Raw genomic sequence first — 461373 nt, 5'->3', positions numbered from 1 at the left:
AAAGAAAACAGTTTGTTGAGTTGAGGATCGATCCCGCTGTAATTGTAAACCGTCTTACCAGATGCATCTTTCACTTTTTTGTCCGCTTCCTCCCAAGCGATACCGGAGCGGTGGCTGCGTGCGCCCAGCTTGCGGGCTCCGTCGATGATATCATCTTTCCAATTCAACGAATAATGCGTATTCAGACCGAATTTGCTCTCGTTATCGAGATCAGGCTGCTGGATGGGAGCAGCCTTTGTCACGACTGCTAAACGCATCTGTTTCAATTGTTCGGGCTTCTTCACTCCATCGACCGTAAATTCAGCCGAGACATCATAGGTCCCGATCTCGTTCAGCCCGGGTACGAAAGGAATTGTATCCACATTCTTCGCATATTTCCCCAAGCTATAGGTTTTTGTTCCAGACACTACAACCGCTTGGTCTCCATCCGCCCGGCGCACAGAATAATCCATCCTGAACTCATGCACAGCAGCTCCGGCTTCCAACGCCAAGGTGAGACCAGGAGATTCTTCCTTCGTATAAATTCCCGAGAAATTGCCCGAGGGTTGAAGATCCATCACATAAGGCACTGGAATAGGTTCAATGGCAAAATCGTCAATCATAAGGTTAATGCCACCAACGACGTTCCACTGGAAGTAGCCTTTCTTCATTGCGAGCTGATCGGAATCGTCACCGCTTGCCGTTTCCACCCCGTCAATGAACAGCTTGTGGGTGATGCCGCTTATGCGAAGCTCATAATCATGCCAATCGCCGAGCAGCGACTTTACATAATTGGCGATATAGTAATTGCCTCCAAGCGTTGTTTTCCGCATAAGGAAATACTTGGAGTTGTGTGTGGCCCATTCCATCGCATTGTTGTTCGCGTCATCCACAGCACGGTAACGAAACCGCCAGGTATTCTGCAGCGCCATACTCGTCCGTTCATATTTAGCCTTGAATTTAACGATAAAATTGTCCGCATTCCGGTACATCGGAAGGTTCAATTTGGCGCTTCCCGATCCATTCAGGTTGAATACCTTGTTTCCGTCCGGCAGCTGAACCACTTTGGTGTTCGCTCCCGTTGCCGTCCAGCCTGCAGGGGCGGCATTCAGCGTCTCTCCTTCAAAGTTGTTCAGATACGGGACAATCTCTCCAATAGTAACCGTAATTTCCCCGGATTCCGGATAGCGGGCGTTCCTGCCTTTCTCATCCTGCGCCGTTATGTAGTAACGGATTCGGTCGGACTGATTGGTTCCTGGAATCGTCCCCGAATAAGATCCGTTTCCATTCCCTGCCGCTTGAATCACCTGTTCGGAAGCATCGACCCCATAGTCATAATGGATGGAAGCAGTGGCTGCGGAACCCGTATCCGTGAGAGTGAAGGAAATAGGCAAATCGGTATTGTAAGGAACTTCCGTCACCGGCATATGGCCGATCGTGAACGTAATCGGAGCGGCAATCGGTCTAACCACCACACTTTCAACATTTAAATTAACAGCCGGACCGATGCTTTTCAGAGAGAAACCGATCCCGCCTGCCGTTAGAGAGGAGTCTGTGAATGACGTAATCACGGTTCCATCAACGGTAAGCTTGTATTCGGACCCTTTGACTTCCACTTGGTATTGATGCCAATCGGTCAGATTGAAGCTCGGTAGGACAGCGCTTATATCTACAGGGGTTCCCACCTGCACATTGGCTGATGAATTGGGATACTTCCACAATTCTACAAATTTTGAATTTTTAAATTCCAGAAAATAATAACTTGTGCCGGAGCTATACCTGAACATTGTCCGGAAGCGGTCTCCCTTGGCAGTGAACTCCAGACTGAAATCTTTGGTGCTGTAAGGAAGCGAGGACTGTTTTACCACAGCGCGCTGAGGTGTTGCCGACGTCGTCGTGCCTTTCAACTGTGCTTCCGTTCCGCTACCCTGAATTTGCCATGCCGTGCTGCCAAACAAATCCCAATTGTTGAGTCCTCCGGCAAAGCTGTCTTCAAACAGCGGAGATGGCTCCGCCGCCGCAGCGGGAACTGGAACCCACTGCAGCAATATAGCAAATATCAACAATAAGCAAATAAAATTAAAGCGCTTTCTCATTAAAAATCACCTCCGTAGTAGTTAAGAATAACCTGAGGACTCTGCCTCAGGTCACAGCACCTGATAAAAAGAAAGTGCTTACACTCGCTAGCTTATATGAAATAAGAGGACCGGAAAACCTGAGCGGAGGACGATAATACCCGGGAAAAGTCGCATTCGATGCAAACAAAGATTCTCTTCATTTCTTAAGAGTTACTTTATCTGTTTCTGCTTGGGGCTAATGCCCATTCCGGGAGTAAAAAATGACCGACACAAACTGTGCCGGCCCTAAATTTTGTCGCATAATCATTGCTTGCTAGACTGACTATGTGAGACCGTAACCATCGTCTCCGTATTCGTTTTATTACCTGCAAGATCAATAGCCGTATAGCTGATGGTATATATTCGTCCATTGCCGTTACCGGATCTTTCAGCTCGAAGCATAAATTGAGTATCTAGGGTGCCGATTTCCGCACCTTGAATGTCGTTTGGAAATTCTCCTTCATCTAGCCCGCTATCCGGCTCGCTGCTGGTAATGGATGTAAGGACGACTGAGGCAATTCCGGACAAACTGTCATCCGCATAAACTGATGCACTCACCGAAATCATTTGGTGGTTAGGCGGCCACAGAGCGGTTTTATCCAAAACGACACTAAGAATTGGAGCTGTCTTGTCTATTTGTACGGTCACCGTATGCGGAGTTTCTATGTTACCCGCCTTGTCAACGCTCCAGTAGGAGATCGCGTGCTTACCCTCTGCCGCAATCCTAATAGTTGCGCCTTGCTGCTGTGCCCCTCCATCAACCGTGTAGTAGGTGCCGACTATACCAGAACCGCTGTCGCTGGCGGTGAGCGTTAAAGTAACGTCCTTGTTCACCCAGCCGACAGGAGCGTCATCTGTTGTCACGGGTGCGGTCTTGTCGATGTTGATACCCATTAATGCAACGGAAGCAACATTCCCTGCTTGGTCCGCTGCATCCCCCATCACACTTAGGTTCGAACCTTCCGCCGTGAGGGTGGTGTCTTGCGTACATCCCCCTATGCCTGACAAGACATCCGCGCAGGTAAAGTGAACCGTCACATTAGTGTTATACCAGCCGTTCTCGTTTGCGTCCGTCGTCGGAGCGCCCGTGATAGTCGGAGCCGTCGAATCCAGATTGATGCTGACAGTCTTCATGGCTTCCACATTACCGGCATTGTCTATCGAGTGATAGCTATAAGAATACTTAGAATCTTTATCCAATGTCACCGGTTCCGTATACAATTGCCATGAAACGCCTCCATCCAAACTGTATTCCGTTTTCGCCACTCCAAACAGATTGTTATTGGCACTTAAAGTTAGGTTTACATGATGGACATACCAGCCATTCTGGCCATCCGGCAGATCAGGGTTCACTGTAAGCGTAGTGACCAGAGGTGTGCCATCAACCGTAATCGTTACGGCAGCAGATTCCAACGTCGTCCCATTGAGTGTTACGGTCGCATTAACTTGTGCGGTACCAGCTTGAGCGGCTGTGATGTTTCCTTGTTGATCCACGGTAACCGCCGCACTATTGCTCGTGCTGTAAGTAACCGATGCTTTGCTTAAATCAGCTGATTTACCATCGCTCAAGGTTCCGCTCAGGTTGAGCGCAGTGTTTTCGCCTGGTTTTAACTGCGTCTTGTCAGCCGATAGCGTCAACGCTCTCAGTTTTATATCAGGACCAACCAACTCCACATCATCAAACCAGGCAGTTCCCTTTCCTTTAAGATTCAAATCCAACCTGATCCTTGCAGCATCAGCCGGCGCCGTTGCGGTTGCTTCGATTTGGGTCCAATTGCTTGTTCCTCTCACGTAGTTTGAAAAATAAGTATTGCCGGTCACCGTAGTCCCATCACTCTTAAAATACGTTATTCCAACATTTGCTCCATCGGTTGAGTTCACATTGTTGGTCCTTACCCAAGCTCTTAGCGTATACGCAGTTCCAGGCTGAATGGCGATCATATTGCCGCCTGCATTGTTCCAACCGCCGTAATCGGCAGATGCTGCATTGTCAATTTTTACAGAGTGGCCATAGGTCCTGGAAGTGACGGTGTCCCACGTTCTGACTGATGATCCCCCCAAAGAGCTGTCAGTCCAATAATCAGGGCTTGTTGCACCATTCTCAAAGCTTCTGTTTGGAACAATTATTGGCTCACCTGTTTTGGTAATCGTCCAATTGGCAAAATCATAGGTATAGACTTCACCGCCCTGAGTAGCCGTAAATGTATCGGAGTTTTGATCCTGCTGCAGCCAAGGTGTATCAAAGAGCTTATAAGCGTTATAGTTGATGGGTGTATTGTTGATATTATGAGTATTGTTATAAGCAGCTGCAGCATCATCAAAGGTAATATCCATCAAATCCCCGTTTAAGCTTTTGTAGATAAGGCGCGGATTTGTGTCATTGATATGCGTGCTATCAACAGTGGTAGTATTCAGAATAGCGTTCTTGAAACTGGCAAAGTCCGCATACTCCGAAGCATCCGCCGTTTCAACTACCCAACCGTTCGTATCAGCCTGACTGCGAAGAATATTGTAACTATAGGTCAATGTATTGGTAGGGTGAAGCCGAGCATTTGTCTTGACTTTATTCGCCGGATCCATAGGCGTTTGGTAATACCAGGAATAAGGCTTTACCATCTTAAAGGCAAAATACATTGGACCCGTATCGCTAAACACCCACCCTGCTTGCTCTTGCCGGGTTATGATCGATCCCGTGTCTGGAAACATGGCATTGATATAATTGGAGGTGGGACTGTTCAATAATTTAAATACACCTATAGCTGCTTTTCCATCCTGCATAATTCGATGAGTGGCAGGCGAATCGTAATTTCCAATCGTGCTGTCACCCTGATCCGTATTTATTCTGAACAAAGGGTTCGGCTTGGCGGAATGCCAGCGTAAAGCGACTGGAATATCTTCAATCCAGTTGTCGACCCTATTGTAAGTAACCTCGGTAGACAGTCCCCATGTAGGCTTAACATATGCATCACGGTAGACTTTCAAATTGCGTCCGCTTGAATTCTGCATATTGGTCTTACGGGAGGTGTAGTCTTTATAACCGGACTGCCCGATTCGTATGGCCATTTCCGGCGGTGTATAACTCATTCCACGATACAGCACCATGCCCATATATTCTAAATACGGACGGTAGGCTGAAGGAACGTTAGCGTCCGATTCACCTACCCCTTGCTGTGCGCGGTACGAGCCGAAATACATCCAGGATAAAGCAGTGTGATCTGCCCCTCTCCACGTCGGGTCACTCGCAGAAACCGAATCACCCTTTGCCCTGCTTGTGGAGGAGATAAAGGTTCCGTCTATCCAGTCATTTGCCCACTCGAACCACATTACGTCCATAGCCATTTTTACCTTCTGTTTTAGATCTGGTTCATTCGTATATTGGTATATGGCATTAAGACAGAAGTAAGTCATAAATGTATATTCCGGACTTTCATATTCGGCCCAACCTTTATGGACCCCAGCATCAATCATGGCCTCAATATTGACTTTATTTATACTTTTCAGTGCATCACCGGACTTTCCATTCAAATCGATGACCTCAGGTAAATATTGGCCCACCAAATAACCTGCCGTATAATTGCTCATCCTCAGATTCTCAGTCTGCGGCAGCTTGGCATAAGCATATTGCGCAAAATATGCCCTGACATGGTCCTTCATGGTACTGCTGAATTGGTCGCCAACCATCAGATAGGCGTAAATTTTGGAAACCGTTTTATATTGCTCTGCATCATAAGTTTGGAACAATTTATCAATCTTCTGCAGATTCGCAGCAACATTCTGTCCATCGAGAATCTGTGCAACATACTGTGTGATATTTAATTGCAAGCCGCCAAACTCCGTCATTACTTTTGTCTTATCCCACAGCCATTGTTTTCTGCTTTCAACTGTGCCGGGGTAAGGCGAGCTTGTATTCTCCGATGGCGGGACTTCACCAATGCTTACATTGTCGAATTCAGCAGTGGCTAACTTCCCCGTGTTGTGGCTCGTTACCGCCAGTCCGAAATAAACAGTCTCTGGCAGGTTAATCGCTTCTTTTTTGATAAATGACCAGCTGATACCGTCACTCGAATCGTACGCACTGATCATATTGCCCACACGCACCAGCTTCACCCAATAGGGCGCCGCCGATTTCGTCCCTGCCGTTAGTGTCGAAGCCGCACCCGATTGCAGGCGATCCTGGAAAACAACCCCGTTTGCAGGTGTAACAGCCATCATCGCATAAGGGGACTGATCGGATATACTCCCTCGGATCATAACACCCGGCTTTGTCCAAGCAACCCCATTCTCCACTTTGGAGACGCGCGCTACGATTTGACCGTCGCCCGTCCAAGGCTGGTATACATAGTGGAACGCATCCGCAGTTCCCCAAATGTCGCTCCCGGACCCCTGTACCCTGAAAGTGCCGGTATCCGGGATGTAACTTGCATTGCCGACAGGATTCACATTGCCGATATCCCTGTCCCCAAACGGCACTGGCAGTCCATTGGCTGAAGGATTTGTCGTCACCGAAACTTCATTGCTGGAAGCTGAAATATTGCCCGCTCCATCCCTTGCTTTGACCATAAATGTGTATGCTGTACTCGGCGACAAGCCAATTACGTTATTCGTTGTAGTGATACCGCTTACAGATGCCAACAAAATACCATTCTGATAAATGTCGTAATTGGTAACTCCCACATTATCCGTCGAAGCCGTCCATGAAAGATTGACGCTTGTATCCGTCTTTGCCGTGAACGTTAAATTTGCTGGTGCCGTTGGCGCTTCTGTATCCTGTACCAGCGGGGAATTCACTTCATATACAGCCAAATCGTCGACGACATACGCTTCATCCGTACCGCCTACATCGACACGAACAGAGAAGGCAAGCTCGATATTCGAAACCTTGCGCACCCCTCCATTCGGGATCACCTTGAATCGATAGCTGGCAATATCCTTATCGTTAACCGTCTGCAGCACTTCGCTGCCTTGCGGCTCGTCGTTCAGGTAGGCAGCTGTTCCACTAATACTCACGGATGGCGAACCCGTTGGGAAACGGGGAATCAGATTATTATCGTAGTTGCCGAACTGAATTTGAGCATAGATGTCCTTGGCTACAGGCTTGTTGCTCGCAGCAGTGCGCTCAAGCTTGTATTCAAAAACAAACTCCACCGGGGAACTCCCTGCCGGCATACTGTATATTTCATTAACGCGCTGCATCAGCTTACCGCTGGTCAAACGATAATAAAACGTGCTTGATAAATTCGTGCCAAGCGAAGCGTCGCGAAACTCGAGAGCGTTGTTTCCATTCTTTTGCACAATCGTTTGCGTGCCTCCGGACGTACCGCTTGCTACCGTAAACGGGCTTATCCCCCCGTTAAATTGCGTATCCATATCCGCTGCCAATAAATTGGTTAACGTTTCTTGCGCGCTTACCGCTGCGAACAGATTAGGAATATTGCAAAAGGCAAGCACCCAAGCAAGTAAGAAACTTACGAATTTCTTTTTTTTCCCCAGTATCATTCACAACAACCTCCATATTATCTTATTGAATACGCTTTCATATCTTCGAAATTATCTATATACTAAAAATTCACCCCAATCGATCGATCATTTGCTATTCTGTTCACGGTATTGGTTTGGCGTTAATCCCGTATACTTTTTAAAGGAAGTAAAAAACGTGGTTTTCGATTGAAAACCGAACCTTTCTGCAATATTGAGCACCGGCCAATCTGTGGAAATCAACAATTGCTTAGCTTGCTCCAAGCGTTCTTGATGAATGAAATCCGACAGTGTTATGAGATACGTTTCTTTAAAAACCAGACGGACGTAACTTACGGAAAGCACCAAATAATCCGCAATGTTCTCCAGTGTCAGCATGGGGTCTTGGAGGTGCTGTTTGACATAATCAAAAATTTCCGAAGCCAATTCTTCCTTCCGGTTGGATGCGGAATGTTTGAGCGCAACGCTGTCAATGATCTTTACAAATTGATTATAAATCCAGTCCTTTACATCTGATAAGGTATCAAATTTTTGGAGGAGCAGGTCTGCCCCGCCCTGTTCTTGATCAGCTATAACTTTATTAAATGCTTTAAAAATATAGAAAAATAATAGTTTCAACTGGAACTTGCACTCCGCATAAGTCAGGTTTTGGAGCTTGGCAAATAAAGCATCTAATTCTGCGCTTACTTTATCCTTTTGGGATTTACGCACGGATTGGATAAGCTCTTGAACCAGCTTCTCATCCAGATCCGATTGCTGCTCCGGCAAATAATCTCCCAAATCCTCTTCCACATAAATTTTGTCCTGCTCATTAAAAAATCTTAGTAATGTGAGATCGTAAGTACGATCATACAAGTTTCGCATATTATCATGGACAGCTGTTTTGTTGCTGAGCGCTACGGTAACATGAAACTGCAGCCATTGTCCAATTGCTTCCCTTGCTTCATATAAAGCTTGCATGGGTTCGTTTTCATAAGCTCCGGCGCCAATTAAAACAACTAAATGATCGCTGCCTAAATCTACATTTTCGGACACAAATCCGTGTTTTCCCAAGATCTCTCCCACTATATTCCCCATCGCGTAGATCAGAAGTTTTCTTGATGCATACGAATAACGATCCGAGAAGGATTGATAACGATTAATACGCATAACAGCCAAATAGACATCGGAGGAAAGCAGCGAATGCAAATTTTTATTCCTATCTTCTTGAATAACCCCGTTGTACGTGCCTTGCAGCAGCCACTGACGTAAAAATTCATTTTTTATCACGTCCTGGTGATTGCGAATCATGATATTCATCTCTTCCATTGTTTTCACCATATGGTCAAGACCTGATTTGATAATGGCATATTCCGTATTCTGGGTTTGTTCTGAAGCAGGTAAGGCGGATGCAACCGTTTCTTTCATCTGACTAGCCAATTGACTAAAAGGCTTGAAATGGCGACGAGAGTTCCAATAGGTTAGAGCCGAAAGTATGAACAGCAGAAACAAACATAAGCCCAATATTTCCCATTGAATTCTATCGATATTTTTGCTTATATCCTTCACCTTGACAGTGGAGTAAAGCGTCCAATCTTCTATTTTGAAAGCATGAGAATGAATGAGATACATATTGTTGCCTAGAACCATTTCATGGTTCTTTATGTTTTGCTGAAGCATCTGTTTATTATTGAATGTACTTGAGACCACCAAGAATCAGATTCTGCTTTCCATCCAAGATCATAATGCCCGTGGTGCTATCGTTTAGGTTTTGCAATAAATATTTTTCAATAAGGCTTTTATTCAATAAAATAACAAGATATCCTTGGCTTGCGATTTTGGAATAGTTCGATGGAACGATTAAAGCCAAATAAGATTCAGTATTAAGCGTATGATTGAAAAATCTTAATGTCGTTGGAGCATTATTCTTGATCCGCGCAAGCATTTCCTGATCGGTAAAATCCGCAAAACTATGAATTCCTGCCTTTGAATCAATCACTTGCTGCGTCTTCGTATTAACCAAATAGGTTGTATCGATGAAAGCTTGCAAACTCATAAATTTGGAAACGGATTTAAAGGCATAGGACGCAGATAAGGGCTCATTTCTATCAGACATTAGCCAATTGAATATGTCAGGGTCTTGATAAATATTCAAAGCATAGGCGCGAAGATGGTCCAATTGATATTCAAACCCTTGGCTCAATCTGTCTGTCTTGATTTCCATCAAATGATTGATATCCTCATAAGCCTGCTTGGAATATTCTTGTCTTAATAAATAGGAGAAGAGGAGAATGATAATGGTAAATAAAATTCCCATATTCAAAAAATTTCGAAGGTATGTTTTTTCTGGCAGCAGCCTCTTCATCTGAACTCTCCTTCATTCATTCTTACTCCTATTCATTAAAACACAAACATCCGCTTATGTAATGCTCAGCTACTTTTTAGCCAGAAACGCATCGATTTGCTTTTGTTCTTCTACTTGAATTTTCTTTGCTAAAGGAGCTGCTTCTGCTTTAAATTTAACCCAGCTTTGATCGGGATCGACAACACCGTTGAACAATGCGGAATAATATTTAGACTCGATACTGACGTATTGAGAAATTTCATTGCTTACCGCAGCGTTATTGAAAGTAAATCCCGATAGTTTATCAATGGTAAAATTACTTGCATCTGCCGTCCATTTGTTCAGCTTTTTCGTAGTATCCTCTTGACTGGCATCCAGACGGTCCGTCGTCGGATTCCAAATCCATACGTAAGGAAACCATGCATAACTGTCTCCTTTAAACTTATATTGGTCGTCCCCAATCGCTTCCCAATTCTTATCTTTAATCCCATACACCAACAAATCATAATTTTCTTTCTGATTGGCCCAATCAAGGAATTGAATGGCACGCTCCTTATGCTTGCTTACAACGGGAACAGCAATAAAGTTATATTGAAGTGAATTCGTTAGTATTGCACCTTTCTCCAGATTCATAAACGTTACAGCTTCAAATTCCGCTTTGGGGCTTCCAGTTTTTAAGGCTTGCTGCATATCATTCGTCACTCCAAATTCATTATGCGGAATGATGGCTGCTTTGCTTTGCTTGGCCGGCTCGTTAATATCCTTAATTGCAAGCACATCAGGGCTGATGATTTTATCCTGATACAGTTTGCGGGCATTCTGGATCCATGACCAAACCATGGGCTCCATTTGATCGAACAGGTTATACACTTTTCCATCATTATTCTTCGTATATAGAACAAGGGATTCCGAAAGCGCCGGGCTCGGGGTAATGTTTTCCTTATTGTCCGACCAATAACGACGGAAAGCACCTTCCGACAAACCTTTATTCACATCTTGACCTGCCGGAATAAACGGAGTAACGTTAGGAATCTTATCTTTCACCGCGTAGGCATATTTGATCAAGTCTTCATAGGTTTTGATCGGCGCTATACCCAACTGTTCGCGAAGATCTTTTCTCACATAATAAACGCGTCCTTGAACAAATGTGTTTCCGTTTGGAATTGCCATGATTTTCCCGTCAAATTTGTTTGCATCCCACATTTGCTGCGGACGGTTTTTGAGGATGTTCGGACCATATTGCTTTAACAGGCCATCAAGCGGTTCATAACTGCCTGCCGCGATTTGCTGGGTAATGTGCAGCCAAGGTGCATCAAAAATCAAATCGATGTCTTCTCCGGAAGATAGAGTTACCTGCGTTTTTTGAGCAAGATCAGCCCAAGGAACGAAGACAACATCCAATTTGACGTTTAAGGAATCCGCCATCTTTTTTTCAGCTTCTTGGATTACCGCATTAAAATCTTTCGGGCGGTCTCCGGGGACCATAATTTTCAGCGTGACAGGTTCAAGCTTCTTCTGATCGCCAGCTTTCGTTGCAGCGATTGTGGAGGAAGGCTCCACACGCTTGTCGGTGCATGCTGTCAACATGCTCGCCAGTATCATCATGGTTAAAACTGCACCTGTCCCTCTTTTCATGCTCATTTTTAACGACCTCCTAGTTGTAATTATATTTAACCGAGAGACTCGGGTAAATTTATCATTGAATTATCCCTTCACGGCACCAATGGTAATTCCCTTAACGAAATACTTTTGCAAAAAAGGATAGAGAAGAACGATAGGGCCAATGGTCAGGCAAACGGTTGCCAATTGAATGGCACTCGTCGGAGCTGTTACTTGATAGCTGGCTCCGCCCCCTACGTAAGCGGAAACATTAAGATTCGAAATCAATTGACGAATCATTAGTTGCAGCGGATGCAGCTTGTAATTATCTATGAAAAGTAAGGATAAATACCAATCATTCCAATACTGGATCGCATAAAAGAGCGATACAGTCGCAATTACAGGCGTAGAAATCGGTAATATGATTTTATAAAACAGACGAATATCTCCCGCCCCATCAATGGTTGCAGCTTCATTGATTTCATAAGGAAGCGATTTATAGAAGGCAACAAGAATGAACGCATAGAAAGGGTTCAATATATAGGGTAGAATAAGTGCCCAAAGGGAGTCCTTTAAATGAAGCCAATTCGCAACCATCATATAAAAGCCAACTAACCCTCCACCCAGAACCATCGCTAGATATGTTAGAAAGGACAGAACATCCCGGTACTTTACTTTTGGATGTGCCAGTACATAAGCAAACATGGATGTGATAGTGACGGCAATTACAGTCCCCGCAATTGTAATAACCAATGAATTTTTATAACTGGTGAGGAATTGACCTCCTACCAGCAAGTACTTATAGGCATCTAAGCTCCAAGCGCTCGGAATCAATTGATAACCATATTGGAGGAAGCTCGCTTCGGAAGCGAACGAATCCACCAGCACAATCCAAAAGGGAATGACGCAAACCAAACTAAACAAGACTATGAGAACATACATGAAACAGAGAAACCCTTTTTCACCCCAGGATTGATCATTCCTGATTCGTGTTCGAACTGTCTTTTTCGATGATGTCCAAGCTGTGTTTCCCATATTTCCCTCCTAAAATAAGCTCGAATCGGGATCTATTTTTTTAGCGATCCTGTTGAAAATAAGGATGGTAAACAATCCCATGATCGATTGATAGAAAACAACGGCGGAAGACATACCGAAGTTGCCTAACTGACGCAGCGCCCGGAACGAGTAGGTATCGATTACATCGGTTGTCGGATATAGAATGGAGTTATCCCCGATTATTCCATAAATCATACCGAAATCCCCGAAGAAGATACGTCCGACTCCTAAAAGCATTAACACCACGATGACCGATCGAATCGAAGGAATGGTGATGTGTATGATTTGCTGCACTCGGGTAGCTCCATCGATCTTGGCCGATTCGTAATATTCAGAAGAAATGCCTACGATTGCGGCCAAAAAGATAATGGAATAATAACCTGCAAATTTCCAAACGTAGACCAATGTTAAGATAAGAGGCCATAAATGTACACGCTGATACCAATTAATGTTATCGATATTCATTTGCTTCAACCAGTTGTTCATTAAGCCGTCTGTGCTCATAAATGCTAATATCATTAAGCTCACGACCAACCAAGAGATGAAATAGGGAAGAAAAATGAGGGATTGACTAATCTTCTTAATCACTGTTGAGCCAATTTCATTAATCAGAATGGCAAGAATGATGGCAAAACCTATACCAAAGATTAGAAACAGTAAGTTCAGATAAACCGTATTGAAGGTAACCCTCAACCAATCTTGCCCTCCAAAAAAAAATTTAAAATTATCCAATCCAACCCACTTGCTTCCCCATATTCCTTTCACGGGCTGGAAGCGTTCAAACGCTATTAAATGTCCGAACATTGGAATATAGGAGAAGATAGCTAAAAAAACGATTCCCGGAATAGCTAGTACATATAGCTGACGATTTTTTGCAATCTCCCTGATGAAAGCCATAAGCAAAAATACTCCTCTCTTCTTTCCTTTTGATGTCTGGTGATTTAGAGCTGCCTTCGAATTCATTGCTGAATCTCACACTTTCACAATAATGAGTTTTTCATTTGCTGCATAGTTCGAATACTGTCTAATCAAACAATAAACAGAAATGGAACTTTGGACGTAAAAAAGACCGGAACCCCTTATTTTCCAAGGAGTACCGATCTTATTACGGTCGTTTCAGCAGCTTACTACGATTTCCACAGAGGCTTCCTTTAGAATGCCATCCAATTCCTGATCAGGGCAGCTATCTGAGATAATGCGATCTACAGCATTCAGAGACGCGAACGAAAACAAATCCCTAATGCCATACTTCATATGGTCCATGACAATATTCACTTCTGAAGCCTGCTTGATGACAAGCCGTTTGATTTCTGCTTCATGCATATTAGAGTTACTAAAGCCATGCTTGAATGACACGCCAGTGGTACCAATAAAGACACGGTCAAATGCCATTTGAGCAATGGAACCTGCTGCAATAGGACCGACCAAAGTCGATGTTTTATCCAGAAGCATACCTCCAACTACAATCGTGGATATTTGCTTTCCTTGAAGCTCGGCGGCAATATTCAGGGCATTCGTAACAACGGTAATATTCTTTTCCGGTTTCAAATACCTCGCTACCTGCAGTGTTGTTGAACCGCCATCCAGAAAAATCGAATCACCAGACTTAACAAGTTGAGCGGCTTGCAGGCCGATTCTCATCTTCTCATCCATCATGAAGCCAGTGCGATCCTGCAGCGCAATATCCTTGCCAACGAGAATAGCGCCACCGAATGTGCGCCTAAGCAGTCCCATGAATTCAAGCTTTTCCAGATCCCTGCGCAGCGTCATTTCGGTAACGTCAAACATTTCTTTCAATTCAGCTATTTTCACATCGCCGTCTAGAGCCATTCGATCCAGAATTTGCTGCTGACGTTGGTTAATGGTTTGGTTATTCGTCATGGTGAGCCCCCGTTACTTTTCTTCAATGACTCTATTATCCCTAGAACTCACTTTAGGATCAACCTTAAGTTATATTTCACCGTTTCGCCTGGCTCCAAAAAGACAAGCGTTCCTTGCTCGCGCTCTTTATGCCGGCCTCCAACGTAGCAGTTAGCAGGCTCTATGCCTAACACATGTGTACCAGCTCCAGGCATTTTCCACTGAACAAGTTTGGGCAGTGTGTCTGAAGACCATTGAAGGGTAACTTGTACCTCAGTTTCTCCGTCGTGAAGAGGGAAATGTTTATTTACAATTTGCACTTCGGGTTCTCCATGTATGTGGTGATAGTAGACTCGTTCTTGATAATTCGGATCCGGAGCCTGCCACTGCTGATATCCGCTAATGGAATTTTCGCTCTCACGCGCTTGCACACTCGTATCCTTGAAATAGATCGCCGTCTCTTCGCTTAACAAGGGAAATCCGAAATTAAAATGGTATAAGATCATATGCGGACAGCGCTGAAAGCCCATATTGCGAACTTCATCCTGAATGAATATTTCGTTCTCCCCTAGACGGCTGCGAATTTGCCTCGATAAGCGAAGGCACCCGCCAAATATGGAAGTTTCCTCCATTTCGCCAGAAATTCTCATTTCCATTTCGTCCTCAAACCAGTTGCTTACAGCCGTGACTTGCCTTGCAGGCGTATGATGGATTCGACCGTGCAAGCCGAGGCGTTCCCCATCATCCTCACCAGACGTGCCTACTTGCATCAATCCGCAAGTCATGAGCAAACCGCCGGATGCTGTTCGAAGCCAGCCATTTCCCGCAGCATCATAATAAGCAGGATGAGCATCGCCATTCGGAGATTGCCAGCTAATCGGTACGCCATGGAACTCGGCAAGAGAGATGTCCAAGCCTTTAGATGGCGTTATATAATAGCTCAAACCCGCTCCTGTTCGAACCTGAATCTGCTCTACACCCGCTTCATTTCCCTCTGTGGTTATGAACCGCTTGATGCCGGCTATTTGTTCAATTTTACCTATACGTGCTTCCAGCTCACGCCTTGACCAGCTTTTACCATATAGTTTCATTGGCTGATATCCTTTTACTCATCTTCCGTAACGATGGGCATCCGTACGATTCGAGGATCTGTAAAGATATCAAATTCATCACGGCTTGTGCTGGAAAATTCGGAGACAATGGCACCTAAATCACCCGCTTGAAACCAATGCTTAATTCCGGGCTCAATCGTGTATTGTTCACCTGGAAGTAATTCTATCTCATGATAGACGGTGTAATATGGCTCACTGCCTGGAGGAACAATCGACTTGATGCTTGTCGCAGCTTCTCCCTCTACATACAAGAAAACGCTTCCTGAACGGCAGCGAAAGGTTTCCATTTTACCGGGTGCACTACCGATAGTTGGGTGCAAATGCTCTGGGCACGTTTGGCGTGGGAACAATACTAATTCTTTCGCACAGTAGCGGTCCGTATTCACGTAAGTAATTAACTCCAAACCCTGAATGTCAAGTTCTCCGAGCCCAAAACCCGCCACTTCAATATGCGTTATTTCCTGTTCCGTTAATGCAATACCGCTAGACTTCAACATAGCTGCTGCGCGTTCTTGCGCTTTGCTTATTTCACTTCGTTTCATAGGTTATCCTTGCCCTTCTCCTAGGATTTGTGATGAGGTCCGATCCATAAGCCATGCTCATTAAAGCTCCAATTATTCAAATGGAGCTTCATTTCACGCTTTGCCCAACCGCCGCTGATTCGACGCCACACCTCGGATCCATCCGGAATGCCGCTTGTCGCATCTGCTTGTTCTACATTACATGCACCGACGCCGACAGCGGTATGGAGTGAATCCTCCAAAGTTAAGCCCCTCATCAGTCCAAGTAAAAATCCCGCAATCGTGCAATCACCAGCGCCCGTAGTTCCCACAACATCCACCTTATAGCAAGAAGTTATCAACTCACTATTCGTCCAATTTCCGAGATGTTCTTGAGCTGGTGCGCAAAGTCCCATAGCCATTAGACGGGTATGATCGGAGGTTGTTCGCACATATAAGCCATGCTCTCCTAGCTTCAGTCCAACGATTGCAGCACCCATTTCTAACAATTCTTCCGAAATTTCAGAAAGGAGGGCTCCACTCGCAAAAGGTAAAAGATCTCCAGACGGAGCCTCTTGCAGCAATTGATCGTAATATTCACGATGCAGCATATAAAGAATTTCCTCAAAACTGGGCAAAAACACGTCGACATACGGGAGTACTTTTGCAAATATAGCACGCCAATTAGCCTTACCCGCGTCAGATTTTGGGTCAGGCTTTGCCAAATCAAGCGATACGGTCAACCCGCTATCCTTGACCATTTTAAGCAATAAAGCCAATTCATTTCCGTCATTCTCATACATCCTGCGCATTAAAGGCGGATATCCAAAATGAAACAAGCGCGCACCTTTGAGCTGTTCAGGACTTAAATCTTCTGCCGAATACGTATCGTTAGCTCCTGTCGAATGTAGGAATGTCCGGTCTATATGCGGAGGACTAATCACAATTGAGTAAGAACTGTGCTCATTAGGAGACACGATCATACCATCAACTAAGGACGAACCATGCTGTCTTAAGACCGTAAGAATGGCTTCACCGAATTGATCTTTTCCAATTTTGCCCATTAAATTCACTCGACTGCCTAGACGGTGAAGCGCAATTCCCGTATTGGAAACTGCGCCTCCCGTTGAAATTACCGCGGGACCAATATCAACGAGCTTACCCGGAACCAGCAGAGCATCCATCCCAGATTGTTTGTCGTAGATAGTTGGTATAATATCCAAGCAAATATGCCCAGCGATGATCACTTCCGCTTCGTTCTGACTCAAAGCTATTCCCTCCAGTCGATCGAAATCGTTTGTCCTGTTCGATTCGATTCCAATGCTGCTGTAAATAACTTATGGCTTCCTGCTGCCTCCTCTGGAGTAGCACAGTAGAAAGGCTGCTGTGTATCCTTACCATGCGCCAGCTCATCACAGAAAGCTGCCCACATTTGAAGAATCGAATCCGAGAAGCCGAACTCAAAGATACCTCCTGTAATTGTGCCGTACGCTGATTTATATGGCGCATCCACGACATGCCATGCTTGATTGCCACCCGGTGTATAAGGTAAGGAAGCTACCTGTTTAGGATTTTTCGTTGTAAATTCGGCTGAGAAGTCCGTACCTGTTATCCGAATAAACCACGTGTTCGCATTGCCTGGGGCAATACGTTTGGTGGATAGAATCATAGGAAACTGTTGGCCCTCCATTTCAACATCACAGGCAAGAATGGCATTGTCCCACGTCTCGCAAGGAACCATGTTTCCTTTTCCATCTGGTCGTTCGGGTACGACTTTGGTCAATAAGGCCCTTACGGACTTTGGTTTCCAGCCATAACGCATGGGCAAGTGCAGGACATGCATGCCTAAATCCCCCATGCATCCATATTCGCCATTGGTAGCGATTCGCCTCTTCCAGTTAATCACTTTAGTCGGATCGAGATCGCTGGAATGCCAGAAGCCCGCTTCGACTTCGATAATTGTACCGAATTTATTTTCCTGGACCCATTGAAAGATTTGTTGAGCTCCCGGATAAAATGGAAATTCAGAGGAGCAACGAACAATGACGTTAGGATGTTTGAGAATAGCTTCTGAAATGAGTCGGTTCGCTTCCTGATCAATGCCAAACGGCTTTTCTCCCAGCAAATGCTTGCCTGACTCGATAATATCGATATAGATTTGCGCATGTAGATTGTGTGGAACCGCACAATAAATGGCATCTACAGAAGGATTAGCAAGAAGCTCCTTATAGTCTGTGTAAGCTGCCTCCACGCTCGCAATGTTATCCTGAAACCACTGCGTCGCAGCAGAATTCGCATCGCATACAGCCACAATCTTCGGTTCAAAATCAACATTTGTAAGATGACACCAGCGGGCTGCCGCGCTTGCAAACTCTTTTCCCATTAAACCGCAGCCAATAACACCAAAGCGTATGATTTTTTTCGACATTTTTGTTGATCTCCTTTGGGATGTTATTAAGTTAGAATAGCAAGGGCCTGCTCTGCGGAAGCACCATGGTGGACAATGGACATCAAGGCTTTGGTCATGCCGGCTGGATTCGGATGCTGAATGACATTGCGGCCATAGACAATGCCTGACGCGCCTTGATTCATCAATTCTACGGTACGGGTCATAATTTCCTCATCGCTGGCTCTTCCGCCGCCACGCACAAGTACGGGAATCCCGGAGGCAATTTCAATGACGCGATGATATTCTTCTACATGGTCACAAGGATCTGCTTTAATCACATCTGCACCCAATTCAACAGCTTGGCGGACTAGCGGCAAAATTTTATGAATATCGCCATCTACCATATAACCGCCCTTTGCTTCATTGGGCAGCATAACCAAGGGTTCTACCATAAGAGGCATGCCGTATTTTTCACATTCAGTTTTTAATATAGAAACATTTTTAGTACATTGATAGTGCAATTCAGGCTGATTAGGCAGCAACAACAGATTGACACAAACCGCCACAGCATCCATTCGAACAGCTTGCTCAATCGCCTTATCGATAAGCTCGCTAAACAAGAAATGCGGCAGAACGCTTCCATAAATATTAGCTGCATCTGTACGAAGCACGAGTCCAGGCTTCTGGCTGCCAGGGATCGACTGGAGATGCCCAGCCTGCCCAATGCTTAGTTGAATGCAATCAGGACCTGCTTCCACAATCGTCGCAATCGCATTCTTCATGTTCTCAATTCCAGCTAGAAACCCAAACTCGTTAAAAAAACCATGATCAACAGCCACATCAAAGCATTTTCCTTGCTTGCTAAACATTCGGTTTAATCTAGGTTTTACCGACAATTAAATTCACTCCTTTAAATGGATGTTATTTTATAACTTTAAAAGTTGTTTTATAACGTAATTATATGTTAATTTATAACATCCGTCTATGAGAAAAGTCTATCTCCGCCTGAATCTGCTTCCTGCTCAGATGGAAGTTCCATTAAAAATACTTGCAAAATCTGATATAGTCTTAATAGATAGCATAAACCTTAAGGGAAACCTCCAATTAGAAGGAAGTGTAAAACAATGAATGTAAATATGGTTATGCAGGAGCTTGAAGCTCTCGGCAAGGAACGAACCAAGAAAATCTACATCTCCAATGGCGCGCGCGAACCGCTTTTTGGCGTGGCTACAGGCGATATGAAGCCCATCTTCAAGAAAATTAAAATAAATCAACCTTTGGCTGAGCAGCTTTACTCCACAGGGAACTACGACGCCATGTACTTTGCCGGCATAATTGCAGACCCAAATGCAATGACTGAAGCCGATTTTGAGCGTTGGATGGATGCGGCTTATTTTTACATGCTGTCCGATTATGTGGTTGCAGTAACCTTGGCAGAAACAGAAATTGCTCAAGAAGTTGCCGATAAATGGATCGCAAGCGGCGAAGAACTGAGAATGTCAGCGGGCTGGAGTTGTTACTGCTGGCTTTTGGGTAATCGCCCGGACAGTGAATTTTCCGAAAGCAAAATTGCCAATATGCTTGAAATTGTGAAAAATACGATTCACGATTCTCCCGAAAGAACAAAATACGCTATGAATAATTTTATTTACACAGTGGGGGTATCCTATAAGCCGCTCCATGATAAGGCGGTCGAGACCGCAATGGCAGTAGGCCCAGTAGAAGTCAAACGAGACAAGAAAAAAAGCAGTTTCCTACATGCTGCCGAAAATATTCAAAAGGGAGTAGATAGAGGGCAACTTGGTTTCAAACGCAAACATGTAAGGTGTTAAACTATGGCTTCGCCACAAGAAACGATTTGGACAGCCAAGCCATTACTATTCGATTAGATTTCCTTTCAACTTATGGGGCTTTGTCAAGAATGTACAACCAGTAACCTCTTCGGAAACGAGAATAGACGTTTAAAGTAACATTGTCCTTTTCGTAGATGATATGGTCACCAAGTGTTTCCTTATGCAACCAGCCCCGCCCAGCTAGATAGGCAGTAATTTGTTGTTCGGATGGCCCTCGTCTCCCAATTAATTTACTGGCATCTGATGTAAGGGGTACTAACCGTGCATGACCAGTCTCTATGGAAAGTATTGCCTTTGGTATAGAGAAGGGGTACTCCTTTGCCAGTGCAAGTATTGTCAAGAAAATCGAAAAAATGATCAAACCAGACCAAATGACTATCTTTCTCTTGGGCAAGTAATGTCCCCCCTTCTTCATGTACCTCTATTCACCTTTAGTTTTTACGTTCCCAAGTTTGGAAAGTTGTATTATTCTTCCATTTACTTTAATAAACAAAAGAGGGGGCTGCCGCGAAGCAAGCCCCTCAACTATCGTTTTTCGTTATTTCAATGATGTAATGTTCATTAAACTGAAAGGGGACTTGGAACGCCTTTATCTTAGTTTCGCGGTTCCTTATCATTATGAAAAAACAAGAGCTAATCAGTTTTTAGCCGGTTTAAAGGATGAGCAAGTTGTTAATGTGTGCTATGGGTCCATCATGAAGTCACCTTCTTTAAATTGCTCTCAATTATCTCTACAGTTCTTATTGCAGCAATCCTATTTGGTTTAATCTTACAGAGTATTGAAAAAAGTTTTTAAGAGAATAATTTATCGGAGGTTTTGTAAATGAGGCAAATAGATCGATATTGGAATCAAATTATTTGGGGTGGAATCTACGATGAACCGTAGTCATATGTCCAATCCTCCCCAAACAGCTTAATCTTATCAATTATTGGATAAATTATTATAAACTGGAATGGTGATATCATTAATAATTAAACTATCCTATCCGTAAGCACAACAGGCTACCGAGTTTATCACCGGAAGCCTGTTTGATCTTTGTTATGAAGTTATAGTTTCCGCTAGGAGCTTAATTGGTTAATTGCTTGGAAGCTGTCGCAGAGCTAACGAACCGTGCACACGCAATTGTCCTCATCATGCGCATACTCGAATGGCTAACGAATCGCAGCCTCGTTACGTTAGCGAAAAAGCGTGATTTGAGGCTGTCTTTCCTGCAATAGCGTTTTCTCGATTCGTTAGACTATCAAAAGCCCGCTTTTGGGCTTCATAACGTTTTCTGAGTTCGTTAGCGTTTGTCCACAATGAATCGACAGCCGACTTTGCACAATTGCAGAAGTTTTTGAATGGCCACCTTAGAAAGGGGATACCCTTAAGCTCTACCTCGAAACTTATACTTTCTATTATGTAAACAAAAAATGCCTGATTGCTCAGGCATTCTCTTACCGTTCATGATCAACCAATCTCCTCAAGTTCATACAGTGATGCTTCCCTGTTGCGAATAATTCGCCGCAGCAAGGATGCCATATCACGCGTGATGTCTCCCCGCTCGAAAAACACTTGCACCGCATCGCGCTCCGCCTGTATGGCAATCCAATGGAGTTCGCGTCGGCAATCGTTGAACGACGCATCCTTGCGCCGCGAGCCCAAGGTGAATCTGCGCAACCTATCCAGCATTTGCTGGTAATAGTCCAGCACGCCTTCGGTTGCATCATCGCTTTGAAGGGCGCAGCGTTTGGAGAATTCATCGACGACGGCTTGGCTGCATTGCATTTTCAGCGTGCGAATCGCAGTGATATCAGGTTCGATGTAACTAGTCACCAGATGAGGCTGGGAGATGGACGTCATCAGCATTTTTAAGCGTCGCCAGATGTTCTTGACGATGACTTTGCCTAGATCCAGCTTATTGGCTAGAATGAGCTCTACTTGCTCCAACATGTTTAAATAATAATTTGCCTGTTCAGGGCTAACTTGCCCGTTATCCAAACGTTCGTTCACATATTTGCGCTCTATATCCAGCGCCAGCAGGCGTATCCCTGCTTCTTCCTGCTGAAAACGTGGGAGTCGTTTCCAATTGCCATCCTTTTGTCCAAGGTGCTGCATCATGAGTTTATAATCGCCAAGCACCGTGTCTACAGCGGCCTCGTTCTTCTCAGTGCTGGTCTTCTGGAGTGCCCGCACAGCAGCAGCCATGACCTCGATTTGCCACTCGCGCTCCATACGTTCTCTCTCGGCATCACCCGCTGTGCTTTTCTTCTTTGCAAGAAGCGGCAGAACGATACTCGCCGTCAACAGCGAGAATAGAATAACGGTCGCCGCAAGAAAAATAATGAGATCTCTCTGAGGAAAGGGAGCGCCATTTTGAAGGACAAGCGGAATGGAGAACGCACCGGCCAACGTCACCGCTCCACGTACACCGGAAATAGCTGTTAACGTCAACATACGCAAGCTGGGCACCTCTTGATTCTTATTCCCAAACCAACGCCCTCCTCTAGAGAACAGAAGAGTCCACACAAAACGCAGCAGTAACAAAAGAACAAAAATGATAATGGCATAACCGATGACTTTGAAGTTATCGAAATTCGGGTCGCTTAGAATCGTCCGGGACACGCCCGGTATTTGCAGACCTAGAAGGACAAAAACCAATCCATTTAAAACAAACAAAATGACAGACCATGTTGCATTAGATACATTTTGGAGAGTCGGCATCGTAAATTTCATACGCTCATTCTCGATCGCATGAACCAGCCCTCCTGCTACAGCCGCCAAAATTCCTGATACTCCAAGTTCCTCGGCAATCAAATAGAGCAGAAAAGGCGTCAAAATTTGCAGCAGCATGTGCATCGTCTCATCCTCTAGTCCTGCTCGGCGCAGCAGCTGACGAATGCCGATAATCAGAAAAGCGACCAGAGCCCCGATCACTAAGCCCCCAATGGAGATGACGAGAAAGCTTAGACTTGCCTTCGGTAGAGAAAAAACACCGGTGACCGCCGCGGCTATGGCGAACTTGAAGGCAACGAGACCCGATGCATCGTTCATCAAGGCTTCTCCTTCTAACAGCCGCTTCAAGCTTTTGGGCAAATGAATCCGCCCGGCCAAAGAGCTGACTGCTACGGCATCTGTTGGAGACAGGATGGCGGCTAACCCGAAAGCGGCAGCAAGAGGGATCGAAGGAATCAACCAGTGAATGACATATCCGACGACGCACACCGTTATGAAAACTAAACCCACCGACAGAAGTAGAATCGGAGCGCGTAATTTCCAAAGCTCATCTCGCGGCGTATGTTTTCCATCGTTATACAACAACGGGGCAATAAATAAAAGGAAGAACAATTCCGGTTCCAGGTGCAAGTGAATGCCAAGAGGCACGACCACCAGTATGGCGCCTAATGTAATCTGGATAAGAGGGACGGGAATGAACGGAACGAAGCGGTTCACGACATTCGATACGCCGATCAGAACCAATAGAATGAGAATAATAATAAAAACGTTCAAGCTGTTATCTCCTTCCCCGAATAGTTCAATAGATTTCTAAGAAATCACTATGGACTTTTTTCCATCAGAATACGATGTACTTTAGTAATATTTCAATATTTCCCAAAAGAATCCTTCCCCATCCATGCAACAACGACAACCGATCAATAGACCGACTTCTATTCGGGAAGGTGTTGGACAAGTATTTGAAAATTCATCCCGCATTTTTGGTGAATGTGTAGCTCAACTGAGTAATATTATTATAACGCTTTAAACTTATCTACAAAATAATTAAATTTAGATAGGTTAGTTCTAATATACTTACACGGATACCTCTCTGTTGGGAATGAGATAGTGTTCTTGTCAAATCAGTAATGGCAGATTCTACGCCAATATGAAGTGACTTTCCATTCCCTGCTACGTATTGTATAGTTTTTTTGAGTATAGGTATAACGGGCAAGATTAGATAGAATATTTATTGCCCAGAGATAATTTTCATTTGATTCTTCCTTTTTGAGTTGCATTGATGAACAGATGACTCAGACAATAAAAGATAAAGTAGAATATCATGAACTGCGATTAAACACCTTAGTTCTCTGAGGTGTTTTTTTCATTATCATGGACAAAAGCAATGGAACATTGAATTCAGTAACCTGACTAATTGTACAAAAGCGTTGAGAAGATAGCTGTAGGTTAGAGAGACCAAAAGAGTAAATAAAGATTATCGGGAAGGGATATTCCAGATTTATCTAGAATAAATATTACTTCAACAAAATGAATCTTCTATGTGAGGAGAATGGTTAAGTGATTTATTTATACATAGTGATTCTAATACTCTTGTTATATATAAGTTTTATCTTACCTACACAATGGTTGAAAATTGAGCGGATTAAATATCCTCTAGATTTAAATTTGAAAATCCTACAGATTAGTGATTTGCATGTAGAAAGATTAAGAATAAGTCCAACAAAAATTGCGACCATTATCAATGGTGAAAAGCCAAACCTTATATTTGTTACAGGTGATTTTACCAAATATCATAAAAGCCTCTCCAAGCTAGAAAAGTATCTAAGAGCAATGACTATATGTAATGTACCGATTTATTGTGTCCTTGGAAACCATGATTACCAGCAAAAGAATGTAATGGATTTAATCAATCTATTAAGGAAGTATGGATTACATCTATTAAGAAATGAATCGGTACAGATAGATCAATTTGATTTAATTGGAATTGATGACTTTGATTCAGGCAAAAGCAACATAGAAACATCTTTTCAAAATGTTGATCATACTAAAACGAAAGTCGTTATTACTCACGATCCTAACATTGTTCTACATTTGAACAAACACTTTGATTATTTAATGGCTGGACATCTACATGGTAAACAATTTAATATTCCATTTTTGTTTAGAGTTAAAGACGCGGGAAAATTGCCTAGAATGGGGATATATAAGGGTCTACATAAAAATCAATATGGGGCTTACTACATATCTAAGGGAATTGGGCAGACGGGTATTAATGCAAGATTTTTAGTCAGAAGTGAGATAACGATGCACTATTTATAACTTGAAACACTGATGAAATTGGGTAAGCCTGTGCGAATAATCGCAAGAGAAAAGGCTGTCGGTTTGCCCGGCAGCCCTTGACTTGAAGGTAATTGAGCTATCGTTTCTCGTTAGTTTAGCGACGACACCTAAGCACGAAATAGAATGTCAATAACGTTCTACTAACATCGTAATGATTTAAACCTTGTTCCCAATGTTGAATATCTTCTGTTCTTTTTATGTAACAAATATCTTCTTCCGAATTAAAATAGTCGGTACAAGCCCAATCTGAGTCATTGCAGCTCAGACTTTATAGTTTGGACGAACGTTTTGCTGAACACAATGCGTTTGTGCACGCGGAACTCGACTTTGATTTTATTGTCTCCCAAATCCACGGGAGTCTCTGAGGTGAACTCGTATATTGGGGCGCCGCTTGCCGTCTTCTGCTCCGTAATCGACATAGAAGACCTCCCTCCGAATGTTTTCCCGTTCCTCTCGGAAATCACAGTCAGTATCGGCATATCCATCGTTAGAGGCGCGAACAGTAGTCCCTTCACCGAGTACCAGTAGCTGTTCTTGTGCTCCGGGATCCCGAAATCCTTCACATCGAATCTTGCATAATCGACTTGCAGCTGTCGTTTGTCCGAATCCCAGTTGCCCGTGTAACCGAACAGCTCCTTCAAATCATACTCGAATGCATAAAGTTCCCCCTCGTGCTCCACTGCGGGAAAAGTCAGCTTCGTCTCGTCCTCCTTGCCACCGAACCAGTACAGCTCCGCCGTTTCGAGATCCGTCCCGATTTGAAAGCCATCGGTGTTGTTATGGACGTAAAGTTCGTCTCCCCGTTTTTCCGTCTTGTAGCCAAGCAGCTCCGCCATTTGTTTAACCGAGAGCATCGCCCGTCCGTCCTGACCGAAGCCCATCCGCTTATTCCCAAAAAACATGCCGTCATCCGTAAACTGAATGGTAAATCCGTTGCTCGATAAATGCTCCACCTGCAGCGGATATAAAATACTTTGCGCTGCTCGAGGGTCGGGTGCTGCGGTTTTACTTTCCATGAACGAGGCTGTCCGCGTCTTCTCGTTCCATTCCAGGTTGCCAAGCAATGGTGATAGATCCTGCAAAAACACCGCCGTTTTGCCACCGATGTTGAATGTGGGGATTTCCTTGCCAAGCGCGAACGTGTGAATATCCGTTGCCAGTACATCAGCGATTTTGTTTCCTACAGCTTTGTTTCCCCCGCCATCTGGGGCGTACGTCGATTGAATGGGTTTCGCTGGGTTGGGGTAAATCGCGACCTGCCGTTGGGGCGGATCCCACGACACATCAAAGCCGTAACTGCGCAGATCCTCCAAAATAATAGCCATATTGCCGCCGATGTTCAACGGGCGGATAGCCTCTCCATTGACGAATGCGCGAATATCCGTGGACAGCACGCTGCCGACAACCACCCCGACGGGCTGCTCTTTTGATTGCGCGTTCGTAAGCTGAGACGGGATGACAGCCATGGTCGTACATATGATCGCAGCCAACGCTGTAATAGTTTTACATTTCATATGGATATATACCCCTTTTTAGGAAAAATGCTCCGACATCCTGTTAAACGCTTTAAAAAGAGGAAAGTTGCAGGGGCACCCCATGAAATGGAAATAATCGTAAGCAATTAATTGCTCCATTAACCGTTAACGGAATAGGCCGCTGATCGAATCACCAGCAGCCTTGGTAGAATAATATTATGGAGCTATCGTTCTCTGTTAGCGTAATGACGCATCGGTAGTCTATGACTTTTTTTCTCAGTCTAGATTATTATTTGTGGATTGGTCTTCGGCTGTGATGAGCGTACGCCTGAGATCCTTCTGAAAGTAATTGCCACTATGTCAGACTCCACCACATACTTCTAATACTTGTCACGAATAAACTCGTTCCATTGCTTACTGAACTCATCTTCACTTATATTTAGCACTTTTTGAAGATCGCCATATTCTAATAGGAGTTGAATTAGCCTATCGTGACCCCACTTATATTCAATGAATTCCACCAAGGTGAAGCCTACATCGTAAATCTTTGCACCTTTTGATCGCTGGTTTAACTCCTGAAGGCTGGGGTATTTCCCGTTACTCATATACTGAAATAACAATGGATTGTGTGCTTGGTTCGCTTCGTATAGTGCTACCGCTTCCCATAGCCAGATCGGAAGGGTTGCAAACCTTTTATCGAACTCGGCAGGATCCAATGGTTGAGGCGCATGATCAATTAGGAGCCTCAATGTTACGGTATGGGCAAACTCGTGAATTGCATTCTGTCCAGTGTTTTTGCCATTCCAGAGTAAGTGAATGATTTCAGAGCCCTCAGGATTCCCGCCTGCAGTCCAATTGCCTGTAGCCCTGCCATAAGCCCACCTGTTCGTGTATACATATACTCGGATCTTCGTTGCAGGCTGGATTTTTAAGTCAACTCCGATTCTGTCATAGTTGCTCTCCAGTTGCTGAAGCACTTCTTCTGCTTTTTCTTTCTCAATGCCGCTTAATTCGAAATGTGCTGAAGATATCGTTGCATTTGAGCTAAATTGACCTCTCGCATAAGCATCAAGTAAGACTAAGCTTGCTGCAACGATAAGCAAAATGACAAATAAACTAACTAGCCTGAATACTCGTAGGTTGCTCATAAATAATACATCCTTCTATAATTAGTCTATTTTTCACCAAGGAGGCAGCCTTCGATTTCGCAGTTCGGTCAGCAGTGATCATAATCCACATATTTGAGATAAATTGAAATGTATCTTGGACAAAATCCTCTTTATTTGTCAGTATAGTTATGCATAAAGATAAATAACTAGCTGACAAAATTGCACTATGTAGTTTTCGAACAAGCAGATTAATTCCTCTTTTCGGGTATTTTTCTTTTATAGAAATAATTATATGGGGAAGCCCCCCCAAAATTCCATTTATTTCAACTGTGTTCTACTGCCCGTTTAGTTGAATAGGCCACCGAATTTATCACCGGCAGCCTGCAAGATTCCTTTATGAAGTTATCGTTCCTCTTACCGATTAATTTTATTTTTTATTAAATAACCACTAATAAACACTAAGAGTACCGCGAATACATATGGTAAAAAGTCTATCCAATTGTACCTGTTTCCTACCTACCATAATTCCAATATCTTGCACATCGGCAAGTGAAAACAGAGCCACAGCAGGAATCCTGCCATGGCTCTGTTTCGATTGCGGCTATTGTTCCAACACCTTTTCAAGCTCGCCGCACCATTTCCCCCAGCCATACTTAGCGCCTGCGAGTGCTTGATCATTTGAGATTCCGGTTTGTTCGAGATGAAGGTTAACCTTACCGTCCCCTAAATCCTGCAGCGTCCAGGTGACCGTGTGCTTCTCTCCTCCGCTGACCCAGGTATAGGACACCTGGTTTGGTGCGTCCACGATGAGCACTTCACCGTCAATAATTCCATTCCACCATTCGGTCGGCTGCGTGCGAAACTGAAAACGGTGTCCTACGACGGGCTTAAAATCATTATCCATCGCCTGACCGGTGTGGATGTTGGCAACCCACTTGGCAAGCTTGCTTGAATCGGTTAAGGCGGACCAAAGCTTCTCAGTCGATGTCTTGTATTGAAAATCCAAGGTTAATGTTAAACTCATTCTTCTTCCTCCTCTAATAGTTGGTTCAAGCGCAACATATTCGTACGCCAAAAATTGCTGTAGAAAGCCACCCAATCTTGAATTTCTCTGAGTGGAGAGGCGTTTAACCTAAATCGCGTTTCTCTGCCGACTTTTCGATCAAGTACCAGTCCTGCCTCTTTAAGGATTGTCAAATGCTTAGATACTGCTGTACGGCCCATTGGAAACTGTGCCGTTAACTCATGAAGCGGTATCTCCTCTGCCTCTGCTAACAAACGAATCAGTCGCCGCCTAGTTGGATCTGCAATCGCGTCAAACACATCTCGCAACTGGTTGTTCTCGCTCATTGCACCCACTCCAAAATATTATTATCTGTAGTATTATTTGTAGTTGAAATTTATTGGTGGTACAAAGGGAGAGCCGTTGATTTTACCACCTCCTTAAAGTTTGCGGCTCTTCGGACGCAGCGCCCACGAGACGATATTTAGTGCAGCATATGAGAGCGGAAGGATAATATGAAACCCGTAATCACCATAATCGTTAGCAAATACATGAGATAAAGCCGCACCGGTCATTAAAAAGAAGATACCAGCATGAGCCCATTCTTTAAGCCGAGGAAAACCTGGCACGACGATAGCAATGACTCCAAGTAATTTCCAACTCCCGAGAATGTTCGTGACGTATAATGGGAAACCAATATTGGTCACTAACTCGACATTTCCCCCATATCGCATCAGTTGCCCAATACCACTTAACGTAATAGATGCTGCGAGCAGTAATGTGACGAACCAATAAGCAATCATTTTTCCTCGGGACTCGGTTTCTACTTTCGCGGTTGTTTTCGTACCAATGATCGTACTCATTTTGTTTCCTCCTCATAATCATTTCAAGTGAAACTATTCAGGTTACACATGACTAACTGCTAATTGGACACCATTTAGTGTCACTTTGATTATATGACACCATTTAGTGTCCTGTCAATCAACATTTTTAAACTCCGCATGAAAACGTTAGTTAGCAATGTGTGACAATACTTTATGCCATTTGGCTCTTTGACTAAATGTTAAAAAGCCTCGGCGCGATAATGCCGAAGCTTTTTGATCATGACTCAGTTTTGGTTGCCCATTTTGTACCAACTTAGCGCTTTCCTTTCTAGCTCTTTTACAAATGCATCTTTACCGTCCATATAAGCTTCAATGTCCCTTGGAAACTGTTTGGCGAGGCTTTCTTTTAAATCTCCATAACGATTTGCTTCACCGGGATGCGTTCGGAGGTAATCCCTTACCGCCAAATGGCGAGTAATATCTTCCTTATTATCACCTTGAAACACATGCACTTGATGCGTGCGATTATCTCCGCCTTTTCGGAAATATCTTCTTCCTTTCATACCGAGCTCGCCCATACAATCGTAACCAAGTTCTTCCATTCGCTCATTTAGCGAATCTATTTTTTCAATATCTTTTACTACTGGCATGATATCAATGATTGGTTTGGATTTTAACCCTGGAACTGAAGTGCTACCTATATGATGAATGTCGATTAACCCATCACCAAAAATACCCTTTATTTTTTGAGACTCCTCGCTAAACTTCTGTTTCCAATTATCGTTGTATTCTGTTACCAATGAAATTTTGAACAACCCAATGCTAAACCTGGCAGCCTACACCCTTAGTTAGATTTTTGTAGCGATCTAGAGCCAATAAGCTGTAATGGCCACCGGTTTCATCGAATCCGACATCGTGTTTTTTGTATGTGTATCATGGTTTACAAAAAATTACAACGATTCGAAAGAGGAATTATTCCCCTTAAGTGGAAAGGTTAATTGAGTGAACAACGGACATTTTCGAGTCCGGATTAAAGGAGGAACATTATGCCCATCCATCCCTACGGATTGCTCAAATGCAAAGTACGCGATCGGCGTCTCGGCACAAACGAGAACCCGCATTACCAGGTGCACGCTATCGCAAATAACGAACACTTCCGCATAGCGATCAATGTCAAGTCGCAGATGAGCCCATCCGAGCTGTTGTACTGTACGATTGAAAATTTTCAGCATGTCACGACGGCCGAATTATCTGCTATGCCATTTGGTTTTTCGCCGCTGGCAAGTAAGCCTGACGGACAGGCACTAGATTATATTCGTAGCAATCTCTTCGATCGCCGCAACATGTTACCTCTTGCCTTCAACATACCGGGAAGGGATAACGATCTGAACGAGAAGCTTGACTTCTACATCAGACGCGCGATGGAAACAGATGATGCCGTTCTGTATGCATTCGGTGAAAGATGGGGTCCTGAACGCGGCAAGACGGACAAAATTTTTGGATTCGAACCCGGCAACGGCATTCACGATATTCATATGAATCAAGGTAACAGTGGCACATTTACGAAAGACGACGGTGTCTACCAGGACGGGGGGCTGCTGATTCACTTCCCGTCGGAAGACAGGTGGATCGCTGTATTCCTCGCTTTTCAGTCCCAGTCATGGCACACCGACGATAAATCGGGACACGTAATCACTAGCCCTGTGGAGAAACCAGTACCTAATACCGACATAACGCCGGTTCAGGTGGAAGACGACAGCATTCGAATCGCGGGGGTTGTCGTGCTGACTGAAGACAGCAGCAGCGAAACGGTCACACTGCTGAATGCTTCGAATCGGGCCGTTGACTTGACAGGGTGGGTCATCGCAAACAAGGCTAAACAAAAGCACAAAATTCATGGCATCATCGAACCCGGACAGTTTATGTCTATCCCAGTAGCTGAACCTGCATTCTTCCGAGACAAGGGTGATATTATTACTCTTCTCGACCGTAACGGCCTAAAAATCGCCGGAGTCTCATATACGGAGCATCAAGTGAAACCAGGCTGGACGATACTCTTTTGAGTTCTTGCTAATAGAAGAACCGCCTTCCAATTCATAGTTTGGAAGACGGTTCTTTATTTTTTTGCGGATTTTTTCGTTATAGAAGTGTCATCTCTCCCAGCATGATATTGTTTAAATCTCGATGAATTATTCTCCCTTTACTTCAATGAAATCAAAAAGGAGCTGCTTCAATGCAGCGCCTGATATAGCTCTGCGTTAGTTTAACAAGCTGCCGATATCGACTATCTTTGCTTCTGAGAACGATAAAATCGTATTAATATATAACCGCCAATTGCAATTATCAAGAAACCGAACATAAACCAGTATAAATGATTCCCATTCTTCACAAGCTGTCCAATTATCGGCTTACCTGTGCCAAGCTCATTTATTTGTTCTTGGCTTACCTCTGACCAAAGCTTGGATTTACCACATAAATTAGCTTCTAAATGCCCTTCACGCTGACTGGCGAATATTAAGTAATCTTGACCTGCCTTAATTTCCTTCCACATATCACCTACAAAAATCCCTTTTTCAATAACTTACTGGGACGACTTCAAGCATATTAAAGGGTGATTCATGAACTGAAAAAAATAATCGTAAATCACCATAAATCAATAATTCCCTATTACTTCCGTCACCTTTTAATAACATTTTTTGAATCGTATTATCGTAAATCTTTCCCGCTATTATTTTAATTTTCAGTCCTTTATATGTTTGAAAATCAAAGCCAACTGTCATATAAGGCACATCTTGCCCTTGAAAACCTGTATATGCTTGACTTCGATACCAGCTATATCCCTTTGGACTCTCTGCAATACTTGCCACCCCAAGTGCATTATGACCTTCATAAAAAATAATTGTTTCACCATTAACATTCTCAGAGGACAAAATCGAAGATCTATTAACCCCTTCTTTGATTAGTCCATTTTCAATTGCTTTATCTTTTGTATTGAACCACTGAAGTTCGGTAGTTGTAGGTTCATTATTTTTACAACCAGCTAATAAAATAAGTATAGTGGCAATTAAAGTTAATGTTATCCTCGTCAAAGCCAACCTCCCAAATCCTATTAAAAATTCCTTTAGTATTTTTTACACTATAATTTACAAATAGTTCCATTTGAATAGTCACCATCAATTTTTAAATCCATCCATTGAGGCATAATTACGGAACAGTTTAGTTGAAGAAAAAACATTTTACGCTTTCCATAATAGTACAAGATGTGGTTCACATAGTGTTTTAAAATAGACTAAAATTTATAAAAATGGTGACGCCATTATGCTTAAAATTTTCTATACTAATTTCTAATAACTTTTATGGCTTGGTTTTTTTTCCTTACTGTATAAATAACCTTCTATATAAAGGGGCTGGTTGTTTTGAATAGAAATAAGAACATACGTCTTATCATTTTCTTGTGTATCTCCTTATTAATAGTTCTTATTGTGAACGCCATCCTTTATATTAAAATATACGTTGTGTATAGCTCAGGTATCGGCCCTTTATTAATTATAGGAGTAATAATTTTAACTATTATTATTCTTTGCCTCAAAGGTTATAAATAACGAAGGTTCTATGATGTGTGAGAAGGCAATCTTAAATCTAAGTGAGTCATTTTGTGTTTTCGTCAAATATCCGGAACCGCTGTAGCCTCATATGTAATGATTCAGCTATCGTTCTGCGTTAGCGTAACGCCAGTTAATCCCATTGCTTATTCTGTATTCCGGCTAATATCCTTTCAACTATCCATTTGGGCGAGGACGAGGGCGACAGCTACTCATACCAATTCGTCCACGACTGGCCAACGTACCAGTGCTGCATGAAGGAGCTGTCCGGGCAAGGCTATTCGACCGGTATGGACTTGCTGAACAGCTACACTAAGGTTGAGATCGGGGAACGCGGCAACATCCTATCGTGTACTGATGCATTCCGAAATCGAATTCTGGAGGAAGCCCAAAAAATGTTAAAACACTACTGACATACTGTTGTCAGTAGTGTTTTTTTATAATCGGAGTAAGTAATCGTAAAGGAGAGGGAGATACATGCGAAGTATTTTGGCCCAAAATGATATGATACGGTATTGTATCATTTATTATAGGAAGGATGGTATCTCGTGAATTTTGCTTCTGTACGCATCATTACCGACGACGTGGATCGTCTCGTCGAGTTCTATGAGAAAGTCATGGGTGTTTCGGCGGAACGCCCCGCGCCCGTCTTTGCCGAACTCGTTGTGCCATCGTGCACCCTGGCGATCGGCCACTCCCAGACGGTGCAACTGTTCGGCGCTGGTTCCGCAGTGGCGGCCGACAATCACACTGTCATCATCGAGTTCCGCGTCCACGATGTCGATGCCGAATACGAGCGCTTGAAGCCGTTTGTCGACGAGTGGGTAAAGGAACCAACTACGATGCCGTGGGGGAACCGTGCTGTACTGTTTCGCGATCCCGACGGCAACCTGGTTAACCTCTTCACGCCGGTGACCGAGGAAGCGATCAAACGGTTCAGCGGTAGGCGTTGACGGACAGTTGAAGTGAGTGAGGCGAATTTCGTTATTAGTAATTTTACTGACCGCTTCATAGAAAGAGACCATAGCAACGAGCTATGGTCTCTTCATTTTATCTAGGTTCTTCATTATTTATTGAGAAATGGATCTATTTCGCGACCCTCGCTGATGCTGGCAGCCTATTTGTAATTGTGCTATCATTACCCGTTAGTTCAATCATACCCTCTATTTCACTCCAATTATTAGGTCTATCTGACGTATAAAATCTTCCGCCAGTTCTAGCTGTCTAGTTGCAAATTCCAAGTCTCCGTGACCTGCAAGGGCAAAATCCAAATTACCTATTGTAGACATTAGTATACGTGCGGTTATAGCAAATCCAAAGGCTTTTAGATCAGTGCCATTGTCGATATGGTCCAATATGCAACTAAAGGTTGGCTCCTGAATTCCTCCGAATAATGCAAGATTACCAACAAATGAAGCTAGGTCCCAGTATGCGGGCATCAATGATACATCCTCAAAGTCCGACCAGACCCAACCTTCAGGACTTGGTAATAAGTTTCCTCTATGGGCATCTCCATGACACGGTATTAGTAAACTTGGTTCGAGCCGTATCTGTTCATCTACCCTTAGAAACACATTTAATAGTGCTTGTATACGCTGATCGGAGTGTTTACTCAATCTAACAGCCGATTGACATGTCCGCTCCCAAACACCAAGCACAGGAAGCTCGTCAGCGAAGTCTTTCATTGCTCTTGAAAGTCCGTTTATCAATTCAATGGCTTCACTGGGTGAAGGTGATTCTAATTGTATGGGAGGAACATATTTCCAAAACGTCATCCATGTACCGCCAACATCGTACGGTCCTGCATTAGTCAGGTCAGTAGGTAATAACACGGGGACTTTCTTGGATTGGAGGTGACGTGCAACCCGTAACTCTCGATCAAGTATCTTGTATGCGTTCTCTGCATCTTCTTTTGAAATGACAGTGGCTATTCGGGACACAATCGGATGGGGAGCCAAGTGAATGATCAGGTTCCCACCATTACTAAGCTCAATAGGTGTAATGTCAGTTAATCCAGCTTTCTCTGCTATTAATAACACTTGTGAAATAAGTTTGCCTTTCTCCGACACTACAACAGCTCCTTAATTAAGATATAAAAATATCTTAGCACCATAGCTGTATTTCACTATCAACACTCGCAATACGTTGACTTTTATTGCTGTTGATTTCCCCACGCGAGGTTTCCCAGTTAACAAATAACATGTATCCAAATCATCAACCCTTCCGTTATTTCAATATGAAAGGGAGCCCCCTTAACGGCAAGCTCCTTCACTAACGTTCGCCGTTAGCTTAAAAAACGTGTGGTGTACTCAACTGTAATCTTCAATCAATGAAATTTTTCCTTCCTTAATCTCGAATGTTGTCTTTCCTTTTAATTGCAGCTTATCCCCACTCTTTAATCCATTAGGAAAATCCACGGCAAGAATACCTTCATAATCGATTCCGACCTCTACTTTGTCATTTATAACACTGTAATCGGTAATTGTCTGGCGACGGCTGGAGAACATCGTTGACGACTGTTCTGCCAACTCCCTAAATGCTTGTATTCCTCTGGTCTCCGTTGTAGTTTCTCCATTGGAAATATTCCTGAATATTATGTCATTATGTAAGAGTTCAATCATTCTTTCAATTTCAAATGAATTGTATGCTTCAAGATAATTTTCAATTATGTCCCTTATTTCTTTACTAACCATAACCATACTCCTCTCCTTTACATAAAAGATGATACCCTTGTTTACCTAGGAAACTTATTCTCAATGTAATATTACCATATATTGCAACTATCCTGCCCGTTAGCACAGCAGGCCGCCGAGCTTATCATCGGCAGCCTGCTTATTCTTTGTTAAGAGGGTGGCTCCGGTACCGATATTATGTACGTCACGCCAGCTGATAACCGTCTTAACTTACTTTTATTGAGTTACATTAAAATATAAAGTATAATAAGTGTATCTAGAAGGGAGCGAATCATTATGTCCGATCTTACGACTTCTTCAATCGAAATAGGACTAAGCACATTCCTCGAGGCTGCTCCGAGAGCCGGCGGCGTCACTCACGCCGAACGGCTCCGACAAGCGGTAGAGGAGATTAATCTGGCCGAGCAAGTCGGTCTGGACGTCTATGCGATCGGCGAACATCATCGCGCGGATTACGCGAGCTCGGCACCAGCCGTTATTCTGGCCGCTGCCGCATCCACGACAAAACGAATCCGGCTCTCGAGCGCCGTGACCGTGTTGTCTTCGGACGATCCGGTTCGTGTGTACCAAGCTTTCTCCACCTTAGACGGCCTGTCCAATGGACGGGCGGAAATTATGGCAGGCCGCGGCTCGTTTATCGAATCTTTCCCGTTGTTTGGATACGACTTGAACCACTACGACAGACTATTCGAGGAGAAGCTGGAGCTTCTGCTCGCGATCCGCGAATCGGAGAAAGTAAGCTGGCGCGGCGGCCACCGCCCCGCCATCGACAACCTAGGCGTCTATCCACGATCCGTACAGGAACCGTTACCCGTATGGATTGGAACCGGCGGAAATCCGGAGTCCGCGATTCGCGCCGGCATTCTCAGGATTGCCGGTCGTCTTTGCGATCATCGGCGGCATGCCGGAGAGGTTCGCTTCTCTAGTCAACCTCTATAAGGAAGCGGCCGCGAAGGCCGGACACGACGTAAGCAAGCTGCAGATCGCGACGCATTCACACGGCTTCATCTCGGATACGACCGAGAAGGCCGCCGACTTGTTCTACCCGTCGACGGCAGCCCAGATGAACACTATTGGGCGCGAGCGCGGCTGGCCGCCATACACCCGCGAATCGTTCGACGCCGCCCGCAGCCTTCGTGGAGCGCTCTACGTCGGCGATCCCGAGTATGTTGCGGAGAAGATCGTGCTGCTTCGCAAGAACCTGGGCCTAACGCGCTTCCTCCTGCACGTGGACGTCAGCACGATGCCGCACCACGAATTGCTGCGCACCATCGAACTGCTCGGCACGAAGGTCGCGCCGATCGTCCACAAGGAGCTTGCTCGCGGGGCCTCGCAGGGGTGAGCTTGGCTGTGAATGCCGATTTTTATCGGCATTCACGAAGCGTTCGCAGCACGTGGAGGCAAGCATTGCGGTCCATCACTCAGCAATGGGTCCGAACCAAGGTGTAAACCCCTGAGTTAATTATTTATCCATATTACCAGATATCCCCATAATATTGATTCACTTTTTTCTAAAACTGGATTTAATTGCAAAGGCAGCCGATCAACTTTGACCGGCTGCCTTCATCTTAATATTGAACTCTTGTTATCCGTTACTTCAACAATCGTCCCTCATTTATGCTTGATTTTAATGGTTTGGATATCGAATACTTATACTATTCTCTTATCGTTTTCTTGCTTTGATTACAAAAGTTACAGGAAGCATCTTTGCTTTTTTTGCAAATTTGCTGTTACCCCGTGATTGAATAATTTCATCATCAGACTGCTCAATCATTTGCTCAATGAAAAAGCCCGCTTTAGCCAACGCATTCACATAGGTTGATAGTGTACGGTCCGATAATGTTAGCGTACTTTCGTCAAGAGATGACGAATACCAAGATTCATCGAAATAACATTTTTTAAAAACAAACGTATTATTTTCATCAACAACACATTTGTGTATGGGGTGGGACCAACTGAAAATAAATGCACCGTCTTTTTTTAGGTAAGATGCAATCCTGCAAAAAGTACCCTCAAGGTCGGTGGTCCAGCCTATGGCATAAACCGAATAAACAAAGTCAAAATAGTCCTCGGGTATGCCGCATTTTTCTTCCATGGGAGAACAGATTAATTTGGCTGAAAGACCGCAAGCCGTCAAATGCTGCCTTGTCTTTTCGATTTGACTTTCTGATATATCCATGCCCCAAAGTTCAGATGCTTTGAGTTCCCCCAGATACTTTAAAGATTCACCGCTTCCACAGCCTATCTCCAGTACCTTTTTTCCTGAAACATCGCTAAAAAACTGGCATTTTTCTTCTGAGACAAATGCCCCATAAAAAGGAAGTGCGGTTGCTCCTAGAACATCATTTCCTTTTGTATCCCAAAATAAGCTGTTTGTTTCATGAATAGCACTTTTATCCATGTCAACGGAGATGGCGACAACCTCACTACCGCCTACAATGTTTGTTCTATAAACAAAATTCTTGTCCATGCCGATGCCCTCCTCAATATTCAAATTTTCTAACCCACCAGATTTATTCATCGTTTCCAAGGGCCAACTTACAATAAATATTCTATTTTCTTCCAAGTTATCCTGCCCGTTAGCGGAGCGGTCCATTTTAACTTGTCGGCATTCGGATAATGTTCTTGTCACAAATCGGCAATCGGCTCAAGTTCTTGACATTGTCAATTGACAAGAACTTGAGCCGATAAATAAAAAAGCCCACGATTTACGCGGACTTGATTCGGACAATGTTTTTGTCACTTAGCTCACTGGAATATCGCTTTGATAGGCGAGACCGACCCTTTTTCTCTTAAAAGGCCCTCCGAGCTCGATATGGTCCAGCATGCATTTCACGACATCATCATAAGCAACATCCAGCTCTTGAAGCCGGCTGAACAAGTAACCGGCTATATCGGCCTCGGAAAATTCCTTGATCGTCTTCGGAATTGATATGGGCAAGGTCTCCGTTGTCACATGCAGATGAACCGACGCCGGAGGCTCTATCGAATCAATCATAGTTCCCGGACACATAATTGACCAATCGAGCTCAGACTGTAGGAGTCGTTCAAAATTCCGGTTGTGATTTTTATACGCGGGCGGGAAGCCGGGCAGATTATTGCCAATGAGGTCAGTATATGGAATATCCAGCAGGCCGGCACCTCCCATTACCCATACCCTCCCGGAAAAACTAGAGTGGATTTCACATTGGCTTATAATGTTATCAACGAGACGAACGAACTCATCTCCTTGACCTGCATGGCCGGCAGCAATAATAGCGGCGTCTTGATGCGAGAGCGCCTCGCCGACGCTTACTGGGTTTATGATATCGTCCACGACCACCTTCACATGTTTTGCTGAACGATCTCCTTGCTGTTCATAAAACTTCTCAGAGTTTCGCACGAATGCTGTCATTTCATGTCCCATTTTACCCCCTTGCTCCAGCGCTCTTCTTCCCGTATTTCCTGTTGCTCCGAAAACAATAATTTTCATCATTTTGTCCTCCCTTTTATAAATGACTCCCGATAGTTCATCTCTGGATTGACTCAAGCTTAGCATCATTTAAAAATCTTGATAAGAACCCACTTTAATGTAGGGTCCTTACTTAAAAGTAAGCATTAAGCAGAAAGGGTTATCCATGTTGTCCACGGCAAAAATCGTAAAGAAATATTGACTGTAAATAGCAAAATCTGCCAGGGCAAACACTTAACAAAATTTCACAAGTGATTTGCAATCCGGTCAACAAAAAAACTAATTTCTTTTCGGATACCAGACGTTCCAGAGGAATATCGCGACGCAATCGACTTTCGGAAAATGCAGCAGATGGTGCCGGGGATTGGAGCGGAGGCGGGCGCTTGGGCGATTTACACCATTCTCAAGGAGCTAGGTGAATCCGCTACGAACGCTTATCGGTTGCGAAGATTGAACGAGGCTATGAGACTGGGGGTTAATCGCCTCCGCCGTCGCAGCCGCCATCGGAGTTTTCGGAGTCTGTATATGCGACCGGAGAAACGCCGTCCCTCCCGCGTCTACAGAGATTATGGCCGGTCTTCGGAGCCGTCATCGAAGAAATTACGCCCCACCCGATCATGATAAATCATTTCGACCGGCTGAAATCGCGTCTTTTATTCAACTAGCGTTCCTCGTTAGCGGAATGATCAAGGCAGCCGAAAGTTGCTTTTTCTTAAAACTTTCGATTGTAATATTGGTTGGTGGAAATCCTTGTGAGAAGGATCACGATCAGTACTGCAAACAGAGTGATCGAAATCGTAACGTTAAAGAAGCCAAATACAATCGCCGCCAAAGAAACGGAAAACAAAGTCACGTACAAACTCAAAGAATTCGCCTTTTCCATGATCAGCTTCTTCCGTTCGTCATGCTCTTCGATGTATAGCGTCTTCAGCAACGATTCGTTTCGCAGTGCGGTCCGCAACTTTTTCCCGACCAACAAAATTATGAGATGCATGCCGATAAAAATCCCGACTTGCACTCCGTGTACGAAATCGCCCGCGTCGCTTTGGACCTTATACCCGTATAGCGCAGTCAAAATAACGATCAGAGAAAACACACCGGTTGCACCGATTAGCCATCTTAATCTCCGCGTTAAAACCGTCCGAAATTCTGTCATGCCCCTTCAACCTCCACATCACTGAAATCAAACACATCTTCAATCCTTAAGTGAAAATATTTCGCAATTTTATAAGCAAGCACGAGCGAGGCAACATACTTCTCGTTCTCGAGCGAAGTTATCGTCTGACGCGTTACGCCGACCGCGAGTGCAAGCTCCTCTTGACTGATCTTATGCTTTTTACGCAACTCCTGAATCCTTGTCTTCATGGCCTTGGTCCTCGATCCCCCCACCACATGTATAGTTCACTTTGCATTTATAGTATAGTATGCTTTGCTTATAATGTAAAGCTGACTTTGCAAAAATCGCACATCTGTACAAGTGATGAAAAAAAGGAGCTAGCCGAGGCAGCTCCTCGATTCTCATACTGGAGAATCATTTTTGATTTGAAGCAGGTTAAGCTTACTCCCCTCTTTTGTTCTCCGTTCAGTCATCCTTGCATGTGTTTTTCAGATAATGCGGGTAGACGCCAAAAAAAGACCGGGCACAGTTATTCACTGTATCCGCCGGTCTATACTTAAAATTTTAGTCGTCTTTGCCCCCCTTGCCCTTGTGCTTGCCGTTGTCCTGATGCTCTTTCTCTTTGATCTTTATTTCAACTTTCTTGTGGTCGTCCTTCTTTTGCTTGTCATGCTCTTGTTTGTCCTCGTTGTCGTCGTGATTTTCATCGTCGTCGTTATTGTTATTTGGGCTGATTGTGATTTGCGCATTCACAGTTGCAGCGGCAGTGACTGAGACAGTCGAGGGTGAGGCCGGAGTACTTACAGGGGCTTCCGGCGTAATCGAAGGTGCCTCTGGAGTGCTTGCAGATGTTGCAGGAGTACCCGAAACTGCAGCTGGCTTCGCTTCAACCTCGATGTTGACGTTCAGCGTGGTTCCGTTCAGCTCAAACCAATTTGTGAACGCTGTGCTGATTTGCTGCTGTACGTTCGGCGCCTTCAGATCGATGCCGGCGAGCAGCGTACGGATCCAATGCTCCGCGTCGTCGCCTTTGAGGAATAGCCCGTCGCGGCCTTTCGGCTTCATTTTGATCATCGACATGCCGTTATTGTGATCGCCTTTATCATGGATATCCATGGTAAAGCCGTTGCCCTCGATCTTGATATGTAGCGTTTTCCAAGGTGCAGTGGCATCCGCCGATGCCGTTGGCGCAACGGTTTGCACCGGAGCTGACGAAGTAATTGGGCTCGTACCGGCGGCCGGTGTTACAGGTGTTACGGACGCAACTGCTGCGGCCGGTGCTGACGAAGCTGTGGTCGCCGGTTCCTGCGCGCTGCCCGATTTGTCCGTCACTGTAATCGAGATAGCTTTTATGTAAGCGACCTGCTTCTTTCCATTCAGGATCAGCTCGACCTTAAACCCCGTAACGAGATCGCTCATTTGCGCTTTGTGGTCATCCAGGAATACCCATACCATCTTCGATAGCGGCACTGTTTTTTCAGCGCCTTCGTCTGTCGAAACCGTTACGCCTTGGGTTGCGTCGATCGTTTTCACCGTTCCTGTCACGGTCTGCGAAGCTTCGTCGGCATTCGAAACGCCCGAAATCGAGCGTACTCCGAACGTAACCAATGTAGCGCACAAGAGGCCGATCCCCAACTTTGTCCATTTTTTCATTACTGTACCCTCCGTGTTGTTTGATCAGCTACTATTCTTTGATACCATTCGCGGAGGAGGCGGTATTTCAGGGGGGAGGAAAAACTAGCGAGAAATCTGAGGGGAGATGCTCGATAAAATTCTGCCTGCAATGACGAAAAAAAGGGCCTGCTCCACCCCGCATTTGAACAACTATTCCACGTTCGTCAAATCGGTTGAAAAATTTTTCATTACGTTTAAATATCTCTACTCCATAATTAGAAAATAAGAGTTCGTCCGCCATAAATCATTCCCGCTCAATTGAAATTATTGCAATTCTTATAGGATGGACTTTCCTTTTATACAACCCCTGTTATTGCGTTATACTGCCCGTTAGCTCCCTCGGTATTAAGGGATTTTCTCACGTTTACTCGCTCATTCGCAGGATTACACCCTCTTGGTAAAAAGGATATAACGGTATAGTAGTGGTAGTGACACCACCGAACGGCCATGAAGGCATACTTAAATAGAGGATAAGTCTTAACTTCCTCATTATTCCAATTACTGCACGCTTTCTCCACAATGCCCTCGGGGGTTCACCCTCCCAGATCTCAACGGGTCTATGCCCTTACCTTCCTTCGTTACACCTGTCCAAGGGGTGGAGGCCGATCAAGTTCAATATGCGGGTCTGTGCCCTTAAGTAACGGGTAATCGGTACTCCGTGCTTTCTTTGTAATCCTGCGAATGAACCAACCTACGTATATAGATTTACTTTAAGCTACACAGTCATGTATAACCGCTTTGTCAGTAGAAAAAGACTCTCCTCGTTGAGCTAGACCAACCAGAATACGTGCTAGCTTACCAATTAATTTAAACATAGAACGGTACTTTTTCATGTGCCTTACCTGTACGTTATGTTCATGCCACTTCCGAAATAACGGATTGTTCCCAATAAGACGTAAGGTCGCTAAATACAAATACTTTCGCAGCGTTGCATCTCCACGTTTAGAAAGTACGATCTGCCCCTTCCGTTTCCCAGACATACTCTCAGCTAGGTTCAGGCCTGCTCTTCTCAGTAATTGTCGTCCATGGGAATAGAGACTTAGATCACCTGCACCGGAAAGGATTGCCGCAATGAAGATGGGTCCAAGACCTTGAATGGAGCGAAGTTGTTGAGCCAAAGGTATCTTGTCCAGGAGCACCAAGATTTCTTGCTCAATCATCTCTAGAATCTCGATTATGCGGCAATACTCATCGAGTAGCCGGCGCAAATCCTGTTTAGCTTCGTGGGTAGCTACAATTTCTCCTATGCTTCTAGCTGCAGAAGCGATGAGCTGTGCAGCCTTCTCTAGCCCTGTAGTTCCGCCAGCTCGTTTCATATGCTTTCTCCAGCTTGCTATGACTTCTGCTGTAGTCACCCCATGTAAGTCTGCTGGAACAGGGAATTCATAAAGCGTCGCCAAGGATCGCTTGCAGGTCCAATCTGAAAACACTAACGTATATTCGGGAAAACGAATATCCAACCAGCGAATGATTCGGTTCTGAAGCCGTATGCTATTCGCTACCCAAAACTCTCGATCACTCATGATAACGCGCATCCTTTCAAAATAATGCGATTGCTTTGTGTATTCAGAGTAATACCCCCTACTAACAACATCCGCGATGACTAGAGCGTCCTTCGGATCATTTTTAGAAGGAGAATTATCTCTATTCTCCTTGTTTCTTTTCGTCGTAACAGGGTTCACCAGAACAACGCTTAACCCCTGTTCTACCAGCCAATTCGCTAAATTAAACCAATAGTGCCCCGTCGGTTCCATTCCAATTATTATGTTGTTCAAACGGTGATTCTGCTGCAACTCATTAATCCAACGTCCAAACCTTTCAAACCCTTCCTTGCTGTTGGTAAACGTAAGATGTCGTTTAGAAAGAACAATTCCGCGAAAGTTCGTTGCTTGTGCGACATGTGCATCCTTCGCTATATCGATGCCAATTACTAAGTGAGATGGAGTAATTCGTTCTATTCGTTGATTTTGTTCGTCTGATTGCTTAAACTTCATAATAAGAGCGCCTCCTTGATGGTGTTGGGTTTCAAACCCGTGGACAAACCCATCATACCGAGGCGCTCCTTTTTTGACAAAGACCATTTTTTAGGCCCTACAGGAAGGTTCAACAGGCTACCGACCTGCCATGTTAAATATTATGCGTTGAACTCCACTATGGCAAAGAATATATGTTCTTGTCCTCCTACACTTCTGTTATCGGACGACAAAAATATATGCGTTTATGCGTATTCTAAGCCGGCTGCGATGGCCGGCTTTTGAACTATGGTCTATGTTAATTGAATCTGGTTGTCTTAAATGCCTTTTTACAACCTTCCAAGTCGCTTCCCGCTATAAAATTGGACGAATAGCCTCCGCTGATTGACTCTATCAATTCTCTCACTCTCGGAATAGAAATGTAATAGAGTTCAAACTCGATAAATAAATTACGAATAATTGAAAGGGGTATGTGGATATGGCATGTTCATGTGGTTGTGGAGGAAAGTGTAACAAGATGAGGCGGGAAATGAAAAAGAATACCTCAGCGAGAACTCGCGATCAAGTTAGATCAATACGTGCTCCAATAGCCTGTAACCGATTTTGCATTCGTATGTGTAATCAATTTCCACAAAGAGAAAAAGAAATATGTTTGTCAGATTGCATGGAATGTTTAGGCGCTCAAAGATGCCGGAATCGGCGATCGAAACGCTAGGAGAGCAATTCCCCAAGCTTAAGCAGGGCTTTCTATTGATGCCGATATCGAACACTACTTAGCAGCCAGAGCTGTTCCCTTTTGTGAAATAAGTATTAGAATGACAAAAAAACAGCGGCAGCCATGGACGAGAAAATAAAGTCCTGGACTGCCGCTGTTTTATTGAACTATCGTTCTGCGTTAGTTCAATGCACTCTTCCTCGTGAGATTCTTTCTTATTCTTGTGATCATAAAAGCCACAGAATAATCAAGTGTACTTGAAAACTTTTTTATGTATTTAAAACAACCTTTTTGTGGAGCATTACTGGCATACCATTAATAAGTTGCCGTCTGGGTCTTTAAAATTAAACCAATGACCATTCTCGATTTCAGTTGTTAAATGTACATTCTTAGCCCGCATAAACTCATATGCTTGCTTTATATCGTCCGTGCGAATTTGAAATGCTGGCACTTTATAAACGTTATCTGTAGAGTAAATCTTACTATCTAATATAATGTTAGTGCCATCCATCGGAATAACGTATATGTGGCCAAAAAATATTTCAGCATCTGCAGATAAACCTAAAATATCACAATACCAATCACGTGCATTTTCTATATTACTTACAGGAATAAAAGCTCCGCCGATATTATTTTTAATAGGATTCATAACCCATTCTCCTTTACAATAATCTAACGTAAATATCAAAAACCAGCTCCTCCTTGTTGTTTCCGCCAACCATCAGATCATTATTTGACTCCTGAACTCTATACTCTGGATACCATTCAATATGATGGAATGCTTCCTGATATGGCGCAACTTGGTAACCATTCTCTGTTATGGGACGGGCGCATATTCCCTTACTACGAACCCGACCGCTTCATTAAAAATATCCCCATTTAAGAAGCAATTATTTTGATGGTATGTAAATATCAATTTGATTATCTTCGTTTTCTAATGTATGAATATCGTTCCAATATTCAATATCGATAGGCCTGCCGCCATACGTGTTATTGATAAACTCATACGTGATGCCAATTTGCGATTCTGCGCCTTTATGTACAATATTGATAAAACGTCCAGCAGGTAATGTGTATGTAATCATATCGTTAGGAACCTCGTCGAAAGATTTCACTTCATAGGCAATCACATGTTGATACGGTACATCGGGAGTCCAATGACAGTCATGAGGATATATTTGAATTAAATACATCCCTGACCCTATCCTGTATTCTATTTCAGGAGCTCGTTTCTCTAATTCCACACGGAGTGTTCCGCCAATCTTCGTTTCAATAACCTTGTTTAAACTTTCGATTATTGAAAAACCAACCAACTTAATCGCTTCTCTTTCCAGAACGTTGACTTGGTAAGTATTAATAATAAAACCTCCCATTATGGTAAATGTACCCATTTCCATAATAGCCGAATATACGTTCCTATGTAAAGATGAAAATTACAGTCGAAAAAATAAATCAAATTAAAGCATTCTTCATTGTCAATGCATTAAGATCTTGTACTTATGTTATATGAGTGTTTTGGTCATTATAAAATCTATTTGTTCTTCATCACCCATATAGAAAGAGTGGGCTCCTGTTTGAACAAAGTCCATTTTCTTATAAAAGGTAATTGCGCTCTCATTTTTTTCCCAAACCCCTAGCCAGATATTCTCTTTATTCCGTTCTATCGCTATTTCCATAGCTTTATTTATTAGATATTTACCAAGCCCCTGTTTATGAAGTTTATTCCTTATATAAATCCTCTCGATTTCAAGCGAATCATTGCCCATTATTTCAGTTTGAGCATCATTGGTGTTTAGCTTTAGATACCCAGCAATTTCCTCATTAGAATAAATAAAATAAAATTCCGAAGAGATATTTGATAATTCTTTTTCTAATTGTTTTAAGTTAAATGCTTTTTCCAAGTAGGCTTTCATACTTTCAGGTGAATTTTGATTCTTAAATGTCTCATTAAATGTTTCAACACTAATTTCTTGAAGTAATCCTAGATCTTCAAATGTGCACTTTTTTATATGTATAGTCATTTTATTTGTCCTCCTTTTACTACATCAATAATTTCTCTTGTTTCCCTTTTTTACAAACTCCCAGTCTTTTTCTACATTTTTTCTGACTCTTTGCAGCAGGTTAAAAATCGTTTCCACTTCACTTTCGGAGAATCCAGATAGTGCGACCATATTGGAATAATCGTTTTCCCTTTTTATAAAAGGGTAAACAGATTTCCCTTTCTCTGTAGGAAATAGTTTTTTAATTTTTTGGTTATATTGATCATCATTTTTTTCAATAAATCCATTAATCTCCAGTTTCTGTATAGCACGAGCAGCTGTTGTTCGGTCTACCTTTATCATTTCAGCTACCTTTTCTTGAATAATTCCTGGATTTTCACATATTCGCACGAGGTACAAGTACTGTCCTTTTGTAAGGTCATATTTTTTAAATTCTATATTACTAATAGAATCCAATGCCCTAGCAATCATTCCAACCTCACGTAGAATTTCCTTCATAATTGCAGCTCCACTAATATTGTATTTTTCAAACGTCGTAAAAAAATAGTACTTCATTTTTGTTGTATTTACAACAAAAAATTCCTGCACTGCAGCCTTTTCCATACTAACCTGCACGTTACTTCCCTCGGTATTAAGGGATTTTCTCACGTTTACTCGCTCATTCGCAGGATTACACCCTCTTGGTAAAAAGGATATAACGGCATAGTAGTGGTAGTGACATCACCGAACGGCCATGAAGGCATACTTAAATAGAGGATAAGTCTTGACTTCCTCATTATTCCAATTACTGCACGCTTTCTCCACAATGCCCTCGGGGGTTCACCCTCCCAGATCTCAACGGATCTATGCCCTTACCTTCCTTCGTTACACCTGTCCAAGGGGTGGAGGCCGATCAAGTTCAATATGCGGGTCTGTGCCCTTAAGTAACGGGTAATCGGTACTCCGTGCTTTCTTTGTAATCCTGCGAATGAACCAACCTACGTATATAGATTTACTTTAAGCTACACAGTCATGTATAACCGCTTTGTCAGTAGAAAAAGACTCTCCTCGTTGAGCTAGACCAACCAGAATACGTGCTAGCTTACCAATTAATTTAAACATAGAACGGTACTTTTTCATGTGCCTTACCTGTACGTTATGTTCATGCCACTTCCGAAATAACGGATTGTTCCCAATAAGACGTAAGGTCGCTAAATACAAATACTTTCGCAGCGTTGCATCTCCACGTTTAGAAAGTACGATCTGCCCCTTCCGTTTCCCTGACATACTCTCAGCTAGGTTCAGGCCTGCTCTTCTCAGTAATTGTCGTCCATGGGAATAGAGGCTTAGATCACCTGCACCGGAAAGGATTGCCGCAATGAAGATGGGTCCAAGACCTTGAATGGAGCGAAGTTGTTGAGCCAAAGGTATCTTGTCCAGGAGCACCAAGATTTCTTGCTCAATCATCTCTAGAATCTCGATTATGCGGCAATACTCATCGAGTAGCCGGCGCAAATCCTGTTTAGCTTCGTGGGTAGCTACAATTTCTCCTATGCTTCTAGCTGCAGAAGCGATGAGCTGTGCAGCCTTCTCTAGCCCTGTAGTTCCGCCAGCTCGTTTCATGTGCTTTCTCCAGCTTGCTATGACTTCTGCTGTAGTCACCCCATGTAAGTCTGCTGGAACAGGGAATTCATAAAGCGTCGCCAAGGATCGCTTGCAGGTCCAATCTGAAAACACTAACGTATATTCGGGAAAACGAATATCCAACCAGCGAATGATTCGGTTCTGAAGCCGTATGCTATTCGCTACCCAAAACTCTCGATCACTCATGATAACGCGCATCCTTTCAAAATAATGCGATTGCTTTGTGTATTCAGAGTAATACCCCCTACTAACAACATCCGCGATGACTAGAGCGTCCTTCGGATCATTTTTAGAAGGAGAATTATCTCTATTCTCCTTGTTTCTTTTCGTCGTAACAGGGTTCACCAGAACAACGCTTAACCCCTGTTCTACCAGCCAATTCGCTAAATTAAACCAATAGTGCCCCGTCGGTTCCATTCCAATTATTATGTTGTTCAAACGGTGATTCTGCTGCAACTCATTAATCCAACGTCCAAACCTTTCAAACCCTTCCTTGCTGTTGGTAAACGTAAGATGTCGTTTAGAAAGAACAATTCCGCGAAAGTTCGTTGCTTGTGCGACATGTGCATCCTTCGCTATATCGATGCCAATTACTAAGTGAGATGGAGTAATTCGTTCTATTCGTTGATTTTGTTCGTCTGATTGCTTAAACTTCATAATAAGAGCGCCTCCTTGATGGTGTTGGGTTTCAAACCCGTGGACAAACCCATCATACCGAGGCGCTCCTTTTTTGACAAAGACCATTTTTTAGGCCCTACAGGAAGGTTTAATAAACAAAAGAGGAGCTGCCGCGAAGCAAGCCCCTCAACTATAGTTTCTGTTAGCGTAATGATTTCAATCTAAGTGGTTCGGGTTTGCAGCCAATGCAAAGTTAAGATTAATTCGTTAAGGTCTTTCTTTGGCTTATGAATTCTTCCCCTCATGATAGTCTTCCCATAGTGGGCCGATGTATTTTTCTAATGTTTTTACGACGTCATCTCTTCGGCTCTCTTCGACATTTACAGTATCATTTGAAATATCATTTCTAATTCGTATGAGCACAAATAAAGGGGGTAATGCAGCCTCACGGAGAGCCTTAATCATGTTTTCTTCTTGTGGTGTAATATCCATAACGTATCGTATTCCTTTCTAGTAGATTGCTGCTCGAGATAATCTCATTATAAACCCTAACCTCAGTGTTAGGGTCAAGAGAAAATAAGCTATTCAACTATGCTGCCCGTTTAATGACAATACGGAAACAAGTTCCAGCTTCATTGAACAGGGTCTATTACCTCCTCTTTGCGGTACGCAAAAAAGGCATACGTGTCCCGTATACCTTGTTGGTCTCCATTTGTTATACCTATGTTTATATGCTAGTGAAAAGCATGGCCCCTTTGCCCTTATGTTATCACTACGCCAAATTTTTCTTTATATCCGTAACAATAATGTTCAGAAGCGGCGGGAGCTGTTCCATGCTTCTCAATATCTTCGGAGGAAGTGTGTGAAACTGCGGATTGAAAAAGCGCTGTATAACCGTCTGCAGAACAACTCCGTCGCCGGCTCCCAATGCGGCAGCTGATGCGAGCACATCTCCTGCCGGGCCTTGGAAAATACCCTTGGATGCTACCGCTAACAGACGCTCCCTGATCTTGGCAATCTGTTGAGTGGAAGCAGATCTCACTTTGGGATAAAGCGGCTCAAGCTCAGCTTGGTACGGAGCCATGGCAGCTGCAAGTACCTCTTGGAACTCGCTTGGCTCCACGGGATCCTCATCTCGCTGCTGGCGGCTACTGTTCTGCGGTTCTCGTCGCTCATATAGTCGGACACCTGGTGCTGCTTTTTCGCTGTATCCAGTGAGATCGGCTTCGCCGACACCTTAACGATAAAGTTATTGCGGTTTTGGCTATCGGGCACTACCCTTGGCGCTTCCAGCAAGATCAACTCGCTCTGCAGTAGCGTAACTTCGCTTTGCTTCTCGTTCAAAGGCTCGGGCCCGCCTAACGGCTTCTTGGCTCCAGGGCGTCGGGCTTGAAACAAAGATGGATAGTTCACAGGTACCTGTATTTCGAAGATAACCCCTTCCGTCGGACTCCAGTTCTCCGCAAAACCGCGGTCAAACGCAGTGGAAAAAGGAAGCATTTCCGTGATCGTATCGCCTTTTTTCAAACTTTGCAGATGACTGCCTTTGACGCGGCGAAACAGTGTTATCCATAGTTCTTTCGGGAGTGACTCCGGAGGCGCTGTACCTGTGAATTCTTCAAATTCTCTGGCCCGGTCCAATACACCCTGCCGATTGCCCGCATTCATACTTGAATCCCAGCCACCATTCTTGTCCTTGACTGAGGTGAACGTTCCGCTGCGCACGGAAGAGATGGCTTCAGCGGACGGTCCTCTTTCTCCCAGCTCTTGTTGCGCTTTTGATAAATTTTGTTCGACGTAGCCATCGATCAATTGATTTTGCAGCAGGTTGATCAGTTCGCTGTGCTTGGCGGTAATCTTCTCCACTGCCTTGATACCAGGCACGGCATCATCAAAGATCGCTTCTTCATCCGCTTCCGGAAGCTTGTAGGCCGATAAGAAGCTCAAAAATTGGGCATCGCTCTTGCGCGGGGGTACATGCTCGTTTGCATTAATGATGTTCATCTGCTCAATGGCATTTCTGCGTTCTGTACTATGTTCGAGCGTGGCTTCGTTCAACACATCGCGTTCCCACTGTTTGGCGATTTCCAATGCTTCGGGACTGAGTTTTCGCTGAATGACAGGCCTGGACGAACTGATGGTCGGTGCTTGATTGTGCTGACCACGGATGAGCCTTCCAACCGCCTGATTGCCAATGAGACGCTGTAATTGCAGATAGGTGGTTTGCTCTGCAGCTGCCGACGTTTTGGCTTGGAGGCTTCCGGACGCAACAGGGATTGATCGGTTATTGTTATGATGACGGGACGGTTGGGACTGCGTAAAATGCATGAGTCTCCTCCTCATTGCCTCTAGCGTTATTCATTAATTGCTGGACTTCGCTCTATTTCACATACTATGTGGATATTTAGCAATTCTTAATAACGCTTTCGGGGACTCCGCAATATGATATATCAACATAAAAAGAAAAGGAGCTTCCACATGTTCAAAAGAATTCTTCATGACGGGAAACTTTGTTACGGTAAGCACGCTATGTTCCACCTTGAGAACTGCAATGATCGTATTTTAAGCATAGAAGCGATTCAAACATTTATTTCTGCGTTGGTGCAAGAAATCGATATGGTAGCTTTTGGCGAATGTCAATGTTTCCGCTTCGGTGAAGGCGACGAAATTGGAATATCGGGCGTTCAGTTAATTTATACAAGCAGCATCACTATACACACCAACGATTTACATCGGGAGGGTTATTTGGATGTATTTAGCTGCAAAGATTTTTCAGAGGATCAAGTCACTGCTTGCATTAATCAATTTTTCTCACCTGAGCGGATTGAATGTCAAACCATTATTAGAGAATAAAGGCCGGTTTTACCCGAACCATTTCGACCATCACCCTAACGAACCTACCAAAGATAAATTTGCTATCTCCTATCATCAAAAGTATGGAGAAGGCGTGGTGGCAAAGATGTTTTTTCGCAAAGGAGAACTCCTTTTCCGTTTTCACGGTACCCTGCTGGATTATCAAACCCTCTATACTTTACAAAAAAAGCAGGGCTTGTATATTGAAGACCCTTACTTTATGGGTAAAATATTACATCGATGTGACCCCAATACAACTGTCGATATGGAAGAGCAAGTATTTTGGGCGAGTAAAGACATTAGACCAGGTGATCTTATAACGATGGATTACGAATCTACAGAAGATAAGCTGTTCAGAAGTTTTCAGTGCGAGTGCGAGTCCCATAATTGCCGCAAGCTGATCTCGGGAAAAGGGACACATAGCTAATCTGTATAAAAAGGCATGTGAGTTGCCCCACTCGATGCCTTTTCTTGTTGGATTAAGGAATTACCATACAAAAGTTGCTGTGATGATTGTTATTCCCGCGTCTCTTGTCCAATCAACTTAAGAATGACTTACATAAAATACTTAGGTCTGAGCAATCCCATATGTAAACGAGGTGATAGTATTGGCAAACAAAAAAAGTCGGAAAAGAAATGCGAAAGCTGTTCACACAAGCGCTTTTACCCCATTCGGATTCAGTCCCTTTGGATTCAGCCCGTTCGAGTTTGAGTTTGAGCGCCGTCCATTCGAGTTCGAGTTCGAGTTTGAATCTCCATTTTTCAGAAGAGGATTCTTCTAAAAAGGAGACAGACTAACATCATTTGGACATATGTACAAAAAACCTTATTTTGTAAAGAAGCAAAAGGAGCTGCCGTTGCAGCTCCCTCGTCGTTTTGTATTGAGTCCGTCCTTCATTGAACTAAAGTTCTGCGTGAGCTCTCATTCCCCGTCCTCAAATTTTTTTATAAAATTTTTTTGGTCCTTTGTGAACATATAGCCGCGTCGTTCGTAGAACCTGTGAGCATGCATTCGACTTGGGTGGGATAACAGTTTCATCCCAGAAAACCCATTGTCCTTTCCCCACTGTTCAAGACGCTCAATCAACATGCTGCCCTTACCTTGATTTCTATCATTTTTTTTAACAACAAATCCCAAGACGTTTACTAAAGAGTCGGAAAAAAGTAATTCATACGGGCTTCCATGAATATATCCTATAACCTCGTTGTTTTGTTCGTAAACAAAGATGATATCTTTCGTTTTCTTTGTAATGATTTCAATCTTCTCTTTTACTTTCTCTTTAGAAAATACATTCAGATTTGGGTTAAAATCTTGATTCAACAAATAAATATCGTGATAATCAGATACCCTAATTTCCCTGACATTGGCTTCTTTCATAATTGGATGCCTCAATTCATTATCAATTTTAGACGTCAATCGCAAATAAGCGGACTTCTTCATCTGTACCCGCATATCGGATCATGCTTTCAAAATGCAACCCCAGTTTTTCTAATAGTTTGGCCGACGCATGATTATCTTCAGAGGTAATAGCCACGATGCGTTTTAGCCCTAAAACTGATTGTGCATAACACATCACTGCGGAAGCAGCCTCAAAGGCGTACCCTTTCCCCCAGAACTTAGGAAGAAAAGCAAATCCAACATCTACATCTTCTAAAAAATCTCTTTTTACCAAACCGCAGATGCCGATCGGAATGCCTCCATCTTTCAACTCCGTCAAATAAAACCCGAAACCCAAACGAGCATACATGTCTAGAGTTCCGTTTAAAATATAGTCCCGCGCGTCATCAATGGTTCTCACGCCTCTATCGCCTATGAACTGGATCCAAGAAGGATCGTTCAATAGCTCAAGGATAAAAGCCGCATCCTCAATTGTTTGATGACGAAGAATCAACCGTTCTGTTTCTAGTACTTTCATGGTAGATGCCTCCAAACGCTTAAAATAATATATGTATAATTATAACAAAAAAAAGCCCCCCGTACCCCAAGAGCGCTCTTTCTTTGCTTATTGTTAATCTGTTCTTTACAAGTGTTGCTTGACGGCAGGGTCTTATCTCAAATATTGTATAAATCTCGGCACTTTCCATTTATTTCATGTTATTATGAAGTATCTCAAACTAGGAGGAAGATCTAAAATTTCATGAAATCTATGGTAGCTAATACAGATGAAAAAGTATGCCCTGATTGCAACAACGTTATAGCAGTTATCAAGGGTTATGTTACTTGGTGTGAAAAGTGTAATTGGAATTTACAAACTGTAAAAAAATACGTACCTAAAAGCATATTCGAGAAAATTTATTTAAGTGCAGGAGAAAAATCAAGTCAAAATTTACTTAATTCTTTACTGCAAAAAGTTAATATAAACTCTTCTTTCTCTAGTTTGAAATTGTTGACCTTACTCACTTCTTCAATTATTCATTTAGTTAGCTTAAGCTTATTCTTATTCGGGCTCTATTTAATCAAAAGCGATTTTCCAAACATACTTTTTATCATATTAGGAATATCTCTAATAGTAGTAGCTTGGATTACACGTATAAAACCAAATAAGCTTCGTGAAAATCCTCTCTCTAGAGAGCATTATCCAAACTTGTATAAGATTACTGATGAAATCTCTTCTGCATTGAATGCTGATAAGGTTTATGGAATTATCATTGATGAGAAATTTAATGCCTCTTTTTCTCAAATAGGTTGGAAACAACAGAAAATACTTCGCTTGGGGTTACCCTTATTATCCGTTTTAAATAAACAAGAACTTGTTGCTCTTATCTCCCATGAAATCGCTCATGGAATAAATGGCGACCTCAATAGAGGGTTATGGGTTGGTTCTGCAATTCAAACACTATCTTCATGGTATCAAATCACAAAACCGGATAAGATATTTGATACACGGTACCGTACAGGGGCAATTTTTATGATTTTTGCCAATATTCTTCTGCAGCTAGTTTCAAAGATTTTATTTTTTCTCTTGTACATACTTTGCCACCTTAATTGGCGTGACTCTCAACGTGCAGAGTATTTGGCAGATCAATTCGCGGCCAAGACGGCAGGAAAAGAAGCAATCCTTTCGCTGCTAAATAAGCTGCATTTCCACGATTTATTTGAATTCACAATCCTTAAAGTTATTAACACAAAGAGAGAAGGGCATTTTTTTCAAGATTTTGTTGAGCAAATCTTAATGGTACCTGCAAAAGAACTAGAAAGGATAAAAAGAATAGAACTTTTAGATAACTCACGACTAGATGCTACTCACCCACCTACAGGTAATCGGATATTTTATATTAACTCTTTGGATCTAGAACAACCTAATCATATAATTAAAGATGAGACATATCAGCTCATAATGAATGAATTATCAAAATTACATTTATTAATAGAAAAAAATATACTGGATGATTATAAATTAAGATACATTCAATATTAGATTTTTTAAGATTCCTGCCAGGTTAACGAAATGAGGCTGCCAGTCATTTTCGAGGCAGCCCTGTGGTGTTTGTTTATTCAACTCTCGTTTCCAGTTAGTTGAATCGTTGAGAGGCTCTCTTAACTGCCCATGAATGATGTTCATGAAAAAACAATTTATCAACTTGATCCAAGTTAATCCACCTTAAATCATGGTCATCGTTCTTCGGATCTTGTACTTTTTCAATAAATTTTGCTATAAAGAAAATTCCATTGCTTAATAGAATGTATCTATTGGCTTGTTTTGAAGTATTGATATATAACCTCTATGCCATCTTCAATTTCTTCTTTTTCGTATACATTTATACTATTTGATTTGTAGACGCTTTCCCAAAATTTTATGGCTGGAATATTGCTTTGTGCTTGACTAATCGCATAACGTCCTGGAAACATATCAAAGAACTTACTACAAGCTAATTTTCCAATTCCCTTCCTCCTGTACTTCTTTAGGATAAAGAACGAGTTTAACACATAATCAGCATATTCTTGATTTGAAAAAGGACCACTTTGCAATAGAATGAAACCAATTGGATTTCCATCTAAATTAATGAAAAAAGGTGTTAATCCTTCTTTCTCAAAAAACCACTCAAGTGCATCAAATTCAAACAATCCATTCTCTGTATTCAAATCAAGTTTTTCATTAAATTCGGACAAATCATGTAGAAACAAAGTCATTAAATTTTTTAGTAATTCTTTCTGAGCGGCATCCACCTTTTCAATGAATAGCACCAATAACACCCCCAACAGGTTATGGGATTAATGGATTATTCATTTTCAGTCTATCAAACTCATAAATAGTTCGAAGTATAAACTGACTGTTTTTATCTACCCTTTGAAATATCCCCATATAACCAACATCATTAAAAATAATATACTCCATATTAGTAAATTCATCAGGTCTATTAGATTGCCAATAATAATGTAATTCTTGTGGGGATTTATACCATAGCCAGTCTAAATCCTTCATTGGCAAGCTTTTATGAGAAAGTGCCCAAATACTAAATAGAACATGAGGATCCTCTATTTTTATTTCTGAAATTGGATTCTTGTCTTGTAAATCCACAGCAGACTTATGAAGGTTTACATTGATTTCTGAGCTTGCAGAAAAATGAGACACGCCATTTACTTGGCTAAATTCTGCTGAATACTTGGCATCTTGAAAATGTTCCTTTAGTTGGCTCCAGTCAAAGTTCGGAGTATAGAAAGATGAAATAACACAAATAAATCCAAAAATTAGCGCTTTAGATAAGTAAGGTTTTTTTCTTTTTTTCACGTAAACCATTCCGATTATAACGCCTGCAGGAATCAGGATACCAAATAAATTTACATAAAAATTGCACAGCAGAAAGATCCCAATAATAGCAAGCCACGTTTTTATATCTATGTTTTTTCGCTGATCAAAGTAAGAAAGCAAGAGGAGTACAAGTAAACTAAGCCATAGAAACCATCCCATATTATTCTCCATTCTTCTAATTATGGTTTATCATGGTCCTGTTCCATCAGCAATCACACGATAACCTAACCAATTTTTCTTAACCCAGATAAATGATTTTGGAACTTCATTAACAAAGAATAATTCAGCTCCACCAAACGATGTGCTTCCTGTCACCTTAACTTGAACACTGAAAGCCTTTACTGGAAGCAATAAAAACAAATAAAGAAACGATAATGCTTATATATCCCCAAAATCTTTTTCTACCTTTTTGAAGTTCAGCTAATCCTGTCACTAACATGAAAAGCGCTAGGAATAACATCAAATACGGCATCAATTCAAAGTTTTGAGTAATTAGACTAAAAAGAGAGCAACAAATAACGATTATTGCTAAGTAATTCTACTTATCTTTAAAAACATGATCCCTCCTACTGAAAATTGATTAGTGCTTTCATTTAGGTGATACTTTAGAAATGTCCAATCTTAGCAATCTACCTGTCGTTGTATCAATATAGGCATAGCCCATAAAAAAACGGAAACAAAGAAAACCATCGCACCATTTTTCTGAAAGGTCTATTCCATTGTAGTTATAAGAATTTAAAACACGAAAGTAATATAGCTTTACCCTATTACCTGTTTTTAAATTATTGATAAATACTGTTCTTGAGTCCTCATTTTTGCTTAAATTATCCATTACTAGTTGTGAGGTTTCGTCTGTGAAGGTGGAGGGGATATTTCTGATTTCAGTCTTAACAATTTTGACATTTGCATTAGGTAGATATGGTGAGATGGCTTTAACAACAGAATGATTAACATAATATTTGTATCCAACATAACCAATCCAAGTAATTGCAATGACCACTAAAAATATCAGTGTTTTTTTGTGCTTCAAAGTTCAACTCTCCCAAACTACATAAAATCATTCTTTCATCAACGTATAACTTTCGCTCTATTATACCATATTTTGGAATATATCATTTCGTGTTCAAATTTTACGTACAGTCCGTCGATGGAACACAAACCACCCTCTACTGCCCGTTAACGAAGTAATCACTATTTCTTACCAAACATGTTTTTAACACAATCATTATTTAGTTTTAATCTTTGATTAATAAATCATGGTTATTATATAAACAGACCCCCTTTAAAATAAGGAAAATCGGACTTACAACCTTAAAACGGTGTAGGTCTGATTTTCGTTTTTAGTTATTTTATTCTTAACGCATACCCGGTATATGAGCAAAGGACCACCTAACGGCGGCCCTTATTTGTATTGAACTATAGTGTCCCGTTAGCGTAATCTATTTTAGGAGACAAAGGTCATCTAACCGACTGGTAAACGAGACCTATGGCTCCAGAATCAAAGGTTTTGTTTTCGATAAGTTTAAGATTGACCTTCTCCTTGAGACCTTGGAATAACGGCAACCCGCTGCCGATCAGGACAGGAGAAACCGTAATTTTATACTCATCGATTAAATCAAGCTGCATAAGGTGGTGTGCGATCCTAGGACTGCCGAGGATGACCATATCCTTGCCTGGCTGCTGTTTGAGGTTCTTGATCTCTTCCTCTACATCTTCTTTCACCAGTCTGGAATTGTTCCATTCGACTTTGTCCAGCGTCGTGGAAAAAACGATTTTGGCTGTCTTATCGATCCACTCGGCATGATTCCGTTCATGCTGCGAAGCTGATGGGTTCGAAGGCACAGATGGCCAATAATCGTGCATTAATTGATAAGTCCCTCGTCCCCAAATGACGGTGTCTGCAGTACTTAGAATTTCTTTCGCGTATTTCTCTAAATCACCATCGTAGGAAATCCAGCCAATGTCCATTGCACCGTTTGGCCCTTCTACAAAACCGTCAAGCGATGCGTGCAAAAATAGAACGAGTTTTCTCATTTTCAGTGCTCCTTTGTTCATGAGGGATGTCTACATTAGTTACATTTTAGCACATTTCAGCTTGGATTATTTCTTATGGATTGCTAAGCTAAACTGCCCGTTAACAAAAGGCTGCACGCGGCAGCCCTTTTACGTTTGTTCAACTATAGTTACCCGTTAGTTCAATCGAGTTTCGTTTGTAAATGTTTGAATAGGACCATCCCACTCGTCTTCTCTAACCTCCTGGAAGTTGTTTTTTGTATATCTTTCAATTGCCTTTCTCCAAAATATTTGAGATGGTTTATTATTCTCTAATTGAGCAACTTTCCAAATGCCTTTGAATCGATTAAACATTTCATTAGAAGCGATTATACCTATTCCAAGTTTTCTATATTTTTTCATTACGAAGAACTCAGCCACCGAATAAATTGGCTGGCTATGTTCATTTGTCCCGATCATCCTTACTAGAGCAAAACCAGCCAGTTTTCCATCAACACGAATAAAAAATGGATGTCGGCCTTCTTCTGTCCAATAATGATCCAGGTACATCTTGGCATTTCCTCTTTTCATCTAAGGTCAAATGTTCGGTATTTCTTAGTATAATTCCACATATTTCTAAACTCTCCTGCCCTTTACCTTAATCGGGTAGGAGGCTACCCATTAATTGAATAGCCGACCTCCCACACCACCGTACGTACCGTTCGGTATACGGCGGTTCCTAAGTTTACGCAGTGACTTGTCGATAATAATCTGAAAAGAATAAGAATCCGAGTCCTTTGATCGTGTTATTTCCGAGGGATTTGTTGAGGATTGGGCTATTGGAGGTTCTCCAATAGCTCTTTCTTGTGTTGGCGTACTCCCATGCTTTCTGTTTCTGGATTCCGAGTAATTGCAACATTGCGAACTTTGTCTGCACTCGTTTCCATTGTTTCCAGTAGATCATGCGGATTCGCCTTCTCATCCATTCGTCCGTAGTTTGGAGCAGTTTCTTCATGTCGGCTATTTTGAAATAGTTGACCCATCCCATTATGTAGCGTCTAAGTTTCTCCACACGATCTTCATTTCCTACTCCATTACTTCTGGATGTAAGCTCCTTTATTTTAGCTTTCATCTTTGCAATGGATTTCGTGTGAATTCTGACCCTTGTTTCTCCATTTCGCGGATAGAATGAGAATCCAAGAAATTTGACTCTCGTCGCCTCGTCCACTACCGTTTTCTCCCGATTCACTTTGAGAAATAACTTCTTCTCGATGAAAGGAAGAATGTTCTCTAGTGTCCGCTCGGCGCTCCTTCTACTTTTGCAAAAGATGAGAAGGTCGTCCGCGTATCGCACAAACTTATGATCGCGGCTTTCCAACTCCTTATCCAGCTCGTTTAGCATGATGTTGCTCAGTATTGGACTTAAGTTTCCGCCCTGCGGCACGCCAACTTCGGATTCCTCAAAGCGATGTTCCACGATGACGCCAGCTCTCAGATACTTATGTATGAGTGAAATGACTCGCCCGTCTTTGATGGTTCTCGATAGCACTTCGATGAGCTTATTTTGGTTAACCGTGTCAAAGTATTTCTCTAGGTCCATGTCGACTACATATTTGTATCCTTCCTCTATGTTATTTTGACTTCTCCTGATGGCATCGTGTGTGCTCCGCTTGGGGCGGAATCCGAAACTGTTCTCTGAGAACTGCTTCTCGTAGATGGGTGTAAGTATTTGGGCAATTGCCTGCTGGATAACTCGGTCCACGACGGTCGGGATTCCTAGATTTCTTTTCTTTCCGTTCTCTTTCGGTATTTCTACCCTTCGAACGGCATTCGGACGATAGTTTCCGTCCAGAATGGACTGCCTGATGTTCTCTCCGTTCTCTTTGAGATATTGCAGAAGTTCATCTACTTTCATCCCGTCGATACCATGAGAGCCTTTATTCGCTTTGACCTTTTTGAACGCTTGGTTCATGTTGTCTCTGCTCACGATTTCCTCAAGTAGTCCCTTCTTCGACTCGTTTGCGTTGGTGTTGCCTGTTTCAGTTATCCTCTCAGGATTGTGCACTCCCGCATATCCTTCATGTTCCGCATTATCTTTCTGCTTGGAGCCTTCTGCTCGAAGTTGGCTGCCCTTTATTCCTGTATTGGTAACTTTCATTGACTAACACCTCCTAAGGTTCAGCCCTTCCCTCATATCGTCGACTACATCAGGTACTATGGCCTCTGCTGACTTCTCATGATAAATCTTATTTCAACCGTGATTCGAAATGATCCTCTCACGTCCATGAGATCTCCCACGGTAAGACGATTCACTTTCCTTCCATGTACCCACATCATTTACATTGGTATGTCCGTGTAGTTATTGGACTTCGTTTTGTTATGCAAACTCATCCCATACCTTATGCCTGATAATGTTCGTGTTCCTTGGGTCGGAATTTTGCCTCCAGCTTCCTTCAGATTCCACCTTACGATGGACACCCTTGCTCTTGGCTAGTGGTTGGTAACTACAAACCCCCACAGTGGACTTTCACCACCTAGTTAATCGCCATGCGTGGCGCACATAAACAAAGCAGGTCGCCACGGCGCCTGCTTTGTTTGTCTATCTCTATGCAACTAACGTCCTTTAGATAGTCTTTTAATATATCAATTGCCTTTTTGCTTAGGACTGGAACCCCAGTCTTTCCCCAAAGCCGAGGTGAATCAGTTACTTTTTTACCGCCACCTTTTTGTTCAATTTTCACATGAAATGGAATCCAATTATTCTCGAGTTTTATTCCTTCAAATTTGCCTTCCAATAGGTTAACATCTTCTGATTCCTGGTCAGCTACTAAAAGACTAAAATATTCGTTAGATACATTGGTCATTAACCACAACTTCATTATCCTATCTCCCATCTTGCCGTTCTAAACTGACGGCAACCTTCTCTAGATGAATATTGAGCTGTACTTCTTCGTTAGCTCAATATTCAAAGACTTTTCTCAAGTACGATTTCATCAAGAATGGGTATATCGAAAGATAACGCCCCTCTCTATTCCTTGTATAATCCAAACAATAGGGACGAAATCCTGCGAATACACGAGCTTACGTGAGAAAACTAGAATATATCGAGGGAGCTTAACTGCTTATCTAGAAAGAAATTTTTTGGCTTTATTCACGAATATAGATTCGCTCACCCGTATCCGGGTTGTAATAAACTCTCTGCTTCTCATGCGTAACGGGATCTACGCTAACTTCCTCCGTGCGGATAAACCCATTGGGAATAACCCCAGACTTTCTTTTTTTGTAGCGTTTGTCATAGACAAGCACAGATAGCACAATGATCACGAGAACAATAACGAACTGAACGCCATAGTAGCCAAGGATCCAATTCATTCTCTGTCTTTTTCAACCACTACGGCGGTACCGTATGCTACGATTTCGCCCATCGTTTTTCCAATTTCTCCTGAATCAAAGCGGACCATCACAATGGCGTTCGCGCCCATTGCCTGAGCGTTTTGTACCAAGCGGTCCATGGATTCTTTTCGGAGATCTTCTAGCAACGTAGTGAACTGTTTGATTTCGCCCCCCACCAAACCTTTGAATGCTGCTTTGATGTCAGCGCCAAGCCCGCGACTCCTAACAATCAGTCCAAAACACATTCCTTTGACTTCTTTGACTTTATATCCCGGAATGTTTTCGGTCGTAACGATGATCATATGTACTCTCACCTTTTTATTTTTTTCCTTTATTTTAACACATTAACTCTGAAATAAATCTAAACTCCCGTTCCATTTTATATTCTTAAGAAGAAAGAGCCCCTATAGTCACTTTAATCCTTTAAATGAGGACAATGTTTAAGAATTTCAGCAACATTTTCTTCCGGATTTTCAATATCGAAAATGACATAGTGATAGTGCTCATGTTCCTCCAGTTCAATGATGACATGTGGGACCCGATCCTCGTAAGACAAGAAATACCATTCACCGTTATGGCGAAAACTTCCTTCGAAAACATCAAATCCAGGCAAGGCTGTACCGGGCATCCTGAGCAACAAAAACGAAAACGGTGCTTCAAAAGATCCAACATGAACTTTTTTGATTGAACGGTACGGTTTTTTAATGTATCTTTTTAAAGCAGCTAGGCTATGTAGCGGCAGCCGATCGTGTGACGGCTGCCGTCATGTCGTGATTGAACTATTGTTCTGCGTTAGCGAAACTAAATGTCACTAGAAACCAAATTTTCGAACCTCTTTTTTTCATGGGCTGTTCAATTTGGCTTGAAGTCTTACCAAATAAGGGGAATCAAATGATAACGTGTTTTCTTACAATAATCCTCATATCCTTTCAACTCTTTTAACAATACTTTTTCTTCATTTAACAGCCTTAGAACGATAAAAATGATTATAGAAATCGAGGGAATCAATGCCCAAATTGAACCTAATGCTAAAGGAGTGAAAAGTATAATAAATATAGCCCCTGTATACATTGGATGCCGAACCAACGCGTATGGACCTGTTGATATAACTTTCTGGTCCTCGGTCACTTCAATTATGGCAGACGTATAAGAATTCTCTTTAAAAACTAAGAAAACAATCGAAAAGCCAAGTAAGATGATGACATCTGCAACAAATACAATAAATAAAGGAAAACTTGACCAACCAAATCGATAGTCTAAACCAGGAAGGACTAACAATCCGACAAAAAAAGTGATACCAGAAATGGTTTGGAAAATTTTTTGTTCCTTTTCTTTTTCTTTAGCATTAGTTCTTCTCTCTATTAGTTCAGGATCCCTCTTCAAAAAATAACCATTGATAAAGAACGTTGAACCTAAAAAGATCACAAAATAAATCCATGCCTTCCAAAAGTTAAGTGATCCTGCGGGCAAAAAGAGAAAAGTAAAGAAAACGATTGAAAATAGGAGCGTCCTAAAGTAAACTTTTTTCTTTAACAAAAATTACACCTCCCATAAGATTAATCCATCCAGAATTGCTCAAATATACAATTGGATAACCACACTTGTTTCCCCTTCTTTAGGTCAACCCCAATTTCAAGTGATTAGCAGATTTCTTCCATTTAAAAATAATAGCGTTATTAACTCTCCTGCCCTTTACATTAATATACAAAAGAGGAGCAATTTTTTACCATCATAAAATTTAGCAACTTCTCAATAATACCATAAAATGGAATTTAAACAAAAATAGGAGCTGCACGAAGCAAGCCCCTCGACTATAGATTTCGTTGAAATGAATAGGTTATTCACCCAAAACTAAGCTTCATTGTTTTTATTTCAAAGGGATTCATCGTCACTGTGAAATGATCTCTACTGTAGTCCACTACAGTTTCCATGCTTCTTTCGACAAGGTCGCATTCTATGACATAGTTGATAGTTTCAGTGAATGGAAGCTTCACCGTTGTTCGCGAATTCAACAGATTTTGGAATCGTAAAATGTAGGCATCACCTTGCTCTGCTTTTTTGAAGGCTAAGATGTGGATACCCTCGACTCCTTCCTTCAGGAAACCATATTGTTTGAGCCCATCAGGATGCCATCCGGACGCCACATGAAGAGGCATGAATGCTTCTGCGGCCAGCTGCTGCACACGTCCTGTATGCCAATCCCCTGCATGCGGTGCAAGCCGGAATGAATATTGGAATGTGCCGCTGATCCATTGCGGGTAGTTCGTCCCCCATTGATTGTTAAATAAGTTGAAATGCAGGATTGGCTGTTCTGGTGTGTACGCTTTCGAATACTGGTAAATCCCCTTTTCGCCAATCGAAAACAACGGTGTGTCCATTGGAATGGTCGCCAATCCTACATGATCGTCTTGCACATCGACCCATTGACTCGTACAGTGAAGTCGCGTATTAGCACCTTTTTCAATATCTTCAACTGGATTCACAACACTGCCTAATTTCTGAAAATGATAATTCGGATGATCGGCGTTAAGGGCAAAGGTAAAATGTCCGCTCTCGGCAAATGCGGAGGAAGCTTTATGCCTAACAGTCACTTGAATATCAGCAAAAGATTGTCTTTCTTCCAAGCTAATTTTCACGTTTATTTCTTCGCCATTTCCAAACTCCTCGTAACTTTCAGTTGGTGGAATGAAGCTAATTTCAATGATTCCCCACCCATAACCATTTGAGATCTTTAAGTCTTTTTTGTGGAGCTCGTAACTCTTGTGATTGATTCGTGGATAGCCAGGTTTACTGAAATCGTTGATATACCAATCCGTTAAATCATAGGCATATGCTTTTACAAAATCCAGAATCTCTTCTTTCCCATACACATCATATTCATAATGGCCGAACCTTCCGTTTACAGCCCATTCCTTCTCATTCTTCTTATCATAAAAACTAGTTATGCACCCTGTCAGCGTACTGACCTCTATACGTAATGCATGATTTTCCAATACTGCGTATTCAATATTTTCAACAGCGATTGCACCTAAACGCTCAGATTCTGTGCCTTCTACATACTCAAAAGTGCGGAAACCCATTGGCCCGATTTTGCCAATATATGCCTCACCAGCTTCATTCACGATATAGGATTCCTTCGTTTCCCGATCCATGAGTGTGCCGTACTTACGGTTATCCAAATTGATCTTCGCATCCCGACGTTCCCAAGCAAGCGGGTTATATACACCGATAACGCTAGAATTCATTGCAGTAAAAGGCTTAACCTCACTTATAGCTTTTTTAGCTTGCTCTACGTAGTTTTTCTGTTCTGCCCAAGATGCTTCTGTTTTTTCATAAGATTCCGGAAACTTGGCTCGGTCTTTCTTGATATTTTCCTTCCCATATGTGCGCTCACTGTTTCGGCCGGGTAACAAATTTGATTTAATATCGATCCCCCAAGTATGTTCGCCAAAAAGCAGCGTTTGCTCATAAGCCTTTGCGATCGAAGAACTCTGATTTACAACAGGATCTCCTTTCAACTGTTCAAGCGTTAATAAGCTTTCCAGTGTTGCAATCTCCGAACGTAATCTCCGCACACGGGATACCTCTTCTGGATAGGAGCCTATGCCATGAATCCAGGTATCCGCCAAATCTTTACGAATCACAGGTATATCCTGAAAATCTCTGGCAATAAAATCAAGCGCAAAATCATCCATGGTTCCGATTTTAACCTCGGTATTTGGATATTTCTTGGCTATCTCATCCAACAAGTCGTGAACCACATTCCCATCTTGTGGACCGATATTATCGTTTGTTTGCAGCAGCGCAATCCAAATTGGGTATGGCCAATCGTCAGGCGGAGTCAGCTCAGTTCCGTATGCGCCTTTGGAATAATAGGTTAATACCCTGCTGCCATCCGGTCCTTCCCAATGAAACAATCGAGGCACATCGACAGGAGAGGAACAAGAATTTACGCCTAAATGCAAAAATTCAATGCCAGCATTTTTCAAGAATGTAGGCAGCATCCACGTATGACCTGGTACATCCGTCATTTTAGCGGATATAGCGATATGTCCATATTGTTCACGCAGCTTTTCCGAAAAATATAACCCTCTGATATATTCTTCGGTACCGCAAAATTCAGTCGAAGTTGTAAATGGAAGCCCGTGCCAACGCAGTTGTCCGTTATAAATCAGTGCTTCCAAGGAGTTCTTTTTATCCAAATCAGGAGTATCTAAGCATTCCTTAAGCATCCATGCAGGAAGTGTCCAAACATAATGATGGTCCGGTCCATCCTTCTTCGTTTTTTCACATATCGCTAGAACGTCGTTCATCATATCTTCTTTATATTGGGTCATGACATTGCTCGCCAAGTCGGTAAAACCCAAGTCTACGTGCGTTTTAAACACAACATAAATTTTTTCTAATTGTTTCACTTTTCTCTCCTCCTAACATCCACTGCCTCGCCGCTGGTCATTTATCTCCTTCAATTCTAGCCTTTAACAGCTCCTGTAGAGACACCTTCTACAATATACTTCTGCATAAATAAGTATAGGATCACGAGCGGGGCTACCCCCAATATCATCATAGGAAAAAAGTTCGTCCAGTCCGTTTGAAATTGCCCCACGTTCCGATAGACTTCGAGTAAAATAACTCCTTTCGCACGTGAATGAAGTATTAATAATGGAGTAAAAAAGTCATTCCAAACACTTAATGAATCTAAAACCGTCAGTGTGGCAATTACCGGCTGCAACAGCGGGAACGTAATTCGCCAATACGTCCTCCAAACACCGGCACCGTCTATAAAAGCCGATTCCTCTAACTGAATTGGCACGCTATTCACGAAATTTTTAATTAAAAAAACATTAAACGGAACAGCAACGAAGATTTCGACAAGGATAACGCCTAGCAAGGTATCTGTTAAGTGAAGGTAGGTTAGAACACGAAATAGTTGAATAGTAGCTACTTGAAAAGGCATGATAACGCCAATCAAGATCGTGACGAATAGCCAATTAAACACTTTGCCGGGACGTCTGGCGAAAGCATAGGCTGCCATTGAAGAAAGTAAAATGACACCACTAACCGATACAACAGCAATAATTAAATTATTTTTAAACACATTTGGATAATTCATCATATTCCAAGCTCTTACATACCCGCTGAGGTCCAATTGTTCGGGGAAACCGAACGGGCTTGTAATCACCTGATCAGGAGTACGTAAGGTCGTATTCACCATGTAATAAATTGGAAGTAGGGAAATGATCGCGATAACAAGAAGAATAACCTCCAGTATAATGTCACCTTTGGCTCCTTTTTTAAAATTAGAGAGAGAACGAGCCGTTTGAGTCGAGAACGCGCGCTTGTTCAAAATAACTTCTCCTCCCATCGTTTCAAAACTCGCAGCTGAATGAACGTAATCAGCATAATGATAAGCGAAAACACGACTGCAAATGCTGATCCATATCCATATTGAGCTTGGGTAATCCCCTTGGTGATCAACGTCATCACGATGGTTTCCGTTGCATGCCCCGGGCCTCCGTTCGTCATGGCAAAGATAACATCAAACACTTTCAGTCCGCCAATCATACTCATTACGGTATTGAAGGTAATGGACGGAATCAGCATGGGCAGGGTAATGTACCAAAAATTTTGCCAACCGTTCGTCCCATCAATGCCAGCGGATTCATATAACTCTTTCGATATCCCTTGCAAGTTAGCCAAGTAAATGACCATAGCGTACCCGGTCCACTGCCAAACCTGTGTGAAAATAACGGAGTATAACGCTAATTTGGGATTGCCTAACCAATTGACTTTATTAAAACCGAAACTTACTAACACCTGATTCAGAACGCCGTGGTCTGTTGCAGACATGATGTAGCTCCACAAAAAGCCTACGACCATTGGACTCAAAATTGCGGGCACAAAAAATATGGTTCGCAATAGATTCCGGGTTTTTAATGGACGGTGCAAAGCAACAGCCAAAGGGATCGCAAGACCGTTTTGGAAAATTGTCATGGCAAGCGCGTAAACAACTGAGTTCTTGATACCAATCGTAACGTCTTCATCTTGAAATAACTTCACAAAATTTTTCAGCCCTACAAAATGTATCTCTTTTCGATAACCCGTCCAGTCTGTAAAACTGTATAGAAAGGTTGCAAGCATCGGATATAAATAAAAGATCAGATAGCCCAAAAATGCGGGTAGAATGAACCCGATAAAAACCAGATCCCTTCGAAATTGTATACCTTTATGCATCAAGTTCACCTCATTAATAAAAAAGGATGTGGTTATTCACATAAACACATCCTCCTGAAAGTTATAAGATTCTTACTTCATCGTCATTTAGCCTGTTGAATCATATCAGCTGCTATTTTATCCGCTTTTTGAAGCACTTGATCTATTGTCTTATCTCCTGCAAGATGGTCTTGAAGCAATTTACCCAATTCAGTGATAAAGTTAGAGCCGCCTATCGGGCCCCAATACGGCCACGGTGCGTAAACTCTACCTTGTACAAATGCATCTTTGACGCTTGTATATTGTGCTGGCAATTCCGGATTATCTAATCCTTTAAGGAAAGAAGGTCCAAAGTAACTCTTCATTAACGCTTTTTGGGCTTCTGGTGTAGCCATCAAATTCAAAATTTGCAGCACTTCATCTTTATGCTTACCATTTGCGTTGACACTCCATGGATTTCCAGGACCGCCAACTAAATAGCCAGTCGCTGATGTTTTACCAGGTAATGGGAACATATCCAGCTTCAAATTCGGATTCTTTTTCATCATCGCGTCATAGGACCACGGGCCGGATTCCCACATTGCAGCTTTACCGGAGGCAAACTCATCCAATGCTTGATCATAACTGATGCCGAGCATATCCTGGGTTAGATATTTTTTCTGAACCATTTCATCCCAGACTTTGAAAGCATCCGACCACTCAGAAATCTTACGTTTGCCTGTTTGTACATCCTGATCGAAGTTTTTATTTTCAGGTTTCGAATAAAATTCATTAAAGGCCATAGACATCGATTGTTTCATCATCGGTTCCCAAGATTGGGCACCCATTGCTTGCGGTTTCACACCGTTTTGTTTCAATTTCTCATGAATAGCGAGCCATTCGTCGAATGTTTTCGGTGGTTTTAACCCGTTTTTATCAAAAATGTCCTTGTTATAAAAAACACCTTCGAACCATCCCGTTGTCGGAATGCCATAGATCTTGCCCTCATAATTAGTTGGTTTCAATCCATTGTCAGTGAACTTGGTAATAAATTCCTTACCGGTCAAGTCCAATAAATAACCGTTTTTGACCCACTTAATATCATATCCTTCGATAATATCAGGCCCGCCGCCGGACGCAAGCTGAGTCGTTACAACATCAGTAAACGTGTTATTGTCGATAAAATTATAGTCAATTGTAATGTTTGGGAACTTTTCCTTGATCATATCAAGAAAAGCCTTTCTAGTTTCATCCCGATTAATAGATGCAATACGGATCGTGACTTTGTCTTTTGATCCTTTCGAATCTGCGGCGGTTTCTTTTCCTGTCCCGCATCCCGTTAGAGAAATAGAAGAAGCAAGCAGCACTACTGAAGCTAGTGATGCCATCGAAGCCTTTTTTTGCATAAAACCCCTCCTCATTTTTTTATCCAAGTTTCTATAATAACGCTTACATGGTCATTATAAAATTGAAACCGTTTTCTAAGAAGAAAGAATATTACTTACTTTCTGATACAATATTACGATTCCCGTCCCCCATTATGGCTAACTCGATATTCCTGAGGTAACACGCCCGTTAGTTTTTTGAACATTTTAGTAAAATAGCTTGGATTCTCGTAGCCTATCTGTTCCGAAATCTCATAGTTTTTCAATGTCGTATTAGCCAAAAGCTTCTTAGCGTATTCAATCCGAACGATGGTTAAGTAGTCCCATACATTCATGCCGGTCTCTTTTTTAAACAGGGAGCTAAAGTAATTCTTACTTATGGATATGTGAGAGCAAATGGATTCCAATGTGATCTGTTTATCGTAATGAGCTTGAATATAGTCCTTTGCTTTACTTACTAGTTCATTACCGTGACTTGGAAAATGATCATATTCTTGACCCAATTGTTGAATCGTTTCCTCCAAATAATCAAGCAAATCTCCTAACGTCTTATATTTCTTTAGAGCCTCAAAGGAAACTGGATGGTTATCCGCATAATCGATTCCGTTCTTCTTTTCCCATTTTTTCATTCGAAGTCTGACTAGCATGCCAAATAAAAGTGAGTAAATGCCATCGGGGTGACGGGTTGTTTCATGTAAAATGCTCGTTAGCTTGTTTCGCCAATCCGTCTTTCCGAGCGGGTCTGCCAGGATCTCTTCGGTTAAGGATTGCACTTTTACATACACTTCTTCTTGGAAATATGAATGATCTGAACTCGATAACATCAATTCCTCGTATTCTAATACATGTTCCGAACTAAAAAGAAAGCGATAGCTTAAGCAATCCATAGCTTCGCTATATGCCTCATAAAGCTTATTTAAGGATTCCTTCAAGGTGCTTACACCGACAACAACATTGAATCGAAGTTCCGCCAAGAGCAGCTGGATAATTTGGTTTCCAAAACCATCCGATTGCTCAGCCATACATATCCATTCTTTTTCCTGAAATTCAAACAAATAGCCGGGGATTGCATGTTCAGACATGTATTGCCGAATAATAGCAATAACTCTTTCGGAAATGAAAGACAATTGATCCTCAAGAAGAAGTTGATCATTATCGGTAATGGGATCCGCTTGAATGATGAACATGCGATAATGATGCAATACACGAATACCTTTGCTTTCCATCGTTTGAAGCAATGCGGGAGTTCCATTTCGAGTCATCAGAAGCTTGCGGTAAGTCGCCTCTTGCTCTTTGGCTATCCATTCTTGATTCGATCTTATGCTTAGTTCAACCAGTTCTTCCAGTTCAACCTCATCTATTGGTTTTACCAAATAGCCAATGGCCCCATAACGAATTGCTTCCTGAGCATATTTAAATTCACCATAAGCGCTAAGAATGATGATTTTTAGATTAGGATGCGATTGTGCCAGCATCTTGATCAACTCGATGCCCTCAATGTGTGGCATTTGAATATCTGTTAAAAATATCTCTGGATTTTCACGATGTATCAGTTCCAGGGCTTCTTTTCCATCGGTTGCCTTACCTACAATTTTTATACCTAACTTCGTCCAATCGATAATACGTTCCAGCATGTCCAACGTCAGAATTTCATCATCGGCAATAACCATTTTTATCATTACGCATCTCCTAACCAGGGTATCAAGATGGTTACAGAAGTACCGGCATTTATTTCCGAAGAAAGGATGATCCCGTAAGGATATCCATATTTGTTACGAATACGTTGATGAACGTTCCTCAATCCAACGCCCCCCTTGTACTCTTCATCGGGATCAAATTCCGATAGTTTCTCTGACACTTTTTCCAGTTCCTCTGAAGTCATACCTCTGCCATTATCGAAAATAGTTATTTGAATGCCCTGCGAAACAGCTTCGAAAGTTAGTTGAATCCTACCTTCTTGCAGCTGTTGAAATGCATGTAAGATAGCGTTCTCCACTACAGGTTGCAGAATCAGTTTTGGCGTGTACAATCTTCGTATTTCATCGGATATTACAGTGTCATACATAAATTTCTCGGGATAACGATAATTTTGGATCTTTAAATAATTGGTAATATGATCAATCTCATCCTGAATGGTCACCACATCCTTGGAGGAGTTTATCGCATACCTGAGCATATTTCCTATTAAAGTAACCATCCTACTAATTTCACTTGTTTTCCCGATTACTGCCATAGCTTTAATAGATTGCAACGTGTTATTCAAAAAATGAGGGTTAATTTGACTTAACAAAATCTTCAATTCACTTTCCTTATTTTGCAGGATATAGCTGAAATTTTCTTCGGTAAGCGTTTTAATTTTATAAATCATTGAATCGATACGCCGAGTTAGCTTTTCGATCTCTTCCGTACTATTATCGAACAACTGCACGTCCGTATGGCCACCCTCGATCAAATACATTTTGTTTGTCAAGCGCATCAACGGTTTATTGATTCGTGCTGCAATTAGTACAGATGCTAGGACAACCAATGTTATTACGATAAGAATGGATAAGGGAACCATATAACGGATTACATCTGTATGCGCATACATTTCACTATAAGGGATGTAAGCTACAACCTTCCAATTGGTTGTTTTCAGTGTTTTGTATACAATTAGATTTTTTTTCAAACCATTGCCTAATGTAAAATATCCGCTCTCCTGCTTAAAGTAATTGGTACGCTCGAGTTCAGAATTAAGGGAAAATTGAGCGCCAGTCGGTTTATAGATGGGATTGTTGTTTTGATCCAATATGGTAATATACCCCGTTTTTTCAAGCTGTGTCTCATTACTAATGGATTCTATTCCTTTAACCTTCATATTACAAAGCAGATACACCTTTCGGTCGGAACTGACGCTATTCAAATCGTAAATTGGAGCAATCGCAGAGACGACATTTCCTTCATTATTGTTATCTAAAATATAGTAATCCTCAGGATGAACACCTAGAAAATAAACATGAAAGTAATCACTATGGATTTTCTGGAACCAGGGCTGATTAAAAAAATTAAAGGTATTATTCACAGTTGCTCCGGATTGAGCATAAATATAACCTTTTTCATTGATAATAAAAAAATCATTAATATTGCTATTGAAGCGAAGAATGTTAGTAAAATAATCACTTACCTGCCTTTGGTAATAGAGTTTTGAGATACTGTCTTGGTTATCTTGCTGCTTAATGGCGTCACGCAACACCTGGCTCCCGGCAGATATTTGGACCAGATTGACAACTTGGTTAAAATACGAATCGATGCTGCTTCTTTTTTCTTCGATAATCTTTTCTGTATACTGTAGAATCTGATTTGTCATGACGTTCATGAAAATCTGATAAGTGACACCACCTAAAAGCGCAATAAAAACAATGAAAATTGTGCAGTAATATAAAATCATTCGCCCTTTTAACGTTCGCAAGAAGAAAGTTTTCATTGGCCCCATCCCATGTCTACAATTTCAGTTATGTTATCATGAATTAAAACTTTTCGCTACAGCCTTGACGAAACATATGAAAGAGCCTCTCCCGATTCATGGAGAAGCCCTTTCTGCCTAACTTTTATCGGTTATTCCTAAGTTGCATTAACGGGTTTCGGAGTTACAATAACTTCCGTTTCTTCCTCAGCCTGACCTACACGTTTAATGAAGAAGGAAAGCAGTAAGCCGACAACACCGATTCCGATAATGACAAGATAAGAATCATTAATCCCCTGAATAGACGCCTCTTTAATAAGTTCCTTCGTGGCAGTCGCTGTTTTACTTGCCGTCATCATTTCTACGAGATGAGATTTGGTTCTGGTCGTCATAACCGTGACCAGCAGTGCGGTGCCTACGCCTCCTGCCACTTGCTTAATGGTATTGGAAATAGCTGTACCATGCGCATTCAGCCTTGAAGGCAATTGATTGAGGCCCGCCGTGGTGATTGGCATTAAGAAAAGAGCCATCCCCAAACGTCGTCCTGTGGACATGAGAACTAAATACGTATAACTTGTTGAATCCGTCAAATTGATGAATCCAAGTGTAGTTACGATTGTAATGGCCATACCGATAATGGACAACCACTTCGCTCCGAACTTATCGAACAGCTTACCAGCCACTGGCATCATGATTCCCATTAGCAGAGCTCCAGGGAGCATAAGGATGCCTGACTCCAACGCGGTATATCCTCGAGCATTTTGCAAATACAAAGGAAGCAGCATCATATCCGCATACATGACCATCGTAACCGCAATGTTGATTAACGTTGTCAGGGTAAACATGTTGTATTTGAATGCCCTAAGATCTAGAAGTGGAGTTTTGATAACCAGTTGCCGCCATGTAAACAATATTAAGGCAACTACACCTACAATAATAGACAGGATAACTTCCATACTAGACCATCCCTTGCCACCAGCACTACTGAAGCCGTATAGAAGGAAACCGAATCCGATTGTTGAGAGAACGGCACCCCATATATCAACTTTGGGATATTCACGTTCAGAGACATTTTTCAGATAGATAAACGCGACTGCTATAACGATGATAACAAATGGAATTATGCCATAGAAGAGTGTACGCCATGAATAATGCTCCAAAATATAGCCAGCAATAGCAGGACCGACAGCAGGAGCAAAAATGATAGCCAAACCAACCATTCCCATAGCAGCTCCACGCTTGTCTGGCGGATAGATCGTTAGGATGACATTCATGAGAAGCGGCATTAAAATACCAGCCCCAGCTGCTTGAATGAGGCGGCCAGCCAATAAAAGTTCAAAGCCAGGTGCAACTGCTGAAACAATGGTTCCAATGAGGAAAATAATCATGGAAGCTTGAAAAAGCTCACGCGTCGTAAACCGTTGCATGAGGAACGCTGTTATCGGAATTAAAACGCCGTTAACCAGCATATAGCCAGTGGTTAGCCATTGGCCAGTCGAAGCGGCAATATCAAACTCGACCATGAGCTTCGGTAAGGCAACACTCATAATCGTCTGATTCAGAACGGCAATGAATGCCCCCAGAATCATAACAAATAGAAGTGGACCTTTCTTAATCGAACTACTATCAAATGCTGCAATTTTACTCATACCACTTATTCCTTTCAAATTCAATTTCAAACTAATCAACAAAGTGTTGTATAATAAACTTGATGTAAATAGTATTATAGTAATCAATCCTAATGTTCACAAGCAACAGCTTTCTTATAAATGTTTATTAGTTGACACTTACGAAATATTTGTCGTCTATCCATTACATTATCTACAAAACTTGCAGAATTTGTCGTTTAGCTCATTAGGGGAGAAAGGAAGTGATCGCTCATGTCAACAAAATCACTACGGATAGACCCGCGTGTCCTTCGTACGCGCCAATTGATTCGAGATGCATTTATTGAATTACTTCAGGAACTTGAGCCTGAGAAAATAACCGTGAATCGCATCGCAGAGCGAGCGACGATTAATCGTGTTACCTTCTATCTTCATTATCGTGATATTCCAGATATGATCGATAAATTGGCTGAAGACATGATTAACGAAATCCATGCTATCTTGAAAGAAGCTCCGAATCCGCCCAATTTTAACATGCAGATCATTATAAAAATGCTTGAGCATATCGCGGAGAATTCAAAATTTTACAAGGTTCTGCTCGCTTCCAAACGTATACCCATATTTACGGAACGACTCATGAAGCTGATCGCTGATTTTATCACCAGTCGAATGGACAAGCTGGAGGCAACCACAATTTTGAACGTTCAAAAAGATATTGCGATCTGGTACGGTTCCTCAGCCATCATTGGTACGATTGTTTTCTGGCTTCGCAATGATTTGCCCTACACGCCGCTTTTTTTGGCTACACAGCTTTCAGAATTGCTCCATGTCCCGCAAACAGAATCTACTCTAAATACCAAGAAATCTCGAAGCAACGAAAAATGACGCTCACCCTGAGAGTGAACGCCATTGGACCAAATTGATTTCATTTGTTATTCGCGACATGGGTGCTTAATTAACATCAGCAGCACAACGAAAACCTATATTTCCCGCAGAACTGTCAGGTGTATTCTTACTCCTTGCCGCCACACGATATCGATTGCAATAGGAGGCATGGCACAAGTACGAACCTCCCCTTAAAACCCTGTTGTCTCCAGATGGAGGGCCAATGGGGTTATCCTTTGTGCCATTGACATGATAGGAAGGGCTAAACCAATCCGAGCACCATTCCCACACATTACCAGCTACATTGTAAAGACCGTATCCATTTGGTTCAAAGGATCTGGCAGGCGCCGTGCCCGCATACCCATCGCTAGCATGATTTTTCTCTGGGAACTTTCCTTGCCAAATATTGCACATATGCCGTCCGTCCGGCTTCAATATATCACCCCAAGGGTATCTCTTTTGCACCAATCCGCCTCGGGCAGCAAACTCCCATTCAGCCTCTGTTAATAGCCTTTTTCCAGCCCATCGGCAATACGCAACTGTATCATTCCAGGATACATGGATGACCGGATGGTCCATCCTATCTTGGATCCCAGAATCAGGACCTTCGGGATGAAGCCAATCAGCACCATGAACCACCCACCACCATGGTGTTTGTTGGGCCGATTTTTTCACTTGCAACGCAGTTGCTTCAGAAACAAAAAGATGAAAAACATAGGACCACCCAAAGGTTTCAGCTTCTGTTTGAAAGCCTGTATCCTCAACAAATCTCTTGAATTCTTCATTCGTTATCGTCGTAGCATCGATGTAAAAAGGGTTAACAGAAATTTCTCTGACAGGCCCCTCACCATCAGATGGGAATCCTTCTTGATCGTCAGTCCCCATTAAAAACTTCCCACCTGGAATATAAATCATTCGTTCTGTTTGGCAATTTGACTTTGCTTGAACCTGTGTAAGATCCATTAAACGCTCTGGGCTTGTGTCTGTTTGATGAATAGCGCTCCGACTTGCTGAGCAGCATGAAGGTTTATTGGTATCTATTGGAGATCCCCCCTTTACTTTTATGTAAACTTAACTAACTGAATAAAGCAATACCGACTAGACCTGATAGTAAGATAGCCGTTAATGGGTATAATTTGTATTTCAATACTGCAACGAAAATCCCTGCAGCCATTACTGCGATACTTACATTTTTCCAAGTAAATAAACTCTCAGCTTTGCCCTCGAAACCAAAATGTATCGCTGCATAAATAATCAAACCCGTCACGACAGGCTTCAGCCCATAGAAGATGGAGCGAATCTGTTTATTCTGATCCATCTGGTAGAAGAATGATGCAATAATGATAATGATGAGAAGTGATGGCAGAATGATGCCAATTGTTGAAACTGTTGCTCCAATAATTCCCGCTGTTTCATACCCGATTAATGTTGCTGTATTCGTAGCAATGGGTCCTGGGGCCATACCTGCCAAAGCAACTGAATTCGTGAATTGCTCATTTACAAGCCACCCATGAGCCTCAACTTCATGCCCAATGACAGGAATCATCGCATAACCGCCGCCAAATGACATAAATCCAATTTTAAAAAAAGTCAGGAATAATTCCCATAACATGTCTCCGCCTCCTGTTGTTATATTCCTTCAGCAAAAAAATACTCGTAATTGGCGTAGCCTTTACCAAGGGTTGATACCTGGACCTGGTCTTCTTTTTCTAAGCGGACTTGGATTCCTACAGCTTCCTTTACTTTTACCAAGATAATTCCAATAAATAATCCAACAAGGATGACATACAAGGGATGAATCGGAAAAGACAATAAAATGATTAAAGTACTAAGCGAGGTAAACAAGGTTGTTTTATCAAAAATAGCTGATTTGCCCATATTATAAGCGGCTACAGCAATGAGCCCAATAATTGCAGCATGAATACCTGTAAGCGCAGCCTCTACCTTAGAATTCCCCTGCATGTAACTAAAAGCAAGGCTAAGTAATAGGGCAATCAAGAATGTAGGAAGTGTAATACCAATAACAGCCACGACAGCCCCAAGAATTCCAGCCAATCGGTATCCGATGAATGCCGAAGCGTTTACACCAATGCCACCAGGTGCGGAGCCTGCGATTGAGATAAGATTGGAAATATCCTTCTCTGGAATCCATGCCCGTTTGATGACAACCTCCCTCTCAATGATCGGAAGCATGGCATAACCACCTCCGAAAGTAGCGGGTCCAATCTTCAAAAACGTCCAAAAAATATCCCTAATGACTTTGAGACGATTTATTCCCATTTGCAACCTCCCGAATCGAGTTTGTATTTCTATTATAGCTCACTTTATTTTATTTTGGAATTAAGATTTTTCATTTTTCAATTTCGTGATATATAGTAATTTAAAATTTATATCATTCTTCGTAAAAAAAGACCATCAATTCGATGTTACCACTTAGTTAATTTTAATTTGAAATTATGTTTCAATTATTTCAAACTAATCTTGTCACACACAAACCATAAAATCCTCGCTCTTATTAGAGTAGTGGATTTATAGTGAGACACAGGATATGGACAAAAACCAAACTCCGTCCGCTGCTAACTCGATATCGTAAAAGGGCTGGTCTTCAAGCAACTTGTCGTTCCATATATCCTTTATGGAGTAGCTTTGATCGGATTGAAGCAATAGCTCGGCGCGTGAGATACGCAGTCGCTTTGGATCTGGATTACGATTGAACACCCCAATCCAGCCCTCGCCAAGGCTGAATCGCTTCGGGGTGGCCCACATCTCGATGCCGGCCTGCTGCGACACTCGCCGGCCGATAATACCATTCTGATTGCAACCCAGCATAGCTTCATTTGTAATAAGTGCAATGGACTGCGGATCGGACGTAACCAGGTCGCCTCCCATGAATAGCGGAGAAGCGGCCATCGCCCGCATTGTGATAAACGTGTGCTTCTGATGCTCGTTTAATCCGCTCATCCGTTCCGAGCCTTTGCCATTCAGAAGCTCCTCCGATTGGCTCGACGCAGTCTGTGCCTTAGGCTTCCAAACCTGGAGATGCCCGAAAGGAATCATATCGAGATCCAGCCAGCAGCCCTCTGGCATGCAATCCTGGTATTCCGCCCATTTATCAAAGGCTTTGCCGAGATCGGCGCCGTTATCCCAAATGTCCGATGTCGTCCGCAGCATATTCGCCTTGCCATAAATCGGCAGATGCTCCTGCACGGTCTGATCACCCGGTGACAAACTGAGCGCGATCTCTCTGCCGCACTTCTCAATGGCATGGGCCAAAGCATCGATTTCTGCAGGAAATCCGGTTATATCATCGGCCTTAATGAAGTCAACTCCCCATTCGGCCAGCAAACGGACCACGCTGTCGTAGAAAGCTTGCGCACCAGGCTTGTTCATATCCACACCGTAGTTGTAATGGCACCACGCACAGGTATCCGAGAGATCGGCAATTTCACGCGCATGATACGGCGTACCGTGAATAGGCGTGTTTAACTCCACCGCTTTGCGGGAGATGCCTCGCATGAGATGAATGCCGAATTTCAGTCCTAAAGCATGCGTACGGTCAATAAGCCGTTGTAAACCATGTGGAAAATGACAGTTTGAAGGAAGGTATCGGCCAAATTCGTCGATCCTCACATCGTCGGCGTGCTGTACAACTGGGAATCGTGCTCCATGCGGAACGGCATATTCGGCGAACCACCCGTTGTCCACGACGAAATACGTATAGCCATACGGCTTGAGCTTGAGCGCCATCGCTTCCAGATTATCCAGAAGCACATGCTCGTTAGCGACACAGCCGTAGCTGTCAAAGCTGTTCCATCCCAAAGGCGGAGTCGGAGTTAAACGCCTTGTCTGTTTTTCCATCTTTTCCATCCTTTCACGGAGCCCATGATCAGCTTGAAAGAGGGATAGTAGCAACTATCCCTCTAATAGATTTCTATATTAAGCTTACTATCCAAACACTCTGAATTCCTTAATCGCTGTCCACGCCGTTCCGGGAGTATCGGTCACAAACACTCTTACATACCTGGCATTTGCCGTAAAACTGTGTGTTTGCGTTTGTGCCAAACTGGTGTTTGCCGTATTGTCAGCCACCGTAGTCCAGGTGGAATTATTGGTTGACACCTCAACCCTGTATTTCCAAGGTCCGCTCCCATCCGGCAAAACGATCTCGCTTCCGGCCAAGTTGAGGTTACTCCCCAGATCTACCTTCCACCAGTTGTTGTTATTGCCGTTGCCTGCCGACCACCATGTACCGATAGCACCATCATTCGCCCTCTGAGCTGTATTGGTGTTTTGGCTTATTGCAGAAGCAGTCTTATTTAAAGCCAAATTTACGGGAGTTCCAAACACTCTAAATTCACTGAAAGCGGTCCATGCCGTTCCGGGAGTTTCGGTTACCGTTACCCTCACATACCTTCCAGTAGCCGAATAGTGATGTGTCTGCGTTTGTTCGCTGCTTGTGTTTGCTGTTTGATCCACGACCATCGTCCAGTTTGTGTTGTCAGACGAAACCTCAACCTTATACTTCCATATTCTTGTATTATCCAAAAATGCGAGCTCACTTCCGGATAAGTTGTAGCTTCTCCCCAAGTCTACTTGCCACCAGTTGTTCGCATTGCCGTTGCCCGCAGACCACCAAGTCCCCATGCTTCCATCGACTGCCATGGCTGCCGTATGGGAATTTTGACTAATCGCTGTAGCGGGCTTATTTAACGCTATGTTTTGTTCCGTTTGCAGCTGGATATTCTGGCCGACTTCGATCTCGGATACGGCAAATTTTTTATCCGCATTAAAGTTGCTTTCTTTCACTACAATTCTCATGTGCTTATTGTTGGTTACATCGGGAAAACGTATGGCCATGCCCTCTGCCTGGTCCGAGTTGGTCCACCAGTTCAATCGGACATTTTGCGCGACCGGCGTCCAGACGGAATTCTCTTCTCCGGTTGCCGATGTTTCAATATCGACAAGCGTAGGAGCTTGGCTCTGCGCCAAGGTCGCATATAGATTGACTGTATTGTAATTGACACTGCCGTGGAAATCTGCATAAATATATGCGGGCAGGGGCGTATGCTCCAGGGTAACAGCAGGTCTTCCCGGAAGCGGGCTATTCAACTGCAACCCACTGTACACAGGCGATATTAAATCGCCGTCATTCATCCGTTCAGGCGGCGTTGCGTTGAATTGCCCCGAAGTTTGGCCGAACATACTGAATTTGGCATAGGAAGCGATATTTCCGGTTGCCGGCAATGTTGGCGCTTTATAGGGATCCGCCACATTCCTGTTTTTCCAGACCCGATAATAGTCTATATTAAAGTTTAATGTTGGCGGGTTTAGAACACCTTCTGCGCGATGATTGATTGAAAAAATGGGTATCATCCGATAATTGATATTTACCGCATGTTCTCGAATCAAATGTCCGTCAAAGAAATAGCGGACATAGCCTGGCGCCCACTCCATGCCGATGGTATGAAATTCATCCCTGTAGTCTTCTCCTGGATTCAAATACATGCTGATATCTGTTTGGGAAGAAGGTCTTTCCGGGAACGCATTGGGGTCTTTGATATGCCAAATCCCGAGTTTGTTATTGTTCTGCGGATAATCTTCCGCATTAAAGAATTCAGGGATGTCGATTTCAGCGTTCTGACTGTTGCCCCCCTTATCGTGAAAGCCAACAAACCATATGGCCGGGATAATGGTTGCACCCCTGTCAATTTTGGTTCTTACTTCAAAAAAGCCATAGGTGGTGGCGAGCGCATCCATATAAGGCACATGCTTTTGAATAGGCACGCCATCTATTTGGGGGCCATTGTTTACGTAATCTTTAGCGCCACCCATCATGCCCACGCCTCGATAGCCATCGTGTTTGGCTAAACCCCGATCCCACCAAAAAGGCCGCGATGGATCAGCAATCAGCGTCAAAACACCATTGTTTACCGTGTATGTAGGTATGGAACCGCCGACGCCTTCATTTTGTTGTATGGGCCACCAGTCCATATAGGCCGGATGCCATTTGTCCGACAATGTGCTTCCACTGAATTCATCGCTAAGTGCCTCTGAATAATCCCATACGGTTGGATCAAATGCATTAAAACGAACGCCGGCCGCTTGGGTTTCTGGCACGATAACATTCGGAACTTGTAGCGCAGGGTCTTTATACCGCCCTGAAATTTCCTGAGCTGCAGCAACCGGTACTCCAAAGCTCTGTGAAAATGTTATACATCCCGCTGTAACGATAATCGCCATAACGGATGAAATTAATCTTTTGCATTTAGCCGACTTTCTCATAATCATTCCTCCCAAGCTATTTGCTTTATTGAAATACCCCTCGTTGAATGCGCTTACACGATATGCCGTGTTCTACAATTAACGTTCTTAACCATAGAATAAGCAGGCCACACCGTAAGAATAAAGGGAAAACTGCACCTAGAATAAGAAGTGGACACCTCACTAAGAGAATTAGATAATAATCATAACTAGGAGGTGTTCACATGAGTGGGCAGCGGAGGTCATTTAATGAAGAATTTAGACGTCAAACAGCAAAGTATTTGCAAGAGCAGACAAAGTCTGTAGAGGAGATCGCACTCGAACTGGACATACCTGCCAAAACGCTACATGCTTGGAAAGCAAAATACCGCGAGTTTAAAAACGAATCCGTCAATCAAAGTGAACGGGTTCGAGAACTCGAGCAACTATTGAAAGAAAAAGAACGTGAACTGAATCAGAAAGACCGCCGTTTAGCTGATGTAGAAGAGGAATTGGCTATCGTAAAAAAGGCGGTGCACATCTTCAGCAAACCAAAGAATTAAGGTTTCAATTCATTGAAGATCATCGCTCTGAGTTTCCAGTGGAGAAGATGTGCAGCGTGCTTAAAGTATCCAGGAGCGGCTATTACAAATGGCGTACGGCAGCACCGTCCGAACAGCAAAAACACAAAGAGATGCTAACAGAGCGGATTAAGTTTCACTTTAAGGACTCTGATCAACGGTACGGAAGTCCAAGGATATGGAATGAACTTAAAAAGGAAGAATTGCGGGTATCTGAGCGTACTGTCGGCAAGATCATGCGTGAACAAGGCCTTCGCTCTTGTATGTCAAAGAAATTCAGAGTAACAACAACGGATTCGAAACACAATGAACCCATCGCTCCAAATGTACTCGAGCAAGACTTTTCAGCGACAAAACCCAATGAAAAATGGGTAGCTGACATTACCTACATTCCCTGTCGTGAAGGAAAACTGTACTTAGCAAGCGTAATGGATCTGTACACAAAGCAGATTGTAGGTTGGAAGCTCAGCGACAGCATGACGACAGACCTCGTGCTAGACGCATTAAAACAAGCTTATCACGCTAAGAAGCCCAAGGAGGGGCTTATTCATCATTCTGATCGTGGCGCTCAGTACGCGTCCAGTGACTACCGTAAACAGCTCAAAACCTATCGAATGAGAGCTAGCATGAGTCGTAAAGGGAACTGCTATGATAATGCCTGTATCGAGGCATTTCATAGCATTTTAAAGCGCGAACTTATTTACTGCACCCCGACATTCAAAACAAAGCAGGAAGCCTATGAGAAGTTGTATCGTTACCTAGAGTTATTTTACAACCGAAAAAGATCCAACAGTACGCTAGGCTATGTGTCCCCTCTTCGCTTTGAGCAGCAGTACTATAGACGCACTGCCTGAAAATTAGGAGTGTCCACTTTCTTGACAGAAGAGCAAACCTACCGCTAATTGTGCTGGTTCAAGAAAATTCAAGAAATTAGTTGGAAATTTGCACCTAGAATCGTTGTACACACTCCGTAACTTGTCTTCGTAACTATATTAAGTAACGATCTACTAGTAGTTAGTTCCATAAAGAGTCACCATGATCGTAACGAACCGTGGGAACGATATGGGGTCTATTTTCGTTCGGCCCAAATTGTAACGAACCGGAATTTCGCTATTGGGTTCGCAGGACGTTGCTTGGTGCCGTTTATAACGAAAATAGCGTTTCCTGAATTCGTTACGGTGAAAACCGGACCCATACAGCACTAATAAGGATTTGTGGATTCATTAGAATTCCGATATGACAATCTCGAATATTCCTGGCCTTCATAGGAACGGTAATTGGGAATCAAAATACTAGTCGCCTTAAAGCATGTCAAACTGCGGAGATGCTCTATCCCATTTTATGCCCATCCGTCTCCTTTCGAATAATATTTTGCCGATAACGCTCTGCAATTACATGGCCAGAATTTCCATGATCCGGCTCTCCTCGCGGGAACGCTCGGCGATAAAGCCGATCAAATGCCCAAGAATCGACCGTTCTAACGAAGTGGACGAGATAGACGGCGCATGATCGCTCAGTATGCTGACAAAATCCTGGACGAGCAGGAGATCTCCGCCGCCGTGACTATCGCCAACCACACTGACCTCGACGCGCTCCTCCGAATATTTCGGTTCGGTTAGCGGCGACGCATGACGCACGACATACCAGCCATCTTCTAGAACGCCTTGAATTTCGCCTTTCGTACCAACGATATAGAGCGTGCGACTCGGGCGGGCGGAGCCGCCAAGCATCGTATGCGTAGCCGTAGCGCCGTTCTCGAACTGAAGCAGCACCGACTCGCGGTCCACGACGTCGTTGTCGCAGTGCCAGACGCAGCGGCCGAACGGGCTTTCGCGAAGCACCGCTTCTTTCTCTTCGTCGGTCGTGACAACGCCGCAGTCCTCGTCACGCCAGATCAAGTGGTCCCACCGGTTCCTCTGGATATAGTTCTTGCGGGCGGAATACGGACAGCTTTCCTCGATCTTGCAGTCGACGACACAGCGCATGCCGGCTCCTTCCGGCGCTTTCTCCGGACGGAAAAAGTCGCGGCTGCCGAAGCTCGCCACCCGTTTCGGCCATACGTCTTCGTTCATCCACGTCAGCAGATCCAGATCGTGGCAGCATTTTGCCATCAGCATAGACGAACCGCAGCGTTCCTTCGAGTTCCATTTGCCGCGGACGAACGCCGTCGCCATATGGTCGTAGCTGATATGCTCGGCCGTCTGGATGCTGATGATATCCCCAATTTCTCCCGCTGCAATCCGCTCCCGGATCGACCGGTAAAACGGCGCATAGCGGAGAACATGGCAAATCATGACGGTGCGCCCGAGCTCCTTTGCTTTCGCATGCAGCCGAAGCACTTCTTCCTCCGAGATGCCTACCGGCTTTTCCAGCAGGACATCATACCCTGCCTCCAGCAGCGGAATGGTCGTCGCAACATGCAGCCTATCCATCGTGCCATTGATTGCCGCATCAGCGAGCCGAGGCCCCGCAAGCAGCCCTTCCAGCGACTCGAAGATCACATCCGGCGCCAAGCCGAATTTGTCCGCTGCCAGCTTGCGGCGAATCGGCTCGGGATCGACGACGCCGACGATGCGCAGCTCCTCCGGATGCTTCAGCGCATACGAAGCATATATCATACTGCGGTTTCCCGCTCCTACGATGACTGCTGAAATCGGACGATTCGTTTGTTTATCAATCATATCCTTGCCCATTTCTCCCCTTATCCCCCTCAGACCATTTTCAAGATATGGCTCCCGGTTTTTGATTCCCCTCATCAAGCGTCGCCCTCCGGGGTCTGCCAAGTTCATTCGAAGCTCGGATTTCGTTACCCTTTGAGAGAACCCAGCATAACCCCTTTATTGAAATACTTTTGCAGGAAAGGGTAGACGATAAGCAGAGGAAGGGCGGTAAGCAGGATAGCCGCCATCTCAGCGCCCGGCGTGTAATTGTAGGCAACGGTAATCGTCTGAGACATGTTCGGGTCGTCTTCCATCAGCATTTGACGCAAAAATACTTGCAGCGGCATCATCTTGCTGTCGTTCAAATAAAGAATCGCAGAAAAATAAGTGTTCCAGTAGCTGACCATATAAAAAAGGGTGAAGGTTGCGACCACCGGCATGGAAAGCGGGATGATGATCAAGTAAAACAGCCGCCATTCACCACAGCCGTCCATTCGGGCCGATTCCTCCAGTTCCGCTGGAATAGCACCGAAGAACCCCCGCATGACGATGACATTGAACGAGGCGATGGCCGAAGGAAGCCATAATGCCCAGTACGTATCAAGCAAGTGCAGCTCCTTGACGACCAGGTAGGTTGGAATCATCCCGCCGGAGAACAGCATCGTGAAAAAAACCATAAAATTGATAATCGATCGCCCTTTGAGCCAAGGCTTCGCCAATCCGTACGCCATTAATGCGGTCGTAACGATGCTGATTACGGTGCCGACCGACGTAATGATGACGGAATTTGTGAACACGTTCAAAAACCGCTCGTTCGTCAGCAAATACAAATATGCGTCAAGTGTGAAGTCGTGCGGAATGATGAAAAAACCGCGTGTCAAAAACTCTTTTTCCGGGGCCAACGATACGGACACTACATAGAACAGTGGAAATAGGACAAAAAGCACCGATGCGGCCAGCCAACTATAGACGATGATGTCGAGAAGCTTATCGGAGCCTCTGGAACGATGTACCATCAGAAAACCCCCTCCTGCCCTACTTTTTTCGCAAGCCGATTGACGATCAAGACCATAACCAACCCAACCACCGATTTGAATAATCCTACTGCTGTTGTGTAGCTGAAGTTAGCCTTCGTGATCCCTTCCCGGTATATAAACGTTTCGAACACGTCGGAGACAGAGAGGTTGAGCGGATTTTGCAGCAGGAAAATATGCTCGAAGCCCAAATCCATCAAATGACCGATCCGCAATATGAACAACACGATGAAGACGTTGAGCAGTGCCGGGAACGTAATATGCCAGATTTGTCTCCAGCGGTTCGCCCCGTCGACGATGGCCGCTTCGTATAATGTCGGATCAATGGCGGCTAATGCGGCAAGAAAAATGATCGCTCCCCAACCGGCTCCTTGCCAAATGCTTTGGAACAGCCATACCCAACGAAAGTATCCCGAATCCGTCATCAGTTCGATCCGACCGAACCCCCATGTATCCAGAAGCTGATTGATGCCTCCGGAGCCGGTAGCGAACAGCTTTAATGTAATCCCTACAATCACGACCCAGGAAAGGAAGTGCGGCGCGTAAAGGATCGTTTGGGCCGAATTTTTGGCCCATTTGCGCCGAACCTCGTTCAGCAGTAAAGCGATTATGATCGGAGCGGGAAAGAAGAATATGAGATCCATCACATTCAAAAGCAGCGTATTCTTCAATAGGAGCAAAAAATCATTCTCGGCGAACAGCTTGCGGAAATTGTCTAATCCGACCCAGTCGCTTCCCTGTATGCCATGGAACGGATTGTACTTCATAAAAGCGATCGAAATGCCGGCCATCGGCACGTATCGAAAAATAAGAAAAAATAGAACGCCAGGCAGTATCATCAAGTAAATAGGCAGCGCCCGAGCCATATATCCCATTCTCATAAGCTCCTCCTTGCTGCTGCCCCGTGCGGAAAGCGTTCCGCACGGGGCAGCGTTAATCTCCTTTTATTTCTTCATGGCCGCATTCTGCTCATTAACTTCCTTCACGATCTGATCGCCGCCGTTCGCTTTCCATTCCTTGATCGCTTGATCGATACTATCGACCGGCTTTTTGCCTGCGATAATCTCTACGACGGCTTGCGTAAATTTCATATCCAAATCTTTGCTTTTTTCCGTATACGTCTTGGATAACGGCAAGTAGGCTGCCCCCTTGTTCGGAACCGGGTATTTCCGAGCATTTGTTAACGATTTTTGTATTTCATCTGAAAATTTCTTATCTGACCATTTGTATATGTTGTCTCTATCGAATTTTTTCTTCAACACCCAGTTCCAGAGCAGAGCTTGTCGTGTTTCTCCTTCCGCAGCCGCTTCGGGTGTCAGCGAAAACGTACCGTCTGCGTTCTTTTTGTAATGTACGCCTTCGATCCCGTTCATTAGTATATCGGTGCCTTCGTCCGAGACCCACCAATCGAACAGTTGCAGGATGCGGTCGCGTTTTTCTGCGTCCAGCTTTGCGTTTAATGTGACCTTCATGACCCCGCTGATTGGCGTAGGATTGCCTCTGACTCCCGACGGTCCTTTCGGCGGGGACAAATAGTCGAATCTGGCGTTCGGCGAAATTTTACTTAACCCTTGGTTCGTCGTATTGCGCAAGGTGTAATGCATATCAGCGAATCCGATTTTTCCAAGCGCGTACTTATCGTTGAGATTGGCGTTCGTCACAAAATCCTGATCGAGCACCCCTTCTTCATATGCCTTGCGCATAAACGACAAGTAGTCTTTCCATTCCTTGGATTGGACGTTGGCGGGAATCAGTTGACCGCCTTCTTCTTTCCATCCGTTCGCTATGCCGAACGCAAACTGAAGCTCGGGATTGACGCCGTTTTTGTCGGCTGTAAATCCGAAGGTATCCTTGACGTTGTTACCGTCCGGATCTTTTGTCGCGAACAGTTTGGCAATCTCGTAGAATTTGTCGACCGTAAATTCGTCCTCTTTCGGAAGCGGAATGTTCAATTTTTCCATCCAATCGGTCCGAACGAAAATGGTGTTGCTCACTCCGTTAGGAATGGGGAAACCGAATATTTTGCCGACGGGGCTCATGCTTTGCAAATCTTCTTCCGACCAGCCTTTCTGCAAGTTCGGATATTTCGAGAAAAAAGGCTTCAAGTCCAGCAGCGCGCCTTGTTTCTGCCAATTCATGAAGTCGACCTGCGAATCGATCCGGATGACGTCCGGCAAATTGCCGGATGCCGCGACGACGGCCATTTTTTCCGCATAGCTTCCTGACGGAACCCATTGCACATGAAGATCCACGTTGAATTTCTCGTTAATGTACTTGATAATAGGGTGGTTATCGTCCGGCCATCCGCCGCCTTTCCAAGAGGCAGCCATCATATCGATCCGGATTTTTTTGCCGGCCGTAGCGGAAGGCGCCGCCGTTTGCTTCGATTGCTCTTTGTCGTTGTTTCCTCCCGCGCATCCTGCGACGACGGTTACGGCCAATCCGATTGCAAGTCCAATTGAAAATACTTTTCTCATTTTTTGACCTCCCTGCTCCATAAATGTGCTTACACTCTCATTATAGACATGTAACCAGAGCCGTTTTTTCACTTTCCTATTGCATTTTTTCATTTTCTTCCTGACCTCCTGTTCGGAACTCTTAAGGAAACGACGCTTCCCTTGCCTTCGAAGGAATCGATGCTTAACCCGAATGGAATGCCGTAATTAAGGACGAGCCTGGCATGGACGTTGACGATCCCGAGAGAGAGGGGCTTGGCGAACGTATATGGATTTTTGTCCACTTCCCGCAAAAGCTTGTTAATTTCCGTCAATACTTCAGGCCGGAAACCCTGGCCGTTGTCGGCCACCTCGATGATAAGATCCCCATTGTCTTCAAAAGCGTTTACGAACACGGAGGCTTTCCCGTTTCTCGGTTCCACCGCATATTTGACGCTGTTTTCGACGAGCGGCTGGATCGATAGCTTCACGATGGCGAAATCCAGAAATCGATCATGAATTTGCAGCTTGCTCTGAAAGCTTTTGGGGAAGCGGACATTGACGATATCCAAATACTTGACCAGAATGTCCAATTCATCCTTTAACGTTACTTCCTGCCCAGCCATTTTGGTTGTGTATCGATAAACACTCGCCAAGTTGCCAACCATTCGTTCGATTGTCGGAACTTCCTCAATAAAAGCGATGCTTCGAATAATTTCCAGCGTGTTATAGAGCAGATGCGGGTTGATTTGGTTTTGCAGCGCTTGGATCGTCGCTTCTTTTTGACGGAGCTCCAGGTGCATCTCACGCAATTCCAACGCATGAACGGTATGGACGAGTTCGTCCAGTCTGGCGGTCATTTTATTAAAGCTGCGGTTCAACAGTTGAATTTCGTCTCTTCCCGGTAATAGTTCTGCCCGGACGGTCAGATCGCCGAGTTCTACTTGGTGCATCAGTTCTTTCAGGCGGGAGATCGGCTTGAATAACCACCGTACGATGATTGGCGTAAGCAACAACGATAAGCAAATGACGGCGATAAGAATGTAAACGCTCGATTTCTGTGCGACCTTCAGCCCAACCGCCATCTCCTGAAACGGGACGAATGCATACACATGCCAGTTCGTAAACGGAGAATAATGTTGGGATACTAATATTTGCTCGCCATTCCACATCAACATATCGTTCGTTTTGCTCAGATCGATGTTTCCGAAAGCCGTTTGCCTTAAATATTTGCCGTTCAGATTCAAATCCGGGTGGTATACGATTCTTCCTTCGTCGTTCACGATAAAAAAATAGCCGGTTTTCCCGAGCGTCCCTTGTCCTAACATTTTTTCGATTTCCGATAAAGACAAAGCCAGGATCAAATTCCCGTTCAGAGTGAGCGTCTGAGGATCATTCACCGGAATGACCAGGTTGATAAACGATTTCAACGAATAAAATTGCGACTCTCCTTTTGCAAACGTCGGAACGATGCGAAGTGTGCTCGACAGCGGATCGTCCTTCCAAGGAACCGATTCGAATTCATGCCCGCCGAATGCGTCTCGGGACATTAGGATCCGGTCGTCCACGGAACGAAGAATGATACCGTGAATGTTGGAATAGTTTAAGGCGATATGCCGGGTCAATATCCCTTCTACGATAGCTCTTTTCTCGGCGGTGAACGTTTGCCCTGATCTGAGCCATTCTTGAAGCAGCCCGCTCTCGGGGTTCGTGACGAGCTGAGTGGATGGAAGCGGACCTGCGCTAGAAGCATAGGTAGATTGCGCCAGCTGCATGAAATAACGGTCAAGCTGGTGGTTTATACGGGAAGTCGAGTCTTGAGCAATGTTGTAAAAATCTTTTTTAGCGGAATCGCTGTAGTACTGCGTAGAGAAAAAAGCAACAAGCGAGATGCATGTCAGACTGACCGACATAATGACGATCATAAGCTTCTTTCGCAACGAAATTCCGGAAAACCAGTTCCAACGCTTCATGACCCCATCTTCTTTCTGTATTCCAAGGGAGATAACCCCACGGAAGCTTTGAATACTCTAGTGAAGTAGGATACGGCGGAGAAGCCAGTCTGCTCGGCGATCTCGGATACAGAAAATGCCGTTTCCACAAGCTGTTTTTTCGCTTCTTCGATTCTTAAGCGATTGACATATTCGATCAAGGTGTTTCCGGTATGACGCTTGAACAGCGCGCTGAAGCGCGATGTGCTGAAGTGGGTATATTGTGTCATCTCCGTCAACGAAATATCTTCCCTGTAGTGTTTTTTTATATAAATGCAAGCGTTTTCAATGGAAGCAATGTTCGTGCTTATTGAAGTTGAAGCCTGAAGAATCCATCTTTCAGTCAACTCCTTGAAATAGGCGAGAATCGCGCTATCGTTGTCCGAATGCAGCGGTGCGGTCTCTCTCACGTCGATAGCATAATCCTTCAATAACATTTTTAATTTGCTGTCAAAAATATTCAGTAATCCGACTCTTGCGTTCCTATTCAAATTTTTGAGCCTGAGAACCGATTCTATCAAATCTGTCTGCTTCTGTTGAACGAGTTTCGGTTTCCCTTCCTGCAGCAAATCCAGATTTGCTTGAAATTTGACCACATGTTCGTTCAAGCCGCGCAATGTTTCGAGCTTTTCTTTGGAACGATGCAACGATTGCTGCAGCAGTTCGAAATCAATCGGTTTCAATAAATACTCGGATACGCCGAATTTCATCGCCTTTTGAGCATATTGAAAATTGTCGTATCCGCTAATAATAATAGGGACGAGCGGAATATGATGTTTCGCAATCAACTCGATCAAATGAAGGCCGTCCATTTGCGGCATCATGATATCGGTGATCAGCAGCGTTGGCCATTCCTCGAAAATAAGCTGCCATGCCTCTTCTCCGTTTATGCATTCCCCTACGACCCGAAATTCCGGACCGGCTTTTTCAACCATTTCGACAATGGCTCTCAGCACCCATGGCTCGTCCTCGGCTACCAACACGTTGTACATCCTCTTCCCTCCTCGGTGCTCTATGTCGCAAACTATACAACATTCTGCCAAAATACTGGACTACGCGCTGCCAAGCGCACAAAAGAAGCCGCTCATCCAAATGAAGCGGCTCCTTTCCTAACATCAAGATCTTGCATCAACCGCTGCAACACGACGCTGTCCAGCGGGTATGGCAGGCGCCCTATCAATCACAGGAATAACCTCACCTGCCTCTTGCATCCGTTTCTGTAATCTAGCCATCATCACATCTGCTGCTTCTCGGTGAGATTCTAGCCCGATTAAGTTCCTAAGTTCATAGGGGTCACACTGTAGATCATATAAGTACGACTCGACATAGCGATCAGACCCGGAGTCCTTCTCTGCATCTTTATGTGGAGCCGTTACCCCATACTTCCATCTTCTCGTACGTACTGCCCGGCCTACTTCAGATTCGCTAATCTGCACATACACTTCTTCCGGCCAGGAAGCGGATTCCCCTCGTAGCAGAGGCATTAGAGAGTTCCCTTGCATCTGCTCAGGAACCTGAATGCCTGCGGCCTCAAGCAAGGTTGGCGGTAAATCAATCAGAGAGACCAGTTGCTGCAATTGCCGGCCTCCGAAAAAACCAGGTCCCCATATCGCGGATGGAACTCGAATCGAAGCATCATGCCCGCTTCGCTTATACTCGCCATTTCTTGTTTTGAAGTGGCAGCCGTGGTCAGAAGTGAACAGTACGATAGTATTTTCATCCAGCTTCAGCGATTTTAGTGCGTCCAGTATTCTTCCCAAAGCTTCATCCAATCGCTTGACCATGCCATAATAGCCGCCGATATGCTGATGCGTAGTACCGCCGAGAGCGGCTAAATCCGGAGGAATCCAACCGCCCGTATACTTCTCGCGGTATCCATCAGGTGCCGGGTAGTCGTCCAAATGATTCTGATGATGGGGCTCCAGATAAGATACGAACAAATAAAAGGGATCCTTTTGATTGTTGTCAATGTAACGGATCGCCGCGTCCGTCATCGCATCAACTCGGTAGCCGGGCAATTTCACAGATTCATTGTCATTGTTGTAAAGGACCGTGTGATAAGCATCCGAACTAAACTCCAACACGTCCGCAGCCAACCAATCCTCGTAACCGCCTCGCTTAGGTGCAGGTACTGGCTCTTCGTGAGCCAAATGCCATTTGCCAATATACCCCGTATGATAACCGGCCTCTCGAAAATAGTGCGCCATAGTCTGCGTACCATCGGGAAGCGGAATGCCATTGACAAAGCAGCCTGTTGTGGTGGCATACTTCCCTGTTTGTAAACAAGAACGTGCGGGACCGCATACGGGTTGGCATGTAAATGAATGGGTTAAATGAGTACCTCTCAATGCCATTCTGTCAAAGTTGGGCATAAGCCCCATCGGGTTGCCATGCAGCCCAGACGTATCCCAGCGCTGCTGATCGGTAAAAAATACGATTACGTTAGGGCGTTTCTCTTCATGACGTTCCATAAGTTCCTCCAGTTTGCGAGCAGTTCCACTGCTTCCTTGATTATTCCTTCACTCCGCCTGCCGTCAAGCCCTCCACCATATACCTTTGGAGAAACATGAAAGCGATGAGCAGCGGAATCGTCGCTGTTGCCGCAGCAGCCGTAGCCCCAGACCAGTTCGCCGAATATTCGCCAAGATAGGTTAAGGACAAGCCAGGACTTAGTGTTCTTTTGCCAATATCGCTTACTAAGGTCAGCCCGAACAAGAAATCATCCCATGCAATCAAAAAGGTGTAAATCGCAATGGCCATAATACCTGGCTTGGACAGCGGCACGATGATCGTAAATAAGGTCTTGAACCGGGATGCCCCATCAATCTCAGCAGCTTCCTCCAATTCCTTGGAGATGCTGTTGAAGAATGTTCTCATTAGCATGATGCTGAAGGGGAGCGATGTCATCGTGGAAGCCAGGATCAGCACATAAAGCGTATTGAGCAAATGCAAGGACTGATATTGGGAATATAAACCGATGACCAAAGTAACCGTTGGAAACATTTGAGCCGATAAAAATAATAGTGTAAGTAGATTACTGCCCCGGAAACGAAAGCGAGACAACGCATACCCGGCAAAAATAGAGACGAGGATGCATAAAACAGTTGCTCCTGAAGCAACGATAACCGTATTTCTATAAAAAGTTAGAAACACCGATGAGCGAATAATTTCTGCATAGCTGCTAAATGTCACATGAATCGGAAACCATTTGGGCGGTAATTGCATCAAATCGCTATTGCTGTGCAAGGACGTGACCAATATCCAATATACCGGGAACAACAGGAAAATCAGGATCAATCCCAATACGACGTAGGTGAGTCCTTCTTTTCTACGCGGTTGACTCGTTCTAGTTGTCGTTGCTGTCTTCTTTACAGCTATTGCACTTGTACTCATTCTTGATCCCTCCTATCCGTCGTCCCGATTCATGAGGCGTGTGAAAATAACAGAGAAGCTAAATAACAGCACCAACCATATAACCCCAATGGCAGAACCTTTACCCATCTCATACTTAGAAAAAGCGGTTTCGTAGGTGAGAATGGCCAAAGTCGATGTTGCTCCTGCAGGGCCTCCGTTCGTAAGCGTAAAGAATAAGGTAAACATTTGAAAATTATTCACAATCATGATGAGCGCCACGCTGGAAATGACAGGCTTCAACAGTGGGAGCGTGATGCTGGTGAATAGTTTCCAACCACCCGCCCCATCGATTTTGGCTGCTTCATATAGACTGGATGATATGTTTTGCAAACCTGCTAAAATCATGACAGAAACGAGTGGCGTTTGGCGGAACACAGCAACGGCGATAATAGCCGGAAGCGCAAAATCGACACTTTGGAGCCAATTCACATTGGATTCTAGCAAACCTGTATGCACCAACAAATAATTCAGTACCCCGTAGTCGCTCTGATAAATCCATAGAAAGATCAGCGCCGTTACTATCGTAGGAATCGCCCAAGGAATCATCACTATGCTTCTGAAAAATCCACGAAAGCGGATGTTTCGATTCAAAAGTACAGCTAAAGTCAAACCGACCAGCAGGTCAATCACAACAGTAATGAATACATAAACCAACGTAACCCGCAGGGAATGATAAAAGTCCGTCGAGGTTAAAAGCTTCCTATAGTTGCCAAAGTTATTCCAAGTGCTCTCTGGGGAGAGTAGCGAGTAATCGGTAAAGCTCATCATAACCGATTTAATTAACGGACTGACAATGGTTAATCCCATTAGCGAAATGGCCGGAAGGAGCAGGATGATAGCAAACCATATATCTCTATGATGCCTGGATAGTCTCATATTCATATGCGCTCACTCCATTACTTGTAAAGCTCTTTGATTTTGGGCATCACAGTTGAGATCGCTTCTTCCGCACTCTTTCCGCCTTCGGTTACAAGAACGATCATATCCGTTGATATTTTCATTGCGTTGTCAAACTTAGGGTTAGATGCAGGAAGCGGAGACGCTGTCTTCATTTGTGTGTTGAACACCTTTGCATAAGTATCCTCATTCATCTCCGGCAGTGCGGCGATCGACTTTCTGGAGGACATGACCCCATTCAGCTTATGGTAAATCGCCATGGCATCCTTGGAAACGAGATATTTCACAAATTCTGCAGCCTCCGGCTTATTCTTGCCTCCCGCAGAGATGACGAGCTGATGCTCGGTAAAGACCGTTTCACTCTTGCCCGACTTGCCCGTTGGTACCGTGGTCACGCCCCACTCTTTATCGAAAGCCTCACCCTTGCCGCTCATGTTACGGAAGTTAGTCCGACCGAAATCCCCATCGATTAACATGCCAAGCGCTCCATTAGCGAACATCGGCCGAAGATCCTTCATCATAGCGCCCTTCGGCGAAATTTTGTTAGAAATCATATCTTTCAAGTAAGAAAGCGAATCCTTGAGCCCCGTACCTTGGTCATACACAATCGCTCCTTTGTCGTCGACAAATTTGCCCCCATAGGAGTAAGCGATCCTCATTAGCATGTTACCGCTATATGAATCCGAAGCGCCATTTTCGCCAATGCCATACACAGGATTGCCCTTATCATCTTTACCGATAGCCGCGATTTTCTTCGCCATCTCCGTCATTTCAGCCCAAGTTTGAGGCGGCTTTTCCGGATCTAAGCCCGCTTTCTTAAATAACGCTTTGTTCCAAAATAAAGCGCTTGGATGAGGTGCCCAAGGCATAGCCACTACTTTGCCATTGAATGTAACGCCTGACTTGCTGCCCTCCACGATGTCACCTATCATGTCCTTGCCTAGCAGTGTTTCCAGTGGTTCGGCCAATTTCGCTCCGTCAAACGCAGGTGTAAAATTCTGATTCGACATCGTCACATCCGGCGGATTACCGCCAGCAGAACTGACCAACACCTGGTCCTTAAACTGTGCAAAAGGGATGCCAATGGACTTCACTTTAATGTTCGGATGCTTCTTCTCAAAATCAGCAATCAGCTGATTGTAAGCTTCTTTGGTCCCATCCTCGACAGAAATCCAGTTGGCAAAGGAAATTTCCACCTGCTTCGTACTGGTTGGTTTTGCTTTCTCCGTGCTTTGAGGTTGACTTGTTCTTGTAGTTGTACCGCTGTTCGAGCCACAAGCCGCCAGTGCAGCTACCATGCTTAAGGACGTTGTACCCAATACGATTGTTTTCCATAGCGTCATGTGATGGACCCACCTTTTTTTTATGTAAAATAGTATCGACATCCGAATCGGGTATCGGATATCTTTATTATAAAAAGAGTTTGCTCTCTTGTTTGGTCTTATCTTCGGCTACTTTTGTCCTATCTTCGGCTTCACGGTCATTTCTTCGTATATCGAAACATCCCTCCTTATCGAAGAATCGGATAAGAGAGGGATGCTGCCTTAAAGCTTTGCAGAGCTTGAATGCTTAAACTCGAGCGGTGTCATTCCTGTCATTTTCTTAAATACTTTAGTTAAATAACTCCCATCCGGGTAGCCCACTTGCTCGGCCAAAACGCCTAGGGTGACTTCCCCAGCGAGAATCAGCTCCTTGGCTTTCTCGATTCGGATATGCGTTAAATAGTCGTTAAAGCTGATGCCGGTTTCCTTTTTGAATAGCTCGCTTAAATACGTTTTATTCAAATGTACGACATCTGCCGCTTGCTGCAGTGAGATTCCTTCTGCGTAGGAAGCCTTCATGAACGCACAAACCTTGCGTATCGTCTCACTATAAGGATGCCGTCTGGCCTCAATTTCCTCGGCAAACTGTCCCATCCGAACGATCAACCACTTCTTCACCTGCTCGAAAGTAGTTAAGTCGCTGATCTCTTGGTGAACAATATCCGGCTCATACATAATCGGAACTTTCAAAGAAACCTCCTTCAAACGACGGATAGCTCGCAGGATCAGAAAGGTTATCTCGAGACTAAACGTCTTGACTTCCTTCTCTTTATACAGCTTGTGAAGCTCGATCTTATCTAACATTGCTCCTAGGGTTAGGATGGCTTGCTTATACTGGCCCTGATCCAGGAGCTGTGACATCGTTTCCAAACATTCAGGCAGCTCTTTATCGGGGTAGTCACCGGTTACTGCTGGCTCATCTTTGTACCAAGCTATACTTCTTTTCCCATAAAATTGCTTGCGATTCAGCGCTTCACAGGCTTCTTCGAACTGACGCCCTAGCTGACTGATATCACGATAGGGGAGACTGATGCCAATCGAGGTTGATACCTTTAAAAACTCGTTCAAATGTGAAGCAATCTGATGAGCATATTGCAGTGTCGCTTCACGCGCAGACTTGCTGCCAAATCGGTTCGAATTCATCATCGCGACAAGCAGGTTGCTCTCATAAACAAAGCTGCAGCCGCTTCCCGCTTCGGTCAACAGCGTCTCGTCGATAATGTTGATCATCGCTAATTCAAGCAGCTCTTTATCCTTGATTTTGGCGGATTTTATCGCATTTCGATAATCGTCGATGCTGATCGTCATCAAGATCATGTGCTGATTGGTGAGCTGAAGACGGAACGCATTCATTTTTGCATCAAATTCATGGATGGCAGACGGCTTACCGCGTATCAGCTCGCCCAAATAAAGGGAACGAAGCGCATATTGATGACCGTTCAGCGTGCTCTTGAGTGAGTAAACCTCTTCGTTGCGATGCTGCTCCAATGTCAGCTCCGCTTGCAACTTTTGCAGGGCTGCTCGAAGCTCGTCCACAGTAACCTCAGCCTTCAGTATATAATTGCTTGCCCCGGCCTTGAGCGCTTCCGACGCATAGTGAAACTCGCTGTAGGAGCTCATGATCAAGGTGCGAACCGCAGGAAACTCCTCCTTCAGCTGCTGAATCAGCTCGATACCGCCCATGATAGGCATTTTGATATCGGTGATGACCATATCCACCAGAAGATTTCGACAAGCTTCCAAAGCTTCTTTCCCATTGCTGCACGTGCCGGCTACTTGAATGTTCAATTCTGTTTTGTGTACCAAAAGCTCAATCCATCGCCGGATCTGTGCTTCATCATCGACAATGAGAACCTTCATTAACGGTTCAACTCCTCTACTCTCATGAATACAGGCCAACGCAAAACAACAGCGGTCCCGCCATTCGGCGGTCGATAGATCTCGATCGCATAATTGTCACCGAAGTGAAGCTGAATGCGATGCTGTACATTGCGCAGCCCCATGCCGCCTGCAGACGAAAGTACTCTTTCCGTTAAAGGCGTCTCGTCATCGTTCTCATTTTCATAGGCTTCATCGATGCCAACTCCGTTATCTGTGACTCTAAAGCAAATAGCATCGCTCTCCATCCAGCCCTTGACCCCAATATAACCTGTACCTTCCATGGGTTCAATGCCGTGAAAGATAGCGTTTTCAACGATCGGCTGGAGCAGAAGCTTTAAAGTTTTATTGTGCAAAATCCGTTCGTCGATATCGAACTGCACCTTAAGCTTTTCTCCTTGACGCGCTGCTTGTATGTTCACGTAGTTTTGGAGGTTATCCATCTCTTCAGCAATTGTAATATATTCACTCTCAGCGGACAGCGTCTTCTTTAACAATTTGACTAGCGAGATAATAACGGAATCCACCTTATCCGGTGTTTGAGTCAGCAGCATGGAACGAATGGAAGCGAGTGTGTTGTATAAGAAGTGCGTATTGATCTGCGACTGCAGATTTTGCAGCTCGGTTCGCCGCTTCATTTCCTGTTCCTCAATCACGCGGTCTCGCAAGTCTTCAATTCGGATAACCATGCGATTGAACTTTTTAGCCAATTCACCGATCTCATCGCTGCTCCGGATGTCCGAGCGCTCGCTTAAATCCCCCATCTCGACCTTCTTCATACTGGTAAACAATTTTCTTATTGGGATCGATAATCGGCTGGCAATAAAATAGGAAACAAGCACAGATAAGAGAAGCACGACAACAAATAGTCCAACGTTTAACCATTTCGTCTTATTCACATTTTGAAGTAGGATATCTAGAGGTGTATAGAATACAATCGTCCAGCCCGTGCTCTTCACTTTGTGGTATGTAACGAGCGTGTCTTTCCCATCAATACGTGTGTTGAAATGCCCTTCATCACCTGTAAATTGCCGGAAATAAGACATGTTTTCGATTTTTTGGCCGACCTTCGGTTTCTCTGTAGCAGAAACAATTGTACCTTGATTATCGAACAACAGCATGCGTTCACTCGCTTGCAGCGCGTCCGCATATTGCTTGTACAAGAAGCTTTCTCCCACGTTAATCATCATCAGCCCGATCGTCGTGTTGTTCTCAAAGTCCTTGATCATCCGAATCGCCGAAACGAAATGATCTTCATTGACGGTCGGAATGAGCTTAGAGGACGGATCCGACACCCAAACAACTCCGCCATTCACATTCGCAACATCTACATACCATGGCTCACTCTTCAACGAATTGATTCCGATTTTTCCGCCTTCATAAAAGGTATGCAGCTCGATTCCGTTGAAACCGATAATCGACGTGTAATAGTCCAGCCAAGTGTAGGCATACCGATAATTAATAATCATTTTGGTCAGAAATTGCTTCTTTGCCCTTTCCTGATAAGCTTGATCGCCCGGAGGGCTAAGCAATACAGAACGTAAATCTTCATTAGAAAAATAAATATTCGAAATAGCCGTCAGGTCAGATGCCATAATATCCAACTTTTGAGAGATCAGGCCAAGTGACTTTAATTTTGCAGCAACCACTTGCTCCTCAATGGTCTGCTTCGTAATGGCGAGCGACACATAGCCGAATAAGCCCAGTGGAAACAAGATCAAACAACTAAAGGAAATCAGCATTTTTTGCTGCACGCTGCTCTTTTTAATATACATTTTGTTCCACATGCGCCCCTCTCTCCCCGCCTTCACTGCTTTTGGTTATATATTAGCAAAAAAAAGAGCCATCCGTATATGAAAACGAATGGCTCATCTATTAAGCATGCCAAATACGCGGCATCGGCATCGGTTCTTTGCCCAGCTCAGCCCATGCGTATTTTAACAGCAGTTCCGATTTGAGCGAGAGGTACTCCGGATCGTCCCACAAATTGTTCAGCTCCCCAGCATCGTTCTCAAGATCAAAGATTTCACCATAGGTTTGATTGTAATACACCGTGATTTTGTAACGATGATCTACATAGGTTTTCTGATGAATGGTCGTCGGTTCATGACGAAACTCACAGATTGCGTGATCGCGCGCATGTTCTTTATTGCCGAGCCAAACATCGCTCTGATCCACGCCAGTCATGACAGCAGGAATGTCCAAACCGCAGAAACTTAAAAATGTCGGAGCAAGATCAACGAGAGACTGAATAGCCGTTGACTGTTTACCTTCGGGAACATGACCGGGATAACGTACGATAAATGGGAGCTTGATCAGATCTTCGTAATGAAAGCCTCCCTTATATTGCAATCCATGCTGACCGAAAAAATGGCCATGGTCCGTTGTAAAAACGAGGATCGTATCGTTCGCAAGACCTAACTCGTCGAGCTTGTCAAGGATTTGGCCGATATACTTGTCCATCAGACTGATCATCCCATAGTAAGTGGCAACGAGCTGCTTTCGTTCTCCTTCGGGTCGCAAATGGGAGTGGTAACCATGAACACCACGGCCTGTTTCCTTCAGATGGCTGAAATCCGGATTCTCCTCTTGCGTCATGCCAAAATGCGGCGGGTTCCGTTCATGCTCTCCGGGAGTCACGCTAGGTATTGTCAACTTATTAGGGTCGTACATGGTGTCCCAGGGCTCCGGTACGAGATAGTCAGGATGCGGATCAAAGAAGCTGGACCATAGGAAGAACGGTTCATCCTCCGCCTTGTACTGCTCGAGTAAGGTATTCGTTCGCTCGGCAATCCATGTATCGTAATGGTATTCTTCAGGAATAGGCCATTTGTGCTTGATTGAGGGATCCATTGTGCCAGTAGGCGCGAGGAAATAATCCCGCCAATTCGTACATCCTTTCTCTTCCATCCAAATGGCATAATGTTGGCCGATATGTGCTTCATTCGTATGGTTGCGGGCCAGCTCGACATGATCAAAACCATAGAATGGCCCATGGAACGTCCGCCAAAAATCTAGATCTTGCAGTGCAGGGTAAGCTTCCAGCGACGGGTATTCTTCTGTACCTTTAAGCGGCTGAAAATGTGCTTTACCAATTAAAGCGGTTTTGTAGCCCTGAGCTGCAAAATCCTCCCCAACCGTTCTCCGATCCTCCAGCAGCTTGGTTCCTAGCGTCCAAGCGCCATGCTGGCTGGGGTACATACCTGTAATGATAGAAGCACGCGTAGGTGTACAGGTTGGATTCGGACAGTATGCGCGTGTAAATGCCGTTCCTTCCCTCACTAACCGATCGAGATTTGGCGTATGCAGCTCGCTGCCCAAGGCGCCGATGGTATCCCAATGCTGCTGATCGCTAGTTATTAACAAAATGTTTGGACGCTTCAAATGAACATCTCCCCTTGTTAAGGTTTGTAGATTTATTTAACCTATAATAATAGAAGCTTATATTGTATTGCCATATAAGAAAATGACATAATGTATTTAGCAAAATGTTAGGTGGGGTGTTCATGAAAGAGTATGCGGCAGAACATGCAGATCTATGGCACCATTTGCCATCCAAGTATGAGAAAGCGGGAGGCTTCTGGCTCGTGCGGGCGGGTCGTAACGTGGCAAAGCCAAACTATCAGGTAGGTCCTAAGCAAATCGATAGCTTTGGCCTCCATTTTATTGTTAGTGGTCGATTAAGGTTAAGCTATGAGCACGAGGACGTCGAGCTGAGGTCCAATGACATGTTTTGCCTATTCCCCCATATTACTTACGAGTATCGGACATGTTCAGATGAAACGCTGCGAATGATTTGGCTCACCATGGAAGGCCCTCAAATGAGGGAACTTCTTAAAATGCTGGGTTTAACTGCTCATAAGCCTTATCGCATTTCAGCGATGGACGAAACGATCCGGCCATTTTTACAGGAAGTGGAACAAGTGATTTGGGATGACGAGTTGAAGCAACTGCGTAAGCTTACGTTAATGTCCACTGTTTACCGTCTGATGGAGCAGCTTGAAACTGACCATGATGACAAAGAGACCATAGCGGTTATGCCAGCAGAAGGTTGGGTCGATGAGTCCATCCGTTTTCTCCAGTTGCACTACACGGAGTCGCTGCGTATTGAAGCTGTCGCGAACATAGTCGGTGTCCACCGTTCTCATTTCTCGCACATATTCAAACAGAAAATTGGCGTTTCGCCTCAACAATATTTACAGCAGCTTAGACTAGACCGTGCGAAGCAGTTGCTCAGCGATCATTCGTTACAGGTCGGGGAAATCGCTTTATCGGCAGGGTATCCCGATCTTTACATGTTTTCACGTGCATTCAAGAAACAAGCAGGCTGCTCGCCAAGCGAATATCGTCATCAAGAAAAGACATCGACTTAAAATTGACTCAACATATGACTATCATTATGTAAATGCAGCAAAAGCCGCAGCCCATTCTTTACGAATGAGTGCGGTCTTTTATTCATTACGAACAGCTATCATTACATCTAAGCTTTGCTGGTGCGATTTTTCAAATTTCGTCATATACATTTTTTTGTCGGCGATGCTTATTAATTCATCTATACTCAGCGCATCGTCTGGATAAACAGATACGCCGACTGATAGAGAGATTTCAATATTTAATTTATTCGATAATTCCCGTAATTGCTTTTCAATTCGATGAATGATCGTAAATGAACTATCATTATTCGTATAGGGGGCAATAATCAGAAATTCATCTCCACCCCAACGAGTAATAGAATCCGTTTTTCTCGTACAATCTTTAAGCAAAGCAGCAATGCTTTTTAAAACCATATCCCCCATATCATGTCCATACGTGTCGTTAATTTGTTTAAATTTATCTACGTCCACCACAAACAAGCTTAATTCCATTCTTTTTTGAGCCATCCTTGGCAATAGTGAAGCCAATGTATCTAAGGCATATCTCCGAGTATATACTTGAGTAAGATAGTCTTTCTCCGAATAAAACTTCGCAATATCATAGCTTTTGCCTAAAAACCAGCCGAATACGATGTATACGACAGCGCAGGCAATAAAGATGTAATCGATTTTCCTATAAACGGGATAAGAATAGATGATTATGAATATCCAGCTGATGAATGCCAGTGTAGGCAGCCCGACCCTTCCCGTGTATTGCATGGCTTACCATCCCCTATCCCCAAAATTATCCGGACTTGGCGCTTGTGTATTAGGATAAAAAAAGGAATAAAAATAGGGATTCCGCTTACCTATGATAAACAGAACCCCTATGATTAGTTAGAAAATTCAATTTAATCAAAACACTCCTACCGGACAACTTATGTTGGTTATCTTGTTTCCATTTGTAACCTCTACCACGAACAGATTCCCCACATACCTCGTTAATTTAGGAAATATGTACACCCCTTTCGCAATTTACTATTATATGAATTTCCAGCCAGTTTTGTGAAAGCGCTGTCTAAATCATAGAGCAACGCGCTAGATGGAAACATATAAAGCGTCTTTATACTTTTATATTATATAATTATTTGAAAATTGTAAATATTCAGATATATTATTTTAACTCAATTTCCCCCTACTTATGCTACATTCTCTACGAATCTCTTATGTTTTCCTATATTATTGCTATTTTTCCCATATGGATGCTTGAGAGTGAGAGTGGACGCCATTGGACCAAATCGGTTTCAGTTGAAATTGGCGACATGGATGCGTAATTAAGCATCAGCAGCACAACGGAAACCTATATTTCCAGCAGAACTGTCAGGTACCAATCCACCGCGTGCAGCAAACTCCCATTCAGCCTCTGTTAATAGCCTTTTTCCAGCCCATCGGCAATACGCAACTGCATCATTCCATGATACATGGATGACCGGATGGTCCATCCGATCTTGGATCCCGGAATCTGATCGTTTATAGTAGGCAAACGCACATTTGCTCAACGTGAACGATACACTTTTTGCTTCGCCGGGTGCCAAAGATACCTTCACAAAGCCCTTGAGCTCTTTATCCGGTCTGACCACCTTGCTTTCCACATCTCTTACGTAAAGCTGCACGAGTAGGCACTACCTCATTATAAACGCAGCCTCCGCCTCATCGCTATCCTTATAGCCAATGCGCACCGCAATCGCTCGAATACGCGCAAGACCATCGGTTACGATAATCGGGCCTGTGTACAGCTTCCAACGAGGATTCAAGTCTTCATCGGTCGTATAAGCGATGGAAGCACCCTGTGTTGCTGAATGAAGCATGACCACTGTCGGTTCTTTGAAGGTTCCTTCATTCATCGCATCCTTACCCGGCAACTGGCTATTGATCGGGATGAAGAGCGGTTTAGCCGTTTGTGGTTGAATGCCATTCGGCCACATGGTCGCAACCATTTGCGCCTCGGGAATATCTCCCCAAACGTCGTATTTGCTGCACCAATCGTCAAGCTCCTTACGCAAACGAATCCTTACGTCCCGATACGACGGATCGTCCGCCAAATTATTCAGCTCATGAGGATCGTTAAAACAGTCATACAATTCCTCCGGTGGACGCTTAGTTTGCATGAGCACTTGCTTATCGCCCTCTAATTCGCCCGTCAATTGTAATCTCCACAGCTCCTGGAAAATCGGATGTAGATGACTAAACGGAATCCACTGAAGGTAAGGCTGATCGGGGTAATCATTGCGAATGTATTTGAATTGCTTATCTCTTACAGCACGAACCTTATCATAAGCCTCGTCATAACGGTCACGCGTGGCAAATACATAACCTCTCGGTTCGGCAAGCTCTCCAAAGAACGGCTGACCTTGGATATGCCGGGGAACGGAAATCCCAGCCAAGGAGAGCACCGTAGGTCCCAAGTCGATCATACTGACCAGTTGTTCGCTAACTTGATTTCCCTCCACCTTTTCGGGGCACCTGACGATAAGTGGCACGCGGATTCCCGCATCATACGTCCACCGCTTGGCACGCGGCAGTCCTTCTCCGTGGTCGCTCCATAACATGACGATCGTATTGTCAGTCAAACCATCTTCCTCAAGCTGTTGAAGAATTCGACCTACATACTCGTCCGCATTGGCCAGATTATCATAATGTCTGGCAAGCGCTGCACGCGATTTCGGAGTATTTGGCAAGTAGGGTGGAAGAACAACCTGATCCGGGTCGGTCGTGAGCGGTCTCTCTTCGTAGTTAGGCATAAATTGCCTCATTGACTCAGCCGCCCACATGCCGCTTTCATGCGTAGCGTCATAATTGAATACAGCGAAGAAGGGCTGACCGTCTTCCCGTTTACGCCAATGTGATTCCTTGCCATTCTCGTCCCATGCCGTTAGAGGCGCCTGAAACTGATAATCTGTTTTCGCATTGTTCGTGCAATAATATCCGTTTGCCCGCATGATTTCGGAAATCGTTTTGACATGAGCGGGGGGGACTGCAAAATAAGGTGTCGGCAGCTCTGGTGTATGAACATTCGTATGTGCGGTTCGCATATGATGCGTGCCTATCGCGGTTTGATACATGCCCGTAATGACCGCGGATCGGCTGGGAGCGCATACTCCCGCCGTGGCAAATGCGTTCCGATACAAAGCTCCCTCTTGAGCTAAGCGATCTATGTGGGGTGTACGCGCCAACGGATCTCCGTAGCAGCCCATTCTCGGGCTCGTATCCTCCAATGTAATCCACAAGAAGTTAGGTTTTTGTCCTGCATCCTTCATCCGTCAAACTCCTTTATGTGTTTTATCCGCTCCGCCATCCCTTACACCAAAAGCATTTTCAGAAAACCGACAAGCCGCGGCGCGTGATTGCCAAACATGCTCGTCGCAAGCTGGACAACGTCATCTTCACTCACTTCCGGCGATAGTTTGCTTTGCACCATCGTAGCCAGCTTCACCTTCAGCATCGATCGCATCGGATTCGGCGTCAGGCAGCTCAGGGTGAAAAAGGCTTCTTTCGATTTCCCGATCCATCGCTCTTTTAGCCCCAAATTAACTTCGTTTTGCTTCCGCTTCGTTTCTTTTTCCCGTTCGAGCTCCTCTGCCGTCACTATACCGTCCTTCGGAATGCCGATACGCTCATACTGCTCGGCCGGCGCATCATGCTCTCGCATCAGCCTGGCGATATGCTCGATCATGGTCGCCTCCACTTCCGGATCTTCCAATACGGTCTCCTGTGACGAATCGGCTTCAAGATCAAACAACAAATCACCGTAAAGGTACGGGTTCAAAAAGTTTGCGGCCTGGAGCCTCATCACGGAACAACCTTTCGTGAATGAAAAAGGAGCGGCGAGTTCCATTCCGGCAAACTCTTTCGGATCGAACATTGTATGCATGTGCGTCGGCATAAGGGTATATTCATGCAGCGGTCCGTTGTTGATGTCCTTCGGTCCCCGCATGTATACATATCTGCCATCGGTGCAATTGATGTGACCGCCATGTATGCCAAATAAAGCGGCTTCACGAATGGTCCGATTCGATTCGATGATCGGGCGGATGGAGCTGCCCTGCATATCGGCAGGAATGTCTACTCCGAAAAACTCGAGCAGCGTTGGAGGAAGATCGATCGTTTGAACTAAAGCTTCCGTTCTCTTACTCTTTACAGCGTATCTGGGATCCCAAATATAAAGGGGAAGGTTCGTGATCTCTTGATAGAGCGGCTGGATGTTTTTCCCCCACCAGCGATGTTCACCTAGCAAAAATCCATGATCTGTATTCACGATTAACAGGGTATCTTTCCAAAGATCGTACTGATCGAATGCGTCCAGCACTTTACCCAAATATTCATCGCACATGCTGACAAGCGCCGCATATTCGTATTTCATATGCTGAACTTCCTGAGGCTGCTGCGTGACTTTCGAATAATCCGGCCAGTCGTAATGTTTGCCTTGATAATCATGCGGATATAAATCTTTATATTTTTGCTGGGTAAAAAAAGGCTCATGTGGATCGAAAGCTTCGATTTGCAAAAACCAGCGGTCTTGATCGTGGTTCCTTTCGATGAATTCAATGCCCCGATTGACGGTTACCGCTAGTGGCATCTTCTCTTCGCTATCCAAATATGGCCGGTTCACCCAATCCTGTCTCCATAAATCGCCCTGCTTAGGACCGCTTAAGCTTTCCGGAATATACGGATCCCCCACGTTTCCTTTCCACGGATCTCCCTCTTGACCGCGGGCGAATTCCCACGAATTGTACCTCGTGTGATACGTGGCTCCCCCGTCCTCGAAGTAATGATTATGATCGGTCGTTAGATGCGTATACACACCGCTTTTCCGAAGCAAATCGATCATCGAATCGTCGTAAGGCTCAAGCGGCCCCCAGCTGCGATGCAAAAAGTTGTAACGTCCTGTATGAATCTCGCGCCGTGACGGCATACAGGGCAAGCTGCCCGCGTAGCATTTGTCGAACGTCATTGTCCGCTCAGTCAGACGTTGAAAGTTTGGAGCGTGAATCCAGTCGCAGCCGTAACTCGGCAGCATATGCTTATTTAAAGAATCGAACATGATCATGACTGCTTTCATAGCCTTATCCTCCCGATGTTCCCACTATTTCACAGAACCAATTGTAATCCCTTTGATGAAGTACTTTTGGAAGAACGGATACGCCACCAAAATCGGAAGTACGCCGACGACAGCAATCGCCATTTTTACCGATGTGCTCGGAAGCTCTGCGACCTTCGCCCCAGCGCCCGAACCCATGTCGGAGTTGCTGCTCAAAAATTGGACATCCTGAATGAGCCGATTCAAAATATTTTGAATGCTAAACAGCTTCGGGTTGGTCACATAAGTTAATCCGTTAAACCAATCGTTCCAATACAGGATGGCTTCGAAAAGACCGATGGTCGCCATGATCGGAACCGACAGCGGGAGAACGATTTTGTAGAACGTTTTAATCTCACCTGCCCCGTCGATTTTGGCCGCTTCGATAAGCGCAGGCGGAATGGACGTCATGAAGAAGGTACGGACGAGCAGGACGTTAAATCCGTTCATGAGCAGTCCAGGAATCAGCAGCGCCCAAATCGTATTTTTCACATGTAATACCTGCGTATAAATCAAGTACGTAGGAACAAGGCCCCCATTAAATAAAAGTGTAAAGAAAACAAAGAATGCCCAAAATTTCTTCCATGGCAGATCTTGACGGGAAATCGGATACGCCAGCATCGACGTGATGGCTAAGCTTGCAGTGGTGCCCACTACCGTAATGAACACGGTAATCCCATACGCGCGGCCCAACTCTTGCCAGTGATCCAGTAAATACACATACGCTTTGGAACTAAATTCTTGCGGAAACAGAGAGTATCCATGTTGAATAATGCTTGTCTCACTTGAAATGGAGGACATGATGAGCAGTAAAAAAGGCAGAAGGCTTGCAGCGGATAATGCGATCAGAACAATATGAGTAGTCCACTGCAGCGCTTTACTATCTTGTGCCATGAATCTTTTCCCCCTCTAAAATAATGCATTGTCTTTGCTGAATTTGCGCACCGCATAGTTGGATACGATAACCAACACGAATCCGACAAGCGATTGGTACAAACCGGCTGCCGATGACATCCCGATATCCCCGAGGTTCATCAGGCCTCTATACACGTAGGTGTCAATGACATTTGTCGTTTTGGACAACGCGCCCGAGTCCATTGGCACTTGATAAAACAGGCCGAAATCCGAATAAAAAATGCGTCCGATCGCCATCATGGTCATCATAATAATGACAGGCATGATCAAAGGAATGGTGATGGAGCGAATCTGATACCATCTTGAAGCGCCATCCAGTGTCGCTGCCTCGTAATACTCCGTGTCGATGCTGATGATGGATGCTAAATAAACGACGCATAGGAATCCGACACCTTTCCAAATATGCACCAGTGTCAGAATGTACGGCCAGTACTTCGCTTCTGAATACCAAGAAATGCTGTCCATTCCGAACAGCGGAAGAATGGCCTTGTTCATCAAGCCTGATTCGACACTTAACATGGAATAGACGAGATAGCTGACAATGACCATAGAAATCAGATATGGAAGCAGAATGACACTTTGATAAAAACGGGATAAAAATTTCTTCTTCACTTCATTCAGCAAAATTGCCACAAATATAGCTATTACTGTGTGTACAACGATAAAAAGCGAATTGTACAGAATCGTATTGCGTGTAATGATTAAGGCATCTTTCGTCTTGAACAAGTATTCAAAATTTTTAAAGCCGATCCAATCGCTGCCGAGAATACCTGCCTGATAATTGATATCTTTAAACGCGATGATAGCACCGAACATCGGTACATAATTGTTAATGAGTAAGTAAAGCACGCCTGGGATCATCAAAAGGTAAAGCGGATAATAATTTTTCCACCTACTCAGCCTTTTACTCGTTGAGGATTTATTCGTTATTGCTTGTGTCATAATACTCACTTCCTCCACTTCATGGCATCGATTGTTTGCTTACACTTTCATTATAGGAATTAGGCGGAACCGTCACTACTCCGTTTTCGACTTCCCGCTTGTACGATTCCGACCTGCCATTCTAAAGAGTCTCCACTTCGGCGATCTCGATGTATGTCATGCTTTTCAACTCATCGTACACTTCAGAAGCATACTTTCGGTCGATGAACACGATGAAATTAAGCTCCTGCTGTTCACCGTTCAACTCTTTAATATGAACGCTATTCATTTTGTACCCTTTTGCAATAATCGCTTTAATAATACTGGTTAAATTCGCATCATGGGACACGATGAGCTTTACACGCAGATCTTTCATAATCAAAGGCTTCGGGCCGACTTTCTTAATAAAATAAGGCAGCACAATGACACAGAACATAATAAGTGCCAGTCCGAAAAAAGCTTCAACGAAAAATCCCGCGCCAATCGCTATCCCTAGCCCTGCCGTCCCCCAAATCATCGCAGCGGTCGTTAGACCGATAATGACATCGTTATGCTTCCTTAGAATGACCCCTGCTCCGATAAAACCGATTCCACTGACGATTTGTGCCGCTAGCCGCATGGGGTCCATCACATGCAAGCCTGGGACTGCATATTTATTCGCGGATTCGATTGAAACAATCGTTAGCAAGCAACTGCTTAAGCAGATGACCAGGGAAGTTTTCAGCCCTAGCGGCTTATTGCGAACTTCGCGTTCCAGACCGATAATTAACCCGAGTACGGCCGAAAGACCTAATTTGATCAAAATATGAACGTCTATGCTTAACATCATGAAAGATCTCCCCTTATGTAAAATTGAGACGTTTAATATAAAAAAAGAAGGAGCCACCGTCTGCTCCTTCTTCCTATGTTTATTTAACCCCAAATTACAGCTGTCAGCTCTTCCAAACGATGAAGCCGATAGTCAGCAACAGTCGGGCTGTTTATCACAGTACCAATGGCAGCCGACTTCATACCGGCACGCTTTGCGGCATTAAGACCAGCCTCTGCGTCTTCTACGACGAGACAACATTCGGGATCCACGGCAAGCTTCTTGGCTGCGAGTAGAAATACTTCGGGATCCGGCTTACTGTTAACGATCTCATTACCATCCGCCACAGCTTCAAACAAGTGCGTAAAGCCAAGCCTTTCCAGAATGACCGGCGTATTTCGGCTGGATGATCCGATCGCGACTTTCGTCCCCTGCTGCTTGCAGGCAGCAATAATCTCGCGAGAACCAGGTGCCGCGTCTGACGGAGTCAATCGGTCAAGCAGTTCACGGTAGTAGCTGTTCTTTCTCTCAGCTAAAGCTACTTTTTCCACGCTTGTATACGTTCTGCTGCTCTTCTCAAGGATGACTTCCAAGCTCTCCATCCGGCTAACGCCACGCAGTCTGTCGTTAACGGACTCATCGAATACAATACCTTCTTCGTCCGCCATTCGCTTCCATGCTTGGTAGTGATACTGATCTGTATGCACAAGCACGCCGTCCAAATCAAAAATGACTGCAAGTATCGACATGGTAGAAATCCCCTTTCATCGTCCGGCTTGCACGTATTGCTTACAGACGTGTATCCCAATAGCCGCAAAATGGATCTACTGGGTTAATCCCCTTGAAGGAGGAGCGTCCCAGCAGCTTCTCGATAATCGCGTCCACGACCTGCTCGCTGGCTGAATACGCATTAATAAACGTTGGCATGCGCGGCACATCCAGCAGATGGTACGGGTTAGCCACGGAAATAAACATCGTTGGCAGCTCCTGAATGAACCACGGCATATCTAGACCAAAAGGAGGCGCCCAGTTAATGCGGACAGTAGTTTGGTTGCTGTGAGTCTCAAAATTGGAGAAGTAGATAGCAGCATCATGCTGATCACTCATCGCCTTCACCCCAGCAAACATCGTTCTGAAATCGAAATTTTTCGTATCAAATACTTTGATCGCGAAGCCCTCCGCTTCCAGTTTGGAGATGAAGTACGGCGTAATGTTCGTACTTTTGAACAAGCCATCCTCGCCGCCGAGCGATAAGAGTAGAATACGCTTGTGACGCTCTGGGCTAATGGGCAGCAATTGCTGCGTATCCTTCACGAGCGTAACGGATTGATCCGCACATTCCCCAGCCCATTTCAAATGTTCGTCGCATTTCAGAACGGATAGCGCCTCTACGCCCGGCACAAGGGTCCCTTCCCGCTTCTTCCTATGCAGACCAAGCGACGCTTTAACACCGAGAATGCGTGTCACAGCCTCATCCAGCCGCTCCACGGTCAAGATGCCCGTCTCGATCCCTTTCATCATAAAGAAGAAGTCTTCCTCGATACTCTTATTAAACAAGAACATATCACAACCTGCAGCGATCGAAGCGGGAACGGCTGTCTCCCGCTTCATCGCCATCATAAAACCGGCCATAGGCGTAGCATCCGTCGTAATAAGTCCATTGAATCCGAGCTTCCCGCGGAGCAGATCGTTCAGCAGCTCCGGCGCCAAAGTCGCCGGCATAATGTCCGAATCTTTGAGTTCCGGACGCAGCTGCCTGCTGTAAGCAGGATGAGCAATATGTCCGACCATAACACTCATGGCTCCAGCGTTAATGCATTCTTGATACACATTGCCGAACGTCGCATCCCACTCTTCGACTGACAACGAATTAATCGATGTTAATAAATGCTGATCGCGATCATCCACGCCGTCACCTGGGAAATGCTTAATCGACACAGCCACGCCATGTTCCTGAACCGCAGCCGTATAGGCTTTGCTCATGCGAGCAACACGCTCAGGGTCGGAACCAAACGTTCTCACATTCGTGATTGGATTGCGGAAGTTGACGTCGATATCCACAACTGGCGCGAACGCCCAGTTTACGCCAACTGCGCTGCCTTCCCGGGCAGCAATAAGGCCAAGCCTGCGAGCCATCTCCGTATTGTCCGTAGCTGCAACTTGTAATTGCTTGCCGAAAAAAGTGCCATCCACAGCGGAGCCGTTGCCCCCTGCTTCCAGATTAGCGGCAATAAGCAGCGGAATTTCCGAAGTATCCTGCAAATAGCGATGCGTTTCCTGGACTTTCTCCCCGGGACCAGGTCGGTACAGGATGCCGCCGATTCTCATCTTTTGCGTCAGCTTCGCTAGCTGCTCCTTGTCATCCGTGAATCCGATTGGACAAAACAGCTGTCCAACCTTGGCGGCAAGATCCATGGAGGCCAAAGTGTCCTTAACCCACTCAATCCCATCATCGTCTAGATGAAAAGGTTTTGCATGCAAATCAACCATGTAGCGTCCCTCTTCTCTTATGACTGTTTGGAGTTCTAACTTTTACTCTAAATAAATGCTTTTCAGTTTTTCGCGCGCTTCGGATGTCAATCCGAGCACTTCTTCCATATAAGTTTCCATGGTCCCATAGTTCTCTATGATTGCACGCAGTGCCGTAGTCAAGTATTCCTGTTTTACTGCCATCATTTCTCTAACCTTTGCAAGCTTGTTGTCATCTCCTAGCTTCTCTTGAATCGAGCTAAGCATGTGCTCAATCGCTTCTTTCCGGTTATTGTTGCTTCTTAAGAAATCTTCCATGACGGTTTCCATCGGCACTTCTAGTGCAAGAAGCAAGATGGCTCCAGCAAATCCCGTTCGGTCTTTACCCGCTGCACAGTGCCAGAGCAGCGGACTGCCTTCTGCCTGTAGCACCAGCTCAAAAAAACGACGATAAGCAGCCTGAGCAATAGGATCAGAGACGAACTGTACATAGACCTTTTCCAGGAAATCCCCCTCGAGCTCGGATATGTCAATCCCCTTAATAAAGGCAATCATATCTTGCGGATTGACAACTCCGCCAAGTACGGAAATATGGATGTTTTCCGCACCAGCGACGACTGGATTCGGCTTTGCCGCTTGTTCACCTTCCGAACGGAAATCGCAAATATAACGCAAACCGTTTTCTTGCAGGTAAGCAATATCCTCTTCGTTCATTTCCGCTAGCTCTGCGGAACGGAACAATAGATTGGACTTGATGGTCCTTCCATCTGAAGTGCGATATCCACCTAAATTACGCAAGTTGGTTCTGCGCTCTATTTCTTCTAATCTTTGCTTGTATGTCGTTTCCATCATATCCTCCTGAATTTCTCCGATATTTCGCTTACTTCACGTTATTTTCTTTGGCCCAAACATCCAACTGTTTTTGCTTTTCGGCAATGATTTTGTCGATTCCGGCAGCTTTCAACTCAGAAATGAACTTAGGCAGTTCTTTATCCGGATCGAAGGCTCCATCCTCCAGCCCTAATCGGTACTGATTCACGACGTTGCTTACAGCGGCAACTTCTGTCTTCACCGAAGTGTTGTCATACGTAAACCCAAGCGCCTTCGATCGGGTTGCACTCTCGTTGAACTTCTTCGTTTCCTGCCATACATTCTTGTCATTACCTTCCCATATATCGGCAAGGAACGAATTACCGAACATAAACCCTTGGTTCAAAGCGTAACCCGTATTATTCTCATCTACTCCTGCAGGGTAGCCAATAAAACCATCCTGCTTTTTGACATAATGCTTGCCTTCGATACCCCAAGAGAATAAGTTAACAATATCTTTGTCAGCGTACATAAGATTAAGGAACTGCATAGCTTTCTCGGGATTTTTCGAACCTTGAGAAATGCCCCACATCACGCTATTTACCGTACTTGTATTCGCAGCTGCTGGAGCAAGTTTGACCGCGATCATTTCAGTTCCGACTATTTTCGACTGCTGTTCAGCAAAGCCCGGTTTCATATGTGTTAGATTCCCTGCTGCTTTACCTGCTTTAATAATGGTGTTTTCACTTTCTTTGTTTGTCACGACATCTTTAATCGCGTATCCCGCTTGGTTCCATTTTCTCATGAGCTTCACCATGTCGGCATATTCAGGAGTCTCGTACCAGTTCACAACTTTCAACTCGCCTTGACCATTATTCAGAAGCACCCCTAAATCGTCGCCCAAAGAATCTCTAGTGCTAAACGAACCGTATAGGGAAGTAGTCACCTTATTCGTCATAGGAGCCATGCTCGGCTCGTTTTCTTTGAGTTTCTTTAGCACACTTTCAAGATCGTCCAATTTTTTCACATTACTCAAATCGATGTTGTATTTGGTTACTAAGTCTTTTCTCATGATAAATCCGTAATCTTGCGCTAAATCACGAATGGTCGGCACGCCGTAAATTTTACCCTTCACTTTCGGAGCATTTAGAAATACAGGCCCCAACGATTCTGAAATATTCTTGCCATGCTTGGTAAGCAAATCATCAAGGGCCAGCACTTGTCCTTTTGCAACAAAGCTGGAGTAATACGGTCCCCACACCACCATTAAATCGAGCTTTTCTCCGCTAGTCATCATCAAATTCATTTGATTCACATATGCACTATAACTGATAGGCAGCAGCTTAATTGTGGCGTTGATTTTCTCTTTGGCAATTTTGTTAATCTCGTCATTTACCAACTGCATGTCTTTCGGAATTGCGCCTTTAACAGGAATCGCCACCGTGAGCTCAACTGGCGCTTCGGTTTTCTTTTCGTCCTGCTTCTTGGAGCTTGCTGCACCATTCTCGGAACCGCAACCTGAAACCATAACCGTCAATGCAACAATTGAACTTAAGAAACCCAATCTTTTCTTCATGGTTATCTCCTTTTATTTGTTGTTATCCGAACAATTTCATTATAAGTACCCACCCAAACTGTCACTACTCCGTTTTCGACTTTCCGCTTGTACCATTCCGACCATGCAGCTGACGATAATCATTCGGGTTCATACCTGACACGCTTTTGAATCGTTTGGAAAAATGCGCAAGATTCGAGTACCCGACATGCGCGGCGATGCTGCTGATCGACATGCCGCTTTTGGACAATAGCTCCTTGGCCATTCCCATACGCTCCTGAACCAAATATTCAGTAACCGATATACCGGTTTCTTTCTTGAAGATGCGATCCAGATAATCCGGATTCAAATAAACATGATTAGCAATCTCCTCGCGTGACAGCTCTTGTTCATTCAAGTGGAGAGCAATATGATTTCTGACACGCTCCGCGACGGATTGCGTTTGTTCAACCGTATTCACGTATTGAAGAGATCTCTCCATGATGTGCTTGATCCATGCTATCGTATCCGTTACAGAACGCGTAGCACGCGGGGCAAGCTCCATTGATACGGCATCACTTAACAGCTCGCGTGCCTGAATGCCTTTGAGCATGATGACGTGATACAGCATTTGCAGGAAATCGTGGTGAAATTGATGCAACACCCTCGCGTCCAGTTCTCCTGTATGCATCATGCTCTCCAAATATCGCTCAACCTCCGACAACACCTTCGTCATTGAACCTTCTTTCAACATGACCGACCACACAGGCAGATCCGGCATTGTGACAGGTTTGGAGAATTGTTTTTTTCCTGATAGCATGAAAACTGTATTATTATAGGCAACATTGTTTTTCTCGAGATGAGACAGCGCATGAACCATTGATGGCAGTTCGTGTACGAACGCTCGATTCCCGATGTAGCAGGAAATATCACAATAGAAAAATTGTCTGCAGGACGAGATGAAGGCTTCGCACTTTTGTTTCAATCGCTCCATCTCTGGTTCCGCTTCTTGATCCCAGGACACGATCGCTAGCAGATTTCGGCTGCCCAACAGCAGCACTTGTCCCTTCTCTTTGTGTTCAACGATCATTTCTTCGGCGCTATTTTGAATGGCATATTCCATAATCTTCTCATCGCGCAAACTCAACTCTTTATAAAAGCGTTGAACGCTGATTAGAACAGGCAAAAACCTCATTTCCTCTGAAAAAGGGATATTGCGATCCGCGGCAGACGCTCGAATAGCTTCCAAATTGGACGGAATGGTTTCATGCAAAATATCAAGCCAAAATCGCTCAATCAGGATCGGCTGGTGCTGGACCCAGAATTGGCCGTAACGGCTGTATTGCTGAAGTTGGCTCTCCTTATTGATCTTTGCCCCTGCTTTCACAATCACCTCTTCCAGCTGAGCAAGAGCAACCGGCTTCAACAAATAATCGAAACAGCCAAGCTGAATGGCTTGCTGCGCAAATTTGAAATCGGCATGGCAAGTTAAGAAAATCGATTCCGTTTTTGGATAATGCTCCCGTACCCATGTCAAGAGCTCCAGGCCGCTGCCTTGCGGCATTTCAATGTCACAAAGCATGATATCGATAGGATGAGCCTCGAAAATCTCCTTCGCTTGCCTAATATTATAAGCCGTGTGAACGGTTGACACCCCGAACGTCTCCCAGTGCAAATCGGATTTGAGCCCTTCCACGAATAGAATTTCATCATCTACAATGAGCATTTGCATCATAATTGCTCTCCTTTCCCCAAATCCGGTGTAAGTGGCAGTGTAATAACGATGACTGCACCTCCAGAAGCCATATTGGCAAATGAGATGTCAGCACGACTCTGGTACAACAGCAGCAGCCTTTGTTGAACATTCCAAATTCCGATATGTTCGCCTTGCGTACTCGTCATCTGGGTTCCACTGCGAATTTCCTCCAGCACATCCTCCGGAAAACCCGGCCCCGTATCTTGTATGGTTATTTGGAGTGTGGGGGCTGCAGCCGAATCGTCAAGTTCCATATCGATCGTCAAAAGAACCGGTTCGTCCATCGTTACTGCATGCTTGATCGCATTTTCCACAAACGTTTGAACGACAAGCGGCGGGATCGGGGTACGAAGCAAATAGTCAGGAACATGAATCGTACACTGTAAATGATTCGGGAATCGCAGCTCCTGAATGCGCAAATAATTTCGAACGTGCTGTAATTCTTCTTGTACAGAGACAAAAGTCAAATTACTTCGGAACATATAGCGGAAATAGCCAACCAAACATTGCGCCATCTCTTCAATCAGCGCATAATTTTTGGCGCGCGCGAGCGTGTGCATAATATTAAGCGAATTCAAATAAAAGTGCGGATTGATTTGCAGCTGCAAATGTTGGAGCTCCGCCTTTTGCTTGTTCATCTGCTCTTCATAGACATGGATCCGTAATTCTTGAATTTGTGACATCATCGTATTAAAGGTTTCATAAACAAGCTGAAACTCATCAGACGTCTTAAACGATTGAATCCGCATATCCAAATTGCCGTCCTTAATCCGTTTCATCGCTAAAATCAGGCGATTGATCGGAATGAGCAACGTTTTTCGGAGAAGCAGCAAACAGACGGGCAATAGGATGAAAACGCCAACGAGAATGAAATTGACAATATTTCGGAGGATAGGAAGATTTTTTAATATTTGTTCATCCGGTATAAGCGCAATCAGATTGAAATTCCCCACAGCCGACTTTTCACCAACTACCAAATAGCGGTGATCGTCCCCGGTTAAATAATAGTGTTGAAGATTTTTATTTACATCGAGCCGGTTATTCTTGACAATTTCCGCGTTCACCAAAGGCACGCCCTCATTCGTTGTAAATAAGGCTTCTCCTTTTTCACCTAGACCGATGAGATTTAGCGGCATCATTAAATTGTCGATCAAAATCCATGTACCGACATACGTATTGCTCACCTTGATCGTACGCAGCAAGTAATATTTTTCTCCGATTTCCTGCACGTACCAACGATTGATCGGTAAATTGGGTGTTGCCTTCCCGGTTTCATCCTCAATAAAGTTCCTGACCGATTCTCGCTCAGCATAATTCGTAACTTCCCGGAATGCATTCATGTAAGATTGATTGGGAACCGAATAAATAAAAAAGCCGTCGACCGATTTGAAATTCAACATATTTTCGGTAATCCGGTTAGATAATCTTCTTAAAGCGAAGTAGCGATCACTTTCCGAAACTTTGTTCTCAATGCCGGTAAAGTCGGCTTCGGCGATAGTCAAGCCCATTAAATACGATTCCGCGAAACGTAATTGTTCATCAATTTGTCCCATATACAAAGAGATCATTTTTTTGTTGGAATCGGCCACTTGACTCCGAACAACGCCGATCGCATAGTAGTTGGTATAAATGAGCAGCAAGCTTAACGGTACTGTGATCAGCACCACACCGACGATCAGCTTGAAACGAATGGAATTGAAAGGAATTCGAAAAAATCGGCTTGTCATGGTTGCTCCCCCTTTTCATATTCTTCTCTAATCATTATTGACTGAATGAACGAATTAAAAAAGCCAGCATTCTGCTGGCTTCTCTTATTAACTAAAATAATATATTTTATTATAGTGATTGGGCAGCAGAATCACTACTCCGTTTTTGACTTCTTGTTTGTACGATTTCGACCAAATATCCCGCTTTTATTCCTTGGGTGGAAGGTACTCGGAAGAATTTCTTTCATAATGAATTTTCCTATATCAAAAAAATTAGCCCCGGCTACGGCTTAAAGCTGTAAAATCCGGGGCTTCATACTATTTATTTAGTGCTTCAAATCCGGCCATTTCTACTTCTTGTCGAATGAAATGATCTCAACAGCAACTCAAATTGAACCTACGTTATCCCTGCTCATCACTTTGAACCCACATATCTCCAGCCCAAGTATGAATATGATACCACCGTTTTCCTTGCGAATCGGTCCATTTTTCAAAAGCGGATACTTTTTGAGGAGTGAGGACGCCGAAAGTTGGAAATGGCATTGTTGGAAACAGATGTAGGATCGTATCTACTTTTAGAACAAGGCTCTCATTGATTTTCTCCACACCGAAAGGCTGCGCATAATCTGGATTGATCCAGAACGTGTCACCATCTTGCGACCGAACATGATAGGTACCATACTGTGTTTTTTCCAAAGCAAATACTTTCTGCGGTGGAATCAGTTTGGCATCGGAGGGACGCTGCAAGCGATTAGCTGTATCATAGTCCTCCATGTACAAGGTGTCTGTTTGCAGGTCCATGTCCTGATTTATGACCTCCATATCCGTCAGAATATGGGGATTGGAGACAATCCACATATCCCCTAGCCACGATGTCTCGATTCGGTATGAGTTAGCCAGATAAGATGCAGGTGATTCGAATATGGCATTAGCATGGACCGTTTGTGGAGCAAGATCAGCATCCGTCATCGTTGATAAAGATGGTTGTGTATAGAGAGCGGCAGACCAGAGAAGAGCAATGTTGGTATCGATAGGCTTAACGACCCCAATTTTGTCGGAGTCAAGGTGCATCCAAAGATCACCTGCCCACGTGGTCTTGATTTTTATCCATACTTTATCCCCACGTTGTTTGGCATACCACGCTTGCTCTACATCGGTCGTAACAACATCTTGAGGACTGAGTTCCGCAGTCGGATTAAGCGAATCGTCAGGTGTGGAATAAAGCGGAGTCTGTTCGAACAATGTGATTACCGGCGGAAGTGTGGGTGGGTTAAATTTGCGGATGATAGGACCGGGTAGAGCAGCATTTGCTGGTAAACTGACTATGAAATTTACCAGAATAAATACAAATACAACATACACATGTCTGTTTCGTTTCATATTCACTTTAACCTTTACCTCCTTAAATGGATAACCTTTTAATTAGACGAAATAGATCATTACTATGTTCCATTTCATATTTCCTTCATTAGAAAGAGCGTGATTATACCTCTTTGAGACCCCGCACAAATAAGCTCACGTTCCCTAAGCAACATGCCCCTTGCGGGTTGTTTACTTCGCATCCGCAACGTCCCGCCTGAACATGTGCTTTGATTTCGTCGGCAGGTTGTTGGTCGGTGCCTGCCGTTTGAAGAAGGCGCTCTCTCGTCCAATCAAAGCAGTAACACACTGGTACATCCATGCTGAAGTTCTTTTGGTACACTGGTACCTTCATGTCACTCTCGTTGAATGTTTGCGAATGGTTACTGCTGAAATAAACAATAGAGCAAGCAGAGTTCGAACAGAATATGTAAGAGTTCTCATGTTCAATGGTTTCTAGTGCTGACGCTTTAAGCAGGGACTTGAGCGTTATGAGTTGCACATTCTTGCCCTTTTCACCGCAGGAAGAGCACTCCGTTTTTACAGCTCCTGTATTATTAGATGGTGCACAGCAATCCATTTAAAATCATCTCCTAATGTAGAGGAATCAATCATTTGTACATCCTCAGACAATTATCTCACTAATTTACAAAAGAAGAAAATCTGCACTTCACTATACTTCCCGTTACTTGAATGAACAAAAAGAGGAGCTGCCACGTTGCAAGCTCCGGATCTTTTCTTTTTTACTCAAATTTTCGTGGTCATGCTAGCTTGGTTATCACTAAGTGCGTTTATTATCTGGATTACGCTTGTTTGAATATTGTTGCATAAGCAGTTCCACCACTCACCTTGAGACCCATTCGTATGAGGCGGAGGAAAGTTATGCCTCGTCTAACTTTGGACCAATTTGATAATTAAAGAATGGAAGTTTTAAGCCTCTAGATGGAGGTGATGGAGGATCCGGTATAAATAGAGGTTCATCGAGAAGCTTACCAATCTCCTCACGGATACTTTTCTGTTCATCTGGTGACATACCCGCGAATCCTGGAATCGATCCACAAATCTCATCGATAGTCTCAGCCCGTTTCCGTGCAGCCCTCTGGCTCGGTGACTCGTCACTCTCCAATCCCACAACAAGTCCTGCGAAGAACCCACCGGGGAGTAATGAAAGCGCCGTATCAAAAATAGTCTGTGCTACTAATTCTCCTAGTATGCTTTGAGCTGAGTCAGAACGAAGAACGTAAAGAGCCCCTCCTGATACCAACATCACCAAGAGCATAGCCTCCACAGTTGCCGCTCCACGTAAGCCACTCAACCGACGGATGCCCTTTGGTAGCGCCTTGAAGGCGATAAAGGCTGATTCCCATTCTGAAAATTTCTCGAATAACTTACCAAGGCGTATATCGTATACATGGAGCCCGCTATCAAAACATTTCTTAGTGAAACGGGTGTCCACTCCCGCCCAGCCATTTGCAGCAACTTTCCTGAACTTATTATTTTCGAGAAGCGTTCCTGCCTCTACTGCACGAGGATGAGGTGATTTTTGTTTTAGAAAATCAATTGCTTGCTGTTTATATACATTGAATTTATCACCAGTTAGTGCATTGGCGCCACTTATACCTTTAATTTGCCCCTTGTTATCCAGTAGCCAGATCTCCCATAAGTTAGGATCAACATTCCTCGCATCTAGAGCAATCAAATCTATTCCAACTTCCGAGACGTGCTTCGTCCAATCCCTAAATACAATCAACCCATCACGCGTTAAAGCATCTGCCAGATGAAGCTCTCCCGCCAGTCCGATCAATTCATTCTTTGTAGTAGCCGGAGGTACATAATTGTCACCGACTTGTAGAAGCTCGTCTCCCTTTACATCAATGGATTTTGTGTTACCGCTACTGTCAGTTTCGGTAGCGGATACGGCCCTATTACTGTTATTGGCAAGATCAACCGCGGATCGAATGGGTGACGTTTCTTGTTTTTTCTGTTCGAGCTCGTTCGCTCTTTTTTGTGCTTCTCCACCGTCGATCTGCTTTTGTAAATGCTCTTTTACCAGTTTCCCATAATCTTCTTTACTTATGGCATCGCTCGACCTTGCGTTATTAAGCGATTCCATAATTTTGTCCGAATGTTCGGTGTTGTGCTGCTGCATAGCCATTCCTTGAGCCATTTGGGCAAATGCCTTCGCATTCTCCTGGTTCGAAAGGTACGTGCGAATGGCATTCTGCTGCGTCGCATCCAGCCCGGTAACATCACGGAATACACCGGATTTGCCAAGCAGGTCAGTAATACTGGCTAGCCCTGCTCCCGTATCCGGAAGAGCTGGCGCATTCTGGATATTAACAAGCGGTTGTGCAAAATCCTTGAACGCAGCCTTCCAATCCGTAAGCTGTGGCGTCGGCAATGTCACAGGTGTGACCGACGTAGGTTCATCCGTTGTGAACTTGCTCCAATCCTGTGAGGAGTTCTCCTTAACCTTCTCGCATGCATCACATGCACCTTGTACAGCCTCAAGGAACACACCTCTCGACGGAACACTAATTCGATAGGGAGGTATCGGAGTAAGCGGCCGATAATGGTCAAACAATGAAACGTCTTCAATCTCGCCGCCCTCAGCATTTACTTCCGCGATGTACGACTGACTTACCCGATAACCAGCGGCAACCGGAAATACGAGAGAGTTCCCGGTAATGCCTAGCAGCTCGTTTTTAATGACCGATGCCAAGCTTCGAGACCCGACGGGTACTCCTTGTCCATTAAAAATCTGGATATTGAACCCGTCCAGCATCATATACCTTCGATCCGGGTCGAGCAATCGCCAAAGGACCTTATTGTAGTATTCTACATTACTGTTTAGGTGCTCGAGCAACTTCAATACCAGGTATTGATCCTCTTCCCTCGGATTTCGCTGTTCGTCCTTATTCATCGGCGTTGGGTAACCATATGTGCCCCCGTCAGTTAAACTATTTCCCATTGTTTTGTTGAAAATAATGCCTTCATAGTGTTTGGTGGTGTACCCAATATGCAAGTTCTCGACCATGAACGTAACCAATGGCCAGAAGATCTTCGGATTTTTCACTATATTAGTGTATGTGACTTTGATTGTCGTGATATCTTTACGTGCCTGAGAGGTCGTTGCTTGCAAATTTATCCTCATCAAGCGCTCGCCACCATGATATTTACCAACGGTCGAGAAGTCACATGTTGAGAATGGATCAATCGATAAAGTATTGTCCAATAGCTTTTCAAACACGACAGGTAGAATCTCGTCATTAAACACAGTATCCCATTGTGATATTGTCTTGTGTGAGAAATAATTCGCTAGGAATGCCTCGATGTCGCTGTAACCGCAAAGATCCGCTATCGACCTCCAGGGTATATCGTCCTGGCTTCCCGAGTTAAATATGTTATCAAACTTGATTACTTCAATAACATCGGCAGGACGAGCTTGTTGAAAGTTGTCATAGATGACGATATGTTCATCAGTGAACTTCTGTCTCTCCTCCCATGATTTTTTATCTAAATCTGGACCCGATACGACATCACAAATAGCTCCCCAGATGCCACCACCGTTGCGGTCTGTGATCTGTGTCCTCGTTACGACTGGAAATGACAATACCCGGTCATATACCGTCTTCGGACGCGGAATGTTCACCCTCAAAGTGATGTATCCCGTCACCGATGTGATTGGCTCGTCGCAGTATGCCTTACCCTTTTCCGGAAAGTCGACGAATTTATAATCAGTCTCGATCCGTGCGTTAGCATCGAATGCTGGGATGAGCGGATGGCTGACACGGTAACGTAGGTATGGGATGGGTTGCAAGTAGGTATTCGAAGGCATCGGTAAAAGGTTACTTGCCAAAACGTCAGACCATTTGTAAATGTTTTTACGTGTAAAGTGAGTCATAAGCAGCGGAACAAAGACACACTCTTCGACTTGTGCCAGCTCTTGGTATATGGCGTAATGCCTCAGCACCTCAAAATACATCATGGTTAATGCATGGCAGTGATTGTGATTGGCAACAACGTCCGTGGTAACACTGAACTGCTGACCTTCCTTCACCGTTGTAACAACGGAAGCATTGAGCTGACGGTAACTCTCTGCGTTCTGCATGATGGACTGTCGCAGCTTCTCACCGAAGAACATGGATGTGTCCCTCGAGCTGTTCTGCGACGCAGACGAATTGGCACTGGAATAGCCTCCCGCTACACCTAGCGAAGCGGATGCGAAGCCAATCGTTCCAGCCGCGCCAAGTCCTGCACTTACACCGCCTGTACTGGACGAACTATTTCCATTCAATGTTTCATTGAGGGCCCCGCTAAGTTGGTCGAGGGTGTTACGTTCGTTCACAAGGCTAGCCGCCAGGCTCTCTACTTGGGCAATACTTTGCGTTTCTGTACCTTGCAATTGATGTGCCGCATCGAGGACGACGATCTGTTTCTTTTGACCTGGAGCAAGAGCCAGCGAGTACAGTAAATTTCCAAGAGAGTAACCATCCGCCTTGAAAATGGCTTTATAGTGAAGTACATGCCCCGTTGCAACGGTTACTGCTTGGTAAAGCGTTAGGTTTTCGTGTGCTTCCGGTGCATCCGCCCACCGAACCGGATTGCCTAAACTGATCGCCGTACGTTCGATGGTTGTTGTGCTACTCACCAAATCGAAGCTTCCGTCAGAGTTCTTGTTCAAGGTATAGTTAGCAACTTCTGGATCTGATGTTCGAACCACCCCTCGGTAACTGTACTCACTCAACGTGCGGTTTGGAGTGGACAGATTGACGCAGGCACCTCCGATATCTTGAGTGTACTCGTCAGAATTGATCAGGTCTGCATGATCAGGCAAACGGGGTGCCTTTTTTGGGGCATTACATCCGCAATCTCCATCCGACTCGTCGTGTGTACATTGTGGATTGCTTATGAGTAAGTAAAGGAAGTCGTCGGAGATCGTTCCATTTTTGTTACCATCACTTCTAATGGGGATGTCAGCTGGAGAATCAGGCATTAGCGAGACCATAGCTTGCGCGGCAATGTAATCACCGTATGGATATGGCATCGAGAAATTACCCGATGCATCCGTTGTCCCGGCCGCCACGACTCGCCACAGGTCATCGTCCTTCACCTTCGCCTGAATGATTACCGTCTGGTCCTTGAGTGGACATTCATCCTTCTTTAATTCCAGCAACTGACCACGCAGCTTTTTCTGCTTATCGGTCCCTGCGCCCTTCGGATCGTTCAGTGTTGCAGGCTTTACCTGATCAACGGCAATGTGTAGATCTTTTAGATTCGGGTCCTCCGCGGTGAAAGTATTGCGCCAAACCGGAACTCCATCATAGGTCTTCACGGATACTGTAACAGCCCCGTCTACAGCATTTTGCAGGATCAGATTTGCTGCAAAGGTGAAGACAAATTTAGCTTTATTACCATCGATTGAGTCTGAACTAAAATTCCAATCATACGGTGTTTTGATTGTTGTCGTTACCCCGTTCACATTAACTAGGGGACATTCTACAGACAACTCAAACAGGATCAGATCCTTTAGGGTGATCGCGCTTTGATCCGGTTTCCTAATCTGAAAATCACCTGCTACTTCGAGCTTTTGAATAGCCGGCACTGTTAAAGGAAAATCAAAGATTTGTTTGAACGTTTCGATGATAACTCCCGTAATCCTATTACCCGGATCCTCAAGGTGTTCTCCTGTCAGGAGTCTGCGAAGTTTGGTAATCATGTCATCGTTCCATTCTATAGATCCAGGATCCAGTCCCGTTTCATCTAGGAAGTGACCGATAACCCTTAGCAGTAACATATCATCGTCTCTGCCGGTTAAATCTTTGAACTTTGCCAGGATACGATTGTACACATCCTTATTTAGCAAGAACAAATTCCGATCGAGAAAGGCTATTGTTTCTGTAAAACTCGGGTGAGCCCTCCCTCTTACCATGATCCCTACGGAATCAACCAATTTGGATACATTGCGAACCCAGAAAATCGCATTCAAATTCGTTTCGCCAACCTTTGCGGAAGCCGCTTCGTAGTTGACTGGAATGATAAAACTAAGGTCATTGATTCGATTTTCAGAAGTTGCACGAATATAATAACCAAGAAAGTTGGTCACGGACTGTTCCGTTTTACCTGCCAGATCGGATACCGGAAATAAAGCCTGATAAGTCGTGTCTATCAACGCATGTTCAATGACTACTTTTTCCGATCCCATCTGAACCCTAGTTAAAGAGCCGTCGATTGGGGTCATACCCGAGTAATCGTACACCGGTACAAGAAAATTAAGATGTATCATGCTGATTGGTGCCTGAATTACATCACCTTCATAACGAATTGCTTGCTGCAGTGTAGCCAACTTTACCTACCTCCGATTCATTTTATGAGTTGCGGATAGATCAACGATTCACAAACTTATGATTCATTCCCCTCCCTACATTTGAGCCAATTAGTAAGTAGTTAGCAACAAAACCTCATCACGTTATATATTTCTATTTACTGGTATTTCTTACCTCTGTTGAACATTGTCTAGTTTCGTCGAACAAAAAAATAAACCCAAAGACGCACAAATGAGCCAAAAACTTTCTTTACGAACTTTGTAATTAATCGGGATGATGATTGCTGAATACCGCTCAAACAAAAAGAAGCCTTCACAGCAAATTAAACTGTGAAGACTTCTTTTATTCATCATTTCGACCCACATTTACTCCTACTATTAATCATGACGTTTTATAAACAAAAGCAACTTTCCGGATCATTAATTAAAGAACCTGACGTTCACCAGTATCGGCTGCTTTTTGTATGTGATCAAGGAGTATATGAAGTTTTACCGCATCGTCAAAATTAGGAATACGTCGGGTTCCCTCCATAATATCCTTTGCAAATTTCTCGAGAGCTTGTGCAACATTGAAGACAGGTCCGCCAGGAATCGTATCAGGCACCCAACGATAATGATCCGGAATGGTTAATTCAGCGAGTGAAGACGAGTTCTCCCGATTGGCAAGATGCATTCCTTCAACTTTCAAATCCCCCCATTGAAGCTGAGCATGAGTACTTTCATTAGACAGTACAATTACGCCCTCCGTACCATAGAATTCTAACGAGACTCCTGTTCGATAGGATACGCCCCCCTGTACATGTATAGAGACGGTTGCTCCGCTTTTTAATGTTCCATTAATTAAGATTTGATCTGCAGTCGTCTTCTCAATGATTTCACCGGTTTCCTGCACTTTTGCTTGTTTAATTTGATTAGCTATCGTAGCCGATAACTCTTCAAAATCGCCAACAGCATAACACAGTGCATCTATGGCATGCCCTGCATTAATCGTCAATAAGTTTGCTCCATTGGAATGGTTCAATAAATATTTAGAGGCTTCATTCGTTGTGCCGCCCTTTGCAGTTGTAAAGACTTTCATATGACACGACAGCACTTTGCCGATATATCCCTCAGCCACCAGGTCTTTCACAAAGTTAACTTCAGGAGATTGTCGGGCTTGCAAACCAACCGCATGATGAACCTTTTTGGCTGTAGCTAAATTATTCATCTCAATGGCTTGAGAGGTGTTTAAGCCCAAAGGCCATTCACAATATACATGCTTACCGGCATTGAGTGTGGCCATGACCGCATCGTAATGACCAGGAACCTTCACACTCGCAATAACCATATCCACATCCGGGTCGTGGGCTAGTTCGTTTGAATCCGCAAATGCATGTGGAACTCCGAATTGGGAGGCACTTTTCTCCGCACTTTCCATCCGGGTTGTACCGATTGCCGTAATTTTAAATTTCGGAAGCCGTTGTAATGCAGGAATGTGAGTTGAACTAGCCCATTGGTTGTTAGCCGATCCCCCGATTACACCGACATGTATTGTCTTATCCATTTATTGTATAGCCTCCTTGATTAGGGTAGTTAACTAAGGACCTGGTTGAGTTAAACGATTACTTCAGTTTCTTTTCCTCGTTTCCGTGTTCTTTCAACATACTGTAGTAAAAATTTCTTTTATCCTGTGCGGAGACCTTCACGACTTCCAATTGCGTTAGTTGTTGTTCCAGTTTCTCTATATGCTTACTCAAAATATCAATCCTTTTGTGAAATATCACCTTCACTTCAATCTCTGGTTCCTCTTGCGTCACATAACATCCCTCTTCCACAAACGTTGCGATGTCTTTTAGCTTCATCCCCGTTTGCTTCAATCCATGAATAAATTTGATAAATCGAAGATCTTGATCATCATATCGCCTAATCCCGTATTGCTTCCCATCCAGACGTTTGGGGTTAGGAAGAAGACCTATTTTTTCGTAGTATCGGAGAGTATATGCTGTAATGCCCATTAATTTGGATATATCGCTAATTGAGTACATTGTGGTCGGCCACCTTTAATGGACTGATAATCATTATTGTATTTGTTAGAGTATACTCGAAGTCAAGGGTATTGAATAAAATACTTCATAACATTTGCATTAACCTGCCCGTCCCTCGCAACAGGCTACCGAGTCTAGAAAATAAATAAAAGGAGCTACCTCGAAGCAGATCTTTTTCACCTCCGCTTATGAGAGGTTTCAGTCCTTCGATTTAAATTTCCTCCGATAATGCGCTAAAGCAAGCAGCGGAAATACATGCCGGTAATTGTGATAATGGATATAAAACGCTCCCCCCATACCTTGGCCTTTGGGATAGTCAGAGGTCCAATCTTCTTTCTCAAGGGAATCCAGCAGATAGGTTATTCCTTTTTGGATGACCGTAGTCGGTCGGTCAGCAATTGTAATCAATGCATCCAGTGCCCAAGCCGTATCTGTCAGGATGCTCGTTTGTAACGGAACGTAGGTCATTTGAATGTCGCTTCGGCACGATTCGCCCCATCCGCCGTCCGAATTCTGAATACTCCCCAGCCATGCCGCCGCCTTTTGTATGTTTGGATGGTTTTTCTATAAGCCCACTGCTTGTAAACCATATACCCTATTAAGGAGTTTTTGGGCACGTTCAAGGGCTAATAGGTGCAGTTCTCTCGGGATGCCGATCAATCTTTTTACTCCGTCCTGAATCAAGGAGAGCAGCGATCCCCATTCACTTGAGCGAATCCACTGATCCTCATCATCCCTTATCAATTTCAAATCAGACAAGTCAGGAGCATTCACTGGTTTAACGGAAAACTTTTTGTCGGCAAGTATCATAATTGGAGTCAGATTGGCTCTCCCGAAAACAGATAAAGAATAGAAATTGATTGGGAAGTAGTACGGGAGCAGAATCATTTCAATCGGCAAAGGGGTAAAGGTCGGCCATTGATATTGCCCGGTCAGTGCCAGCATGATTTTCGTAAATGTACTCACTTCCGATAAACCGCCTTTTGCGAGAATGAACGTTTTGGCTGCGCGAAGGCACTCGTCTTCTTTGCGGTAGAATCCGGAAAAAAGCAGTGCATAATAAGCTTCTAAAGTGGCAGTTACATTTCCCTCTCCTTCATCATAAAAAAGCTTCCATGCTCCATTATTCTGCTGTTTGCTTAAAATCCTTCGGCAAAGCCCTTCAATTAAATCATCATCAATCTCTAAAGTCCGTAATAAAATAATCATATAAGCATCGGTAGAAATACCCGTTTCAAACGGATAAGCCCACGATCCATCGGGAGACTGGTCTTTTCGAAGTGTTTCAATGATCCGCTTTATCCCCTTCATCGTATCAATCATTCATTCCAGCGCTCCTTCCTCCTGCAACGTCTCGTTAGGATATACATATTCATCTCTTCATTAGAGAATTCGAAAAGGAGGGAAGCACCTATCTTTTTTACAAGAAATCGTCAAAATACACCGCTTGAAACGATTCGCGAGGAATTAAAGAAAAGAAAGAAACACTCCCAAGCCATCTCGAAAGAGTTAACACTTTCAGAGAAAAAGCTTTTGGACAAAATTAGTTGGATTACCCAGGAGCACAACCTAAATAATGTGACTAGAACAAAAGCATATCTAGAGTTTCATCTCCGTCACCCTGAAATCCATTGGGCATTCTTAGGTCATATGGTATCTCGGAATGGCGGATGGAATATGACCGATCTCAAGGGAGAGTTTCTAACTAAACTGCTCTCGGAAAAGGAGCAGGATTTATTTTTCCATTTTTTAGAACGCGGGAACTGGCTTATTTTCCAAGATGTATACCCGCAATTTCTGCTTTATGAAGAGAGTTTAAAGAAAAATATACCCCTGTTTTATCTACTACCCCGACTGAATGTTTCTATTTTTATGGAAGCGATTTGGAACTATTTTTGGAGAGTCCGAGATACGCATATTCATTGTATAGGATTAGTAATTAATGAACAAAGTTACTTGGAACAAAGGGTCATTCAAAACCCCTATTATCAAAAAGAAGTATTAAAAAAAATCAAATTTCACCTTCAGGATCTACTATCATTCAATCAAATTCTTTTTCCTGCTGAAGGTGATCATTTAAAGGGGCAGACTCTACACCAATTCCAGTCTCTCCATGAGCGAATTTTACTTGGAAAAAGACTCTATGCCGTTTTGTTCAAGAATCAGGAGTTTAATAGGCAGGCCTTGGAATGGGCAAAACGTAATCCGCACACGGGGTCCAGAAAGGATTACTGGCCACATATATTCAACAGTGTAAATGAAGGTGCGCCGGGAATTACCTATCCATTAAGGTTAAAATCGTGCCAGATTCACAACGATGCAAGAAGAATTTACAGCCCAAAAATGGAGTATGCCTGGAAAAATATAAGCCAGCCTGAAGCAGAACCGGGAGATTGGTTTCAAGACATACTTGTGGTGGATTATTTAGAAGATGACATAGAAATGATGGACGGAGAGATTAAGAATGAATACTGTAAAACGTTGGAGCGACTCGAGGTTGTCGCGCTTGCCAAAAAAGCGATTCACTTTTTGGAATAAAGATAGCTTGGCATGCACTGTGCTGGCATCACTGCTTGGTACATATCTTGATCTTTATTTTGTCGGTAAAGGGATTTATCAGTTTCCTCACAGGCCGCTGCCGGAGATTTTTTCAATTAATATTGTTTTCAATTTAATCGGGTTGCCCATTTTGACAATGGTTTTTTTATACTGCATTTCCCAAATGAATAAATGGTGGAGGATAGGCATTACCCTCTTTGTCAGCCTGTTGATACCGACTTTGGAAAATCTAGCAGAGCGGCTCGGGGATTTTGTACATACCGACAAATGGATGCATGTATACAGCGTCTTCGGTTATTTTCTGTTTTTAATGATTATTTCAGGTGCCTACTTTTGGCTGAGAAAAAGAAGTGAATAAATCAAAAAGCCGGAATCAATTTATAAGGATTTCGCTTAACAAAACTCTCGTAACACAAACCTGGGAAAGCATCATGTACCCCCACTATCTCCTGAGATTATTGACTCTATTTTGCTCCCTTAGCCACTAACAGATCATAAATTTGTTTTGCTTCGGATATACCCATGAAATCTTTAAATCCTTCCAAAAGTGACTTGCCTTCTCGACCTGTAATATTAATAGATGCATTTGCATCAAGCAGATACTGAACGGATTTGACAGTTTCCTCCGTATAATTTCTATATAATGGGTAAATCGCCATCACGTACTTCATTCACTCGAACTTTGACTGTTGTATACCCCGTGGAATTAAATCCAGAGTTTGTTGTTTTAAAAGCTTGAATCCCTGGCTTAAAATCATCAGAGAGGTCGGTAGAACCCAGTAACTTACCATCTTTATCGTAAAATTCAATTGTTAAATTCACATAGCTTGTAGCTGCTCGATCAACTTTTATATGTCCTTGTAATCCCTCTAAATTAATCGAAATGGGTTCAACAACTAAATCCCCGATGGAAATCGATTTGTCATTTGGATCTTGAAGATTGATTTGCCCATAGGCCAACGAAATAACTTGATTTTTTGGGTCGTAACCTACGATCGAACCGGTATTCTCTGCTATATAACGAATTGGGACATACGCGTGACCATCCACATTTAGAATCCGATATTCATCACTCACTGCATGGGTGACACCATTAATATTAATTTTTGCTGGGAAGATCAATGCTTGTATGGTATCTGATGCAATCGCCACGGTGGAAAAACTAGCAACAGCCCCCAAAAGTACACCTAAAATAAATTTTTTCAAATAAATCTCTTCCTCCTATTGCTGTCTTAAGTAAATTGCCTTTTGGAACCAACTTAATTTCATTTTATAACAAAGGGCTGCAACGAGGCAGCCCTTCTGATTCTATTTTTGAAACTCTTTCAATGCTGACTCAGAGTGGGTAGCCTGAAAAAAATCGTCAATGATGGATTGAGTAACATCGAATTCCCACCTTGTGAATCGAGATAGCCTTGTGAGGGTACTAACTTCATCGCTGCCTTCGATAGTGTAATCGAGAGAGTTAGGAATAACGATTTGTGCAGCATATTTTCCAGCGGGGACGGGATTTCCGTTCGGGTCCTTTAAGTTCCATACGGGAAGATTCGCTTCATACCATCCATATACAGGGATTTCTCCTTCTAAGGGAGACAACTTATAGCTAAACAACAAACGATCCTGATCTCCATCTACCTTTAGAATTTGATATTCAATGTTTAGTGGTTGGATGGTAATGGATTGTTTGTCCTGATTTTTAAACTGGAGGGTTTGGACAAGTCCTTTATTATCGGTATCAATGTAACCCTTACCGAAAACAAGTCCTGCGTTAAATAATAACATCCCATCATGAAAACCAGTCGTAGGCTTCAGTGCCCAAGAATCCTTCACTTTAGGTTGTGGTGTAAGGAGTGATTCGTAATCCACCGTTATTTTTTTCAATTCATCATCGTATCCTACAGTCGCCCCCATATTTTCTGCTATAAAACGTATAGGTACATACGCATGACCATTATAATTTAATGTGGTGTATTCTCTATTTAATTCTTTGTCTTGACCATTAAATACAAATTTGGCAGGAAATAAGTACGCTTGGATTGTGTCTGCGGCATAGACAGCAGTTGTAGCGGTTAAACCAATTCCGCAAATTAGACCTAGAACAAACTTTTTCAAATTCACCACTCCCTTTATTTACCACTTTAAAATTTAGACGAAACGAATATGTAAGAAGTTTCTCTGCCTATTTCAATTTTTTTACAAACTCTTTTTCACCATGGATTCCACTAGACTGCCCTTTAGCACAACAGGCTACCGAGATTAAATCAGCGGTAGCCTGTTGTGCTATTCTTACTCAACTATCGTTTTCGTAAGTTCAATAGCATTTATAAAATTCTAACGAGAAAGGGTTGTCGTGGTCTAAACCGACAATATCCACTCTGCAATATCTTCTAAAACAGTGCTGTCCACGGTTTGCGGGATATTATATTCTTCCCAAATGTCTTTCAAAGTACCATACACAGCTTTCATAAACATATGGTTCAAACCGGGATAGAGCTTGAATGTGACATTCGGGCGGTCTTTTAACATCTCACGGTATCGGTTGAAATCTTTTTCGACGGAAACCTGTACATCTTTATCACCCTGTATGACGAAAATCGGTTTTTTGTTTTGCAATAAATAATCTTTGATTGGATGTTGCTTCATCTCTTTAAGATACCAAGCATAGACAGAACCGAACAAAACGGTCTGTTGCGCCATCTCATCCGTCATGTCGGATATGGCATCAAACTTGTCTTGCAGTTCTTTTACCTGCTTTAAGGCTATCTCTTGTTGAGATTTTTCAAGCTGCTTTATGGAATCCTCATTTTGGTTTATGATGACTTCTGCAAGCGTTCGAGGAGTACCGGCTAAGATAAATAATCCTGCCAAGTCGCCACCTTCCGCATCAATTCTGGGGGCAAGCATCCCGCCTTGGCTGTGTCCAATCAAGAATACGCGGTTTGCATCCAAGCGTGGGTCTTTTTTCAGCATATGGACAGCCATAATCGCGTCCTGAATTATCTCTTCTTCTACTGTAAGTTTGCCGCCGAGTTCTTGAATTATCTGCTTGCCATAGGTACAGGTGCGTTTATCGTACCGCAGCGATGCAATCCCTTCCTTGGCAAGTCCGTCCGCAAGGTCTCGAAACAGCTTATTTACACCAACTGTTTCGTCTTTATCCAAGGGTCCTGAGCCATGAACAAATACAACTGCCGGGACTTTTTCAGTATGAGAATCCGGCAGCGTCAAAATTCCTTCCAACGGATATGCGGCGTTTGCCACAACCGTAACTTGTTCTATCATTTTTTAACCTCCTATATAAAAATCGATAACACTCCCTAACATTAATGACACTCTATTTGCGTTAAACTCCCGTTAGCTCAATAGCAAATGAATTACTACTCGTTATTTCTCCCAAAGCTCGACCAGTCGACCTTCAGGATCTTCAATCCAAATAAACTTTCCAAATTCACTAATCTCTTTTTTCTTTGCAAGAGGTACACCAATATGTTCAAGATGCTTAATAGTCTCGTTTAGATTATGTACTTGGAAATTTAACATCACTTGTTGTTCTGTTGGAAAATAACTGTCATTCTCGGTAAAGAAAGAAAAGATAGTCTCATTTCCTAATTGGGGTTTTATCACAGTCCCATTCCAATTTTCTATTTCAATCTTCAATACTTCACTGTACCATTTTTTTATAACTTCAAGATTCTTAGTTCTCCAAAATATTCCTCCGAAACCTTTTATCATCGTATCTAACTCCTGACTGTCATCAAATTTTTAGCTATCCGATTACATTAGATATTCGAGATTTAAATCTAAGTTCCTTTTTCAACTATCTTGCCCATTAGCTTAACAACTAAACGATAATTAGCTCTGTCGGGAATGGGAACAAGATCCTGTCATTAGGATTTGACAAGAACTTGATCCCATAAAAAAAGCCGCGATTTTCGCGGCAATTAATGAGATAATGTTCTTGTCGCCCGACATGGTTTGTTTGAACCATAACCGGTGGCACAAACATGCACCACTTTTCGTTCTTAAAATTAAAACGTATTATATACATTTTCACATTCTTTCGCGGTCGGCTCATAAAAACAGTGAAGCTTGTATCGTCCTGCGTGCGGCTGATTATACCAGGTCGGCGGACATGGCAGGGGAGCCTGGGCCGTTCCCGGACGAAAATACCAGAGGGAGAATTTGCCCGGCCAATGCCGCTCCCCATTCACAGCTCGTCGCGCCAGACGGCGTTCTCTCTCTCTTGCGTTTTGATAGTACATACCATGTTGCAGTGCTTCAAATGCATGCGGCTGGTTGATCATTTGGGGAATTGTCCGGAGTCCTTTGAAATCGGAGCAATTCCCTCGTATTCAGTTAATGCCAACATTTCCAACAAGTTGCATACCCAGTTCGCCTTCGCCCACAGCTTCGGCTCGAAGCAACCTTGCCAACATGTCAATATCCTGTTGCCTGGCTTTTACGACTGCCATTGGCTCACCTCTTTAGATTGTATCTCTAGACACATCATATTGTAGGTGAAGCGGAAATGTTACTCTGCCTTTAGCTGAGAAGGCTGTCGTTCAATTACTGTCGGCAGCCCTCTCCTGTGGAAACCGTGATACTCACTTAATCACCAATGCTTTTCCATTGCTTCTTCACATCTAGTGAAGCCATTTCTTGAATAAAACTGCACACTATTACTACTGGGCCAAAGTATAAGAAACTCGACATCATTTTCTTTTGACCATTGTTCCATAGCGATATGAATCTTGGAACCGATACCTTGACTTCTAAAAGCAGGACGCGTATAAACATTAGTAACATATCCGTAATAAGGGTCTGGAGATTTACCTGGCCGGGGTACTTTATGTATGAATTGCAGATACATATGCGATACGATATTTGTATCAATTTCTGCAACCCAAATGTACCAATCTCCGCTTTTGATTGCTTTAACCAAAAAATCACTACAGCTCTGGTGAAACCCCTCAAAACTTACCGCACTATTGTCATGCTCTTCTCCCGAGAAGTCCCAGCGCATTCGAACAAGTTCATGGACATCGTCTAAAGTAGCCAAACGAACAATTACCATTAATTCACCCCTTTGGTTTGTATATATCTTCCATTCAGAATCAAATTATTCCTGCATTATTTTTATTACGTTCTTGTGTTAACCTGCCCGTCCCTCTTATTGTAATTCAAACTGCTTGGAATACAGGTGTGCATACACGCCATCGCGTGCTAGCAACTCTTCGTGCGTACCTTGTTCCACAATACCGTCCTCTGTCAATACGATAATTCGTTCGGCATTGCGGATCGTGGAAAGTCGATGGGCAATGACAATGGTTGTACGCCCTTTTGCTAATGATTCTAGTGATTCTTTGACAATGCTCTCACTATCGTTATCAAGTGCGCTCGTTGCCTCATCTAAAATGAGAACGGGTGGGTTCTTTAAGAATACGCGAGCGATACTTAGCCGCTGTTTTTGACCACCAGACAGTTTGACACCTCGTTGCCCGATCTCGGTGTGGTAGCCGTTCGACAAGTTCATGATAAAGCCATGGGCATTGGCGTATTTGGCGGCTGCGATAATTGCTTCTTCGCTCGCAGCGGGATTTCCGTAGCCGATATTTTCCATTACCGTTCCCGCGAAAAGGTAGATATCTTGCTGTACGATCCCGATGTTATTTCTTAATGACCTCAGATCGAGATCCCGGACGCTGATCCCATCTAGTAATACGTCCCCATTGGTCACTTCATAAAAGCGAGGGATGAGTGAGCATAATGTAGTTTTTCCCACACCAGACGGCCCCACTAACGCAACGTACTCACCTGGTTGTACACGAAGCGACAGGTTTACCAAAACATGGTCCAAATGGGCTTCGTAACGGAAGGAAACTTCCTTGAACTCAATTTCTCCATGTACCTCTGGAAGGATCAAGGCATTCGGTTTGTTTTCGATCGTCGGCTTCAAATTCATGATTTCCATAAAACGCTGGAAGCCCGTTATTCCTTCTTGCAACTGAGAGCTCATATGCGTCAGTCGTTGAATGGGTTCAATCATAAAGCTTATATAGAGTAAGAAAGTTATCAAATCCGCTAAATTGAGTGTGTTGCCGACGATACTGGCACTGCCAAAGATGATCACCGTTATCGTAATCAGTTGGATAATCGTTTCGACAGCATTGAAAAAATACGCTTCAGCCTTGTACGTTTTCTTTCGACTATCGAGGAAACGATTATTTGCCTGGTTAAACTTCTCGATTTCGACATACTCGTTGGCAAACGATTTGACTACGCGGATTCCCGATAAACTATCCTCTACTTGAGCGTTTACATCCCCGATTCGTTCTTTGTTTCTTCTTAATGCCTTGTTCAACATCTTATTGAAATACAATGAAAAGGCCCCTAAGATCGGAAAGAAACAGAATACGGCAATGGTTAAGTGTGCGTTAATCGAAAACAAAATGAAAAATGCTCCAATAAAGCGGACGAGATATTTGACGTAGTCTTCTGGACCGTGATGGTATAGCTCGGAAAGCAACAGCAGGTCGTTCGTTATTCGAGACATGAGCCGACCTGTCTTTTCCTTATCGTAAAAACCAAAGGAAAGAGTCTGCATGTGTGCGAACAGCTCGCTGCGCATATCGCTTTCCATACGAGCGCCAACTTCATGACCTTTGTAGTCCACAAAGTAGTTCCCGATATTCTGGACCGCGACTAAAACAAGCATCAGCCCGCCAATTCCATACACGCTGCTTAGGGCTGCGGACAAGTCTCCTTTCAAAACATCTTTCGTAATATGCTGAACGAGCAGCGGAAACACCAATGTCACTGCAGAAACGATAAAGGCACTTGCCAATACGCTCAGAAACAACGATAAATACGGTTTGTAATAGGAAAAAAACTTTTTCACTGGAAAACGCATGGTTTTACCCCTTTTTTGTGTTATTTAAATAACACATAAGGGCGTACACCGTTAACAATTTAAATAAGTGTTCCATCCTTATATGTTGGTACGGTGGGTTGTTTCGTTAAGTTTTCCATGTAAATTGCCTCCTTAGTTCGTTATTGATTTCATTATAATTGACATTTCACTGGAACAGATCAGTATATTTTAGCTATATACATTTATTACTTATTTCATTTTTTGCGAAATCGACGACACATGCAGTATAAATGGTTTGGGCGTTCTTCCACTCCAAAATAGCTAAGATCAGCCGAGAGCTCCGTGTTGTCATGATTAAAAACTAATATCCTATAAAGTAAAAAAGAGCTAGCAAAAATACCGCTAACTCTCGTATTGATCAATGAATAGCCTAATTACAATCTTTGAATCAACCAATAAAATGCCAGAACAAAAATAAGGCAAGACGTTGAAATCATCATTTTACGATACCACGAGAACCTTCGCAGCCAAATCAAGAGGGGCAGTAATAGGCATAAGACCATCAGTTGGCCCGTTTCTACACCCAAATTAAACGTCAGGAGCGTGCCAATCAGATTGCCCTTTGGAAGTCCTGTTTCAGCCAAAGCCCCGGCGAAGCCCATACCGTGAATCAGGCCGAATATGGCTGTCATTACCCACCGCCATTTCGCCTTTTGAACAAACATATTTTCCACGGCCACATAACAGATTGTCACCGCAATCAGCGCTTCGACCCAAGACGAGATGACATGGAGGCGGCCCGACGCCACCAAGAATAATGTAATACTGTGGGCGATTGTAAAAGCAGTAACAATTTTCAAAGCATCCTTGAAGCGAGATGCGATTAATACTAAGGATAACAAAAACACCAAATGATCATAACCTGTCAAAATGTGTTCGATTCCAAGCTTAAAGTATTTCCACAAAACAGCGCCAATCTTAGGCTGGGGAAGGTTGATCGGATTATCTCTTTTCGTGCTATCATTATCCTGCTGGGAATGCTTAGGAAGGTTGATCAGAATATCTCTTTTCGTGCTATCAATCAAGTCCTGTTGGACATATTCCCCTGCATGGACCAAGAGTCCACTCGTATGAGCAGGTACTTCGTCAAACGCCAGATCGTAATGAAGATTACATTGTTCGATCACTTTATCGGCGGTAAACTTCAGATGAAATTCCACGCCTCTTTCGGTACCCTTATTCGCCATGTTCATCGAAAGCAATTCCATCGTTAAGGGCTTCGAATCCGCATCTATGCGAAGACCTTTCTGTAGATAAGATTCGATTTTTTGCGAGAACTGTACCTCGTTCACCAGATTATCCAGGTTGGTACCGAATTGTGGAAACAAATCTCTTTGATCAAGAAAAAGTTCATAGAGAATCTCGTTCTCTTCAATGTTTAATACCGAGTAACCCATACTTCCGGAATGCGCGAGCGAAGTTGTGGTAGTCCCAAAAAATAATAAGATCGTGATTATGAACAAGGACAGGAATGAACGCTGCTTCATAGCGGAACCTCTTTTCATGAGATGCAAGTATTACAATCTGCAATTTAGTTTATCCGGTCACAACCGTTCATTCTGCAACTTGAACATGTTGCTCGACTTCGTTCGAGGAAATGCAGCTTTAGATCACCTTAGGTACACTTAATCGTCCAAATCGATGAGGGGGAGAAATTGATCTCCCCCCGTTTCATTACCGATCATCCAAATGTGATCAAATAATGTTCTACTTTTGTGTCAATGAATATTGAGCGTCTCGCAGCAAATAGGTTGCCGCTTCGCTTGGAATGTGTTTCCCGCTTTGCGCCTCCACCTCGTTCACAAAGCTCTTCAAATTGTTGTTCGCCAATTTGGCCTGCAGGCTGTTGGTAATTCCCGCATTGTCGATCCATTTGGCATCGGCAAAACGCGTTACCAGCGCCTTCAAGGAATCGATGCTGGCCACCGTCTGGAAGTGAACGGTCTTGCTTCCCACATTACCGGCCATGTCGCTGGAGGTAACAATAAGAGTATGCTGACCTAGCGGCAACATATAAAGCGGGATCGCCGTTCCGATTTGGTAAGAATACGTATCCAGCGTCACCGTCGTCTTGCTGCTGTCCACACCCGACAAGTTATCCGTCCATGCAATCTGAGGCGTCAAATCCACGGAATTTTTATAGATACTGTTATCTCCCGGTACGGACACCACGATCGACGGAGCTGTCTTGTCGATGTTAACGGATACTGTATGTGCCCGTTCCACGTTGCCTGCTTTGTCTACACTCCAATATACAAGCTTATGCACGCCTTCTTCCGACAATACGACGGTCGTTCCCGTTTGCTCAGCGCCATCGTCTACAATGTAGTAAGTATTGGCTACACCCGATTCGTTATCGCTCGCGCTTAAGGTTACAGTGACATCTTGATTGACCCAGACCGCTTGGCGCATTGTCCGTTGTCGTTGGCGGTTGATGTTCAATTGGGTTCACTGTAACATTCGCAGAAGCCGTAAAATTCCCATCTAAAGTTTTGACCGTCACTGTCGCCGTCCCAGGACGCTTGCCGATCAGCGAAGCGCTGCTTCCTGTTGAGATTATAGATACAACAGTTGGGTCGCTGCTTATCCACGATACTCGGGTATCGTTCGCATTCGCGGGCGTAACGGCAGCTGTTAATGTTCTGGTTTCGCCTTGAGTCATTGTTACGTTCTGTTGATCAAGAGTCACCCCGCTCACAGGGACGCGTTGAACGACTTGGAATGTCTTGCGATCCACTACCGTATAACCGTCATTGAGCAAAAAGAGTGCATCATAAGTGCCAGGAGCAAGTCCATTGTTTAAACTAACTCTTCCGGATCCAGATTTTAAATAACTCCATATCAAAGATGCACCGGCACCTGGAGGAACAGCTCCGGTTCTGTAGATGCCGACCCAATCTTTCCCGTTTAACGCAGCCCCATTATAGGATAGAGTAATGGCTTCCCCTTGGATGTATTGGGATTTGTCTAGTACTATATGGTCGGAAGCTGCTCCAACTTCTTTAACAGTAACGTTAATGCTTGTTGTCAATGGAACGCTGTTCGGGTTTTCAACTCCGAGAGGCAGGGTTACGGTCCCTGGCACCGAGAAGGTCTGCACCGTCTTGATAGCCGGATCGTAACTAATGCCGTTTAAATCCCAATTCACACTTGCGTCCACATTACCACCATCGGTTGCAAGAATTACTTTTATGGGCAATCCAAGAGCTTCCGCTGTCTTGGCCGTTCCGTTGTTCGCAGATACCGATGCAGGCGCAGTGATGCTGTTTAAATTAACACTGTTAACATTAATTTCAATATCCTGCGATGAACGGTTATACACGGAATCGTCGGCGAACACCCTGATTTTATATGGAGTACCCGGCGACAAATTTGTAAACTTATATTGCCTGTATACATCGTATGGTTTGTCCATCGGATACGAAAGGCTGTTAAACGATTTGTCCACTTTCCCCGTGAGCTTGTTGATAAGCTGAATATTATATTCCATACCCCGCACATTGTCATTTGCTTGCTTTATTGTAAAAGCAACTTCGTTGGCATTCAATGAATCGATCTTAATGCCCTCATCAAACTGCGGAGCTATGAGTTCTCTTATATCTTTCTTGCTATAGCTAAAGGCATCTTTGCCTTCGCCAACGTTGACTACACGAGGTATGCTTACAAATTCATCTGTAGCTAAATTATACTGCTTGAGGATCAATTTTGTACCGTAAACCTCTATGAAATTCGAGATGCGAGGTGTGGTATGATAGCTTCCATACGCGCCTTCTATATATCCGCCGAACGGACCGTCATCTTGATAACTGGAATAGTTCGAACCACCGGAATCGAGAAACGAAGCCGCACCTTGATAGAGAGAACGTTCGTCGGTAGGGTCATATTGCGTATGACCTGACATATAGAACACCTGCGAAAAATTATTGTCGGCAATAAATTTACCGAAATTATTACTTGCACCGCTGCTCCATGCCGATCCCCACACGGTTCCGCTTATCGGGTAGTGAGACATTGCAAATATGGGCTTTGTTGGATCATAATCCACTTCACTTTTAATTTGGTTGAGGTAATTGGTGGCTTTTCCCACCGTGCTGCTGCTGTTAATATTTGCATCAAAACCAATCAAATTATATCCTTTTATCTTTACCCTATAAGCACTGTTATAGAAATCGTTATCGTACGAATTCGTTGATTCGTTCCACGCGCCCGTCGTACCGACAGGTACTAAATTTTCGGTGCCGTTCATATCATGGTTGCCTTTTACAATATATAACTTCGTAGTGTTAAATAAGCCCTCAGCTTTAAGTTTATTGTAAACTTTTGTAAGCTCACCCATCCACACATATTCATTGGCATTGTTACCGCCGGTAATGTCGCCAGGCTGTACCAATACGTCGGCCTGCGGGAATACTTTCAGGGCTTTTCTATAATCTGCTTCCACGCGCGCGATTGTACTGGGATTTGCAGAGATTTCCGGGTCGCTGCTATCCGCTATATTTAAATCGGCTGGAGTTAATGTTTTATTGCTTTTTTGATAGATGAATATGGCGTTGTTTAGTTCACGTTCGTAATAATTGATGGTTTCCTGTGTAAATAATTTTACTTTTTGCGTTGTTGCAACCGTAGCTGCCGTATTCAAAACCTTTTTCAAATAATCAAAATCGGTTTGGCTGAAGCCACTGCCGAGACCGCCTGCTACTATTGTATTTGCTTCTGATATTGTGTCGTTAAGTGCGTTCATATCCACTTTATTTAAACCATAACCATTATAACTAGCTTGAACTGCATCACTGCTTAGTGCACCTCTCCAAACCTTCAGATCAGCGATATCGAATGAATTACCACCATTGCCGCCCAATCCGTCGCTGCCTATATTTAATGGGTTCGATGTATCTAAAGTTCCGACCCCCAGCGAAGTTTCAGCCATTTCGTAACCATCAATATACAACGACCCGAGCATTTTATCTCTGTCTACAACAAATGTTACATAACGCCAAGCGGAAGCATTAAACGTATCGCGCCCAAATTTTACTGATGTGGTCGGGAATCCTAAATTCATATTGACCGAATTGGCTGATGTATAAATCGCCCAGCCTGCGTTAGAGCTCTTACTGAAATCCTTGTTCGATACTATGACCTGATTATCCTTAGTGTCGCCCTTATACCAGAAGGATGTGGTATAACTGTCATTACCAACATTCAAGCTTTGCGTCGTACCGACATAATTGCCGTTTCCGCTTTCTACGTGCAGAGCTTTAGTCCCGGGTAATACACCGTCTACAAAACTATAATTTCCATGTGCAATCAACGAATGCCCTTGATTTGCATCGTCGTTTAAATTATTATCGAATTTAATCGATGCCATAAGGGGGTTGGCATTTACTACGTCACTCTCTGCATTTACTGCGGTGTTCGATAACGTACCGATTAACATCATTGATGCGAGGGTAAAGGATATAACTCTTTTCACTACACAAAACCTCCATACTTTAGTTTTTTAAGGATCTGTTCAAAAAGCTCGTAAAATTCACACCAAAGTCTGATGCGATAAATAAAGGCCATTTCAATCCGTAAGCACCACCTCCCAAAAAATTGTCTCATCCCTACGAAAACATTGCATATCGAAATCGATCGACTCCACTAATGCTTAGGGGATGTCAAGCCTTGGCCAAAAAAGTGATTTTCGCATTTGAACGGCCTTGCATTTGTGTTCAATATTTTTTTTACAATATCTATTAATTTAGAATTACGAACCCTTTATCTACTCCGTACAATTTTTATTGTACAATATATCTATTGTTTATAGGTTAATTACGTGTAAAACTCACATGAAGATTTTGTAAAAAGCGAACGTCCTTGCATGTAATTTACTTGCATAAATCCGATTTTCGGGAGCTGAGAATTGCTTCATTTCATGGCTTAAACCAAAAAGAAGCAGCCCCAACACTTGCAGCTTGGGGTTGCTTCTTTTTCACCAGACAATTATGGATAAGTAATATGGCTGGTCATTTCAGTCTTTCCAATCTGCGGATACAATCGATCATATCGCTGAGCAATGTGGTTACCAAAACGGCTTTTATTTAAGTCGGATTTTCACCGCTAAACTAAAAATAAGCCCTTCGGCTTACCGAAGAACTTATCGATTTTAAAAATTATTCGTTTTGATATACCTGCAATAGCTTATTTCGGACATAACTAAGATGTCTGTACATATGAGTAAACGCTTCGTGTGGATCCCGATTAACGAGCGCATGATAGATATCTGTATGAAATTGGACCGTTACATCACGTTCACGTTCCCTAATTTGTCTGTCCATTTTGTCATGGGTGATAAGCAGCGGATCGATCATCCCTTCAATGATCGGATTGTTCGCACTCAATGCAATAATCCGATGAAATTCCTTGTCCGCTTCCCCATAGTTGTTATCTACACTGCCCGCGATTTCATCAATAGTTTCCTTTAATCGGTTCAGCTGCTCGTTCGTAATCTTTTCTGCCGCTATGGCCACAAGTCCCAATTCTAAAGCCATTCGTGCTTCGATGATTGCTGGAAGGTTGCCAATGGACAAAGCCAGCATCACCGAGAATGGATTGCTGCCGATTTTATTATTAAAATGGGTACCGCCACGGGTTTTTCTCGTAATCACTTCAAGTGCTTCGAGCGAACTTAATGCTTCCCGCAGAACTGGCCGACTCACGCCTAACATATCGATCAGTTCCATCTCGGACGGCAGTTTATCTCCAGGTTTAAGCTGACCGCTGATCAGGAGCTGAACAATGCTGTCAACGACTTGCTTGGGCAGCGTGTTTCGTTTAACAGTCTCCAATTCTACGCTTCCTTTAAGTTCTACCATATTTACCCTTCTCTCTTAGCTGTCTAAAATGCATAATCATATTGTAAGACGAATTAGATAAAATAACAATGTTGTCCTATAGCCATGATATTATTTCATCTTGATTCCAATGCTGATCAATCTGCATATTCTAGCCGTGGCAGTATGAATAAGCTCTTCAGCCGATACTATACATTGCTCTAATTCCATGGGCCGGGGCACAATACTCATCAGAGCGTCGATCCCATGTTGTAGTACATCCTCAGCGCCTTTACCTAAACCGCCGGACAAGCAGATCGTCGGGATGCCCGCCTGCTTGGCGATCTTAGCCACACCAACAGGGGCTTTACCGTGCGCGGTTTGAAAGTCGGTGGAGCCTTCACCGGTTATGACCAGGTCCGCCTGCTTAAGCTTTTCAGCGAAATCGGCAGCCTCCAGCACAATTTGAATGCCTGGGATCAGCTTCGCATTCGTGAAAAACAACAATCCTGCCCCTACACCGCCGGCTGCACCGGCCCCGGAATAAGTGCAACGTCCCTGCGTGTTGCCAATTGGGCAACTGCCGCATAATTCTTAAGGGCATGGTCTAATTGAGCCACCATATCGGATGTGGCACCTTTTTGCGGACCATAAACCGCGGAAGCACCTAACGGCCCGTACAGCGGGTTATCGACGTCGCATGCGACCTTAATCTCCGTTTCGGCGATACGCTTATCCAAATCGGATAAATCGATTCGTGCGAGCTTGGCAAGAGCCCCCCCGCCTTGGGATAGCTCGTTGTCATCCGAATCCAGGAATTTGACTCCTAAGGCCTGTGCTATTCCCGCTCCGCCGTCATTGGTTGCGCTGCCTCCGATACCTATAATTAGCTTGCGAAGTCCGTAATCGAGAGCCGCCTTGATTAATTGTCCGGTCCCAAAAGTCGTCGTCAACAGCGGATTCCTTTGTTCCCTCGGTACCAATGATAATCCGGAAACAGCCGCAAGCTCGATTACCCCGGTTTCTCCATCGCCAAGAATCCCCCAATAAGAGTCGATTTCTTCACCCAAAGGTCCTACTATTTTCTGTTGGATCATTTGACCGCCGGTAGACATGATAAGCGCTTCTACCGTTCCTTCACCGCCATCAGCAATAGGTACTTTGCTCACCGCAGCATCAGGGAATACGTCCCGAATCCCTCGTTCCATCGCATTAGCAACAGCAAGGGCAGATAAGCTCCCTTTATATGAATCGGGTGCCAATATAATTCGCATGGCGCTTCTCTCCTCTCTTTCTTGCACAAAAATTCTGATACTTCTATCTTAACAAAGAAAACCCCTTATAGGTGATAAGAGGTTTTCTTCGGATTCATGGATTCTTACCTACTAACTTCAACCTTCGAAATTTTCTCATAGTAGCGAATCAAGCTGCCGTGGTCGCAATTACCCATTCCATCCACTTTCAAGGCCTGCATCATCTCCATGACGGCAGCCGTCAGTGGTAGAGGCACGCCAACTTCATGAGAGGTTTCCAAGACGTTGCTCAAGTCCTTTATATGAAGGTTGATACGGAATCCCGGATCAAAATTGCGGTCCATAACTAGCGGTGCTTTCGCATCTAAGACGGTGCTGCCGGCCAAACCGCCGCGAATCGCCTGATATACGAGCTCTGGCTGAACGCCAACCTTGCTGACGAGCACGAACGCTTCGGACATCGCGGCAATATTAATGGCAACCACGATCTGATTGGCCAGCTTGGTCACATTCCCTGCTCCGATGTCTCCTGTACGTATGACAGAGGCTGCCATGGCTTTTAACACATCATAGCATTGATCGAATACTTCTTTCTTCCCGCCAACCATCACGGAAAGAGTCCCCTCGATCGCCTTAGGCTCCCCCCCGCTCACTGGAGCGTCAAGCATTTCTATCCCTTTTTCCGCCAACTTCCGGGCAATCTCCTGGCTGGTCAGAGGAGCGATCGAACTCATATCGATAACGACGGTTCCTGTTTTAGCCCCTTCGATGACACCATTCGAGCCCAAAACTACTTCATTCACCTGCGGTGAATTCGGCAGCATGGTAATAATGACATCCACCTCCTCAGCTAAGGCTTTAGGTGTAGATGCCGTCTTAGCTCCCGCCGCTGCAAGCTCCGAACCACTCTTACTTGTATCGAGAACAACTAGCTCATAACCCGCTTTCAACAAGTTTCTACTCATGGGTTTACCCATAATACCCAACCCGATGAATCCTACTTTCATTTTCATTTAAGAGCTCCCATCTGCTTCAAGATGTCAGCAAGCTTATTTCTATTGATTTCCGAGCAGCTCGTGTTCGGCAAGATCGAGCCTCCCACTTCAAGACCGATAAGGTTCATGGCCTCTTTGGTCACCACCGGAAAACTTGCGAGATTAGAAGCCATGCGAAGAGGAGCCAGCTTAAACTGGGCTTCCAAAGCTCCCGATAGATCCCCGGCTATAAACTTCTCGTAAATTTCAACGACCAATGCCGGCACAATATTCGCCGTTGAAGCGACACAACCTACTGCACCGTAAACCAATGAGCCTAAGATCATGACATCCCTTCCCGCCATGACCTTAAACCCCTTTTCCCGTGTTCTGCGGATATATTCGGAAGTCAAAGTTAGATCGCCGCTGCTATCTTTCACTCCGACGATATTGGGAATATCGGCAAGCCTTTCGATCAAGTTAACGGAAATATTATTCCCCACGCGATCCGGATTGTTATAGAGCAGCACCGGTAAGGAAGTCGCTTCTGCTACTTTACGGAAATGTTGATATAACTCTTCTTCCGAAGGCGCAAGAAACATGGGAGGCAATATCGTAATCGCCTGAGCATGCAACGATTCACCTAATCTGGCTAACTGAACGCATTCCTTAGTCGTGATGGCTCCAATCCCCATATAAACCGGCACCCGGCCCGCAACTTGCTCGATCGTAATGCGAACTGCCCGCTCCTGCTGCTCATGATCCAATCCGTAAAATTCGCCATTACTGCCTAAAGAAAGGATACCGTGCACCCCTCCTGCGATAACGTGCTCGACTACTCTTCGTAGTCCCTGCTCTTCCACGCATTCATCAGCATCAACCGGTGTAACGATTGGCGGAATGACTCCGCGAATAAGATTAATGTCCATTGTGATCTCTCCTTCATTTCATTTGATTATATCGATTACCGTACAAGGCAAGGTTGTTTATGATCGAATTTCCAACCAGGAATCAAATACTGCATAGCCACCGCATCATCGCGCGCTCCAAGCCCTTTCTCCTTATAAAGCTGGTGCGCTTTCTCAATTTCAACCATATCAATCTCAATGCCCAAACCTGGCTTGTTCGGAACTTCCACCATGCCTCCAACAATTTGGAACGGCTCTTTGGTCAGACGCTGCCCGTCCTGCCAAATCCAATGGGTATCGATAGCTGTGATTTTTCCCGGTGCAGCCGCAGCGACATGGGTAAACATAGCCAATGAGATATCAAAATGATTGTTAGAATGCGAACCCCAAGTCAGCCCCCATTCATGACACATTTGAGCGACTCGAACAGAGCCTTGCATCGTCCAGAAGTGCGGATCGGCAAGTGGAATATCAACCGCGTTCATTTGAATCGCGTGTCCCATCTGGCGCCAATCCGTGGCGATCATGTTCGTAGCTGTCGGCAGCCCGGTCGCACGGCGAAACTCTGCCATGACCTCACGTCCCGAATAACCATTTTCAGCTCCGCAAGGATCTTCGGCATAAGCCAGTACATGGTGTTGATCACGACAAAGGCGAATTGCTTCAGACAAAGACCATGCGCCGTTAGGATCCAGCGTTATTCTTGCTTGCGGAAAACGTTCGGCTAGCGCGGTGACGGCCTCGATCTCCTCTTCTCCTCGAAGCACGCCGCCCTTCAGCTTGAAGTCGTTAAAGCCATATCGCTTGTATGCCGCCTCAGCCCAGCTTAACAACAGCTTCTGGTGTAAGCGCTTCCTCATTACGCAATCGTGTCCAGTCATCCTCACTATCCTGCCCGCTCAAGTAAGGAAACTTCGTTAGCTTACGGTCGCCGATATAGAACAAGTAACCTAACATCTCTACGCGGTCACGCTGCTGGCCTTCGCCAAGGAGCGCAGCAACAGGAACACCGAGGAATTTCCCGAGAATATCTAACAGCGCAGCTTCCAAAGCAGTAACGGCGTGAATCGTGATGCGTAGATCGAAGGTTTGCAAGCCACGTCCTCCAGCATCTCGATCACCAAACTGCTTGCGTATTGTGTTCAAAATGTTATTGTATTGACCGATGGATTGACCAATGACGAGCGCCCGTGCATCCTCTAGTGTTTGACGAATCTTTTCACCGCCCGGAACCTCACCAACCCCCGTATGGCCTGCGTTATCTTTAAGAATGATAATGTTGCGTGTAAAGAAAGGAGCATGTGCACCGCTAAGATTAAGCAGCATACTATCATACCCTGCCACAGGGATGACCTGCATTTCTGTAATGATTGGCGTGCCTGAAAAACGGTTATTCAGTTGCTCATGTTTCATATCCTGCATCAAATTGTTCTCTTCCCTTCTTTAAAAATAATATAAAATAAGGAAATGAATGCTTATAAGTCATATTGTAAGACAAATTAAATTATACGTCAATTTATACTTTATGCTCAGTGAACTTCGCGAGCTTGGATTTTGCTGCGCTGCCCATCACTTAACCATTCCCATATAGCCTCGGAAAATAGAAATAGCTAACTATCATATGACAGTTAGCCCCTCTACTAGCTAGGTATAATAGTTGCACTTCCGAACACAACAAAATGAATTAGGTTACCGGAGCTGGGTTAAACAGACACAAAGCATTGTGCAATCCCCAGTGGTCTGCCCAAGTCTTCTTTCTCCCACTTGCAACATCCAATATCATGCAAAAAATTTCCCAACCAATTTCTTTTATAGTTGCTTCGCCTGTTGCTATCGTTCCTGCATTCACATCAATTAAATCGTGCCACTGTTCCGTTAAAGAATTTCGAGTAGATACTTTAATAACAGGTACCATCGCCAATCCATAAGGTGTGCCTCTTCCAGTTGTAAAAACTTGCATATTTACCCCAGAGGCAAGTTGCAAAGTGCCGCAAACAAAATCGCTCGCTGGTGTCGCCGCATAAATGAGCCCTTTTTGAGTTGCTTTTTCACCCGGGGATAATACCTCTACAATGGGACTGCTACCCGACTTGATAATGGATCCAAGTGACTTCTCTACCACGTTCACCAATCCGCCTCTTTTATTTCCGGGCGATGGATTCGCACTCCGATCTGCTTGACCTTTATGCAAATAATTATCGTACCACTTCATTTCTTGTATTAATGCTTGGCCCACTTCTTGATTGATTACGCGCGGAGTTAACAGATGAACAGCATCACGCACCTCGGTAACCTCCGAGAATAGAACCGTTGCGCCAGCTTGAACCAACAGATCAGCGGCAAACCCTACTGCCGGGTTCGCCGTCACCCCGGAAAAAGCGTCACTTCCTCCACATTGTAAACCAACCACTAGGTCGGACACAGGACAAGTTACACGCTGTCGACGATTTAACTTTGCCAATTTTTCTTCTGCCATGCTCATAATGGACTGTATCATACTCATAAAACCATGATGATCTTGCAGAGAAACGATGTTGGCGGAGTCTCCGTACGAAAGCAATCTTTCCGGTACTAACTTCTCACAACCCAACCCTACAACCAGAACCTCACCGCCAAAATTGGGATTGGTCGCGATATTTTGAATGGTTCGAATCGGGATGATAGCATCAGGAGCATTAATCGCAACTCCGCAACCATAATTATGAGTTAAAGCCACGACGTCCTCTACATTTTGATAGCCAGGAAGCAATTGTTTTTTAATCATTTTCACAGCATAGTCAAGCACCCCTGCAACACATTGAACGCTTGTAGTGATTCCCAGTATATTTTTCGTGCCGACACTGCCATCTTCGTTACGATATCCTTCAAAAGTGTATCCTTCAAGCGGCGGCAGCGGTAACGGTATATGATTGGCAATAGGCAGCTCATCTAACTCAGGAGGTGTGGGGAGTCTTACCAACTTCTCCTCCACCCAACTACCTTTGGGGATCGGACTTTCCGCATACCCGATAATATCACCGTAGCGAACGATAGGTTCATCCTGCTCTAAATCAGTTAGGGCTACTTTATGCCCTTGCGGTATGTTATCCCTAAGCTCAAGACCACAAGAAAAGATACTCCCTTTAGACAAACCGCCGGAATTAACGATAATCGCAACATTATCCTCGGCGTGAACCTTTATGTAAAGAGGCGCTTCATTTTGACTTTTTGCAAGCTCAGACATACAGAAATCCTCCTTTTTCAGCCAAGCCGTTTAATCTCGTTGTATGCCATCAGCAGCGGTGCTACACCATGACCGTTATTGTCCACGATTTGTTCTGCGAAGAAATAATACGCAAGACTGCCATCTCGCATTTGTCCGGTTTCCGGCTTTTTGCCAAGGCCGGCACTTCGGCATATGCCGCCTAGCAGCACCTCACCGTCTTCTTCCCTCAGGTAACGAGCAATTGTTCCGTTAAAGGCCTGTATGCCGTATACGGCATACTCTTTTGGCAGATATCCCAATCGCGCACTTTTCAAAATGGCATAAGCTAACATCAGTGTACCGCTGGCTTCGAGATAATTGCCCGGATGCTCCTTCATATCCACGACCTGATACCACATACCCTCGCTATGCTGATACGGCAGCATGTCATCTATAAGCTCCTTGATATAGGCTTTGAGGATGCCAGCGTCTGCCGGCTCTCCTTCTAACAGCTCCAACACATCCACCAATGCCATCGCGAACCAGCCGACCGCACGTCCCCACACATTTGGTGATTGCCCTGTTGATTTATCGCACCAGAACATTTGGCGACTCTCATCATAGGCATGGCTGTACAACCGCTTTTCTTGGTTATATATAGATTGGCGGACATTTCTGAACTGCTGAAGTGTATCGGAATAATCCTTGGCCTCTACGAATTGCTTCACGTACTGGACATAGAAAGGCTGCCCCATATACAATCCATCCAGCCAAACCTGGTAAGGGTAGTTTTCTTTATGCCAGAACGAACCGGAACTCGTTCTCGGATAAGAAGCCAACTGCTGATACAACATATCCATGATCCTTTTATATTTGGGCTCCCGCTCTCTTTGGTATAGCGTAAACAAAATGCCAGCCATCCGGATTTGGTCGATATTATAGCTGCTGATTTGGATTTCATAAATATTGCCGCTCGCGTCAAACAGCTGATCCATATAGCTTTTTACAAAGTTATAATCTCTTTCGCTGCCGGTTTGCTCATAGCTGTCCAAATACGCCTTTAAGATACAGCCCTCGATATAATGCCACCTTACGGAATACCACTTCTCGCTGGACATATATGCTGCTTTCAGCTTTTCTACCAATTCATAAGTCAACAGGTGCACCTCCATGTTGGATAACGCGATTATGGGTCAGTCACCGAGCCCGCGATTACTGTGATTTCGAAAGAGCATCTCGATACTGGCCCGGTGTCATGCCTGTAGCTTTGCGGAAGGTCCGGATAAAGCCAGTGGAGTTGGTATAGTTAAGACGCTCCGCGATTTCCGTTATCTTCATATTGCTGTCCTTTAACCACAGTTTCGCCATATTCATCCGGTAATTCGTCAAATAATCGATAAACGTCGTTCCAATCTCTTTCTTGAACACTCGGCTCAAGTAAACGGGATGAAATCGGAATTGCGCAGCGCACGATTCCAGAGTAAGATCCTGATCGTATTTATCATGAATGAGCTCGACCATTTGGTGTGCAATATTGATATATTGCGAATCAATGCGGCTCTGCAGGAAGGCAAGGGTGGGCGGGATCAGCTCCGTCTTAAACCATGTCATAATTTCCTCAGCCGTATTCAATTTCATGAATCGGATAATGACCGATTTGGCGCCGACTAATCCTTCTAGTATGCCACCTTGCTGCTGAACAAGCCGATAAATTTTGGCGATTAATTGAAGCATAAATATTTGAAAATCATTGAAAGAAACGCTCTTCTCCAAAATCGCTGTCGCATACAGGTTATAAGACTCGTAAGCAGAAGCAGCATCGCCTGTTTTAAGCCCATTCATCAAGCTCTCTTCTAGGTGATTCCAGGAAGCAGCGGTCTGAAGGCTGTTCCGGTGAACCGGTTCGATATCTTCATAGCCAAGGATGAGCTCATTTCCAAGACTAATTCTACGTTTCAGAGCTTCCAACGCCTCTGAGTAGGCATCCATCGCATTTGTATACCTATGAAACGGCCGACTGATGCCGATACTGATTTTGAGCTGAAGCAGCTCGTGCACCTTCGACTTCATAAGCTCCGCCATTTGATAGAAATAGCCCTTCAGCTCATCCGGATCCTCTGAATCGCCTAACAGCAGTGTTACCTGAGACTGGTCCAGCAGCAAAGTGCCCAGGATACGGTCGTTAGGGATCAGCTCCCCAACGACGTTATTAATCGCGAATAACAGCAGCTCCTTATCGCTATCCAAGTATCTGGTGCCCTCTAGAGAATCGATCTGCAAGGCAAGCACTCCTAGCGCTTTCCCCTTTTCCCCAAAGCCATAGGTCTCATACTTATAGGAGAATTCGCTCTCTGTGACCTGTCCCATGATCAACTTCAATAGGAAAAATTCCTTCACCTGCCCACTCTGAACCTGCAGCTGCTGCTGAAGCTGCTTTCTCGTGCTAAACAAGGAAGAAAACCGCTCTTCGATTAAAGCGAATTCATCCCGCTTTTTATTCCCTTTGGATTCTCCTCCGAACTGCTCCATCATCATAAATAGCCGATGGATCGGCCTATACATGCGGCTGGTTCCGTAGAAGGCGGCTAATGCAATTAGAATGAAAATAATCACACAAGCATTTAAGGTGATGAATGCAATTTTCTTAGATTCCTTCGTAATTGCATCAATGGACACGATAGAAACATAGGACCAGCCGTTATAATAGGAGACTCTATAGTTAACCCCCATATCGCCCATTTCAAAGGAACCCTCTGGTTCTGTCGCGACATTCATCCTTTGCAGGATGGAAGGTTGGATCCCTACAGTGCTGGAACTGGCTAAGAAGGGTTCCCTGTTTCGATTAAGCACATAAATATTACCTAATTGTGTGTTTTGAGCCAAATTACTCAATAATGCATCATGCGACATGTCAATAATCAACAACGCTTTAGGAGTGGTTGTTGAGGCAATCATTGGAAGCTTGACAACCAACCGGATCTTATTTTCATTTAAGGAACTACCGATAGTAGCTAACCAAAATAAATTTTGCGGGCGTTTGGCATAATCGCTCAGTAAATCTCGATTCACAAAATCTTCTGTTGAAGTAAAACCGAGATTGCTGATCATCCAGTCGTGCTCCAAGTTAATCAGCTGCGTATCGGCCACACCCGCAATCGAATGAAGATTATACAAGCCTTTGGAGAGATTGTTGATCGTTTGAAAATCATCATTCTGTAAATCATGGTAAATGAAATCGCTTACCAACGGTGAATTGATGTACTGAACAGCGCCCATTTCCACGTTCTTTAAGATTTGCTCCATGCGCATTTGGTTTTGCAGCAGGATCTGTACATTCCCCTCATCAACCTTCTTCCCAATATCCTTTGAGGCAATATAGTAGGAGATCAGCCCGATGCAAACGACCGGAACTGCGCTGAGCAGAAGAGAGAAGACAAGCATTCGATATAAGTATTTAGGCAACGGAAACCTCACCTTTCTTCGCTTTCAAGGATTCGACATTACCATTATATCAGAGGAATCTACGATGCCTATGCTTACAAATGCTAGAACTAGAGCGTCTTACTTCTTCTGCTTCGCATACTCGGCCGTATATTCTTCAATCACCTTGTCACCGCCGGCTTTTCTCCATTTATCCACTTCTGCTTGCCACCCGGCCTCGTCGATTTTCCCCATAATAAATTTGGTTTGGGAATCACGAATCAATATATCCAATTCTCCGCCTTTTTCAGAATACGTCTTGGAGTTCATTGTTAACGCCACATTGGGCACCACATTCTTCAGGTTGTCGGCTACGACCTTCCAGCCCTTCGCCTGCAAATCCGATAATTTTAGAGGCAGTCCTGTTCCTGTTACCTCAAACGAAGGCAGACTGTCACGATAAGGCTTAACCTCGAGATTAAATTGGGTCAGGTCTTTAAACTCCGCTTTTCCGTCAGCCGTCTTCGTAAAATGTTTGCCTTCAATCCCTCTAGTTAGAAGTGTCGACATCTCCGGCTCTAGCAGCTTATCGAAGAAACCCAACAGCCGCTTTAATTCCGCTTCTGACTTGACACTTGATTTCGGGAAAACGAAGAAACCATTATTGCCTGGCTCAGCCGGTACTCGATTGCCTGACGGTCCCATATAAGGCGCAATATCAACTACGCCATTAGGTACAGCTTTGTTTAGGTTGTCTTGAGAAGTCGCAGCTGCCGAAGCCACGGTATTAATCCGAATTCCCACCTTGCCTGCATTCCATTTATTATCGGCATCAGCTGTCTGAACAACGGAAAAGTCCTGATTAATTAATTTTTCCTGATATAGTCTGCGAAGCAGCTTCATGGAATCCAGATAAGGTTTCGTCATAAATTCAGCTACCAGCTTACCGCCTTCTAAACCCCATTTATTCGGCGCTCCTTGAGAAACTGCGAGCCGGGTCAGAAAGGCGCTGCTGGCAGCCGGGTCGTTATAGGACTTATCAAGAAACATACCGTACGAATCATTCTGACCATTCTTATCAGGATCCTTCTCCGCGATGGTCTTCATGATGTTATACCAGTCATCTAAGGCTGCCGGAGGCTTCAGGCCAAGTCCATCAAACCAATCCTTCCGGTAAGTGATACCGGCACGGCCGATATCCCGATACAAGGGCAAACTATATAACTTTCCATCAACCTTTACATTGTCGTAATACAATGCGTTGACAGCTGATAAGTTTTTATAATCCTTTAACAAAGGGCCGATCTCCCAAAACAAGCCGGATTGGATCGCGCTAAGAGTGGTTGCGTTTGATGTAACTTTAAATGCTTTAGGCATTTCATTCGAGGCAATCATGATGTTTTTCTTATCTTCGAAAGCAGCGGATGGAATCCATTGCATATCGATTTTTGAATTCGTATATTTCTCGATAGCCTGCTCCACTTCGCTGCCTTTTTTCGGAGCTTCTCCGATTTGAGGCGTAGCGATAGTAACTTCCAACGGCGTATTGTCCTGCTGCGCAGTTGGCGAGCTCTTCTCGCCTGCGCACCCTGCTAAAGCACTTACAGTCGTCAGCAATGAAACCAGAGTGATAAAGCGCTTACTTTTCATACATAACCCCTCCTGAATGTTTGTTTATGGAAACTCTTCGAAATAGAGTTATCCTTTTACCGAGCCTAATAGCACACCCTTGGCAAAATGCTTCTGTAAGAAAGGGTAGACGAGCACAATCGGAACGGTTGCGACTACAATGGAAGCCATTCGAATAGTCTGTGGTAAATAGTCGGTTGGATCTTGCTGTGACGTGGTATTCCCGATTTGATCCTGAGATAACAAAACAATTTGTCTCAAAATAACCTGGACCGGAAATTTCTCAGCATCGTTCATGTACATCACCGCATTAAAAAATGTATTCCAATGTCCTACGGCATAGAAAAGTCCGAAGGTAGCCATCGCCGGCATCGATAATGGTAAAATGATACGGAATAATATCCCTACATCATTACAGCCATCGATCTTCGCCGAATCTACCAAGCTGTCGGGAATTTGTTGAAAAAAGTTCTTGAGCACGATTAAATTAAATGCGCTTATAGCTGTCGGAATCATCAGGGACCAGTACGTGTTGATCATACCAAAGGCCTTGACTACAAAGTAGGTCGGGATCAAGCCTCCGCTGAACAGCATCGTAATCAAAACCATGAGAAGTATCGTCCGACGCCCTCGTAAGGTGGCTTTAGCCAAAGGGTATGCAGTAAACGAGGTCAACAGTAGGTTGATCAACGTACCGAACACCGTGATATATATCGAGATAAGAATACTTCGAACCATCGTGTCGGTTGAAAAGATGTATTTATACGCCCCCAAGGTAAACTTCGAAGGAAATAAGAGCAGCCCGCCTTTAGCTACCTCCCCTGGGGAAGCAAAAGACATTGAAACGATATATACGAAGGGAATGATTGTGATTAGGGATACAAGGGTCAACAACGAATAGTTTACCGTATTAAACAGCCGATTGCTCCAATTCTTATCTTCTGCCAGCATATTGACAGCCTCCTGACGCTTTTTAATATACGCCTTCTTCGCCGAATTTTTTCGCTATCCAATTGGACCCGAGTACGAGGACAAGCCCTACCAGGGATTTAAACATCCCGACTGCGGCACTATAGCTGTATTGTCCTTGCGTCAAGCCTTTCATATATACAAAAGTATCAAACACTTCCCCGACTTCTCGGTTCATGGAGTTAAGCATCAGGAAGATGTGCTCGAAACCCGTGTCCAAAAAACTGCCCAAGCGTAGAATAAACAAGATGACGATCGTACTACGTATAGCAGGTAGCGTAATATGCCACAACTGGCGCCAACGCCCAGCTCCATCCATACGAGCCGCTTCATATAGCTGAAGGTCGACTCCGGACAACGCCGCGAGGAAAATAATCGTTCCCCAGCCTGCCTCTTTCCAGATCGACTGGCTGATGATCATCGGTCTGAACCAATCCTCACTTAGCATGAACGGGATTTTCTCGATACCGATTTTTTGGATCAGTTCGTTTACTACTCCACCTTCAGTTGTAAATAAGACATAGAATATACCAACCGCAACTACCCATGAAACAAAGTGAGGCAAATACAATAGCGTCTGAGCAAAGCGCTTGAATATCCCAATACGAACTTCATTCAACATAAGCGCTAGTACGATAGGCAGCGGGAAGAAAAACACCAAATTATAAATCGCTAACAAAATGGTATTACGGAACAGCATCCAAAACTGAGGCTCTGAAAAAAAACGTTCGAAATGCTTCAGCCCTACCCAGGGACTGTTCATAAAACCTAGATGCGGTTTATAGTCTTCAAAAGCCATGAGTAAGCCAAACATAGGAACATATTTAAAAATAATAAAATACAATACACCCGGTAATAAAATAAGATACAACCATCGATCCCTGACAATATCCCTTATGAACAAAGATTCTTTAAAGAAACGGTAATTGCTTCTTATTTGTAACTGAGCTTCATACTGCTCCTTCATCCGCCGTCCCCCTGACTGAATTCATCTGTGTATCGATCACAATTCAAATCATAAGTTTCGCGGTTACGACTGGCAATAGTACTGATCGAACTATCTAGATTTTCAATGAAATTGCAGCTTTTAAGATAAATTGAACCCCAGTTACCATTCTTTTCAGTTGCATCGTACTATCTTAACCTTCCTTTTATTGAATCGAAGAACCCTTACCTCAAGCTCATCCTCATTTATTCGAAATGTTTGATGCATCTACAGACTTTATAGATAAGAAACCAGCTTATCCAGTGGCAATAGAAAATCTAAAGAATAATAATAAACTGCCACATGAAATACAGATAAGACAGACGGAGTATCTCAATAACATCATAAAAGACCGGCTCCCCTTATTGTTCAGGGAGTCTCGGTCTTCTACATCGTCAACTCAGTTCGTCTACTTGCTGACAATACGATGAAAAGGCCTAACCTTTTCAGGTTAAAGCCTTTGTTCCAATCGAAAATCACAACTATCATCTTTCACTTCTTGTCTGAGCCTGATAAGCTCCTCTTTAAGCTCTACGTCTCTTCCATTGTTGGAAGTTTCCTTCAAATGCAATGAGGCTACTATAACTTACACCTATCATACGTGCAATTTACATCTTTTCTCCCCTATACAATAATCCTAAACGAGCAATTCGGATCCTCTAACGTCTGGGATTTAACGGCAATATTTCTCCCTTAATGCCAGCGTGTATTGAATCGATTGCTCTACGCCTTTATTTTGATCTTCAATCATTTTTGCCAAAAGTTCTTCTGTCGGGTAATAATAGTCCTCGGGTCTAATGATATTTAAATCATAAGGAGGCTTTTCAACTTTAAATGCTCCCTCACCAACTTCAAATACACCTCCGGTTCCCGGTTCTCTTTTGAAAGACACGGAATACGGGAAACACATTTCCACATTGATACGGGTAAGTGTCGATTGTTCTACCAATATTTTGAAACATTCCTCTGTATCAATATTGCCAGTTCCTATAGGAACTCCGCATACCTGGAAGTCCTCGCCGTCATGAATAATGATGTGGTCTTTAAAATGGGTCGTAAATGCATACGGCGCCAATTTCCTGACAGCGGCAACAGGATCCTCCCATGCCATCATGCCGTTACCGATATCGCAGTGCGCGCCAACCCAAGGGCTGTCCACATCTTTGATGATTTGAATAACTTCATCCGCAATTTCTTCCTCATGATTTTCTACTGCCAGTCGAATTCTGTATTTCTTCAGCAGCGGGACAAGCTGTTTGATATGTTGCGGAGCTCTTTTCAATTTATCCGGATCATAAACGCCTATACAAGCGTAAGTCCGAACGACGTCAGCTCCTAGTTGATGAGCGGCTTCTATCACTTTCGTTAGATGGTCAGGATCCGTACCGCTCGTATCGATCTCAGCAAAAAATCCATATTTCCGGATTTCGTTTCTTACTTCAACCAAATATTCGGGATCAAATGATTCAAGAACCCCCCACCCCGGCAGCCCGGCCAAGGGTTAATATTCAGCATGACACCGTCTAATCCCAATTCGGCTGTTTTGCGGATAAATTGAAATACATCCATGCGGCCAGAAATGAACTGCAAGTGATAACTTTCAGTTTCCAACCCGATTTTCATAATCTCTCCTCCATATCCAATGACATCCTTATTACGCCGACAGCTTTAATCCAATGGCAGCGATAACGACCATGCTAATAAACAATAACCGCCGCCAATCTTTCGATTCGCCGTATATGAACATGCCGATCAGCGTACTTCCTACCGTTCCTATTCCTGTCCAAACCGCATATGCCGTACCCATCGAAATGGTTTTCATCGTTTGGGACAGCAGAAAGAAACTTAATGAGAAGCTGACGGCCAGCAGGATAACTGTCTTCCAACTTTTGTTTTTGCTCAGTTTGTTCAGACTCACAGCCCCCACAATCTCAAAAGCGCCTGCGAGAATTAAGCAAATCCAGCCCACTACGCCACGGCCCCTTCCTTCTCGGATTGTTTCGTTATCATTTTGAGCCCGATAACACCGGTCAGCAATAATAGAATGAGTGCTATTTTAGCCCAGCTAAACGGTTCTCCAAACACGAGCATCTCGACGATGACGGTCTCAAAAGTACCGAGTCCGGTGAAAACCGCATAGACCGTTCCGACGGGCAGCTTTTTTGAGGAACGAATCAGCATGTCAAAAGTAATATAAATCGCCGTTAAAGTTCCTACCCATGACCACCAACTATCCGCATGCTTCAATCCGGTTACCCAGCCAACCTCGAAAATACTCGCAATCAGCACATAAGTCCAATCCCGCTTCATCAGATTTGCATCTTCTTCCAAATCAAGTCGCCGTTCTCCGTAACGATATCCCCGACTGAATTTATGATGAGATCAGCGAATCCGCTTAACTCGGCTGTTCCGCTAACACCGGAGAGAACACCGATCGCAAGTCCCGCCGAACCGTTCTTCGCAAATTGAAGATCGACAATCGTATCACCGGCGACAGCCACTTCTTCCGCGCTGATTTTCGCAATCTCGCAAAATGCTTGAATCATGTTTGGATTCGGTTTTTTCTCGAAATAATCCGATGTTCCGATAAAATCAAAATAACCTTGAATGCCGATTTTATCCAAAAAGAACTTCGTAGAATCCCGATCATCCGCAGTTGCGATGCCCATTTTAATACCATGCCGGCGAAGCCGATCCAGTAAATTCGGCAAATCCGCTGTCGGCTTTAGATGGTCCCGATTGGCTTTGGTCAAGCTGTAAAGCTCATCTGTCATCCAAACATCCAGCCCGTCCAGTTTCTCCTGACTTACATCCGCTTTCGTCAGCTTCTGAACAAACGCCCCGTATATATCCTGTGTAGTGCCGCTGGCCAGAAACCCCCTCGGATCTACTTTATTGTCATGAAGCCCGATAGAAATGAGCAAATCGTCCTTCAACTCCCGGCAATTGGCGATTTCTAGCTTTTCAAGCAAACGATCCGCTAGCTGCGTAGCCACCAAGACCCAACTGGAATAAAAATCCATTAAAGTTCCGTCTTTATCAAATAAAATTCCTTTAATCTGTTTCACTTGACAATCTCCTCATCCGCTGTAACCCATTCGATATTCTCCAAAGAAGAGTTCCACGATTGCGGCGCTTGTTGGTCGCAAACGATCACGTTGATCTGGTCAAGCTGCGCGAATTTGCACAATGCTTCAGCACCGATTTTGCCATGATCCGCAAGAATAATTTTTTCTTTCGCCACCTGAATCATCTTGGCCGAAATCGACGATTCTTCCAGCGTATATTCCATAACACCCGAAAGGGAGATGCCTCCCGGCGAAATAAAAGCTTTATTTACACAAAACAGATCCAGCATTTTTTCACAAACAGATCCACTCGTTGAATACTGCTCTTCATTCAATTCCCCGCCTAACAGAATCACTTTTCCGTGAAATAAACCCTGATTTAAAGAATCCAATAGCGTATGCGACGTAGGTACCGAATTCGTCAAAATGGTGACCTTATTGACGCCGCGGAGAGCGTGCGCCATTTCAAGGATCGTGGTTCCTCCTCCCATGACGATCGTATCTCCGTCTCTTACCAGTTGCGCGGCTTTCTGAGCCACTTTCTTTTTGTTTTCCAGACTAACATCTTTGCGTTGATAGAACGACGGTTCACCCAGTTGAAAATTAATTTTGACAGCTCCGCCATGCACACGTTTGAGAAGTCCTTCCTTCTCCAGCATATCAAGGTCGCGCCGGACGGTTTCCATTGAAACGTCCATCAGTTTGGCTAATTCAGCCGCGTTCACTTTGCCGTAAGCTTGTAAGCGATCAAGAATAAAGTTTTTTCTCTCTAACGACAAAACCGACATGACCAACACCCTCCTCTATTCTAACAAGTTGCACGCTGACGCCGGAATCCACACCTTAATGAACAATTCCTCATCAACAGCGCTTTTATGGGGAACATTCAGCTCATCCACCGATAGATTTATATCTTGTGCTTGAATCTCATAGCGGCGCACATTGCCGCGAACCGTCATACTCTTCACGATCCCTTCAAGCCATAGGCCAGGCTCCTGCTGATCGGACAACACATCGTGCGGGTGCAGCTCCATAACCTCCGGACGAATGGCATAGCTTCCGGGCTTGAAAGATTGTCCAGTTAATCGAGAAAGTTCACGATCCGTCAATACGTTATAGCTGCCGATAAAGCGGGCCACAAATTCGTTTTTTGGGGAAGCGTAAATATGCTCCGGCTTGCCCTGATGAACAATTTTTCCGCCATTCATAATGAAAATACGGTCAGAAATCGTCATCGCCTCTTCCTGGTCATGCGTAACGAATATCATCGTCATCTTCAATTCCCGCTGAATGTTTCGCAGTTCGATTTGCAGGTTTTTCCTGATTTTGGCATCAAGAGCGCTTAAAGGTTCATCCAGCAGCAGAATATCCGGTTCCGTGACGATCCCTCTGGCAAGCGCTACACGCTGCTGCTGCCCGCCGGATAATTGATGCGGATAAGAGGATGCTTTATCGGACATATGGATTAACTCGATCACTTGGTTGACCTTAACGGCTATCTCTTTTCGAGGCCATTTTCTCATTTTCAGACCGAATGCAATGTTATCGAAAACAGTCATGTTCGGAAACAGGGCATAGGATTGAAAAACCATGCCGACATTTCTGCGCTGCGGCGGAAGCTGAGAAATATCGTTTCCATTAACGCTGATCGTCCCGCCGTCCAGCTTTTCCAACCCGGCGATGGAACGCAGCAGCGTGCTTTTCCCGCAGCCGCTTGGTCCCAGCAAGGTAACCAGCTCTCCTTTTTCTATCTGGAGAGATACTTGCTTCAGTACAGTAGAATCCGCGTATTGCTTCAACGCTTGATCGATTTGGACGTAGCTCATGATACCTTCTCCTTGATTTCATCTAACCTACGGTAGCGTCTACCCAATCTCAACATCAACCACGAAATGGCCGCTACCATTAGAAAGTACGTAATTACAATGCTGCTGGCCAAGTGGCCGTTTTCATTCAAGCGTCTCATTAAATAAATTTGGATCGTTTCATAATATCCGCCGATGAGAAAATTGGCCAGGACGAATTCGCCGATCAGAATGGAGAACGATAATAGAGCGGAAACGAGCATTCCAGTCACCATGTTAGGCAAGATGACGAGTGCGAAACCCTTGATTTTGCTTGCTCCCAACACTTCAGCGGCTTCCATTAGCCTTTTGGCATCAATCGTTCGCAAGTTGTTTCGAATTCCTTGATACATATAGGGAAGAACCATTACGTAATACGCTCCGATTAAGATCCATATCGTCCCGGACAATACGATCGGCCCGCTTGAATACACCTTAATTAATCCAACGGCCGCGACCACCCCCGGAACAGCGAAGGGGATCATGACAAGCGCTTGTAGGACACGCTCCATTTTAGGCAAATACAAGAACACAACAAAGATGGCAATCGACATGGTAACTACACTTAGAACAAGTGTAATTGCAGAAACGAGAAGCGTACGCCCGACTGCTTGTAAAAATCGGGGATCCGTATACAAATTCTCATACGCGCTGAACGTATAGGATACCGGGAGAATCGTGTGATGCCATTCTTTGGCGATCGAATACAAGAACGTTGCCGCAAGCGGCAGGAAGAGATATAGAAAAGTCACCGAAATGATCATCGTGTGCAGCCATTTTTTCTTCATCGCAAATCTCTCCTGAACCGTCGCATCATACGTTCATTACACCACATCGCCATGACCATCATCAATCCTAAAATGACGGCCAAAGCGCTGCCGAGTTGCGGTCTTGTGGCAACATCTCCGGCTACAAGCGCGCCGATGCGGATAGGCAGCAAATTATAGCTGCCCCCTACTAAAGCATAGGCTGTTGCATAAGCGCCCATGGCGTTGGCGAGAAGAATGCTGAACGTGCCGACCACGCTGGGAATAATAACAGGGAATCCGATTCGCAGCCAAAATTGGAAGGCCGATGCGCCAAGCAACGCGGCGGATTCCCGCCACTGTCTTTGAATACCTGAATAGGCCGGATAAAGCATCAGAATGGCTAAAGGCACCTGGAAATATACATACACAGCCACTAAACCGCTCCAACTGTATAGATTGAACGATCCTGTAATGTTCCAACCCCATTCTTTGAATAGGAGCGTAAAAACTCCGCTGTTGCCGAGCAAAATGATGAAAGCAAAGGCTAGCGGCACGCCGGAAAAATTGGAAGTCAAATTGGAGAAGGTCACCAGCATGGACTGAATCTTAGAAGGCATTCGCGTCATGGAATATGAGGCGGCGATTGCGATCGCAATACCGATGCAGCTGGCATATACAGAAATGAGCAGGCTGTTTAGCATTCCTTTCGTATAATAAGGGTTGGTCAAAGCTGTTAAATACTGCTTAAACGTATATGTGATCCCGTCATCCGCAAGAAAGCTGTCGCGGACCATGGCAATCAGAGGCAGCAGCTCGAACCCGACAATCAGCAGGGTAAACGGAAGCAGAGCAATGAAGGCGAGCAGCGTGACTTTGTGATTCATTCGGACAAACCTCACTTCTTTTTAATCCGTCACTTGATGTTAACCAAAACTTGTTCTTGCCACAGCTGCGGAATTTTTTTGGATGTTTCATCCCATAATTTAAAATCCGTGATCGGTTTCGCATTTCGATACTGTTCGCCCGGAATCAGCTTCTTGGCGACATCTTCCGGCAATTTGACGTTACTGCGAATCGGACGTGCATAGCCTTTGGCCAGGTTGATCTGTCCCTCGTCGCTCAAAATATATTCGCGGGCAAGCTTCGCGGCGTTCGGATGAGGTGCATACTTGTTAAGGATGGTAGTGTATCCCCCGATGATGCTGCCTTCTTGCATGATGTTCACGTCAAAACGATTCGGATCGATTTGGTCTTTAAAACCAAGCGACACAAAATCCCACAAAATCGCAACTTGCACTTCACCTTTCTCCAAATCGGCGTTGGTTACATCTTTCGTAACCAATCTGTTCTGCTTGGCCAATTTCGCAAAGAAGTCCAATCCAGGCTGAATGTTGCCCTCATTGCCTCCATGCGCGACCGCCGCTGCCAGTACGCCCATTTGCGCTTGCGATGACTTTGTGACATCCGGAATCTGAACTTTATAATCGCCTTTTTCAATATCTGCCCATGTTTTCGGCGGATTTTTCACCTGCGTTTTATCGACAAGCACGGAGATTGTACCTTGATAATCAACCAGCCAGTGGCCGTCCTTATCCTTCGCCCAGTCCGGAATTTCGTTCCAGTAAGACGTTTTATACGGCATGGTCACGCCTTTTTGCATGGCGATCGGTCCGAATGCCATCCCTACATCTCCGATATCCGCCGTTGGATTGTTCTTTTCAGCGTCAAATTTGGCGATTTCCTCTGAGCTTGTTAAATCCGTATCCGAATGCGTTAATCCGTATTTGGAGGTAATATTGCCCCAGGTTTCTTTCCAGTTGGCCCAGTCATCGGGCATCCCGACACTGACAACCTTGCCTTCCTGCTTCGCCAGATTTTGAATTTCTTCCAAAGTCTGTTCTTTGGCCGGAACCGGAGTACTGGTCGCAGGAGCGGATTGTTGAGGCGCGCCGCAGGCAGTCATACTCAGAGCCATCACACTAATGATCAGGGCTGATTTCAATGATAGATGTTTTTTCATAATAAGTCCCTCCGTATTTGGGTATTTGTGCGTTTTTGTTGTTTTCAGGTACAAGTAAATTGTACAATCGCAACGTTAACCACAAATCAAATAGGTGTAAATGTTTTGTAAAGAAAAAAAGACTACTTTTCGCCCGATCTCATCATGGGAAAAGTAACCTTTAAAGTTTGTGAAGCTGTCGTTTATTTCATGTATTCGCTATTGTACGTTTCCAATTCATAGCCCTGTCGGAATAATGCTCACTTAAATGGTTAAATTAATAAAAATTGGAATGTACTTGGATGGAGTCGAATGAGGAATCTCATAAGGAAATTGTTGTCGAACAATCACGAAATAGAAAAAAAGGCACAAATGAAAATGAGTGTATCTCCCCAATTGCAAAAAAATATGGAATACATTCAAAACCAATTGTTTCATTCGGGTGATCTGAAATACCGGAGTATTAAGTTTAATCAATTAGATGGTCTTATCGTCTTTTTAGAATCCCTGTCTGATCAACAGAGAATTCAAATAGAAATTATTCAGCCTATAGAAGAAAAAAAAGCAGGAACCGTGGATGAAATCATTACTTCTATGGAGATTACGAAAACATCGGATCTGAGCGAGGTGCCACACGCCTTAGTTCAAGGGAAATGCTTATTGTTATTTGAAGGTAAAGTAGAAGCCTTTATTATCGATGTAACAGCAAATTATAAACGGAATATATCAGAGCCAGTGAATGAAGGGGTCGTTCGCGGCGCCCATGATGGCTTTATCGAGGACCTTATCACGAATCTGTATCTGGTTCGAAAGCGTATTGAAAATCCGAACTTGGTTGTTCGGTATTACCAGGTTGGAAAGGCAACCAAAACAAAGTTGGCTCTTCTCTATATGCAGGATCTGGCAAATCCGGATTTGATCAAAGAAGTGGATCATCGACTCGGTTCCATTGCTATGGATACCACGATCTCTCCAGGATTCATTACCGAGTTGATTGCAGACAACCCATTTTCTCTATTTCCACAAATCTTATTTACGGAAAGACCGGATCGGGCGACAGCTCATCTCATGGAAGGCCGTGTCGTTATTTTATCTGATGGAGACCCGACTGCGCTGATAGTGCCAGTGACTTTCTTTGCCTTTTATCAAAGCCCGGATGATTATCACAGCGGGTGGATGGTCGGTTCGTTCATACGTTTGATTCGTTTGGTGAGCTTTATCATCGCATCTCTCGTACCTGCTTTATATATTGCGATTATTGGCTATCATCCAGAAATTCTCCCATCAAATTTGATTTATACCGTAAAAGGCAGCATAGACAGAGTTCCATTTCCACCTATTGTGGAGGCTTTACTAATGCAAATTACCTTAGAGGTGCTGAGAGAAGCGGGGGTTCGTTTGCCGAACCGAGTAGGTCAAACCGTCAGCGTTGTAGGCGGCCTGGTTATCGGTGAATCGGTAGTTCGAGCCGGATTGGTTTCATATCCCATGGTGATCGTAGTCGCTTTAACCGCTATTTCGTCCTTTGTTGCCCCGTCTAGTGAAATAAGTACAGCCACTCGCATCCTGAGTTTCCCTCTCATGATTCTGGCCTCGTTGTTCGGCTTGATCGGTATCATGTACGGCTTGATATTTATCTTAATTCACTTATGTAAATTAGAGTGCTTCGGTTCAGCCTATTTTGCGCCGGTAATGCCGCTTCGAATCAAAGATTTGAAAGATGCATTAGCACGTTTTCCAATCTGGAGCTTGAATCAGCGTCCTCATGACCCGCATCCTAGAAAATTAACTCAAGAAAAAAATTCAAGGAGGTGGGAACATGATGATCCCGGAAAAGAGTAGAATTACACAGGGACAATTTATGTTTTTTGTCATTCAGTCTCAAGTGGGGGTTGGCATCTTATCGCTTCCTCATAAAATGCAGGCTATCGCCAAGGGAGGAGGATGGATATCAACATTAATCGCCGGATTGGCCGTACAAGTGATTATTTTGATTCTATGGGCGCTATGCAGGCGTTATCCATCCGATACAATCTACGGTTTTTTGCCCAAAATCGCCGGCAATATTTTGGGGAATCTGCTTGGCTTTGTTTATATCGGCTACTTTCTATTATCCGGGGGAATGGTCTTAGCCGTATTTGCCGATGTCGTGGGAAAGTGGGTGCTCCAAAGCACGCCTAGATGGGCGTTATTAATTCTCACTCTCCTCACCTGTATGTATTTGGTTAAAGAAAATCTTAGAGTGATTGCCAGACTGTTTGTCATCTCTTCGTTAACGATCATAGTCATGGTGTTACTATCCATGCTCGGTTATGCCAATGTGAACTTCAGCTATATATTTCCTATTACTGAAGCTGGATGGGGAAAAATCATCGAAGCTGCGAATGAGGCATTGTTTCCTATGGTTGGGTATGAAGTGATATTGGTGATTTATCCATTCGTTGAAGGGAAGAGCGGCGGGAAATTAAAGGCAGCTTCTTTAGGGAATATGTTAATTACACTTTTTTACACATTTGAGGTGTTTACAAGTTTAATTATATTCAGCCCTGCGGTCATGCCCTCCGTTCAAGAACCTTTACTGTATATGCTGAAAGGTTTTTCTTTCCAGATCATTCAGCGGATCGATTTAATTTTTTTATCTTTATGGGTTTTTGTTGTCAGCACTGCCATTGTCTCTTGGTTATTCATGGCAACAATAGGTTTGGGCAACCTCTTTCACCGGGGAGAACATAAAAAGGCTGTCCCCTATGCCGCAGTCATTCTATTTATCCTGGCTATGATTGCTCAAAATCCTTCGATCACCGACTTTTACGATCGCATGAATAAGATTTCTCACTATACGCTTATAGTTGGGCTTCCTTTGATTCTTCTTATCTTCTCTTATCTTACTAGAAAAAGGATGGTATAAACCGGATGAAACGGGTGAAAAGGAGCTGCTTTTCAAGCGTGGTTATTTGTGTTCTTTTATGGATGACTGGATGTTGGGATCAAGATCTTTTACAGAATGCCCGTTTGCTTTATGCAGAAGGGTTCGATCTCGCGCCGAACGGAAAGCTTCAAGCCACCTTTGTTATACGAGACATGCCCGCAAGCGAACAACAGAGCCCTAAAAATGATATTATTTTCACGGTCGGCAATACGGCAAGAGAAGTCCGAGATAAAGCGGATGATAAGGTATCCCGGCATCTTCGTACTTACAGAAATCGCGTAATTCTCATTGGAGAAGAACAGGCCAAACAAGATATTTATCCGATACTCGATATTTTTTACCGCGACCCTAAGAGCGCTTTAAATGCGAGGTTCGGGGTGGTGCAAGGAAAAGCGGCGGACATACTTTCTCTTAAAAAGGTAGGGAATATCTTAATAGGAGAAGAAATTGATGAACTAATCAAGAGCAAAGAAGAAACGACATCCGTTCCTAAGGTGACCATTGAAACGATTTACCCTGTCATGATGGACCCCGGAGAGGATTTTGTTCTTCCATTTCTCACGGAAAAAGGGAAACGAGTCGACGTTTCGCGAATTGCCATGTTTCATAATCAGAAATTTACAGGGACACTGAGCCCTGATGAATCTACCATGTATTTATTTTTGAAGGACAATAAGGGGAAAGTAGCGAGATTCACTAGAAAATTAAGTAGTCATAAGGGGCATCAAAGCGGTCATGACTTTATTACCTTTAATGTAGAAAAAACAAAGCGAAAAATGAAAATACTGACTCAATCGGGCGATAAAATTATGGTTAAGCTGGAATTAAAATGGAAAATAAGTATCGATGAATATCCGAAAGATCACTTAAATGATAAAAAACTGGTCTCACAACTAGACCAGTTTCTTACTAAAGAGATGACCCATCTGGCAGAAGAAACGCTTGAGAAAATGCAAAAAGCCCGCTGCGACGGATTAGGTATCGGCCGACAACTAATGGCGTTCCATCCCGATATTTGGAAGAAGCAAAAGGAAATCTGGGAGAGCAACTACCAAAAAGTAAATTTTGTTACTGAGGTTCAGGTAGAAATCACAAAGAAAGGGATTATTAGTTAACCTGGACATCCGCCTGCGATCTTGAAACATTAGAGTGCACGAATTAAAAAAGCCAGCAGTATGCTGGCTTCTCCTATTTACATGAATAATATATTTATTATAGTGACTGCGCTGGTCACTCTCTACTCCGTTTTTGACTTCTTGCTTGTACGATTTCGACCAAAAAAATCCCCTTGCCTCTCAGCTTTGGCTATGAGGACAAGGAGATGTACGTACCTATTCCAGATTTGTTTCTAGTCCTTTTTCTTTCATGAAATCAAATACGGTTTGGCTTGTGGCAATTCCCGCGCGCGCTCCCATGATGGTAACAGCTCGAGCAGCCGCTGCATTGGCAAAATTCGCCACCAAGCCCAAATCATTACTTTTATTCATAGCGTAAATAAAGGAACTACAGAATGTATCCCCTGCACCTGTAACATCTACAACATCAACCGGAATTCCTGGTACTTGAATATGTTGATCCTTCGTGTAAACAAGGCAGCCATCCTCTGCTAAAGTTACGACTACAATTTCCGTGCCATAGCTCAACAATTGCAAAACGGCTTCCTCATGCGATACACCTTTTCTGTACACATCAAATCCAACCTTGTTAAAAAAGAGGATATCCATTTCTTCGAAGAATATTTCGTCGCCCTCGTCGATATTACACACGTCAAGGTCGTAAACCATTTTAGCGCCTGATGCTCGAATCTTCTTAATAATATCCATTGCATTCATATTACCGCAGCGCAAAGGCTTTATTTCTACGATCGTTGTATATACATACTTAGCGCTGCACATTGCATCTAAGATCTCAGGCGTAATTTCAATATGCTGAATACCTAATGTAGGAATAAATAAAGTATGATCATTTTCGGCTAGAATAATAATATTTTTAGCATCAGGCAGGCTATCGTCATATAAAACATACCGAGTGTCAATCCCTTGCTTTCGTAGATCTGAGCACAGCATCTGTGTAATATTTCCACTGTTCAGGAGTGAAAGAAAATAGACGGATTCATTAAATCCCGTATACACACAAGCCGCATTTGCGATACTTCCACCCATTTGTGGTTGCAAAGTCTCGACAAGTACTTTTTCTCTTATTTTTGGCCAGAATGGCGCTTTATAATATTCATCAAGTGCAACATCTCCGACGAAAAAGGAATAATCTTTATTCATAAGTACCCCCGCATATATCAACTCAATCTATTGATCAAATACTTTTATATTATCTCTGTTGACGTATTTTTTGTACCGCGCCTATAAAATGTTTAACATGTTCAACATCTACGTTCCCATCATCTTTATAAGTATCTTTTAGAAAGCTGCCAACAAGGGCTACATCAGCAATAGCAAGTTGGGTGCCACAATTTTCTGCTGTTAATCCCGCACCAACAACTAACGGAACATCATCACCGATTAGGGCTCTAAACTCTTTGATTTTATCCATATCCGTTTCCATGCCTGTCCCTGTGCCAGTTACTACGATCCCATCGCACCTGCTCAAACCAATTCTCATATCTTCTTCCAAAGATCTCCCAGATAAGTACGGCTGATACTTGAATCTGACTCCTCCTAATACAAATGCGTTTGTTTGTTCACGCATATTTGTAATAAATTCATCATATTTAACGTCATCTTCCGTATTCAAATGCCCTGCTACCGAATCAATCTGAATGAACTTAGCTTCATATTTAATAGCGAGTTCAAAAGCTCTTTGGTCATTATCCAGAACATTTACTCCATAAATAATGTCTTTACGTTCTTTATAAATATACTTCAGCACTTCTTCAACATCTTCTGGAGCGCCAAAATAATTTTCTATGATTACGGCATTAATCCCATTATCGATCAATTGATCGATTTCTCGTTTAGCAATTTCCAGCTTCTCTTCGCTAGTATTTCCTTTAAGATGAATCATTGCTAATACAGGTTTATCCACATTGAATAAATCTAGAAAACTTCCTTTTTTAACGATCATTTATTCCACCTCTTGTCTGATATTTGTGTGTATGAATAGATCATCAATATTTATTCGTTAATAGCTCTACAAGTTCATTTCTAAATAAAATATTATTTTCTAAGCCTAGATCATTAGCTAGATCTCCAATTTGGGGTTTCTTAATCTTCGCTTTTTTTACTACTTCTTGATTCCAAAATATATCCTTGGCAGAGCCGTCAGCAATAATTTGTTTGTTTGCCATAGCCACTACTCTTGAAAAGTTATCCGCAACAAACTCCATATCATGGGTGATCGTAATCACACTCTTGCCCCCATCCTGCAAAACATTCATAAGTCTGGAGAGAGCTTTAATTCCATCCAGATCCTGACCGGCAGTCGGCTCATCCAAAATAATATAAGGTGTTTCGATGGCTAGAATTGCAGCAATCGATATGAACTTTCGCGTTGAATAAGGAACATCATACGGATTCATGTGTAAATAGTCCCTAATTCCTGTAAGATCAACAGCCTTATCTACACGGCGATCAATCTCTTTGGGGTCCATCTTTACATAGTGCAGCATGTATTCAATTTCTTTCTTCACATTACTGTTAAAAATTTGATCATCCGGATTCTGAAAAACATACCCAACAGAGGCTGAAATTTGTGCAGTCGTTTTATCTTTTGTATTGATCCCATCAACAAGGACATCGCCTTTGGTTGGCTTATTTAATCCATTCATGAGTTTGACTGCCGTCGTCTTGCCTGCCCCGTTTTGACCAACAATGGCTACTCTTTCACCACTCTCGATGCGGAGGTTAAGATTTTCATTGGCGATGTATCCGTTTGGATAGGCAAATGTCACATTTCTGAATTCAATGGCCCCCATTTACACACCCCATCTTCTTCCTTATTTGCTCTTCCGCCTGTGATTTTGTGATTGCAATATAATCAAAAGGCTTATTTAGCCTTTTCATATCATGACTGAGTAAAGAAACTTGTGGAATGGCTGCTCCCATTGCCAATAATTCCTTATTGGAAAAAACCTCTGCAGGTGTTCCGCTAGCAACAATTTGTCCTTTATTCATGACCAAAACCTCATCCGAATACTCAGCAATCAAGTCAACTTTATGCTCCACTAGCAAAATGGTCTTCCCCTGCTCCTTCAGCATATCTATGATCTCAAATACATCCGAAGTACTTTCTGGATCAAGCTGTGAAGTCGGTTCGTCAATAACGAGAATGTCATTATTCATCGCGATAATGGATCCAAAGGCTACCCTTTGACGTTGGCCTCCAGAAAGATTATTGGGATTCTTCTTGATTAAATCCTCAATTTTAAGCAATTTTACAACCTCTATAACCTTATCGATCATCTCTTCTTTTTCAAATCCAAGATTCTCAAGCCCTAATGCAATTTCTTCAAAGACGGTCTCTTTAACGCCGCTTATTTGAGTAAAAGGATTTTGAAAAATATAACCAATTCTTGTGGATAATAAATGGCTTTCCCACACGCGCACATCTTTTCCTTCAATCAAAATCTCTCCGGTAAGATCACCCTGATAAAAGTGTGGAATTAGTCCTCTGACAAGGTTGCATAGTGTCGTTTTTCCGCTGCTGTTTGATCCGATAATGCCATAGAACTTCCCTTTTTCAAAGGTAAAGTTAATATCTTTTAGGGCTAAGGTATCACTAAGAGGATATTTATATGAAACATTCTTTAACTCTATATCTTTCATAAAATAAACCTCCAAATGACAAACAGAATGAGAGCCATATTTACCAGACCGACCAAGACCTTTTCGCCCCCTGGAACTTTACGAAGGGTGCTCAAATGCGTATTTTTTGCAGGCGCCGAGAAAGCTCTGGCATCCATAGCAATTGCTTTTTCTTCTGTACTTGTAACGGCTCCTAGAACAAGTGGAGCCATGATCGGAAGAAATGCTTTAATCCGTCGCCATATATTCCCTTCCGTTTCAATCCCTCTCGCTCTCTGAGAGTCCATGATTAACTTGGCCTTGTCTCCAAGATCGATGATGGATTGGAAAGAAGCAAGAATAATATAGGAGGTAGCATGTGGCGCACCTATTTTCTCAAGCGCATACATGAGATCCTTAGCTCTTGTTACGCAGCTATACAGTACGAACGCTCCGCATAGAGACACGACTAAGGTTGAAAACCAAATTCCTTGATTGATTCCTTCTTGTGTAATATTAAAAACCCAAAGCTTAAATAATGACGACTGGCCTGGGATAAACATAGCTCTCATGACAAAAAGCATAGACCCGATTAGCAATCCTAGTTTTACATACACCTTTGAAAAACGTTGCAAGGTACCAGTAAGGACAGCTAATAGAAAATATAAAACAATAATACAAACGCTCACTTGCCAGCTTTTCGAAATGATGGAGACAATCGCCACTGCAATTAAAATATTAAATTTACTTATTGGATTGAGATCCAATAACCAATTGCCTGTGAGCTGCGGCTTTTTAAAAGAATTTATAAATTCATAATCCACTATATATCTCTCCTTTCACTTGAAAAAGGGCAGGGAGTCAATGATTCAGTACGATCATTGCCCCCCTGTGAAGTTATCACATCTTATGTGTGGATTGTTCGCCACGGTTTCTATGAATAAATTTTTCCCCTTGTGGGAGCTTAACTAAAGTTCTCACTGGAATACTCTTAAGTATGGCAAAGACGGCTATCATCGTTGGTATTTTATCTAATAGATCAGCAAACAACTCAGAAATAAATGCCCCAGCCTGAACTGAGAAGCCCATCGTCATCAACATACCCGTTATCATGCCTGTTGTTCCAGCACCAAGCCCGCCAAACATTAGAATTGTAATCGTTGATCCTATTCCGCCGCCGATGATCGCAAAGCCGATGGAGGCAACAATGGTTTTCCATAAACTCGTAAACACGCCTCTTCTCGCCAAATATCCGGCTAGTAAACCAAATAGGATATTTAACCATATGTAAGCTAGTGTCGTTGGATTGGTTACTGAAATCGTTAAATTTGTAATGGCACCAACAATCGCACCTGGAATTCCGCCGCAAAGGGCGCCTACTACAATTGTGCCAATCGAATCCAGGTATAACGGGAGCTTTAACAACAAAACAATCTGACCACCAATAAAGTTAACTGCAATGCCAATCGGGATTAAAAAAACGGTTAATTTTAACGAATTTTTCATTGACCTTCCTCCTTATTTTCTCATTTAATGTCAGAATATTCCGACTTTAAAAATCATAAGTAGCTGGTGAAATGATTAAGTCCAGCTAATTAATGAAAAACTAATTGAGTTCGGTCATAATATTGAACTCAAGATTAGGCGCATAAATGATCTTCACTTTCTCAATTTCGATACTATTTGAGTCAAAAATACTTCCTTCCGCTTTCAGCAAAGCGTTTTCCGTATCGTTAATTTGCAATATTTCCCTTGTCTGCTTATCGATTGTTACTGGTGATAGCGAAATTTCTGTGCGTTTAGGATACATTTGATATTTCTCTCTAAGTGTTTGATAGAGTGACTCTTTTTCAAAGTCGTATTGATCCAGTCCCGGAAATAAACTGACAGGAAGCAATGAAGTATCGATCATCAAATAAGTAATAATATCTTCTTTTTTGACTCCGCGTGCCCGGACCAGTTTGTAATAATCTTTTCCAGCCAACGAAATTACGGTTTGCTCTAATACTTTTGAAACACCAACTTCATTGCGGAGATTCAAATAGTCCGTAAATCCACCGAAATTCGTTATGTTGTACTTTAATGGTCTTAACAAGACGAAGGTACCCTTTCCACGCACTTGTTGAACCAAGCCATCATTTACCAACAACGAGATTGCATTCCTTACTGTCCCTCTAGTTGTTTGAAACGCTTTCATAAGTTCCGTTTCAGAAGGTATGAATTCTCCTTGTTCATATTCGCCGTTTAATATCTGCTCTCTAATCTTTCGATACAATTGAACATAGAGAGGAGTAAAATCATTCTTGTCTAGCAACAAATAACCCCCTTTTGGTTATACAGTTATTCACTTATGTGTACAAGTTGATTCTAGCAGAAGTATATTTAATAAGTCAACAAAATTTTAGAGTACTTAATCAATAAAGACTGCCGACTTTGGTCGGCAGCCTTATCATGATGATTTCTTAATTATCGTAATACAAATCCTTCATTAACTCGATACCACCCCGGAACTACCGGAACTATCCATTCATACCATCGAATGAACCTCATTAGGCTCATTCACATAGGTGTGCTGCCAATCCTTCTCCTGCTCAAGCTGCCAAAGACGATAGTAATAGCCTTTGCGATGGAGAAGTTCTGAGTGTGTCCCCCGTTCTTGGACACAGCCATCATGCATGACAATGATTTCATTCATGCGTTCCAGACCTGTCAATTTATGCGTGATCCAAAGCACCGCTTTGTCCTTCAACAACGTGTCCAAATTGCTCCAAATCGCCTTTTCCGTCAACGTATCCAACCCTGTTGCCGGTTCATCGAACAAAACAGCTGGACTTTTACGGAGTAGCGCACGTGCCAAAGCCAGACGCTGCCGCTCGCCGCCAGACAATAAACTGCCCAATTCGCCAATGACAGTCTCATATCCGTTCGGGAACTGCTCGATCGTATCGTCAATCTGTGCCAAGCGAGTCGCCTCTCGCAGCTCATCTTCGGTCGCCTCGGGGCAGCTAAGCCGTAAGTTCGCATTCACGGATGCGTTAAACAAGTGTACGTTCTGGGAGACAACTGCAAATTCCGAGCGGACGAAGGCCGCTGGCAAATCGCGAAGCTCCTGACCATTCATCGTAACGGAGCCCTCGGTATAAGCGCGCAGCTTCAGCAGCAAGTGCAGCAGTGTACTTTTCCCAGCTCCGCTTTCACCGACAATGGCGGTCATCGTTCCACGCTTCAACGTCATGGACAGGTCCCTAATGGCATACGGCTCCTCTGGGCTATACTGGAACGAGAGCCCACGAATGGAGGTCGTCCAGTCATCTTGTAAAGCATCCCTTTCACGCGTTTCAGCGGGCACAGGTAAGCTGAGCTCGACCTGACGTCCCTCGTCAATCTGGTTCTCGTCGGCTAATCGGAACAGTCTATCGGCGGATGAAAGCGTAAGGCCCATGGACTGAAATGCGGTCGGTAACGGCATGACAGCTTCAAAGCAAGCTAACGTAACCATAACTAACGCTGGTATCGCGATACCCTCTAGCTGCCCGAGACTGACTAAATACACCGAGGCCGCAAGGACCAACCACATCGCTAGATGTGCGGCCGCCAGCATACCCCCACCCGCATAGGAAGCAACCTTATGTTGATTCGTTTGATACACATTCGAACGGCTTTGTATCTCATCCATTCGAAGAACACGCTCGTTGACACGACCAAATACGATCAAATCTTTGATCCCTGCGATGAGATCCGCTGTTTCGGCATACATGACTGCTCGCGCCCCCGCGATAGCCTCGCCACCCGACTTAGCGCATCGAGCGCTAAGCCAAGGGATGCCTATGCCGGCCAACACCAGCATACAAGCAAGTAGGATTGCCAATTCAACATGATGCGCAGCCATCACAATACAACCTAGAAGTCCAGTGAGCAAAGCAACTAGCGGGGGCGCAAGAACGCGTAAATACACATTTTGCAATTGCTCCACATCGCCAATGACCGCATGAAGCAGTTCTCCGCTTCGTCCCTTCTCTAACAGCTTGACCCCATTCGGTTCCAAACGTTCGTAGAGCCAAACGCGTATGCGATGCAAAATACGGAATGTCAAATCATGAGAAACAAGTCGCTCTAAATAACGAAACACGCCTCTAGAGAGACCGAAAAATCGGACACCCACAATCGGAACCCAAAGCATTAGAACGGATTCGGGGCGCAGCGCCGCTTGAGCAATGAGGTAGCCGGAGGTTCCCATCAGCCCCATATTAGCGGCGATTGTCAGACAGCCGAGCAGCACCGCCAAAGCTGTTCGGCCTTTGTATGGACGAACGAACTCAAGCATACGTATGAACGTCCCACTCCGATTAATGCGCTCTTTCTCATTTGAATCCTGGCGGGAAATACGGTGGCTAAACGCTTCAGTCATCACACCTTCGGAAGATCCATGAGCTTCAGCCTCGTTTAGAAACGCCTCCGTTTTCGCAGCGCTATTAGCCTTCATCATGCGAGCATACAGCCCACCAGCGGCTAACAAATCAGCTGGCGTTCCGATTTCAGCAATCCGCCCGTTCTCCATCACAATAATGCGATCCGCGTTTTGTACCGTTTCAAGACGATGCGCCACTGTTATTGACATTCGATCTTGCAACTGCTCATTCAGCCCCTGTCGCACGATAGCCTCATGAATGAGATCCAGCCCTGAGGTTGGCTCGTCGAGCAGCAAAATTGGCGCTTGCTTAAGCAGCGCGCGTGCGATGGCAATACGCTGCACTTGACCGCCGGAAAGACGGACAGACTCCCCCAACATCGTCTGATCGCCTTTCGGAAGCCTATCGATGAAATCAACGCCTGACGCCAGAAGCATTACTGCCATATCTGTTTCTGCGACATCACCGCTGCCCATGATCAAATTTTCTTTCAAAGTGCCGTGATAGAGCCTTGGATTCTGATTGACGGCGGATAGTTGATCGCGCCACCATGTCATCGATAGCTCCGACAGCGGGATGCCATAGACTAGAATTCGCCCTTCCGTAGGCCGAATGAAACCCTGAAGAACATCTAGGAGCGTGCTCTTGCCGGAGCCCGAAGGACCAATCACGGCTACTCGCTCTCCAGGTTCAAGGGTGAACGATACGTTAGAAACCGCAGCTCTTTTTTCCCCAGGGTAGGTGAGTCCGATCTCTTGAAATTCGATTCTGTAACCCTTCGCATTCCAAACGGGACGCTGACTGTTGTCCCGTTCCGTCCAGCCTGGGGATTCCGTCTCCAGAATATCCATGATGCGCGCAGCAGCAGCCATCCCATTCGTGCTCGCATGAAACTGGGTCCCTAGCGCTCGCACAGGCACATAAAACTCTGGCGTCAAGAGCAGCACTAGGAACGCATGCTCAAATCCAATTTCTCCAGCAACCAGCCGCAATCCCAGAAATACGGCAACGATGGCCGTACTAAGCGTTGCAAACAATTCCATGACAAACGCCGATAAAAAAGCTAAACGCAAGGTCCCCATCGTCGTTTTGCGATATTCTTCACTGATTCGGGAAATAATTTCAATTTGCGCACGGCTGCGATTGAAAATCTGCAGCGTCGGTAAACCGCGCAGGATATCGAGAAAGTGACCTCCTAATCGTCCAAGCGTATTAAACTGCTTCTGCGCCTTCGATTTGGCGGCCATCCCAACGAGAATCATAAAAATAATGAGCAGCGGGAAGGTGATCGCGAGCACTAGGGCGGATAGCCAATCCAAACCTGCAACAAAACAAAATACGGCAGCAGGAATGAGCATGGACAAGGCCATCTGCGGCAAATAGCGGGCCAAATACGTTTCCAACTGTTCAACGCCTTCGTACACAGTGCTTATCAACTCTCCGCTGCGCTCACCTTTGGCGTAATTCGGTCCTAAGTCGGCGATTTTTTGAAGCAGCCTTATACGCAGATCGCTCTTAATGCGGAGCGCCATACGGGATGATACATAGTCACTCGCCATTTGGATTACCGCTCTCAAGCCAATCCATCCGAGAAGCGCAACCAACACTGGAATCAGAGCAGTAAGCCCGAGTCCTTTCATAAACGCCCCATTGACAATCTGAGCCAAATAGGAAGCCTCTACGATAATGAGAGTTCCCCCGGCCAGGCCAAGCGCAATGCAGATGGCAAACAATTGAAGCGTCCCCGGCACTTTCAGTAATAGCTTCTTCATCATGCTAGTATTCCAAATGATCTTTCACGGTGAGCCGTTTGCGGAATACCCAGTACGTCCACGCCTGATAGGCGATGACCAAAGGAACTGTTGTTAGCGCAATGATCGTCATCACTTTAAGCGTATACGGATTAGAAGCCGTGTTATATATCGTAAGTGTCCATTCCGGATTCAGTGAAGAGATCATCACCCTTGGAAACAGCGACATGAACACCGTGATGGTGGACAGCGTGATCGTTAAGCCCGTCATGATGAACCCCCAGCCGTCACGACCTGCCTTGAGGAAGAAATGAACGGACAATAAAGTCATCCCCGCCGTAAGCGGAACCATTCCCGGGATAATGCCGTCACGGGTAAACATGTCTGTCTGGAAGTAACACAGCAGAACAAAGAGCAGAAGAGCTGCGCTTGCCCACGCTCCAAAACGTTTGGCAGCTTGGCGAGCTCGTTCGCGGAGCTCCCCTTCTGTTTTGAGCGAAAGATAGAGCGCGCCATGCAGTAAAAACAAGAGTACGATACTAACCCCAGCCATAACCGAGAAAGGTGAAATTAAATCCCAAAACGAGCCCACGTAATTCGTATTGGCATCGATCGGCACCCCCTTCATCAAATTCGCTAGCGCGACGCCCCATAGCAACGGGGGCAGCAAACTGCCGAAGAAGATGATCCAATCCCACGTTTGACGCCACTTCGGATTCGGTAATTTGCTGCGAAACTCAAACGCGACACCTCTTCCGATCAGGGCAATGAGCATGAGAAACAAAGCCATATAAAATCCACTGAATAAGGTGGCGTACCAACCTGGAAACGCGGCAAACATGGCGCCGCCCGCTGTAATGAACCACACTTCGTTGCCATCCCAGACGGGGCCAATCGCATTGATAAGAACACGCCTTTCTGTATCCGTCTTGCCAAGGAACGGCGTCAGCATGCCCACGCCGAAATCAAATCCTTCCAGAAAGAAAAAGCCGACAAACAGCACCGTGATCAGTACAAACCATAAGGTTTCAAGCATAGGTGATTTCCCCTCACTTTCTTATTATTCATCAGTCCCCCTGTCTTACAGCAGGGTTGCCATGTTTTCCTCACGTTCATCCCGATCATGAAGATTGTGCCCTTCCTCCTCGACTCCCTTGCGTACAAAATGGACGATAAGGTACACGAACACGATTGCCAGAATGCCATAAACAAGCATAAAACCGATTAGCGAGGTCGCTACCATGGATGAGGAAACGAGAGGTGACACCCCGTCTTCTGTCTTATGCAATCCGAACACAGTCCAAGGCTGCCTTCCCACCTCTGTCATGATCCAGCCCGCTGAGTTCGCGATAAAAGGAAGACTAATGGCGGGTAGCATCCATTTCAAATAATGACGATACCGTTCCAAGCGATTGCGTAATGCGGCGTAGGTTCCTAGCATACTAAGCAGAATCATGAGTACGCCAGCCGCTACCATAATGCGGAAGCTCCAGAACGTCGTCTTCACTGGCGGAATATAATTGCCAGGACCGTATTTCGCCTCGTACTCGGCCTGCAGTTGATTCATACCGGGCACACTGCCAGTAAGCTTGTTATACGAAAGAATGCTTAACGCATAAGGAATTTCTAATTGAGACTTGTTCTCCTGCTTCTTGACATCGATTCGAGCAAATACGGTCCAAGGGGCGCTGTCCCCCGTTGTGTTCCACAGTGCTTCTGATGCAGCCATCTTCATCGGCTGAGATTTCATCAAATGCTGTGCTTGCTCATGTCCAGCTACAGCTGTCATAAAGCTTGCAGCGAGAGCAAACACGATCCCTATTGTAAAAGAGGCTTTAAATAAATCCACTCTGTGTTTGCGTATGATTTGATAAGCGCTGATGCCTGTTACGAACATTGATCCTGTAGCAAGCGCCCCATAAATAACATGCGGGAATTCAACCCATAGCTGTGTGTTGCCAAGCAGCGCGAAGAAATTCGTCATCTCCGCACGTCCATTCTGAATCGTGTAGCCGACGGGCTCCTGCATGAAAGAGTTCGCGCTCAGAATCCAGAGTGCGGATAAAGTTGCTCCAATTGCTACAAGCCATATACAAGCCAAATGCACCTTTTTCGACAGCCGATCCCAACCGAAAATCCATAACCCTAGAAACGTTGACTCCAAGAAAAAAGAAACCAAGGCTTCTACGGCAAGCGGTCCCCCAAAGACTGCACCAACATACCGAGAATAATCCGCCCAGTTCATGCCGAACTGGAACTCTTGCATAATTCCTGTCACAACACCCACTGCAAAATTAAGGAGAAACAATTTGCCCCAGAATTGTGCCATTGCTTTGTATTTATCGTCCTTCTTGACCACATACATCGTTTGCATACAAGCAATCAGATAGGCAAGACCGATAGATAAAGGTACGAAAAAAAAGTGGTAAACTGTTGTTATTCCGAACTGCCACCGACTTAAGTCTAATGCTTCCAAAAATAGCGCCTCCCTTCTTTTCGTTGTAAGTATAAATCGTGGCGTGTTGTTTGCATGTGATGAATATCACAACCGCGGTAATTTCTATTGAACAAAAAGTGTAAAAGAAAAACACTTCTCTAACCCCACTCGGGATTAAAGAAGTGCTCAACATACGAACTATGAGGCTCACTTAGGCGATTCGTTATCTGAACGCAGGCTTAGTTAGCTGTAAATTCAGGACCGGTATATACTGAAGGAATAACAATTTCACCTGATTTGATTTTATCGGCGAACGCTGCAATTGTATCCTTCACGTCTTGTGGAACAATAGGTGACAAGGCAAGTCGAACGGCATCCGGATTTTCGAGTCCAATTTTTTTCACCGTATTCGGCTTCCACGTACCTTCCGTCAAATCTTTAATCGCTCCATATACGGTCAAGCTTGCATCCGAAATCGCAGATCCAATGAAAACATCGGGTGCATCGGCATAATAATCGCGAACGTTAGCGAATTGATACACGCCATTCTCGCGTGCCGCTTCCGTCACACCAGAACGAGCATTATTCAGCATGGTGAAGATCATATCCGACCCCGCGTTGATTTGCGCTTGCGCAACTCTTTTCGCCAGAGCGGCGTCTTCCTGGTTGCCTGTAAACGTTGTAAGGAACGTTGCTTCAGGATTCGTGTATTTCAAACCGCCGGCAAATGCTGCGCGTCCCAACAGACCGGGACCTACGCGTGCGCCGGAAATATGAGAAACCACATTCGTTTTTGTCAAAAGTCCTGCAGCTGCGCCTGCCAGCCATGCGGATTCTTCCTGTTTTACCTGATAGCTGGACAGGTTATCGCCGGTCAAATTCGTTTGCGTATTAACAAATTTTATTTTGGGAAATTCTTTGGCTACCAACTTCACGGCTTCCGAGCTCTGCCCTGCATGAGCAATAATCATATCTGGGTTTGTATTAGCCAATTCACGCAATGCATCTGCAATTTGAGCGGTGTCATGCGGGATATTTTCCACAAACGTCGCCTTAATTCTGAAATCCTCTTCTGCCTTCGCCAATCCACGGTAAGCAGATTCCATAAAACCGCCGTCCTTGGAGGAACCCGGAATCAACAATGCAACTTTAGCTTTTTTATTATTGGTGTGTGACGGGTCCTTGCTAGCTTCTGCAGTAGACAAACCGAATGAAAATACTAGTGCCATCGCCAAGCTCGACAAAGCCAATTTCGAAAGTAGTTTTCTCAAGATGTACCCCTCGTTTCCAAAAAAGTAGTTTTGTCCGGACAAATCCGAGAATAAACTAGACTTCATTTTTTGTCAAATTATGCCGAAAATAAATATGGGGAATAAACCCAATAATCGCGTAATAGCGCCATTCGCAGGCCTATCCTCCCTAAAGCACCCATGACAATTGCCCTAAATTCCGACATTACGGTATGTTAAGTGAGTATTTAGGTTTAGTAAAAAGGTCTTGTATTTTTCAAAAAGCTATTCTATACTTTGGCCAATAGATATACCCATATCACGAAAAGGCAAACTTCTCGAAAGAGGAGGACGCAAAGCTACGGGCCTAAGGATTTCGATCTACGGCAGCCGGGTCACCGAAAATTGGAGGTCGTCCATCTCTTTTTTTTGGGGGTGGACTTTTTTTATTTCACAATATCTCAATGGGGGATGCTTAGATCATGAAATACATTAAGAATTTGCGAATCAAAACGAAAATCGGGGGGATGCTCGGTCTTTCCATTGTTTTCCTGCTCATTATCGGCTTTACAGGCTATTTCGTCATGAACAAGATGGCTAGCAATGCCCGTGCTATGTACGAAGAAACCTTGATTCCGAACAGCCTGGTCGAAGGACTTCTGTTCGGCAATTCCCAAATGGATGCTTTGCAGCTTGAATTGCTGCTGGCGAAAGACGAAGCTATCATTAAGCAAATCCAACAGCAAATTGTTCAAACCCGCGATAAAAATCAGGCGATACGAAAAGCTCTCGAGCAGATCACGCTGACTTCGAGAGCACAAGAGCAGTACCAAAGCTTTATCAATTTAATCCCTAAAAACAACGAAGCCAAGAAAAAAGTGGATGAATTGGCCGTTGCCAATCAAAAAGAAGCAGCGCATAAGGAATATGTGAATTCGTTCAAGCCGATCCGCGCAGAAATGATCAAAAGCCTGGAGAACGTTGTTAAGTTCAATGAAGACGACGCAAAAATCTTTTACGAGAAAAGTGTTCAAAGCTCCAAGCTGGCTTCCTCGATCATCATTGTCGTTACCCTACTTGCCGTCACTTTATGTTCCTTGATCGGATATGGCATTTCTAACATGATCACAAGACCTGTCCGCAGCATCCAGCAATTGATGGCTAAAGCGCAGGACGGAGATTTAACGGTTAACGCTACATACCAATCCAAAGACGAAATCGGTCTTCTTTCAAAGGATTTCAACGGAATGATCACCAGCTTGAGAGAAATCATTGCGAAGATCGTCCTCGAGTCTCAAAACTTGTCAGCAAGCTCGGAGCAATTGGCAGCAAGCTCCGAACAATCCAACCAAACTACCCATCATGTCGTTGCGGCCATTCAAGACATTGCTGGAGGTGCCGATCAGCAGATGCAAAGTACTATCGAAAGCGTAAGAGCAATGGAAGAGATGGCTACCGGAGTTAATCGGATTGCCGAATTTTCGGGCAATGTATCCGCAATGTCAATGGAAGCTTCCAAGGAAGCCGAGGAAGGCAATATTTCGATCCAGAAAGCGATGTCCCAAATGGATTTGATCCGAGAATCAGTCAACGATTCGGCCAAGAGTGTTAACCAACTGGGTATACGATCTCATGAAATCGGTCAAATCGTCGATGTTATTACCGATATTTCGATGCAGACAAATTTGCTTGCATTGAATGCCGCGATTGAAGCTGCAAGAGCGGGCGAACACGGAAGAGGCTTTGCCGTCGTTGCCGACGAGGTTCGGAAACTGGCGGAGCAATCCAGACAATCGGCGGAACAAATCGCGGGGATCATTCAGCAAATTCAAGGCGAAACTCGTTCTGCAGTTGTCGCCATGGAAAAAGGTAGCATAGAGGTCAAACACGGAACCGTGATTATGCAGGAAGCAGGAGAAGCATTCCGCAAAATTATGAATGGGGTGCAGCAGGTGGCCTATCAGATGGAGGAGGTTTCTGCCGCATCGCAACAAATGTCGGCAGGCACAGAGGAAATTACCGCTTCTCTCCACGATATGAACAGCATTACGGAAGTCGCCTTCTCGAAGACAGAAAGTGTAGCGGCCGCTTCGGAGCAGCAATTAGCTACGATGGAAGAAATTTCGGAATCCGTGAATGCGTTGACGCGGATGGCTCAAGAACTGCACGAAATGACTTTACGTTTTAAGAGCTGATCGCCCCGTTACCGGATACTGTGCAATAAAAAGGGGCTGCCTCAAAGTGTTCGCATGATTAAGAACGTCCCGAATTTTACGCAAAAGAACCTCCAATTCCACTTCAGTGGGAAATGGAGGTTCTTTTTAGCTGTATTGACATGTAGAACATATCCATTTCTATTTTGAGTACTAACCTAGCCTGCGGCTAGGTCATTTAAAATATCTACATTGTGCTAGGGAATGAATAAGCAAGCTAGGTGTGCTAATTCCTTCTAACTATCGAGGTATCTCGTGAGATAAGACCACAGATCGTGCTAATGTTCTGCAAAACATTACACTCTGGGCGTATTAGCGATCAATAAGCAAACGTAGCTTGCTTAAGCATCCATAACAGGAGCTATTCGAACAAATAAGCAGCTTCAGTTGCCCTATTTTCCGTATCGAACCGCGTTTAACGGGTCCACAAGCGTAGACTTGAGGGATATGAAATCACTACCGAGTACGGAAAATGGGGCTGTCTCAAAAGTGTTCGCATGGGCGACGCAACATGAGTCATCAGCCCGATTAGGTAATCGTACACTTCAGGTTGTCCATTTTACTCTGTAGACCAATTACCCTCTGGAATGTAGGATAATCAACTAAATTTGATTGCCCCGAACTTCTTAGCAGTAGCAGAACATCATAGTCGTTCGAGAGCAAATTCGAAACATTTAAAGTCCGATTAAACATATCGTCGGCCCGATCCGTAACCCGCTTTAAAACCTCGGTTTGTGTGTCGGTCATTGTTCTCATAAATATTTTGTCAGATTGAACGAAGTAAAGATACATCATTAATAAAATGGGGGCCACGATCTCTGATCTTTGCTACCCAAACTTGAAAAATCAAAAAGCCCTACGACTTCACGTAAGGCCATTATCGTTACTGTATATTCAGTCTCCATTTAATGAACCAACGCCCATCCCGAAACCTCACAATCCGCTTCGACTGTTGGGCAATCAATAAGTCATGCGTAATCAAAATAATCGTCCGATTGTGCATTTAATCTTTTTAAAATGTTTAAAATCTCCACACCTGTCATTCCCTGATAGATCACTCACTGAATGCCCCCACCTTTCCCTTCTATGTGATTAAGAAATTAATTTCAAACCAACCGCTGCGCTTAACACCATCGCAATGAACATAATCCGCTTCCAATCACTAGATTCGCCATAATACAGCATCCCGACGACTGCGCCGCCAACTGTACCGATCCCTGTCCAGACCGCATAAGACGTGCCCATCGGCAGGCTTTTCATCGCTTGGCTCAGAAGCGCAAAACTCATGACAATGCCTACAATGAAAATGCTAAAGGAGCGGATGGTTTTCGCTTTATTTATTTGGTTCATGCCCACGACGCCTACGACCTCGAACATCCCGGCAAACATGAGAAAAATCCAACCCATTAGACTGCAGTTCCTTTCTTATCTTGCTCTTTTGTCACAAATTTGAGTCCAAATACGCCGGATAAAAGCAGTAATATTAGGAATACTTTAAGAAACCTGAACGGCTCTCCGAACAGCAGCATTTCCACCAATACGGTACCGGCTGTCCCCATTCCTGTGAAGACAGCATACACGGTCCCCACAGGAAGCTTGGTAGACGCGCTAATGACTAAATGAAAAGAGATATACATCGCAATGATCGTGCCTATCCACATCATCGTCGTATTCGCATGTTTTAAACCCGTAACCCAAATCACTTCAAAAAAAGCGCCGATAAATATATAAATCCAATTACGATTCATGTGTATGATCCTCCTGCTGTTTTACGATTTGATTCCACGCCAGTATACGAACCAGGAAGCTTCAATCCTTTTAAGCGACCGATCAGCTCCTCCGAATAACAACTCTACAAACATGCCATCCAGTACAGCAAGGAAGGCAACTGTCGCCATTTCACTGCTGACATCAGAATTGATGCTCCCTGCTGCTATCGCTTGATCGAAAACAGGAATTAACATCGTTTCCAGCGTATCTAAATAATTATAACCTTGTTTGACAATCTCATTATAGAGATGGGAAGGCGGGAAAAAGGCAACCCGCAAGAAAAATTTGGTATTATCATCCTGTTCGTAGCAATCTTTATATTGGATAAGAAAGCCATAAAGAAGCTGATCAATCGAAAGATGCTTATGGCGAGCGAGATACTCAACAATTAAATTCAATTCCTTCGCTAGCACATCGTCAAACAGATCAAGAAAAAGTTCATCTTTCCCATTGAAATGTGTATAGATGGATTGTTTTTTGATGCCTACCTCCGTAGCAATATCTGCAAGCGACGCACCTTCATATCCGTTTTTGGCAAATTGTGTGAGGGCTACCCCTTTGATCCGAGTTGCAGTCATTTGATCCACTACCCCTTCCGAACGTTCGTCAGGATGATTGTATCACGTACTCCATATTGGGGCAACCAATGAAAAAGATTACCAACCATCTAGCCAGAATGGCAGGATAGTAGGCAATCTTTCTCATTCATTTAATGAGAAAAACTGTGCCACGAAAAACAAAATCGCCATCGTGATTTTTAATTTTCTGCTCAAACTTTTTTGAATAAATTTGCTCATGTTTGACACAATCAAATACCTCCTTCAACTCCTTCATATCTTTAAAGCGCTTTCAAACCTCTCACTGCTTCGTTAAAATTCTCATCTATCACCACCTCTTGATGCTTGCGCAAATTAACTTACCATTCGTAATTTACTATTAATAAACTGTCGCCTACAAGGTGCAATTGTTGCACGGCTTCTTCCTTGTGTTGAATTGAACTATTGCGGGCTATTGTCGCAATTATTGCATACAGCCGGAGAAATCAAACAGAAATGCGACTACGGTCATTCCATTTCCGAATACAAAAAAAGGACAGAAGTATGGAACTTCCATACTTCTATCCTTTCCGAAGCGGTGGGATCGAGGGGTCGTTCAATCCATTTTAATCGTTGCTCCAAAACCTAGATTTTCCTTATACATCTTCGGACTTACCCCCGTTGCCTTCTTGAATACACGGCTAAAATGCTCCGAATTAGTATAACCAACCTTTTCAGATACATCAATAATTTTAAAACCCTTCTTTAACAAACGTTTAGAATCTTCGATACGCAGATTCGTTACATATTGAATGAAACTCTCGCCGACATTCTTCATAAATAGCTTGCTCAAATAATTTTCAGTGACCCCTACCCATTCACTAACCATACCTAGACTTAATTCCTCACAATAATGCTGATGAATAAAATCTTTAGCTTTCTGAACCACACTGTAGGGTGCACTTTCTTTTTCGTACTGCTCATGGATAAATTGGTAAATTTCTTTACAGATCTGTTTGAGCCATTGTAATGTATCGTCAAGTGTTTGAATGTTTTTCATCTGTTCAAAGGGATCACTATGGTCAAATACCTCTCCCCATCGAACTTCTTGCGTATAAAGCAATGAGCTAAGCTCCCACAGGAAATCAGTTAATATCAACCTTATTTCATGAACTTCATATCTACCTTTTTCTTTCAATAGATTCGTATATCTATCAAATTCAGACTCCCAAAGCGGTTTATTCTCCTGCTTAAGCAAGCGAACAATTTCAATGCCTTTGGCTTTTAGCGCAATTCGTAGATTATCGCTAGTATCCGTGCATGATTTGGTTTCGTGCTCTGGATAAAAGAACTTGTCATACCCATCAAAAAAGCACATCGAAACCAGTTTTTTCGCTTGATTCATTAACCTATGCCAGTGCTTCCTCCCATCGACTGCATGGCTAATTCCCATCGCTACACGGACATTCACATACTGCTCAAGTCTAGTTTGGATCATAGTCAGCGTAGTGTGAATAAGTTCACGAATCGCTGTTTCACTTCTAAGTTGAGGCACAGTAATTAGCAATAAATAGGTGTTCGCATCCTCACAATAAACCATATTTCTCAATAACTTCAATTCCAGTTCTGTTTTAATCGTCTGTTTAATAACCTTCTTCGAAATCATTTCCGATGAGCTTAAAATAGATACGGCAACGACCACTTGATTAATCTCGCCTAACCAATCGCACACCTCAGAAACTAAACGGGAATACGCCATTACATTAGATTGGATATCTAAGGTGAGAAGTTCATATATCACTTTGTCTCGATATTCTTTTTCTTCTTCAAGTTGATGGATCGCTTGAGAATCTTTCAAGCTACCTTGCCGTTTTAGCTGCTGATCGACTTTTTGTAAGACAGGCAAGATGTGCTCCTCGTCCATATCTACCTTTACAATATAATCAACGGCTCCAAGTAAAAAGGCTTCACGAACATAACTATAGTCACTATATGCACTGAGTATGATTGGAATTGGCTTTTTCATTGTGTCAATGGATTGAATAGAACCCAGCAGTTCAATACCGTTCATTTTGGGCATCTGAATATCAACCAGCAAAATATCAATATCATTACGCTGCTGCAAAATAGCCAAAGCTTCTGCTCCATCACTGGCTTCAGATACAATCTCCATATCGATTTCTTTCCATGAAATAATTTGGTGCATGGCTAGTCTAACAAGAGGTTCATCATCTACAATCATGACTTTATACAAGCAATCCATCATCTCCCGAGAAAGAGTTAACTCTATGCTATTTACCCTTTAATCGCACCATCCATCATTCCTCTAAATATCAACTTGTGGAAAATGAGATAGATCAGCGCGCTAGGCAATAACGCAACCATGATAGCCGCACATAATGATGCCAGGTCTGAACTATGATCGCCAACATAACTTGTTAACGATGTTGCAATGGTTAATAGCTTTTGAGATGGCATATAGAGCTGTTGGACGAAAATATCGTTCATAATGGTTACTCCCTTAAGAATGCCAAGTGTAGCTGTCGCAGGGAGCAATAATGGAAAAATAATGGAAAAGTATATTCGGAAATAGGAAGCGCCGTCTAGCATTGCACTTTCATCGAGCTGTTCCGAAATCTTCTCCAAAAACTGCATGTAAATGTATATTTGTAAGATGTCAGTGCCTACATAAATAATAATAGGAGCCCATATCGTATCATAGATACCAATCTTGTGAATCAGTTGAAATCGTGCAATCTCAGTCGTATAGGTAGGGATAATCATGGCAAACAAAAATAAAGCAACAATGATCTTCTTTCCAGTAAATTGAAAGCGGTTTAACACGTAAGCTGTCATGGTTCCAAGCAATGCGTTGCCAATGATGCTTATGCCTACAAGAAGAAATGAATTTTGCAAGCCTCGCAGCAAATGGCCCTTGTTAATAGCAACTTTGTAATTCTCTAGATTCAAAAAATTAGATGGCAAAGAAAACGGAGATGTTGCACCAAGCTCCATATTGTTTTTAAACGATCCAAAAAAAATGAGCAAAATAGGTACAAACACAATTATAGCCATGCCTATAAATAAGATGTAATACATCGTTCGGCTCAGAATACGTACCATCTATTCCCCACTCCTATCTTTAACCAACCATTGCTGTAGTCTGGAAAGTATAATAACCATAAGCAAGAGTATGATGGCCATTGCAGAAGCAAGTCCATAACTGTTGTTTTTAAAAGCCGTGCTTAATGCGAACAGACCAAACGTGCTGCTTTCAATTCCCGGTCCGCCGCCTGTAATCACTAACGGTATATCATACTGAAGAAGCGCTCCCGAGACATTAAGAAATAAAATAATTTCAATGACACGGCGTATACCAGGCAACGTAATGTACCGCTGTTGCTGCCAAAAGTTGGCCCCGTCTAATCTCGCAGATTCGTATAAATCATTAGGAATAGATTGAAGTCCAGCCATAAAAAGTATAATATGTACACCTGAAAAACGCCAGATCGATACGGCAACGAGTGAATAATTGACGACATGAATATTGCTGATCCATCCTGTAATGAATGATCCTAGGCCTATAGATCTCAGAAATGCATCTAAAGGTCCATTCACTGGATTGTAAATATAAGTAAACATATAAGCAACTGCAATGCCGTTAATGATATAGGGCATCAGTACTGTAAAACGGAAAAACGAACTTCCTCTTAGCGTACGATTTAGCAGTACGGCCGCCATGAGCTCAACGGGAATCATGCATCCATGAATAATAAAATAAAGACTGTTATTTTTTAGTGCGTGCCACGCTTCTGGAAAGTCAAACAAAACCCTTTTATAATTATCAAAACCGATATATTTAAGGCTTGGACTGTATCCATCCCAATTCGTAAAGCTGTAACGAACCAATTCGATCGTTGGGTATACAAGAAATAATAAGAGCAGCGAAATTGGCACGAACAATAGTGTAACAATGGTTACCATTTTTTGCAGATTGTAATTCATCTCTCTCACTCCTGATGGCAAGAAGAAGGTGCTATTCCCAAACTGCAAAGTAGCACCCTCTCTTATTATTATGACTTATTATTTGCTTGAATCAATTGCTTTTTTCCACTTATTATTCAAATCAGCTTCAATCTTATCCATTGTCTTCCCTGCAAATATGTCTTGAGCGATCATTGAAGGATCGTATTGAGCGGCAGCCTTAACTTTGTTATACATCTCATCGGTTGCATCATATACAAACGGCTTGAATGGCGTCTTCTGTGCTTCTTTTGCAAAGAAAGGATTTTCACTTACTACGGTATTCATTGTAGACATTTGTTTACTATTGCTTATATAAGCCCCATAAACCTCCTTGCTAAATATCCATTGTAATAATGCTTTTGCTTCTTCAACGTTTTTCGAGTTTTTATTAACACCAACATGCATATCGGACATCGTCATGGATGTTAATGGCTCGCTTGCACTGCTTCTCCAAGGCATTACAAATGCACCAAGATCTTCATCTGATTTCACTCGACCCATATAATCTGGATAATACCATTGACCTAGCGCAGTCATTGCAGCTTTCTTGGCTTCGAATGCTTGTGTTTGCTGATCGAAAGATACGGACAACGGATCTGGACCTGCAAGTTTTTTCGTGGCAACATCCTGCAGGAACTTGGCTGCCTTGTCAAAGGATGAGTTTGCCGTAAATGGAGCTTCGTTTTTCGGAAGATTCGTCAAAAAGCTCTCATCCCCGGATAATACGTGCGGTCCGAATTCCATGAACGGATAAGATGTCCAGCTATCTTTCATACCTAGAGAAAGAGGGATGTATTTTCCATTTGCTTTTACTTTCTCCATTAAAGAAATAAATTCCGGCATTGTTTTAGGAATTTCTAAACCTAGCTCTTTAAAAATACTTGGGTGGTAGTAGATTACTTCATAGAAAGATACCAAAGGAAGACCTAGCGTTTTGCCGTCAATTTTCGTTGTGAATTTATTATCTTTAGCAACTTGCATATCATCCAGTGGCAGTAAGGATTGTTTATAGACTTGTAAAGCGGCCGGTTTCATATAGAACACATCCGGCAAATCCTTTGCCGCAAGATTAACCTTTAAATATTGCCCTTTATTATCCGGTACTTTAAGAACTTCAACTTTTACATTGGGTTTCAGCTTCGTATACTCTTTTACTTTCTCTGTCCAAAAATCGATATCCGCTTGCGCTTCCCACATGGCAAATTTCAATGAAACCGGATCTGTCTTTTGCGTTGTTGCTGGAGCTGTTGATGGTGCTGGTGTTGTTGATGCTGTTTTTGTTCCGCAGCCTGACAGTACGCTTGCCATGACTAACGTCATAACACCTAAAGAACTCACCCATTTTTTCTTACTCATTTGAAGCACCCCTTCATATTAGATAATAGCTAGGTTGTTTGTAGCCTGTTATGATCATACAATTATTGAAAGCGTAAACAAATGATCGAATCTGGCAAAAACATGATATTTTGTGCACTACCCGATATCTTGAATCTGTTGTTCATTATCCTGCGTATTCGTTGTCAGGAGTGGAACACGAATCACGATTTTAGTACCAGTCGGCTCATTCGGTTGTATAGTTAAACCAAAGTACTCACCATATTGCAATTGTATACGACGATTTACATTGGAAATCCCCATTCCGCTGAACTTGTTCTCATGATTCTGATTTATGAATGGATGCAGTTGTTCATCCGCCATGCCTATTCCATTGTCTGCGATTTCTATTTGTAAACTCCCTTCGACAATCCGAGCATTCACCCAGATTTGTCCATCTATATCCTTTTCATCCAAACCATGCACGATACAGTTTTCCACGATAGGTTGCAGCAACAGCTTCAGAATATAGAGAGATTGCGTTTCCTCCGCAACATGCCATTCCACACTTATTTTCTTTCCAAACCTGTTTTCCATAATGTAAAGATAGTACTTTAGATGCTCAATTTCCTCCGAGAGGTTATTAAGTGTACTGCCCCGATTAAAAGAAGAGGAAACCAGCTTCATTAACGCCATGGTCATATTACGTATATTGTCTACCTTGCTAACAAGCGCCATTAGCTTGATTACATTTAGCGTGTTAATTAGAAAATGAGGATTAATCTGTGATTGCAGGGAGTCAAACTCTGCTTTCCGCTTCGCTCTTTCTTCCTCCTTATTTCGCAAAATTAATTGATGAATATGATCTAACATATAATTAAATGTGTTTCCAAGCGTTACCATTTCAGCGCTGCCCGAAGCGACAATCTTAGCATTTAAGTTCCCCCCCACAACTCTCGTCATCTTTCTAACTAGTACATGGATCGGCTTAGTTAGACTACGTACGATAAGAAACGAGATCATCAAAAACACTATGGTACCGACAATTGTGGAAATGATAACTACTCCGAATATTTTATCGTAGGTTTGTGTCAGCTGACTGTAAGGAATTTGATGAATAACTTTCCATCCGGTATTAGGAACGGTTGCATAAGTGACCAGCATCTTCTTATCGTCCAAATTCGAAATAAAGTTACCTTCTTGTTCTTTGGACACATTCTCAAACAGAATCTGATCCACGACCTCTATATTCGATAATCCATAGCTTGAAGCAATGATTTGTCTATTTTTATCTACAATTAAAAAATCTGCGGTATTATGAAGATCTCCTCGTAAAATGTTCTCAAAGGAGCTCCGATTGAATGCGCAATAAATCAGTTCAACCGTTTGCAAGCCCGGAAGTAATTGGGGGGAAACAGCTGCGGTGATGACATGTGGATTTCCAATATCGAACAATACATTTTTTTGCAAGCCAATAAATTGAACTTGAATGGGATCCGAAAGCGTATTTAAATACCACCCCGATTGACGGGTTACACTTTCATTTTCTATCAAGTTTCGACTATAGGAGAAGACCCCTCCTTTTTTAAAAAAGAAACTAACCGAAAGTATATAGTTATTTATCGAAGCATTATATCGAGTCAGTGCATTATTTAAATAATCCGTATAGATATGCTTATTGTCACTATCGGCTTCCGACAGCTGCGTGGCATTGTTCAAAATTTCTTGATCTACGCCAAGATTGGCAGTTATATACATCACTTTCTTCGTTTCCTGTTCGGCGGTGTAGGTGATAGAATGTAAAGTTTGCATGGTTCGATCCGTTGTTTGAGCTAATAAGTCGTGCTTATAGACTTGTAGAATTAAGATGGCTAGCGATGTCACGGGTACTACAACCATGACAAAAAGAAGGAGATAGAGTAGTGTTGAGATTTTCCACGGCCTTCTTAAAATGCTCATATTCATTAACCTCGTCCCGTTCTATATTCTCTGCTTTAGAAGCAAAAGTATAAAACATATACTTTCTTATCTACAAACAAATCCCCTTATCAAGCAGCTAAAATAAAGCGTACTTGATTAGGGGACTGTTTACAATACAATAAATTGCCGGTGAATCTATGAAGTATTCAAAATAATTATTGGGATAACAAATATTGCGCATCACGCAGCAAATAGTTTGCGGCTTGGCTTGAAATATGCTTGCCGTTCTGCGCCTTCACTTCATTCACAAAAGCAGCCAAATTGTTTGCATTCAATTTACTATGCAAGCTATTCGCAATCCCCGCGTTATCGATCCAGCCATCATTTGCAAAGCGCGTTACTAATGTCTTCAAGGAATCGACGCTTGTCGTAGTCTGAAATACTACGGTTTGGCTGCCTGCGTTACCCGCCAGATCGCTCGCGGTGAAGATCAACGTATGCGAACCAAGCGGCAGCGTGAAGAGATCAATGGTTGCCCCTGACTGAATCCTGTCCGTATCCAACGTCACTGTCGTTTGACTGTTGTCAATCCCGGACAGGTCGTCGATTAGTGCAATGACGGGGGTAATACCACTCGCATCACTAAACGTACCGTACACGAATCCGGTGACAGTGATGGTCGGAGCCGCCTGGTCCAGATTGAAGTTGATCGTTTTCGGTGTTTCTACGTTGCCAGCGTTATCCGTCGAACGGTAGCTCACGGTATACTTGCTGTTTTGACTCATTGTTACAAGCGACGCATAGGGTTGCCAGGTTGCACCGCCATCCAGACTGTACTCCGTCTTGGCTACGCCGGACATGTTGTCAGAAGCGGTTAGGCTTAACGTTACAGGATGTACATACCAGCCATTCGCTCCATCCGGCTGAGTCGGCTCAACGACTGCGGTCGTCACAGGCGCCGTAGAGTCGATCGTTACCTTGGTCTCGCCAACAACATCGGAGCCGTCATTCGCTTTGGCAACGACGGTTACAGCACCGTCTTTAAGAGCGGTTAGTAGACCAGACTCATTGATGGTTGCTGCATCTGTAGTCGCCCCATTGTCACCCGTAACGCTCCATTTTACCGTCTTAACACTTGCATTATCCGGTTTTACGGTTGCAGTCATTTGCAATGTTCCGTTCACCTGATTGATGAAAGCATTTCCATTCTCGCCGGAAACGGCAATGGAACTGACTGGTAGAGTAGCGGTTCCGCTTCGATAAACATTAATTTCTGCTGCGGAAGCCCAGCCGCCAGTACCGGCAGTAGCCTCCAACTTCACATAAGATGCAACTGTCGGCGTGAACACTGCTTTCTTAGCGACTGAAGTATTTGCCCAACTTCCACTTGTTACTTTCGTGAAATTCACGCCATCTGTACTTGTATAAATATTATAGGCAGTAATCCGGCCATTCACGTTGCCGTCTTGTCTTGGTAAATATTGCAGTTCGCTGATTGGATAACTTCCACCCAAATTTAGCGTAAACGACTGTGGTAATGGTGTACTCAAATCCCATTTGGTATGCCATATTGTTGAAGAATTTCCATCAATCGCGTTTGCTGCTTGATCGTTTGAATAAACCGTTTCTTGACTTGTCGCCGTTGCAGTCATTTGCGATTGCGGGATGAGAACCGGCACTTCGAAAATCACATTCAATTCCGCTGCGGATGCATAACCGCCATTACCCGCTGTTGCCTCAAATTTGATATAGGAAGCTATTGTAGGCGCGAAAGTCGCGTTTTTCTCGGACGCATCGTTTGCCCAGCTACCGGTTGCTACTTTTGTAAAATTGGTGCCATCGTTACTTACATAAATATTATAAGCTGTAACCCGGCCATTCACGTTTCCGTCCTGCCTTGGTAAATACTTCAGATTCGTTACATTGTAGGTACCGCCAAGGTTCAAAGTGATCGATTGCGGAAGCGGATTGGATAAATCCCATTTCGTATGCCATATTGTTGCCGGATTGCCATCCAAAACATTAGAAGCCGGATTATTGGCATTCGTCGTTTCCTGACTGGTCGCCGTCGCCGTCATTTGCGATTGCGGCACAACATTGCTTGGAGGCGTTGGAGGAAGTACTCCGCCTACTTTCACCGTAAAATCATCCATGACAAAATCAGTGCTATTGTTGGTCAGCTTCCTGACTCCTACCCATGTATTTCCTGTTGAACTTGCAGCAATCACTTTTGTAAATGTTTGTGGCGATGTCACGGTACCAAAAGGTGTGCTGGATATTTCCGAATTTCCATCCCCCACTACAAAAGTGTAATCACCAGCTTGTTGATTCTCATACTGGAACGTAATCGTATAGTTTGTGCCTGGTGCAAATCGAATCGTTTGTGGCAATGTTCTGTATAGTAGCCCCGTATTCTCCTTATGTGACATCAGCGACCATTCTCCACTGATGATGTGGTCAATTGGGTTGCCATTCCAGCCCTTTTGCGTGTAAGGCGCGTGCAAGTTGGCCAGAGAAGATCTCGGATCGTTCGTACCGCCCGCATCTGCTTTTACAAACGGATACAAACCTGCATCTACGTGTTCAAAATCTTCTGCGAAATAGGCGCCAGTCGGATTAGCTGCTCGTTGTACTTTCATCAGATGAAGATCATCAAAGGTAATGCCCACAGTGCCTGGATCTCCTTGTAGGTAAAGCGTTGCAGTCGTTTGCCCTGCTGGAACGTCAAACAACACGCGCATCCTCTGCATATTCGTATCATTTTTGGAATCCCCAGCTATTCGATTGCTTGCAAAAGAACTTTCCGTATAATTCGTCACTTCAGGCCCACCGTAATCCTTAACCCCAATTTGGGCGCGGCGTTTGCCATCCACTTGCACATAAACGTACGCCGAATACGTTCCCTGTGAAAGCCCTGTAAGTTGTTGGCTGATGCTCACAGCATTACCGCTTGCGATTTTCAGTTCATATTGCCCGCGAGCGTTACGCTTAACAGATGCTGTAGCCGCATCTCCAGTTACTGACCATGATGTAAGTCCACCGCTATTAAAGCCCGGATCTTTGATAGAAGTACCTTCTCCCCAATTCACATCCGTCGTTGCAGGAGCACTTCCCTTATAGATCACGTATGGTGTTTTCGCAAGAGCGTTAAGGGTAACTTGGTTGTTCGTAACTGCAACATCTTGAACTAACTGTTTGCCCTGATCCGTCAACTTGTAAAGCTTTACTGTACTGAGTCCCGACCAACTTAATGGAAGCGTCCATGTCGTTGTACCGCTGGTTGCATTCCAGTGATAAAGTTTATCTTCCGTTATCGGACTCCAAGGAAGTAAGTATGCACCACCATCTAGGACAGTAATGCCATCCTTCGTGATGACTCTTTTACCACTAGCATTGCTAACGCTTACATTGTTGGTGAAATTAATTGTGTTTGCCGTCCATTTTAGAATTGGAAAATGCTGCATATATTTCGTAGGTAAATTCGTCGAAAAAGTCATATTGATCATGTCATCGAAATTAATTTTGCCTTGCCAGCCTTCGAATTCCTCGAGCTCTGCTCCGCCAAGCAGAGGGTTGCGCGCGATCCAAGTATCTTTTTGATGATTATGGATAAACCGGGCAATCTGACTATTAAATCCTTTTATACTTTGTTCCCCATAGTTGTAGTCAACGGCCCAGTGGTACCAAACCGAATCATTTTCCATCACATTGGGGAATTCTGTCGTAGCTGCCCATCCCAAAGCATTCTGTTCTTGCGCAAGTCTTCTGCCATTCCAGCCTTGTTCAAACCAAGCATCGTTATAAATGAAGTCGAGATTCGGCACGCTGTCCTTCAATTCCTGAAGGCGGCTTACTCTGGCTCCGGTTGCAGCCTCGCTACGCATTTGCTCTTTGTTATAGTCAAACGATAGATCGACCCAATCCCTTCCCGACTTATTCGGGTCTACTAATGTGTCGGTAAAATGTTTGGCTTGCGGATTAGCGCCTGTAGCACTAATATGAACGCCAAAATACCCACCATAATTACGGCCCACATTAACAAGCGTATTCATATCCGCAGCTCCGCCTTGACGGATCCCGATGTTGTTGCCGTAATCGGCATGTGCGGAGTCATGGCCTTCTTGTTGATAACCTTTGAGCAAAATAAATTGTTGTAACCCATCCGTTTCTTGGTAGATTCTCTTCGTTTCATCCAATGTTTTCAAGAAAGGGTTCGTAGCCTGGCTTGCAAAATTAAACGGAATACGTTGAACGACCAGATCGGGGATCTTATCGCTGCCAACCGGATTATTCATAATGCTGCGATATGCAACGGCCCCGTCTTGCCAGTCAACGGTACTATCCCCATTGGCATCGCCTGTAATGACAACCTTTTCACTAGGCAGCGGCTCGCTTGTGCTCATGCCAGCAGGTCGATATGTCCAAGGCGCACTCCAGACGCCGGTACGGTAATAGCTGGTCTTATTTACCGTTTGTTTGCGAAGCCTGTCATTATCGTTATCTGTCGAATAATCCTGAATCGCATTCGTCCAGATGGCTCCCGCAAGCTGATTCGTATTCAGTATGGTATACAAATAGTTTTTAGGTGAACTGTCGGGCGTAGGCGAACCTGTTACATCCTGGTACGTATCTCCAGTTCCGGTTACAGCCGTATACATCCGAGAGCCGGAAAATGTGGCTCCTGTTTGCGTACTTCTTACAGAAAGCAGATTATGATTGGGGATTTCAAACGTGCTGACTTTGGTAGTACCATTCTCTGCGATTCCTATAACATTAAAATGTAAAGCATTCCCAACGACTTCAAGATCGATGTTAATCGTAACGTTAATTGACGGAATCGTTAATGCGTAAGATGCCTTGGAATCCGTTTTACTAAACGTTACGGTTGGCGTGTAACTCGTTCCATTGATCAAGACTTGAGTTAAAGCATCCTCTTGGCCATACATGACAGCATGATTAGCTAACCATTGATATTGCAGCACGCTTGGAAATGTATCATCGACAGCAACTCTCAACACAGAAGACTCGATGGTTTGCGATGCGGCATGGGCAACATTCGTTGTGTATTTCGATAAATTTCCGTTGAAACTTCCAAACACTTGAACGAACACCAAAGAAAAAAACATCATCGATAGTTTAAAAAGTTTCAGTTTCTTAGCCAGTTTCATCATCCCCTTCAATGTTGTAATCATGTTACATAAATAACTACTTCACAGACAATCTTTTTAGATGTATCTGCATCTCACTTAGATCATTAACCACTTCCTTCGCTAAAGATTTCGAAAAATAAACGGAGTATATAAAAGCGTTTTCAAAACGATTGTAATAGGATTCTAGCTTTAAAAGAATGATATATTCTATTATTTCCCCCTCATTTTTTGGGTAGTGCGTTCAAGAGCGTTATGATGTAACGATGCCCAAATATTCATAGTGTAACCAATGCCTTTTGTCGCAAGATAGTCACAATTATTGCAGGTGCATTGGTTGGTTGCTTAGCATTATGGGGGAAATAGAAAAAAGAACGCAAGCAAGAGCAATGGCTCCTGATCGCGTTCATAATTCTGTGAAGTATTCTAATTGATTATTGGGATAATAAATATTGCGCATCGCGCAGCAAATAGTTAGCGGCTTGGCTTGAAATATGCTTGCCATTCTGCGCCTTCACTTCACTCACAAAAGCAGCCAAATTGTTTGCATTCAATTTACTATGCAAGCTCTTCGAGATCCCCTCATTATCGATCCATCCATCCTTCGCAAAACGTGTTACTAATGTCTTCAAGGAATCGACGCTTGTCGTAGTCTGAAATACTACGGTTTGGCTGCCTGCGTTACCCGCCAGATCGCTCGCGGTGACGGTCAACGTATGCGAACCAAGCGGCAGCGTGAAGAGATCAATGGTTGCCCCTAACTGAATCCTGTTCGTATCCAACGTCACTGTCGTTTGACTGTTGTCAATCCCGGACAGGTCGTCGTTTAGTGCAATGATAGGGGTAATACCATCGGCATCGCTAAACGTACCGTACACGAGTCCGGTGACGGTGATGGTCGGGGCCGCCTGGTCCAGATTGAAGTTGATCGTCTTCGACGTTTCTACGTTATCCGTCGAACGGTAGCTCACGGTATACTTGCTGGTTTGACTCCATGTTACAAGCGACGTATAGGGATGCCAGGTTGCCCCGCCATCCAAACTATACTCTGTCTTGGCTACGCCGGACACATTATCGGCAGCGATTAAGCTTACGGTGACCGGATGAACGTACCAGCCGTTCGCTCCATCCGGCTCTGCCGGCACGGCGACGCCGGCTGTCACAGCCGGCGTCGTATCAATTATTACCTTGCTCTCGCCTATAACGCCGGAGCCGTCATTCGCTTCGGCGATGACGGTCACGACACCGTCCTTATGAGCGGTTAGAAGACCGGCCACATCGATGGTTGCCGCATCGGCAGTAGCCACATTGTCACCGTATAAGCTCCACTTAACCGTCTTGATGCTGGCATTATCCGGCTTCATGGCAGCGGTCATTTGCAGCGTCCCGTTTGCCTGATTGATGAAAGCTTTTCCGTTCTCGCCGGAAACTGTAATGGAACTGACCGGAATGTTAACCGTCACACTCACGTTGTTGATGTAAGTGGTTCCTGTTGGGGTACCCCCTGTGGTAAAACGAATGCCATTCAGGCTCTTAACCGCATTATTAAATGTTGCCCCAGTTACCATTAAAACATTATTTACATAGATGTCGTATGTTTGAGTCTGCAAATTGACGTCAAGCTTCACTGTATACCATGTATTCGTGCTTTCCGATTGGATCGTATGAGTAACGCCGGCACTATCGACCCAAACCAAACCTGATCCAATGGTACGTAGCAATGGACCGTATGTTCCATTGACATCTCCGGATGTTAAACCAAAGCTCGTATATTTGCCGGCCGTCACTTCCATGAAATTGAATTGAGCAGTTACGGTACTGTACTGAGCTGCAAAGTTTTTCCATGCTGAGCCGCTGTAAGTCGCACTGTTATCAAACAGTTTCATACTTTTTATCGGTCACGCTTGGAACCTCCGCAGTTGTTACAGTTTCATTGGCATCGGTTGTTGAAACGTACCAGCCTTGATCATTGCCTAATACGTTTCCTGTTGTATAGCTATCAAAATTGTCGCTTGCTAAAGAGCTAGAAAGATTCAAGCTCGCATTGAATGTTTTTCCGCCAGAACCGCTTACATTAATAGAAAGCTTAATTGTTGGCGAAAGTTGAGTAACTGTAACATTCGGGTCGTTGCTAATAACCGAAGTTGCAGAACGATTCAATGTAAGATTAAAAACGCGGATCTTATTATTTTCGCGGCAACCTGTCACCTGACGACTTTGTCATTTGGGGAGATTATTTTTATCTTGAGGCTCTACTGCGCCTGGAGAGGGACCTTCCTGGTTATTGGTACGAAAGAAAGTAGCAAAGGGGAATAAAACTTTCATAAATTAGGGGCACCCTTTGAGGGTGCCCCTAAAAAATTTCGCCTCAAAGATGATATGCTGAGCCGTATCACAAATGAGGCGAAATTTTTGGCTTTAAGCGCGTACCGGGCGTGGAAAGTTGGGCCCACCGCGAGCGTGCTGCATCAGGAAGGAATAGGAATAAGAGTCCGAGGGTAAAATAAGGTAAAATTTCGTGAGAAGAGGAGATCTTTATTGAAAGCTGATCCATCTCTAGATAATAACGAGAAGTCGCTGAAGGAAATGCTATCACAAAGCTCCGACTTCAAATCGAGTGATTTCGCTATCGGTGACCGCCATTATCGACTTTTTTATTTAGATACAATGATCAATTTTGACGTTGTGCAAGACCATATTATTCGCCCTTTGCTTCATCACATGGACGCCAGCGTCCGCGAAGCCGTGTCCATTCTGGATTACATCGAGACGGATATTCTATCGGTTGGGTTGAAAGCGCTGGTTAAAGGGAAGACGCTGCTCCAAATCGATGGCGAAGCGAAGCTCTATTTGCTTGGAACAGAGCTGAGAAAAGAACGCTCTGTCAACATTCCGGTGAACGAACGCGTGCTGCGCGGTTCCAACGAAGCATTGATCGAAAACTTGGATACCAATCTCAATTTGATGCGCAAGCTGATCGCGACGCCCGATCTTGTCGTAAAGTTCTATCAACTCGGTCGTAGATCGGATACGAGAGTAGCCGTTCTTTACTTGCGTTCCGTCGCCAACGAAGACGTCGTAATGGAGTTTGAGCGCAGGATCGGGAGCATCGACATCGATTACGTCGAAGCGCCCGGTTTTCTCAAAGAGTTGATCCAAGAGAGAAAGTTTTCGCTGTTTCCGCAAATACTCGTGTCCGAAAGACCGGACCGTGTAAGGTCTTACCTGATGGATGGGAAAATCGCGATTTTGACCGACGGTTCACCCGATTGCCTTATGGTTCCGGTTTCGTTCTGGGCGTTCTTCCAAAGTCCCGACGATTATCAAGTCAACTGGCTGTTCGGCAGCACCTTCCGGTTTCTTCGGGTCCTCTCCTTTATACTTGCGATCAGCTTGCCCGGCCTTTACGTGGCACTTGTCACCTTTGACCCTCGCATTATCCCGTTCGAAATCTCGCTGACGCTGCAAAGCTCTATGCAGTACGTCGCGATGCCTCCAATACTCGAAGCGATTTTCATGCAGGTCACGCTCGAAATCCTGCGGGAGGCAACTGTCCGTCTCTCAAGCCCGATCGGGCAGACGATCGGCGTCGTCGGCGGTATCGTGATCGGTACCGTTGTCGTTCAGTCCAATCTGATTTCCACGATGATGGTCGTCGTAATAGCGTTTACGGCAGTTGCTTCTTTTATCATTCCATCCTATGAAATGAGTATCGCGGCCCGTCTATTGCCGTACCCGTCTATCGTCTTGTCCGCGATCTTCGGACTGATCGGCTTTGAGCTTTACTTACTCTTAGTGCTGACGCATTTGGCCCGGTTGCATACGATGGGCATTCCGTTTTTTTACTCGGGTTTTAGCGGGGATTCGATCAGGGACACGATATTCAGAGGGCCGCTCCGGAGCTTGAAAAAACGTCCAAAGGAAAGCCTGGCGCAAGACGAGACGAGAATAAAGGCATCGGGGGGAAAGACCGAATGATCCGCATGGAGAAGCTATCCCTTCAACAGCTTATTTGTCTCGTGATTTTGACCCAAATCGGCGCTCATGTTTTAACAATCCCCATCGAAGAATCTAAACACTCGGGCTACGATTCGTGGATGTCCTTATTGATCGGGGGGGGGATGGCTCAAGTCGTCATCCTGATCATCTATCAGCTTAGCAAAAGATATGCCGATCGGTCGTTGCCCCAATATATATTCGCGATCGTTGGAAAGCCGCTCGGGTCGGTCCTGAACGTCTTAATTGCCTTGTTCTTCGCCCAGTCGAGTCTAATGGTCATTGTCACTTACTCCGATGTCATCAACCGATGGGTGTTATTTACGACCCCTTGGTTTGTGATCATCGGGATTTCGACAGCAATCGCCGCATATATCGCTTCTTCTACGCTCCGGTCGGTGGTCACAATTACACAGACGATTATGTTCATGTTTCTGATTTGTTTTGTGATCGTGTTTATAAGCGGTACGGGAAAAGGGGACCTGCGTCATTTTCTGCCGATCGGTACTCATGGGATCGGAGCGATTATGAAGGATGCTATTCCTTCCGTGTGGGCATACGCGGGTTATGAGCTTCTTCTGTACGTTTTTCCTTTCGTAAAATACCGCAAGAAGAAGGATATCATGATCGCCATGTCTGTCGCCAATGGATTTACGACCTTTTTTTACGTCATGATTTCGTTCATTGTGACGTACAGCTTCAGCGAAAGCCAACAGAAGTCCATTTTCGAGCCGATGGTGTTCATTCTACGGCAATTTCATTGGCCTATCGTGCAAAGCCTCGATATTCTATTCATGACGATTTGGTTCAGCGTGACTACGGTAACCGTTTATGTTTATCTGTTTTTGTCCGCCCGTTATTTGGCTTTCATCCGGAGCAAAGAAATCCGAAACCATCCGCTTCTCGTATGGATGTTGGCAGCCGTCATCTTCTACATCGGGATATGGGGCTCCGACCGGCAATGGATTTTCCGATTTACCAAATACCATGATATGTCTTCGATGTTTTTCCTTATGATTGTGCCGACCGTGCTGTTGCTTACTTCACTTATACGGGGAAAGGCGGGTTCAGGATGAAAAAAGCAGCAATCGTCATTTCGTCGCTGTTGCTGTTGACCGGCTGCTGGGATCGCTTGCCGCTGCGCAATCTTAATCTGGTGGACATTGCCGGTGTTGACCTGGACGAGAAGAGCGGGGGCGTCCTGCTTGATTTCGTCGTCACAAAGATAAAGAAAACGGTGCAAGGAGGAGGGGAGCCGGTTTCGGATACAACGGAGCTCAAAGGAAGGACCATAGCCGAAGCGTTCGAACAAGGAGTGTACATGGATCGAGGTCCATTCTCTGGGATCAACACGGGTGTTTTTTTATTAAGTGAAAAGTTCGCTACGAAAGATCCTGTACGAGAGCTTGCTTTTTTGCTCCACGCCCCCTATACGTCGATCAATACCTCTGTGTTCGTATACGAGGGGTCCGTGTCTAAGCTTTTAAAAATTAAATCGAGCGAAAGCAAAACATTTACACATAACATGAATGTGTTTATTTCGTCTTTGAAAACAAACGGAATTATGCCCAACGTTTCCATGATGCATTTTATTATGTCCCATGAAGACCCATTGGAAGATATATTGCTGCCGACGGTGAAGCAAATCGATTCGGGTTTGGAGTTGGGCGGCGCCTTATTATTCCGTCAAGGCGAGAGTACCGGGATTAAGCTTAGCAAAGAGCAAGTTCGAATGTTTATGTTCTTATCTGGGCATGGAAAAGGAAAGCAAAAGGTTGCCGTAAATTTATCGCAAAGCGGAGAGGGACGACAACCGCATACGGGGCAGGTAGACGGAACAACTTATGCGTTTTCCGCCAAAAAAGTGGATTCGAAGATCACCGTGCGCTCGGAAGCGAGCGGATTGCCGGAGGTAGGCATCAGGGTTCGTTTGAAAATTAATGTTTTCGCGCTTGGCGAAGAAGTTCATACGCTAAAGACTGATTACGTAAATCGAATGGAAAAAGAATTGGCCACTCATTTGGAGGAAACGGCGGCAGCGACGATCAAGGATTTGCAAAAAGCGAATTGCGACGCTCTCGGCATTGGCATGCAAATAAAGGCGTACCATCCGAACTTATGGAAGTCTTTAAATTGGCGCAAAGACTATCCGCAATTATCGATCGTACCGCATTTCGACGTACAGATCCTGAACGCGGATTCCGATTAACTTAGAGGGGTATTTCTTAGCGCCCGCCGCAAGAAAAATTCGAAAACCGTACCATACGTAAGCACATAGTCGGTAGGGGCTGTCCCATAAGACGTTCATCTTTAGGCTGCCTCCCGTTTTCACTGTTGCTTATAATAGATTCAAAATATACATTTTTTCGGGAAATTGAATTTTAAATTGAACGAATGTTATTATTGAAGATATTTAGTTAAGGTTGTGGAGGTTTCGCATGAGGACTGCTGAGGAGAAAGCGAGATGCTTTCATTATCTGCACGGGATTGATGTCATTGGAGCTGATAACGATGGGCAGCTTCTGTTTGCATGTATCCACCCGGAAAGACAAAAGTTGCTTTCCAAGACACTGCTGCTCATGAAAGAGATGATCAAGCAATTGTCGCATCTTGATCATCCATACTTCACGTTTTGGACACCTGATTCGTGTTTGTATCATTATCTACTGGTTCGCACGGATAACGAAGAAATAATGCTCATTCTAGGGCCTGTCGGATTGGCATCCCCTGAGAGCAAGTTCGATCTGCTTATCCCGTCCAAAAACAGAAAAGAGCTCGAATATCTGGGGCGATTATTCTATTGGTTGTTCGTCAAAGATGAAGAACATTGCATTCCGCGGCCGAAAACGTACAGCATAACGCATCCCCCTTCTCCCCTCGTAATCCCTGAAGTTTCTCTTGTCAACCTCTACTACGAGCAAGAAGCTTTGCACATTACACTTGAGGAATACGAGCGGTTAAAAGGAAAAATGCAGACCGGCGACGTCTCCATCGTTCAAAGCCACTTGGATTCCATGTCCAGCTTCCAAGAAAGCGTCAACCGATTTGAACTTGCGAGCGGCGACGTCCTTCGTTCCGCCAAAAACCATTTCATTTCCACATGCGCGATCGTTTGCCAAATTGCGGTGGAAAGCGGCGTAGAAAATGGATATGCAAGAACGCTTGCCTACAAATTTATCGGACGAGCGGAGAACCTTGGTACAAGAGCAGAAATTGTACTGCTCATGAAAGAGATGATTTTACAATATACGGCTGCCATCAAACAATTTGCAAATCCACAATACTCGGCATTAGTGAGAGATATCATTCACTATATGAATTTACATTTTTTCGAAAAAATCACATTGAACGACGTGGCAGATAAATTTGGTAAGCATCCTTCCTATATATCGAATAAGATCAATATGGAAACAAGACTGTCTTTTAGCGATAATTTGAATAAAATTCGCATAGCCGAGAGCAAGCGACTGCTGACTTACTCTCAAAAGTCGATCAATGAAATTGCCATCGCAGTCGGCTTTGACTATCAGAACCATTTTTCGAAAGTATTTAAGAAAATAACGGGTGTCACGCCATCCGAGTATCGGAATAAAACAGCGAGTGGTTAATTTTGATCATTCTCAGAAGTGATTTCCAATTCATTCTTTAGGAACTCTATTATCTGTTAGACTTGAACCGTAATCGGAAGCGGTATTTCATATCTTCCTCGAACCACATGCGAAAATTGGTTCCCCATACGTTATTATGCAAATTAAAATGGAATCCACCTTCCAGAGGAGCGAACGTATTGTTGAATTGCAGCAATCTTCTTTCACCCGGACATACGATGGGAGCATCCATCGTCTCGATTATGAGGCTCCCATCCGCGCCTTCATAATAAAGTCCTGTATTCACAGCGTGCATATTCCGGTTTCCGTTCTTTACTACCGATAACGGCGAAATCCGTGTACCCAGTTTATCCATCGTCCACATGTTCGGATTGTCAACGCAAGGGACAAACGAGAACCAGCTTGCTTCCGGCAAACGACATGCCGGTTTTTCCATCCAGTTCAACTCTACATCGATGTTAAAATCGTCATGATGGAACGTGTATACGATCGCGAGCTGATGAGGTGCGCCATAATGGTTACAAGCATCGGAAGGAATTTCCAATTGAGCCCTTACTTTGTCGTTGCCCGCCCGCTTTTCCAATTGAAGGCTTCTTAGAATCGGACGGTACTGCTTATGTTCCGGAGCAGGCTCGGCATATTCAATACCGGGCTTGCCGTGATCGGGAATCGCCCAATAATAATGCTGCTTCAGGTTAATCGTATATTCCTTAAAATAGCGGTCGTAGTTTTCTTTGCCGAACGTTTCATATCGGTAGACAGCCAACCTATTTTCATCATTTGCCCATTCTTTCCCATTTATATCCATCAGTTGATCAATCGAACCATCGGAGGCGAAGCTAACGCGAAATTTCCCCAAAGTATAGCATCGGTTCATTTCAAGATTCTCGATGTGTTCGGCGTCATTCGAAAGATACGAACTGACAAGGTTCAGGCTGTCTAACACTTTCTTTGCTTCGATTTGCAACTCCGAACTTAGCGCTGACACCGCCTGATCCAGATATGCGCGCTGCTCCTCCCACGAGTTCTCAAAGTACCTATAACTGCGCTCCTTTTGCCCAATTTGATTAAACGAATCATACGGACCTTGAACCGCTTCATTCCTAATTTGATCCTTCGATCTCGCCGCCTTAAAATCGGTTGCAGAGTAATTTACGTAATCCGCCAAATATGTTTTCTCATCCAACCCCCAAGTATGCTCTGGGATCAACATGAGACGATTGCAAAACTTGCCGTAACTTTCGCCATTGGGATCTAAAGAACCCGCATCCACCCATTGATCTCTTAATCGAAGCAATTCCCGGTAACGTGCCACTTTCAAAGGATCGGAAGCCGTGCCATGTATCCACGAATCACCGATTTCCTCACTGACGACCGGAAGCACATGCTTACACTGAAGCAACTTTTCAGCGAATGCATCTAGTGTCGACGCGGCAATTTCCGCACCAGGGTATTCAGTTTGCAATCGGCTGTACAGCCTCTCTATTTCTTCAATGGAAGAAGGACCACGATTATCACCTGTGTGGGCAAAATAGAGCACATCCTCAAGTCCCTCCACTTCCAGAGCTTGACCATAATCACCAGCATAGTTCACGATCAGTTCGGAGCCGTCGCTTGCCATCCAAACAAACGCTTGCGGGACGCACGGAGGCTTGCAAGAAGGATTTACTCCTACATGTAAATAACGAATTCCGTATCTAGCCAATATAGGCACGATGCCAATCGTATGACCGGGGACATCCGTCATTTTCGCGGCTATGGTCTTTTTCCCGAATCGTTGATCCAACTTCTTGGAGATCGACAGGCCATATTCAAGCAATGTTTTATCCATCAATTCCGTATGGGTCGTAAAAGGAAGACCGTGCCAGGCAATTTCTCCTCTGCTAATCGCATGCTCCATTTGGATCCTCTGCTCTTCCGATGCGGATTGCAAATATTCCTCGATCAACCAAGACCCAACTGTCCAAATAAACTTATGCCGTCCGTCTTCTCTTGCCATTCGTTCAGACAATGATAAGGCTTGCGGAATAAACGTATTCATATACTTGTCAACTACATTAGTCGCAAGATCGGTAAACCCGATATCCAAATGCGTTTTGAAAATAACGTGTACTTTTTTAACTGTAGTCATAAATTCAGCCTTCCTTCATTCTTTCACAGAACCGAGCACGATCCCGTGAATAAAATATTTTTGCAAAAATGGATAGATCACCAACAAAGGGAGCATCGTCACAATAAGCTTGGCGGAATTCAGCGTTTTATCCGAAGCTTTAAATAATTTTATTAATTCCTCGGTGGTTAAAGTGCTTAACAATTGCGGATCGATCCGTACCACCAGCTGCTGAATATACGTCTGAAGCGGATAGTTTTCCGGCATATTCATAAAAATCAATCCGTCAAAAAAGGAGTTCCAGTGTCCGACAATGCTGAAAAGTGTTACTGTTGCCAAGGCAGGAAGCGATATCGGAATAAAAATTCGTAAGAGCGTATTAATGGGTCCTGCTCCATCTACAACGGCTGCCTCTGAAAGCTCTTTAGGCAAATTTCTGAAAAAATTCATGATCAGAATAACGTTAAAAATCGGTACGGCCCCGGGCAATACTAGCGCCCAAATAGAATTCAGCAGATGCAGCTCTGCCACGGTTATATAAAGAGGGATGAGCCCGCCTGAAAAAAGCATACAAAATACCAGGAACCACATATAAATGTTTCGTCCGGGAAACCTGTTCGGTTCTTTTGACAATGGATACGCCATCAGGACCGTTAATAAAAAGTTGATCGCTCCGCCGATCGCAACTCGCTTCACTGACACAAGAAAAGCTTGAAAAAATTTATGATCTTGCAAGATGATCTGATAAGAGGACAAATTGAATCCTACCGGCCATACGGACACGATTCCCGCATTCGCAGCGGATTTATCGCTAAAGGAGAGAGCCAGTGTATACCAAAGTGGAAATAATGACATACAAAAAATGAGTATCAATATCAAATAATTACCAAAATCCGCGCTTCGGCTAAGCCACGTTCTAGACTGAACCATACAATCCCTCCCCCCCCTAAAAGATTCGATAATTAGCTAATTTGCTCGCCAGCTTATAAGATAGTGCGATCAACAAGATAGCAACGATTGATTTCAGTAAGCCAACGGAAGTCGCCAAGCCATACTGAAAATTGACGAGCCCCACCCGGTAAACGTAGGTATCGATAATGTCACCGGAGCTGTAAACTAGCGGGTTATACAAGTTAAACACTTGGTCGAAACCAGCATTTAAGATATTTCCTAAGCTTAGCGTAGATAACAAAATGATCGTTGACATAATACCGGGAAGCGTTATATGTCTAAGCTTGCTTAACCTACCGGCACCATCAATTTCCGCCGCTTCATACAAGGAAGGGTTAATTCCCGCTAGTGCCGCCAAATACACAATAGCGCTGAAGCCAAATTCCTTCCAAACGTCACTCCCGACGATAATGTAGCGAAACCAACTGTTATTGGCCAAAAATAGAATAGGATCAATACCAAACTGGCTTAAGATTCGATTAATAATCCCGTCTAAGGAAAGCATGGTGGTCAAAATCCCCGACAAAATGACCCAAGAAATAAAATGCGGCAAATATACCACCGTTTGCACCCATCGCTTAAACCATCGAGTTCGCACCTCATTTAAGATCAGCGCGAAGGTAACGGGAACAATGAGCCCTGCTATTATTTTCATGGAAGCTATAATAATGGTGTTTAGAAATACACTTCGGCTGTCCGGGATCTGAAGCATGAACTTGAAATTATCGAGGCCGATCCACTCTTGCTTGAATATCGGAATGCCTGGTATAAAATTTTGGAACGCAATGACGGCCCCAAACATCGGGATCAAGCTGAACAGGATAAGGAAGACCATTCCCGGCAGCAGCATTAAGTGATAGGTGATGAGCCATTTGTTCGACCTCATACCCAAACCTCCAATCGATTCTGAATATAGGAGAAGCGCCAAGCTACAGGCTGGCGCTCCCCTGACTTTCATGTATTAACGGTTCATTTCTTGCGTAACTTCATTAATGATCTCCTTACCGCCAATGCTGTTCCATTGATTGACGAAAGAATCAAAGCTATCAAGCGGTGCTTCTCCCATAATAATCTTTAGGAATGTCTCATTTTCAAGCTTTTGCAAAGTCGCCCACTTCTGATCCATGGATTTGGTTTTTCCGAAAAATACGTTCCGGACCATGTTGACTTTATCGGAGCCCATCAATTGGGAACCATCCATTCTAGACATTGCATCGCTCCAGGCGTTTATATCCTTTTTCGGATTGTCCTTATTTTGCGCTACATGATCATAATAAGATTTTAGTTCCGCATTTAAAGAAGCCGATTTTTTGCATCAACGGCCTTTTTAAGCTCCGCAGAAGTTTGGTACACCGTATCTTCCGGACCCACTTGCAGTGTAAACGGCCACAACCCCCACATCGAGCCAACTCCCGGCACATCCTTGTAAATATCCTTCGCTGCCGCATCAAATTGTCTAATTCCGTCATATTCCACGTTCAGCGTCCTAACAACCGCTTCAGGATGCGCATACCCTTTGCGTACAACAAGGAAACTGCTTGTCGGATCTTGATCTGCGGTATTAAATTTACCTTTCGTATCAAGTGGCGCAAGGAACGGCTTCCATTCCGCCGTGGGATCATTCTTGACGGAATCTGGCAGCGGCCAATACGGGCTCCACCATGGACCAAAAACAATTCCTACCTGGTTATTAGCCACTACTTCGTTAGGATCTTTGCGCAGCGCAAATTCTTTGTCAATAATGCCCTGAGCATAAAGATCATGCAGCTTGCCTAACGCCGTCTTCATCTCAGGCAATGTCGAACTGTATACGACTTTGCCGGAAGCATCCTTTAGCCATTGACCCTTGTAGGCATTCATCGCACCGAAAATCGGGTCGAAGCCGTGCGTAGCATTCCAGCCTGCAAGCTTCGGAATACCTGTAAAGCCAATCGTCCCTTTACCGCTGGCATTTTTATCAATGAAAGTTTTCGCGATGTTTACCAAATCGTCGAGCGATTGAGGCGCCTTCAATCCATATTTGTCTAACCAATCTTGGCGGATCCATGTTATGTTATATTGCTGACCAATATTCGTATTCGGGAGCGCCATGAGCTTTCCATTAAACGTTGCCCGTCCAAGAACGCGATTATCATAGGATTTATATAGCCCTTTGATATAATCATTCGCATTGTCTTTATAAACATTTGTAAGATCTTCAATGAGGTTGGCCGCTGCAAGCTGCTTCAATTGCAACTCGTTTACAATAAATGCGTCTGGTAAATCACGGCCTGCGATCGACACGCCTATCTTTTGATCATAGGCATCCGGGGTCTCAACTTGCCAAGTTAAGTTAACCTTAACATTTAGTTTTTTCTCCACGTAACGAAGATACTCATTGTTTCCTACTGTATCGCCATTAGGAAGCTTTAGATCTTTGGTGTTGTATACTTTAGCGAGATTGAGGGTAACAGGCTGATCATACTTGACGTATGGACCTGCTGAAGCTGCACTAGGCGAGGTCGAAGCTTTGCTAGGCGCTGCTGAACTAGAAGGTTCAACCTCATTCTTTGTCTGGCTGCAAGCGCTAACAACTATCATTAGCGAAGCCAGGGCTAACATGGACCATTTTTTTGACATCTTCCTTTTGCCCCCCCTGAATGTATCTGAACTACAGCTTAAGCTTAACAGTAAGCCGAAATGTTCCGTGAGAGAATTGTGGTGTTCTTAGGAGGAAATTCGTCTTTTCATTACAACAATGAAATCGTTTAGACCGTTTTCTTACTCGTTCTGACCATTTTCATACTTCGGCTTTCGTAGAGGAATGGTTAATGTTACAACGGTACCATGTCCTTTCAAGCTTTCAATAGTAAACCTGCTATGATCACCGTCGTAATACGTTTGCATCATTCGTTTGACATAGTCGAGACCGATGCCTAATCCCGATTCCTTTAATGGATTTTTTTCTTCCATAATCACTCTTGAAATTTCTTCAGGGGTCATTCCTCTCCCATTATCCTTAACCTCAACGAGCATGGTATGTTCGTCGTTCCTTCGGATGCTAACTGTGATCTTGCCATTTTCATCATGAAGACCATGATAAATCGCATTCTCCACAATGGGCTGAAGAATAAATCGTGGAATTTCGATCTCCTGCAAGCTTTCATCAATATCGCACAAAACTTGAAAATCATAATCATAACGAATCCTCTGTAAAGTTACATAGTCTTGTAAGGCTTCAAGTTCAACCTTGAGCGGCACGATTTCCCCCTTTTTCCCAAGGTTGTAATTGAGTACACGGGTGAAAACGGAAACAAGCCGGTCGATTTCGAATTGTCCGTTCATTTTGGCCAGCCATTGAATCGTATTCAGTGTATTGTGAATGAAATGGGGATTAATCTGGTAGAGCAGTTTTTCAACCTCCAGCTTACGCTTATTCGTTTCACGCTGTTCAACATCGGTGATCAATTCTTGAATTCGATTTCTCATTTGAAACGATTTCCGCGTCAGCGCATCAAATTCAGCTATGTTCGTATACGCAACAGTCGAATCGAAGCGGTCATCCGCTAGCAGCTCGATTTGCTTGCCCACTCTCTTTAATGGGCGATACACCATTCCCCATAATAGGTAAGCAAACATCAAGCTAAATAACAAACTAGTGCACACGATTAAAGCGAATCTTACAAGCCACGAATAGAACTCATTCTCATAATCCTTTTTATTGATGACCGCGAGCAGACTCCAGCCTTGTTCATTCCGCTGTCCGAAAATATATGTATTATCTTTGACTGTTTTAAACGAGACTGTTGATGGTTCCACTTCAAAACGCATGCCGGGCTTAAAGGGTTCCGCTGCATCGCTATAAACAATTATGCCTTCATCATTGATCAGCACATTGGATGCAGGCATACCATACTGCTGCTTGTTCAAAATATTTTCGAACAATTTAAGATTTGTCTCGATATAAATGTAAGCCTGATTCATTTCATCCAAATTGTTCGGATTATAAACCGGCCTCAGCAATGAAAAAACCTGGTTATCCCCATATCGATAAAGTGTGCGATGCGGGCCTGAGAAAACGCCTCCTTTCCACTTCGCAAGCAAGGGAAGATTTAAGAAATCAGCATCAGGGCGAATCACCAAATTTTGAAACGGAATTTCGTTTTCTTTTGACAAGCGGTACAAAATTACACCGAGATCAGGGTTCGTAAAGTTTACTAGGTTCAGATTACTTTGTATGGCCTGACTAAGCTCTAATTTTTGATAACTGCTATCCATCGACAAATAACTTAATAACTTTTGCCCCACGCTGCCTTCATTCGTAAGTTGTAATGAAGCGTAATCCATATTGTTGAGCGTGCTTTGAAGGCTGGAGCTTGTCAGCTTCAATGCATTAAACAAACCCGATTCGATTTTTTTGTTGGTAATTTTCTTAATAGAAACAACGGAAACTGCACCTAATAATAGTAAGGGGATTAATGTACTTAACAATAAGATGATGATCATTCGTGATTTTAAGGTATAGGTAGGTGTAAGGAGGCTAAATTGCTTCATGCTTTTTCCCCGATGCTTGAAATCCGTTGTTTGCGGTATTCGTTCGGATTGATCCCATAGTGATGGCGAAATACTTTGCTGAAATATTTTTCATCCTGAAAACCGGTTTGTTCGGCGATTTGATAAATAGGGAGATTCGTCTCGTGTAGATAATCGACAGCTTTGCGCAGCCGTATTTCTTTCAAATATTCTCCATAGGGCTTCCTCACCGTTTCTTTAAAGATTTGGCTGAAGTAGCTCCCGCTCATTAAATACTTGGTTGCCAATTCATCACGGCTAAAGGAATAGTCGTTTGTTTGATGGATATGTCGAATCGCTTTCACCAGATTTACGACGATTTCCGACCCATACGAATGTCGTTTCATTTCATTCCAGATGGCTGTTCTAGTCTCTTTCAACCAATCTACCCAATCCGTCCAAAGTGGAAATAGATTGTTGCATTGCAAGCGCTTTCTAGTTGGTTCGTTTTGCACGATTTCAAGCCATGGAGTCATTAATCCATTCATCAAGTTGTGTACTTTATTCGGCTCGGGCATTGCATGTACCATTTTCTCGATTAATACGGCAAAATCATCATCGTCATAAATCCAGCGAGTATCGAGCCACTGGTCCTTCACCAGCTGCCACTCCTCATCAGAATTCAACCGAAACTGAGATATCGCGTTCAAAGAAAGCCTTCCTATCTTTTGGCCGGGCTCGAAATGATAAAATTGAATTAATGGCACTATCACTCGAAGTCGATCATAAAAATACGGAATCGATTGCGGATTCCTTCCCTCAACATCCAGCCAGATCGATTTTTTTTGCCAAGATATGCAGGATTGGGCTTGATCGTATGCGTCGCAATGTTTCATGGAAGTGATGAACCACATACCGTTGTCTATTTTGATTACCAATTCAGTTTCTATAAATTCTAAAGGGAACTGTTCGGATTTGTCCTCGACAACGAGCACATGACCGCAAATTTCATTTTCATTACTTACGCTGCTTTGAGCGGGAATTCGACTATACTTTTCCTTGAAGATTCGACTGGTAATTCGTTCGAGAGCATCTTCAATCTTTTCATGGTCAAGCTGTGTCTTGATTATATAATCAATGGCACCAAGTCGCAGGGCTTCCTGAATATAGGTAAAGTCCTGATGGCAGGTAAGCACAACCATCCAAGTATCGGGAAAGCACTCTCCAACCTTTTTCATCAATTCAAGACCACCCATAATAGGCATTGTCAAATCAACAAAAATAAGATCTACTGCATGTTCCTGCAGCATTTCAAGAGCGAGTTCGCCGTTCCCCGCTTCGCCTATAATTTCAATTTCATATTGCTCCCATGGAAAAATAGAAATGATTCCTTTTCGAACGAGCTTTTCATCATCGACGATAATGGCTTTGAGCATTAAATACACCTCATTCTATCCGGATGCTGCCGTTAGCATTTCCCTTTAATTGTGATTATTCTTTAAGAACACAACATATTCCTGCTTCCACTTGCTCCAGAGCAAGCTTCAATTCGCGGAGCGTTAATGTGCTGAGCATAAAATCAACCCTTTGCTTTTATGTGAGAACGAGGTCAGGAGCGATAGCTCCTGACCTCGTCTGTACCACCTTATTCGGACCAAACTGCGATTATCGTTTTGGCATCTGCAGTCAAGACTTGCTTTACATAAGCAGAAATATCGCCTTGCTTTGCTTTCTCAAGATCCTTGAGAACATCTTGCATATGCTTAATCGCTTGATCTGTATGTCCTTTGCTATAGTGGTCAAGAGACTGGCTGAATTTGTTTGTGATTTGCGCTACCAACGAACCGTTTACTTCCCCTGTAGCCACATATCTTTCCATCAGTTCCTGCATCGAACTTTCGTTGGCCGCAACTTTTACGTTAATCTCGGATATCGTCACATTTCCAGCCAGATCCGTCGCAACGACTTGAATAAAATGGATTCCTAGTTGACCTGCCCAGTTCAAACTATTCTGTGCCGATGTTGCCAATACTCCATCTATGAGAATAGTTTGCGTAGCTAATCCAGACAACTGATCTTCCGATTGAACGAGCAGGTTTAACAATTGGCTGTCTAAGAAAGCTGCTCCATTCACCAACGGGCTACCATTTACAGTTAGTACCGTTGTTGGTGCTGTTTTATCTACATTCACTGTAATCGTCTTTGGCGCTTCAACATTGCCAGCGCGATCTGTCGAGCGATATTGCAGCTCATAGATGCCATCGCTAAGCAAGAGCGGAGAGGTATACGGCACGAATCCATTAGTTGATTGCAAGCCGTAAACGCTTTGCAATACGGTCAATGAATATTCCGAAGACGCTACGCCGGCATTATCGTCTTGAGATTGAAGCGTTACCGTCACATCGGATGTAAACCAATTGCCAGAGCCTTTCGATCCATCCAAAACAGCTTGAGTTGACGGTGCAGTGCCATCTGGCGTTCCAATTCCTTCATTGGAATTACGACTTTGTCCCACTGAGTTGTAGGCGCTGATTGCGAAATAATAGGTGGTTCCATTTTGAAGTCCCTCTATAGTAGTGCTGGAAACATTGCCTACATCAACCGTTGACGTGTATACGCCGCTCGCTGTTCCATATTTGACTTTATAACCGGTCGCTCCGGAAGTGCTGCTCCAATTCAAGGTTAGCTTTCCGTTTCCAGCTTCGATATTACTCTGAGTCGGTGCTGCTGGAAGATCCATAATGGAAATATCATCGTAATAAGCCGTAACCGTATTACCTGACCACTGATCGCCGATTACTATACGATTAAAGTTCGCGGCCCCTGTTAGAGAAGCAATCTTGACATTGTCGATGTACATATCCACTTGTGTTCCAGAAGTATAGTCCCACTTAAATTCATGCCATCCGGTTGTTCTAGCCACGCCTGTAGCCACATGAGTACCGCCGGTACGGTAAGCGTATTTCGTTGATGAAGTCGGCGTGTTGACCCCGATACCCCGTGCGGTAACACTATCGTCGACAAAAGCTAGGTTCTGCATGTTAGTTGCTGAAGCGGTGTCATAGAACCACATGGAGACTACCTTGTTATATGAGGTGTCAAAGGTTTGATAAATGGTATCCATATCTTCATTGATCATGTAACTCCTTGTACCGGAATGAACTTGGGCTGAGCTGAGCGATGGCGTACCTTTACCTGGCATTGACACCCAATTGCTCAATCCATTCTCGAAACTATCAAACGGCTGCATAGATTGGTAAGGATCTGTCGATAGCTTATAAGGTATATATATTGTGGCTTCTACAGAATTTGCGCTCAATGCACCAGAAGCTGAGTGGGACTTCATGATATAATAATAGGACTTTCCTTGCTCAACAATTGTTGAATCACTGCAAGAAAGTGTTGTTACCTCACTGCACACAGTCGTCGTATAAGGACCATCTTTGAAGTCTGAACGGTACACATCGTAGCTTACGGCATTCGAAACAGCTGGCCAAGTGAAATTAGCTACTGTTCCATTATAAGAACCAGAGAATGGAGCCGGAACCGGAACTTTCTCAGCAACCCCGAAACCATCTACAAAGGCATAGTAATTACCAGTTGGCTTGCTTGCATATATGGTAGCGCTTGTATTATTAGGTCCTGTAGTAAACTCAATGCTCTTCGCCTTTGTTGTGCTGTTGAACGTCTTATCCGTTATCGTTGTAGTAGTCTCAGTACCTCCATAATCTTTAACTCCTAATATCGCTTGATCCACATTAGCAGTAGTATTGGACAATCTGAAGTTATCCAGGTAGATTTCGTTTGCATTTGAGAATACCAAGTAAACATCGTGTACCCCAGTAACTGATGTTGTTATAGGTGTATCTGTTTTATTGTAATTCCAAGCGCCATTGTTGATTACGTCATTAGTTGAATTTATAGTATAGGTGGCAATCGACGGATTTGTTGGATTATCAAGTTTAACATCGATCTTACCGCCGGTCACTCTGCTTACTGCACCGAAGTTGATGCTGTTGTATAAACCTGTTCCAAAGTCGATACTGCTATATTTAACCCATGCGCCTGCAGTGTTACCACATAGACAGTTTTCTCCTCTGAAAGGGGTTTGGCTGAATGTTCCTGCGCTAGCATTATAGTCTTCTGCTTGAAATACCGTTCCCTGTATGATTCCCCAAGCATTTAATGTATAGGTCGTATTAGGCTTAAGACCGTTTACCGTCTGTTGTATGGTGTCTCCAGCTTTTAGCCGAACAGCATTATTCTGAAATCTAACCATGCTTGACGCTTTATAATCCCAAGCGGCCTGCTTAAAAAGTGACGGAGTTCCTGCAGTAATTGTCCATTCTTCAAAATTCCCTCTTTCAAAGCCCGCATTTTTCATCTGGTTTTTATATGGAATATTTGGATTTAGATAAAAAGTAGGATTTGGAGGATTAGCAAAGTCATGCCCCACTTTCCATGGAGCTACTCCAGTTTCCACTGCACCTATATCAGGTTTATTTCCAACATAACCATCAGTTATTCCTGGAATTACTACACCTTGATCTAAGCCTGTAGAGGTACTCTTCAAGGTATACGCTGAAGGAAGTGTTGGTGTTGGATTAGTTACACTATAAGGAGCCGTCCAATGTGTAGTACCAGCACTAATGATATTTTTGTCTTTCGTCATATCATTATTATTTGCTCCGCCTCCAAATGCACCACTTACTATGTTGTTAGTAAATTTCGAACCTATTGAATCACAGACATCAAAGTTATTGCAGAACTGGCCTATAGGGCCTTGGATTGAATTGTTATAAAATAATTGGTATTCATTAGGAACATTTATCAGCATTCCATTAGCACTTGTATTATAAGTAATGTTGTCATAAAAAATAACGTTATGCACTGAGTTATCCGGATAAATACCGTGGGACCCTCCGGCACCTATGATATCATGAACTACGTTATGATGTACTTCCGTGTTTTCCATATCCACATTCACAACATAGAATGCGCCACCATCTTTAGATAGCTTCATACCTTGGCTTATATCGTTATACTCAATAACTGATCTGGAAAAAGAGCCGCCTATAAGCCCACGCCCTGACATCGTAAGGGTATTATGGCTGACAAGATGGTTATATCCATTTAGTTTTACAGCATCTGCATAACTATGTAGGAAATCGACATTATGAATGTAATTGTTAATGATACTATTATCATGTCCATCAACTAGAATACCGGGACCGTACATATTTCTAATTTCGCTGTCCCGTATCGTATTGTGATCGCCATTCAAATTCAAACCTAATGTTAAACCATTAAGGTTAGCCATTCCAGCAGGTAAGTTATAGTCTGGAGCATCAACCAAAGTATTTTTCACCATATTATAGCTGGAATTAACAAAGTTAAGATTTGCAGCTCTTAGCTTAATTCCATCAATGGTTATATGGGTCTTTCCTGTTAAATCAAATGCATAGTCTCTCTTTTTAGCTTCAACCATAATCGTACTTGGATCTACGTTGCCAGGAGCAATGAAATATAATTTTCCATTTGCTACATCCTTGTACCATTCTGTTTCAACATCCAATACAGCCTTATTTCTTGTAATATAATAATATGAAGTATTGTCAGGATTGTAACCTGTAGATAGGACCGGCCAATTAATATTGATGGTTGAGGTAGTAGGATTTCCTGTAATGGCTGCTGTGTAGCTGCCATAACCATTCCCAGTTCGAACCCAAAGCATACCGCTATTTAATGTATTAGCAGGAAAATTAGTGCCTAATCCTGGTACGTCAACCATAGAAGACGTTGCCCCAAAAGTGAATGTTTTCACAGTATTATATTTCGTTTTGTCCAAAAGATCTGCAACTGCAATATTCGGAAATGTTGCTTCCTTCATTAGGACGCCATCAGCGAAAACAATATTTCCGTCGCCGTTGTAAATATCCCAGTTCATATCTGCTACATAGATATTTTTTCCGGTAGCCAATGTAGTATCCAATGTCCAACCTGTAATCAAGTCAGCACCTGATACAGTTACGCTTTCACTATTGTAGTTTTTAATCGTAACACCGGAATTAGCTGGAGTAACCTTTTCTCTGTACACACCAGCACGTACATATACAGTTTCTCCTGATTGAGCAATAGTTGCAGCAGCCTGTATGGTCTTAAAAGCGGCTCCAATTGTCAAACCATCGTTGGCATCATTACCATTTGTACCATCAACGTAGTAGCTTGTTGCAGTTGCAGTTGCAGTTGCAGCAAACGTTTTGGACGGTATCGATAGAACTGGTGTGCAAATCATTAGCATTGCTAATACCAGGGCCATCCATTTGTAAGTCTTAGTTGAACTTGTCTTAAGCATTCTCATTACCTCCTATTAGTTGCGTAAGCGTTATCATTAGCTTGAAAAATAGAATCAGAGTTTACTGACATGATTCATGCACCAAAACTTATGTATTTTCTAGATGTTGTATGCGGTAGGCTGCCCGCAGGCTGCATCTGCAGCCTCACGGGCAAACCTGAACCACCGGAGAACTTACACCCGTTGATTCTTGATCTCAAACCGGACATGACTTTCCATACTTGCACTAACGCTTATGCGATTTAACATCAGACGGTAGTACTTACTTTCTACCCCATAATGAGAAACCGCCGTTACCGCTTCAACCTCAACTAACCAGTCGCTCGGGCTAAAATGCATCTCCACCGTACCGATCGCGATCCTACCCATCTCGATCTGCTGCGGCTCAACACCGCAAATAAACACTTCCTGAAAAGCCGATGGCGTTTCACGGAACGCCGCTTTATCCGTTATAACCAGCTGTGAGGCCTCATGGCTCGGGCGGCGCCACAGAAACTCGCGCGTAAGCGACTGCAAGGTTGGACACGTGTAGGCTTCGGTTAAGTCGAGTTCAAAGCGCACCTCGTCTTCCGTCACCTCATGCTGCAGTAATTGTGATCGGTACTGCCTGCCGAAGCCTTGTCGATAGCCATCAACAATGGGCACAGAATGTCCATGCGAGCCTGCATGAATCGTTTCGTAGCGATGCTCTGGCTGGAAATACTGCTTCGTGTATACGCCGATTCCCACGTCCGCAAGCACGGTTACTCCGTCAACATGCAGGATAAAATGACCCAAATCATTATGATTATGTGGTTCTTCGTTGTACCCTCCCTTTGCCGCAAAAGCAGCGATACGTCCATTCGGCTGAAGCACCTTCGAAATGACCCATTGATTTCCCGTGAAAATCCGCTCCTGAACGAGTTCTTGCGGCTCCCCTGAAAGACCCGCTTCAGCATCCTGCTGGTCCGAAGACCAGAACATCAAGCGCGTCGCTTCCAGCCATGAAACCGGAATGACGTTCATCCGATATTCGTCTGGCGGCAGTTGCATGGAAGGGAAATATTCACACAGCCGCTGCATCAACCCAGTATGAAAACGGACTTCATCCGGGGCATCCGAAAAGTTAACAACTTTTCCGCTTGTCAGCAAGCAGAATTGCGGGAATTGTGCAATCTTGCTGACTTTTTGCTCAGCAAGCAAGTTGATTTGCCCGCCTGTTCGTTCTTTGAGCAATTCAGCAAAATAAACGAGGTGCGAGAAGCCGAATTGCCAGTAAATCGGCCCTTCAGGCGTAGCTCCCTGCTCGTCAAAGCCGGATAGATATTGGCGCAACACGTTAATGACACGCCAGAGCATGCCGGCGAGCTTTTCGCTGTCATCAATCAAATAAATAGCTGCTGCACCGATGCTGGATGCACAAACGGCAGGCCAGTTATTCGTCTTCAACTCCCAATTCTGCGGAGTCGGATCATTGAAATATACTTGGAAAATACGACGCTCAATTTCCGCTTTCGCGCGCTGGGCAACCCAAGGGTGCAATCGCGGTCCAACCTTGTGTAAGATTTCGGCCAGAGCAAACCCAACTACAGCAGCATCCAAATCAACTGTTTCACGAGGAGCTCGTGGTTGATCCCAAATGCCGTTCGGATATTCATTCACGTACAGTCCGACATGTGCCGGCAGTACCCACGTATATTCATTGCAAATGGACCAGATCGCATTTTCGAGTCCTTTCTTCCATTCCGGTCGTTCATCTGCCATCATCAACAGACCGAATACATGCAGACCGGAAAAAAGCTCGTTGCGTTTCGTTTGATACGTCATTCGGTCACCTGTTTCGCCGAACAGAAGAAAGTCGGAGAACGGTGGTGGAGATAAATGTTGATCAGACAATTTGACAGCTTTTTCTCCAAGCTTCTCCCAAAAGTCCGCATATCGGTCGTCGTTCTGAATTTGCGTCCATCGCTCCGACGAAGCTGCTTCAGGAAAAAGCGTATGGTTGCCATCTTGCGTTTGTTCCAAAGCCGACTTCAATTGTCGTAGTGTTAATGTTGACAGCATAATTTCCCACCTTTATTATCCTTTTCAAATAAATCATGCTTACGGCAATATATTTTTAATTCTATCGCCGTAAGCATGTTATTTAAATATGAGAAGAGCTTACATTACTTGGATTACTTTGTTTTCTTCCACTCATCAAGTTGCTTCTGAGCTTCAGCGATAACTTTGTCAACACCAGCTGCTTTCAACTTGTCTTGGAATTCTTTCAGCTTCTCGCTTGCAGCCACAGTACCTGTTTCAAGACCTGGTCTGTATTGGTCAATTACAGTCGCAATGTTAGCAATTTCCGCTGTAACTGCTGTATTCACAAACTTGAAGCCCATAAGCGGTGATGGTTTAGCTGTTTCATTTTCTTTTTGCGTATTAGCTACTACGTTTGGATCTGTACCTTCAACTAACAAACCGTTGAACGTGTTACCGAATACCCAACTTGCGTTTGGAACGTAACCAGCTTCTTTGTTAATTTTGATTGTGTTATCTGCATTTTTCGTATAGTGCTTACCTTCAACGCCGAAGCTGATTGTGTTAAACAGCTCTTTGTCCGTGTTCAGCAAATTAATGAACATCATCGCGCGCTCAGGGTTTTTAGACGTTTTGCTGATCGCTTGCATAGTTGTAATAATGGAACCAGTTCCTGCCCATACTTCAGTTGTAGGAATCGCGATTACATCATTTCCGCCGTTTGCAGTCTTAAACTGAGTTTCAACACCTGGCTTCAATACGTTGTGGACTTGAACAACAGCGTTACCTGTTTTCTCAATGTCCGCTTTGTTTTTCAATGTAGCCGCATTATCGTTGATATAGCCTTTATCGTGCCAGTTTTTCGCCAAATCTAAATATTGAGCGTATTGAGGCGTCTCATACATATTGATTACTTTGTCTGGATTTTTAAGATCAACACCTACTACGCTTGCAATTTGTTCTAAGCCGTAACCGCGGAACATGTTACCAAATCTTCCGTTACGATCCATCAAGAATGGAACGACGTCTTTGGACTCGCCTGCTTTTACTTTAGCCAAGAATGGCTCAAGATCTTCAATCTTTTTGATGGAGTTAACGTCCAGATTGTATTTATCCGCATATTTCTTTTGGATCAGGAAGCCTTGTTTGTTCGTTACGGTTTGATAGTTCGGAATACCGTAGACTTTGCCGCCGATTTTAGTAGCATCCCATACGAATTGCGGCATGGATTTACCTAGAGTTGGCGCATATTTTGCCATCAAATCGTCAAGTGGAATGAAAGCACCTTTAGATTGGTTTGTTACATAGTCCCAGTTCCAGTTAGACACCCATGCGATGTCGAAGTTTTCGCCGGAAGCAACTGTCGTGTTCATCTTTTGAATGTAGTCTGCGAAGGTTTGCGGTTGTAATTTAACTGTCGCATTGATTTTAGCTTTTGTGATTTTGTTAACAGCTTCCTGTACGGTTGCCATATCTTGCGGAATCGCGCTTAGCGGGTAGTTCCAAATTAATTCTACTGGTGCAAGTTGCTCTACCTTAGCAGTTGCAGCCGTGCTAGCTGCTGGACTCGCTGTAGAAGCGCTATCAGATCCTTTAGTGCCGCATGCGGACAGTAAGATAGCAATACTCACTGCTCCAGTTAGTACTTTAAACATTTGCTTTTTCATACATTTACCCCCTGCGATAATTTGATTTTGTATCTTGCTTATATATCAACTGCAGCAGCTTTTTGAGGCGCTGCAGTTTGATAACGAATGACTATCCTTTGATGGAGCCCACTGTGAGCCCGCTTATGAAAAACCTTTGGAACATCGGGAAAATAAACATCATCGGACCTGCTGCCAGAACAGCCATGGCCATTCTTGCCGATAAAGCAGGGAAGTCAGCGATATTAAAGTCGACATTAACTGTCGAGATGTTATTCGATAGAAATTCAATGGTGCTCATCACACGGTAAAGCAGCAATTGAAGCGGTATCAGCTTTTGATTATCGATAAACAATAAGCCTAGCCACCAATCGTTCCAATATTGGAATGAAATGAACAGGCCAATCGTGACAAGTGCTGGTATGGATAATGGAAGCACCATTGTGAAAAAAATGCGCCACTCATTTGCACCATCGATTTTCGCAGACTCGAATATTTCAAGTGGAAGCTTATCCAAGAAACCTTTCATGACGAGAATAAAGAACGGGCTCAGCAAGTACGGAACGATCAGTGCCCAAATGGTATCCTTCAAGTGCAAATACTGCGATATCAGAATGTAGAACGGAACTAGTCCGCCACCGAATAAAGTTGTAAAGAAAACATAAAGCGTCATAATTTTGCGGTAGCGATAATCGCGTCGCGACATCGTATAAGCTGTCAAAGTTGTGAATAGCAAACCAACAATAGTCCCTACGACTGTTACGAATACGGTGACCCCATAGGCACGAATCAGCGCATCGGGAGCTTGAAGGATAATTTCATAAGCTTTCGTGCTGAAAACTTTCGGAAATAAATGATAACCATTTGTTAGTAGCGATTTCTCTTCAGTGAACGAAATGGATATGACTAGAACAAGAGGCACTAAAAGCGCCATTGACAATAAACAGAACAACACATTAATGATATTGCCTGACCAGTTCACTCTGCTGCTTTCCGTTTGCATATATGCTTACCTCCTTACCAAAGCGCATTGTCTGAGTTAATTTTTTTGATAATCCAGTTGGACAACAGCACCAGAATGAAACCAACAACAGACTGGTAGAGCCCGATTGCGGTAGACATTCCGACATCTCCGACAACTCGCAGCGATCGGTATACAAACGTATCGATAACATCAGTTGCGTTATATAAGAAGCTTGTGTCGTTCGGAATAAAGTAGAACAATCCGAAGTCAGCACGGAATATATTGCCGATAGCTACGATTAGCAAAATCACGATAAGCGGTGTCAAGAGCGGTATAGTAATCTTGCGAATCATTTGCCATTTGGAAGCGCCGTCAATTTTGGCAGCCTCATAATAACTTGAGTCGATGGATAGAATACCAGCATAGTAGATCAGTGTTGAAAAGCCTACACCTTTCCATATTTGTGTCAGAATGATAATAAACGGCCAGTACTTTGCTTGTTCATACCATTTAATTGGTTGATCACCAAGTGATTGCAGCATGACGTTCATAAATCCGTTTTTGTGATCCAGAAACCCGAAGACGATATATCCGACAACGACCCAAGATAAGAAATAAGGAAGAAACAAGGTCGTCTGATGCAGCTTAATCCATTTTCGGGGAATTTCATTCAACAAAATTGCAAATGTTAGCGCAAACACTAATGTTAGTAAGATAAAACTCATGTTATAAAGAATCGTGTTGCGTGTTACTGTAAAAGCGCTATCGGATTTAAAAAAGAATTCAAAGTTTTTAAACCCGATCCATTCGCTCCCCCAAATCCCCAAATCATATCGATATTGTTTAAATGCAATAACGAGACCTAACATGGGCAAATAATTGAAAATCAATTTATACAGGATTGCTGGCAATGACATGACGAACAATTCCTGATTACGTTTGAAGTGCTTCCACTCCCGTTGCAGCATTTGCTTCCCTCCCTGCGGTGTTAAACCGTCGTTGTATGCTCCTTATTATTGGGGGAAACTGTACAAATAACTACTGTAATAAATGAAAAACACTCCACTTTTCTCCCGTACAATCCCGAAAACACTGTATTTTCAACTTAGCCTGAAAAAAAGAAAAGCTTTCCGGCACTTTCGTACCCGGGAAAGCTTACTCTTGAACGACTGTTTTAAAGCGATATTCTTTCGGCGTGATCCCGAATTTCTTTTTGAATAGCTTAAAAAAGTAGCTTTCATTGTTATAACCGACCATTTCCATGATGCGGTTGATGCTGTAATCTTTGGTTTCAAGCAACAGCAGTGCCTTCCGCAAGCGAACATCATTAATGTACTCACTGATGGACATCGATTCGTGCAGTCTAAATTGCTTGCTCACATGGGCCGAAGAAAGCTTCATTGCTGCCGCTATGCTTTGCAGGCTCAGATTCAAATCCTTATACTGCTCTTCAATCATTTCTTTAACGGTATCCGTTAAGATCTGATTCGACTGTTCTTTCACATCCTGCGTTCGCTGCTTCTGAATGTCTTGGAAAATGTCCAAGAACATGTCATAAATAGGTTTTAGCGTTTCTTGCTTCATCATGTGCTGAACCTGCCGCTTAAAGTCCAAGCTGACTTGTCTAACGGTTCGGCTGTTCATTTCACGCACGATATTTTCCACGAGCGCAAGCAAATGAAGTATGGAATACGTGATATTGTTGTAATGCATCACTTTCATTTGCTCAAACAATTGAACCAAGTGATCCTGAAAATCCTTCTCTTGCCCCGACTTAATGGCTTCCGTTATTTTCTTCTCCGCATCAGCCGGAAACTGGAACGTAATATTTTCATTATTATTCCTCACGAGATCCAGTGTGATTATGCTCCCTTTACCAAAAATAATCCGATAAGACGCATTTTCCATAGCAAGGCCGTATTGCTGCGAAACTTGTTGATATCGCTCAACCTTTTCTCCAATCGAAACGGTCATCGAGAAACGGTAGTACTGAAGAAGGGTTTGCTGTAGCTCTTGGAAAGCATGCGTCAATGAGTTTACATGATCGCCATGAGGCTCTAGCGACTCACCAACGAGTAAGACAAAGTGATCATTGCGCATAGAGACAACTTCACAGCTAACGCTTTTAGACACAAGCTCCTTGGTGATATTGGCGATCGCAAACTTGTACAGTCTCTTCTCGGCATCGCTCGTTTTCGATTCAAATTCAACAAAATCATCGATCAACAGCACACATACACGTACACCTTGGTTAAAATCAATATCCCAATCGACTTGTTCAATTTCTTCTGGGGTAGGCAGGCTCGCATCGGAAATAAGTCTCCTCAAAGCGAAAGTCTTATGTGCACTTCTGTTCGTATGCTCTTCCGATTCATGCTTGACTAATTGATGCATAGCATCTTGGTAAGCGGTGGAAATAAATTTCAATTCATCCAAATCGGACCTGTCGTCCGACCCTTTACGACGGATTCCCGTCACTTGATTTAACAAATGTTCAATCGGACGATACAGGCGATAGGCAATCAGCAGCGAGCCCGCAATGGAAAGGATTAAAAATCCAATGATGATCACTAAGGAAATCGCCCGCATTTTGCTTAACTTGCCCCACACAACCTCATAGGGCTGAACGCTTGCAATGACCCAGTCGCTTTTGCTGGATGACATAAAGCTCAGAATCGACTTATTCCCGCCTGATCCATATACGAGATAGTCCTGTGATACGCCGGAGCTCACTTTCTGACGGATAATGGATGCTATCGCATCAGTAGCAATAACATTGCCCTGCTGCTGTGCCATGAGCGGGATGCCTGATTGATCTGTAACAAAAATAGAGCCGTGCAATTCATCTGACGTCTTATTCATATTCGTTAAGTTATCAAACAGCCAGGACGGCTTGATCGTGACGATCAGTTTACTCCCGGACATGCTGTCATAAATAAACATAGATAGTGCTGGAAATGTCGTTTTATCATAAGACAGAGGAACAAAGGTGAGAATGGGTATGTGTTTCTGTGAATGGATATACTGGTCTATGACACCGTTCATACCATCATCCTGGCAATTCAAACTGCTCAAGGTTGAATAATAGCAGCCTGTTTTGGCGTTGTAGATCGTTATATTTTGCAAAAAGGATGAGTTTGTTACCGTTTTCTCCAGCCTGTTTAATTTTTGCGCAAGCTCGCCCTTGTCCATCACATCGATATTCGATAAATAGACGACATCAGGGTCGAAATACGTGGAGACCGCAATATTTTTTACTGTTTCGTGCATATAGTCGATATTATATTTAATTTGCGACAGCACCTTTAAATCCGCTTGCTGCTGCATTTGAAGCATCGTTTTATCGGAATTGTAATATAGAAGCGTCGTGCTGACGGATAAAAACACAACCATGAGAACCGTGATAGAAAGCAGCAGCTTAAGCAAATATTTTCTTGATTTGTACAAACGAATAATATTCATCTAGGTCCACCCTCTTCTAGGAAGCTCTATATCAACAAGGAGCAATTCATTATACAATATAAAAAATGATCTCATTGATAAAATGTTCATATATTTGAATTATTTTTAGTGTTTACATACGCTCCCACTCTATTATTAAGTCAAACCTGCGTAAATGGCTACTGTAAAAAATAAAAAAAGCTCTACTTTTTATGTAGAGCCAATAAATTAACGAGATGACAGCTTATTCACTTAGCTATCGATGCGCCCTTGAATTCGCTGTTTGTCATTATCCGGCCAGGGCATAGCATATGTCGGCGTATTCACAAACCGTTCCATACCAAGACGCAGTGTAATGCTCGTTCCCTCCGGTATTTCGACACAGAGCCACTTTCCGTTGATAGTCATAGTGCTGGCTTCAGCTCTGTCCTCGTTAATGATCTGTCCTTCTGTAAACATATGCTCGCCAAATACACCAGCCTGGATAATAAGTGTCTGAGCGTCGAATAGACTCGTATTCACAAGTTGAATGGTCACAGAGTCTGGCGTTATCTTCTCGACCAAAGCCGATACCCCTTGTGGTAAGCCTGGACGCTTCTGGACACTATCGAAGTAGCGAACTCGGCCATATTGTAGCCCTCCATGTGATATATGCATCGGTCCTCCCAGTGTTAGCTGTACGAGACCTTCGAAATATACCGGGCACATTTCTTGCCATATATGGATAGCGGAATAAATCCCCTCGTTATAATGCTCCGACCAGCTGTGCGGGTCGCCTTCGGGAGAGCGCATTTTGGCGAGTTGATTGCCGATCAATTCGTAATTGGCACTTAGAATCCGCTCTGGATAATCCGGATTAAGCCCTCGTATATACTGGTACCACGGCTGCGTATTGCCTATGTAATGCTTCGTCTCTCTGCCGGTCTTTGGATCTCTTCCGGAAAAGGCCGGTACAATGACTTCGTTCCAATCGTGATTCTTGGGAATGCGTTCGATTCTTTCCAAGTCTTCATCGGCCATCGACATCGACCATAAATAGATCGGATACTTTGGTAGTGCTTCCCGATAATCGGCCCAACCACTGTCGAAATGCTTGTAGGGTACGAGCAATTTGCCGTCCTGCTCCGTTCGTAATTCCCAGTTGCGATCCAGTTGCTCTCTCGCCAGTCTGCAGTCCGCCCAAATCACCGGTCAGCATCGCGAGATTCATGCATGCATTGGTCAGCGGTTCGATGATCGTCATGAAGCCGTGTGGCCAGCGCCAGCCGTAGTAGCCTCCCCACCATTTGCCATCGTTATATTCACCGATTTCTCCTGTTAAGCCGACATTGTCTGGAATAATGCCTCCGTTACGATCCGTCCGCTCCTTCCAAGCATTGACATACTCGATGACCCATTGGCGCAGCTTCTCGTCACCTGATTGCAGATAGGCATGGGTAATCAGACCTGTCGCGTTTAAATTGAGCGGAACGTCTCCGCGATTCATCCTCTCGTTCATCATCGAGATCAGTTGTTTATATACATCATCGTCAGACCAGGCGCATTTGCCGCTTGCGAAGTTGGCGCCTGAAATATCTTCATAAGGAGCGAGGTAATCATCCAAAATACCCCGGTGCGTGCTCCAATCTTCTTCAGTCACTTTATGGCGCGGACCTCTGCTGCCATTCAATGGGGAGGTGATCAACCTCCGCTCTTTATCATAGTTTGGCGCTTCTGGATCGTCACCTGTATACATGGCTGCGAATCTTTGCGCTCTCTGGCGGTCTTTCAGCGTTGTCGGCCCAGCCAACCCAAGAAAATAAAAGTACAAATAACCTTCGCCATGGTGCATCCAATCGTAATAGGCGTCGAAGTCGCGGTGAATTTGACCGTACTCCGTCCATTGCCATGTGATACCGTCGAAAATACGCCGGGAAATCTCGTGCAGTTCTCCGCTTCCACCGAGCACGTACAAAAGTGCCAGATTCATGAATCCTTCATACGGATCATCCGATCCATCCATGCCTGGCCAATGGTCGAACCAAATTAGCGTACCGTCCGGACGGGTATAACGCAGGACGAATTCTTTCGCCGCTTTGTTTAAAGTATCGAACAAAAGTTGCTCCTGCAGGGCCCATTGTGGCGGTGCTATCCGTCGGGTCGCGGTGATGCTGGGCATTTTTTCATTTTTTTGCGATGCAGGCATTCAGGAAACCTCCCTCAGTCAGTAAGTGAATTAAAGGTATCTAATCCGATTGCGATATCGGTCGATCAACTCACGGTTGTGGCCATCGCCACCATCACGGTTGGCGCTGATCAAAACCGGAGGAACAACGTCTCTATTACACAATTCATCGACGATAGCAACAGTTAATGCTTGAATGATTGCAATACCGCCAATCGTCGATGTTGCTCCCGTTTTATTTTCGCTGTCATCAAACGATAATGTAGCATCACCGTAGACGCCGCAATTATCTAGCACGATATCCGCAACCTCGTATAATTTTTTCCCACTTTCATGCCGTGAAGCTGTCTTTAAAGAATGATCCATGTTCGTCAACGCAACAACATACAAGCCGAGCTCTTTGCATGCCATAGCAACTTCGATCGGAACAGCATTAATACCAGAATTCGATACCACCACAATAACTTCGCCAGGGAGTAAATTGTAGCCAGTCAGCAGTACATCTGCATATCCCGATAATCTCTCAAGCGATGTGGCCCTGCCTACATTTAACTCCATGAGTGACGGCTCTAGCATAGCACTCACACAAGCGAGACCGCCCGCACGATGAAACACATCTTCCGCAATCATGTGGGAGTGTCCGCTTCCAAAAACGTGCATAATCCCGCCAGTTTCAATAGAATCTGCAACTTTGACAGCTATTTCAGTAATCTTATCTTGCTGCGTATCTTGAATTTGGGTTAAAAGTGCATGTAAAGTTTCGATATAAGTATTTAAGAGCATGTCATTCTCATCTCCCTTTTTGCTTACAAATGCAGAGCAACCGCTCCTAAAATTCCGGCAGTCGATGCAAAAGCCGCTGGTGTGATCTGAACACTCATCGAGCTAGATGGAGGAAACCTTTTCAATACGGTTGCTCGTACAGGATCCAATAGCACGTTACCAGCTTTACTCATGCCACCGCCAATTATCACATTTCCAACACCGAAAAGCTGAATACAATTGACCAAGCTAACCCCTAATAACTCACCTGCTTCCTGAAACAAGCTTCTAGAATAAAGGTCGCCATTGCTAGCTGCTTCATAAACCTGATAGGCATCTGCTCCTGTACGATCCTTAAGTGCAGAAGCCGAAACATAATTTTCTAAGCAACCTCGATTACCACACTTACAAGGCTCTCCGTCTGGAATCACACTTGTATGCCCAATGTTGATAATCGGTCCCCAATCCCCTTCATAGATTTTTCTATTTATAAATAGACCCGCTCCAACTCCTGTGCCTAAACAAACATACAGAAAACTCGATAAGCCTATTCCTGCTCCATATTTACTTTCGCCTATGGCTCCAGCAGCTGCATCGCTTAACAAACGGACTGGCAGCTTAAGTTGCTCTTGCATGAGATCTACCAATGGAACCTCATGCCATCCCAAATTTACAGCGTATTTGACGATACCTCTTTGCGTGTCCAATATGCCTGGACAAGCTATTCCAATGCCCGTCAGCAGCCCTGCTGACTCTTTATTCTTTTCAATATAGAAAGAAATTTGCTGTCGAATGAAAGAAATATCCGCAGTATTAGCATCGTTACGAGGCAACGAGATCGACATCTCATCCAGAATTAGACCTTCTTGATTAACAAGACCCATTTTCAAATTTGTTCCGCCGATATCGACCCCAATCGCGAAGTTGCTCATAATTCGCCTCTGTCCCTTATATTTTCCGATTATTTATGATCCAATAAAATATCCGCCATCAACCGGAACTTCCACACCATTGATCCAGGATGAGCTCTTGCTCGCAAAAAAGACAATCGCATCGGCAATTTGCTCGGGAGTAGCAATTTTTTTTGATTCTTTGTAGATTTTTTCAATTTCTTCAGGCGAATGATTGGTCATTTTGAACCATTCGTTTAATAGAGGTGTTGCCGTTCCTCCAGGCATTAGCGCGTTCACCCTGATATTCGCCTCGCGGAGATCTAACGACAACCCACGGCTCATATGATTTAGTGCCGCTTTCATCGCATCATATACGAGATTATTCGGGCAATTCATTAGCCGGTTAATGGAGCTTACATTGATCACAACGCCTTCACCGTTTCGTTTCAACCACGGGAGCGCTTCCTGTGTCATGAAAAATGGAGCCTTCACATTCACAGCGAACAAAGCATCCCAATCTTCATGCCGGATGTCTTCAATCGGCTTATTGCAAGCAAGTGCCGCATTATTGACAAGAATATCAAGCCCTCCCCAATGGCCTGTTGTTTGTTCAATAAGTAACTTCGGAGATTCCTGAAGAGATAAATTCTGACGCTCGAAGATGGCTTCTCCACCCGCCTCACAGATCTCCTCTACAACACTGCGACCGCGTTCTTCATTCATCCCATGTACAGTCACTTTCACGCCATACCGCGCAAGCTTGATCGCAGCCGCTCTGCCGATGCCGCTTGTTGAGCCTGTAATAAGGGCAATTTTGCCACGTAAATCTTCCATCGCTCTCACCCCTTTATGCTCAAATTTGTTTTCAATTCATTCCTATATTCCTCTATCCCAATAACCCGACTCTCCAAACGCGACTTTTCGGCAGCGAACGCCATCAGATGGCTTTGTACGGAATTCCGTGCGCCAGTAAGTCCAACTTCATCCCCATCTCGGCTCACCAACCGAACGAAATCCCGCATGATGCCATGATCACCGCCGCCATGTCCATCCAAAGGAGCGTCAATATCAATCGTTTTGGTCTCACCTGTTATAAAGCTGCTCACTTCTATGACGTTTTTCTCCATATCGGCTCTGATCTGGCCACGTGTTCCCATCAGTTTCATCGATCTGCCGCCTTCTTTCGTGAAAGCGCACATCGTAAAGGCGACGGTAACCTCGTTCGCGAACTCCAGATTGACGACCTGATGATCTACCACATTGTTATCGCAGTGATATACGCATCTGCCGTATGGCCCATTTTTCAAAGCTTGAAGGACTCCTTCTCTACTGTCATCGTTACTGACAACTTTTCGCAGCACAGAACCTACCCAGTCCTCTCTCTCCAAATACATTTTAGGAGCATAATAAGGACATTCGTTCTGAACGGGGCAACCGTCCAAACAATACAATGGCGCTCCTTCAGGGGCACTTTCGGAGCGAAAATGCGTTAACGCACCGAATGATGATACCTTCGTACACTCGGCATCCGCTAGCCACAGCAAAATATCCATGTCATGACAACTCTTCGCCAAAATCATTGGACTAGAAGTTTCGGAGTTTCGCCAGTTTCCTCTCACAAAGCTGTGCGCTTGGTGCCGATGTTCCACATTTTCTGTATGCTGGATAGAAATGAGTCTGCCTATCGCTCCATCTACGAGCAATTGCTTAAGCTTTTTATAGAACTCGGTATACCTAAGCACATGGCAGATGGAAAACACTCGTTTATATTTTTCGGCGTATTCCCCCATTAGGACACATTCAGTTGGACTCGGAGACATCGGTTTTTCAAGTAGAACATGATACCCTTTCTCCAAAGCCCGAATGGCCGGCTCAAAATGCATTTGGTCCTGCGTACAAATCAAAACCGCATCAGCAAGTTTCGGCCCTTCAAACAGCCGATCCCAGCTTTCAAATGTATATGCATCATCAATAGCGTGAACCTGCTGGAAACGCGTCCTTCTTACGGGGTCAATCTCAGCAATCGCTACAAATTTCACTTCATCCGGGTAGTCGAGTGCATAGGAAGCGTAAGCATCGGCGCCTCTTTGTCCCGCTCCTATTAATACCGCTGTCATAGTCGCCATTTTGATATTCTCTCCTTTTAACAATAAGTCAACTTATTGACCTGATCATACCTGCTTACCTCACATTCGAAAACAACAAAAAATGAAAAATCTTCGATTTCTGGCGAAAATTCATTTCCGTACATTCAACAAAAAAGAAAACTGCGTAGAATCAAAAGAGAGGCCATAAAAAGCATTTTTGCTCTTCATGGCCACTCGCTTAATTAAATTTTTATTTTGACCACGCTTTAATTACCTCATTCGAATCTGTAGTCAGTACTTGCTTCGCATTGTTGGAAATGTTACTCGCCAGAGCTGCATTATCCATATGCTTAAGGACATCCTGCATATGTTTAACCGCCTGATCCTTATGGCCTTTGGTGAAATGGTCCAGTGCTTGAGTCAAGCTGTTGGAAAGCTGGACCTGTAGCGGCCCAGAAACATCGTTGGATGCAGAAAATGCTTTCAGAAGGAGCAGCATCGAATTGCCGCTTGTCGTTACGGTTACGTTCGCATTCCATGGTGTAGAGTTACCCGCTTGATCCGTTACGGTTACTTGAATAACATGGGTCCCGAGCTGCCCCGCCCAATTCAGTGCTGTTCCTGGCACATAAGGACTTCCATCCACCGTAACGGTTTGAGAAGCAACTCCAGATAAGTTATCCCCGCTTTGCAAATTAAACGTCACCGTTTGGCTATCCTCGAATGCATTGCCGTTCGCCAGCGGATTTCCGTTCGCCAATACCGTGAGCGTAGGTGCCGTATTATCAGACTTAACGATAATGGATTTGACGTCTTCTACATTCCCCGCTTGATCCGTCGAGCGAAATTGCACTTCATAAATTCCGTTGCCAAGCACAATCGGCGAAGCGTATGGGACGAAACCGCTTGTCGATTGCGTGCCGTAAGTACTTTGCACGACAGTCAGCGCATACTCGGTCGAAGCAACGCCGGATTTGTCATCCGATGCCTGGAGCGAAACCGTTACGTCTGACGTATACCAATCGTTAGCTCCTGTAATTCCCGTTACTGTTGCAGAGGTAACTGGTGAAGTGGTATCAAATCTGTTAAACTGTGCCGTTATTGTCACTTCCTGCGACGGCATTTGGAATGTGTAAGTACCGTCACCGTTTGCTGTTATCGGATATATGGTGTTATCCGCGCCTGTAACCGTCAAAGTGGCTTTGTCAAGCTGAAAGCCTGAATATGCCTGGGTGTAAATAGTCACAGTGTCGCTGTTGTGCGCCCTTGAGTAGTTAAGACTTGTGCTGGTGGCAATATCACCGTTTGCGGATTGCACAACATGAATATCGTTTGTTGCATACAGGGTTATGGGGTTTCCAATAGGAGTGAAGCTAGTGTTTTTGGTAACCTGTTGCAAGGTCCATTGCTGATTCGGTACAACCTCGGTCAGCTTCCAGATCATGCCGTTAGACCATGCTTTTCTCATATTTGCCTGCACCGCAGACGTGAAATTGCCGCCAACAACAAACGCGCCATGTTTTATCGCATTGTTCCAAAGCTTGATATCATTTGCCATGTAAGTCAACGTTTTAAATGTGTTTGCATTAACATACCAACCGGTTCCGGCATTCCAACCGGCCTTCATAGCAAGGTTCATAAGCAGGTTAGGCTCGTTGCCAGCTCCATGACCTCCGCTGGTGTATGTCCAACCAAGCATTTCCGGGAAAAAGTTTTGACCGTAGAAATCCAAATAATTGGCAATTTGGTTGACATTTGTATTGGATTCTCCCCAGCTGATTCTGGACGCCACATCCCATAAATTTGAGCCCATATCACTATGCTCTGTAATAAATCCGTCTTTGTTTCCAGCTGCATTTATACGATTATAAACTGCGATAGGAAATTCGCTGAATTGAAGAGGACCGTAAGTTGTCATTTTGGTTGCCTCTAATGCATCATAAGACATAGCATGGACACCTACGTTATTAAATATGTCTGCCATACGGCCAGTCATCTGCTTATTCAATTCCATATCAGCAATATATCTGTCGTAATAGAACCAAAGAAGCTTAGCATCATCTCCAATATCATGAGCGCTTACCGTAGTAGTACGATAACCGCGCGTAACGCCTGTCAATTGCCATTCGTTCTCACTCACTTGAGTGCAGGTGCCAAAAGCAATCATTTCATTGTCGATTAGAACGCTGTTTGAACCTGCTGCGCTGACAGCAGCCGGTGAGAATTCCTTGCCGTTATCGATATAAACGGTTGTGTCAGTAGCAGACATCGGTCTTGTCAGATGCGCAATGCCCGCGCTTGCGAGCCCGGTATTCGCAAGGGGCTTGATATATGTCACGTCGCTAGGGGAAATCTCGTTCGACAAGGTATGAACGCCAACTTTAATGCCGTAGCTTGCAGCGGTGTCTACCATCTGTTTTGCCGCTACATCGGAACCGCCGAAGTTGCCGTTAAACTGGAATCCGCCGTCTGTAATCCATGGACCTGACGCGCCGTATTGCCCGTAGATGTAATTAATACCTGCGTCGAGGGCCATTTTAGAGTCATTTACAATGTTATTGGACATATTGTCGGTAAAAACTAGGAAATCCTGCGCTGTTTCCAGAGAGGACTTTTGCCACTTACCGTTAATCGTCGGGTGTGGCAAGCCTTCATTTACCTCTATGTTGGATAAAACGTTTAAAATATTAGGAGTTCTTGTTCCGAACAAGGCAATAGAGGAGCCTATCATGCTCGCATCGCCTGCGTAATCACCGGTAAGCGCGGGGATAGTACGCGTAGGTGAAGTGTCGTTCCATGCCTGAACCTTACGTTCGGTTGGCTTCGTATAATCCCATGTGTATGACTGCAACGCACTGCCCCATGTGCTGAAAGAAGCTGCGACATTGTTGAAACCTCTGGTATTGAGGGGATGTGCGAATCCGTTAACGTTCGGAAGATTCGATGGATAACTTAAATTGTTAAATTCAACCGGCCAACCACCGACGGTCTTACTGTTCAAGTCATGAATACCGATGCCGAATTTGTCATTGTATGCAACACCTGCAACCTGACCGCCTGATGTTATGCCCACCTTAATAGGACCCCATAATACGGCCTGCGCAGACCATCCCGACGGTAATGTCAAATCAGTCAGTGTAAATTTGGTATAGCCGCCTTTTGTATCAAGATTTACGGTAGCCTTGCCCTTTACAGAGGCAAAATCCAAAGTTAAGGTCCCGTTCTCTTTTGCATAATGTATCGCTGTTGGATACTGCGGAGCATAGTTCACAATCAGGGACATCAGATACGACGCCTTGCTGTCCGGACCGGTTGTAACATAGTCGGTGCCGTCAAGCGTGTTGATAAGTTTTGTAACCTGACCGGCGCTGTTTAGCACGATATTCAACAAGCCTGCCGGAATTACATAAGCATCCGGAGTGGGCACAGGTACCCATATCGCTGTCATAGTTATATCATTTGTAATCGGAGTGGAAAAAACATATGGCACGCCGTTAAGTTCCCATCCTGCCAAAATCATACCATCGCTTGTAAGACCTCCAGGAGGAGTCACTGTATTGCCTTTCGTGACCTTTACAGTCATTGGTTCCGCATTCTCGCTGTAAGAAAATTTAACGGTGTATATCGGAACGGTTTTCCAAGTAGCCACTAGCTTCATGTCACCTGTTACCGGCTGAGAAATCCCACGCTGTTCCGCTGGCAACATCCACTGTCCATCCGTCGAAAACCTGACCCAATGTTTGGGAAACAGGGTCGCCCGGCTTTGTTAATACTGTGCCGTTGGTTACTTTTACAGTAGTTGAAGGGTTAACTCCGTCATTATAATCATAGGTGACGGTGTTCATATAGTAAGCCTGCAGCTGGCACATCTGCGGAAGGTTATTGTTGGAGATTGTGCCGGTTTCACCGCCAGACCACCATCTGATGTAGCGTGCAGTTGTCGGCGCAAAGTTAATCTGATGACCGCCGGCATTTGTATCCTCCTGATATTCGGCGTCATTTCCGGCCGAAACACCCGTGATGGTTCCGTTTACAAGAGTGCCGTTTGCAAATGTCTGGTTCGAGTCCTTTGGATCCTGATGAGCGACATCGTTGATATCCTGATTGAATACGTTGACCCAGTTGATGCCGTCTGCCGAAAGCTGAACAATCTGGTTATGATATGTCCTTAATCCTACTGCTGGGTGATTAGCATAATAATTCCAAATTTTAATGACATTCATCGTTTTTGCTGTTCCTAAATCGATACGAAGATACACGTCGGAAGTATTGCCGGGAGCGGGAGAACTGTTAGCGCCCGGTGCAACCCATAAATTGGTATTTAATGTGCCGCTTGTTATGTTTTGGAGTGAAAATGGGGCGCCTCCCCACCAAGTACCGGCGCTCTGACCAGTTGAATCATAATTGGACCCCGTTACGGTGGCTTGATATGCAAGATTTCCCGGAGGGGTACCTATTGCCGTCGCCGCAACATATGTCGGAAGCGATACGGTTATGAAATAACATAAAGTTAGAATAATTGATAAAAGTCTTAATTTGGTTTGCATAGTCATTATACCTCCTTTAATTTTTAACTTTTGAAGCAAGTATTCTTTAACTTAAGCAACGCCATACAAATGCAGTTATCCCTCCGTTCAGATTATTTCCATAAAAAACAAGCGCACCGCTAAGTAGGATTTATTTTACGTATGTAAAAACGAGGTGGGCTAGCCCTATCTTAATCCGAATTTCAAATAACTGCATAGACAAGAAAAATGAAAAAACTCCGATTTTTGAACAACTTGAACTCCAAAATCTGAACATATCCAGGAGTTCTAGCAAATTACTTCAACTGTGCCCGGGTTTTACCAACTCTAAAAGTGTTGAAAAAAAGGGAACTTTCATCATGTATCCATTACAAGTAGGATTACATAGAAAGTTCCCCGAATACGAACGACTACATTACTTTAACTTCAATTACTTACTTAGTAGCTTTCCAAGCATCCAATTGCTTTTGCTTTTCAGCAATAATTTTGTCGGAACCCGCCTTTTTCAGCTTATCCAGGAATTGCGGCAAGTACTTCTCAGGGTCTACGGAACCGCTCGCGATCGCAAAATAAAGCTCATCGATAGCAGCGTCAACGTTCGCCTTCTCTGCTTTCACTGGTGTAAAGTCAAATACAAAACCCAGCGCATTGGAAGGTGTTGCGTTTTTATTGAGATCTACCCACATTTGCGTAAACTTCTGATCGTTTCCTTTCGGGTCACCCTCTGACAAATAAGTAAGAGACATATTGCCAAATTCCCAAGGAGAACTCATTTGGAAGCCGCTGTCTTTAATCGTTTCAATTCGGTTATCCGCGACTTTCTTGTAATGCTTACCCTCGACGCCCCAGACAAGTGTGTTGTAAATTTCTTTGTCGGTGTTAAGCAGATTAAGGAGCATCATGGCTCTTTCTTTGTTTGGCGAATTCGCAGAGATAGCCGTCATTGTTGCTGCAGCTTTATCTGTTGTAAGAAGCGGCTTTACGAACTGGAAGTCGTAAGACTTTGTATCTGGATTTGCGTAAGACATTCTTCCTGGTGCATCCATGCCAGCTTGCGTAAATGCAGTGGAGTCAATATCAATCTGGCCTAACTGCAGCGCGTTCTTTCCAGCTTTACGATCGGCCGAAGTCTCTTTTAAGGTGGCTGCGTCTTTCCGTAAATATCCTTTGGTGTACCAGTCTCTCATCATCGTAATAAAGGATTTGAACTCTGGAGTCTCATACTGATTGACAACCTTGCTTCCATCTTTTAAATACAGATCTCCGGGCGTTTTCGAATCCCCTAAAGATTCAAGTCCGAACATCGGCGGAGCGGTAAGGAATGGATCGATTGCCTGGCTATATTCCCAAGGTATCAGATTGGGCTCGTTCTTCTTAACTGTTTCCAGGAATGGCGTTAGGTCAGATAACTTGGTCACAGACTTCCAATCCAATTTGTACTTATCCGCTACTGCCTTCTGTATGATGTAGCCGTATCCTGCGGTTGACTGCTGGAAGACAGGCACGCCATAAGTTTTTCCTTTCACCTTAACTGCATTCCAGAACATATCTGGAATACCTTTCTTCATGTCAGGATATTTGGCAATCAATTCATCCAATGGCGCATAAGCGCCATTCGCCACATTTTGAAAGTAATTGTTGAAGCCTGCCGCTGTCCAGACGAGATCGTAGGGATCACCAGAAGCCATGCTAACTTTCATTTTTTCTTCGTAAACGCCCCAATCAACGCCCTTAAGTTTAACCGTCGCGTTGATTTTCGGCTTAATGAGCATATTCAGGGCATCTTCTACGGTCTGCATATCTTTTTGAGGCCCAGCCGGGAAATAGTACGAAAGTTCAACTGACGCTAATGGGGTTGCAGTTGGTTGAGCTGTTTGAGCTGCCGCCGTACTCGGCGCAGGAGCTGAAGCCGTTGGCTCAGCCTTTGGTGTGCTGCACCCAGTAAGTGCGACAGAGATACCAATACTCAGCATAACAAGTGAACGTTTCATGTTCTTTGATTTGTTCATGTTGTGACCTCCATATTTGTTTTTTTATATGCTAAATGGGGTTGAAACCCATGAAAGCCATCTTTAAGATTTCACTGCGCCTAATGTAAGGCCTTTGACGAAATATTTCTGTAAAAAAGGGTAAGCGAGTATAATCGGCCCGACGGATAGGACGCATGTTGCCATTCTGGCCGTCTCGTCTGGTTGGGCAAGTGCGGCTTTCGCTGTTAAAGTATTGGCTTGAAGAAATGCGATGTTATTCATGATAGATTGAAGGAGAAACTGCAGCGTATACAGCTTTCCGTTTTCAACGAATAAGGCAGCAGTAAACCAATCGTTCCAAAAAAATACAGCTGTGAAAAGACCGATAGTTGCGATCACTGGCGTCGATAAGGGGAGTACCAGCTTCAAAAAGGTATTAAATTCGCCTGAACCGTCCATTCTTGCAGATTCTATAATCGATTCAGGGATTGTATGAGTAAAGAAATTTCTCATAATCAGCACATTTACCGATGAGACCAAGTAAGGTACGAAAAGCACATAGATCGTATCTTTCAAATGAAGGTATTTCGAAAGCAGAATATACCACGGTACTAACCCTCCATTAAACAGTAGGCAGAATACGACCATGAAGGACACGATGTTTCTATACTTCACTTCTTTTCTTGAAAGACTATAGGCAAACAAGGATGAGATCATAAGATGCAATAAAGTGCCGGCGAGTGTCACGATGATGGTAACGGCATAGGCTCTCAGTATGGGAGAATTCCCGTTCAGAATGAATGCGTAAGCGTTTAAACTAAATTTCATGGGAATCAACTTATAGCCGGTTTGGAAAATCGACTGCTCATCAGATAGAGAGACGGAAAGTACAACAAGCAAAGGAATCAGGCATAATGCGCAATACACCATAAAAATACTATTAAGAATAAAGTTAGGTAATGTAAGCCGTTTGTTCATCTTGTCATCCTCCTAGAACAATGCACTGTCACGATCATAAAGTCTTATCAAAAAGTTTGATACAAGAACGAGGATAAATCCAACACAAGATTGGTACAGCCCTACGGCGGACGACATGCCGAAGTCGCTCATACTTTTCAGAGATCTGTAAACGTAAGTGTCGATTACGTTCGTAGCACTGAACAACACGCCCGACTCCTTGGGCAGGTTATAGAACATTCCCCAATCCCCAAAAGCGGCGTAAAAAATTTTCCCCGCCTGGAGCAGCAATAAAGTAATCGTGATCGGAGCCAGCATCGGAATCGTAATCTTGATGGCTTGCTGGAACTTGCTTGCTCCATCTATTTTGGCAGCCTCATAATACTCCGTTGAGATCCCGGCTATTCCTGCTGCAAAAATGACCGAGAAGTAACCGACGTTCTTCCATATATAGCCCGCTGGAAATATAAACCACCAGTAGGACGGTTCCGAATACCATTGAACAGGTTCTACTCCGAACTGTGCTAGTAGACTGTTTAATAACCCTTTGTCCATGCTTAGGAATGAGAACAGCAAATATTCAGCTACTACCCAGGACAGGAGAAAAGGAAGCAGCAAAATGCTTTTGTAAGCTCCTGCAAGAAAGCGATTACCGATTTCATTGATGAGAATCGCAATTGCGAGCGATAAACCAATACCAAGTATAATGAAGATCAGGTTGTAGACGATTGTATTGAATGTAATTTGAAATAGTGCATCGGATTGAAAGAGAAACTTGAAATTCGTGAAACCAATCCATTTACTTTTTAGAATCCCTTTAATCGGATTATATTGTTGAAACGCAATAACAACCCCGAGCATGGGTAGGTAATACATAACAATGATGAAGATCAGTCCGGGAAGCATCATGAGATAAAAGATTTTGTTTTTTATCAGTTCACTTATGACAGGTACTCGCCGTTTAATAGTTGTTTTCGATTCCACAAGGCATTCTCCTTTGCATGACGGCAATGATTTGATGCTCCTATCATAAGTCGGATACCAGAGATCTGAATACAGAAAAAAAACTGTAAAACACCGAATTTTAATAAAAATAGGACTACAATAACTGATCAAATCTCAGAAAAATGAACCAAGATGGAAAAATAACATTAAATTGTAATGTTTCAGCGAATAGAGACCATTACCAAGCAAATGCTAAAAATAAACCTTTACTAAACAAATAAACAGACCGCCTTTGTTGGAAAAGGTGTCTGTTTGTCCGTTTTCTCAAATTATGAACCTTACAAACAAGGATCTGCTTGTTGACTAGCTGTGTGATTCCATCTCCTCCATATAGTCGGACAGATGAATGACCTTGCTTTCCCATAAGTAGCATACGCCTCGGCACCGCGTTGTCCAGCGCTGATCAAGACTGCAGTAATCGTGTTCATCTTGAATTGTTCTCCTTTTGCATGTATGTTTTAACGAGTCGGTACAACCAGCAGATGCATAATTTGTTTCGCCGCTAGCACAACGTTTATCGTGCTTTGTCGAATATCGGCCAGCTCCTCTTGAATCTCTTCCAAACCGTTTGTTTGATAGGCGGATCTAATAGAGGAAGATGGGAAACGAACTTGAGCTTCTACCGTCTTTTGCTTGCAATTGCTCAGCCGCAGCACGACCCCTTTTCCGTCTCTCGACAGCCCCACATGAAACGCTTGGACGCCTTCACCAACGACTTGCAATAGCTGATCGGCTTCCTCTTCGCTGCAGTGAACAGCAGGTACAGTGTACATCTGCGACACTCCCTGTACGGCGGTTTCCATAACAGCCGCAGCGTCGAACTTTTGAAACGTTGAAAGCCTGTAAGTGAAAATCGAGAATCCCGGCTGACGCGCCCGATAATTGGTTTCCCAGTAGTTGTTCATCGGCCACGCCAGCAAAAGCGGGTTCGGTTTCTTCAGAATACTTTTTTGTTCTTTGCCAAAATTAAAATCCCCCACCTGAACTAGAGGTGCATCCGGACAAACTAACGTAACACCATGCTCGCCGTCATAAACCGAAACACTTTTGTCGAGGGTTATATAATCACGGCTGACGCCAGGTAACTGCTCGGCATCCAATTCGACGAGCGTTCCGGCTGTATCATAATGGCATCGCCACACTTTGACGTTTAGTGGAATTGCAAAATACGTGCCTTCCGGCGTCGTGATGTCCTGCTTGTAGAAAGAAGCTTTCATCTCGATATCCGGCCGATAGCTGAAAAACGTGAACGTTTGCTCGAATTGGTCGACTCCGGGCGCTTCGAACGCAACGATTAGCGAGGCGGAATGCGCGCTTCGTTCGATACGGCAAGAAGTCATCGCTGTATAGCTTCGTCTTAGCGCCTTCCATTCATGATTCCAACAGCTGATGCTGTTGTGCACTTTCTCCTGATCGGCTTGAAAGAAAACACTGCGGTGATTGGGCTGGTCTGTCGTATCAATCGTTTCCTGTACGTATTGAAATAGACTCCACGGACTGGTTTGATCAAGGACTTCCCAGTTTTGCAATTTGTCATATAAACTCGTGATTTGCCCTGTCGACGGATCGAAAGTACACGTATGGAACGGTGTCTCAATACGGTCAGCTTCAATGGTTATGGTGTCATCGAAAGGCGCTTCACTTAGTGTTTGAAGCGGCATTTTGCGCCAACTGAACGGGGGGGCTCTACCATACCAAAGCTGACATCGGCATGGTTGACTTCGTTGTTCATAAGCACTTGACGTAGACGGTCTGCGCTCAAATGTTTTCCTTTCACTCTGAAGCTGGATGGTATGCGAATCGGATGCTTGACGGTAACCGAAGAAGGGTTAAAAACGAGCAAACCTTGAGGCTCTTGCGATTGCAGCGGATTATTCGCCAACTTCTCCATCTGAACGCCAAGCAAATAACCGGTCAAGCTATTGCCGAGATAAGCATAATGAGCTTTATGCATCCATTGAATATCCACGTTCTGATGATCAGGCTGCGTCACAGAATTGAATGCGCCCCACGTATGCTCGTCGTATAAATCGATCCCTTCAAACGCTTGCTTCAGGGGTTGAGCGTCGGAGACATCTGTCTCGTTTTGAAAGGCACTCAACAGCTCGACTGCTTTCATACCTTGCTTCGTGTGACGATTCAGCTTCGTTTCCTTGGCGGAACTGCCTGAACCGAAGTTCCAATAATCAGTCCAATCACCGCCGTGAACTGGGAGCTGGTCGGCTTGCTTTTGGACACGGGCCATCAGCTGCTCTGGCGTGACATATGAAATCGTCAACCCACGCTTCTCCGCGTTCCAACGTTTAATCAACTCCGGCAGATCCCGGTCGGGAGGACTGTTGTCGCAAAGCGGCAAGTTGGTCGCCGATAAATAAATAAAATCAAACGGATAATCCGGATCGGCTTCTATTTTCTTTAAGTACTTAGCTAATCCTTCCGCCATTACATCCGTATTTCGCTCATTTACTTTGCCTATTTCACTAAACAATGCATACTGCTCGCCGTTAAACGTCAGCAGCTTACGATTATCCGGCGTTTGCCAATGAAAGGCCCCTGGCCTTTTGAAAGGGATGCCTCCAAAATGCGAATTAATACCCATAATAAAAAATTCAACCCCAGCATCGAGGAGCAATTGACTATATGTCCATGGCTGACCGTTGATATCGTGATGAATCGCCGTGTTAATCGGAACCCCGAACCTGCTGCGCAACTCTCGAATAGGCTGCAACATGCGGGCAGATTGCTCTGCAGATACGAGCGGAGACGTATGCAAGTAAGAAGCCGATACGCTTAACTGACCTTTGCGTAAGTAATAGCCGAATTGCTCGATCTGCTTCTCGTTAGCCGTCTCTAACCAGCGAAGAACAGGATAGCTGGATTCGCACGTCCAGCGAAATTGATTTTCCTCTGCCCAATCCTCAGTTAGCGCGCACATCTGTAGCGCCTGATCAATGTACTTTTTTTGCAACTCCAATAAAATAGGTTGCACATGCGTATAGCCGATATCCAAGTGGCTGTGGTGCAGAACGAGTACGTCTTTGATTTTCGACATCTTCTTCTCTCCTAACAATAAATAGAAATAATAACAGAGTTCATATTGAATCTTCTTGTTAAGACTGGATGGTTGCTTTGGAGTTAGCCCCATCTTATTCCAAACTATAAGAGACTGCATACACCAAAAAAATTGCAAAACACCGATTTCTTAAACAAATCGACCATCAATCTTTCGTACCATAGAAATCAGCTCAATCGCCGCTGCCCTGCCGAATCCACTGGTTGATCCATCATTAATTGAAGCAAGCTAGCCCCCAATTTCTCAGGGGTCAGCTTGCCTCCGCTTTAATGATTGATATCCGATCACTTGAGCCTCAACCCAGCTATCATGGTGCTTGATTCCGCATACTCCACGTCCGTGACAATACCTAAGCCTGAAGAGCTCTCTTATTGATTGCCGGATTGATCATGAGGTACTGTGACTGTAACAGATTCAACCGTTTTGTTGCCAGCTTTATCGATAGCTGTGTACGTGATGGTATAGATGCGTGATTTTTCAGCTCGTAAACTGAATGAGATAGCGGCTGTACCGAAATTGGCCTGGATGTCACTTTGGCCGCTATCTGGTTGATTGCTCGTGATGGACGTTAAAACCACGGATTCAACACCCGATGTAGCATCACTAGAATTCAGCGTGGCATTGATCGTAACCATTTTATGATTCGCTGGCCAAATCGACGTCTTATCCAACTGGATGGAAAGCGCTGGAGCTGTCTTGTCAACTTTAAATTCGACCGTTTTAAGTTGTTCTACATTTCCTGCCTGATCCTTGCTGCGGTATCCGAGCTTATAAGTTCCATCACCGAAAGCTGGAATGGAGCCGGTGTAAACGATCCATTCACCGTCATTCACTTGGTATTCCGTTGTTACGGAGCCTCCGTAAACACTGGCGCTTACGGATAAGCTTGCAGTCACATCCGTCGTGTACCAGCTGTTCTTGCCGTTAGGCGCAGCCGGACTTAACGTTGCGGTGGTTACAGGAGCTATCTTATGAATGTTGCTTACCGTAATGCTAGTTACATTCGATACATTTCCTATTGCATCAGTTCCTCTTGCATACACTGTATCATTGTCGGAAACAACCACTGGGGCGGTGTATGCTTTCCACGCGCCGCTTGCTCCCACTTTATATTCCATCAACGAAGCGTCTGCCGGGTAGCTGATCATTACGGTGACGCCTTGGTTGGTCGGCGCTGTTGTATCTACAGCCAATGTTGCATCGATAGGTGCAATGTGATCGATATTGCTGACCGTGCAGTTCGTCTCATTTGACACATTGCCCGCAGCATCCGTTCCTCTTGCATAGACCGTGCTGTTTTCGGAAACAACCACTGGAGCGCCGTATGCCATCCATGCGCCGTTATCTCCTACTCTGTACTCCTTCACCGTCGCATCGGATGGATAGCTGATTGTTACGGTAACGTCCCTATTGGTTGGCACTGTAACGTCAGCTGACAACGTTGCATCAGCCGGAGCCGTCTTGTCGATGCTAACAGTAATCGTATGCTCTTGTTCCACGTTGCCTGCGTGATCAACACTCCAATAAACGAGTGTATGAATTCCTTCTGAATTAAACTCTATCGTATTGCCGCTTTGTTGTTCGCCGCCGTCCACCTTAAAGTAAGTAGCTGCTACTCCCGAGACAGAATCAATAGCATTTAAAGTGACCGTCGTATCAAGATTGTACCAACCGGCAAGGGCGTCGTTCGATGTAACAGGAGCAGTAAAATCAAGGAAGACATCATAGGAACTTTGTACGTCAGAACCGTCTGCAGCTGTTGCGATCACTTTCACTATTCCTTCTTGTTTAGCCGTAAGTAATCCATTGGCATCCACCGTCGCTTTATCTGTCAACGTGACACCATCTGCTTCAAAAACGCTCCATGTTACACTTTTATTCGTGGTTGGCGGTTGCACATCAGCATGCATTTGCAATGTGCCATCCTTACTATTGATCGCATTCGCTCCACCTTCACCGCTTACTGTGATCGAAGAAGCCAGTATTTGCGGAGCTGTAAACACCTGCGCTTCAACCCAACTATCAGAATTAATTTTATTGTTTCCGTTTATCCAAAATCTAGCGTATCTTGCATTGACTTTCGTAAAAGAAATAACTTTGCCCGAGGCTGATTCCGCATATTCGGGATCCGTACCTGCTCCTAGTCCTGCTGAATTATTCGTATCATTGTTAAACACCGTCGTAACTCCGCTGTTGAATGTAGGATCATTGGATAATTGAACGATGACGTCTCGGAATATTCTCGCATCTGCGAAATAATGCCATAGCTTAATTTTATCAACATCATAATTTTGTCCGAAGTCAATCTGCATCCAACCCAGTCCAGGCGCATTCGTACCAACCCAATTGTTAGAATTACTGCTTAAGCCGTCCGTTGCAAAAGCAGCCGACTGTGAAAAGGCTCCGCTAAAGGTTGGAATTCTTCCAAATGCAACATTAATTGGAGGCGGTGTAAAACTAATTATGATATTACTGGAGCCCTGTATACCGGTTCCGTCAGTTGTTGTCGCAACCACTTTCACAGTCCCATTCTTTTTGGCTATTAGTAACCCATTAGCGTCAATCATTGCTTTATCCGTTGGCGTTACTCCATTAGCTTCAAAAATACGCCAAATGATATTACTATTTGCGCCAGTTGGCTGTACTGCAGCCTGCATTTGCAAAGTGCCATCACTGACAGTGATGGTGTTCGCACCGCCTGCGCCACTTACAGAGATCGATGTAGCAGGCGTTTGCGACACAGAATAAACCTGCACGTCGACCCAACTATTGGCATTAATTTTTGTGTTACCATTCGCCCAGAACCTTGCATATCTGGCATTTATTTTTGTAAACGTCATTGTCTTTCCTGCAGCCGATTCTGCATATTCGGAATCCGTACCTGCGCCTTGACCTGCTGAATTATTCGTATCATTGTTAAACACTGTCGTAACTCCGCTGCTGAATGTCGGATCATTAGATAATTGAACAATGACGTCGTGATACGTTCTTCCATCGGCGAAATACTGCCACAGCTTAATTTTATCAACATCATAGCTTTGACCGAAATCGACCTGCATCCAACCGAGTCCTGCCGTAGATAAACCTACCCAAGCGTTCGAATTGTTGCTCACACCATCCGTTCCATTTTCCGCCTCTTGGGTAATTGGTGCGCTAAAGGTTGGAATTTTATCCAACGCCACATTTATTGGAAGACTGAAGTCTGGCGTATATACGGCTGTATTTCCTACGAATACGTCCTCAGGCGTACCTAGAGGAACTCCTGAACTATCCGTTTGTTGCAAGCGCCATTTGACGCCCGGTTCCACGACATTCAATGTCCAATAAGAATTTTTGGACCGCATTCTTGCGCGTTGATCTTGCGAGAAAGCTCCTACATTTCTAGCTGTTTCCCATTGCTTTATTTTTTCTAAAAACACACTTTGGTTGGCCAAACTGCCTACGCTCGTTTGGAAGCCGGCACCTGCATTCCAGCTTGCCATTTTAGACAAGTAATATTCGAGCGTTACGGTATTGTAATTGTTCAAATAAAGCCACCCGATCATCTCAGGTAATAAGTTGCGTTGCATGTATTCCATGTTCGTGTAGAGCTGCGAGATGCTAGTGTTGGATTCGCCCCAGCTTACTCTCGTAATATAATCCCAAAGGTTAGCTGTCATCCCGCTGGCCTCCGTAATGAAATCATTCGAGTTAGTCAAATTGTTGTACATATTGGACACGATCTGACTCATGCCGTAGTTATCGTAACCTGAAACCATTGCAGCTTCTAAACCGTCAAACGACATGGCTCTTATTCCCGTATTATTATAGGCTGTTGCCATGCGCTGTGAAATTGCATTAATCAATCCAGTTCCGGCAGCCAATCCGCCATATTGGTTGACCCACATTCTGGATACCTCCTGACCCGCTGAATACGACGACGCCGAAGTTCCATGAATATGACGAGCTACGCTTAGCTTCCATTCCGTTGAGTCTGATCTGCGTTGTTGTAGAATAGCTAAGCAATTCATTATTAATCCGAATCTTATTTCCAAAGCCATTAACAAAAGGGTCAAGGCTGCTTACATAAATATCTGTACTCGTTGCATCAAGGCTTCTCGTCAGTGTTGCACTTCCTGCCGTGGCAAGTCCTGAATCTGGAGTAGGGGTCACGTAGCTGTCAGAGGTATCAATAAAATTGGACAAAGTATGAACGCCGTATTTAATGCCATAAGTTGCAGCCGTGTTGACTGTTTGCTGCACGCCCGCATCATTTGCGCCTAATTTGGACTTAAACTGTAGATGACCATTGGTGTTCCAAGGACCGCCTGCTCCTTCAAGGGAGTAAACATAATTCAAACCGGCATTTTGCGCATACTGTGCGGCCTGCGCCATATTGGACGAAGAGATGTCACCTAAGACTAAAAAGGATTGTGACGATTTCTGCGATTGTCTTGTCCACTCACCATCGATGGTTGGATGAAACAGTCCTTCGCCTGTCTGAATACTGGAAATCGTATTCAAAATATTCGACTTCGCCGTCCCGTACAGGGCAATTTTCGAGCCTTGCAATTGACCGTCCGGTCCTGCTAAAGGCTCTACGGGTTGGTTCGGCTTCTGATATCCAACATTCCGGTATCTAACTTTCGTATGATCATATGTATACGATTGAAGAAAGCTCCCCCAAGAGGTTTTCGCAGCACTGTCCCAATAAATAGGCATTCTGTTCGGACCTACTGAAGTGTGAGTAAGGTTCATATATTCAATCGGCCACCCACCGATTGTCTTATTGTTCAACTGTTTAATTCCAATTGCAAAATCATCGTTGTAGGCTGCCCCTAGCGATTCGCCAACCGTTTTACTGATCGTACTCGCAATAGGTCCCCATAAAACAATTTGAACGTCTACACCATCAGGCGCAGTGACGGATGTAATCTCGAATGTCGCGTAATCTGTTTTGGATTGCACCTTAACGACGACTTGAATGTTTTTGGGATCGAACTGGAATGTATAGCTGCTCGTTGATGATTCATATCTCATGGAAGTAGGTAATTGCTCCGCACCATCGGCTACGAGCTTGATCAAATAAGATGGATGGTTGCTTTCTACATACTCGGCATTGTCAATCTTGCTCTTTAAGCTTGTGATTTGTCCTGAGTCATTTAATGAGATCATTAATTGTCCCGCGTCAATTTGATACGGCGATGAGGCAGATGCTGTATTCGATCCGACGCCTCCATAACCAATTGTTGTAAAAAGAAATACAAATATGAAGGTATATACTACAAATTTATTTCTCATAAGATCACCTCAGTATTGTGAATTTAAAGGACAACTTTTACAATATAAGCAGTCATTACCGTCTTTGCGAACCTCACAAACTGTAATTTTCAACTCCCCGAATAATTAGATGCTAACCACCTTCTTTCAAGGATTGATATCGCTTACAATGATTAATAGATCATATTATAGTTAATCATTTATACTTAAGATAACACCACCTATTATCGGAAGGAATGTGCTACATGCCAAAGTTTTTGGACTATATGATCAGCAACAATCCAATTCGAATAGAGGATCTTAAACTTGATAAATCCAAATTAAATATTTCAACATTAACCATTACCGCAATGGGCCATTTACCAGGAAGGACTTTACAGCGAAAGAATACCACATTCGATAGTTGGGCATTTTTATATATTGTCGATGGAAAAGGCTATTATCAGGTGAATGATGGCCCGTTGCAGCAAGTAGAAGAAGGCAGCCTGTTTTTTGTATATCCTGGTGCAGTATTTCATTATGGTCCTGAAGATCAAGGAAATTGGGACGAATATCATATAAGATTTGAAGGCAGTCGAATTCAAGAGTGGCTTGAGCGGTGGCTTTATGATACGGATACTGTAAAACAAGTTGGAATGACAGAAACGGTAGTCAATAAGCTTGAAGTCATTTTCTCTCTATTAGAGAGCGGAGTTCCTATGAATGTAGACCGCAGTTCATTAATGCTGGAATCACTTCTATTCGAATGTATCCTGATTGCTGACAAGCCACAGCAAAAATTAACAAAACAAAACATTAATCAAGTAGTCGAGGATATTGCGGGAACGATTTATCAATCATTAGATGCACATATAATTGCCAAACGGAACCATATTTCGATTCCAACGCTAAGGCGAATGATTAGTCAGTATACGGGTTATCCGTTTAATGAATATGTTCATCGATTAAAAATTGCCGAAGCCAAACGTCTTCTGCTTAACACAGATTGGCCAATTCATGAAGTATCTGATACTTTATGTTATAAAGATGTATACTACTTTTCTAGAGTATTCAAGAAGTATGCAGGGATTTCACCGCACAATTATCGCAAGAGCATTTAAGTCATCCCAAGATTTAATATCTTCGCTCCTAAGAAGAGAACTCCCGAAGTATGTCCTACGAATAGAATACTAAGGAGTTCTCAATTGTTTTAACCAGCTTATTTATTTGTCGCTTTCCATGCATCCAATTGCTCTTGTTTCTCAGCAATAATTTTATCGGAGCCTGCCTTTTTCAACTTATCCAGGAATTGTGGCAAGTACTTCTCAGGGTCTACGGAACCGCTCGCGATCGCATAATAAAGTTCATCGATGGCAGCGTCAACGTTCGCCTTCTCTGCTTTGACCGGTGTAAAGTCAAATACAAAACCCAGCGCATTGGAAGGTGTTGCGTTTGTATTGAGATCTACCCACATTTGCGTAAACTTCTGATCGTGTCCTTTTGGATCACCCTCTGACAAATAGGAGAGCGACATATTGCCGAACTCCCACGGAGCAAAGTTTTGGAAGCCTCCGTCTTTGATGGTCTCAATCCGATTTTCCGCGACTTTCTTGTAATGCTTGCCTTCAACGCCCCAGACAAGTGTGTTGTAAATTTCTTTGTCGGTGTTCAGAAGATTGAGGAACATCATAGCTCTTTCTTTGTTTGGCGAATTCGCAGAGATAGCCGTCATTGTCGCTGCAGCTTTATCGTTTGTAAGCAGCGGCTTCACGAACTGGAAGTCGTAAGACTGTATATCAGGATTGAAGCCAGACATTCTACCTGTAGCATCCATGCCTGCTGATGCTAAGGCCACGGAATCAATATCGATCTGACCCAATTGAAGAGCGTTCTTTCCAGCCTTCCGATCTGCCGAGGTATCTTTTATGATCGCTGCGTCTTTACGCAGATATCCTTTGGTGTACCAGTCTCTCATCATCGTGATATAGTCTTTGAATTCTGGAGTTTCATACTGATTGACAACCTTACTTCCGTCTTTTATGTAAAGATCTCCTGGCGTTTTCGAATCTCCTAAACTCTCAAGGCCAAACATAGGAGGGGCAACCGTGAAAGCATCGGTAAACTCCCAAGCTATAAGATTGGGCTCGTTCTTCTTAACTGTTTCCAGGAAAGGCGTCAGGTCTGATAACTTGGTGACAGACTTCCAATCCAGTTTGTACTTATCCGCTACTGCTTTCTGTATGATATAGCCGTACCCTGCGGTTGACTGTTGGAAAACAGGCACAGCATAGATATGCCCTTTTACTTTTACAGCATTCCAGAACATATCCGGAATACCTTTCTTCATGTCAGGATATTTGGTAATCAAATCATCCAACGGCGCATAAGCGCCATTCGCCACATTTTTAAAGTAATTGTTAAAGCCCGCCCCTGTCCATACGAGATCATAGGGTTCGCCAGAGGCCATGGTGACTTTCATTTTTTCTTCGTAAACGCCCCAATCAATCAGTTTCAGGTGAACCGTGGCGTTGATTTTTGGCTTGATGAGCTTATTAACAGCATCTTCTACAGACTGCAAATCCTTCTGAGGCCCGCTCGGGAAGTAATACATAAGTTCAACTGGCGCTAATGGGGTTGCTGTAAGTTGAGCTGTTTGAGCTGCCCCCGTACTAGGCGCAGGGGTAGAAGTTGTTGGTTCAGTATTTTGAGAGCTGCATCCAGCGAGTGCAACAGAGATACCAATACTCAACATAACAAGCGAACGTTTCATTTCCTTTGATTTGCTCATCGTTTGACCTCCATATTTGTTTTTTAAATGCTTAACAGACCCAAGCCCGGTGTATTGAATGTGATTTGAAATAGCGCATGAGTACAGAAAAAAACAGTAAAACACCGAATTTCAATAAAAATAGGTCTCCAATAACTGATCAAATCTCCAAAAAATGAACCGAGATGGAAAAATAACACTATTAATTTGAGTTTCTATGGGGGATATAATAAAATTGATTTACATCGTACATCCTTAGATAGAGGTGGTAGCATGTACAAAAAATTACTCATTTCATTCGTTGCAAGTATCACTGCTTTGATTATAATCCTATCCTCGCTGTTGTACTACAACTACACTTCTTCTTCTATTGAGACTGTAAAAGAAATGAAGGGAAATATTTTATCTAATATCAGCTACAGTTCTGTATACATGGATAATATTGCAAAAAAGTTTTGTCAATCCTTAATGCTTAACAATTCCATTATGTCTTTCGCATACAGTAAGGAACAGGATATTCTAAATATCAGCGGTGCTATGAAAACATTGACTAATTTAACGATCCCCAACAGCTATATTTACTCCACCTATATATACAATACAAAAATCGATACCTTTCTCACTACGAACACGTTCTATGATAGCCATGATTTTTTTGATAAAGAAATCGTTGCGATGTTAAAAAGTCCTCAAGCAGCCAAATCGCCTAGTCTATATCCAATCCCAAGAAAAATCCCAGTTACAAATGGTTCAAATGTAAACGATGTCAATGTATATACCTATATTTTATTCGATACCAATAATAATAAAGGCGACTTCGACAGTGCCATCGTATTGAATGTGGATGCGGACTGGCTACGACTGACTATTTCATCCTTAGATAACAAAATGGGGAAAGATGGAAATGAAATTTTCGTCTTGGATGATAAAGGCGATATCGTAAGCCACTACTCGCCCGATATGTTCAAGCAAAATATTTCAGATCAGAGTTATATCCGCGATGTTCTTCATGCAAATGCGTCATCAGGAACCTTTTTTAATGTGCTACATGATAAAAAATATGTGGTTTCCTATGTTTCTTCGGATGAATTGAAATGGAAATTTATAAGCTTAACGCCTTATGATACATTTTTTTCAAGTGTCAAAAAGAATGGCTTCATTACTCTTGCCTTTTGTCTAATCGTCCTTGTAATGGGACTATTATTCGCATTCCTTGCTTCAAAGAAGCTTTACCATCCTATTGGTACGCTCACAAAGGGGATCAAACAAAAGCTGGGCCAAGATGGCAAACCTGAGAAAAACATCGATGAAGTTAGCTTTCTCTCAACTGCTTTCAATGGAATGATCGATAAAACAATCCTGTTGGAAAATATGAAACGAAATACAGCTCCCCTTCTAAAAAATGATTTTTTAAAAAATTTAATCATTGGCCAAACTTATCTAGCTCATGAAAAAATATTAGCCAAAGAAAAAGAACTTCAAATTGATCTGAATTTCAAAAACAATCTGTTCTTATTCATGTTAAAAATTGATTTTTATAAAGATTTCATCGACCAACATAATGAAAAAGACCGTTCTTTATATAAAATTGGGATTGCGAATATAGCCAAGGAAATCACTAACGAGCACTATAGAAACGAAGTCATAGAAACTGGATTCGATCAATTTATAATATTGGTTGATATTGGAAGGCTTACAGAGCAATCGGATCCGTTCATGGACATCTTTCATGACATCGTGACTAGAATCCAATTCTGTGTCAAAAAGTATTTACACATTTCATTAACTGGAACGCTTGGATATGAAATCGATTCGCCGGATCAAATCAAATACGCGTATGAAAAAACGCTTAACTTGTCCATGTATAGAATTAAATTAGGTCATTATAGCATCATTACCTCTGAGATGTTAAATGACTTGGATGACAGCTCTTTCCAATTTCCTGCCTCTAAAGAAAAACAGCTCATTGATTCCCTTAAGTTAGGGAACAGTGAAGCTGCGAAGGAAGCCTATAATGACATTATTAAAGCCATGGAGCATTCATCTTACGACACGATCTTAACATCTGTCATCTATTTGTTTTTCTCCATTTACAATTCTCTAAATCGAATCGTCGAAGGCTCACAGTCTACATTCAATGCGATTTCGATCAATTTTTTCAACAAAGTAGCGGGGTTTGAGACCTTAGATGAAATCGAAAGGACATTTTTCAAGTTATTCGATGATATTATTCTTTTAAAAGATGGCACAAAAGATAAGAAAAAGAATATGATCGTCGACACCGTAATCGACATGATCCACGCTAACTATCCTGATAAAAACCTTACATTAACAAGCTGCGCCGAAGCTTTGTCCATTTCTTCCGTATACCTTGGCAAGCTGTTTAAAAATGCAACCGGTAAATCGGTAGCCGAGTATATTACAACAGTGCGCATGGAGAATATCAAGGACTTCCTGGGACAAACTCAATTACCGATAAATGATATTTTAGAAAAATGTGGGATCGAAAAATCGAACTACTTCTATACCAGCTTTAAAAAATACTTTGGCGTCTCGCTCACCGAATACAGATTACAAAATGTGAAGGTAAACAGTGAGAAAGATATTTTGTAAACCTTAAGTGTTCCATTCATTTTTGAAGGTAATGTATGGAAAGGGGGGGACAGGATTATGCTTAAAAAATTCATATTTAAAAATCCGTTTCAACTATTTCTAACGATTTTATTGCCTTTTCTTGTGAGCACAGTATTGCTCCTGTTCGTCCAATTCTCCCTTCTGAACAACAATTTCGAGAATTATGCGCTTCATTTGGTTTATAATCAGCATAAAACCGATTTGGAGCATACAAGTCGTAATGTCAGCGTAATGGAAGAATCGGTCAAGACGGTTTCGATCACCGCCTTTTTCGATAGTATGGTGAAAGATCTTTTGTATTCCGATGTCGATTCGGAAGATTTCGTGAAATACAAAAGCAAATTGCAATCGTATAAAAACATCTATCCCTTTCTTCAATCGATCTATATCTATAACGGTCAACATATGTATACGCTTCCAAGCGAAGGTTTTGTATATGATCGAAATTCATTCTATGATCCAAGTATTTTTCCAATTCTTGATGATATACATAACCATAAGACCCATAGCATTGTATTAAGACGCATCCCGAACATATTATCCGGCATTACTTCTAACGCTGCAGATTCTATTAACGTATATTCTTATTTATTTTTCGATTCCCAAGAACAGAGCGGCAAAGTAAATGAAGCGATTATCCTTAATGTATCGGAAGACTGGGTTAAGAATAGCATTAGTTCATCTGATCCTAATAATCGTATCTTTATAATTAATCGTGAGGGGGTATTATTATCTGACGATGAAAAGCATCCCTTATTAAGCGAATTGAAGCAAGAAAACTACATCCAAAAGATTCAATCCTCGAGTGAAAGGATGGGGAACTTCCGGATGGAGATTGATGGTGTCGACTCCTTTGTTACTTTTGCCGCTACAGATGTGTTCGACTGGAAATTAATCAGCATTACACCTTATTCCTATATTATCCATGATCTCGAGAATATGAAGCAAAAAACGTTGCTGCTTGTGGTATCTTTCATTATTGGCAGCATCCTGCTTTCCTTCTATTTATCTCGTCGACTATACGTACCTATCTCTTCTGTTATTCAAAATTACCTTCTTATGGAGTCCGAAAAGAAAAATGACTTTTATATGAGGAAGCAAGAATTCCTAAGATCATTGGTTGTTTCTAATGAGTTGCCGTCGACGGAATTTCTTTACAAACAGTTTAAGAAGTTCCATGTTGAACTCGAACCATCTGATTGCTTTATCATCGTGCTGCTTAGAATCGATCATTTTTCGGATTTTAGTTCCAAATACAAACGCACAGACCGTAATTTGCTTATGTTTGGTATGGTGAATATTGTTTCTGAAATTATAGCTCAATCACACCCACATGAATGTATTGAGATGGAAGAGGATCGCTTAGTCATCTTTATGAGTCGAAGAGATGCTGCGCTGCCTCCTTCCGAGGATCAACGATTAGTCGCCCTCGTTCAAGAGTTTCAACAAAAGTTGCAATCCTTCTTGAATATCTCCGTATCCATCGCGTGCAGTGAAGCTTTCCATACGTTGGCGGGGCTCAATTACGCTTATTTGAAAACCGTGGATCTATCTTGTTATCGGTTGATCTTGGGACACCGTTCAATCACCTATTGTGATAACTTCTCGATGTCCCTCGACAACTATAAATATCCGCAGGATCAGGATAAAGAATTGACGGATGCGATCATTCGAGGTCAATTTGACCAAGCAAAACTCATATTTTCCAACATGGTTGAGAATGCTTCCACACAGAGCTATTCCGTCATCAACTCCGTTATGATCCGTTTATTGTTATCCATTCGTTACGCGATAGAAATTTTGGAAACCAATCTTAGTTTGAAAATCGACTTTAATTTTAATAAATACTTGGAAAATATTCAGAAAATTGAAACCCTTAAAGAAATGCAATCGGACTTCTTTCATCTATTTGACAATTTGGCGCTTGAACTAGAATCCAAGAAGGACAACAAGTATTTGAACATTCTTGACGACGTGATCATGACAATAAACCAAGAATTCACGAATCCAGCGTTATCTCTAAATACAATTGCCGATCGGGTCAATTTATCGCCACGCTATTTAGGGAATATTTTTAAAAAGCACCGCTTCATTCCTGTTGCCGATTATATCGATAACATACGTCTGAAGTATGCCAGCGAGCTAATTTCCAATTCCGACGAAACCATCAATGTGATCATGGACAAGTCGGGATTTCTGAGCCGCAGCCACTTTTATAACCTATTTAAACAAGCGTACGGAGTAACGCCCAATCAATACCGCAGCAATGCTAGGAAGAAAAGCGTATTTGAGAATAATTATACGTAATGAGAACTGTCATAAGTAAATAGCGTTGCACTAAACTGGCTCAAGGTTGAGCCAGTTTTCTTTTTGAACCCTAATGAGAATACATTCATCATATGAGAACTAAGGATATAGACGCTTTCAGAACACCGATACGAAATGAGGAATTGAGATTCTAAACAAAATGAGCCATATTGAAACCATAAACCAGACAATGACTAACATGAAGGAGTGAGACACTTGCAGCACAAAAAACAAAGACTGATGCAATCCAAAAAAAATTTCCAGATTACATTGCTAGCGTTGCCCGCTATCGTTGTTATTTTTATCTTCTCTTATATACCGATGGGCGGAATATTCATCGCTTTCAAAAACATCAATTATACGGATGGCATTTTCCGAAGCCCCTGGGTTGGATTTGAGAACTTCAAGTTCTTTTTCACCTCAAGTGATGCATGGATCGTCATCAGAAATACATTAGCGTACAATTTCATTTTTATCGTGGTCGGCACCTTTCTTTCCGTCGTGTTCGCCATTTTATTAAATGAAATTGTCAACAGAAGAGTCTTAAAAGCTTATCAAACCGTATTTTTCTTTCCATACTTCTTCTCCTGGATCATCGTCGCTTACATGGTTTACTCATTTATTGGACCTCATGGTATCGCTACTACATTCCTTGAACATATGGGGGTTCCATTCGAATTCTACACAGAAACTTGGATTTGGCCATTTTTCCTCACATTCATTAATATCTGGAAAGGGCTCGGTTATGTGAGCATTATCTTCTATGCTGGCATCATGGGCATCTCTCAAGAGTACTTCGAGGCCGCAGCAATCGATGGTGCATCCAAGCCCCAAATGATTCGCAACATCACAATTCCGCTGCTGATGCCTTTAATCACGATCATGACCCTTTTATCTATCGGCAAAATATTTTACTCCGATTTCGGATTATTTTTCTTTGTCCCCCGAGAAATCGGACAATTATTCCCTGTGACTCAAGTTATCGACACGTATGTGTACCGCATGTTGAAAGTGTCTGGCGATATTGGCATGTCATCTGCTGTCGGACTATTCCAGTCCCTTATGGGGTTTATCGTCGTCTTGCTCAGTAATTATGTGGTAAGAAAAGTAAACGAAGAAAATAAATTATTCTAGAGGTCGGGAGGCTCAGTCGTGACTATAAAGAGAAGGATTCCTCAGTTATTGATCCATGGTTTGTTTATCGTTTTCTGTCTTAGTTGCTTGATCCCGCTAGTGTCCATCATCTCCATTTCTGTAAGCAATGAGCCCGATATTGTTAAAAATGGATACAGCATATTTCCGCGTATATTCGATTTAAACGCCTACAGGTACGTTCTATACAATCCTATACAGATCTTGAATGCATTCAAGGTATCCATTCTTGTTTGTTTGGTAGGCACCTTTCTTTCTGTGTTAATCATGGCCGGCATTTCATATGCCATCTCTCGGGAAGATTATAAATTCAAAAATCCGTTAAGCTTCTACATTTTCTTTACAATGCTGTTTAACGGCGGATTAGTTCCGACTTACATGCTGATCAGTAATTTTCTTCATTTGAAAAATACGATTTGGGTGCTTATTCTCCCTTACTTAGCCATCCCTTGGTTTATTTTGATCTTAAGGTCCTTCATGCAAAAGATCCCTCTGAACATTATCGAATCGTGCATGATTGACGGTGCCAGCGAGTTCAGAATTTTCTTCCAGATCGTTCTGCCTCTCGCTAAGCCCGGGTTGGCCACGATAGCCTTATTTACCTTGCTGCAATATTGGAATGACTGGTGGTTAAGCTTACTATATATCGAGAAAGAATCTCTTGTCCCGCTGCAGTTCATGTTATATCGCATGATGAGCAACATCCAATATCTGACGAGCTCCAGCAATATGATGCCTCCGGGGATGAACAATATTGTCCTGCCGTCCGAGTCCGCTCGAATGGCCATGGCTATCCTGGCTGCTGGCCCTATGCTCCTCGTATTCCCGTTCTTTCAGAAGTATTTTGTCAAAGGGCTCACAGTTGGCGCTGTGAAAGGTTAGCTTAAATATGGATGATTCCATTTTAAGAATATAATTATAGTTTAAGGGAGGAAATAGACATGTTTCAACATCTTCGATTATCGAGAACAGGTGTCATCGCAACAACCGTACTTCTTGCTAGCAGTATGATCTTCTCTGCTTGCGGTTCCACTAGTTCAAGCACTACATCAAGTGCAACACCAGCCCCCTCCAGCAGTTCGGCGACCAGCGGCAAGACCGATTCGACGGCAGCGCTTCCAGAAGTGAAGCTCACTTGGTATGTCGGAGGAACCTTCCCGCAGCCTGAGCAAGATGCCGTGTTTGCAGAGGTAAACAAAGTTATTAAATCCAAAATCAATGCAACAGTCGATTTCAAGACTTTCAGCTTTGGCGAATTCGATCAGAAAATGCAAGTGGTGATCGCTTCCGGTGAACCCTATGATCTTACATTCACATCAAACTGGATGAATAACTACAGCCAGAACGTCGCAAAAGGAGCGTTCTTGCCACTGGATGATCTACTCGTTAAATATGCGCCCAAATCTTATGCATCCGTTCCGAAAACGTTCTGGGAAGCGACCAAAGTAAAGGGTAAGATTTACGGATTTGTCAACCAGCAGATCTCTGCCAGAACACCTGCTGTCGAATTCCCGAAGGAATTTGTTGATAAGTACAGTATCGACACGAAAGCACTGAGCGGCAAGTTGACCGTCGATAACTTAACGGCTCTTGAACCTATTCTTGAGAAAATTAAAAAAGATTATCCTGACAAAGCTTTCATTACAGGCTTAAACATGTACCAGGATGCGTTTGATTTCGAAACGATAGTCGGTATCAATGTCCCGGGAGCCGTTGCCTACTCGGACGACAGCCTCAAAGTAATCAATCAATACGAATCCCCTAGCGTTAAAAAGTTCGCCGCTATCATGAGGGACTGGAATGCGAAGGGCTACCTCAACTCCAAGGAACGTATTTCCAAGAAAAGTGACGAGTGGGCCGAGGCCAAAGCAGGAAAATGGTCTATTGATATCGGTGGCGCCTACAAGCCCGGAGGCGACGTTCTCGCTTCTAACTTAGGCGGAACTCCTTACGCTGGTATTCCTGCGGGAACTCCCCACTTGACAACCGGCGGTATTGTCGCCACAATGCATGCCATCAATCGCAATTCCAAGAATCCGGAGAGAGCGATGATGCTGCTTGAGCTTTTGAATACGGACAAAGACCTTTATAACTTGTTAAACTTCGGAATCAAAGATAAGCACTACAAGATCGACGCAGACGGATATATGGTTCCTGGAGACAATCAAAAAGGATATAACCCGCAGGTGCCTTGGATGTTTGCTACCAATTATCTGGCAAATGTAGAGAAAGGAATGCCTAAAACGGTATGGGAGGACACCAAGAAAATTAACGATTCCGCAATCCCTTCCAAATTACTGGGTTTTACATTCAATGCTGAGCCAGTGAAAGGTGAAATCGGCAAAGTAAGCGCTGTCTATGATGAATATTACAGATCTATAGATCTAGGTGTTACTACTGAAGATAAATATAATGAGTTTGTAGCCAAACTCAAAACAGCTGGCTCCGATAAAATTCTCGCCGAAATGCAAAAGCAGATAGATGCTTGGAAAGCTTCTAAGTAAGAATAAGTGGTTTTGAGATACGAAAAGAACACTTCGATGGAAGTGTTCTTTTACGCCTGGGACGTGTACCGGAAGCCTTAATCCGAATGGAGCACGGTGCCCCACAATCCGGCTTCTTCAGTAAGAATGGAATTTTGTTCAGTAAAGCGTAGGAATCGGAGGACACGCAACGGCATCAATGAATCTCGAATCGATACCGTCAAAATACCAATATGCTCCGCTCCATCTGTAACCTGCGACTCCTTCATGCCCTACATAAATCGGATAAAACCAAAATTGCTCTCCAGTTCTTAGCCAAAAATAGGTGTATTCAAAAATACAATCAATGGCATAGGAAACATCAGGTTTTGGCGGGACGAATGCTGGCGGGGGAGATTGTGGCATTTGTCTATGGGTTACTTCAAAATCCATTTGCGGTCTAAACATGACTGAAACACGCTCCTTTATTAAAGCATATATGATTCTATATTCAATCGTACTTCATGTTACGTAGGTGAATAACCATTTGACAGTACATTAGCCTAGTTATTGTGACTTTCACATCCCCCTGATTAATTTGGCGGATAGACGGAGCGATTGCCCTTCCCGAAATATGACAATTCAAAGTTCCATTTTTAGCCTACGTCTTCACTGTAATTTGCAAACCTTTAATAAAGTTTTTTTGCAGGAACAGGAACAGGAATATGGTTGGTATCGAGGTTATAACAATGCCTGACATCAGTGTCGTTATTCCAGTCGAGAAGTATAGGCCTTGCATGGCAGCTAGACCCGTCATAATAGGGCGAATGGTTTCGCTACGAGTTAATATCAGGCCGAATACCAAATCATTCCAAATGAATGTGAATTGAAATAAGAACAAGACAGTAACCGGTGGAATAATGAAGGGAACGATTATTTTTAGGAAAAGGCCAAAAGAGCTGAATCCATCCATTTGCGCTGCTTCTACATATTCGCGTGAGATGGTGGACATAAAATTTCGTAATAGAAAAACGCAAAATGGTATGCAAATGGCTGTATAAAATAAACACATACCAAAAAACGTATCGTAGATGCCTAATTTCTGATACCCTCTAAACAATGGAACTAAATACATCTGAAAAGGAAATATGGTTCCGCTATAGATTAATAAAAACCAAAAGAAAGAACCCTTCAGACGTAAAATAACCAACCCGTGTGCTGCGATAGCTGCGATAAATATACTGCAAAATGCGCCAATAACACCGTAAGTTAAGCTGTTTTTTAAATATTTGGTAAGCCCACCTACGACCAATGCTTCTTTAACATTTTGAAAAAAATGAAATGCTTTCGGCCAAGCCCATATACTCCCTTTGGTGAAATCAACCAAAGACTTCGTTGAATTCATCAAGACGAGCAACAAGGGGACTATCCACAGAATAGCTAAACATATAATAAAAATGTAAGTAAGCCATGTGATCGTTCGATTCATGCTACCCCTCCTCCACAATGGTTTTTCTTAAATAAAACCAAGAAGCACCTATGGATAATATCGTTAACAAAATTGAAATAGCCGCACCTTGACCGAAATGAAATAACATGAACGATTCGCGATACATGGTAACGGCAAGTGTTTCGGAGGAACGATAGGGTCCTCCCTGCGTCATGACCCAAATAATATCGAATATTTTGAAGCTGTTTACTAAAGATAAGCCTAGAACAACAATCGTTATTGGATTTAAAAGTGGCAGCGTTATGTAAAAGAACATGCGAAACCGATTGGCCCCATCAATTGCCGCCGCCTCGAACGGATCCTTCGGCAATGATCCTAAACCTACCAAGAACAACAGCATATTCGTACCCGTTCCCTGCCATACAGAAGCAGCAATCATAGCAAACGTATTGAAAATTGGCGTTAGCAACCAATTCCTCGTCCAAGATTCTAAACCGAGTTGAGTTAAAAGATAATTGAAACCGCTTGTTGAAAAAAGAAAGATCCAAATGACACCGACAACGGTCAATGACATCGCATAGGGCATATAAAATAAATTTTTAAAAAACCTTTGCCCCTTAATTTTCTGTAACAGCACACTAAGAAGAAGTCCCAGTCCGACCGGTAGGATTAATGATACAACGACCCAGATGAACGTATTCTTTAAGGAGGTTACATACGTCACATCGTTAAATACGGCCAAATAATTTTTCAAACCCACCCAATGAGCTGTTGTTAATCCATCCCAGTTCGTAAAACTGATCACGAATGTGTAGATTACCGAGGATATGAAAAAAGCACTGACCATGAGAGCAGCAGGTAATACATAAAGCAAGGCTTCCCCATTTTTCTTAAAATAGTTCATCGCAACACACTCCTAAAGATCCCCAAAATAAGTAGGGTTAAGAAGCTGTTAACTCCTTAACCCTTTTCCTATTTATTTGTGATCTGCCCAGTATTTATCTGCCTTAGCTTGAATGTTATTCAGCACTTCCATATAGGAATCAGGTTTGAGCATAAATCTGATAAATTCGCTTGAACCGTACTCTGAAAGCTCTGAAGGAGTAGTTTCCCAGTAACGAGTCACGACTTTATAATTATCTTTGGCAATTGAATCAGCGAGTACTTTGATGGTCGGGTCTGATGCCACAATATCTTTACGAGTTGGTATTCCGCCAAAAATTTCCAACATTTTTTCACTCGCATCTTTTTTAGTCATGGCAACAGCAGCTTTAATCGCATCATCGCGATTCTTCGCATTTTGCGAGACTAAAATCGGGGTAACTTCGGAGATAACAACTTTTCCAGCTTCCGGTTTAACAGGCGGCAATACAAAGGAACTGAAATCTGACTCGGCCTTCAGTCCTGCACCAGTTAAATAGCTTTCATACCAAGTGCCAACCAAAAACATACCAATCTGTCCTTTAGCAAAAGCAGGTGCAATTTCAGTATCCATTGCCATAGGTTTAGAGAAGTAGCCCTTATCGTACATCGATTTCCATAGTTTCATAACATCTACCGCTTCGGGGTCCGTATATTTCGCTTGACCAATGACCAGCTTATTATAGAAGTCAGGGTTAGAGTGAGCCATTAGATCCTCAAACCAGATAAATCCTTGCCAAGAGTCTTTAAGCGACGTCCCAAAAGGAGTAACGCCTTTTGCTTTAAGTGTGTCGCTAACTTTCATAAGTTCATCCCAGGTCGCAGGGACCTGTAAACCATTATCAGCGAACACCTTTTTATTATAGAATACCGTCCAATAATGAGCCGACGCAGGGATCCCGTATATTTTACCGTTCACGGTCAGTGGAGCCGCTAATGATGGCGAAACGCCATCGGCGATCATTCCCTTCCACTGCTCCGTCATATCGGCCAAGTTACCGCTGTCAGCGAGTTCTTTCAACTTATACCCGTTCCACCATTTAAACAAATCCGGTGCTTCCCGCGTTGTAAAGCCAACGCGCACAGCTGTTTGATACGATGTTGTATCCGTGAAGGGGACCCCTTCTAACGTTATATTGTCTGTTTTCTGAAGAGTCGGATTCGCATTTGTAATATAGTTACTCAGGCCAGGAAAATCGAAATAAAATTTAGCTTTAATCGGTTTGGCTTGTTCCGGTGCTTTCGTTGCATCTGGCGTTTTAGTTGCTGCTGCAGTCGTGCTCTCCGCCTTTGTACTTGCTGCTGGTTGAGTGGTTGAATTCGTTGAACAACCCATAACCGTTAAACTCAGCATCAATGGAACAGAGCTTAACAAAATCCTTTTTTTATTCATTGCGTTCCCCCCGTTTGAATAAGATGGATTCAATGACTTACACCTTTATTCTATATAGGTTGACAACCCGTTCCCATAGAGCAAATATTGTTTTTCTTGTAAAATTTATTGAACTACCGAGGATTCGATTTTCTAAACTCTTGCGGGGATAAGGAATGATATTTCTTGAATGCATTTGAAAAGTACGCTGCATCTTTGTATCCAATCATTTCAGCAATTTGGTACGTTTTATAATCTGAATCCAATAGCAGCCTTTTGGCTTCCTCCATACGGATTTCCGTTAAAACTTCGATAATGCTTTTCCCTGTTTTCCTTTTGAACATCACACTCAAGTAAGCGGAATTCATATAGATATGCTCTGATATAGACGTTAGCGTGATATTCTCCCTAAAGTGCTCCTTCATATATTTCATAACCTGATCTGAAGTTCGGCTTTCGATTTTCCCTTTTTTGGTATGAGTGCTGATCTCTTTCAGCATTTTCAAAATAGGATGCATTCTTGTATAGAATGAGTCCGAGTATTCAATAATTTCGATCTCAGATCCCAGTTGGGCGTAAGGGGATTCATCAACGAGTTTCTTAGCAAAATGTCTGAGCAGTGCGGGAAAAACCACTTTCAGTTCTTTTTCAATTGTATCTATGGATTCCCATGAAAGCTCCTCATTTTTGAGACTCTCATACCACTCTTTGAGTCGTTGCTGCACAATTTCAGCATCATCAAGTTCGAACAAATCAGCTAATGGATCAAGTAACCTCTTAACGGAACTAGTTTTAAAAGCGCTTACATTTTGATATAGTATGATTACGCTGCCATCGGAAATAAGCCGATATTTAAGAACCTTTTTTGCTTCTTTATAGCCATTCGATATACTCGCTAGCTCATGTAGGTTAGAAACTCCGATTGAAACAACCAGTTTAAAAAGTTCATTTATTTTCACTTGCATTTCCGAGCATAGCTTCAATAACGGATCCATCTCTCTGACATCAGTGCTCAACACGACAAGAAATTCTTCCTCATCATAGAAGCAAGGTGAATAGCCCATCATTTCCTCAATTACATTGTGTACAGCATATTTCATTAAGGTCCAATCGTTTTTCTCGTAATTTCGTTGAATACGCTGCTTGTCTTCAAATTGAATGACAATTACGAAATAATGGGTCGCACGCAAAGCAATGCCGATCTGCTCTGCCTCCGCAATGAGGGAATCAATCTGCGGTATTCTAATTCGATGGATGAATTTCCTCAAAAATTCATGTCGAATGAAGTATTGATTTTGATTTAATATCCCCTTCTGTCTCAAAGCAGCCACAATCTTAGCTTGGTCAGTGATAATATCTTGACTTATTTTGTCCAAAAGTTCATAGAGCTCGCTATAAATAAATGGTTTCAACAAGTAATCCATACAGTTTAATTTCATCGCCTGCCTTGCATATACAAAATCATCGTAACCACTAAGAATAATGGACCGGATTTCCGGGTACAAAAGAGCCACTTCTCCAAGCAGTTGCAGTCCATCCTTTTTCGGCATTCTAATGTCGGTAATAATTAAATCAATGCCGATATAAGACAACTGCTCTAGCGCATCCTCGCCATCTGCTGATGAAGCAACAACGGAACATGGTAATTTCATTCGTTCAATCATATTGATTAAACCTTGCCGTAACAGTTCTTCATCCTCAACCACCAAGATTCTCATTTGTATGCCTCCTTGGTAATTCTATGCGTATCCGTGATCCAATTCCTTCCTCGCTCATCATTTCGAATACAAATCTCTCTTCATAGGAAAGCGAAATCCGATCATAGACATTTTTCAAACCGATTCCATAATTAGATTTATTGTCTACAATTGATCCCTTTAAATAACTTTTAAGAGCAGCCATTGTTTCCTGATTCATACCTACGCCGGTATCCTCAACTTGGATAATAAGACGATCATCACCTGTCGGGCCGGAAGACTCTATAATGGCTACTTTCACGATTCCATTTGTTCCTTTTGGTACAATGCCATGAAGAATAGCATTTTCTACTAAAGGCTGCAAAATAAGCCGAATAACGAGCCAATCTTTCACTTTCTCATCGAGTTGAAGTTCAAATTCAATTAATGGATATCGGAACTGCATCACGCGAAAATAAATGCCCAAATGATCGCATTCCTGAGATATTTGGACCCAATCCTGGTGATAGCCGATCGTGTATCTTAAAAATCTTCCTAATTGCGAAGCCATATCGGAAACTTTATAGCTTCCTTCCATTTCAGCTTGCATGGCAATTGCACTTAACGTGTTATAAAGAAAATGCGGGTTGATTTGCGACTGCAACGCGGCTATATCTGAACGTTTGCGCTTCTGCTCTGTTTCTGTCACATCCTGAATTAAACTATGAATTCGGTTAATCATTTTATTAAAACTACTCGATATATGTCCGATTTCATCATGGCGTTTAATTGAAATTACATCGATTTCAAAATTTCTTTTGACTGCGTCGAGCATTAGTTTACTTAGTTTCCTTAAAGGATTCGTTAGCTGGAAGCTTATTAAAAATACAATACACATTGTGATTAAAATGAAGAGAGCAATAATTAAATAGACCCATCTCTGGATTCGATCGATTGAATGAAACAAAACATCTTTATGTACGACACCGACGAGCTTCCAACCCGTTAAGGAAGAATTAAATGTGGCTTTAACCTGATTGGGAGCATCCCAACGTTGCCCGTTCCCTCCCTCCCGTTCACTTTGCCTGAATACAACTGTGTTGCCTTTGTCCAGAATGACAAAATCACCTTCTTTTAAAAAGACTTCATTCTGCTTCAGTGTAAGAAAATCTAATCGAAAAAATATTTGAATCGCCGCAATATTATGAAAGGTTGACGGACTTATAACTTTTCTTGAAACGGAGAACACGATGGTTCCGTCTTCTGTTTTTACTGGTGACCAAACGGCGCTTGCACCATGAAGTGCTTCTGTCTTTTGCAACCATTCCGTATCGTCAACAGTTACTAATTTTCCCAGATGAAATAAAGTGCCTGACTCATCAAGAAAATTCACGGCAACAATATTATTATCCATCTGAGTTAACATGGAAAGCCAACCGTTGATTTGTGAGATCTCTTCAATTGAGTACCCATACTTTCCTTCTTTATTAAACCGATGCCGATCAAAAATATCCATCAGTGTAACATCAAATTCTGGATTTTTGGTAACGCCATTTACTAAGTTAATATAACTATCCATGGTTTCCCCGGAATTTTTGGTTATACCCGTTAACCAAGTTGTTGCATCAGTAAGCATTTGATTTTTTATAATTGAAAATGTCAGCCAATTGAGCAATACAGATGGTACTAATACAGTCAATATAATGACAATTATAAGACGATATTGAAATGGCAAGGGTTTTCGCAGCAAAACTAGTTCCCCTTTCTAGTTCCAATGACAATCGTTCAATACGAGAAATTCATGTAGCATTAAAAGAGAGTTAGCAAAAATATCGCTAACTCTCATGTGCTTTCTTCCACTGCTCTTCGATAATTTGCTTAAATAGTAACGCTTGCTGCCAGCGATCAGAGACTTCATGTTCTTGTCCATGCTCATCTCGGCGAGTGATCCCGTAATAGTTGGGCGGTCCAAGCTCTGAGCAGAACGGGAACAAATCCCCGGGCTTCGCTTGTTTGAGCCAATGCACCATTCCTTTACGCCACCAGCGTGTAAAATGCTCCAGCATAGGATGATCGCCATCCACACCTACATCTACCTGTATCTGTTCGCCACTCGAAACACGGCCATGGATACCAGCGGACCGATCTAGAATCTTATCGAAGTGAGCTTCCACGTTCTCATTAGTTCCTAGGATTTCACCTGCTACTACATAATGCGATAAGTCGATCATGAGTCTAAGTTCCGGAAGAGCTTCTACATATCCTGCGGTGCGGATCAAATCTTGCGTGACTGTCCCTCTGTGGGTCTCGATAAAGTGTGGAATCTTGGATTCCTCGGATACTTTTAACAAGCCATCAAGTAAATGAATCGCTTCTTGATCAATGACGAAGGAATTCGACACCTGCGAGTTAATATATTGAACTCTGCCAAATTCATTAGCATGCTTAATGATATCAATCATATCTTGTGGTTTAGCAGGGTACGCAATGGCACTGAAGCTCAGCTTATAGCGGTCAAGTAAACGGTGCCAGGTATCCATATTTTCATGTGAAGGCAACAAATAACTCACACCTTCAAATCCTGCTTCAGCGATTTTCTCGAATTTCTGCTCTAAAGACCACTCTTTGCCATTCTCCCCTAGCCCATCCATTCCCCATATGGCTTGTTGTACATGCAGTCTGGGTGGATGTACAGTCCCATCATTAATTCGATTCCAATGGCTCATGCTTATCTCCTTAAAATGATTATTCAGAATTCAAAAGCGCCTTTAATTTCACAACCGGATTTTCTAAGTCTTTAGGATCTAGTACCGCTTGTTTGTGAATGAGCATTTCCGCAAGACGAATATCCTTGGCAATTTTAGAGTTTAAGCCCACGGCGCTTGCCGCAACCAAATGACCTTTGTCCGACAGATGAAAGAAAAACTTGTCGGACTCACTCAAATTTCTGACCACTGTTTTCACGCCACAATCCGGCAATCCAGTGACTTGTAAGGTTTGATCATATTGATCCGACCAGAACCATGGGATATCTAGATAAGGTTTAGTGGCGCCTAGCATGTTATGCGCTGCAAGCGTTCCTTGATCTTGCGCATTACGCCAAGCCTCAAGTCGAATACGCTTCCCTCCAAAGAGACTATGCGGAAAAGAACAGCAGTCACCCGCCGCAAAAATATCGGAGTCAGCTGTTGCGAGTCTTTCATCCACCCATATGCCATTATCGACTGTAAGTCCGCTTTGAACAGCTAATGATGTTTCAGGAATAGCACCGATTCCTACGACAACCGTGTCGCAATGGATGACAGTTCCATCAACCAGTGTAATCGAATGTCCATCCTCCGTTTTATCGATGTGCCCAATCCCTACCCCAAGTTTAAACTCGACACCTGCTTTGCGATGACGTGCCTCTACAATGTTCGCAATTTCCTCAGGAACTCCCCGCATCAGAATGCGTGGTCCAACCTCAATAACGGCAACCGAACAACCCTTTTCCCGCGCGCTTGCCGCTACTTCAAGACCAATAAAGCCAGCCCCTATTACAGCAATGTGCTTTCCTGATTGAAATCTTGAGCGTAGTACAAGCGAGTCAGCGAATGTCCGGAGATATAAAAAATCCGTGGTATCGGAGCCTTCCATGTTCAATCGACGTGGATAGGCTCCTGTGGCAAGCAAGAGCCTCTCATACCTTATTTGCTGCCCATTGCTAAGTTCTGTTACATGTTGATCCCGATCAATCTTTACAACCGTGCTATCCGTGATTAACTGAATGTTGTACTGTGATTGCTTAGCATCGTCAAGGATAGTCTTTGGTGTGGGCTCGTCTTCACCCACCAATGAGCTTTTGGAAAGCGGCGGTCGTTCATAAGGCGCCAGTTTTTCTTTTCCTATTAGCGTGATCGGCCCACTCCAACCCTCCATTCGCAGCTCCACAGCTGCTCGCGCACCAGCTTCACCTGCACCAACAATAACCATTCCTAAGTCAGCCATCTTCTATTCTCTCCTCAGTCTATCTTGATGAAGAGCTTATCTTCTTCAATCTTTACAGGATATGTTTTTAGATCAACGCATACCGGCGTACGCTTCGCTTCACCTGTTGTATAATCAAATCGACCATTATGCTTGGGACACTCAATGGTATTGCCCATCACTAGTCCTTCCGCCAAGTGAAACTTCTCATGGGTGCAGTACCCATCGGTCGCATAATACTTGCTTTTCGCTGTCCGATAAATAGCAAACGTACGATCTCCATGATCGAATCGAATGACATCTTCCTCATCAATAGCATCAACTTCACAAGCTTCAACCCAACCCTCTAAATGCTGCATACGTACCTCCAAGTAATTAAGTGTAGGTTTATTTAACAAGACCGTGTGGATCGATAACAAATTTTCTGGAAACACCGCGATCAAAATCTTGATACGCTTGCGGAGCAGCTTCTAACGAAATGAGTGTAGCATTAACCGCTTTAGCAATTTGTGCTCTACCGCTGAGAATGGCCATCATCAAGTCTCTATTGTATTTCATGACTGGCGTTTGCCCAGTTACGAAGGTATGCGACTTAGCCCAACCAAGACCGAAACGAATCTTTAGTGTGCCAATCTTTGAATCCTCATCTACAGCACCCGGATCGCCGGTTACATAAAGGCCGGGTATACCCAAGCTGCCTCCTGCACGCGTAACTTCCATAATTGAATTCAGCACCGTAGCTGGCGCTTCGCCATGAGCTTTACCATGACCATGCGCTTCAAAGCCTACGCAGTCAATAGCAGAGTCCACTTCCGGTAAGCCCAAAATTTGATCAATTTGTCCCGCCAAATCGCTATTTTCACGAAGATTAACCGTTTCGCAACCAAAGCTTTTCGCTTGAGCTAGTCGCTCTGCATTTAAGTCACCGACAATAACAACCGCTGCACCAAGCAGTTGTGCAGAGTGAGCTGCAGCAAGACCTACAGGGCCAGCACCCGCGACGTATACGGTTGAACCCGGTCGAACTCCTGCACTAACCGCACCATGATAACCCGTAGGGAAAATATCGGAAAGCATCGTTAAATCAAGAATTTTTTCCATGGCTTTCTCTTTATCTGGGAACTTCAGCAATTGGAAGTCCGCGTAAGGAACCATGACATATTCCGATTGTCCGCCGACCCATCCACCCATATCTACATAACCATAGGCAGAGCCAGGACGATCCGGATTAACGTTTAAGCATACATTCGTATTCCGTTCTTTACAGCTGCGGCAACGGCCACAAGCTATGTTGAAGGGAACGGAGACCAAATCTCCCTTTTTAATAAATTCAACATCGCGTCCTACTTCAATGACTTCACCAGTTATTTCATGTCCTAAGATGAGACCTGACGGCGCAGTTGTCCGACCTCTAACCATATGCTGATCGCTGCCACAAATGTTAGTGGTTACTACTTTCAGAATGACACCATGCTCGCATTTTCGTCCTACGTTTAATGGATTGACACCTGGACCATCTTTCAGTACCAATTCTGGATAATCCGTATTACGCACCTCAACGCTACCGGGTTTACTGTAGACAACTGCCTTGTTTCCTGCCATGTTCTCATCTTCCTCTCATCATTTAGTTAATCATTGCTTTTGGCTCGTTACTCACCCGCGAAGGCACTGCCTTTTCAGCGTGTACACCGTAATAATAGGGATTAGCTGATCTAGGCAGGGGGCGGTCAACCACATATTGCGGTTCTTTCTTCTGCTTAATGAGTGCTGAAATAACTTCTTTGAGAGCCGCCCATAGACTAGGACTTGGTGCTGGATAATCAAACATCAATTCTTTGTGAAGGGCAGGTAATGCGTGATAAGGAACCATCGGAAACATGTGATGCTCTATGTGATAATTCATGTTCCAGTAAAGGAATCTAAAGAATGGATTCAAATAAATCGTACGCGTATTTAAGCGATGATCCAGAACATCTTCATGAAGACCCAAATGCTGAGCTAGACCCACTAATAAAAGGAGAATCGGACCATAGAAGGTAGGAAGACCAACAAACATTAGCGGTAAAATACTCCCAATTTGAATCGACCATATAATGAAGCCTAGTAATATCAGCACCCATATACGTGAAATCCAAACAGCTTTTCTGAATTCAGTCTCTGGAACATAGTCTTTTTCTGAGTCAGTCAGCTTACCGAAGCAGTGCATGATGATGCTTTTGAGATCTCTTGAACCGCCATAGATATGCACGATTTCTCCAAAAATGATCCGCCAAACAGGGGGTCTAGTCATAGCAATTTCCGGATCACGACCGACAATATAAGTGTCCGTGTGATGACGAGCATGACTCCAACGCCAAGGAGTCGGTGGTCTTAAGTCCATGAATGAGGCAATTTGATAAAGAGCATCATTCATCCATGCTGTCTTGAATGCTGTGCCATGACCACATTCATGCCATCTTGAGTCAGCAGTCGAAGCATAACTTATTCCATATACGGCAAATGCCGGTATAGCCCACCAAGTACCCCACGTGTAATAGGCAAGAATACCTGTACCAATGAGCCATACAAACATGATGATTGTATCTCGAATTGCAGGACCATCCTTACGCTTCATAAGCTCTTTAAGTCGCTGACGTGGAATCGGACTCGTGTACCAATCTGCTGCTGCTAAGCCTTTTTCATGAGCTCGCTTGTTTTCTGGTCCTGTAAGAGAATAATCTCTTTTGATGTATTGATTAGACACTGATTTTCCTCCTTGTTCATCAATGTGTTAGCGCTTTCTTAATGATAAAGGTTTAAGGGCTCACTGTCTTTGAAATAACAGGACATTCATTTGCACTAAACGGACATTCACATCTTTCACATCATCAGAACTTAAATTATGACGACCACAAATAGTATGGCTAAGGATTATCAACTCTTAAAGAGTGATTTTAAGTCTCACGTCGATAACTGAGAAAAGGGGGAATTTAACGAACTCACGACGGATTATCCAGCGTCAGGTAGGGTGGGCAAGTTAGACAAGCATACCGAGGCTGGATAATCCAGCTTCAAAGATGGGGAGAGGGGAATCTGATAAGTCCACGATGGATTATCCAGCGTCAGAGAGGGTGGATAGGTGGATAGACATATCAAGGTTGGAAAATCCAGCTTTAGCTATCATAAGGGATGGGGTAAGTAAGCTAACGTTGGTTCTTCCCGCGTTAGCCAGGAGAGTTTTTCGGTTGATGCTCTCTGCTTTCAACTAAATTTTGATTGAAGATTTTGCGCGATATCGCATAATCTTCTTTCCTTCTTTGGATGCAGGAATGATTAATCCTTTTATTACAAGTGATTTAAGATACTTGGTGGAAGTTTCTCGATTGATTCGAAGCGCTCTAGCTACTGATGTTGGAGTGACCATGTCGTCATGGTTTTCAACCCATTTCCAAACAGCATATTCTATAGGAAGTAAATGAAGTAGATTATTTGTATTTTCCAAACCCCATTTCGCTACTGCTTGCATGATCGTCTGTTGACATTTGCGGGGATTGTACTTAATATCATCCAACGAAAACCGAAAAATCTTCCAATCGTCCAAAACGAGGTCGTTATGGCGGTGTAAATTGTCATCGTATCGATTACGATCAATGTTGCGAAAATGTGTCCCATACGGGTCAATCTCGATGCATATGCGTATAACGTTGATGATGAATGCAAAATCCAAGTACCGCCAGCCATCCTTGAAGTCTCGGATCTCAAACTCGGCGAACAAGCGTCGAAAGTTACCGAAGGCTGGCCACCATACATCCTTGAGGAACAAAGTTTCCGCGTACCGTTTTTCGCTAAGCAACCTCCGTTTCCTCTCTCCCGCGCTCCCCTTGATTTGCTCTTCCATAAATCTTGTGTAAGCGTAAGTGAATGACTCGTCCGAATTCAGTAGCTCCTTGATCGTCTCCATCTTCATTTGCCTCCCGGAAATAAAATAGCCGCCTGCACGGTTCTATGAACCGGTAACAGACGGCGCGTGCTTCACGACCTGGTCTGATTATACTATAACTCCTGTTCCAGTATGCAGAAAAATTTATGTCCGGCAATTTACAATTCACAATTTATATTGTGACTTAATCAACTAAAAGGTATTTCTGACAATTGGGATTTGCGAAACTTCCCTGGAGCAACGCCTATTTTACGGGTAAAAACTCTTGTATAATAATGTACCGATTCAAACCCAGTCTCCTGGGCGATCCGACTTATTGTCCAATCCGTCTCGAGAAGAAGCTCGATTGACTTCCTAACTCTTCTCTCTTGCACATAATGCGAAAAAGATTGTCCGACTTTCATGGCAAACAATCGTGACAAATGGCGCTCCGTCATATTCAGATAGGCTGACAACTGTGTAATACTTAAGGAAGACGATAGATTGTCCTCGATAAAAAGTTTCGCTCGCTGCAAATAATAGGAAGAAATTTGTTGATGCTCCGGCAAGTCGTCACTTTCGGCAACCTCCGTAAATTCACTACAAAAAGATATAAGCAAAGCATACGCAAAACTGTGAATCATTTCTTTTGTCATGGCACGATCCTGCTTGCACAGCGTGAACAGCATGCGCCAAGTCTGGGCCGTCACCGTTTCTTCTGCCATTGGCACAATAATTTTATTTAAACTCATCATTTGTACATAACGGTTTAAAGTCCCTTCCGAAGACCGAGAGCTATCCGCTTCAAAGGCAACATAATAGAGTTCGATCCCTCCCTCACTTTTAATTTGATGCCATTTGCCAGGTCTTGAACAGAACAATGTTCCTTGACGGAGCGGATATTCTTCACCAGACTCCAAATAGCTCCCTTCACCTGCCAGAACATAACAAACCTCAAAAAAGGAATGTCGATGCAGCGGATTATCAAAGTGTTCCGGCATAGCCCCCCAATAATGCACCTTAAAACTTAAATCTTCTCCGCGCAAATCAACTGCGGTCTCATTTAAAATACGGCTCATCTTTTTGTAATCTGATTTGACTGCCATGTAGATCCCTTCCGACACATAGATTTTGCACTTTTCTCTATTATACGATAAATGAAAGAGCCCTCAAAAAGAGGACTCTTGAAAAGCACGTGAGTGAAAAATCATATGTGTCTTAGGGGGAACTCCAATCCCCTTCCGTCAAATTCATTATGCCGTTACTCCTCCACGTGTTCTTTCTCTTCCTGCACGAATTTCTGCGAGAAATTCAGGCCACCAATCTTTTTGATCCGATTGTGCACTCAATCTGACCTTTTCTTCTAGGTTCCGTTTCATTACACTTTCCGCTTGCTGTTTAAGCTCTTCCATGTTCTTAAACTCAGGAACCAACCATTTTCTGCCGATTTGCGCGTGCAATACTTCATCAGCCCAATCATAATCCTGAAACGTTTTTGCAAGATCGTTATCCGACTCTTTGGCTATAATCCATTCAAGATGTTTGCCAGTGTCTTTGGGCATTAATCCTTGCTCAATGTACCAAAGAACAAGATGCGCCTCCAGTGGTGTAGCTGTACAGTTCAATGCCATGCTTGTTAAAAATTCTACCGGATATTTGTAAAATTCAACGCCATCCTGGTATAGTCCAACTTCACCCATCATCGAATGACGAGCCTCGTCCCATAGCTGTCGACTCAAGTCCTGATAGTACTCCCACGGCTTGCCATTTGTTTTATAGATAATAGGTCCCATCCACTCAGGTACGTCCATCTCACGCAGACGTTTATAGAGGAGCGCATACGTTCTTTCGTCTGCTAGGCGATTTCCATCATTAAAGTGATGGTCGATTTTAGCTGCTGAATTATAGGTATCCGAAAATCTGGCATCACGTCGAGGCTCAACATTAATTGCAAAAGGCTGCCCGTTTGAACGGGGCTCCGAAGGCCGCCAGTCTTCAGGCTTTGCCAAATCCCCTGAAATGCCTCCTGCAGCATAAAGAAACGACTCGAGATGCTTTTGCCATTTTTGTGCGGTGAGCTCATCTTCATTTGTAAAAATAAGAGCTTGAACAGCAGCCTCTCCCCATTGAATCATTTCTTCCTCTTCTACTAATATCAACTTCAAGACACGACAGGTTGGTTGGTCGACTAACGGATTTGTTTCCGATAAATGCTTTTTCATGGAACGTACTAATTCCGGTTTTGCAACTCTATAAATTCCCACAAGAAGCTCCAATGTTGTCTCTGCGCGTATCACTTCGCCAAAGAATGCCTCGATCTGAGCATCCGGCACTTTATCCAAATGCAAAGGCGGTTCCCTCATCTCCGTAACCCGTTTCCGAAGTGCGGCACTATGCTCAGCGTCAAGCCAAATATGCAGTCCAAAAGCACCCTTTACTTCCCATTCAGGGGTATTCGAGATATGCGCTGCGAAAATTTGGTTCAACTGCGTTTCTGAATACAAATATCTTCTTAGTAAATTCACGTTATGATCGATGTCATAGCCAACTTTGCAAGCGTCTTCATAACTACAAACACCTGCAAGAGGGATCAAGCCTAAATTGTTATTATTTACTCTTGTCATGTATAATCCTCCCTTTCCAATCTTTAAGAATTATTTTAAATATATAGTAATTATCTTAAAAAAGCATTGTGAAACCCTACTGTTTTCTTGTAAAATCTTATTATCTTTAAAAGTTCTAGAAGGAGCTGTCCCCTTGAAACAATCTTTTCTTGAAGCCATAAAAGAGCGCCCCATCGTCCCCTACATCCGAGAATCCGACTATGCAGTAAGACAACCAGGGTGGAGCGTACCTAATCGGAAACTCTTGGATTATTTACTTATCTACATTCAAGAAGGAAATTGTCAAATCGAGCTAGATGGCAGCTTATACGAATTTCAGGAAGGCGACTTTTGCCTTATTCAACCGGGTGAACTGTGTTCTTTAAAGGGCATCACTCAAACGATAACGCCATTTGCACATTTCGATCTTTTCTATAATCCAGCACGTGAACAAAGCTTTCCAACAAAGCCGGGGCAGATCGATCTAAGTGAATATCAGCATCTTCTACAGCCTAGACTGAACGACTTCATGAACATTTCGATCCCTGTCCAATTTAAGCTTACACATCGCTCCGTTTACAAAGAGTCTTTGTTAAAAATGGTTGGGCTTTGGCAAAATGGGGATGTGATCAGCCAAATGGAAGCCAATCATTTGCTCGAGGATTTGATCATTGGTTTATTGAAAGAATTTAGTGATTTGAAGCAAGAAGATAAATCGTTAAAACCACAATCTTTGAACTGGATCACTTCGTACTTTTTCAGCCACCTTTCGGAATCGTTATCACTCGATGATATGGCTAAGAGAGCACGACTCTCGCCTTCAAGGTTTTCTGCTTTATTCAAAGAAAAATTTGGCGTTTCTCCCCATCAATATTTTTTGCATTTGCGCATTCAGCATGCCCAAGAGCTACTCAAACAAGGGGACTACACCATGGAAGATATTACACAATTTTGCGGTTTTACGGACGTTCCACATTTTGCAAATGCGTTTAAGAGAATAACGGGGGAAACGCCGGGGTTTTTTAGGAAAAATGTTGTTAAATAAATTAAAAAAGCAATAGCCTACTCGTACCTGATGTTATAGTTTGTTATACCTCTGATCTTTGCTACCCAAGTTTGAAAAATCAAAAGCCCTACGATTTCTCGTAAGGCCATTATCAGATACTGTATATTCAGTCCCCAGTTAATGAACTAGACGCCCATCCCTAAACCACACAATCCGCTTCGCCTGCTGAACAATCAATAAGTCATGCGTATTCAAAATAATTGTCCGACCTTGTGCATTATTTCTTTAAAATGTTTAGAATCTCCACGGTCTCCCTGACACCAGCCGGTGATCGTTAATCAGTCGCCATCCTCCAGCCAAACACGTAAGCGGACCTTGTCCGACGGCGACATATACCGGCATTCCTTTCAAAATCAGTCTTCTGACGACGGGAATCATACCGCATTCACACACCGGAAAAATAATGCCCAATAAACAGGCGAAGATAATGCCCAGTAATGGATTGGAAGGAATCCAGCGACGGATCGTTTGTTCGGAAACAAAATTTTGCAGCAATGCAGACAGCAATACACCGAGCAAAACGAAAGGGATAGCTTCCAATATAATGCTGATAAAGATGGTTTTGAACGATTGGATTTGTTCGGTAGTCACAAAGGAAAGTAACGGTGCGCCTTTGTTAATAATAACGAAAACGATAAGGAGGAAGCAGATTGCCGCAGCGGTGTGAATACTGAATCGAGTATAGGTGGATGGCATATTCACAATCTCCTTTTAGTAATTATGACTAGAACATATTGCTATTATTACAAGCTGTCTAAGAGTGCTTTCACTTGAGGACTAAGGTTTAATGCATTTAGAATGATTGTAAGTGCCTCTGCACGTGTGGATGTGCCTTGTGGATCAAATATCCCATTGTTTTTGCCACTGATGATGCCAGCTTCTGCTGCATCTTTGATTTGATTCACAGCATATGAACTTGCGCTTGCCATATCCGTCAAGTTGCCCTTGGAAACATCTTTGTCCAGCATACTCAAGTTGATAATACGGGATATAATAACGACCATTTCTTCTCGGCTGATCGTTTTGTCCGGCTTGAATGTAGCGTCTTCGTAACCGGTAATCACCCCTGCGCTAGCGAGTTTCTCGATGGCGGTTTTAGCCCAGTGACTGTCAATATCGTTCAGAACAACCGATGGATTAGTGCCGCCGTTGATATCGAATATGCGAGAAATGATCATTGCAAACTCGGCACGTGTGATTTGATCATCCGCATGGAATGTTCCATCCTCATAACCATCAATGACGCTCAGTTTCACAAATGTATTTATGGTCTTTTCACCCCAGTGTCCTTTAATGTCAGTCAGTTCAACCTTTACATCAGCTTTCTTGGCTTCCTCTACCCTGGAAGTGATCGTATTAACAAGTTTAATCTCATTGACAATATCGCTATTGAATACATTATTTTTGTTTTTATTATTGTTGTTATTATTGTTATTGTTATTGTTATTGTTATTGTTGTTACCGTTGTTACCGTTGTTACCGTTGTTACCGTTGTTACCATTGTTACCGTTGTTTGATGATCTCTGAGTGTTTGCACTTACCTGTGTACTCCATTCACTGACTCCTGCAGAATTCTTTGCCCTCACCATATAGGTATGGGTTGAGTCTGCTGCAAGACCTGTGTGCGCGAATGGACTTGATCTGTCCGTTTGAACAACTCCGTCTACCATCAGGTCATAACCCGCTGCGTCTTTTGAATTATTCCAAGTTACGTTAATCTGTGAGGTACTTACTGCTGTAGCTGTCATACCAGCAGGCACAGCAGGAATTTTGACCTCATTACCGTTTTGTATTGTAGCCACGACCTTGCTATTGCCTGGAAAAAATTCAGTCACTAAGTGCGAATCCACCTTTTTCATCAGTGTTATGCTGTCCAGTACAATATCGGCCGATCCCTGATTTACCGCATAAAATGGCAGCGTAACCAGTGTTACATCTCCGTTCTGGCCAGGAACGTTGCCTTGTTGCGTATATGCGATTTGAATTTTGTTCCCCTCCACTTTAGGCCCCACTGTAAAGCCGCTACTTTGAAAGTCATTTTTAAGAAACTCTAAACGGCTTGTATCAAACGATAAATTAACTTCAAATGCGTACATATCACTTAATTGTTTTCCTTCTACCTTCACTTCAAACTTATTACCCACCGATATGCTTGGCTCCGTGATGGAAAGTAAAAAGCTCGAACTAGGGTTTGCATGAACAAGAGGCTGGGGAAGCATGAACACAATCAAAAGCAACGTCAGACTGAATGCGAGAAGTTTTTTTAACATCAAAGTAATCCACCCTTTCAAAAATTGTTAGTGTAATTGGCCATATAGACGACAGAAGGGGGAGATAAGCTCTCCCCCCCATTCCATTGCCGATCAATCCTCAATTTTGCTAATACGATCAATTCAACTTTTCATTCAACAATATTCCTTGGTATTTTACTTAAACATCGCTAAAGCTACGATTGCAAGGTCTTCAAGGCCAACCTTACCGTCTTTATTTACATCCGCTAACTCATTCCAGCCCGACTGACCTTGGGTTTTGCCGTAAGCCGCTGCAACAATAGCCAAGTCTCCAATCGAGATACTTCCATCTCCATTGACATCTGCGTTTATTCTCTTAGTTTCAAACACAAGTATTGCTGCTTCCAATGCGGATTTCGCACTATCCACCTGCTGCCCATCGGCATTCGGATCGTTTGCTATCGCATTGGCCGTGTCCATTGCCGACTGTAATTGTGCTTTGGAGCCAACTGCATACAATCCGTCCCCATTGCCTTCCACTGCAGCATTGTACTTGGCCTGAGCGCTTGCGATCAACACATTCAAGAGCGACTTATCTACAGGTATACTTATTTGTATTTCACGGGAAGCAGCGCCGACCTTCAGCTCATTCCCTTGTCCATTGGCAATCACAATATTGTCTACAGAAATAGTCGTCGTATACGTCGCCTGAGTTACAGATTTAGCTGTAAATCTGAAGGCGAGCATATCGCCTTGGGCAGGCACGTTCGCGCCCGGGCTGGCAGCCACAATTCGGATTTGTCCCGGTGCCGTCTCTTTTGTATCGATGACCCGGAATCCATCTTTTAGCGATGCAACCGAATCGAACTGCAATTTCGTCGGATCATAGTGCAGCGTCAAATCTTGTGAATACACTTGCTGGTATACACTTTGCGTAACGCCAACCAATCCCATCTTTACATCGAAGGTTTGGCCAGGAGTTACCTGCTGTACACCTGTCAATGTAGACTGGGGCAATGATGGCGCTGCAAGCACAGTCACACTTATGCTCGTGGTCAAAGCTACATTGTTCGGGTTTTCCACACCTGCCGGCAGGGTTACGGTTCCATTTACACTGAACGTTTGTGATGTCTTTTGGGCTGGATCATAGCTCGATGCATCAACATTCCATGCCACGTTGGCATTCACGCTTCCTGTATCGGTGACCAGTGCTACGGTTGCAGGCAAGCCAAGGGCGTCCGCTGTCTTCGCCGTTCCATTAGCCAGCCCGGTGATGTTAGCTGGCGCTGTTATTCCCACAAGTATCGGCACATTCTGGCCGCTAATCGTAATCGTAGTGGATCCTTGCAATACTTGAAAGCCGCTGTTGTCAATGGCTCCCGCAACCACCTTCACGGTCCCGTCTTTTTTAGCCAAAAGCAATCCATTGGCATCAATAGACGCTTTATCCGTCGCTGTGACACCATCGGCTTCGAAAACGCTCCATGCTACACGATAATTTGCACCAGCGGGTTGAACATCAGCCTGCATTTGCAGGGTGCCGTTCTTTGCAGTGATCGCATTCGCACCTCCTGCGCCACTTACAGACATTGATGCAAACAGTGTTTGACCGCTAATCGCAATCGTAGTGGATCCTTGCACGCCGCTGCCGTCAGTGGCTGCCGCAACCACTTTCACGGTCCCGTCTTTTTTAGCCGAAAGCAAACCATTGGCATCAATAGACGCTTTATCCGTCGCTGTGACACCATCGGCTTCGTAGACGTTCCATGTTACACTACTTTTTGCATTGACAGGCAGAACAGCAGCCTGCATTTGCAATGTGCCATTCTTGACAGTGATCGCATTCGCACCTCCTGCGCCATTTACGGAGATCGATGCAACTGGATTCATTACTTGCTGCACTTGGCCTTGGGTTAACGCGCTGCTATATACACGAACGTCAGACAGAGATCCTTTGAAACTTTCGCCGCCACCCCCTTCTACAGCTCCCAACACGACATTTTTAGCCGATGTTTTTAGTGCTCCGACGTTGGTGCTGTTGCTGGCTACTTGAACACCATCCACATAGATCTTTAATCCTGTATTTTTATCGTAAGCTGCTGCATAATGATGCCAATTGTTATCTTTGTATGTCGACCAATTACTAAAAGGAGCAGCTACATAACTGCCTGCACTTGAGGGCCAATATGCGGCACGCGGGGATCCAGAACCAGCAGACAACTGCAAGGCCGTGAAATGCCCATCATGGCGGTAGACATTTTCGTTGGTGAAAGCTCCATTTGGTTCAGTAGTTTTGAACCAAAACATCACGGTCTGTCCATCCGTTGGATTCAATTTCGCAGATGGAAACTCAACACGTTGATTTTGAGTAGAACCCATATTCAATGAAATTGCTCCGCCGAACTTACCAGTGGTCCAAGTCGGGTTGTTATACGCAGTTCCCGTGATACCGTTGCCTGAGGAATCGGCTACGGTCGTCCCAGCAGTTTCGTCGAACTTCCACCAGGCTAGAGGTTCCGGTAAATCAGGAACAAAGCCGCCGCCCGTTAAGGAGGGAGAAGAGTCAGAGGTAGCCGAAACATTTCCGCTATCCACTGCCATTACTTTATAATAGTAGGTACCTTTATTGTTTAACGTATCCGTATATGTCAGCTTTGTACCCGCGACTTGCCCCAAATAGTTGGTATAGTCCGGTACGAAATCACTCGACGAGCTTCTATAAATTTTGTAAGTAGCAATTTGACCGCTTGTAGACGCATTCCAAGTTACGCTAACCTGATTGGCCTGGACATTAACCATTGTAGCTTGTACATTGGTTGGCGCATTAGCAACGCTAATCGAGCTTATTTGCAGTTCGTCAATTTCTACCTTTGCATTACCCGAGAAATTCCCATTTCCGTCTGCGCCCAATTTCGTGGAAAACCCGGAATCAATCGTTCCTACATTGTTTGAAAGATCAACGCTGGCTATCAATACTCCATCTTTGTAGAAATCGGCGTATTTGTCATACGATCGGTCATGGGATATGGCAATATGATGCCAGTTGCCATCCGCTACGTTTGCAATGACGTAATCGAGCGGTGCGCTGCCTGAAGTCTTATAGTTCCAATGTAACCCGCCGTTCTCAAGCCCGACAGACCAACCTGTGCTATTAGGATCGGATCCGTCTTTATTGGAAATGATCATTCGATTATCTATCGTTGCCGATGAGTTTATCCAGAACGACAAATCAATATTAGCAGCATACCCGAATTGGGGATTGATTAGATCCAGATATTGTCCCGGTGCATCAAGGAGCAGTGCATTGCCGACCTTGCCGGGAACAAATGCCGGGGTTCCGTAGACGGCTGCATTAACATTCCTAGCTATATCGAACATGTTATTCTCAAAGCTCATTTTTAGAATGGCCGATTTATTGCCCGCGCTGTCGTCTACCGAGACGATACAAGTGTCTGTAAAGTTTCCGTCTTCGGTTTTAACCGTAATGATAGCAAAACCGGGATTCAGTCCTTCAACAACGGCATCGGTTCCTTCTGGCACACCCGTTACACCTGCGATCGCCGGGTCACTGGATGACCAAATCAAGTTTTGATTCGTTGCCATTGCCGGGGATAGGATCGCATGAAGATTGGCCTTCTGGCTTTGCCGCATTTCAAGCGTAGATGAGTCCAATTTAACCTGGGTGACCGGGTTCGACGGACCGGTGACCGTAACGTTCGCAACCGCCATGAATCCTCCATCGGCCGTGGTTACGGTGATATTCGTTGTCCCCCCGGAAACTGCCGACACAACGGCTGTTCCATTCGGTCCGCCTGAAACGGACGCAACGAACGGATTGCTGCTTTTCCATGTCACATTCGAATTATCCGGATTAGACGGAGCAATAATGGCATTAAGCTGAGTCGTTTCCCCTTTATTTAAGGTTACAACCGGTTTATCGACGGAAACCCCTGAGACAAATACTTGCCCTTCTCTGTATAAACTCATCGCTTCATCAGCCGTTACGGCTTTTCTAAACATTCTCATCTCATCGAGGAGGACGTTGGTTTTGCCTAAGAACTGGCCTTTTCCATCGACTCCGATCTTTGGCGTAAAGGGAGTGTCAATTTCCCCCATGATCGAGCTGATATCGTAAGCTGAGATTGCGACGCCGTCCCGATAAAATGTGGCCATTCCATCCCGTTTGTACGAAACAATCACATGATGCCACCCGTTATCGACAACACCATTCATATTCATGACCAAACCCGGATTGCCGGAAGTGGTATACTTGGATCTGATTACGTTTCCTGCAACGGAAATACTCCAGCCATTGTTCGCTCCTGTGCTCGAATCCATGTTTGAGATAATGGATGTTTCCACATTATCCGTTGTTGGAATTTTCGTCCAAAAAGCAATGGTAAAATCCGTGTATCTCCCAAAATTATTAAATTGATCCGAGTTGCCAAGATCCAAATAAGTGGCATCGGTTACGCTGGACGCACCAAACTGAAGCGCTTTGCCAAATTTGCCGGGTACATAAACAGGAGCAGGCCCGTTAACTTTGACACTTGTGTTGTAGATAGAACTATCGTTTACATTGTCATCGAAATTCAAATGCAGCAATTCTTCCGGGTTGCTCGCATTCGTCGACGTAATCGTCCCATTTGTAGAGCCGTTAGCAACAGCGATGAAAGATGCAGCGAATCCATTGAAGATCAACATGATGATCGCAAGACAACTGATTAGACGCACCAGTTTTCGGTATCCTTTTTTGAATAACAACACGTTTTGTAAGGAAACCATGTTGGCATCCCCTCTCTTCTATCCTAATTTTTTATGCATCCACTTATAAATGACAGGAATAACAATCAAACTAATGAATGTTGAACTGAGCATCCCACCCACAACCACGACCCCAAGAGTTTGGGAAATGACCGTATCCGTTCTCGAAGAAAGCGCAAGTGGAAGCAACGTCAAAATCGTCGTGAACGCTGTCATCAGGATAGGACGCACTCGGGACATCGTCCCCTGTAGAATAGCCTCTTCCGGAATCATCCCGCTTGCCATGTTCCGCTCAATCTTATCGACGAGTACAATGCCGTTGGTGACCACAATACCCACGAGCATTAAGATCCCGATAAATGCGGCAAGATTCCACTGCATGCCGAATACAACCATTCCCCATACCGAGCCAATGACGGATAGCGGAATGCATACGAGTACCGAGAGAGGAGCCTTCCATCCCCGAAAGACCGTACTCACAATCAGGAGAACGAGAATAACCGAAATCGACAAGGCTATTGCCATTTCCATGATCATTTGTTGCACCTGTCCGGAGATCCCTCCGAACGAATAGCTCACTCCTCTTGGAAGCGTTAATCCTTCAAGTAGACTTTGCGTTTGGCTGGTCACCTTCTCCACATCGTTGGATACAATATTGGCTGTAACCACTGCAAAAGGTTGACCGTCCCGATCCCGATATACGGATAGTTCGTTGTTTGGAGCGAGAGAAGTAAGCTGCTGTAAGCTTATGGTATGCCCATCCTTGGATTGGAACGTTTCACCCGATAATAAAGCCAAGACGTCCTTCCCGGATTGTTTTGAGGTAGCATCGAGATCCGTGTTGATGATCAATGGTATACGTTGATCGCCTGCGGCTATATCTATCCTTGTTCCCTGGGATACATACGGCTGAATCCGATTTAGAATGTCCTCTACTTTGATCCCATTGCGTTTGATTTGATCTTCGTTAAGAGATAAGTGGTAGGCGGGACCGCTTTCCGTATCATTCTCAGCCCCTTCTACACTAAGTCCCGGTACTAACGCCAGTTTATTACGAATATTCAGTGCTACCGTATCGAGTTCATTGGCGCTTGCTCCTGTGATGACGATCTTTAACAACGAATCATCGCCTGCTATGTTCCGATTCGTCACTGTAAACCGGGCTGCGCTTTTCAGATTCCATAGTTTTTTATTAAGTTCCGTTACAACGGTGTCCAGATTAGCGTTTGCTTTTAAATTGGCTATGAGATTGGCTTCCTTTGATGACTGGATCCATCCTCCCCCTTCGTCAAATACATCGTCGAACATCGGAATAAAGGAGGACCCTATGGTTGCAGAAAAAGTGGCGATTTGCGGATCCGATTTCAAAAGATCCTCAACCCTTTTCACTTCGGTATCAACGGCCTGACTAGAACTCTTCTCCGGTAATGCTACCTTGATCGAGATTGCGCCCGGACCGCTTGCAGGGAGAAAATTCACAGGAAGAAAGATGGCCTGAGCAATCGTACCGATAAATATAACAACAACCAAACCCACAACCCGTTTTTTTCTTGGAAAAGCCCATTGCAGGATTCGTTTCACAAGGGGCTCAACCGTACGCGCATTCACTCGAAAATCTTTCCACCAGAGATGGGCAAGAGCCGGAATGACAACAATCGAAACCAAAAGCGAGACGATCAACGCAATGACGACTGTCCAAGCGAAAGACGCAAAGCTGGATTGAACGATTCCTCCCACCAGCAGGATAGGGAGAAACACGACGATCGTCGTCGCCGTCGACGACACAATGGCGGGCATCATTTCGCGAACCGCTCCAGCCAAGTGATGAAGATACACTTTTCGATCCGACTCTTGGATTCTTCGATACATATTGTCAACAATGACGATCGAATCATCCACGACTCTTCCCATTGCAACTACCAATCCGGATACGGTAAGGATGTTCAAGCTGATTCCCATCCCTTTCAACAGAGCGGTCGTTGCCAACAGGCATATAGGTAGGGAGATGGCGATCAATAGCGTCGCCCGGACATTTCGAAGGAACAACAGAACACTAAGCATCGAAAACAGACAACCTAGCAGTCCTTCACGAATTAGCCCTTTAAGCGATGCCTGAATATCTTCAGCGTGATCGAAGGGGATCGAAAGCTGAATACCGCTTGGTAATGTACCCTGCAGTTCATGAACTCGTTGATGCACCCGATTCGACACATCGGTTATGTTCGACGAAGGACTCTTCAGCACGTCCAGGATGACACTTGGTTTTCCATCCATACGAGAAATTGTCTGCAGGTCGACCATCGACGGGGAAACTTCTGCCACGGCAGAAAGAGGGATCGTCTTCCCGTCAGACCCCTGAATCCGGGTCTCGCTTAGATCTTGAGCGCTTACCCCCCAACCTGTGACTCGAACAGGAATTGTAATCTGGCTGCTAACAATCTTCCCTTGAGGAAAGTCCTTGCCGGGCGATGCCAGAGATCGTTTGACATCATCCAAGGTGAACCCCATCTTCTCCAGATCTTTCATCCGAATTGTCACCGCAAATCCGTTATTCCCCCCGCCGGTCACACGTATTTCACTTACTCCCGGCACACTTTTCAACTGATTGACCAGTTCGTTTTGAAGCGAAGTGCGGAGGCCATTTTCATCCGTTTGATCAGACTGGCCTGCCAGGCTAATCCTCATCATCGGGAAGGAGCTGGTGCTCACCCGAGTGACAAGAGGCTTGTCCACGCCGGAAGGAAAAGTAAGACCGGCCATAGCCTGCTTGACCTCATCTTCGGCCTTTTCCATATCATATTGAAAAGGAAAATAGAGGCTGCATAACAAACCGCCGTTGAAGGAACTGGTCTCCACCGACTCTAATCCGTTCATGTTGCTTACCGCCTGCTCCATCACTCCCGCTAAACTGGCTTTCACTTGAGCGGCTTGATAATTGTCTGCGCGCACACTGATCATGAGCGTAGAATTATTGATGGGAGGGAGGTAATCGCGTTCCATCTTATAGGCGGACATCCCGCCCCAACCCATGATGAGCAAAATCGATACGACAACTAAAACCGAACGTTTCATAACTGCTTCTATCATTGGTTGCATAATGGACCGGGCTTCTGCTTAAGGCCCGTTATTCACGTCCTTTTTTTAGTCTGAAAAGCGTTAGAGTGACAGTTCCTATACCTTTTCTGAAGACGCTACGCCGATGATTCTACCAGAGTAACTTGCCCTTCTTGCTTCCAGCATTTTCTTCAGCTTCATTTTCACCGCCGAAGATATGGTTCTTCGAAGCAGGCATAGGGATATTCGGTCCCTTGATGGCCCTCCAGAGCTCCTCGCTGAGCTTCTGTTCGTCGACCATGTCAGGTTCAACGGGATTCATATCATATTCCATCGCCATGGAAGGGGAGACCGGTGCTGTCACCGCGGTGTAAGTGTTGAAGTTCGGCTTGTCCCCAAAAGAGTAGATCATCGGCATAGCTGCGGCGTCAAATTGGGTGAGCGGGCCCATGCCTACGAACAGCTCCATGGTACGCAGCATCGACACTTGGCTGTATAAGTGTGAGTCGACGATGCCCCGCTGCGTGTAGGGACTAATCACCTGGGCAATCGTCCGATGTGCATCGACATGGTCAAAACCGGCCTGCGCGTCATCTTCTAGAACGAAGATCGCTGTGTCGTTCCAATACTTTGAGTGCGACACCGTGTCGACGATCTTGCCCAGCGCCAGATCGTTATCCGCAACCATCGCCTTCGCCGTCGCCGCTCCTGAGGTGTGGTCGTTCGGCAGGCGGATGAACTGCATGGTCGGCAGTTGATCATTGGCGATGTTCTGCTGAAACTCCCTATTCCACTCTTCGAATCGCTGAACGTCGGGGATGCTCAGGCCGATCGGGTAGTCATGGTCCGTATTATCGTTGAGCAGCGGATCGAAGGAGCCGACCTTACCAGACGGAATACTCACTTTGCTGGTGATGATGGGACCCCACACCCCGTGCATTCCGTAATTGCGGAAGGTCACTCCAGCCGCGGCAGCCGCGTTCCACACGTACGCGCGGTTAGGGTCCGTCACCCCCACATGCGAGTCTATTTGATCTTCAGAGTCGTAGATCGCGCCATTACCGCCGTAACCCTGGTGCGTGGCGAGCTGGTTGAACGGGTTCGAGTTAGCGCCGGTGGTCCAGGCCCAGCCGTTCTGACTCACCTCGCCCTCTGAATAGAAGTTATCCAGGGTAACGAACTGCTGGGCGAGTTTGTGCTGGTTCGGGGTGACGTCCATTCCGAATAGCGTCAGTGACGGGTCGCCGTTGCCACGTGGCGTGCCATCGGCGTTCTTGAGGTCACCAAGCACTTGGTCATAGGTACGGTTCTCCTTGACGATATAGATGATGTGTTTGATTGGCGAGCTTTCACCGGGCTCCGCGGTATGATCGTGCCGGGCCCCTTGAAGTGCTTATCGAACCCAGTCACCTTGCCATGTTGATCGAATCCATTGTTCTCTCGCACCATCCGGGTGTACGTCGTCAACTGGGACTCGCTCGGCGTCGGGATGACCGACAGGTAGCCCTGCAGCAGCCGCTCGATGTAAGTATTGTTTGTACCGTTTGGCCCGGTGCCCAATCCCTTGGCGCTGGTAACGAGCAGCTTGCCGTCGGGCGTGACCTGCACGCCAGTTGGATACCAGCCGGTCGGGATGAGTCCCTTGATCCGGCCGAACTCGCCTTGGTCAGAGACGTTTACCACCGCAACGTCGTTGTTGCCGGAGTTGGTGACGTACAGCGTGCCGCTGTCAGGCGACAGGGTCATGTTGGTCGGCGAGCTGCCCGAGGGCGCACCCGGGTACGGGGCCATCGAGATCGTGTTCACGACTACGTTGCTCACCGTGTCGATTACGGACACCGAGTCGCTGTCGCCGTTGGCGACGTACAACCGGTTCCGCTTCGCGTCCAGCAGTACGCTATTCGGGTGGGTGCCGACGGTGAGCTTGCTGCTTTGCGGGGTAAGCGTGAGCCCGTCAACGAAGAAGACCGACAGCGTATTCTCGCCCTGATTGCTGACGTAGGCCGTGTGCCCGTCTGCCGACAATGCCACGCCATACGGGAAGTCACCCGCTGGTGCCTGCGCAGTCTTGCCCGAGGCGACGTCTACCGCGACGAGCGTTTTCTTATACTGGCCGGACACATACACGGTCTTGTCGTCCGGTGCGACCGCCACACCCTGCGGGTACGTACCGCTTGGCAGCGCCAGCGTTTTCTGGAGCGCCAGCTTACTGGTGCCGCTATTCCAACCGAAGACGACCACCGAGTTCATGTTCGCCGTCGCCAGGTACACGTGACTGCCATCGTGGCTGAAAGCTAGACCGGGTGCCACCCCCTTACCCGATCCGGTAAGCTCAACCTCCTGGATGAGGCCGCCGTCCTTGGCGTCCAACACCTGCACCGTCTGATTGTTGTTGCCATTTTTGATAATGTCTGGAACCAAAACCGCTTTACCGTCAGGTGAGAGCACGGCATTAGCCGGGAAGAAGCCCGCAGGCTTTTGTACGCCCACAGGCGTCACTCGCCAGCCGTTGGGTGTGTAGGCAGTGCCATCTATCTGGGGTCCTGCTAACTTATTATAGGCGGCATAAGCGGTTCCTGTTCCCATTACGAATGTGGCTAAGGCGGCAATGGCCAATTTATTACGCAATCTCTTATTCTTCATCCTATTTCTCCTCCAAATAAAACAGTTTGGTTTTCATTAAATTGCTTTTACTTTGCGGTATGGAGATAGATTCGCTAATATTACCATTTCGGAACGTTTCTTTTAGAGAACAAAGAAACAATCAAAAAATTCCCTACTTTTTGTATGTTACATACCTTCCTTTCATTGTTTTTTTGTATCTCAAATAAATATATAAATATATAAATATAAAGATATATTTATATGATATCTGACTATTGTTGGAGTAATCTTAATTCCAGGTAAAGGTTTTATTAACGAATAGAACAAAAGAGTCAGGAGAAAAGGAGCAGATACCTTTGCTCTTAGCTTACGGTAAGCGCTCGGAATGCACGAATTGGATTTTCATATTGCACCTCGAAGGTGAAGTTTAGAAATGTTTACTTTTCTATACTGCTCAAATATCTTCTTTTCTCAAAGAATATCTATCACAGATTCAGGTAGTCTGCAATTCCCAATTTTTACTAGGCGAGAAATGCGCGTTTTGTTGGCGGCACCCCATGGTCCAAGTAAGCTATGCGACCTCTTCCTACTTGGCCCTCTAGGCTCGCGACAATTCCGATAGTATAGACGTCTGGTTGCCTCAGATCATTACACGCTGACAGACTTACTCCCTGTCAATTTAAAGAAAATCAATAAAGATATAATCGTTGTGATCGTAAGGATGCTGGATATCGCTGCAGCCGTTCCGTAACTTGATTTGATTACCTCCGCATATATGGCAACGGACAACGTTTTGGTGCTGCCGGTATAAAGGATAATTGACGCGCTTAATTCATTAATGACGCTTATCCAACTCATGATCGCCCCGGCAAGCACACCCGGCAGCATCATGAACGCCGTAATCCTAAAGAAGGTTTTCACGGGGGAACATCCCAAACTGATGGATGCCTCTTCAATGCTGGGACTGATCTGGTACAGAATGGCTGCGCTGGATCGAAGCGTATAGGGAAGCTTTCTTACAATATAAGCTATGACCAGAATCATGACCGTTCCGCTCAGCAGAATCGGCTTCTTGTTAAAAGCCAGAAGAAGGGTTAAACCAATTACAGAACCCGGCAAAATATACGGTAACATCGTAACCGTATCAATCACCGAGGTTAACAGATTCTTCTTCCTGATTGATATATAAGCTATGAACATTCCCAATAACACAATAATGGATATGGCTATTAATCCAAAAATGTAAGTATTGGTTACAGATTGCCATAGTGTTCGAAAGACCGATCTGTAGCTGTCCAGGGATAAAGACGCTAGAAACCGGGTGCCTTTCGTCTCCAAGAAGGATGTCACCACGACGGTCAACTGAGGGATAATAGCAAGGAACACGACGATATAAATGGCTACATGGGCCAATATCCCTTTAATTCCTTTTAATGCAACTGGCTTTATCGGTCTCAAGGAACTCATTGCAAAAGATTTTTTATTGATTATATAATTTTGTCCAATGAACAATACGACTGTTATTAGCACCATAATGATAGCCATTGCCGCTGAAAAATTTGCCTCTCCACCCACTTCGCTGATAAATTCGGAATAGATCATAACCGGCATTACATTAAAGCCTTCTCCTATAAGCATCGGGGTGCCGAAATCCTCGATAGCATTCATAAAGACCAACAGGGAACCGGCCAACAATGTTGGAGCAATCAACGGCAGGATGATAGTAAAAACTTTCTTAACTGGATTGCATCCCAAGCTTTCGGCAGCTTCGCTGAGTGATTCATCAACCTTCTTCAAGGCTCCAGACACATAGAGATAGATGTAAGGGTATAATTTCAAAGTCAGTACAAGCAGCATCCCTCCAAAGCCATATATGCTGGGAAACTGGATCCCCAAAGCTTGAAAGAATTTCGTGATCACACCACTACGACCGCATAAAATCACCCAAGAGTACGCTCCGATAAATGGCGGTGACAACATCGAGATGATAATCAGGATATCAATTAATTTTTTACCTTTAACCTTGTATGCCGTCATGAGATAGGCCAAAGGGGCGCCGATTAATACCGCAAGAAAGGTTACGCAGCTGCTAATCATAAAACTGTTAATAAGCCCGCGATAATAATATTTTTTCTGGAAAAACTTAATAAAATTGTGAAATGTAAATGCTCCAGTTTTCGAATTTTCAAAACCGCTCACGAGTAAGGAGAATAAAGGGTAGATGAGGAAAACGGCTAATACGATGGCTATTCCCAAGGTTATGGCTGTCCAGAAATTAAACCTAAACTTGAATCTAGTCATATTTTCTCACTTCCTTGATTAAGCTCCGTTCTCCGTCTTCGGTAAACACGTTAATTTGTTCACCCTTTGGAGCCAGATAGAGCCTATCCTTTAACTCATAGAAATTGTCCATTTGGCTCAAGTCTTGGACGAATTCGCAGGACAATCCCGCATCTGCCGTCATATTGTCCCGGAAGGTTACCTGATAATTGATATATTGGCCCAGGAAAGTGCTTTTGCTAATTACTGCTTCCAAGCCGCTTTGTGCAACAGAAAATTGTTCGGGTCTGATCGCAATCATGATGTTCATCCCATCTGTCACATCATCAACCAAGTTATGCATAGGTATAGAATAGCCGTCCTTGAACGTGATACGTTTTTCGTTTCCATTCAGCTTAATCGTTCCCTTAAAGAAGTTGGAATGGCCAATGAAGCTCGCTACGAATATATTGGCTGGACGGGTGTATATATCTCTTGGCTTTCCAACCTGCTGAATCACGCCTTCCTTCATGACTGCAATTCGATCGGATATGGCCAAGGCCTCTTCTTGATCGTGGGTTACATAGACAGTAGTTATACCCACATCCCTTTGTATATCCCTAATCGCAGTTCGCATGTCAATCCTCAGCTTGGCGTCCAGATTCGAAAGTGGTTCGTCCATTAGAAGAACACTAGGGCGAATGACAATAGCCCTTGCCAGCGCCACACGTTGCTGCTGCCCCCCGGAAAGCTTCTCCGGAAGCCTTTCTTTGTATGGATCGATTTGTACAACCTTCATAATTGTTTCCGTTCTTTTCTGCAACTCTGCTTTGGGGAGTTTTCTTAGTTTCAAGCCGTATTCTACATTTTGCTGAACCGTCAGGTGCGGGAATATCGCGTAATTCTGAAATACCATACCGATGTTTCTCTTATGGGCCGGAATATCGTTGATTACTTGGTCGTCAAAAAGGATCTCTCCCGCCTCAATCGAGTTAAAACCCGCAATCATTCTCAGCAATGTCGTTTTACCGCAACCGGACGGTCCAAGAAGTGTGAAGAATTCGCCGTTCTTTATATCAACCGAAAGTCCCGGAATGATGGTCATTTTGCCGTTATCATATTTCTTAACAACTTTATTAACTTGTATGGCTACGCTCACTTAACTTCCTCCTTTGCTATACAGGCCTGTAACACAAGTGTCACAGGCCTGTATAACAATTCTAGTTCCTATCGTGATGGAGTTCTGGATTTCAATTAATTGCTTGTGTAAACCTCTTTAAACTTATCCAGCCATACCTGATTGTTAGCTAGTGCCGACTTCAGATCTTCTGGAACGATCTTGAATTCTGAAACCTGCTTTAATCCTGCTGGTGCAGGAACATCAGCCCTTGAAGCGCGCATATTGAGTTTCGCTGCTGTAAGGGACTGCAGTTCCTTGGATGTCAGGAAATCAACAAACTTTTTGGCATTTTCCATATTTTTAGCGCCTTTAATGATCTGTACAGTACCAGGGGATACGATAGCGCCCTCTTTCATATAGACAACTTCAACCGGAGAGCCTTGTCTGACCGCAGCGGATGCTAACTCTTCATGAGTAAATCCAACAACGTATTCGCCATCAGCAACCCCTTTTGGTACTGCCGAGGAACTTGCAAGAAGCTTTCCGTCAAGATTCTTGGTTAGGCTTTTGATGTAATCCCAGCCCTTATTCTCATCTCCCGCTCCGATGGTCTGTAAGATATTTTCGATATGAGTCAAGCCGGTTGATGATTTGGCAGGATCAGGAAATGCTATCTTACCTTTCAGCTTCGGGTTGAGAAGGTCCGCATAGCCTTCAATCTTGATATCGCCGACAAGCTTCTTGTTCACCAGAAGCACCATCGGAATAATGTTGTTTCGGGTAATCATTCCTTCAGTGTTTTTGGACGATTCAATTAAATTGCTTTCATTCACTGATTTATATGGTTCAAACAACTGCTGTTTTGGAGCTATAACAGACACTGTGCCTCCCCATTCAATATCACCGAGGGGTTTTGCCTGTTCGGCTTCGATCCTCTTAAGAAGCTCTCCTGTACCAGCTGTAACGACTTCAACCTTAACCCCCGTTTTGGCTTCAAATTCAGGAATCACAATATTCATGACATCTGTAGCTGCTGCTGTATAAACGACAAGTGACTTTGATGTCTCGCTCTTTGCATCTTCCTTAGTTGGGCTTGCACTTGCACTCTTTACGTCAGAACCCGTCTTAGCAGGTGCATTCGTACTGCTTGACGTTGCGCTTGTGCATCCAACACTCAGCAGAATCATGCAAGATGTTAATAACAATCCGAAAGTCTTCTTCATTCCCGTTCCTCCAAGTAATCATTATGTATTACATCTCTATCTTATTGAATTAATGCTAGGTGGACAATCCGAAAATATCGTACAAATATCCTTAAAAATGAACTTGTTTGGAGAAATACATTTTGCAGGAAATGCACTCGGCCAATATCAAAACAGACAGCATATGCAAGAGTTACTCCCCGCATATGCTGTCTTTACCTTCCAATCAAACTACATGAACATTACCAACAAAATATAGAGGGGATTTCAGGCGCGCCCTTCCATGCCAGTCCGTTCCACCAGATACTTTCAAATCTAGTTTCTCGCAACAAAGTTCATACCAATTGCATTCTTGGGGAGAATGTTCAGGATAATACGCTTCGATGCCGTCTAACCCAAGATCTTTCATTTGCTTAAACATATTTAATTCTTCATCCAGGCTCAGCTTCATTAGTTTAGGATGCGCCAGAAAAACTTTTCCGCCACTTTTTTTAATAACATCGAAGCTATTTTCAATCGGAGCAGAATATTCCTGTTCTACGAATTTGAAACAATAATTAACAAAACCCGGGTATTGCTCCCAACCGCTAAACAATCCATCCTTCAACATTGCAGAGAATACATCTGATAGGTAAAACCCTTTTCTCTTTCGATTATGGTTCAACACTTGTTCCCAAGAATAGCCGTACTTATGAGCTATATATATTTCAAAAGTATACTTAGTGTATTCTGTAGCTTTTGCAGTTAAATCATCCAACAATTCTAGTAACGCTGTGTTTTTTATGTCTATACCATAACCAAGAATATGTACGTGCTTTTGACCAATGCGAGATGAAATCTCTACACCGGGTATTGTTTCAATATTCGTTCCTGCAGCAGCCTTCATGAAGGCTTCTACCCCATCAACAGTATCGTGGTCAGTTAATGCTACCGCATCTATTCCATATATTTGGGCAAGGTTGATTAATTGTTCCGGGGTGTCTGTACCGTCAGAATGGCAGGAATGCATATGATAACTATATCTCATGCTTCACTCAATCCCTTCTTGTACCCTTTGGCTAGCCTCATCATTCCGTTCCTCCTAGTATTAAAATTCATATTACATGTCCATGTTAATGAATTGAAATACAAAGAACAATACGAGAAAAAATACAACTATCCCTAAAAATGAACTTATATGAGATAATTCTCTTCCTTACGTGACTTCTTAACGACTACCCGGTTACTGGACTTCATAAAATCTGTGGGAGATGTGTTTGTATATTTTTTGAACACATTGCAAAAGTGCTTGTATTCACTGAAGCCTGTCATATCAGATATTTCATATATCCGGTAGTTACCTGTGGCCAGCAGTTCTACAGCTTTCTGAATCCTGTATTTATTAAGGATCTCCAGAAAAGTCTGGGAAGTAACTTCTTTCAATTTACGGCTCAAATAACTCGGGCTGACTCCCAGTTCATCCGCAATAGTCTCGATGCTCAACTTTTGCTGATAATCACTTTTGATTCGGCGAATCGCTTCACTGACATAATTATTCTGTTTTTGTTCGGCTAAAAGATATCCATCCAACTCGATCAGATGGGTATGGCCAATCGTGTTCGTGATGATGTCGTCATAAACCTTGCCTTGCCTGTTGTTGCGATTGATATTCTCGATAACTTCTGCAAGCTTCATTTCATCCACAGGCTTTAATAAATATTCAAACACCTTCAATGAAATAGCCTGCTTGGCATATTCGAATTCGGAATAGCTGGTCAGAATTATGCTTTGGAACGGATATATTCTCAAAGCTTGCTCCACCATTTCTATCCCATTCATGACAGGCATCCTGATATCTGTAATCACCAAGTCGGGTCGATGCTGCTCGATCAATTGGAGTCCTTTCTCTCCGTCCTCGGCATCTCCTACAACCGTACATTGCATAGACAGCCAATCAACGGTGTATACAAGCCCTTTTCTAATAATTTCCTCGTCTTCAACGATGACCACTCTCAGCACGTTCGATCCCCCCCTTGCTAACCGGTAATGTAATTTTGACGACAGTTCCGCCATGATGCTCGCTTGATAAGTCTACCCCATACTTTTCGCCATATATGAGCTGCACTCTCCTATGGACATTATACAATCCGATATGGGAAGAATTGTTTATATTTCCATCCAGGATATGTCTGATTTTTTGCAGTACTTTCGGTTCCATCCCCTCGCCATCATCATTAATGATTACGATCAGGGTCTCCTCACTAATGGCCGCCTTAATCTGTACTGTCAAGGATTGACGATTTGCAAAGCCGTGCATGATTGCATTCTCTATGATCGGTTGAACAATGAGCTTGGGAACAATACAGTCCAAGGCGGCTTCATCCACATGGATCTCATAGTCGAATTTATTTCCAAATCGGTATTTTTGAATGAACAGGTAGTTCTTGGTATACTCGACATCGTCACCCAGATTCACCTCTGTAATGGTGTTGTTGATACTGTATCTTAACAAGTTAGATAAAACGACTATCATCGTACTGGCGGAAGAAGGGTTCATTTTTACCATATAACGAATCGTTTCTAGCGTATTGAACAGGAAGTGAGGATTAAATTGGGACTCAAGCTGTTTAATTTCGGATAATACATTTTGTCGGGCCTTTTCCTTGTTCGCTTCAATCAAGTTCTTGATATCGCCAAGCATCTGATTGTAAGCTTCTGCAAAAACCTGAAACTCATCATTTGTATTGACCTTAAGTTGGGTTTCCAAGTTACCGTTTTGAACATGCTCAATCGCTCTAATTATGTCATCAATGACCTTGGTCTTACTGTCAGCAATTTTTCTCGCCGATAAGTAGGTTGTCAAGGTCAACATGCCAAAAAGCAAACTTAATAGCACGCCTGTCAAAATAAGCATCGATCTAAAGTAACCGATGGAGGTGAGAGTATAAATACTAATTTCCGCATCTAGAATTTCCGTTCTTGTAACATATTGGCTGTCATCCTTTGATCCGACAACGCCAGATTTGTCTCTGAAATTCATATCGATTTTCCCTAATTCGTTGACTAACAATTCATTCGTGCAAGCAATTACATACCCGAACTTGTCAGTTATAACGACGCTCGTCGAGAAATTTTTGCTGATCAGATTAACTAGGTCCCTTTTGTTAAAGTCAAAGGTGATATATCCGATAACACGATCTTTCTTTACTATCGCTTTACCTACTGTCAAGCTTGGACTGTCGGCAGTAGAAGCAGGTTGCCTGGCTAGAATGACCTTCTCTGGCGTATCCAGCATTCTTCGAATGGGTCCCCACATGGAAGCAGCTTCGCCTTGGGCATATTCAGGGATATGATCCGAGCTTTGTATTAAAGGCTTCAGCTTATCGTCAAACACGAAGAAATTCGCTTTTGTATCCAGTTTATTTACTAAATCGTAAAATGAACTGTATAATTTACTGTTTGAAAAATTCAACTCCAGGTAATCCTGCATACCTCCATCTTTTGAGAAATAATCCGCTTGATTCTGGTAAGTACCTATAATGTTTCCTATTGTATCCGCTATTTGGACATTGTACCTATAGTTCCGTGAAACAATCGTCCTGTAAAGACTGGAAAACGAAAGTAAATAACTGGCTAAAGTAATAATGACGACCGGAATAATCGCATAAATGATAAATGATTTTCTAATACCTTCTCTATAATGCCTGAATTTTTTTGACATTTCCTCACCTTTACATTCGATTTTCCTTTGCATATTTTATCACATACATTTGGTTCAGCATGGCATTCATCAAAACTTAATAAGTTTGCAAGATCTTAAAGCGTGCACTAAGCAAAAAAAGGACTCAATCTTGGTTAGAATATTCCTTCCAATGAGAGTTCCTTTTGACAATTAGGCTACTAGAGTCGAGAAGTGGTGAACGATGACAATGACAAAAATGTTGACCATGAGCGCGGTCTGAATGGAATACTTCCGATCATAATTTCTTCACGCCGCTTTCATGTAAGTTCTTTCTTGTATAACGAAATCGGGTAGGAGGCTACCCATTAATTGAATAGCCGACCTCCCACACCACCGTACGTACCGTTCGGTATACGGCGGTTCCTAAGTTTACGCAGTGACTTGTCGATAATAATCTGAAAAGAATAAGAATCCGAGTCCTTTGATCGTGTTATTTCCGAGGGATTTGTTGAGGATTGGGCTATTGGAGGTTCTCCAATAGCTCTTTCTTGTGTTGGCGTACTCCCATGCTTTCTGTTTCTGGATTCCGAGTAATTGCAACATTGCGAACTTTGTCTGCACTCGTTTCCATTGTTTCCAGTAGATCATGCGGATTCGCCTTCTCATCCATTCGTCCGTAGTTTGGAGCAGTTTCTTCATGTCGGCTATTTTGAAATAGTTGACCCATCCCATTATGTAGCGTCTAAGTTTCTCCACACGATCTTCATTTCCTACTCCATTACTTCTGGATGTAAGCTCCTTTATTTTAGCTTTCATCTTTGCAATGGATTTCGTGTGAATTCTGACCCTTGTTTCTCCATTTCGCGGATAGAATGAGAATCCAAGAAATTTGACTCTCGTCGCCTCGTCCACTACCGTTTTCTCCCGATTCACTTTGAGAAATAACTTCTTCTCGATGAAAGGAAGAATGTTCTCTAGTGTCCGCTCGGCGCTCCTTCTACTTTTGCAAAAGATGAGAAGGTCGTCCGCGTATCGCACAAACTTATGATCGCGGCTTTCCAACTCCTTATCCAGCTCGTTTAGCATGATGTTGCTCAGTATTGGACTTAAGTTTCCGCCCTGCGGCACGCCAACTTCGGATTCCTCAAAGCGATGTTCCACGATGACGCCAGCTCTCAGATACTTATGTATGAGTGAAATGACTCGCCCGTCTTTGATGGTTCTCGATAGCACTTCGATGAGCTTATTTTGGTTAACCGTGTCAAAGTATTTCTCTAGGTCCATGTCGACTACATATTTGTATCCTTCCTCTATGTTATTTTGACTTCTCCTGATGGCATCGTGTGTGCTCCGCTTGGGGCGGAATCCGAAACTGTTCTCTGAGAACTGCTTCTCGTAGATGGGTGTAAGTATTTGGGCAATTGCCTGCTGGATAACTCGGTCCACGACGGTCGGGATTCCTAGATTTCTTTTCTTTCCGTTCTCTTTCGGTATTTCTACCCTTCGAACGGCATTCGGACGATAGTTTCCGTCCAGAATGGACTGCCTGATGTTCTCTCCGTTCTCTTTGAGATATTGCAGAAGTTCATCTACTTTCATCCCGTCGATACCATGAGAGCCTTTATTCGCTTTGACCTTTTTGAACGCTTGGTTCATGTTGTCTCTGCTCACGATTTCCTCAAGTAGTCCCTTCTTCGACTCGTTTGCGTTGGTGTTGCCTGTTTCAGTTATCCTCTCAGGATTGTGCACTCCCGCATATCCTTCATGTTCCGCATTATCTTTCTGCTTGGAGCCTTCTGCTCGAAGTTGGCTGCCCTTTATTCCTGTATTGGTAACTTTCATTGACTAACACCTCCTAAGGTTCAGCCCTTCCCTCATATCGTCGACTACATCAGGTACTATGGCCTCTGCTGACTTCTCATGATAAATCTTATTTCAACCGTGATTCGAAATGATCCTCTCACGTCCATGAGATCTCCCACGGTAAGACGATTCACTTTCCTTCCATGTACCCACATCATTTACATTGGTATGTCCGTGTAGTTATTGGACTTCGTTTTGTTATGCAAACTCATCCCATACCTTATGCCTGATAATGTTCGTGTTCCTTGGGTCGGAATTTTGCCTCCAGCTTCCTTCAGATTCCACCTTACGATGGACACCCTTGCTCTTGGCTAGTGGTTGGTAACTACAAACCCCCACAGTGGACTTTCACCACCTAGTTAATCGCCATGCGTGGCGCACATAAAGAAAGAAGATGATCATTCATCTTCTTTCTTCTATTATGTGTCCAACAAGTCGGCTATGCAAACCTCAAATCTTTCCACTGAATGCCAATAACTCTGCGGACATAGTAAATGTCTGTGTCTCTCGCCCACGAATTAACCCTGCGGTATCATTTCGTACAGCCTCGGATAAACCATGCGTCGGATAGCTGGAAAAAGGCTCCAAGCCGATATTATAGTGTCGGCCAAACCAAGGGTATTCGGTCATTTGTCCAAACTCCTGCCAGTACCACAAATACGGCATCGTTTCGGCATCCCACTCCACGCGAATGGCAGCGCCAAGCCCCTCATTTTCTACTTGGTACCATCCTGTTCCTTCAAATCCTTTCAGATAAACGATTTCAGAAGAAGTCCCCAAAGGCGGAAGTACGGATAAATCCGTCATATTGCCGGATATTTCCTCCACAGTCGGCCATTCATGGATGACGCCACGTTTTACCCGTGCGGAGGATTGATCTTCGGGGATATCCAACTCGTCAGCAATCACTTTGATGTTCTCCGGCAGGTGGATCGTGCACCCGGGTTCTAAAAATGGCTTGCCAAAGGCCAGATGCTGTCCCCACATATAACTTAGAGGCACCTCGCTCAAGTTCACGACTTCTTCCTTGATGTCCACTTTTGCAGAGTTAGCGTGAATGGTAATAGATTTGCTAAGTTTAAATGGAACTTTCTTTGTTTTGACCGAAAATGTCACGGAAACCATTTCCGGTGTATCCATATCGATGGTGTATGTCCATGGCATATGAGCCACTTCGCCATGCTGGCCAAATTGGGCTCCAAGATAGGAACTGCTGGCACCGCCATTTGGGAAGATCTCCTGCCACCCGCCACTGTAATAGTCGATAAAAGTGGACTGGGAATCCGGGGATGTCGGCAAATACCTGTTCGGGTTATCGACTCCATTTTCCGTGAGCCACATAAAATCCAAATCTCGGCTTTTCAATAAGAACTCGAAGATTTCTGTACCTTTATCTACCAGGATAGAAAGCCTTATTTTTTCATTTTCCAACACTACTGTCTTCATTCCCATATAGGTATACTGGTCATGAACACGACAACCATAATTTCTTTGTTTACGATAAAAATCCATTAGCACATCATCCTTTCAAGAAGAACGGATACAGCGTCATTCCACCATCGACAAAGAGCGTGACTCCCGTCACATAGCTCGCTTCCTCCGAAGCCAGCCATGCTGCAGCCGATGCAACTTGTTTCGGTTCTCCTACACGGTTCATAGGGATGAGCGAAAGTACAGATTCATGCTGCTTCGAGTCAGACAGAATATGTTCGTTCATTGGCGTAGCAATGGCTCCTGGCGCAATCGTATTAACGCGGATACCGTGGGGGGCATATTCGAGCGCAAGTGTCTCTGTCAACAGTCTTAACCCGCCTTTGCTGGAAGCATAGTGAACATGGAAAGGCTTTGGAATTTTTTGATGCACACTCGACACATTGATGATATTCCCTTGAATGTTGTGCGCAAGCATGTGCTTGATTGCTTCACGACAACCCACGAAAGCCCCGGTTAAGTTCGTATCCATCACTTTGTGCCAATCTTCCAGAGTTAATTCATGGGATGGACAGGTGGTTTGAATGCCCGCATTGTTGACCAGAACATCCAGACTTCCGAATGTCTCAATGGCGGTTTCGATAAGTTGTTTGATTTCATCTTCTTTGCTAACATCGGCACGGACGGCAATCGCCTCTCCGCCGGCCTCCTTCACCTCTTCCACCACTTTACCAGCCATGTCAGAATCGTGATGATAGTTAATGACAACCTTCATCTTCTCTTGCCCGAATCGGACAGCAATCCCGCGTCCGATCCCTTTCGATGCGCCAGTAATAACCGCTACTTTTCCAGCCAGGTCCGTAAACATACTATCCCATCCCATCCATTATTCGTTATTCACGATTGAAAGTGCGGCTTTCATATACCCTAATGCATAGGCCATTCCCGCATGCCACGGAGCTTTGCACGTCATCTGCGGCGTATGATCCGGAATAAAAACACCGTCGAAATTATTTTTCTTAAAGATGCGAAGCGCCTTGATCATATCAATATCTCCCTCGTCGACAAACACTTCCTGATAGCTTGGCACTTTGCCGATTACATTGCGAAAGTGAACGTATCCGATTGCCTTCTGTTTGCTGTACTGATCGATCGCTTCATAGACGTTTCCTTCTGTCATTTCCTGCAGAGTACCCATACAGAACTCCAATGCATTACTTTGGCTCGGGACGATATCAAGCAGCTTCTGGTACAAATGAGGCTGGTTGACCAGTCGGCCGTATCCACGGATCGTCGGCATAGGCGGGTCATCCGGGTGTGCGGCTAATCTGACGCCGGCTTCTTCGGCCACTGGAATGAGCTCCTTGAGGAAATACGTCAGTCTTTCCCATAGCTCAGCTGAAGTAATTGGCGGGATGAAACCTTTCGGTGCGTTAAAATCATATGTCATGTTCCAAATTTGCCCGTTCGGAATCGGCGTTTCCTCCGGTCCTTCCTGAAGGTTGAATGTAGCCGTGACTGCTTCCCCACGAGCGATAGCCCGGTTCACATGTCCCCAAACTCCGGCGATGCTGAAATTGTACCCGATAATCGGAATGCCGGCTTTTCCTACATTACGGACGATCTGCTTTAAGTGTTCGATCTGATCCTTTTTACTTGGGCCATCCATAAGAATATCGTACCAATCCGCTGGACTGAAGTTTTCGATGGCTTCGAATATTAAACCTTCCTCATTCATGGACTTCTTTAATGCGAGCAGGTTTTCATAGGACCATACATCTTCATTCGGTCTCGCTATTCCCATATTGCGGTCTTTGTCCGTAGAAGGCAAGCCTTCGATACCATTGTAATAGTCGACAAGATGGGCAACGATATGGGTACATCCGGCTTGTTTGGCAAAACTGAAATTATCTTTCGTCAATCTGTCGCGATATAATCCAAGACCTAGCTTCATAACAACAGCCCCTCTATAATTGATCAAATGAATTAGTTCTGGATCCTCTTAAAATACGTGTTTAAAAAGTACGCTTTCAGAACCGAGAAGGTTGGACGTTTTTTAAAGAATCCCAAAAGTTTTAAAGGCTTCCGTACATAGCATGCCGTCCTGTAAGGCCTTCCTTACCACATTCTCGCCTTCAACTTTTTCCAGCGACTTCTTAATCACTTCCTCCTCGACATCTTGAGGAACGAAGACAATGCCATCGATATCCGCAAACACGTAATCGCCAGGGTGAATTCGAACACCATCAATTTCGATCGGCCGTTGATAGTAAATAAGATCCACTCTCCCCTTCGAATCCGTCGGCACCTGTCCTCTCGCTGCTAAAGGAAATTTCATTTCCAGGATTTTGGCCGTATCCCGGTTCATACCGTCAACGATTGCACCTCTGCCACCGCGTGCACGGCAAGCTGTAGAGATCAACTCCCCCCAGAAAGCGGCTTCATCAGGTGCCCCTGTAGAAACGACAAACACTTCACCTGGAGAAACGGAGTCGATGGCTTCCATTTGCAACTTATAAGGCTCTGCTGGGATTGAAAATACTTTTGTAGCCTGAGCGGTAAATGAGCGACCGCTTATTTTCAGATTAGGATCAATCAAGCGGAGTCCTGCACCGAAGGTTTGATTGCGGTAACCAAGATCATCCAAAATATCGCCAATAACCGCTGAATATAATTTTTGCTCCAAGAAATCGAAATCGTATCCTGCAATGGAAGTTGCCTTTGTTTGGTTCATGTTTTGATCTCCTCTATATTCATTATTGAAATCTATAATGTGAAATTTCAGATTTACTAAAAAAAGAAAGGGAACTGTTTACAAGGCCCCTCCATTCTCTTGCAAGCGAGCAATCATACTGATCTTACTATTCATAATGTGTTCTTCAAGCTTCGCACAGGCATCTTGCAAATCATAACGCTTTAATGCTTGCACAAACGCCATGTGTTCGTCGTGACCGGAGAAAGATCTCTCATAGCTTTGAAAGAAGTAGATCCTTGCAGCGTGCAAAAAGCTGTTTATGGACCTATATTGTTCCAGCATTCGCTGATTGTCCGCTGCTTGAACAATTTCGTTATGGAACCTGACGTCAAGTTCAAGAAAGCTCTCAAACGGAAACGGCTTGACAGATAATGTCCGTTTAAACTTTTCAAGGATATCTTCAAGCGCTACCACAAGTTCTTTTGTTCTCAGTTCTGTCAAATGAGACACACACCACTGCTCGATCATTAAGCGCATTTCAGTAACTTCTTCGATGTCCGAAATCTTTAAGCTCGTGACAAATGTCCCCGACCGGGGCTTTACTTCCATCAAACCCTCAAGTACTAGACGGTTAACGGCATCCTTCAGAGGCGTACGACTTATGTTCATTTTCTGCGATAGGTCATTCATGTCCAACCTTTGCCCGCCAATAAATTCTCGGTTTAAAATCATTTTTTTGAGCAATTGATATACTTTCTCCGAAAGCTCGGTATGCTCAAGTTCATACACATTCCCTCCCCCTTTCTCATTCCAATATAATTTTCTAGAACTGAAATTTCAGATTTAAGATTCATTTTACTCTTTTTACTACACAAATTCAAGTATGCGATAAGTCCAGAATCTTTATATAGTGAAGCAAAACAGCGGCTCACTTCCCGATATCGCCGGGATGTGACCGCTGTTCTTCATTTATTTATCCAAATATGCGTCGGATCTCCTTGGCGATTTCCGCCATGCAATCTTCCGCCTGAGGGTATAGGCCAATTTTATCAATAAAAGCATGATCCATCCCTTTGTATTGAATCAGTTTCGTTCCGACTCCGAAACGTGTCAATTTCTTCGCGTAAGCCTCACACTCTACACTCAAGTAATCATATTCCGCAACCACAATGATATTTGCAAATCATTTTTTAAGCGATTTATTCCATGTGTTTTGTATCTCTTGCAAGACCTGGTCCGCATTCATTTGTTTTCCAACGTATTTCTGATAAGTGGATATGTAGTCTTGAGCGGAGGCCATAATACTTGGCATTTCGTAAAATTTCCAGGCATCGACTTTTCCTTGCTGAATATATTTGTCGATATCCGCCCCCATAGGCCCTACATCTTCTTGCGACACTTTAACCGTTTTCAATGCCGGGATGAAGCGGAAATCTTTCGCAATGAACTTCTTTGCCGTATCGGAGGTCGCGAACCAGGTCAAGAATTGCTTCGCTTCTTCCTTCACCTTCGAATCTTTATTCACGACAAAACTAAATGGTGGGCTTACATAAATCCGATCATTGAACGCAGCATCTTCGCTTACCGGCATCGGCAATATACCTACTTGCATGCCGGGATTCATTTTATCAATCATCGGCTGCAGCCAGTTTCCTTCTTGAATCATCGCCGCCTGACCCGTAATAAACTGTGTAACGCCGCTGTTATAATCAGTCGTTAAAGGAGTCTTATTGCCGTATTTGAGCGTAAGATCCATAAGCTTCATGGAACCTACAAACGATGAGTTTCCTACGACATTGGCTTTGCCGGAAGCCATGTCTTGAATAAACTGCGTGCCGTTCGGCTGTTGCTTGGAAACAGCATTTCCGAGAAATTGCACGAGCGTCGACAATTCTTGATACGGATTAACGAACGGTGTGAATCCGGCAGCTTGCAATTTTTTGGACGCTTCCTCTAATTGAGTAAGTGTTTTGGGCAGTTCTGTTATGCCGGCTTTTATGAACATTTCCTTGTTGTACAGAAATCCATAGCCTTCCAGATTCAGCGGCAGCCCGTAGGTTTTGCCGGCTTTCGTAATCGGCTGCTTCGCTACATCAAGAATGTCGCCTACCCAGCTCTGATCCGATAAATCCTCCAAATGCTCCTGCCATACGTTCAACGAGTCGTATCCGCCATTAGCGAAAATGTCAGGCAGCTCGCCGCCGGCAAATTTGGCTTTCAACGCCGCATCATAATCGCCGGAAATGACACTATTGAATTCAAGATGCACACCCGGATGTGTCTTCTCGTACTCCTCTTTCATCTTGTTAAATTGATCGGCGAGTTCAACCTTGAAGTGCATAATTTTAAGCGTAACCTCTTTTTTGGAACCGCTTGCTGCCGTTTTTCCTGCATCGCCGGTATCCGCTTTCTTCTCCGTACCGCAGCCGGAGGCAATCATGGCAATCGACGTTGCGATTGCTGCCGTTTTCAGTAATGCATGCTTCATCTAGAATGCAACCCCTTTTTGTTAATTTGCTTTCTGTTTATCAGTGTACACGTCCATCTATTTAGCGAACACTCATTAGAATGACTCAAAGGTGGATAATTATGTTGTTTTCACGAGAAGGTCGTTACCCTTTAACCGCGCCTGCGGAAATGCCTTCCACGATATATCTCTGCAGCAGCAGGAAAAATGCCAGGATCGGCACGATGGCCATAACTAGAGCTGCCAGCGCAAGATCCCACTGTTTGGTATATTGTCCAAACAACGCATTCATCGCAACTTGCAACGTTTGCAATTGTTTGTCTTGCATCATCAGCAGCGGCAGCAGGAAATCGTTCCAGAACCAAAGGCTGTTGGAAATGATGATCGTGACCGTCATCGGCATTAGCAGAGGGAACACGATTTTCCAAAAGATACCGTACGGCGTACAGCCGTCGACAACAGCCGCTTCCTCAATCTCGACGGGGATCGATTTCACAAACCCATGATATAGAAACACGGAAAACGATACGCCAAGACCCAAGTAACATAATACCAGACCGCCAAGGCTATTGAGTATATGCATCCATCCGGCTACTTTCATAAGTGGAATCATGATCGCTTGAAAAGGGATGACCATCGCTGCCAAAAATAAGGAAAATAGAATCCGGTTCACAGCATTCGGAAACCGAACCAGCCGATACGCCGCCATCGAGGCAATAAGCACTAGCCCCAAATCGCTTAAGGCCGTAACGATCAATGTATTCTTTAACGCATTCGGAAAATGAAGAAACTCCCATGAACGCATATAGTTTGACCAATGTAATATTTGCGGCAAGCTGGCCGAATTCTTAAGCACTTCCGCGAACGTTTTGAGTGAGTTGACGACAACGAAATAGAAGGGTGCCAGAAACAATAGCGCTGCTGCAATCATGATGAGCTCGATGATCAGGAGCCCCCATGAATACGTTCTTTTTTTCATTACATCTCCACCTCTTTCTTCTTCGTCACGGCCACCTGGATGGAAGTTACAATCATCACAACAATGAAGAAAATGAAAGCCTTCGTTGTGCCGAGGCCATAGTTGTTGTTTTGAAACGCTTCATTGTAAATATTCATCGAGATCGATTCCGAGGATCGGAACGGTCCGCCTTTCGTTAAGGAGAAATTCAGATCGAACGACTTGAACGCCCATGAAATCGTTAAAAACAGGCATACTGTAATCGCTGGCATAATGAGCGGGAGGATGATGTGGCGCAAAATTTGCCAGCTCTTAGCCCCGTCTATTTCCGCAGCTTGCATTAAATCCGCTGGTACATTCGTTAATCCGGCAATGTAGATGACCATTAAATAACCGGCTCCTTGCCATATGCTGACAATGACAATTGCCCAATAAGACGTGGTTGCCGTCCCCAGCCATTGCAGATTAAAGAATGCGAAATCCGTCATTTTGCCCAGCGTTGCAAAGCCTTGAACGAAAATAAACTGCCAGATAAAGCCTAATAGCAACCCTCCGAGTACATTGGGCATAAAGAGCAGGGTACGTAAAACGTTGCGTGTCTTCAGCGGCTTCGATAACAGATAAGCAAACGTAAATCCAAGCACATTCGTAAACACCAGGACCGCTAACATGTAACGGAACGTGAACCAAAACGAACTGTAAAATTGCTTGTCCGTGCTCAAAATTTTCTTATAATTCTCTAGTCCTACCCATGCTACTTGTCCCGAAATGCCGTTCCAGCTCGTAAACGAGTAGTAAATACACAGAACCATCGGGATCGCAATAACGATCGCATAGACCGCTGCGGCCGTTCGGTAAAAATCAATTGCTGCATCCAAGGGGATACCCACCATTTCTTCATAGCTTTCATCCTTTCATGCTGTCGCCATTCTATAGTTGTCATTATAAGATGCGGCTGGAAACAACTCCACGGACTGCCTTGCGCAATAGGTGGATTTTTCTGACTATCAATGCTATAGTATTTTAAAAAATCGACAGGAAGGACAGCATAGCGATGCGGTTTCTAAAAACAAGCATTCGAAACAAATTGTTCGCTTTACTTCTCCTATCCACCGTAATCCCAATCGTTACGTCCATTATTATTACTTACTTCTATAACAAAGAGTCATTAAAAAACAGGACAATTGAAGAGAACAGCCTGATCATCAATGTGGGGAAAACCGATCTGTCCAATTATGTACAGTCGATCATCAACAACTCGTTATCCATTTACGCGAGCCCGTTTATGGACCGTATTTTATCGGAACAATTGCCGAATTATCAGTTAGATTCCTATGTTTTGGCATCCACGCAAGCGATTGCACACTCAACCAAAGATATTGCCCAAGTGTTTCAGTACTATTTTATCAATCAACGCGGGTATCTGCTTTATCAGGACAATTTTCTCAGAAAAACCTATGTATTTGAACCGCCCTTTTCAGTAAAACCATCGCCTTACCAAGTCTATATGGAATCTACGCATCCAAGCGGCGATTACGGAATAGGCCGGATTTCTGGAGCAAAACAGGAGCCTGTATTCACTATCATTCGGCCTTTATACAAGGTGCCCAGCACCGAGATGATCGGCTGGCTGGCGATTGACGTGAGGCTGGATGCCCTGCGGTCGCTCGCCTCCCAAATGTACAATCAACAGAAGGAAGACTTGTTTATTTTGGATGAGCAGGGAAGCATCCTATATGCATCTGACGAAAAGCTTAGCGGGAGTAAGAGTGAAGAAGCCTGGATTTCTCAGATTTTGCATAGCGGGAACGAAAGCGGTAGTCTGGAATCGAAAAGCTCGGCTTTCAGCGGCATTATGATCTATTCCAAACTTCAAGCGGCTTCCACGAATTGGACGATTGTCAAGCGCATTCCTTATGATACTTTGTATCAACATGCAAGGACACTCACATGGATTAACACGGTCGTGGCTTGCGCTTTTCTGCTCTTGAGCATTATCGCGATTTATGTCGTCACCATCCGGTTCACCGGGCCGATTAAACAGCTTATTCGCCGTATTACGAAAATCGAAAGCGGCCAATTGGATGAGCCGATCGATATTAACCGTGAGGATGAAATCGGCATTCTCGCCCAGCGGTTTCGTATGATGATGCATACGATCAATGACTTGATTTTGCGTGAATACAAGATGAACCTGGCTAACAAAACGAACCAATTAAACATGCTCCAGGCTCAAATCAATCCGCATTTTATGAACAATGCGCTACAATCCATAGGAAATACAGCGCTGGAAAACGACGCTCCGAATGTATATGCTTTAATCTCAACGCTGGGGCAAATGATGCATTACAGCATGGATACGAACCAGACTGTTGTTTCTCTTTCGCAGGAACTGGATTATGTCAAACAGTATTTGTTGCTGCAATCGCAGCGATTTGAGGATAAATTAGAAACAACGTTTGATATCGCTTCGGAAACCCTGACCATTGCAATACCGAAGATGATCGTGCAGCCTATTGTTGAAAATTTTTTCAAGCATGGGTTTAACCCGGTCATTGGAACGGGCAGGATTCATCTGTATGCAGTTTTAGAAAAGGATCGGCTTGTTCTTATCGTTCGCGACAACGGTACGGGCATTCCGAAAGAACGTTTGCAGCTTATTCGCAGTGAATTCCTGCAAATAGGGAAACAACCAAATGAACCGGTTGAAGGCATTGGACTTTCAAATGTGATGCTGCGTTTGCAACTTTACTATGGCGACGCTGCCGAATTAGACTTATCCGAATGCGAACCGTGCGGACTGCAGGTCCGGATTACTATCCCCATCGAAGGAATCGAAAGAAAGGTCTATGACATATGAGAGTACTTATTGTTGACGACGAAAGACATGTTAGAAGCTCCGTCCGTAAACTGGTCGATTGGGATCATGCAGGTGTTACAACCCTGCTGGAAGCCGAAAGCGGCAGCGAAGCGAAAGCAATGATTCTCAGCCATCGACCGCAGCTCGTGATTACCGACATCATGATGCCTGATCTGACAGGCATACAGCTCATGGAATGGCTGGAGACGAACCACCCTACTTGCAAGACGATTGTCATCAGCGGTTACAACGATTTCGAACTCGTGCGCAACGTGGTGAAATATGGCGGTACCGATTATATACTCAAGCCCATTGTCGCTTCCCAGCTGCTGGAAGCTATTCAGAAAGCTGTCAGGGAATGGTCTGAAGATGAGCAGGAGCGGCAAGCTTATACGCGGAAAAGCATTGAAGTGAATGGTCTGAAACCGCTGTACCAAGATCGTCTGCTTTCCAAATTTATCGAACATCCCGAACAGAGGGAAGTGCTCTTCCAGGAATTCCCCCAATTCGCCCATATCACCGTCTGCCGGGTAGGTGTCTTTCAGCTTGATTGGGTTGGCAGTCGGTTTATGAACAAATTTTCCGAGGATATCGACTTATTATCCTTTGCGATGACGAATATTTTCAATGAAATTTTCATCCGTGAAAGCTGCGGTATTGCATTTCGCAATTGGAACCGCCAATCGGAGATTGTCTTTCTCATTTGGGGAGAGCTCGCACAAGTCGAACCACTTTTGGAAGAGGTTAATCAAGCAATAAGTCATATGTACAACGTGAATCTCGGTATCGGGCTTGGAGGAGCAGCTACATTCCCCAGCTTGGTGCGCGAATCTTATCTTCAGGGATATAAAGCGCTCCTTCAAAGAAATCTGTTGGATCAACGTTCGTTGATTCATGTGTTTCATAGTGAATTGCCCAATCGCGTGATTTCTCTTCAATTCGCCGAATACGCTGACAAAATTTGGATGTCGGTAAAAACAAAAAAGCCAGAGAACATTCATGAAACCGTTCAAGAATGGTTTACCATTCTGTCCAAACTCGAAACGATTTCGTTAGAACAGTTCAATTTATGGCGAGACGAGTTCAATGTGATGATAAGCAATTGGCTAACCGATTCCGAACATCCGGCCAACTCAAGATGTCTTTCCACTGCCTCTTGATGAATTCGGTCATTTTTCCCTATCCATTTTTCAAACGAATCTTGTCGACCGGCTTTTCCGGATTTCCACTGCGTTTTCGCCAAACCCTCTTAGAAACAATACCATGCAAGAAATCGCCTTATATCTTCAAAACAACTACAACCGTGAAATTACTTTGCAGGAAATATCCGATCAATTTTATTTAAATCGTGACTATATTTCACGAAGGTTCAAACAAGAATTCGATGAGACCATCGTCAATTTCATCAGCAAGATACGGATCGATAAAGCCAAAAAACTGCTGATACAAGCGGACATGTCGATTGCAACCATCGCGCAAACCGTCGGTTACGAAGATGAAAAATATTTCAGCAGAGTGTTTAAAAAGTATGTAAACATGACGCCTAAAGAATTTCGAAATCAAAATGGTTGAAAATCAACAAGGCCACAGCTCTGTAAAGAGGATTGTGGCCTTGTTCGTACAACTTATTTTCGAATTTTCAACGAAGCTTTTCCCGATATTGCACCGGTGTTGCACCTTTGATGGTCTTGAACATTTTCGTGAAATATTGAACATCATCATATCCTACGATACCCGCAATTTCATAAATTTTAATCGTTGGATCTTTCATGAGTTCAATCGCTTTCTCCACCCGATATTCCATCACAAATTTACTGAACGAAATGTCCATTTCCTCTTTAAAAATTTTGCTTAAATAAGACGCATTCATAAAAAATACTTCTGCAACCGTATTCAGATTTATGGATTCGTTATAATGCTCCTCCATATAGGCTACAATCTTCTCGATCACTTTTCGTTTCTTCTTCTTTTGCGTCTTATCCAAGAAAGCCATGATTTTAAGCAAGGCTTCTTCAAATAATTGACGGATTTCACCTACGTTCTGAGATCTTTGCAGTAACTCGAAGAACTGTAAACTGAACCTGGAGTCATTATCCATAGACCACTTGCCTTGGATGGCAGATCTTGTTATTGTGGTAATGATTTGAAAATATAAATACTTGAATTCAATCAGATTCATCTTTTTATTTTGTTTCACAAGCTGATCCAATTGAACAAGTACCGATTCCTTATCGCCCAATTTAACTGAATTGACTAACCCTTCAATATCATAATGCTTATATTTTTCCGATTTCGCCGAAATATCTGAGATCGCGCTGCGTTCCTGATTGAGAAAACCGCTTATCAGCAATGACTGCTTCGCCTGTCGGTATGACGAAGAAATATCCATGATGTTGGAACACCATCCTCCAAAGCCAATATCGATCGAGCATCCAAAAATTTTATTGATCATATGACTGAATGCTGCCGAATCTAGCTGTTGGCAAAGATATTCGCAGGCATGTTCAGAAGACACAATTGCCACTACTTCATCAGAATTTGTAAAAGTAATCGCTTGGCAGTTAATCTCTCGAAGTATATCTCCGACCAAATTTCCGATAACGAATTGTGCGAATTCAGCATCCAAAGAAATTCCATCTTTCTCTACTTCTTTGAATTGAAAAATAACGCAACAATGATTCAGATTTAAATATTCAAACTGTAAGTCGTTCAGAGCCTCCAGAACTTCTCTTTCGTTCTGGATCCTCCCATCAACCAGATTTGCAAAGAACATTTCTTTCAACATAGGCAAACGCTTGTTGACTTGCGTATCCGCCTTTTGCAGCAATTCTTCTTTTTTCTTGTCAGCCAGAATTTGCTCCAGACATTTTTTTACGACGCCAAGCAAATCGTCGTCTTCCACCGGTTTCAATATATAATCGAAAGCTCCAAGAGAAATCGCTTTCTTGGCATATTCAAAGTCGCTATAGCCGCTGATAATAATGACTTTGGCATGAAACTGATGACCTCTGAGGGATTGAATAAGCTCAAGACCTCCCATATTAGGCATACGGATATCGGTCAAAATGATATCAGGATTCAATTCAAGTGCTTTGTCCAGCGCTTCTTGACCACAGCTCGCCTCATCCATGACCTTGATCCCCAGTTGCTCCCAATCTATCGTATGAACCAGCCTTTCTCGTACCCATGCTTCGTCATCCACAACCATCATTTTGATCATGTCGCCAGCACCTCTCTGATTGCTATCGGAATTTCTATCGTTACTTTCGTACCTTCTCCATAAGCACTTTCAATTTCAATTCCATAATGAGGTCCGTACTGTAAGCGGATTTGGTGAATTAAGTTTCTAAGGGCAAAGCTTGGTGTCTCCGCTGTCACTTCGATTTGGAGATACTGTCTTAATCGCGACAATTCCTCTTCCTTCATCCCCATACCGTTGTCTACAACGATAATTCGCAGATTCCCATCAATAGACGATACGGCAACAGAAATATGCCCCCGCCCTTTTTGTTTTTCAATTCCGTGATTGACCGAGTTTTCAACAATTGGCTGTAGCAGCATCTTAGGGACCAGACAGTCGGCAAATTCATCCGGAAGATCCACGTGAAAGCTGATTTCACCTCGATAACGAATATTTAATATGGTTAAATAACTGACAACCAGACTTACCGCTTCTTTTAACGAGACGATATCTCTACCGCTGCTTAAGCTGACTCTGAAAAATTTGGATAAAGCAGCAACCATTTGCGATATCTCTTCGACCTTTTTAATTTTTGCAATACTATAGATGGAATCAAGTGTATTGTATAAAAAATGAGGGTTAATTTGAGCCTGCAGCAGTTTGATTTCGGCTTCAAGTTTATAAAACTTTTCATTTGCAAGATCTTTAACAAGCGCGTTCAGTTCATCCGCCATATCATTAAACCCCTGATAAACCTGACTAAACTCATCTTGGCGATTGTCTTGTATTCTTACATCCAAATTTCTGTTGCCGATTTTTTGCATCGCCTTTATGAGCTTTAACAATGGTTTATAAAATAGATTCGATAAAAAGTAACTAACCATAAAAATGATTAGAGCCGTTATCGAGATGAGGACGAAGAAAAAATTTCTGATTTCATAGACTTTACCCAATATTTCGGACGACGGGATAACGACAACATACCTCCACTGGTTGTAACGGGAGATCGAATAAACGACGAATTGTTTTTGCGAATCGACAAAAAAGCTGCCGCTTTCTTTTCCCGATGATTGAATCTTATCGTTAATCTGTGAATAGAGGCCCGTTTTGGTACCCACAACACTCTTATCTGAATGGGCAACAACATTAGAATAGGCGTCCAGAACGACGAATTCACCAGGAATGCCTCTTTGTATTTTTCTATAAAAGTCGCTAATATAGTCCTCGCTTACATTGACGGCCAGAACTGCAATCGTATTCCCATCTTCGTCATTTAAAACCTTATTAAAAGTAATCAGTTTACTGTCTTCCAAACGTGTAGAAATATGATTCAGGCTATAATAATCGACAGGTTTTGACACAAACCAGTGCTCATTACCGTCTTTGTTTTGGCCATTTCTCACAAAATCGATGTTATTCGTATCAATATCTTCGTAATAAGTTGATTTCGAATCGATGATTGTATTTTGCTTTACCAAATATAAATAAAAAGAATCGGTTCCTTCCAAAACATTTTGGATTTTAATGCGAGTGATAAAAAAACGGAGTAAGTCCAGCATCTCTGCGTATTTTTTGTTTTTCGCCTCAGGAGACAGCCGTGTTTCTTGCTTGGCAAGTGTTAAGAGCCTGTTGTCCGTTAGAATCAACTTGCTTAATCCGGTCACATTATCAAGAGCGGTATCCATATTATTGACAGCAAAATCTATACTGCTAATGACAACGTTGGAAGTTTGATCCGTTATGGATTGCGCAGACCTATTGTAGAGTAAGCTGCTTACAATGATCATAGGAATGAGGATAACGCTAAACATACTCATGAACATTTTGGTCCGAAAACTGATATTTTGAAATACCATCCGCATTCCATTCCTCTTGAGATGGAACAATCCCTTTGCCCTGCAATTACAGGAAAAAGGGATGCCATCATTCGTATAGTTTAACTTAGATCAACTGCGTTTCTTCATTAATTGTATAGTTGTGATCAGTACCGCCGTTAAAATCAGTAGCCCACGAACGATATATTGAACATATTCATTGACATTTAAGATCGTCATCGCGTTTATGAGTACACCCAGGAAGATCAGACCGATAAATGTGCCCCATACTTTACCAACGCCCCCGAACAAGCTCGTGCCGCCAATAATGACGGATGAAATCGCAATCATTTCCCAGCCTTTTCCGAAGTTAAATGAGCCGGACATGACCTGTGAGGAAACGAGTACCCCGCTAAGCGCAGAGCAAAGTTGGACGACAATCATACAAATGATTTTGACACGGGAAACATTAATTCCTGACAGACGAGCCGATTCCGGGTTGCCCCCTACCGCATAGACGGAACGTCCGAATTTGGTATAGTTCATCACGATAAAAATAACAGCGAATACAAGAAGCAAAATAATAGCAGGAATCGGAATCGAGAAGATTTGACCGGCTCCGAGTACATTATACCATGAAGGCAAGGTCGTTACGGGAAAACCTTTTGAAATGACTGCGGCAACCCCATATATGACGTTTAACATAGCCAGGGTAATAATAAATGAAGGGACTTTATACTTCGCTAAAATCAAACCATTAAACAAGCCAATCAAACCGGCAACGACAAACGATAAAAGGATACCCACAATGACAGCAGCATCCATCGACATTCCTGCGTCAGCAAGTTTGCCGGTCGTAAGACCTATGATAACGCCCGTTAACGCAACCGTCGATCCGATGGAAAGATCGATTTCACCTGCAATGATGACAATCGTCATGCCGAAGGCGATACAACCCTGCAAAGCCATATTTCTTAAAATGTTTAACAAGTTCTCCAGGTTAAAAGGGATGAAGCGAATGTCATCATGATAACGATGACCAATAGTATGATCTCTAGTGCATGTTTGTTCAGCTTCTTCTTCAAATCAAACGATGATGAAGGGAATTTTACGGCAGCTGATGGTTTCAAGATGCTTCTCCTCCCATGCTAAGCGCATATAGCTCTTCTATTTTCAATTGTTCCGGCGCATATTCCCCTGAAATCTTGCCGTCCTTTAGTATGAGGATGCGATGGCAAACCTCAAGCAGCTCCTCCAGCTCCGATGAGACCATGATGCTAGAAATTCCTTTGCGCGACTGCTCCCAAATGATTTGAAAGATTTGCTGTTTGGCATTGACGTCAATGCCTCGCGTAGGCTCGTCAAATATCATAATGCTCGGGTTCGTGTTTAACCAGTTGCCGACAACCACTTTTTGTTGATTCCCTCCGGATAAGGAGGATACCTGGTGATTTACATCCGCTACCTTGATCTGGAGGTCGCTCACTTGCTTTTGAACGACTTTATCTTCGTCTTGCTTGCGGATAAACAAACCTTTTGCTATTAAATCCAGACTTGCCACACATAAATTATCCTTGATCGAAGCAATCTGGATGAGCCCTTCATGCTTGCGGTCTTCTGGCGTGTAGGCAAGTCCGGCTTTTTTCATCTTTTCTGGAGTAGGCGATTGAATCTTCCGCCCGCTGCAATAAATCTCACCGCTATCGAATGGATCTGCGCCGAAAATCGATTTAAGCAGCTCGGTTCGGCCTGATCCGAGCATGCCTGCGATGCCAAGAATTTCGCCTTTTCTTAACTGAAAGGATATATCCTGAAATTTATGTTTGCGAGTCAATCCTTTTACTTCCAGCATAACCTCGCTCGATATTGTTAAATTTTCGGGACGGGTCCGGATTTCCACATCGCCAAACATCATGCCGATCAAATCTTTGCGAGTCAGTTCCTGCATCGGTGCCTTACCGATTAAATGCCCTTCGCGCAAAACCGTACAAGTATCCGCGATTTCCCAAAGTTCATGCAGACGGTGCGAAACATAGGTAATAATGACATTCTTTTTCTTCAATTCCCTAATCATCTTGAATAACGATTCGATTTCATTTTTTGCAAGAGCAGACGTCGGTTCGTCCAGCTGCAAAACTTTCGGGTTATAGCTCATTGCTTTCACAATTTCAATCATTTGAGCTTGACCGACGCTCAGGTTGTGTACCGTTTCTTCTGCCGGAATATCCACATTGTATTCCTTTAAAATTTCATTCGCCATCTCGTATGTCTTTTTCCAGTCCACGATCATGCCCTTCATAGGCATTCGACCTAGAAAAATGTTTTCTGCAACGGTCAAACCAGGTACAAGGCTTAACTCTTGATAAACGGTCACAATCCCCTTCGCGAAAGCATCTCTCGGATCGCGAAACTTCAAGGACACTCCATCCAATATGACTTCTCCCTGTGTAGGCTCGACCGCTCCCGAAAAAATTTTGAGCAAGGTTGATTTTCCGGAGCCGTTCTTCCCAAGCAGCGCATGCACCTTTCCGCTTTCGAACGATACGGAAACTTGATCCAAGGCCACAGTACCCGGATACACTTTAGATATTTTACTGGTTTCCAATACACTCATGGGGTCTACCTCACAGTTCTCTCTCGTTTATATGGTTAGGGGCTGCCTCGTTCTTCGAACCCAGCAACCCCATTTGCTTAGAAAATGGTCAGATGACTACTTGCCCATTTTCGCCTTCAGGTCAGCCTCAAACTTGGAAATGCTATCCGGATTTGCACGGCTAAGCAGAATGCCGTCAATAATGGTAGTCTTACCTTTGCTCGCACTGATATCTTCGCCTTTTAGACCTTTAATCAACAAATCCATCGCTTTATAGCCAATATCGTAAGGGTTTTGACCGGTTATCGCCTGTAGAATATTATCTTTATCCTTCAACATTGAAATTAGTTGATCGCTCGCATCTGTGCCGAATACAGAGACTTTGCCAGCTTTTCCAGCATTTTTCACAGCCATTGTTGCTCCGATCGTTCCCCCCTCGTTTGCCGACCATATCAGATTTACATCAGGATGCGCCGTTAAAATATCGCCTGTCACAGATATGGCTTTATCTTGTATCCAAGCGTCTTGGTCAGCTACTACTTCAACGTTCGGGTTAACCTTTTTCACTTCATCGAGGAATCCGTTTAGTCGGTCGACACTTTGCTGTGGAAGTTGAGATTTGAATTGAAGGATGGCAATTTTCGCCTTGCCGTCCAGCTTCTCCTTAATATATTGTGCAGTTGCCTTACCGGTAATTTGGCCAATATTCTTATTATCCGAAGTATACCCGCCAACGGCAAAAGGTGCATTTGTGAGGGCTGTATTGGTTATGGCGATTTTCACGCCTGATTCGTCCGCTTTCTTTAAAACTGCGATAGAGGCATTTTCATTCAAAGGTGAAATCGCGATACCATTTACCTTTTGCGAAACATAAGTGTTGATTAATTCCGATTCTTTTGCTTGATCGTTACCCGTATTTCCGGTCAGCACTTTTACGCCTGCAGCTTTTGCCGCATCCTGATAACCGAGAGACAGCAGTTTCATGAATTGGTCTTCCTGGAACACGACGCCGGCCACAACGAGATCCGCTTTCTTATCAGCGGCTTTAACAGACGTGCTTGCTGTTGGTTTAACAGTTTCAGTGGCGGTCTTTGAAGTACCGCAGGCTGCCAGAGATAGGGTTAAAGCCGTTAAAGCCGTAAGGATTAATGTTTTTTTCATTGAAATTACTCCCCTTTAAATGAAATTTTTGGGTGAAGATTTTAAAGCAATGTTTGTAACTAAATTATAAGTTGGAACCTATACTTCCATCTACGAGGGTATTTTTATATTTCTTGTAGTATTTTTGTTTATTTCGCTGTTTCTCCAAGTACTAGACTATAGAGGTGAATCATTAAAAGTAAAAAGACGACCCACGCCTCAAAAAAAGGAATGAAAGTCGTCTTTTTCATACTGCTATTAAGTAAATCTGATAAGGAACCATAAAACCAGAGCATCGCTCTTCACGTCTGTAATGCACGCTGGACCGCCCAGGCCACGCCGAGCGCGAATACGACGGCCGACAAGCCGATCGTAAACGGCGAATACCATTTCCGCGAGCGAATTTGCAGGAGTAAAGGCAGTGCCACTGCGACGATAGCCAATTGCCCGATTTCAATTCCTGCATTGAAGCTGAGCAGCGAGCTGATAAAATAACGGCTCGGAAGCCCCGTCTCCTGCAATGCACCGGCGAACCCCATCCCATGCACGAGACCGAAAGCGAATGTGAGCAGCCACCGATAACGGGGGGCGATCGCCTTCCGGCGTATAAACCAATTTTTTGCAGCAACATAAGCTATGGAAAGAGCGATGGCGATCTCGACCAGGCGTGAGTTGACTCGAATCATTTCCGTTGCCGTCAGCAGCAGCGTCACGCTGTGTGCAGCGGTGAACGCCGTTACAATTCGCAGTGCATCCCGCCACCCGGCGGCGACTATGAGCAGGCTGAGCAGGAACAACAGATGATCATAACCCGTCCAGATGTGATTCATTCCAAGCCAGGCGTATTGAAGGAGTGTTCCGAGTGCAGGGCGGTCGCCTGATCCCTTACTCGTGCCCTTGCTCTCGTAACGATGCATACGGGTTCCCGTTTTCAAAAAAATTATCAACCACATCGTTGCTGTTTGCAATCGTAAGAAAATTCACGTGCTGCGGGTCGATATCGTCAAAAATGCGAGCCGCAAACGTCGCCAGCTTGGTCCCTTTGTTCGGCGAGAACGACTCATTGGCTTTAATTCAATCCAATCCTCTTTTAATTCTAAATTGCTTGGGGGGCATGCCATTAGAATGCTTAAAGCTTTTGCTAAAATGAAACTCATCCGCATATCCGCAGTTTTCAGCAATCTCTTTCACCGTCAACTCTGTATATAGTAATTGCTTCTTGGCATGTTCATTGCGTACATCTTTCAAATAGCTTTTGGGACTCTTTCCTGTATGCTTTTGGAAAAGACTGCGAAGATATGAAATTGAAATTTGGTATCGATCAGCTAGTTCATGTAACCGAATACCCTCTCTATAATTCCGATCCAACTCATCCTTTACTTTGATATACATACTTAAGGCCGAAGTTCTACGTATAAGTTCGGGGCTATTTTGCTTATGCAATTCATACAAAAGATTATATAGCAGTGATTTGGTCAAAAGCTCACTCTCAAGCTGTCCAGGAACCCATCCCTCCGATAGCTCTTTGAATAGGCTGTCATATTTTTTTGCCATACTGTCCTCACACTTCAACATGAATGGCAGTTCTAATTCTGGAAGATCAGTTACCTCATACGCTCCTTGAGAAATCATCGTAACGGATATAAGTGACAGCAGTACCATTGTAATTCGCAGCGGATTGTCTCGATCACCTTCCATAGTCATCTCTAAACCTGGTTTTAAATAAAACAGCATGCCGGATTCAATCGAAATTTTCTCTTCTGTTCGGAATGTCCCTTTTCCTTCACGAAGTAAAGGGCTACCAACGCGGCAGCCCTTTTGTGCTATCGACAACCCATCCTAATGAGGCGCTCCTATCTTATTTTAGATGACTGAGCACCGTCCTCGGTTTCCGACCCGTAACGAGCGCCCCATCGCTTACATAACCTTCTTCACGTCCCGACAGTTCCCGAACCAGCCGCTCTCTCCAGCCTTGTATTCTCAGCTGCCAGGCTGGATCTCCCGCCTTATTGGACAGCTCCTCCGGGTCGCAAGTAAGGTCGAACAGCTGCTCTTCGCCAGACTGCGAATACCAAATGTATTTCTCTCGACCATTTGTCACGTAGTGGTGGGACAAGGCCCCATAGGCATGCTCCCCGTGCACGTATTCGCGCCATGCGACACCCGCACCTTCACGGCATAGCGGTAACAAGCTCTCGCCTTCGACCGAGTCTGGCACAGCCACACCGGCTGCATCCAACAGCGTAGGCATGATGTCGCGCAGTTCGGTTATCCGCTCCTCATCAGCACCGCGGTTCAACCCTAGTCGGCCTGTATAATCAGCGACAATTAAAGGCACTTTCGCACTTCCTTCGTAGGCGAGCGCTTTTCGGAAGAAATGGTGGTCGCCCAGCATTTCTCCATGATCGGAGGTGAACACCACGACCGTATTGCGCAGCACGCCGTACTCACTGAGTGCATTCAGCAGACGTCCGATCTGAAAGTCCAGGTGCGTAATAAGAGCATAGTAAGCCGCCTTGGCCCGATCCAGACGCTTCTTCGTCAGCTTGCTTATGCCGGTAGTAGGATGGCCCGATCCATTCTCGGCGCTCTGCAAATCTACCCAGTCGCCTACCGGCGGCTCCGGCATGTCCTCATTGAGGTACATGTCGAAGTAGGCCTGAGGCGGATCGAAGGGCGGATGCGGACGCACGAAGGACGTCCACAGGAAAAACGGCTTACTAGGGTCGCGTCTTCGTAGGAAATCGATCGATTGGGTGACCGCCCAATTCGTCGGATGCAGCCGTTCTGGGAGATGCCATGGCAGCGCAACCGTTGATGCATTACAATCGAGTCCGTTGTCCATCAGATCATAGGTACCCGGCTCTGTATTCCGTATCCAATTCAAATAATCATCGCATTCGTTGAAATGTTCCGCATGTGTCGTTCGACTGTTGTCCCGGTTGTAGTGCATGTAGCCGTCGTGCAGCACCACGTTGTGGAAGCCGCATAAGTTACGGGTCGGGTATACGTGCATCTTGCCAACACATTGCGTGTGATAGCCAGCATTCGCCAATTCACCGGGCAAGGTGTGCTCGTACGTCCATGGGACATGCTCCTCGTATCCTACTCGTCCATGTGAGCGTTGGCTCATGCCCGTTAAGAGTGCCGCCCGCGCCGGAATGCAGGTCGGCGTTGCGGAATATGCGTTCCGAAACAACACACCGTCTTCCAACAATTTGTCTAGATTCGGCGTCTGTACGATCGGATGACCGAGTGCGCTTAAGCAGTCTCCCCGCATTTGATCCACAGTAATGAACAATATATTTGGTTTCATTCGATATGCCTCCCGTTAAAGCATGAAGCTGGGGGAAACCCATTGAACTGTATCCGCCAGCTTCATGCTCTTCAGTTATTACGCTTATTTCTTCTTCAATTTTTTCCACTCTTCGTTGGCCTGCTTTTCAATTTGCGATCCACCCTGTTGATTGTACTTCTGTACGAACTCGTCAAACTTATCGATGGTCCAAACACCTGTTACAATCTTAACGAAGTATTCAGCCCACAGCTTCGTTTCGAGATCCGGGTAATCCAGCTCAGCCGGAACCGTCTTCCAGAACGCGTTCGGTATAATATTTTTCGATGCCGTTTCGATACCGTTTCGAACTTCCTGCGTCGTCCAACGTCTGTCTACAACGAATGCCATCCGGATCGGGTTGTTGTAGCCTTTCTTGTATAAATCGGCATAACTCGTCGATTGCTTAATCAGGTTCATCGCCTTGTCATACGTATAATCCGTTCCTTCAACACCGTACAGCCCTAGGTTGAAACCTCCGCCTTCGCTGTCATCCACCAGCCAATCCAGGAAGCGGAACAGCTTCTCCGGATTTTGCGCCTTCACAGACAAGGCGCGCAGCGGAGCAGCAGCTACCGCATTCGTCTCTGGATTGCCCAACTTGCCATCCGGCCCTTTGGGAGGTGCAATGAGGCTAAGCTTTGAGGCTGGAGTTGTCTTTTTTAATGCCTCTGAAGTCGGATTCGCTTTAGGGTCTACCAGATAGGCATCATTCTCGAACAAACCGACCTTCGAATTGATAATTTTCTCGTTCAGCTGCTTTGTTTCCATCACTGGGAAGTCGGGGTCAATCAAACCTTCCTTGTACCACTGCTGAAGCAAAGCGAGCGCTTGCTTCGTTTCCGGTAAGGTAAAGCCTTTTTTGATCTGACCGTCGCGCTCCGTCCAGAAGTGTGGGATCACGCCGTAAGCCCCGAAGATCGAATTGTAGCGCGATAGCTTGGTCCCACTTAAACCTAGGGTATCGTTCTTCCCATTCTTATCTGGATCTTTCGTAACGAATGCTTGCAGAACATCATGCAGCTCATTCACCGTCGTAGGAGCCTTCATACCGACCGCATCCAGCCAATCTTCACGCACTAGAACCGACGTTACGTTCGGGCTGTTGAATATTTCGGATCTCATACCGTTAGGAAGGGCATATATTTTACCGTTAAATGTCACTTGATCCCAATAATACTGAGGAATCAGCTTCATCAGGTGCGGTGCTTTTTTCAAATATTCGTCGATCGGTTGCACCAGGCCCTGCTCTACAAACCTGCTCAACGTCTTAGAGTCGATATCAAAAAAGTCTGGAAGATCATTCGAGGAGGCCAGTAAGTTGAGTTTCGTCTGATAATCGTCCCCAGGAGCTTGCTGCGCCACATAGTCCACGCCTTTCACACCGGCTTTGGCAGCGGCTTCTGTCAGCACTTTTCTCGCTTCCCCGCCATCGGCTGGGTATTCGGCAATTCCGCTGCTGCGCAAGAACTTATAAGTGACCGGCTTATCGTCACTCGTCTGCTTCGCATCTTCCTTCGTTGTCTTCACGGAATCTCCGCATCCAACCGTTGTTACAGCCAGAATCGCTGCACCTGCTAACGCTGCTGACATTTTCCATTTCTTTTTCATACCAAGACCTCCCTAGTCATTTCTAAATTTGATCTACCTTAAGATTTGACGGAGCCGAGCATAACGCCCTTCACAAAATATCGCTGCAGAAACGGATAAATCGCTAAAATCGGAATAATAGAAAGAATAATCGTAGAAGCAATAACCGATTCCGTAGAGGAGTCCGCCAATTGCCCCGTCTGCTCAGCAAGCTGCTGACCTGAAATAATTTGCCTAATCAGCAAAGGTAGTGTCGTAAGCGACTTGTCGTTCAAGTAAATGAGTGCCTGGAAGAAATTGTTCCACAGCCCTACCGCAATCCAAAGCGCCAGTGTAGCCAAAACGGGCTTGCATAACGGTACGATGATGGAGAGATAAATGCGGATTGGATTGGCACCGTCCATCACAGCCGACTCCTCAACTTCTTCCGGAATCCCGCGAATAAAGTTAATGACAATAATAACATTGAAAGCGGTTACCAAGTTAGGAAGAATAAGCGCCCACAAGGAATTTAGCAAACCAAGCTGCTTCACGACCAAGTATACGGGTATCATGCCACCGCTGAATATCATTGTAAAGACGATCAAGCTCAACCATACGTTCTTCAATGGCAACGTTCGCTTGGCGAGCGGATATGCCATACTCGACGTGACGAATAAGGATAATACCGTACCCACGACGGTAATGAAAATGGTATTTCCATAGGCGACCCAAATATAGTCCGAGGACAATACACTTGTATAAGCCTGCATCGTTAATCCACGGGGCCAGAAGAAGAAGCCTCCTCGTAGCGCCTCCGCCTTCGAGCTTAGAGATAGCGAAATTTCGTGCCATAATGGATACAGTGTAATGGCGCTCAGTAGCAGGAGGAACAGGCTGTTCCCAACATCAAAAAATTTGGATGAAAATCGTTTTCTCATAGGCACCTCACCATATTCCGCGCTCCCCCATACGTCTAGCCACACCATTGGTGACGAGCAGCAGCAATAAGCCTACGAAAGATTGGAATAACCCGGCGGCTGTTGCGAAGGAATATCTTCCCATCGTTAAGCCAAGTCGATATACATATGTGTCCAAAACGTCGGATACGTCGAAGACGAGCGGATTATATAGTATGAAAATTTGCTCAAAGCCAACATGAAGGATCTGCCCGGTACGCAAGATAAGCAGAATGACGATTGTGTTGGTAATCGAAGGCAGCGTGATATGTCGTACCAAATGAAAGCGATTAGCTCCATCCATTCGTGCTGCTTCATACAGCTCTGGATTAATTCCCGAGATGGCGGCCAAATAAATAATCGTCCCCCACCCCATCTCCTTCCACATCTCACTGAGTACGAGAAAACTTCGGAACGAACCAGGATCCATCAACGGTGATGTCTTCATACCCAAGAAGCTGGTCAAGCCGGAACCCGATGAGAATAACGAAAACAAGATACCCCCTAAGATAACCCATGACAAGAAATGCGGGAAGTAAACGATCGTCTGCACCCAGCGTTTGAAGGTCGAATTATATACTTCATTCAACAACAAGGCGAGAAGGATTGGAGCTGGAAAATTAAAAATGAGCTTATAGAAGCTGATAATGATCGTGTTCTTCATAGCGGTCCAGAAATCGGGAGCCTCGAATAAGATGCGGAACCATTTCAGGCCAACCCAGGGGCTTCCCATGATCCCCTCTAGCAAGCGAAAATCTTTGAACGCGACTGTAATGCCAGCCATCGGCCAATAATGAAATAAAGCGAAGTACGCAAGACCCGGCAGTAGAAGAACAAAGTAGTATTTGTGCTTGCTCCATTCTCTCCAATGCCGCCCTAGCTTGGTAACTGGCTTTGAACTAGTTGCAGGGACCGAAGACATTCCGTTCACATTCCAACCTCCTTTTCATATGTCGTTATACTAGTTACATCACGTGATTGCACCTTTAGCGTAACCGCTTCCAAAAAAACAGTAAATCCCCACTCTACGATCTGAATGGGGAATTTCCGCTTTATATCAGGCTATGTTCAAAAGTGTACATTGGCATCCAAAAGGCTACATCATCTTTTTACGGTACTCGCCTGGGGTAATACCCTCGTATTTTTTGAAAAACCGGATGAACGTATGCACGTCATTATAACCAATCGCCTCGCTAATGCTTTGCAGCGATTTACTTGCATCCCCTAACAGCCTCTTGCCCTGCTCCAGACGGTATTCTGTTAAATATTCCAACGGGGCTTTGCCTGTTTCCGCCTTGAACAGTCGCCCTAAATGTCCGCTGCTGATTCCTACAGCTTCAGCAACATCAGATATGGCGATATTGCGTTCATAATGCTGTTCCATGTACATCAAGGCTTCTCGGATATAAGGCGGAAAGCTCCGCTCGTTTCGTACTTCGTGGACGTAATCCATCATTAAGTCGAGAGTGGCATGAATATAGGATTGCAGTTCGGTGCTGTTTCGGTATTTCTGTAAATTCAGCAAGCTTACTTCATCCATAAGCTCCCCAATATCGTAACCTTCCTGGACGAGCGAGCCCAACGTATGGCTCATTAGCATCACAATCATCTGCTGCAGCTTAGGCAGCGAATAGCGATTCTGATGAATATATTTCTCGAATAGCTGCCACACCAAATCTTCAGCTGCTTGTCTGTCTCCCGCCAAAATCGTGTTCAGAAACAGCTTCTGGTACGACACCGGATAGTCGAACTTCAGCTCTTCCCGAGTTCCATCTGCATACACCATATCTGAGCTAACTAAAAATGCTTTGTAGGTAACAGCCCGGCGAGCCAGCTCATAGGCTTCATGTACCATTTCCAACGATCGAACACCTCCGACCACAGCATGGAGCCAAACAGACCAACGCTCTTGCGCCTCGCTCATCATTTGGCGGTAGCACTGCACCAAACGCTCTTGTTCCTCAGCCTGAAGCTTCGTCGAAGGCAAGTTGAGGATGAAGCCAAACATGTTTCTGTCCAAAATAGTCCCTGCTACTGAGAAGTGGGAGGTCAAAATACCCTCTGCCAAGCTGTATAAGTAAACACTATTCCCCTGCTCATCTTCCCTGACAGGCGTTTCTGCAGCTATGAGGAGGACAAGGAAATTCGGATGTTCGAAACGAAGGCCTGTCTGCGCGAATCGTTCAAGGACATCGTTGTCGTTGGGCAGATGATGATGCAGCAGCTCCTGTACCAAATGATCCCGGATTATCGGCACATTTTGCCTTACGGTTGAAATCAGGTTGCCAATGGCATCGTCCACGATATGGAAATCATCCGTCTTGCCTGTATCGAACGGCCGGATCACGAATTCTCTCAGCTGCTCGGCCATCCTTCGCCACGGATCATAAAGAATCGAGGCGAATAAGTAGGAAACGCCTAATCCCGCAAGCATAATCAGAAGCAAAATAAGCAGCGCACGGCCCACATCCACCTTCATCTGATCGCTGTACACACTATAGGGTGTTAGCTGCAACGTGGTCCAACCATAAGTCTGACCTTTATGTGCCGTTACAAAATACCGACCGCCAGCAAGCGTCATGACATCTGTCCGCAGCTCCCCCAGCGCTAGATGCTGAGCCAGTCCTTCGGCATCCAGCCCTTCGATCGAATGGGAGATGAGTCCGTTCTGAGGATCAAGCACCAAAGTAGGCCCCGCTGCATCTGTTGGCAGGTTAAGCAACGTTTGCATAAAGCTAATCTTTTGAATGTCAATGACGAGCATCCCTAGCGGCGTTTGCATCGTAGCCGGAATTGATCGGGCAAACGTAAGCATCTCTACATCTGGCGTACCTGAGATTCCTTTTACCGTACGAACGCCCGTCCATGAGGTGTACCGTTCTTTCGATTTTTGTCTTAGGCTCGTAATAAAAGCGCTGTCATAATAATCAGCTATTTTGTACAGCCCTTCATTTGTCGTCAGCACCTTGTCGTTCTGGTAAATATACAGTGCAAGCGAATAAAAGATCGAATTGGAGGTTGTCCATCCTCGAAGCTGTTCTTTAATAACCGAATAGTCGTAAACCGAAAGGTCATACGGACGGTTTAACAGATCATAAATCGAAGGTGTCAAGGAAAGCTGTGTCGCAAGTTGATTCATATTGTCACTCATACTGTCTATATGGCGTCCGATCCGGTCTAGTCGATTAGCCGATGCGTTCTCGATTTCACTCGTCAGCTGATTCGATGACCTATATAAGTTGAAGGAAAGGAATAGAACTGCCGGAATTAGTATCGTAACAAAGAACAAAATGAGATGCTTGCGAAAGGCAGCTTTGCGAAACAGTTTCTTCGGTTTCCACTTCAAACTTCTTCCTCCTTACTACTTGCTTCTAAACCTTTTGTCTATAATATCACGCTTGAAAGGAAGTCGCACGCAGCATTCTCAACGCTTAACCGATTTACACCTACGAACGTACAGAAGGAGCAGCCAGTTAACCTTCTTGGTAAGAAGTTACCGTCTCAGCGAAACCAAGAATGTCGATGAGCGTAATTTCATCCCCCTCTTTGTCCGTTCCGATGGGATTATGCAAGGATACATCCCTGCGCGTTTTCTTCAACGAGCGAAGATGCATAAGTATTTCACTTTCTATACAGCGTGCTGCGAAAGTCGCGAGCTTGGCCCCTTTGTTCGGCGAAAACGACTCGATGACCTTGATCAATCCGATCGTCCCTATCGAGATCAAATCCTCGAGATCTTCTCCTGTATTGTCGAATTTTTTGAGCTTGTGTACTCGAAACAACGTAAATCAGGCGTTCACCCTGAGAGTGAACGCCATTAAACCAAATCGGATTTAGCCACTTTGGCGACATAAAAGTGTAACTATACATCAGCAGCACAACGAAAACCTATATTTCCTGCAGAACTGTCAGGTGTGTTCTTACTCCCTGCCGCCACACGATATCGATTGCAATAGGAGGCATGACACAAGTACGAACCTCCCCTTAAAACCCTGTTGTCTCCAGATGGAGGGCCAGTGGGGTTATCCTTTGTGCCATTGATATGATAGGTAGGGCTAAACCAATCCGAGCACCATTCCCACACATTACCAGCTACATTGTAAAGGCCGTATCCGTTTGGTTCAAAGGATTTGGCAGGCGCCGTGCCCGCATACCCATCGCTAGCGTTATTTTTCTCTGGGAACTTTCCTTGCCAAATATTGCACATATGCTCTGTCAAGAGCCTTTTCCCCGACCATCGGCAATATGAGACTGCATCATTCCAGGATACACTACCTCCCGGCAGCCCTTTCGAAATTGGACTATAGTTTTTCGTTAGAGTTCAATAAGCGTCACGCGCTAGCAACGTGCAAATTCCTATGAACTTTAACTCATACTTAGCAGAGCGAAATTGGTCTCATACCCTTGATAAAAATAACTGAATCACGATAATTATCTATCCCTTGCAAAAACAGAAAAACATCACTTCGGAGCCTTCTACTTTTTCACGCTATAGCAGCTATGCCGATGAGATGTGTTTCAAGCATTCATGTTCTTATCATTGTAAAGCAGATTCGCCGGATACCCGCGCTTTATAATATGGCGATATCAAAAACGGTTTATCCGCTTGGCTGAGCAGACGCTTGCCGTCGGTAAGCCCCGCTCCTCTGGGTACCAGCTCTGCAATCAATCTGTCCCTCCAACGCTGCAGCTCTAATTGAGCCCCTGGTTCATCAGAAAGATCATGGCATTCACCAGGATCGACATTCAGATCAAACAATTGTTCCGTATCCAAACGTGGAAACCAGATATATTTCGCCCTTCCGTCCGTCACATACTGCATCTCTTGTTCCTCCGAATAACAAGTGCTATGTTCGCCATGAACATAAGAACGCCAATCCGTTCCGTTGCCTACAATGAGCGGGACCATGCTTTTACCATCCACGGAATGGGGAATATCCAATCCTGCCGTATTCAATATAGTTGGCATAACATCATGAACGGTAACAGGTTCACTTATTTTTGCCTTGCCTTTGCCAAAAGCTGCTGGCATTTTTATGATCATAGGAATATGGGAGGAGCCTTCGTACGCATAGGTTTTTCTCCACAGATGGTGATCGCCTAACATATCGCCATGATCCGATAAAAACACAATCATCGTGTTATGGTAGACGCCCTCACGTCGCAAGCAATCCAGCAAACGGCCTATCTGGTGATCGATATGATGAATGAGCCCGTAGTAGCCTGCACGAGCACGCCGAATTTCCTCTGGCTTTCGTATCCCTCTCCAAGCGACGGGACTTGCTGCGTCAACAGGTTGATCGTGCATCGAAGCCCAATTCCCAACAACCGGCATGGGAATTTCTTTATTTTGATACAGATCAAAGTAAAAAGGTGGCGCATCGTAAGGAGAATGCGGTCTAGCAAAGGAAGTTTTAAGAAAAAAGGGCTTTTTGGGATCTCTGCGCTTAATAAATGAAATAGATTCATTAACGGTCCAGTTCGTCGGATGAAGAAACTCCGGAGCATGATAAGGTCTAGCCATCCAGGAATTCCAATGGATTCCATGATCGACAAAATCATAAGCTCCGGTCTTATGTTGGTCAAACCAGCTTTTGTAGTCAGAAACAAAGTTAGGATCCTCAATCCGACCTGATTCGTCCAGGATCGTGTTATGAAAGCCGTTTAATGCCCGTTGAGGGTAAAAATGCATTTTCCCGACGCCTTGCGTATGATAGCCAGCTCGTGCTAATTCTCCGGGCAATGTGTGAGCAAAGCCTGTTTCCATCGGTCCCTGCCCTCCCCCCATCCCCAATATGCCGGTATGCCAAGGGTCCATTCCGGTCATTAGACTCGCTCGGGTTGGAACGCAAGAAGGAGAAGGTGTATATGCGTGTTCAAAAACCGTACCTTCTGAGGCCAGTGCGTCCAGATTAACAGTTTCGATTGTCTTATTCCCATAGCACCCTAATGTATCCCATCTTTGTTGGTCGGTCATCAGCAACAGAATGTTCGGTTGTTCTACAGACATGAAATCACGCTACCTTTTATAGATTTACCAATTCGATACTTTTCCTGCTGAGGGATGGTCCGTCTGGCAGTGAAGCTCTAGCAACTCTAGGTGCATCGTTGCCTGAATGGGGGCGGTTTGTTTCGTCCCGGCGATATTGTCTGTTTCATAAGGATCGGTTAGATGATCGTACAATTCACACTCGCCGGTGGAAGGGTACCATGTATAACGGTATTGATCGTTCCAGAGGCTGAAGTTATGATCGGACGGCCTATCGCCATAACATGCGACTTGAACCGAGGTGGAGAGCGCCGTTCCATGCAGCAGAGGCAGCATGCTTCGCCCCTGCACATCTTCGGGTACCTGAATGCCCACCAAATCGCATAATGACGGCAGAATGTCAACGTTGCTTACCGCAGCATCGCATGTTTTTGGCCAAATATCCACAGTTTGCGGGACTTTCATGATTAGAGGGATATGGTTCAAAGCTTTACAGCCATGCTCGGATTTGAACACCAGTCCGTAATCGCCCAAATATTCACCATGATCGCTGGTAAAGAGAATAATCGTATGATCTGCAAGGTCGAACTGTTCCAACGCAGAAAGGATGCGGCCGACCGAACGGTCGATCAAATGAATCATTGCATCCGTATATTGTCTGGCTAAACCGATAAAGTCTGAACCGTAACGCTGACTATTGTGAATCGCTTGTTCCTGATATAACTGCCTCTGGGAGCCAGGAATTTCCCCAGTCCCCTGCTTACGTTCATACATAGGCATAACCTCTTGCCCCGCAAATAGATCGGCCAACTCTGTGGGTGGAGTAAATGGGAAATGAGGATCGGGGAAGCCGAGAAACAGAAAGAAAGGTTTGTCTTCATCAGCCCTGTGGCTTAGATATGAAATTGCCCTATCTGCAATCCATGTCGAGCTATGTGCTTCAACCGGAACAACACTCGGATAAAGCAGTCCATGGTTGGAACTGTTCCCACGATACTCGCCGGACCTGACTTTAGCGGCAACATCCGGGTATTCACGCTCCAGCCACTTACCATAATGCCCCGTATAGTTTTCGCCGTGCCCAATCGTCATCTGAACCTGTTCGAATCCATAATAAGGTCCGCTCCACGTATCCATATCCTCTTCCGCCCAACATATCCGAGATTCCTCGAAGTGGCTGCTCCGGGGAGCATTGGTACATGTGAAATGAAGCTTGCCAATCGACGCTGTGCGATAACCCGATTCGGCAAACACATCGGCCATCGTAGGCACATGGCTGATTGTGTTCGAGCTGATCGATTGTCCACCATTCATCGGATGGTCTGTGATATGACTGCCCCGTGGGATTGCAACGCCGTTCGCATATACACCATGCCCATTCGGGTAACGTCCGGTGAAAAATGAAGCCCGTGAAGGCATACAAACGGGATGGGCGCTGATATGCCGATGAAATAACGTCCCCTCCGAAGCCAGACGGTCGATATGCGGCGTCAGAGCATAACGGTTTCCAGTGCAGCCGAGACTATCATATCGCTGCTGATCCGTATGAATAATGAGTACATTCGGTTGTCTGCGACTATCGCCTTGCTGCTCCATTCAATTAATCTCCTGTCTATTAAGCGTGATGCAGTCTTGGCATCCATAAGGGCTCTTTGCCCATTTCTGCCCATAGAAATGAAAGCAGCAGCTCCGACTTGATACGCTGATAGGGTGGTGCATCCCATTGATTGCAAAGCTCTCCCGGATCCTCCTTCAGATCAAACAATTCCCCATAGGAGCGGCTATAGTAGACGGTTAGTTTATATCTATGATTCACATAGGTTCTCACATGCATTGTGGTCGGTTCATTTCGATGCTCGCAAATGATATGATCCCTTGCTTCGAGTTGTCGGCAGAGCCATACGTTACTCTGATCCACGCCGGTCATTGTTCTTGGAATGGAATGGCCTGCAAAGCTTAAGAACGTCGGAGCCAGATCAACGAGAGACTGCATCGCACCAGAGACCGTTCCGGCAGGCACTACACCCGGATAACGGACGATAAAGGGAATTTTCAACAAATCTTCGTAATGAAACGCACCCTTTAACTGCAATCCGTGCTGTCCGAAGAAATGACCGTGATCTGTCGTGTAGACAACGATGGTATCTTCCGTAAGACCAAGCTCATCCAGTTTATCCAGAATGCGGCCAATATATTTGTCCATAAAGCTGATCATGCCGTAATAAACCGCCATATTCTTCTTCTGTGTCTGCTCTGGAATCAAGTGGCTGCTGAAACCATGAACCCCTTTTCCTGTTTCCTGATAAAAAGAAAAGTCGGGATTGGCTTGCTGCGTTTTACCAAAATGAGGCGGATTCAGCTCATGCTCACCAGGCGTAAGTGCCGGCAGCGTCAGCTGTTCGGGATCGTACATGCTGGACCACGGCTCCGAAACCAGATAAGGCGGATGAGGGTCGGGGAAGCTAGCCCACAGCATAAACGGTTGATCCTCGCTTTGAAATTGTTCCAGATAGGCATTCGTCCGCTCCGTAATCCAGTTATTATAGTGAACTTCCTCCGGCAGCGACCAATGGTGCTCCGTCCCATAAGGCAGGGTGCCCGTCGGTTCCGCGAAATGAGCTTTCCAGTCAAATCCCTGTTCCTCCATCCATATGGCGTAATGCTGTCCAGCTAGATGTTCATGCGCATGGTTGCGCAGCATTTCTACGTGTTTGAATCCGTAGAAAGGTCCCTTAAAGCTCTTCCAAAACTCCAAATCCTGAAGCTGCTGCTCGCACTCTATCGAAGGATACATTGGTGTTGATATCAATGGCTGAAAGTGACCCTTACCAATGAGCGCTGTTTCATATCCGCTTGCTTGCAGTTCTTCTCCCAAAGTCCGTGCATCCTCAGGCAACTTGGTTCCCAATGCCCAAGCACCGTGTTGACTGGGGTACATCCCCGTAATGATCGAGGAACGGCTAGGTGTACAAGTTGGGTTCGGACAATACGCCCGGGTAAACACTGTGCCTTCCCGAACAAGACGATCCAAATTCGGAGTCGAGATTTCGTGATTAAATGTACCAATGGTGTTCCAGTGCTGCTGATCACTTGTGATTAACAAAATATTCGGCTTCTTCGCCATAGCCATTTCTCCCTGTCTGGATTGATAAAGGATGTCCCGATACCGCAAGAAGCGAATATCGGGACGGTAAGAATGCGCATCTATTTGACGGTTTGATAACGGGTATAAGCGTTTTGGTATATATCCATCATTTCCTTCAATCCCATTTTATCCAGCTTACTTATATATTCGTTCCATTCCGCATCCAGCGTGCCATTCATAACCCACTTCGTTTGCATTTGTGTAATGTAATTGATGATATCGGTCTTAAGCACTGCTACCCTTTCCGAATCTTTGGTATCCAGCATCATACTTGGCAGTATCATTTTTTTCATAAATGGCTTATAGGCCGCCAAATACTCAAGTCTCTTTTTTACCGATTCATTGGGCTCTATCTTGCTTGCCGTTGCTTGCAGGATGGCTTTGGCCGAAGTATTGCCCGGTGCTTCACTGGTACGGAACTCATCAAAGCTCATACCCTGAGGGGTCGGCATATAACCGTAGGTGCCATCCGCTTTTTCTGTTAAGGTTACACCAATAGGTCCATTACTCCATTGCAGCGCATTCTTTTCCTTATACAATTCATTAATCCAGCGAAGAGATGCTTCAGGGTTCTTGTTCGAAGAAGTAATCGCAAATCCAGCCCGGGTGAAGTAACTTGCTTCATATTCATTGTAAAGTTGAGTACCGCCTGGGCCCTTCAATGGTGGCAGCGCGATGTACTGATCGGCATACTCCGGACCAACAACGTTCGTTGCTAGAAAACCGCTAAATGCACCATATACGGGAGCTCCCTTGCTGCGTCCCTTAGCAAAATACACATTGCGGTCATGTGTAAAAGCCTCCTGATCGATCAATCCTTGCTTGTACAATTGGTTCAAGTACTTCGTCGCTTCCTTGAAGCCCGGCTGCACAGTCGTTAAAGCGACTTTATTATTTTCGACCATGATGTGCTGTCCATTGTCAAGTGAACCGAAAGCTCCGCTGAACGAATAAATCCCGTTTAAAGCATTACCGTATAAAAAACTGAAAGGTATTTCATCTGGCTTTCCATTCCCATTCGGATCTTTTTCCTTAAATGCTTTTAATACCTGTTCAAATTGCTCGGTTGTGGTCGGCACTTGCAGATTTAATTTGTCCAGCCATTTCTTATTGATGAACGTGACCTCACCAATCATATTTTCTTTGCCTTCCTCAATGCTCGGAATTGAATAAATATGCCCATCCGGTGCGGTGATGGTCTTCTTAATGCTCGGGTTCTTATCCATCATCTCCTGAATTTGGGGGGCGTACTTCGGAATCAAGTTCTCCAGCGCGATAATCAAACCCTGCGGACCATACCGAATCAAATCGTCATCCGATAAGCTCTCCGGGCCGAAGAACGCATCAGGTAGATCGCCTCCGGCAAACATCAGATTCTTCTTCTCTGGGTAACCTTGTCCTGCGGCTGTAGCATCCCATTCGATGTGTACATTCGTCTCATTCTCAAAATTCTTGATGACCTGCATCTCCCCATGCGGTTTCTTCTGCTGGGCCGCTTTGGTCGTCACCATCTTAAGTGTCAATTTCTCCTTCACAATTGGCAAACCTGTAGCGTTTAAATTAGCAGGCTCTTTCCCATTGTCTTTACCCTTGCTTGAATCTACATCCTGCCCTGTGGAACAGCCGGAAAGCAGAAGCGCAGAAGCTGTCGCGAATACAAATCCCGATCTCACAATAAGTTTGGTTCTCATAGCGATAAAATCCCCTTTCGATTATCCAATGTAGTAGTTTCATATCTTGCAGCTAATACCGCTTAACCTTTGAGCGAACCGATCATGACGCCTTTGACAAAATATCTTTGCAAAAACGGATATAAAATGAGGACAGGCAAACTAGCCACTATAATGACTCCATATTTCATCACATCGACGATCCTTAACATTTCCGCATCGTCTTTAGCCGTAATCATCATATTATCCTGGGTCTGGTTCACAATGAGAATTTCGCGAAGAACGATTTGCAACGGGAATAAGGACTCATTACGCAAGTAAATTAATGCTTGGAAATAAGAGTTCCAATGACCCACTACACTGAATAACACCATCACAGCCACGATCGGCATCGAAAGCGGCAGCACAATCTTGAAAAAGAACTTGGCATCTGAGCAGCCGTCTATTTCCGCAGCATCCTGCAGTTCTTTGGGGATTGTCGACTGAAAGAACGTCCGGGTTATGATGATATTAAAGGCACCTACGGCATTGGGAATCACCTGCGACCAGATCGTGTTCGCCATGCCGAGTTCCTTAACCAGTAAGTACGTCGGGATTAGTCCTCCACCGAAAAACATTGTGAATACGATAAGAAACATGAATATTTTCCGACCAACCAGATCTGTCCGGGATAAAGCATAGCCGGCACCCAGCGTAAGCGTAACGTTGATCGCCGTTCCAAGAGTCGCATAGAACAGTGAGTTCCGGTATCCCGTCCATATTCTCTGATCCGTAAATATCCGCTTGTATCCTTCCATGGTGAAACCATCAGGGATGATCCATACTAGACCTCCATTGACGCTATTCGGATTACTAATGGATGATATGATGATGAGATATAGCGGATACATCACAATTAACATGATCAGAGTCAGTAAGCTGTAATTGAGAATGTCGAACCACCGGTCTGCCCGGCTTTGTTTCAAAATCATGCGAGATCCTGCTCCTCTACCATAAACTTGTCTGTTTCATGGACTTAGCGAGTTGATTAAATGATAACAGCAGCACAAAGTTAATCAGTGAATTAAACAGACCAACAGCTGTGGAATAGCTGTATTGAGAACTTAACAGTCCGGTTTTGTAAACGTAAGTTTGAATGACCTCAGACGACTCGAGATTCAACGGATTCTGCATCAAATAGATTTTTTCAAAACCTACAGCCATAAAACTCCCGATATTCAAAATAAGAAGGATCATGATGGTCGGCAGGATCGAAGGTAAATCGATATGCCATATTCTTTGCACTTTATTGGCTCCGTCAACAAGAGCGGCTTCATGCAAATCGGGGTTCACTGCAGTCAGCGCCGCCAAATAAATAATCATGGACCAGCCTGCACTTTGCCATATGCCAGAAAAAACAAAAATCGATTTAAACCATTCCGCGCTGGCCATAAAATAGATCGGCTCTGCCCCCAACCATTGAATCAATTGATTAATTAATCCGCTTCGCGGCGATAGAAACAGATAAAGCATTCCTACAATAACGACAACCGATATAAAATGGGGGGCGTACGTTACGGTCTGAACCAATCTTTTGAACCTTGAATGAGTGACTTGATTCAATAAGAGCGCCAGAACAATCGGAATCGGAAAAGCCACCAACAATTCATATACATTAATCATCAGCGTGTTATACAAAACCGTAGTAAATTGAAACGAGTTGAAGAATCGTTCAAAATGTGTAAAACCTACCCAAGGACTGCCCATAATTCCTTTAACCGCTACGAAATTTTTGAAAGCAATGACCAAGCCATACATGGGAGCATACTGAAAGACAAGAAAATATAAAAGCGTGGGAAGAAGAAATAAATACAATTGATACTGCTTACGAATGCGCTTCCATTTATGCAAAAGGAAAGATTCATGCGAAGAATTCGCTTTCATTGATGTCTGATTCGCAAGTTTCAAGAGATCACCTCCAAAATCCATTTGTTATCGATCCACCGTACCGCGGCACCTTAAACAATAACAACATCGGTGGGCAGGGTAAATATGCGGGGTGTATTTGCGGTTGTCATTATGCATTGTGACTTGATCTGCATATCATAAAGACCTCTCGCATTGTTCCTCGGGAACCGGAGAGGTCTTTATGGGGGGCCATATTCTACTCAACATCAATATCCGTCCTGTTTCCCCATAGCTTCCGATATTCTCCTGGTGTCACCTTAACGGTTTGCTTAAATTTTCGGATAAAGCTGGGGACATCAAAGTAACCGATTTGCTGAATGAGATCCTTCAACACCATATCTGTAGATCTGAGTAATTGTTTGGCCTGTTCCATCCGACAGTGATTGACTTCATCCGTAATGGTTTGTCCAGTCAGTTCTTTATAAGATTTCTTCAGATACGAGGCAGATATCGTAAAATGATCCGCCATCGCTTGTACGGAAAATTGGGAGTCATGATAGTTCGATTGAATGTAATCCTGCATGGCTTGTTTGAGCCCTCTATTCCTGGAATCCGATTGTGAACCCAGAATGTCGGCGCACAAATCCTCGCACATATGTTCAATTAATAAAGCTAGATCCTGAATGGTATCAAATTTAGTCAGGCTGATTACATCGGGGTAGGTCTTCCCGTCTGCCTCCAACCTGCCGTTCAAGCGATACATGGCTTTCAGTATGCAGTTGATCATATCGTAGCAAACACACCGGACCATATGCAGCGGCATCGAACCGGTTTCAATGATCGATAGTATTTGTCGAACCATTGCCTTCACGGTTTCCGTATCCCCTTGGCGAATTAGTGTCTCCATCGTCTCAATTTCTTGTCTTGGATAACGAAACACCGAATTGGTATGTTCTGTGATGTCGTTATAAAAAATAACTTCATTAAAGCCTTTGATCAGCCTGAAATCCAATGCTGTTGATGCCTCGATAAATGATTTCCCGAGTTCACGAAGATCCAGATACAAATTGCCGACACCGAGCGTCACATCGATATCGAATTGTTCGCGAATGTACCTGTGCAGATGCGTCATGTTAGGCCTTAGCTGCCCACTTTCCGTATCGGCGGTGCAAATAAAGTTGAGTATCGGACCCTCCAGCCCGTCAACGTGATAAGCCTCGAATAACTTGATCATGCTTTCTTCAATTTCCTGAACCAGTTCTGTTTGGCGCTCCCGCTCCATACTGACTAGATCGCGTATGGCAAAGCGCACCACAAAAAACATCTGCTTGGTGAAGCGGATTTCGACCATCTCGGCTTTGGAGCGAAACTCCTCTACATGGTTCACGCGACCCTTGATCAAGGTCAGCAGCATTTGCTCGCGCACTGCTGAACGATGATTCGTTATTTGCTGCCCCATGTGATGCTTTTCTTCGGCGATTTGATGAATCGCTTGTGTAACATCACTGAAATTGCGAAACGACCCTCCCCATTGTTTACCAGTAAACAATAAAAACCGGCGTACGGGATAGTAATTAACATGTAGTAACACAAAGATTAGCACACTACCGATCACAATCACCCATATTAATGTGAATAATGCCCTTGTTTGAATCTCGTTGATACGTTGCATGAATTGATCGGTAGGCAGGATCGTAACATAAGTCCATCCGTTATAAGAGGATTTCACTTTGGAGAATGCATAATCATGATCGTTCAATTGCGTAGTACTTGTCCCTAACGGCAAAGAGGCTACCATTGGAGAGATGTCCACCCCTGCAAAGTAAGGTTCATCACGCAAGGATACGATTAACTGCCCTTGACGATCAAAAACCATCGTATTGCCTTCCTTGTATTCCAAAAGCCCTTTTAGCATATTTCTGACCTTCTGTTCTTCAATAATGAACAAGACTGAACCATATGTAATCGTACCGTTGACTGGAAGCGGAACGAGGTAGGTCAACACCCTTTTATCCGTTAATTGCGAAGAATCCACTCTCTCCGAAGGGCGGAATCGAGGCGCACGTAATTCAAGCAAATCCTCGGTGAATTGCTGTGATGTCCACGATTCGTACCGGTAAATATTATCAATTAACATGGAGGGCGTGTACGTGCTTGTTCCGGAATACAAATACGGTTGCCCATTAATATATATAAGAACGTCTCTGATAAAATCGTTGGACTTGTAATAAGTCAGCAAGTTTTTGGCCTTAACCGCATTATACATATCTTGCTGTAATTGAAATGGCGTCAACTCTGGCTTGGAAGCGATTTCAGCTGCGATAGTGTTCATTTCCTTGATTTTCAGATCGAAGGACCCCTGAATCTGTTCCAGAATTCGCTGATGGTTGCCCGTCACTTCATCCTTCAAAATAACGACATAATGATGATAAACGGACAACCCGATAACGAGCAGAGGAATGAGAAGCAAGATCAGGTAAGATATCAAATATTTATAAAACAAAGGAATTTTGTTCAACAATCTTATCATCCCCCAGATGCAATGTTATCATTGTAATGATGAAGAACCATTATATCATAAGACAGAGCTTATTTTAATGGTAACGCTTTCATAATGACATATGCCAAATAGATTATCGATTGGCGAAATGTATCCGAATATCAGATTTCGGACTTTAAGGACGGTGTTCGATATTTGGACTTCGCTTATATTCGCGGGACTCATTTGGTCTGTATAGAAATTGATGGCTATAAGGCGCACAATCAGGAAATGAATCGATGGCAGTTTGCAGATCAGTTAACTTGTCAAAACCATCTCATAAAAAACATCCCGATTCATTCGAGACTTAATCGAAATGATTTGGAATGTTCTTTAGTTTATTGCTTGACCATCCAGATTATAGATACCTTTATCTATCCAAACACCCGATATTGCTCATTAGCGTAGATTTACCTGAACCAGACGGCCCTGGCTTTGATCAAACCGATCGTCCCAATCGAGATTAAATCCTCGAGATCTTCTCCCGTATTGTCGAATTTTTTGAGGTTGTGAACACAAAGCAACGTAAAATTCTGCATCCATGAATCGTTTCTTGAAATTCCCTGATTCCTTCGTTTTTAATGTACATCATGTCCCAATTCTTCTCTCAGGGATGAAATCAATCTTGTATGGGAAAGCGGTGCGTCGCCTTTGGAACAAACTCGGAACACGGTGACGAATGACGTCTCCTTCACCTTAGGCGCCCGTCGGATCAGCGTGCTCCGGCGTTTGACATGTGCCATTGCCGGCGATTCAGCCAAATACCACTGCTCCTGTGCCAAGTTCCCAGAAAAACTGCCAATGCCGTAAATCTGCAGCCGCTCATTTGGAGCATCCGTCTCGTTCCATTGCCACTCAAGCATCCAACGATTAACTTCCAAACCGGATAGACTTCGGATTTCCTTCAAATAAGAATATCCTTCAGCCTCGGATAATCGAGCGGAAGTGACTTGCGTATACCCTAAGGATGGTTGAAGGAGCGGAACCCCAGGGGTGTGGAATACCCAATCAACATCCTCCTCCCGGTCGCAGATGACCTTGCATACATCAATTAAGAGTCCGTTCGCAAGCGTAATGCTTCTCTCCAAGTGGACACCTTCATAAGCGTCCCCCACCTCTGCAACAATACGGACAGAACCGTTTCGTTCACAAGTCTTTACCTTCCGCAGAAACCCGGTAGAGGGACTCTGCGAGCGCCCGCCGACTACAATCGTATTATGAGCAATCGTCTGCCGAAACCAAGCATCGTGCAGTGGGTGGCTGTAACCCAACATGCCTGCGTCCGTCAGCCAACAGCGGCCTCCCGCATAATAGATCAAATTCAGCTTGTCAAAGTGACCATGCCAACCGCCGTGCTCCCCATAATCGACTAGCGCTGCTTGCGCTGACGGTCCTTCATCCATTGTCACATACAGCATGCCAGGCTTGCTCAAATCGATCACACGGACATCATGGATTGCAGCTTTGTCCGTAAGCTCTGGCTGCGGTCGAATGTCTCTACCATAAAGCAGAGTGTACAAGGAGCTTCTTTCCGATTGGCGAAGCAGATCGCCCCCTAAGCCGAACGCTGTATAAGCATATTCATACACGTCTGCATACTGAATCAGGTCGGTCTCCAAAGAATCGTGAATGGCCGGGAACGTGTAGTCCGGCAGATGAGCTTCAAGGGGTATACGGAACATGGACTGAAACTTCTCGTCTTCTTCCAGCGGTACGTCAAATGCTACAGCAGAGTGAACTGTGGTGATCAGCGCCATCAACGTAAAAAAATGGTAGCCCCAGGATCCCTCGCACCAAAAGCCTTCTTTTCCTACACTTCGCTCCATTTGGAAACGAAACCCATTGTCAGGGTCATTCACAGCACGCTCGAACAGAGCCCTATCACTCAACGCTTCGGCCACAGATGCCGCTGCTGCATTGTGATAGCTCTGCCAGTTCGACTCTCGGCGCGGATTTCGGTCTATCACGGCGATAACCGGCCGAAACAGGTTCATCTCGATGACCAATATCTCCATATCCGTCCACTTTTGGCAAGACTTAAGTATCGTGAATGCTTGGGCAAGCGGAATGATCCACATCGCCTCGCTCAACGTTTGATTTTGTACCCTAGCCCCGTATCTTCCAGCCTCGTCCCCGCTTTTACCAAAAATATCATGAAACTCATAGGAAGCGTAATGCTGCGCATAAAACAAAAGCACCTGCTTCGTCCAGTCTGCATATTCCGCTTCTTCGGTTGCGGCGTACAACATTGCGGCGGTTAGAGTCCTTTTGCTGATTTCTGAATGTTCTTCTGCAATAACTACTTCGTCATACGGGGAACCGCTTATTTCTTGCTGACAGAGCGGACACTTGTGAAGAACCCTCGTGATCGTCTTAAGACGGGTTCCGTCAGCAGGACAGACATAAGAATGACCCCAACCTCCCCCGATGAGCGGAATATCCGGTGGAGACGCGACGATCGATTTCATCTGTCCCATCAGATGGGCAAGCGCTTTCTGTGCTGTTGTTTCAGTTCGGAGCCTCGACCGGAATTGCTCAAGCCATGCTGGTGATTGCAATGCATACATGTATAGGAACCTCCATTTAATGGTTCACCGGATCTTAAGGGTTCTTCAGCTAATGATTGGATTGTCTAAATTCTGTCGGACTCATGCTAACCATCCGTTTGAATATTTTATTGAAATGGCGATAATTTTCCATCCCAACCTGCTCTGCAATTTGAAATGTTCTGAGGTCTGTCGTAAGCAGCAGCTTCTTGGCTGCTTGAATCCTCATCGACATCATGTATTGGGTGTATGTTTGCCCCGTCGTTTTTTTGAACAACGAACTGAAATAAGGAATGCTGTATCCTACTTTGGCAGCCATGTCTTCCATGCTGACCGATACGGCCAAATCAGCCCTCAGCTGTCCTATCACGTTCATCATGATCGTATTGACGGGAGCACTCGCTTGGTCATTGCCCTCTTCACTGGATCCAGAGTTGTTATTCCGATGGGCCGCTTCTATTTTTTGCCGTTCCTCTTCCCGCTTACTAATTCGCGGAATGAAGTTTTTAAGTGTGTCGGTGAGCAGCGTCTCTTGAACCAGACAATCTTCCTTAATCAAGTAGGACGACGCGCCTAATTCAATTGCCTTTTGTGCATAGTGGAAATCTTTATGACAAGATAAAATAATCGTTTCCGGCATCTCCAGTCCCAACTGTTTCAACGCTTGGAGCAATTCAATCCCGCTCATCACAGGCATGGTAATGTCGGTAATCAGAAAATGAGGTTGAAATTCTTGGAACAATTCAAGCCCTCTTTTTCCGTTGACAGCCTCCCCCACGAGCTCTAACCATTCATTCTCTTGGGCAATCATTCGTTTAAATACATCGCGGGCCGGTTTCTCATCTTCGACGATCAAAACTTTAAATGGAGCCGTCATTCGAATGTTCCTCCTTAGCGAATTCCAATCGATGCCTTGGAATAAGAATGGATACGATCGTCCCTTCTCCTTGACCATCACTTTCAATTCGAAATTCCGATTGCTCCCCGAAAAGCAGCCTGACACGTTCGGATACATTTTTAATGCCAATGCTCTTCCCTCGATCACCGTGTTTGATATACGCTCTTAACTGTTCCAGTCGTTCAGGTTCCAATCCTAACCCATCATCTTCAACTTGGATCATGACGGTATCTTCCGTCAGCAGAACCGTTCGAACGATAATGGTCCCTTGATCCGTTTCTTTGCCCAAAATACCATGAAACAATGAATTTTCAATCAGAGGCTGCAGTAATAGCTTAGGAATTAGCATGTCATGCAATTGTTCATCAATTTCCGTTCGCAAAATCATTTGACAATCATATCTCAATTGCAGCATGGCTATATAATCGGTTATATAATTCAGTTCGCCGGAAAGAGGGACAAGCTGTTCATAGCTTTCCATCGAATAACGCAGCATAGAAATGAGTCTGTGCAGCATGCTTCTGATTTTGTTGTAATCCTTCAACATAGCGAACATGCTGATTGTATTCAATGTGTTGTATAGGAAATGGGGGTTGATCTGCGCCTGCAGCGCCGTTATTTCACTACGCCGTTTCAGCTCTTCCGATTGCTGTAAATCTTCCATCAGAGAGTTTAGGCGAAAAGCCATATTATTCAGCATCGTACCCAGCTCGCCAATCTCATTTTTCGGATAATCCGAATAGGAGTTGGCAAAGTTACCTTGTTGAATCATCCTCATGTGCCGTTTGAGTCGCTGAAGCGGTCGATACAGGTTGTATCCGATGACAAGTGAACCGATCAATCCAAAAATCATTAGCATCATGAGCAGAAGCAATGCCGTTCTCGTAATAAATCGCGTGCTTTCCGACAATTGATCCATCGGTATTTCAGAAATAACGATCCACTTATGAAAATTTCCAGACTGTTTCATAGAGAAGAGTGAATGATCAACCACGAACTGTTCACTGTGATTTTTGCCGTTCCATCCCTCAATAGCTTGTTCGACTCGCGCGGAGATTTCAGACGAAGATTCATTGCTGGTCGTGGCGATTACTTTGTTCTCGCTCGTGACGATGTATAATGCGCCGTCTGGGCCAAGATTGATGTTATGAATCGCCTTTTGCAAAGCTTGCTTCGGCAGCGTAATCACTAACACGCCTCTGTAGCCTGTACCGTTGGAATACGTGAGTTTTCGCATAAAAAAGCTATTGTCAGTCAGAAATGAATCGCTTCCGCTGTTATCATCAACTAATTGAAACGCCTTGTTGGATGCTCCAAAAGAGCGAATCAGCTTCTCATATCTCGATTGTTCTAACGGAACAATCGAGTCCGTTGTTGAAATCACTTCACCGGAATCGACGGAATACATGCTTATATCCGTTATATCTCCGATCGTTGTTTTTCCCGCATCCAGCGTTCTCAGCAGTTCCTGCATCTGAATCACATATTCGAAGTAGTTGTCCTTTACGTTCAATGAGTTCGTAATGATCGGCGAAAGTCCGTATTGGTTGCTTAATTGTTGTATACGCACCATCGTATTATCGATTTGCTCGTTCAATTGGTTAACGACTTGCAAATTCAACGCATTCACTTTCGTCATCACCGTTTGGTTAGAAACATGCACCGTTACAAATGCGAAAATAGATAAAGGAATAGCAGAAACCAGAAATAGAAAAAAAATAACTTTGACAAAAAAACTTCTTCGTAAAAAACCTAGAAACGATGCTGTCATATGATAATCGCGGCCTTTCCATATCATCCGAGAGGCCAAGCATGCACCTCTCATGTTGTCTATTTTAGCACATGGCGGATGAGGCCATACAAGATCATATTGCTAGTTCATTCGATTTTAGTAAATCGGCAAATTCAGCCAACTCGATCGATTTCCCCTGATTCAAGCGGGATTGTTCCGCCGCAAACGCCATTAAATGACTCCGTACGGAGGCCGTAGCGGACGTCAAGCTTTCTTCCCCACTGTATTCGCGCACTTCCTTTAAGAAACTGCGGACGATCCCGTTATCCCCGCCGCCGTGACCGCTCGTTTGCGTGGGAAGCTTAATCTCAATATGCTCATGGGTTACAAAATCCATCAGAACAATCTTGTCATCCTCACCGCGAATTTCACCACGGGTGCCCATGATTTGAATCCGGCGTTCCTGATCGCGGGTAAAACCGCTCATGCTAAACATCGCAGTGGCGCCGCTCGCAAATTCCATATTTACGACCTGATGATCGACAACGTTATTATCGCATTTATATACACACCGGCCGTATCCCGTCTCCTTCAAGCCTTGCACGATGCTTTCTCGGGATAAATCAGGCGCGAAATGTCTTGCCCAGGCCTTATGTTCACCGAAGTAGAAGCGAGGGGCCGAATAAGGACATGTCGCCTCGACGGCGCAGCCGTCAATACAGTATTCTGTGGAGCCTTCCGGCGCATTGCCGGAATGAAAATGCATAAGTGAGCCGTACGAGCTAAGCCGTACACATGGCTCATCCATCAACCACGATAGAACATCCATATCATGGCACGATTTGGCCAAAATCATCGGACTGGACTTGTCGGAGTTGTTCCAGTTACCGCGAACGAAGCTATGCGCCATATGCCAGTATCCAACGTTCTCATTGAGTTGGATCGATGCCACTTCACCGATTCGCCCTTCAGTAATGAGCCGTTTGATGGCCGACCAGAATGGCGTATAGCGAAGGACGTGACAGATCGTAAGCAGTCGGTAATTTTCCTTAGCCGCTTGCTCCATGTCGATACATTCCTTCGGGTCCGGCGACATCGGCTTTTCCAGCAATACATGGTACTTTTTGCATAAAGCCTTCAACGTCGGATGGTAATGCATCCGGTCCTGCGTGCAAATCATGGCGATATCGGCAAGCTGCGGCTGTTCGAGCAGTTGTTCCCATGATTCAAAGCACCGCTCCGGCGGAATACCGTGTTCCTTCGCAAATTGTGCCAAACGATGCGGATCTGACTCCGCTACGGCGACAAATTTCAACTCATGCGGGTAGTCCAGTGCGTAAGGCGCATAACTGCGAGAACCTCTGGCTCCCGCCCCGATTAAAATTGCTGTAAGCTGTTTCATGCAAATTCCTCCTTGTTTCCATCTAGTAAGTAATCATTGTGTTTTTACCAGTAAGGTTTCCAATCCCTTGTCACTCGAACCAGCGCTTCAAAATAAAAATAATCGCCCCACAGGCAGCATTCGTCTACGCCTGAATTTCCTGGCTTACTGTACACGCCATGCAGCAGCAATCCATTGGATTCCGGTGTGCTAACGGTTGAATAATTGTCCATCAAAGACGTTAGGATGGAACTTGCCGCATTTTCATAAATGACCTTAAGGGGATCCGCTGCAGACAAATGCTTGTTAAGCTCCAACATACCGCATAAGGCAATGGCGGCAGCTGAACTATCGCGTACTTCAGAACCACTCGTAAAAATCAAATCCCAGTAGCAAACGTAATCTTCCGGCAACCGGTTTATGAAATAGTTCGTGACTTTCTTAGTTAAATCAATAAGTTCTTGATCCTTCGTGTAAATAAAGTTCAGCGGAAACCCGTAGACAGCCCAAGCCTGACCGCGCGACCAGCAGGAATCGTCCGAAAACCCTTGAGCGGTTTTGCCATATAGAGGAGCACCGGTGTCAACATCCATATAATACGTATGAAAGCTGGATGCATCCTCCCGAATCAAATACGCTGCAGCTTGTTTGACATGCATAGCTGCTGCATCGAAATATGCCGGATTACCCGTCATTTCCGCCGCCCAATACAAGAGCGGAAGATTCAAGCAGCAATCGATAATCATACGTCCCCGCTGCTTCGGATTACTCAAGCTCCCCCACGCCTGGATGATTCCGGCATTTGCCAGATAGCGAGTCATGAGCAAATCAGCTGCACAAAGTGCCGTTTGCTTCGCTTCCTCGTTTCCGGTAAGTTTGTAAGCCGCCACACAGGAAAGGGAATATAAAAAGCCTAAATCATGGGTTTCGGTGCCAATTTGTTCCTCTGCGCGCTTTTTGAAGCTGTTCAATTGAATTTCGGCGGCACGGCGGTACTTCTCGTCGCCTGAAACTTCATAAGCAAGCCATAGCATCCCTGTCCAAAATCCTGGCGTCCATTCATAGTTATCAGATGCAGCATATACGAGATTCTTGCTGACGATATCGGGAAATTTATCTGTAAACGTAGTCAAATTGCGATCAATCTGTTTCAAAACATGAGCAATGGCCGCATCGCATTGTTCCTTGGTAATTGTAGACGGGTTCTTGAACTGATCTGCTTTCCGTACCCCTTCATCCTTCACATGCTTCATATTCAAGCACTCCTTCGTTTTTACAGAAACCTCATTAAAATATATGGAGAATTACCCTAGACCTAGGGCAACTCTCCATTGTCAAGCAACCTTATTTCTTAATTGCGTTATATTGCTCCATGTATTCTTTCGCTGCCGCTTCGCCATAATTTTTGGACCAATTGTTGATTTCCGTTTTCACATCATCAATAGAGCCTTCTCCAATGACATATTTCAGGGCAACTGTACTCACTTTTTTCAAATGATCTGTGTTTTTCGTAAGCGTAGGGGATGTCATTCCACCGAACGGATTCGTTATACCGATTTTCTCGAAACTATCCGTGTATTGTTTCATCTTCGTTCTTAAAGGGTCAGACGCATCCGATGAGACATAGTAATAAGGGTCATAACGATTGTCAAGCACCCAAACAGCCGGAGTCTCCGCCTGGAACAGCTTTACCTGATCGGTCTGAGCGCTCCACCTTGCCGTCTTTGTAACTGGTGGAATGCTGACCGATAATGCCAGCTTTGCTGAATGCATAATTTTCTTCGCTTGCGCTAAAATCAAGCAAATCAACGAGTCTCTGAACCTTCTCCTTAGGCGTGGTCGATGGGACTACCCATAACCCCCAGAGACCGGCAGCTTTTGCAATGCCGCCTTTACCATCGGGACCATTCAGCAAAGGAATCATGTCCACTTCCGCTTTGGCGTCCACTTTGCGGATTTTATCAAGCGGGGAATTAGGAGCATCGCTTAATTCACCAACATGATTTGCTTTTACACCGGCAATCCCTTGTGTCCATTTCTCAACAGCTTGCTGGGACTTTAACACGGTAGCGTTCTTCTCGATTAACCCGCTGGCCCAAGCACCTTTTAACCAATCCAAATATTTCAAGTAGCCCTCGGTTTGGATCGCAAACTTAGGTGTTCCGTTGTCGATCGTCCAAGCATTAGGCATCCCCAATGCGTATTGAACGGATGCAAGCCAATCGAAAACCGTGTAGGTGTTTGTCGCATATGTAAGTAGAGGGATTGTTTTTCCTCCGCCAACAGGATCTTTCTCTTTGATCGTTTTCAATACTTGTGTGAATTCGTCCAGTGTTTGCGGCTTTTTCAAGTTATATTTATCCAGCCAGTCTTTGCGAAAAAGGAAAACTCCTTGTGCACTATACAGCTGACGGGGCCTCGGAATCCCGTATACTTTATTATCTACTTTCGTTTGAGACCAAGTAATCTCCGGAATCAAGTTCAGGTTCTTCTTATCCTTCATATAAGGCGTGAGGTCATAAAAGGCGCCTTGCTTCACATAGTTCGTAAATACGGCATCTTTGCCGTTATCGAACAGAATCAAATCATATTGCGAAGAATCAGCCATCGCGATGCTAATTTTATCCTTGTAAATATCTTCAGGAACTAGCTCTAAATCAAGCTGGACATTGCCGCGTTTCTCGAAATCTTCCTTCGCCTTGTTCCCCTTCAGAAGCGGAGGTTCTCCGTTATAAATAAGCATCGCCTTAACTTTGAGCGGTTCTTTGTTTGCAGTGGCGACTGCCCCTTGTTTATCCTCGCCTTTACCGCAGGCAGCCAAAAGACTCATTGTCATTACAGCAGCAAGCGAAACTTTCAAAACTTTTTTCATTGTCATACCTATACCACCCTCTCCAAAGTTCAACGATAGTGACCCACACGTAAGTTTATCTCCTTGATGATCTGATGCTGCCCTTTTCACCTCCCATGTAAAATCCACGCCTTATTCTTTAATGGATCCAATCATAGCACCTTGCGCAAAATGCTTTTGTAAAAAAGGGTACACGACCACGATCGGTATCATCGAGATGATGATAGCAGCCATTTTAATTGTGTCTCCAAGCTGCGCCGCAGACTTTTCGTTCATACTGAACTCGTTGTTAATATTGGATGTGCCGACGACGATCATCTGGCGCAGCAGCACCTGAACGGTCCACATGCTGCTTTTGCTCAAATAAATAACAGCGCCGAAAAACTCGTTCCAATGACCAACCATGAACATAAGACCAAACGTAGCCATAATCGGCATGGACAGTGGAAGAACCAACGACCATAAGACACGCACTTCCCCAGCTCCGTCCATTCGCGCCGCTTCTTCCAAGCTTTCCGGCAAGCCTTGGAAAAACGTTTTCATCACCATAATGGTAAAAGCGTTGGTAGCGCTAGGCAGTATAAGCGCCCAGTACGAATTCAGCAAGCCAAACGATTTGATCAGCAAATAGTTAGGAATTAATCCGGCACTGAACAGCATCGTGAAGAAGATCATCAGCATCATGACCCGACGGCCTGGTAAAAACTTTTTGGACAATGCATAGGCTAGCGTTACCGAGAAAAGGAGATTAACAAAGGTACCTACAATGGTAACGTATACAGAATTGCCTATCGCGTTAACGAACCTGCTTGTAGACATCAAGTATTTATAGCCCTCTAGTGAAAACTCCTTAGGAATGAGGAAGAAGTCCCCTCCGATCGACTCCCCTCCCCCGCTGAAGGATACCGCTAAAATATAGATGAATGGAACGATGATCAGCAAACTAAATACAAGCATTAGGAGGCTAATCACCCCATCAAACATCGAAATCCGCGTTCTCATTGATTGTAATCTCATTGACCTATCACCTCGTTTCGGTTAAAAAACACCGTCTTCTCCTGCTTTTTTGGCTAAATAATTACTAATCAATACAAGAATAAGTCCTATGAGGGAATTGAACAATCCAGCCGCAACTCCGTAGCTGAAATGCGCCTCCGTTAACCCGACCCTGTAAACGTACAGATCAATGACATCGGATACCTCTTGGTTAAGAGGGTTGGTCATTAGGAACACCTGCATGAAGTTCGAATCCATGAGATGCCCAAGACGAATCACCAGCAGAATAATAATGGTGCTCTTAATTCCGGGTAAAGTAATATGCCAAATTCTCCGCCAGCGCCCAGCACCGTCCATAGTGGCCGCTTCGTATAGTTCCGGGTTGACGCCAGCGATCGCCGCTAAGAAAATGATCGTTCCCCAGCCCGCATCCTTCCATATGCTTTGGAATACGGCAAGTGAGCGAAACCATTCCGAGCCCGTCATAAAAGCCAGTTCCTTACCGATCAATGGACCTAAATAATGGTTGATCACGCCGGAAGGTCCGAAGAAAATAAACGTTATCCCTACGACAACAACCCACGATAGGAAGTGCGGCAAATATACAATCGTTTGGATCATTTTCTTGAAAACGGCTGAACGCAATTCGCTAAGCATGATCGCCAAGAGAATGACGAATGGAAAATAAAAAAGTAAATTGAATAAGCTCAACATCAACGTGTTTCGTAAGAGTAGGAAAAATGATTCATTCGAGAAAAATTCCCGAAACTGTTGAAGACCTACCCAAGGGCTTTTGCTAAAACCGAGAAACGGACTGTACTCTTGGAACGCCAGCAGCACTCCCCACATCGGAAAATATTTAAACACGATGAAGTATAACATTCCGGGAGCAGCCAACAGATAAAACCATAAGTACTTCTTGAGATTTTTTCTTAACGAGGATCGATGTGTTTTGGTATGATGGCTCCCAAATGGTTTCACTACGCCGATCTCTGGCTTATCGAGCTGACTCAAACGCATGCATGGTGTACCCCCTCAGAAGAAATTATACATTTATGTTACATAATCTAACAATAAAGTTACATGTCCTCTTTTATCGGAAATGTATCTTTTTTTAAGATCATGCAAAAACGAAAGGAAGCGCTTACGAAATAGAATAAAGTTCAAAATCACTTGACATGACACTAACATATTAAAATAAGCGTTTTCACTCAATTTAAATAATTTACTAGAATTTAATGTTACACAAATGAAGTTCGAAGTTACATGTTCTCTTTTAATGGAAATGTATCCTTATTTAAGATCCTGACTTGTCTCATATGGCTGAGACAAAGTCACCTATATTAATAAATGCATGATTGATCAACGACATAAAATCAAAAACCCGAATCTTTGGCTAGATTCGATTCAAGTTGGTCGGATTAAAAAATCGTGAAAGAGGTTCATCAACGTCTAAAGCAAATCGATATCGCTGGTGTTCTTGAGACAATGCTATAAGAAATATACCGGAGTTTCACCGATTAAATATTGAACATAAGCAGAATGTTGGGACGTAGCATTAAACCAGACAACAGCTGGATTCGTTGAACGACAAAAAGGGGCGACGACATGCCCCTTTTTGATCACATTCTATGATTTTATTGAAATACTTCGTCCTCATATACCACCAACTAAACGCCTTCATACAACCGCCAATCCCGAAACCTTACTACTCTTTCCACCTGCTCCGCAACCTGCCGATCATGCGTAATCACAATAATCGTCCTGCCCTGCTCATTTAACCGCCTGAAAATATCCATAATCTCTACACCGGTCTTCGAATCTAGCGCACCAGTAGGCTCATCCGCTAAGATGATCGGTGGATCGCCTGCCAACGTCCTTGCAATAGCTACACGCTGCTGCTGCCCACCGAATAGCTCAGAGGGAAAATGCTTCGTATGATCCAGTAAATCCACCGATTCTAATGCCTGCAGAACGAGAGGTTCTCTTTCCTTTTTGCTCAGTCCCCGATAAATCAACGGCAATTCCACATTCTCATAAGCACTTAATCTCGGCAGCAAGCTACTTCACCTTCATTACTTGCACGTGGTCCAAATAATTGAAGAATCCGATTCATAACCTTACCGCTTCGCCTTATTCGCCTTATAAAACTCATGATACAGCTTCATAAGCGCCCGCTTCTCAATATGCCCAATTCCTTCGCAATCTCCCTCTGCGTCCGCTCTTCCCCGCCAAGTTCCAGCCCAAACCGGCCAACGACGACTTTCTTCTCGCGATCATCCAATATCTCCAGATTTCGATAGATTTTGCTCTTCTCTATCTTGAGCTGCACCTTATCCACGGCATCGTCGGCCTCCGTGCCGAGGATGTCAATCAACGTAATCTCATTCCCCTCTTTGTCCGTTCCGATGGGATCATGCAAAGACACGTCTTTCCGAGTTTTCTTCAGCTAACGTAGATGCATAAGGATCTCGTTCTCAATGCAGCGAGCGGTGAACGTCGCGAGCTTGGTCCCTTTGTTCGGCGAGAACGACTCATTGGCTTTAAATCAATCCAATCCTCTTTTATTTCTAAATTGCTTGGGTGGCATGCCATTAGAATGCTTAAAGCTTTTGCTAAAATGAAACTCATCCGCATATCCGCAGTTTTCAGCAATCTCTTTCACCGTCAACTCTGTATATAGTAATTGCTTCTTGGCATGTTCATTGCGTACATCTTTCAAATAGCTTTTGGGACTCTTTCCTGTATGCTTTTGGAAAAGACTGCGAAGATATGAAATTGAAATTTGGTATCGATCAGCTAGTTCATGTAACCGAATACCCTCTCTATAATTCCGATCCAACTCATCCTTCACTTTGATATACATGCTTAAGGCCGAAGTTCTACGTATACGTTCGGGGCTATTTTGCTTATGCAATTCATACAAAAGATTATATAGCAGTGATTTGGTCAAAAGCTCACTCTCAAGCTGTCCAGGAACCCATCCCTCCGATAGCTCTTTGAATAGGCTGTCATATTTTTTTGCCATACTGTCTTCACACTTCAACATGAATGGCAGTTCTAATTCTGGAAGATCAGTTGCCTCATACGCTCCTTGAGAAATCATCGTAACGGATATAAGTGACAGCAGTACCATTGTAATTCGCAGCGGATTGTCTCGATCACCTTCCATAGTCATCTCTAAACCTGGTTTTAAATAAAACAGCATGCCGGATTCAATCGAAATTTTCTCTTCTGTTCGGAATGTCCCTTTTCCTTCACGAATCCAATAAAAGCTATGAACTCCAACGTTTTTCCGTATATCTCTCCATTCAGGAGAAGTCTGCTTATCGTTGATCCAATGAATACGGATTGCCATATTATTTAATTTTTCTTCCATGGAGGCTCCTTATTGTCTATCAAATTAATGATAGATTGAGCTTAGGCTATAAAGGCGTTTTTGACAAGTTTTTATATACTTAATTCCATGTCTATGGTTCTGATTAGGTGATAAGCTAAAGGTGAGATTGACAATGAAAGCAAGGATAGGAGTGGACTTACATGGATCGGAATCAAGCTAAACATCGTGAGATAGATTATATGCCTTGGATAACAAAAACCGAAATAGAAATTCATGAACAAGAACAAATACAGCAACGTTTAGCAGAGACTTACTCCTGCAGCTTCGGTAAAAATTGCTTCGTTTCTCCACAGGCCATCTTTTTTCCGGATGAATTCCAAATGGGAGACCGTAGTTACATAGCTGGAGAGCCATAGTTCGTAATACTTCACTTATTATGGGGGCAGATTGTAGCATTAACTCTTACGCAGTTGTAACAGGAAAAGTCTCAATGGGTAACGGTGTAAGAATTGCATCGCACGCAAGCATTTATGGATTTAATCATGGTTTCGAAACCACTCACCAACCTATTTTTAAGCAACCTTGTACTTCGAAAGGTATTCATATTGGTGACGATGTTTGGATAGGAGCTAATGTGGTCATTCTCGACGGGGTACGAATTGGATCGCATTCAATCATTGCCGCCGGTGCTATCGTGACAAAAGATGTTCCCGATTATAGTATCGTCGGGGGAAATCCAGCTAAGGTCATCCGCAGCAGGCTTAACAACAAAGCACCATTGAATTCGGACAAACAACCGATAGAGAAAAAATTGCAGAACTTCGGCAACAAAGTGAAAGAACAACTTGATCCCTTGCTTCGCCATTACTTAGTTTCTACACCCAATGAAACATTTTTTCAGGACCGTCCAGGATTTAAAAGAACTGCAAGAGCCTATTGTGATGCCGTTGAAATCGCAGCTTTGTTTAACGCACTACCACCCGGTTGGACGAAAGAGGAACTGATCGTAAAATTGCAAAGTTTTCAGGATTCAAGTACTGGACTACTACCTGACCCTTGGTCACCCCCAGATGCTACTCTGTATGAACCGCATTTACTCTCTGACCACCTCTCTCGCTATCATTTGCTAGCTGTGGGATATGCGTTAGAGGTCCTTGGTGCAAGTCTACTTCATCCCATTCATGTCGTTGAAAACATGAGTACGGAGCAGTTATATACAAAGCTGGAATCTCTACCATGGGACAATAATGCATGGAGTTGCGGCGATTGGATCGATTCTTATGCAACTGGTTTATACCTTAATCTGAAACATTTCGAATCAAAAAAACGGCCTGATGATCTGTTCGGATGGCTGCAAACGCATGTTAGTCGAACTTCCGGTTTATGGGGATTACCGACAGATGCAGAGACCTGGCTTCAACCCGTTAATGGCTTCTATCGTTTAACTCGTGCCACCTACGCCCAGTTCGATATCCCATTGCCCTACCCGGATAAGACCATAGACACCGTTCTAGCACATAGTCGAGATCAACAGTTTTTCCGTTTTGACCATCTGAACGCTTGTAATGTACTCGACGTTGTTCACCCACTATGGCTATGCCTCAAACAAACCGATTATCGCAAAGAGGAAATTAAAGAATGGGCAATGCGTCATCTGGAGAAGGTACTGGATTTCTGGGTTGACGAGCGTGGTTTTAGCTTTCAGCTGGTTCAACAAGAATCAACAGGACTTCAAGGAACAGAAATGTGGCTTAGCATCATCTTTTTACTAGCAGATGTTTGTGGCATCAGCCAACATGTAGGATATCGTCCTAAGGGCGTACACCGGATAGAAGCGCCTTTATCGCTATCCTCCATCCAAAGCTAGGGTCAAATGACCTTATCAAATCATCTATGTTCCACACATTCCACCAATTAGTTCCCATTTTTTCTCGACACTCTACTTTCTGTTTGCTAGTAAAGGGCTACCAACGCGGCAGCCCTTTTGTTATGTAACTATCGGTAACAATAGGTAAGCATTTGATGTGATCTCCAACTTTTCCCTGCCCACACGGAGCGTGCTGGTTTCCTAGCACTCCGCGTTTTGGTAGACTGTCATTATTCGCCTGCCCTTTTTTCAAACATTTCCATGGCAACAGATAATCCTGCATAATCTCCAACTTGCTCACCTAACCCAGCAGGCACAATCTCACATACATCCAGGGACATAGATAAGGCTTCCAGTCTCAATGTGGCCATGACAATAGGCTCAAGCAATTCTTGCTGCCGCCCATAGATACTACCAATAACAATTCTTTCCGGATTGAGTACATCTACCAACATAGCAATTCCCTGTCCTAACCGGCGACCTACCAGATTAAATACTTGCCGTGCCAAAGGATCCCCTTCTTGCGCAGCCTTTCCTACCGTTTCAGCAGACAAAACTGCCAAGTCGTTCATATGCTTACAGAAAGAAGGAGCCTTACCTTCTTGAATAGCTTTTATCGTCATCGTTTGCGCGAGTTTCGCGATACCTCCGCCGCTACAGAAACCTTCAAATGAACCCTCCTTGCCATATCCCCATGGACCTTCATCTTCTAATCGAACATGCCCTACTTCACCGGCCATGTCATTCGTTCCCCTATAAAGCTGCCCGTTAAGAATAAGCCCTGCCCCCATACCCGTACCGAAGGTAAGAAAAATCATGTTTCGACAGCCTTTCCCCGCGCCAAAACGCCACTCGGCTAACGCACAAGCATTCGCATCATTCTGTAAGCCAACCGGAATACCGAAACGCGCGCGAAAAGGAGTGATCACGTCAATATTATCCCAGCCTGGAAGATTCGGAGGCGAGAGAATGAGTCCAGCCTGGCTGTTTAATGGACCTCCGCAGCTGATGCCTAGCGCCGCAGGTGTTTGCTCAGAATGCCTAGATAATACAGTCTCCAGGGCTGCTGTGATGTCATCCATTGCCGCTTTCGGCTTAGATGGCGTTGTGAAGCTTATTTTTTCCAAAATAGTTACTCGATCTTGTTCCACAGTACCCAAACTCACTGCACATTTTGTTCCACCAATATCGATCGCTGCCAGCATTGTCATGTGGGAAAGAACGCCTCCTCCAGCATACTGCATATCGCATGATAGATCGGCAGATGCCTCTCTTGGATATCCGATGTTTTTTCCCAAGGCACACATATGGCCACATCGCAAAGCGACTTCATTTTACCTCCACTACAACCAGTAAAACCAATAGATTTCATACCTTGCACCCTGGCAACTTGCAAGGCCCGGAGTACATTAAGAGAGTTACCCGACGTACTAAAAGCAATTAATACATCGCCTGGACGTCCATAGCCATACACTTGCTGAGCAAAAATCATTTCCGGAGCAACATCATTTGCATATGCGCTAATTAAAGCTGTATGACTAATGAGTGAAATCGCCGGCAGCGCGCCTTGGAGCCTTTCCGCAAGACCAACGCCCTCTCCCGGGAATTCACTCTCAAATTGAGAGCTGATCAATGCGGACAGTGGCCGATTGGACATGAATCCCTTCATCAATTCTCCAACAACATGCTCGCAATCTGCTGCACTTCCACCATTTCCACATAAGAGCAGCTTGCCATTTTGATTAAAGGAATTGTATAGAAGCTCATAACCGAATTCAATATCTGGCACACAGGCTCTTAACTCTGGATAGCGAGTTGTCATAACACGCAAAATAGCATTCATTCAGCAGTACCTCCCTTTTAACAAAGTTAACCCACCGACTTTCGCCCTTGCTTATACGTCCTGACTTAGCTGAATCCGCTTCAATGCTTTCATTACATCACAGCCACCTCGGCCGAATAGCTCATGTAGACGGTTATATTCAAGGTATAACTCATCATAAACATGGCTATGTTCATTGATTGGCCTATAGCTTTCTTGCCGCACACAGGTCATGCGAGACGCCGCTTCCACAATACTCGCATAACCGCCTCGTTCAGTACCTGCCGCAACTGCACCAAAAATAGCTGCACCGAGTGCTGAAGTTTGCGTTGAATCTGCTACCTTAATCTCACGGCGGGTCACGTCTGCAAATATTTGCATGAGCAGCCGATTGCGCTGAGGTAGACCGCCGCAAGCAATCAGTTCGCTCACCTTAACACCAGCTCGCTCAAACGTTTCAATGATTTTCCGGGTACCAAAGGCAGCCGCTTCCAACAGGGAACGATATATGTCTTCCGACTTCGTCTGCAAGGTCATACCAACCATCAGTCCACTCAAATCCGCGTCGACAAGCACCGTACGGTTGCCGTTCCACCAATCCAATGCAAGTAAACCTGTCCGTCCAGGTTTCAACTCCCTTGCCAATTTCTCCAAATAAGCATGTACACTGATACCTTCGTTCGTAGCTTCATCCTTAACATAGCCTGGTACACCCTGCTCAACAAACCAACCGAATAAATCGCCGACTGCCGGTTGTCCCGCTTCATAACCATACAACCCAGGAACAATACCATCCTCTACGACTCCGCAAATTCCCTCCGCATGTATTTCCTTATCACTCAGCAGCATGTGACACAACGAAGTTCCCATTGCCATTACCATTTGACCGGCGTGCACTGCCCCTGCGCCCGCAACACCCGCATGTGCGTCAATGATACCAACAGCTACCGCGGTTCCAGCGTGAAGCCCCATCATCTCAGACTGCTTGGGCGGTCAGTTCACCCGCTTTAGAACCAAGCATAGTGATGTCACCCTGCAGTTTGGTTTCGACTAATGTTTCAAGCCTTGGATCCAAGGCTCTAAAAAAGTCCTTAGACGGATAGCCATCTGTTTTATGCCAAAATGCTTTATAACCCGCACAGCAGCTACTTCGAATTGAATTCGACGTTAGCTGTAGAACTACCCAATCCGCCGCTTCCATCAAACGATGCGTTTGTTCATAAATCAAAGGCGCTTCATTCAGAATCTGCCACGCCTTAGCAACCATCCATTCAGAAGATGTTTTACCGCCATACCGACTTAAGAAGGCAACTCCCAGGCGCTCCGCCGTCTCATTAATACGATTTGCTTCTTCCTGTGCCGCATGGTGCTTCCACAGCTTGACATAAGCATGAGGCTCATCCCGAAGCTCCTCTTGATAACATAAAGGAACGCCACTCTCATCAACAGGAAGAACCGTGCACGCTGTAAAATCAATTCCGATTCCGATCACTTGCTTCGGATCAATACCCGAGCTAGTTATGATGGCAGGTACAGAATTTCTTAGTACCTCTATATAGTCGTCTGGGTGTTGAAGAGCCCAATTGGCTTCCAAGAACCTATCGGAATTCGGCAAACGCTCGTCGATCACACCATGAGGGTAAGGTGTCACATGCATCGCTATTTCTTCCCCATTTTCGATATCTACGAGGAGCACTCTTCCAGATTCCGTTCCGTAATCAATACCAATCGCGTACTTTTTCTCCCTGAAATTTATATCTGTTTTCGTAAGCATTACACATCATCTCCTAAACTTTATTTGCGTGATTTTGTAATATAAATACAACAAAATGCCGCCTTTCACCCCCTTAGTGATCCTAGAATAGCACCTAGTATAAACTACTTTTTCACAAAGGGATAAATGGTATATTCGGTTAAAATAGCAACTGTCTATTGATTTACTCTTGCGAGTGCCGTATTATAAATCGTTTCAATTTCAGTTGCGCCCTTTTCTTTGCATTGTTTAATAAAACTATCCCACTCATTCAATGCTCCATCATTGATAATGAATCTATCCATACTCAGCGTTAAATGCGCATCTAATTGTGTACGGAGCTGTTTAAGCTTTTCTCGTTCTTCTTTATTAAATGGAGGATCGTTGACTTCTCTGAAATTAATACCATCTGCCAGGTCCTTGATTGCCTTGTCAGACCACTTAATTAGTTCCGGTGCAGAAGAAGGAACAAGAGGGTGGTCGTCAGAATGAAGTGCTAAGCCAAGGTAACCGGTTCCAAGTGCAGATTGCATCGCCCGGAATGGATCTTGTTTATCCTTAAACTTCGCTTGCGTCGCTTCAGAAATCTTATATTCGCCACCAGCTAGTGTATAATCAACGTTCTCTACACCAAAGCTTGTCAGATTTGTCCCCTCGTCTCCATACATCCAGTCTATAATCTTGATAACTTCTTCAGGATTCTTCACCTTTGAGCTTATTGCGTACATTTCACCAAGATGATCAAGTTGATATACGTTGTTACGTTTAACCCCATTGCTACTAGCCATGACAGGTAACAATTCGAACTTGGCATCTGGCTCTTTAGCCTGGAGTGCTTTATTAAAGTTTACACCGAAACCATTGTTATCTTGGTAAAAGAAGGATTTCCCGGTGCTTAATTTTTCCACCCATGTTTGTGAGGTTGCTACGGAATAATCCGGATCAAGAAGTTTTTCTTTATAGAGCTTATGTAGATAGGTAATCGCATCTTTAAATTCAGGTGAATAAGGACCAAATTTATATTGCTTTGTAGCTTGCTCATAATAAACCTTAGTACCTGTAATATTGGTATATCCACTACCAAAACCGAAAGCAATTGGATTGATCAAATTTTCTGTTCCCGTTTTACCATTCGCTGCACGGCTAGTAAAAGGATAAGAGGCTGGATAAGCATCTTTAAGCTTCTTGAGTACTTGATAGAGTTCTTCATAGGTCGTTGGGGTTTTTAAGTTAAGCTTTGTCAACAGATCTACACGAATCATCGGAAGCTGACCAGACTGCAAGCTCCATTTGGTTACGAGCGGAAAGCCATATAACTTGCCATCGACTTTTGTCTTATTGATTTCAGGCTTCTGCCCAATTAGTTTTTGGAAATTCGGCATTTTATCCAGATACGGTGTGAGGTCTAGGAAAATATTCAAATCAGCGTAGTTCGAAAGATCATTTTGATTAACCATGATCACATCGGGTATAGAGTTTGTAGCAATTAGAGTTTTCTTCTTATCCTCATAATTACTTTGTGGAACACTTTGTAATTCAAGCTTCACATTTTTTCTTTTTTTAATTTCTTGAACAATGATCGAATTTACATCTAACGCTTGCGAAGAATGCTCATATCTCATCCATGAAAGCGTTATGTGTTTGGCAGGAACTGATGATACTTTTGACGCCGTAACATTTGGCTTGATTGGGCTACTACAACCTGCCAATAAACTTCCCAGTAAGGCCAATGAACAGCAGACGGTTAACATTTCTTTTTTTTTAATAACCATGTTGTTCCTCCTTAATAAATCGGGATTTGTTTCTGGCAATTTTATTGTATAGGCTAGCAAGCTCTCTTAGAAAGAACCAAATTCCCCTTCGATGAACCGTTATTCCACATTAATCGTAATGAGTCATTTATCCCTCATGTTTCAATCGTCCATTTACAGCCTATTTCTGCTTGTTTCCGTGGCTACTACGATATTCATTCGGCGAAATGCCTTCATACTTTTTGAACAGACGTAGAAAGGTTGTGCGGCTGAATATGCCAATCTGATCGGCGATTTCACTAATTTTCAAATCTGTATGTGCTAACAATTCTCTCGCTTTGGCAATCCGAATAAGACTGATATAGTCCGAAATATTCGTCCCAGTCGACTCTTTAAACATTCTTGATACATACTTAGCTGACAGTCCTATTTCGTTTGCAATAACTTCGAGATACAAGTCCTTTTCATAATGCTTCTCAATATAATCGGTTATGAATGAGACAACCGCACCCGATTTGCTTTCAGGCTTATATAACGTCTTAGTGATAATTTTATCGTAAAATTCAAAGATCAGTTTCAATCTTCCATCAAACTCACTTGGTAAGAACTCCTTTTGACTCAAAAAAGCATGTTCATTCGCATTAAGAAAATCATACACACTCAGTCGCTTTTCCGTAATATAGCGATTACCCGTATTAAAGAACTCCACAAGCAAAGCCCCCAGATAGTGATAAGAGACCCCCCTTGCTTTATTTAAGCCAATGATTCCTTCTAGCTCTACCTTCAAACCACCCATGTCACCTGATTTTAAAGCGTTTACAATTTTGTTCTCATCTAGAAATGAATAATAGTAGTTTTGATCGATAACAAAATGAGTCGCATCTAAAATGACCATCTTGGATGAGTCCGTCCGTTTATCTATGGCTGTAATAGCATCACTATAAGATTTCGAATAATCATCGATCTTATCGTATTTTTTTCCTAAACCAATAATTAATTCGCAATAAATCATGTCATAGGCAAAGGTCAGTTTAATCATCTCTAAAGCTTGGTCTAATTGCCCACGGTCTTCCTCACTCTTCAAATTAACCACGCAAACATACAAGTAGGGCTCATATTCCGTCAAATAACAATTCACGTACTTCTTCATAATGCCCCAAAGCACATTCTTCATCTTTTCCAAAATCAATAATCGGTCTGCTTCCACAATCTCATGATAAAATCTATCCCTAAAATGAATCATGAAGCAGCAGCATAAATAACTCCCTGTGTGAAAGTCAATTTCATTTAAGATTTGATTAACGGAATAAGGCTGTGCCCCTCGATATCCTTTAATTAAATTCGTGAAAAACTGTTCGAGAATTTCATCAGAAAATGTATTGATTTTAATATTGTCGTCTCTATGCTGCTGTATCAATTGATTGACGCTATTTCCGATCCTTTGAAGTTCGCTGCTGTGGTGAGTATCATTGTTCCATTCATCCGCCTTTTCAGTTTTTTGTAAAATATCTCTTATATTTTTGATCGGATTATATAAGCGAACACTAAATATGAAAGAAAAAGCTACACCAATAATAAGTAAACTAATGCATATCCAGATAATCAAACTAAAAATACTTGCAGACTCCTGGTTAAATGAGTTCACAGGGGTAATAGAAAAATACTTCCACCCAAAATCGGACGTGGTTTGAGCTAGCCAGTTCTGTACTTGACCAATCCGAATCGCCCCGTTACTTCGCTCCTCCGATGAAACTCCAGCAATGATTTCTTCTTTCGCCTTCTGATCTAACTCGCTGCTTTGCAAAATAATCTGATTATTTTTATCCAGTACAAGATATTGGGTAGCCGAGAAAATCGAGTTATTTTGTAACGTAGCCACGATCGTAGGAATGGATATTGTCGTCACCATCGTTGCCAAATGCCCATTCAAATATTGTGTCGTAATACTCGGGATAACCTCTCGGTAAGAATTCATATCAGCGTTGACCACTTTGGTAGGCTTCAATAATTCGAATAAGCTGCTTTGGTGTAAGCGTTGACGCCAGAAATCTTTATTGTACTCATCAAATTTATAAAATTTGTCAAAGAAAATGTCAAAATTAACGATGCCATCACTTAAATAAACGCGTTTATCATCAACAAAAATAAAAATATTATCTACAAAATGGCTGATTGGATTGCGGTTACCCGCAATTGATCTCACAATCGATGGCATTTTGATTTTCTCATCATCCGTAAGTAATGAATCCGGTCGTAAATATTGCTGAATCGTCTCACTAAGTAGCAAGCTGTTATTGGTTGCCTGCGCCATACTTAAATAAATATCAATTGTTTTGGAGGATGAAATCAAATTATCAGTAAGCTTCTCAGAGGCATCCTTCTTAATTAATTGATCTGCGTTAAAATAAGAGATGATTCCAATAATGACAATTGGAATTAATAATGAGATGAAATATAGCAGAATCTTAAAGAATAGCCTGTTCTTATTCAATGATTGCTTCAGATGCTTCCAATTCAAGTTCACCCCCCCCTCCTGTTCCCACAAATCCCAAATCATGTATTGGCTGAGGAACTTTGTAACAATTATTATCTATGTATTATTCGGATCTTTCTATATGAAATCCTCCCGCTATACATTAATGTTTTCTTTTACTAGCTGCTCCGCCGCGCTGCTCTTGTCGTTGTTAAATCATCCTGCAAGGAATCAGGTAACCGACTAAGCACGAACTAAGGCCACATAAAATCGCCTACTGCGTAGAGTGACTTCATGTGGCCTTCATTTTTCTATTTTTGCCTGAATTGATAACCTAGGCCAAAAGAATGCGGAACGTTTTCAGCTCATACGGTTTGAAATAGGCTTCAAAGCGTCGAAACAGCTGAGAATTGCTTAGATAACTCCTTGGAAAGACGGTATAGCTGATCGACTTCCGCTTTATTCGTGGCTGTAAACTCATCCTGGTTTCTCGCACGCGAGCGATAATTCGAGCTGATTCCTTCCTTCATCTGATAGTATTTAGCGTTTATCGGATATAACTGCCGCTCAATAAATGAAGCTACACTTAGTAAATCACTCAAACGCTGTGCCTCTTCAGGCTGCTTCTCCCAATTATGTAGAAGCCATGCATACAGGTCTGGATGAAAGTTCGCCATCACCCCACTGTAACCGTCAGCGCCTAGCTTCAATGTTTCCAAAAGCGTAGCTGTATTGGCATTGTAAAGCTTTAATGATGTTCCTTTAATCGCTTCCAGCTTTTCTTTGATCATCTCCACATCGCAAGAGGTATCCTTCAAGAAGAAAAATCTTCCGGTATCTGCACACCATTTCAATACAGAAGGTGTTAATAGTCGTTTATACGGGAACGGACATTCATAGATGCCAAACGCAATATGCTCCGGCAGCTTTTCTATTAGCTTCTGAGCGTTAGCCTTCCACACGTCATCGGACTCATGTTGTTCTGCTAATCGGTTCGAAATCAGAATGACAGCCTCAACTCCTGTTTCTGAAATCGCTGTCAGTTCTCGAACCTGATCTTCCAGCGAGTCTGAAATATGCCCCGAAGCAATGACGGGAACCCTTCCCGCTGCCTTCTCCACGATAAAAGCGGCAAGTTTCACACGCTCTTCCAAACTCAAAAAGAACATCTCGCTTGACTGGCATACAGCAAATAATCCGTCAACCTTGTTCTGAATAAACCAGTCAACCATACGTCCCATTGCATCAAAATCAATTTCTCCAGACTCCTTGTATAAGGTAATCATGGTTGGCCATACGCCGTTAGGATTGTTAATTTTCATGTGACAGCTCTCTCTCATTCATATTTTTCATTTCCACAAAATTCACTTCTTTGACGGGCTCATGCTGTAAGTCAGGAAGAAAAAACGTTTTAATTTCACACTTGCCAAAGGAACTTCGCCAACTGCGTTTCAGTGCAGGAATGAATAGATCTGTCTCCACTTCTCTTCCATAAGTCTCATTACAGCGTAGAATCCATCCATCCCCGTCTTCAGCCCGTTTAAAGGCCACAGCCACAACATTTTCGGAAGAAATCGCAATACCCTCCGAAACTTGCGGTGAATTACCTTCGTGGTACGTTTCCCACACTTGCTGCAGCGGAGTATGCAACTCGTATGCCATTCGTACAACGCCGCTATCCTGCCACGAGCCGGCATGAGGTGAGAGTATGTAGGTAAACTCCTGTACACCTTGATCCATATATTCCACTTGTTCATCACGTTCGCCAAAATGATCCGCATAAATCGGACTTCGCACTACGGTCATCCTTAATTCATTATCTAGAACATCGTAAGCGTATTTTGTATCGTTGATCAGAGAAAGACCGACTGTAGAAGGTTCAATTCCTTCTGCTGTACCAGGCTCATAACCCGATACATTCACCCACATTTGTCCAGGCACTTCGTTTCCATTGACCGGACGTTCAATGTAGCCGTAAGGAATTTCAAACACTGCACGCGGCTGCTCGACATTTACAGGAAAGGCAAGCTTCAGCATCCTATGATGTTCTCTCCAATCAAGTCTTACCTTTACATGCAAGTTGGAACTGTCATGTAATAAGCTTATATCCTGACGTAGAATAGAATTTCCGTAATGACTAATCACCTTAATCGTTGCCCTCAGAGGTCCTGCTTCAAGCACTATTAATTCAGCGTTACAAAAACGTCCCCATTCATCGCGATACTGTGTCAGACCGTGTCCCCATGTATCGCTGTGGCTCTCATCCAAGACGATTGGCACCGCTCCGTCTCCAGCCAGTACTTCTCTACAACCATTAAGCTTGTCAATGACATGTCTGATATATCCTGTATCCGGATCGAGTTCAACGAATAGCTTATTATTCTCTAAGAAGCAACCCTCAGCTCGAGCGGCCCCTTTCGGTTCCATCGGATCGCAAGCTTTATCTCGGAATACCCAATACACCTGATAGCCAAAAGCCGGAATTCGCCCCGTGATTAACGTATCCCATTTATCACTGGTATTTGTCCGAGATGCCCTGATCGTTTGAATCGGCAAGGGATTGCCTGCGGCATCTGTCACACCAGCCCAGCTTCTTGTTAATTCCAATAGGTGCCTCCACTTCCCACGATAATGGGTTAAAAACCACAAGAGGTGAACCAAGATCATCTTGCTCCCAAAGCTGCCAATCCTTTTCCTTGCTTAAGGATTTCACTCCTGGTTTCATCGTATTAATCGACCAGGAAATCTTTTGAAGAGCAGCGTTTATTGCTTTTGCTCCAATACTTAACGCTTCACCATAAAATTCCTGAACATCGTCATAAGCTTCCTTTATACTGCAGCCACCCATAATATCGTGAAAATGATTGAACATGACATTTTCCCAAGCCCTATTAAGTGCTTCTGACGGATACGGTAAACTAAGCGTCAAATTGGCAAGTGTAGAAAATTTCTCGGCAGTCAGCATCCGATGCTCCACTCGGCGGTTGGTAGCCTTTGATTCCGAGTGTGTTGAGTAACAACCGACTGCGTGCATCTGCATTTCATCCTTAATTACAGGGATGTCCGGTTCGTACTGCATCATTTCTGAAAAGTAATGATTAGGAGAGCTCAACTGAATGTCGTCCAGATCAGGTCGCTGTTGGATCTCATGGATGAGCTTAAGGTTCTCAATTGTCGGTCCCCCGCCATGATTACCAACACCATAGAAAGACATGAAGGCATGACCGCTTGCTACTGCCATATTTCTGTGGTTTAATATCTTATCTTCCATTCCATTGCTCGCCCAATTGCCGTAGCTGTCCGCGAGCCTAAATGTCATAACACGGCTGCCATCTTCCGATTCCCACCAGAATAAATCGTGCGGCAATGTCTTCTCATGCGCCCCAGGACGCATGAATACGTAGTAATCCATTCCACCCTGCTTCAATAACTGTGGCATCATGCCATGATGACCGAACGAATCTACGTTGTAACCGACCTGCGCCATTACCCCGAACTTTTCCATGAAATACCGTTGTCCATATAAGCTATGCCTAGCAAATGATTCCCCTGAGGGTAAATTGCAATCCGGTTGTATCCACCAGCCGCCTGTAATAACCCAGCGTCCCTCAGCAACGTGCTGCTTGATTTCGGCAAACATCTCAGGAGCATTCTCTTCAACCCACTTGTAGTAAGCGGCGCAAGCGCATGTAAATACAAAATCAGGAAACTCATTCAATCGATCCAAAGCGGAACGAAAAGTCGCTTTGATCTCCGCATACCCCTCTTGCCATCGCCATAGCCAAATCGGATCCAAATGGGCATTTCCTATTAAATGTAGCTTCGTTTCAACAGACATGTTATCCCCCCTTCAATGATTATGATATTTTGAAGCATCTAACCTTTCACAGATCCAAGCATGGCTCCTTGCACAAAATATTTTTGCACAAACGGGTAAATGACAAGCACGGGTAAGATGGCAACGAAGACACATGCGTATTTAATATTTTCCGTCATGACAGCCAGCCCCGCTTCTGCTGCGCCAAGCTGTGCGGATTGTGTAGCCATATCTCCCGAAATGACGATATTACGCAAAATGATTTGCATCGGGTACAGTTCCTTATCATTTAAGTAAATGAGTGCAGGGAAGAAGCTATTCCAATGAGCTACCGCGTAAAAAAGAAACATTGTAGCCATGACAGGCAAAGAAAGTGGCAGGACAATTTTTGTGAAAACTCGAAATTCTCCGGCGCCGTCCATGATCGCAGACTCGTGCAGTGCTTCTGGAATATCTTCAAAAAATGTTCTCATAAGGATCATATTGAAAACATTGATCGCAGTCGGAATTAATATTGCCCAAACCGTATTGACCATTCCTAACGCATGAACCACCATATAACGCGGGATGAGACCACCGTCGAAGAACATGGTGAACACAACAAACAAAGCAAGAAATGAGCGTCCATACATATGCTTTCGCGACAAAGGATATGCGCAAAGAGCCGTCATCGCCAAATTAATAAGCACTCCAGCGGCCGTATAAAAAAAGGTATTTGCGTAGGAGCGCACAATGGCAGGATCATTTAGAATGACACTATAGGCTTTAAAATTAATATCTATAGGTCGCCAAAATACTTCACCGCTGCTAGCCGATGACCCGGAGCTAATCGATATGATTCCCATATAATAAAGCGGATACAGGGTAATAAAGATCATAGCCAGCATAAAAATGATGTTAATTGTATCGAAATAAGAAAACTTACGACTTTGCATCTCAATCCCCTCCGCTAGAACAATCTTGATCCATTTATTTTCTTGGCAATTTGATTCGCTGATACAACGAGCGCAAAGGCCAGTACAGATTGGAAAATACCTACAGCCGCTGCGAAGCTAAAGTCGCTGTCAATCAACCCTCGACGATAAACAAATGTTTGAATAACATCTGCGGTTTCATAAGTGGGACCACTGTACAATAATAAAATTTTCTCAAATCCGACCGAAAGCATTTTACCCACAGTCAAAAGCAGCATGATCGTGACGACGGTTGAAATCCCAGGCAGTGTAATGTGTAGCAATTTGCGCCATCGATTTGCCCCGTCCATCGTCGCCGCCTCATACAGTTGCGGATCGATAGCAGTCAATGCCGCCAAATAAATAATGGAGTTCCAACCAAGATTTTGCCAAACTTCAGATCCGACATAAATGGTTCGAAACCACTGCGGCATGGACATGAATGTCTTCGGTTCCCCGCCAAAAATCTTAATCACTTCATTAATGAGACCATCGATGGAGAGAAAGTTAACCAGCATACCTACGACTACAACGGTAGACAGAAAGTGTGGAACATACGTGACACTTTGAATAAACCTTTTGAAAAATTTTTGTTGCAGCTCGTTTAACAATAAAGCGAACACGAGAGAAGATGGGAAATAAAAAATGAGTGAATAGAGGTTGATGAGCACTGTATTGCGAACCACTTGCCAAAAATACGGATCCGTCAGAAATTGGCGGAAATACTTCGTCCCTGCCCACGGGCTATGAAAGAAACCCTTGACGATCGAATAATCTTCAAATGCCATCAAATTCCCAACCATAGGTGCATAGTGAAAAATAACAAAATAGGCAAACGGTAATAGAAACATGAGATACAGTGGCATGCTCTTACGGATATTTTTTTTAATCTCAACAACTGGTGTATTTTTTTTAATCTCAACAATTGGTGTCAAATATCTCCACTCCTTCCGGGAAAATAAAGGGACAGGCTGCCCAGTGTGTCTTAGCAACCTGCCCTCTCTACTCGCATGAACTTCGATCTTTACTTCACGCGGGCTAAGGCATCGTTGTAAATTTTGACGATCTCATCTGCACCTTTTGCTTTGAGTTGTTTTACAAAGTTATCCCAATCACCCAGTGCACCGTCTGTTACAATAAATTTATCCATGTTTTGAGTCAGGTAAGCGTCAAGTTGTGTACGGATTTGTTTCAGCTTCTCACGCTCTTCTTTTGTAAATGGAGGGTCGTTAACGAATTGAACATTTTCGCCTGCAGCCAAAGCTTTAGATGCTTTCGCGTTCCAATCTACCCATTCCTTGGAGTTAAAAGGTAATCCAGCATGATCGTCATTATCTATAGCAAGTCCCAGATAGCCCGTGCCATACTCAGATTGCAGCGCATAAACCGGACTTGGCGTTCTGTCCTTATACTTATTGACAACAGCGTCAGTCACTTTGTAATCGCCATTCTCACCAGTGAAATCTTCGCCTTTATTACCGAAGTTTGTAACCTCAATTCCCTCTGGGGAGTAGAACCAATCCATGAATTGAACAACTTGTTCAGGATTCTTTACTTTCGCATTAATTACGTACGATTCCGACAAGTGACCAAGTGCATAGATCAGGTTACGCTTTGCACCGCTAGGCGATGTCATGGTATCCAACATATCAAACTTAGCATTCGGATCCTTCTTCTGCAGATTGATATTAAACGTGCCAGCGAAACCATTATTATCTTGGAAATAGAAGGATTTACCTGCATTTAGCTTTTCTTGCCAAATTTGCGATGTAGCCGTAGCATAATCCGGATCAAGAAGCTTATCTTTGTAGAGTTTATTCAAGAATGTGATAGCCTCTTTAAACTCTGGCATAGCCGGACCGAATTTGTATTGTTTTTCTTTCGGCTCGTAGTATACTTTCGTTCCGTTAAAGGTTGTGTATCCGCTTCCAAATGCGAATGAAATTGGATTGATTAGATTTTCAGTTCCTGTGAGTCCATTCGCAGCACGAGCAGCAAAAGGATAGGAATCTGGATTCGCTTCTTTCATTTTCTTCATCACTTGATACAATTCATCATAAGTAGTTGGCTTTTTCAAACCTAGCTTATCAAGCACATCCGTACGGATCATCGAAAGCTGGCCGCCAACTCCCTGCCAATTCGCTACAAGCGGGAATCCATAAAGCTTACCGTCAATTTTGTTTTTGTTAATCTCTGGCTGCTGGGAAATGACTTTCTTCAGATTTGGCATTTTGTCCAAATAAGGTGTCAAATCAAGGAATGCTCCCGTGTCGGCAAAGTTCTGGATATCATCCTGTTTGACAAGCATCACATCAGGCAGTGTATTTGTTGCGATCAACGTTTTCTTTTTATCATCGTAGTTGCTTTGAGGGACACTTTGAAGATTTAGTTTTACATTTTTACGCTTAGCAATTTCCTGGACGGCTTTTGAATTGGCCACGATAGCTTGCGATGGGTGTTCATACCTCATCCAAGTCAGCGATAGTGGCTGTGCCGACGCCGCCGGCGTGCTTGCCGCACCAGCAGTAGTTGCCGGAGTCGCCGAAGTATTCGTTGAAGTCGTTGAACTGCTTCCACAACCGCTAAGCACACTTGTTAGCACTAGTAATGAACCAGTTACTGCCATAATCCCCTTTTTTGATTTCATCGAATAAATCCTCCCATGTAATTGGATTGCCTTACACGAGGATCATAGCACACCATTTTTGAGCATTTGAATATCCAAATTGGCGTTTAAAGCACCGTTTTTCCGCTATTCGGATCGTGATTCATTTCTCCGCTATGATGCAAAAAGTCATAATGCACAATAAAAAATCACGGTAACTCATCCATAAACCTATCCCTGATGATGTTCGTGCTGCAAACTCTCAATTCCGAGCTATCCGTTGTAGGCAGGAGCACTTCTTCGCGCCAGTCACCAATAATATCAGCCTGCAAGGTCGGAGTAATCTTCGTGACACAAGAAGACCGCTCCCAGCTTAGGGAAGCGGTCTTCTTCTCGAATATTATTTATATAACGGCAAAGAGGCTGTTTCCTAGAGAAACAGCCTCAGCCCTGACTGTACACAGTTACTACTTGCTGCTAGCATTACCTGGGACAACAACGACTCTCGTTGTTGCAACAAAGCCGCCGTCCAGCGTTGTCGCAGTAATTTCCGCTTTCCCTTTACTTACACCTGTAACCAGACCTGTTAACTCATCTACCATGGCAATACTGGAATCACTGGAACTCCACAAAATTGTTTTATTACTTGAATTGGCAGGAGATACGGTTGCAACAAGTCGTTCAGAGTTTCCTATGCCTATCGCAATATTTTTCTTTTCAAGATCCACCGTTTGCGCAGCAATCGCTGCCGGATCAACGTAGAGATATACTCTCAATTGTGCTTTGAAGAACGGCAGCATATCGCTTGTTACACCCTGCGGAAGCTTTGTCTCATCAACAACGCCGGTAATGCTGCTAATTAAAGAATTAAGTTTATAATCCTTTTTAATAGCTGCAACATCCCAATTCACCGGCAAATCAACTGAAGGAAGCACACCGTTCGCTGCCCCCGGTCTATAGGAGGTATATGCTTTAATTGTAGATGGGAACAGGGCTTTAATTGCACTATCGGATGCAGTACTGATATTGAAAGATGCAGGAACTGCAATTTCACGATCAAAGCTTTCATATTCCCTGATAATGTTTACAGTATCACCCTGCTTAATCCAGTCCTCGGTAACTCTCGCAAATGCAATATTCTTATAATTGCCCAAGGATTGATTAGCAGAGTCCTTATCCAGAGATGAGAAAAACCGGCTAAAGCTGATCAGGATATCCCCATTCACGCCTTGCGTTACAGCAGGGTAATGGTAGCTTCCCGTACTGCTTCTTGTATCCAGGACAAGATGCTTTCTATATTTCCATGTCTTTCCTTCATCATCTGAAAGGGCAACAGCCAACGTGTTCCGGCCCGATTCCGTATCTACGTGAACGAACACCCAATTGCCGCTCTCAAGCTGCAGAAGGTCGTGACCTACACCTGGATCCTGCAGTTCAGGAACGTCCTTGACCGTTGACCATGTCAATCCCTTATCTTTGGACTCGGAAGACACCACTCGATAAGGTCTTGGACCGTTATCACGCATATAAGCTACGATAGTGCCGTCTGTTCTTTGAGCCATCGTGGCCTGAATGTTGGCGACACCTACTATAGGCTCGCTCATCTCCCAACGAACCGAGTTATCCGCAAGAGGTTTGGAAGGATCATACTCTGTAAATGCCATAATGCTCATTTCCAGGACATCCGAATACAGGGGCAGAAGCAAACGAACTTTGCCGTTGCCAAGATCTACCGCAAACGGCTTATCTTTGGTCTGCCAGCCGATCCGACGAGCATACGGGTAACCTGAACGATCTTGATAAATTACGTCCGCTACGGTCGGAGCGTACAGATATTTAGTTGGGTCCCCGCCAATAAGCTGCATAGTCTGCGCGACTAGACCATTAAATTCAGCTTCATTTACTTTACGGCTCATACCTGCTCCGCCATCTGCAACTGGTTTGAACAAATACTCTTTTTGCTCAGCAAGCTTGGCTTTTATCGTATTCACGAAACCTTTTGCCAACTCTGGGCGCGCTACAACAGGTGCAGTGGCCCAAGAAGGTCTTGTTGTTGCCCCAGGTCTATCATCGAGCGACAGACTTATATTATCGTCTGGGCTGTCTGGATTGACTGTACCGCCAATGTTTTTACCTAGTTTAATCCCAACATTTTCGGAAAAAGTCCAGTTAGGCACTTTGTTGCCAACCTTTTCAAGCTCATAGCTGCCTTTTTCGGCATAAGCATATCTAGGTTGGGAAGTTTGCCATCTGCCCGCCAACACGGGATACCAGAAAAACCAGAGACGGCCGCCGGAATCAACGTATACGACAGGATTAATATCAGCAATATCTTGTGCATCGGTCATTACAAACGGTGTCAACCACGTTTTTCCACCATCCGTTGATCGTGCTCCCATAATCCGTGTCGTCGTCGCATCTCGTTCGCCATTTCCCTGAAACCATACACATAACAACTCTCCGCTTGGCAATTCTACAATGCTGGAACCGTGTACGTGGTCGCCTGTAGCACCATTATCCTTGATTGGATTGAAAATGCTTACAGCTTTATCAGAATAGCTAAATGTTCCCGTAGGAGCAGCCATGGCAGCAGGAACTATACTTGTTACAGAGATCGCCGCACAAACAGTCAGTGTAGTTAGTAACTTGAATTTCCCTTTCATCTACATTACTCCTTTCAATGGGTAACTTAGTTAACTTTAATGATGCATTTATAAATTGTTCCGTATTGGTTGCTTACAGCAGTTATCATTGCAGTTCCTGCTTTAAGTGCAGTCACGACCCCGGTCGTGGAGTTAATTGTAGCTACAGCAGCCAAATCTGAAGTCAAAGTAAGTGTATTGATTGCTGCATCGGACGATTCTCCGCCTATCGTTAGGTTGTACTTGAGTGGCGTAGTTTCTCCTACGTTCAGTACAATTGTCGACAATTTTGTAACACTGTCATCAGTCAGTGTAAGTCCAGCGCCGTAAGTTGCTGTCGTAACAGAACTAAATAACGTCCCAATCTCGTTGTTTGCAATTTTAGAGAAGCCAATCGTTGGGCCAGATGGTGTTTTATAAGTGTAGTTCATCAAAGCGTTCCCAGCACTGTCAACGACAACCGATGGATATTCATAGGTCTCACCATTGTTCATGCCATCCTTAATCATGATCGGCTTCCAATGCAATCCTTCATCGGAAGAAATCAATAAACTGAAAGAACTTCTATTACCGTCTTGAGTAGGCTTAACTACGCCGCGTGCGGTTTCTTGATTTGTAGCTATCAACCAGTCGCCATTTGGAAGCTTGGAGAGTTCAAAGCCGCCATCATTTTTCAAGTAAGGATCGACTTTCGGAACACTCCACGTTACTCCGTTATCGGTTGACTCTGAGTATGTAGTGTGCCATGCCATGCGTCCGTTTCTGCCATCTAACTTACCACTTCTAAAGTAACCGCGAATCGTGCCATTATTCATTCGAATCAGCGAGCCCTGAATCGTACCTGATCCTACAATAGGGTCACTAAATTTCCAGGTGATGCCGTGATCGTCGGTATACGCGCAAACTGAATTTGACAACGAATCCGAATATAACGGCAAAATTAATCTTTTGGTTACGCCATCTGCAAGTGTTACTTCAATCGGTTTATTTTTGGTTTGCCATCCAAGTCTACGGTAAATGGGTCCCCATGTATTAACGTTATTATCTGCACCAGAAGCACGTTCAATTGAATTTTTAATAATTGGCGGCTCATATTTGGTATAACCACCAGTACCATTCGGAGTAAAGACTCCAGTGGTAAGCAAATTGACAACTTCAGCTGTTCTACCTTCATATACATCATCGTAAGGCTTTGCGGAATTCAAATATGTAATGTACTGATCATATTTATTTCTCATCGAGACAACAAAGCTGTCTGTAATATAACGCGGAGCAGCGTCAAACTTTGAAGTTACTGGTACATACTTTGACGGGTCCAGAGGACTATTGGCAGTCACTGAACTTGGTTTCACAAACTTAATATCAGCACCCTTGATGCCATAGGTCCACTGTCCATTTGAGTACTTACCTTCGCCAACCATGCCATCCCCAACATTGGTGTAGATTGGCTGTGGATAGTGCCACTTCGCATTTCCGCCATTGCGAGCGTCATACTCATAGCTGCCCTTATCGGCATACATAAACTTAGTTTGAGTAGATACCCATTGTCCATTGTAAATGACGCCGTAGAACAACCATAGTCTTTCTTGGCTATCTACAAAAAGAACCGGGTTGTTATCTGGGAAATCCCATGTATCATAAACAACAAATGGTTCTGTCCAAGTTTTACCACCATCTTTCGAGCGAGAACCGATTAGTTTAGTTAAATTCCCATCTCTTTCGCCATTACCGTTAAACCACACAGAGAAGAGCGAGCCATCTGGCAGTTCCACCATAGTAGAACCGTGATTGGCAAGAGTGTCGACGGGCATCATTCTAGAATGGGTAACGCCTTCCGGCGCTGCTGCATCCGCAACTATAGAACCAAACATACTAAAAGCTAAACTTAGAGACAATAAGAGGCTTAAACGTTTCATCTTCTTCAAACAGGGTCACGTCCTTTCATATTGTTAATAAAAAATACCCTTTAACGCTTGCTTTTGCGTGTGTATACGTTTACATAACAATCAGTGAATCGCCATAATCCCCTATTTTGATTTCATCGAATAATTCCTCCCATGTATTTGGTTTGCTAACACGAGGATCATAGCACACCATTTTTGAGCATTTGAATACCCAAATTGGTGTTAAAAGTACCGTTTTTCCGCTATTTGGACCTTGATTCATTTCTCCGCTATGATGCAAAAAGTCATATTGCCCCCGAATTCTAGGTGTGCAAGCAAGTTTTACAGGTACAGACGGCTAAGTCAAAAAAAAACGATCCCACGCATACCAGTGGGATCGCTTTAATTTCGCCGTCGTTGATTCGATTACCATCTCAGACCACATCGACCATTGACTAAGATCTAAATAATCACCTGCAATATGAATTGTAGGACTTGTCTTCGTGTTCATCCTAATTCCTCCTATCCGATTCTATAAATCCTTTTATCTCCTATGATTTGGTAAGAGAAAAAGAGAACCATGATTTACATTAGCTTTCTTTTTCAATTGCCCAAATGCTCCCGAATGGGCTCTCGGACGCTCGTCCCAAAGAACTTTCTACTAACCACTTCCATCTCTGTGATAACAAATAATTCAGCTCCGTCGCCCAATCATCCATTGTCTAATAGAATTATTGTTGCTTCTTTTTCTTCATCCTTAAGAAAGTAATAGCCCTACGATTTATCTCGTAAGGCCGAAACTTGTTACTAGCATTGTTCACTTCAAAAAACCAACCTACCATCTCTAAACTTTATTACCCGCTTCGCCTGCTCCGCAATCTGCCGATCATGCGTAATCACAATAATCGTCCGTCCCTGCTCATTCAAACGTCTGAAAATATCCATGATCTCCACGCCTGTTTTCGAGTCCAATGCTCCTGTAGGTTCATCCGCCAATGTCCGTGCAATCGCCACACGCTGTTGCTGCCCTCCAGACAGCTCCGAAGGAAAGTGCTTCGTTCGATCCAACAAATCCACGGCTTCCAACGCTTGCAAGACAAGCGGCTCACGCTGTTTCCTAGTCATGCCACGATAGATCAACGGGGACTCCACATTCTCATAGGCGCTTAATCTCGGCAGCAAGTTGAAGCTCTGGAAAACAAATCCGATCTTCCGATTCCGAATCTCTGCCAGCTGTGAATCCCTCTTGGCGTGAATCTGTTTCCCGTCGAGGACGTATAACCCTTCGTCCGAAACATCCAAACAGCCAATGATGTTCATAAGCGTGGACTTTCCTGAGCCTGACGGCCCCATAATAGCGACAAATTCACCTTGTACAATGTCCAGGGAAATGTCATCTAGGGCGCGGATTGTCTCCCCGCCCGCCCATATAGTAAAATTTACTCACATGCTCAATTTGGATTAAGGCTGTCATTGTCTTCGCCTCCATTATCTGATGCCAAATAAATGAAGAATGCGATTAAAGAACTTCGACCTTACCGTTTCGCCTTATAAAACTCATGATAAAGCTTCATTAGCGCCCTTTTCTCTATCCTTGACACATACGAACGTGAAATCCCCAGCTCCTTCCCAATCTCCCGCTGCGTCCGCTCTTCGTCGCCAAGCTCTAAGCCGAACCGACCGACAACAACTTCCTTCTCACGTTCGTCCAAAATCTCCAAGTTCCGATATATTTTGCTCTTCTCTATCTTGAGCTGAACCTTATCCACGACATCATCGGCCTCCGTGCCGAGAATATCGATCAACGTAATTTCATTCCCCTCTTTATCCGTTCCGATGGGATCATGCAAGGATACATCCTTACGCGTTTTTTTCAGCGATCTCAGATGCATCAAGATCTCATTCTCGATACAACGAGCCGCAAAAGTCGCGAGCTTGGTCCCTTTGTTCGGCGAGAACGACTCGATGGCTTTGATCAATCCGATCGTCCCAATCGAGATTAAATCCTCGAGATCTTCTCCTGTATTGTCGAATTTTTTGAGGTTGTGAACACAAAGCAAGGTAAACTCGGGGGGTGTTTACCTTGCTGAGGAAGTTTATGTGACCAGATAGTCTAGAAGGCTACCAATGACTCAACAGCCTCCTCTTACTTACTCATTGATGTGAATCTCTCCAAGAATATATCGGGATACAACGCTAGAATGTCTTGGGCCTTTCGTCTGGAAAGAAACGACTCATGTCGGCCCATTGTAAAAGGTTGCCTCCAAAATAGCGGATTCCGTCGTCCACACGAGCAAATACATTAGCTTAACGATATGCGTATTCAACACAGAAAGGAGAATTCTTGAATCATCCAAAAGAGCTTTGGCTAGGTACTAGCTACTGTATATGGAATGAAAACCTGCATGATCTATCTCACACCGCTTGGGTAAAAGAACATGCAGTTTCTTGAATTTGAATCAACTCTCTCAATCGGTGGAGATTTGGACTAGAATCCGATCAAGTATCAAGCGTTAGCTTTAATCAAACGGATCTTTTCTCCCGGGAAGGTGGACAGTTGCCCTACCCCATCATGGATCGTCACTTTCCCGGTAGACTGGATGCACACGGCTCCTTGCTCCCACGGATTGTAAAACTGCAGCGTAGAACCCGCTTCGCTTACAATCTCCACCCACTGCACTTCCCCATGGGAATATTCTGCACTAACTAGAAAAGCCCCAACCGCTCTAAGAGTGGCAAATTCCGCGTGACTCGTGCTCCGCCAATTCGGGAACAGTCGAAGAATACCATTATAGCTTTGCAGCAAGCACTCATTAATGACGACCGGGAGCGCGAAATTCTCGAACCAAATCCCAACTCTGCTCATAAAGTCAAAACTTAACGTATCGCTGTACCTGCCTCCTGACAACAAGACACGATCGGTGCACGTACCGTTGGGAAGCTGGCAGTAGGCAATTTGCCGTTTGAAACGTTCTAGGTCAAGCTTACCTAGCCGAGCTCCGGCAAGATTGTAGAAAACAAGCTCATTGCCGCCTTCGTTGCGATGATTAAGATATGAATTGAGTGCTACCTGGTACTGCTCATTCGGCGAGTGAAGTCCATGATCTTCACCTGGGAAAATCGTCATAATGGCGTTAGGCGTGTTGTAGACGACTTCTGCATCCTCTTCGGTTACCGATACGAATACGGTGCCACGCTGCGACTCGGTGGTCGGATACTCCGGGAATTTGTTCAAAATTTCACTAATACTACCCAATAGCTCCTTTTCCTCCTGGTCTTTCCCGAGTGTTTCACATGCAGACTGAAAGGAATGAAATAAAAATTTGGTCAATGTAAGATCAACGATGCAGTCATAATTTTTCGTAAAGCCCGGCGTTAATTCGTACAGTTCAGGCACGACCGTGGGGAAAATGTGATAGCAATCGTCCCCCCACTCCTTGCCATGGGTATCCGGCCTCATCATGTAATCAACCATAAACAATGCGGCTTCCTTCATCGGCTCGAAAGCCCTATTTGCCAGAAAGTCACAGTCCATTGTGTAAACGTAATGCCACCATAAGCTTTGTACAGTCCAGGGAGTTTCACATATTTCCCAGCCCCAGTGCGGCACAGGATAAGGCATTATATTCATCTCGACAGGATAAGCCGAGTGAGGATAATACGCCCCGCGCATGCCGTAATATTCTCTAGCCCACTTACGGCTAACAGGGAGAATATGGTCAACCATGTTGACGTAAGCCAAGTGCTTATCGACATGGTTGCTGGAGAAAGCAAGCCAGAATGGCTGCTGCGTATTGTAATTCATGTGATAGTCGCCGTGCCAGGCGGAGCCGATGGAGCGGTAGCTCCAATTCGCGAACAATCCGGGGCAAGTGGCTTCCGGTTTTACAGAACAATGATAAAAGTATAAATTCCAGTACCAGACACGCTCCAAAAATTCGTCTTGCAGGCTTACACCTGAGCATTCCCAATAGGAATTCCAGCTTTGCTCGCCATCAGCGAAGGCTTTGGAAAACCCCTCCTGGGAGGGAGCCTGCAGCTCTCTAATACCCACGGCTACGGCATCGGCCTGTCCTTCCGTCAGTTCCACACAAGCAATGAATGGACCCGACTGGAGCAGTTTGGCTTGAACACCGTCTTTGGCGTTTGTTGATATGATCTCTTCGGACACCCGAACATCCAACCGGAACGCCCTATCTTTGGGATGGGAAGTATTCTCCTCATACGAGTAAGGGAGAGTTTGTCTGAAAGATAGCTGTCTAAGCTTGGATTCTACAGCTGTTTCCGCAGATGGAAGCTGTTCCGGCGTATCAGGGTCGGGGATAAGCTTCACTCTGTCGAACAATCTGCCGTTAGGTCCTTCAGGAGAATCGAGCTTCATCCACATCCTATCGTTCGTAGGTTCAATAAACAATTTAAGAGTTGCATAACCAGCTTCAAGCTTAAAGTACACTTCACAAAGGCCATTATGGATATGCAGCTTATGACCCAGAACCTCCGCCTTGCGCCTGTCGTATCCGAGCAGAATGGAGCCGCATGGCATGGGCCGAGGGTACGGCTTCCGGTAGTTCTCCTGCGTCAGGTCGCAATAATCGCGATACCAGGCGTTCTCTTGAAACGAATCCTGCTCTTTCGGAATTTGCTGCAATTGGTGAAATACTTCCTCGAAAGTCCCAATCTTATCTTGGTTATCCTCTGAAATCCGAATGTCCCACACATTGTTGTGCCCAAAGTGGATGACAATCGCGTCCGGACGCGTTGTTACGACTGCGCCAAGCCCGCCGTTTCCCATCAATGCGCCCTCGAAGAAATCCGGTGCTGGTTTGTCATAGCTGATCGGATGCCGCTTGGCTTGTTCGCTTTTTTCCAAGGCTTCCCGCTCCCTTACATAAAAAGTATCCTGTGCGACCACCTGGGCCACACAGGATTCGCTTTTGCTTGAACTGTTATTTCTTGAACGATTTATCGTACGATTGCTGCATAATTTCCATGTAGCGTTTCAGATTTAATTTATTTAAACCTGCTACATACGCATCCCAATCCTTATTCAAATCTTTGGCACCGGTGACGAACTGCAGCGAGTTCTGATCGATGTAATTCTTGATGTTCGTCTTCAGCATTGCTGCTTCATCGGCTGTAGATGGATCGATCCAGATAGCCCAGTGCGGGAACACATCTTTCGGCTGCTTACCGTCATATAGATGGGTCGCTTCCTGTAATCTGCGCTCATAGCCGGTCGTTTCATAAATATTGGTTGCTGCAACCCATGAGTCGCGGAACGCTTTAGGTTGGAAATATTGCGCCATTGCGCCCCATGCGGAATTGTGCGGCGTTTCACCCGTTGGAGTCGGAATCGTGGCAAGAGTGGGAGCTGCTCCCTTCTCAACAGGAACATCGCCGTCCTTTGGTTTTCTCCAGTCCTTGCCTTCTTCTCCGAAGTGACCACGGATTTGGCCTTCTTGCGTGAATAAATAATCAACTAATTTAATGGCAGCGATTTGCGCCTCTTTGCTCGCTTTGTTCGTCAGAACAAAGGAAGCGCCCGGATCACTCGGGTAATTATACGTTGCATAAGCCCCATTCGGTCCAGCCAAGGGTGGAACAGCATCATACGTTTTGGAGTTTTCCGATCCGCCTGTTACGAAAATATAAGGATGCATGCCTGCACCAGCGCCCAAAATTTGTGCATCTGCATTGTCACCAATTTTCTTGAAGGCTGTTGCATTTTGTGTAAACGCACCTTTATCAATAAAGCCATCGTCATACATGGACTTAACAAATTGCAGGCCTTGCTTCCATTCCTCTTTATTTGCAGCCACGTCCACTTTCCCGTTGTTCAGCAAAAGATACGTTCTATCGTCGTCATAGATGAAGCCGTTCATAAAATACGGAATGATATGAACGCCATAATCCTCAATTGAACCGCTAAGCGGCACTTCGTCTGCTTTACCATTGCCATTCGGATCCTTCGTCTTGAAGGCTTGCATGACTTGTTTATACTCATCCAGCGTTTTCGGCATCTGCAGGTTTAGCTTCTTCAGCCAGCTGGAATTAATCCACATTTTATTCGGATAGGAACAGTGGTAGCATTCGATTAATTGCGTCAATCCATAAATTTTACCGTCCGGCGCGGTGTTCATTGCCTTAAAGTAAGGATATTTATCCAAAGCCGCTTTCACGTTCGGCGCATATTGATTGATCAGATCATCAAGCGGTAGAATCACACCCTGCTGTGAGTAGCGAAGAATATCCGTCTGTGAAAATTTATCAACCCACGGAATTAGCATATAGAGGTCCGGGTAGTCTCCGCTGGCAAGAGAAATTTGCCGTTTCTCGGCCGCCCCGTCGAAAGGAACCGTCTGCCATTGAAACTTAATATTAAATTTCTCTTCGGCTAATTTCGAGAAGCTGTTTGTCGCTAAATCCGTATTCGCATCTTGCTGTGCAAAAATTTTGACTGCTATCGGACCGCCTTTACCAACCGATGCTTTTGGCGTATCTTTAGCGCCCGGAGTACTCGTATCAGAAGCAGTTGGGGATGAACAAGCCGCGAGAACTAGGCTGATAATAAGCAGCATTATCATGACGAATGGTACTGTTTTTTTCATTTGCGCCCTCTCCCTTTCATTGTCAAATGGTAACCCCTGCAGTTGCTTTTTTTGAACACCGCTTATTTCTATTTGAACGCCTTGCACCACCTCCTCCAATATGGTTCACAGGCACCCATCTATCCCTTCACAGAGCCAATCAGCATTCCTTTAACGAAATACCGCTGCACGAAAGGATAAATAACCAAAACGGGCAAGCTCGCTACAACAATAAGTGAGTATTTGGTCAAATCGGCAAACTGCTGTCTCCTCAGCTGCTCCGCCGCATCGATGTTGCTCGAAGCCGCCGAATTAAGAATTAGGATACTGCGAAGGATCAATTGGAGTGGGTAAAGACTTTGTGATTTTAAATAAATTAATGCATCAAAGTAAGCATTCCATTGTCCAATCGCATACATCAAGATCAGCACTGCGATGATAGGTTTGGAAAGCGGGAGCACAACACTCCAGAGAAAGCGTAAATCGGTGCATCCGTCCATTTCACTCGCTTCCGCCAGTTCTTCAGGAATCGACGACTGAAAGAACGTCCTAGCAATGATAATTTGCCATACCCAGATCGCCTGAGGGATGAGCAGAGCCCACCGGGTATCGAGCAAACTTAGCTGTTTGACAACTAAATAAGTCGGTATTAAACCGCCTGAAAAAAGCATGGTAAATGTAATAAAAATCATCAGCACATTGCGCCCGAAAAATGTCCTTCGCGACAATGGATAAGCCAAAACAACAGTTAACGTGACGCTAATCAAAGTGCCTATTAGGGCGTAAAATAGCGAGTTCCCGTAGCCCTGCAACACTTGTGGATTGCTTAAGACGACCTTGTATCCGACGAATGTGATATCCACCGGCCATAACCAGACTCGTCCTGATGAAACCGCGAGTGGACTGCTTAACGACGAGCTAACAATGAACACGAGCGGATATAGAACTACGATAAGCACGATAATCAGAAATACATACACGCCCGTGAGGAATAGCCGGTCCCCATTCGATTCACGAATGCTGCGCCCATACCTTAACATGTCGATGCCTCCTTTCTCTCTCACCAAAGACTTGTACTGGAAATTCTTTTTGCAAGCGTATTCACTAGCAAAAGCAGAATCAGGTTGATAAAGGAATTGAACAAACCAACCGCCGTAGCGAAGCTGAAATTCGCATTCAACAACCCGATTTTATACACGTAGGTGGCGATAATCTCGGCTGTTTCCAGATTAAGCGGATTTTGCAGTAAATAAATTTTTTCGAACCCAACAGACATGATGTTCCCTACACTCAAGATCAAAATGATGACAGCCGTAGGCATAATACCGGGAATATCAATATGGACAATCTTCTGAAATCTGGAAGCCCCGTCTACTTTAGCCGCCTCGTACAGCGACGGGTCTACACCAGCAAGCGCCGCCAAATAAATGACTGCAGAGTACCCTGCACCCTGCCACACGTCTGACCATACATAGACGCTGCGGAACATGCTTGGTATACCGAGAAAGTTGATCGATTCCATGCCGAAGCTTTGTAAGATAATGTTAATGACCCCTAATCTCGGGGAAAGAAGCAGCATAATCATCGAAACCAAAACTACCGTCGAAATGAAGTAAGGCGCATAAGTAACGAGTTGGACCGTTCTTTTAAAAATTCCGTTCCGGATTTCATTCAGCGCCAAAGCCAGCAGGATGGGCACGGGAAACCCTATGGCGATCTGATACAAGCTAAGGAACAGCGTATTCTTCATTAGCATCCAAAATTGCGGGTTGTTGAAAAACAGATGGAAATGTTTGAACCCTGCCCACGGGCTTGCCCAAATTCCTTTGACAACGCTGTAATCCTTGAATGCGATAACAGCGTTGACCATAGGAATGTATTTGAAAATAATAAAGTAAAGAATAGCAGGTAGAATGAGCAGATAAAACTGCCAATGCTTCCGGAAGTCTTACTGGCTTCCCTCCAAAGCGTAGACTTCTTCGTTAGACTCGGAGCGCGTGTCTCTCTGACTGTTACCGTTTTCAGAACAATCCCTCCTAGTTTGATAGCGCTTTCTATATCTACAAGACCACATTTGCCCCTCCATCGTAAAGGTACACCTCACGATGGAGGGTACACCTGCCTTTAAGCTGCAAGGTACACTTACTTTTAACGGGTACTTTTGTTAATGAAACGTCAAATGACGGATCCAATTGAACCCGTCGTTTATGTCACCATAATGATTACGAAATGATTATACGCTGCAAAGCAGGTACGTCTTACCCGCCTGCGTATCGAAGCAGATGACACGTCCTCTACACTCTCGAAGGGGTGGATGGGCATCGAACAAGTTGGCGTACACACCGCCGCGATGATAATTCGTTCCGCCCTCCTCCACGAGCTGAAGCAGGTTGGAAATGAGCTGAAACGCTCGATTCCCGTCATTAACGAATTGAATTATGATCACTCCAACTACATCACAAATTCACCATCAGGTATAAGTACATTTCTAAGGTACTTTTGAATAATCTCAACATTAAATTACAGTTTTTCGGTAAATGCTAGGCGACACCCCCGAAACACGCTTGAATGCTCGCCGAAATGCGTGCGCGCTGTTATAACCTACATGCTTTGAAATTTCATCAATCGTATACTCGCTGTTAAACAGAAGATCAGTCGCGTTTTTAATGCGGATCTTCTCTAGGTAGTCCGATAGATTATCGCCGGTCTGCTCCTTAAATAACTGCGAAATATATTTCTCGGGGAGCTCGACAGCTACCGATATTCGATAAAGATTTAAATCAGAATCAGGATAATGATTCTCCAAGAAGGTCACAATTTTGTTAATCATTTCTCCGGTGCTATCCTCCTTCTTCTTCAACACCCGATTGCAGAACACTTCAAGAAGCCCAAGAACTTCATTACGGAAGCGGTCAAGGCTTGTTGATAACTGCAATTGCTCCACGTGGGGTTTCAGCCCTTCCGATACCGCTTGATCCGTAAACGGACTATGCAGCAGCAGCTTAAAAAACGTCCCCTTCAATTCGCCGAATAATTGCTGAACCATCTCCGCTGATAACTGTCGTTCCGAGAAATTCTGCTCCAGCAGCTGTTCAAAAATGCGATACACCTCTTGAAGCTCGCCGATTTTGACCGCATTCATGATTCTAAGTTCCATATCAATGGGATAATAATAGGTCGATGATTCCTTGATCACGTCCTGGTACCATATTGTTTTTGCCTCTTCAATGAGAACCGAGTAATCAAGCGCTTGTCTCGCTTCATCGAATGACCGACTGCTATCGGAGAGAGCCTGGAAGCTACTGCTGATCGCAACGGTAATTTGTATCCGATACTCCGCCTTCACATACTCTCGCAGCTGGTCGAACATGGCTGAAAGTTCATCTGTCTTTGGAACATCGACCACTTCGGCAAAAGTGATCAGAATCGCAATTTTATCAGAGTCTATATCGGTCACGTTCATTTGAAAATCACTATCGACCTCGTTAAGGAACTTTTTCATAAGTAATCGGGCAGTATTCAGTTCGTGAATAATTTCTTTGCTGACCAGACCGCTATAGCCGTTAATTCGGATGACCGCAACATAACCGAAATCTCCTTTCAACTTCATGTTAGGCATTGAATGCATTAACGTCCGCACTTCCTGGAGGGAGTCAAATTCTCCCTTCATGAGCCGCTTCACAAAAGCATCCTCCAATAACGGTTGCTGGCGCCTTAGCTCCTCCTCAAGTGATTTTTGACTTGCTAGTAAATTAGAGATATTCCCTTGCAGAAAATCATATTCATTCTTCCCTTTGTAACCTCCTTGACCGGTTTGCTCCCGAAAGACCGTGACAATTCGGTTAATCGGCGCACTGTTCCTGTAGGCAAATAACAAAGCCGCCACAATCCCAAGCAATAACGTCGAAGCTGTGATCGTCCATGTCACCTTCGCGATGAACTCGGATTGTTTCATGACGGTACTTTTTGGCAAACCAACGACATACACCCACCCGTTATAGGTCGATTTCGAGGAAATAAGCAGCGTTTTGTCTTCGACAAAGGTATTGGTCGAACCGCTTTCGATCAGATTCGGTATATTCAGTGTCTGTATTTGCGAATCCTCGATGCCTATTCTGGCAATCGTATGACCATCCTTATCACAGATATAGGCCCAGCCCCCATATTGTTCCGGTATTCGTTCCAGCATTTTGGCAATTTCATTTTCGTCAATCAAGATAACAGCCGTTCCAAGCGCATGCTGAAAGCTATCAAAGGGAATCGATTGCAAATACGTGATCACGTTCGTTTTTTTTCCGTCATTGATGAAAGATTGCGACGGCAACGTTTCTTTGCGATGCATTTTCCCCAATATTTCTTGTTTCCATTGGCTGCGATCAACATCCTGGTAATGATACAAGTCGTAGTAATCATCGGGCCTTATAAAAACACCTGATGGTGTAAAAATAACTTGATAATTGTTCAAATAAATGTAGAAATCCTCTAGAAAGTTATTCGTCAAGCTGTAAGCTGTTGTATTGCGCCACGATTTCCAAAGTGCGTAAACATTGAAATGATCCGCATCCACCTGCTCGTTCAGCAAGTAATTCAGGTCTTGATCCAGCGAAAGCTGCCTTGTGATATTTTCAACCTCTTCCATTCTTCGGTCTAGAATGTCCTTGCTTTGGTTCAGCAGCATCGCGCTTGCCTCTAGCGAACTGGATTTAATAATGTCCGAGGAAACAAAATAGGAGATGAAACCCGTAAGCATCGGTATAAACAAGATGAGCACATAGGAGATAAGGAAGCTTCTGAAAATGGGGGAATGCTTGAACCTTAGTTTGAACTTCAGCTTTAACACAGATTATTCACCTCATTTGCGTGTATGCTCAGATTTTATGAAGCGCTTTCAATTTGGTTATTATAGAACGAAAACGAGACATTGTCTGTCGAAATAAGGCGTTTCTCCAAAATCGAAGCAGCACCTGTAAGTTGGTCGCAATTGACCTATCCGAAGGTCGACGCTAATGCCTAAGACGCTGGAATTTGATGCGGATCTATTTGCCGCAACGTTATTACAAACTCCCGTTTCCGTGTGTGATCCTTACCTTAGTTTTTGGAAGAAAGTCGTTTACTACCACCCAACTCCATAATGATCAAGCAGAGGCTCAGCCTTTTTTAAGAACCAGAGCTTTTTAATTTTCATGGGAGTTGAATACCGGTGCCATTTTCATTGAATTATACAAACGATTCATTGAAAATAAAACAAGCCGGAACCCCTTGTTTGGAGTTCCGGTCTTATAAACACTAAACAACTTCATTCAACCGCCCATCCCGAAACCGCACAATCCGCTTCGCCTGCTGGGCAATAAATAAGTCATGAGTAATCAAAATAATCGTCCGACCTTGTGCATTTAATTTCTTTAAAATGTTTAAAATCTCCACACCAGTCTTCGAATCTAATGCTCCCGTAGGTTCATCCGCCAAAATGATCGACGGATTCCTGCCAACGTTCGCGCAATAGCAACACGCTGCTGCTGTCCGCCAGATAGCTCCGATGGAAAGTGCTTCCTGCGATCAAGTAAATCCACCGCTTCCAACGCCTGTAGAACAAGCGGCCCTCTTTCCCTTTTGCTCATACCCCGATAAATCAAAGGCAATTCCACATTCTCATAAGCACTTAACCTCGGCAGCAAGTTAAAACTCTGAAAAACGAAGCCAATCTTCTGATTACGAATCTCAGCGAGCTGAGAATCCTTAAGCAAGTTTATTGCTTGACCATCCAGGTCATAGATACCTTTATCTACAACATCCAAACACCCGATGATGTTCATCAGCGTTGATTTGCCGGAACCCGACGGTCCCATGATGGCCACGAACTCTCCATGATCAATATCTAACGAGACATTATCTAATGTTTTAATCGTTTCCTCGCCCATCGTATAATACTTACTAGCATTCTCGATATGGATTAATGTCATAACCTTCACCTCCATTACTTGCACAATGTCCAAATAAATGAAGTATCTTTCTTTACAACTGGGACACAGTACATCCGCAAAAATGAAAAAACTGCTTGCAACGGCGTTAATACCCTTGCAAACAGCCTACAGCAACAAAATCAAACGATGCGAATATTTCCGACAAAATATAAAGGATTTTTCAGACGAGCCATACCATGCCAGTCCGTTCCGCCAGACACTTTCAAATCCAATCTCTCACAGCAGAGCCGCCGCTTTTCTGAATCAATTCGATGCTTTTCTCAAGCGTAGCACCATAAGTCTGTTTTACGAAATGGAAACAATAATCAACGAACTTCCCGTAATGCTCCCATCCGTTAAACAATCCATCCTTCAACATAGCAAAGTAGACATTTGAGAGATATATCCCTTTTCTATTGCTATTATGGATCAACACTTTTTCCCAAGAATAGTCTTACTTATCAGCTACATGTTTTACAAAAACATTCTTTGTGTAATCTGTAGCGAGATGTCTCAGCAGCAAAAGCCATGAGATGACTTTCGACAGAAATACTCGCTGATGTAAGCCCAGCTTCCTGCCGTACCAATCGTACGAAATCTTGCATGATACCTTCATCTCCCCCGCCATGCCATTCAGGCGGTGCTTCCAGACGAATGATCTCCTTCTCTCTTGTCACAAAGCTCGTGACCTCGATTTCATTCCTTTCCATGTCCGCTCTGATTTGACCAAGGGAACCCATCAGCTTGAGCAATCTCCCGCGCTCATCGTAAAAGCTACCGTCACTTCGTTGGTTGTCCCGCAAGCTCCAGAAGCACATTGTTCGCCCGTTCTAGAGCTGGAACCCAATACTTTCCATGACTATCCCTCACAGTACTAAGTGTCAAATATATTTGACCAAGATGCTTTCCACATGCTCCAAATGCGATCTCATCGCTTGAGATGCCTGCTCTTGATCCCCCCTGCGAATAGCCTCGTAAATCCGTGTATGTTCTTTCAAAAGCTGAATGGCCACATCCTGATTGGCGTACAATTCAGCTCGGCGAATATCCCGGATCATCGATTCCATCGGCTTCATGATGGATTGACAGGTTCGTTCCATAATGGCATTATGAGTGGCTTGAACCAGCATCACATGGAAGGATACATCCGTTCTCTCGCCTTCAATATCATTACCTACAGCGCTTACCATTTCGTTCAGAACGAGATGAAGCTGTTGCAGATCCTGCTCTGTTCTATTCTTGGCGGCAATCGCGGCAATCGACACCTCTAGGGATTGTCTGACTTCCATTAATTCAAGCAGCGTCGTTCGATTCATCCGCAATGAAGCCATCTCCGGCAATAAGACCTCGGTAGGCACTTGGCTGATCACTCTGCAGCCGCCTCCCTGCCGGATTTCGATAAGTCCCATGGCTTTTAACGCGCTGAGTGCTTCACGCGCCGTGGAACGTCCAACTCCAAATCGCTCGGACAGTTCTTTCGTAGACGGGAGTTTATCGCCTGTTTGGAGTTGTCCCTGCAGAATCATTTGCTTGATTTGATCAGCCATTTCGTCATAATGATTGCGTTTGAGCAGCTTATTGACTTCCATGCTATAACCTCTTTTACCCGATGATTAGCACATGCACGATACCAGGGCCATGTACGCCTATGGTTAAATCGTTCTCAATATCCGCCGAGCGGCTGGGACCTGAAATAAAGTGAATGCCAGCGGGAAGATCCTTCCTTGCCGATTGATCGAATTGAATCAGAATCTCCCCTAGTCGGGTCTTCAGCCGTTCCACAGGAAGAATCACGATCAAAGATGTAGGAAGCAGACTAACCGATCTTCCCTTTTCCTTTGATGATAACACAGTTAACGATCCGGTGTAAGCCGCTGCTGCATCCGCAAGAACGATGCCAAGGTCGGCCGCGGCTGCTACGGCTTTCCAGCTTTCCCGACTGTCCGTATTCCACGCGGAAATCTGCGCTTCCGATAACACATCGCTAAGATGAAGGGCATGCAGCTCAGGTTGATCCTGATGGATAATCCGGTTAACGCCTAATGATTGCACGATATCGATTATCGCTAATTTCGCTTTCTCCATCGAAGAAAGCCTAACAACATAGCCTCCTGCCGCTTGAAAATTAGTCGTAAACTGCTCAATTCTTTCTTCCAACGGCCATTCGAATTTATGCCAAAAATCTGGTGCTCCCCGATAGGGATGCGCGGGCTTCTCTATGACTCTTGCTCGTCCCAGCTTACTGGCAATGGCATTCATAAACCGTTCTTGTTCCCTAGCTGACTGAGAGTCCAATTGTGCCAGCCATGCTTGACTGCGCTCACTCATCCTTGATGTCCTCCTTGGTTTTTTCTCTTCGTCAACGCATCCTGCATACGACTGTGCAAAACTGGGTCGATTCCTTTAAATTCTTGACGTATTTGGTGTTCAAGCGTGCCCCAGCTGTCTCGGAAAGAAGCCTTAGGCAAACTAGGCGCAACTCGATACGTATTCCATCCTTTTAATGGCCCTACGCGCAGTCGAATACCTTGATCGCGAACGACCATCTTCTGGCCGATACGTGCCAGTTTCAATACGGTATTAAATCTCTTCGCGCTTCCCATGATGGCTGCAAAGCCCTTCATCCCGGCTTGTTCAAGTTTGTCGCCATGCCCCTGCTCCACTTTGCGACGACGTAGTGAGACAAGCATATCGTGGAGCGGTATTTTCACAGGACAAGCTTCGTAACAAGCGCCGCATAGACTGGAAGCATTGGCAATGTCGTCCCAATCTGCTGTGTTCTTCTGGAGCGCAGGGGTTAATACCGCCCCAATCGGGCCGCTGTAGGTGCCCCCATAGGCGTGACCGCCAATATGACGATAAACGGGGCATGCATTCAGGCAGGCCCCGCAGCGGATGCAATTGAGCAGCTCCTGAAATTCCGGATCGCCAAGCTGCAAAGAACGCCCGTTGTCGACGATAATAATATGCATCTCCTCCGGACCATCTGCATCAGACCCACGCCGCGGACCTGTAATTCCGGACATGTAGACGGTCAGCTTTTGGCCGGTAGCCGAACGCGGCAGCAGTGTCGCCATGACCTCCAAATCCATCCAACTTGGTATAATCCGCTCCATGCCCATGAGTGTAATTTGTGTCTTGGGCACGGTGGAAACCATTCGTGCGTTGCCTTCATTTTCAAACAGAACAATAGACCCGCTTTCCGCAATAGCAAAGTTGCAGCCCGTGATGCCAATATCCGCCTCCAGAAATTTTTCCCGCAGCTTTCTGCGGACAAATCCTGCCAATATCGTCGTATCGGGCGGTAAGGTCTCCCCTGCTTCCTTGGATAATAAGTCAGCAATCTGATACCGGTTTTTGTGAATCGCCGGAATGATGATATGGGAGGGCGTTTCATCGGCCAATTGAATAATATATTCGCCTAAATCCGTTTCAATGGCCTCAACGCCAATAGAGGCAAGCGCCTGATTCAAATGCAGCTCCTCTGTAACCATGGATTTGGACTTAACGACGGTCCGGGCCGCTTTCTCTTTGGCGATGGTCAAGGATAGCTTCACAGCATCATCGGCCGTCTCGGCAAAATGAACATGGACACCGTTCTCTCGAGCATTTTCAACAAACGTATGTAAGTAATAATCCAGGTGGGCGATGGTATGCAGCCGAATTTGCCTGCCTCTTTCACGCCATTCCTCCCAGTTCCCGTGTTCTTCCGCGGCTTTAAGTTTACCGTTCCGCAGCCGTTCTGTCGTAAACATAACCGCTTTGCGAAGGAACTCGTCGTTCAGCGCCTGATCTGCCCGCTCCTTGACCGTCTTCCCTTCAGCTTCTTTTTGACTCATGCCCTTTTCACCCCTTCATATAACAGTTCAGCCAGATGCATAACCTTGACTGGTTCATTTCGGAATCGCAGATTGCCGGCAATGTTCATCAGACAGGCCATATCCAGGCCGACAAGCACCTCCGCTTCCGTTTCCTTCACATGATCGACTTTTTCATTCACCATGGCCCCGGATATATCCGACATTTTCACAGCAAAAGTTCCTCCAAATCCACAGCAATCCTCTGCAAAAGGAAGAGGCACCAGCTCTAACTCCTTTACCTGCCGCAGCAAAGCCAGCGGTTCTTCCTTCACACCAAGAAGCCTGCTGCCGTGGCAGGAGGGATGATACGTAACCTTATGCGGAAACCTCGCTCCAAGATCAGTGATACCAAGTACACCTACGAGAAACTGCGTGAACTCATATGTTTTGTTCTGTAATTGCAAGGCTTTGTCCCGCATTTCCGGATCATCCTTGAAAAGATCCGCATAGTGATGAATCATATACGTACAAGATCCTGAGGCCGAGATGACGAAGTCGCTATCTTCAAAAGCAGCAAGAATTGTTTTTGCCGTTGTCCTTGCTTCCTCCCAGTAGCCGCTGTTGTAAGCGGGCTGCCCACAGCAAGTTTGAATGGTCGGGAATTGCAGAAGGATACCGTGATAGCCCAAAATTCGAGATATCGCCTCTCCGACTTTCGGGTATAAAGCGTCACTTAAGCAGGTAATGAATAACGAAATTTTCATAAAATGCACCCCTTTCAAAAGTTAGATATCAGGTTGTCAGACATGTTGATACTAACATAAAGCACTGTACTTTGAAAGGCTTATTCTTTCGCACTTTTTATGAAGCGCCACGCTGCAAGCTTTGCAGCCGCAATCCATCCATATAGTAAGGGCGGTTGTGATGCGACTTATCCCCAGCTTCGAATGATGACTGGCAGGGAAATAATCGGGTAAGCAAAAGCTCTTGCATTATTGGTTTTTTGTGGACTGTCCGGTTACGACTGCGTCCAAGTTAATTCCAGTGTAAATCATCTTTTTATAGCAACTAAAAAATCCCGCCCCAAAGACATTCTCTTAGGGACGAGATTATTGTTCCAATTTAATGAATCACCAAGGCAGCTCGGTCACGAATCGATCTCGATGACCATGATCTACCCCCACCCACTAAGCAGATCGATTCTCTTCGGGATCTTCCGTATCATAGCCAAAGGCATCAAGCGCCGGCCATAGCTCAGGGGCAATCGGGTAATTCGCGAGCTCCAACGTCTGGGCTACCCGTTCCGGTTTACTCATGCCAACGACCGTACTAGCTATCCGCGAATCGCGAAGCGAAAATTGAAGTGCTGCTGCGGCAAGCGGAACATCGTATTCCAGGCAAACCTTGGCGAACATACGCGCTCTCTCCAATACGAGTGGCGGAGCTTCGCTATAGGCATAACGCGCGTACGCTTCTGGTCCTTTGGCCAATATGCCACTGCCATAAGGAGCGGCGTTAATAACCGCCACGCCCATACGACTCGCGACATCAAGCAAAGGTTCGGCAGCCCGATTGAGCAGCGTATATCGATTATGGGTTTCAACCGCACTGAACGCTCCCGTTTCGACATAACGAATGAGCATATCGATCGGTCCGCCGGATATTCCGATGTGATCGATGACTCCCTGCTTTTGAAACTTTTGCAGTATTTCTAACGGTCCGCCGGATCCCATCACATTTTCGAAGGTGGTATGTTCAGGATCGTGGATGTAAACGTATTGCAGACGATCAAGTCCTAAGCGTTCGAGGCTTCCTTCGATGGAACGTTTGATCTGTTCGCCGCTGAAGTCTCCGGTCATAAAGTCGCGATCGGCTTTGGTTGCCAACACGTAACCTGCGGGAAGACCACCATTCGCATGAATAGCCTTACCGATTCGCCGTTCGCTCTCGCCTTCACCGTATGCTGCAGCCGTATCCAGAAAGTTGATTGGGCTTTCGAAGGCGGTGCGCAACGTCACCAATGCCTGTTCTTCCGACGTGCTATATTGAAAGGTCTCCGGCATATCCCCGAGCGGAGCGGCTCCAATACATAGCGGTGATATGAGTAGGCCAGTACTGCCAAGCGGCCGTTGGGATAATAATGCGTTCGTCATGGAGTGTTCCTCGCTTTCTGATTTTGTCTGCATTATAACGACACACCCAAAAAGCCTCGTGTCATTTGAAAATCGATATTTCCTTTCTGATAGAGACGCGGTACATAAGAATGTTCCAAAATTTCTTTGCTTCGCTCAAGAATATGATTCACCCATAGGCTCGGATTGCCCTCGAGTACCAAATCGACATCTTGCTTATGGTTATGCAGCACGTCCTGATCCGACGTCACTTGCAGCATTGGGACGAAAGGATGCGCCTGCATCGGACGATCACCGATCAGCGCGATTATTAATTCCACACCTGTGGCGGCGAGTCCTGTGATCGTCTCTACCCCATGCGTTGTTGGAGTCTCCATAATGTGGAAGCCGTTTCGGTGGACGTGTTCCCCATAGGCAATTGACGGTCGAACTTGAGACGCGCTAAATAGATGCTGACTGAACGCATCCTCGGCAAGCAATCCGCTGTTCTCGGGAATGACGACCAAGCCACCAGCTCCGACAATTATTTTGGTCAGAACCCCCAACTGCTCGCCGGCACTTTTGTTAATAGCACCAACGCTTACGATCCCGATGCGCAGTCCTTCCAAACCTACCGTCACCTTCTCCGCAGGATCAGCCGCAACCAATCGATCGGCGAACCAGGCCTCAACCTTCTCGCTCACCTTGGCAATTCCGCCGTCGAGCTGGATGCTGGCATAACCAAGACGGCTCGCATCGACACCCATCACATCCATCTGATGGCGCATGTAGTCGTTATGCGTTTTCTCACAGCCATGCTCCAGCAGCAAACAATGCTTCACCATCGGATGCGTAATATAGCCGATCATCGTGCGGGCAAACAGTGATTCGGCTGGCCCCCCCGAGGTGCCGCAGCCTTCCGTGTGCGCCAATGTGACAAAGCGCGAGAGCTCGGGATAACCTGCTCCTTGCTCGTTCAGTCGCCGTGTGATCATGCCCGCTACCTGTCCGGCACAAAGACTGGTCGGCACGATCAAGCCGATATTGTCACTGGACTGCCGATTGCGATGCCGAGTAAAGGAAAATTGAAGCGAGATATTCCTCGTTACAGCCTTATCTTCAATTTCTATCGGAGCTCCTGTCGGTACAGGAGTATGAAGCAGCGTATCCAGCCGACTCGCATCGTTCTGCTGCCAGTTGCGCCAAATTTGTACTTGGGCATGGCCCGCCTTCTCGCCGACGCTTCGCTGACCAGAGGCAATTTGGAGCGCCAACTCGAATACCTCTTGGCCCAGCTCATCCATCGACTTGCCTTCCAGATACTGCCCCGCGTTCACATCCATATCATTCGAAAGCAATTGGAAGCGGCGAGTTGTCGTGACCACCTTGACCGTAGGCACATACGGAAAGTTGGTGATCGAACCATTTCCCGTTGTAAAGAAGATCATGTTGCAGCCGGCGGCTACCTGTCCGGCGATGCTCTCCAGGTCATTGCCAGGGCTGTCCATGAAATAGTAGCCGCCATCCTTCATGAGCTCCCCGTACTCAGTTGCATAATCGATCCGCGTTGTCGGATCTTTCTTCATAGCGGCGCCTATAGACTTGAGATAGATGTTGTACAAGCCGCGATACATGTTGCCACCTGACGGGTTACCTTCCGCACTTGTGCCGTGCCAGGAAGTGCGCTCCTTAAATCGGTTCACAAGTTCCAGAAATTTGCGCGCGGTTTCCACGTTGCGTACTTTTGACAAGACATAGGGCTCCGCGCCTATCAACTCATCAGTTTCGGCTAGACTAGCCGCACCGCCGTAACGCACCAATTGTTCTGAAACCCAACCGAGCAGCGGATTCGCGGATACTCCGGAAAATGCGTCCGAACCGCCGCACTGCAAGCCGATTCGCAAGTGGCGGATGGATTCAGGCGTCCGCTGCATCGTGTTAACCGTTGACAGCCATTCCCGCACTATCGCTTCACCTTTAACCAGCTCCTCTTCAAAGCTACCTGTAAGCGACACGAACTTATGCAGCACTTCATCGATCGGATAGTTATGCTCGCGTGCATAAGCCTCTACCATCTTGTTCGTGACCGATTCATTGCCATAATCGACAACCAATACCGCTCCGACGTTCGGGTTGACCATGAAACCTGAGAGCGTCCGCAGCAGCAAGTCCACATTATTCGGCTTCTCTGTGCCGCCCTCCGTATGAGCGACGGGAACGAACCCGTCTATATTCGAATCGTTCTTCCATTCGCTTTGCAGACGAGAGGCAAGCTCATTCACGTAGCTCCCCGTATGCGAGGTGGTGCCGAGCAGTACGATGTAGTTCCGGGTGCCAACCCCGCGATCTTCATGGCGGCGGTATCCCATGAAAGTGCGCGTATCCTCATAAGCTGGCGATGCCTGAGCCGGCCGAAAGTTCTCCTCGTCAAGGATATAAGGAGAAACTTGATCCGCGAAATTGGGCTCCGCCGGCACTGCGAATGTCAACTGGCGCACACTGAGCGCTCCACGTACTGTTTCGTTGATCACATAGTGGCCGGGCTGAATCTGCTTAATCGCCACGCCGAAAGGCAAATGCCACGAAAGCAAATCTTGACCAGGAGCGATCGCTTTCACCGCAAATCGATGGCCTTCCATAACCGTGTAATCCAAGGTGAGGATTTGGCCTTCATACTGAATGACGGTACCGGAGTTCAATTGGTGAATCGCAACGGCGCAGTTATCCCCGGGCAAGGGAAGTCTCGCTACTTCTTCAAATTGGTAAACGACGTCCATCGATGACTGGCTCCTTTGATGAGATTTTTCGAACAATCCAAATACAGCATTGGCAGCACTTAAACTACCTGGCATAGTATGACTAGCACGCAACCTAGCGTGTGTTATGAGAATGAATCCCAGGATTCGATTCAGCCTATAAATGAATAATTGAGTTTCTTCCAAGGTTAGTGCTGTTAAAACAACAATATTCTCACCCAGTTGATGCGAATTCAGGCAATAAGTGGCATCAATTTTTTAGTTAGCATAGCCTCCCTGATTTTGGTGTGCACACATATTATTGTAACAGGATTATGGCATTTGATAATTCTTTACCTTTGCAAAAACATACTCTATTTTGATATTCTATACATAAGAGAAATAATGAAGTGAGATGATTTGGGGAGGTTCGGAAAATGCAAAAACCGCTAATAAAAAACTTTATTAACGACCACCTCTTGCCATTTGACATCGTATTTAAGGACAAAAAGACACCAAATCGTGAACTACCAGAGCATCTTCATGATCGCTTTGAATTAGTTTATGTTTATAGTGGAAAAGGTACGTTTTTCTTAAACCAAATGCTCTATGAGATGAATGAAGGAGACCTCTTCATCATTCCTGGAAATACCATCCATCAGGCATTGCCAGATTCTGAATCTCCAATTACTGCCACTGCTCTCTTTTTTGATCCGCAACTGATCGGGCATTATTCGGCAGGTGATTCGTTTACGAATATGCAAGTTTTTGAGCGAGCTAGAAAATATAAGAGCTATAAGCTTGTTGTCCCAGCAGCCATGCGCCCTCATCTCGAAGAAAAACTCAAACAAATGCATGAAGAATTGGAACGACACGAAGCTGGTTTTAGATACGCAGTTCAACTACATTTAAATAGCCTTCTGATCAGCATTAATCGTTTGATATTAAAAGAATCCCATCATCAACTGGCCACGTCCGATGTCGGACCCTCCTGGTTACTAAACATACTTCAACACTTAGATCAGTTTCACACTAACCAAATCGCTGGACTTTCATATTTGGCTAAGCACACTTCAGTCTCAGCCGCTCATTTATCTAGGGTGTTTAAACAACTAACCGGGATGAACATCACCGACTATGTGAATGCCAAGCGAATTTCAACTGCAAAGGAGCTTCTTTTAACTACCGACTTAGGTATTGAGACGATCGCCCACAATTGCGGATATGAGAGCTTACCTTATTTTCATAAGTTATTTAAGAAGTTTACTGGCGTTACCCCAGGCTTATATCGAAGAAAAGTAGTTAAAGAAATTAGCTTCAAAATAGACAACATGACATAGAAATGTGAAAGTATCTCAAGAGCAAATTATTGTAATATTACTCACCGAAGCTAGGATTTTTCCATTCATCTTTCCGAGCCGTTATCGCTTCAAGATATGGCGAATGCCACAATACGATGATGAGTCGCATTGTGGCTTTTATTTTAAAGCATTGTCTTACTATTTTCTCTGATCGTGCGGTACGATAACTTTAGCTTGTGCAGTCGATTGATTACCTGCCTGATCTGTTGCAATATACGTAATCGTATAGATCCGACCTTCTCCTTGTCCTAAACGTTCGGCCCGGAGAGAGAAAGCTGTATCAAGAGTACCGAATTGAGCATCTTGAATATCATCCCCAGTATCCGTTTCATTGCTTGTAATCGATAGGAGTTTAACGGAGGCAAGTTGTGAAAGTTCATCATTTGCCGTAATCGTTGCGTTCACAGCAACCATCTTGTGATTGGCAGGCCACAATGACGTTTGATCAAGTACGACGTTGAGGGTCGGTGCCGTCTTATCGAGCTTGATGATGGAAGTATTCGTTTCTTCCGTATTCCCTGCTTGATCGATACCCCTATACGTTAACGTAGTTATCCCTTCTTCCGAGATCGTAAATGGCCCGACATAGTTCTCCCAACTTCCGTTATTGATTCGATACTGAGTTCCACTAACGCCGGATAACAGATCGTAAGTAGCCAAGGTGACAGTTGGATCTGCCGTATACCAGCCATTTGCCCCTTGAGTCCCCCTAAGAACAGCTGTCGTGACAGGTGTCGTTTTGTCAATATTGACGACCACTGCATGTGGTGCTTCAGCATTCCCTTTCTTGTCCACACTCCAGTAGGTGAGCAGATGTGATCCATCACTATTGATGGCAACATTATTACCGGTTTGTGTCGCTCCACCGTCAATTGTGAAGAATGTGTCGGCTACACCAGAATCCGCATCGGTTGCCATCAGCGCGACAGTGACGTCATGATTCACCCAATCCTTCGGAGCATTATCTGTAGTAACCGGCGGAGTTCTGTCCTGAATCGAGAAAAGATTCACGTTATCAATATACATCGTCCCGACATTGGTTCTGTAAATCGCAGTAGCTAACGTGACAACATCTCCCGAAAGTACAGGCTGCTGATCCAAGACCTTCACACCGTCGATGAACAAATCAAACTTACCTAGGATGGTATTGAAAATAATTTTAATTGTGTACCATTTTCCTGCAGAATAAGCAACACTTGTGTCAATCCAAGTACCAGCCTTTTGATAGCCGATTTTGCCGTTAGGTTCAAAGGCAATAAATGCTCCGGCACCACCACTTGCATCACTCAAAACAGCAATATACCCATATGCATTGGTTTGATCAGCCCGCGCTCTTAATTCTAGGATGCCGGAAGTGACAGGACTAAAGGTTTTAGATGCTCCCATATTCGCACTTGAGCTACTCGTCTTTCTTAGTCTCATGCTCTTATCTGAAGCGCTTGGCACCTCGGCGATTTGAATGGTTCCTCCATTCGGGGTTGACGTCCAATTTGCCGGCGCACTACCTGTTGTTTCCGTGTCAAAGTTTTGGAAAGACACTTGAGTTGGGGCAATCAGATAGGAGAAAACATCCACATCATCCACATACATCGTCCCAATTTCATCTTGATTCATACCGATGCTAAGCTTGGTTACTTTTCCACCTTCGGCAATGAATGGCTCATCTTTCAGCTTCAAAATGTCATCCACATATAAGTCGAACGTATCCGTATCGGAATTAAAAACAATTTTGATTTTATACCATGTTCCTGCCGTATAAGAAACATCGGTATCCTGCCAAGCATTATTCTTCATATAACTGATCTTCCCATTGCTATTAAATTGAACGGCAATGAGGGAAGTATTGGCTTGATCGGACAGTAAAGCAATGGTACTATTTGCATTGGTTTGTTCTGCTCTTGCTTTAAGCTCAACACTTCCTGTTGCTACCTGGATGAAGGATTTGGAAGCGTTCATCGCATTCGTGCTGGCAACGGTTTTATTGAACTGGATGCTTTTATTCGTTGCATCAGGTACAGCTGCAACCTGAATTGTGCCTCCATTCTGATCCGTTGTCCAGCCAGCCGGACTGCTTCCCGTGGTCTCTCCATTAAAGTTCTGGAAAAGCAACTGTGTTGCTGCAGGTTGAGCAGAAGGCGGAAGTGCGGGCTTAATATCTGCATAAGTACTTTCTATTCCTGCATTATTCATGATCGCAATCGCTGCGGATGGCCAATTCCCGTTTGAGACCACAGTGGTGTTGGTAACTTTGGTATTGGTTCCAGCATTCGTACTATTTGAAGTTGTTGTATACGTGTTATTTACATTAATATCATGTATCGTATTTTTCCAAATGAGAAGATACCTAGATGAGTTGTTAACAACATTGTCTGTTATATCGTACCAACTGCTTCCTTCATCAGGATACAAGGCTCCGTTTGTGTTCCCCTCATTCTGAATATAGTTGTTTGAGATAATTCCCTTGTTTGTCGAACTGCCATTGGTTGGGCCATTTGTATAAATCGCTCCACCATCTGCTAATAACATCATATCATCGTGTATATAGTTGTACTGGATGTTCGTTCTTTGATGGACAGTGTAGGGGAGCGTACTCCATCCCCAACCCACATGGATAGCTGAATAAGGAACATTGCTTATTTCATTATGCGTGATATCCATATCCTGCGGTAAGCTGGCTGCAATGGCTGTTGAAGCGAAATACTCAGCGCCAATTTTGTAAAAATAGCTATTATTCACATCATTATTTCTAAGCATGACTCGTGGATCGGTGCTCTGAGCATAATTCTCCGTACCAGCGGTATACAGTCCTGTATAATCTCCTACCTGTATCCCATTGCCGGAGATATCTGTGAATACCGATCCTACAACCAAATTGTCCTGTGATCCGGTATACATGTTCAGACCGCTGCCGCCAAGGTGCTCGAATATATCTCTTTCAAATTTAATGGAATGGGCGTATCTCAAATTGACTGCTGCATTAATAATCGTTTCTCTAGCTACGTCGTTTCCATTTGCATCCTTTATAGTGTCCCTTATGACGTTGTTCTGCGCATCCGGGAGTCCGCCGTCCCCACTTACTCTTAAATAAGTTGCATGGGAGAACGTAATGCCTTTGAACTGAATATTGTGTGCTTTATGATCCAGATCCGAACCTTCAACCCTCACCAGTTCTTCCAAAACAGGCGCCACAATGGTAGCTGTCGACATGTTTTCTCCGGCTTTTGGCTTATAGTAGAAAGTGTCAGTCGTTCTGTCCAGATACCATTCACCTTCTGCATCAAGCAGCTCATAGGCGTTTTCAATGTACCACGGCAATCCATTTCCATTGAAGGATCCGCCAACTGAGGTTCCCCCTTTATTGGTTACAAATTGCCAACCAGGCTGTTTCATAGTGAAAGTGGTCGTAGTTCCGTTATTCGTAATCGTGCTAACACCAATTCTTGGCGCAGTCCACTGATTTTTGTATACAAACTCGATGTCGCTCTTGTTCCCCCAGTTATGCATGGGAATCGTGCTATTGGCCAATACATTGCCCGTAGCCGTATAACCAGATGCTTTAACAAAGGTCAATGGTGAAGGCGCCCCCGTGCTTCTTGCTCTGGTTGCCCGTTTACCGTTGACAAATAGCTGCCTTGTTTGAATATCTCCCCCGGCAGACGCTTTGTAAATGTTTTTACTGGCATCGTGCAAGGTCCATCCCGTAATCTGTTTGCCTCCGCTAATCAGCGGCTTTTCGCCGTTATAGGCCGAATAATTAATATTGTACCCATTCGTTCCCGAGTCTGCGTCGGTAAGCGTAAGTGTGGATGCCAGATTGTACGTGCCTCCGCGGAGGTACACATACAAATCGCCAGTCATGTTGGCGTTAACTGTGCGAACCACATCGCGCGCTTTTTCTATCGTTCGGAATGCTGTAATTGTTGTTGTTCCATCGTTCGTATCAAGACCGTTCACAGGATCGACATAATACGTCGCCTGCGTGGCTGCATGCACTTGGGAAATTGGTAAAAAGAAAACACTAGAGAACATCAAACATATTGATAATAGGAAAACAAACACTCTATTAGCCTTGCCCTTATTCCAAAACACCATTAAAAATCCTCCTTATTAAGAATTTAGAGTATTCCGCAAGCGATTTCATAAATTGTCAGTAATTAAACACTGAGGCAAAGTTAGAGCTTGATTTTTAACTGCCGTTGCCTCTCCTCCTTTCCATTTGATCAATTGATCTACCATTCAGGCGAAAACGAAAGCCGAGAAGTCTTTCATTTTCTACAACTTACATGAATGGAAGCCGACTACAATCATAACCGCTTATGGCTAACTTTTCGTTCGCAAGCAGTTGCCCGTTCACCTCGAGATACCTGATCCCTTCGCTGATCGGGCTGTATTCACAAGCCAGTGTCGTATCTCCCGCATTAAAAGTTGTTCTTCTCAGCACTGTACGGCGGGAGTGCGGACTCGAATGCGTTTCGTCATGAATATGTACATTTCCGGCGGCAGCACGGAAGGCTTCGAAGTTTTTCGTTTCCTGCTCGCTGGAAATTCGGGTCACAAATCCATTACCCGTCAATACAAACGTCTTCGGGTCGAAATCCCTCGCTTCACCTTCGTAATTGTAGAATGAAATCATAAGAAATTGGTTCACTCGCTCCACCTTCACTGCGGCATGTCGGCCGTGGTTCGTCAGCAAGAGTGGATAGAACGCCATATACACTGTCCCATCTTTGACGATGACAGGACACGGCTCCGAGCTTTCTCCTATCTTATCCTTAAGCTGCCTGTCACCCAGCCACATTTCGTCTGGTTCGTTGAACGGACATGGAAGGATGACAGATAACTTCAGACTGGACACCTGCATTCGGGCAAACCGCTTCGGCTTGTAGAGTATCATCGCCGTTTGCTGATGCTGGAAAGCCAGTTTCCGCCCTTCATCCCATAGGGAATAGTCAGGTGAAATTATCGACATTCGTTCGTACGCGTTCGACTGACCAGGCTTCTTCTCGTTCACGATATATTTGGTATACACAGTTCGTGAATTGCGAAGTGAAGCTTCCTTATTAGGATCCCGTCGCAGCAGCAAATGAAAAGCATCCGTCTGCACCCCATTATGGAACTCATGCGTGGTTGTACCTAATGCATAATTCTCCGTCATAAACGTGGTATTGGAGCCAACACCTGCCGGATATTCCGTCATATCCTCCGCTAATACAAGGTCCTGCGGAGCTTCCCATGCATGCTCATCGGATGAGGATGAAAACTCAGCAGTTCCCGAAACTTCATAAGGATAGTCCTTGTTTAATGCATGATGAACCAATTCTTCCGGGCAATGGTAGATCGTATTCATCATGCTTGCTACTGTCACCTGCAAGAACGCCATGTTCATGTGAATGGCATACCCTGAATCAATATCCCGAGCACTGAACAACGTGTTCAGCGGGTTCATAGGAAGTTGATCGCCAAGCAATCCATATACTGCAAAGTGCTGTGTATGTCCCATCGAATCCGCTGTGTAGGCGCGCGAGTATGGGCCAGCCAGCTGAGAGGCCGGCATATACAAGCGAGCCAATTGGTCCGCCCAGATGCGCTCTTCGCAGTTAAGGGCAATGTCCCTCAATTCATCATCCTCAACATGATTGGCGATCTCTGCCAAAGACTCCAACTGAATCCCTGAATACGTAGGACTGTTATATTCACTTACAAAGCCTCGCCGATTCAACATCGCTTTCAATTGATGAAGACGCTTGGCCCCTATCGCAACCAGATCAGGACGCGATATAAGCTGTCCGCCGATCAGTGTGATGTATGTGCTCATACAAGGAAAATTATCGTTAACCCCGACAAAATCCATTTCATCGGAGCTGCTTTCTTTAACGGCCTCTTCGATATAGCCATATAGCCAATTCCTTGCCTTTTCCGATAGATGATCATCGTATTTCATTAGAATTTGAATGGCGATTTTCGGAGCAAAATGACATAGTGTGTATTGGCTGGCTTCAATAATTCGGTTGCCGGAGTGGCAAGCTTCCTCAGAACCCTCAGCTAAGAACGAATAGGCAAACCACAATCGCTCTCGTAACCCCGTAATGGGGTCCGTACCGTTATACTTGCCATCCGCATCGAAATCCTGCAAATGGTAACGAACGAGCAGTTTCAATATCTGTTCCGCTCTCTTCTTTTGCTCGTATATACCATAGAACGGTTTCCTCATAGATGTTCCAACCCTTCAATCAGCATTAGCAGCGTCATCGATTGACCATATGGCATCGGACAAATAGGAATATCGCGGTACTCTTGGATCGTACGACCCATTCCAGTACCGTAAGAGACGCCATGCACGAGGCCGGCGGAATCAATCTTTGATACGACTGCGTCATACGCCTTCGTACCGATCTCTCTAAACGATTCAGGGAGGTAGCCTTTACGAACTGCCTTGAGAATGCCGTATGCAAAAGCCGACGTAGCCGATGTTTCCGTATAGGAATTCGGATCGTCGAGAAGCGTGTGCCACATGCCGTCTGCAGCTTGCAACTCTGCAAGCTTAGACGCTTGCTGCTCCAATGCGGAAAGCAGCAGCCGCTCCACCGGCTTCGGAAGTTCAATCATTTCCAAATAATCCACGAGTCCGGCGGTGTACCAAGAGTTACCGCGAGCCCATAGCGCTTCTGCAAAATGGTGACGGCCGTTAAAGGTCCACCCGTGGAACAGAAGTCCCGTACGGCGGTCTGTCAAATATTTGAGATGCAGCATGAACTGGTACACACTTTCATCGATATAGGAATCTTCATTTAGCAGCAGCCCCATGCGGCATACGAACAACACGGTCATGTAAAGCGTGTCATCCCACACTTCGCCTTCATTCAGATGTCCCGACACAACGTGCTGAATACCGCCTTCCTCGGTACGCGGCATTTCATTAACGGCATAGTCAGCCCATTCACGGCAGAGCGCCATGTAGTCTTCGCGCTTCGTGTCTTCAGCAAGGAAGCTTAACGTCAGCATCGGACACATTGTGTTTACATTTTTGGATGGCAGCCCTTCCGCAATTCTGCGATCGAACCAGTCGATCAGATATTCCTTGATGTCTTGTCTCGTTGTCTTCCGATAGTATAGATAAAGCGAGAATAAACCCACGCCTTGCGGCCACTCCCAGTTTTCCATGGAAATAATGCCGATCGGACAGCTTTCTTCAACAGCACCGCCCTGTAAGTGCTTCAGTTGACCGATTACTTTTTCAATCAGTGCGTGAACTTCGGTTTGATTGGAATTCATTATTTGTTTCATGACAAGTCACCGCTTTCCATTTTCCATTAGATGTGGATCGAGCATCAGCTCGACCAGTTGCTTATCAGCTTCGAACAATTGGGTGTTTCTAATCTCCATACAAGGTTCCCGAGGAACCTCTCCGTCTTTATACGAGCTCTCATCTATGCGAAGCCTGGCTGCCACCGAAACGGCTTGGTCGAAGCTGCTAACCCCGTCTGCATAATAAATCGCCCAGCCGCTCTCCAACCTAGGCTGCTGCAAAAGCTGCGTTTCTCCCGCATATAGCAGTTGTCGTAAGCGAAGCGTATTGCCATCCAGATCAGAATGAAGCTGTGGCAGTTTACGAGACTGTTCGCCATAGGCGATGCCGGAAAGAGGGGCGATCAGAACCGCCGATTCGGGATATTGCAGTACCGTCCATTCCCTGCCGTCAGCGTCAGAAGCAACACCTGTGTTCCCAGTCCAATCTGGTACGACCCACTCATCGGCAATCTCGCACGCTTCATTATGTAATCTGCTCATACTACGCACGACAAGCACAACATGGTCATTCTGTACCGAACGCAGCTGCACATCCGGGTACCAAGTCTCCCGGAATAAGGAGGGACCTAAATAAGCCTTTGCGTAGCTGGCCGGATGTGTACGCACCCTTTCGCCATCATGGACATGCCAGCTAAGGTATGACACATTCTGGCCGCTCACCGCGAGCGATACCGGATACGATTGCCAGCCCAAGCCCCATGTCGGCCATTGGTACGAACCGGCAATCACCGGGAAACGGTTAATGCTCCCGATTCTACCTGTTAAGCCTATCCAGCTATACGCATAGTGATCATCCATCACGTGTTCCAGCCGCTTCCGAAGCGCAGGCAGCTCAGGAGCAGGCCCTGCCCACTGCAGCTCCTCTTCGAATAACCAGTAATAGACGCCGCCTTCCAAATTGCCCAGGGTATCAACTTCGGTTACCGGATCACATTCCACACCGGCAATGCGCCACATTAAACTTTTCGGATGCAAAACACCTTCCACATTGTAGCTACGAATGGTCGGCACGAACTCGAATCCGTCATGGAACCTAACGTAATCGATTAAATTATCCATTACACCTTGCAGCTTTGTTCGCAGTTCTGTATTTGAGGTCTGCAATGCAATATTGGCAATGCGAAGCGCATTCATAATAATTTGAATATAGACCAGGCTCAGATTTTCTCCCCAGCCCCAGCCACGGCTAGCCGTGTAATCCAGCCAGCGTTCGAAAAATGCGATGCCAATCTGTTCGTGCTCAGGCAGTGAGCAAATTCTCGAGATTGCCAAGAGCAGCGCGCCGTCGCTTACAATTTTATTCGAATAGTACAGAATCGGCTGCTTCAGCTCATGCGCAAACCAACTAGCGCCGCGTTCCAGCATCTGATCCAGTAACCCACGCTGATTTTCTGGTATGTGTTCTACTGCTAACAGCCTTAGGACGACCAGTGGCATCAGAATAAAGAACGCCGCATTGGAGTCATTGAGCCTCGTTTCTTCCCGATACCAGCGAAATGCTCCATAATGCGAACTGGTTAGATCGTCCGTCAGCTGCAACTCGGCAAGCGCCTGTAGAATGCGCATTCTCTCTGATTCATCGAGCACACCAAGCACTGTAGCCACCACATAATAAGCTGCAGTCGAACGTCCATCATGTGCTTCTTTAACCTTAGAAGCCTCCGCAGTATGACCAGGCTTGCCTACATGGACTAACCCATCGTCAATTTGAAGCTTGCAGCCATATTGATCCCACAGCTTCTGCCACAGCTGCTCAGTCTGAGTATTCATCATCTTCCTCAGCTCCATTCTGCGTTCATCTTCATGAATTCCTATCAAACAAGAATTGTTGAACTCCCTTTGCCGTAACGGCTAGACTTCCCTCTGCAATTGGATGAATGCTGTCTGGCACCCATTGATGAAACTGATCCGGATTTTCAACTAAAATCGCATTCCATGCTGCGAAATGATCAATAAGAGATAGCTCTCGTTCCTTAGCCACAGAGTGGTATAACTCGTAATATTCATTAAAATTCGGTCTTACATCTAGTGAACCCCCAACTGGAGGATTCATCGTCATAAGAACGATATCGCACTGCGAGTTGATTTCCAGTATGCTTTCAATCATCCTTTCCAATCGACTCCTGCATTGGTCGAGTGTAGTTTCATACGGCAAGTACGCATCGTTGATGGCAAATTCGATAAATACCATGTCGGGCTTATGAATGAGAATTTTATCCGCTAAGTTTTCTACTCCCCATTGCGACCACATGGCGGCTTTCGCACTATTGATGACAGTTGCAAGTCCAGGATATCGTTTCTCAAGTTGAGCATCCAGATCCTCCACCCAAACTGCTCCGTCCGTTAAACTTGTTCCGTACGTTACAATACACTGGCTTTTGCCGTTTTCTAAATTGAGCATTGTCTGCAGACTTGGCATAAATGAGCCTCCTTTTGTTACTCGCTTAGGTTACTACTGCTTGCATAATCCTACATGTGGACTGAATGCCATTAAAATGTAGCGTCGAATGCCATTTGATTGCAATTGCCAATAATTCGTTCATACTTCACGCCAAACTTATTAAGCTCCTCCGATTCATTGCAATTCGATTATCAATATTTCGGAGTGACACGATTAGCCCAGTTGTTCGGTATCGGTCTGACGACCGTTTTAATTCAATTGCCAATTATTCGTTGAGTAAAAAAGCAGTATAGCAGACCCCGAAGGTCCGCTATACTGCTCGGCGCGTCAATAATCGATTAATAGCTGAACACGATGTCGCCAGTCCCGCCATTGGATGTGAGCGCTTTACATTTATGCGAAACGCAGAGGGATCAATTATCGCTATCGATCCCCTTTGCTTTCACAATCACTGCGTAATCCTTATTTTTTCACTTGCGCATACAATTCATTCGCTTCTTTAGCCAATTGCTCGCCGCCTTGACTGTTCCATTGTTTCACGAAATCGTCAAACGCTGATACTGGCTTCGCGCCGGAAACGATTGAAATGAACGTTTCATTTTTTAATTTCATTAGATCTGCCCAATATTTGCCGGAAGATGGCATTACGTCTGGTTTACCGAACAAGTCAACTTTAGGCATATTGAATGCCTTTGCCAATGTAATGTTTGCAACAGCCCATTTGTCCGAAACATCGGCAGCGAATTGACGAGTGAACGGATTAAAGGAAGCTCCGTCACCAAGCCCCATACCATAGCGCTTATCTAGGTTATCGTTAGGTGCCAGCAACTTAGCTCCGCCTTCTTGCTTCTTAGCAGCGTCTTTGAAATCCCAGTCTGTACCTTGTTTACCCAGAGCCAAATCCATGAAGCCTTGATCGCTCGTATCAACCGTTTCAAGAATCTCCATAATCTTTTTCATTTTTTCAGGTTGCTTCTCAAGCTGTTTACCGAAAGCGATAATATTACCTGCAGCTCCCCATGCCCAGTCACCTTGGCCTCCTGGTCCTTTAGGTAGCGGCGCAATCTCAATTTTCGCGTCCGGATTTGTTTTCTTCGCCAAACTGATCCCGGAGGTTGCGATGCTTTCGTCCGCATCGTTCGCTGGGCCGTAGTCATAGTAAGCAAGCTTGCCTGCAATAAATTTCTCTCTGTAATCCTTGCCCGTTACGAAGTCAGGATCCACATAGCCCTTCTTATACCAATCTGCCAACGTCGTTAATGCCGCTTTAACCTCAGGCTGAACAGCGCCGCTCACGACCTTGCCATCCTTCAGCATCCATTGTGGAGGCGTTACACCGTAAGCAGGGAAAATTTGCTTGAACAAGCCGAACCATTGATTGCCTGGCGCTCCGGAAGAGATGCCATATACGCCAATTTTCTTCAACGCTTCGAACGCAGTTGTCATTTCATCTATCGTTGTCGGGATCTTATCAATGCCCGCTTTTTTCAGCAAATCTGTACGCCACTCTGCTTTCGCATTAAAGCGACCGCCAGGATAGAACGTCGTGACACCATAGTTTTTGCCGCTAGCTAACGAATAGAACCAGCCTTGCGGAGCATCTTTATCTAGTGCTGCCTTATACTTCGGCATCGTTTTCGAAATCGTATCTAACGGCACTTCTGCCAGCAAGCCTTGTGAAGCGTACTTCTGCAAGCTGACTGGGTCGAGCACCATCATGACGTCTGGAATATCGCCGCCACCGAGTGTAACCTGCTGCTTCTGGGCATAATCAGCCGAAGCAATCATATAAGGTTTAATTTTAATGTTAAACTTCTCTTCCAAATACTTCTGACCGTAAGAGTTTTCCTCTGTCAACTGCGGAACCATCCAACTAATCGTTAGCGGCTGAGCAGGTGTTGCTGCTGCAGCTGGCTGAGTGCTGGCTTGAGTCGATGCAGCTGGCGTATCGGTAGACTTGCCGCAGCCCGCGAGTGCTACTGATGATAAGAATAATGCGCTTACACCTACTGTAATTGTCTTTACAAATACCTTTTTCATTTCTATGACCTCCTCATTGTAATTGCATTTCTAATATTATGAAGGATTCCCTTGAACAAAGGAAATTCGCATAACCGAAGTAACATGAATTCGCTTTCTATTTAGCCTTTGACTGAACCCATCATGATTCCTTTGACAAAGAATCGCTGTAAGAATGGATAGACGAGCAAGATCGGTAGAGTCACAACCATAATCGTTGCTGATTTTAAAGTGACAGGTGTGTATAATTGAACCTCTCTTGCAGGGTCAATCAGAAGTGATGTATTAGAGTCGTTCAGCACCGTTCTGCGAAGAAACATCTGAACTACCTCATACTTAGGTCCTGTTGTATAGATCATGGCATCGAACCAAGAGTTCCAATGGAACACTACGGCCCATAATCCGATGACAGCAATTACAGGCATGGATAATGGCAGTACAATTCGTGTGAAAATGGTAAACTCACTGGCGCCATCAATCTTCGCTGATTCAAGCAGCTCTGAATGAATCGATTGCATAAAGTTGCGCATGACCATGACGTTAAAACCACCCACGGCTGGAGGCAAAATTAGCGCCCATATCGTATTGATCAAGCCTAAGCTTTTAACCAAGAGATAGGTCGGAATCAACCCGCCGTTAAACATTAGGCTTATGACCAGCAATAAGGAGAGGAATTTGCGATGCGGAAATGTGCGAATCGATAAGGGATACGCCATCATTGCCGTAAGTAATACAAGTGTGATTGAACCGAGTACAGTTCTCACGATCGTATTCCCATACGCTCGGTACACATCCGGATTGCTAAGTATTTTCTTAAGCGGGTCAAGGTTGAGCTCTGTCGGGAAAAAATGTAATCCCGGTAAGTTCGCTGTATGCGGCGAGCTTAAGGAATACGTTAATACGTTCATTAACGGGTATATCGTGCTAAGTGCGAGCAACAATAGGAAACACGTATTGACAACATCAAAGAGCTTCTCACCAGCTGTTCTGCGAATCATATGCGTACCTCCTACCATAGACCTTGGTCTTTATCATATAGTTTAACTAATCGATTAGCCGTAAATACTAAGATGAAACCGACGACCGATGTGAAAAATCCTGCAGCTGTTCCTAGCTCAAAATCCATCGCCACAAGCTTACGCAGCACGAAGGTATCTAGAATATCCGCAACTTCCATTGTCGGCGCTGTGGTCAAATTATAAATTTGATCAAAGCCTACATTTAGGAAGTTCCCGATGCTAAGCAGCAGCATGGTAATGATGGTTGGCATCAGCGAAGGTATCGTAATATGTCTGACTTGATGCCATCGGCTGGCGCCATCAACAATCGCAGCTTCATACAAACTGGGGTCAATGCCTGCCAATGCCGCGAAATAGATAATCGAGCTCCAACCTACCGTTGCCCAAATATCCGAGAGAACGACGAGACCGTAAAATTTGTGCGGATCAGAAACCCAGTTAATAGACTCGAAGCCGAGCATCTTTACGATCTCATTCATCGCCCCGTCTGCACTTAGAAATGTAAAGAGCAAACTTGCGAGAATGACCCATGAGAAAAAATGCGGTAAATATGTAACTGTCTGGATCGTTCGTTTGAACCACGATTTGCGTACCTCATTTAATAATAAGGCTAGTACAATCGGTGCTGGGAACACGAACACATACTTTAGAATGGCTATGAATGCCGTATTCCGTAATGCGGTTAAGAAACCCGGGCCGTTAATCAGCTGTTTATAATGATCCAAACCAGCCCACGGACTTGCCCAAATGCCTTCCAGAATTCTGTAATCTTTGAAAGCGAGCAGCAAGCCGTAGATCGGCACGTATCGAAATAAAAGAAATACCAGGAAACCCGGAAGGAACATGATGATCAATGCCCTATGTGTTTTGTAGGATTTCAGCAGTTCGCTCAAATCGCTCCCTCCTTTCGTTTGTTTGATCTGCCATCACTGTACCTTTATATCCAATTTCAATGCAATTACCAATAATTCGCTTACGTAATCAAGCAATTGCCGTGGCGCAGCCTGCAAAATTGACAGGACATTGTCCGTTTTTCGGCACATATATTTGAAAGCGTTGACATGAAATTGATGTGCAATTAAGATATACTCAAAATGACCAATCAGACAAGCAAGTAGAAATGAGGGCGTCACATGCGTTTATTACAGTTGTCTCAGTGGAAGCAGTGGGCAGGGCGGCAATGGCTTGCGATTATTTTGCTGCTGTCGCTGATTCCGATTGTTTTCTTCGGCACCATTCTGTATTGGACAGGAACGAAAATTGTAGAAGCCGAAGTGGAACGTTCTTCTCAGCATTCCATTGTTCAAATGAAAGATCAGATGGATTTATTGACGTACCAAATCGAACAATTCTCCAATCAATTTTCGCTGCAAACGAATGTGACCGAATTGCTGAATATCGGATCCAGCCCTTCGATCGGTTCCATTCCGCTCACGACAAGCGTCGTGAATGATCTCTCCATGTTTGCCTTCTTATTAAAGTCCATCGATTCCGTCTATTTATATCACGTCGCCCAAAATACCGTTATTTACCCAGAAGGCGTAACGACGTTCGGCAGCTCCTCTTTTCCTGATACGGGGTGGCTGGATACCGTGAACAAAGCTGCTGCGTCCGGCAGCAAAAGCTTCTGGATCGCACCGCGTACCATGGTTAAATTTACTGGTCAGACTGGGAAGACCTTTTCCTATATTCGCATCCTGCCCTATGTGAATAATGAGATGAAAGCCGTCCTCGTGATAAACGTCAAAGAATCGTATTTGCGTGAGCTGCTGCAAAATTTCCCGTTAGGCGAAGGCGAAGGCCTCTACATCTTCAATGAGAACAATCAATTGATCACGGCGACCGACACCGACAAGGCGTTACATCCAGAAGAGATTGCGAACATCACCCATTTGTGGACGAATCACCCTGGATTGTCAGCCACTTCTCGCATGCATCAGCCTGATGCGTTCGTCACCTACAGTCACTCTGACAAAAACAACTGGACTTATGCATTGATCGTACCGGCCAATACGCCAGCGAAAAGCGTTCAAGCCTTGAAACGCATCATCATCATCACGACCATCGTGTTCTCGTTGCTTGCGTTAATTACGTCCTATTTCAGCTTTCAACGAGTTCAGAACGGTGTGCGTCAACTTCTTCATCGATTGAATCGCAGCGTGAGCGATAATAATGCGGAAGAAGGTTCCGTCAGCCGATCCGTAGATATGAAAGTCGAGCAGATTGAACAGCGCATTAAGAAGCTTATGGCCGAGAATTACGATTACAAACAGAAGCATCTCGTACAAAACGCGGTCATGCGCAACAGCTATTTGCAGGCTCTCTTGCAAGGTCAGCTTAGAGGGGATGCCGCTCAAAACCCAGAACTGCAGCCACAACTGCCGAGTTCCTTCACGCATCCTCATTATTCGGTCTTTATTATCGAAATGGATGCTGTCCAATCAGGAACATTTCATGAAAACGATGAGCCGCTGTTCTTATTCGCTGCTGCCAATATCGCGCAGGAGCTGCTTAGCGAGATGATGCCAATCGAAACGGTTTTGATCCCTAAGCAGGCCGTTGTGATTTTAAATATGTCCGAAGCCTCAACAGAACGGATTTTGCAAGAGGCTGCTGAAACACTTCGACAATCGATCTTGAAAATCTTGAAGCACTCTGTCACGATCTCCGTTGGTCGCATCGCCCATTCATTGAACGAATTGCCTGATACGTTTATGGAAGCAACGCTGACGCTGCAGCGCCACTGGCTTGGCGACGGCAATGAAGTCATTTTACCGGGCGGAACGATTCGTGCAGAAGCTGCTATCGCTCATTATCCGACTGTTTGGGAGGATCGCCTCTTTCGGTATATTCGCTCAGGTGACAAGCAGGGCGCCAGAGAAGCCTTACAGCATTTTAATGATGATTTGAAAGCGCAGCATATACCTTTTAGCCAAATGAAAACGTTCTGCCTGCAGCTGCTGGTTTCCGCCGTTCGGATCTTCGGAAATGAACATGATATGTTGGATGGCCGGAAATTGTATGATGAATTTATGCGCTTGAGCAGCAGGGAAGAAATGTCCGAGTGGATGTTCGGTATTCTCGCGGATGCTTTACCTCAATTGATCGAGAAACTGAATAAGCGTCAGAAAGAAGATATCGAAGGCAAAATGTTTCAGATCATTGAAAGTCGATATGCGCAAGACTTGTCCTTACAAATGATTGCCGATGAATGTGGCGTAAGCACTTCGTACCTCAGCGAATTGTTCAAAAACCGTGTAGGGATCACATTTATCCAGTATGTTACAAATTTTCGCGTCGATAAAGTGAAGCATCTTCTGCTGAACACTGAGCTGAACATGGCTCAAATCGCTGAAGCAGTTGGCTATTCCAACGCACCGCAACTCATCCGAGTGTTCAAAAAGGCCATTGGCACTACGCGGGAGAATTCCGTGTAAACCCAAAATCCCCGTCCGAATAAGGATGGGGATTTCATATCTTGGTTGTGGTGCAAGAATTAGAAAGGACAGCAACTACCCGACAAATTGTACGTTAACTATGCCGCTAGACCAATAATTTTATTGACCCATTCAACAGCTGAGAGGGCAAACGAATTATCAACAGCCTGCCCTTTCCTAATCATATGCATGGCCTCGATTCCCTTCAATGTCTGTTCTGCAGTTAGAAACGTTTTAAAACCAAGCATCGGTTTTGTAATTTTCTTTATGAATCGATGATGTCGCTCCACAATTTTGTTTAGATACTTTGTCTGTCTAATCAAGGTTTCCTTTGGGTGGGTGATTACACGTGGATTTGATTATGAAGAGAGGACAAAGCCTTTGTAAAGAAGCGTTTAGCTGCTTGCATATCCCAATTTTCAGATAACATAAAATCAATGGTTTTACTCCTAGAATCAACTACCCGATATAAATACGTCCATTGACCTTTGACTTTGACGTAGGTTTCGTCTGTCCGCCATGTGTCGTTTGTAGGTTTCAAAAAGGGGCGGATTCGTTTGTCGATTTCAGGTCCAAATTCATGGACCCATCTCATGATCGTCGTATGGGAAATCTTTGATCCTCGCTCACTCATCATTTCAACTATATCTCGATAGCTTAAACTATATTTCAAATACCATCTCACCGTTAGTAAAATGATTGCCGACTCATATTGTTTCCATTGAGCTTCCAAAGTAAGTTTCTCCATCCCATGACTTCATTTCAATGATGTTAACATGAACCAGAGCTTTGCACCACAACCGCGTTTTATCCGATCCATCGAGCCTCATTTTATAATAATTGTTCACCTTAGATTCTGCCGTATTATTGTTTGAAATACAAGAAAAACCTGGCTAATGGCCAGGTTTTTTGGGTACGTTTGGAGGGAATAGGAGATCGATTATTTGACTTGCTTCCAACGGTCATAGGCCGCCTGATAGATGCCAACCGCTTCGTCCATTTTCATTTTTTTAATCGTATCCACATACTTATCCCAGTTTTGCAGCGGCTCGTTTCCTAAAATAAATTTCGCCTCCATCTGGTCGATATACGTATTCAAATCAGCTTCTAGCGTGGTCAGGCGCTTCTGCTCCTCCTGCGTAAAGTAAACCCACGGATAGCCGTTTTTTAGGTAAGGCGTGTAGGCCTGCTTCACTTCTTTGTCCAAATTGGCTACGTGCGCCAGGTCAAGCTTCAAAATGAATTCCGAATCGACGATGCCCGGAAGCACAGTGCCAGCGCTTGGGGTTATTTTGCCACCGCGGAATTCCTCCGTGTTTTTGTAGCCTTCCGGGAGAATTTTACTCCACTTCGTCTTGCTGGCATCGTTCCACTTCCAGCCGACACCCTCCAGTCCTTGAGAAGCGAAAGCACCGCCTTCCGGGGAATACAAGTAATCGACCCAACGCATCGTCGCTTCCTGATTCTTATTCTTGCTCGTAATTGCGAATGTCCCTCGGGTGATACCGGCGCTCTTCGGCCACATCTTGGTTGAGTTGGTACTACTCGTAAGCGGCGGCAGTGCCATGTAATTATAGCTGTCTTCTACGGTGGAAACGAGATACGCCCCAGCATTAGAGAAAACTCCGATCCTCCCGCCGTTTCCTTTTGCCACCATCTGCTGATTCGTTTGTGTAAAAGCTTCCTCGTCCAGCAGCTTATCGTTCGTCAGCTTGTTCATAAAAGTAAGGTATTGCTTATACCCTTCCTGAACGGCGACATAGACGACTTTGTCCTGAACGACATCAACTCTGATGTTATTGTTAATAATACCAAACGAGCTTAACAGGCTTGATCGCAGCATCGGAAGCGTCGCTTTATCGAAGGACAGCGGAATTTCGTCCGCTTTGCCGTTCTTATTCGGGTCCTTCTCTTTGAAGTCTTTCAACACCTGATACAGACCATCGACCGTCGTCGGAGGCTGCAGACCTAAGTTGCTCAGCCATTGCTTATTAAGCCAAAGCTTCGCCAGCGCCTGATCCCTGGGCACGTAGTTGATTTGCGGCAGCGCATAAATATGCCCGTCGATCGTCGTGATCGAGCGCTTCAAATCCGGATTCGTATCGAGCAGTTTCTTGACGTTCGGCGCGTACTTGTCGATCAAGCCTTCAAGCGGAATAAGCACGCCTTGACCGCCGTAAGTAATTTCGTCATTAACGGTGAGCTTGCCCCCGAAAAATAGATCGGGCACTTCCCCACTCGCGAATGCCAGATTCTTCTTTTCGTCATAGCTGTCCGATGACGGCGTGTCGAATTTGAAGCCGATGTTCGTCATTTTTTCCATTTCCTGAAAAAATTGCAGCTGATCCCATGGGCCTTGAATCGCTGCTTTGGAGCCGAGCAGATTCAAGGTTATTTTCTCTTTGACCACGGGAAAACCCGTTGCATTCAAATTGACGGGCGTACTAGCCTTTCCTTGATTTCCTTCGCTCTTAGGAGCCACCGGTTCCTTGGAGCAAGCTATTACCAGCGTACCAGCTAACGTCAGTGACAAGCCGATCATGACCTGTTTTTGCATGAAGATCCCCCTCTTTATTCATCATTGGACTACCCTTTAATCGATCCGATCAGAACGCCTTTCACGAAATACCGTTGAACAAATGGATATACGATAATAACCGGCAGCGTCGAAACAATAATAACCGCATATTTGACGATTTCCGCAATACGCGCCTGAACCGCCAGCGCATCGAGATCACCGCCCCCGCCTGTCATCATATCCGAGCTGACCTGCTGTTGGACTAATATTTCTTTAAGAATCAATTGCAGCGGAAACAAGCTCCGATCGGACAAATAGATCAAGGCATTAAAGAAAGCATTCCAGTGTCCAACACCGTAAAATAAGGACATAACAGCTATAATAGGCGCCGATAAGGGCAGCACGATGCTTACGAATAAGCGTGTATTGGAACATCCGTCTATTTCCGCTGATTCCTGAAGCTCTTTGGGAATATTCATCTGAAAAAATGTTCTGCAGACAATGATATTCCAGATCGTCGCTGCGTTCGGGATCAGCAAAGCCCATACTGTGTTAGTCATCCCGAGGTTCTTGATCAGCAAATAGGTCGGGATCAAGCCCCCGCCAAAAAACATCGTAAAGACGAAAGCGGCCATGATCGCATTGCGGCCCACCATATCCCCCCGGGAAAGCGCATATGCGCATGGCAGCGTTACAAGCAAATTGATAGCGGTTCCAACAGTGGTGTACAAGATCGTGTTTCGATAGCCGACCCACAGCTCCTTGTTATGAAACACCCGCTCGAAGCCTTCGAACGTGATTCCCTGCGGCCACAGCCACAGCTTGCCCTGGTTGACCAGAATCGGGTCGCTGATGGAAGCACTGATGATATAGATCAAAGGATAACAAACCAAAAGTAAAACGATAGCCAAAAACAGCTTATTGCAAACCGTGAATAATACGTCCGTCCACGAATCTCGAATCATTGCATACCCTCATTTCACCACAAGCTCGTCTGGCTTGTCTTTTTCGCGATTTTATTCACCGTCATCAGCAGCACGAAATTGATTATCGCATTGAATAAGCCCACCGCCGCCGAGAAGCTGTACTGCCCTTGGAGCAATCCGCTGCGGTAAACGAAGGTCGAAATGACATCCGAAGACTCCATATTGATTGGATTTTGCAGTAAAAACACTTTCTCGAAGCCTACAGCCATAAAGCTTCCTACGTTCAAAATTAGCAAAATTACAATAGTTGGCATTATGCCAGGTATGTTAACGTGCCGAACGCGCTGCAAGCGGGTCGCCCCGTCGATAACGGCTGCCTCGTGCTGCTGAGGATCAATCCCCGCAAGTGCCGCCAGATAAATAATCGTCCCCCAACCCATGTTCTGCCACACGCCAGAGAGGACAAAAATCGTTTTAAACCATCCCGGCTCCATCAAAAAAGCGATTGGTTCTCCACCGAGGCCCTTTATCACCTGATTGATAATACCCGTAGTCGGCGACAAGAAAGAGATAATAATACCTGCCATAACTACGACCGATATGAAGTGTGGCATATAGGTCACCGTCTGCACAAGCTTCTTGAAAAAACCATTCTTCAGCTCGTTCATCGCGAGTGCAAGAATAATCGGTATTGGAAAACCTACCGCCAGCTCGTATAGGCTGATGCCGATCGTATTTCGGATGAGCGACCAAAAATAATAGCTGTCGAAGAAGTGCCGGAAATGCTCAAGGCCTACCCATTTGCTTCCCCAAATCCCTTTTATTGCTGTGAAATCCTTGAACGCGATTTGAATTCCATATAAAGGAATGTAGTGAAAAATAATAAAGTAAGCGATTGCGGGTAAGGCGAATACATATAGCTCCCAGTTTTTCCATATGCGCTTCATGGATTTGGATTTCGTTTTTGCCCTTGTTGTCGACGTAATCGCATGATTCGCAATGACCTTTCCCATGCTTGGCTTGCACCTCCTTTCCGCTCTGATAGGCTTAAATCTAACCGGAGCGAGCTTACCCGTAAAGAAGGCGGTTTTTGCAAGGGGGGCGAAATTTGTTGCCTTGATTTACTGCGAGTTTTTGGCATATAAACTGCGATATTGTGCTGGCGTTACCCCCTCCAGCTTCTTGAATTTCCTGCGAAACTGCGAAATATCCTCATAGCCGACATCCTGAATGATTTCCTGAATGGATTTATTGGTTTGCAGCAGCTCGCGCTTCACTTCATCAATTCTCAAATCCGATATGTACTCCGTAAAGTTAGAGCCCGTTTGCTCCTTGAAATACCGGCTTAACGAAGAAGCGGATAGATGGAATCGTACGGCTACCTGATCCAGGCCCAGATCATAATTTCGAAAATGCTCATGGACGAACTGCACGATATCGTCGCGCAAAGCCATATTTTTGTTTTCATTTATGGATTGTACAGCACCGCAAATGTCGGAGACCAATTCCGTCAGTCTGTTTTCGAGCTCCTGCAGCGATTGAAATTCAAGCAGGCCTCTGATCCGATGCGAGTAATCGCCTATGTTCATTTGGCTGATCGTCTTGAATACCGCGTTGATGATGTCAAAGCACATGCAGCGGACGAGCAGGATGGATACTGATTTGTCATAAATGCCCTGAAGCATGGCCGCAAGCGCTTCCTGCGCGACTGTTTCGTTCCCCTGCTTCAAGCTCTGCATAAACCGTACCTGTTCCTCTGCGGAATTATAGAAGGTATGCTCCTGCAGCGCCATGATGTCCACGAAAAAGATAATGCTGCCGACTCCCGCTTTCATTTTGTACTCCATGGCGGCTGAAGCTTCGATAAAGGATATGCTGATTTGCTCCGGCTCGGCGTATGCCGTTCCGATTCCTATTGTCGCCTGTACACCTTGCTTGTCCTCGAGCGACTTATGCAGTTCCTTGGCAAAGCTCTGGACTTTATGATGTATGTCATTCCCCTCGTTCACGACGACAACAAGCGCTAGTGTGCCTTCATGTATGAGCTCCACCGCATAGGCTGCTCCGCCCGCGAAAGAAAGCTGTGTTGATCCAGTAAATACCGGCCGCTGCCCGTCTTCTCCACGCTCCTTCTCCATCGCAAGCAGCATGACGATATAAGAGGAATCGCTCGCGCTAAACTCCTGATAAAACGGGTTTTTCTGAAGCTCCTCCTTGCTTTTGAAGCTGCCCTTCAACAGATCTGTCAGGAAACGCTCGCGCAATACAGGCAGCTGCGCGTCGACCTGCTCCCTTAACTGCTGATTGCTATCGAACGTGGTAACGAGCGTATCGTGAATCAGCTCCAGCTCGTTTTTTGTCGACTTCCCCGCTTCGCCAGACCAATTATGCTGAATATACTGCATCAGACCGCGAATCGGTTTGTACTGCCTGATGGACAACAGTATGATAAGCGTCAAACCGACGGATGTCAGAGACAACAGCACATAAAACAGCAAGGTTTTCGTTTCCACGACACGGGCTAGAAATTGAGACGTCGGCATGGACACCACGTAAGACCATCCATTCAACTCCGATCTAAGGTAAACGACCGACTGCTCTTCTCCGTTGATGCGGAAAGTGTATACGCCTGTATCGTGGATATTGTGCAAGGAATCTGCCACGTCACGGAAGACTAAGCTCGTTTTTTTGCTTTTGGTAGCCAACAAGTTTTTATTTTCATCCAAAATGAACACGCTGCCGCTCTTTTCTCCCAGCACATGTTCAAACAGATTCGTTAGCAGGGTTTCGTTGATCATGAACAGGACCGTACTGAATGGAACGTCCTGATTGAACGGAATCGGAACGACGTAGGTTAAATATCGCTTTTCTTCATAATTATTAATCTCGACCTTCTCCGATGGTCTCATAATGGGTCTGGGCGTACCGTTGATATCCTGAATGAACGTATCCGCGCCCCAGTTCTCGAATTTATAATAACGATCAAGGAATGTTCCCAAGGACGTCAGCCCTCTTGATGAATAAATCGTGGTATCTCCTCGAAAAAATAAAAATAAATCGTCGATGATGCCGCTGTTATCTTTGTAACGGTCTAGCTCTGTAATAGCTTCCTTGGCCGTGTATTTGTCATTCCTCACCATATAAGAGGTAAGCCTGGGGTCATAGGAAATTTTCGCGGCAATTTGCTGCAGTACCTTCATTTGTCCTTCGACAGTTTCCTTAACCTGCTGAAGCTTGTCCATGTTCGCAGCTTCGATTTCCTTCTTTACATTCATAACCATGTTTTTATACATCAGACCACCCATGATGAGAAGCGGAATTGAAAAAATTAAAGAAAAGGAAAGTATGTATTTGACGAGCGTCATGGAAAAAACCTTTTTTGCAGCCATCCTAATCCCCCTTCAAACCAAGCCACTATAAGCCATACTGCATCCTATTATAAATGCTTTACCGGTTTTCGTAAAAGCAGGCCGGGCAAAGATGAAAAAAAGGCGATTGCGATGAATCGCCCCCGCCAAGAAAAAGATAAACATTCCGAATAAGCTGACTAAGGCCATTAATTCAACGTTATTTTTCCGTAGAGAGAAGGATCCTTGGATCTGCCTATCCCGCTCCCCCATTCCAGCCAGCCGATCCGCCCAGTTCCGTCATTCGTATTGACGAGCACAGACATATAGATCGGGACTCCTGCCTGATGAACATAGGGATATAGCTCCGACCAGTCGAGATGGATCTTATAAAGCGTTTGGGTTCCCGTACGGTCGATATGGATTTGCCCGTGCTGGACGAATTGCTGCTGCTGTGTCCAATTGTACGGAAGATCGCCTCCGATATAAGGCGTCGTTTCCTTCCAAAGCCTGGGCCCCTCTGCTGTCAGGGCCGCCTGGAAATCCATGCGCGCTTCCGCTGGTGCGCCCAGCCCGTACGTATCGATGGCGAATTGCAAGCTATCGCCCCGCCAGTACAAACCGGCCGTCTCGTTTTGCACAAAGACGGCATCTGCAACGTCGACGGTGAGATCAATGCCATCCTCCGTATAGCCAACTGCGAACTTTGCATCAAAGCCGGGCGGACGCGTTTGCCCCGTCTCCGAATCGAACACCCAATCGTTTTCGATCCATGTAATCGGCTCCGTTCGCAGCTCCCCGGTTTCATGATCAAACAGCTCGCCTGCTTGACCGGCACCAACTGGAATCGTCGCGCTGCGCCTAACCTTGTCGTAATCCGAGAGTAATACATCGTCAGATAAAGGGAGTTCGCCTAACTTGTCTTTGTCCAACTGCTCGATATAATACATACGTCCAGGCTTCAGCACCAAGGAAGCGTTCGCTGAATACGATCGTCCTGTCCAATCACTAATCTTTGTTTGCAGCGAAAAAGCGTCTGCCAGGCGCGAATCAATGACCTGCTCGTTTTCGCCACTAAGCCAAAGCACAGTTAGCGGCGTCCCACCGTTATCGAGGTATACCGCATTTTGAACACTGGAAAGCGCATACTCTCCGCGATACGATACCGTTTGGCCGGCCGTTTCCAAGAAGCGGTGCAGGGCAACCGCTCCAAGCCTTGGCTCGATTTGGGGCTTTTTGCGGAATAAGCCGGATGCGTGCGTATGCCAGCCGTCGGCTTTCGCGAAGGTAAGCGCCTCGGTCTCCACTTGGTTCATCATCTCAAAATAAGCAATTTGTTCTGACCCGTGCTTGATTTGATACAAGTAATCGAGCAAAATTTTGAACGCGATCTCTTTTTCCGAAGGCACCCCAGTTAATCCGATCGAGCTGATCAAGCCGGCATGGCTTTCCGATGTAACCCAATCCTTGGAGGCTGCTTCGTATTGATTATCCAAATCCTTGAAATAATCGGCATTGGGAAAGGCGCCATGGAGCGCTAGCTTGTCGTAATAGCTCGTCGCGCCCAAACGAAGCAGTTCCCTGTAGAACGGAAGATACCGCCTGCCCCCCAGCCCGCCGATCCAAACCTCGGAATCCGGCTGCTCCTCTTTGATCGTTTCATAACTCGTTTTCAATAGCTCCACAAACTTCTCCGGCGTGTCCCGCCAGAAGATACTTCCGCCAGGTAGATGCGGCTCATTCCAGACTTCCCACTTCCTTATGCGGTCCCCATAACGGTCGACCAACGCACGCAGGAAGTCAGCCAAATCCTTCATATCCGCAGGTGCATAAGCAGCATACCCCGGAACGGCCGTATATATCTGCGTATCCTCCGGATGTGAGGAGGCCCACTGCGGGGTGAACAAAACATTGCCCGCAAGCTCGAAGCCATACGAACGGAGCATGTTGATTTGGGCGTCGAACGCTGTCCAGTTATACGTACCGCGTGAGGGCTCAAGAGCCATCGCCGTGTTCGTGAACTGTGTGCCCCACGGAACCGAATGGATTCTCGCCATGCTGAAGCCGATTTTATCTGCCAGCCGAACTGCTTGCTCCCCTTCAAGCTGATAACTGAAGCCAAACATCGGGCTCCTTTGGGACATTGCCTTCGTATCGCCGTCCGCTACGGCAACGGAGTACCGGTTCCTCACGAACTGACCCGCCGTCCCCTTTGCCGAAGTAACGGTATACGCTTCGGTATGGGCCACTGGGGTCGTATCGCCTGTTTTGACATAATCAAACGCGATTTCGTAATAGCCAGCCCGTTCGGGCTCCCAGCTCCAGCCATCACTCAACAGCGTCTGCCGATTGACTGTCGATTGGGTGATGACCTGACCCTCTTCGTCGTATACAGTACCCGTTACCGTGTGCACCGATTGCGGCAGCAATTGATTCTCCGGTTTAAACACGACGTTTTCCCCAAGCTTATACCAATTGGCAAATGCGCTGCTCGTCAGCGAAAAATCGTCCACCGTTTTCATTTGCACGTTATCGTAATACAGAGTGCCGCCCAACGTGCCAGAAGCCCCGCCCCTCGTCGTCGCTAGGTTGATCCGCATGTAATTCGTCCCTTGCGGAAACTGGGCTCCTTTTAAGGTCAAGGATTGTTCCGACCATGCCTCCGACAACCCGCTGACAGGCACGGTTGCCGTACCGATAAATGTAGAATTGTTCCAAAAGCTGATAAATGCCCATGCCACATTGCCTACATAATTGGATGATTTCTTAATGTCGAACGTCAATTTGACGGACTGCGGACTGCCGTAAACAGCAATCGGCTGCGAAGCCCAGCCTGCCGACCCTGCGTCGGCCGCTGCCATATATAAGGAATGATTGCCTTGTGCATACACTGAATTGGTTACGGCCGTATCGACCGGAGTCGTCCGGTTCCATAGTGCGGATGTCCAGTTTAACGGAAGCATCTTTCCTTGGGAGACGTATGTCTGCTCAAAACCTGGATTCGCAATGTCAATGACATCAGATAGAGTCCCGGCCTGAATCACAACGTCGTCATACCGTACAGAGCCTGCAATGGCGCCGGATTGGCCTACCCGGGAAGTCGCCAGATTGATGCGGACTTTGTTCGTACCAGACGGGAACTGCCCCGCGTTCACTTGAAAAACGTTTGGCGACCAGCCGGCTGTACCGGCAGTCACCGCCACAGTCGAGGTCCCTAGATACGTGCCGTCCTGCCAATAGCTCAGGAAAACCCAAGGCACGTTGCCCGAGTAGTCCGTCGTCTTCCTCGCCTTGAAAGAGCCCTTAATCTCATAGACGTCCTCGGTTACACTTAGAAACCCGGAAGTCCATCCTGCAGAGCCTTGATCGACGCTCATCACGTACAACGAATACGTTCCGCTCGAAGCATCTGCATTGCTCACCCCCGTAACCGCTGGGGTGGTCCTGCCCCATAACGATGACGTCCAACTCACCGGAACGCGTTGGCCCCCCTGTATTGTGGTTACTTCGAAGCCGGGGTTCGCAAGTGGCATATCCTCGTACCGGAGACTTTGCGGGTAGGCGATTGTCGGAAACAGTAACCCGAACAGCAAGGTTACCAGCAACACTCTTGTAAGCACTTTCATTATTACATTCACCTCCGTCTTCTTTTTCGATCCGCATGTAGACTTCACTGCTCCTCATTCCTCCTTCTTATAGCGTGAGTTGAAATGAACTTGCAAGTAAAGTATACCGATACGGAGCGATTCAGAATAAGGAGGCGGTTTTTGCAAGGCAGGGCGATTCTTCCACGTCGGTAACGGACGCTTGTACCACTGCGGATCCTCGGGATCCTCTTCAGGCCCAATCCATTTAAACCGCCTGATCACCCTCTCCCTCTACCATGTAACTTCGATGGTTCCGCTAATACCTTTCAAGCGAATACAGCTTGCCGTCGCTTGGTCTTCGATTGGAAGATAAACACGATCTGCGCAAACCTCTACCCTACCCGCATGCAGCATCTCAACTGGAGGCAGGATCGTCACATCGGCTTCCTTCAAACCGGTTAAGACAATGCTTCGCGTTGTGTCTTTCTTAGGGGTGCGGATCGGGTGCCCTTCCTTGCATGCAACGATACCCGTGGCTTTCTGCTTAACAAGGAACCGGCATTCCCGGTGAAAGGAGGTGTCCATCGTATAGGAAGCGCAGCCATCACTAATGATCGCCGACTGCCCAATCAACAAAGGCGCACCATCCGGGAAGGCGAACTGCATCGTAGCCGTCGCATCCTGCTTATAGCCGCTGAACCAATAGGCGTTATCATTGCGAGAAACAAAGCAGTAGATCGGCTTGGCAAACTCCTGATACCTCGTTCCTGGATATAAAAGAGTCGTTTCATCATAGCGATTCTGCAAAAAGACGTAGCCTAAATCAGCCAGAAGATAGCGGATGAAAATAGAAGAATCGGCGAAATCCGTACTTTGTCTGATGGGCAGATGGCTATTCGGCCCTGTTTCGAACGCCAAGGTTCCGCGTGTCCAAGCCACTGCGCCTCCGTTCCAATCGGGAAGTTTTCTGACTATAGCATATGCTCTTTCCTTATCATCCTGTTTAGCGCGAGCTTTCACGACTGTGTGAGGATCGGCGGTATCTGCTACGATTTCTTGAATCGCTCCCCCGGAAATAAGCGGATCATGCTTGATAAGCTGGCTGCGGGGCACTGCCAGCTGGTCTTCAGCCAATTCGGATTCCAACCGGAACATTCCGTCAAGCCCCTCAGCCTGACGCAAATTCAGAGCCGCCAACAAATCCGGCTGGGATAATGGCCCATAGAGAAGCATTTTCCCGCCCTGCTCCACGTGATTCATAAGATACGGAATCATCTCTTGCGTTAGCATGGATGCGGATACCAGCAAGATCGTTTCTTTCAAAGACCCGATCTCGGCGTCCATGACAGTCCTGAAGCTTTCCGTGCTAATGACTGTGTTAAGCGGAAGTCCCTGATTGATCGCGTTGCGAACGAACCAATCGTCGAAAAAAACGAGGCTGGCCATCTCCTGTCGCTCGGCGACAAGCCTGAAATATTCATGAAACGGATAGAGCCATGTCAGGATGCCCGGCTGGTTCGGGAAATCCTTAACTGCTTTGGTCAAATGGGGAATGATTTCGGCCGGACACGCTTCAATTAGCTCCCCTTTTTCCGTGTCGATGGAAAGGATTTCGATGATGCCGGGATTATCGATCCTCCCTGAAGCATTAACCCGTCCAACAGACATGGGGCAATAGATGTCGTAGGCTTCCCTGTCGTAGGCATCCCACCAAGGATTTTGCCAAAACCATGGATCATTGGCATAGAAACGGAACGGGAACGTCTCCCCTGGCAGCACGGCAATTCGGGACATGTATCCGGCCAGCTCTAAGCCAAAATCGCGGTTCAGCGCTCCCCACGGCGAATTGGGCGGCGGCAGCTCCACAACCTTTTTGGCGTACATCTCGTCTAACGGGACAAAATCTTTGGCCAATTCAATACCCGTGCTAAAGTTCGTTCCCCTTACCTCCGTGCGAAAATCCGGGCATTCCGCTTTGAAATCATCCCAGAACGACATGACGTTGGCTTTCATTTCATGGACGTCAGCTTGATTAAAGCTTGATCCGTCGAAATTGCTCCCGAGATACGTCCATGGAAAATACGAGAAACCGAACCCATTTGACAACCAGATATAATCAAATCCAAAATCGCTTAAAAACCTTCTGGTTTGCCGTCCCAAGAACTGGCCAAACGAAGTGCCCTCCGGAATGCCATGCGGAAATTCTGCATAAGGGAGTTTGTCCCCCTTTAACTGGCTCCAGCAGCAAATCACCTTGTAATCGGGGCGGAGGGAAACGAAATTCCCGCCCAATGCGGCGTCATTGATTTCACGATGCAGATTGTACTTAAAATCGGAGTAGACAAATTCCGGCCCGGATCGAACGTTGCCCCTACTTCCATCGTCAGACCTTGCTCAGCGGCCAATTTTTTAAACGTAGCTACAATCCTCATCAAATCTCGGTAAGTGATGCGCGACGGGTTATCCGTATACGGTCTCGCCCGCATCGGATCATCAGGATCTGAAATGCCGAAGCATTCCTCATTGGCTAATCCAATATATTTCGCCCACTCGATCTCAGTATCCAGATCGCCATTCCACATCAATATTTCGCTGCCGTCGGCAATCCAGAGAAGCATCGAGCAATGATCCGACATATCGATCAACGGCCGCCACTGCCGTATCATTTCACCGCATACTTGTTCGACGTGATCCTGCTCCATGCTGAAGAACGGCTTCAAGGTTGTTTCCAGTGTTGCCCGGCGAAGCGGTTTAGGTGTACGTTTATTCAAAGGAAGTGCTCTCCTTTACGATTTAGTCTTGAGTCCAAATGACTTAGGTGGAATTCCACCCTGCATAATAGCTCGTTACTTATAGTTTAGATTTCACCTGTTTAATTAACAATGAACACAGCAACGATTTTTTGAACAATTCTATCATTCAAGGATAAAGGGATACGCCGTCCTTCCAGAATGAGTGTGTTTGAAGCCCCTTTTCGTCATTATTCCCAGCCAAGCAGTATTAGGTATTGATAACAATCCATTAACATAAACGTCAATCAGATGCATCATAAGCTAAGTAAGCTCTACATCAGCGAACAGTGAACCGGCAATTATCATTAGAGGAATTCTCGGATTGTTGATATAATAGATGGAGGAATCACGATATAAGGAGCGTCTATCTTCCTATGATCAAACCTATTGCCATTTATTTCGAGCATTGCGAGCCCAGGTGGCATGTGCCAAGGGCAATGACCAACAATCATATCCTGCTTCTGATGATGAGCGGTGATGTGTCTTATACGGTTGATTCCGATACGTATTCCCTGACCAAAGGCGACATGCTGTTCGTCCCCATGGGCGCTATGCGAAACGCGCTCCATACGACACGGGAAGCTCACGACATGTATGTAGCTCACTTTCACTATACAGGTATGGGTGAGGGCCTTCCGGTTTTGTCGCAGCCCAATTGTCAGGTAACACGGCAGCCCGGCTTCGAATACATTCGGCAGCGGTTTTCCCTGCTGACCCAATACTGGCTGCGTAACTCCGTTTATTCCGATACGCTGTGTCATGGCATTCTTCTTGAGATGTTGGCTATTCTAAACGAGGTATCCGACTCTGGGGCTACACCAAACAAAGCGGACGACATCGTTATGCAGTTGAAGGACTACATTTTACAGCATTACAGGAGCACGATTACCATGAGCCAGCTAGCTGCCTTTGTCGAGCGTACCCCCAATCACGTCAGCACGGTATTCCGTCAAACAACCGGACAAACCATTACTGATTACATTCAGCAAATCCGCATTTCCGCAGCCTGCGACCTGCTGGCCGCCTCCCAAATGAGCATCAGCGAAATATCCGACTTCCTCGGATTTTGCGAGCAGTCCTATTTCTATAAAGTGTTTAAAAAGGTAACTGGTACTATGCCATCGGCATACGTCAAGGAACGACCTAAGGTGTGGCATTAAAATTCTAGTCCTGGGGATAACAGACTCGCCGTCCTTCCAGGACGAGTGCGTTACCCAGATATATAAGCATCCTTTTATCATATTTCAACGAAATAGACCGCTTCGATCCCAAAAACAGGATTGAGGCGGTCTTACTGATCAGGAGTGGTTTACACTGATCGGGACGATGATTCAATTGAACTGGAGAAACTCGCCGCGATCTATAAAGATGGTTGCCAGTCGCAGCTCCAAAGGTTTGCCTGCTTAATTGATTGAATCAACCGTCATGCTTTGGTTGGAGTAAATAATGATAGGTGCGCCAGCCGAAGTAACGGTGTATGCTACGGAATGGACGACCGGGATTGTCTCGCCTGCTTTGATATAATCAAACGCGATTTTGTATAGACCGCCCGCTCGTGCTCCCAGCTCCAGCCATCGCTCAGCAGGCACGCTCATTAGGCTTCCGCCTCAATCCTCCCCGGATCATGCCTGACGATGGAACGAACTTGCAAGGAGAAGTATATCGGAGCGGAACGTCGTATAAGAAGAGGCGATTTTTACAAGCCCGTTTCGTTTATCGTATTTCGATATCCAGCAGCGTTCCATCCCCAGAAACAACGATTAGTTCCTGCGGAACGATGGCTTTCGCGCGGTTCTCCGATATCCATTCGATCTCAATCGGACCGTGGCGTGTCGGAACGCTTCCATTCATGCCTGGCAGGCTGACTGCAGGCGCATGCACATATACCTTTTCGCTTCCCAGATCGCTAACATCGATGCCGAGAACAAGCCGTATGAGTAAATACCCCGGCGAAGCGCCCCATGCGTGACAACTGCTTGTCGGCGGCGCTTCCCATAAATAGGTTGGCGTATTGCCCTGGTACGTACTCGGGATCGTACTGCTTGGCGTCGATGCATCGAACGTTTCCCACCAGGTCGTCGCCCCTCGCTGCACCATCGCCCCCCAATAGTCCCGGATGAGGTCAAGCGCCATGCGGGACTCGCCGACGCCGCACAGCACTTCCAGTACGATATGCTGAAAGAACGGACCCTTTACGGGTAGAAGCACCCCTTTGGCGTACGTTTCCCGGATAAACTGCCGGATTTCCGCCGTTGTCAACACCCCGCACCATGCAGCAAGAAAATTTGTTTGAAGCGAGGTGTGGTCGGATCGGACATCGCCGGCCATGCAATCCGCGAACAAGCTGTGCTCCGGTATCCACAGGTTGTCGCGCATCGCTTGCAGCAGTTCCGTGGACCATTCTTTGTATCGCTGTACTTCCTCCTCATGACCCAAGACGGCTGCAAGCTCGGCCGCATGACTAAGTACCTTGTAGAACAGAAACGAAATAGCGGAAACTTTATCCCGTTTATCGATGTCATCAGTCCAATCGATAAAGCACCAAAAACCCGCTCTGTCAGCGTTGGCAAATAATCCCGACGAATCGGTTTCTTGGTGAAACCAGTTCACGAGCTTGTTCATAGTGGGCCAAAGTTTCTCGACGATATCGAGATCGCCTGTGTATTTCCAGTAATCATAAACGCCGATCAGCCAATACGCGCAAAAATCAGGAAGAAGCGTAGAATTCGCTTCCGGGCCGGTGCCGGGAATCGAGCCGTTCTCATTCTGGATTCTCGCTCCCTGAAGCAAGCATTTTCTAATCAACTGAGAATCACCGAACACATGGTAGATAACTTTGGCCATCACGATCGCATCGACGACCCACAACGCCTTCTCCCGCCAAGGGCAGTCCTCCAAATGATCTTGGCTGTTCATAAGCGTCGTATATCGGTTGATGTCCCAAATTCGATCGAGCATGCCGTCTTGACTTTGAAATACAGCCGAGGCTTCATACGGATAATGGACAAGCCGGAACGAAAGCTTAATTAATTCGATCGGCTGCGGAGCGGCTGCGAACATCAGATGCATGAATCGGCACGCTCTCCTCCCGTAAGGCGACAGCGTCTGCAAGCCCTGCTTCAGAACATAAGCGTCCACGAACTGCAACTCAAGCGATTCGCCGTATGCAATTCGCAGCACACCGCCCTCCGGGGCTTCCACGGTTATTTCGGGATAGCCGACTACCTCCCGGCCAAAGTCAAACACGATGCCGGGAAAAGCGCCTGGCCGAGCAGCATCTATGACATACGGCCCCTCGATGCCCTCTTCTTCCATGCGACGTACGCTGCCGAAATTTTCTTCAAAACGAACAATGCTCTCGGGCAAAACCGCGCGGCTTGCAAGGAACGGAATTTCCCTGGGCAGCAACCGGGGCCATGGACTGTCTGGTGCCTCTGCCGAAGCCAGCATCGCTGCGCTTGGCCAAGCGCTGTCATCATAATCCGGAAGTTCCCATCCGTCTTCGCGCTTTGCCGAGTAAATTTCCTTGAATCCTCCCCAACGGCTAATCCGCTCGGTTTTGGCCGACCATCTCGGCGAATACCGGCATTTCCAGGACGGATCACTCACGAGTAGTACATCTTCAGCCTCACCGGCAGTGTGCTCGAGTTGCGCCAGAAATCCTGCTTCTCCTTGCATTTGCTGCGTATAAATGTCCTTCTCGCCAAAATGATAGCCGACGACGCCTATCACATTCTGTCCCTGGCGGAGCAGCGCGGTAATGTCGTAAGAGTCGTAATACATCCATTTAGCGTCACACGGCGATGGACCTTGTCCAAATTTAACACCGTTAACGTAGAGGCGGTATTCGTTTCGGCATGTAATATGCACGCTAAAAGTCCCGATGACGGTAGGGACAGAAAACGCCCGCCGGAAATCAACATATTGGTTTGTCCCGCTACCGCCCTCTTTCGGCCAAATCCAATGAGCCTGCCATTTCATTCTCTCATCCGCTCCTAACATGTAATTTCAATCTTTCCGTTGATGCCTGTCATGCGGATAAAGCTAGCTCGCTTGGTGTAACAGAAAAAAAATCGACGTCATTACGTTTTAGGTACGCCGAAGCCGCAAACGATTTGTCCACGCTGTTTACAAACCCCGCAGAAACGATTTCTACTCGTTCCTACCCAGCATCGCTTCGAATTCCCGCCCATACACTTCTAGCTCCTCCCGAAGCCCAGGGAACTGCTCCCAGTAAGGCTAGTGTCCTACAGTTATGATACCTACACACGCTTTCACTTTATTGATTAACGTACTCATTTTCATTCCCCTTCCCATCGGCTATGATTGCATACGCTTAGCTTAGAGAAATCATTATAGGTAAACAATGAGCTAGGCAATTATTATTAGAGTTATTCTACGATTCCGTTATCTTCCGAGATCTAATAATTCCGCTATTCACCAGTTTTCACGAAAGCAACTCTACCCCAAGTTTCAAACAGAGGTTGAATCAGGGGAGTATATTGCACCACTGAAAATGACGCTAGGTGCATTTGTTGATGAATGGCGCAGTAAATACGCAGCTAAAGAGCTTGCTCCCCTAACGCTTAAGAACTACGATTTACATTAAAAAATCATATTTCTCCCTGTGTTCGGGCATCTAAGAATGGATCAAATTAAGCCTTTACACATTGTTTCGTTTCTCGATAACCTAAGCAAACCAGGAGCTCGAATGGACGGTCAAGGTGATGTACTCTCTAGCGGTACCATTTAATATATTTATCGAGTGATTAAGAGCCTTTTTAACCGCGCTATGGACTGGCAGATGCTCAAGAAACACCCAATGGAAGGCATCAAAAAGCCGAAAGTAGTTCAACTTGAAATGCAGTACTACGATGAAAGTGAAGCACAGCTTGCAATCGAAGCACTATACAAAGAACCAACAAAGTGGAGATTATTTTGCATTGGAGCCATACTTGGAGGTTTTCGACGAGGCGAGCTCATTGGTTTGGAATGGTGCGATGTGGATTACGAAAAATGTACTATATCCATAAACAAAAGCATCTCACTGACTATTGGTGGCCACGCTCAAGTTAAGTCTCCTAAAAGCAAAGCCTCTAAACGAACAGTCACGATGCCAAATGAAGGCTTTCCACAAAAATTGGAAGGTTGATAAGTTGAAAGCTGGTGAGCTTTGGGAAGGGCAAGAAAAAATTCATAAGACTTCATGACCTACTACATAGCATGGCGACAATATAGATTGAAAATGATGTCTCAATGAAAGCGATACAAGAACGGTTAGGTCACTCTAAGCATCAAACCACTGCAGCCTATATGCACATGTCGCCCAATCAGTAAGCAGAGCAGCAGCGGATAAACTAGAGAAGTTCAATCCTCTAAATTTTTCGTCAACAGTTCGTCAACAAGGGTAATTTATGGAGCTGTACTACTGCATTCTTTTCATCTGTTATAAAACAGAAAAAACCCTTATAGATCAATGGGTGGTTTCCCCTGTCACTTTAGCACGATATGATATGAGAGGCTTCTTGAAATACCTTCAGGATTCCGTTACCTTGTCTTGCCCGAAATAAAACCCCTTAAGTTGTTCATTAAAGAAATTTTTTAGATTCTTTTCGTTAATTGAATACATCACTTGTGATCTTTTTATATCCGTTCTCGTTATATATATGTTTTCTAAATCGTATTGAATTAGGATTTCTTTATTTGACTTTAATCTAAATACTATCCCTGCACTTATATTTAAGGGAGTATGATTTAACTCGTCTATTGATGAATTTGGTACAGAATTAATCCAATCAGCAATCTCCCTTATTTGTTCCTCTGTCAAATCAATATCAATAAATTTAATGTTTGGGCTTGTTACCCTTGAATAGACTACTTTCGACATTTGTGTACTTCTAACTTGATCCACTATAATCTTTTTGTTCAAGTTTGAGTTGTTTATGCGACTGTTCCCGTTATACTGGAAAATGAAATATACTACTCCAACTAATATGATGAATGTGATTATGGTTCTTAAGCTTGTTAACTTTTTTTCACTCATACTCTTCCCCCTTTACCCGTTTAGCGGAGTGAAGGACTACTACCATCATGCGACAACCACCACCCTACCCTTTCACTAATCAAAGAACAACACAACTCCCTAGAAATAAAAAAGTGAATGTTCACAAAAGTAAACATTCACTAACGATCTTTATTTTCCTTGATCACTTTGCACCACAACCTTCAGTATTATACCTGCAAAATTTCATTATTGTGATGATTAAAATTCACTTTAGTAATCAACGATGCCAGTCATAAAACAAAATCCAGTAATAGATAGTTTACTCATCATATTAATAAATGATTAAAGCCCTACGATTTTTATCGTAAGGCCAATATTCTTTATATTAATAAATTAACCGTCCATCCCGAAACCTAACAATCCGCTTCGCCTGCTCCGCGACCTGGCGGTCATGCGTGATCACTATAATCGTCCGCCCCTGCTCATTCAACCGCCTGAAAATATCCATAATCTCCACGCCCGTCTTCGAATCTAACGCACCTGTCGGCTCATCCGCCAAAATGATCGGTGGATCGCCTGCCAACGTTCGCGCAATCGCAACACGTTGCTGCTGTCCACCAGACAGCTCCGATGGAAAATGCTTTCGACGATCCAGTAAATCAACCGCTTCCAACGCCTGGAATACGAGCGGCTCTCGCTCCTTCCTCGATAATCCGCGATAAATCAACGGTAACTCCACATTTTCATAAGCATTTAATCTCGGCAATAGGTTAAAATTCTGAAAAACAAATCCGATCTTCCGATTCCGAATCTCAGCCAGTTGTGTGTCTTTCAGCGCGTGAATCTGCTTTCCATCTAGCACATATAGGCCTTCATCCGAAACGTCCAAACAGCCGATAATGTTCATCAGCGTGGACTTCCCAGAACCCGATGGTCCCATAATAGCAACATACTCGCCCTGCTCGATATCGAGCGAAATATTATCCAATGCCCGAATCGTTTCCCCACCCATGTGATAAAATTTGCTGACATGCTCAATTTGGATTAAGGCTGTCATTGTCTTCGCCCCCCATTATTTGAAACCAAATAAATGAAGAATACGATACTCCAACCTAACGACTTACCGCTTCGCCTTATAAAACTCATGATAAAGCTTCATTAGCGCCCTTTTCTCTATCCTTGACACATACGACCGCGAAATCCCCAGCTCCTTCGCAATCTCCCGCTGCGTCCGCTCTTCCCCGCCTAATTCCAATCCAAACCGCCCAACCACGACTTCCTTCTCCCGGTCGTCCAAAATCTCTAAGTTCCGATAGATTTTGCTCTTCTCTATCTTAAGCTGTACCTTATCCACTACATCATCCGCTTCTGTCCCGAGGATGTCGATCAATGTAATTTCGTTCTCGATACAACGAGCCGCAAAAGTCGCGAGCTTCGTGCCCTTATTAGGTGAGAACGACTCAATCGCCTTAATCAATCCGATCGTCCCAATCGAGATTAAATCCTCTAAATCTTCCCCTGTATTGTCGAATTTTTTGACGATATGGACACAAAGCAACGTTAAAATCCCTTGCGGAACTGCCGAACGCCTTGGCAGCTAAAATTTGAAGCTCAGTGTAGTTGTGGGTCTCAGAAACTTCTACTTAACCGCTTTAGAACTCAATATCAATTTGAAAACAAGATGAGTACTCCAATATGAATAGACCGCCGAACGTTTTACGCCAAACGGCCGAGACCATTTTCCTCAAGTATCATACGATTGAGGAGATTCCACTTTGTATACCGGTATGACGATTCGAACTGTCGTTCCTATCCCCAAACCGCTGTGAAGCGTGACGCCGAACGATTCTCCGAAATGCAGCTTGATTCGCTCGTTGACGTTCCGAATTCCGTAGCCGATGCTTTGGTCTTTGTCAGCAAATACTTTACGAACGGTTTCTGGGCTCATCCCGATTCCATTATCGATCACTTTGAACACAATATTTCCATTCTCCAAATATGCAACAATACGGATATGCAAACGATCCTCGAACATGGCATGCTCGAGCGCATTCTCAACGAATGGCTGCAAGATCAACTTCACCGTGTCGTACTCCAAAACGGAAAAATGAATATCATAGCTGACATCCAGCCGGTCGACATGCTTAATTTTTTGAATATCAATATAAGATTGAACCTGGCGGATTTCCTCGCGAATCGGGATGATTGATCTGCCTTGATTCAAGGTTAGCCGATAAAAAGTCGCCAGTCCGCTCACCATCCTGTGCAATTTATCCACTTCACCCAAACGGCCCAGCCTGCTGATCGATGATAATGTGTTGTAAAGAAAATGCGGTTTTATCTGGGCCTGCAGCGCCTCAAGCTCCGCTTCTTTTTTCCGAATATTGCTGACGTATACCTCTTGAATCAGTCCCTCGATATTTTCAGCCATCTCATTGAACGCACCCGCGATCCTTGCAAACTCGTCCGTGCCGTTGAAGCGAATGCGTTTGGAGAAATTGCCTTCTTGAAACGATTGAAGAGACTGGACGATTTTGCGGATATGCTTGGTGAAGTAGGCGGATATAAACGCGCCAAGCGCCAAAAAAATCGTAAGGCTTAGCAAACATACTAGCAATGTGACGTTTCTAACCTTATTGGCCCCTCTCTCCAGCTCATGCAGCGGGACAAGCGCCATAACCTCCCAATTCAACCCCTCGAGCGGCTCGCGAATTTGCAAATAACGTTCCGGATGAGCGGTCCAATCGCTCGGCAAAGGATTCGGAATGCTTTCGTAAATAGGGGCATTCCGTTCATTCGTTACGGCCAAATAGCTCGGGACACCTGTATTGCTGTTGCCGTAATTCAAATTTTCAAACAAATCGTCCAATTTTACGGTAGTCCGCATAATGCCTATTGGCGAGACTGTATGAAAATCCATTATCTTTCTAAGAAGTGATACGTTTCCGAATTTAGCGTCCGTATCTACTTGCTCCCACAACGAATCCGTCTTCAAAGCACTGAACATTCGGGTCCAATCAAGGCCTTCGATTCGTGAAAAATGAAACAACTCGTATTTCCTGCCATTCAACAACGGGTCTTCACCTGTGTTGCCAAAATAAATCTCAGGGAGTGTATCGTTATGTAAATACAAATCCAATGCGATCTTGTTCGATGTCAAATTTAAAGCGGCCTCCAATCGAGGGATCACATTGTTGGTGGTTACCTGATAGCTGTCCCAAGGCTCCACCTTTTTAAATAATGCCTGTTGGAGCGATTGATCCAGGTAGACTTGCTGGTCGACACGTTCCACCACTTTCATCTTCTCCTGGATGTTGTCGCGAACCTGCTTCAACGTTCCGGTTACGTTTTGAATCGTCTGCTTTTTTACGTACTGGACGGAAGTCGTATACGCATAAAAGCCGATCGAGACGACAGGAATCATCACCAGCAGGAAATAAGAAATCATCAGTTTATATCCAAACGAAAGTGTAATACCGGGAAACCGTTTCATCCTTTTACACCCAACTTTGCTTGCGATAGTCTACCGGGGCAAGACCGAAGGTCGTCTTAAAATGCCGGCTAAATAAGGTCAGATTCTGGTAACCCACCTGGTTTGCCGCTTCGTATATTTTTATTTTCGGATCGTGCAACAGCTCTTTCGCCCTCTCCATTCGTTTCCTTGTCACGAAATCGCCGAATGACTCACTCGTTGCCTCTTTGAATACATAACCCAGATAATTAGGCGAGAAACCGAATTGCTTTGCGACATCCCTCAACTGCAGTGACAACTCAAGATGCTCCGCGACGTATTGCTCGATTTCCCCGATCAGCTTCCGATTTGGATTTTTCTTTTTTAAATGCAGATGCTCGGAAACTTCGAACAGCCGCCGGCGCAGCCAATTTTTGATATCGTCTATTGTTTCAAATTCATAAAGCGCATTCAAGCTGTTCAGCTCAATGCTTAGTAAATCATAGAAATTGGCATTAAGCGACCGCAGAAAAAAATCAACTTTGGAAATAACGTACAAAGCAAAGTTATAGACGGTCAACTTATCCTTCAAACTGTGGACGAGGCCGAACAACTGCTCCAGGTAATCACAGATACGTACAAGTTCGTAATTTGCGGTAGCAGCCAGCATCGCTTCCATGATTTGCTCAAGGTCGGACGTCGATTTGACGATCTCCCTCTCCGTAATTCCCAGCGTGATCACCCGGCATTTTCCAAGAAACATTTTAGTGGCAAGCGCATCCCCTGCCTGCCGGTAAGAGCTCGGCAAGTCCATAATGTCCGATACCGACGAGCCTAATCCGACCGTTATAGTCTGGCTCGAATGGGTTCGCACATGATTGACCAGAGACTGCATAGACCTTACCGGATCGAAATCCGTACCGGATATGACGAGGACAATTTTGTCATCTTCCGTTTTACAATAAAACCCAAGCTGATGCATCTGAATAAACTCGGCGATCAAACGGAGAACATGTTCGATTGCGTACGATTTTTGATCCTCGGAAAATTGCTTCAGCTTCCACGCTCGATCGTCGATTTCAATGATTCCGACGCAGCCTTGCCCGGTCTGCAGGCGCATACGGCGCCCGTCGTAAAGATAGTCAAGCTTTTGAAAATCGATGGCTCCCTTCAGCCACTGAAGCAGCATTTCGTTTTGCAGCAGCGGGATGGATTCCTCGATTTGCGATTCTTTCTTTTGCCGTTCACGTTCATAGTTCAATTGTTCTTTGACCAGCTGCAGCGTATTGAGTAGTTCCAGATCGTCTACCGGCTTCAGAATATACGAGCTGGCATTCATCTTTATTGCCTTTTGGGCAAATTGGAACTCGTCGTGTCCGCTTATAAAAATAATTTTCAACTCTGGAGATAAGCTTCTAGCCTGTTCCGCAAGCTCAAGTCCGGTCATGATCGGCATCTTGATGTCGGTGATCAGGACGTCCACCTTGTGTTCCTGCAGCACATTCATCGCGGCAAATCCGCTGTTCGCCACTCCGACGATCGTCATATCCAGCTTCTCCCAAGGTATAAACCGCTGCAGCACTTCCAGGTCCAATTGTTCATCGTCTACAAGCAGCACGTTGTACATGATTATCATCCCTATAAATTTGAATATGGAGAGTATACTTTTAAAGTATACCCTCCTGATGGTGAGTCGAACAAATGATTTATTTGCCGCCAATTTTCTTCAGGTTATCCTGCCATTGCTTCTGGATAAAGTCGATAACCTTTGGAAACCCGGCTTTTTTTATATCGTCGTTCGTTTTTGCCAAAACCGACAGGACTTCGTCATCGCTCTTCGCGTAAATCATTTTAGAGAATCCCTGATCGAAAATATCTTTCACGGCCTGCAAGGCAATGCCTTCTTCAGAGTCGCCCTGCGGCTTCGTATTGGCAAAGGCAGTAATATCCATGGCCGTTTTCCAGGTAATGTTGACCTGCTGTGTCGTTGTGAAATCCTTTTGGGACTCAGGGAGCAGTTTGTCTCTGGCTACTTTGGACAAATCAACCCATGTAGCGTTACCAGCCATCATATTATCGGAAATGTGCAGTTTATCAAGCTCTGCTTTGTCCATTGTTTTATATTTGTCGTTCGGAATCGGAATACCGTTCTCATCTTTTTTGTCCCATAGGAATCCCGGAGGGCCGAACCAAAGAACGGATTGCCCTTCATCGCTGGTCGCCCAATCGAGGAAAGCGAATATGCGTTCCGGATCTTTCGCTTTCTTCGTGATGACGATTTTGCCGCCGCCTTCTCTTCCCGTAGAGTTAATAAAAATTTTGTTTTTATCGAGCCCATCCTTATGCACTGGCCAAATAAATTCGTAACCGCTCTCAGAATCCTGCGCTTTGAGCTTCGAGTCCGGAACGCGGGCCCTGCTGACAAGATTCGGTTCGATCGCGACGGCCACTTTGCCTTGGCTGAGCTTTTCGATCATTTGATCGGTCTTTTGGGTAAAGACGTCCTGCGTCATTAACTTGTCGCGGAACAACTTGCTCGTGAAGAGCATGAAATCTTTGAAGGCCGGATCTTCCGTAATCGGCTTTATTGTATTTCCTTCCGGATAGAACATATTGTTTACAAAGTAAGGCGGATTGTTTTCTTTGAATGCCGAATACATCATTTTGATCGCACTAGGATTGCCGACTTCAAGCGGTATGACGTTCGGGTATTTCTCTTTAACCGTGCGCAAGTAGCTCTCCAGATCGGCTAATGTTTCCAGCTTCGGAGAACCGAGTTCTTTATATATTTTCCGGTTGACGGCATAACCGCCGTTGCCATTCAAATGATCGCCGCCCACGTACCAATCCGGAATCAGATACAGCTTGCCGTCGCTCGAGCGATTGATGTTGATGATTTTATCGCCGGCCGACTTTTTCAGATTCGGATATTTGTCGAGATATTGATCAAGCGGAACCACTTGGCCTTCGCTGATCAGGCGGTCCAGCTCGGGGCCTGCACCGAGCGATATTACGTCCGGCAAATCGCCGCTGGCATACATGGCGTTAAACTTTTGCTTGGCATTGCCGTTCGTAGGCACGTAGTTGATCGATACTTTTTTGTTTTCCTGAATCCATTTGGTTGTGACCGTTTCTCCCCAAGGAGTCGGCTGCCAGTCATCGTCGAAGTTGTAAAAACTAAAGGAAAGCGGCTTATCTTCCTTCGTTGCCGCAGCGGTCGAAGCAGGCGATGCGGCTTCTTTCCCATCTGACGATTTGGAGGTGCCGCATCCTGTAAGCAGCGTGCCAACCATTAGCACAGCGGCTAACGAACCGGCGAACCACGTTTTGTTTCTCATGGTGATACTATCCCCTTTCGTAATCACAGTATATGTTAAAGCCGTCGCCGGCATCTAACAACAAGCATTATTCTTTCAGCGAACCGACAAGCACACCTTTGACGAAGTACTTTTGCACAAACGGATAGACGAGCATAATCGGGATGGTCGCCACCATCGTGGTGGACATCACTATCGATTTGTGCGTAACGCTCTGCATGCCGAGCAAAAACTCCTGCTTCGTTGCACTTACTTGCGTGGAAGACTCAACGGCAAGAATCGAGCGGAGCGTTTGGTTCAGAAGCACCTGAATGGGAAGCAACTTCTGATTCGTAATATAAATCGAAGCGTCAAACCAGGCATTCCAATGGCCTACAGCCGTGAACAGCGACAAGGTGGCGATGACAGGCCCGGATACTGGAAGAATGATCCGGAAAAAGATCCCGAGATGATTGCAGCCGTCTATCTTAGCCGATTCTTCAAGCCCATCGGGAATCCCCTGGAAAAACGTGCGGAATATAATCAAATTCCAGACGCTGATCATACCGGGTATGACAAGCACCCAGAACGTATTCATCAAATGCAGATCTTTGATCAACAAATAGGTCGGAATGAGTCCTCCGCCAAAATACATCGTGATTACGCAAACGATCATGTAAAACTTTTTGCCGATCAAATCCCGTTTGGCCATCGCATACGCGAACATGGAAGTAAAAAAGATGGATAGAAATGTGCCTACAACCGTTCTCGCGACGGTGACCCAAAAGGCATGAATCATTCGATTATCCTTGAAAACGTAACGGTAATTTTCCAACGTAAATTCCCGCGGCCAGAAGGTGATGCCTCCCATCGCAGTGTCATTGCCGTCGTTAAACGAAATAACAAGGGAATTCCAGAATGGATATAAGGTTAAGAAAGCGAGAATAATTAAACAAGAATAAATCACAATATCAATTACATAGTCTTCCGTTGAGCGCTTCAAGCTGTCCCCTCCTATCTGAACGCGCTTACCATAAGCTCGTCCTGCCCAGCCTTCTGGCTACCCAGTTGGCGATAACGAGCAGTCCGACACTGATGACGCCCTTGAATAATCCGGCGGCCGTCGCATACGAATAACGGTAATTTTCAATACCTACGCGATATACATACGTATCGATGATTTCCGATACAGGTCTCAAGACAACGTTCGTCCCCTGGTTCGTCAGCAGTAAAATCTCTTCAAATCCCGCATTTAAAATTTGGCTCACCTGCAAAATCAAGAAAATGATAATAACCGGGGCGATCGACGGAATCGTAATCGAAAATAACTTTCTTAAACGTCCAGCGCCGTCGATCGAGGCCGCCTCGTACAAATGGGGATCGACCCCTGCGATAGCCGCTAAATAGACGATCGCGCCGAACCCGATATCTTTCCATACGCCGGAGGCAATCAAGATCGTCCAGAAATATTCAGGAATCGACAGCCAGTTGACCGGTTCCTTGATCAAGTCGAAATTTTGCAGCACCATGTTCAGGCTTCCGTTATCGACGGATAGCATCGAGATGACGAACCCCGAGACGATAACCCAGGATATAAAATGCGGCAAATAACTGATCGTCTGGACGACGCGCTTAAACGCTCCATTTTTGATCTCGTTCAACATTAAAGCGAGAACAATTGGCGCGGGAAACGTCACAAGAAGCTTAAGCAAACTGATCACGACCGTATTGCGCATAATTAGCCAAAATTCAGGAGCATTGAAAAACATCCGGAAATGTTTAAAGCCAACCCAATTGCTCCCTAGAAATCCTTTTGCCGGACTGTAGTCCTGAAAGGCCGTCAGCACCCCCCACATCGGAATATAGGAGAAGATGAAGATCAGGAGAATGGCCGGAATCACCATAATTTGCAAATCCCATTGCTGTAGAAATCGTCTTGCCATCATGCTCACCTCATTATTCCTTCTTGCTGTATATAATCTAATTCTAGCGGTTATCCAAAATGAATAATACTGCCGCTATCAACTAAACCTGCACTTTATCAACAAAGTTTGTTGCATTTATATGCTTGACAGTTATAAAAAAATAAAAAAGCCTGATTTCTCAGACTTTTTTGAAAAGTTACTCTTGGCCATACAAGATCAGTTCAGCCATACCTACTCTATATCCACCGCCGGCCGTTATATTGTTTATCGTTATCCGAACATAATTGATATTCTTATATGGAGTAACAAAAGCTTCCGCTGTGAAGTGTTGCCCCCCTACAAGGTGGTTAATAAGTGCTTTTTGCCATACAACGCCATCGGTTGAAACTTCTAAATCATAGCTGTACCAGTTGCTATCCTTTTCCCAGAAGATACGGCTCCCCGATACCGTTTGAGGCTTCTTGAACTTAACGGTAACGGACTGCGGCAATGTCGTTGATTTTGCGAGCCAGCCGGTTCCTATTGTTGTAATTCCATCCCTCAACTTATCCGTGCCTCGCCCATCTTCACTTTCCGATGATGCTTCTATACTTTCAATGGCATCATTATCAATAACATCGCCTGGCTCTTGAACGTTTAAAGGTATAACCTTAAATTCTACTAGGGATCCCCAGTCTCCCTTCGTCATGCTGTCTACCATGGTTAACCTTACATATCTGCCTCTAGTGTTAACCAAAACTGTCTCTTCACTCCCATTAGGAGACGTATGGGCTGATCGATCGATAACCTTAGACCAATTGACTCCATCCTTCGAAATTTCAATGTAATATTTATTTACATTTTTTGATTTTTCCCATTGAATCTGGAAGCCTAATATTGAAAAACTCGCCTCTAAATCAACCATCAACCAAAGGTTTCCTTGCTGCTCGGATGATACAGTAACAGGTTTTCCGGCAGCAATGTTTCGATACAATCCTTCGTCAGATTCCAGCTTCTCAACGCCGCCAACCCATGGAGTGCTTTTTCCATCCGGCACATACTGTCCGAGGTAAGGTAATGTACTTACGCTTTCTACCACAGAAATCAGGCCTTCTGAAGCTGCCGCAATTTGTATAGTCCCGCTTATGTTAGAAGTTCTTACAAATGCGAAGCCTATTCCTCCTTCTACATCCTGTTCTTCAACGCCAATTCTTGGAATATCTTTACCTACAAGCTGCCCCTCACCCGTTACAGAGATTTTAATGGTACGATGATTAGTTGGCACTATAGTTCCGTTTTCATCAACAACCTTGAAATATACAGGAATTAAATCGTAACCATTCGCTACAGGTTCTATTCCTCTAATACGTACTTCCATTTCTATCTGCTTGGCCTGGCCAGGTGTCTTCACCGTGTGAGTTTTTACTACTTTTCCATCCAGAATAGCCTCTGCTCTCAGTTCTCCCGAATCAAACCGGTTCAATTCAAAAGTGAATATCGGGCTGCCGCCTTTTCTTACGATATGAGGAACAGCGCTTGAAGCCTCTTCTCTTGTAATTTCTTTCACCAATTCATTGTTTTGATATAGCTTAACAGCATCACAATTGCTAAATACATTTACATTAAGACTTGATGTAGGTGAATAGGTGCTTGCGATAAATACCACCGGCCCATATTCAGGATCTTTCGCAGACTGCATGGACTGAAACCAGTAGTAATTATATTTTTCATATCTGTCTATATCAACCGTTCCGCTGCCTAATGTCTGAGTCGTTGACCCGCGGGCATAATCATTCCAACTCCACAGGAAATAACCGCCTATTCGATGATTGGCATCAAGCCCGCCCCAGTCGGAGTAACCATCTCCATTCAGATATCTCTGACGCGTAACAATTTGGGTGTTCATCGCAGCTTCGCCTTCTTTTCTCAAAGCTTTGCTCGGCTCCTCAAAATCTCCCCATTCACGAGTAAAGAACGGTTTATTGGGATCAAAATCCGTCCAATTACTTGGATCCGCATTCCATCCGGTATCAACTACCTTGTAATTCACGTCATAAAATGAGCCTTGAAGCCCGTAGTCTGCCGCTGTATACATCTGGTTACCCGGATATTCCAAATGAGCAATTTGAACGGCTTCTTGCGCCCATTCTGCCGAATACCTCGTTTCATTCAACGATGTTTCCCATAAGACGACTGATGGCCTGTTTCGATCACGCCTTATCATTTCGCGTATATCCCTTAATGTTAGATCATAAAATTTAGAGCTATTTGTAAAATTTTGCCATCCAGGCTGACACTCAATGACCAACAAACCAATTTCATCGGTTGCATCCAGAAATGAAGGATCATTCGGATAATGAGTAGCGCGTACCGCATTGAAACCATTTTCTTTCATTTGCAATGCATCACGATATTGCATGGAACCAGGAGCAGCATCCCCGACATTTTGAAAGGCTTGATGGCGATTTGCTCCACGTACGAATATCCTCTGTCCATTGAGATATAGACCATCCGGTTTGTACTGTATAGTTCGGATGCCTACTTTGGTCGTGATTGAATCGACTAAATCGGTTGCGTTATAAACCTCGCTTACCAGAGAATATAAGTACGGAGTATCAGGACTCCACAAATTGGGATTTATTACAGTTAAGTTTTGATTGAATTGGTGATCTCCGCTTGCTTCTAATCTTATTGAATCGGTTTCGCCTTGTGCAGCAATAGTTCCGTCCTTATTCACGAGCTTGCTGATTACACTGGCTTGTACGGAAACATTATTTTTATTCACAACATGAGTTTTCACATGAACCGTTGCTCTTAAATTTGTTACGTCAGGGTAGGTTGCAAATATACCGCCGCTAGCTGTTTGATCGGTCTGTAAGGCATCGGAAATGTGCAAATGGTTCGTCATTCTCATTTTTACATTCCGATATATGCCGCCAAAGTAATGGAAGTCAAGATTCGCAAGAGGTTTTCCCGGCGGCGTTTCGGGACTGTCATAGCTGTATACCTTTACCGCCAAAACATTGCTCTCGCCATACTTCACCTTACTTGTTATGTCTGTTGAAAAACCTACATATCCGCCATTGCGAGTGTAAATCTTCTCGCCGTTCAAGTAAACTTCACTATCCGTCATGACACCATCAAAATCAATATTGATCGTTTTTCCTCTGTACTGCTCATCAACCGTGAAATAACGTCTGTACCAGCCGATCCCTTGGTAAACAGAGTCCCCTCCATTTGCATGTTTTTTTTCAAGTCTCATGGTATGCGGAAGTGTAATCTGGGCAAAAGCGCTATCATTGAAGGCAACTGCTTCTGCGCCTTCCAGATCGCCTCGATAAAATCCCCAGTCATTGTTAAAGTTCAATATGTTTCTTTCATCTGTCCCATTCATTTTCTTCATAGGGTAGAAACCTCATTTGCTTAAAGTTTTTATATATGAAACATCCCCGATTTTTTCAGGGGTAGCTAGCTAAAATGGAGCAGCTGCCGTGGCAACTGCTCCCCCTGTGAAAAAGATCATCTATAACACTTTAGCTTCATTGCTCCATTCACTATAGCCTGCAAAATTGCCAGCTCTTACTTTTACAGTATGGCTAGAGTGCGGTTCCAGACCTGTTTGCGTAAATTCGCTAGTCACATTGCTTATGACTTTGTCATCAAACATAATGTCGTATTGCAGTGCTCCAGGCGAATCGTCCCACTTCATATTGACAATGGATTTGTTATTACGCACAACCGTCAATTTTTCCGGAATAGGCGGTATTTGAGGAAATTCTCCAGAACCGAACATGAACCAGTTCAGTTTGCACATATTTTGACTCGCGCCATAAAACACAAGAAATAACTTTTGCTTTCCAGTCACTTTTTTTGCAAGGTCACTCTTCACATTTACATACTGATTTATATCACCTGTATTTGGAATAGAAAGTGTGCTTATCAAATCGCCGCCCATGTGATCGATTCTTACCTCAATCGTACCCCCGGTGAATGAACTTGCTACTCTTGCATGAAACCAGGCAGCATCGCCGGCGCCAAAATCGACTTGATCATATTGCAGCCAATCTCCGTCTTTTAGATTCGATATGCATAGATCGTATTCACGGTTTGGATCAGCATATATCCATTCGGTTTTTGGGTTTATTTGGAGTTCCTTATCTGAAACAAACTTTTGATCATCGTAGCGCGCAGCATCGATTCTCTTATTTATTCCAAACAGATTGCCTTGATTTTCTGTCGTTGTCAGTTCAAAGGAATCTGCATCTACATACCCGCCAAGCTTCATTGATGCATAGTTGAAAATGCCAAATCTCATTCCAACGTAGGTTCCATAGCGCATCTCGTATCTTCCGCCAAGACGTGTAAAATGGATACCGTCTACACTATAGGAAAACTCCATTCGATATTCATGTCGTGGAATCTCGGCTCTGAACCATACGTTTTGAATATCTGAAGATACATCAACAGATACATGTTCGATCCTATTATCATTAATGACAATGGATTTATGACCCGCTTCATTTCTTATCCCGATAAAGGTAAATTCTCTTTGCATGATACATAGACCTGCCGTATCGCCATCGGCCATATGACTCACATCCAACTTCACAGTCCCTGCACAATCCGGACCAACAACCCGCTGTGTAAGCGTATTTCTTGCATAGGTCAAGTTGTCTGTTACGCTTGATGTTTTAAGTCTCATAAATCCTGGTCTTTCTTCAAGACTCCATTTGCTGTTATCTGGATTGTGATTCCATTGCCACTGTAGCCCTAACACATTCGCATTAAAATCATCCGAAGTTGGAAGTGCCTTCGGTTCAACATGTCCTAAATTCGGGATGTTAGGCTTTCTATACGTAACAACAGCTTTTTCTCCGTCGACCTCCCCCATGTACGGCCAACCGTTCTTCCATGTTACCGGCTGCAAAGTAGGCACTCTGCCAATCTTCGACCGATCTTGGAAAATGATCGCCCACCATTCTAATGAACCATCCTCTTGAGGAACATCGACAATCCCTCCTTGATGAATGCCATTGCCCCAGAAATTCATAAAGCTTGCCATAATATCCTGGGCTTCATAAGGTCCATGGGCTAAATCCTTGGTTCGAATGGCAACTTCTTTTTTGGAGCCATGCTTCCAAATCGGCGTCGTTAAAATATAGTAAAAGCCATTGATTTTATATACATGAGAACCCTCATTATACCCATGGTAACGATGACCGGGATATGGATAAGAGTAAATCTTCTTGCCGTTTTTTGTGGCGCCAGGTTCTCTCTTGGATAGGATCGATAATCGGCCTGTCTCTTCATCTACGATCTCTAACTCGCTTAAATAGAGTTCTCCTTGTCCGTGCACAACATAAATTTTACCATCATCGTCAAAAAATAAACCCGGATCATAAAGCTCGTCTTCAAGTTTATAGAGTGTCCAAGGTCCCTTAGCTTGATCTGCAATACTTACATAGGCAGCATCTTTATTGATATTAAACATAAGATAAAATTTTCCGTTATGATACCTTAAACTCGTTGCCCATGTACCCTCATCATAAACTTCGCCATTGATAAGGTCGTATTGATCACCTTCCATCCGATCGACAGCATAACTTTCATATTCCCAATTCACCAAGTCATTAGAGCTCATAATAGGAGTACTTGGAAATAAATGCATACTCGTTGAAGACATATAGTACGTATCGCCAACTCTTATCACATCATTATCCGGATAGTCTCCCCACATAATTGGATTTGTATAGGTGCCGTTTCCATTGTCAGCAATCCATCCATTTGCAGTTTCTGTAATATTTCTTCTCATTGCTCATAGACCTCTGTGTTCATGATGCTTTTATAAAATTCGTCCAGCTCTACCGACTTGCCATTATGAAGTCTCGAATGCTCGGCAGCAAAGGCCATCATATGGCTTCTTACGGAAGCGGAGGCCGAGGTAAGGCTTTCTCCGCCTGCAAAGTTTCGGATCTCGCTTAAGAGACTCCGTACAATGCCGCTGTCCCCTCCGCCGTGACCGCTTGCTTGCTCCGGAATTTCAATGACGGTTTCCTCATGGGTCAAGAAATCGCGCACCACGATTTTACTGTCCTCAGCTCGGATTTCGCCACCCGTTCCCATGATTTGAATTCTCCGCTCCTGGTGCCTTGTAAAGCCGCACATGCTGAACATGGCGGTAGCGCCGTTCGCAAATTCCATATTGACCACTTGATGATCGACCACGTTATTATCGCTTTTATAAACACAGCGCCCGTAGTTTGTCTCTTGAAGACCCTTGACGATATTTTCTTTGGTCAGCTCATCGACGAAGTGGCGCGCCCAGCCCTTGCCTTCCCCGAGATAAAACCGGGGAGCGGAATATGTGCATTTAGACTCGACAGCGCATCCGCTGAGACAATAGTCGGCAGCTCCCTCGGGCGCATTCTCCGAACGGAAATGCATCAGTGAACCGTATGAGCTGACGCGCATGCACGGCTGATCCATCAGCCAGGATAAAACGTCCATATCGTGGCACGATTTGGCCAATATCATCGGACTCGACGTCTCCGAGTTGTTCCAATTGCCTCGAACAAAGCTATGGGCGATATGCCAATACCCTACATTTTCGTTTAATTGGATCGACACAACTTGTCCTATTTTGCCACCGGAAATAACTCGTTTTATTGCAGACCAGAAAGGCGTATAGCGAAGCACATGGCAAATCGTTAACAGACGTTCGTTTTCCTTTGCCACTAGCTCCATTTCGATACACTCCAACGGAGATGGCGACATCGGCTTCTCCAGCAAAACATGATATTTTTTCGCCAATGCCTGTATAGTCGGTTTGTAATGCATCTGGTCCTGTGTGCAAATGACTGCGATATCGGCCATTTGCGGTCGATCCAACAGCTGCTCCCAAGATTCAAAGCAACAATCAGACGGTATATGATGTTGCTCTGCGAATTTATTTCTTCGGCTTTCACTGGCTTCGGCAACGGCGACAAATTTCAGTTCATGCGGATAATCAAGTGCATAAGGTGCGTAACTTTGAGCGCCTCTGGCGCCTGCGCCGATCAAAATAGCGGTTAATTGAGTCATTTTCATCCATCTCCTTTATGTGTCAAAGCGTATCGGAAATCTCCATTTCGAAACTGCTTTTCGGCAAGCAGCCCTCCTACAAATTGTATTAAGGGAGGGGGAGATCATTCTAGTTATCAAACCAACGAAAAATATGCAATATCAACGAATTTATAGAGATTTCGAAACGTCCAACTTAATTAATAATGAAACCGAATGATTTTTTCTAACTTCAAAAATAAGATATCCTTCAACCGGCTCGACCAAACGTTCTTCTTCTCCTATCTCACGAACAACAACCGGTTTTTCGAACTTCAAAATAAACGTGTTGTCTACGATACATGAGACGTCTATTCTGCTTGCTTGCTGACGCTCCCAGGAAAGCGATATTTCGAACCCTCCACGAACGCGTATGCCGGATAACGTCCCGATCTGCCATGCTGAAGGAAGAGCAGGCAATAATTCGACATAGCCTTTGTGGGATTGAACGAGCATCTCCGCTATGCCTGCCGTATAGCCGAAATTGCCGTCGATTTGAAATGGAGGATGGGCTCCCATCAGATTCGGAAAAACGCCTCCGTTGGAACCGAATACTCCCGAACGCTCTCTTACGACGTTAAAAAACCGGCGAAGAAGCTCCTTGCACCGCTCCCCGTCCTTCAATCGTGCCCACTGACAGACCTTCCATCCGAGGCTCCACCCCGATCCCGCATCTCCACGCCTGTTCAAGGTTTGCCGAACGACGTCCAATATCGGACCCTCCGTAAGCTGATTTCCCGGATAAACGCCGTATAGATGCGAGATATGTCTATGGCACATATCTTCATCTTCATAATCAAGAAGCCATTCCTGCAGCTGGCCGAATTTGCCGGTCTGCATCGGATGCAAACGTTCCTTGGCTGCTCTCACCCGCTTGACCCATTCCTCCTCCACGCCAAGGATCGCGGTCATGTTCAAGCAATTGGCGAACAAATCGCCGATGAGTTGAAGATCCATCGTCGCGCCTTTTGTGACATCCCCACGCTGGCCATCCTCCGTATAGAAATGATGCTCCGGCGATGTTGATGGCGATGTAATCAAGTAACCTTCTTCATCCTCCACCAGCCAGTCCAGGCAAAACAGAGCCGCCTCTTTCATGAGCGGGAATGCCTCTTCGGCAAGAAATTGTTGATCCTGCGTATATTCATAATGCTCCCATAGGTGTCGACACAGCCAGGGACCGGCCATCGGCCAAAATGCCCACGCCGGGTCACCGTGACGCTCGGCGCCTACAGGATGCGCATGTCTCCATAAATCCGAATTGTGATGCGCCGTCCACCCGTTTAATCCGTAACGCTCTTTAACCATTTTCTCGCCGGTTGCAGCAATCTCCTTGGCTGCCTTAAGCAGCGGACGATGGCATTCGGACAGATTCGTCACTTCCGCGGGCCAGTAATTCATTTCCGTATTAATATTAAGTGTATAATTGCTTGCCCAAGGCGCCCGCGTGATTTCGTTCCAAATTCCTGTTAAATTGGCCGGCTGCGTCCCTTCCCGGGAGGAAGCAATCAGCAGGTAACGTCCAAAATGGAATAGTAAGGCAACCATGGCCGGATCGTCCGCGCCGCAGGTTTGCAGCCGTTGGTCCGTATCAAGCTCCTCATCTGCCTCTGTGGCTTCGCCAAGCGTAAACTCGACCCGTCCAAACAGCTTGCGGTAATCCCGGATATGCTCCTCTTTCAATTGATCATAGGAGATAGCCATAGCCTTCGATAGAGTCGACTCATTACGAAGGGCTAGCACGCCGAAATCCCTGCCGGGGAGTTGGTCATAGCCATTGAAGGACGTCACAGCCGCAAAGTAAAGTACCGCCTCCGTCGCCCCTTGAACCCACAGCTTGCCATGCCGATACGTGATTTGGCCGTCCATTGATGAAGCACGCACTCTTCCCTCGAAATGGATCGCTTTCGATTCCCCAAATTCCCCATACACAAACGGCAATTCGTCTTCTGCATAATAGTGCGGCGCACAATATTCCGGACAAACCCCCCGCATTATCAAAGCCTGACCGTCCTGCAGCGTTTCAGCTTTGAGATGGCTGTCCAGTCCCACCGTGAAGGTTAACCGCTTTGGAACAGAGCTGGTGAGCCGAATGACCAACACCTGATGGGGATGCGAAATAAACGCTTCGCGCGTGAATTGGACCTGGCCAATCGTATACGATACCGATGAGATCGCTTCTTCGATGTCTAACATCCGCTCGTAACCTCGGCAGTCATTTCCTTGAAAATGGTGAATCGTCAAATCGCCGAGAGGCATATACCCTTGCGTATAGGGGCCGAACATGTTTTTCGCTTCGTCGGTTGCCTCGCCATATTTCTGCTCGTCGATGAGCTGCCTCACCTTACGCAGCGACTCTCTGTCATCATAAGACCGGTCCCGATTCGGGGGACCGGACCATAACGTATCCTCGTTCAGCTGGAACAGATCTCGCTCGACACCACCATAATGCATGGCTCCTATCCTTCCGTTGCCAAGTGGCAGCGCCTCCGTCCATTGCACCGCAGCCTTTCGATAAGTCAAACGTTTCATGTACTAGCCTCCTAAGAAACTCCGGGGATCAAGCTCGGAATCCAATTAATTATTTTTGGAATATTTCTCGTTGTAAACCGTAGGTGGAACCTACTTTCCTCCAATTAACAACAAGAAGCGTGATTACATCACGCTCCTACGTTCAACTCAAGTTATAACCATTATTTATTAAAAGTCTCGTCATAAGCTTTATTAAGCAGCTCCAGAGCGCGGTCAGAGCCAAGTTTTTTAACCTGTGGAATAACTTTCGAATCCCAGGTATCAATGCTTTGCTTACCGATAATCACATTTACCGAAGCTTCCTCTACGTAGGTATCAATAGCAGTTTTGAGGTCGTTATATTCTTTTTTCGCTTTAGCATCGCTAAATTTTGCATCAAAGGATGCCTTGCCAAAGGCTTTGTTTTCTTGCAAAAATGATACCGATTTTTTCATGGCAGCTCCATTTAACTCATAAGTATTGATAGCCGCTTGATTTACAACACTGAAAAGGTTTTGTTCGTTTAGCCCCGAACCCTTGATGGTACCATTTGGAGTAGCAGGAGTTTGAAAATCCTTTAAAAATTTCACAACATCATTGGAAGTCTTTTGATAAGATTCGCCTTCGATACCAAATTGCATGGCATTGATGCCTTGTGGGCTGTACATCCAGTTTAGGAAATTAACCAATTCATCTTTGTATTTAGATTGATTTGAAATCACTTTGTAACTTCCGAAATAGCCGCTTATAACACCGGTACCCATTCTATTATTGTTGTAAGCCGGTTGAAGCATCGCCGTAAATTCAAAGCCCTGTGGAATTTTGCTTCCCATTTGTTGAACAATCTCGTCGCCAACTTGCGGGTAGTCAAAGGTTACAAAGCCTTTGTTTGTGGCTAAGAGTTCATTCCATTCATCATCTGTAATCGTAGCAAAGTTTGGATTCAGCAAGCCTTCGGAATACAATTTATTCAAGTAAACCAACGTATCCTTGTAGGCTTGGTTTTCTGGACCGTATTCATATTTGTGCTTAGCATCGTCAAGATAAAAAGTGTTAGACGATCCTCTATAGTAAGCTTGGTTGCTAAGTAGGTGAGACGCCCCCCATCTTACGAAATATGGGTAAGAATCCGGGTAAAGTTTCTTCAGTTGAACTAAGCTCTTGTATAAATCGTCGAACGATTCGAACTTCGTGGATAGGTTGTTTTTGGCAAAAATATCAGTTCTGCCGAGCATCACTTCGTCGGCACGAGCTGGCACATCATACATTCTTGAGGCGCCATAATATTTGCCGTCAGGCGAACGAGTTAGTTTCGTAGCAGGCGGATATTTATCCAACATTGCTTTGTAAGCATCAAGCTTCCCTGCTTTCATATAAGGCGTTAAATCTAAGAATGCTCCTTGTGGACCATAACGGTCCGCATTATCGGCTGAAAGCGTAATCAAATCCGGTAATGATCCAGATGCTAACAAAGTATTCAATTTTTGTGTATAGTCTGCACGGGCTACGACAGTGGGTTTGATCTTAATATTTGTATACTTTTGAATGGTCTTAAAAATTTCTTCATCACCCGTGTATGTGTTAGCAGACGAAAGAAACCAGGTAACTTCAATTGGTTTTGCGCTAATTTTTTCCGGCGCGATGGCATTTGGGTCTGCGGATGTCTGTGGTTTAGCAGAAGCCGCAGAGGTTGATGCCGGCTCTGTATTTTTGGGAGATTCGCTTGAGTTGCTACTGCACCCTGCAACAAACAGAACAGAAGTAATTACAGATAAGACCAATAATTTTTTCATGATAATTCTCTCCTTTTTAATAAATTTTATTGATTATCCTTTTATTGAGCCAACCATAGTACCCTTGACAAAGTACTTTTGTATAAAAGGATAAATAAACATAACAGGAAGGGTTGTGATGATAATGGATGCCATTTTTAAAGATTCCGTTGCTGAGTGAGTTAATTCAGCATAAGCGCCTTTTTCACTTGGATCGAAGGCTGCAGCTACCAAAATACCTCTTAAAATCATCTGCAAAGGATACTTCATGGTGTCATTTAAATAAAGCAGCGCATTGAAATATCCATTCCAAATGCCAACAGCTGTAAATAAGCCGATAGTTGCCATGATGGGCTTGGAAAGCGGCAGAATGATTTTCACTAATATTTGAAGATCAGTGGCCCCATCAATGTATGCGGATTCAGTTAGGCTTTCCGGTATATTCCTAAAGAAGGTTCTCATGAGGATAATGTTCCATGCGGACAACGCCCCCGGAAGAACCATAACCCAAATGGTGTCTATCATATGCAGGGACTTATAAGCCAAATAGGTTGGAATCATTCCGCCCTCAAAAAACATGGTTATAATGTACACCTTGGAGATAAATGAACGCATTTGAAACTTATCTTTGGAAAGCGGATATGCGGTTAGGGCTGTGAAAAATAAGGTGAAGAACGTTCCCAGGACCGTATACAAAATCGTGTTTTTATATGCCGTGAAAAAAATAGGATGGTTGATCATGATCTTGAATGAACCTAGGTCAAAACCTTTAGGATAAAAAGTAACTTTACCCGCAATGACTTCTGCTGGATCGCTAATAGACACAGACACAGCGTACGCAAAGGGATAGAGCATAACCAGTACAACAATAGCCAATATGATGTACACAACGGAAAGAAAGACCCGATCTCCTATTGGTGCTTTGATTTTGTAAGAATTCTTTTTCATGACATCACCATAAACTTTCTTTTAGGAGTCTTCTAGAAACATAGTTTGCTCCTAATAAAAAAACAATGGAAACCAAACTGTTAAACAACCCAATAGCACTTGAAAATCCATAATCTTGGTCCAATATACCTTTACGGTAAACATAGGTAGAAATAACATCGGCAACATCATAAGTGGCAGGGCTGTACATTAACAGAATTTTATCGAATCCGACGCTGATAATACCGCCAATGGATAAAATAAACAAAGTAATGATGGTAGGGCGGATGCTTGGCAGGGTGATGTGAATAATCTGTTTAAACTTAGAACAGCCATCGATCTTGGCCGCATCATACATTTCTGCGTCAATCCCTACAATGGCCGCCAAGTAGAGGATGCTGGAATAGCCAACTCCATGCCAAATACCTGATCCAACATACAAGCTTCTAAAGAAACCGGATTCGTTAAAAAATTGGATCGGGGTAACACCGAAATTTGCTAACAAGTCATTTACAATACCAGTACTACCAAAAATGGATTTCATAATGCCCACAATGACAACAACCGAAATAAAATAAGGTAAATACGTAGCGGTTTGAACAAATTTCTTAATTTTGGGATGTACCACTTCGTTAATCAACAAAGCCAGAATAATAGGTGCGGGAAAAGACCATAGCAAGTTAACAAGGCCAAGAACAAATGTGTTTTTAATAATTCTAAAAAAGTTTGGATCATTAAAAAAACGGATAAAGTTATCAAATCCAATCCATTCAGAGCCACTGATCCCTAAAAACAAACTGTAATTTTGAAAAGCAGTTACGATACCGACCATGGGATAATAAGCAAACAAAGCAATCATGATTAACCCTGGCAACGACATTAGCAAAATAAAGCGGTTACATTTCCAATCATAATTAAACTTAGAAACGATTGAGGTTTTAGATATTTTTTTGATATTCGCCGACAAGAGCTCCCCCTCTTTTCCTTATTTTGTTTACGCGCAATTTCGAAACAGCTTTTCGGCAAGCAGCCGATATATAAATTGTAATAAAGGAGTGGGAGATATTCTAGTTATCAAACCAACGAAAAGTGTACTATATCAACGAACTTGTACCGCACACGAAAAAAGCAGGAGTGTCACTAAGGACAACCCCCTGCTTCTTCAGACCCTCGAAACAAAGCTACCTTATCACTGTAAAGGGTTGTGGTGCAAGAATATAAAATGGATAGCAAATACCCAGAAATTGTGATTTAACTTTGCCACTATACCAAATATTTTATTGAGCCATTCAACAGCAGATAGGACAGACGAATTATTTTCCGCCTGCCCTTTACTAATCATATGCATGGCCTCGATTCCCTTCAACGTCTGTTCTGCAGTGTTAAACGTTTTGAAACCAAGCATTGGTTTCGTGATTTTCTTTATGAATCGATGATCTTGTTCCACAATGTTGTTTAAATACTTTGTCTTTCTAACCAAAGTTTCTTTTGGCATGGCTTTTTCATTTTTTAATTCTTGTATGGCTGGTGGATATGCCGGGTTTTTATCCAAAGTAATCACACGTGGTAATTGATTATGTGGTGAAGTAAATGCTTTGTAAAGAAACGCTTAGCTGCTGGCATATCTCGATTTTCAGATAACATAAAATCAATTGTTTTCCCCATAGAATCAACCGCTCTATATAAATACTTCCATTGACCTTTGACTTTAATGTACGTTTCGTCCGTTCTGTACGAATCATTTGTGGGTTTTAAATAGGGGCGGATTCGTTTGTCTATTTCGGGCCCAAACTCATGGACCCATATCATGATTGTCGTATGGGAAATCTCTAATCCCATTCTACGATGTCTCGATAGCTTAAACTATATTTTAAATACCATCGTACTGTTAGTAAAATGATTGCTGATTCATACTGCTTCCATTTAAATAAATCCAAGTTGGTTTCCATACTAAGTTGCTCCCATCCCATGACTTTATAATCAGTTACGTTATCATGAATTAGAGGTTTGCACCACAACCGAAAAAAGGACAGACGAGTCATGATCGCTCGTACTGTCCTTTCGGTTCAGCCGGTTATCCTAAATCCGGCTTGTCGGTCAACTCGATGACCGCATTTTCCGTATGATGCAATTCCAGAATGACGATTTCGTTCTTTCCTTCGCGAAGCAGAGGCGCCGGCAAGTATAAGGTCTTCTGAGGTCCTTGTTCCCAATAACGCCCCAGGTTGAAGCCGTTGATCCAGACTACGCCCTTCGACCAGCCGTCCAATCGAACGAATGTATCGCCTAAAGAATCCGCCGTAAACTCGCCGCGGTAAAATGCCGGACGGTCTTGTCTTGGATTGCTCTCCGGGATGCGCCCGAATGGAACCGAAGCCGTATTCTCAAGCGGAAGCGGATAGATGGTCCAGTCGAACAAAAACTGGTTACTCATCCGAACCCCTTCAGTGATGCCTTTAAAATCTTTCAATCGAGGCCCGTAGTTGACGCGGCCCATGTTCTCGACGACGATGTCGAGCCTTGCCCCACCGGCCGGAATTTCAAGCGGCAGCGGCTGTTGGTTCCAACGCTCAACAGTGCCTTGATAGACGCCGTCCAGGAATATTTGTGCACGGTCGTGAACATCCTGCAAATGCAGCTGATCGCCGATACGCGGTCCAGAAACATGCGTCGAATAGACGATAAAGCCGTAGCTTTGTCCGAACTTTTCCATTGGCTCCGGACAAACGCTTTTCACAGGCTCGGAAAGCTGCTGCAAATGATGGAGCAGGTCCGCTTTTTCGCTCATGGCAACGCGGCCGTAGCTCTTCTTGGCAATCGGCGCAGGCAGTTCCGGGAATTCACTCACATCTGTGCCCAGATAGTTCCCAATGATGTTCCGTACAGCGCGGTATTTCTCCGTTACATCGCCGCATTCGGACAGCGGAGAATCATAGTCGTAGCTGGTGATCGTCGCCCCATAATCAACATCATTGCTACAGTTAGCTCCATTGTAGAATCCGAAGTTCGTCCCGCCGTGGAACATGTAAAAGTTAACGGACGCTCCCGCCCGCAGCATGCGGTCGAATACGTCGGCGACATCGCCCGCATCGCGCGTATGATGCGGCTTCAGCCAGTGGTCGAACCAGCCGTTCCAATACTCCATACATACGAGCGGCTCATCGGCACGATACTCGCGGAACTTCTCGAACGCTTCTTCCGGTCTTGAACCGAAATTGACCGTTGCAAGCGTATCCGGGAGCGTTCCCCCTTGCAGCATAAAGTCTCCGGGACCATCGGAAGTAAACAGCAGCACATCCACGCCACGATTTACAAGGCCGTCGCGCAAATGGGCTAAGTAGTTCTTGTCATTGCCATAGCTGCCATACTCGTTCTCGATTTGCATGGCGATGATCGGCCCGCCGTTCGTGCTGAGCAGCGGAGTGAAGCGAGGGATCAAAGCGTCATAATAACGGTCTACTTTTTCCAGATATGTGTTGTCCATGCAGCGAAGCCGGATGTCCGGGTATTGCAGCAGCCATGCCGGAAACCCGCCGAACTCCCACTCTGCACAAATGTAAGGGCTCGGACGCACGATCACATGCAGCCCAATATCCCCGGCCAGCTTGATAAAACGTTCCACGTCCGCAATTCCTTCAAAGTTGAATTCATTCTCCTTAGGCTCATGCAAATTCCAGGCTACGTAGGTTTCTACCGTATTGAACCCGCAAGCCTTCAGTTTAA

At 44.4% G+C, this 461373-nt stretch carries 343 protein-coding genes, 20 pseudogenes and 1 riboswitch (2 of these 364 only partly in view); of the genes and pseudogenes, 44 read left to right on the top strand and 319 right to left on the bottom strand.

Annotated elements, in window-relative coordinates:
- The 13 genes from ACBP55_RS12455 to ACBP55_RS12395 all read right to left on the bottom strand — a co-directional run.
- Positions 1 to 2075, bottom strand: the beginning of a protein-coding gene (locus ACBP55_RS12455) for an OmpL47-type beta-barrel domain-containing protein (RefSeq protein WP_464651923.1). 3832 nt of this gene lie to the left of the window's left edge; only the first 2075 of its 5907 coding nucleotides appear in the window; it begins with the start codon at positions 2073 to 2075; the stop codon falls past the left edge of the window.
- Between the two features lie 285 nt (positions 2076 to 2360).
- Positions 2361 to 7592, bottom strand: a complete 5232-nt coding sequence (locus ACBP55_RS12450; RefSeq protein WP_464651921.1) for an OmpL47-type beta-barrel domain-containing protein — start codon at positions 7590 to 7592, stop codon at positions 2361 to 2363.
- A gap of 87 nt (positions 7593 to 7679) precedes the next feature.
- Positions 7680 to 9260, bottom strand: a complete 1581-nt coding sequence (locus ACBP55_RS12445) for a helix-turn-helix domain-containing protein (protein ID WP_464653299.1) — start codon at positions 9258 to 9260, stop codon at positions 7680 to 7682.
- On the bottom strand, positions 9238 to 9915 hold the full coding sequence (locus ACBP55_RS12440) for a hypothetical protein (protein ID WP_464651920.1): 678 nt from the start codon (positions 9913 to 9915) through the stop codon (positions 9238 to 9240). Before ACBP55_RS12440 ends, ACBP55_RS12445 begins: the two co-directional genes overlap by 23 nt.
- Before the next feature lie 69 nt (positions 9916 to 9984).
- The gene (locus ACBP55_RS12435; RefSeq protein ID WP_464651918.1) at positions 9985 to 11535 is read right to left on the bottom strand and encodes an ABC transporter substrate-binding protein; all 1551 of its coding nucleotides are present in this window, start codon (positions 11533 to 11535) and stop codon (positions 9985 to 9987) included.
- Between the two features lie 63 nt (positions 11536 to 11598).
- On the bottom strand, positions 11599 to 12528 hold the full coding sequence (locus tag ACBP55_RS12430) for a carbohydrate ABC transporter permease (RefSeq protein WP_464651917.1): 930 nt from the start codon (positions 12526 to 12528) through the stop codon (positions 11599 to 11601).
- Positions 12529 to 12537: 9 nt separating this feature from the next.
- Positions 12538 to 13446 (bottom strand): ABC transporter permease, encoded by a 909-nt coding sequence (locus ACBP55_RS12425; protein ID WP_464651915.1) that lies wholly within the window; start codon positions 13444 to 13446, stop codon positions 12538 to 12540.
- Positions 13447 to 13665: 219 nt separating this feature from the next.
- Complete coding sequence (locus tag ACBP55_RS12420; protein WP_464651913.1) at positions 13666 to 14430, bottom strand: DeoR/GlpR family DNA-binding transcription regulator; 765 nt, start codon at positions 14428 to 14430, stop codon at positions 13666 to 13668.
- 47 nt (positions 14431 to 14477) lie between these two features.
- Positions 14478 to 15500: an aldose 1-epimerase family protein gene (locus ACBP55_RS12415; RefSeq protein ID WP_464651911.1), complete on the bottom strand. Its 1023-nt coding sequence runs from the start codon at positions 15498 to 15500 to the stop codon at positions 14478 to 14480.
- Between the two features lie 14 nt (positions 15501 to 15514).
- Positions 15515 to 16063 (bottom strand): D-lyxose/D-mannose family sugar isomerase, encoded by a 549-nt coding sequence (locus ACBP55_RS12410; protein ID WP_464651909.1) that lies wholly within the window; start codon positions 16061 to 16063, stop codon positions 15515 to 15517.
- Positions 16064 to 16083: 20 nt separating this feature from the next.
- Positions 16084 to 17289 carry a carbohydrate kinase family protein gene (locus tag ACBP55_RS12405; RefSeq protein ID WP_464651907.1) on the bottom strand — a complete coding sequence of 402 codons (1206 nt, stop codon included), beginning with the start codon at positions 17287 to 17289 and terminating at the stop codon, positions 16084 to 16086.
- Positions 17290 to 17291: 2 nt separating this feature from the next.
- On the bottom strand, positions 17292 to 18449 hold the full coding sequence (locus ACBP55_RS12400) for a Gfo/Idh/MocA family protein (RefSeq protein ID WP_464651905.1): 1158 nt from the start codon (positions 18447 to 18449) through the stop codon (positions 17292 to 17294).
- Between the two features lie 26 nt (positions 18450 to 18475).
- Positions 18476 to 19306 (bottom strand): class I fructose-bisphosphate aldolase, encoded by an 831-nt coding sequence (locus ACBP55_RS12395; RefSeq protein WP_464651904.1) that lies wholly within the window; start codon positions 19304 to 19306, stop codon positions 18476 to 18478.
- A gap of 228 nt (positions 19307 to 19534) precedes the next feature.
- On the opposite strand from ACBP55_RS12395, the gene ACBP55_RS12390 reads away from it, so the two are divergent.
- Positions 19535 to 20242 (top strand): DNA alkylation repair protein, encoded by a 708-nt coding sequence (locus tag ACBP55_RS12390; RefSeq protein ID WP_464651902.1) that lies wholly within the window; start codon positions 19535 to 19537, stop codon positions 20240 to 20242.
- Positions 20243 to 20312: 70 nt separating this feature from the next.
- Here ACBP55_RS12390 and ACBP55_RS12385 read toward each other — a convergent pair whose 3' ends face one another.
- Positions 20313 to 20657 (bottom strand): hypothetical protein, encoded by a 345-nt coding sequence (locus ACBP55_RS12385; RefSeq protein WP_464651900.1) that lies wholly within the window; start codon positions 20655 to 20657, stop codon positions 20313 to 20315.
- Positions 20658 to 21334: 677 nt separating this feature from the next.
- On the opposite strand from ACBP55_RS12385, the gene ACBP55_RS12380 reads away from it, so the two are divergent.
- Entirely contained in the window at positions 21335 to 21481 is a 147-nt protein-coding gene (locus ACBP55_RS12380; protein ID WP_464651898.1) for a hypothetical protein, read from the top strand.
- Between the two features lie 232 nt (positions 21482 to 21713).
- On the opposite strand, the gene ACBP55_RS12375 is transcribed toward ACBP55_RS12380, so the two are convergent.
- A complete protein-coding gene (locus ACBP55_RS12375) occupies positions 21714 to 23753 on the bottom strand; it encodes a Na+/H+ antiporter (RefSeq protein ID WP_464651896.1) in 2040 nt (679 codons plus the stop codon).
- A 783-nt stretch (positions 23754 to 24536) separates the two neighbouring features.
- Between ACBP55_RS12375 and ACBP55_RS12370 the strand changes: the two genes are divergently transcribed.
- Positions 24537 to 25298 (top strand): metallophosphoesterase, encoded by a 762-nt coding sequence (locus ACBP55_RS12370; RefSeq protein WP_464651894.1) that lies wholly within the window; start codon positions 24537 to 24539, stop codon positions 25296 to 25298.
- Positions 25299 to 25570: 272 nt separating this feature from the next.
- Here the strand turns inward: ACBP55_RS12370 and ACBP55_RS12365 are convergent, their stop codons facing one another.
- The 6 genes from ACBP55_RS12365 to ACBP55_RS12340 all read right to left on the bottom strand — a co-directional run bounded on the left by ACBP55_RS12365 (position 25571) and on the right by ACBP55_RS12340 (position 30545).
- Positions 25571 to 26833: a hypothetical protein gene (locus ACBP55_RS12365; protein ID WP_464651893.1), complete on the bottom strand. Its 1263-nt coding sequence runs from the start codon at positions 26831 to 26833 to the stop codon at positions 25571 to 25573.
- 341 nt (positions 26834 to 27174) lie between these two features.
- Complete coding sequence (locus ACBP55_RS12360) at positions 27175 to 27942, bottom strand: hypothetical protein (protein ID WP_464651891.1); 768 nt, start codon at positions 27940 to 27942, stop codon at positions 27175 to 27177.
- A 562-nt stretch (positions 27943 to 28504) separates the two neighbouring features.
- A complete protein-coding gene (locus ACBP55_RS12355) occupies positions 28505 to 28927 on the bottom strand; it encodes an SRPBCC family protein (RefSeq protein WP_173190543.1) in 423 nt (140 codons plus the stop codon).
- On the bottom strand, positions 28924 to 29253 hold the full coding sequence (locus ACBP55_RS12350) for an ArsR/SmtB family transcription factor (RefSeq protein WP_464651889.1): 330 nt from the start codon (positions 29251 to 29253) through the stop codon (positions 28924 to 28926). The genes ACBP55_RS12355 and ACBP55_RS12350 overlap by 4 nt, the downstream gene beginning before the upstream one ends.
- A 93-nt stretch (positions 29254 to 29346) precedes the next feature.
- Positions 29347 to 29769, bottom strand: a complete 423-nt coding sequence (locus ACBP55_RS12345; protein WP_464651887.1) for a DoxX family protein — start codon at positions 29767 to 29769, stop codon at positions 29347 to 29349.
- A 245-nt stretch (positions 29770 to 30014) separates the two neighbouring features.
- Complete coding sequence (locus ACBP55_RS12340) at positions 30015 to 30545, bottom strand: GrpB family protein (protein ID WP_464651885.1); 531 nt, start codon at positions 30543 to 30545, stop codon at positions 30015 to 30017.
- Positions 30546 to 30776: 231 nt separating this feature from the next.
- Between ACBP55_RS12340 and ACBP55_RS12335 the strand changes: the two are divergent.
- Together ACBP55_RS12335 and ACBP55_RS12330 are read left to right on the top strand one after the other, a co-directional pair.
- Positions 30777 to 31439 (top strand): annotated as a pseudogene (locus ACBP55_RS12335) (DUF2278 family protein); the annotation flags it as partial.
- Positions 31434 to 31793, top strand: coding sequence for a lamin tail domain-containing protein (locus tag ACBP55_RS12330; RefSeq protein ID WP_464653298.1), 360 nt, complete (start codon positions 31434 to 31436; stop codon positions 31791 to 31793). The pseudogene ACBP55_RS12335 and the gene ACBP55_RS12330, both read left to right, overlap by 6 nt.
- A gap of 221 nt (positions 31794 to 32014) precedes the next feature.
- Here ACBP55_RS12330 and ACBP55_RS12325 read toward each other — a convergent pair whose 3' ends face one another.
- Entirely contained in the window at positions 32015 to 32281 is a 267-nt protein-coding gene (locus tag ACBP55_RS12325; protein WP_464651884.1) for a hypothetical protein, read from the bottom strand.
- A gap of 22 nt (positions 32282 to 32303) precedes the next feature.
- Complete coding sequence (locus ACBP55_RS12320; RefSeq protein ID WP_464651882.1) at positions 32304 to 32819, bottom strand: hypothetical protein; 516 nt, start codon at positions 32817 to 32819, stop codon at positions 32304 to 32306.
- A gap of 1061 nt (positions 32820 to 33880) precedes the next feature.
- On the opposite strand from ACBP55_RS12320, the gene ACBP55_RS12315 reads away from it, so the two are divergent.
- A complete protein-coding gene (locus ACBP55_RS12315; protein ID WP_464651880.1) occupies positions 33881 to 34285 on the top strand; it encodes a VOC family protein in 405 nt (134 codons plus the stop codon).
- 210 nt (positions 34286 to 34495) lie between these two features.
- Here ACBP55_RS12315 and ACBP55_RS12310 read toward each other — a convergent pair whose 3' ends face one another.
- Together ACBP55_RS12310 and ACBP55_RS12305 are read right to left on the bottom strand one after the other, a co-directional pair.
- Positions 34496 to 35401: a phosphotransferase gene (locus tag ACBP55_RS12310; protein ID WP_464651878.1), complete on the bottom strand. Its 906-nt coding sequence runs from the start codon at positions 35399 to 35401 to the stop codon at positions 34496 to 34498.
- A 240-nt stretch (positions 35402 to 35641) separates the two neighbouring features.
- Positions 35642 to 36025: a nuclear transport factor 2 family protein gene (locus ACBP55_RS12305; protein WP_464651876.1), complete on the bottom strand. Its 384-nt coding sequence runs from the start codon at positions 36023 to 36025 to the stop codon at positions 35642 to 35644.
- Between the two features lie 300 nt (positions 36026 to 36325).
- Here ACBP55_RS12305 and ACBP55_RS12300 point away from each other — a divergent pair.
- Positions 36326 to 37367, top strand: a pseudogene (locus ACBP55_RS12300) (LLM class flavin-dependent oxidoreductase).
- Between the two features lie 321 nt (positions 37368 to 37688).
- On the opposite strand, the gene ACBP55_RS12295 reads toward ACBP55_RS12300, so the two are convergent.
- Both ACBP55_RS12295 and ACBP55_RS12290 read right to left on the bottom strand, forming a co-directional pair.
- Positions 37689 to 38495 (bottom strand): class I SAM-dependent methyltransferase, encoded by an 807-nt coding sequence (locus tag ACBP55_RS12295; RefSeq protein ID WP_464651874.1) that lies wholly within the window; start codon positions 38493 to 38495, stop codon positions 37689 to 37691.
- 273 nt (positions 38496 to 38768) lie between these two features.
- Positions 38769 to 39497, bottom strand: coding sequence for an NAD(P)-dependent oxidoreductase (locus ACBP55_RS12290; RefSeq protein ID WP_464653297.1), 729 nt, complete (start codon positions 39495 to 39497; stop codon positions 38769 to 38771).
- 240 nt (positions 39498 to 39737) lie between these two features.
- Between ACBP55_RS12290 and ACBP55_RS12285 the strand changes: the two genes are divergently transcribed.
- Positions 39738 to 40097, top strand: a complete 360-nt coding sequence (locus tag ACBP55_RS12285; RefSeq protein ID WP_464653296.1) for an EcsC family protein — start codon at positions 39738 to 39740, stop codon at positions 40095 to 40097.
- Positions 40098 to 40188: 91 nt separating this feature from the next.
- Here the strand turns inward: ACBP55_RS12285 and ACBP55_RS12280 are convergent, their stop codons facing one another.
- From ACBP55_RS12280 to ACBP55_RS12225, 12 genes are all read right to left on the bottom strand, one after another.
- A complete protein-coding gene (locus tag ACBP55_RS12280; protein WP_464651873.1) occupies positions 40189 to 40632 on the bottom strand; it encodes a hypothetical protein in 444 nt (147 codons plus the stop codon).
- On the bottom strand, positions 40629 to 40841 hold the full coding sequence (locus tag ACBP55_RS12275) for a helix-turn-helix transcriptional regulator (protein WP_464651871.1): 213 nt from the start codon (positions 40839 to 40841) through the stop codon (positions 40629 to 40631). The genes ACBP55_RS12280 and ACBP55_RS12275 overlap by 4 nt, the downstream gene beginning before the upstream one ends.
- A 316-nt stretch (positions 40842 to 41157) precedes the next feature.
- Entirely contained in the window at positions 41158 to 42213 is a 1056-nt protein-coding gene (locus ACBP55_RS12270; RefSeq protein ID WP_464651869.1) for a hypothetical protein, read from the bottom strand.
- A 764-nt stretch (positions 42214 to 42977) separates the two neighbouring features.
- Positions 42978 to 44261: an IS110 family RNA-guided transposase gene (locus ACBP55_RS12265; protein ID WP_464648396.1), complete on the bottom strand. Its 1284-nt coding sequence runs from the start codon at positions 44259 to 44261 to the stop codon at positions 42978 to 42980.
- A 995-nt stretch (positions 44262 to 45256) separates the two neighbouring features.
- Complete coding sequence (locus tag ACBP55_RS12260) at positions 45257 to 45604, bottom strand: VOC family protein (RefSeq protein WP_464651867.1); 348 nt, start codon at positions 45602 to 45604, stop codon at positions 45257 to 45259.
- A gap of 241 nt (positions 45605 to 45845) precedes the next feature.
- Complete coding sequence (locus tag ACBP55_RS12255; RefSeq protein WP_464651866.1) at positions 45846 to 46346, bottom strand: GyrI-like domain-containing protein; 501 nt, start codon at positions 46344 to 46346, stop codon at positions 45846 to 45848.
- 111 nt (positions 46347 to 46457) lie between these two features.
- On the bottom strand, positions 46458 to 46976 hold the full coding sequence (gene paiA, locus ACBP55_RS12250; RefSeq protein ID WP_464651865.1) for a spermidine/spermine N(1)-acetyltransferase: 519 nt from the start codon (positions 46974 to 46976) through the stop codon (positions 46458 to 46460).
- A gap of 24 nt (positions 46977 to 47000) precedes the next feature.
- Positions 47001 to 47453 (bottom strand): MarR family winged helix-turn-helix transcriptional regulator, encoded by a 453-nt coding sequence (locus ACBP55_RS12245; protein WP_464653295.1) that lies wholly within the window; start codon positions 47451 to 47453, stop codon positions 47001 to 47003.
- A gap of 498 nt (positions 47454 to 47951) precedes the next feature.
- Positions 47952 to 49235 carry an IS110 family RNA-guided transposase gene (locus ACBP55_RS12240; protein ID WP_464648396.1) on the bottom strand — a complete coding sequence of 428 codons (1284 nt, stop codon included), beginning with the start codon at positions 49233 to 49235 and terminating at the stop codon, positions 47952 to 47954.
- A gap of 246 nt (positions 49236 to 49481) precedes the next feature.
- Positions 49482 to 49688 (bottom strand): hypothetical protein, encoded by a 207-nt coding sequence (locus tag ACBP55_RS12235; protein WP_268617889.1) that lies wholly within the window; start codon positions 49686 to 49688, stop codon positions 49482 to 49484.
- 280 nt (positions 49689 to 49968) lie between these two features.
- Positions 49969 to 50280: a hypothetical protein gene (locus ACBP55_RS12230; protein WP_464651862.1), complete on the bottom strand. Its 312-nt coding sequence runs from the start codon at positions 50278 to 50280 to the stop codon at positions 49969 to 49971.
- Positions 50235 to 51524 (bottom strand): hypothetical protein, encoded by a 1290-nt coding sequence (locus ACBP55_RS12225; RefSeq protein ID WP_464651860.1) that lies wholly within the window; start codon positions 51522 to 51524, stop codon positions 50235 to 50237. The genes ACBP55_RS12230 and ACBP55_RS12225 overlap by 46 nt, the downstream gene beginning before the upstream one ends.
- A 150-nt stretch (positions 51525 to 51674) precedes the next feature.
- Between ACBP55_RS12225 and ACBP55_RS12220 the strand changes: the two genes are divergently transcribed.
- Together ACBP55_RS12220 and ACBP55_RS12215 are read left to right on the top strand one after the other, a co-directional pair.
- Positions 51675 to 52049 carry an S-adenosylmethionine decarboxylase gene (locus ACBP55_RS12220; protein ID WP_464651858.1) on the top strand — a complete coding sequence of 125 codons (375 nt, stop codon included), beginning with the start codon at positions 51675 to 51677 and terminating at the stop codon, positions 52047 to 52049.
- The gene (locus tag ACBP55_RS12215; RefSeq protein ID WP_464651856.1) at positions 51946 to 52476 is read left to right on the top strand and encodes an SET domain-containing protein-lysine N-methyltransferase; all 531 of its coding nucleotides are present in this window, start codon (positions 51946 to 51948) and stop codon (positions 52474 to 52476) included. The genes ACBP55_RS12220 and ACBP55_RS12215 overlap by 104 nt, the downstream gene beginning before the upstream one ends.
- A 495-nt stretch (positions 52477 to 52971) precedes the next feature.
- Here ACBP55_RS12215 and ACBP55_RS12210 read toward each other — a convergent pair whose 3' ends face one another.
- Positions 52972 to 53427, bottom strand: coding sequence for a GNAT family N-acetyltransferase (locus ACBP55_RS12210; protein WP_464651855.1), 456 nt, complete (start codon positions 53425 to 53427; stop codon positions 52972 to 52974).
- Positions 53428 to 53455: 28 nt separating this feature from the next.
- On the bottom strand, positions 53456 to 53965 hold the full coding sequence (locus ACBP55_RS12205) for a GNAT family N-acetyltransferase (RefSeq protein ID WP_464651853.1): 510 nt from the start codon (positions 53963 to 53965) through the stop codon (positions 53456 to 53458).
- A gap of 222 nt (positions 53966 to 54187) precedes the next feature.
- Here ACBP55_RS12205 and ACBP55_RS12200 point away from each other — a divergent pair, with 222 nt between their 5' ends.
- Positions 54188 to 55468 carry a M48 family metallopeptidase gene (locus ACBP55_RS12200; RefSeq protein WP_464651851.1) on the top strand — a complete coding sequence of 427 codons (1281 nt, stop codon included), beginning with the start codon at positions 54188 to 54190 and terminating at the stop codon, positions 55466 to 55468.
- A 269-nt stretch (positions 55469 to 55737) separates the two neighbouring features.
- Here the strand turns inward: ACBP55_RS12200 and ACBP55_RS12195 are convergent, their stop codons facing one another.
- From ACBP55_RS12195 to ACBP55_RS12105, 19 genes are all read right to left on the bottom strand, one after another.
- Entirely contained in the window at positions 55738 to 56235 is a 498-nt protein-coding gene (locus ACBP55_RS12195; protein WP_464651849.1) for a GNAT family N-acetyltransferase, read from the bottom strand.
- A gap of 19 nt (positions 56236 to 56254) precedes the next feature.
- On the bottom strand, positions 56255 to 56959 hold the full coding sequence (locus ACBP55_RS12190; RefSeq protein WP_464651847.1) for a hypothetical protein: 705 nt from the start codon (positions 56957 to 56959) through the stop codon (positions 56255 to 56257).
- A 157-nt stretch (positions 56960 to 57116) separates the two neighbouring features.
- Positions 57117 to 57260 (bottom strand): DUF3953 domain-containing protein, encoded by a 144-nt coding sequence (locus ACBP55_RS12185; protein ID WP_464651845.1) that lies wholly within the window; start codon positions 57258 to 57260, stop codon positions 57117 to 57119.
- A 129-nt stretch (positions 57261 to 57389) separates the two neighbouring features.
- Positions 57390 to 57830: a hypothetical protein gene (locus ACBP55_RS12180; protein ID WP_464651844.1), complete on the bottom strand. Its 441-nt coding sequence runs from the start codon at positions 57828 to 57830 to the stop codon at positions 57390 to 57392.
- A 428-nt stretch (positions 57831 to 58258) separates the two neighbouring features.
- On the bottom strand, positions 58259 to 58834 hold the full coding sequence (locus ACBP55_RS12175) for a dihydrofolate reductase family protein (RefSeq protein ID WP_464651842.1): 576 nt from the start codon (positions 58832 to 58834) through the stop codon (positions 58259 to 58261).
- A 156-nt stretch (positions 58835 to 58990) separates the two neighbouring features.
- Positions 58991 to 59362 (bottom strand): GNAT family N-acetyltransferase, encoded by a 372-nt coding sequence (locus tag ACBP55_RS12170; RefSeq protein ID WP_464651840.1) that lies wholly within the window; start codon positions 59360 to 59362, stop codon positions 58991 to 58993.
- Positions 59363 to 59537: 175 nt separating this feature from the next.
- Positions 59538 to 60950: a group II intron reverse transcriptase/maturase gene (gene ltrA / locus ACBP55_RS12165; protein WP_464644332.1), complete on the bottom strand. Its 1413-nt coding sequence runs from the start codon at positions 60948 to 60950 to the stop codon at positions 59538 to 59540.
- Between the two features lie 376 nt (positions 60951 to 61326).
- Positions 61327 to 61671, bottom strand: a complete 345-nt coding sequence (locus tag ACBP55_RS12160) for a hypothetical protein (RefSeq protein ID WP_464651839.1) — start codon at positions 61669 to 61671, stop codon at positions 61327 to 61329.
- Between the two features lie 268 nt (positions 61672 to 61939).
- The gene (locus ACBP55_RS12155) at positions 61940 to 62164 is read right to left on the bottom strand and encodes a hypothetical protein (RefSeq protein ID WP_464651837.1); all 225 of its coding nucleotides are present in this window, start codon (positions 62162 to 62164) and stop codon (positions 61940 to 61942) included.
- Positions 62161 to 62487, bottom strand: a complete 327-nt coding sequence (locus tag ACBP55_RS12150; RefSeq protein ID WP_464651836.1) for a heavy metal-binding domain-containing protein — start codon at positions 62485 to 62487, stop codon at positions 62161 to 62163. Before ACBP55_RS12150 ends, ACBP55_RS12155 begins: the two co-directional genes overlap by 4 nt.
- Before the next feature lie 113 nt (positions 62488 to 62600).
- The gene (locus tag ACBP55_RS12145) at positions 62601 to 62798 is read right to left on the bottom strand and encodes a hypothetical protein (protein ID WP_464651834.1); all 198 of its coding nucleotides are present in this window, start codon (positions 62796 to 62798) and stop codon (positions 62601 to 62603) included.
- 257 nt (positions 62799 to 63055) lie between these two features.
- Complete coding sequence (locus ACBP55_RS12140; protein WP_464651832.1) at positions 63056 to 63721, bottom strand: methyltransferase family protein; 666 nt, start codon at positions 63719 to 63721, stop codon at positions 63056 to 63058.
- A gap of 305 nt (positions 63722 to 64026) precedes the next feature.
- Entirely contained in the window at positions 64027 to 66600 is a 2574-nt protein-coding gene (locus tag ACBP55_RS12135; RefSeq protein WP_464651830.1) for a DUF5054 domain-containing protein, read from the bottom strand.
- A 56-nt stretch (positions 66601 to 66656) separates the two neighbouring features.
- Positions 66657 to 67532, bottom strand: coding sequence for a carbohydrate ABC transporter permease (locus ACBP55_RS12130; protein WP_464651828.1), 876 nt, complete (start codon positions 67530 to 67532; stop codon positions 66657 to 66659).
- Positions 67529 to 68419, bottom strand: coding sequence for a carbohydrate ABC transporter permease (locus tag ACBP55_RS12125; protein ID WP_268617254.1), 891 nt, complete (start codon positions 68417 to 68419; stop codon positions 67529 to 67531). Before ACBP55_RS12125 ends, ACBP55_RS12130 begins: the two co-directional genes overlap by 4 nt.
- An 83-nt stretch (positions 68420 to 68502) precedes the next feature.
- Positions 68503 to 69783, bottom strand: a complete 1281-nt coding sequence (locus tag ACBP55_RS12120) for an ABC transporter substrate-binding protein (protein WP_464651825.1) — start codon at positions 69781 to 69783, stop codon at positions 68503 to 68505.
- Positions 69784 to 69896: 113 nt separating this feature from the next.
- Positions 69897 to 71441 (bottom strand): response regulator, encoded by a 1545-nt coding sequence (locus ACBP55_RS12115; protein WP_464651823.1) that lies wholly within the window; start codon positions 71439 to 71441, stop codon positions 69897 to 69899.
- The gene (locus ACBP55_RS12110; RefSeq protein ID WP_464651821.1) at positions 71441 to 73225 is read right to left on the bottom strand and encodes a sensor histidine kinase; all 1785 of its coding nucleotides are present in this window, start codon (positions 73223 to 73225) and stop codon (positions 71441 to 71443) included. Before ACBP55_RS12110 ends, ACBP55_RS12115 begins: the two co-directional genes overlap by 1 nt.
- 137 nt (positions 73226 to 73362) lie before the next feature.
- A complete protein-coding gene (locus ACBP55_RS12105) occupies positions 73363 to 74853 on the bottom strand; it encodes a DHA2 family efflux MFS transporter permease subunit (RefSeq protein ID WP_464651820.1) in 1491 nt (496 codons plus the stop codon).
- Between the two features lie 231 nt (positions 74854 to 75084).
- Between ACBP55_RS12105 and ACBP55_RS12100 the strand changes: the two genes are divergently transcribed.
- A complete protein-coding gene (locus ACBP55_RS12100) occupies positions 75085 to 75696 on the top strand; it encodes a TetR/AcrR family transcriptional regulator (protein WP_464651819.1) in 612 nt (203 codons plus the stop codon).
- A gap of 66 nt (positions 75697 to 75762) precedes the next feature.
- On the opposite strand, the gene ACBP55_RS12095 is transcribed toward ACBP55_RS12100, so the two are convergent.
- From ACBP55_RS12095 to ACBP55_RS12075, 5 genes are all read right to left on the bottom strand, one after another.
- Positions 75763 to 76737: a formylglycine-generating enzyme family protein gene (locus tag ACBP55_RS12095; protein ID WP_464653294.1), complete on the bottom strand. Its 975-nt coding sequence runs from the start codon at positions 76735 to 76737 to the stop codon at positions 75763 to 75765.
- Positions 76738 to 76771: 34 nt separating this feature from the next.
- Complete coding sequence (locus ACBP55_RS12090; RefSeq protein WP_464651817.1) at positions 76772 to 77308, bottom strand: chromate transporter; 537 nt, start codon at positions 77306 to 77308, stop codon at positions 76772 to 76774.
- Between the two features lie 17 nt (positions 77309 to 77325).
- Positions 77326 to 77976 carry a chromate transporter gene (locus ACBP55_RS12085; protein WP_464651815.1) on the bottom strand — a complete coding sequence of 217 codons (651 nt, stop codon included), beginning with the start codon at positions 77974 to 77976 and terminating at the stop codon, positions 77326 to 77328.
- A 249-nt stretch (positions 77977 to 78225) separates the two neighbouring features.
- The gene (locus ACBP55_RS12080) at positions 78226 to 79554 is read right to left on the bottom strand and encodes a glycoside hydrolase family 27 protein (protein ID WP_464651813.1); all 1329 of its coding nucleotides are present in this window, start codon (positions 79552 to 79554) and stop codon (positions 78226 to 78228) included.
- An 87-nt stretch (positions 79555 to 79641) separates the two neighbouring features.
- On the bottom strand, positions 79642 to 81978 hold the full coding sequence (locus tag ACBP55_RS12075; protein ID WP_464651811.1) for a discoidin domain-containing protein: 2337 nt from the start codon (positions 81976 to 81978) through the stop codon (positions 79642 to 79644).
- Between the two features lie 203 nt (positions 81979 to 82181).
- On the opposite strand from ACBP55_RS12075, the gene ACBP55_RS12070 reads away from it, so the two are divergent.
- Positions 82182 to 82499, top strand: coding sequence for a transposase (locus tag ACBP55_RS12070; RefSeq protein ID WP_464644440.1), 318 nt, complete (start codon positions 82182 to 82184; stop codon positions 82497 to 82499).
- On the top strand, positions 82448 to 83371 hold the full coding sequence (locus ACBP55_RS12065; protein ID WP_464653293.1) for an IS3 family transposase: 924 nt from the start codon (positions 82448 to 82450) through the stop codon (positions 83369 to 83371). The genes ACBP55_RS12070 and ACBP55_RS12065 overlap by 52 nt, the downstream gene beginning before the upstream one ends.
- Before the next feature lie 537 nt (positions 83372 to 83908).
- On the opposite strand, the gene ACBP55_RS12060 is transcribed toward ACBP55_RS12065, so the two are convergent.
- The 13 genes from ACBP55_RS12060 to ACBP55_RS12000 all read right to left on the bottom strand — a co-directional run bounded on the left by ACBP55_RS12060 (position 83909) and on the right by ACBP55_RS12000 (position 101532).
- Positions 83909 to 85210, bottom strand: a complete 1302-nt coding sequence (locus ACBP55_RS12060; protein ID WP_464651810.1) for a Gfo/Idh/MocA family protein — start codon at positions 85208 to 85210, stop codon at positions 83909 to 83911.
- A gap of 113 nt (positions 85211 to 85323) precedes the next feature.
- Positions 85324 to 86193, bottom strand: coding sequence for a carbohydrate ABC transporter permease (locus ACBP55_RS12055; protein ID WP_464651808.1), 870 nt, complete (start codon positions 86191 to 86193; stop codon positions 85324 to 85326).
- Positions 86193 to 87092: an ABC transporter permease gene (locus ACBP55_RS12050; protein ID WP_464651806.1), complete on the bottom strand. Its 900-nt coding sequence runs from the start codon at positions 87090 to 87092 to the stop codon at positions 86193 to 86195. Before ACBP55_RS12050 ends, ACBP55_RS12055 begins: the two co-directional genes overlap by 1 nt.
- Before the next feature lie 63 nt (positions 87093 to 87155).
- A complete protein-coding gene (locus tag ACBP55_RS12045) occupies positions 87156 to 88688 on the bottom strand; it encodes an extracellular solute-binding protein (RefSeq protein ID WP_464651805.1) in 1533 nt (510 codons plus the stop codon).
- 89 nt (positions 88689 to 88777) lie between these two features.
- On the bottom strand, positions 88778 to 90619 hold the full coding sequence (locus ACBP55_RS12040) for a cache domain-containing sensor histidine kinase (protein WP_464651803.1): 1842 nt from the start codon (positions 90617 to 90619) through the stop codon (positions 88778 to 88780).
- The gene (locus ACBP55_RS12035) at positions 90616 to 91629 is read right to left on the bottom strand and encodes a response regulator (RefSeq protein ID WP_464651801.1); all 1014 of its coding nucleotides are present in this window, start codon (positions 91627 to 91629) and stop codon (positions 90616 to 90618) included. The genes ACBP55_RS12040 and ACBP55_RS12035 overlap by 4 nt, the downstream gene beginning before the upstream one ends.
- Before the next feature lie 123 nt (positions 91630 to 91752).
- On the bottom strand, positions 91753 to 93108 hold the full coding sequence (locus ACBP55_RS12030) for a sulfatase-like hydrolase/transferase (protein WP_464651799.1): 1356 nt from the start codon (positions 93106 to 93108) through the stop codon (positions 91753 to 91755).
- A 40-nt stretch (positions 93109 to 93148) separates the two neighbouring features.
- The gene (locus ACBP55_RS12025) at positions 93149 to 94030 is read right to left on the bottom strand and encodes a carbohydrate ABC transporter permease (RefSeq protein ID WP_464651797.1); all 882 of its coding nucleotides are present in this window, start codon (positions 94028 to 94030) and stop codon (positions 93149 to 93151) included.
- Between the two features lie 12 nt (positions 94031 to 94042).
- Complete coding sequence (locus ACBP55_RS12020) at positions 94043 to 94933, bottom strand: carbohydrate ABC transporter permease (RefSeq protein WP_464651795.1); 891 nt, start codon at positions 94931 to 94933, stop codon at positions 94043 to 94045.
- Between the two features lie 14 nt (positions 94934 to 94947).
- Positions 94948 to 96291: an ABC transporter substrate-binding protein gene (locus ACBP55_RS12015; protein WP_464651794.1), complete on the bottom strand. Its 1344-nt coding sequence runs from the start codon at positions 96289 to 96291 to the stop codon at positions 94948 to 94950.
- Between the two features lie 201 nt (positions 96292 to 96492).
- The gene (locus ACBP55_RS12010) at positions 96493 to 98130 is read right to left on the bottom strand and encodes a response regulator (protein WP_464651792.1); all 1638 of its coding nucleotides are present in this window, start codon (positions 98128 to 98130) and stop codon (positions 96493 to 96495) included.
- A complete protein-coding gene (locus tag ACBP55_RS12005) occupies positions 98130 to 99935 on the bottom strand; it encodes a sensor histidine kinase (RefSeq protein ID WP_464651790.1) in 1806 nt (601 codons plus the stop codon). The genes ACBP55_RS12010 and ACBP55_RS12005 overlap by 1 nt, the downstream gene beginning before the upstream one ends.
- A gap of 88 nt (positions 99936 to 100023) precedes the next feature.
- A complete protein-coding gene (locus tag ACBP55_RS12000) occupies positions 100024 to 101532 on the bottom strand; it encodes a sulfatase family protein (RefSeq protein WP_464651788.1) in 1509 nt (502 codons plus the stop codon).
- 122 nt (positions 101533 to 101654) lie between these two features.
- Between ACBP55_RS12000 and ACBP55_RS11995 the strand changes: the two genes are divergently transcribed.
- Complete coding sequence (locus tag ACBP55_RS11995; RefSeq protein ID WP_464651786.1) at positions 101655 to 102521, top strand: helix-turn-helix transcriptional regulator; 867 nt, start codon at positions 101655 to 101657, stop codon at positions 102519 to 102521.
- A 78-nt stretch (positions 102522 to 102599) separates the two neighbouring features.
- On the opposite strand, the gene ACBP55_RS11990 is transcribed toward ACBP55_RS11995, so the two are convergent.
- The 21 genes and pseudogenes from ACBP55_RS11990 to ACBP55_RS11890 all read right to left on the bottom strand — a co-directional run bounded on the left by ACBP55_RS11990 (position 102600) and on the right by ACBP55_RS11890 (position 129587).
- Positions 102600 to 103280 carry a GGDEF domain-containing protein gene (locus ACBP55_RS11990; RefSeq protein ID WP_464651784.1) on the bottom strand — a complete coding sequence of 227 codons (681 nt, stop codon included), beginning with the start codon at positions 103278 to 103280 and terminating at the stop codon, positions 102600 to 102602.
- Between the two features lie 608 nt (positions 103281 to 103888).
- A pseudogene (locus tag ACBP55_RS11985) lies at positions 103889 to 104026 on the bottom strand (SUMF1/EgtB/PvdO family nonheme iron enzyme); the annotation flags it as partial.
- A 6-nt stretch (positions 104027 to 104032) separates the two neighbouring features.
- Positions 104033 to 104176: pseudogene (locus ACBP55_RS11980) on the bottom strand (fibronectin type III-like domain-contianing protein); the annotation flags it as partial.
- A 6-nt stretch (positions 104177 to 104182) separates the two neighbouring features.
- Positions 104183 to 105817, bottom strand: a complete 1635-nt coding sequence (locus ACBP55_RS11975) for a sulfatase-like hydrolase/transferase (protein WP_464651782.1) — start codon at positions 105815 to 105817, stop codon at positions 104183 to 104185.
- A gap of 41 nt (positions 105818 to 105858) precedes the next feature.
- A complete protein-coding gene (locus ACBP55_RS11970; protein WP_464651780.1) occupies positions 105859 to 107619 on the bottom strand; it encodes a sulfatase in 1761 nt (586 codons plus the stop codon).
- A gap of 24 nt (positions 107620 to 107643) precedes the next feature.
- Positions 107644 to 108531 (bottom strand): carbohydrate ABC transporter permease, encoded by an 888-nt coding sequence (locus tag ACBP55_RS11965; RefSeq protein WP_464651778.1) that lies wholly within the window; start codon positions 108529 to 108531, stop codon positions 107644 to 107646.
- A gap of 15 nt (positions 108532 to 108546) precedes the next feature.
- The gene (locus tag ACBP55_RS11960; RefSeq protein ID WP_464651776.1) at positions 108547 to 109494 is read right to left on the bottom strand and encodes an ABC transporter permease; all 948 of its coding nucleotides are present in this window, start codon (positions 109492 to 109494) and stop codon (positions 108547 to 108549) included.
- Positions 109495 to 109615: 121 nt separating this feature from the next.
- Positions 109616 to 110302: an MgtC/SapB family protein gene (locus ACBP55_RS11955; RefSeq protein WP_464651774.1), complete on the bottom strand. Its 687-nt coding sequence runs from the start codon at positions 110300 to 110302 to the stop codon at positions 109616 to 109618.
- Between the two features lie 83 nt (positions 110303 to 110385).
- Positions 110386 to 111030 carry a beta-phosphoglucomutase gene (pgmB, locus tag ACBP55_RS11950; protein ID WP_464651772.1) on the bottom strand — a complete coding sequence of 215 codons (645 nt, stop codon included), beginning with the start codon at positions 111028 to 111030 and terminating at the stop codon, positions 110386 to 110388.
- Between the two features lie 40 nt (positions 111031 to 111070).
- Positions 111071 to 112771: a glycoside hydrolase family 3 protein gene (locus ACBP55_RS11945; RefSeq protein WP_464651770.1), complete on the bottom strand. Its 1701-nt coding sequence runs from the start codon at positions 112769 to 112771 to the stop codon at positions 111071 to 111073.
- 42 nt (positions 112772 to 112813) lie between these two features.
- The gene (locus ACBP55_RS11940) at positions 112814 to 113602 is read right to left on the bottom strand and encodes a tyrosine-protein phosphatase (protein ID WP_464651768.1); all 789 of its coding nucleotides are present in this window, start codon (positions 113600 to 113602) and stop codon (positions 112814 to 112816) included.
- A gap of 28 nt (positions 113603 to 113630) precedes the next feature.
- On the bottom strand, positions 113631 to 115136 hold the full coding sequence (locus tag ACBP55_RS11935; RefSeq protein ID WP_464651766.1) for an ABC transporter substrate-binding protein: 1506 nt from the start codon (positions 115134 to 115136) through the stop codon (positions 113631 to 113633).
- A gap of 64 nt (positions 115137 to 115200) precedes the next feature.
- Positions 115201 to 116829, bottom strand: coding sequence for a response regulator (locus ACBP55_RS11930; protein ID WP_464651765.1), 1629 nt, complete (start codon positions 116827 to 116829; stop codon positions 115201 to 115203).
- Entirely contained in the window at positions 116826 to 118577 is a 1752-nt protein-coding gene (locus ACBP55_RS11925; RefSeq protein WP_464651763.1) for a sensor histidine kinase, read from the bottom strand. Before ACBP55_RS11925 ends, ACBP55_RS11930 begins: the two co-directional genes overlap by 4 nt.
- Positions 118578 to 118958: 381 nt before the next feature.
- Complete coding sequence (locus ACBP55_RS11920; protein WP_464651761.1) at positions 118959 to 119942, bottom strand: hypothetical protein; 984 nt, start codon at positions 119940 to 119942, stop codon at positions 118959 to 118961.
- Positions 119943 to 120039: 97 nt separating this feature from the next.
- Positions 120040 to 120495 carry a putative iron-sulfur cluster-binding metallochaperone gene (locus tag ACBP55_RS11915; protein ID WP_464651759.1) on the bottom strand — a complete coding sequence of 152 codons (456 nt, stop codon included), beginning with the start codon at positions 120493 to 120495 and terminating at the stop codon, positions 120040 to 120042.
- Positions 120496 to 120795: 300 nt separating this feature from the next.
- Positions 120796 to 126261 (bottom strand): hypothetical protein, encoded by a 5466-nt coding sequence (locus ACBP55_RS11910; RefSeq protein WP_464651757.1) that lies wholly within the window; start codon positions 126259 to 126261, stop codon positions 120796 to 120798.
- 403 nt (positions 126262 to 126664) lie between these two features.
- Positions 126665 to 127783 carry a Gfo/Idh/MocA family protein gene (locus tag ACBP55_RS11905; protein WP_464651755.1) on the bottom strand — a complete coding sequence of 373 codons (1119 nt, stop codon included), beginning with the start codon at positions 127781 to 127783 and terminating at the stop codon, positions 126665 to 126667.
- Between the two features lie 58 nt (positions 127784 to 127841).
- On the bottom strand, positions 127842 to 128264 hold the full coding sequence (locus tag ACBP55_RS11900) for a MerR family transcriptional regulator (RefSeq protein WP_464651754.1): 423 nt from the start codon (positions 128262 to 128264) through the stop codon (positions 127842 to 127844).
- Positions 128265 to 128462: 198 nt separating this feature from the next.
- The gene (locus tag ACBP55_RS11895; RefSeq protein WP_464653292.1) at positions 128463 to 128813 is read right to left on the bottom strand and encodes a hypothetical protein; all 351 of its coding nucleotides are present in this window, start codon (positions 128811 to 128813) and stop codon (positions 128463 to 128465) included.
- Positions 128814 to 128828: 15 nt separating this feature from the next.
- Positions 128829 to 129587 (bottom strand): hypothetical protein, encoded by a 759-nt coding sequence (locus ACBP55_RS11890; protein WP_464651752.1) that lies wholly within the window; start codon positions 129585 to 129587, stop codon positions 128829 to 128831.
- A 90-nt stretch (positions 129588 to 129677) separates the two neighbouring features.
- Between ACBP55_RS11890 and ACBP55_RS11885 the strand changes: the two genes are divergently transcribed.
- Positions 129678 to 130802 (top strand): DUF2515 family protein, encoded by a 1125-nt coding sequence (locus ACBP55_RS11885; protein ID WP_464653291.1) that lies wholly within the window; start codon positions 129678 to 129680, stop codon positions 130800 to 130802.
- Positions 130771 to 131181 carry a CBO0543 family protein gene (locus tag ACBP55_RS11880; protein WP_464651750.1) on the top strand — a complete coding sequence of 137 codons (411 nt, stop codon included), beginning with the start codon at positions 130771 to 130773 and terminating at the stop codon, positions 131179 to 131181. The genes ACBP55_RS11885 and ACBP55_RS11880 overlap by 32 nt, the downstream gene beginning before the upstream one ends.
- 278 nt (positions 131182 to 131459) lie before the next feature.
- Here ACBP55_RS11880 and ACBP55_RS11875 read toward each other — a convergent pair whose 3' ends face one another.
- From ACBP55_RS11875 to ACBP55_RS11830, 10 genes and pseudogenes are all read right to left on the bottom strand, one after another.
- Entirely contained in the window at positions 131460 to 132029 is a 570-nt protein-coding gene (locus ACBP55_RS11875) for a stalk domain-containing protein (protein WP_464651748.1), read from the bottom strand.
- Between the two features lie 102 nt (positions 132030 to 132131).
- A complete protein-coding gene (locus tag ACBP55_RS11870) occupies positions 132132 to 132935 on the bottom strand; it encodes a stalk domain-containing protein (RefSeq protein ID WP_464651746.1) in 804 nt (267 codons plus the stop codon).
- A 243-nt stretch (positions 132936 to 133178) separates the two neighbouring features.
- Positions 133179 to 134105, bottom strand: coding sequence for an alpha/beta hydrolase family protein (locus tag ACBP55_RS11865; RefSeq protein ID WP_464651744.1), 927 nt, complete (start codon positions 134103 to 134105; stop codon positions 133179 to 133181).
- A gap of 102 nt (positions 134106 to 134207) precedes the next feature.
- On the bottom strand, positions 134208 to 134555 hold the full coding sequence (locus ACBP55_RS11860) for a VOC family protein (RefSeq protein WP_047685110.1): 348 nt from the start codon (positions 134553 to 134555) through the stop codon (positions 134208 to 134210).
- Between the two features lie 296 nt (positions 134556 to 134851).
- A pseudogene (locus ACBP55_RS11855) lies at positions 134852 to 135295 on the bottom strand (cell wall hydrolase).
- Positions 135296 to 135435: 140 nt separating this feature from the next.
- Positions 135436 to 135897, bottom strand: a complete 462-nt coding sequence (locus ACBP55_RS11850; RefSeq protein ID WP_464651742.1) for a GNAT family N-acetyltransferase — start codon at positions 135895 to 135897, stop codon at positions 135436 to 135438.
- Between the two features lie 96 nt (positions 135898 to 135993).
- Complete coding sequence (locus ACBP55_RS11845) at positions 135994 to 137733, bottom strand: ABC transporter ATP-binding protein (protein WP_464651740.1); 1740 nt, start codon at positions 137731 to 137733, stop codon at positions 135994 to 135996.
- 395 nt (positions 137734 to 138128) lie between these two features.
- Positions 138129 to 139241: a HupE/UreJ family protein gene (locus ACBP55_RS11840; RefSeq protein WP_464651738.1), complete on the bottom strand. Its 1113-nt coding sequence runs from the start codon at positions 139239 to 139241 to the stop codon at positions 138129 to 138131.
- Between the two features lie 220 nt (positions 139242 to 139461).
- Positions 139462 to 140166 carry an OmpL47-type beta-barrel domain-containing protein gene (locus ACBP55_RS11835; RefSeq protein ID WP_464651736.1) on the bottom strand — a complete coding sequence of 235 codons (705 nt, stop codon included), beginning with the start codon at positions 140164 to 140166 and terminating at the stop codon, positions 139462 to 139464.
- Positions 140108 to 143224: a LamG-like jellyroll fold domain-containing protein gene (locus ACBP55_RS11830; RefSeq protein WP_464651734.1), complete on the bottom strand. Its 3117-nt coding sequence runs from the start codon at positions 143222 to 143224 to the stop codon at positions 140108 to 140110. The genes ACBP55_RS11835 and ACBP55_RS11830 overlap by 59 nt, the downstream gene beginning before the upstream one ends.
- 556 nt (positions 143225 to 143780) lie before the next feature.
- Here ACBP55_RS11830 and ACBP55_RS11825 point away from each other — a divergent pair.
- Positions 143781 to 143903: pseudogene (locus tag ACBP55_RS11825) on the top strand (AraC family transcriptional regulator); the annotation flags it as partial.
- Between the two features lie 3 nt (positions 143904 to 143906).
- Here ACBP55_RS11825 and ACBP55_RS11820 read toward each other — a convergent pair.
- From ACBP55_RS11820 to ACBP55_RS11770, 11 genes and pseudogenes are all read right to left on the bottom strand, one after another.
- Positions 143907 to 144608: a FadR/GntR family transcriptional regulator gene (locus ACBP55_RS11820; protein ID WP_464651732.1), complete on the bottom strand. Its 702-nt coding sequence runs from the start codon at positions 144606 to 144608 to the stop codon at positions 143907 to 143909.
- Between the two features lie 90 nt (positions 144609 to 144698).
- A pseudogene (locus ACBP55_RS11815) lies at positions 144699 to 145840 on the bottom strand (glycerate kinase).
- 104 nt (positions 145841 to 145944) lie between these two features.
- The gene (gene garR, locus ACBP55_RS11810; RefSeq protein WP_464651731.1) at positions 145945 to 146832 is read right to left on the bottom strand and encodes a 2-hydroxy-3-oxopropionate reductase; all 888 of its coding nucleotides are present in this window, start codon (positions 146830 to 146832) and stop codon (positions 145945 to 145947) included.
- A complete protein-coding gene (gene dapA / locus ACBP55_RS11805; protein ID WP_464651729.1) occupies positions 146829 to 147722 on the bottom strand; it encodes a 4-hydroxy-tetrahydrodipicolinate synthase in 894 nt (297 codons plus the stop codon). The genes garR and dapA overlap by 4 nt, the downstream gene beginning before the upstream one ends.
- Positions 147723 to 147757: 35 nt before the next feature.
- Positions 147758 to 149123, bottom strand: a pseudogene (gene gudD, locus ACBP55_RS11800) (glucarate dehydratase).
- A 262-nt stretch (positions 149124 to 149385) separates the two neighbouring features.
- Positions 149386 to 150924, bottom strand: a complete 1539-nt coding sequence (gene garD, locus ACBP55_RS11795) for a galactarate dehydratase (RefSeq protein ID WP_464651727.1) — start codon at positions 150922 to 150924, stop codon at positions 149386 to 149388.
- 17 nt (positions 150925 to 150941) lie between these two features.
- Positions 150942 to 152051, bottom strand: a complete 1110-nt coding sequence (locus tag ACBP55_RS11790; protein WP_464653290.1) for a glycoside hydrolase family 88/105 protein — start codon at positions 152049 to 152051, stop codon at positions 150942 to 150944.
- Between the two features lie 46 nt (positions 152052 to 152097).
- The gene (locus ACBP55_RS11785) at positions 152098 to 154347 is read right to left on the bottom strand and encodes a helix-turn-helix domain-containing protein (RefSeq protein ID WP_464651725.1); all 2250 of its coding nucleotides are present in this window, start codon (positions 154345 to 154347) and stop codon (positions 152098 to 152100) included.
- 99 nt (positions 154348 to 154446) lie between these two features.
- Positions 154447 to 155955, bottom strand: coding sequence for an extracellular solute-binding protein (locus ACBP55_RS11780; protein WP_464651723.1), 1509 nt, complete (start codon positions 155953 to 155955; stop codon positions 154447 to 154449).
- A gap of 48 nt (positions 155956 to 156003) precedes the next feature.
- Positions 156004 to 156885, bottom strand: a complete 882-nt coding sequence (locus ACBP55_RS11775) for a carbohydrate ABC transporter permease (RefSeq protein ID WP_464651721.1) — start codon at positions 156883 to 156885, stop codon at positions 156004 to 156006.
- Positions 156886 to 156907: 22 nt separating this feature from the next.
- Positions 156908 to 157870, bottom strand: a complete 963-nt coding sequence (locus ACBP55_RS11770) for an ABC transporter permease (protein WP_464651719.1) — start codon at positions 157868 to 157870, stop codon at positions 156908 to 156910.
- 257 nt (positions 157871 to 158127) lie between these two features.
- Between ACBP55_RS11770 and ACBP55_RS11765 the strand changes: the two are divergent.
- Positions 158128 to 158236, top strand: a pseudogene (locus ACBP55_RS11765) (IS6 family transposase); the annotation flags it as partial.
- Between the two features lie 325 nt (positions 158237 to 158561).
- Here ACBP55_RS11765 and ACBP55_RS11760 read toward each other — a convergent pair.
- The 10 genes from ACBP55_RS11760 to ACBP55_RS11715 are packed head-to-tail and all read right to left on the bottom strand — an operon-like array spanning position 158562 to position 165569.
- Positions 158562 to 159335, bottom strand: coding sequence for a sugar phosphate isomerase/epimerase family protein (locus ACBP55_RS11760; RefSeq protein ID WP_464651717.1), 774 nt, complete (start codon positions 159333 to 159335; stop codon positions 158562 to 158564).
- On the bottom strand, positions 159323 to 159511 hold the full coding sequence (locus ACBP55_RS11755; protein ID WP_464651715.1) for a hypothetical protein: 189 nt from the start codon (positions 159509 to 159511) through the stop codon (positions 159323 to 159325). Before ACBP55_RS11755 ends, ACBP55_RS11760 begins: the two co-directional genes overlap by 13 nt.
- Positions 159512 to 159542: 31 nt before the next feature.
- Positions 159543 to 159857, bottom strand: a complete 315-nt coding sequence (locus ACBP55_RS11750; RefSeq protein ID WP_464651713.1) for a DMT family transporter — start codon at positions 159855 to 159857, stop codon at positions 159543 to 159545.
- Positions 159857 to 160198 carry a DMT family transporter gene (locus ACBP55_RS11745; protein ID WP_464651711.1) on the bottom strand — a complete coding sequence of 114 codons (342 nt, stop codon included), beginning with the start codon at positions 160196 to 160198 and terminating at the stop codon, positions 159857 to 159859. Before ACBP55_RS11745 ends, ACBP55_RS11750 begins: the two co-directional genes overlap by 1 nt.
- Positions 160198 to 160956: an HAD family hydrolase gene (locus tag ACBP55_RS11740; RefSeq protein WP_464651709.1), complete on the bottom strand. Its 759-nt coding sequence runs from the start codon at positions 160954 to 160956 to the stop codon at positions 160198 to 160200. The genes ACBP55_RS11745 and ACBP55_RS11740 overlap by 1 nt, the downstream gene beginning before the upstream one ends.
- Positions 160953 to 161744, bottom strand: coding sequence for a DeoR/GlpR family DNA-binding transcription regulator (locus ACBP55_RS11735; RefSeq protein WP_464651708.1), 792 nt, complete (start codon positions 161742 to 161744; stop codon positions 160953 to 160955). Before ACBP55_RS11735 ends, ACBP55_RS11740 begins: the two co-directional genes overlap by 4 nt.
- Before the next feature lie 15 nt (positions 161745 to 161759).
- On the bottom strand, positions 161760 to 162782 hold the full coding sequence (locus tag ACBP55_RS11730; RefSeq protein ID WP_464651706.1) for an ABC transporter ATP-binding protein: 1023 nt from the start codon (positions 162780 to 162782) through the stop codon (positions 161760 to 161762).
- On the bottom strand, positions 162779 to 163588 hold the full coding sequence (locus tag ACBP55_RS11725) for an ABC transporter permease (RefSeq protein WP_464651704.1): 810 nt from the start codon (positions 163586 to 163588) through the stop codon (positions 162779 to 162781). The genes ACBP55_RS11730 and ACBP55_RS11725 overlap by 4 nt, the downstream gene beginning before the upstream one ends.
- Positions 163585 to 164433, bottom strand: coding sequence for an ABC transporter permease (locus ACBP55_RS11720; RefSeq protein ID WP_464651702.1), 849 nt, complete (start codon positions 164431 to 164433; stop codon positions 163585 to 163587). Before ACBP55_RS11720 ends, ACBP55_RS11725 begins: the two co-directional genes overlap by 4 nt.
- Positions 164434 to 164462: 29 nt before the next feature.
- On the bottom strand, positions 164463 to 165569 hold the full coding sequence (locus ACBP55_RS11715; RefSeq protein WP_464651700.1) for an ABC transporter substrate-binding protein: 1107 nt from the start codon (positions 165567 to 165569) through the stop codon (positions 164463 to 164465).
- Positions 165570 to 165860: 291 nt separating this feature from the next.
- Here ACBP55_RS11715 and ACBP55_RS11710 point away from each other — a divergent pair, with 291 nt between their 5' ends.
- The 3 genes from ACBP55_RS11710 to ACBP55_RS11700 are packed head-to-tail and all read left to right on the top strand — an operon-like array spanning position 165861 to position 169592.
- Positions 165861 to 167390, top strand: coding sequence for a spore germination protein (locus tag ACBP55_RS11710; RefSeq protein WP_464651698.1), 1530 nt, complete (start codon positions 165861 to 165863; stop codon positions 167388 to 167390).
- Positions 167368 to 168456: a GerAB/ArcD/ProY family transporter gene (locus ACBP55_RS11705; RefSeq protein ID WP_464651696.1), complete on the top strand. Its 1089-nt coding sequence runs from the start codon at positions 167368 to 167370 to the stop codon at positions 168454 to 168456. Before ACBP55_RS11710 ends, ACBP55_RS11705 begins: the two co-directional genes overlap by 23 nt.
- A gap of 38 nt (positions 168457 to 168494) precedes the next feature.
- A complete protein-coding gene (locus ACBP55_RS11700; protein WP_464651695.1) occupies positions 168495 to 169592 on the top strand; it encodes a Ger(x)C family spore germination protein in 1098 nt (365 codons plus the stop codon).
- 216 nt (positions 169593 to 169808) lie between these two features.
- Here ACBP55_RS11700 and ACBP55_RS11695 read toward each other — a convergent pair whose 3' ends face one another.
- The 11 genes from ACBP55_RS11695 to ACBP55_RS11645 all read right to left on the bottom strand — a co-directional run bounded on the left by ACBP55_RS11695 (position 169809) and on the right by ACBP55_RS11645 (position 183081).
- On the bottom strand, positions 169809 to 170753 hold the full coding sequence (locus ACBP55_RS11695; protein WP_464651693.1) for a carbohydrate kinase family protein: 945 nt from the start codon (positions 170751 to 170753) through the stop codon (positions 169809 to 169811).
- 49 nt (positions 170754 to 170802) lie between these two features.
- The gene (locus ACBP55_RS11690; protein WP_464651692.1) at positions 170803 to 171555 is read right to left on the bottom strand and encodes a BtpA/SgcQ family protein; all 753 of its coding nucleotides are present in this window, start codon (positions 171553 to 171555) and stop codon (positions 170803 to 170805) included.
- A gap of 43 nt (positions 171556 to 171598) precedes the next feature.
- Entirely contained in the window at positions 171599 to 172405 is an 807-nt protein-coding gene (locus ACBP55_RS11685; RefSeq protein ID WP_464651691.1) for an energy-coupling factor ABC transporter ATP-binding protein, read from the bottom strand.
- Positions 172392 to 173255 (bottom strand): energy-coupling factor ABC transporter ATP-binding protein, encoded by an 864-nt coding sequence (locus tag ACBP55_RS11680; protein ID WP_464651690.1) that lies wholly within the window; start codon positions 173253 to 173255, stop codon positions 172392 to 172394. The genes ACBP55_RS11685 and ACBP55_RS11680 overlap by 14 nt, the downstream gene beginning before the upstream one ends.
- The gene (locus ACBP55_RS11675) at positions 173252 to 174037 is read right to left on the bottom strand and encodes an energy-coupling factor transporter transmembrane component T (RefSeq protein WP_464651689.1); all 786 of its coding nucleotides are present in this window, start codon (positions 174035 to 174037) and stop codon (positions 173252 to 173254) included. The genes ACBP55_RS11680 and ACBP55_RS11675 overlap by 4 nt, the downstream gene beginning before the upstream one ends.
- Positions 174038 to 174113: 76 nt before the next feature.
- Positions 174114 to 174719, bottom strand: coding sequence for a hypothetical protein (locus ACBP55_RS11670; protein ID WP_464651687.1), 606 nt, complete (start codon positions 174717 to 174719; stop codon positions 174114 to 174116).
- Between the two features lie 100 nt (positions 174720 to 174819).
- Positions 174820 to 175527: a GntR family transcriptional regulator gene (locus tag ACBP55_RS11665; RefSeq protein WP_464651686.1), complete on the bottom strand. Its 708-nt coding sequence runs from the start codon at positions 175525 to 175527 to the stop codon at positions 174820 to 174822.
- Positions 175528 to 175740: 213 nt separating this feature from the next.
- Positions 175741 to 179397, bottom strand: a complete 3657-nt coding sequence (cydD, locus tag ACBP55_RS11660; RefSeq protein WP_464651684.1) for a thiol reductant ABC exporter subunit CydD — start codon at positions 179395 to 179397, stop codon at positions 175741 to 175743.
- A 1-nt stretch (position 179398) separates the two neighbouring features.
- A complete protein-coding gene (gene cydB, locus ACBP55_RS11655) occupies positions 179399 to 180409 on the bottom strand; it encodes a cytochrome d ubiquinol oxidase subunit II (RefSeq protein ID WP_464651682.1) in 1011 nt (336 codons plus the stop codon).
- A gap of 45 nt (positions 180410 to 180454) precedes the next feature.
- Complete coding sequence (locus ACBP55_RS11650; RefSeq protein WP_464651680.1) at positions 180455 to 181849, bottom strand: cytochrome ubiquinol oxidase subunit I; 1395 nt, start codon at positions 181847 to 181849, stop codon at positions 180455 to 180457.
- 200 nt (positions 181850 to 182049) lie between these two features.
- Entirely contained in the window at positions 182050 to 183081 is a 1032-nt protein-coding gene (locus tag ACBP55_RS11645) for a BMP family protein (protein WP_464651679.1), read from the bottom strand.
- Positions 183082 to 183357: 276 nt separating this feature from the next.
- Positions 183358 to 183442: riboswitch (cyclic di-GMP riboswitch) on the top strand.
- A 79-nt stretch (positions 183443 to 183521) separates the two neighbouring features.
- On the opposite strand from ACBP55_RS11645, the gene ACBP55_RS11640 reads away from it, so the two are divergent.
- Positions 183522 to 185234 carry a methyl-accepting chemotaxis protein gene (locus ACBP55_RS11640; RefSeq protein WP_464651678.1) on the top strand — a complete coding sequence of 571 codons (1713 nt, stop codon included), beginning with the start codon at positions 183522 to 183524 and terminating at the stop codon, positions 185232 to 185234.
- A 1110-nt stretch (positions 185235 to 186344) separates the two neighbouring features.
- Here ACBP55_RS11640 and ACBP55_RS11635 read toward each other — a convergent pair.
- The 11 genes from ACBP55_RS11635 to ACBP55_RS11585 all read right to left on the bottom strand — a co-directional run bounded on the left by ACBP55_RS11635 (position 186345) and on the right by ACBP55_RS11585 (position 202173).
- Positions 186345 to 186659, bottom strand: a complete 315-nt coding sequence (locus ACBP55_RS11635; protein WP_171644007.1) for a DMT family transporter — start codon at positions 186657 to 186659, stop codon at positions 186345 to 186347.
- Positions 186659 to 187000, bottom strand: a complete 342-nt coding sequence (locus ACBP55_RS11630) for a DMT family transporter (RefSeq protein ID WP_464651677.1) — start codon at positions 186998 to 187000, stop codon at positions 186659 to 186661. Before ACBP55_RS11630 ends, ACBP55_RS11635 begins: the two co-directional genes overlap by 1 nt.
- Before the next feature lie 21 nt (positions 187001 to 187021).
- Entirely contained in the window at positions 187022 to 187600 is a 579-nt protein-coding gene (locus tag ACBP55_RS11625) for a TetR/AcrR family transcriptional regulator (protein ID WP_464651675.1), read from the bottom strand.
- A gap of 574 nt (positions 187601 to 188174) precedes the next feature.
- Positions 188175 to 189812: a response regulator gene (locus tag ACBP55_RS11620; protein WP_464651673.1), complete on the bottom strand. Its 1638-nt coding sequence runs from the start codon at positions 189810 to 189812 to the stop codon at positions 188175 to 188177.
- A gap of 41 nt (positions 189813 to 189853) precedes the next feature.
- Positions 189854 to 190681 (bottom strand): carbohydrate ABC transporter permease, encoded by an 828-nt coding sequence (locus ACBP55_RS11615; protein WP_464651671.1) that lies wholly within the window; start codon positions 190679 to 190681, stop codon positions 189854 to 189856.
- Positions 190682 to 191563 carry a carbohydrate ABC transporter permease gene (locus tag ACBP55_RS11610; RefSeq protein WP_464651669.1) on the bottom strand — a complete coding sequence of 294 codons (882 nt, stop codon included), beginning with the start codon at positions 191561 to 191563 and terminating at the stop codon, positions 190682 to 190684. It lies immediately after the preceding gene.
- Positions 191564 to 191641: 78 nt separating this feature from the next.
- Entirely contained in the window at positions 191642 to 192940 is a 1299-nt protein-coding gene (locus ACBP55_RS11605) for an ABC transporter substrate-binding protein (protein WP_464651667.1), read from the bottom strand.
- Between the two features lie 117 nt (positions 192941 to 193057).
- On the bottom strand, positions 193058 to 194857 hold the full coding sequence (locus ACBP55_RS11600) for a sensor histidine kinase (RefSeq protein WP_464651666.1): 1800 nt from the start codon (positions 194855 to 194857) through the stop codon (positions 193058 to 193060).
- 176 nt (positions 194858 to 195033) lie between these two features.
- Positions 195034 to 200010, bottom strand: coding sequence for an endo-alpha-N-acetylgalactosaminidase family protein (locus ACBP55_RS11595; protein ID WP_464651665.1), 4977 nt, complete (start codon positions 200008 to 200010; stop codon positions 195034 to 195036).
- Positions 200011 to 200399: 389 nt separating this feature from the next.
- Complete coding sequence (locus ACBP55_RS11590; RefSeq protein ID WP_464651664.1) at positions 200400 to 201851, bottom strand: Ig-like domain-containing protein; 1452 nt, start codon at positions 201849 to 201851, stop codon at positions 200400 to 200402.
- Positions 201838 to 202173: a hypothetical protein gene (locus tag ACBP55_RS11585; protein ID WP_464651663.1), complete on the bottom strand. Its 336-nt coding sequence runs from the start codon at positions 202171 to 202173 to the stop codon at positions 201838 to 201840. Before ACBP55_RS11585 ends, ACBP55_RS11590 begins: the two co-directional genes overlap by 14 nt.
- Here ACBP55_RS11585 and ACBP55_RS11580 point away from each other — a divergent pair.
- From ACBP55_RS11580 to ACBP55_RS11560, 5 genes and pseudogenes are all read left to right on the top strand, one after another.
- Positions 202137 to 202268 (top strand): annotated as a pseudogene (locus tag ACBP55_RS11580) (glycoside hydrolase family 88 protein); the annotation flags it as partial. The gene ACBP55_RS11585 and the pseudogene ACBP55_RS11580 sit on opposite strands and share 37 nt — an antisense overlap.
- A gap of 235 nt (positions 202269 to 202503) precedes the next feature.
- Positions 202504 to 203943, top strand: a complete 1440-nt coding sequence (locus ACBP55_RS11575; RefSeq protein ID WP_464651661.1) for a spore germination protein — start codon at positions 202504 to 202506, stop codon at positions 203941 to 203943.
- Positions 203940 to 205037: a GerAB/ArcD/ProY family transporter gene (locus tag ACBP55_RS11570; RefSeq protein WP_464651660.1), complete on the top strand. Its 1098-nt coding sequence runs from the start codon at positions 203940 to 203942 to the stop codon at positions 205035 to 205037. The genes ACBP55_RS11575 and ACBP55_RS11570 overlap by 4 nt, the downstream gene beginning before the upstream one ends.
- Positions 205034 to 206170: a Ger(x)C family spore germination C-terminal domain-containing protein gene (locus ACBP55_RS11565; protein ID WP_464651659.1), complete on the top strand. Its 1137-nt coding sequence runs from the start codon at positions 205034 to 205036 to the stop codon at positions 206168 to 206170. The genes ACBP55_RS11570 and ACBP55_RS11565 overlap by 4 nt, the downstream gene beginning before the upstream one ends.
- 229 nt (positions 206171 to 206399) lie before the next feature.
- Positions 206400 to 207569 (top strand): AraC family transcriptional regulator, encoded by a 1170-nt coding sequence (locus tag ACBP55_RS11560; protein WP_464651657.1) that lies wholly within the window; start codon positions 206400 to 206402, stop codon positions 207567 to 207569.
- 49 nt (positions 207570 to 207618) lie between these two features.
- Here the strand turns inward: ACBP55_RS11560 and ACBP55_RS11555 are convergent, their stop codons facing one another.
- The 29 genes from ACBP55_RS11555 to ACBP55_RS11415 form a co-directional block, all read right to left on the bottom strand.
- On the bottom strand, positions 207619 to 209700 hold the full coding sequence (locus ACBP55_RS11555; RefSeq protein WP_464651656.1) for a DUF5054 domain-containing protein: 2082 nt from the start codon (positions 209698 to 209700) through the stop codon (positions 207619 to 207621).
- A 15-nt stretch (positions 209701 to 209715) separates the two neighbouring features.
- Positions 209716 to 210609 carry a carbohydrate ABC transporter permease gene (locus tag ACBP55_RS11550; protein WP_464651654.1) on the bottom strand — a complete coding sequence of 298 codons (894 nt, stop codon included), beginning with the start codon at positions 210607 to 210609 and terminating at the stop codon, positions 209716 to 209718.
- Positions 210610 to 210625: 16 nt separating this feature from the next.
- Positions 210626 to 211516 (bottom strand): ABC transporter permease, encoded by an 891-nt coding sequence (locus tag ACBP55_RS11545; protein WP_464651652.1) that lies wholly within the window; start codon positions 211514 to 211516, stop codon positions 210626 to 210628.
- Between the two features lie 75 nt (positions 211517 to 211591).
- Positions 211592 to 211840: a hypothetical protein gene (locus ACBP55_RS11540; protein ID WP_464651650.1), complete on the bottom strand. Its 249-nt coding sequence runs from the start codon at positions 211838 to 211840 to the stop codon at positions 211592 to 211594.
- A gap of 83 nt (positions 211841 to 211923) precedes the next feature.
- Positions 211924 to 213249: a type 2 periplasmic-binding domain-containing protein gene (locus ACBP55_RS11535; RefSeq protein WP_464651649.1), complete on the bottom strand. Its 1326-nt coding sequence runs from the start codon at positions 213247 to 213249 to the stop codon at positions 211924 to 211926.
- Positions 213250 to 213390: 141 nt separating this feature from the next.
- Positions 213391 to 215163 carry a sensor histidine kinase gene (locus ACBP55_RS11530; protein WP_464651648.1) on the bottom strand — a complete coding sequence of 591 codons (1773 nt, stop codon included), beginning with the start codon at positions 215161 to 215163 and terminating at the stop codon, positions 213391 to 213393.
- Entirely contained in the window at positions 215160 to 216557 is a 1398-nt protein-coding gene (locus tag ACBP55_RS11525; RefSeq protein WP_464651646.1) for a response regulator transcription factor, read from the bottom strand. Before ACBP55_RS11525 ends, ACBP55_RS11530 begins: the two co-directional genes overlap by 4 nt.
- A 209-nt stretch (positions 216558 to 216766) precedes the next feature.
- Entirely contained in the window at positions 216767 to 221440 is a 4674-nt protein-coding gene (locus ACBP55_RS11520; RefSeq protein ID WP_464651645.1) for an FIMAH domain-containing protein, read from the bottom strand.
- A 210-nt stretch (positions 221441 to 221650) separates the two neighbouring features.
- Positions 221651 to 223519 carry a heparinase II/III domain-containing protein gene (locus tag ACBP55_RS11515; RefSeq protein ID WP_464651643.1) on the bottom strand — a complete coding sequence of 623 codons (1869 nt, stop codon included), beginning with the start codon at positions 223517 to 223519 and terminating at the stop codon, positions 221651 to 221653.
- A gap of 113 nt (positions 223520 to 223632) precedes the next feature.
- Positions 223633 to 225147 (bottom strand): ABC transporter substrate-binding protein, encoded by a 1515-nt coding sequence (locus tag ACBP55_RS11510; protein ID WP_464651641.1) that lies wholly within the window; start codon positions 225145 to 225147, stop codon positions 223633 to 223635.
- A 91-nt stretch (positions 225148 to 225238) separates the two neighbouring features.
- Positions 225239 to 226129, bottom strand: a complete 891-nt coding sequence (locus tag ACBP55_RS11505) for a carbohydrate ABC transporter permease (RefSeq protein ID WP_464651640.1) — start codon at positions 226127 to 226129, stop codon at positions 225239 to 225241.
- A gap of 14 nt (positions 226130 to 226143) precedes the next feature.
- Entirely contained in the window at positions 226144 to 227058 is a 915-nt protein-coding gene (locus ACBP55_RS11500; RefSeq protein ID WP_464651638.1) for an ABC transporter permease, read from the bottom strand.
- Between the two features lie 187 nt (positions 227059 to 227245).
- On the bottom strand, positions 227246 to 229552 hold the full coding sequence (locus tag ACBP55_RS11495; RefSeq protein ID WP_464651636.1) for a helix-turn-helix transcriptional regulator: 2307 nt from the start codon (positions 229550 to 229552) through the stop codon (positions 227246 to 227248).
- Positions 229553 to 229783: 231 nt separating this feature from the next.
- Entirely contained in the window at positions 229784 to 230641 is an 858-nt protein-coding gene (locus ACBP55_RS11490) for a DUF8034 domain-containing protein (RefSeq protein ID WP_464651634.1), read from the bottom strand.
- The gene (locus ACBP55_RS11485) at positions 230541 to 231716 is read right to left on the bottom strand and encodes a DUF8034 domain-containing protein (RefSeq protein ID WP_464651632.1); all 1176 of its coding nucleotides are present in this window, start codon (positions 231714 to 231716) and stop codon (positions 230541 to 230543) included. The genes ACBP55_RS11490 and ACBP55_RS11485 overlap by 101 nt, the downstream gene beginning before the upstream one ends.
- Before the next feature lie 30 nt (positions 231717 to 231746).
- Positions 231747 to 232478, bottom strand: a complete 732-nt coding sequence (locus ACBP55_RS11480; protein ID WP_464651630.1) for a sugar isomerase domain-containing protein — start codon at positions 232476 to 232478, stop codon at positions 231747 to 231749.
- A gap of 23 nt (positions 232479 to 232501) precedes the next feature.
- On the bottom strand, positions 232502 to 233389 hold the full coding sequence (locus ACBP55_RS11475; RefSeq protein ID WP_464651629.1) for an ROK family protein: 888 nt from the start codon (positions 233387 to 233389) through the stop codon (positions 232502 to 232504).
- A gap of 33 nt (positions 233390 to 233422) precedes the next feature.
- Positions 233423 to 234184: an SDR family NAD(P)-dependent oxidoreductase gene (locus tag ACBP55_RS11470; RefSeq protein ID WP_464651628.1), complete on the bottom strand. Its 762-nt coding sequence runs from the start codon at positions 234182 to 234184 to the stop codon at positions 233423 to 233425.
- 5 nt (positions 234185 to 234189) lie between these two features.
- Positions 234190 to 235476: a Gfo/Idh/MocA family protein gene (locus tag ACBP55_RS11465; RefSeq protein WP_464651626.1), complete on the bottom strand. Its 1287-nt coding sequence runs from the start codon at positions 235474 to 235476 to the stop codon at positions 234190 to 234192.
- A gap of 211 nt (positions 235477 to 235687) precedes the next feature.
- Positions 235688 to 239143, bottom strand: a complete 3456-nt coding sequence (locus ACBP55_RS11460; protein WP_464651624.1) for an OmpL47-type beta-barrel domain-containing protein — start codon at positions 239141 to 239143, stop codon at positions 235688 to 235690.
- Entirely contained in the window at positions 239097 to 239984 is an 888-nt protein-coding gene (locus ACBP55_RS11455; RefSeq protein WP_464651622.1) for an InlB B-repeat-containing protein, read from the bottom strand. Before ACBP55_RS11455 ends, ACBP55_RS11460 begins: the two co-directional genes overlap by 47 nt.
- 413 nt (positions 239985 to 240397) lie before the next feature.
- Complete coding sequence (locus ACBP55_RS11450; protein ID WP_464651620.1) at positions 240398 to 241972, bottom strand: ABC transporter substrate-binding protein; 1575 nt, start codon at positions 241970 to 241972, stop codon at positions 240398 to 240400.
- 63 nt (positions 241973 to 242035) lie between these two features.
- A complete protein-coding gene (locus tag ACBP55_RS11445) occupies positions 242036 to 242911 on the bottom strand; it encodes a carbohydrate ABC transporter permease (protein WP_464651618.1) in 876 nt (291 codons plus the stop codon).
- A gap of 12 nt (positions 242912 to 242923) precedes the next feature.
- Positions 242924 to 243799: an ABC transporter permease gene (locus ACBP55_RS11440; protein WP_464653289.1), complete on the bottom strand. Its 876-nt coding sequence runs from the start codon at positions 243797 to 243799 to the stop codon at positions 242924 to 242926.
- A gap of 374 nt (positions 243800 to 244173) precedes the next feature.
- The gene (locus ACBP55_RS11435; RefSeq protein ID WP_464651616.1) at positions 244174 to 244323 is read right to left on the bottom strand and encodes a hypothetical protein; all 150 of its coding nucleotides are present in this window, start codon (positions 244321 to 244323) and stop codon (positions 244174 to 244176) included.
- 30 nt (positions 244324 to 244353) lie between these two features.
- Positions 244354 to 245556, bottom strand: a complete 1203-nt coding sequence (locus ACBP55_RS11430) for a glycosyl hydrolase-related protein (RefSeq protein WP_464651614.1) — start codon at positions 245554 to 245556, stop codon at positions 244354 to 244356.
- Positions 245538 to 246947, bottom strand: coding sequence for a glycoside hydrolase family 38 N-terminal domain-containing protein (locus ACBP55_RS11425; RefSeq protein ID WP_464651613.1), 1410 nt, complete (start codon positions 246945 to 246947; stop codon positions 245538 to 245540). Before ACBP55_RS11425 ends, ACBP55_RS11430 begins: the two co-directional genes overlap by 19 nt.
- 389 nt (positions 246948 to 247336) lie before the next feature.
- A complete protein-coding gene (locus ACBP55_RS11420) occupies positions 247337 to 250855 on the bottom strand; it encodes an OmpL47-type beta-barrel domain-containing protein (RefSeq protein WP_464651611.1) in 3519 nt (1172 codons plus the stop codon).
- Positions 250806 to 252248, bottom strand: a complete 1443-nt coding sequence (locus ACBP55_RS11415) for a hypothetical protein (protein WP_464651610.1) — start codon at positions 252246 to 252248, stop codon at positions 250806 to 250808. Before ACBP55_RS11415 ends, ACBP55_RS11420 begins: the two co-directional genes overlap by 50 nt.
- Positions 252249 to 252472: 224 nt before the next feature.
- Between ACBP55_RS11415 and ACBP55_RS11410 the strand changes: the two genes are divergently transcribed.
- Entirely contained in the window at positions 252473 to 253327 is an 855-nt protein-coding gene (locus ACBP55_RS11410; protein ID WP_464651608.1) for a helix-turn-helix transcriptional regulator, read from the top strand.
- A 98-nt stretch (positions 253328 to 253425) separates the two neighbouring features.
- On the opposite strand, the gene ACBP55_RS11405 is transcribed toward ACBP55_RS11410, so the two are convergent.
- Positions 253426 to 254994: an ABC transporter substrate-binding protein gene (locus ACBP55_RS11405; RefSeq protein ID WP_464651606.1), complete on the bottom strand. Its 1569-nt coding sequence runs from the start codon at positions 254992 to 254994 to the stop codon at positions 253426 to 253428.
- A 252-nt stretch (positions 254995 to 255246) separates the two neighbouring features.
- Between ACBP55_RS11405 and ACBP55_RS11400 the strand changes: the two genes are divergently transcribed.
- The 5 genes from ACBP55_RS11400 (at position 255247) to ACBP55_RS11380 (ending at position 263570) form a co-directional block, all read left to right on the top strand.
- Positions 255247 to 257586: a helix-turn-helix domain-containing protein gene (locus ACBP55_RS11400; protein WP_464651605.1), complete on the top strand. Its 2340-nt coding sequence runs from the start codon at positions 255247 to 255249 to the stop codon at positions 257584 to 257586.
- 57 nt (positions 257587 to 257643) lie between these two features.
- Positions 257644 to 259914: a helix-turn-helix domain-containing protein gene (locus tag ACBP55_RS11395; protein WP_464651604.1), complete on the top strand. Its 2271-nt coding sequence runs from the start codon at positions 257644 to 257646 to the stop codon at positions 259912 to 259914.
- A 207-nt stretch (positions 259915 to 260121) separates the two neighbouring features.
- Positions 260122 to 261048 (top strand): ABC transporter permease, encoded by a 927-nt coding sequence (locus tag ACBP55_RS11390; protein ID WP_464651602.1) that lies wholly within the window; start codon positions 260122 to 260124, stop codon positions 261046 to 261048.
- An 18-nt stretch (positions 261049 to 261066) separates the two neighbouring features.
- Positions 261067 to 261948, top strand: coding sequence for a carbohydrate ABC transporter permease (locus ACBP55_RS11385; RefSeq protein WP_464651600.1), 882 nt, complete (start codon positions 261067 to 261069; stop codon positions 261946 to 261948).
- Between the two features lie 59 nt (positions 261949 to 262007).
- Positions 262008 to 263570, top strand: a complete 1563-nt coding sequence (locus ACBP55_RS11380) for an ABC transporter substrate-binding protein (protein ID WP_464651598.1) — start codon at positions 262008 to 262010, stop codon at positions 263568 to 263570.
- 138 nt (positions 263571 to 263708) lie between these two features.
- On the opposite strand, the gene ACBP55_RS11375 is transcribed toward ACBP55_RS11380, so the two are convergent.
- From ACBP55_RS11375 to ACBP55_RS11310, 14 genes are all read right to left on the bottom strand, one after another.
- The gene (locus ACBP55_RS11375; RefSeq protein WP_464651596.1) at positions 263709 to 263996 is read right to left on the bottom strand and encodes a transporter; all 288 of its coding nucleotides are present in this window, start codon (positions 263994 to 263996) and stop codon (positions 263709 to 263711) included.
- Between the two features lie 193 nt (positions 263997 to 264189).
- A complete protein-coding gene (locus ACBP55_RS11370; protein ID WP_464651594.1) occupies positions 264190 to 265017 on the bottom strand; it encodes a carbohydrate ABC transporter permease in 828 nt (275 codons plus the stop codon).
- 1 nt (position 265018) lies between these two features.
- Positions 265019 to 265882 (bottom strand): carbohydrate ABC transporter permease, encoded by an 864-nt coding sequence (locus ACBP55_RS11365; protein ID WP_464651593.1) that lies wholly within the window; start codon positions 265880 to 265882, stop codon positions 265019 to 265021.
- Between the two features lie 72 nt (positions 265883 to 265954).
- Positions 265955 to 267292 (bottom strand): ABC transporter substrate-binding protein, encoded by a 1338-nt coding sequence (locus tag ACBP55_RS11360; protein ID WP_464651592.1) that lies wholly within the window; start codon positions 267290 to 267292, stop codon positions 265955 to 265957.
- Positions 267293 to 267405: 113 nt separating this feature from the next.
- A complete protein-coding gene (locus ACBP55_RS11355) occupies positions 267406 to 268989 on the bottom strand; it encodes a response regulator (protein ID WP_464651590.1) in 1584 nt (527 codons plus the stop codon).
- The gene (locus ACBP55_RS11350; RefSeq protein WP_464651588.1) at positions 268970 to 270697 is read right to left on the bottom strand and encodes a sensor histidine kinase; all 1728 of its coding nucleotides are present in this window, start codon (positions 270695 to 270697) and stop codon (positions 268970 to 268972) included. The genes ACBP55_RS11355 and ACBP55_RS11350 overlap by 20 nt, the downstream gene beginning before the upstream one ends.
- Before the next feature lie 85 nt (positions 270698 to 270782).
- Positions 270783 to 271673: a sugar phosphate isomerase/epimerase family protein gene (locus tag ACBP55_RS11345; RefSeq protein WP_464651586.1), complete on the bottom strand. Its 891-nt coding sequence runs from the start codon at positions 271671 to 271673 to the stop codon at positions 270783 to 270785.
- 19 nt (positions 271674 to 271692) lie between these two features.
- Positions 271693 to 272934 carry an NAD(P)/FAD-dependent oxidoreductase gene (locus tag ACBP55_RS11340; protein WP_464651585.1) on the bottom strand — a complete coding sequence of 414 codons (1242 nt, stop codon included), beginning with the start codon at positions 272932 to 272934 and terminating at the stop codon, positions 271693 to 271695.
- A 14-nt stretch (positions 272935 to 272948) separates the two neighbouring features.
- On the bottom strand, positions 272949 to 273272 hold the full coding sequence (locus tag ACBP55_RS11335) for a MocE family 2Fe-2S type ferredoxin (RefSeq protein ID WP_464651583.1): 324 nt from the start codon (positions 273270 to 273272) through the stop codon (positions 272949 to 272951).
- Positions 273273 to 273300: 28 nt separating this feature from the next.
- Positions 273301 to 274515, bottom strand: a complete 1215-nt coding sequence (gene fdhA, locus ACBP55_RS11330; RefSeq protein WP_464651581.1) for a formaldehyde dehydrogenase, glutathione-independent — start codon at positions 274513 to 274515, stop codon at positions 273301 to 273303.
- Between the two features lie 22 nt (positions 274516 to 274537).
- The gene (locus ACBP55_RS11325) at positions 274538 to 275656 is read right to left on the bottom strand and encodes a fatty acid desaturase family protein (RefSeq protein ID WP_464651580.1); all 1119 of its coding nucleotides are present in this window, start codon (positions 275654 to 275656) and stop codon (positions 274538 to 274540) included.
- A gap of 501 nt (positions 275657 to 276157) precedes the next feature.
- The gene (locus tag ACBP55_RS11320; RefSeq protein ID WP_464651578.1) at positions 276158 to 276853 is read right to left on the bottom strand and encodes a DNA-binding response regulator; all 696 of its coding nucleotides are present in this window, start codon (positions 276851 to 276853) and stop codon (positions 276158 to 276160) included.
- 167 nt (positions 276854 to 277020) lie between these two features.
- The gene (locus tag ACBP55_RS11315) at positions 277021 to 277917 is read right to left on the bottom strand and encodes a helix-turn-helix domain-containing protein (protein WP_464651576.1); all 897 of its coding nucleotides are present in this window, start codon (positions 277915 to 277917) and stop codon (positions 277021 to 277023) included.
- Positions 277918 to 278064: 147 nt separating this feature from the next.
- Positions 278065 to 279435 (bottom strand): hypothetical protein, encoded by a 1371-nt coding sequence (locus ACBP55_RS11310; RefSeq protein WP_464651574.1) that lies wholly within the window; start codon positions 279433 to 279435, stop codon positions 278065 to 278067.
- Between ACBP55_RS11310 and ACBP55_RS11305 the strand changes: the two genes are divergently transcribed.
- Positions 279413 to 280459 carry a helix-turn-helix domain-containing protein gene (locus ACBP55_RS11305; RefSeq protein ID WP_464651573.1) on the top strand — a complete coding sequence of 349 codons (1047 nt, stop codon included), beginning with the start codon at positions 279413 to 279415 and terminating at the stop codon, positions 280457 to 280459. The two genes, ACBP55_RS11310 and ACBP55_RS11305, sit on opposite strands and share 23 nt — an antisense overlap.
- A gap of 342 nt (positions 280460 to 280801) precedes the next feature.
- Here the strand turns inward: ACBP55_RS11305 and ACBP55_RS11300 are convergent.
- From ACBP55_RS11300 to ACBP55_RS11195, 22 genes and pseudogenes are all read right to left on the bottom strand, one after another.
- Positions 280802 to 281104: pseudogene (locus ACBP55_RS11300) on the bottom strand (permease); the annotation flags it as partial.
- 119 nt (positions 281105 to 281223) lie between these two features.
- Complete coding sequence (locus ACBP55_RS11295; RefSeq protein ID WP_464651571.1) at positions 281224 to 282750, bottom strand: S-layer homology domain-containing protein; 1527 nt, start codon at positions 282748 to 282750, stop codon at positions 281224 to 281226.
- Between the two features lie 156 nt (positions 282751 to 282906).
- Positions 282907 to 287496, bottom strand: a complete 4590-nt coding sequence (locus tag ACBP55_RS11290) for a LamG-like jellyroll fold domain-containing protein (protein WP_464651569.1) — start codon at positions 287494 to 287496, stop codon at positions 282907 to 282909.
- An 18-nt stretch (positions 287497 to 287514) separates the two neighbouring features.
- Positions 287515 to 290571 (bottom strand): efflux RND transporter permease subunit, encoded by a 3057-nt coding sequence (locus tag ACBP55_RS11285; RefSeq protein WP_464651567.1) that lies wholly within the window; start codon positions 290569 to 290571, stop codon positions 287515 to 287517.
- Positions 290572 to 290680: 109 nt separating this feature from the next.
- Positions 290681 to 291748: an alkaline phosphatase family protein gene (locus ACBP55_RS11280; protein WP_464651566.1), complete on the bottom strand. Its 1068-nt coding sequence runs from the start codon at positions 291746 to 291748 to the stop codon at positions 290681 to 290683.
- An 11-nt stretch (positions 291749 to 291759) separates the two neighbouring features.
- Complete coding sequence (locus ACBP55_RS11275) at positions 291760 to 293172, bottom strand: YncE family protein (RefSeq protein ID WP_464651564.1); 1413 nt, start codon at positions 293170 to 293172, stop codon at positions 291760 to 291762.
- A 609-nt stretch (positions 293173 to 293781) separates the two neighbouring features.
- Positions 293782 to 295434 carry an ABC transporter permease gene (locus tag ACBP55_RS11270; protein WP_464651563.1) on the bottom strand — a complete coding sequence of 551 codons (1653 nt, stop codon included), beginning with the start codon at positions 295432 to 295434 and terminating at the stop codon, positions 293782 to 293784.
- Positions 295427 to 296551: an ABC transporter ATP-binding protein gene (locus ACBP55_RS11265; RefSeq protein ID WP_464651562.1), complete on the bottom strand. Its 1125-nt coding sequence runs from the start codon at positions 296549 to 296551 to the stop codon at positions 295427 to 295429. Before ACBP55_RS11265 ends, ACBP55_RS11270 begins: the two co-directional genes overlap by 8 nt.
- A 95-nt stretch (positions 296552 to 296646) precedes the next feature.
- A complete protein-coding gene (locus ACBP55_RS11260) occupies positions 296647 to 297735 on the bottom strand; it encodes an ABC transporter substrate-binding protein (protein WP_464651560.1) in 1089 nt (362 codons plus the stop codon).
- A gap of 205 nt (positions 297736 to 297940) precedes the next feature.
- On the bottom strand, positions 297941 to 298741 hold the full coding sequence (locus ACBP55_RS11255; protein WP_464651559.1) for a PHP domain-containing protein: 801 nt from the start codon (positions 298739 to 298741) through the stop codon (positions 297941 to 297943).
- A gap of 146 nt (positions 298742 to 298887) precedes the next feature.
- Complete coding sequence (locus ACBP55_RS11250) at positions 298888 to 299712, bottom strand: response regulator transcription factor (protein WP_464651557.1); 825 nt, start codon at positions 299710 to 299712, stop codon at positions 298888 to 298890.
- Positions 299690 to 301414 (bottom strand): cache domain-containing sensor histidine kinase, encoded by a 1725-nt coding sequence (locus ACBP55_RS11245; protein ID WP_464651555.1) that lies wholly within the window; start codon positions 301412 to 301414, stop codon positions 299690 to 299692. The genes ACBP55_RS11250 and ACBP55_RS11245 overlap by 23 nt, the downstream gene beginning before the upstream one ends.
- A gap of 390 nt (positions 301415 to 301804) precedes the next feature.
- Positions 301805 to 303217 carry a group II intron reverse transcriptase/maturase gene (gene ltrA, locus ACBP55_RS11240; protein ID WP_464644332.1) on the bottom strand — a complete coding sequence of 471 codons (1413 nt, stop codon included), beginning with the start codon at positions 303215 to 303217 and terminating at the stop codon, positions 301805 to 301807.
- Between the two features lie 471 nt (positions 303218 to 303688).
- On the bottom strand, positions 303689 to 304750 hold the full coding sequence (locus ACBP55_RS11235) for an aldose 1-epimerase (protein ID WP_464651554.1): 1062 nt from the start codon (positions 304748 to 304750) through the stop codon (positions 303689 to 303691).
- Positions 304751 to 304757: 7 nt separating this feature from the next.
- A complete protein-coding gene (locus tag ACBP55_RS11230; protein ID WP_464651552.1) occupies positions 304758 to 305537 on the bottom strand; it encodes a glucose 1-dehydrogenase in 780 nt (259 codons plus the stop codon).
- Between the two features lie 18 nt (positions 305538 to 305555).
- Positions 305556 to 306623 (bottom strand): mannonate dehydratase, encoded by a 1068-nt coding sequence (locus ACBP55_RS11225; RefSeq protein ID WP_464651551.1) that lies wholly within the window; start codon positions 306621 to 306623, stop codon positions 305556 to 305558.
- Between the two features lie 102 nt (positions 306624 to 306725).
- Positions 306726 to 307403: an RraA family protein gene (locus ACBP55_RS11220; protein WP_464651549.1), complete on the bottom strand. Its 678-nt coding sequence runs from the start codon at positions 307401 to 307403 to the stop codon at positions 306726 to 306728.
- Positions 307404 to 307481: 78 nt separating this feature from the next.
- Positions 307482 to 308153, bottom strand: coding sequence for a GntR family transcriptional regulator (locus tag ACBP55_RS11215; protein WP_464651547.1), 672 nt, complete (start codon positions 308151 to 308153; stop codon positions 307482 to 307484).
- Positions 308154 to 308337: 184 nt separating this feature from the next.
- On the bottom strand, positions 308338 to 308532 hold the full coding sequence (locus ACBP55_RS11210; RefSeq protein WP_464651545.1) for an alpha/beta hydrolase: 195 nt from the start codon (positions 308530 to 308532) through the stop codon (positions 308338 to 308340).
- A 15-nt stretch (positions 308533 to 308547) separates the two neighbouring features.
- Positions 308548 to 309852 (bottom strand): ABC transporter substrate-binding protein, encoded by a 1305-nt coding sequence (locus ACBP55_RS11205; protein ID WP_464651544.1) that lies wholly within the window; start codon positions 309850 to 309852, stop codon positions 308548 to 308550.
- 124 nt (positions 309853 to 309976) lie between these two features.
- Positions 309977 to 310810 (bottom strand): carbohydrate ABC transporter permease, encoded by an 834-nt coding sequence (locus ACBP55_RS11200; RefSeq protein WP_464651542.1) that lies wholly within the window; start codon positions 310808 to 310810, stop codon positions 309977 to 309979.
- Positions 310810 to 311667, bottom strand: coding sequence for a carbohydrate ABC transporter permease (locus tag ACBP55_RS11195; protein WP_464651540.1), 858 nt, complete (start codon positions 311665 to 311667; stop codon positions 310810 to 310812). The genes ACBP55_RS11200 and ACBP55_RS11195 overlap by 1 nt, the downstream gene beginning before the upstream one ends.
- Positions 311668 to 311843: 176 nt before the next feature.
- Here ACBP55_RS11195 and ACBP55_RS11190 point away from each other — a divergent pair, with 176 nt between their 5' ends.
- The 3 genes from ACBP55_RS11190 (at position 311844) to ACBP55_RS11180 (ending at position 315221) form a co-directional block, all read left to right on the top strand.
- Positions 311844 to 313649 carry a cache domain-containing sensor histidine kinase gene (locus ACBP55_RS11190; RefSeq protein WP_464651539.1) on the top strand — a complete coding sequence of 602 codons (1806 nt, stop codon included), beginning with the start codon at positions 311844 to 311846 and terminating at the stop codon, positions 313647 to 313649.
- Positions 313646 to 314809, top strand: a complete 1164-nt coding sequence (locus ACBP55_RS11185) for a response regulator (protein WP_464651537.1) — start codon at positions 313646 to 313648, stop codon at positions 314807 to 314809. The genes ACBP55_RS11190 and ACBP55_RS11185 overlap by 4 nt, the downstream gene beginning before the upstream one ends.
- Positions 314810 to 314912: 103 nt before the next feature.
- Positions 314913 to 315221 (top strand): helix-turn-helix transcriptional regulator, encoded by a 309-nt coding sequence (locus ACBP55_RS11180; RefSeq protein WP_464651535.1) that lies wholly within the window; start codon positions 314913 to 314915, stop codon positions 315219 to 315221.
- Between the two features lie 67 nt (positions 315222 to 315288).
- On the opposite strand, the gene ACBP55_RS11175 is transcribed toward ACBP55_RS11180, so the two are convergent.
- The 34 genes and pseudogenes from ACBP55_RS11175 to ACBP55_RS11010 form a co-directional block, all read right to left on the bottom strand.
- Entirely contained in the window at positions 315289 to 316869 is a 1581-nt protein-coding gene (locus tag ACBP55_RS11175) for a response regulator (protein ID WP_464651533.1), read from the bottom strand.
- Positions 316866 to 318692, bottom strand: a complete 1827-nt coding sequence (locus ACBP55_RS11170) for a cache domain-containing sensor histidine kinase (protein ID WP_464651531.1) — start codon at positions 318690 to 318692, stop codon at positions 316866 to 316868. Before ACBP55_RS11170 ends, ACBP55_RS11175 begins: the two co-directional genes overlap by 4 nt.
- A gap of 84 nt (positions 318693 to 318776) precedes the next feature.
- Positions 318777 to 319634 (bottom strand): ABC transporter permease, encoded by an 858-nt coding sequence (locus ACBP55_RS11165; protein WP_464651529.1) that lies wholly within the window; start codon positions 319632 to 319634, stop codon positions 318777 to 318779.
- Positions 319628 to 319774, bottom strand: a complete 147-nt coding sequence (locus ACBP55_RS11160) for a hypothetical protein (RefSeq protein ID WP_464651527.1) — start codon at positions 319772 to 319774, stop codon at positions 319628 to 319630. Before ACBP55_RS11160 ends, ACBP55_RS11165 begins: the two co-directional genes overlap by 7 nt.
- A complete protein-coding gene (locus ACBP55_RS11155; protein WP_464651526.1) occupies positions 319771 to 321258 on the bottom strand; it encodes a sugar ABC transporter ATP-binding protein in 1488 nt (495 codons plus the stop codon). Before ACBP55_RS11155 ends, ACBP55_RS11160 begins: the two co-directional genes overlap by 4 nt.
- 96 nt (positions 321259 to 321354) lie before the next feature.
- Positions 321355 to 322398: a substrate-binding domain-containing protein gene (locus tag ACBP55_RS11150; RefSeq protein WP_464651524.1), complete on the bottom strand. Its 1044-nt coding sequence runs from the start codon at positions 322396 to 322398 to the stop codon at positions 321355 to 321357.
- A gap of 281 nt (positions 322399 to 322679) precedes the next feature.
- A complete protein-coding gene (locus tag ACBP55_RS11145; RefSeq protein WP_464651522.1) occupies positions 322680 to 323294 on the bottom strand; it encodes a HupE/UreJ family protein in 615 nt (204 codons plus the stop codon).
- A 157-nt stretch (positions 323295 to 323451) separates the two neighbouring features.
- Positions 323452 to 324210: a helix-turn-helix domain-containing protein gene (locus ACBP55_RS11140; RefSeq protein ID WP_464651521.1), complete on the bottom strand. Its 759-nt coding sequence runs from the start codon at positions 324208 to 324210 to the stop codon at positions 323452 to 323454.
- Between the two features lie 25 nt (positions 324211 to 324235).
- Positions 324236 to 325693, bottom strand: coding sequence for an arylsulfatase (locus ACBP55_RS11135; protein WP_464651519.1), 1458 nt, complete (start codon positions 325691 to 325693; stop codon positions 324236 to 324238).
- A gap of 84 nt (positions 325694 to 325777) precedes the next feature.
- Positions 325778 to 327322, bottom strand: coding sequence for a type 2 periplasmic-binding domain-containing protein (locus tag ACBP55_RS11130; RefSeq protein ID WP_464651517.1), 1545 nt, complete (start codon positions 327320 to 327322; stop codon positions 325778 to 325780).
- A gap of 38 nt (positions 327323 to 327360) precedes the next feature.
- The gene (locus ACBP55_RS11125) at positions 327361 to 328221 is read right to left on the bottom strand and encodes a carbohydrate ABC transporter permease (RefSeq protein ID WP_464651516.1); all 861 of its coding nucleotides are present in this window, start codon (positions 328219 to 328221) and stop codon (positions 327361 to 327363) included.
- 7 nt (positions 328222 to 328228) lie between these two features.
- Entirely contained in the window at positions 328229 to 329161 is a 933-nt protein-coding gene (locus ACBP55_RS11120) for an ABC transporter permease (protein ID WP_464653288.1), read from the bottom strand.
- A 174-nt stretch (positions 329162 to 329335) separates the two neighbouring features.
- The gene (locus ACBP55_RS11115) at positions 329336 to 331585 is read right to left on the bottom strand and encodes a cache domain-containing protein (protein WP_464651514.1); all 2250 of its coding nucleotides are present in this window, start codon (positions 331583 to 331585) and stop codon (positions 329336 to 329338) included.
- Between the two features lie 163 nt (positions 331586 to 331748).
- Positions 331749 to 332009, bottom strand: a pseudogene (locus ACBP55_RS11110) (sigma factor); the annotation flags it as partial.
- 92 nt (positions 332010 to 332101) lie between these two features.
- A pseudogene (locus ACBP55_RS11105) lies at positions 332102 to 332521 on the bottom strand (formylglycine-generating enzyme family protein); the annotation flags it as partial.
- Positions 332522 to 332776: 255 nt separating this feature from the next.
- Positions 332777 to 334249, bottom strand: a complete 1473-nt coding sequence (locus ACBP55_RS11100) for an arylsulfatase (RefSeq protein ID WP_464651512.1) — start codon at positions 334247 to 334249, stop codon at positions 332777 to 332779.
- A gap of 24 nt (positions 334250 to 334273) precedes the next feature.
- Positions 334274 to 335824 (bottom strand): sulfatase family protein, encoded by a 1551-nt coding sequence (locus ACBP55_RS11095; RefSeq protein WP_464651510.1) that lies wholly within the window; start codon positions 335822 to 335824, stop codon positions 334274 to 334276.
- Between the two features lie 19 nt (positions 335825 to 335843).
- Complete coding sequence (locus ACBP55_RS11090; protein ID WP_464651508.1) at positions 335844 to 337352, bottom strand: sulfatase family protein; 1509 nt, start codon at positions 337350 to 337352, stop codon at positions 335844 to 335846.
- Between the two features lie 80 nt (positions 337353 to 337432).
- On the bottom strand, positions 337433 to 339064 hold the full coding sequence (locus tag ACBP55_RS11085) for an ABC transporter substrate-binding protein (protein ID WP_464651507.1): 1632 nt from the start codon (positions 339062 to 339064) through the stop codon (positions 337433 to 337435).
- Between the two features lie 62 nt (positions 339065 to 339126).
- Positions 339127 to 340014: a carbohydrate ABC transporter permease gene (locus tag ACBP55_RS11080; protein ID WP_464651505.1), complete on the bottom strand. Its 888-nt coding sequence runs from the start codon at positions 340012 to 340014 to the stop codon at positions 339127 to 339129.
- 16 nt (positions 340015 to 340030) lie between these two features.
- Positions 340031 to 340966, bottom strand: coding sequence for an ABC transporter permease (locus tag ACBP55_RS11075; protein ID WP_464653287.1), 936 nt, complete (start codon positions 340964 to 340966; stop codon positions 340031 to 340033).
- 220 nt (positions 340967 to 341186) lie between these two features.
- Positions 341187 to 343451: a helix-turn-helix domain-containing protein gene (locus ACBP55_RS11070; protein ID WP_464651503.1), complete on the bottom strand. Its 2265-nt coding sequence runs from the start codon at positions 343449 to 343451 to the stop codon at positions 341187 to 341189.
- Positions 343452 to 344047: 596 nt separating this feature from the next.
- On the bottom strand, positions 344048 to 346036 hold the full coding sequence (locus ACBP55_RS11065) for a heparinase II/III domain-containing protein (RefSeq protein WP_464651501.1): 1989 nt from the start codon (positions 346034 to 346036) through the stop codon (positions 344048 to 344050).
- Between the two features lie 49 nt (positions 346037 to 346085).
- Positions 346086 to 346892: a response regulator transcription factor gene (locus ACBP55_RS11060; RefSeq protein ID WP_464651499.1), complete on the bottom strand. Its 807-nt coding sequence runs from the start codon at positions 346890 to 346892 to the stop codon at positions 346086 to 346088.
- Positions 346876 to 348723 (bottom strand): cache domain-containing sensor histidine kinase, encoded by a 1848-nt coding sequence (locus ACBP55_RS11055; RefSeq protein WP_464651497.1) that lies wholly within the window; start codon positions 348721 to 348723, stop codon positions 346876 to 346878. The genes ACBP55_RS11060 and ACBP55_RS11055 overlap by 17 nt, the downstream gene beginning before the upstream one ends.
- A gap of 55 nt (positions 348724 to 348778) precedes the next feature.
- Complete coding sequence (locus tag ACBP55_RS11050) at positions 348779 to 350047, bottom strand: Gfo/Idh/MocA family protein (protein ID WP_464651496.1); 1269 nt, start codon at positions 350045 to 350047, stop codon at positions 348779 to 348781.
- Positions 350048 to 350091: 44 nt separating this feature from the next.
- The gene (locus tag ACBP55_RS11045) at positions 350092 to 351279 is read right to left on the bottom strand and encodes a glycoside hydrolase family 88 protein (RefSeq protein ID WP_464651495.1); all 1188 of its coding nucleotides are present in this window, start codon (positions 351277 to 351279) and stop codon (positions 350092 to 350094) included.
- Between the two features lie 91 nt (positions 351280 to 351370).
- Complete coding sequence (locus tag ACBP55_RS11040) at positions 351371 to 351682, bottom strand: hypothetical protein (RefSeq protein WP_464651493.1); 312 nt, start codon at positions 351680 to 351682, stop codon at positions 351371 to 351373.
- On the bottom strand, positions 351675 to 352904 hold the full coding sequence (locus ACBP55_RS11035; protein WP_464651492.1) for a type 2 periplasmic-binding domain-containing protein: 1230 nt from the start codon (positions 352902 to 352904) through the stop codon (positions 351675 to 351677). Before ACBP55_RS11035 ends, ACBP55_RS11040 begins: the two co-directional genes overlap by 8 nt.
- A gap of 105 nt (positions 352905 to 353009) precedes the next feature.
- Positions 353010 to 353894, bottom strand: a complete 885-nt coding sequence (locus ACBP55_RS11030; protein WP_464651491.1) for a carbohydrate ABC transporter permease — start codon at positions 353892 to 353894, stop codon at positions 353010 to 353012.
- 21 nt (positions 353895 to 353915) lie between these two features.
- Entirely contained in the window at positions 353916 to 354893 is a 978-nt protein-coding gene (locus ACBP55_RS11025; protein ID WP_464651489.1) for an ABC transporter permease, read from the bottom strand.
- Between the two features lie 650 nt (positions 354894 to 355543).
- Positions 355544 to 355933, bottom strand: coding sequence for an ABC transporter ATP-binding protein (locus ACBP55_RS11020; RefSeq protein ID WP_464651487.1), 390 nt, complete (start codon positions 355931 to 355933; stop codon positions 355544 to 355546).
- Positions 355934 to 355993: 60 nt separating this feature from the next.
- Positions 355994 to 356418 (bottom strand): annotated as a pseudogene (locus ACBP55_RS11015) (sigma factor-like helix-turn-helix DNA-binding protein); the annotation flags it as partial.
- Between the two features lie 3 nt (positions 356419 to 356421).
- A complete protein-coding gene (locus ACBP55_RS11010) occupies positions 356422 to 357252 on the bottom strand; it encodes a helix-turn-helix domain-containing protein (RefSeq protein ID WP_464651485.1) in 831 nt (276 codons plus the stop codon).
- Between the two features lie 161 nt (positions 357253 to 357413).
- Between ACBP55_RS11010 and ACBP55_RS11005 the strand changes: the two genes are divergently transcribed.
- The gene (locus ACBP55_RS11005) at positions 357414 to 357629 is read left to right on the top strand and encodes a hypothetical protein (protein WP_464651483.1); all 216 of its coding nucleotides are present in this window, start codon (positions 357414 to 357416) and stop codon (positions 357627 to 357629) included.
- A gap of 74 nt (positions 357630 to 357703) precedes the next feature.
- Positions 357704 to 359080: an acyltransferase gene (locus ACBP55_RS11000; protein WP_464651481.1), complete on the top strand. Its 1377-nt coding sequence runs from the start codon at positions 357704 to 357706 to the stop codon at positions 359078 to 359080.
- Between the two features lie 230 nt (positions 359081 to 359310).
- On the opposite strand, the gene ACBP55_RS10995 is transcribed toward ACBP55_RS11000, so the two are convergent.
- The 31 genes and pseudogenes from ACBP55_RS10995 to ACBP55_RS10845 all read right to left on the bottom strand — a co-directional run bounded on the left by ACBP55_RS10995 (position 359311) and on the right by ACBP55_RS10845 (position 400014).
- Positions 359311 to 360291 (bottom strand): ROK family protein, encoded by a 981-nt coding sequence (locus tag ACBP55_RS10995; RefSeq protein WP_464651480.1) that lies wholly within the window; start codon positions 360289 to 360291, stop codon positions 359311 to 359313.
- Positions 360288 to 360923 (bottom strand): D-sedoheptulose-7-phosphate isomerase, encoded by a 636-nt coding sequence (locus ACBP55_RS10990; protein WP_464651478.1) that lies wholly within the window; start codon positions 360921 to 360923, stop codon positions 360288 to 360290. Before ACBP55_RS10990 ends, ACBP55_RS10995 begins: the two co-directional genes overlap by 4 nt.
- A 51-nt stretch (positions 360924 to 360974) precedes the next feature.
- Positions 360975 to 362676, bottom strand: a pseudogene (locus tag ACBP55_RS10985) (ribulokinase).
- 155 nt (positions 362677 to 362831) lie between these two features.
- Positions 362832 to 364427 carry an extracellular solute-binding protein gene (locus ACBP55_RS10980; RefSeq protein WP_464651476.1) on the bottom strand — a complete coding sequence of 532 codons (1596 nt, stop codon included), beginning with the start codon at positions 364425 to 364427 and terminating at the stop codon, positions 362832 to 362834.
- Positions 364428 to 364587: 160 nt separating this feature from the next.
- Positions 364588 to 366924: a helix-turn-helix transcriptional regulator gene (locus ACBP55_RS10975; RefSeq protein ID WP_464651474.1), complete on the bottom strand. Its 2337-nt coding sequence runs from the start codon at positions 366922 to 366924 to the stop codon at positions 364588 to 364590.
- A gap of 341 nt (positions 366925 to 367265) precedes the next feature.
- On the bottom strand, positions 367266 to 368201 hold the full coding sequence (locus ACBP55_RS10970) for a dihydrodipicolinate synthase family protein (protein WP_464651473.1): 936 nt from the start codon (positions 368199 to 368201) through the stop codon (positions 367266 to 367268).
- Entirely contained in the window at positions 368191 to 369486 is a 1296-nt protein-coding gene (locus tag ACBP55_RS10965; RefSeq protein ID WP_464651471.1) for a glycoside hydrolase family 38 C-terminal domain-containing protein, read from the bottom strand. Before ACBP55_RS10965 ends, ACBP55_RS10970 begins: the two co-directional genes overlap by 11 nt.
- A complete protein-coding gene (locus tag ACBP55_RS10960; RefSeq protein WP_464651469.1) occupies positions 369392 to 370717 on the bottom strand; it encodes a glycoside hydrolase family 38 N-terminal domain-containing protein in 1326 nt (441 codons plus the stop codon). The genes ACBP55_RS10965 and ACBP55_RS10960 overlap by 95 nt, the downstream gene beginning before the upstream one ends.
- A gap of 38 nt (positions 370718 to 370755) precedes the next feature.
- Positions 370756 to 371631 carry a carbohydrate ABC transporter permease gene (locus ACBP55_RS10955; RefSeq protein WP_464651467.1) on the bottom strand — a complete coding sequence of 292 codons (876 nt, stop codon included), beginning with the start codon at positions 371629 to 371631 and terminating at the stop codon, positions 370756 to 370758.
- Positions 371632 to 371645: 14 nt separating this feature from the next.
- Complete coding sequence (locus ACBP55_RS10950; RefSeq protein ID WP_464651466.1) at positions 371646 to 372584, bottom strand: ABC transporter permease; 939 nt, start codon at positions 372582 to 372584, stop codon at positions 371646 to 371648.
- Between the two features lie 89 nt (positions 372585 to 372673).
- Positions 372674 to 374296: an extracellular solute-binding protein gene (locus tag ACBP55_RS10945; RefSeq protein ID WP_464651464.1), complete on the bottom strand. Its 1623-nt coding sequence runs from the start codon at positions 374294 to 374296 to the stop codon at positions 372674 to 372676.
- Positions 374297 to 374463: 167 nt separating this feature from the next.
- Positions 374464 to 374655, bottom strand: a complete 192-nt coding sequence (locus ACBP55_RS10940) for a rhamnogalacturonan lyase family protein (RefSeq protein WP_464653286.1) — start codon at positions 374653 to 374655, stop codon at positions 374464 to 374466.
- A gap of 66 nt (positions 374656 to 374721) precedes the next feature.
- On the bottom strand, positions 374722 to 376917 hold the full coding sequence (locus tag ACBP55_RS10935) for an exo-alpha-sialidase (RefSeq protein WP_464651463.1): 2196 nt from the start codon (positions 376915 to 376917) through the stop codon (positions 374722 to 374724).
- A gap of 26 nt (positions 376918 to 376943) precedes the next feature.
- Positions 376944 to 378812 (bottom strand): exo-alpha-sialidase, encoded by a 1869-nt coding sequence (locus ACBP55_RS10930; protein WP_464653285.1) that lies wholly within the window; start codon positions 378810 to 378812, stop codon positions 376944 to 376946.
- Between the two features lie 325 nt (positions 378813 to 379137).
- Positions 379138 to 379290, bottom strand: a complete 153-nt coding sequence (locus ACBP55_RS10925; RefSeq protein WP_464651461.1) for a hypothetical protein — start codon at positions 379288 to 379290, stop codon at positions 379138 to 379140.
- Between the two features lie 311 nt (positions 379291 to 379601).
- Positions 379602 to 380132: an ABC transporter ATP-binding protein gene (locus ACBP55_RS10920; RefSeq protein WP_464651459.1), complete on the bottom strand. Its 531-nt coding sequence runs from the start codon at positions 380130 to 380132 to the stop codon at positions 379602 to 379604.
- 182 nt (positions 380133 to 380314) lie between these two features.
- Positions 380315 to 380839, bottom strand: a complete 525-nt coding sequence (sigK, locus tag ACBP55_RS10915) for an RNA polymerase sporulation sigma factor SigK (protein ID WP_464651457.1) — start codon at positions 380837 to 380839, stop codon at positions 380315 to 380317.
- A gap of 446 nt (positions 380840 to 381285) precedes the next feature.
- Positions 381286 to 383649, bottom strand: coding sequence for a glycosyl hydrolase family 95 catalytic domain-containing protein (locus ACBP55_RS10910; RefSeq protein WP_464651455.1), 2364 nt, complete (start codon positions 383647 to 383649; stop codon positions 381286 to 381288).
- Between the two features lie 76 nt (positions 383650 to 383725).
- Positions 383726 to 385387 (bottom strand): type 2 periplasmic-binding domain-containing protein, encoded by a 1662-nt coding sequence (locus tag ACBP55_RS10905; RefSeq protein WP_464651453.1) that lies wholly within the window; start codon positions 385385 to 385387, stop codon positions 383726 to 383728.
- Between the two features lie 119 nt (positions 385388 to 385506).
- Positions 385507 to 386406 (bottom strand): carbohydrate ABC transporter permease, encoded by a 900-nt coding sequence (locus tag ACBP55_RS10900; RefSeq protein ID WP_464651452.1) that lies wholly within the window; start codon positions 386404 to 386406, stop codon positions 385507 to 385509.
- A 20-nt stretch (positions 386407 to 386426) separates the two neighbouring features.
- Positions 386427 to 387397: pseudogene (locus tag ACBP55_RS10895) on the bottom strand (ABC transporter permease).
- Positions 387398 to 387599: 202 nt separating this feature from the next.
- On the bottom strand, positions 387600 to 387812 hold the full coding sequence (locus ACBP55_RS10890; RefSeq protein ID WP_464651450.1) for a hypothetical protein: 213 nt from the start codon (positions 387810 to 387812) through the stop codon (positions 387600 to 387602).
- 69 nt (positions 387813 to 387881) lie between these two features.
- Positions 387882 to 390206: a helix-turn-helix domain-containing protein gene (locus ACBP55_RS10885; RefSeq protein WP_464651448.1), complete on the bottom strand. Its 2325-nt coding sequence runs from the start codon at positions 390204 to 390206 to the stop codon at positions 387882 to 387884.
- Positions 390207 to 390652: 446 nt separating this feature from the next.
- Positions 390653 to 391326 (bottom strand): annotated as a pseudogene (locus tag ACBP55_RS10880) (ABC transporter ATP-binding protein).
- A 461-nt stretch (positions 391327 to 391787) separates the two neighbouring features.
- Positions 391788 to 392129 (bottom strand): hypothetical protein, encoded by a 342-nt coding sequence (locus tag ACBP55_RS10875; RefSeq protein WP_464651446.1) that lies wholly within the window; start codon positions 392127 to 392129, stop codon positions 391788 to 391790.
- 78 nt (positions 392130 to 392207) lie between these two features.
- Positions 392208 to 392915, bottom strand: coding sequence for a FadR/GntR family transcriptional regulator (locus ACBP55_RS10870; protein ID WP_464651444.1), 708 nt, complete (start codon positions 392913 to 392915; stop codon positions 392208 to 392210).
- Positions 392916 to 392928: 13 nt separating this feature from the next.
- Positions 392929 to 393654 carry a LutC/YkgG family protein gene (locus ACBP55_RS10865; RefSeq protein WP_464651443.1) on the bottom strand — a complete coding sequence of 242 codons (726 nt, stop codon included), beginning with the start codon at positions 393652 to 393654 and terminating at the stop codon, positions 392929 to 392931.
- A complete protein-coding gene (locus ACBP55_RS10860; protein ID WP_464651441.1) occupies positions 393651 to 395165 on the bottom strand; it encodes a LutB/LldF family L-lactate oxidation iron-sulfur protein in 1515 nt (504 codons plus the stop codon). The genes ACBP55_RS10865 and ACBP55_RS10860 overlap by 4 nt, the downstream gene beginning before the upstream one ends.
- On the bottom strand, positions 395162 to 395890 hold the full coding sequence (locus ACBP55_RS10855; protein WP_268618150.1) for a (Fe-S)-binding protein: 729 nt from the start codon (positions 395888 to 395890) through the stop codon (positions 395162 to 395164). Before ACBP55_RS10855 ends, ACBP55_RS10860 begins: the two co-directional genes overlap by 4 nt.
- A gap of 423 nt (positions 395891 to 396313) precedes the next feature.
- Positions 396314 to 397279, bottom strand: coding sequence for an aldo/keto reductase (locus tag ACBP55_RS10850; RefSeq protein WP_464651439.1), 966 nt, complete (start codon positions 397277 to 397279; stop codon positions 396314 to 396316).
- Positions 397280 to 397311: 32 nt separating this feature from the next.
- On the bottom strand, positions 397312 to 400014 hold the full coding sequence (locus ACBP55_RS10845; RefSeq protein WP_464651438.1) for a UxaA family hydrolase: 2703 nt from the start codon (positions 400012 to 400014) through the stop codon (positions 397312 to 397314).
- A gap of 395 nt (positions 400015 to 400409) precedes the next feature.
- On the opposite strand from ACBP55_RS10845, the gene ACBP55_RS10840 reads away from it, so the two are divergent.
- A complete protein-coding gene (locus tag ACBP55_RS10840) occupies positions 400410 to 401312 on the top strand; it encodes a helix-turn-helix domain-containing protein (RefSeq protein WP_464651436.1) in 903 nt (300 codons plus the stop codon).
- Positions 401313 to 401471: 159 nt separating this feature from the next.
- On the opposite strand, the gene ACBP55_RS10835 is transcribed toward ACBP55_RS10840, so the two are convergent.
- From ACBP55_RS10835 to ACBP55_RS10800, 8 genes are all read right to left on the bottom strand, one after another.
- Complete coding sequence (locus ACBP55_RS10835; protein WP_464651434.1) at positions 401472 to 405425, bottom strand: OmpL47-type beta-barrel domain-containing protein; 3954 nt, start codon at positions 405423 to 405425, stop codon at positions 401472 to 401474.
- 187 nt (positions 405426 to 405612) lie between these two features.
- Entirely contained in the window at positions 405613 to 407544 is a 1932-nt protein-coding gene (locus tag ACBP55_RS10830; protein ID WP_464651432.1) for a hypothetical protein, read from the bottom strand.
- On the bottom strand, positions 407541 to 408617 hold the full coding sequence (gene bglB, locus ACBP55_RS10825) for a beta-galactosidase BglB (RefSeq protein WP_464651430.1): 1077 nt from the start codon (positions 408615 to 408617) through the stop codon (positions 407541 to 407543). The genes ACBP55_RS10830 and bglB overlap by 4 nt, the downstream gene beginning before the upstream one ends.
- A 6-nt stretch (positions 408618 to 408623) precedes the next feature.
- Positions 408624 to 410414, bottom strand: a complete 1791-nt coding sequence (locus ACBP55_RS10820) for a hypothetical protein (protein ID WP_464651429.1) — start codon at positions 410412 to 410414, stop codon at positions 408624 to 408626.
- Between the two features lie 28 nt (positions 410415 to 410442).
- Positions 410443 to 411060 (bottom strand): SGNH/GDSL hydrolase family protein, encoded by a 618-nt coding sequence (locus ACBP55_RS10815; protein WP_464651427.1) that lies wholly within the window; start codon positions 411058 to 411060, stop codon positions 410443 to 410445.
- Between the two features lie 444 nt (positions 411061 to 411504).
- Positions 411505 to 413082, bottom strand: a complete 1578-nt coding sequence (locus ACBP55_RS10810) for an extracellular solute-binding protein (RefSeq protein ID WP_464651425.1) — start codon at positions 413080 to 413082, stop codon at positions 411505 to 411507.
- Between the two features lie 101 nt (positions 413083 to 413183).
- Positions 413184 to 414059, bottom strand: coding sequence for a carbohydrate ABC transporter permease (locus ACBP55_RS10805; protein ID WP_464651423.1), 876 nt, complete (start codon positions 414057 to 414059; stop codon positions 413184 to 413186).
- 11 nt (positions 414060 to 414070) lie between these two features.
- Entirely contained in the window at positions 414071 to 414973 is a 903-nt protein-coding gene (locus tag ACBP55_RS10800; RefSeq protein ID WP_464651422.1) for an ABC transporter permease, read from the bottom strand.
- Between the two features lie 240 nt (positions 414974 to 415213).
- Here ACBP55_RS10800 and ACBP55_RS10795 point away from each other — a divergent pair, with 240 nt between their 5' ends.
- Positions 415214 to 417517 (top strand): helix-turn-helix domain-containing protein, encoded by a 2304-nt coding sequence (locus ACBP55_RS10795; protein WP_464651421.1) that lies wholly within the window; start codon positions 415214 to 415216, stop codon positions 417515 to 417517.
- Between the two features lie 98 nt (positions 417518 to 417615).
- Here ACBP55_RS10795 and ACBP55_RS10790 read toward each other — a convergent pair.
- The 9 genes and pseudogenes from ACBP55_RS10790 to ACBP55_RS10750 all read right to left on the bottom strand — a co-directional run bounded on the left by ACBP55_RS10790 (position 417616) and on the right by ACBP55_RS10750 (position 430666).
- Positions 417616 to 418265 (bottom strand): annotated as a pseudogene (locus tag ACBP55_RS10790) (IS6 family transposase).
- 192 nt (positions 418266 to 418457) lie between these two features.
- A complete protein-coding gene (locus tag ACBP55_RS10785) occupies positions 418458 to 420074 on the bottom strand; it encodes an extracellular solute-binding protein (RefSeq protein WP_464651420.1) in 1617 nt (538 codons plus the stop codon).
- A 29-nt stretch (positions 420075 to 420103) separates the two neighbouring features.
- Positions 420104 to 421000: a carbohydrate ABC transporter permease gene (locus ACBP55_RS10780; RefSeq protein WP_464651418.1), complete on the bottom strand. Its 897-nt coding sequence runs from the start codon at positions 420998 to 421000 to the stop codon at positions 420104 to 420106.
- Positions 421001 to 421014: 14 nt separating this feature from the next.
- Positions 421015 to 421974, bottom strand: coding sequence for an ABC transporter permease (locus tag ACBP55_RS10775; protein WP_464651416.1), 960 nt, complete (start codon positions 421972 to 421974; stop codon positions 421015 to 421017).
- Between the two features lie 108 nt (positions 421975 to 422082).
- Complete coding sequence (locus ACBP55_RS10770) at positions 422083 to 424350, bottom strand: helix-turn-helix domain-containing protein (RefSeq protein ID WP_464651414.1); 2268 nt, start codon at positions 424348 to 424350, stop codon at positions 422083 to 422085.
- A gap of 167 nt (positions 424351 to 424517) precedes the next feature.
- Positions 424518 to 427934, bottom strand: a complete 3417-nt coding sequence (locus tag ACBP55_RS10765; RefSeq protein ID WP_464651412.1) for a beta-galactosidase — start codon at positions 427932 to 427934, stop codon at positions 424518 to 424520.
- A 54-nt stretch (positions 427935 to 427988) separates the two neighbouring features.
- The gene (locus tag ACBP55_RS10760) at positions 427989 to 428177 is read right to left on the bottom strand and encodes a hypothetical protein (protein WP_464651410.1); all 189 of its coding nucleotides are present in this window, start codon (positions 428175 to 428177) and stop codon (positions 427989 to 427991) included.
- A 9-nt stretch (positions 428178 to 428186) separates the two neighbouring features.
- On the bottom strand, positions 428187 to 430187 hold the full coding sequence (locus ACBP55_RS10755; protein WP_464651408.1) for a hypothetical protein: 2001 nt from the start codon (positions 430185 to 430187) through the stop codon (positions 428187 to 428189).
- Complete coding sequence (locus ACBP55_RS10750) at positions 430145 to 430666, bottom strand: hypothetical protein (protein WP_464651406.1); 522 nt, start codon at positions 430664 to 430666, stop codon at positions 430145 to 430147. The genes ACBP55_RS10755 and ACBP55_RS10750 overlap by 43 nt, the downstream gene beginning before the upstream one ends.
- A gap of 395 nt (positions 430667 to 431061) precedes the next feature.
- On the opposite strand from ACBP55_RS10750, the gene ACBP55_RS10745 reads away from it, so the two are divergent.
- Entirely contained in the window at positions 431062 to 431847 is a 786-nt protein-coding gene (locus ACBP55_RS10745) for an AraC family transcriptional regulator (RefSeq protein WP_464651404.1), read from the top strand.
- A 243-nt stretch (positions 431848 to 432090) separates the two neighbouring features.
- On the opposite strand, the gene ACBP55_RS10740 is transcribed toward ACBP55_RS10745, so the two are convergent.
- Both ACBP55_RS10740 and ACBP55_RS10735 read right to left on the bottom strand, forming a co-directional pair.
- Positions 432091 to 432282, bottom strand: a complete 192-nt coding sequence (locus tag ACBP55_RS10740) for a hypothetical protein (RefSeq protein WP_464651402.1) — start codon at positions 432280 to 432282, stop codon at positions 432091 to 432093.
- 118 nt (positions 432283 to 432400) lie between these two features.
- The gene (locus tag ACBP55_RS10735; RefSeq protein WP_464651400.1) at positions 432401 to 434668 is read right to left on the bottom strand and encodes a family 78 glycoside hydrolase catalytic domain; all 2268 of its coding nucleotides are present in this window, start codon (positions 434666 to 434668) and stop codon (positions 432401 to 432403) included.
- A gap of 841 nt (positions 434669 to 435509) precedes the next feature.
- Here ACBP55_RS10735 and ACBP55_RS10730 point away from each other — a divergent pair.
- Positions 435510 to 435839, top strand: coding sequence for a site-specific integrase (locus ACBP55_RS10730; protein ID WP_464651399.1), 330 nt, complete (start codon positions 435510 to 435512; stop codon positions 435837 to 435839).
- A gap of 384 nt (positions 435840 to 436223) precedes the next feature.
- On the opposite strand, the gene ACBP55_RS10725 is transcribed toward ACBP55_RS10730, so the two are convergent.
- From ACBP55_RS10725 to ACBP55_RS10645, 17 genes and pseudogenes are all read right to left on the bottom strand, one after another.
- Positions 436224 to 436730 (bottom strand): hypothetical protein, encoded by a 507-nt coding sequence (locus ACBP55_RS10725; RefSeq protein WP_464651397.1) that lies wholly within the window; start codon positions 436728 to 436730, stop codon positions 436224 to 436226.
- A gap of 346 nt (positions 436731 to 437076) precedes the next feature.
- The gene (locus tag ACBP55_RS10720; protein WP_464651395.1) at positions 437077 to 437748 is read right to left on the bottom strand and encodes an ABC transporter ATP-binding protein; all 672 of its coding nucleotides are present in this window, start codon (positions 437746 to 437748) and stop codon (positions 437077 to 437079) included.
- 63 nt (positions 437749 to 437811) lie between these two features.
- Positions 437812 to 438246 (bottom strand): annotated as a pseudogene (locus ACBP55_RS10715) (sigma-70 family RNA polymerase sigma factor); the annotation flags it as partial.
- Between the two features lie 189 nt (positions 438247 to 438435).
- Positions 438436 to 440184 (bottom strand): sensor histidine kinase, encoded by a 1749-nt coding sequence (locus tag ACBP55_RS10710; RefSeq protein ID WP_464651393.1) that lies wholly within the window; start codon positions 440182 to 440184, stop codon positions 438436 to 438438.
- Positions 440185 to 440188: 4 nt separating this feature from the next.
- A complete protein-coding gene (locus ACBP55_RS10705; RefSeq protein WP_464651392.1) occupies positions 440189 to 441769 on the bottom strand; it encodes a response regulator in 1581 nt (526 codons plus the stop codon).
- 79 nt (positions 441770 to 441848) lie between these two features.
- Positions 441849 to 443480: an extracellular solute-binding protein gene (locus tag ACBP55_RS10700; protein WP_464651390.1), complete on the bottom strand. Its 1632-nt coding sequence runs from the start codon at positions 443478 to 443480 to the stop codon at positions 441849 to 441851.
- Between the two features lie 67 nt (positions 443481 to 443547).
- Complete coding sequence (locus ACBP55_RS10695) at positions 443548 to 444441, bottom strand: carbohydrate ABC transporter permease (protein WP_464651389.1); 894 nt, start codon at positions 444439 to 444441, stop codon at positions 443548 to 443550.
- 25 nt (positions 444442 to 444466) lie between these two features.
- On the bottom strand, positions 444467 to 445381 hold the full coding sequence (locus ACBP55_RS10690) for an ABC transporter permease (RefSeq protein ID WP_464653284.1): 915 nt from the start codon (positions 445379 to 445381) through the stop codon (positions 444467 to 444469).
- Positions 445382 to 445559: 178 nt separating this feature from the next.
- Positions 445560 to 448745 carry a glycoside hydrolase family 2 protein gene (locus ACBP55_RS10685; protein WP_464651386.1) on the bottom strand — a complete coding sequence of 1062 codons (3186 nt, stop codon included), beginning with the start codon at positions 448743 to 448745 and terminating at the stop codon, positions 445560 to 445562.
- 120 nt (positions 448746 to 448865) lie between these two features.
- Positions 448866 to 451154 (bottom strand): family 43 glycosylhydrolase, encoded by a 2289-nt coding sequence (locus ACBP55_RS10680; protein WP_464651384.1) that lies wholly within the window; start codon positions 451152 to 451154, stop codon positions 448866 to 448868.
- The gene (locus ACBP55_RS10675) at positions 451151 to 452422 is read right to left on the bottom strand and encodes a Gfo/Idh/MocA family protein (protein ID WP_464651382.1); all 1272 of its coding nucleotides are present in this window, start codon (positions 452420 to 452422) and stop codon (positions 451151 to 451153) included. Before ACBP55_RS10675 ends, ACBP55_RS10680 begins: the two co-directional genes overlap by 4 nt.
- A gap of 150 nt (positions 452423 to 452572) precedes the next feature.
- Complete coding sequence (locus ACBP55_RS10670) at positions 452573 to 454972, bottom strand: glycoside hydrolase family 95 protein (RefSeq protein WP_464651380.1); 2400 nt, start codon at positions 454970 to 454972, stop codon at positions 452573 to 452575.
- A 161-nt stretch (positions 454973 to 455133) separates the two neighbouring features.
- Positions 455134 to 456744, bottom strand: a complete 1611-nt coding sequence (locus tag ACBP55_RS10665; protein ID WP_464651379.1) for an extracellular solute-binding protein — start codon at positions 456742 to 456744, stop codon at positions 455134 to 455136.
- Between the two features lie 33 nt (positions 456745 to 456777).
- Positions 456778 to 457671, bottom strand: a complete 894-nt coding sequence (locus ACBP55_RS10660; RefSeq protein ID WP_464651377.1) for a carbohydrate ABC transporter permease — start codon at positions 457669 to 457671, stop codon at positions 456778 to 456780.
- Between the two features lie 4 nt (positions 457672 to 457675).
- Entirely contained in the window at positions 457676 to 458617 is a 942-nt protein-coding gene (locus tag ACBP55_RS10655) for an ABC transporter permease (protein ID WP_464651376.1), read from the bottom strand.
- A gap of 222 nt (positions 458618 to 458839) precedes the next feature.
- Positions 458840 to 459599 (bottom strand): annotated as a pseudogene (locus ACBP55_RS10650) (IS6 family transposase).
- Between the two features lie 125 nt (positions 459600 to 459724).
- Positions 459725 to 461373, bottom strand: the 3' portion of a protein-coding gene (locus ACBP55_RS10645; RefSeq protein ID WP_464651374.1) for a beta-galactosidase. It continues 118 nt past the right edge of the window; the window shows 1649 of its 1767 coding nt (coding positions 119–1767); the start codon falls outside the window, past its right edge — the gene reads right to left on this strand; its stop codon occupies positions 459725 to 459727.

Source organism: Paenibacillus sp. WG02, from assembly GCF_055396115.1.
This window is presented reverse-complemented; position numbering and strand designations above follow the sequence as displayed.

Excerpts from the sequence above, each read along its gene's own strand:
- ACBP55_RS11560 (WP_464651657.1), top strand. The coding sequence starts at position 206,400 with ATGAGGACTGCTGAGGAGAAAGCGAGATGCTTTCATTATCTGCACGGG.
- ACBP55_RS11080 (WP_464651505.1), bottom strand. The coding sequence starts at position 340,014 with ATGATTTTGAAACAAAGCCGGGCAGACCGGTGGTTCGACATTCTCAAT.
- ACBP55_RS11670 (WP_464651687.1), bottom strand. The coding sequence starts at position 174,719 with ATGAAAAATTCGTTAAAATTAACCGTTTTTTTAATCCCGATTGGCATT.
- ACBP55_RS12430 (WP_464651917.1), bottom strand. The coding sequence starts at position 12,528 with ATGGGAAACACAGCTTGGACATCATCGAAAAAGACAGTTCGAACACGA.
- bglB (WP_464651430.1), bottom strand. The coding sequence starts at position 408,617 with ATGAAACAAATAATGAATTCCAATCAAACCGAAGTTCACGCACTGATT.
- ACBP55_RS11150 (WP_464651524.1), bottom strand. The coding sequence starts at position 322,398 with ATGAAAAAAACATTAATCCTTACGGCTTTAACGGCTTTAACCCTATCT.
- ACBP55_RS10840 (WP_464651436.1), top strand. The coding sequence starts at position 400,410 with ATGCAAAAACCGCTAATAAAAAACTTTATTAACGACCACCTCTTGCCA.
- ACBP55_RS11890 (WP_464651752.1), bottom strand. The coding sequence starts at position 129,587 with ATGATTGATACGATGAAGGGGATAAAGCGGATCATTGAAACACTTCGA.
- ACBP55_RS11225 (WP_464651551.1), bottom strand. The coding sequence starts at position 306,623 with ATGAAGCTAGGTCTTGGATTATATCGCGACAGATTGACGAAAGATAAT.
- ACBP55_RS11220 (WP_464651549.1), bottom strand. The coding sequence starts at position 307,403 with ATGAACCAAACAAAGGCAACTTCCATTGCAGGATACGATTTCGATTTC.
- ACBP55_RS11975 (WP_464651782.1), bottom strand. The coding sequence starts at position 105,817 with ATGAAGGATGCAGGACAAAAACCTAACTTCTTGTGGATTACATTGGAG.
- ACBP55_RS10720 (WP_464651395.1), bottom strand. The coding sequence starts at position 437,748 with ATGACAGCCTTAATCCAAATTGAGCATGTCAGCAAATTTTATCACATG.
- ACBP55_RS10710 (WP_464651393.1), bottom strand. The coding sequence starts at position 440,184 with ATGAAACGGTTTCCCGGTATTACACTTTCGTTTGGATATAAACTGATG.
- ACBP55_RS10685 (WP_464651386.1), bottom strand. The coding sequence starts at position 448,745 with ATGAAGAAAATGAATGGGACAGATGAAAGAAACATATTGAACTTTAAC.
- ACBP55_RS11230 (WP_464651552.1), bottom strand. The coding sequence starts at position 305,537 with ATGTTTACGGACCTGGCTGGAAAAGTAGCGGTTATTACTGGCGCATCG.
- ACBP55_RS11355 (WP_464651590.1), bottom strand. The coding sequence starts at position 268,989 with ATGAGAATCTTGGTGGTTGAGGATGAAGAACTGTTACGGCAAGGTTTA.
- ltrA (WP_464644332.1), bottom strand. The coding sequence starts at position 60,950 with ATGAAAGTTACCAATACAGGAATAAAGGGCAGCCAACTTCGAGCAGAA.
- ACBP55_RS12410 (WP_464651909.1), bottom strand. The coding sequence starts at position 16,063 with ATGAAACGAAGTGAAATAAGCAAAGCGCAAGAACGCGCAGCAGCTATG.
- ACBP55_RS11515 (WP_464651643.1), bottom strand. The coding sequence starts at position 223,519 with ATGCTGTCAACATTAACACTACGACAATTGAAGTCGGCTTTGGAACAA.
- ACBP55_RS11745 (WP_464651711.1), bottom strand. The coding sequence starts at position 160,198 with ATGAAGCGGGATTGGACTTATGTGCTGATTGCGAGTATTTTCGAGGTT.
- cydD (WP_464651684.1), bottom strand. The coding sequence starts at position 179,397 with ATGATGAAGAAGCTATTACTGAAAGTGCCGGGGACGCTTCAATTGTTT.
- ACBP55_RS10935 (WP_464651463.1), bottom strand. The coding sequence starts at position 376,917 with ATGAAAGGGAAATTCAAGTTACTAACTACACTGACTGTTTGTGCGGCG.
- ACBP55_RS12015 (WP_464651794.1), bottom strand. The coding sequence starts at position 96,291 with ATGACGCTATGGAAAACAATCGTATTGGGTACAACGTCCTTAAGCATG.
- ACBP55_RS11095 (WP_464651510.1), bottom strand. The coding sequence starts at position 335,824 with ATGGAGCAGCAAGGCGATAGTCGCAGACAACCGAATGTACTCATTATT.
- ACBP55_RS11245 (WP_464651555.1), bottom strand. The coding sequence starts at position 301,414 with ATGTCAAAAAAATTCAGGCATTATAGAGAAGGTATTAGAAAATCATTT.
- ACBP55_RS11395 (WP_464651604.1), top strand. The coding sequence starts at position 257,644 with ATGCTTAAAAAATTCATATTTAAAAATCCGTTTCAACTATTTCTAACG.
- ACBP55_RS11590 (WP_464651664.1), bottom strand. The coding sequence starts at position 201,851 with ATGAAACTGTTTGATAACAGTGCGACTTACAGCGGCTCAGCATGGAAA.
- ACBP55_RS11425 (WP_464651613.1), bottom strand. The coding sequence starts at position 246,947 with ATGTCGAAAATCAAAGACGTACTCGTTCTGCACCACAGCCACTTGGAT.
- ACBP55_RS11400 (WP_464651605.1), top strand. The coding sequence starts at position 255,247 with ATGTACAAAAAATTACTCATTTCATTCGTTGCAAGTATCACTGCTTTG.
- ACBP55_RS12360 (WP_464651891.1), bottom strand. The coding sequence starts at position 27,942 with ATGAGCAACCTACGAGTATTCAGGCTAGTTAGTTTATTTGTCATTTTG.
- ACBP55_RS12435 (WP_464651918.1), bottom strand. The coding sequence starts at position 11,535 with ATGAGCATGAAAAGAGGGACAGGTGCAGTTTTAACCATGATGATACTG.
- ACBP55_RS11180 (WP_464651535.1), top strand. The coding sequence starts at position 314,913 with ATGCAAGAAATCGCCTTATATCTTCAAAACAACTACAACCGTGAAATT.
- ACBP55_RS11060 (WP_464651499.1), bottom strand. The coding sequence starts at position 346,892 with ATGACGGCTCCATTTAAAGTTTTGATCGTCGAAGATGAGAAACCGGCC.
- ACBP55_RS10690 (WP_464653284.1), bottom strand. The coding sequence starts at position 445,381 with ATGGCAAGACGATTTCTACAGCAATGGGATTTGCAAATTATGGTGATT.
- ACBP55_RS11610 (WP_464651669.1), bottom strand. The coding sequence starts at position 191,563 with ATGAATTACAATCTGCAAAAAATGGTAACCATTGTTACACTATTGTTC.
- ACBP55_RS12205 (WP_464651853.1), bottom strand. The coding sequence starts at position 53,965 with ATGAAAGTACTAGAAACAGAACGGTTGATTCTTCGTCATCAAACAATT.
- ACBP55_RS11820 (WP_464651732.1), bottom strand. The coding sequence starts at position 144,608 with ATGGTAGAACTTAAAGGAAGCGTAGAATTGGAGACTGTTAAACGAAAC.
- ACBP55_RS10850 (WP_464651439.1), bottom strand. The coding sequence starts at position 397,279 with ATGACGAACGCATTATTATCCCAACGGCCGCTTGGCAGTACTGGCCTA.
- ACBP55_RS10960 (WP_464651469.1), bottom strand. The coding sequence starts at position 370,717 with ATGTCTGTTGAAACGAAGCTACATTTAATAGGAAATGCCCATTTGGAT.
- ACBP55_RS12305 (WP_464651876.1), bottom strand. The coding sequence starts at position 36,025 with ATGGTTAGTAAAGAAATAAGGGACATAATTGAAAATTATCTTGAAGCA.
- ACBP55_RS11315 (WP_464651576.1), bottom strand. The coding sequence starts at position 277,917 with ATGGCAGTCAAATCAGATTACAAAAAGATGAGCCGTATTTTAAATGAG.
- ACBP55_RS12350 (WP_464651889.1), bottom strand. The coding sequence starts at position 29,253 with ATGAGCGAGAACAACCAGTTGCGAGATGTGTTTGACGCGATTGCAGAT.
- ACBP55_RS11345 (WP_464651586.1), bottom strand. The coding sequence starts at position 271,673 with ATGAGCCATTGGAATCGAATTAATGATGGGACTGTACATCCACCCAGA.
- ACBP55_RS11540 (WP_464651650.1), bottom strand. The coding sequence starts at position 211,840 with ATGTCTAGAATGGATGGTTCCCAATTGATGGGCTCCGATAAAGTCAAC.
- dapA (WP_464651729.1), bottom strand. The coding sequence starts at position 147,722 with ATGGACATTAATCTTATTCGCGGAGTCATTCCGCCAATCGTTACACCG.
- ACBP55_RS11960 (WP_464651776.1), bottom strand. The coding sequence starts at position 109,494 with ATGACACAAGCAATAACGAATAAATCCTCAACGAGTAAAAGGCTGAGT.
- ACBP55_RS11850 (WP_464651742.1), bottom strand. The coding sequence starts at position 135,897 with ATGGTAATTGTTCGTTTGGCTACTTTAGACGATGTCCATGAACTTGTT.
- ACBP55_RS11720 (WP_464651702.1), bottom strand. The coding sequence starts at position 164,433 with ATGAATCACAAAGTCACGCTGCTCGCCTTCATTGCTCTGCTTCCGTTT.
- ACBP55_RS11430 (WP_464651614.1), bottom strand. The coding sequence starts at position 245,556 with ATGCCGCTTCAAACACTAAGTGAAGCGCCTTTCGATGACACCATAACC.
- ACBP55_RS10990 (WP_464651478.1), bottom strand. The coding sequence starts at position 360,923 with ATGAATGCTATTTTGCGTGTTATGACAACTCGCTATCCAGAGTTAAGA.
- ACBP55_RS12190 (WP_464651847.1), bottom strand. The coding sequence starts at position 56,959 with ATGGGATGGTTTCTATGGCTTAGTTTACTTGTACTCCTCTTGCTTTCT.
- ACBP55_RS12235 (WP_268617889.1), bottom strand. The coding sequence starts at position 49,688 with ATGGATATTACACCACAAGAAGAAAACATGATTAAGGCTCTCCGTGAG.
- ACBP55_RS12440 (WP_464651920.1), bottom strand. The coding sequence starts at position 9,915 with ATGAAGAGGCTGCTGCCAGAAAAAACATACCTTCGAAATTTTTTGAAT.
- ACBP55_RS12010 (WP_464651792.1), bottom strand. The coding sequence starts at position 98,130 with ATGAAGGTTCTCATTGTCGATGATGAAGCACAGATCCGGCGATGGATT.
- ACBP55_RS11615 (WP_464651671.1), bottom strand. The coding sequence starts at position 190,681 with ATGGTACGTATTCTGAGCCGAACGATGTATTACATCTTATTTATAGGC.
- ACBP55_RS12155 (WP_464651837.1), bottom strand. The coding sequence starts at position 62,164 with ATGAATTGGATCCTTGGCTACTATGGCGTTCAGTTCGTTATTGTTCTC.
- ACBP55_RS11005 (WP_464651483.1), top strand. The coding sequence starts at position 357,414 with ATGGATCGGAATCAAGCTAAACATCGTGAGATAGATTATATGCCTTGG.
- ACBP55_RS11570 (WP_464651660.1), top strand. The coding sequence starts at position 203,940 with ATGATCCGCATGGAGAAGCTATCCCTTCAACAGCTTATTTGTCTCGTG.
- ACBP55_RS12040 (WP_464651803.1), bottom strand. The coding sequence starts at position 90,619 with ATGAAGCGTTGGAACTGGTTTTCCGGAATTTCGTTGCGAAAGAAGCTT.
- ACBP55_RS11440 (WP_464653289.1), bottom strand. The coding sequence starts at position 243,799 with ATGATGCTTCCCGGACTGATCTTCATCATTGTTATGTATTACCTACCC.
- ACBP55_RS12275 (WP_464651871.1), bottom strand. The coding sequence starts at position 40,841 with ATGAAGACAAGGATTCAGGAGTTGCGTAAAAAGCATAAGATCAGTCAA.
- ACBP55_RS10730 (WP_464651399.1), top strand. The coding sequence starts at position 435,510 with ATGGAAGGCATCAAAAAGCCGAAAGTAGTTCAACTTGAAATGCAGTAC.
- ACBP55_RS10660 (WP_464651377.1), bottom strand. The coding sequence starts at position 457,671 with ATGAAAAAGAATTCTTACAAAATCAAAGCACCAATAGGAGATCGGGTC.
- ACBP55_RS11235 (WP_464651554.1), bottom strand. The coding sequence starts at position 304,750 with ATGGATTTTTATCGTAAACAAAGAAATTATGGTTGTCGTGTTCATGAC.
- ACBP55_RS11090 (WP_464651508.1), bottom strand. The coding sequence starts at position 337,352 with ATGGCGAAGAAGCCGAATATTTTGTTAATCACAAGTGATCAGCAGCAC.
- ACBP55_RS10780 (WP_464651418.1), bottom strand. The coding sequence starts at position 421,000 with ATGATTCGAGATTCGTGGACGGACGTATTATTCACGGTTTGCAATAAG.
- ACBP55_RS11500 (WP_464651638.1), bottom strand. The coding sequence starts at position 227,058 with ATGCTGCAACGGGAGTGGAAGCACTTCAAACGTAATCAGGAATTGTTC.
- ACBP55_RS10700 (WP_464651390.1), bottom strand. The coding sequence starts at position 443,480 with ATGAGAAACAAAACGTGGTTCGCCGGTTCGTTAGCCGCTGTGCTAATG.
- ACBP55_RS12150 (WP_464651836.1), bottom strand. The coding sequence starts at position 62,487 with ATGATCATCGTTACGACCGAAAACATTCCGGGATATAAAGTCAAAGAA.
- ACBP55_RS12400 (WP_464651905.1), bottom strand. The coding sequence starts at position 18,449 with ATGTCGAAAAAAATCATACGCTTTGGTGTTATTGGCTGCGGTTTAATG.
- ACBP55_RS12290 (WP_464653297.1), bottom strand. The coding sequence starts at position 39,497 with ATGAAAATTATTGTTTTCGGAGCAACAGGAAATACGGGAAGAAGAGCG.
- ACBP55_RS10845 (WP_464651438.1), bottom strand. The coding sequence starts at position 400,014 with ATGGACGTCGTTTACCAATTTGAAGAAGTAGCGAGACTTCCCTTGCCC.
- ACBP55_RS10665 (WP_464651379.1), bottom strand. The coding sequence starts at position 456,744 with ATGAAAAAATTATTGGTCTTATCTGTAATTACTTCTGTTCTGTTTGTT.
- ACBP55_RS11635 (WP_171644007.1), bottom strand. The coding sequence starts at position 186,659 with ATGGGTTGGATTTTTCTCATGTTTGCCGGGATGTTCGAGGTCGTAGGC.
- ACBP55_RS11380 (WP_464651598.1), top strand. The coding sequence starts at position 262,008 with ATGTTTCAACATCTTCGATTATCGAGAACAGGTGTCATCGCAACAACC.
- ACBP55_RS10675 (WP_464651382.1), bottom strand. The coding sequence starts at position 452,422 with ATGACTCAATTAACCGCTATTTTGATCGGCGCAGGCGCCAGAGGCGCT.
- ACBP55_RS11705 (WP_464651696.1), top strand. The coding sequence starts at position 167,368 with ATGATGATCCCGGAAAAGAGTAGAATTACACAGGGACAATTTATGTTT.
- ACBP55_RS11340 (WP_464651585.1), bottom strand. The coding sequence starts at position 272,934 with ATGGCTGACTTAGGAATGGTTATTGTTGGTGCAGGTGAAGCTGGTGCG.
- ACBP55_RS12220 (WP_464651858.1), top strand. The coding sequence starts at position 51,675 with ATGTTCAAAAGAATTCTTCATGACGGGAAACTTTGTTACGGTAAGCAC.
- ACBP55_RS11010 (WP_464651485.1), bottom strand. The coding sequence starts at position 357,252 with ATGGAAGAAAAATTAAATAATATGGCAATCCGTATTCATTGGATCAAC.
- ACBP55_RS11045 (WP_464651495.1), bottom strand. The coding sequence starts at position 351,279 with ATGAAGCATGTGAAGGATGAAGGGGTACGGAAAGCAGATCAGTTCAAG.
- ACBP55_RS10810 (WP_464651425.1), bottom strand. The coding sequence starts at position 413,082 with ATGAAAAAGGTATTTGTAAAGACAATTACAGTAGGTGTAAGCGCATTA.
- ACBP55_RS12105 (WP_464651820.1), bottom strand. The coding sequence starts at position 74,853 with ATGAGTAAAATTGCAGCATTTGATAGTAGTTCGATTAAGAAAGGTCCA.
- ACBP55_RS12160 (WP_464651839.1), bottom strand. The coding sequence starts at position 61,671 with ATGAAGTTGTGGTTAATGACCAATGTATCTAACGAATATTTTAGTCTT.
- ACBP55_RS11465 (WP_464651626.1), bottom strand. The coding sequence starts at position 235,476 with ATGGCGACTATGACAGCGGTATTAATAGGAGCGGGACAAAGAGGCGCC.
- ACBP55_RS11035 (WP_464651492.1), bottom strand. The coding sequence starts at position 352,904 with ATGACAATGAAAAAAGTTTTGAAAGTTTCGCTTGCTGCTGTAATGACA.
- ACBP55_RS11185 (WP_464651537.1), top strand. The coding sequence starts at position 313,646 with ATGAGAGTACTTATTGTTGACGACGAAAGACATGTTAGAAGCTCCGTC.
- ACBP55_RS11715 (WP_464651700.1), bottom strand. The coding sequence starts at position 165,569 with ATGAAAAAACATCTATCATTGAAATCAGCCCTGATCATTAGTGTGATG.
- ACBP55_RS10995 (WP_464651480.1), bottom strand. The coding sequence starts at position 360,291 with ATGACAATGCTGGCAGCGATCGATATTGGTGGAACAAAATGTGCAGTG.
- ACBP55_RS11065 (WP_464651501.1), bottom strand. The coding sequence starts at position 346,036 with ATGTATGCATTGCAATCACCAGCATGGCTTGAGCAATTCCGGTCGAGG.
- ACBP55_RS12035 (WP_464651801.1), bottom strand. The coding sequence starts at position 91,629 with ATGTACAACGTGTTGGTAGCCGAGGACGAGCCATGGGTGCTGAGAGCC.
- ACBP55_RS11145 (WP_464651522.1), bottom strand. The coding sequence starts at position 323,294 with ATGCATCGTTACGAGAGCAAGGGCACGAGTAAGGGATCAGGCGACCGC.
- ACBP55_RS11710 (WP_464651698.1), top strand. The coding sequence starts at position 165,861 with ATGAGGAATCTCATAAGGAAATTGTTGTCGAACAATCACGAAATAGAA.
- ACBP55_RS11565 (WP_464651659.1), top strand. The coding sequence starts at position 205,034 with ATGAAAAAAGCAGCAATCGTCATTTCGTCGCTGTTGCTGTTGACCGGC.
- ACBP55_RS11925 (WP_464651763.1), bottom strand. The coding sequence starts at position 118,577 with ATGACAAGCCGATTTTTTCGAATTCCTTTCAATTCCATTCGTTTCAAG.
- ACBP55_RS12245 (WP_464653295.1), bottom strand. The coding sequence starts at position 47,453 with ATGAAGGAAATTCTACGTGAGGTTGGAATGATTGCTAGGGCATTGGAT.
- ACBP55_RS11480 (WP_464651630.1), bottom strand. The coding sequence starts at position 232,478 with ATGCTCTTAAATACTTATATCGAAACTTTACATGCACTTTTAACCCAA.
- garR (WP_464651731.1), bottom strand. The coding sequence starts at position 146,832 with ATGAAAATGAAAGTAGGATTCATCGGGTTGGGTATTATGGGTAAACCC.
- ACBP55_RS10705 (WP_464651392.1), bottom strand. The coding sequence starts at position 441,769 with ATGTACAACGTGCTGCTTGTAGACGATGAACAATTGGACCTGGAAGTG.
- ACBP55_RS10745 (WP_464651404.1), top strand. The coding sequence starts at position 431,062 with ATGATCAAACCTATTGCCATTTATTTCGAGCATTGCGAGCCCAGGTGG.
- ACBP55_RS11735 (WP_464651708.1), bottom strand. The coding sequence starts at position 161,744 with ATGTCGGTTTTGTCGTTAGAGAGAAAAAACTTTATTCTTGATCGCTTA.
- ACBP55_RS11405 (WP_464651606.1), bottom strand. The coding sequence starts at position 254,994 with ATGAGCAAATCAAAGGAAATGAAACGTTCGCTTGTTATGTTGAGTATT.
- ACBP55_RS11545 (WP_464651652.1), bottom strand. The coding sequence starts at position 211,516 with ATGAGGTCGAACAAATGGCTCATCACCTATCACTTAATGCTGCTGCCG.
- ACBP55_RS12070 (WP_464644440.1), top strand. The coding sequence starts at position 82,182 with ATGAGTGGGCAGCGGAGGTCATTTAATGAAGAATTTAGACGTCAAACA.
- ACBP55_RS11865 (WP_464651744.1), bottom strand. The coding sequence starts at position 134,105 with ATGATAGAACAAGTTACGGTTGTGGCAAACGCCGCATATCCGTTGGAA.
- ACBP55_RS12030 (WP_464651799.1), bottom strand. The coding sequence starts at position 93,108 with ATGGAACGTCATGAAGAGAAACGCCCTAACGTAATCGTATTTTTTACC.
- ACBP55_RS11285 (WP_464651567.1), bottom strand. The coding sequence starts at position 290,571 with ATGCAACCAATGATAGAAGCAGTTATGAAACGTTCGGTTTTAGTTGTC.
- ACBP55_RS11310 (WP_464651574.1), bottom strand. The coding sequence starts at position 279,435 with ATGACAAGAGTAAATAATAACAATTTAGGCTTGATCCCTCTTGCAGGT.
- ACBP55_RS11435 (WP_464651616.1), bottom strand. The coding sequence starts at position 244,323 with ATGAACACGATTACTGCAGTCTTGATCAGCGCTGGACAACGCGGTGCC.
- ACBP55_RS11770 (WP_464651719.1), bottom strand. The coding sequence starts at position 157,870 with ATGAAGGAGCAGTATGAAGCTCAGTTACAAATAAGAAGCAATTACCGT.
- cydB (WP_464651682.1), bottom strand. The coding sequence starts at position 180,409 with ATGCTTGAAACCTTATGGTTTGTACTGATCACGGTGCTGTTTGTCGGC.
- ACBP55_RS11000 (WP_464651481.1), top strand. The coding sequence starts at position 357,704 with ATGGGTAACGGTGTAAGAATTGCATCGCACGCAAGCATTTATGGATTT.
- ACBP55_RS11270 (WP_464651563.1), bottom strand. The coding sequence starts at position 295,434 with ATGACTAGATTCAAGTTTAGGTTTAATTTCTGGACAGCCATAACCTTG.
- ACBP55_RS11370 (WP_464651594.1), bottom strand. The coding sequence starts at position 265,017 with ATGAATCGAACGATCACATGGCTTACTTACATTTTTATTATATGTTTA.
- ACBP55_RS12345 (WP_464651887.1), bottom strand. The coding sequence starts at position 29,769 with ATGAGTACGATCATTGGTACGAAAACAACCGCGAAAGTAGAAACCGAG.
- ACBP55_RS11445 (WP_464651618.1), bottom strand. The coding sequence starts at position 242,911 with ATGAACAAACGGCTTACATTACCTAACTTTATTCTTAATAGTATTTTT.
- ACBP55_RS11595 (WP_464651665.1), bottom strand. The coding sequence starts at position 200,010 with ATGATTACAACATTGAAGGGGATGATGAAACTGGCTAAGAAACTGAAA.
- ACBP55_RS12115 (WP_464651823.1), bottom strand. The coding sequence starts at position 71,441 with ATGATAAAAATGGTTATTGCCGATGATGAAATTCTGACGTTGGACATG.
- ACBP55_RS11320 (WP_464651578.1), bottom strand. The coding sequence starts at position 276,853 with ATGGAGACGATCAAGGAGCTACTGAATTCGGACGAGTCATTCACTTAC.
- ACBP55_RS11420 (WP_464651611.1), bottom strand. The coding sequence starts at position 250,855 with ATGTGGGTCAACCAATATGGCGGATTGGCTGCCGGAACTGGATTGATT.
- garD (WP_464651727.1), bottom strand. The coding sequence starts at position 150,924 with ATGTCTGAGCTTGCAAAAAGTCAAAATGAAGCGCCTCTTTACATAAAG.
- ACBP55_RS11695 (WP_464651693.1), bottom strand. The coding sequence starts at position 170,753 with ATGAATAAAGATTATTCCTTTTTCGTCGGAGATGTTGCACTTGATGAA.
- ACBP55_RS11965 (WP_464651778.1), bottom strand. The coding sequence starts at position 108,531 with ATGGCACAAGATAGTAAAGCGCTGCAGTGGACTACTCATATTGTTCTG.
- ACBP55_RS10955 (WP_464651467.1), bottom strand. The coding sequence starts at position 371,631 with ATGCAAAGTCGTAAGTTTTCTTATTTCGATACAATTAACATCATTTTT.
- ACBP55_RS11155 (WP_464651526.1), bottom strand. The coding sequence starts at position 321,258 with ATGAGTGTATTGGAAACCAGTAAAATATCTAAAGTGTATCCGGGTACT.
- ACBP55_RS10900 (WP_464651452.1), bottom strand. The coding sequence starts at position 386,406 with ATGTTAAGGTATGGGCGCAGCATTCGTGAATCGAATGGGGACCGGCTA.
- ACBP55_RS11525 (WP_464651646.1), bottom strand. The coding sequence starts at position 216,557 with ATGCTCAAAGCCATTATCGTCGATGATGAAAAGCTCGTTCGAAAAGGA.
- ACBP55_RS12060 (WP_464651810.1), bottom strand. The coding sequence starts at position 85,210 with ATGGGCAAGGATATGATTGATAAACAAACGAATCGTCCGATTTCAGCA.
- ACBP55_RS11410 (WP_464651608.1), top strand. The coding sequence starts at position 252,473 with ATGCCAAAGTTTTTGGACTATATGATCAGCAACAATCCAATTCGAATA.
- ACBP55_RS12170 (WP_464651840.1), bottom strand. The coding sequence starts at position 59,362 with ATGTACCTGGATCATTATTGGACAGAAGAAGGCCGACATCCATTTTTT.
- ACBP55_RS11075 (WP_464653287.1), bottom strand. The coding sequence starts at position 340,966 with ATGAAAGCGAATTCTTCGCATGAATCTTTCCTTTTGCATAAATGGAAG.
- ACBP55_RS10805 (WP_464651423.1), bottom strand. The coding sequence starts at position 414,059 with ATGATTCGCAGAACAGCTGGTGAGAAGCTCTTTGATGTTGTCAATACG.
- ACBP55_RS11860 (WP_047685110.1), bottom strand. The coding sequence starts at position 134,555 with ATGATAAAAGGTTTCGGAGGAATATTTTGGAGAACTAAGAATCTTGAA.
- ACBP55_RS11120 (WP_464653288.1), bottom strand. The coding sequence starts at position 329,161 with ATGTCTTCGGTCCCTGCAACTAGTTCAAAGCCAGTTACCAAGCTAGGG.
- ACBP55_RS12425 (WP_464651915.1), bottom strand. The coding sequence starts at position 13,446 with ATGGCTTTCATCAGGGAGATTGCAAAAAATCGTCAGCTATATGTACTA.
- ACBP55_RS10775 (WP_464651416.1), bottom strand. The coding sequence starts at position 421,974 with ATGGGAAAGGTCATTGCGAATCATGCGATTACGTCGACAACAAGGGCA.
- ACBP55_RS12050 (WP_464651806.1), bottom strand. The coding sequence starts at position 87,092 with ATGAGAATGGGATATATGGCTCGGGCGCTGCCTATTTACTTGATGATA.
- ACBP55_RS11200 (WP_464651542.1), bottom strand. The coding sequence starts at position 310,810 with ATGAAAAAAAGAACGTATTCATGGGGGCTCCTGATCATCGAGCTCATC.
- ltrA (WP_464644332.1), bottom strand. The coding sequence starts at position 303,217 with ATGAAAGTTACCAATACAGGAATAAAGGGCAGCCAACTTCGAGCAGAA.
- ACBP55_RS11415 (WP_464651610.1), bottom strand. The coding sequence starts at position 252,248 with ATGAGAAATAAATTTGTAGTATATACCTTCATATTTGTATTTCTTTTT.
- ACBP55_RS11085 (WP_464651507.1), bottom strand. The coding sequence starts at position 339,064 with ATGAGAACCAAACTTATTGTGAGATCGGGATTTGTATTCGCGACAGCT.
- ACBP55_RS11205 (WP_464651544.1), bottom strand. The coding sequence starts at position 309,852 with ATGAAGCATGCATTACTGAAAACGGCAGCAATCGCAACGTCGATTGCC.
- ACBP55_RS11375 (WP_464651596.1), bottom strand. The coding sequence starts at position 263,996 with ATGTTTAGACCGCAAATGGATTTTGAAGTAACCCATAGACAAATGCCA.
- ACBP55_RS11475 (WP_464651629.1), bottom strand. The coding sequence starts at position 233,389 with ATGAGCAACTTCGCGATTGGGGTCGATATCGGCGGAACAAATTTGAAA.
- ACBP55_RS11290 (WP_464651569.1), bottom strand. The coding sequence starts at position 287,496 with ATGGTTTCCTTACAAAACGTGTTGTTATTCAAAAAAGGATACCGAAAA.
- ACBP55_RS12005 (WP_464651790.1), bottom strand. The coding sequence starts at position 99,935 with ATGTGGAACAAAATGTATATTAAAAAGAGCAGCGTGCAGCAAAAAATG.
- ACBP55_RS11175 (WP_464651533.1), bottom strand. The coding sequence starts at position 316,869 with ATGATCAAAATGATGGTTGTGGATGACGAAGCATGGGTACGAGAAAGG.
- ACBP55_RS12365 (WP_464651893.1), bottom strand. The coding sequence starts at position 26,833 with ATGAAATGTAAAACTATTACAGCGTTGGCTGCGATCATATGTACGACC.
- ACBP55_RS12265 (WP_464648396.1), bottom strand. The coding sequence starts at position 44,261 with ATGAAGTTTAAGCAATCAGACGAACAAAATCAACGAATAGAACGAATT.
- ACBP55_RS10980 (WP_464651476.1), bottom strand. The coding sequence starts at position 364,427 with ATGGTTATTAAAAAAAAAGAAATGTTAACCGTCTGCTGTTCATTGGCC.
- ACBP55_RS12020 (WP_464651795.1), bottom strand. The coding sequence starts at position 94,933 with ATGAATATGAGACTATCCAGGCATCATAGAGATATATGGTTTGCTATC.
- ACBP55_RS11455 (WP_464651622.1), bottom strand. The coding sequence starts at position 239,984 with ATGCAAACCAAATTAAGACTTTTATCAATTATTCTAACTTTATGTTAT.
- ACBP55_RS12325 (WP_464651884.1), bottom strand. The coding sequence starts at position 32,281 with ATGTGGAAGGAAATTAAGGCAGGTCAAGATTACTTAATATTCGCCAGT.
- ACBP55_RS10870 (WP_464651444.1), bottom strand. The coding sequence starts at position 392,915 with ATGGAAGTCAATAAGCTGCTCAAACGCAATCATTATGACGAAATGGCT.
- ACBP55_RS11605 (WP_464651667.1), bottom strand. The coding sequence starts at position 192,940 with ATGAGTAAGAAAAAATGGGTGAGTTCTTTAGGTGTTATGACGTTAGTC.
- ACBP55_RS11835 (WP_464651736.1), bottom strand. The coding sequence starts at position 140,166 with ATGCGCCAAGCGGTCTGGGTCAATCAAGATGTCACTGTAACCTTAAGC.
- ACBP55_RS11125 (WP_464651516.1), bottom strand. The coding sequence starts at position 328,221 with ATGAGAAAACGATTTTCATCCAAATTTTTTGATGTTGGGAACAGCCTG.
- ACBP55_RS11365 (WP_464651593.1), bottom strand. The coding sequence starts at position 265,882 with ATGAACTATTTTAAGAAAAATGGGGAAGCCTTGCTTTATGTATTACCT.
- ACBP55_RS10815 (WP_464651427.1), bottom strand. The coding sequence starts at position 411,060 with ATGCCAAGTCTGCAGACAATGCTCAATTTAGAAAACGGCAAAAGCCAG.
- ACBP55_RS12075 (WP_464651811.1), bottom strand. The coding sequence starts at position 81,978 with ATGAGAAAGTCGGCTAAATGCAAAAGATTAATTTCATCCGTTATGGCG.
- ACBP55_RS11600 (WP_464651666.1), bottom strand. The coding sequence starts at position 194,857 with ATGAGCATTTTAAGAAGGCCGTGGAAAATCTCAACACTACTCTATCTC.
- fdhA (WP_464651581.1), bottom strand. The coding sequence starts at position 274,515 with ATGGCAGGAAACAAGGCAGTTGTCTACAGTAAACCCGGTAGCGTTGAG.
- ACBP55_RS10925 (WP_464651461.1), bottom strand. The coding sequence starts at position 379,290 with ATGAACACGAAGACAAGTCCTACAATTCATATTGCAGGTGATTATTTA.
- ACBP55_RS11190 (WP_464651539.1), top strand. The coding sequence starts at position 311,844 with ATGCGGTTTCTAAAAACAAGCATTCGAAACAAATTGTTCGCTTTACTT.
- ACBP55_RS11685 (WP_464651691.1), bottom strand. The coding sequence starts at position 172,405 with ATGGGGGCCATTGAATTCAGAAATGTGACATTTGCCTATCCAAACGGA.
- ACBP55_RS10680 (WP_464651384.1), bottom strand. The coding sequence starts at position 451,154 with ATGAGAAGAAATATTACAGAAACTGCAAATGGATGGATTGCTGACAAT.
- ACBP55_RS10770 (WP_464651414.1), bottom strand. The coding sequence starts at position 424,350 with ATGGCTGCAAAAAAGGTTTTTTCCATGACGCTCGTCAAATACATACTT.
- ACBP55_RS11775 (WP_464651721.1), bottom strand. The coding sequence starts at position 156,885 with ATGCTGGCAGAAGATAAGAATTGGAGCAATCGGCTGTTTAATACGGTA.
- ACBP55_RS11625 (WP_464651675.1), bottom strand. The coding sequence starts at position 187,600 with ATGACTGCAACTCGGATCAAAGGGGTAGCCCTCACACAATTTGCCAAA.
- ACBP55_RS11520 (WP_464651645.1), bottom strand. The coding sequence starts at position 221,440 with ATGGCCCTGGTATTAGCAATGCTAATGATTTGCACACCAGTTCTATCG.
- ACBP55_RS12085 (WP_464651815.1), bottom strand. The coding sequence starts at position 77,976 with ATGGGAATAAATCGTCTCAAAGTCATTAGGGATATTTTTTGGACGTTT.
- ACBP55_RS11135 (WP_464651519.1), bottom strand. The coding sequence starts at position 325,693 with ATGAAACCAAATATATTGTTCATTACTGTGGATCAAATGCGGGGAGAC.
- ACBP55_RS12045 (WP_464651805.1), bottom strand. The coding sequence starts at position 88,688 with ATGAGAAAAGTATTTTCAATTGGACTTGCAATCGGATTGGCCGTAACC.
- ACBP55_RS10855 (WP_268618150.1), bottom strand. The coding sequence starts at position 395,890 with ATGAAAATTTCGTTATTCATTACCTGCTTAAGTGACGCTTTATACCCG.
- ACBP55_RS12225 (WP_464651860.1), bottom strand. The coding sequence starts at position 51,524 with ATGCATTTTACGCAGTCCCAACCGTCCCGTCATCATAACAATAACCGA.
- ACBP55_RS12240 (WP_464648396.1), bottom strand. The coding sequence starts at position 49,235 with ATGAAGTTTAAGCAATCAGACGAACAAAATCAACGAATAGAACGAATT.
- ACBP55_RS11505 (WP_464651640.1), bottom strand. The coding sequence starts at position 226,129 with ATGCAAACGGAAAGCAGCAGAGTGAACTGGTCAGGCAATATCATTAAT.
- ACBP55_RS11995 (WP_464651786.1), top strand. The coding sequence starts at position 101,655 with ATGAAAGAGTATGCGGCAGAACATGCAGATCTATGGCACCATTTGCCA.
- ACBP55_RS11030 (WP_464651491.1), bottom strand. The coding sequence starts at position 353,894 with ATGAGATTACAATCAATGAGAACGCGGATTTCGATGTTTGATGGGGTG.
- ACBP55_RS10765 (WP_464651412.1), bottom strand. The coding sequence starts at position 427,934 with ATGAAAGTGCTTACAAGAGTGTTGCTGGTAACCTTGCTGTTCGGGTTA.
- ACBP55_RS10795 (WP_464651421.1), top strand. The coding sequence starts at position 415,214 with ATGCGTTTATTACAGTTGTCTCAGTGGAAGCAGTGGGCAGGGCGGCAA.
- ACBP55_RS10670 (WP_464651380.1), bottom strand. The coding sequence starts at position 454,972 with ATGAAACGTTTGACTTATCGAAAGGCTGCGGTGCAATGGACGGAGGCG.
- ACBP55_RS11100 (WP_464651512.1), bottom strand. The coding sequence starts at position 334,249 with ATGTCTGTAGAACAACCGAACATTCTGTTGCTGATGACCGACCAACAA.
- ACBP55_RS12260 (WP_464651867.1), bottom strand. The coding sequence starts at position 45,604 with ATGAATCCTATTAAAAATAATATCGGCGGAGCTTTTATTCCTGTAAGT.
- ACBP55_RS11725 (WP_464651704.1), bottom strand. The coding sequence starts at position 163,588 with ATGAAGAAAAAATGGCTGCACACGATGATCATTTCGGTGACTTTTCTA.
- ACBP55_RS10860 (WP_464651441.1), bottom strand. The coding sequence starts at position 395,165 with ATGAGTCAAAAAGAAGCTGAAGGGAAGACGGTCAAGGAGCGGGCAGAT.
- ACBP55_RS11680 (WP_464651690.1), bottom strand. The coding sequence starts at position 173,255 with ATGAAAGATATAGAGTTAAAGAATGTTTCATATAAATATCCTCTTAGT.
- ACBP55_RS11275 (WP_464651564.1), bottom strand. The coding sequence starts at position 293,172 with ATGAAGAATAAGAGATTGCGTAATAAATTGGCCATTGCCGCCTTAGCC.
- ACBP55_RS12415 (WP_464651911.1), bottom strand. The coding sequence starts at position 15,500 with ATGAAACTATATGGTAAAAGCTGGTCAAGGCGTGAGCTGGAAGCACGT.
- ACBP55_RS10785 (WP_464651420.1), bottom strand. The coding sequence starts at position 420,074 with ATGCAAAAACAGGTCATGATCGGCTTGTCACTGACGTTAGCTGGTACG.
- ACBP55_RS11935 (WP_464651766.1), bottom strand. The coding sequence starts at position 115,136 with ATGAAGAAAAGATTGGGTTTCTTAAGTTCAATTGTTGCATTGACGGTT.
- ACBP55_RS12280 (WP_464651873.1), bottom strand. The coding sequence starts at position 40,632 with ATGACAGAATTTCGGACGGTTTTAACGCGGAGATTAAGATGGCTAATC.
- ACBP55_RS11335 (WP_464651583.1), bottom strand. The coding sequence starts at position 273,272 with ATGCAGCATTTAGAGGGTTGGGTTGAAGCTTGTGAAGTTGATGCTATT.
- ACBP55_RS12215 (WP_464651856.1), top strand. The coding sequence starts at position 51,946 with ATGTATTTAGCTGCAAAGATTTTTCAGAGGATCAAGTCACTGCTTGCA.
- ACBP55_RS12390 (WP_464651902.1), top strand. The coding sequence starts at position 19,535 with ATGAATGTAAATATGGTTATGCAGGAGCTTGAAGCTCTCGGCAAGGAA.
- ACBP55_RS11730 (WP_464651706.1), bottom strand. The coding sequence starts at position 162,782 with ATGAGCTACGTCCAAATCGATCAAGCGTTGAAGCAATACGCGGATTCT.
- ACBP55_RS11170 (WP_464651531.1), bottom strand. The coding sequence starts at position 318,692 with ATGCGGATGGTATTTCAAAATATCAGTTTTCGGACCAAAATGTTCATG.
- ACBP55_RS11510 (WP_464651641.1), bottom strand. The coding sequence starts at position 225,147 with ATGAAAAAGCAAATGTTTAAAGTACTAACTGGAGCAGTGAGTATTGCT.
- ACBP55_RS11530 (WP_464651648.1), bottom strand. The coding sequence starts at position 215,163 with ATGAAGCAATTTAGCCTCCTTACACCTACCTATACCTTAAAATCACGA.
- pgmB (WP_464651772.1), bottom strand. The coding sequence starts at position 111,030 with ATGTCGATACTTGCAGTCATTTTTGATTTGGACGGCGTGCTTGTGCAT.
- ACBP55_RS11915 (WP_464651759.1), bottom strand. The coding sequence starts at position 120,495 with ATGGATTGCTGTGCACCATCTAATAATACAGGAGCTGTAAAAACGGAG.
- ACBP55_RS10930 (WP_464653285.1), bottom strand. The coding sequence starts at position 378,812 with ATGAAACGTTTAAGCCTCTTATTGTCTCTAAGTTTAGCTTTTAGTATG.
- ACBP55_RS11360 (WP_464651592.1), bottom strand. The coding sequence starts at position 267,292 with ATGAATAAAAAAAGGATTTTGTTAAGCTCTGTTCCATTGATGCTGAGT.
- ACBP55_RS11050 (WP_464651496.1), bottom strand. The coding sequence starts at position 350,047 with ATGAAACAGCTTACAGCAATTTTAATCGGGGCGGGAGCCAGAGGTTCT.
- ACBP55_RS12125 (WP_268617254.1), bottom strand. The coding sequence starts at position 68,419 with ATGCATAAAGGTATACAATTTCGAAGGGATCTGGTTTTTATCGGGTTC.
- ACBP55_RS12110 (WP_464651821.1), bottom strand. The coding sequence starts at position 73,225 with ATGAAAACTTTCTTCTTGCGAACGTTAAAAGGGCGAATGATTTTATAT.
- ACBP55_RS11905 (WP_464651755.1), bottom strand. The coding sequence starts at position 127,783 with ATGGATAAGACAATACATGTCGGTGTAATCGGGGGATCGGCTAACAAC.
- ACBP55_RS10820 (WP_464651429.1), bottom strand. The coding sequence starts at position 410,414 with ATGATGAATACTCAGACTGAGCAGCTGTGGCAGAAGCTGTGGGATCAA.
- ACBP55_RS10905 (WP_464651453.1), bottom strand. The coding sequence starts at position 385,387 with ATGAAAAAAACAGTACCATTCGTCATGATAATGCTGCTTATTATCAGC.
- ACBP55_RS12420 (WP_464651913.1), bottom strand. The coding sequence starts at position 14,430 with ATGACGAATAACCAAACCATTAACCAACGTCAGCAGCAAATTCTGGAT.
- ACBP55_RS11255 (WP_464651559.1), bottom strand. The coding sequence starts at position 298,741 with ATGAGATATAGTTATCATATGCATTCCTGCCATTCTGACGGTACAGAC.
- ACBP55_RS12120 (WP_464651825.1), bottom strand. The coding sequence starts at position 69,783 with ATGCAAAAAAAGGCTTCGATGGCATCACTAGCTTCAGTAGTGCTGCTT.
- ACBP55_RS11450 (WP_464651620.1), bottom strand. The coding sequence starts at position 241,972 with ATGAACAAATCAAAGAACATGAAACGTTCACTTGTTATGCTGAGTATT.
- ACBP55_RS11295 (WP_464651571.1), bottom strand. The coding sequence starts at position 282,750 with ATGTTAAAAAAACTTCTCGCATTCAGTCTGACGTTGCTTTTGATTGTG.
- ACBP55_RS11900 (WP_464651754.1), bottom strand. The coding sequence starts at position 128,264 with ATGTACTCAATTAGCGATATATCCAAATTAATGGGCATTACAGCATAT.
- ACBP55_RS12100 (WP_464651819.1), top strand. The coding sequence starts at position 75,085 with ATGTCAACAAAATCACTACGGATAGACCCGCGTGTCCTTCGTACGCGC.
- ACBP55_RS11485 (WP_464651632.1), bottom strand. The coding sequence starts at position 231,716 with ATGCCTGCATCGCAAAAAAATGAAAAAATGCCCAGCATCACCGCGACC.
- ACBP55_RS11535 (WP_464651649.1), bottom strand. The coding sequence starts at position 213,249 with ATGTCAAAAAAATGGTCCATGTTAGCCCTGGCTTCGCTAATGATAGTT.
- ACBP55_RS10920 (WP_464651459.1), bottom strand. The coding sequence starts at position 380,132 with ATGGGGCCGTCAGGCTCAGGAAAGTCCACGCTTATGAACATCATTGGC.
- ACBP55_RS11690 (WP_464651692.1), bottom strand. The coding sequence starts at position 171,555 with ATGATCGTTAAAAAAGGAAGTTTTCTAGATTTATTCAATGTGGATAAA.
- ACBP55_RS11130 (WP_464651517.1), bottom strand. The coding sequence starts at position 327,322 with ATGAAAAAGAAATGGAAAATGTCAGCAGCGTTAGCAGGTGCAGCGATT.
- ACBP55_RS12200 (WP_464651851.1), top strand. The coding sequence starts at position 54,188 with ATGAAATCTATGGTAGCTAATACAGATGAAAAAGTATGCCCTGATTGC.
- ACBP55_RS11640 (WP_464651678.1), top strand. The coding sequence starts at position 183,522 with ATGAAATACATTAAGAATTTGCGAATCAAAACGAAAATCGGGGGGATG.
- ACBP55_RS10835 (WP_464651434.1), bottom strand. The coding sequence starts at position 405,425 with ATGGTGTTTTGGAATAAGGGCAAGGCTAATAGAGTGTTTGTTTTCCTA.
- ACBP55_RS12080 (WP_464651813.1), bottom strand. The coding sequence starts at position 79,554 with ATGGAAAAACAGACAAGGCGTTTAACTCCGACTCCGCCTTTGGGATGG.
- ACBP55_RS10865 (WP_464651443.1), bottom strand. The coding sequence starts at position 393,654 with ATGAGTGAGCGCAGTCAAGCATGGCTGGCACAATTGGACTCTCAGTCA.
- ACBP55_RS12090 (WP_464651817.1), bottom strand. The coding sequence starts at position 77,308 with ATGTTATGGGAATTATTCCTGACTTTTTTTAAAATTGGATTTATGTCA.
- ACBP55_RS11945 (WP_464651770.1), bottom strand. The coding sequence starts at position 112,771 with ATGGTTGATTTGCATGCAAAACCTTTTCATCTAGACGATGATGGGATT.
- ACBP55_RS12210 (WP_464651855.1), bottom strand. The coding sequence starts at position 53,427 with ATGAAAGAAGCCAATGTCAGGGAAATTAGGGTATCTGATTATCACGAT.
- ACBP55_RS11555 (WP_464651656.1), bottom strand. The coding sequence starts at position 209,700 with ATGACTACAGTTAAAAAAGTACACGTTATTTTCAAAACGCATTTGGAT.
- ACBP55_RS11845 (WP_464651740.1), bottom strand. The coding sequence starts at position 137,733 with ATGCGTTTTCCAGTGAAAAAGTTTTTTTCCTATTACAAACCGTATTTA.
- ACBP55_RS11495 (WP_464651636.1), bottom strand. The coding sequence starts at position 229,552 with ATGAATATTATTCGTTTGTACAAATCAAGAAAATATTTGCTTAAGCTG.
- ACBP55_RS11550 (WP_464651654.1), bottom strand. The coding sequence starts at position 210,609 with ATGGTTCAGTCTAGAACGTGGCTTAGCCGAAGCGCGGATTTTGGTAAT.
- ACBP55_RS12255 (WP_464651866.1), bottom strand. The coding sequence starts at position 46,346 with ATGGGTACATTTACCATAATGGGAGGTTTTATTATTAATACTTACCAA.
- ACBP55_RS12230 (WP_464651862.1), bottom strand. The coding sequence starts at position 50,280 with ATGGCTCCGTACCAAGCTGAGCTTGAGCCGCTTTATCCCAAAGTGAGA.
- ACBP55_RS11630 (WP_464651677.1), bottom strand. The coding sequence starts at position 187,000 with ATGAATCGTAATTGGATTTATATATTTATCGGCGCTTTTTTTGAAGTG.
- ACBP55_RS10945 (WP_464651464.1), bottom strand. The coding sequence starts at position 374,296 with ATGAAATCAAAAAAGGGGATTATGGCAGTAACTGGTTCATTACTAGTG.
- ACBP55_RS10970 (WP_464651473.1), bottom strand. The coding sequence starts at position 368,201 with ATGAAAATTAACAATCCTAACGGCGTATGGCCAACCATGATTACCTTA.
- ACBP55_RS12175 (WP_464651842.1), bottom strand. The coding sequence starts at position 58,834 with ATGAGAAAACTCGTTCTATTTTTGCACGCATCGCTTGACGGTTTTGTA.
- ACBP55_RS11840 (WP_464651738.1), bottom strand. The coding sequence starts at position 139,241 with ATGAAGCAGCGTTCATTCCTGTCCTTGTTCATAATCACGATCTTATTA.
- ACBP55_RS11025 (WP_464651489.1), bottom strand. The coding sequence starts at position 354,893 with ATGCGTTTGAGTCAGCTCGATAAGCCAGAGATCGGCGTAGTGAAACCA.
- ACBP55_RS11970 (WP_464651780.1), bottom strand. The coding sequence starts at position 107,619 with ATGAAAGCAGTCATGATCATGTTCGATTCTTTAAATAAGCATATGCTG.
- ACBP55_RS11930 (WP_464651765.1), bottom strand. The coding sequence starts at position 116,829 with ATGATGCAAATGCTCATTGTAGATGATGAAATTCTATTCGTGGAAGGG.
- ACBP55_RS11470 (WP_464651628.1), bottom strand. The coding sequence starts at position 234,184 with ATGGAAGATTTACGTGGCAAAATTGCCCTTATTACAGGCTCAACAAGC.
- ACBP55_RS11955 (WP_464651774.1), bottom strand. The coding sequence starts at position 110,302 with ATGATGTTAAGCATAGACGTTCATATTTTGATCAAATTAGGTCTTTCG.
- ACBP55_RS12450 (WP_464651921.1), bottom strand. The coding sequence starts at position 7,592 with ATGATACTGGGGAAAAAAAAGAAATTCGTAAGTTTCTTACTTGCTTGG.
- ACBP55_RS11990 (WP_464651784.1), bottom strand. The coding sequence starts at position 103,280 with ATGCAATACACGGGAAGGGTCGGGCTGCCTACACTGGCATTCATCAGC.
- ACBP55_RS12355 (WP_173190543.1), bottom strand. The coding sequence starts at position 28,927 with ATGAGTTTAACATTAACCTTGGATTTTCAATACAAGACATCGACTGAG.
- ACBP55_RS11260 (WP_464651560.1), bottom strand. The coding sequence starts at position 297,735 with ATGAAGAAGACTTTCGGATTGTTATTAACATCTTGCATGATTCTGCTG.
- ACBP55_RS10735 (WP_464651400.1), bottom strand. The coding sequence starts at position 434,668 with ATGAAATGGCAGGCTCATTGGATTTGGCCGAAAGAGGGCGGTAGCGGG.
- ACBP55_RS12185 (WP_464651845.1), bottom strand. The coding sequence starts at position 57,260 with ATGTTATTCCTAGCGCTTTTCATGTTAGTGACAGGATTAGCTGAACTT.
- ACBP55_RS11940 (WP_464651768.1), bottom strand. The coding sequence starts at position 113,602 with ATGATGGAAACGACATACAAGCAAAGATTAGAAGAAATAGAGCGCAGA.
- ACBP55_RS12055 (WP_464651808.1), bottom strand. The coding sequence starts at position 86,193 with ATGGTACATCGTTCCAGAGGCTCCGATAAGCTTCTCGACATCATCGTC.
- ACBP55_RS11780 (WP_464651723.1), bottom strand. The coding sequence starts at position 155,955 with ATGAAAAGTAAGCGCTTTATCACTCTGGTTTCATTGCTGACGACTGTA.
- paiA (WP_464651865.1), bottom strand. The coding sequence starts at position 46,976 with ATGACTATACATATAAAAAAGTGCACATTTGAAGATCTAGGATTACTT.
- ACBP55_RS12025 (WP_464651797.1), bottom strand. The coding sequence starts at position 94,030 with ATGAGTACAAGTGCAATAGCTGTAAAGAAGACAGCAACGACAACTAGA.
- ACBP55_RS11755 (WP_464651715.1), bottom strand. The coding sequence starts at position 159,511 with ATGAAAATCGGGTTGGAAACTGAAAGTTATCACTTGCAGTTCATTTCT.
- ACBP55_RS10830 (WP_464651432.1), bottom strand. The coding sequence starts at position 407,544 with ATGAGGAAACCGTTCTATGGTATATACGAGCAAAAGAAGAGAGCGGAA.
- ACBP55_RS11460 (WP_464651624.1), bottom strand. The coding sequence starts at position 239,143 with ATGTTGCCAGCGGAACAGCGTGGGATTTCTCAGCCGGTAACAGGTGAC.
- ACBP55_RS10725 (WP_464651397.1), bottom strand. The coding sequence starts at position 436,730 with ATGAGTGAAAAAAAGTTAACAAGCTTAAGAACCATAATCACATTCATC.
- ACBP55_RS10740 (WP_464651402.1), bottom strand. The coding sequence starts at position 432,282 with ATGAGCGTGCCTGCTGAGCGATGGCTGGAGCTGGGAGCACGAGCGGGC.
- ACBP55_RS12295 (WP_464651874.1), bottom strand. The coding sequence starts at position 38,495 with ATGGACAAGAATTTTGTTTATAGAACAAACATTGTAGGCGGTAGTGAG.
- ACBP55_RS11280 (WP_464651566.1), bottom strand. The coding sequence starts at position 291,748 with ATGGACGTCACCCCGAACCAGCACAAACTCGCCCAGCAGTTCGTTACC.